Origin of the sequence: Micromonospora sp. CA-240977, assembly GCF_050942285.1 — a bacterium.
GTDB lineage: Bacteria > Actinomycetota > Actinomycetes > Mycobacteriales > Micromonosporaceae > Micromonospora.
Genome location: NZ_CP192055.1, coordinates 1,416,820 through 1,878,192, shown reverse-complemented (window position 1 = coordinate 1,878,192; position 461,373 = coordinate 1,416,820). Strand labels below are relative to the sequence as shown.

At 72.1% G+C, this 461,373-nt stretch carries 416 protein-coding genes, 5 tRNA genes, 3 pseudogenes and 2 riboswitches (2 of these 426 cut by a window edge); of the genes and pseudogenes, 158 read left to right on the top strand and 266 right to left on the bottom strand.

The features are described 5' to 3' along the window. Positions 1–65 carry the 3' end of a peptide-methionine (R)-S-oxide reductase MsrB gene (msrB, locus tag ACQPWW_RS08770; protein ID WP_357247712.1) on the top strand. The gene continues 340 nt to the left of window position 1, outside the view, so the window shows 65 of its 405 coding nt (coding positions 341–405); its start codon lies beyond the left edge, outside the window; the stop codon is at positions 63–65. A gap of 31 nt (positions 66–96) precedes the next feature. On the opposite strand, the gene ACQPWW_RS08765 is transcribed toward msrB, so the two are convergent. The 3 genes from ACQPWW_RS08765 to ACQPWW_RS08755 all read right to left on the bottom strand — a co-directional run bounded on the left by ACQPWW_RS08765 (position 97) and on the right by ACQPWW_RS08755 (position 1,900). Further along, entirely contained in the window at positions 97–702 is a 606-nt protein-coding gene (locus ACQPWW_RS08765; RefSeq protein ID WP_433130888.1) for a DUF305 domain-containing protein, read from the bottom strand. Between the two features lie 64 nt (positions 703–766). Further along, positions 767–1,516: a lytic polysaccharide monooxygenase gene (locus ACQPWW_RS08760; RefSeq protein ID WP_433130886.1), complete on the bottom strand. Its 750-nt coding sequence runs from the start codon at positions 1,514–1,516 to the stop codon at positions 767–769. A gap of 108 nt (positions 1,517–1,624) precedes the next feature. Then, on the bottom strand, positions 1,625–1,900 hold the full coding sequence (locus ACQPWW_RS08755; protein ID WP_433130884.1) for a glycoside hydrolase: 276 nt from the start codon (positions 1,898–1,900) through the stop codon (positions 1,625–1,627). 154 nt (positions 1,901–2,054) lie between these two features. Between ACQPWW_RS08755 and ACQPWW_RS08750 the strand changes: the two genes are divergently transcribed. The 5 genes from ACQPWW_RS08750 to ACQPWW_RS08730 all read left to right on the top strand — a co-directional run bounded on the left by ACQPWW_RS08750 (position 2,055) and on the right by ACQPWW_RS08730 (position 5,803). After that, positions 2,055–2,315, top strand: a complete 261-nt coding sequence (locus tag ACQPWW_RS08750) for a Prokaryotic metallothionein (RefSeq protein ID WP_433130882.1) — start codon at positions 2,055–2,057, stop codon at positions 2,313–2,315. Between the two features lie 233 nt (positions 2,316–2,548). Beyond that, positions 2,549–3,490: a DMT family transporter gene (locus ACQPWW_RS08745; RefSeq protein WP_433130880.1), complete on the top strand. Its 942-nt coding sequence runs from the start codon at positions 2,549–2,551 to the stop codon at positions 3,488–3,490. Positions 3,491–3,509: 19 nt separating this feature from the next. Next, on the top strand, positions 3,510–3,965 hold the full coding sequence (locus ACQPWW_RS08740) for a GNAT family N-acetyltransferase (RefSeq protein ID WP_433130878.1): 456 nt from the start codon (positions 3,510–3,512) through the stop codon (positions 3,963–3,965). Positions 3,966–4,083: 118 nt separating this feature from the next. Beyond that, a complete protein-coding gene (locus tag ACQPWW_RS08735) occupies positions 4,084–5,223 on the top strand; it encodes a lytic polysaccharide monooxygenase (RefSeq protein ID WP_433130876.1) in 1,140 nt (379 codons plus the stop codon). A gap of 91 nt (positions 5,224–5,314) precedes the next feature. Continuing rightward, positions 5,315–5,803 carry an N-acetyltransferase family protein gene (locus ACQPWW_RS08730; protein ID WP_433130874.1) on the top strand — a complete coding sequence of 163 codons (489 nt, stop codon included), beginning with the start codon at positions 5,315–5,317 and terminating at the stop codon, positions 5,801–5,803. Between the two features lie 14 nt (positions 5,804–5,817). Here the strand turns inward: ACQPWW_RS08730 and hemQ are convergent, their stop codons facing one another. The 3 genes from hemQ to hemE are packed head-to-tail and all read right to left on the bottom strand — an operon-like array spanning position 5,818 to position 9,030. Further along, positions 5,818–6,519, bottom strand: a complete 702-nt coding sequence (hemQ, locus tag ACQPWW_RS08725; RefSeq protein ID WP_433130872.1) for a hydrogen peroxide-dependent heme synthase — start codon at positions 6,517–6,519, stop codon at positions 5,818–5,820. Further along, complete coding sequence (hemG, locus tag ACQPWW_RS08720; RefSeq protein WP_433130870.1) at positions 6,516–7,925, bottom strand: protoporphyrinogen oxidase; 1,410 nt, start codon at positions 7,923–7,925, stop codon at positions 6,516–6,518. Before hemG ends, hemQ begins: the two co-directional genes overlap by 4 nt. A 7-nt stretch (positions 7,926–7,932) precedes the next feature. Then, the gene (gene hemE, locus ACQPWW_RS08715; RefSeq protein WP_433130868.1) at positions 7,933–9,030 is read right to left on the bottom strand and encodes a uroporphyrinogen decarboxylase; all 1,098 of its coding nucleotides are present in this window, start codon (positions 9,028–9,030) and stop codon (positions 7,933–7,935) included. Between the two features lie 136 nt (positions 9,031–9,166). Between hemE and ACQPWW_RS08710 the strand changes: the two genes are divergently transcribed. From ACQPWW_RS08710 to ACQPWW_RS08690, 5 genes are all read left to right on the top strand, one after another. Continuing rightward, the gene (locus tag ACQPWW_RS08710) at positions 9,167–9,739 is read left to right on the top strand and encodes a DUF3000 domain-containing protein (protein ID WP_357801950.1); all 573 of its coding nucleotides are present in this window, start codon (positions 9,167–9,169) and stop codon (positions 9,737–9,739) included. 177 nt (positions 9,740–9,916) lie between these two features. Beyond that, complete coding sequence (locus ACQPWW_RS08705; RefSeq protein WP_433130866.1) at positions 9,917–11,236, top strand: ribonuclease D; 1,320 nt, start codon at positions 9,917–9,919, stop codon at positions 11,234–11,236. Positions 11,237–11,394: 158 nt separating this feature from the next. Further along, a complete protein-coding gene (locus ACQPWW_RS08700; protein WP_433130864.1) occupies positions 11,395–12,591 on the top strand; it encodes a thiolase family protein in 1,197 nt (398 codons plus the stop codon). Beyond that, positions 12,588–14,648, top strand: a complete 2,061-nt coding sequence (locus tag ACQPWW_RS08695; RefSeq protein ID WP_433130862.1) for a 3-hydroxyacyl-CoA dehydrogenase NAD-binding domain-containing protein — start codon at positions 12,588–12,590, stop codon at positions 14,646–14,648. Before ACQPWW_RS08700 ends, ACQPWW_RS08695 begins: the two co-directional genes overlap by 4 nt. Before the next feature lie 171 nt (positions 14,649–14,819). After that, complete coding sequence (locus tag ACQPWW_RS08690; RefSeq protein WP_433130860.1) at positions 14,820–15,623, top strand: hypothetical protein; 804 nt, start codon at positions 14,820–14,822, stop codon at positions 15,621–15,623. Between the two features lie 65 nt (positions 15,624–15,688). Here the strand turns inward: ACQPWW_RS08690 and ACQPWW_RS08685 are convergent, their stop codons facing one another. The 8 genes from ACQPWW_RS08685 to ACQPWW_RS08650 form a co-directional block, all read right to left on the bottom strand. Then, a complete protein-coding gene (locus ACQPWW_RS08685; protein ID WP_433130858.1) occupies positions 15,689–16,192 on the bottom strand; it encodes a levansucrase in 504 nt (167 codons plus the stop codon). A gap of 119 nt (positions 16,193–16,311) precedes the next feature. Further along, positions 16,312–16,722 (bottom strand): VOC family protein, encoded by a 411-nt coding sequence (locus tag ACQPWW_RS08680; protein WP_433130856.1) that lies wholly within the window; start codon positions 16,720–16,722, stop codon positions 16,312–16,314. Continuing rightward, on the bottom strand, positions 16,719–17,126 hold the full coding sequence (locus ACQPWW_RS08675) for a VOC family protein (RefSeq protein WP_433130854.1): 408 nt from the start codon (positions 17,124–17,126) through the stop codon (positions 16,719–16,721). The genes ACQPWW_RS08680 and ACQPWW_RS08675 overlap by 4 nt, the downstream gene beginning before the upstream one ends. Before the next feature lie 158 nt (positions 17,127–17,284). Then, positions 17,285–18,460 carry a sensor histidine kinase gene (locus ACQPWW_RS08670; RefSeq protein ID WP_433130852.1) on the bottom strand — a complete coding sequence of 392 codons (1,176 nt, stop codon included), beginning with the start codon at positions 18,458–18,460 and terminating at the stop codon, positions 17,285–17,287. Continuing rightward, positions 18,457–19,125 (bottom strand): response regulator transcription factor, encoded by a 669-nt coding sequence (locus ACQPWW_RS08665; RefSeq protein WP_357247659.1) that lies wholly within the window; start codon positions 19,123–19,125, stop codon positions 18,457–18,459. Before ACQPWW_RS08665 ends, ACQPWW_RS08670 begins: the two co-directional genes overlap by 4 nt. 69 nt (positions 19,126–19,194) lie before the next feature. Continuing rightward, entirely contained in the window at positions 19,195–20,484 is a 1,290-nt protein-coding gene (locus ACQPWW_RS08660) for a PQQ-binding-like beta-propeller repeat protein (RefSeq protein ID WP_433130850.1), read from the bottom strand. Then, entirely contained in the window at positions 20,481–21,761 is a 1,281-nt protein-coding gene (locus tag ACQPWW_RS08655) for a PQQ-binding-like beta-propeller repeat protein (RefSeq protein ID WP_433130848.1), read from the bottom strand. Before ACQPWW_RS08655 ends, ACQPWW_RS08660 begins: the two co-directional genes overlap by 4 nt. An 8-nt stretch (positions 21,762–21,769) precedes the next feature. Continuing rightward, complete coding sequence (locus ACQPWW_RS08650; protein WP_433130845.1) at positions 21,770–23,053, bottom strand: PQQ-binding-like beta-propeller repeat protein; 1,284 nt, start codon at positions 23,051–23,053, stop codon at positions 21,770–21,772. Positions 23,054–23,180: 127 nt separating this feature from the next. On the opposite strand from ACQPWW_RS08650, the gene ACQPWW_RS08645 reads away from it, so the two are divergent. Further along, positions 23,181–25,070, top strand: coding sequence for a hypothetical protein (locus ACQPWW_RS08645; protein ID WP_433134223.1), 1,890 nt, complete (start codon positions 23,181–23,183; stop codon positions 25,068–25,070). Here ACQPWW_RS08645 and ACQPWW_RS08640 read toward each other — a convergent pair whose 3' ends face one another. Together ACQPWW_RS08640 and ACQPWW_RS08635 are read right to left on the bottom strand one after the other, a co-directional pair. Next, a complete protein-coding gene (locus tag ACQPWW_RS08640) occupies positions 25,071–26,870 on the bottom strand; it encodes a hypothetical protein (RefSeq protein ID WP_433130843.1) in 1,800 nt (599 codons plus the stop codon). Next, positions 26,870–28,957: a hypothetical protein gene (locus ACQPWW_RS08635; protein ID WP_433130840.1), complete on the bottom strand. Its 2,088-nt coding sequence runs from the start codon at positions 28,955–28,957 to the stop codon at positions 26,870–26,872. The genes ACQPWW_RS08640 and ACQPWW_RS08635 overlap by 1 nt, the downstream gene beginning before the upstream one ends. Before the next feature lie 155 nt (positions 28,958–29,112). On the opposite strand from ACQPWW_RS08635, the gene ACQPWW_RS08630 reads away from it, so the two are divergent. The 3 genes from ACQPWW_RS08630 (at position 29,113) to ACQPWW_RS08620 (ending at position 33,494) form a co-directional block, all read left to right on the top strand. Further along, the gene (locus ACQPWW_RS08630) at positions 29,113–30,306 is read left to right on the top strand and encodes a hypothetical protein (RefSeq protein WP_433130838.1); all 1,194 of its coding nucleotides are present in this window, start codon (positions 29,113–29,115) and stop codon (positions 30,304–30,306) included. Positions 30,307–30,803: 497 nt separating this feature from the next. After that, positions 30,804–31,004, top strand: a complete 201-nt coding sequence (locus ACQPWW_RS08625) for a hypothetical protein (RefSeq protein ID WP_433130836.1) — start codon at positions 30,804–30,806, stop codon at positions 31,002–31,004. Between the two features lie 393 nt (positions 31,005–31,397). Then, complete coding sequence (locus tag ACQPWW_RS08620) at positions 31,398–33,494, top strand: hypothetical protein (protein WP_433130834.1); 2,097 nt, start codon at positions 31,398–31,400, stop codon at positions 33,492–33,494. Between the two features lie 178 nt (positions 33,495–33,672). Here ACQPWW_RS08620 and dxs read toward each other — a convergent pair whose 3' ends face one another. The 3 genes from dxs to ACQPWW_RS08605 all read right to left on the bottom strand — a co-directional run bounded on the left by dxs (position 33,673) and on the right by ACQPWW_RS08605 (position 39,117). After that, entirely contained in the window at positions 33,673–35,619 is a 1,947-nt protein-coding gene (gene dxs, locus ACQPWW_RS08615) for a 1-deoxy-D-xylulose-5-phosphate synthase (RefSeq protein WP_433130832.1), read from the bottom strand. Positions 35,620–35,753: 134 nt separating this feature from the next. Then, positions 35,754–36,977 (bottom strand): class I SAM-dependent RNA methyltransferase, encoded by a 1,224-nt coding sequence (locus tag ACQPWW_RS08610; RefSeq protein WP_433134221.1) that lies wholly within the window; start codon positions 36,975–36,977, stop codon positions 35,754–35,756. Between the two features lie 58 nt (positions 36,978–37,035). Then, the gene (locus ACQPWW_RS08605; RefSeq protein ID WP_433130830.1) at positions 37,036–39,117 is read right to left on the bottom strand and encodes an APC family permease; all 2,082 of its coding nucleotides are present in this window, start codon (positions 39,115–39,117) and stop codon (positions 37,036–37,038) included. A 163-nt stretch (positions 39,118–39,280) separates the two neighbouring features. On the opposite strand from ACQPWW_RS08605, the gene ACQPWW_RS08600 reads away from it, so the two are divergent. Together ACQPWW_RS08600 and ACQPWW_RS08595 are read left to right on the top strand one after the other, a co-directional pair. After that, positions 39,281–39,946 carry a potassium channel family protein gene (locus ACQPWW_RS08600; RefSeq protein WP_357801913.1) on the top strand — a complete coding sequence of 222 codons (666 nt, stop codon included), beginning with the start codon at positions 39,281–39,283 and terminating at the stop codon, positions 39,944–39,946. A 3-nt stretch (positions 39,947–39,949) separates the two neighbouring features. Continuing rightward, the gene (locus ACQPWW_RS08595; RefSeq protein WP_433130828.1) at positions 39,950–40,639 is read left to right on the top strand and encodes a potassium channel family protein; all 690 of its coding nucleotides are present in this window, start codon (positions 39,950–39,952) and stop codon (positions 40,637–40,639) included. Positions 40,640–40,673: 34 nt separating this feature from the next. Here the strand turns inward: ACQPWW_RS08595 and ACQPWW_RS08590 are convergent, their stop codons facing one another. The 4 genes from ACQPWW_RS08590 to dut all read right to left on the bottom strand — a co-directional run bounded on the left by ACQPWW_RS08590 (position 40,674) and on the right by dut (position 43,102). Further along, positions 40,674–41,357 (bottom strand): DUF3159 domain-containing protein, encoded by a 684-nt coding sequence (locus tag ACQPWW_RS08590; protein ID WP_433130826.1) that lies wholly within the window; start codon positions 41,355–41,357, stop codon positions 40,674–40,676. A 25-nt stretch (positions 41,358–41,382) separates the two neighbouring features. Continuing rightward, positions 41,383–41,763 carry an OB-fold nucleic acid binding domain-containing protein gene (locus tag ACQPWW_RS08585; protein WP_433130824.1) on the bottom strand — a complete coding sequence of 127 codons (381 nt, stop codon included), beginning with the start codon at positions 41,761–41,763 and terminating at the stop codon, positions 41,383–41,385. Positions 41,764–41,877: 114 nt separating this feature from the next. Further along, a complete protein-coding gene (locus ACQPWW_RS08580; RefSeq protein ID WP_433130822.1) occupies positions 41,878–42,540 on the bottom strand; it encodes a DUF3710 domain-containing protein in 663 nt (220 codons plus the stop codon). Between the two features lie 25 nt (positions 42,541–42,565). Next, complete coding sequence (dut, locus tag ACQPWW_RS08575) at positions 42,566–43,102, bottom strand: dUTP diphosphatase (RefSeq protein WP_433130820.1); 537 nt, start codon at positions 43,100–43,102, stop codon at positions 42,566–42,568. Between the two features lie 84 nt (positions 43,103–43,186). On the opposite strand from dut, the gene ACQPWW_RS08570 reads away from it, so the two are divergent. Further along, a complete protein-coding gene (locus ACQPWW_RS08570; protein ID WP_433130817.1) occupies positions 43,187–43,720 on the top strand; it encodes a DUF3093 domain-containing protein in 534 nt (177 codons plus the stop codon). Between the two features lie 19 nt (positions 43,721–43,739). Here ACQPWW_RS08570 and ACQPWW_RS08565 read toward each other — a convergent pair whose 3' ends face one another. Both ACQPWW_RS08565 and ACQPWW_RS08560 read right to left on the bottom strand, forming a co-directional pair. Further along, complete coding sequence (locus ACQPWW_RS08565; protein ID WP_433130815.1) at positions 43,740–44,594, bottom strand: hypothetical protein; 855 nt, start codon at positions 44,592–44,594, stop codon at positions 43,740–43,742. A gap of 116 nt (positions 44,595–44,710) precedes the next feature. Further along, entirely contained in the window at positions 44,711–45,007 is a 297-nt protein-coding gene (locus ACQPWW_RS08560) for a DUF4193 domain-containing protein (RefSeq protein ID WP_007075406.1), read from the bottom strand. 433 nt (positions 45,008–45,440) lie between these two features. Between ACQPWW_RS08560 and ACQPWW_RS08555 the strand changes: the two genes are divergently transcribed. Then, positions 45,441–45,956 carry a LytR C-terminal domain-containing protein gene (locus ACQPWW_RS08555; protein WP_433134219.1) on the top strand — a complete coding sequence of 172 codons (516 nt, stop codon included), beginning with the start codon at positions 45,441–45,443 and terminating at the stop codon, positions 45,954–45,956. A gap of 35 nt (positions 45,957–45,991) precedes the next feature. Here ACQPWW_RS08555 and ACQPWW_RS08550 read toward each other — a convergent pair whose 3' ends face one another. Next, a complete protein-coding gene (locus ACQPWW_RS08550) occupies positions 45,992–46,813 on the bottom strand; it encodes an inositol monophosphatase family protein (RefSeq protein ID WP_433130814.1) in 822 nt (273 codons plus the stop codon). A 289-nt stretch (positions 46,814–47,102) separates the two neighbouring features. On the opposite strand from ACQPWW_RS08550, the gene ACQPWW_RS08545 reads away from it, so the two are divergent. From ACQPWW_RS08545 to ACQPWW_RS08535, 3 genes are all read left to right on the top strand, one after another. Then, positions 47,103–48,710 carry an RNA polymerase sigma factor gene (locus ACQPWW_RS08545; protein ID WP_433130812.1) on the top strand — a complete coding sequence of 536 codons (1,608 nt, stop codon included), beginning with the start codon at positions 47,103–47,105 and terminating at the stop codon, positions 48,708–48,710. A gap of 245 nt (positions 48,711–48,955) precedes the next feature. Then, positions 48,956–49,189: a DUF7455 domain-containing protein gene (locus ACQPWW_RS08540; protein ID WP_007456919.1), complete on the top strand. Its 234-nt coding sequence runs from the start codon at positions 48,956–48,958 to the stop codon at positions 49,187–49,189. Between the two features lie 370 nt (positions 49,190–49,559). Continuing rightward, positions 49,560–50,336, top strand: a complete 777-nt coding sequence (locus tag ACQPWW_RS08535; RefSeq protein ID WP_433130808.1) for an alpha/beta hydrolase — start codon at positions 49,560–49,562, stop codon at positions 50,334–50,336. A gap of 99 nt (positions 50,337–50,435) precedes the next feature. On the opposite strand, the gene ACQPWW_RS08530 is transcribed toward ACQPWW_RS08535, so the two are convergent. The 3 genes from ACQPWW_RS08530 to ACQPWW_RS08520 all read right to left on the bottom strand — a co-directional run bounded on the left by ACQPWW_RS08530 (position 50,436) and on the right by ACQPWW_RS08520 (position 53,258). Then, positions 50,436–52,169 (bottom strand): DEAD/DEAH box helicase, encoded by a 1,734-nt coding sequence (locus ACQPWW_RS08530; RefSeq protein ID WP_433130806.1) that lies wholly within the window; start codon positions 52,167–52,169, stop codon positions 50,436–50,438. Between the two features lie 167 nt (positions 52,170–52,336). Then, positions 52,337–52,999 (bottom strand): trimeric intracellular cation channel family protein, encoded by a 663-nt coding sequence (locus ACQPWW_RS08525; RefSeq protein WP_433130804.1) that lies wholly within the window; start codon positions 52,997–52,999, stop codon positions 52,337–52,339. 40 nt (positions 53,000–53,039) lie between these two features. Further along, complete coding sequence (locus tag ACQPWW_RS08520) at positions 53,040–53,258, bottom strand: DUF3039 domain-containing protein (RefSeq protein ID WP_007456912.1); 219 nt, start codon at positions 53,256–53,258, stop codon at positions 53,040–53,042. Between the two features lie 88 nt (positions 53,259–53,346). On the opposite strand from ACQPWW_RS08520, the gene ACQPWW_RS08515 reads away from it, so the two are divergent. Further along, on the top strand, positions 53,347–54,282 hold the full coding sequence (locus tag ACQPWW_RS08515) for a pseudouridine-5'-phosphate glycosidase (protein ID WP_433130802.1): 936 nt from the start codon (positions 53,347–53,349) through the stop codon (positions 54,280–54,282). Continuing rightward, positions 54,279–55,178 (top strand): carbohydrate kinase family protein, encoded by a 900-nt coding sequence (locus tag ACQPWW_RS08510; RefSeq protein ID WP_433130801.1) that lies wholly within the window; start codon positions 54,279–54,281, stop codon positions 55,176–55,178. The genes ACQPWW_RS08515 and ACQPWW_RS08510 overlap by 4 nt, the downstream gene beginning before the upstream one ends. A gap of 27 nt (positions 55,179–55,205) precedes the next feature. Here ACQPWW_RS08510 and ACQPWW_RS08505 read toward each other — a convergent pair whose 3' ends face one another. After that, positions 55,206–55,565, bottom strand: coding sequence for a DUF3099 domain-containing protein (locus ACQPWW_RS08505; protein ID WP_433130799.1), 360 nt, complete (start codon positions 55,563–55,565; stop codon positions 55,206–55,208). A gap of 104 nt (positions 55,566–55,669) precedes the next feature. Here ACQPWW_RS08505 and ACQPWW_RS08500 point away from each other — a divergent pair, with 104 nt between their 5' ends. Together ACQPWW_RS08500 and ACQPWW_RS08495 are read left to right on the top strand one after the other, a co-directional pair. Next, complete coding sequence (locus ACQPWW_RS08500) at positions 55,670–55,969, top strand: hypothetical protein (RefSeq protein WP_433130797.1); 300 nt, start codon at positions 55,670–55,672, stop codon at positions 55,967–55,969. A gap of 2 nt (positions 55,970–55,971) precedes the next feature. Then, positions 55,972–56,283, top strand: coding sequence for a BrnA antitoxin family protein (locus ACQPWW_RS08495; RefSeq protein ID WP_238659356.1), 312 nt, complete (start codon positions 55,972–55,974; stop codon positions 56,281–56,283). A 9-nt stretch (positions 56,284–56,292) separates the two neighbouring features. Here the strand turns inward: ACQPWW_RS08495 and ACQPWW_RS08490 are convergent, their stop codons facing one another. Continuing rightward, entirely contained in the window at positions 56,293–56,883 is a 591-nt protein-coding gene (locus ACQPWW_RS08490) for an HhH-GPD-type base excision DNA repair protein (RefSeq protein WP_433130795.1), read from the bottom strand. Positions 56,884–56,978: 95 nt separating this feature from the next. Between ACQPWW_RS08490 and ACQPWW_RS08485 the strand changes: the two genes are divergently transcribed. Together ACQPWW_RS08485 and dtd are read left to right on the top strand one after the other, a co-directional pair. Beyond that, entirely contained in the window at positions 56,979–58,463 is a 1,485-nt protein-coding gene (locus tag ACQPWW_RS08485; protein WP_433130792.1) for a DUF7059 domain-containing protein, read from the top strand. Then, positions 58,463–58,885 carry a D-aminoacyl-tRNA deacylase gene (dtd, locus tag ACQPWW_RS08480; protein ID WP_433130789.1) on the top strand — a complete coding sequence of 141 codons (423 nt, stop codon included), beginning with the start codon at positions 58,463–58,465 and terminating at the stop codon, positions 58,883–58,885. Before ACQPWW_RS08485 ends, dtd begins: the two co-directional genes overlap by 1 nt. Before the next feature lie 13 nt (positions 58,886–58,898). Here the strand turns inward: dtd and ACQPWW_RS08475 are convergent, their stop codons facing one another. Next, positions 58,899–59,687 (bottom strand): sporulation protein, encoded by a 789-nt coding sequence (locus ACQPWW_RS08475; RefSeq protein ID WP_433130787.1) that lies wholly within the window; start codon positions 59,685–59,687, stop codon positions 58,899–58,901. 230 nt (positions 59,688–59,917) lie between these two features. Between ACQPWW_RS08475 and sigB the strand changes: the two genes are divergently transcribed. Beyond that, positions 59,918–60,934, top strand: a complete 1,017-nt coding sequence (sigB, locus tag ACQPWW_RS08470; RefSeq protein WP_433130785.1) for an RNA polymerase sigma factor SigB — start codon at positions 59,918–59,920, stop codon at positions 60,932–60,934. A 112-nt stretch (positions 60,935–61,046) separates the two neighbouring features. After that, entirely contained in the window at positions 61,047–61,454 is a 408-nt protein-coding gene (locus ACQPWW_RS08465; RefSeq protein WP_433130783.1) for a VOC family protein, read from the top strand. A gap of 10 nt (positions 61,455–61,464) precedes the next feature. On the opposite strand, the gene ACQPWW_RS08460 is transcribed toward ACQPWW_RS08465, so the two are convergent. The 3 genes from ACQPWW_RS08460 to ACQPWW_RS08450 are packed head-to-tail and all read right to left on the bottom strand — an operon-like array spanning position 61,465 to position 66,135. Further along, on the bottom strand, positions 61,465–64,020 hold the full coding sequence (locus ACQPWW_RS08460) for a GNAT family N-acetyltransferase (RefSeq protein ID WP_433130781.1): 2,556 nt from the start codon (positions 64,018–64,020) through the stop codon (positions 61,465–61,467). 24 nt (positions 64,021–64,044) lie between these two features. Then, on the bottom strand, positions 64,045–65,226 hold the full coding sequence (locus ACQPWW_RS08455; RefSeq protein ID WP_433130779.1) for an acetoin utilization protein AcuC: 1,182 nt from the start codon (positions 65,224–65,226) through the stop codon (positions 64,045–64,047). A gap of 48 nt (positions 65,227–65,274) precedes the next feature. Further along, complete coding sequence (locus ACQPWW_RS08450) at positions 65,275–66,135, bottom strand: sulfurtransferase (protein ID WP_433130777.1); 861 nt, start codon at positions 66,133–66,135, stop codon at positions 65,275–65,277. 101 nt (positions 66,136–66,236) lie between these two features. On the opposite strand from ACQPWW_RS08450, the gene ACQPWW_RS08445 reads away from it, so the two are divergent. Further along, on the top strand, positions 66,237–66,926 hold the full coding sequence (locus ACQPWW_RS08445; protein ID WP_433130776.1) for a metal-dependent transcriptional regulator: 690 nt from the start codon (positions 66,237–66,239) through the stop codon (positions 66,924–66,926). 19 nt (positions 66,927–66,945) lie between these two features. Here ACQPWW_RS08445 and ACQPWW_RS08440 read toward each other — a convergent pair whose 3' ends face one another. Both ACQPWW_RS08440 and ACQPWW_RS08435 read right to left on the bottom strand, forming a co-directional pair. After that, positions 66,946–67,494 carry a hypothetical protein gene (locus tag ACQPWW_RS08440; RefSeq protein WP_433130774.1) on the bottom strand — a complete coding sequence of 183 codons (549 nt, stop codon included), beginning with the start codon at positions 67,492–67,494 and terminating at the stop codon, positions 66,946–66,948. 98 nt (positions 67,495–67,592) lie between these two features. Continuing rightward, complete coding sequence (locus ACQPWW_RS08435) at positions 67,593–67,847, bottom strand: DUF5522 domain-containing protein (protein WP_433130772.1); 255 nt, start codon at positions 67,845–67,847, stop codon at positions 67,593–67,595. 153 nt (positions 67,848–68,000) lie between these two features. On the opposite strand from ACQPWW_RS08435, the gene ACQPWW_RS08430 reads away from it, so the two are divergent. From ACQPWW_RS08430 to ACQPWW_RS08420, 3 genes are read left to right on the top strand one after another with little or no spacing between them, the layout of a single operon-like run. After that, the gene (locus tag ACQPWW_RS08430; RefSeq protein ID WP_433130770.1) at positions 68,001–69,275 is read left to right on the top strand and encodes an MFS transporter; all 1,275 of its coding nucleotides are present in this window, start codon (positions 68,001–68,003) and stop codon (positions 69,273–69,275) included. Between the two features lie 51 nt (positions 69,276–69,326). Beyond that, a complete protein-coding gene (locus ACQPWW_RS08425) occupies positions 69,327–69,890 on the top strand; it encodes a dihydrofolate reductase family protein (RefSeq protein ID WP_433130768.1) in 564 nt (187 codons plus the stop codon). Positions 69,891–69,937: 47 nt separating this feature from the next. Continuing rightward, entirely contained in the window at positions 69,938–70,879 is a 942-nt protein-coding gene (locus tag ACQPWW_RS08420; RefSeq protein WP_433130765.1) for a MerR family transcriptional regulator, read from the top strand. 34 nt (positions 70,880–70,913) lie between these two features. On the opposite strand, the gene ACQPWW_RS08415 is transcribed toward ACQPWW_RS08420, so the two are convergent. Then, positions 70,914–71,849, bottom strand: a complete 936-nt coding sequence (locus ACQPWW_RS08415) for a DUF2332 domain-containing protein (RefSeq protein ID WP_433130763.1) — start codon at positions 71,847–71,849, stop codon at positions 70,914–70,916. 138 nt (positions 71,850–71,987) lie between these two features. Between ACQPWW_RS08415 and ACQPWW_RS08410 the strand changes: the two genes are divergently transcribed. Beyond that, positions 71,988–73,100 (top strand): FAD-dependent monooxygenase, encoded by a 1,113-nt coding sequence (locus ACQPWW_RS08410; protein ID WP_433130761.1) that lies wholly within the window; start codon positions 71,988–71,990, stop codon positions 73,098–73,100. Between the two features lie 34 nt (positions 73,101–73,134). Here the strand turns inward: ACQPWW_RS08410 and ACQPWW_RS08405 are convergent, their stop codons facing one another. Together ACQPWW_RS08405 and ACQPWW_RS08400 are read right to left on the bottom strand one after the other, a co-directional pair. Next, the gene (locus ACQPWW_RS08405; protein ID WP_433130759.1) at positions 73,135–74,103 is read right to left on the bottom strand and encodes a CU044_5270 family protein; all 969 of its coding nucleotides are present in this window, start codon (positions 74,101–74,103) and stop codon (positions 73,135–73,137) included. A gap of 13 nt (positions 74,104–74,116) precedes the next feature. Then, complete coding sequence (locus ACQPWW_RS08400; RefSeq protein WP_433130757.1) at positions 74,117–74,686, bottom strand: RNA polymerase sigma factor; 570 nt, start codon at positions 74,684–74,686, stop codon at positions 74,117–74,119. Positions 74,687–74,784: 98 nt separating this feature from the next. On the opposite strand from ACQPWW_RS08400, the gene ACQPWW_RS08395 reads away from it, so the two are divergent. Further along, entirely contained in the window at positions 74,785–75,096 is a 312-nt protein-coding gene (locus ACQPWW_RS08395; protein ID WP_433130756.1) for an NIPSNAP family protein, read from the top strand. A 125-nt stretch (positions 75,097–75,221) separates the two neighbouring features. Next, a riboswitch (ZMP/ZTP riboswitch) is annotated at positions 75,222–75,303 on the top strand. A gap of 13 nt (positions 75,304–75,316) precedes the next feature. After that, positions 75,317–76,216, top strand: a complete 900-nt coding sequence (locus ACQPWW_RS08390; protein ID WP_433130755.1) for a bifunctional 5,10-methylenetetrahydrofolate dehydrogenase/5,10-methenyltetrahydrofolate cyclohydrolase — start codon at positions 75,317–75,319, stop codon at positions 76,214–76,216. A 243-nt stretch (positions 76,217–76,459) separates the two neighbouring features. On the opposite strand, the gene ACQPWW_RS08385 is transcribed toward ACQPWW_RS08390, so the two are convergent. Both ACQPWW_RS08385 and nrdR read right to left on the bottom strand, forming a co-directional pair. Next, positions 76,460–79,357: a vitamin B12-dependent ribonucleotide reductase gene (locus tag ACQPWW_RS08385; RefSeq protein ID WP_433130753.1), complete on the bottom strand. Its 2,898-nt coding sequence runs from the start codon at positions 79,355–79,357 to the stop codon at positions 76,460–76,462. 34 nt (positions 79,358–79,391) lie between these two features. Continuing rightward, positions 79,392–79,892 (bottom strand): transcriptional regulator NrdR, encoded by a 501-nt coding sequence (nrdR, locus tag ACQPWW_RS08380; protein ID WP_091400542.1) that lies wholly within the window; start codon positions 79,890–79,892, stop codon positions 79,392–79,394. Positions 79,893–80,424: 532 nt separating this feature from the next. Between nrdR and lexA the strand changes: the two genes are divergently transcribed. After that, positions 80,425–81,210, top strand: a complete 786-nt coding sequence (gene lexA / locus ACQPWW_RS08375; RefSeq protein WP_030489395.1) for a transcriptional repressor LexA — start codon at positions 80,425–80,427, stop codon at positions 81,208–81,210. Positions 81,211–81,276: 66 nt separating this feature from the next. Here lexA and ACQPWW_RS08370 read toward each other — a convergent pair whose 3' ends face one another. Together ACQPWW_RS08370 and hflX are read right to left on the bottom strand one after the other, a co-directional pair. Then, complete coding sequence (locus ACQPWW_RS08370; protein WP_433130750.1) at positions 81,277–83,046, bottom strand: hypothetical protein; 1,770 nt, start codon at positions 83,044–83,046, stop codon at positions 81,277–81,279. A 50-nt stretch (positions 83,047–83,096) separates the two neighbouring features. After that, a complete protein-coding gene (gene hflX / locus ACQPWW_RS08365; protein ID WP_433130748.1) occupies positions 83,097–84,551 on the bottom strand; it encodes a GTPase HflX in 1,455 nt (484 codons plus the stop codon). 183 nt (positions 84,552–84,734) lie between these two features. Between hflX and ACQPWW_RS08360 the strand changes: the two genes are divergently transcribed. Next, complete coding sequence (locus ACQPWW_RS08360) at positions 84,735–86,201, top strand: NAD-dependent malic enzyme (protein WP_433130746.1); 1,467 nt, start codon at positions 84,735–84,737, stop codon at positions 86,199–86,201. An 83-nt stretch (positions 86,202–86,284) separates the two neighbouring features. On the opposite strand, the gene dapF is transcribed toward ACQPWW_RS08360, so the two are convergent. From dapF to ACQPWW_RS08345, 3 genes are read right to left on the bottom strand one after another with little or no spacing between them, the layout of a single operon-like run. Further along, positions 86,285–87,130 (bottom strand): diaminopimelate epimerase, encoded by an 846-nt coding sequence (gene dapF, locus ACQPWW_RS08355; protein WP_433130744.1) that lies wholly within the window; start codon positions 87,128–87,130, stop codon positions 86,285–86,287. A 7-nt stretch (positions 87,131–87,137) separates the two neighbouring features. Next, positions 87,138–88,073 carry a tRNA (adenosine(37)-N6)-dimethylallyltransferase MiaA gene (miaA, locus tag ACQPWW_RS08350; RefSeq protein WP_433134216.1) on the bottom strand — a complete coding sequence of 312 codons (936 nt, stop codon included), beginning with the start codon at positions 88,071–88,073 and terminating at the stop codon, positions 87,138–87,140. Beyond that, complete coding sequence (locus tag ACQPWW_RS08345) at positions 88,058–88,825, bottom strand: class III extradiol dioxygenase subunit B-like domain-containing protein (protein ID WP_433130741.1); 768 nt, start codon at positions 88,823–88,825, stop codon at positions 88,058–88,060. Before ACQPWW_RS08345 ends, miaA begins: the two co-directional genes overlap by 16 nt. Positions 88,826–88,975: 150 nt before the next feature. Between ACQPWW_RS08345 and ACQPWW_RS08340 the strand changes: the two genes are divergently transcribed. The 4 genes and pseudogenes from ACQPWW_RS08340 (at position 88,976) to ACQPWW_RS08325 (ending at position 94,234) form a co-directional block, all read left to right on the top strand. Then, positions 88,976–90,184, top strand: coding sequence for a DUF349 domain-containing protein (locus ACQPWW_RS08340; RefSeq protein WP_357413005.1), 1,209 nt, complete (start codon positions 88,976–88,978; stop codon positions 90,182–90,184). Between the two features lie 836 nt (positions 90,185–91,020). Beyond that, positions 91,021–92,628 carry a cellulase family glycosylhydrolase gene (locus ACQPWW_RS08335; protein ID WP_433130739.1) on the top strand — a complete coding sequence of 536 codons (1,608 nt, stop codon included), beginning with the start codon at positions 91,021–91,023 and terminating at the stop codon, positions 92,626–92,628. Positions 92,629–92,683: 55 nt separating this feature from the next. Further along, positions 92,684–93,217 (top strand): annotated as a pseudogene (locus ACQPWW_RS08330) (cellulose binding domain-containing protein); the annotation flags it as partial. 126 nt (positions 93,218–93,343) lie between these two features. Then, positions 93,344–94,234, top strand: a complete 891-nt coding sequence (locus ACQPWW_RS08325) for a pectate lyase family protein (RefSeq protein ID WP_433134214.1) — start codon at positions 93,344–93,346, stop codon at positions 94,232–94,234. A gap of 49 nt (positions 94,235–94,283) precedes the next feature. Here ACQPWW_RS08325 and miaB read toward each other — a convergent pair whose 3' ends face one another. Beyond that, on the bottom strand, positions 94,284–95,738 hold the full coding sequence (gene miaB, locus ACQPWW_RS08320; protein ID WP_433134212.1) for a tRNA (N6-isopentenyl adenosine(37)-C2)-methylthiotransferase MiaB: 1,455 nt from the start codon (positions 95,736–95,738) through the stop codon (positions 94,284–94,286). A gap of 259 nt (positions 95,739–95,997) precedes the next feature. Between miaB and ACQPWW_RS08315 the strand changes: the two genes are divergently transcribed. Further along, entirely contained in the window at positions 95,998–96,906 is a 909-nt protein-coding gene (locus ACQPWW_RS08315; protein ID WP_433130737.1) for an alpha/beta fold hydrolase, read from the top strand. A 67-nt stretch (positions 96,907–96,973) separates the two neighbouring features. Here the strand turns inward: ACQPWW_RS08315 and fxsT are convergent, their stop codons facing one another. The 6 genes from fxsT to fxsA all read right to left on the bottom strand — a co-directional run bounded on the left by fxsT (position 96,974) and on the right by fxsA (position 106,141). Beyond that, positions 96,974–100,843, bottom strand: coding sequence for an FxSxx-COOH system tetratricopeptide repeat protein (gene fxsT / locus ACQPWW_RS08310; protein WP_433130735.1), 3,870 nt, complete (start codon positions 100,841–100,843; stop codon positions 96,974–96,976). Continuing rightward, positions 100,840–102,111, bottom strand: coding sequence for a TIR-like protein FxsC (locus ACQPWW_RS08305; RefSeq protein WP_433130733.1), 1,272 nt, complete (start codon positions 102,109–102,111; stop codon positions 100,840–100,842). Before ACQPWW_RS08305 ends, fxsT begins: the two co-directional genes overlap by 4 nt. Continuing rightward, entirely contained in the window at positions 102,108–102,767 is a 660-nt protein-coding gene (locus tag ACQPWW_RS08300) for a TIR-like protein FxsC (protein WP_355031630.1), read from the bottom strand. The genes ACQPWW_RS08305 and ACQPWW_RS08300 overlap by 4 nt, the downstream gene beginning before the upstream one ends. A 52-nt stretch (positions 102,768–102,819) precedes the next feature. Continuing rightward, positions 102,820–103,644: an aminoglycoside N(3)-acetyltransferase gene (locus ACQPWW_RS08295; protein WP_433130731.1), complete on the bottom strand. Its 825-nt coding sequence runs from the start codon at positions 103,642–103,644 to the stop codon at positions 102,820–102,822. Then, positions 103,628–105,889 carry an FxsB family cyclophane-forming radical SAM/SPASM peptide maturase gene (locus tag ACQPWW_RS08290; RefSeq protein WP_433130729.1) on the bottom strand — a complete coding sequence of 754 codons (2,262 nt, stop codon included), beginning with the start codon at positions 105,887–105,889 and terminating at the stop codon, positions 103,628–103,630. The genes ACQPWW_RS08295 and ACQPWW_RS08290 overlap by 17 nt, the downstream gene beginning before the upstream one ends. A 63-nt stretch (positions 105,890–105,952) precedes the next feature. Beyond that, a complete protein-coding gene (fxsA, locus tag ACQPWW_RS08285) occupies positions 105,953–106,141 on the bottom strand; it encodes an FxSxx-COOH cyclophane-containing RiPP peptide (RefSeq protein WP_433130727.1) in 189 nt (62 codons plus the stop codon). 163 nt (positions 106,142–106,304) lie between these two features. On the opposite strand from fxsA, the gene ACQPWW_RS08280 reads away from it, so the two are divergent. Continuing rightward, a complete protein-coding gene (locus ACQPWW_RS08280; RefSeq protein ID WP_433130725.1) occupies positions 106,305–106,553 on the top strand; it encodes a DUF2277 family protein in 249 nt (82 codons plus the stop codon). Positions 106,554–106,644: 91 nt separating this feature from the next. On the opposite strand, the gene ACQPWW_RS08275 is transcribed toward ACQPWW_RS08280, so the two are convergent. Further along, positions 106,645–107,124, bottom strand: a complete 480-nt coding sequence (locus ACQPWW_RS08275) for a hypothetical protein (RefSeq protein WP_355031635.1) — start codon at positions 107,122–107,124, stop codon at positions 106,645–106,647. Between the two features lie 249 nt (positions 107,125–107,373). Then, positions 107,374–108,363, bottom strand: a complete 990-nt coding sequence (selD, locus tag ACQPWW_RS08270; protein WP_433130722.1) for a selenide, water dikinase SelD — start codon at positions 108,361–108,363, stop codon at positions 107,374–107,376. Positions 108,364–108,558: 195 nt separating this feature from the next. Between selD and ACQPWW_RS08265 the strand changes: the two genes are divergently transcribed. The 4 genes from ACQPWW_RS08265 to ACQPWW_RS08250 all read left to right on the top strand — a co-directional run bounded on the left by ACQPWW_RS08265 (position 108,559) and on the right by ACQPWW_RS08250 (position 111,959). Continuing rightward, a complete protein-coding gene (locus ACQPWW_RS08265) occupies positions 108,559–109,314 on the top strand; it encodes an amino acid ABC transporter ATP-binding protein (protein WP_433130720.1) in 756 nt (251 codons plus the stop codon). Between the two features lie 57 nt (positions 109,315–109,371). Then, positions 109,372–110,307, top strand: a complete 936-nt coding sequence (locus ACQPWW_RS08260) for a glutamate ABC transporter substrate-binding protein (protein WP_433130718.1) — start codon at positions 109,372–109,374, stop codon at positions 110,305–110,307. 79 nt (positions 110,308–110,386) lie between these two features. After that, positions 110,387–111,043 (top strand): amino acid ABC transporter permease, encoded by a 657-nt coding sequence (locus tag ACQPWW_RS08255; protein ID WP_433130716.1) that lies wholly within the window; start codon positions 110,387–110,389, stop codon positions 111,041–111,043. Between the two features lie 43 nt (positions 111,044–111,086). Further along, complete coding sequence (locus ACQPWW_RS08250) at positions 111,087–111,959, top strand: amino acid ABC transporter permease (protein ID WP_433130714.1); 873 nt, start codon at positions 111,087–111,089, stop codon at positions 111,957–111,959. 62 nt (positions 111,960–112,021) lie between these two features. Here the strand turns inward: ACQPWW_RS08250 and rny are convergent, their stop codons facing one another. From rny to ACQPWW_RS08210, 8 genes are all read right to left on the bottom strand, one after another. After that, complete coding sequence (gene rny, locus ACQPWW_RS08245) at positions 112,022–113,788, bottom strand: ribonuclease Y (RefSeq protein WP_433130711.1); 1,767 nt, start codon at positions 113,786–113,788, stop codon at positions 112,022–112,024. 611 nt (positions 113,789–114,399) lie between these two features. Next, positions 114,400–115,098, bottom strand: a complete 699-nt coding sequence (locus tag ACQPWW_RS08240) for a regulatory protein RecX (RefSeq protein WP_433130709.1) — start codon at positions 115,096–115,098, stop codon at positions 114,400–114,402. Between the two features lie 14 nt (positions 115,099–115,112). Continuing rightward, a complete protein-coding gene (gene recA, locus ACQPWW_RS08235; RefSeq protein ID WP_124778261.1) occupies positions 115,113–116,159 on the bottom strand; it encodes a recombinase RecA in 1,047 nt (348 codons plus the stop codon). Between the two features lie 184 nt (positions 116,160–116,343). After that, positions 116,344–116,544, bottom strand: a complete 201-nt coding sequence (locus ACQPWW_RS08230) for a DUF3046 domain-containing protein (RefSeq protein ID WP_030489422.1) — start codon at positions 116,542–116,544, stop codon at positions 116,344–116,346. 5 nt (positions 116,545–116,549) lie between these two features. Further along, on the bottom strand, positions 116,550–117,878 hold the full coding sequence (locus tag ACQPWW_RS08225) for an MFS transporter (RefSeq protein WP_433130707.1): 1,329 nt from the start codon (positions 117,876–117,878) through the stop codon (positions 116,550–116,552). Between the two features lie 83 nt (positions 117,879–117,961). Next, positions 117,962–119,566, bottom strand: a complete 1,605-nt coding sequence (locus ACQPWW_RS08220; protein WP_433130705.1) for a flavin monoamine oxidase family protein — start codon at positions 119,564–119,566, stop codon at positions 117,962–117,964. A gap of 128 nt (positions 119,567–119,694) precedes the next feature. Continuing rightward, positions 119,695–120,399 (bottom strand): UdgX family uracil-DNA binding protein, encoded by a 705-nt coding sequence (locus ACQPWW_RS08215; protein WP_433130703.1) that lies wholly within the window; start codon positions 120,397–120,399, stop codon positions 119,695–119,697. A 326-nt stretch (positions 120,400–120,725) separates the two neighbouring features. Next, complete coding sequence (locus tag ACQPWW_RS08210; RefSeq protein WP_433130701.1) at positions 120,726–122,066, bottom strand: aminotransferase class I/II-fold pyridoxal phosphate-dependent enzyme; 1,341 nt, start codon at positions 122,064–122,066, stop codon at positions 120,726–120,728. Between the two features lie 36 nt (positions 122,067–122,102). Between ACQPWW_RS08210 and ACQPWW_RS08205 the strand changes: the two genes are divergently transcribed. Then, complete coding sequence (locus ACQPWW_RS08205) at positions 122,103–123,344, top strand: bifunctional pyridoxamine 5'-phosphate oxidase family protein/GNAT family N-acetyltransferase (RefSeq protein ID WP_433130699.1); 1,242 nt, start codon at positions 122,103–122,105, stop codon at positions 123,342–123,344. Continuing rightward, complete coding sequence (gene leuE, locus ACQPWW_RS08200) at positions 123,344–124,015, top strand: leucine efflux protein LeuE (RefSeq protein ID WP_433130698.1); 672 nt, start codon at positions 123,344–123,346, stop codon at positions 124,013–124,015. Before ACQPWW_RS08205 ends, leuE begins: the two co-directional genes overlap by 1 nt. A gap of 31 nt (positions 124,016–124,046) precedes the next feature. Here the strand turns inward: leuE and ACQPWW_RS08195 are convergent, their stop codons facing one another. The 10 genes from ACQPWW_RS08195 to ACQPWW_RS08150 all read right to left on the bottom strand — a co-directional run bounded on the left by ACQPWW_RS08195 (position 124,047) and on the right by ACQPWW_RS08150 (position 134,242). Further along, entirely contained in the window at positions 124,047–124,961 is a 915-nt protein-coding gene (locus tag ACQPWW_RS08195) for a sporulation protein (protein WP_433130696.1), read from the bottom strand. 124 nt (positions 124,962–125,085) lie between these two features. After that, complete coding sequence (locus ACQPWW_RS08190; RefSeq protein ID WP_433130694.1) at positions 125,086–126,150, bottom strand: hemolysin family protein; 1,065 nt, start codon at positions 126,148–126,150, stop codon at positions 125,086–125,088. Continuing rightward, positions 126,147–127,502, bottom strand: coding sequence for a hemolysin family protein (locus tag ACQPWW_RS08185; protein WP_433130692.1), 1,356 nt, complete (start codon positions 127,500–127,502; stop codon positions 126,147–126,149). Before ACQPWW_RS08185 ends, ACQPWW_RS08190 begins: the two co-directional genes overlap by 4 nt. Before the next feature lie 171 nt (positions 127,503–127,673). After that, positions 127,674–128,033 (bottom strand): monovalent cation/H(+) antiporter subunit G, encoded by a 360-nt coding sequence (gene mnhG / locus ACQPWW_RS08180; protein WP_433134210.1) that lies wholly within the window; start codon positions 128,031–128,033, stop codon positions 127,674–127,676. Continuing rightward, positions 128,033–128,296, bottom strand: coding sequence for a monovalent cation/H+ antiporter complex subunit F (locus tag ACQPWW_RS08175; protein ID WP_433130690.1), 264 nt, complete (start codon positions 128,294–128,296; stop codon positions 128,033–128,035). The genes mnhG and ACQPWW_RS08175 overlap by 1 nt, the downstream gene beginning before the upstream one ends. After that, positions 128,293–128,904 (bottom strand): Na+/H+ antiporter subunit E, encoded by a 612-nt coding sequence (locus ACQPWW_RS08170; RefSeq protein ID WP_433130688.1) that lies wholly within the window; start codon positions 128,902–128,904, stop codon positions 128,293–128,295. Before ACQPWW_RS08170 ends, ACQPWW_RS08175 begins: the two co-directional genes overlap by 4 nt. Beyond that, complete coding sequence (locus ACQPWW_RS08165; RefSeq protein ID WP_433130686.1) at positions 128,901–130,406, bottom strand: Na+/H+ antiporter subunit D; 1,506 nt, start codon at positions 130,404–130,406, stop codon at positions 128,901–128,903. Before ACQPWW_RS08165 ends, ACQPWW_RS08170 begins: the two co-directional genes overlap by 4 nt. Next, positions 130,406–130,885 carry a Na(+)/H(+) antiporter subunit C gene (locus ACQPWW_RS08160; protein WP_433130684.1) on the bottom strand — a complete coding sequence of 160 codons (480 nt, stop codon included), beginning with the start codon at positions 130,883–130,885 and terminating at the stop codon, positions 130,406–130,408. The genes ACQPWW_RS08165 and ACQPWW_RS08160 overlap by 1 nt, the downstream gene beginning before the upstream one ends. A gap of 58 nt (positions 130,886–130,943) precedes the next feature. Beyond that, complete coding sequence (locus ACQPWW_RS08155; protein ID WP_433130682.1) at positions 130,944–133,775, bottom strand: Na+/H+ antiporter subunit A; 2,832 nt, start codon at positions 133,773–133,775, stop codon at positions 130,944–130,946. A gap of 104 nt (positions 133,776–133,879) precedes the next feature. Continuing rightward, positions 133,880–134,242 carry a hypothetical protein gene (locus ACQPWW_RS08150; RefSeq protein WP_433130680.1) on the bottom strand — a complete coding sequence of 121 codons (363 nt, stop codon included), beginning with the start codon at positions 134,240–134,242 and terminating at the stop codon, positions 133,880–133,882. A 177-nt stretch (positions 134,243–134,419) separates the two neighbouring features. Between ACQPWW_RS08150 and ACQPWW_RS08145 the strand changes: the two genes are divergently transcribed. Further along, positions 134,420–139,072 carry an ATP-dependent helicase gene (locus ACQPWW_RS08145; RefSeq protein WP_433130678.1) on the top strand — a complete coding sequence of 1,551 codons (4,653 nt, stop codon included), beginning with the start codon at positions 134,420–134,422 and terminating at the stop codon, positions 139,070–139,072. Positions 139,073–139,112: 40 nt separating this feature from the next. Here ACQPWW_RS08145 and ACQPWW_RS08140 read toward each other — a convergent pair whose 3' ends face one another. Next, a complete protein-coding gene (locus ACQPWW_RS08140) occupies positions 139,113–139,709 on the bottom strand; it encodes a hypothetical protein (protein WP_433130676.1) in 597 nt (198 codons plus the stop codon). Between the two features lie 146 nt (positions 139,710–139,855). On the opposite strand from ACQPWW_RS08140, the gene ACQPWW_RS08135 reads away from it, so the two are divergent. The 3 genes from ACQPWW_RS08135 to ACQPWW_RS08125 are packed head-to-tail and all read left to right on the top strand — an operon-like array spanning position 139,856 to position 141,431. After that, a complete protein-coding gene (locus ACQPWW_RS08135; protein ID WP_433130674.1) occupies positions 139,856–140,353 on the top strand; it encodes a GNAT family N-acetyltransferase in 498 nt (165 codons plus the stop codon). Positions 140,354–140,362: 9 nt separating this feature from the next. Then, positions 140,363–141,196, top strand: coding sequence for an SAM hydrolase/SAM-dependent halogenase family protein (locus tag ACQPWW_RS08130; protein ID WP_433130672.1), 834 nt, complete (start codon positions 140,363–140,365; stop codon positions 141,194–141,196). Beyond that, positions 141,189–141,431 carry a CPCC family cysteine-rich protein gene (locus tag ACQPWW_RS08125; RefSeq protein WP_110566168.1) on the top strand — a complete coding sequence of 81 codons (243 nt, stop codon included), beginning with the start codon at positions 141,189–141,191 and terminating at the stop codon, positions 141,429–141,431. The genes ACQPWW_RS08130 and ACQPWW_RS08125 overlap by 8 nt, the downstream gene beginning before the upstream one ends. A gap of 25 nt (positions 141,432–141,456) precedes the next feature. On the opposite strand, the gene ACQPWW_RS08120 is transcribed toward ACQPWW_RS08125, so the two are convergent. Continuing rightward, positions 141,457–142,719: a hypothetical protein gene (locus ACQPWW_RS08120; RefSeq protein ID WP_433130670.1), complete on the bottom strand. Its 1,263-nt coding sequence runs from the start codon at positions 142,717–142,719 to the stop codon at positions 141,457–141,459. 109 nt (positions 142,720–142,828) lie between these two features. On the opposite strand from ACQPWW_RS08120, the gene ACQPWW_RS08115 reads away from it, so the two are divergent. Both ACQPWW_RS08115 and ACQPWW_RS08110 read left to right on the top strand, forming a co-directional pair. Then, the gene (locus ACQPWW_RS08115; RefSeq protein ID WP_433130668.1) at positions 142,829–143,638 is read left to right on the top strand and encodes a DNA-formamidopyrimidine glycosylase family protein; all 810 of its coding nucleotides are present in this window, start codon (positions 142,829–142,831) and stop codon (positions 143,636–143,638) included. 164 nt (positions 143,639–143,802) lie between these two features. Beyond that, positions 143,803–147,420 carry a hypothetical protein gene (locus tag ACQPWW_RS08110; protein WP_433130666.1) on the top strand — a complete coding sequence of 1,206 codons (3,618 nt, stop codon included), beginning with the start codon at positions 143,803–143,805 and terminating at the stop codon, positions 147,418–147,420. A gap of 34 nt (positions 147,421–147,454) precedes the next feature. Here the strand turns inward: ACQPWW_RS08110 and pspM are convergent, their stop codons facing one another. The 7 genes from pspM to ACQPWW_RS08075 all read right to left on the bottom strand — a co-directional run bounded on the left by pspM (position 147,455) and on the right by ACQPWW_RS08075 (position 153,948). After that, positions 147,455–148,240, bottom strand: coding sequence for a phage shock envelope stress response protein PspM (gene pspM, locus ACQPWW_RS08105; RefSeq protein ID WP_433130664.1), 786 nt, complete (start codon positions 148,238–148,240; stop codon positions 147,455–147,457). Positions 148,241–148,263: 23 nt separating this feature from the next. Next, positions 148,264–149,136, bottom strand: a complete 873-nt coding sequence (locus ACQPWW_RS08100; RefSeq protein WP_433130662.1) for a PspA/IM30 family protein — start codon at positions 149,134–149,136, stop codon at positions 148,264–148,266. Between the two features lie 203 nt (positions 149,137–149,339). Beyond that, on the bottom strand, positions 149,340–149,780 hold the full coding sequence (locus tag ACQPWW_RS08095; protein WP_433130660.1) for a helix-turn-helix domain-containing protein: 441 nt from the start codon (positions 149,778–149,780) through the stop codon (positions 149,340–149,342). A gap of 153 nt (positions 149,781–149,933) precedes the next feature. After that, positions 149,934–150,560 carry a CinA family protein gene (locus ACQPWW_RS08090; RefSeq protein ID WP_433134208.1) on the bottom strand — a complete coding sequence of 209 codons (627 nt, stop codon included), beginning with the start codon at positions 150,558–150,560 and terminating at the stop codon, positions 149,934–149,936. A gap of 183 nt (positions 150,561–150,743) precedes the next feature. Continuing rightward, positions 150,744–151,334, bottom strand: a complete 591-nt coding sequence (pgsA, locus tag ACQPWW_RS08085) for a CDP-diacylglycerol--glycerol-3-phosphate 3-phosphatidyltransferase (protein WP_433130658.1) — start codon at positions 151,332–151,334, stop codon at positions 150,744–150,746. Between the two features lie 77 nt (positions 151,335–151,411). After that, positions 151,412–152,920: a 30S ribosomal protein S12 methylthiotransferase RimO gene (gene rimO / locus ACQPWW_RS08080; protein WP_433130656.1), complete on the bottom strand. Its 1,509-nt coding sequence runs from the start codon at positions 152,918–152,920 to the stop codon at positions 151,412–151,414. A 104-nt stretch (positions 152,921–153,024) separates the two neighbouring features. Further along, complete coding sequence (locus ACQPWW_RS08075; protein WP_433130654.1) at positions 153,025–153,948, bottom strand: ornithine cyclodeaminase family protein; 924 nt, start codon at positions 153,946–153,948, stop codon at positions 153,025–153,027. Between the two features lie 120 nt (positions 153,949–154,068). Then, a riboswitch (guanidine-III (ykkC-III) riboswitch) is annotated at positions 154,069–154,135 on the top strand. A gap of 60 nt (positions 154,136–154,195) precedes the next feature. On the opposite strand from ACQPWW_RS08075, the gene ACQPWW_RS08070 reads away from it, so the two are divergent. Then, positions 154,196–154,510: a DMT family transporter gene (locus tag ACQPWW_RS08070; protein ID WP_433130652.1), complete on the top strand. Its 315-nt coding sequence runs from the start codon at positions 154,196–154,198 to the stop codon at positions 154,508–154,510. An 82-nt stretch (positions 154,511–154,592) separates the two neighbouring features. Continuing rightward, positions 154,593–154,835, top strand: coding sequence for a hypothetical protein (locus ACQPWW_RS08065; RefSeq protein ID WP_433130650.1), 243 nt, complete (start codon positions 154,593–154,595; stop codon positions 154,833–154,835). Between the two features lie 93 nt (positions 154,836–154,928). On the opposite strand, the gene ACQPWW_RS08060 is transcribed toward ACQPWW_RS08065, so the two are convergent. Beyond that, a complete protein-coding gene (locus ACQPWW_RS08060) occupies positions 154,929–157,385 on the bottom strand; it encodes a DNA translocase FtsK (RefSeq protein ID WP_433130648.1) in 2,457 nt (818 codons plus the stop codon). A gap of 113 nt (positions 157,386–157,498) precedes the next feature. Here ACQPWW_RS08060 and ACQPWW_RS08055 point away from each other — a divergent pair, with 113 nt between their 5' ends. Further along, positions 157,499–157,978, top strand: a complete 480-nt coding sequence (locus tag ACQPWW_RS08055) for a YbjN domain-containing protein (RefSeq protein WP_433130646.1) — start codon at positions 157,499–157,501, stop codon at positions 157,976–157,978. Next, a complete protein-coding gene (locus tag ACQPWW_RS08050) occupies positions 157,975–159,642 on the top strand; it encodes a YbjN domain-containing protein (protein ID WP_433130644.1) in 1,668 nt (555 codons plus the stop codon). The genes ACQPWW_RS08055 and ACQPWW_RS08050 overlap by 4 nt, the downstream gene beginning before the upstream one ends. An 85-nt stretch (positions 159,643–159,727) precedes the next feature. Here ACQPWW_RS08050 and ACQPWW_RS08045 read toward each other — a convergent pair whose 3' ends face one another. The 5 genes from ACQPWW_RS08045 to ACQPWW_RS08025 form a co-directional block, all read right to left on the bottom strand. Continuing rightward, positions 159,728–161,416: a ribonuclease J gene (locus ACQPWW_RS08045; RefSeq protein WP_433130642.1), complete on the bottom strand. Its 1,689-nt coding sequence runs from the start codon at positions 161,414–161,416 to the stop codon at positions 159,728–159,730. 52 nt (positions 161,417–161,468) lie between these two features. Beyond that, positions 161,469–162,395 (bottom strand): 4-hydroxy-tetrahydrodipicolinate synthase, encoded by a 927-nt coding sequence (gene dapA / locus ACQPWW_RS08040; RefSeq protein WP_433130640.1) that lies wholly within the window; start codon positions 162,393–162,395, stop codon positions 161,469–161,471. A gap of 47 nt (positions 162,396–162,442) precedes the next feature. Next, positions 162,443–163,183 carry an FAD-dependent thymidylate synthase gene (gene thyX, locus ACQPWW_RS08035; protein WP_433134206.1) on the bottom strand — a complete coding sequence of 247 codons (741 nt, stop codon included), beginning with the start codon at positions 163,181–163,183 and terminating at the stop codon, positions 162,443–162,445. 517 nt (positions 163,184–163,700) lie between these two features. Beyond that, positions 163,701–164,231: a DUF2752 domain-containing protein gene (locus ACQPWW_RS08030; protein WP_433134204.1), complete on the bottom strand. Its 531-nt coding sequence runs from the start codon at positions 164,229–164,231 to the stop codon at positions 163,701–163,703. A gap of 115 nt (positions 164,232–164,346) precedes the next feature. Then, on the bottom strand, positions 164,347–165,576 hold the full coding sequence (locus ACQPWW_RS08025) for a winged helix-turn-helix domain-containing protein (protein WP_433130638.1): 1,230 nt from the start codon (positions 165,574–165,576) through the stop codon (positions 164,347–164,349). A gap of 79 nt (positions 165,577–165,655) precedes the next feature. Here ACQPWW_RS08025 and ACQPWW_RS08020 point away from each other — a divergent pair, with 79 nt between their 5' ends. Beyond that, the gene (locus ACQPWW_RS08020) at positions 165,656–166,207 is read left to right on the top strand and encodes an N-acetyltransferase family protein (protein ID WP_433130636.1); all 552 of its coding nucleotides are present in this window, start codon (positions 165,656–165,658) and stop codon (positions 166,205–166,207) included. Here ACQPWW_RS08020 and ACQPWW_RS08015 read toward each other — a convergent pair. After that, a complete protein-coding gene (locus ACQPWW_RS08015) occupies positions 166,106–167,380 on the bottom strand; it encodes a glycosyltransferase family 87 protein (RefSeq protein WP_433130634.1) in 1,275 nt (424 codons plus the stop codon). The two genes, ACQPWW_RS08020 and ACQPWW_RS08015, sit on opposite strands and share 102 nt — an antisense overlap. A 35-nt stretch (positions 167,381–167,415) precedes the next feature. Here ACQPWW_RS08015 and ACQPWW_RS08010 point away from each other — a divergent pair, with 35 nt between their 5' ends. The 3 genes from ACQPWW_RS08010 (at position 167,416) to ACQPWW_RS08000 (ending at position 170,727) form a co-directional block, all read left to right on the top strand. Beyond that, complete coding sequence (locus ACQPWW_RS08010) at positions 167,416–168,012, top strand: N-acetyltransferase family protein (protein ID WP_433130632.1); 597 nt, start codon at positions 167,416–167,418, stop codon at positions 168,010–168,012. 94 nt (positions 168,013–168,106) lie between these two features. Next, the gene (locus tag ACQPWW_RS08005) at positions 168,107–169,078 is read left to right on the top strand and encodes a sigma-70 family RNA polymerase sigma factor (RefSeq protein ID WP_433130630.1); all 972 of its coding nucleotides are present in this window, start codon (positions 168,107–168,109) and stop codon (positions 169,076–169,078) included. 74 nt (positions 169,079–169,152) lie between these two features. Then, the gene (locus ACQPWW_RS08000; RefSeq protein WP_433130628.1) at positions 169,153–170,727 is read left to right on the top strand and encodes an MFS transporter; all 1,575 of its coding nucleotides are present in this window, start codon (positions 169,153–169,155) and stop codon (positions 170,725–170,727) included. 55 nt (positions 170,728–170,782) lie between these two features. Here ACQPWW_RS08000 and dapB read toward each other — a convergent pair whose 3' ends face one another. The 16 genes from dapB to rimP all read right to left on the bottom strand — a co-directional run bounded on the left by dapB (position 170,783) and on the right by rimP (position 187,951). After that, a complete protein-coding gene (dapB, locus tag ACQPWW_RS07995) occupies positions 170,783–171,550 on the bottom strand; it encodes a 4-hydroxy-tetrahydrodipicolinate reductase (RefSeq protein WP_433130626.1) in 768 nt (255 codons plus the stop codon). A 107-nt stretch (positions 171,551–171,657) separates the two neighbouring features. Beyond that, on the bottom strand, positions 171,658–173,085 hold the full coding sequence (locus tag ACQPWW_RS07990) for a M16 family metallopeptidase (RefSeq protein WP_433130624.1): 1,428 nt from the start codon (positions 173,083–173,085) through the stop codon (positions 171,658–171,660). Between the two features lie 47 nt (positions 173,086–173,132). Then, positions 173,133–175,535 (bottom strand): polyribonucleotide nucleotidyltransferase, encoded by a 2,403-nt coding sequence (locus ACQPWW_RS07985; protein WP_433130622.1) that lies wholly within the window; start codon positions 175,533–175,535, stop codon positions 173,133–173,135. 227 nt (positions 175,536–175,762) lie between these two features. Beyond that, the gene (gene rpsO, locus ACQPWW_RS07980) at positions 175,763–176,032 is read right to left on the bottom strand and encodes a 30S ribosomal protein S15 (RefSeq protein ID WP_030337594.1); all 270 of its coding nucleotides are present in this window, start codon (positions 176,030–176,032) and stop codon (positions 175,763–175,765) included. 192 nt (positions 176,033–176,224) lie between these two features. Continuing rightward, complete coding sequence (locus ACQPWW_RS07975; protein WP_433130620.1) at positions 176,225–177,154, bottom strand: bifunctional riboflavin kinase/FAD synthetase; 930 nt, start codon at positions 177,152–177,154, stop codon at positions 176,225–176,227. A 76-nt stretch (positions 177,155–177,230) separates the two neighbouring features. Then, positions 177,231–178,115, bottom strand: a complete 885-nt coding sequence (truB, locus tag ACQPWW_RS07970) for a tRNA pseudouridine(55) synthase TruB (RefSeq protein ID WP_433130618.1) — start codon at positions 178,113–178,115, stop codon at positions 177,231–177,233. A gap of 31 nt (positions 178,116–178,146) precedes the next feature. Beyond that, positions 178,147–179,472 carry an MATE family efflux transporter gene (locus ACQPWW_RS07965; protein ID WP_433130616.1) on the bottom strand — a complete coding sequence of 442 codons (1,326 nt, stop codon included), beginning with the start codon at positions 179,470–179,472 and terminating at the stop codon, positions 178,147–178,149. A 496-nt stretch (positions 179,473–179,968) separates the two neighbouring features. Continuing rightward, entirely contained in the window at positions 179,969–180,178 is a 210-nt protein-coding gene (locus tag ACQPWW_RS07960; protein ID WP_357284532.1) for a DUF6186 family protein, read from the bottom strand. Continuing rightward, positions 180,178–180,585, bottom strand: coding sequence for a hypothetical protein (locus ACQPWW_RS07955; protein WP_433130614.1), 408 nt, complete (start codon positions 180,583–180,585; stop codon positions 180,178–180,180). Before ACQPWW_RS07955 ends, ACQPWW_RS07960 begins: the two co-directional genes overlap by 1 nt. A gap of 101 nt (positions 180,586–180,686) precedes the next feature. Further along, positions 180,687–181,688, bottom strand: a complete 1,002-nt coding sequence (locus tag ACQPWW_RS07950) for a DHH family phosphoesterase (protein WP_433134201.1) — start codon at positions 181,686–181,688, stop codon at positions 180,687–180,689. Positions 181,689–181,741: 53 nt separating this feature from the next. Then, positions 181,742–182,242, bottom strand: a complete 501-nt coding sequence (gene rbfA / locus ACQPWW_RS07945) for a 30S ribosome-binding factor RbfA (RefSeq protein WP_433130612.1) — start codon at positions 182,240–182,242, stop codon at positions 181,742–181,744. 126 nt (positions 182,243–182,368) lie between these two features. After that, complete coding sequence (locus ACQPWW_RS07940; protein ID WP_030489481.1) at positions 182,369–182,665, bottom strand: DUF503 domain-containing protein; 297 nt, start codon at positions 182,663–182,665, stop codon at positions 182,369–182,371. 90 nt (positions 182,666–182,755) lie between these two features. Beyond that, positions 182,756–185,779, bottom strand: a complete 3,024-nt coding sequence (gene infB, locus ACQPWW_RS07935) for a translation initiation factor IF-2 (protein WP_433130610.1) — start codon at positions 185,777–185,779, stop codon at positions 182,756–182,758. A 93-nt stretch (positions 185,780–185,872) separates the two neighbouring features. Continuing rightward, positions 185,873–186,205: a YlxR family protein gene (locus tag ACQPWW_RS07930; protein ID WP_433130608.1), complete on the bottom strand. Its 333-nt coding sequence runs from the start codon at positions 186,203–186,205 to the stop codon at positions 185,873–185,875. A gap of 16 nt (positions 186,206–186,221) precedes the next feature. After that, complete coding sequence (gene nusA / locus ACQPWW_RS07925) at positions 186,222–187,265, bottom strand: transcription termination factor NusA (RefSeq protein ID WP_357247291.1); 1,044 nt, start codon at positions 187,263–187,265, stop codon at positions 186,222–186,224. Next, positions 187,262–187,951, bottom strand: coding sequence for a ribosome maturation factor RimP (gene rimP, locus ACQPWW_RS07920; protein WP_433134199.1), 690 nt, complete (start codon positions 187,949–187,951; stop codon positions 187,262–187,264). Before rimP ends, nusA begins: the two co-directional genes overlap by 4 nt. Before the next feature lie 155 nt (positions 187,952–188,106). Between rimP and ACQPWW_RS07915 the strand changes: the two genes are divergently transcribed. The 7 genes from ACQPWW_RS07915 to ACQPWW_RS07885 all read left to right on the top strand — a co-directional run bounded on the left by ACQPWW_RS07915 (position 188,107) and on the right by ACQPWW_RS07885 (position 194,658). Then, complete coding sequence (locus ACQPWW_RS07915; protein ID WP_433130606.1) at positions 188,107–188,619, top strand: hypothetical protein; 513 nt, start codon at positions 188,107–188,109, stop codon at positions 188,617–188,619. Next, a complete protein-coding gene (locus tag ACQPWW_RS07910; RefSeq protein ID WP_355031869.1) occupies positions 188,616–189,053 on the top strand; it encodes a ferritin-like domain-containing protein in 438 nt (145 codons plus the stop codon). Before ACQPWW_RS07915 ends, ACQPWW_RS07910 begins: the two co-directional genes overlap by 4 nt. 52 nt (positions 189,054–189,105) lie before the next feature. Further along, complete coding sequence (locus ACQPWW_RS07905; protein ID WP_433130604.1) at positions 189,106–189,708, top strand: PadR family transcriptional regulator; 603 nt, start codon at positions 189,106–189,108, stop codon at positions 189,706–189,708. After that, positions 189,705–190,439: an ABC transporter ATP-binding protein gene (locus ACQPWW_RS07900; RefSeq protein ID WP_433130602.1), complete on the top strand. Its 735-nt coding sequence runs from the start codon at positions 189,705–189,707 to the stop codon at positions 190,437–190,439. The genes ACQPWW_RS07905 and ACQPWW_RS07900 overlap by 4 nt, the downstream gene beginning before the upstream one ends. Next, positions 190,436–193,216 carry an FtsX-like permease family protein gene (locus tag ACQPWW_RS07895; protein WP_433130600.1) on the top strand — a complete coding sequence of 927 codons (2,781 nt, stop codon included), beginning with the start codon at positions 190,436–190,438 and terminating at the stop codon, positions 193,214–193,216. Before ACQPWW_RS07900 ends, ACQPWW_RS07895 begins: the two co-directional genes overlap by 4 nt. An 84-nt stretch (positions 193,217–193,300) precedes the next feature. Continuing rightward, the gene (locus tag ACQPWW_RS07890) at positions 193,301–193,801 is read left to right on the top strand and encodes a nitroreductase/quinone reductase family protein (RefSeq protein WP_433130598.1); all 501 of its coding nucleotides are present in this window, start codon (positions 193,301–193,303) and stop codon (positions 193,799–193,801) included. 119 nt (positions 193,802–193,920) lie between these two features. Then, positions 193,921–194,658, top strand: a complete 738-nt coding sequence (locus ACQPWW_RS07885; RefSeq protein ID WP_433130596.1) for a nucleotidyltransferase domain-containing protein — start codon at positions 193,921–193,923, stop codon at positions 194,656–194,658. 6 nt (positions 194,659–194,664) lie between these two features. On the opposite strand, the gene ACQPWW_RS07880 is transcribed toward ACQPWW_RS07885, so the two are convergent. Continuing rightward, a complete protein-coding gene (locus ACQPWW_RS07880; protein ID WP_433130594.1) occupies positions 194,665–195,378 on the bottom strand; it encodes a VIT1/CCC1 transporter family protein in 714 nt (237 codons plus the stop codon). Continuing rightward, positions 195,375–196,232, bottom strand: coding sequence for a type I methionyl aminopeptidase (gene map / locus ACQPWW_RS07875; protein ID WP_433130592.1), 858 nt, complete (start codon positions 196,230–196,232; stop codon positions 195,375–195,377). Before map ends, ACQPWW_RS07880 begins: the two co-directional genes overlap by 4 nt. A gap of 95 nt (positions 196,233–196,327) precedes the next feature. Between map and ACQPWW_RS07870 the strand changes: the two genes are divergently transcribed. Then, a complete protein-coding gene (locus ACQPWW_RS07870) occupies positions 196,328–196,642 on the top strand; it encodes an STAS domain-containing protein (RefSeq protein WP_433130590.1) in 315 nt (104 codons plus the stop codon). Between the two features lie 28 nt (positions 196,643–196,670). On the opposite strand, the gene ACQPWW_RS07865 is transcribed toward ACQPWW_RS07870, so the two are convergent. From ACQPWW_RS07865 to pcaF, 11 genes are all read right to left on the bottom strand, one after another. Then, positions 196,671–200,330, bottom strand: coding sequence for a SpoIIE family protein phosphatase (locus ACQPWW_RS07865; RefSeq protein ID WP_433130587.1), 3,660 nt, complete (start codon positions 200,328–200,330; stop codon positions 196,671–196,673). 194 nt (positions 200,331–200,524) lie between these two features. Next, positions 200,525–201,076, bottom strand: coding sequence for a pyridoxamine 5'-phosphate oxidase family protein (locus tag ACQPWW_RS07860; RefSeq protein ID WP_433130585.1), 552 nt, complete (start codon positions 201,074–201,076; stop codon positions 200,525–200,527). A 42-nt stretch (positions 201,077–201,118) separates the two neighbouring features. Continuing rightward, positions 201,119–201,871 (bottom strand): gamma-glutamyl-gamma-aminobutyrate hydrolase family protein, encoded by a 753-nt coding sequence (locus ACQPWW_RS07855; RefSeq protein ID WP_433134197.1) that lies wholly within the window; start codon positions 201,869–201,871, stop codon positions 201,119–201,121. Between the two features lie 11 nt (positions 201,872–201,882). Next, entirely contained in the window at positions 201,883–202,650 is a 768-nt protein-coding gene (locus ACQPWW_RS07850; protein ID WP_210784710.1) for a 3-oxoacyl-ACP reductase, read from the bottom strand. Positions 202,651–202,655: 5 nt separating this feature from the next. Next, positions 202,656–204,011, bottom strand: a complete 1,356-nt coding sequence (locus ACQPWW_RS07845; protein ID WP_433130582.1) for an aldehyde dehydrogenase family protein — start codon at positions 204,009–204,011, stop codon at positions 202,656–202,658. A gap of 39 nt (positions 204,012–204,050) precedes the next feature. After that, positions 204,051–205,415 carry a glutamine synthetase family protein gene (locus ACQPWW_RS07840; protein WP_433130580.1) on the bottom strand — a complete coding sequence of 455 codons (1,365 nt, stop codon included), beginning with the start codon at positions 205,413–205,415 and terminating at the stop codon, positions 204,051–204,053. A gap of 128 nt (positions 205,416–205,543) precedes the next feature. Further along, positions 205,544–207,130, bottom strand: a complete 1,587-nt coding sequence (locus tag ACQPWW_RS07835) for an amino acid permease (protein WP_433130578.1) — start codon at positions 207,128–207,130, stop codon at positions 205,544–205,546. Positions 207,131–207,436: 306 nt separating this feature from the next. Next, entirely contained in the window at positions 207,437–207,937 is a 501-nt protein-coding gene (locus ACQPWW_RS07830; RefSeq protein ID WP_433130576.1) for a DUF456 domain-containing protein, read from the bottom strand. After that, positions 207,934–210,087, bottom strand: coding sequence for a putative bifunctional diguanylate cyclase/phosphodiesterase (locus ACQPWW_RS07825; RefSeq protein ID WP_433130574.1), 2,154 nt, complete (start codon positions 210,085–210,087; stop codon positions 207,934–207,936). The genes ACQPWW_RS07830 and ACQPWW_RS07825 overlap by 4 nt, the downstream gene beginning before the upstream one ends. 5 nt (positions 210,088–210,092) lie before the next feature. Beyond that, on the bottom strand, positions 210,093–210,905 hold the full coding sequence (locus ACQPWW_RS07820; RefSeq protein ID WP_433130572.1) for an SAM-dependent methyltransferase: 813 nt from the start codon (positions 210,903–210,905) through the stop codon (positions 210,093–210,095). A 98-nt stretch (positions 210,906–211,003) separates the two neighbouring features. Next, positions 211,004–212,209, bottom strand: coding sequence for a 3-oxoadipyl-CoA thiolase (gene pcaF, locus ACQPWW_RS07815; protein ID WP_433130570.1), 1,206 nt, complete (start codon positions 212,207–212,209; stop codon positions 211,004–211,006). A gap of 105 nt (positions 212,210–212,314) precedes the next feature. Between pcaF and ACQPWW_RS07810 the strand changes: the two genes are divergently transcribed. The 4 genes from ACQPWW_RS07810 (at position 212,315) to ACQPWW_RS07795 (ending at position 216,578) form a co-directional block, all read left to right on the top strand. Then, positions 212,315–213,280 carry a glutathione S-transferase family protein gene (locus tag ACQPWW_RS07810; protein ID WP_433130568.1) on the top strand — a complete coding sequence of 322 codons (966 nt, stop codon included), beginning with the start codon at positions 212,315–212,317 and terminating at the stop codon, positions 213,278–213,280. Next, the gene (locus ACQPWW_RS07805) at positions 213,273–213,947 is read left to right on the top strand and encodes a DUF998 domain-containing protein (protein WP_433130566.1); all 675 of its coding nucleotides are present in this window, start codon (positions 213,273–213,275) and stop codon (positions 213,945–213,947) included. Before ACQPWW_RS07810 ends, ACQPWW_RS07805 begins: the two co-directional genes overlap by 8 nt. A 200-nt stretch (positions 213,948–214,147) precedes the next feature. Beyond that, positions 214,148–215,440 carry a dicarboxylate/amino acid:cation symporter gene (locus tag ACQPWW_RS07800; RefSeq protein WP_433134195.1) on the top strand — a complete coding sequence of 431 codons (1,293 nt, stop codon included), beginning with the start codon at positions 214,148–214,150 and terminating at the stop codon, positions 215,438–215,440. Positions 215,441–215,510: 70 nt separating this feature from the next. Further along, complete coding sequence (locus ACQPWW_RS07795) at positions 215,511–216,578, top strand: NADH:flavin oxidoreductase/NADH oxidase (protein WP_433130564.1); 1,068 nt, start codon at positions 215,511–215,513, stop codon at positions 216,576–216,578. 44 nt (positions 216,579–216,622) lie between these two features. Here ACQPWW_RS07795 and ACQPWW_RS07790 read toward each other — a convergent pair whose 3' ends face one another. Then, on the bottom strand, positions 216,623–220,129 hold the full coding sequence (locus ACQPWW_RS07790; protein ID WP_433130562.1) for an ATP-binding cassette domain-containing protein: 3,507 nt from the start codon (positions 220,127–220,129) through the stop codon (positions 216,623–216,625). Between the two features lie 761 nt (positions 220,130–220,890). Between ACQPWW_RS07790 and ACQPWW_RS07785 the strand changes: the two genes are divergently transcribed. After that, positions 220,891–221,451, top strand: a complete 561-nt coding sequence (locus tag ACQPWW_RS07785) for a hypothetical protein (RefSeq protein ID WP_433130560.1) — start codon at positions 220,891–220,893, stop codon at positions 221,449–221,451. 285 nt (positions 221,452–221,736) lie between these two features. Here ACQPWW_RS07785 and ACQPWW_RS07780 read toward each other — a convergent pair whose 3' ends face one another. Then, positions 221,737–222,576, bottom strand: coding sequence for a GNAT family N-acetyltransferase (locus ACQPWW_RS07780; RefSeq protein WP_433130558.1), 840 nt, complete (start codon positions 222,574–222,576; stop codon positions 221,737–221,739). Then, positions 222,506–223,846, bottom strand: coding sequence for an MFS transporter (locus ACQPWW_RS07775; RefSeq protein WP_433130556.1), 1,341 nt, complete (start codon positions 223,844–223,846; stop codon positions 222,506–222,508). The genes ACQPWW_RS07780 and ACQPWW_RS07775 overlap by 71 nt, the downstream gene beginning before the upstream one ends. A 112-nt stretch (positions 223,847–223,958) precedes the next feature. On the opposite strand from ACQPWW_RS07775, the gene ACQPWW_RS07770 reads away from it, so the two are divergent. Next, a complete protein-coding gene (locus ACQPWW_RS07770) occupies positions 223,959–224,540 on the top strand; it encodes a PadR family transcriptional regulator (RefSeq protein WP_433130554.1) in 582 nt (193 codons plus the stop codon). 130 nt (positions 224,541–224,670) lie between these two features. On the opposite strand, the gene ispG is transcribed toward ACQPWW_RS07770, so the two are convergent. The 10 genes from ispG to ACQPWW_RS07720 form a co-directional block, all read right to left on the bottom strand. Continuing rightward, entirely contained in the window at positions 224,671–225,843 is a 1,173-nt protein-coding gene (ispG, locus tag ACQPWW_RS07765; protein WP_433048905.1) for a flavodoxin-dependent (E)-4-hydroxy-3-methylbut-2-enyl-diphosphate synthase, read from the bottom strand. Between the two features lie 9 nt (positions 225,844–225,852). Then, positions 225,853–227,103 carry a M50 family metallopeptidase gene (locus ACQPWW_RS07760; RefSeq protein WP_433130552.1) on the bottom strand — a complete coding sequence of 417 codons (1,251 nt, stop codon included), beginning with the start codon at positions 227,101–227,103 and terminating at the stop codon, positions 225,853–225,855. After that, entirely contained in the window at positions 227,103–228,314 is a 1,212-nt protein-coding gene (gene dxr / locus ACQPWW_RS07755; RefSeq protein WP_433130549.1) for a 1-deoxy-D-xylulose-5-phosphate reductoisomerase, read from the bottom strand. The genes ACQPWW_RS07760 and dxr overlap by 1 nt, the downstream gene beginning before the upstream one ends. A 43-nt stretch (positions 228,315–228,357) precedes the next feature. After that, positions 228,358–229,002, bottom strand: coding sequence for a Uma2 family endonuclease (locus ACQPWW_RS07750; RefSeq protein ID WP_433130547.1), 645 nt, complete (start codon positions 229,000–229,002; stop codon positions 228,358–228,360). Positions 229,003–229,180: 178 nt separating this feature from the next. Further along, complete coding sequence (locus ACQPWW_RS07745; protein WP_433130545.1) at positions 229,181–229,477, bottom strand: Imm32 family immunity protein; 297 nt, start codon at positions 229,475–229,477, stop codon at positions 229,181–229,183. 200 nt (positions 229,478–229,677) lie between these two features. Then, positions 229,678–230,124, bottom strand: a complete 447-nt coding sequence (locus ACQPWW_RS07740) for an SMI1/KNR4 family protein (RefSeq protein WP_433130543.1) — start codon at positions 230,122–230,124, stop codon at positions 229,678–229,680. Positions 230,125–230,127: 3 nt separating this feature from the next. After that, on the bottom strand, positions 230,128–230,349 hold the full coding sequence (locus tag ACQPWW_RS07735) for a deaminase domain-containing protein (protein ID WP_433134193.1): 222 nt from the start codon (positions 230,347–230,349) through the stop codon (positions 230,128–230,130). 176 nt (positions 230,350–230,525) lie between these two features. Continuing rightward, positions 230,526–230,942, bottom strand: a complete 417-nt coding sequence (locus ACQPWW_RS07730) for a hypothetical protein (RefSeq protein ID WP_433130541.1) — start codon at positions 230,940–230,942, stop codon at positions 230,526–230,528. Between the two features lie 80 nt (positions 230,943–231,022). Beyond that, complete coding sequence (locus ACQPWW_RS07725) at positions 231,023–231,214, bottom strand: DUF397 domain-containing protein (protein ID WP_433130539.1); 192 nt, start codon at positions 231,212–231,214, stop codon at positions 231,023–231,025. Beyond that, entirely contained in the window at positions 231,204–232,085 is an 882-nt protein-coding gene (locus tag ACQPWW_RS07720; RefSeq protein ID WP_433130537.1) for a helix-turn-helix domain-containing protein, read from the bottom strand. The genes ACQPWW_RS07725 and ACQPWW_RS07720 overlap by 11 nt, the downstream gene beginning before the upstream one ends. 136 nt (positions 232,086–232,221) lie before the next feature. On the opposite strand from ACQPWW_RS07720, the gene ACQPWW_RS07715 reads away from it, so the two are divergent. From ACQPWW_RS07715 to ACQPWW_RS07705, 3 genes are all read left to right on the top strand, one after another. Then, on the top strand, positions 232,222–232,464 hold the full coding sequence (locus ACQPWW_RS07715) for a hypothetical protein (protein ID WP_433130535.1): 243 nt from the start codon (positions 232,222–232,224) through the stop codon (positions 232,462–232,464). A gap of 137 nt (positions 232,465–232,601) precedes the next feature. Beyond that, positions 232,602–232,787 carry a hypothetical protein gene (locus ACQPWW_RS07710; RefSeq protein WP_433130532.1) on the top strand — a complete coding sequence of 62 codons (186 nt, stop codon included), beginning with the start codon at positions 232,602–232,604 and terminating at the stop codon, positions 232,785–232,787. Positions 232,788–232,901: 114 nt separating this feature from the next. Continuing rightward, the gene (locus tag ACQPWW_RS07705; RefSeq protein ID WP_433130531.1) at positions 232,902–233,345 is read left to right on the top strand and encodes a hypothetical protein; all 444 of its coding nucleotides are present in this window, start codon (positions 232,902–232,904) and stop codon (positions 233,343–233,345) included. A 295-nt stretch (positions 233,346–233,640) separates the two neighbouring features. On the opposite strand, the gene ACQPWW_RS07700 is transcribed toward ACQPWW_RS07705, so the two are convergent. Next, positions 233,641–237,609, bottom strand: coding sequence for a CARDB domain-containing protein (locus ACQPWW_RS07700; protein WP_433130529.1), 3,969 nt, complete (start codon positions 237,607–237,609; stop codon positions 233,641–233,643). 487 nt (positions 237,610–238,096) lie between these two features. Then, positions 238,097–238,648 carry a GNAT family N-acetyltransferase gene (locus tag ACQPWW_RS07695; protein WP_433130527.1) on the bottom strand — a complete coding sequence of 184 codons (552 nt, stop codon included), beginning with the start codon at positions 238,646–238,648 and terminating at the stop codon, positions 238,097–238,099. A 51-nt stretch (positions 238,649–238,699) separates the two neighbouring features. Between ACQPWW_RS07695 and ACQPWW_RS07690 the strand changes: the two genes are divergently transcribed. Continuing rightward, positions 238,700–239,545, top strand: a complete 846-nt coding sequence (locus tag ACQPWW_RS07690; RefSeq protein WP_433130525.1) for a YhjD/YihY/BrkB family envelope integrity protein — start codon at positions 238,700–238,702, stop codon at positions 239,543–239,545. A 16-nt stretch (positions 239,546–239,561) separates the two neighbouring features. Here the strand turns inward: ACQPWW_RS07690 and ACQPWW_RS07685 are convergent, their stop codons facing one another. Genes ACQPWW_RS07685 through ACQPWW_RS07670 form a run of 4 tightly spaced genes read right to left on the bottom strand, consistent with a single transcriptional unit; the run spans position 239,562 to position 243,184 of the window. Then, positions 239,562–240,773, bottom strand: a complete 1,212-nt coding sequence (locus ACQPWW_RS07685; protein WP_433130523.1) for an ABC transporter permease — start codon at positions 240,771–240,773, stop codon at positions 239,562–239,564. Continuing rightward, complete coding sequence (locus tag ACQPWW_RS07680; RefSeq protein ID WP_433130521.1) at positions 240,770–241,429, bottom strand: ABC transporter ATP-binding protein; 660 nt, start codon at positions 241,427–241,429, stop codon at positions 240,770–240,772. The genes ACQPWW_RS07685 and ACQPWW_RS07680 overlap by 4 nt, the downstream gene beginning before the upstream one ends. A gap of 29 nt (positions 241,430–241,458) precedes the next feature. Then, positions 241,459–242,586, bottom strand: a complete 1,128-nt coding sequence (locus ACQPWW_RS07675; protein WP_433130519.1) for a peptidoglycan-binding protein — start codon at positions 242,584–242,586, stop codon at positions 241,459–241,461. Continuing rightward, positions 242,573–243,184 carry a hypothetical protein gene (locus ACQPWW_RS07670; RefSeq protein WP_433130517.1) on the bottom strand — a complete coding sequence of 204 codons (612 nt, stop codon included), beginning with the start codon at positions 243,182–243,184 and terminating at the stop codon, positions 242,573–242,575. Before ACQPWW_RS07670 ends, ACQPWW_RS07675 begins: the two co-directional genes overlap by 14 nt. A 113-nt stretch (positions 243,185–243,297) precedes the next feature. Here ACQPWW_RS07670 and ACQPWW_RS07665 point away from each other — a divergent pair, with 113 nt between their 5' ends. The 3 genes from ACQPWW_RS07665 to ACQPWW_RS07655 are packed head-to-tail and all read left to right on the top strand — an operon-like array spanning position 243,298 to position 247,518. Then, positions 243,298–243,999, top strand: coding sequence for a response regulator transcription factor (locus ACQPWW_RS07665; RefSeq protein ID WP_433130515.1), 702 nt, complete (start codon positions 243,298–243,300; stop codon positions 243,997–243,999). Next, complete coding sequence (locus ACQPWW_RS07660; RefSeq protein ID WP_433130513.1) at positions 243,989–245,911, top strand: HAMP domain-containing sensor histidine kinase; 1,923 nt, start codon at positions 243,989–243,991, stop codon at positions 245,909–245,911. The genes ACQPWW_RS07665 and ACQPWW_RS07660 overlap by 11 nt, the downstream gene beginning before the upstream one ends. Positions 245,912–245,922: 11 nt before the next feature. Beyond that, positions 245,923–247,518 carry a phytoene desaturase family protein gene (locus ACQPWW_RS07655; protein ID WP_433130511.1) on the top strand — a complete coding sequence of 532 codons (1,596 nt, stop codon included), beginning with the start codon at positions 245,923–245,925 and terminating at the stop codon, positions 247,516–247,518. Here the strand turns inward: ACQPWW_RS07655 and ACQPWW_RS07650 are convergent. From ACQPWW_RS07650 to ACQPWW_RS07640, 3 genes are all read right to left on the bottom strand, one after another. After that, positions 247,507–248,196, bottom strand: coding sequence for a TMEM175 family protein (locus tag ACQPWW_RS07650; protein WP_433130509.1), 690 nt, complete (start codon positions 248,194–248,196; stop codon positions 247,507–247,509). The genes ACQPWW_RS07655 and ACQPWW_RS07650 overlap by 12 nt on opposite strands. 135 nt (positions 248,197–248,331) lie before the next feature. Beyond that, positions 248,332–249,912 (bottom strand): Rieske 2Fe-2S domain-containing protein, encoded by a 1,581-nt coding sequence (locus ACQPWW_RS07645; protein ID WP_433130507.1) that lies wholly within the window; start codon positions 249,910–249,912, stop codon positions 248,332–248,334. Positions 249,913–250,045: 133 nt separating this feature from the next. Next, positions 250,046–250,912 carry a tetratricopeptide repeat protein gene (locus ACQPWW_RS07640; protein WP_433130504.1) on the bottom strand — a complete coding sequence of 289 codons (867 nt, stop codon included), beginning with the start codon at positions 250,910–250,912 and terminating at the stop codon, positions 250,046–250,048. Between the two features lie 91 nt (positions 250,913–251,003). Here ACQPWW_RS07640 and ACQPWW_RS07635 point away from each other — a divergent pair, with 91 nt between their 5' ends. Then, on the top strand, positions 251,004–251,225 hold the full coding sequence (locus ACQPWW_RS07635; RefSeq protein WP_433130502.1) for a DUF2631 domain-containing protein: 222 nt from the start codon (positions 251,004–251,006) through the stop codon (positions 251,223–251,225). A 76-nt stretch (positions 251,226–251,301) separates the two neighbouring features. Here the strand turns inward: ACQPWW_RS07635 and ACQPWW_RS07630 are convergent, their stop codons facing one another. The 3 genes from ACQPWW_RS07630 to ACQPWW_RS07620 form a co-directional block, all read right to left on the bottom strand. Then, positions 251,302–252,504, bottom strand: a complete 1,203-nt coding sequence (locus ACQPWW_RS07630) for a DivIVA domain-containing protein (protein ID WP_433130500.1) — start codon at positions 252,502–252,504, stop codon at positions 251,302–251,304. Between the two features lie 31 nt (positions 252,505–252,535). After that, positions 252,536–253,693 carry a 23S rRNA (adenine(2503)-C(2))-methyltransferase RlmN gene (gene rlmN / locus ACQPWW_RS07625; RefSeq protein WP_433130498.1) on the bottom strand — a complete coding sequence of 386 codons (1,158 nt, stop codon included), beginning with the start codon at positions 253,691–253,693 and terminating at the stop codon, positions 252,536–252,538. A gap of 104 nt (positions 253,694–253,797) precedes the next feature. After that, on the bottom strand, positions 253,798–255,222 hold the full coding sequence (locus tag ACQPWW_RS07620) for a phosphatidate cytidylyltransferase (RefSeq protein ID WP_433130496.1): 1,425 nt from the start codon (positions 255,220–255,222) through the stop codon (positions 253,798–253,800). 370 nt (positions 255,223–255,592) lie between these two features. On the opposite strand from ACQPWW_RS07620, the gene ACQPWW_RS07615 reads away from it, so the two are divergent. Beyond that, complete coding sequence (locus tag ACQPWW_RS07615) at positions 255,593–256,036, top strand: hypothetical protein (protein ID WP_433130494.1); 444 nt, start codon at positions 255,593–255,595, stop codon at positions 256,034–256,036. Positions 256,037–256,108: 72 nt separating this feature from the next. Here the strand turns inward: ACQPWW_RS07615 and frr are convergent, their stop codons facing one another. From frr to ACQPWW_RS07590, 5 genes are all read right to left on the bottom strand, one after another. After that, positions 256,109–256,666: a ribosome recycling factor gene (gene frr / locus ACQPWW_RS07610; protein WP_204943784.1), complete on the bottom strand. Its 558-nt coding sequence runs from the start codon at positions 256,664–256,666 to the stop codon at positions 256,109–256,111. A gap of 82 nt (positions 256,667–256,748) precedes the next feature. After that, positions 256,749–257,516, bottom strand: coding sequence for a UMP kinase (gene pyrH / locus ACQPWW_RS07605; RefSeq protein WP_238433181.1), 768 nt, complete (start codon positions 257,514–257,516; stop codon positions 256,749–256,751). 161 nt (positions 257,517–257,677) lie between these two features. Next, positions 257,678–258,505, bottom strand: a complete 828-nt coding sequence (gene tsf / locus ACQPWW_RS07600) for a translation elongation factor Ts (protein WP_433130491.1) — start codon at positions 258,503–258,505, stop codon at positions 257,678–257,680. Positions 258,506–258,639: 134 nt separating this feature from the next. Further along, positions 258,640–259,566 (bottom strand): 30S ribosomal protein S2, encoded by a 927-nt coding sequence (gene rpsB, locus ACQPWW_RS07595; RefSeq protein ID WP_433130489.1) that lies wholly within the window; start codon positions 259,564–259,566, stop codon positions 258,640–258,642. Positions 259,567–259,949: 383 nt separating this feature from the next. After that, a complete protein-coding gene (locus tag ACQPWW_RS07590) occupies positions 259,950–261,107 on the bottom strand; it encodes a hypothetical protein (RefSeq protein WP_433130487.1) in 1,158 nt (385 codons plus the stop codon). A 330-nt stretch (positions 261,108–261,437) separates the two neighbouring features. On the opposite strand from ACQPWW_RS07590, the gene ACQPWW_RS07585 reads away from it, so the two are divergent. The 5 genes from ACQPWW_RS07585 to ACQPWW_RS07565 all read left to right on the top strand — a co-directional run bounded on the left by ACQPWW_RS07585 (position 261,438) and on the right by ACQPWW_RS07565 (position 267,093). Beyond that, the gene (locus ACQPWW_RS07585) at positions 261,438–261,797 is read left to right on the top strand and encodes a YraN family protein (RefSeq protein WP_433130485.1); all 360 of its coding nucleotides are present in this window, start codon (positions 261,438–261,440) and stop codon (positions 261,795–261,797) included. Between the two features lie 33 nt (positions 261,798–261,830). Then, a complete protein-coding gene (locus ACQPWW_RS07580; RefSeq protein WP_433130482.1) occupies positions 261,831–263,351 on the top strand; it encodes a YifB family Mg chelatase-like AAA ATPase in 1,521 nt (506 codons plus the stop codon). After that, positions 263,348–264,544, top strand: a complete 1,197-nt coding sequence (locus ACQPWW_RS07575) for a DNA-processing protein DprA (RefSeq protein WP_433130480.1) — start codon at positions 263,348–263,350, stop codon at positions 264,542–264,544. The genes ACQPWW_RS07580 and ACQPWW_RS07575 overlap by 4 nt, the downstream gene beginning before the upstream one ends. A gap of 237 nt (positions 264,545–264,781) precedes the next feature. Next, entirely contained in the window at positions 264,782–265,867 is a 1,086-nt protein-coding gene (locus ACQPWW_RS07570) for a tyrosine-type recombinase/integrase (RefSeq protein WP_433130478.1), read from the top strand. A 44-nt stretch (positions 265,868–265,911) separates the two neighbouring features. After that, on the top strand, positions 265,912–267,093 hold the full coding sequence (locus tag ACQPWW_RS07565) for an aminotransferase class V-fold PLP-dependent enzyme (RefSeq protein WP_433130476.1): 1,182 nt from the start codon (positions 265,912–265,914) through the stop codon (positions 267,091–267,093). Here the strand turns inward: ACQPWW_RS07565 and ACQPWW_RS07560 are convergent. The 3 genes and pseudogenes from ACQPWW_RS07560 to ACQPWW_RS07550 form a co-directional block, all read right to left on the bottom strand. Next, positions 267,014–267,702, bottom strand: a pseudogene (locus tag ACQPWW_RS07560) (murein hydrolase activator EnvC family protein). The gene ACQPWW_RS07565 and the pseudogene ACQPWW_RS07560 overlap by 80 nt on opposite strands. Before the next feature lie 228 nt (positions 267,703–267,930). After that, the gene (locus ACQPWW_RS07555) at positions 267,931–268,377 is read right to left on the bottom strand and encodes a DUF4240 domain-containing protein (RefSeq protein WP_433130474.1); all 447 of its coding nucleotides are present in this window, start codon (positions 268,375–268,377) and stop codon (positions 267,931–267,933) included. A gap of 32 nt (positions 268,378–268,409) precedes the next feature. After that, positions 268,410–276,458, bottom strand: a complete 8,049-nt coding sequence (locus tag ACQPWW_RS07550; RefSeq protein WP_433130472.1) for a LamG-like jellyroll fold domain-containing protein — start codon at positions 276,456–276,458, stop codon at positions 268,410–268,412. A gap of 472 nt (positions 276,459–276,930) precedes the next feature. Here ACQPWW_RS07550 and ACQPWW_RS07545 point away from each other — a divergent pair, with 472 nt between their 5' ends. Then, complete coding sequence (locus tag ACQPWW_RS07545) at positions 276,931–278,058, top strand: sulfite oxidase (RefSeq protein ID WP_433130470.1); 1,128 nt, start codon at positions 276,931–276,933, stop codon at positions 278,056–278,058. Between the two features lie 60 nt (positions 278,059–278,118). On the opposite strand, the gene ACQPWW_RS07540 is transcribed toward ACQPWW_RS07545, so the two are convergent. From ACQPWW_RS07540 to proS, 12 genes are all read right to left on the bottom strand, one after another. Continuing rightward, a complete protein-coding gene (locus ACQPWW_RS07540) occupies positions 278,119–278,442 on the bottom strand; it encodes a DUF2469 domain-containing protein (protein ID WP_007075222.1) in 324 nt (107 codons plus the stop codon). Then, positions 278,439–279,251 (bottom strand): ribonuclease HII, encoded by an 813-nt coding sequence (locus ACQPWW_RS07535; RefSeq protein WP_433130468.1) that lies wholly within the window; start codon positions 279,249–279,251, stop codon positions 278,439–278,441. The genes ACQPWW_RS07540 and ACQPWW_RS07535 overlap by 4 nt, the downstream gene beginning before the upstream one ends. Further along, positions 279,245–279,697 carry an NUDIX hydrolase gene (locus ACQPWW_RS07530; protein WP_433134191.1) on the bottom strand — a complete coding sequence of 151 codons (453 nt, stop codon included), beginning with the start codon at positions 279,695–279,697 and terminating at the stop codon, positions 279,245–279,247. Before ACQPWW_RS07530 ends, ACQPWW_RS07535 begins: the two co-directional genes overlap by 7 nt. Before the next feature lie 134 nt (positions 279,698–279,831). After that, positions 279,832–280,467, bottom strand: a complete 636-nt coding sequence (gene lepB, locus ACQPWW_RS07525; protein WP_433130465.1) for a signal peptidase I — start codon at positions 280,465–280,467, stop codon at positions 279,832–279,834. Positions 280,468–280,477: 10 nt separating this feature from the next. Beyond that, positions 280,478–281,347: a signal peptidase I gene (gene lepB / locus ACQPWW_RS07520; RefSeq protein ID WP_433130463.1), complete on the bottom strand. Its 870-nt coding sequence runs from the start codon at positions 281,345–281,347 to the stop codon at positions 280,478–280,480. A gap of 183 nt (positions 281,348–281,530) precedes the next feature. Next, positions 281,531–281,887, bottom strand: a complete 357-nt coding sequence (gene rplS / locus ACQPWW_RS07515; protein ID WP_030487486.1) for a 50S ribosomal protein L19 — start codon at positions 281,885–281,887, stop codon at positions 281,531–281,533. Positions 281,888–282,030: 143 nt separating this feature from the next. Further along, complete coding sequence (gene trmD / locus ACQPWW_RS07510) at positions 282,031–282,804, bottom strand: tRNA (guanosine(37)-N1)-methyltransferase TrmD (RefSeq protein WP_433130461.1); 774 nt, start codon at positions 282,802–282,804, stop codon at positions 282,031–282,033. Between the two features lie 10 nt (positions 282,805–282,814). After that, the gene (gene rimM, locus ACQPWW_RS07505; protein ID WP_433130459.1) at positions 282,815–283,369 is read right to left on the bottom strand and encodes a ribosome maturation factor RimM; all 555 of its coding nucleotides are present in this window, start codon (positions 283,367–283,369) and stop codon (positions 282,815–282,817) included. After that, positions 283,369–283,629, bottom strand: coding sequence for an RNA-binding protein (locus tag ACQPWW_RS07500; RefSeq protein WP_172862164.1), 261 nt, complete (start codon positions 283,627–283,629; stop codon positions 283,369–283,371). Before ACQPWW_RS07500 ends, rimM begins: the two co-directional genes overlap by 1 nt. Continuing rightward, on the bottom strand, positions 283,604–284,089 hold the full coding sequence (rpsP, locus tag ACQPWW_RS07495; RefSeq protein ID WP_433130457.1) for a 30S ribosomal protein S16: 486 nt from the start codon (positions 284,087–284,089) through the stop codon (positions 283,604–283,606). The genes ACQPWW_RS07500 and rpsP overlap by 26 nt, the downstream gene beginning before the upstream one ends. A 229-nt stretch (positions 284,090–284,318) precedes the next feature. Next, complete coding sequence (locus ACQPWW_RS07490) at positions 284,319–284,966, bottom strand: DUF402 domain-containing protein (RefSeq protein WP_433130455.1); 648 nt, start codon at positions 284,964–284,966, stop codon at positions 284,319–284,321. Between the two features lie 14 nt (positions 284,967–284,980). Then, on the bottom strand, positions 284,981–286,387 hold the full coding sequence (gene proS, locus ACQPWW_RS07485) for a proline--tRNA ligase (RefSeq protein ID WP_433130453.1): 1,407 nt from the start codon (positions 286,385–286,387) through the stop codon (positions 284,981–284,983). Positions 286,388–286,617: 230 nt separating this feature from the next. Between proS and ACQPWW_RS07480 the strand changes: the two genes are divergently transcribed. After that, positions 286,618–287,220, top strand: a complete 603-nt coding sequence (locus ACQPWW_RS07480; protein ID WP_433130450.1) for a TetR family transcriptional regulator — start codon at positions 286,618–286,620, stop codon at positions 287,218–287,220. Between the two features lie 463 nt (positions 287,221–287,683). Here ACQPWW_RS07480 and ACQPWW_RS07475 read toward each other — a convergent pair whose 3' ends face one another. From ACQPWW_RS07475 to ftsY, 9 genes are all read right to left on the bottom strand, one after another. Further along, complete coding sequence (locus tag ACQPWW_RS07475; RefSeq protein WP_433130448.1) at positions 287,684–288,763, bottom strand: amidohydrolase family protein; 1,080 nt, start codon at positions 288,761–288,763, stop codon at positions 287,684–287,686. A 65-nt stretch (positions 288,764–288,828) separates the two neighbouring features. Beyond that, entirely contained in the window at positions 288,829–290,388 is a 1,560-nt protein-coding gene (gene ffh, locus ACQPWW_RS07470) for a signal recognition particle protein (RefSeq protein WP_328650570.1), read from the bottom strand. Between the two features lie 114 nt (positions 290,389–290,502). Further along, entirely contained in the window at positions 290,503–291,159 is a 657-nt protein-coding gene (locus tag ACQPWW_RS07465) for a response regulator transcription factor (RefSeq protein ID WP_433130446.1), read from the bottom strand. After that, positions 291,156–292,319, bottom strand: coding sequence for a sensor histidine kinase (locus ACQPWW_RS07460; protein ID WP_433130444.1), 1,164 nt, complete (start codon positions 292,317–292,319; stop codon positions 291,156–291,158). The genes ACQPWW_RS07465 and ACQPWW_RS07460 overlap by 4 nt, the downstream gene beginning before the upstream one ends. Positions 292,320–292,477: 158 nt before the next feature. Then, entirely contained in the window at positions 292,478–294,754 is a 2,277-nt protein-coding gene (locus tag ACQPWW_RS07455; protein WP_433130442.1) for a [protein-PII] uridylyltransferase, read from the bottom strand. A 15-nt stretch (positions 294,755–294,769) separates the two neighbouring features. After that, positions 294,770–295,108 carry a P-II family nitrogen regulator gene (locus ACQPWW_RS07450; protein WP_172862163.1) on the bottom strand — a complete coding sequence of 113 codons (339 nt, stop codon included), beginning with the start codon at positions 295,106–295,108 and terminating at the stop codon, positions 294,770–294,772. A gap of 25 nt (positions 295,109–295,133) precedes the next feature. Continuing rightward, a complete protein-coding gene (locus ACQPWW_RS07445; protein ID WP_433130440.1) occupies positions 295,134–296,546 on the bottom strand; it encodes an ammonium transporter in 1,413 nt (470 codons plus the stop codon). 275 nt (positions 296,547–296,821) lie between these two features. Next, the gene (locus ACQPWW_RS07440) at positions 296,822–297,685 is read right to left on the bottom strand and encodes an aminoglycoside phosphotransferase family protein (RefSeq protein WP_355032146.1); all 864 of its coding nucleotides are present in this window, start codon (positions 297,683–297,685) and stop codon (positions 296,822–296,824) included. A gap of 6 nt (positions 297,686–297,691) precedes the next feature. Beyond that, positions 297,692–298,879 (bottom strand): signal recognition particle-docking protein FtsY, encoded by a 1,188-nt coding sequence (gene ftsY, locus ACQPWW_RS07435; protein ID WP_433130438.1) that lies wholly within the window; start codon positions 298,877–298,879, stop codon positions 297,692–297,694. A gap of 116 nt (positions 298,880–298,995) precedes the next feature. Between ftsY and ACQPWW_RS07430 the strand changes: the two genes are divergently transcribed. From ACQPWW_RS07430 to ACQPWW_RS07410, 5 genes are all read left to right on the top strand, one after another. Then, positions 298,996–300,723, top strand: a complete 1,728-nt coding sequence (locus ACQPWW_RS07430) for an alkaline phosphatase D family protein (protein WP_433130436.1) — start codon at positions 298,996–298,998, stop codon at positions 300,721–300,723. Between the two features lie 10 nt (positions 300,724–300,733). After that, positions 300,734–301,174 carry a MarR family winged helix-turn-helix transcriptional regulator gene (locus tag ACQPWW_RS07425; RefSeq protein WP_433130434.1) on the top strand — a complete coding sequence of 147 codons (441 nt, stop codon included), beginning with the start codon at positions 300,734–300,736 and terminating at the stop codon, positions 301,172–301,174. Positions 301,175–301,321: 147 nt separating this feature from the next. Continuing rightward, positions 301,322–302,941: an MDR family MFS transporter gene (locus tag ACQPWW_RS07420; RefSeq protein WP_433130432.1), complete on the top strand. Its 1,620-nt coding sequence runs from the start codon at positions 301,322–301,324 to the stop codon at positions 302,939–302,941. 9 nt (positions 302,942–302,950) lie between these two features. Next, on the top strand, positions 302,951–303,445 hold the full coding sequence (locus tag ACQPWW_RS07415) for a universal stress protein (protein WP_433130430.1): 495 nt from the start codon (positions 302,951–302,953) through the stop codon (positions 303,443–303,445). Between the two features lie 42 nt (positions 303,446–303,487). Further along, positions 303,488–304,015, top strand: coding sequence for a DinB family protein (locus tag ACQPWW_RS07410; RefSeq protein WP_433130428.1), 528 nt, complete (start codon positions 303,488–303,490; stop codon positions 304,013–304,015). Between the two features lie 7 nt (positions 304,016–304,022). Here the strand turns inward: ACQPWW_RS07410 and ACQPWW_RS07405 are convergent, their stop codons facing one another. The 3 genes from ACQPWW_RS07405 to ACQPWW_RS07395 all read right to left on the bottom strand — a co-directional run bounded on the left by ACQPWW_RS07405 (position 304,023) and on the right by ACQPWW_RS07395 (position 308,809). Next, positions 304,023–304,643, bottom strand: a complete 621-nt coding sequence (locus ACQPWW_RS07405) for an HAD family hydrolase (protein WP_433130426.1) — start codon at positions 304,641–304,643, stop codon at positions 304,023–304,025. Further along, the gene (smc, locus tag ACQPWW_RS07400) at positions 304,643–308,257 is read right to left on the bottom strand and encodes a chromosome segregation protein SMC (RefSeq protein ID WP_433130424.1); all 3,615 of its coding nucleotides are present in this window, start codon (positions 308,255–308,257) and stop codon (positions 304,643–304,645) included. The genes ACQPWW_RS07405 and smc overlap by 1 nt, the downstream gene beginning before the upstream one ends. A 357-nt stretch (positions 308,258–308,614) precedes the next feature. Next, positions 308,615–308,809, bottom strand: a complete 195-nt coding sequence (locus tag ACQPWW_RS07395; RefSeq protein ID WP_030487463.1) for a hypothetical protein — start codon at positions 308,807–308,809, stop codon at positions 308,615–308,617. A gap of 392 nt (positions 308,810–309,201) precedes the next feature. On the opposite strand from ACQPWW_RS07395, the gene ACQPWW_RS07390 reads away from it, so the two are divergent. Both ACQPWW_RS07390 and ACQPWW_RS07385 read left to right on the top strand, forming a co-directional pair. Beyond that, positions 309,202–310,470 carry a CAP domain-containing protein gene (locus tag ACQPWW_RS07390; RefSeq protein ID WP_433134188.1) on the top strand — a complete coding sequence of 423 codons (1,269 nt, stop codon included), beginning with the start codon at positions 309,202–309,204 and terminating at the stop codon, positions 310,468–310,470. A 117-nt stretch (positions 310,471–310,587) separates the two neighbouring features. Beyond that, complete coding sequence (locus tag ACQPWW_RS07385; protein WP_433130422.1) at positions 310,588–311,430, top strand: endo alpha-1,4 polygalactosaminidase; 843 nt, start codon at positions 310,588–310,590, stop codon at positions 311,428–311,430. A gap of 246 nt (positions 311,431–311,676) precedes the next feature. Here the strand turns inward: ACQPWW_RS07385 and ACQPWW_RS07380 are convergent, their stop codons facing one another. From ACQPWW_RS07380 to rsmD, 9 genes are all read right to left on the bottom strand, one after another. After that, positions 311,677–313,896: an MMPL family transporter gene (locus tag ACQPWW_RS07380; protein ID WP_433130420.1), complete on the bottom strand. Its 2,220-nt coding sequence runs from the start codon at positions 313,894–313,896 to the stop codon at positions 311,677–311,679. A 221-nt stretch (positions 313,897–314,117) separates the two neighbouring features. Next, positions 314,118–314,975: a bifunctional DNA-formamidopyrimidine glycosylase/DNA-(apurinic or apyrimidinic site) lyase gene (gene mutM / locus ACQPWW_RS07375; RefSeq protein WP_433130417.1), complete on the bottom strand. Its 858-nt coding sequence runs from the start codon at positions 314,973–314,975 to the stop codon at positions 314,118–314,120. Beyond that, positions 314,968–315,909 carry a ribonuclease III gene (gene rnc / locus ACQPWW_RS07370; protein WP_433130416.1) on the bottom strand — a complete coding sequence of 314 codons (942 nt, stop codon included), beginning with the start codon at positions 315,907–315,909 and terminating at the stop codon, positions 314,968–314,970. The genes mutM and rnc overlap by 8 nt, the downstream gene beginning before the upstream one ends. Then, positions 315,906–316,892 (bottom strand): phosphate acyltransferase, encoded by a 987-nt coding sequence (locus ACQPWW_RS07365; protein WP_433130414.1) that lies wholly within the window; start codon positions 316,890–316,892, stop codon positions 315,906–315,908. The genes rnc and ACQPWW_RS07365 overlap by 4 nt, the downstream gene beginning before the upstream one ends. A 114-nt stretch (positions 316,893–317,006) precedes the next feature. Then, positions 317,007–317,180: a 50S ribosomal protein L32 gene (gene rpmF / locus ACQPWW_RS07360; RefSeq protein ID WP_030335284.1), complete on the bottom strand. Its 174-nt coding sequence runs from the start codon at positions 317,178–317,180 to the stop codon at positions 317,007–317,009. Positions 317,181–317,185: 5 nt separating this feature from the next. Next, a complete protein-coding gene (locus ACQPWW_RS07355) occupies positions 317,186–317,749 on the bottom strand; it encodes a YceD family protein (RefSeq protein ID WP_357411722.1) in 564 nt (187 codons plus the stop codon). Between the two features lie 110 nt (positions 317,750–317,859). Next, positions 317,860–318,357 carry a hypothetical protein gene (locus tag ACQPWW_RS07350; RefSeq protein ID WP_281899866.1) on the bottom strand — a complete coding sequence of 166 codons (498 nt, stop codon included), beginning with the start codon at positions 318,355–318,357 and terminating at the stop codon, positions 317,860–317,862. Between the two features lie 225 nt (positions 318,358–318,582). Further along, positions 318,583–319,065 carry a pantetheine-phosphate adenylyltransferase gene (gene coaD / locus ACQPWW_RS07345; protein WP_357411721.1) on the bottom strand — a complete coding sequence of 161 codons (483 nt, stop codon included), beginning with the start codon at positions 319,063–319,065 and terminating at the stop codon, positions 318,583–318,585. After that, positions 319,062–319,625, bottom strand: a complete 564-nt coding sequence (rsmD, locus tag ACQPWW_RS07340; RefSeq protein WP_433130411.1) for a 16S rRNA (guanine(966)-N(2))-methyltransferase RsmD — start codon at positions 319,623–319,625, stop codon at positions 319,062–319,064. The genes coaD and rsmD overlap by 4 nt, the downstream gene beginning before the upstream one ends. Before the next feature lie 429 nt (positions 319,626–320,054). Between rsmD and ACQPWW_RS07335 the strand changes: the two genes are divergently transcribed. Then, entirely contained in the window at positions 320,055–321,071 is a 1,017-nt protein-coding gene (locus ACQPWW_RS07335) for a cell wall anchor protein (RefSeq protein WP_433130409.1), read from the top strand. A 233-nt stretch (positions 321,072–321,304) separates the two neighbouring features. Here the strand turns inward: ACQPWW_RS07335 and recG are convergent, their stop codons facing one another. Further along, on the bottom strand, positions 321,305–323,503 hold the full coding sequence (gene recG, locus ACQPWW_RS07330) for an ATP-dependent DNA helicase RecG (RefSeq protein ID WP_433130407.1): 2,199 nt from the start codon (positions 323,501–323,503) through the stop codon (positions 321,305–321,307). Next, on the bottom strand, positions 323,500–325,113 hold the full coding sequence (locus tag ACQPWW_RS07325; RefSeq protein ID WP_433130405.1) for a DAK2 domain-containing protein: 1,614 nt from the start codon (positions 325,111–325,113) through the stop codon (positions 323,500–323,502). Before ACQPWW_RS07325 ends, recG begins: the two co-directional genes overlap by 4 nt. A gap of 301 nt (positions 325,114–325,414) precedes the next feature. On the opposite strand from ACQPWW_RS07325, the gene rpmB reads away from it, so the two are divergent. After that, entirely contained in the window at positions 325,415–325,606 is a 192-nt protein-coding gene (rpmB, locus tag ACQPWW_RS07320) for a 50S ribosomal protein L28 (RefSeq protein ID WP_091671657.1), read from the top strand. Positions 325,607–325,703: 97 nt separating this feature from the next. On the opposite strand, the gene ACQPWW_RS07315 is transcribed toward rpmB, so the two are convergent. After that, complete coding sequence (locus ACQPWW_RS07315) at positions 325,704–326,165, bottom strand: GNAT family N-acetyltransferase (RefSeq protein WP_433130403.1); 462 nt, start codon at positions 326,163–326,165, stop codon at positions 325,704–325,706. 29 nt (positions 326,166–326,194) lie between these two features. Continuing rightward, positions 326,195–327,127, bottom strand: a complete 933-nt coding sequence (locus ACQPWW_RS07310) for a thiamine-phosphate kinase (RefSeq protein WP_433134186.1) — start codon at positions 327,125–327,127, stop codon at positions 326,195–326,197. Between the two features lie 153 nt (positions 327,128–327,280). Between ACQPWW_RS07310 and ACQPWW_RS07305 the strand changes: the two genes are divergently transcribed. Both ACQPWW_RS07305 and ACQPWW_RS07300 read left to right on the top strand, forming a co-directional pair. Next, positions 327,281–327,514 (top strand): Lrp/AsnC ligand binding domain-containing protein, encoded by a 234-nt coding sequence (locus tag ACQPWW_RS07305; RefSeq protein WP_013284547.1) that lies wholly within the window; start codon positions 327,281–327,283, stop codon positions 327,512–327,514. Next, positions 327,515–328,207 (top strand): DUF3515 family protein, encoded by a 693-nt coding sequence (locus ACQPWW_RS07300; RefSeq protein WP_433130400.1) that lies wholly within the window; start codon positions 327,515–327,517, stop codon positions 328,205–328,207. A gap of 45 nt (positions 328,208–328,252) precedes the next feature. Here the strand turns inward: ACQPWW_RS07300 and ACQPWW_RS07295 are convergent, their stop codons facing one another. Both ACQPWW_RS07295 and ACQPWW_RS07290 read right to left on the bottom strand, forming a co-directional pair. After that, a complete protein-coding gene (locus ACQPWW_RS07295) occupies positions 328,253–329,353 on the bottom strand; it encodes a D-alanine--D-alanine ligase family protein (protein WP_433130398.1) in 1,101 nt (366 codons plus the stop codon). 195 nt (positions 329,354–329,548) lie between these two features. Continuing rightward, a complete protein-coding gene (locus tag ACQPWW_RS07290; protein WP_433130395.1) occupies positions 329,549–329,767 on the bottom strand; it encodes a hypothetical protein in 219 nt (72 codons plus the stop codon). 278 nt (positions 329,768–330,045) lie between these two features. Between ACQPWW_RS07290 and ACQPWW_RS07285 the strand changes: the two genes are divergently transcribed. Beyond that, positions 330,046–330,891 (top strand): helix-turn-helix domain-containing protein, encoded by an 846-nt coding sequence (locus ACQPWW_RS07285; RefSeq protein WP_433130393.1) that lies wholly within the window; start codon positions 330,046–330,048, stop codon positions 330,889–330,891. A gap of 5 nt (positions 330,892–330,896) precedes the next feature. After that, a complete protein-coding gene (locus ACQPWW_RS07280) occupies positions 330,897–331,097 on the top strand; it encodes a DUF397 domain-containing protein (protein WP_433130391.1) in 201 nt (66 codons plus the stop codon). A 48-nt stretch (positions 331,098–331,145) separates the two neighbouring features. Here ACQPWW_RS07280 and ACQPWW_RS07275 read toward each other — a convergent pair whose 3' ends face one another. From ACQPWW_RS07275 to ACQPWW_RS07255, 5 genes are all read right to left on the bottom strand, one after another. After that, positions 331,146–332,195 carry an ROK family protein gene (locus ACQPWW_RS07275; protein ID WP_433130389.1) on the bottom strand — a complete coding sequence of 350 codons (1,050 nt, stop codon included), beginning with the start codon at positions 332,193–332,195 and terminating at the stop codon, positions 331,146–331,148. A gap of 149 nt (positions 332,196–332,344) precedes the next feature. Continuing rightward, entirely contained in the window at positions 332,345–333,145 is an 801-nt protein-coding gene (locus ACQPWW_RS07270) for a putative protein N(5)-glutamine methyltransferase (protein ID WP_433130387.1), read from the bottom strand. Positions 333,146–333,153: 8 nt separating this feature from the next. Then, positions 333,154–334,272, bottom strand: a complete 1,119-nt coding sequence (locus ACQPWW_RS07265; RefSeq protein ID WP_433130385.1) for a cystathionine gamma-lyase — start codon at positions 334,270–334,272, stop codon at positions 333,154–333,156. 7 nt (positions 334,273–334,279) lie between these two features. Continuing rightward, positions 334,280–335,287, bottom strand: coding sequence for an NAD(P)H-dependent glycerol-3-phosphate dehydrogenase (locus ACQPWW_RS07260; protein WP_357250529.1), 1,008 nt, complete (start codon positions 335,285–335,287; stop codon positions 334,280–334,282). A gap of 55 nt (positions 335,288–335,342) precedes the next feature. Further along, entirely contained in the window at positions 335,343–336,080 is a 738-nt protein-coding gene (locus ACQPWW_RS07255; protein ID WP_433130382.1) for a lysophospholipid acyltransferase family protein, read from the bottom strand. A 128-nt stretch (positions 336,081–336,208) separates the two neighbouring features. Between ACQPWW_RS07255 and cofC the strand changes: the two genes are divergently transcribed. From cofC to ACQPWW_RS07230, 5 genes are read left to right on the top strand one after another with little or no spacing between them, the layout of a single operon-like run. After that, positions 336,209–336,856, top strand: a complete 648-nt coding sequence (gene cofC, locus ACQPWW_RS07250; RefSeq protein ID WP_433130380.1) for a 2-phospho-L-lactate guanylyltransferase — start codon at positions 336,209–336,211, stop codon at positions 336,854–336,856. A gap of 48 nt (positions 336,857–336,904) precedes the next feature. Continuing rightward, positions 336,905–337,102 (top strand): cold-shock protein, encoded by a 198-nt coding sequence (locus tag ACQPWW_RS07245; RefSeq protein WP_030335323.1) that lies wholly within the window; start codon positions 336,905–336,907, stop codon positions 337,100–337,102. Between the two features lie 54 nt (positions 337,103–337,156). Next, entirely contained in the window at positions 337,157–339,514 is a 2,358-nt protein-coding gene (locus ACQPWW_RS07240) for an RNA degradosome polyphosphate kinase (protein WP_433130378.1), read from the top strand. A 24-nt stretch (positions 339,515–339,538) separates the two neighbouring features. Beyond that, positions 339,539–341,059, top strand: coding sequence for a CHAD domain-containing protein (locus ACQPWW_RS07235; protein WP_433130376.1), 1,521 nt, complete (start codon positions 339,539–339,541; stop codon positions 341,057–341,059). Next, the gene (locus ACQPWW_RS07230; protein WP_433130374.1) at positions 341,047–341,925 is read left to right on the top strand and encodes an NUDIX hydrolase; all 879 of its coding nucleotides are present in this window, start codon (positions 341,047–341,049) and stop codon (positions 341,923–341,925) included. Before ACQPWW_RS07235 ends, ACQPWW_RS07230 begins: the two co-directional genes overlap by 13 nt. 19 nt (positions 341,926–341,944) lie before the next feature. On the opposite strand, the gene ACQPWW_RS07225 is transcribed toward ACQPWW_RS07230, so the two are convergent. From ACQPWW_RS07225 to leuC, 4 genes are all read right to left on the bottom strand, one after another. Next, positions 341,945–343,888 carry an endonuclease/exonuclease/phosphatase family protein gene (locus tag ACQPWW_RS07225; RefSeq protein ID WP_433130372.1) on the bottom strand — a complete coding sequence of 648 codons (1,944 nt, stop codon included), beginning with the start codon at positions 343,886–343,888 and terminating at the stop codon, positions 341,945–341,947. Between the two features lie 141 nt (positions 343,889–344,029). Beyond that, the gene (locus ACQPWW_RS07220; protein ID WP_433130370.1) at positions 344,030–344,713 is read right to left on the bottom strand and encodes an HU family DNA-binding protein; all 684 of its coding nucleotides are present in this window, start codon (positions 344,711–344,713) and stop codon (positions 344,030–344,032) included. A gap of 172 nt (positions 344,714–344,885) precedes the next feature. Continuing rightward, complete coding sequence (leuD, locus tag ACQPWW_RS07215) at positions 344,886–345,473, bottom strand: 3-isopropylmalate dehydratase small subunit (RefSeq protein WP_433130368.1); 588 nt, start codon at positions 345,471–345,473, stop codon at positions 344,886–344,888. A 14-nt stretch (positions 345,474–345,487) separates the two neighbouring features. After that, on the bottom strand, positions 345,488–346,933 hold the full coding sequence (gene leuC / locus ACQPWW_RS07210; protein ID WP_433130366.1) for a 3-isopropylmalate dehydratase large subunit: 1,446 nt from the start codon (positions 346,931–346,933) through the stop codon (positions 345,488–345,490). 49 nt (positions 346,934–346,982) lie between these two features. Between leuC and ACQPWW_RS07205 the strand changes: the two genes are divergently transcribed. After that, complete coding sequence (locus ACQPWW_RS07205) at positions 346,983–347,669, top strand: IclR family transcriptional regulator (RefSeq protein ID WP_110562481.1); 687 nt, start codon at positions 346,983–346,985, stop codon at positions 347,667–347,669. Positions 347,670–347,921: 252 nt separating this feature from the next. Here ACQPWW_RS07205 and ACQPWW_RS07200 read toward each other — a convergent pair. From ACQPWW_RS07200 to ACQPWW_RS07185, 4 genes are all read right to left on the bottom strand, one after another. Beyond that, positions 347,922–347,994: transfer RNA gene (locus ACQPWW_RS07200), tRNA-Glu, on the bottom strand. 151 nt (positions 347,995–348,145) lie between these two features. Then, a tRNA-Glu gene (locus tag ACQPWW_RS07195) sits at positions 348,146–348,218 on the bottom strand. A 135-nt stretch (positions 348,219–348,353) separates the two neighbouring features. Continuing rightward, positions 348,354–348,425 (bottom strand) — tRNA-Gln (locus ACQPWW_RS07190). A 108-nt stretch (positions 348,426–348,533) separates the two neighbouring features. Continuing rightward, complete coding sequence (locus tag ACQPWW_RS07185) at positions 348,534–349,337, bottom strand: fumarylacetoacetate hydrolase family protein (RefSeq protein WP_110562480.1); 804 nt, start codon at positions 349,335–349,337, stop codon at positions 348,534–348,536. 174 nt (positions 349,338–349,511) lie between these two features. Here ACQPWW_RS07185 and ACQPWW_RS07180 point away from each other — a divergent pair, with 174 nt between their 5' ends. Then, positions 349,512–350,954, top strand: a complete 1,443-nt coding sequence (locus tag ACQPWW_RS07180; RefSeq protein ID WP_433130363.1) for a hypothetical protein — start codon at positions 349,512–349,514, stop codon at positions 350,952–350,954. Positions 350,955–350,989: 35 nt separating this feature from the next. Further along, entirely contained in the window at positions 350,990–351,856 is an 867-nt protein-coding gene (locus tag ACQPWW_RS07175; RefSeq protein WP_433130361.1) for a 3-methyladenine DNA glycosylase, read from the top strand. A 37-nt stretch (positions 351,857–351,893) separates the two neighbouring features. On the opposite strand, the gene ACQPWW_RS07170 is transcribed toward ACQPWW_RS07175, so the two are convergent. From ACQPWW_RS07170 to ACQPWW_RS07130, 9 genes are all read right to left on the bottom strand, one after another. Then, on the bottom strand, positions 351,894–352,553 hold the full coding sequence (locus ACQPWW_RS07170) for a dihydrofolate reductase family protein (protein ID WP_433130359.1): 660 nt from the start codon (positions 352,551–352,553) through the stop codon (positions 351,894–351,896). 55 nt (positions 352,554–352,608) lie between these two features. After that, a complete protein-coding gene (locus ACQPWW_RS07165) occupies positions 352,609–353,337 on the bottom strand; it encodes an AraC family transcriptional regulator (RefSeq protein WP_433134184.1) in 729 nt (242 codons plus the stop codon). Positions 353,338–353,382: 45 nt separating this feature from the next. Continuing rightward, positions 353,383–353,808, bottom strand: a complete 426-nt coding sequence (gene arfB, locus ACQPWW_RS07160; protein ID WP_433130357.1) for an alternative ribosome rescue aminoacyl-tRNA hydrolase ArfB — start codon at positions 353,806–353,808, stop codon at positions 353,383–353,385. Between the two features lie 34 nt (positions 353,809–353,842). Beyond that, positions 353,843–354,139, bottom strand: coding sequence for a hypothetical protein (locus ACQPWW_RS07155; RefSeq protein ID WP_433130355.1), 297 nt, complete (start codon positions 354,137–354,139; stop codon positions 353,843–353,845). Between the two features lie 96 nt (positions 354,140–354,235). After that, positions 354,236–355,090, bottom strand: coding sequence for a S1C family serine protease (locus tag ACQPWW_RS07150; protein WP_433130353.1), 855 nt, complete (start codon positions 355,088–355,090; stop codon positions 354,236–354,238). 38 nt (positions 355,091–355,128) lie between these two features. Further along, a complete protein-coding gene (locus tag ACQPWW_RS07145; RefSeq protein WP_433130351.1) occupies positions 355,129–356,088 on the bottom strand; it encodes a VWA domain-containing protein in 960 nt (319 codons plus the stop codon). Continuing rightward, positions 356,085–357,086 carry a DUF58 domain-containing protein gene (locus ACQPWW_RS07140; protein WP_433130349.1) on the bottom strand — a complete coding sequence of 334 codons (1,002 nt, stop codon included), beginning with the start codon at positions 357,084–357,086 and terminating at the stop codon, positions 356,085–356,087. Before ACQPWW_RS07140 ends, ACQPWW_RS07145 begins: the two co-directional genes overlap by 4 nt. Next, positions 357,083–358,132, bottom strand: coding sequence for an AAA family ATPase (locus ACQPWW_RS07135; protein ID WP_433130347.1), 1,050 nt, complete (start codon positions 358,130–358,132; stop codon positions 357,083–357,085). Before ACQPWW_RS07135 ends, ACQPWW_RS07140 begins: the two co-directional genes overlap by 4 nt. Before the next feature lie 243 nt (positions 358,133–358,375). Continuing rightward, the gene (locus ACQPWW_RS07130; protein ID WP_433130345.1) at positions 358,376–358,885 is read right to left on the bottom strand and encodes a hypothetical protein; all 510 of its coding nucleotides are present in this window, start codon (positions 358,883–358,885) and stop codon (positions 358,376–358,378) included. A gap of 406 nt (positions 358,886–359,291) precedes the next feature. On the opposite strand from ACQPWW_RS07130, the gene ACQPWW_RS07125 reads away from it, so the two are divergent. Further along, entirely contained in the window at positions 359,292–360,230 is a 939-nt protein-coding gene (locus ACQPWW_RS07125) for an endonuclease/exonuclease/phosphatase family protein (RefSeq protein ID WP_433134182.1), read from the top strand. Between the two features lie 78 nt (positions 360,231–360,308). Here ACQPWW_RS07125 and cimA read toward each other — a convergent pair whose 3' ends face one another. Next, the gene (gene cimA, locus ACQPWW_RS07120; RefSeq protein ID WP_433130343.1) at positions 360,309–361,892 is read right to left on the bottom strand and encodes a citramalate synthase; all 1,584 of its coding nucleotides are present in this window, start codon (positions 361,890–361,892) and stop codon (positions 360,309–360,311) included. A 337-nt stretch (positions 361,893–362,229) separates the two neighbouring features. Here cimA and ACQPWW_RS07115 point away from each other — a divergent pair, with 337 nt between their 5' ends. The 4 genes from ACQPWW_RS07115 (at position 362,230) to ACQPWW_RS07100 (ending at position 364,737) form a co-directional block, all read left to right on the top strand. Then, a complete protein-coding gene (locus ACQPWW_RS07115) occupies positions 362,230–362,790 on the top strand; it encodes a peroxiredoxin (protein WP_433130341.1) in 561 nt (186 codons plus the stop codon). Between the two features lie 2 nt (positions 362,791–362,792). Continuing rightward, a complete protein-coding gene (locus ACQPWW_RS07110) occupies positions 362,793–363,323 on the top strand; it encodes a carboxymuconolactone decarboxylase family protein (RefSeq protein ID WP_433130339.1) in 531 nt (176 codons plus the stop codon). 144 nt (positions 363,324–363,467) lie between these two features. After that, entirely contained in the window at positions 363,468–363,926 is a 459-nt protein-coding gene (locus tag ACQPWW_RS07105; protein ID WP_433130337.1) for a PRC-barrel domain containing protein, read from the top strand. A gap of 49 nt (positions 363,927–363,975) precedes the next feature. After that, positions 363,976–364,737, top strand: coding sequence for a tyrosine-protein phosphatase (locus tag ACQPWW_RS07100; protein WP_433130335.1), 762 nt, complete (start codon positions 363,976–363,978; stop codon positions 364,735–364,737). A 67-nt stretch (positions 364,738–364,804) separates the two neighbouring features. Here ACQPWW_RS07100 and ACQPWW_RS07095 read toward each other — a convergent pair whose 3' ends face one another. Both ACQPWW_RS07095 and ACQPWW_RS07090 read right to left on the bottom strand, forming a co-directional pair. Then, positions 364,805–365,902 (bottom strand): branched-chain amino acid aminotransferase, encoded by a 1,098-nt coding sequence (locus ACQPWW_RS07095; protein WP_433130333.1) that lies wholly within the window; start codon positions 365,900–365,902, stop codon positions 364,805–364,807. A 162-nt stretch (positions 365,903–366,064) separates the two neighbouring features. Next, positions 366,065–367,096: a 3-isopropylmalate dehydrogenase gene (locus ACQPWW_RS07090; RefSeq protein WP_433130331.1), complete on the bottom strand. Its 1,032-nt coding sequence runs from the start codon at positions 367,094–367,096 to the stop codon at positions 366,065–366,067. Between the two features lie 226 nt (positions 367,097–367,322). On the opposite strand from ACQPWW_RS07090, the gene ACQPWW_RS07085 reads away from it, so the two are divergent. Both ACQPWW_RS07085 and ACQPWW_RS07080 read left to right on the top strand, forming a co-directional pair. Continuing rightward, positions 367,323–368,165, top strand: coding sequence for an FAD:protein FMN transferase (locus tag ACQPWW_RS07085; protein WP_433130329.1), 843 nt, complete (start codon positions 367,323–367,325; stop codon positions 368,163–368,165). A gap of 300 nt (positions 368,166–368,465) precedes the next feature. Then, the gene (locus ACQPWW_RS07080) at positions 368,466–368,822 is read left to right on the top strand and encodes a hypothetical protein (RefSeq protein ID WP_433130327.1); all 357 of its coding nucleotides are present in this window, start codon (positions 368,466–368,468) and stop codon (positions 368,820–368,822) included. A 75-nt stretch (positions 368,823–368,897) separates the two neighbouring features. Here ACQPWW_RS07080 and serA read toward each other — a convergent pair whose 3' ends face one another. From serA to ACQPWW_RS07055, 5 genes are all read right to left on the bottom strand, one after another. Next, on the bottom strand, positions 368,898–370,496 hold the full coding sequence (gene serA, locus ACQPWW_RS07075; RefSeq protein WP_433130325.1) for a phosphoglycerate dehydrogenase: 1,599 nt from the start codon (positions 370,494–370,496) through the stop codon (positions 368,898–368,900). A 557-nt stretch (positions 370,497–371,053) separates the two neighbouring features. Then, entirely contained in the window at positions 371,054–372,067 is a 1,014-nt protein-coding gene (gene ilvC, locus ACQPWW_RS07070; RefSeq protein ID WP_357804626.1) for a ketol-acid reductoisomerase, read from the bottom strand. Positions 372,068–372,158: 91 nt separating this feature from the next. Continuing rightward, positions 372,159–372,674: an acetolactate synthase small subunit gene (gene ilvN, locus ACQPWW_RS07065; protein ID WP_124815780.1), complete on the bottom strand. Its 516-nt coding sequence runs from the start codon at positions 372,672–372,674 to the stop codon at positions 372,159–372,161. A 1-nt stretch (position 372,675) separates the two neighbouring features. Beyond that, on the bottom strand, positions 372,676–374,559 hold the full coding sequence (locus ACQPWW_RS07060) for an acetolactate synthase large subunit (RefSeq protein WP_433130322.1): 1,884 nt from the start codon (positions 374,557–374,559) through the stop codon (positions 372,676–372,678). A gap of 188 nt (positions 374,560–374,747) precedes the next feature. Continuing rightward, positions 374,748–377,120, bottom strand: a complete 2,373-nt coding sequence (locus ACQPWW_RS07055; protein ID WP_433130320.1) for a putative bifunctional diguanylate cyclase/phosphodiesterase — start codon at positions 377,118–377,120, stop codon at positions 374,748–374,750. A 111-nt stretch (positions 377,121–377,231) separates the two neighbouring features. Here ACQPWW_RS07055 and ilvD point away from each other — a divergent pair, with 111 nt between their 5' ends. Continuing rightward, entirely contained in the window at positions 377,232–379,079 is a 1,848-nt protein-coding gene (gene ilvD, locus ACQPWW_RS07050) for a dihydroxy-acid dehydratase (RefSeq protein ID WP_433130318.1), read from the top strand. A 179-nt stretch (positions 379,080–379,258) separates the two neighbouring features. Further along, on the top strand, positions 379,259–380,101 hold the full coding sequence (locus tag ACQPWW_RS07045; RefSeq protein WP_433130316.1) for a hypothetical protein: 843 nt from the start codon (positions 379,259–379,261) through the stop codon (positions 380,099–380,101). A gap of 126 nt (positions 380,102–380,227) precedes the next feature. Here the strand turns inward: ACQPWW_RS07045 and ACQPWW_RS07040 are convergent, their stop codons facing one another. From ACQPWW_RS07040 to ACQPWW_RS07020, 5 genes are all read right to left on the bottom strand, one after another. Continuing rightward, positions 380,228–381,913, bottom strand: a complete 1,686-nt coding sequence (locus ACQPWW_RS07040) for a SulP family inorganic anion transporter (RefSeq protein WP_433130314.1) — start codon at positions 381,911–381,913, stop codon at positions 380,228–380,230. Beyond that, complete coding sequence (locus ACQPWW_RS07035; RefSeq protein ID WP_112604395.1) at positions 381,910–382,248, bottom strand: ArsR/SmtB family transcription factor; 339 nt, start codon at positions 382,246–382,248, stop codon at positions 381,910–381,912. The genes ACQPWW_RS07040 and ACQPWW_RS07035 overlap by 4 nt, the downstream gene beginning before the upstream one ends. 84 nt (positions 382,249–382,332) lie before the next feature. Beyond that, entirely contained in the window at positions 382,333–383,169 is an 837-nt protein-coding gene (locus ACQPWW_RS07030; RefSeq protein WP_433130312.1) for a DUF3152 domain-containing protein, read from the bottom strand. Between the two features lie 199 nt (positions 383,170–383,368). After that, the gene (locus tag ACQPWW_RS07025) at positions 383,369–385,348 is read right to left on the bottom strand and encodes a hypothetical protein (RefSeq protein ID WP_433130310.1); all 1,980 of its coding nucleotides are present in this window, start codon (positions 385,346–385,348) and stop codon (positions 383,369–383,371) included. Positions 385,349–385,386: 38 nt separating this feature from the next. Continuing rightward, positions 385,387–385,638 (bottom strand): hypothetical protein, encoded by a 252-nt coding sequence (locus tag ACQPWW_RS07020; RefSeq protein WP_433130308.1) that lies wholly within the window; start codon positions 385,636–385,638, stop codon positions 385,387–385,389. A gap of 243 nt (positions 385,639–385,881) precedes the next feature. Between ACQPWW_RS07020 and ACQPWW_RS07015 the strand changes: the two are divergent. The 7 genes and pseudogenes from ACQPWW_RS07015 (at position 385,882) to ACQPWW_RS06985 (ending at position 390,324) form a co-directional block, all read left to right on the top strand. After that, positions 385,882–386,762 (top strand): annotated as a pseudogene (locus ACQPWW_RS07015) (helix-turn-helix domain-containing protein). Further along, positions 386,755–386,949 carry a DUF397 domain-containing protein gene (locus ACQPWW_RS07010; RefSeq protein ID WP_433130306.1) on the top strand — a complete coding sequence of 65 codons (195 nt, stop codon included), beginning with the start codon at positions 386,755–386,757 and terminating at the stop codon, positions 386,947–386,949. Before ACQPWW_RS07015 ends, ACQPWW_RS07010 begins: the two are co-directional and overlap by 8 nt. 134 nt (positions 386,950–387,083) lie before the next feature. Beyond that, positions 387,084–387,347 carry a hypothetical protein gene (locus ACQPWW_RS07005; RefSeq protein ID WP_433130304.1) on the top strand — a complete coding sequence of 88 codons (264 nt, stop codon included), beginning with the start codon at positions 387,084–387,086 and terminating at the stop codon, positions 387,345–387,347. 15 nt (positions 387,348–387,362) lie between these two features. Further along, positions 387,363–387,623 (top strand): hypothetical protein, encoded by a 261-nt coding sequence (locus tag ACQPWW_RS07000; protein WP_433130302.1) that lies wholly within the window; start codon positions 387,363–387,365, stop codon positions 387,621–387,623. Further along, on the top strand, positions 387,620–388,273 hold the full coding sequence (locus ACQPWW_RS06995; protein WP_433130300.1) for a hypothetical protein: 654 nt from the start codon (positions 387,620–387,622) through the stop codon (positions 388,271–388,273). Before ACQPWW_RS07000 ends, ACQPWW_RS06995 begins: the two co-directional genes overlap by 4 nt. Before the next feature lies 1 nt (position 388,274). Continuing rightward, a complete protein-coding gene (locus ACQPWW_RS06990) occupies positions 388,275–388,685 on the top strand; it encodes a hypothetical protein (protein WP_433130298.1) in 411 nt (136 codons plus the stop codon). Between the two features lie 241 nt (positions 388,686–388,926). Further along, on the top strand, positions 388,927–390,324 hold the full coding sequence (locus ACQPWW_RS06985; protein WP_433130296.1) for a stress response protein: 1,398 nt from the start codon (positions 388,927–388,929) through the stop codon (positions 390,322–390,324). 126 nt (positions 390,325–390,450) lie between these two features. Here the strand turns inward: ACQPWW_RS06985 and ACQPWW_RS06980 are convergent, their stop codons facing one another. Continuing rightward, positions 390,451–392,901, bottom strand: a complete 2,451-nt coding sequence (locus tag ACQPWW_RS06980; protein WP_433130294.1) for a glycoside hydrolase family 2 protein — start codon at positions 392,899–392,901, stop codon at positions 390,451–390,453. 111 nt (positions 392,902–393,012) lie between these two features. On the opposite strand from ACQPWW_RS06980, the gene ACQPWW_RS06975 reads away from it, so the two are divergent. Then, positions 393,013–394,032: a LacI family DNA-binding transcriptional regulator gene (locus ACQPWW_RS06975; protein WP_433130292.1), complete on the top strand. Its 1,020-nt coding sequence runs from the start codon at positions 393,013–393,015 to the stop codon at positions 394,030–394,032. Positions 394,033–394,038: 6 nt separating this feature from the next. On the opposite strand, the gene ACQPWW_RS06970 is transcribed toward ACQPWW_RS06975, so the two are convergent. Next, a complete protein-coding gene (locus ACQPWW_RS06970) occupies positions 394,039–396,432 on the bottom strand; it encodes a putative bifunctional diguanylate cyclase/phosphodiesterase (RefSeq protein WP_433130290.1) in 2,394 nt (797 codons plus the stop codon). A gap of 215 nt (positions 396,433–396,647) precedes the next feature. Between ACQPWW_RS06970 and ACQPWW_RS06965 the strand changes: the two genes are divergently transcribed. Continuing rightward, positions 396,648–397,022: a PH domain-containing protein gene (locus tag ACQPWW_RS06965; protein WP_433130288.1), complete on the top strand. Its 375-nt coding sequence runs from the start codon at positions 396,648–396,650 to the stop codon at positions 397,020–397,022. A 9-nt stretch (positions 397,023–397,031) separates the two neighbouring features. Here the strand turns inward: ACQPWW_RS06965 and ACQPWW_RS06960 are convergent, their stop codons facing one another. Continuing rightward, positions 397,032–397,958 (bottom strand): 2-hydroxyacid dehydrogenase, encoded by a 927-nt coding sequence (locus ACQPWW_RS06960; RefSeq protein WP_433130285.1) that lies wholly within the window; start codon positions 397,956–397,958, stop codon positions 397,032–397,034. Between the two features lie 180 nt (positions 397,959–398,138). Between ACQPWW_RS06960 and ACQPWW_RS06955 the strand changes: the two genes are divergently transcribed. The 3 genes from ACQPWW_RS06955 (at position 398,139) to ACQPWW_RS06945 (ending at position 402,884) form a co-directional block, all read left to right on the top strand. Beyond that, positions 398,139–399,956: a SpoIIE family protein phosphatase gene (locus ACQPWW_RS06955; RefSeq protein ID WP_433130283.1), complete on the top strand. Its 1,818-nt coding sequence runs from the start codon at positions 398,139–398,141 to the stop codon at positions 399,954–399,956. 72 nt (positions 399,957–400,028) lie between these two features. Continuing rightward, positions 400,029–401,201, top strand: a complete 1,173-nt coding sequence (locus tag ACQPWW_RS06950) for a PQQ-dependent sugar dehydrogenase (RefSeq protein ID WP_433130281.1) — start codon at positions 400,029–400,031, stop codon at positions 401,199–401,201. A gap of 60 nt (positions 401,202–401,261) precedes the next feature. Continuing rightward, positions 401,262–402,884 carry a metallophosphoesterase gene (locus tag ACQPWW_RS06945; protein WP_433130279.1) on the top strand — a complete coding sequence of 541 codons (1,623 nt, stop codon included), beginning with the start codon at positions 401,262–401,264 and terminating at the stop codon, positions 402,882–402,884. Between the two features lie 49 nt (positions 402,885–402,933). Here the strand turns inward: ACQPWW_RS06945 and ACQPWW_RS06940 are convergent, their stop codons facing one another. The 6 genes from ACQPWW_RS06940 to ligA form a co-directional block, all read right to left on the bottom strand. Beyond that, complete coding sequence (locus ACQPWW_RS06940; protein WP_433130277.1) at positions 402,934–405,291, bottom strand: transketolase-like TK C-terminal-containing protein; 2,358 nt, start codon at positions 405,289–405,291, stop codon at positions 402,934–402,936. 118 nt (positions 405,292–405,409) lie between these two features. After that, positions 405,410–406,909 (bottom strand): Asp-tRNA(Asn)/Glu-tRNA(Gln) amidotransferase subunit GatB, encoded by a 1,500-nt coding sequence (gene gatB, locus ACQPWW_RS06935; RefSeq protein ID WP_433130275.1) that lies wholly within the window; start codon positions 406,907–406,909, stop codon positions 405,410–405,412. A 212-nt stretch (positions 406,910–407,121) separates the two neighbouring features. Beyond that, positions 407,122–408,597, bottom strand: a complete 1,476-nt coding sequence (gene gatA, locus ACQPWW_RS06930) for an Asp-tRNA(Asn)/Glu-tRNA(Gln) amidotransferase subunit GatA (protein WP_433130273.1) — start codon at positions 408,595–408,597, stop codon at positions 407,122–407,124. Continuing rightward, a complete protein-coding gene (gene gatC, locus ACQPWW_RS06925) occupies positions 408,594–408,899 on the bottom strand; it encodes an Asp-tRNA(Asn)/Glu-tRNA(Gln) amidotransferase subunit GatC (protein WP_433130271.1) in 306 nt (101 codons plus the stop codon). Before gatC ends, gatA begins: the two co-directional genes overlap by 4 nt. Before the next feature lie 146 nt (positions 408,900–409,045). Continuing rightward, positions 409,046–411,688 (bottom strand): putative bifunctional diguanylate cyclase/phosphodiesterase, encoded by a 2,643-nt coding sequence (locus ACQPWW_RS06920; protein WP_433134180.1) that lies wholly within the window; start codon positions 411,686–411,688, stop codon positions 409,046–409,048. A gap of 158 nt (positions 411,689–411,846) precedes the next feature. Continuing rightward, positions 411,847–413,982 carry an NAD-dependent DNA ligase LigA gene (gene ligA, locus ACQPWW_RS06915; RefSeq protein WP_433130269.1) on the bottom strand — a complete coding sequence of 712 codons (2,136 nt, stop codon included), beginning with the start codon at positions 413,980–413,982 and terminating at the stop codon, positions 411,847–411,849. Positions 413,983–414,368: 386 nt separating this feature from the next. Here ligA and ACQPWW_RS06910 point away from each other — a divergent pair, with 386 nt between their 5' ends. After that, positions 414,369–414,911 (top strand): type II toxin-antitoxin system PemK/MazF family toxin, encoded by a 543-nt coding sequence (locus tag ACQPWW_RS06910; protein ID WP_433130267.1) that lies wholly within the window; start codon positions 414,369–414,371, stop codon positions 414,909–414,911. A 140-nt stretch (positions 414,912–415,051) separates the two neighbouring features. On the opposite strand, the gene ACQPWW_RS06905 is transcribed toward ACQPWW_RS06910, so the two are convergent. The 6 genes from ACQPWW_RS06905 to ACQPWW_RS06880 all read right to left on the bottom strand — a co-directional run bounded on the left by ACQPWW_RS06905 (position 415,052) and on the right by ACQPWW_RS06880 (position 420,477). Further along, complete coding sequence (locus ACQPWW_RS06905; protein ID WP_433130265.1) at positions 415,052–415,417, bottom strand: VOC family protein; 366 nt, start codon at positions 415,415–415,417, stop codon at positions 415,052–415,054. Positions 415,418–415,453: 36 nt separating this feature from the next. Beyond that, a complete protein-coding gene (locus tag ACQPWW_RS06900; protein ID WP_433130263.1) occupies positions 415,454–416,458 on the bottom strand; it encodes a methionine synthase in 1,005 nt (334 codons plus the stop codon). A gap of 37 nt (positions 416,459–416,495) precedes the next feature. Further along, complete coding sequence (gene mnmA, locus ACQPWW_RS06895; protein WP_433130261.1) at positions 416,496–417,569, bottom strand: tRNA 2-thiouridine(34) synthase MnmA; 1,074 nt, start codon at positions 417,567–417,569, stop codon at positions 416,496–416,498. Positions 417,570–417,717: 148 nt separating this feature from the next. After that, entirely contained in the window at positions 417,718–418,893 is a 1,176-nt protein-coding gene (locus tag ACQPWW_RS06890) for a cysteine desulfurase family protein (protein WP_433130259.1), read from the bottom strand. A gap of 103 nt (positions 418,894–418,996) precedes the next feature. Continuing rightward, the gene (locus tag ACQPWW_RS06885) at positions 418,997–419,650 is read right to left on the bottom strand and encodes a class F sortase (protein WP_433130257.1); all 654 of its coding nucleotides are present in this window, start codon (positions 419,648–419,650) and stop codon (positions 418,997–418,999) included. Then, positions 419,647–420,477, bottom strand: coding sequence for a DUF4397 domain-containing protein (locus ACQPWW_RS06880; protein ID WP_433130255.1), 831 nt, complete (start codon positions 420,475–420,477; stop codon positions 419,647–419,649). The genes ACQPWW_RS06885 and ACQPWW_RS06880 overlap by 4 nt, the downstream gene beginning before the upstream one ends. 230 nt (positions 420,478–420,707) lie before the next feature. Between ACQPWW_RS06880 and ACQPWW_RS06875 the strand changes: the two genes are divergently transcribed. Continuing rightward, complete coding sequence (locus ACQPWW_RS06875; RefSeq protein WP_433130253.1) at positions 420,708–421,310, top strand: RNA polymerase sigma factor; 603 nt, start codon at positions 420,708–420,710, stop codon at positions 421,308–421,310. After that, entirely contained in the window at positions 421,264–422,094 is an 831-nt protein-coding gene (locus ACQPWW_RS06870) for an anti-sigma factor (RefSeq protein WP_433130251.1), read from the top strand. The genes ACQPWW_RS06875 and ACQPWW_RS06870 overlap by 47 nt, the downstream gene beginning before the upstream one ends. Positions 422,095–422,189: 95 nt before the next feature. Here the strand turns inward: ACQPWW_RS06870 and ACQPWW_RS06865 are convergent, their stop codons facing one another. The 4 genes from ACQPWW_RS06865 to ACQPWW_RS06850 all read right to left on the bottom strand — a co-directional run bounded on the left by ACQPWW_RS06865 (position 422,190) and on the right by ACQPWW_RS06850 (position 425,339). Continuing rightward, positions 422,190–423,149 (bottom strand): electron transfer flavoprotein subunit alpha/FixB family protein, encoded by a 960-nt coding sequence (locus ACQPWW_RS06865; RefSeq protein WP_184182135.1) that lies wholly within the window; start codon positions 423,147–423,149, stop codon positions 422,190–422,192. A 14-nt stretch (positions 423,150–423,163) separates the two neighbouring features. Continuing rightward, positions 423,164–423,943, bottom strand: coding sequence for an electron transfer flavoprotein subunit beta/FixA family protein (locus ACQPWW_RS06860; RefSeq protein ID WP_433130249.1), 780 nt, complete (start codon positions 423,941–423,943; stop codon positions 423,164–423,166). A 188-nt stretch (positions 423,944–424,131) separates the two neighbouring features. After that, positions 424,132–424,539: a hypothetical protein gene (locus ACQPWW_RS06855; RefSeq protein WP_433130247.1), complete on the bottom strand. Its 408-nt coding sequence runs from the start codon at positions 424,537–424,539 to the stop codon at positions 424,132–424,134. 2 nt (positions 424,540–424,541) lie between these two features. After that, positions 424,542–425,339 carry a GNAT family N-acetyltransferase gene (locus ACQPWW_RS06850; RefSeq protein ID WP_433130245.1) on the bottom strand — a complete coding sequence of 266 codons (798 nt, stop codon included), beginning with the start codon at positions 425,337–425,339 and terminating at the stop codon, positions 424,542–424,544. A 42-nt stretch (positions 425,340–425,381) separates the two neighbouring features. On the opposite strand from ACQPWW_RS06850, the gene ACQPWW_RS06845 reads away from it, so the two are divergent. Genes ACQPWW_RS06845 through ACQPWW_RS06835 form a run of 3 tightly spaced genes read left to right on the top strand, consistent with a single transcriptional unit; the run spans position 425,382 to position 426,520 of the window. Continuing rightward, a complete protein-coding gene (locus tag ACQPWW_RS06845) occupies positions 425,382–425,774 on the top strand; it encodes a YidH family protein (RefSeq protein ID WP_433130243.1) in 393 nt (130 codons plus the stop codon). After that, positions 425,771–426,076: a DUF202 domain-containing protein gene (locus tag ACQPWW_RS06840; protein ID WP_433130241.1), complete on the top strand. Its 306-nt coding sequence runs from the start codon at positions 425,771–425,773 to the stop codon at positions 426,074–426,076. Before ACQPWW_RS06845 ends, ACQPWW_RS06840 begins: the two co-directional genes overlap by 4 nt. A 27-nt stretch (positions 426,077–426,103) precedes the next feature. Then, positions 426,104–426,520, top strand: coding sequence for a PLD nuclease N-terminal domain-containing protein (locus ACQPWW_RS06835; RefSeq protein ID WP_433130239.1), 417 nt, complete (start codon positions 426,104–426,106; stop codon positions 426,518–426,520). Between the two features lie 30 nt (positions 426,521–426,550). Here the strand turns inward: ACQPWW_RS06835 and ACQPWW_RS06830 are convergent, their stop codons facing one another. The 4 genes from ACQPWW_RS06830 to ACQPWW_RS06815 all read right to left on the bottom strand — a co-directional run bounded on the left by ACQPWW_RS06830 (position 426,551) and on the right by ACQPWW_RS06815 (position 431,004). Next, positions 426,551–427,360, bottom strand: coding sequence for an ABC transporter permease (locus tag ACQPWW_RS06830; protein WP_433130236.1), 810 nt, complete (start codon positions 427,358–427,360; stop codon positions 426,551–426,553). Beyond that, on the bottom strand, positions 427,357–428,328 hold the full coding sequence (locus ACQPWW_RS06825; protein ID WP_433130234.1) for an ATP-binding cassette domain-containing protein: 972 nt from the start codon (positions 428,326–428,328) through the stop codon (positions 427,357–427,359). Before ACQPWW_RS06825 ends, ACQPWW_RS06830 begins: the two co-directional genes overlap by 4 nt. 168 nt (positions 428,329–428,496) lie before the next feature. Next, positions 428,497–430,119, bottom strand: coding sequence for an acetolactate synthase (locus ACQPWW_RS06820; protein WP_433130232.1), 1,623 nt, complete (start codon positions 430,117–430,119; stop codon positions 428,497–428,499). 111 nt (positions 430,120–430,230) lie between these two features. Next, positions 430,231–431,004, bottom strand: coding sequence for an enoyl-CoA hydratase/isomerase family protein (locus tag ACQPWW_RS06815; RefSeq protein ID WP_433130230.1), 774 nt, complete (start codon positions 431,002–431,004; stop codon positions 430,231–430,233). 98 nt (positions 431,005–431,102) lie between these two features. Between ACQPWW_RS06815 and ACQPWW_RS06810 the strand changes: the two genes are divergently transcribed. The 4 genes from ACQPWW_RS06810 to ACQPWW_RS06795 all read left to right on the top strand — a co-directional run bounded on the left by ACQPWW_RS06810 (position 431,103) and on the right by ACQPWW_RS06795 (position 433,370). Then, positions 431,103–431,582 carry a DUF6232 family protein gene (locus ACQPWW_RS06810; RefSeq protein ID WP_433130228.1) on the top strand — a complete coding sequence of 160 codons (480 nt, stop codon included), beginning with the start codon at positions 431,103–431,105 and terminating at the stop codon, positions 431,580–431,582. A gap of 142 nt (positions 431,583–431,724) precedes the next feature. Further along, positions 431,725–432,204: a DUF6232 family protein gene (locus ACQPWW_RS06805; RefSeq protein ID WP_433130226.1), complete on the top strand. Its 480-nt coding sequence runs from the start codon at positions 431,725–431,727 to the stop codon at positions 432,202–432,204. Next, complete coding sequence (locus ACQPWW_RS06800; protein ID WP_433130224.1) at positions 432,204–432,593, top strand: DoxX family protein; 390 nt, start codon at positions 432,204–432,206, stop codon at positions 432,591–432,593. The genes ACQPWW_RS06805 and ACQPWW_RS06800 overlap by 1 nt, the downstream gene beginning before the upstream one ends. 48 nt (positions 432,594–432,641) lie before the next feature. Further along, positions 432,642–433,370: a hypothetical protein gene (locus tag ACQPWW_RS06795; protein WP_433130222.1), complete on the top strand. Its 729-nt coding sequence runs from the start codon at positions 432,642–432,644 to the stop codon at positions 433,368–433,370. A 24-nt stretch (positions 433,371–433,394) separates the two neighbouring features. On the opposite strand, the gene ACQPWW_RS06790 is transcribed toward ACQPWW_RS06795, so the two are convergent. Beyond that, entirely contained in the window at positions 433,395–433,853 is a 459-nt protein-coding gene (locus tag ACQPWW_RS06790) for a rhodanese-like domain-containing protein (protein WP_433130220.1), read from the bottom strand. Between the two features lie 167 nt (positions 433,854–434,020). Here ACQPWW_RS06790 and ACQPWW_RS06785 point away from each other — a divergent pair, with 167 nt between their 5' ends. Next, positions 434,021–434,953: a helix-turn-helix domain-containing protein gene (locus tag ACQPWW_RS06785; protein ID WP_433134178.1), complete on the top strand. Its 933-nt coding sequence runs from the start codon at positions 434,021–434,023 to the stop codon at positions 434,951–434,953. Positions 434,954–434,964: 11 nt separating this feature from the next. On the opposite strand, the gene ACQPWW_RS06780 is transcribed toward ACQPWW_RS06785, so the two are convergent. Together ACQPWW_RS06780 and ACQPWW_RS06775 are read right to left on the bottom strand one after the other, a co-directional pair. Beyond that, positions 434,965–435,861: a ribokinase gene (locus ACQPWW_RS06780; RefSeq protein ID WP_433130218.1), complete on the bottom strand. Its 897-nt coding sequence runs from the start codon at positions 435,859–435,861 to the stop codon at positions 434,965–434,967. A gap of 25 nt (positions 435,862–435,886) precedes the next feature. Next, a complete protein-coding gene (locus ACQPWW_RS06775; RefSeq protein ID WP_433130216.1) occupies positions 435,887–436,717 on the bottom strand; it encodes an ABC transporter ATP-binding protein in 831 nt (276 codons plus the stop codon). A gap of 131 nt (positions 436,718–436,848) precedes the next feature. Between ACQPWW_RS06775 and ACQPWW_RS06770 the strand changes: the two genes are divergently transcribed. Both ACQPWW_RS06770 and ACQPWW_RS06765 read left to right on the top strand, forming a co-directional pair. Beyond that, positions 436,849–437,859, top strand: a complete 1,011-nt coding sequence (locus tag ACQPWW_RS06770) for an ABC transporter ATP-binding protein (protein ID WP_433130214.1) — start codon at positions 436,849–436,851, stop codon at positions 437,857–437,859. Beyond that, on the top strand, positions 437,856–438,863 hold the full coding sequence (locus ACQPWW_RS06765) for an ABC transporter permease subunit (protein WP_433130212.1): 1,008 nt from the start codon (positions 437,856–437,858) through the stop codon (positions 438,861–438,863). Before ACQPWW_RS06770 ends, ACQPWW_RS06765 begins: the two co-directional genes overlap by 4 nt. A gap of 176 nt (positions 438,864–439,039) precedes the next feature. Here the strand turns inward: ACQPWW_RS06765 and ACQPWW_RS06760 are convergent, their stop codons facing one another. Continuing rightward, positions 439,040–440,215, bottom strand: coding sequence for an ROK family transcriptional regulator (locus ACQPWW_RS06760; protein WP_433130210.1), 1,176 nt, complete (start codon positions 440,213–440,215; stop codon positions 439,040–439,042). A 169-nt stretch (positions 440,216–440,384) separates the two neighbouring features. Here ACQPWW_RS06760 and ACQPWW_RS06755 point away from each other — a divergent pair, with 169 nt between their 5' ends. Then, positions 440,385–441,839 (top strand): glycoside hydrolase family 3 protein, encoded by a 1,455-nt coding sequence (locus tag ACQPWW_RS06755; protein ID WP_433130208.1) that lies wholly within the window; start codon positions 440,385–440,387, stop codon positions 441,837–441,839. Positions 441,840–442,108: 269 nt separating this feature from the next. Here ACQPWW_RS06755 and ACQPWW_RS06750 read toward each other — a convergent pair whose 3' ends face one another. Further along, positions 442,109–442,771, bottom strand: a complete 663-nt coding sequence (locus tag ACQPWW_RS06750; RefSeq protein ID WP_433130206.1) for a GNAT family N-acetyltransferase — start codon at positions 442,769–442,771, stop codon at positions 442,109–442,111. Between the two features lie 165 nt (positions 442,772–442,936). Between ACQPWW_RS06750 and ACQPWW_RS06745 the strand changes: the two genes are divergently transcribed. Beyond that, entirely contained in the window at positions 442,937–443,131 is a 195-nt protein-coding gene (locus ACQPWW_RS06745; RefSeq protein WP_433130204.1) for a DNA repair protein, read from the top strand. Between the two features lie 112 nt (positions 443,132–443,243). After that, positions 443,244–443,762 (top strand): hypothetical protein, encoded by a 519-nt coding sequence (locus ACQPWW_RS06740; protein WP_433130202.1) that lies wholly within the window; start codon positions 443,244–443,246, stop codon positions 443,760–443,762. A 10-nt stretch (positions 443,763–443,772) separates the two neighbouring features. Here ACQPWW_RS06740 and ACQPWW_RS06735 read toward each other — a convergent pair whose 3' ends face one another. Further along, a complete protein-coding gene (locus tag ACQPWW_RS06735) occupies positions 443,773–444,501 on the bottom strand; it encodes a Clp protease N-terminal domain-containing protein (RefSeq protein ID WP_433130200.1) in 729 nt (242 codons plus the stop codon). Between the two features lie 151 nt (positions 444,502–444,652). Between ACQPWW_RS06735 and ACQPWW_RS06730 the strand changes: the two genes are divergently transcribed. Next, the gene (locus ACQPWW_RS06730) at positions 444,653–445,468 is read left to right on the top strand and encodes a DUF72 domain-containing protein (protein WP_433134176.1); all 816 of its coding nucleotides are present in this window, start codon (positions 444,653–444,655) and stop codon (positions 445,466–445,468) included. Between the two features lie 9 nt (positions 445,469–445,477). On the opposite strand, the gene ACQPWW_RS06725 is transcribed toward ACQPWW_RS06730, so the two are convergent. Beyond that, positions 445,478–447,313, bottom strand: coding sequence for a glycoside hydrolase family 15 protein (locus ACQPWW_RS06725; protein ID WP_433130198.1), 1,836 nt, complete (start codon positions 447,311–447,313; stop codon positions 445,478–445,480). A gap of 154 nt (positions 447,314–447,467) precedes the next feature. On the opposite strand from ACQPWW_RS06725, the gene ACQPWW_RS06720 reads away from it, so the two are divergent. Next, positions 447,468–447,893: a VOC family protein gene (locus ACQPWW_RS06720; protein ID WP_433130196.1), complete on the top strand. Its 426-nt coding sequence runs from the start codon at positions 447,468–447,470 to the stop codon at positions 447,891–447,893. Positions 447,894–447,896: 3 nt separating this feature from the next. Here ACQPWW_RS06720 and ACQPWW_RS06715 read toward each other — a convergent pair whose 3' ends face one another. The 4 genes from ACQPWW_RS06715 to ACQPWW_RS06700 all read right to left on the bottom strand — a co-directional run bounded on the left by ACQPWW_RS06715 (position 447,897) and on the right by ACQPWW_RS06700 (position 454,846). Continuing rightward, positions 447,897–449,102 carry an FUSC family protein gene (locus tag ACQPWW_RS06715; RefSeq protein ID WP_433130194.1) on the bottom strand — a complete coding sequence of 402 codons (1,206 nt, stop codon included), beginning with the start codon at positions 449,100–449,102 and terminating at the stop codon, positions 447,897–447,899. Between the two features lie 57 nt (positions 449,103–449,159). After that, positions 449,160–449,456 (bottom strand): DUF6582 domain-containing protein, encoded by a 297-nt coding sequence (locus ACQPWW_RS06710; protein ID WP_433130192.1) that lies wholly within the window; start codon positions 449,454–449,456, stop codon positions 449,160–449,162. Positions 449,457–449,588: 132 nt separating this feature from the next. Beyond that, on the bottom strand, positions 449,589–451,808 hold the full coding sequence (locus tag ACQPWW_RS06705) for a choice-of-anchor J domain-containing protein (RefSeq protein ID WP_433130190.1): 2,220 nt from the start codon (positions 451,806–451,808) through the stop codon (positions 449,589–449,591). 335 nt (positions 451,809–452,143) lie between these two features. Beyond that, positions 452,144–454,846, bottom strand: a complete 2,703-nt coding sequence (locus tag ACQPWW_RS06700; RefSeq protein ID WP_433130188.1) for an RICIN domain-containing protein — start codon at positions 454,844–454,846, stop codon at positions 452,144–452,146. Between the two features lie 496 nt (positions 454,847–455,342). On the opposite strand from ACQPWW_RS06700, the gene ACQPWW_RS06695 reads away from it, so the two are divergent. Further along, positions 455,343–456,068 carry a hypothetical protein gene (locus ACQPWW_RS06695; protein WP_433130186.1) on the top strand — a complete coding sequence of 242 codons (726 nt, stop codon included), beginning with the start codon at positions 455,343–455,345 and terminating at the stop codon, positions 456,066–456,068. A gap of 20 nt (positions 456,069–456,088) precedes the next feature. Here ACQPWW_RS06695 and ACQPWW_RS06690 read toward each other — a convergent pair whose 3' ends face one another. The 4 genes from ACQPWW_RS06690 to ACQPWW_RS06675 form a co-directional block, all read right to left on the bottom strand. Then, on the bottom strand, positions 456,089–456,652 hold the full coding sequence (locus tag ACQPWW_RS06690) for a kinase (RefSeq protein WP_433130183.1): 564 nt from the start codon (positions 456,650–456,652) through the stop codon (positions 456,089–456,091). Positions 456,653–456,666: 14 nt separating this feature from the next. Then, positions 456,667–457,329: a pentapeptide repeat-containing protein gene (locus ACQPWW_RS06685; protein ID WP_433130181.1), complete on the bottom strand. Its 663-nt coding sequence runs from the start codon at positions 457,327–457,329 to the stop codon at positions 456,667–456,669. 157 nt (positions 457,330–457,486) lie between these two features. Continuing rightward, positions 457,487–457,559, bottom strand: a tRNA-Lys gene (locus ACQPWW_RS06680). Positions 457,560–457,686: 127 nt separating this feature from the next. Continuing rightward, a complete protein-coding gene (locus tag ACQPWW_RS06675) occupies positions 457,687–458,418 on the bottom strand; it encodes an SDR family oxidoreductase (protein WP_433130179.1) in 732 nt (243 codons plus the stop codon). A 104-nt stretch (positions 458,419–458,522) separates the two neighbouring features. Between ACQPWW_RS06675 and ACQPWW_RS06670 the strand changes: the two genes are divergently transcribed. Beyond that, positions 458,523–459,371, top strand: coding sequence for a LysR family transcriptional regulator (locus tag ACQPWW_RS06670; protein ID WP_433130177.1), 849 nt, complete (start codon positions 458,523–458,525; stop codon positions 459,369–459,371). An 84-nt stretch (positions 459,372–459,455) separates the two neighbouring features. Here the strand turns inward: ACQPWW_RS06670 and ACQPWW_RS06665 are convergent. Next, positions 459,456–459,537 (bottom strand) — tRNA-Lys (locus ACQPWW_RS06665). Between the two features lie 457 nt (positions 459,538–459,994). Here ACQPWW_RS06665 and ACQPWW_RS06660 point away from each other — a divergent pair. Further along, positions 459,995–460,891: a hypothetical protein gene (locus tag ACQPWW_RS06660; protein ID WP_433130175.1), complete on the top strand. Its 897-nt coding sequence runs from the start codon at positions 459,995–459,997 to the stop codon at positions 460,889–460,891. 199 nt (positions 460,892–461,090) lie between these two features. Here the strand turns inward: ACQPWW_RS06660 and ACQPWW_RS06655 are convergent, their stop codons facing one another. Further along, positions 461,091–461,373, bottom strand: the end of a protein-coding gene (locus tag ACQPWW_RS06655; protein WP_433130173.1) for a DUF6884 domain-containing protein. Its footprint extends 1,001 nt past the window's final position; the window shows 283 of its 1,284 coding nt (coding positions 1,002–1,284); its start codon lies beyond the right edge, outside the window; the stop codon is at positions 461,091–461,093.

Sequence of the window (461,373 nt, the reverse complement as noted above, 5' to 3'; positions counted from 1 at the left end):
GCTTCACCCCGAAGGACACCCGGCACTGCGTCAACTCGATCTCGGTCCGGTTGGAACCCCGCTGACCTGAGCTGTCCGGACGCGGCCGACGCGCGCTCAGGGCGTACCCCTGAGCAGCTCGACCTCGGCGGTCCGGGACTGTTCGATCCGCCGGGCCAGGTCGCGGACCTGCTCGTTGCGACCGACGCCGACCTGGGCTCGGGCCAGGTCGGCCGCCGCGCGCTGGTGGTCGGCGAGCACCTCGCGCAGTGTTCGGTCCACGTCCGCGTCGGGCGCGGTCCGCAGTCGGTCGAGGGCGGCGGCGTCGCCGTGCCCTTCGTGCTGGTGTGCGCCAGCGCTGGCACCCGGCCCGGCCGTGGGCAACCAGCCGCGCATCGCGGACAGCTCGTCGGCCTCGGTCGCCTCGATGGCGGCGGCCAGCGTCCGCAGCGCGTCGTCGCGCACCCGGTCCCGGGCCAGCGCGACGATCTGCAGGGTGCGTTCGCTGTGCCCGACCATCGTGGTCAGGAAGACCACGTCGATCCCGCTCATCGCGTCCCCGGCGATCGCGGCCGCCGCGCCCCCGGACCCGGCGCCCGTCCCGACCGGGGACGCGGGGGCCGGTTGCGGCACTACCGACGGGCTCGACGTGGGCGACCCGCCGCAGGCGCCGGTGAGCAGCAGCGCCGCGACGAGGGACACCAGACGGGTACGACGGGGCATGCCCTGTGCTCCGTTCACGCGGGGGACGGCGACACGGGTGCGGCCGGTGGCCGCACCCGCGCGGTCAGACCTGAAGCCAGAGCGCCGGTACGTTCGGCGGCTCCCAGCCGGGGATCGCCGTGTGCGCCTGCCGGCAGCGGTACGTCAGTCCGCCGTAGGTGACCTGGTCACCGACCTGGTACGCCCGGCCGCTCGTCCAGGTGCCGCCCGGGGCGGGCGTCGTGGTCGGCGTGGCGGTCGGGGTGGGTCGTGGGGTGGGTGAGGCGCTGGGCGTGGGAGTGGGAGTGGGGGCCGGCCCGCCACCGCCGCCGATCTGCACGTCGATGCAGGAGTAGAAGGCGTTCGCGGTGTCGGAGATGTTCCACACCGCGAGGATCTTCTGCCGTCCGGAGAAGCCGCCCAGGTTGACGGTGTGCGAGACCGTGGCGCCCGGCTGCTGACCGTTGCCGTTGACGACGCCGACCCGGGTGTTGCCGATCCAGTATTCCCAGTTGCTTGTGGCGTGGCGGGCGGTGTTCACCCAGGTGAAGGTCAGCGAGCTGCCGACCGAGGTGGCCGGCCAGCCCCGGCTGTCGTCGTTGAGGACGGCGAACTGGGCGATGCCGGCGTTGCAGCTGCGCAGGCCCTTGGGCCCCTCGACGCTCTGCGGCTCGTACTTGATCTGCCCGCAGTCGGGCACCCGGCCCTGCGCGCAGAGCGCCTGCCGGCTGGGTGGGGCGGAGACGTAACCGTGCGCCTGCGCCGGTGCGGCGACGGTGAGGGTGGCGGCGACGGCACCGGCCGCCACCAGCGGGATGGTGATTCTTCGACGCATCGGGGCGGCTCCTTCTCCGGGGTCCGGTGGTGCCCCTCAACATAATTTAAACATTGTTAACAGTAAAGACTCCCATCAATAAATCAATCGATGGTGACGAGTTTTCTGTCAGAGGCGGAGCAGGCTGCCCCGGTCGTCGACCCGGTCGGCCGACTCGTCGTCCAACCAGACGCCGCCGGCGGCGAGATACCGGAACACGTACTCCCCCGGCGGAAGCTTCACGGTGACCGTCCGCATGCCGTCGCGGCGGATCACCAACTCGTGTCGACCCGGCTCCCAGTCGTTGAAGGAGCCGACGACGCTCACCGGGCCGGGCGGGGAGTCCCGGGGCAGGCAGAAGGTCACCCGGGTCTGGTTGCCGAAGAGCTTGTTGCGCTTGATCACTGTGACCCTCCGGGGGTTGCGGCGGTTCACCTGGCACAACTGACAACACGCCAGAGCCGACACGCCGCCCAGACCCCTGGAGAGCGTCATTTCCGTCCGCGCGCGTCCGAACCTGCGGCATTCTGGGCGAAATGTCGTAATGAGGGGGTTGGTCATGGCCACGTGCGAGGTCTGCGGCAACGACTACTGGATGGCGTTCGAGGTGCGCACCGTCAGCGGTGACGTGCACACCTTCGACTCGTTCGAGTGCGCGATCCACCGGATGGCGCCCATCTGCGAGCACTGCGAAGTCAAGATCGTCGGGCACGGCGTCGAGGTCAACGGCCGCTTCTTCTGCTGCGGACACTGCGCCCGCGCCGTCGAGGGCGCCGAGGGCGCCGAGATTCGCGACGCCGTCGGCGCCCGCCCGGCCTGACCGCCCGCCCGGCCGCCCGACCGTCGCGCCAGCGGACCGAAAGACCGCGCCCGGTCCCACGATCCTGCGGTACGGTCGTCGCCATGCGGCCACCGCTGGGCGTTCTCCCCCCGCCGCGCTCCTGACGGAGCGCCGCGCCCTCGCCGACCGGGACACCGACCCGGCTCGGCCCCCTGCCGTACGCGCTCCGTCGACGTCGTCCCCGTCAACGGCTCACCCTTCGGAGCGCCTCCGTGTCCCTCACCCGTACCGTGCCGTCGGCCGCCCCGGCCACGGCCACCAGTTCGGCCCGCACCGGCCTGATCCAGATCACCGTCACCGGCGTCCTGTGGGGCACCACCGGCGTGGCGGTGCAACTCCTGCGCGACAGCACCGGTCTCAGCCCGGTGAGCATCGGTTTCCATCGCCTCGCGATCGCCGCGCTCGTGCTGCTGGCGTGCACCGCCGGCCGGCTCGGCACGCTCGTGTCCGCCCTGCGCGCGGCACCCGTACCACTGCTGCTCACCGGCGTCGGCCTCGGCCTCTACCAGGCGCTCTACTTCGCCGCGGTGGCGTGGGCCGGCGTCAGCGTCGCCACCGTTGTCAGCCTGGGTCTGGCCCCGGTGCTCGCCGCGACCTGGGAGTCCGTGCGCGCCCGACGACTCCCCGGCCCGCTGCGACTGGGCACGCTGGTCGCGGCCGTGGCAGGTCTGGTCCTGATCACCGGGGCCACCGCCGACCCGACAGTGGCGGCGCCCGCGCCGCTGCTCGGCCTGCTCGCGGCGGCCGGCTCCGGACTGGGGTACGCGGTGACCACCCTGATCAGCCGCAACGTCTCGCAGCACACCGCGCCGATGACGCTGACCACCATCTCCACTGTGGTTGGCGCGCTGACCCTCGCGCCGTTCGCAGTGGTCGCCGGGGTCGCCGTGCCGGTACGCCTGGACACCGTGACACTGCTGCTGCACCTCGGCGTGGTCACCACCGCGCTGGCGTACGCGTTGTTCTACGCCGGGCTGCGCACCACCCCGGGCAGTGTCGCCGCCGTGCTGACCCTGCTGGAACCGCTCACCGCCGCGGCGCTGGCGGTGGCGCTGCTGCACGAGCCGCTCCCCCTGCCGGTCATCGTCGGCGGGGTGCTGCTGCTCACCGCCGTGGCCGCCACCTACCTGGCGCCGCGATCGGGCACCACCTGAGGCGGCCTACCATCGGTGGGTGCCTCAGCAGACCACCGAAATCCGGACGGCGTCCTTCGCCGACCTGAACGCCCGCACCTTCCACGACCTGCTCAAGCTGCGCATCGACGTGTTCGTCGTGGAGCAGCACTGCCCCTACCCGGAACTCGACGGGCGCGACGTGGAGCCGGGCACCCGGCACCTCTGGCTGACCGACGGCGGCGCGCCGCTGGCGTACCTGCGGATCCTGGCCGACCCGGACGGCACCGCCCGGATCGGTCGGGTGGTGGTGGCGCCGGCGGCGCGCGGCGGCGGGCACGCCGGCCGGCTGATGAGCGCGGCGCTGGAGGTGGTGGGCAACCGGCAATGCGTGCTGGATGCCCAGTCGCACCTTGTGGCGTTCTACACCCGGCACGGCTTCGCGGTCAGCGGCCCGGAGTACGTGGAGGACGGCATCCCACACACCCCGATGCGGCGCGATGTCATTGACGGGTGACGATCTAACTGGCATGGTTTCGGGTAGAGCCGTCGCGGGAGCCAGCGAATAGGCGCGGGAGTGGGCAACTCCCGTAGATCCGGGTGTCGTCGTCCGACCTCATAGCCCCGGGGGCTCCATGTCCACTTCCACCCGATCACGACGCGTGCTCTGGTTGTTCGCCATCGCGGCGACCAGCACGCTCCTGTTGACGACCGCACTGAACACCATGCAGGCCCAGCCCGCTTCCGCGCACGGGTCCGTCGTCGACCCGCCCTCGCGCAACTACAGCTGTTGGCAACGTTGGGGTGGCGACTTCCAGAACCCTCGGATGGCAACGGAAGACCCGATGTGCTGGCAGGCCTGGCAGGCCGACCCGGCCGCGATGTGGAACTGGAACGGCCTGTTCCGCGAGGGTGTGGGCGGTAATCACCAGGCCGCCGTCCCCAACGGCCAACTGTGCAGCGGCGGGCGCACCCAGAGCCCGCGCTACAACTCGTTGGACACCATCGGCGCGTGGAAGACCACCTCGGTGTCGAACAACTTCCGGCTGCGCTTCTTCGACCAGGCCAGTCACGGCGCCGACTACATCAGGGTGTACGTGACCAAGCAGGGCTTCGACGCGCTCACCGAGCCGCTCGGCTGGGACGACCTGGAGTTGGCCGGTCAGATCGGTAACACTCCGGCCTCCCAGTGGAACCCGGACACCGGTGGCGTCTCCATCCAGATCCCGGTCAACGCCTCCGGGCGCACCGGACGGCACATCGTCTACACCGTCTGGCAGGCCAGCCACCTGGACCAGTCGTACTACCTGTGCAGCGACGTCACCTTCGGGGGCACGACCCCGCCGCCGACCACCCCGCCGCCGACCACGCCGCCGCCGACGACCCCGCCGCCCACCACGCCCCCGCCGACCACTCCTCCGCCCACCACCCCGCCGCCCACCACCCCGCCGCCGAGCACCCCGCCGCCGGCTGGGGCCTGCACGGCGACGTACCAGGTCACCGGCCAGTGGTCCGGCGGCTTCCAGGCCGACGTGAAGGTGACAGCGGGCGGTTCGCCCACCCGAGGCTGGTCGGTGAGCTGGAACTACAACAACGGCCAGCAGGTCACGTCGTCGTGGAACGCGACGGTCAGCACCAACGGCTCGCTGGTCACCGCACGCAACGTCGGCCACAACGGCACTCTTGCCGCCGGCGCGAGCACCACGTTCGGTTTCCTCGGCTCGTGGAACGGCAGCAACCCGGTTCCGCTGGTCTCCTGCACGACGACCAGTTGACCTCCGTCCGGTGCCGCACCCGGGCGGGGGTGCGGCACCGGCCGGCGGTTCTCGATGGCGCCCGCACACCGCCGCCGGGCATCATTCCCACATGATCGAGATGCGGGTGCTCACCCCCGACGACTGGCCGACCTGGCGCGACCTGCGGCTGGCCGCCCTCACCGAGGCGCCGGGCGCGTTCGGATCCCGGCTCGCCGACTGGCAGGGCGAGGGCGACCGCGAGCAACGCTGGCGCGACCGGCTGAGCATCCCCGGCTCACACAACCTGGTGGCCGTCCTGGACCGACGTCCGGTCGGGATGGCCAGCGGCGTACCGACGGCGGACCCACTGGTGCGGGAGCTGATCTCGATGTGGGTGCACCCCGATGCCCGTGGCAAGGGCGTCGCGGACCGTCTGGTGGACGAGGTGGCGCGCTGGGCCCGCGAGAGCGGCGCCGACCGGATCCGCCTCAGCGTCATGCCGGACAACGCACGGGCGAAGGCCCTCTACCGCCGCATCGGCTTCCGGATGACCGACGAGACGGGCGATCTCCTCCCCGACGGCGTCCGCCACGAACAGGTCATGCTCCGACCGTTCTGACCGAGCTACGCCCGTCAGACCAGGCAGTTGACGATTTCGGCTACTGAGCGGCGGCGGCCCGTGTAGAAGGGAACCTCCTCGCGGACGTGCCGACGGGCGCCGGAGGCGCGCAGGTCCCGCATCAGGTCGACGATCCGGTGCAGCTCGTCCGCCTCGAAGGCGAGCATCCACTCGTAGTCACCGAGCGCGAACGAGGCCACCGTGTTGGCGCGTACGTCCGGGTAGCCGCGGGCCATCTTGCCGTGCTCGGCAAGCATCTCGCGCCGCTCGGCGTCGGGCAGCAGGTACCACTCGTAGGAGCGGATGAACGGGTACACGCAGATGTAGGGGCGGGCCTCCTCGCCGGCCAGGAACGCCGGGATGTGGCTCTTGTTGAACTCCGCCGGCCGGTGCAGCGCCATCTGCGACCAGACCGGGGTCAGCGACCGCCCGAGCGTGGTGCGGCGGAATCGCAGATACGCGTCCTGGAGCGCGTCACTGGACGCGGAGTGCCACCAGATCATCACGTCGGCGTCGGCGCGCAGACCGGCGACGTCGTACACGCCGCGGATCACCACGTCCTTGCCGGCCAGCTCGTCGAAGAGGGCCACGACCTCGCCTGTGACGTTGTCCCGCAGCGACGGCAGCGGGGCGCTGGCCCGGAACACCGACCACATGGTGTAGCGGATGCTGTCGTTCAGCTCCCGCAACCGGGCCGCGTTGGTCTGCTCGGTCATCTCGCCGATCCTCCCAGTGCTGTGATGATCTCGTCGGCCGCCGTCTCGCCGGAGCGGACGCAGATCGGGATGCCGACGCCGTCGTAACCGGCGCCGGCGAGGACCACTGTGGGGTGCGCGGCCCGCAACGCCGCCCGCGCGGCGGCGACCCGGTCGGCGTGCCCCGGGGCGTACTGCGGCAGCGCGCCGCCCCACCGCTGCACGTGCCCGTCGACCGGGGCGGGCAACGGGGTGCCGAGCACCGCCGAGAGCTCCCGGTGCACGGTGGTCGCCAGGTCCGCGTCGGGGCGCTGGAGGTGCGCCTCCTCGCCGTACCGGCCCACCGACGCGCGCACCAACGCCAGGCCGTCCGGCCGGCGCAGGTGCCCCCACTTGGTGGTGAAGAAGGTCGCGGCCTTGATCAGGAGGCCCTCGGTGCTGGGCACCAGGAAACCGGACAGCTCGGGCAGGTGCGGTTGCGGCATCGCCAGGGTGACCAACGCGACGCTCGCGTAGTCCAGCTCGCCGACACCCGCCGCGACCCCCGGGGCGGGACCCGTGAGCAGCCGGGCCGCCGGTCGCGCCGGCACCGCCAGCACCACGGCGTCCACGTCGACAAGCGCCGCGTCGCGGGTCGGGCCGACGGTGAGCCGCCAACCCGTGCCGGTCGGGGTCAGCTCACGGACGGCGGCGTCCCGCCGTACCGTCGCGCCGCTGGCCGTCACGGCGGCCTCCACCAGGGTGCCCAGCCCACCGACAAGGGTGCCGAAGACCGGGGCGCCGGGCGCGCGCGGCGCGGCGGCCTGCGCGGCCCGGACCGCGCCGACCAGGGTGTGCTCCACCCGGGCCGTGCGGGCCAGCGCCGGCATCGTCGTGACCAGGGAGAGATCGTCGGCGCGGCCCGCGTACACGCCGCCCAGCATCGGGTCGACCAGCCGCTCCACCACCTCGTCACCGAAGCGGGACCGGACCAGCGCGCCCACCGAGACGTCCGCGTCCGGCCCGACCAGCGGCCGCCCGTCGTCGAGGTCGGCGTCCGCGGCCGGGCGGGCGACCGAGGTCACCCGGTCCAGATCCCCCGGTACGCCCACCAGGGTGCCGCCCGGGATGGGGCGCAGCCCACCGTCGACGACGAGCGCGGCCTGCCCCACCGTCGGGTGCACGATCCGATCGGCCAACCCGAGCCGCCGGATCAGGGCCACCGCGGCGGACTCCGCCCCGGTGGGGTCACGCATCAGGAACGACTCGGCCCCGAACTCCACCGGCTGGCCGGCCAACTCGCCGGTACGCAGCTTGCCGCCCAGCGCGCCGGACTGCTCGTACACAGTGATCTCGGTGCCCGCCGGGGCGTGGTCGCGCAGGCGGACCGCGGCGGCCAGCCCGGCGATCCCGCCGCCGACCACCGCCACCCGCCAGGGCTGCCGCATCGCCTTCTCAGCCCTGGTCGGCCCGGCGACTGGAAAGCTCGTGCACCAGCGCGACCACCCGGGTCAACACCTCCGGGTCGGTCTCCGGCGGTACGCCGTGGCCGAGGTTGAACACGTGCCCGGGGGCCGCCCTGCCCTGCTCCAGGATGCGGCGCACCTCGGCCTCCACCACCGGCCACGGTGCGAACAGCACGGCCGGGTCCAGGTTGCCCTGCACCGCCTTGTCCGGACCGATCCGGTGGGTGGCCACGTCCAGCGGGGTACGCCAGTCGACGCCGACCACGTCCGCGCCGGCCTCGCCCATCGCGCCGAGCAGCTCGGAGGTGCCCACCCCGAAGTGGATCCGCGGCACCCCGGCGTCCGCCAGCCCGCTCAGCACGGCGGCGGAGTGCGGCAGCACGTAGCTGCGGTAGTCGGCCTCGGACAGCGCGCCCGCCCACGAGTCGAACAGCTGCACGGCGGACACGCCGGCCTCGATCTGCACCCGCAGGAAGGCCAGCGTCACCTCGGCCAGCCGGCCACAGAGCGCGTGCCACAGCTCCGGGTTGCCGTACATCAGGGACTTGGTCTTGACGTGGGTCCGCGACGGCCCACCCTCGACCAGGTAGCTGGCCAGGGTGAACGGCGCGCCGGCGAAGCCGATGAGCGGGGTGTCGCCCAGCTCGACCACCAGCTGCCGGACCGCCTCGTCCACGTACGGGACGTCGTCGCGGGTGATCGGGCGGATCCGTTCGACGTCGGCGAGGGTGCGGATCGGCTCGGCGACCACCGGGCCGGTGCCCGGCACGATGTCCAGGTCGATGCCGGCCGCCGCGACCGGCACCACGATGTCGCTGAACAGGATCGCCGCGTCCACTCCGTGCCGGCGCACCGGCTGGAGCGTGATCTCGGTGACCAGATCCGGGCGACGGCAGGACTCCAGCATCGGCACGCCGGCCCGGATCTCGCGGTATTCCGGCAGCGAGCGGCCGGCCTGGCGCATGAACCAGACCGGGGTGTGCGGGCCGGACCGTCGCCAGCAGGCCCTGACGAAGGGCGAGTCGGCCGGTCCGCCGGGGCGGGGTGCTCCGTCTCGGGCGACAGTGCCCGTGGTGTCCGTGGTCATCGCCGCAATCGTGCCACGCCCACCACCCCCACCCCACCTGGGGTGAAAGGAAGAGCACCTTCGGAAGGCCCCCGGCGGCGCACGGGTGTCGGCGCGCCGTCGAAGCCGGGGGCCGACGGCGGCATAGGCTGCCGACATGGCCCCCCCGATCGCGCTCCCGGAGACGTTCGCCCGCGCGGTCGCCGGGCTGCGATCGGCGACCCCCCGCCCGGAGATCACGCTGGAGGAGGTCGGCGCCCCCCAGCGGTTGGCCCCGTACGCGTTCGCGCTCTCCGCGACAGTGCTGCGCGACGGCGACGAGGTGGCGACCGGCCGATTGATCCTGCTGCACGACCCGGTCGGCCACGAGGCGTGGCAGGGCACCCTGCGGTTGGTCACCTACGTGACCGCCGAGTTGGAGGTCGACCTGGCCGCCGACCCGCTGCTGCCCGGGGTCGGCTGGACGTGGCTGACCGACGCGTTGGACGCCCAGGACGCCGGCCACCGGGCGATCGGCGGCACGGTGACGCAGACCATGTCGACCCGGTTCGGCGACCTCGCCGGCCCGCCGACCGTCGGCGACATCGAGATCCGCGCCTCCTGGACGCCGGTCGACGACGAGTTGACCCCGCACCTGCTCGGCTGGTGTGCGCTGCTCGCCTCCACGGCCGGCCTGCCGCCACCGGGGGTCACCGCCCTGTCCGACCGCCGGGCGGCCGGCGCGGCCTGACCTCACCGGTCCGGGGGCGGCGGCTGCGGGAGGGTGCGGTTCGATGGCACGTACCAGCACGAACGGCCGTTGTCCGCCGCAACGTCTGGTCTCCGCGAGGACACCGTGCGGACACCTGACCGACACACGCCGGACCGGCTGCACCCGCCGGTTCCCCGCGCGCACTAGGGTTGGCAGGTGACCGACGAACCACCCCTGCGCCGTCGGCCCACCGAAGAACTTCCGGGAAACGCACCCCTGCACCCGCCGTCGGCCCAGCCGCAGCCGGCGGGCGACGGGGTGGACCCGATCGACGGTGGGCCCGTTCCGCTGATCGCCCCGCGTGACGGCACCCCCGATCCGGTGGCCGCGCCGGCGGAGCTCGCCGAGGTCGTGGCCCGCTTCGCGGCGGGCAGCGGCCCCGTCGCGCTGGACGCCGAACGTGCCTCCGGCTACCGCTACAGCCAGCGCGCATACCTCGTGCAACTGCGCCGGGCCGGTGCGGGCACGGCGCTGATCGACCCGCTGCCCCTGCCGGACCTCAGCGCGCTGGACGCGGCGATCGGGGATGCCGAGTGGGTGCTCCACGCGGCCAGCCAGGATCTGCCCTGCCTGGCCGAGGTGGGGTTGCGCCCGCGCCGGTTGTTCGACACGGAGCTGGCTGCCCGGCTGGCGGGGTTCGAGCGGGTCGGGTTGGCCGCGCTGACCGAGCAGTTGCTCGGGTTCACCCTGGAGAAGCACCATTCGGCAGCCGACTGGTCGAGTCGACCGCTGCCCGAGTCGTGGCTGACGTACGCCGCCCTCGACGTGGAGCTGCTGACCGACCTGCGCGACGCGCTCGACGCCGAGCTGACCCGACAGGGCAAGTCGGCCTGGGCCGCCGAGGAGTTCGCCGCGCTGGTGCGCACCGGGGCGCGCCCGCCGCGGGTCCGGGCGGAGCCCTGGCGGCGCACCTCCGGCATCCACCGGCTGCGCGGGGCGCGGGCGCAGGCTCGCGTGCGCTCGATGTGGTACGCCCGGGACCAGATCGCCTCCCGGCGGGACGCCGCGCCCGGCCGGGTGCTGCCCGACTCGGCGATCATCGCCGCCGCCGAGCTGGACCCGAAGGACGAGAAGACCCTGCTGACCCTGCCCGGGTTCGGCGGTCGGTCGGTTCGTCGGTTGGCCCGCACCTGGCTCGCCGCGCTCGACGACGCCCGGCAACTGCCGGACGACTCGCTGCCGGTCTCCCCGACGGTGGAGGGCCCGCCCCCGCCGCACCGGTGGGCCGAACGCGACCCGGTGGCGGCCGGTCGGTTGGCCCGTTGCCGGGAGGTGGTGATCCGCATCGCCGGTGAGCACAACCTGCCGCCGGAGAACCTGATCACGCCGGATTCGGTACGCCGGCTGGCCTGGACCCCGCCGGAGGAGCTCACCGAGGCGACGGTCGCGGAGACCCTGCGGGGCCTCAACGCCCGCGAGTGGCAGATCGGGCTCCTCGCCACCGACCTGACCGAGGCCCTGGACCCCACCCCCTGACCGTGGGGCGGGGTGTGGGGTGGGCCACAGGTGGGGGTGCGGACGGGGTTGGTTACTGGCGAGTAGCATTCGGGGGAACGTGCCCGTGTCGGCGAGCCCTGTCCGGTCCGGAGTGCCGCTCCGCACGACGGCCGAATCATGGTCAATAGGAGGCTCAAGTGCCCCGTGAAGTTCGGGATGTCGTCTTTGTCGACGGTGTCCGTACCCCGTTCGGCAAGGCGGGTGGCATGTACGCCAACACCCGCGCCGACGACCTGGTGATCCGCTGCATCCGTGAACTGCTGCGCCGCAACCCGCAGCTGCCCCCGGAGCGGGTCGAGGAGGTCGCCATCGCGGCCACCACCCAGATCGGCGACCAGGGCCTCACCATCGGCCGTACCGCCGCCCTGCTGGCCGGTCTGCCCAAGACCGTTCCCGGCTTCGCCATCGACCGGATGTGCGCCGGCGCCATGACCGCGGTGACCACCGTGGCCAGCGGCATCGCCATGGGCGCGTACGACGTCGCCATCGCCGGCGGCGTCGAGCACATGGGCCACCACCCGATGGGCGAGGGCGTCGACCCCAACCCGCGCATCATCGCGGAGAAGCTTGTCGACCCGTCCGCGCTGGTCATGGGCGCCACCGCGGAGAACCTGCACGACCTGGTCCCGCACATCACCAAGGCGCGCACCGACGCGTTCGCGCTCGCCTCGCAGCAGAAGACCGCGAAGGCGTACGCCAACGGCAAGCTCCAGGACGACCTGGTGCCGATGTCCATCCGCGAAGCGGAGGGCGGCTGGGGCCTGGCCACTGTGGACGAGGCCCCGCGGGACACCTCGCTGGAGAAGCTCGCCACCCTGAAGACCCCGTTCCGCCCGCACGGCAAGGTCACCGCGGGCAACGCGGCCGGCCTCAACGACGGCGCCACCGCGAGCCTGCTCGCCGACGAGGCGACAGCCCGTGAGCTGGGCCTGCCGATCGCCATGCGGCTGGTGTCGTTCGGGTTCGTCGGCGTGGAGCCGGAGGTGATGGGCATCGGCCCGATCCCGTCGACGGAGAAGGCGCTGCGCCTCGCCGGGCTCAGCATCGACGACATCGGCCTGTTCGAGCTGAACGAGGCGTTCGCCGTGCAGGTGCTCGCCTTCCTCGACCACTTCGGCATCGCCGACGACGACGCGCGGGTCAACCCGTGGGGCGGCGCGATCGCCATCGGCCACCCCCTCGCCTCGTCGGGCATCCGGCTGATGACGCAGCTGGCCCGTCAGTTCGCCGAGCACCCCGAGGTCCGCTACGGCCTCACCGCCATGTGCATCGGCATCGGCATGGGCGGCACTGTCATCTGGGAGAACCCGCACTGGACGGAGGGCGACAAGTGAAGGCGCCGAACGAGGTCGTCACCCGGGCGCTGCTGCGGCAGGTGAACGTACCGGGGCTGGACCGACCCGCCGCCCTGATCACGCTGGACAACGGGCTCGACCACACCAAGCCGAACACCTTCGGTCCGGGCGGGCTGGCCAGCCTGGACGAGGCGATCACCGCCGCGCTCGCCGCCGACCCGGCGTTCATCGCGGTCACCGGCAAGCCGTACATCTTCTGCGTCGGCGCGGACATCCTCGGGCTGCCGCAGCTCGCCGACCGCGCGCAGGCGCTGGAGATCGGCCGGCTCGGTCACCGGGTCTTCGCCCGGCTCCGGGACAGCGCCGTCCCCACCTTCGCGTTCGTCAACGGGGCGGCCATGGGCGGCGGCCTGGAGCTGGCGCTGCACTGCCACTACCGGACGCTCTCCGGCGGCGCGGCGGCCCTCGCGCTGCCCGAGGTCTCCCTCGGTCTGGTGCCCGGCTGGGGCGGCACCCAACTGCTGCCGAACCTGATCGGCATCCCCGCCGCGACCCAGGTGATCATCCAGAACCCGCTGATGCAGAACAAGATGCTCAAGCCGAAGCAGGCCGCCGAGCTGGGCATCGCGGACGTGCTGCTGGAGCCGGCCGACTTCCTGGAGCGTTCCCTGGAGTGGGCCGCCGGCGTGGTGCGCGGTCAGGTGACAGTCACCCGACCCGCTGTCGACAAGGACATGTGGGCGGGCGTGCTCTACTTCGCCCGGGAGACGCTGAACCAGCGGCTGCACGGCGCGGTCCCGGCCGCGTACAAGGCCCTCGACCTGCTGGAGACGGCGAAGGACGGCGACTTCGCCGCCGGCACCGCCGCCGAGGACGAGGCCCTCGCGGACCTGATCTTCTCCGAGGAGCTGCGCAGCGGCCTGTACGCGTTCGACCTGGTGCAGCGGCGGGCCAAGCGACCGGCCGGCGCACCGGACAAGGGTCTGGCCCGCACGATCACCAAGGTCGGCATCGTCGGCGCCGGCCTGATGGCCAGCCAGCTGGCGCTGCTCTTCGCCCGCCGCCTCCAGGTGCCTGTCGTCATGAGCGACCTGGACCAGTCGCGGGTGGACAAGGGCGTCGGCTACGTGCACACCCAGATCGAGAAGGCCGTCCTCAAGGGCCGGATGGACAAGGGCACCGCCGCCAAGCTGTACGGCCTGGTCAGCGGCACTGTCGACAAGAACGCCTTCGCGGACGCCGACTTCGTCATCGAGGCGGTCTTCGAGGACCTGGGCGTCAAGAAGCAGGTCTGGGCCGAGCTGGAAAAGATCGTCTCCCCGGAGGCGGTGCTCGCCACCAACACCAGCTCGCTGTCGATCACCGAGATGGCCGCGGAGTTGGAGCACCCGGAGCGGGTGGTCGGCTTCCACTTCTTCAACCCGGTGGCCGTGCTGCCGCTGCTGGAGATCGTCCGGGGCGAGCGCACCGACGACGCCACCCTGGCCACCGCGTTCGCGGTCGGCAAGCAGCTCAAGAAGTCGAGTGTGCTGGTCAAGGACGCTCCGGCGTTCGTGGTGAACCGGCTGCTCACCCGCTTCCTGGGCACCGTCTTCGCCGCCGTCGACGCCGGCACCCCGCTGGACGTGGCGAACAGCGCACTGGACCCGCTGGGCCTGCCGATGCGCCCGCTCGCCCTGCTCCAGCTCGTCGGGCCGGCCGTCGCGTACCACGTGGGCGGCACCCTGCACGCGGCGTACCCGGACCGGTTCGGCGTCAGCGACAACCTCAAGCGCATCGCCGACTCCGGTCAGCCGATCGTTGTCGACGACCAGGTAAACGACGAGGTGGCCAAGCTGCTCGTCGTCGGTGACCAGCCGCTGACCGCCGAGCAGGTCCGGCAGAACGCGCTCGACGCGCTCGCGCAGGAGATCCGGCTGATGCTGGACGAGGGCGTGGTCGCCGAGGCGCAGGACATCGACCTGTGCATGATCCTGGGCGCCGGATGGCCGTTCCACCTGGGTGGCGTGACGCCCTACCTGGACCGGACCGGCACCTCCGAGCGGGTCACCGGTCAGCGGTTCCTGCCACCCGGGGCGGCGAGCCTGCCCGCCTGAGGAGATCGCCGCACCACCGTCGCGGTGGTCGGGACGTCCGTGGTGGACGACCCGGCCACCGCGACCGTTTGTGATCAGGTGGCGGCCGGCCGGGGGTCTGTGCAGGGACAACGCCGGAATCCTCAGCGGGTTAAGATCACGCGCTTTGCACCCCTGACTTGGAGCTAACTGATGTCTCAGCCGCCGGCCACCCCGTACGGCCCGCCGCACGATTCCCCCAACCCGCCGCAGCAGCCGGGCCAGCCGCAGTACCCGGGCCAGCCGCAGCAGCCGGACCAGCCGCAGCAGCCCGGTGGGTGGCCGCCGCCGCAGCAGCAGCAGGGGTTCCCGCCCGCGCAGCCGGGTCAGCCGTACGGCGAGCCGTACCTGCCCGCCGGCCCGCCCCCGGCGAAGAAGTCGAACGTCGGCAAGATCGTGCTGATCGTGCTGGCGGTGGTGCTGGTCCTCTGCCTCGGCGGAGCGGCGATCACCTGGTTCGCTGTCAAGGACGACGTGGGCGACGTCGTCGACGCCACCAAGACCCGGGTGGTCGCGCCGGCGACCCTCGCCGGTCGGCCGAAGGTCACCGACCCGCAACTGCAAACGGCCGCCGATGATCTGGTCAGCCAGATGAAGGCGGAGGTGCAGAACGAGACGAGCGCGGTCGGCGCCTTCTACGGCGACCCGACCAAGCAGGATCTCATCATGATCGCCGCCGCGTCGGGTCTGATGACGGACCCGAAGAAGGAGCTGGACGACGCCGTCAACGGGCTCTCCACCGAGCTGACCGTGACCAACGTGGCGACGGTCGGGGCCGGCCCGCTCGGCGGCGACGCGAAGTGCGGCGACGGCAAGGCCGCCGGAAACATCCCGTTGGGCATCTGCGTCTGGGCCGACCGCGGCAGCCTGGGCATGGTGGTGATCTACTTCAAGACCGCCAAGCAGGTGGAGGCCGAGTTCGTCACCATCCGGGGCCAGGTCGAGCAGCGCTCCTGAGCCGTACGACGACCGGGGCCCCGGCACCCTGAGGGTGACCGGGGCCCCGTTGCGTACCGGACCGCTCAGGCCACCGGGAAGTAGGCGTTCAGCTTGCTCCGCAGGTGGGCCGCGTAGATGAAGCCGAGCACCGGGTTGCCGCGGTACGCGCTGGCCGTGCCGCTGCCGGCCTCCACCGCCACCGGTCGGGCCACCGCTGCGAACTTCACCTGCTGGCCCCCCTGCGCCCACGCCGAGGCCGCCGGCTCGACCTGGGTGCCGACCAGGGCGGGGAACACCGCCACGCCGTTCTGAAAGCCCCGCAGCTGCCCCTTGCGGGCCACCACGTAGTCCAGCGCCGTGGCGGTGAACCTCTGCAGGGCGTCCGCCGTGACCAGCGTCGCCGGTGCGGCGACAGTGAACAGGTGCAGCTTTGTCGCCATCCACCGCATCCGGAAATCACCCCGGTGGCCGATCAGCACCGGTACGCCGCCCCAGTCCTCGGTCCGCACCTCGCAGCCGTCGGCCCGAAGCCGCTCGCCGGTCGCGGTGAGGTACGCCCGCACCGGCTCGGTCACCGTCGTGTCCATCTGCCCACATCCTTCATCTGGCTGCCGTGGCCGCTCATCCAACACCACGGCGACCCGTTGCGCCGCCCCTGTCGATCATGACGCCGCGACCGGATCCGAAGCGGCAGTGCGGTCAGCGCCTAGACCGGCTCGGACGCACCCGTCACCGCGTCGCCCGCGGCCCGCTCGGCAGCGCTGCGCAGCACGCAGAACTCGTTGCCCTCCGGGTCGGCCAGCACCGCCCAGCCGGAGCCGTCCGGCCGCGTCTGGTCGGCCACGAGCACCGCGCCGATGCCGAGCAGCCGCTCGACCTCCTCGGCCCGGGACCGGTCGGCCGGTTGCAGGTCCAGGTGCAGCCGGTTCTTCACCGTCTTGCCCTCGGGCACGGCGAGGAACAGCACCTCCGGGCCGCCCGGGGGCAGCAGCATCGCCTCCGGGTCGCCGGGGAAGTCGTCCGGCTGCCGGGGGCAGTCGAACACCTGCGACCAGAAGCCGGCCAGTGCGTACGTGTCGTGACAGTCGAAGCTGATGTTGTGGATCGTCGAACTCACAGTTGGTCCTCCACAGTGGTGGTGACGACACGTTCCCCGGCGCTGCGTACGACGCAGAACTCGTTGCCCTCCGGGTCGGCGAGCACCGCCCAACCTGTGCCGTCGTCGCGGCGTCGGTCGGCGACCATGGTGGCACCGAGGCCGAGCACCCGCTCGATCTCCTCGTCCCGGGTCCGGTCGACGGGTTCCAGGCAGATGTGCACCCGGTTCTTTGTCACCTTGTCCTCCGGCACCGCCTGGAAGAACAGGTTGGGCGTGGCCTCGTCCGGCGGCAGCAGGGCCGCCTCCGGATCACCGGGGGCATCCTCGCCGTGCCGGGCGTACCCGAGCACCGTCGACCAGAAGCCGGCCAGGGCGTACGTGTCGTGACAGTCGAAGCTGATGTTGCGGATCCGTGGATACACGGGTGTTCCCCTCCGAATGGGATGGGACGCCCCGCCTCGGGAGTCAGCCGGCGCAGACCCGGGGCGCGGAGTCATTGTTTGTGGACATCGACGCACCCCCTCTCGCTCTCGAGCTGACGCAGCGATCTTGCCATCGGCCGGGTGCCGCCCGCAACCCTTCAGCCGGCGGTGGGCGCGGGACTGGTCACCGCCGGAGCGTCCGCCGTCGGCAGGGTGACGGTCACCTCCAGGCCGCCGCCGGGCTGGGCGACCACCCGTACCGTGCCGCCGTGCGCCGTGCAGACCGCGCGGACGATGGACAGGCCGAGGCCGGATCCCCGGGCCCCGGTGCGTTCCCGGCCACCGCGCCGGAACGGCTCGAACAGCCCCGGCACGTCGGCCTGGTCCACCTCGAACCCCGTGTTGCCCACGACCAGCCAGGACCGCTCCCCGTCGGTGCCGGTACGCACCCAGAGCCGCCCGTGCAGGTGGTTGTAGCGAACCGCGTTCTCGATCAGGTTGCCGGCCAGCCGGTCCAGCAGCCCCGGGTCACCGACGACCGGCGCGGACTCCAACGACGTCTGCACCCGCAGGCCGATCCGCTCCACCTCGCGGCGCATCGCCGACAACGCGTTCGCGGTGCCCGCCGAGAGGTCACACTCGGTGCGCCGGCCCAACTGCCGGCCGGCCTGCGCCTCGCTGCGAGCCAACACCAGCAGCGCGTCCACCAGGCCGTTGGCCCGCTCGGACGCGTCCCGGACCACTGTCGCCATCCGGCGGTACTCGGCGGCATCCGCGTCGTCGTCGCTGAGCGTCACGTCGATCTCGGTCCGCATCACGGCCAACGGGGTACGCAGCTCGTGCGAGGCGTTCGCCACGAAGCGTTTCTGCGCCTCGAACGCGGACGCGATCCGGTCCAGCATGGCGTCGAACGTCTTGGCCAGCTCGGCCACCTCGTCGTCGGCGCCCGAGTAGCCGATCCGCTGGTCCAGGGTGGCCTCGCCGAGGCGCTGCGCGGTAGCGGTGACCTGGTGCAGTGGGCGCAGCGCCCGACCCGCCACCGCGTACGCCCCGGCCACCCCGACCACGCTGATCGCCAACAGCGCGACCAGGCCCTTGGCCAGCAGCTCCCCGGACGCGGAGTCGACAAGGCGCCGCTGCCACTCGGCGGCGTCCATCCGTCCGCCGTCGGAGAGCAGCACCGTCGTGCCGGGCAGCAGCTCGTCGGTGGGGCGCAGCGCGTCCCGGACCAGCAGCCAGGCCAGCAGCACCAGGATCGCCCCCGCGCCGACAAGCAGCACCCCGTTGAGCAGTGTCAGCCGCAACCGCAGGGTGGGCCGCACCCGGCGGCTCATGCCCCCACCTCGGCCGTGCGGTAGCCCGCGCCCACCACTGTCTCGATCAGCGGCGGGTCACCGAGCTTCTTCCGCAGTGTCATCACCGTGACGCGGACGATCGTGGTGAACGGGTCGGTGTTCGCGTCCCAGACGCGTTCCAGCAGCTCCTCGCTGGAGACCACCGCGCCGCGGGCCTTGAGCAGCTCGCTGAGCACCCCGAACTCCTTGTTCGTCAGGTCGACAGGCACCCCGGCGCGGGTGGCCACCCGGCGGGCCGGGTCGAGCACCAGGTCGGCCAGTTCGAGCACCGGCGGCGCGGCCGGGGTGGCCCGCCGGCCCAGCGCCTGCACCCGGGCGACCAACTCGTCGAAGGCGAACGGTTTGGACAGGTAGTCGTCCGCGCCGAGCTGCAACCCCTCCACCCGGTCGGCCACCGTGCCGCTCGCGGTGAGCATCAGCACCCGGGTCAGCGCGCCGGAGGCGGCCAGGTCCGCGCAGATCTGGTCACCGTGCACGCCGGGCAGGTCGCGGTCCAGCACCACCACGTCGTACCGGGTGACGAACGCCGCCTCGTGGCCGGCGTCGCCGTCGTACGCCACGTCGACCGCCATCCCCCGCTTGCGCAACCCGCGCGCGATCGCGTCCGCGAGGTTGCGCTCGTCCTCCACCACAAGTACCCGCATCCCGGCCTCCTCGCTGCTGACCACCGACAACCTAGTGCCAGCCGGCAACCATCGTCCCTCGCCTGGTGATCAGTCGCGCAACTGCCAGCTCCGGTACGTGCCACTCATGTCAGCGCAGACCAGGTGGCCGGAGATCGCCTGGCAGTGGCCGGTGGCCTGGGGCAGCAGGTCGACGATGCGGGTCTTCCCGGCGCGGACGTCCAACTCCCCGACGAGCATCCCGCCGCCCGGATGGGGGCGCACGCCGAGCAGCCGGTGGTGGGTGTCGATCTGGAACACCTCCCAGCGGCCGAGGTCGACAAGTTCCCGGCCGGTCCGCGCATCGACGACGAAGTACCTTCCCAGCGGTTCGTTGCTGATCGGAACGGCCATCAGCCGCCCGTCGTACGGCCAGGCCCACCCCCACCGGTCGCTGCGCCAGCGCACCTCGCCGGTCGCGGTGTCGACCGCCCACAGCCCGGCGGAGCGGGTCCGGATGCACACGACGGGGCCGCAGTCCTGCGCGAGTTCGATCTCGTCGACCGGTGTGCTCCAGCGCCGGTCCAGCCGGTCCAGCCCGTAGGCGGTGACCGCGTTCGGTTGTCCACCGATGGTCAGCAGCAGGTCACCCGCCACCTGCACGGACCCGAGAGGTTCACCGTCGGGTGGGCGCAGGTCGGCGCGGACCAGCACCGCGCCGGTGAGCACGTCGCGTACCTCGACCGGCCCGCGCATGTCGCTGAGCACCACCCGGTCCGCCCTCTCGGCGACGGGCTGCGCCTCGACGCCGGCAGTGGGGGTGGCGAGCTGCCACCGCACGGTGCCGCAGCAGGGGTCGACAGCACGCAGGCTGAGCGGCTGGTCCCCGCCGCCGGACTGCAGCAGCAGGTTGCCGTCGGCCGGTTCGACGGAGCTGCCCGGCTGCTGCCAGCGGTACGCCCCGGTCTTGCGGTCCAGCGCCACGGTGAGGCTGTCCCGCCCGTCCGCGCCGATCTCATAACCGGTGGCCAGCAGCATCCCGTCCTGTGGCCGGAGTCCCCAGAAGCGGGCCTGCCCGGGCAGCGGCGTGTCCCAGAGCGGCTCGTTGTCGGCCAACCGGAAGGCGGCAAGCCGCCACTGTGGCGCCTGGACGGTGACCGGGTTGATCACCAGGACCAGGTCGCCGTCGACAAGCACGTCGGCGCCCGCCTGGGCGGGCAGCGTCACCACGGTCCGGCCGGCCGGCGGTGGCGCGGCGGAGACGAGGGTGACCAGCACGAGCAGCAGGACCAGGGCGCAGCGCAGCGGCCGACCGTTGGCACGGGGTGGGCGGGGCGACCGCTCGGGTTCCCGCTCCGGGCCGTGCCGCAGCTCGCCGAGGTCGATCACCGAGCCGGTCACCGGGGCATCCGGGACAGCCGGTAGGAGCCGTCCGTACGCTGGCAGAGCAGCAGGCCGACGCTCGCCTGGCAGTCGCCGGCGACGTCCGGAAGCACGTCCAGCACGCGCGCCCTCCCGGCGCGGACGTCCAACTCCGCGACCACCATCCCGCCGTCCGGGTGTGGACGCACGCCGATCAGCGGGTCGTCGGGGCCGACCTGGGCCAGTTCCCACCGGCCCAGGTCGGCCAGTTCCCGCCCGGTCATCGGATCGACGACGAAGAGCCGCTGCGGAGGTATGCCCACGGCGCCCGCCGCGGTGGCCACCACCCGTCCGTCGTACGCGAAGAGCCCCGCCCAGCGGTCGCTACGCCACAGCACCTGGCCGGCCGCGGGGTCGACCCCCCACAGCGCGGCGCCATGTCGCTGTGGACACAGGACGGGACCGCAGTCGTTGATGAAGTCGATCCGATCGGTGGTGGTGATGCTCCAGCGCCGGTCCAGCCGGTCCAGCCCGTAGGCGGTGATCGTGGCCGGTGCCCCGCGGCTGGTCAGCAGGAGGTCGTTCACCACCTGTACGGACAGGAACGACCCGCCCTCGGGTGGGCGCAGGTCGGCGTGGGCCAACTCTGTGCCGGTGATCGCATCATGCACCTCGGTGAACCCGCTCCTCCGGTGCAGCACCACCCGGTCCACGCCGCGGGCGCGGAACCGGAGGCTGACGTAGTCGGCGGCCTTTGTCAGCTGCCAGCGCACCGTGCCGCAGCACGGATCGACAGCGCGCAGGCTGACCGGCTCGTCGTCGGCACCGGACTGTAGCAACACGTTGCCGTCGGCCAGCGTGTCGGGACGGCCCGGCTGCTGCCAGCGGTACGCCCCGGTTTCCCTGTCGAACGCCATGGACAGGACGCTCTGCTCGGGCGGCAGCACCTCGTAGACCGTGACCAGCAGGGTGTCGCCGGCCAACATGATCCCCCAGCTCCGGCCCTGCACCGGCACCGCGGTCTGCCAGAGCAGCAGGCCGTCGGGCAGCCGGAAGGCGCTCATCCGCCGCCGCGTCGGCTGCTCCGGGTCCGGGTCGAGGACCACGAACAGGTCGGCGGTGAGCAGCGTCTCGGCGGCGAGCTGCGCCGGCAGCGTCACCGCAGCCGGCCGGGGCGGCGGTACGGCGGCGGAGCCGAGGGTGGCCAGCACGAGCAACAGCACAAGCGCGCCGCGCACCGGCCGGCCGTTCGCGCGGGGTGGACGGGGCGGTGGCTCCGGATCCGGGCCGTGCCGCAGCTCGCCAAGGTCGATCATCGGGCCGGTCACTGGCGCAACCGCCACAGCGCGGTCGAGCCGTCGAGACGCTGGCAGAGCAGGACCGGTAGGGACGCCTGGCAACCGCCTGTGATGTCCGGCAGCACGTCGCGGATCCGGGCCTCGCCGGCCGCCAGGTCCAGTTCGGCGACGACCAGCCGGCCGTCGTCCCCGTGCCGCATCCCGACCAGCGGATCGTCCGGCCGCAGCGTCGGTGCCAGGTCCCACACGCCCAGCTCGGTCCGCATCCGCCCGGTCACCGCGTCGCGCACCGCGAACTGACCGCTGGGGCCGGACATCAGCAGCCGGTCGCCGCGAACGTCGGCAAGCAACTCCCGGCCCGGGGGGTCCGACCAGCGCACCACGCCGGTGGCCGGATCGAGGACCTGGAGGCTGCCGTCCTGCCCCGCCACGCAGAGCAGGTCGGCACAACCCACCGCGAAGGAGACCGGGGACACCTGGGCCGTCCACAGTTGCTCCAGCCCGGCCAGCCCGTAGGCCATCATCATCGGGACGTCCCCGGGGGTGAGCAGCAGTAGGAGATCATCGACGATCTGGACCCGCTGGAACACCGACGCGTCGCCGGGCAGTGTGTCCACGCTGCGCAGCAGGCGACCGGTGTCGGCGTCGTGCACCTGCACCTCGCCGGTCGGCTGCACCAGCGCGAACCTGTCGATCCGGCCGTCGGTCAGGTGGAAGCCGGGGCCGCTCGGCGACAGCAGGGGCACCGACCAGAGCACCCGGCCGGTGTCGGGCTCGATCCGGCTCATCCCGTCCGTTTCGTCCTGGTGGATGTCCGCCAGCAGCAATCCGCCGTCGGTGACCGGCACGGGTACGCCCGGGTGCCGCCACCGCTGCTGACCCGTCTCGGCGTCGAAGGCGGTGGTCGCGAACACCCCGGCACCGTCATCAGCCCCCGTGGCCAGCACCAGCCCTCGCTCGACCCGGACGCGGACGTAGGCGTCACCGCTGGGCACCGACGCCTGCCACCGCCGCCGCGCAGCGGCCCCGTGTGGTTCCGGCCACGCATACGCGGTCAGGTACCGGTCCTGGTCGGGTAGCGGCGGGTCGATGACGAAGACGCCGTCCGCGGTGAGGTATGTGTTGGCGGCCGGCGACGCCGGCACCACGCTCACCATGCGCTGCGGTGGCGGTGTCGCGCCGGCCAGCAGCACCAGGGCGAGCAGCAGCACGGCGGCGGTGCGCATCGGGCGACCAACGGCCCGGGGGGTCCGGACCGGAGGCACCGCCACCGGCTCGTCGCGGATCTCACCCAGCTCGATGATCGACAACGACCGTCCTTCCGTGAGCGCGTCCTGCTGGCCGGCGAGGTGATGTCCGGCAAACCGACCGTGGGCGCACCGGCCCGGCAAAAGCGACGGACCCGCGCCTGTACGATGGCGCGTCGTGGCTGTGCCGGTGGTAGACCCTTCGCTGAATCCCGTTACCGATGCCGACCCGGCCGAGGTCGAGTCGACACGGCGGCCCCGACGCCGCCCGGCCCGAGCCGACCTGTTGGCCATCGGAGCCTATGTGCTGCTCGGCGTCTTCGTCTGCCTCAACTACTGGGGTGACGTAACCGGCCGGGTCTCCTCGCACCTGCCCACCGACCACAGCTGGTTCGAGTGGTTGTTCGCGCACGGCGCGTACTCGGTGCGGCACCTGGAGAACCCGCTCTTCACGGCCCGGCAGAACGCCCCGGACGGGGTGAACATGATCGCCAACACCTCGCTGCTCGGGGTGACCCTGCCGCTGGCCCCGCTGACCATGTTGCTCGGCCCCCAGGTGATGTACGCGCTCTACCTGGGCGGGGCGCTGGCGGCCACCGCCGGCACCGGGTACTGGATGCTCTCCCGCCACCTGGTGCGCTCCCGCGCGGCGGCCTTCGTCGGCGGCGCGTTCCTCGGCTTCGCGCCGGGGATCATCCACCACGCCAACGGTCAGCCCAACTTCGTGTCGAACTTCCTGTTGCCGCTGATCGTGGTGCGGGTGCTGCGCCTCGGTGAGCCGGGCCGGTGGCGGCGCAACGGCTTGGTGCTCGGCGCGCTGGTGACGTACCAGATCTTCATCAACGAGGAGATGCTGCTGCTCACGGCGCTGGCCTGCCTGGTCGTCGTGCTGGCGTACGCCGTGCAGCGACCGCGGGCCGCCTGGGCCGCCGCCGGCACGTTCGTGGCCGGGCTGGGTGTCGCCGGTGGGCTGACCCTGGTGCTCGCGGCGTACCCGATCTGGTTCCAGTTCAACGGCCCGCAGTCGTACCGGGGCCTGCAGGGCGGCGTCTTCCACAACTGGGGCGAGGACCTGATGGCCTTCGTCACCTTCGCCCGGGACACCTGGGCCGGTGACCCGGCGGTGGAGCAGACCATCGGGCTGACCGAGCAGAACACCTGGTTCGGCTGGCCGTTGGTGCTGCTCTCGCTGGTGTCTCTGGTGCTGCTCGTGCGCCGGTCGCTGGCCACGCGGATCGTCGCGGTGCTGATCGTGGTGTTCACCGTGGCCGCGATCGGGCCGATGGTGCGCTTCGACGGTGTCGAGACCGCGGTGCGCGGCCCGTGGTCGTACGTGCCGGACGATCTGCCGCTTGTCGAGATGATGATGCCGACCCGGCTGACGCTGGTGGTCGCCGCGGCGGTGGGCGTACTGCTCGCGTTGACCTGGGACGCCGCGCACCGCCAGGGACGCGCGGTGGCCGACCGGCCGCGGGTGCCGGCCCAGCGCGTCGACGAGCCGAACCTGGCGACGTCCGACGACGCGGGCGCACCCGCGCCGGTCGCGGCGCGCCGTCGGTGGCTGCGCCCGGTGGGGTACGCGGCGGTCACCCTTGCCGTGCTGCCGCTGCTGCCCCGGCCGCTGCCCGCCCAGCAGATCGACCCGCCGCCGCACTTCATCACGGCGGGCGGCTGGCGACCGTACGTGCCGGCGGGCCGGACCCTGGTGCCGGTGCCGATCCCGAGCAACGTGCACGGCCTGCCGACACTGCGCTGGAGCGCGCTGACCGGGCAGGAGTTCCCCGTCCCCGGCGGTTACTTCATCGGCCCGAACGAGCTGGGCGAGGGGGTCTTCGGCGCGCCGAACCGACCCACCAGCAGCCTCATCTACTCCACTATGGACAAGGACGCGGTCCCGGCGCTCACCGAGGAGAACCGCCGCCAGGCCGTCGAGGACCTGCGGTTCTGGCGGGCGTCGGTGGTGGTGCTCGGGGCGCACCCGCGCGAGGCGGTGCTGCGCGAGCTGGTCACCGGTCTGATCGGGCCACCGCAGCGGGTCGACGACGTGTGGGTCTGGGACGTCCGCGCCCTGGTGGGTTGATCAGTCGACCTGGTTCCGGACGTCCCACAGCCACCCGCCGTCGACTGCTCGGCCCGGCCCGAGCAGGTCGTCGACGGTCCGGCGGACCGGGTCACCGTGCTCCAGCGGGCCCAGGACGACCACCGCGGCACGCCAGTGCCGCAGGTCGTCGACGGCCCGCCGGCGGTCGTCGTCGGTAAGCACCGGCACCACGCCGGTCTCGGCCACCCGGCGTAACAGCACCGACGTGGGCCGGTCCGGCGCGCCCCAGCGGGCCGCCGGGTCGTCCGGGCCGCTGGGCCCGATGAAGTACCCGCCCGGCGCGGGGAACGCCAGACCGGTACGGGCCGACCAGAGCATCGCCGCGCTGCGTCCGGCCCCGGTGACCGGAGGCACCGCGACCACACTGCGACCGGGCGGCACCAGCGCACGCCAGCCGCCGTCGGCGACGAACGCCGGCACCGGCGCGACCGGCACCACCCGGATCGGCGTCGGGACCAGGGGCAGCAACGCGGCGGCGACCGCGCCGGCCCACAGCAACCGCACCGGCAGGCCCGGGGCGGCGATCGGCCCGCGCGCGGTGCGGACCCGGTCCAGGGAGAGCGCCACCAGCACACCCAGCACCGGTACGCAGATCAGCGCGAACCGGGCCGGCACGGCGAGGTCGAGCAGCGGCAGCCCGGCGACCAGCCGGTACGGCCCCGGGATGCCGGTGGCGGTGCCGTCCACCCGCAGCTCGGTGCCGAGCGAGAGCAGGGCGAAGACCACCCCACAACCGCCGAGCGCCCGGACGAGTGGTCGTCGCCACTGCCAGATCACGATCACCACGGCGAGCACCAGCAGTCCCGGGCCGAAGAACGAGTTCTCCTCGGTCGGGTTCGGTGACAGCAACCCCGGCAACCAGTCGTCTCCGAGGACGGTCTGCCGGGCCGACGCGGTGAACGACGCGGCGTCCAACTGGAAGCCGTGCGTGTCGAACGCCATTCCGGAGTAGTGCTGCGGGCCGTGGAACTGAAACCACAGCGGATACGCCAGCAGCACCGCCGCCACAGCGACCGCCACCGCGAGCCGGCCGAAGAGGGCCGGTGCGAGCCGTCGGGCGGCCTCGGAGTCGGCGAGCGCGTAGCCCACCGCGAACACCCCGGCCGCGAGCGCGAGGAAGACCAGCACCTCCTCACCGATGAAGACCTGCCAGACGAGGAGCAGGCCGAGCCCGAGGCCGGTCCGCCAGGCGTCGCCGGTCCGGTGCTGCGCCGAGGCGGGCCGGAACACCAGGGCGAGGATCACGGGCACCAGGAACTGCGCGGCGATGTGCAGGTGGGCGCTCGCCTGGGCGATCATGCCCGGGGCGAAGCCGCAGACCAGCCCGCCGACCGCGGCCGCGGACCGGCTGGTGACCAGCCGGCGGCGCAGCAGCGCGTACCAGGCGACGGCCGTGCCGGCCAGGCAGCAGACGACCGCCACGCAGAACGCCACCTGCGACCCGAGGAGCACTGTGACCGGGGTCAGCGGGACGCCCAGGCCGAGCACCGACGTGTTCGCCATCAGGTTGACCCCGTCGGGCGCGTTCAACGCGGCGCTGTGGAGCGGGTTCTCCCCCGCGACCACGGCGTGCGCCGCGTGGGCCAGCATCCACTCGAAGAGGATCTGGTCACCCGCCTGGTGGAACAGCAACCCCGGGTGCCCCCACTGCCCGCTTGTCAGCAGCACGGCCAGGCCCAGATAACCGCCCACCACCAGCAGGTCCCGGAGCCGGGCCGGCCGGGACGTGCTGGCCGCCGCCGGGGCCGACGTGGTCTCCGACGTCGTCCCGGTGGTCATCAGACCGAACGGTCGGTGAGCGCCCGGACGTCCCAGACCCAGACGTCCAGCTCCTGGCGGCCCGGACCGACCAACTCCTCGACCGTCCGCCGCAGCGGCTCGGCGTTCTGCTGCCGCAACGGCAGCACCAGGATCGCCGCCCGCCAGTGCCGCAGCTCGTCGGCGAACCGACGGCGCTGCCGGTCGTCGAGCTTCGGCGTACGGCCGGTGGTCGCCACCTCCTCCAGCATCTGGCCCACCCCGCTGGGTCGGCCGCCGAACCGGCCGGCGTCACCGGTATTGCCGTTGCGGGGGGCGAGGAAGTAACCGCCGGGGATCTTGAAGTCGAGGTTGGTGGCCGCCGCCCAGCGCATGCCGTGCGTGTTGCCCATGCTGGGCACCGGGATCGGCACCAGCGTCTGGTCGGGCCCGACGTACGCCCGCCACCGGTCGGCGGTGATGAAGTCCGGCACCGGCGGCCGCGAGACCATCCGCAGCGGCATCGGGGCGATCGGCAGCAGGGCGAACGCCAGGCCCGCCGCGGTGAGCGTCCGCACGGTACGCCGCTCGGCGGGGCGCAACGCCCAGGCCCGTTCGACGGCGAGCGCGAGCAGCAGACCGACCACCACGCTGGTGATCAGACCGAACCGGGTCGGCACCACCGCGTCCAGCAGCGGCAGGCGGACCAGCACCTGCCACGGCCCGCTGACCAGCTCCCGATCCCACCAGGAGACCCGCTCGCCGAGCGAGAGCACGGCGAAGAGCAGGCCCGTCGCCGCGAGCGCCCGGACGATCAGCTCCCGGCGCAGCCAGACCACGATACCGATGGCGATCAGCGACAGGCTCCAGCCGAAGAAGGCGTTCTCCTCGGAGTAGTTCGGCGCGAGATTGATGTTGGCTCGCTGGTTGCCGCCGAGGGTGGGCGAGCCCGGGGCGAAGAAGGCGGCGATGTCGTTGCCGTAGTCCTTCACCGCGTCGCTGAGCCCGTGATACGCCATTGGCCCGGCGAACTGCACGTACAGGGGGTACGCCAGCAGCGCCCCGGCCAGCACCGCGCAGGTCGCCACACCGGCGCCCAGGGGCCGCCACGCGGCCCGCCAGCGGGCCGGCTCCTGCACGAGCACCGCCAGCAGGAAGACGCCGCAGGCCAGCGCCGTGAAGAGCAGGATCTCCTCGTTGATGAACGCCTGCACGGCGACCAGCAGGGCGAGCAGCGCGCCGTCCCGGACCGGCCGGGTCGACCGGGTGAGCACCAGCACCCGCCAGACGATGAACGGCAGCAGGAACTGGCTGATGATGTTCGGGTGCCAACTGGCGTGCGAGAGCATCGCCGGCGAGAAGCCACAGAACCAACCGCCCGCCGCCGCCGCGAGCGGGGTGCGCACCAGGTGGCGGGAGAGCATGAGGTACCAGGCCATGGCGGTGCCGGCGAGGCCGAGCGTCACAAGCACCACGAAGGAGACCGCCGGCCCGAACAGCAGCGTCACCGGGACCATCGGGATGCCCAGCGCCAGCACCGCCGTGTTGGCCATCAGGTTGACGCCGTCGGGGTAGTTGAACTGCTCGGTGTAGAACGGGTACTCGCCGTGCAGCACCACGCGTACCGAGTGGGCGAGGAAGAACTGCACCTGGGCCGGGTCACCGGTGTAGAGGGAGGCCACCCGGCCGGACGGGTCGAGCCAGATCCGGCTGGTCACCCAGAGCGCGGCGAGCAGGAACAGCCCGCCCACCGCAAGGTGCTGCCGCCGCCGCGTCCACCGACGCCACCAGACCTGCGACGGTACGGCCGCCACGCTCTCCGCGGTCTCGGCCGGCGCGGCCGTCTCAGTCCGCGCGACTGTCTCGGTCGGCGCGGCTGTCTCGGTCGGAGCCGGCGCGGCCGTCTCCGCCGGTGCCGTGTCCGCCGGTGCCGGCGCAGCTGTCTCGGCGGGGGCGGTGACGGTGGGACCGGTCGCGCGCGGGGCCTCGGTCGGCGTGGTGGAGGTGCTGGTCAGCGCGGCGGGGCCGACGAAAAGACCGGCTGGAGTGCGATAGCTCACCATCTCGTCGGAGCCGACTGCCGACTCCGGGTGCGGCGCGGGCAGGGCGCGGGACTCGGCAGGCGTCACAGTCGGCGGAGTCTACCGGAGCAACGAAAACGCACTAAAGCCCCGGTGACGTCCACTGTGGTTGGTCGGACGACGACCACCTGAGGTCCGGCGTCGGACATCTCGTACTATGGCGCTTTCCGACAGCGACGGCGAGGCGATCGGGGGCGGGCCAGGTGACTCCAGGCCGTCGGTACGGCAGGACGCTCACCGTCCTGCTGGGTGCGCTGCTTGTCACCACGGCATGCGGTCCGGTCGCCGATCGGCAGCCGCGGGACCTGCGGGTGGGGTACGACAGCCTGGACGGCACGCTGGCAGTGTGGCCACCGCGCGGCGATCTCTCGGGGGACGCCACGGCGACGGCAGCGGTCACCGACGCGGTTCGTGACTGGCGGTCGCCGGCCGATGACCGGGCGCACCTACCCACCTCCGGCATCCTCTTCTCCGGTCGGGTCGACGGCGCCCCGACGGCGGTAGTGGCCGCCGACGTGCCCGGCGAGAGCGCCTCCTGGCTGCTGCAACTCACCCGCGACGGCGATCGGTACGCGGTGACCCGCGCCACCGAATACACCGACCCGGGTTATCTCGTCTACTCCGACGTGCTGCCGGTGCAGACCGCCGGCGGCCGGCGCTACCTCGTCTCCGCCCGGGTGCAGACCCTGGTCGGGCCGCAGGATCGGACGTTGACCGTCGCGGACGGCCTCAGCGCGCCGGTCGACGTGCCGGCCTGCACGGCTGTCGCCGTGACCGCGACCCTCCGAACCACTGAGTCGTTGCCCCGCGGGCGGGCCGCCGACCGGCTGCTCGACCTCGGCACCGGCACCGTCGACCCGCGCTATCCCCTGGTCCGGGACGAGTCCGGCACGGGGCGCCGGGCGCTGGCCGGCCTGGACACCTGTGTGCTGGCCGGCGACCGGGGTCCGTTCGGCAGCATCCCGCGCCGGATCGGCGACCGGGACGCGCCGCGCTCGGTGCCGACGTCCTGGCCGATGGCGAAACTCACGGTCCGCTCGCTCGGTGAGGTCGCCCTCGGCGGTGGCGCGCCGGCCGAGTTGCAGCAGCTCAGCTGGGACACCGACGCCGGCGCGATGACGGCGGTGGTCTACCGGCCGGCCGACGGCGGCGCGCCCGTCGTCTCACCCGCGGACCGGGCCACCCCGTTGCAGGCGTACCAACTGCCAGTGCCCGGTCAGCCGCTGGTGGTGCTCAGCTGGCGGGCCACCCGGGACAGCTCCCTGTCCGTCCCACCGGGCACTCCGCTGCTGGTCGAGCGCCCCGGGCTGGCGGTCGTCCCCAGCCCGTCCCGCTCCCAGACCTACAGCCTCGCCAACTCCGACAAGACCCACTACCGCTCGGTGAAGCCGCGCTAAGGCACTCACATCGACAGATGCGCGCGTCGGCTCATCCACCGCCGTCGCCATCGGGGTCTACGGAGGTTGCCTGAGCGACCATGCGCTGATCGCGCCATCAGCAGTGAGCAGCCAGCAAAACCGTGGGGCCGGCCAAGCGGAGAAGGAGGCCGGTCGGCTTCGGTCAGTGTCGTGGCCGAAGCAGGCGGGTGACGTTGCGGGCGTGTTCGAGCTTCGCACAGCTGGTGGACATCGAGGGTGAGTTGCTGGATGTTCGAGATCGCCACTTCCAGGTTCGCCGCGACGTTGTGGTTATCGCGGCATAGCCGGGCGTTGTCGTGGCGCAGGTTCGTGACGGTGGCGACGTCGATCTCGGGTGATACTGCCGGCGTGGTATGGCCGGGTGTGAGCTACACCGGCCGCACCCACCCGCTGACCGACGTTCAGCAGGAGCATCTCGGCCGGACGCTGTCTCCGCTGAACCCTCTGCAGCACCGCAGCGCCGCCATGGCGCACCGGTGGCCGGAGCCGCTGTCGGCATCCTGGTCGGGGAGTTGGAGCGGCCAGAGCCAGCGCGGTACATGCAGGTGGCACCGACGGTTGTCGCGGAGATCGACGCCGATGTCGCGTTCGAGCATGGGCGGTGGCGGCATCGGTTGCGGTACGCGCGGGTCCGCCCGGACGTCTCGGTGTACGACGTGCCGCTGCTGCTCGGCTAGGAGGGGAGCTACTTCGGGGAGCCGTAGGGCTCAGCCGACGAACGGCGCGCGGGCGGGACCCAGCGTCGGGCAGCCGGTCGAGCAGCATGGTGTGCGCCACGCGGGTGTCCGCCAGGACGGCCGGGTCGAGCATCGCCACCAGCACGTCCTCGCCGGTGTCGGCACCCCGGGCCAGCGGCCGACCCTCCGGGTCGTAAACAGCCGCGCCGCCGTTGAACCGCGGGCTGAACGCGCACTTCACCCCGGAGACGCTCGGCGCCGCCTTCGGCGAGCTGCGCGCCGCCGTCACCGGCGGGTAGCGCTTTCCGGCCCGCCTGCGGGCACGGCAGCGGCGATGACGTACCGCATCGGTGGGACCGCGTACTGTAGATGCTTCCTGCCATAATCGCAGCCATGCATGCGTTGGCTGCGTCCGGGGCCTGGGATGCGATCGAGCGGAGCATCGCCAGCGGTGTCGCGCCCTTCGTGGTGACCGTCGTCGCGGCGCTCATCGGGCTGACCTCGCTGGTATCCACGCGGTTCCCGCGAAAGTCGGCCCGGTCGCTCGACGAACTCGCCGACGACCTGGCCGGAGCAATGCGGGAGCGGGCTGGCCAGGAGGTCATCGAGCGGGACCTGACCGCGCCCATGCCGATCACCTGGCACCGCGCCTCGGCACCCATCGGCACCCCGGCGCGGAACTCCCTGACCGGTCCGTTCGAACCGCTTCCCGGGGCGGAGCGCGTCGCCGAGCACGACCTGGCCGAGGGCACGCAGAAGGACCTCTACGCGCTCTACGCCGGTCTGCCCTCCGGCCGGCTGATCATCGCCGGCCCGCCCGGCGCTGGCAAGAGCACCGCGGCCGTCCTCCTGTTCCGGGACGCGCTGGCGGCGCGCGAGCAGGCCGGCCCGGAGCAGCGGTCACGCATGCCGGTGCCGATCATGGTCAGCCTGCGCGGCTGGGATGCGGCCACCACGCCGCTCTCGACCTGGCTCACCGACCAGGTCGCCGAGATTCCCGGCTTCACCGCCAGGGACGCGGCGCGGCTCGTCGCCGGCCACAAGGTCGCCGTGCTGCTCGACGGCCTGGACGAGATCGGCGAGGGCCTGCGCCCCGTCGTCCTCCGGGAGCTGAGCCGGCAGGCCGACCTCCGGCTGGTGCTGCTCAGCCGGATCGACGAGCTGACCAGCGCCGTCCGGCGGCATCCACTGGTCGGCGCGTCGGGCATCGAGCTCCGGCCCGTCGACGAGGGCGTCGCGGTCGACTACCTCCTGAGCCGGCTCTCCTCACCGCCGCCACCCGCCTGGCAGAAGGTCGCCGACCGGCTCCGGCGCGGGCCGGCCGGCCCGCTCACCGGCCCGCTCAAGAACCCGTTCCTGCTCACCCTGCTGCGGGACGCGTACGACCCGCTCGATCCGGTGGACGAACTCCTGGACCGTCGACGGTTCCGCAAGGCTCGGCAGGTCGAGCGTCATCTGCTCGACCGCGCGCTGGCCACGGCGTACGCCGCCGGCCCGCAGCGGCCACCGCCGCGTTACTCGCTCCGCACCGCCCACCGGACGCTCGGCTTCCTCGCCCATCACCTCGGCCGCACCGGGGCCGACGGCTTGAAGTGGTGGAACATGCCGCCGACGGGTCCGCCGCCTCCCCTCCCGGCGCTGCTGTACGCCTTGGCGGTCTGGTACACGACCACGATCCCGATCAGCCTGCTGCTCGGCCTGTCGTACCGGCTCGCCGAAGGACGGGAGATCACCAGCGGGTTGCCGGTGGGTCTGCTCATGGCTTCCCTGTCCGCGTTCGTCGTGATCCGGGGACGGGAACCGATGCCCAGACGGGTGCCCCGGCGCTGGTGGCGAACGATGTTCGTACCGCGCCGGATGCTGGTCACCCTTCCCCTCGGGTTCGGGTTGATCCTGCTGCTGACCCTGCTCGGCTCCGCCCTCCCCGGCGTCGGCGGGTGGCTGCTCACCGGGCTGACGGCCTGGCTCACGATCGAGCTCGGCGGGACGCTGTTCGCCGCCGCGCAGCCCGACGACTACGCGCTCGATCCCCGCCGGTCGTGGCGGGACGACGCGGCGGCGAGCGCGATGCTGGCGGCCACCGCGGCGACGGCGGCATTCGTGGGCGGCACCGGCTTCGGCATGCATGTCGCCGTGAGCCTGCCCCGGGTCCTGGCGATCGGTGTGCTGGGGGCGCTCGCCAGCGCCGTCTGGCTCTGGTCGGTCTCCACCACCTGGCGCACGTGCTGCCGGCAGGTGGAGATGGCCGTACGCTTCCGGACCCCGCTGCGGTTGCGGCGGTTCCTCGAGGACGCGCGGGAACGACAGATCCTGCGCACCTCGGGGCCGGTCTACCAGTTCCGGCACGACCTGCTCCAGCAACACCTGGCCGACACGTGGGGCGGGGCCCCGCGGTCGGTGCCGCGGCAGCAGACCCTGTCACCCGGGCGAGGGGCGGCCGGGCGGGTCCCTGGCGCCCGGGGGCGGACCGCCTCGGGCCGGTCCCTGTGAGACAGGCCCTAGGCCACAGCGCGCCAGCCCGCGTGACCGCGCGCCCTCCGCGCCGACGGATCGGTGCCACGGTGCAGCACGCCGCCCGGAAGCCCAAGATCGGTGGGCGGGGCGACGGAGTTGGGATGGATGCACGACGGCGGGTGTCCCTCAGGACACCCGCCGTCGTTTCTTCTCGTCAGTTCTGCGCAGCCGCGTCGCTGGGGGTCAGGCGGTCCGGGGTGGCATCCAGGCCGGAGATCCAGCCGGTGACGTTGCGGGCCACGTCCTGGGCGGTCAGGCCCAGGTCGGCGAGGATCTGCGCGCGGGTGCCGTGCGGGTGCCAGTCGGCCGGTACGCCCAGGTCCTTGAGCGGCACCCGGACGTCGGCGTCCCGCATCGCCTGGCCGAGCGCGTCGCCCACCCCCCCGACCCGGACGCCGTCCTCGACACTGACCACGAGGCGGTGGCGGGCGGCCAGGTCGACAAGCTCCGACGGAACCGGGCGCACCCAGCGGGGGTCGACGACGGTGACCCCGTAGCCCTGCTCGGCGACCCGGGCGGCGACCTCCATGCCCAGCTGACCGAAGGAGCCGACGGCAACCAGCAGGACGTCGGTACGCGCCGACTCGGCCAGCACGTCGACAGTGCCGACCCGGCGCAGCGCCGGCAGGTCCGCGGCGACCGCGCCCGTCGGGAAGCGCACGACGGTCGGACCGTCGTCGACGGCCACCGCCTCGCGCAACTCCTCGCGCAGCGTGGCGGCGTCGCGGGGAGCGGCGATCCGCAGGCCGGGAACCACCCCGAAGACGGACATGTCCCAGATGCCGTAGTGGCTGGGGCCGTCCGGGCCGGTGATGCCCGCCCGGTCCAGCACGAAGGTCACCGGCAGCTTGTGCATCGCCACGTCCAGCAAAACCTGGTCGAAGGCGCGGTTGAGGAAGGTGGCGTAGACCGCGACCACCGGGTGCAGACCGCCGAGCGCCAACCCGGCCGCCGAGGTGGCGGCGTGCTGCTCGGCGATGCCCACGTCGTACACCCGCTCGGGGTACTTGCGGGCCAGCTTGGCGATGCCGGTCGGCTCGGCCATCGCGGCGGTGATGCCCACCACGTCCGGGCGCTCGTCGGCGACGGCCAGCAGCTCGTCGGCGAAGACGTGGGTCCACTTCACCGCCGGGGCGGCCAGCAGCGCGCCGGTCTCCACGTCGAAGGCGCCGCCGGGGCCGTGCAGGCAGTCCGCCTCGTCCTCCTCGGCCGGGCGGTAGCCGTACCCCTTGCGGGTGACGGCGTGCACGATCACCGGACCGCCGAAGTTCTTCGCCGCGCGCAGCGCCGACTCGACGGCCGCCACGTCGTGCCCGTCCACCGGGCCGACGTACTTGATGCCGAGGTCCTCGAACATGGCCTGCGGGGCGACCGCGTCCTTGATGCCCTTCTTGACCGCGTGCAGCACCTCGTACATCGGTCGGCCGACCAGCGGCGTGGAGCCCAGGGCGTCCTTGACCGTGTCGAGGACCTTCTCGTAGCCGGGGTTGAGCCGCAGCGACGAGAGGTGGTCGGCGAGGCCGCCGATGGTCGGCGAGTAGGACCGCCCGTTGTCGTTGACCACGATGACGAGGGAGTTGCCGGCGGTGGCGATGTTGTTCAGCGCCTCCCAGCACATGCCGCCGGTCAGCGCGCCGTCGCCGACCACTGCCACGACGCTGCGGGCCTCACCCCGCAGCGCGTACGCCTTGGCCAGGCCGTCGGCGTAGGAGAGTGCGGTCGAGGCGTGCGAGTTCTCGATGAGGTCGTGCTCGCTCTCCGCCTGGCTGGGGTAGCCGGAGAGGCCGCCGCGCTGGCGGAGCTTGTCGAAGCCGGCCTGCCGCCCGGTGAGGATCTTGTGCACGTACGACTGGTGACCGGTGTCGAACAGGAGCCGGTCGCGGGGCGAGTCGAAGACGCGATGCATGGCCAGCGTCAGCTCGACCACACCGAGGTTGGGCCCGACATGCCCGCCGGTGCGGGAGACCTTGGTGATCAGGAAGTCCCGGATCTCGGCGGCGAGGACGTCCAGTTCCTCACCGGACATCCGCTTGACGTCCTGCGGACCGCGGACCGTCCCCAGCAACCGGCCGTGGTTGGCCGTGTCCTCTTCAACACTCATGAACGGAGAGTCTATCGGCCGCCCGGCACTCCGCAGCCCGGGCCGCGCGGCCCGAGCCGCGCGGCCCGGCTGAGCGCCTGGTCAGAGCCGGATCGGCAGCCGCCGCCGAGGTGCCGGAGCAGGAGGATCTCCGGTCAACGCCCGGCCGGGGGCAGCAGCAGCCCGACCTGCTCGACGTGCTGTGTCATCGGGAACAGGTCGAAGCCCCGCAGCGCCGCCAGCCGCCAACCCAGCTCGGTGAAGGTGCGGACGTCCCGGGCGAAGGCCGCCGGGTCGCAGGCCACGTACGCGACCGCCCGTGGGCCGGCGGCGACGATGTCCCGCACCACCTGGGCGCCCGCGCCGGAGCGTGGCGGGTCGAGCACCACCACGTCGACCGGGCCGGTGATCCGTCGGCGGGTCAGCGCGGTCTCCACCCGGGCCGCGACCACCTCGATCCGGGGCCTGTCGACAAGGTTGGCGCGGGCCGCGTCCACCCCGTCCCGGCTCGATTCGACAAGGGTGATCCGGGCGTCGCCGACCCGGCCGGCGAGGGCCGCCGCGAACAGCCCGGCGCCGCCGTAGAGGTCCCACGCGGTCTCGCCCGGCTGGGGGTCCAGCAGCTCCAGCACCGCCGCGCAGAGGGTGTCCGCCGCGGCCGGGTGCACCTGCCAGAACCCGGAGGCGGGCAGCGTCCAGTCCCGTCCGGCGGCCACCTCGCGGACCTCGGTCGGCCCGCTCACCGGGGTGGGTTCCCCGTCGCGGATCTCCCTGACTGTCACGTCCCCGCCGGTGCTGGCGACGGTCTCCACCGCCTCGGCGGCCGGCCAGCTCTCGGTCAGCACCGGCAGCTGTTGGATGGCCGGGTGGGCGATCCGGCACCTGTCGATCGGCACCACCTCGTGCGAACGGTGTTTGAGCAGGCCGGCCCGGTTCGCGGCGTCCACCGCGTAGCGGACCCGGGACCGCCAGCCGAGCGGCCCGCCGGGCAGCGCCTCGACCCGGACGCCGAGCCGGTCCAGCTCGACGTCGGTCAGCCCGCCCAGGCGGACGAGCTGCTCGCGCACCACTGCGGTCTTCCAGGCCAGTTGCGCCTCCGGGGCGACGTGCTGCAGGTCGCAGCCACCGCAGGCACCCGGCTTCGCGTACGGGCAGGGCGGCTCGACCCGGTCCGGTGAGGCTTCCAGCACTGTCACCGCGTCGGCCCGGACGAACCCCCGGTGCACCTCGGTGACCTCGGCGATGACCCGTTCGCCGGGCAGCGCGTGTCGGACGAAGACGACCTGCCCGTCCACCCGTGCCACGCAGTGCCCGCCGGGGGCGACCGCGTCGACGGTCAGCTCGACCCGTTCCGCCTCGGCCAGACCACGCTCGGGCACCGACGGCACCGACGGCACGGATGGCGGTGTGGAGGTCGCGGCCCGGCCCGCGCCGCGCTCAGTCACTGCCGTTCCCGACCGGGCCGCCGCCGTCGATCGGGCGACTCTCGGGTGCCGGGGCGGAGGCGACCGGCAGGTCGTCCGGCGGCAAGGTGCCCCGCGGCCCCCGCGCCGGGGTCCGGGACAGCGTCGCGTCCAGCCGGTCCAGGTTCTTGCTCGCCGTCGACGCGAGCTGCCACGGCACGCTGACCACCATCACCCCCGGTTCGAAGAGCAGCCGGCCCTTGAGGCGCAGGGCGCTCTGGTTGTGCAGCAGGTTCTCCCACCAGCGGCCCACCACGTACTCCGGGATGAAGACGGTGACCACGTCCCGGGGTGACGTGCGGCGGGTGGAGGCGACGAAGTCCAGGATCGGCCGGGTGATCTCCCGGTACGGCGAGTCGATCACCGTGAGCGGAATGGCCATCTCCCGCCGCTCCCAGTCGGCCTGCAGGTCCCGGGTGTCCTGGTCGTCCACGTTGACGGTCACCGCGGTCAGCGTGTCCGGTCGGGTGGCCCGGGCGTAGGCGATGGCCCGCAGCGTCGGCTGGTGCAGTTTGCTGACCAGCACGATCGCGTGGTTGCGGGCGGGCAGCACGGCCCGGCCCTCGTCCGGCGGGGTCAGCTCGGCCGCCACCCGGTCGTAGTGTCGGCGGATGGCCAGCATCAGCAGGTAGATCACCGCCATGGCGGCGATCGCGATCCAGGCGCCGAGCAGGAACTTGGTGATCAGCACGATCACCAGCACCGTGCCGGTCAGGCCCATGCCGAACGTGTTGATGGCCCGGGACCGGTGCATCCGGCGCCGCGCCTCCGGGTCCCGCTCGGTCCGCAGCCGCCGGTTCCAGTGTCGGATCATGCCGGCCTGGGAGACCGTGAACGAGACGAACACCCCGACGATGTAGAGCTGGATGAGCCGGGTCACCTCGGCCTGGAAGCCGACGATCAGCACGATCGCGAACAGGGCCAGGAAGGTGATGCCGTTGGAGAAGGCCAGCCGGTCGCCCCGGGTGTGGAACTGCCGGGGCAGGTAGCGGTCCTGGGCGAGGATCGAGCCGAGCACCGGGAAGCCGTTGAACGCGGTGTTCGCGGCCAGGAAGAGGATGAGCGCGGTCATCCCGGCCACCACGTAGAGCAGGATCGACCCGGAGCCGAAGACCGTCTCGCCGAGTTGGGTGGTGACCGTCTTCTGCACGTAGCCGTCCGGCCCGGCGACGATCTGGAGGGCCGGATCCTCGACGAACTGCAGGTGGGTCAGCCGGGCCAGCCAGATGATCCCGACCAGCAGGCTCACCGCGATCGCGCCGAGCAGCAGCAGCGTGGTGGCGGCGTTGCGGCTCTTCGGGGCCTTGAACGCCGGCACGCCGTTGGAGATCGCCTCGACGCCGGTGAGCGCGGCGGCGCCCGAGCTGAACGTCCGCAGCAGCAGGAAGACCAGCGCGAAGCCGGTCACACTGTGCTCGGCCTGGATGACCAGGTCGGCGCTCGGCGCGCGCAGGTCGTCGCCCAGCACGAAGACCCGGAACAGCCCGGTGAGCAGCATCCCGACCATCACGATGACGAACCCGTAGGTGGGGATGGCGAACGCGGTGCCGGACTCCCGCAGGCCGCGCAGGTTGACAGCGGTCAGCAGGACCACCGCGATCACCGCGATCAGGACCTTGTGGGTGGCCACGAACGGCACCACCGAGCCGAGGTTGGCCACCCCGGACGAGACCGACACCGCCACCGTGAGCACGTAGTCGACGAGCAGCGCGCTGGCCACCCCGACCCCGAACTTCGGACCCAGGTTGACGGTGGCCACCTCGTAGTCGCCGCCACCGGAGGGGTACGCGTACACGTTCTGCCGGTAGCTCGCCACCACGGTGAGCATCACCACGACCACGGCCAGCGCGATCCACGGGGAGAAGAAGTACGCCGAGGTGCCGGCGATGGAGAGGGTCAGCAGGATCTCGTCAGGCGCGTACGCGACGCTGGACAGGGCGTCGGAGGCGAACACGGGCAGCGCGATGCGCTTCGGCAGGAGGGTGTGCTGCAGGCGGTCGGACCGGAACGGTCGACCGAGGAGAAGCCGCTTCAGCAGCGAGGTGGGACTGGCCACGAACGCCAAGAGTACGACCACCACCGTGGGAGCACGGGGGTGGGCGAACGCGGCTGCCCGGCACGACGGGGTACGGTCGGTCCCCGCTTCGCACCGGGACGTGGCAGGCTCGCACTCGTCAGGCCACCGGCAGCCGCAGTGGTAGCACCTTGGGAGGGACAGCGTGCACGTCGTGATCATGGGTTGTGGCCGGGTCGGGTCGACCCTCGCCCACAGCCTGGAATCCCGGGGGCACTCGGTGGCGGTGATCGACCAGGACGCCGACGCCTTCCGCCGACTCGGCCCCGACTTCGCCGGAATCACCGTGACCGGGGCGGGCTTCGACGGTGAGGTGCTGCGCCAGGCCGGCATCGAGCGCGCGGACGCCTTCGCTGCGGTCTCGAGCGGCGACAACTCCAACATCATCTCGGCCCGGCTGGCCCGGGAGACGTTCGGCGTGTCCCGGGTCGCCGCCCGCATCTACGACCAGCGCCGGGCACAGGTCTACGAGCGGCTGGGCATCCCCACCGTGGCGACCGTGCGCTGGACGGCCGACCGGATGCTGCGGCATCTGGTGCCGGAGGGCAACGTGGAGATCTTCCGCGACCCCACGAGCACCGTGTCGATCGTCGAGGTGCCGGTGCACAAGGACTGGATCGGTCGGCCGGTACGCGCGCTGGAGGACGCGGCCGGTGCGCGGGTGGCCTATCTGATCCGCTTCGGCATCGGCACGCTGGCCACCGGCTCTACCGTCGTACAGGAGGGTGACCAGGTGTTCATGCTGGTCAGCGATGACATCGTGGCGACGGTCACGTCGGTGGCGGCCACGCCGCCGGAAGGGGGGCACTGAGCCATGCGGGTCGCCATCGCGGGCGCGGGCAACGTGGGCCGTTCGATCGCCCAGGAGTTGATCGACAACGGCCACCAGGTGATGCTGATCGAGCGTCAACCCAAGATGCTGCGCCCGGACCGGGTGCCGGCCGCCGAGTGGGTGCTTGCCGACGCGTGCGAGCTGACCAGCCTGGAGGAGGCCAACGTCGCCGGGTGCGACGTGGTGGTCGCGGCCACCGGCGACGACAAGACCAACCTGGTGCTGTCACTGCTGGCCAAGACCGAGTTCGCGGTGCCTCGCGTGGTCGCCCGCGTCAACCGGGCCGAGAACGAGTGGCTGTTCACCGAGCAGTGGGGCGTGGACGTCGCGGTGAGCAAGCCGCGGGTGATGGCCGCACTGGTCGAGGAGGCGGTCACCGTCGGCGACCTGGTCCGGCTGATGACCTTCCGGCAGGGCGAGGCGAACCTGGTCGAGATCACCCTGCCGCCGACCGCTCCCTACGTCGGTCAGCCGATCCACGCCGTGCCGCTGCCCCGCGACTCCGCGCTGGTGGCGATCCTGCGCGGCAAGCGGGTCCTGGTGCCCAGCCCGGACGACCCGATCGAGGTCGGCGACGAGCTGGTCTTCGTCTGCACCGCCGAGGTGGAGGACCAGGTCCGCGCGGTGATCCTCGGGCCGGACAGCGTCGAGCGGACCCGCGGCTCACGCTGAGCGGGCGGGACGGCCCGGGTTGCCGGGCCCCCGCTCAGGCGCCGGGCAGCGGGGACGGCTGCGGCTCCCGGGTGACCCGGCGCACCGTCCAGACCGTGATCAGCAGCAGCAGCGCGTACGGCGGGTAGCCCAGCGCCAGCCGGGCCACGCCCAGTGCGGTGTCCTGGTGGGCCAGGTAGAGCCCGGCCTGCACGCCGACCTTGGCCAACCACACCACGCCCCAGAGCACGGTCAGCTGGGTGAAGGTCCGCACCAGCTTCGGGTCGTCCCGCCATTCCGAGCGGCCCTTGGCGACCAGCACCGACCAGATCCAGCCCACCAGCGGCTGCCGGACGGCCGCCGAGATCAACAGGGCGATGCCGTACCCGATGCCGTAGAGGATGCCGGGGAGGTAGAAGTCGCGCTCGTCGCCGGTGCGCCAGGCGATGGCGGCGCCGACACCGACGCCGAACAGGCCGTTGACGGCGTGCCGGATCGGCCGGCGCTGGACCAGCCGCAACCCGGCGATCACCAGCGCGACAGCGACCGAGGCGATCACCGCCGGTCGCAGCTCGCCGATGATGTTGGCGAAGACGAAGACGACGACCGGGATGCTGGACTCGACCAACCCGCGCCAGCCGCCGAGCTGGTCGGCCATCTGCTCGGCGACCGTCGGCAGCGGCTCCTCGTCCGGAGGGTCGGTCTCCGGCTGCGCCGCCCGGTGCTGTCCCGTCGTCATCGCCGGCCTTCCGTCCGCAGCGCCGTCACTTCGGCGAATCCAGCTCGTAATAGGGGTTGTAGATGACCTTGCGGTCGTCACGCACCGCCACCCGGCCCCGGGCCGTCAGGTGCCGGCCCGGCTCGATCCCGGCGATGTGACGTCGCCCCAACCAGACAAGGGTGACCACGTCGGTGCCGTCATACAGGTCGGCCTCCAGGGTGGGCAGGTTGGTGCGCGGTGTGTAGACCACAGTGCGCAGCCGACCAGCGACCGAGACCAGCTGACCCCGCGAGCACAGCTGGGCGGGGATCCCGCCGCACTGGGCGCTCTCCCGACGCAGCTCCTGCGCGTCGATCTCGGCCTCGCTGGCGGTGAACCGTTGCAGGATGCGCCGCAGCGACACCCGGCCCTCGTCGGTCGTCATGACCTCCGCGTCACCCTCTCCACGCTCGCCGTCCCCGGCCGGCCCCGGCGGCGCCGGAACCGTGCCGCCAGCGTACGCCGACGGGGCTGGTTCCGGCGGGCCGGTGCGGGCGGGTCAGACCTGGCGCGGCTCGGCGGCGGCGTCGCCCGCCTCGGCGTCGGTCTGGTCGGAGACCTCCCGGGGCAGCCGCAGCGGCAGCGGCTCGCGGACCGGCTTCGCCTCCTGGCCACGGTCGACCACCAGGCCGTCCAGGCACTCGACGAGCGGCCCGGCCGCGGCCGGGTCGGTGGCCACCGGTCCCTGGAAGACGCCGCGGACCATCCAGCGCGGCCCGTCGACGCCGACGAACCGCAGATTCGTCGGGCCGTCCGGGGTGGGCACCTGGGCGTGCAGCTCCGGGCCGTACTCGCCGTCGACCTCCTGCGCGCTCGCACCGTCGCGGAGCAGCGACTGGTGGATCTCCTCGCGCACCTCGTCCCAGATCCCCTCAGACCGGGGGGCGGCGAAGACGCCCAGCTGGAGCGCGTTGTCGCCATACACCAGCACGACCTGCTGGATCACGCCCTGCGGGTCGGCCTGCACCCGCACCTCGACGTCGTCGACCGCCGGGATGTGCAGGCTGCCCAGATCGAGTCGCGGCACGTCGGCGTAGCTCTCGGCGATGTCGTACGGGCCACGCACCAGCGTCGGCGCCGCGTCACCCTGGTCCGGAACCTCGACGGCCCGCTCGTCACGGGTGTGCCGTTCGGCATCGGCCCGCTTTCGGGAGAAGATCACTGCGCCCGCCCTCCGCTGTTCACACTCACCCTGCCACCTCTTCCGTCTGCCCGCGGCCCGGCTCGTCTGGCCGCCGCTCGACCCGGTCCTGGCCCGCCGGAGACGGCACCAGCCCGGCGTGACCACCGGTGGACCCGTGTCCACCGGTCCCGCGCCGGGACGCGGACAGCTCGACCACCGGCTCGAACCGCGCCCGCGCGACCTGTTGGACCACGAGCTGCGCGATCCGGTCGCCGCGGGAGATCTTCGCCGGCACATCCCGATCATGGTTGATCAGGTTGACCAGGATCTCACCCCGGTAGCCGGCGTCGACCGTACCGGGCGCGTTGAGCACCGTCACGCCGAGCCTGGCCGCCAAACCCGACCGGGGGTGGACCAGGCCCACGTACCCCTCCGGCAGGGCGATGGCCACGCCGGTGGGCACCAGGGCACGGCCGCCGGGCGGCAGCTCCACATCCGCGGCCGCCACCAGGTCGGCCCCGGCGTCGCCGGGATGGGCGTACGTGGGCAACGGCAGCTCGGAGTCGAGCAGCTGCACGGGCACGGGTACGACGTCGGTCACGGGTCCCCTCTTCCGTCCGGTTCGCGGGGTGACCCTGCCATCCTGCCGGTTCGCCGAGCCGCCGTGCGCCGTACCCTCGCAGGAGTGAGCATGTCGCCCTCTCCGTCCGCCGATCAGCCGCCGGTCGACGCCCGCACGGCGTACGCCGAACGGCTGGATCTGCCCTGGTGGCTGTGGCTGGCCGGGTTGGTGGCCGCCGCGCTGCTGGCCGTCGAGATCTGGATGGGCGCCGCCGGCCTCCGCGCCTGGCTGCCGTTCGCGGTGCTGCTGCCGCTCACCGCCGCCGGGTTGTGGTGGCTGGGCCGGATCCGGGTCGGGGTCGCCGACTCCGAGCTGCGGGTGGACGACGCCCGCCTGCCCGTGCGTTTCGTGGCCGACGTGGTCCCGCTGGACGCGGCCGGCCGCCGTGAGGTGCTGGGCGTCGGCGCGGACCCGCTCGCCTTCGTCGTGCAGCGACCGTGGATCGGCGGGGCCGTGCAGGTGGTGCTCGACGACCCGGCCGATCCGACCCCGTTCTGGGTGGTGAGCACGCGGCACCCGGTCGAGCTGGCCGAGGCGGTGCTGGCCGCACGGGACGCGCTGGCGGTTTCCGGGCCGACGGCGGACCAGCCGGGCTGACCCGACGCCACGGCACCGCTCAGGTGCCGGTCGGAGGACCGGGCAGGGCCTGCGGTGGGGCGGGCCGGGCGATGCCCCGCCGGCGCAGATCCACCTGGAGCTGATCGGCCATCTGCTGGGTGGCCCGCCGGTTGAGGAAGCTGGCCACCGCCGCGCCGGTCAGGAGCGGCCCGAGCGTGGTGAGGTTGCGGCCGAAGCGCCGCAGCAGCATGTCCCGCAGCTCCTTGCGGGCGGCGGTGCCGAGCACCGCGCCCACTCCCACGCCGGGCACCATCGGGTTGACCCCGCGCTGGGTGGCCCAGGAGTGCACCAGGGCGACGGCCCGTTGGCTGCCACCGTCCGGTAGCGCGACCCCGTGGACCTGGTGCAGCTCACCGACCAGCTTCAGCTCCACCGCCACCACGGCGACGGTCTCGGCGGCGAGCAGCACCGGCGCGGAGAGCAGGGTCGGAGCGACCGCCCACTCGACGGCGGCCACTCCCCCACCGGCCGCGCCGATCGCGGCGGTGGTCCGCGACGCGTTGCGGATGAGCCGGTCGGCCAGGGCGGCGTCGTCCAGGCCGGGGAAGTGCTGGCGCAGGGTGTCCAGGTTTCGCACCGGTATGTGCGGGGCGATGTCCGCGACCGCGTCGACCATCCACCGCACCGCCGCACGGGGCTTGAACAGGTCGGAGACGCCCCGGGCACGGGCCTGCCCGACCATCCGGGTCAGCAGTTGACGGCGTCGGGCCGGCTCGATGTCGTCAGCGGTCAACGCCGCGACGGTGGCGCCGAGGTCGTCCGCGCCGCCGGTGCCGCCGAGGTCGCCGGTGCCGCCGTCGGTGGCGCCGGAGTTGTCAGTGCCGCCGTCGGTGGTGCCGCCTCGATCGCTCATCGGACCTCCCGGTGCTGTGGCTACCCGCTACGAGTCAAGCAGGTACCCACCACGGCCGCATGGCTACACCGGCAGCGGCGGCCCCGTTCAGGAGGCCGCCGCTGGTGTCGTGGTTGTCAGACGCACTCGCGGCAGATCAGCTCGCCGTTACGCTCGACCGCCAGCTGGCTACGGTGGTGGACCAGGAAGCAGCGGGCGCACCGGAACTCGTCCTGCTGCATCGGAAGCACCTTGACCGTGAGCTCCTCGTCGGCCAGATCGGCACCGGGCAGCTCGAAGCTCTCGGCCACCTCGGCCTCGTCGACGTCCACCGCGCCCGACTGTGAGTCGACGCGCCGTGCTTTGAGCTCTTCCAGGCTGTCCTCGCCGAGGTCGACCTCGTCGCGACGCGGGGCGTCGTAGTCGGTGGCCATCGGTTTCACTCTCCCATATCGATGTTGTCGCTTCCGGTTGTAACGCCGGACGACGCTGTTTCGGTTCCGCTGGCCGGCCACCACTTGTGTCGGGCACCCGACCCGAGGACCGAACGGGTCGAGCTCGCTGGGGCGACTCCCCTGCGAGCGCGGAACCTTACCCCCCCTTGGGCGAGGCATGTATACCGCCCTTGCGGCTGAGATGTACGCCCCTGCACGCGAAGTTGTTCCCAATGTGATTCAGGCGACACGAAGATAGGGGTATTAGTACCCGGTCCGCGGTCGGCGCGCCGGCATGTCGGGCTGTTTCCACGCGACGGCCGGACAACCGTTAACCTCAGCGGCGTATTCGACGGCCGGCGGCGTGAGCGATCGCTCATGGCCGTCACCACCCACCTGACGTCCGGGGAGTTCCCTGATGAGTTTTGCGCGCGTGCGAGCACTCGTCGTCGTCGGCCTGCTGGCGGTCATCGCCCTGGTCTTCGTCGTGGTGGCCGTGGTCCGCGACAGCCAGGGCAACGCCGGCACCGCGGCCGGTTGCCCGGAGGGCTGGCCGCTGGCGGATCTGACCCTGCGCGAGCGCAAAGACGTCAAGATCAACGTGTTCAACGCCACGGACCGGCCCGGTCTGGCCCACACCGTCAGCGACGAGTTCCGCAACCGCCAGTTCCAGGTCACCAAGACCGGGGACGAGAAGAAGCAGATCGCCAACGTCGCGGCGTTGCGGTACGGCCCGAAGGGCGTCGGTTCCGCGCACCTGCTCGAGGCGTACTTCCTCAACGAGGCCGTGCGGGACTACGACGAGAAGCGCACCGACGACACCGTGGACGTGGTGCTCGGTAACAACTTCCAGCAGCTCGCCACCACGACCGAGGTCAACCAGTCCCTCGGCGACTCGGGGCCACCGAAGGCGCCCGCGGGCTCCTGCCCCTCCCCGGCCGCCAAGTGACGGTCTAACCGCGCCACGCGCCGCCGGTCGGCCGATCAGGGCCCGCCGGCGGCGTCCAGCTCGGCGAGCCGGTCGTGCAGCGGCGGGAAGAGCGCGGGCGGGGCGGCGACCACCAGGTCCGGCCCCGGCGCTCGACCGGCCAGGCCGGCGACCCGCACCCCCGCCTCGGCGGCCACCAGCCCACCCGCCGCCAGGTCCCAGGCCGCGAGGCCCTTCTCGAAGTACGCGTCGAGCCGGCCCTCCGCGACCAGGCAGAGATCCAGCGCGGCGGCGCCCAGCCGGCGGATGTCCCGGACGTGTGCGATCAGCCCGGCCACCACCTGGGCCTGGTGCGCGCGACGACGGGCGTCGTAGCCGAAGCCGGTGCCGACCAGCGCCTGCCCCAGGTCCACCTCCGCGGAGCAGCGCAGCCGGACGCCGTCGCGCCAGGCGCCACCCCCGGCCGTCGCCGTCCACTCCTCGCCGGTGCTCACGTTGCGCACCACGCCGGCGACCACCACCCCGTCCACCTCGGCGGCCAGCGACACCGCGCTGTACGGCAGCCCGTAGAGGTAGTTGACGGTGCCGTCGATCGGGTCGACGATCCACCGCACCCCGCCCGGCGCGACCGGTCCGGTGTCCCCGGTGCCGTATTCCTCGCCGAGCACCGCGTCGTCCGGTCGCGCCCGCTTCAGCGCGTCGAGCACCTGCCGCTCGACCGCCCGGTCGGCCGCGGTGACCACGTCGGTGACGGTGCTCTTGGTCGCGGCCACGGAAACCCCCTCGACGCGCATCCGGTGCGCGGTGGCCGCCGCGTCCCGCGCCACGTCGAGCGCGATCGCCAGAAGATCCCGAGGTGACGGTGCCGAAACGTGCATCCCAACGTCCCCTTCCCGCACGACCGGGGTGTTCCGGGCCACGCGCGGGTATCATCCTTACAAAGTCCAGATCAGCGCCGAATCAGCGGTCCCACCGTCGTTACGCAGTGCGGCGCAGGATGATCGCCGCAGACGGCGTTACAATTCACCCCTGCCCACGTGCCACGGACCGCCGACCACCGGCCGGCCCGGGACGCGAGGGTCCCTCAACCACATCGCCCGGCCCGGTTGCCCCACGCTGTGCCGGACGACCCGGCCGTGCCCGCTCTTCGCCTCCGGAAGGTCATTCGTGACAGAACCCCGCCAGACCGGCGCCGACGTTCGCTCGCTCACCGACACCCTGATCGCCCACGCGCAGAGCGCCGGTGGTCAGCTGACGTCGGCCCAGCTCGCGCGCACCGTCGAGTCCGCCGAGGTGACTCCGGCCCAGGCCAAGAAGATCCTGCGGGCGCTCTCCGAGGCGGGAGTGACCGTAGTGGTGGACGGCTCGGCGAGCACCCGCCGCCGGGTCGCCGCGGCCCGGTCGACAACGCCGGCGTCCCGGGCCACCACCGCCAAGACCACCAAGAAGGCCGCCGCGCCGGCCCCGAAGCAGGCGCCCGCCGCCGACGACGCGCCGTCGACGCCGGCCCCGCGCAAGGTGGCCGCCCGCAAGGCCACCGGCACCTCCGCCGAGGCCGCGGCGGCTCCGGCGAAGGCGACCAAGTCGACCCGAGCCACCAAGGCGACGGTGGCCGCTGCCGCCGGCGCCAAGCCGACGAAGGCCGCCGGCAAGGCCAAGGGCGAGGGCGCCGACGGCGAGATCGACCCGGAGGAACTGGCCGCCGCGATCGAGGACGTGGTGGTCGAGGAGCCGGCCGAGCTGGCCCAGGCCGCCGAGACCGACGCCGCCGCCTCGGCGACCGACAACGACTTCGAGTGGGACGACGAGGAGTCCGAGGCGCTCAAGCAGGCCCGGCGGGATGCCGAGCTGACCGCCTCGGCCGACTCGGTCCGCGCGTACCTGAAGCAGATCGGCAAGGTTCCGCTGCTCAACGCCGAGCAGGAGGTGGAGCTGGCCAAGCGGATCGAGGCCGGGCTCTACGCCGCCGAGCGGCTGCGTGCCGCTGACGAGGGCGAGGAGAAGCTCGTCCGGGACATGGTCCGGGACCTGGGCTGGATCTCCCGGGACGGCGAGCGCGCCAAGAACCACCTCCTGGAGGCGAACCTCCGACTGGTGGTGTCGCTGGCCAAGAGGTACACGGGGCGCGGCATGGCCTTCCTCGACCTGATCCAGGAGGGCAACCTCGGCCTGATCCGCGCGGTGGAGAAGTTCGACTACACCAAGGGCTACAAGTTCTCCACGTACGCCACCTGGTGGATCCGGCAGGCGATCACCCGCGCCATGGCCGACCAGGCCCGCACCATCCGCATCCCGGTGCACATGGTCGAGGTCATCAACAAGCTCGGCCGCATACAGCGCGAGCTGCTCCAGGATCTGGGTCGCGAGCCCACTCCGGAGGAGCTGGCCAAGGAGATGGACATCACACCCGAGAAGGTGCTGGAGATCCAGCAGTACGCTCGGGAGCCCATCTCTCTGGACCAGACCATCGGTGACGAGGGCGACAGCCAGCTCGGTGACTTCATCGAGGATTCCGAGGCTGTTGTCGCTGTCGACGCGGTCTCGTTCTCGCTCCTGCAGGACCAGCTCCAGCAGGTGTTGCAGACGCTCTCCGAGCGTGAGGCGGGTGTGGTACGCCTGCGTTTCGGCCTGACCGACGGCCAACCACGGACGCTGGACGAGATCGGCCAGGTCTACGGGGTGACCCGGGAGCGGATCCGGCAGATCGAGTCCAAGACGATGTCCAAGCTGCGTCACCCGTCCCGGTCGCAGGTCCTCCGGGATTACCTGGACTGAGCGGGTTTCGTCAACCGAACGTGTCGTTTTGATCACCTGATGTGCAACACCAGATGGTGATCGTCTGGATGCACGAATGTGATCGTTGACGTGGCACCCTGGGTGCACGGCACACTGTCCCTGCCAGGTGTGACCTCGGTCCCCCGCGGGCACACAGGGAAGGCACTGCCTAGTAAGGGTGTTGCACGATAGGTGAGCAACGACCGAAGAGATTGTTCATCGGTGACGACCAGAGGAGGAAGGCGATGAACTCGACCCTCACGCCGCCGCCCGAGACGGTGGCGCCCCCAGCCGCCGATGAACGGTGCGACCGCTGCAATGCTGCCGGCAAGCTCCGGATCACCCTGGTGGGTGGGAGCGAGCTGGTGTTCTGCGGGCACCACGCGAACAAGTACGCGGAGGATCTCGTGAAGATCACCGAGCGGTTCGCAACGGAGCCCGATTTCAGCTGGCGTGGCGCCGATCTGATGGCGAACTAGATCCGCTAACCGACATAGCCGACCGGAGGTCCCCCGAGGGGACCTCCGGTCGGCTTTTCTGTCTGAACGTCCCACGCCGAACGCCGCAGGCTCCGTACCCCGTGCTGCCGAGTTGGTGACAGGCGTCGCGCCGGGCGTGTGACGGGTAGGCCGAGCCCTTGTCGCTCCGGACACGTTCGGTGGTGACGCCGCGGTCGGCGACCGTCGCCCCGTGGGGTCGGCGGCCGACCAGGCGTCCCGCACCCACATTTGATGATCCACTCAATTCTTCGATCTGGCTGACGGTGGTCTCGTCCGTGCTGGATTCTGGGTGCTGCGAAGTTCTCCACCCTCAGGCAGTGGGCGGTGAGGCATCTCGAAGGGACTCCAGATGAGCACTACTGACAAGTCCGCCCAGGAGACAGGGATGCCGACAGTTGTGCTGGTCCACGGGGCATTCGCCGGCTCGTCGAGCTGGAACGGGGTGATCGCCGATCTCAAACGTCGGGGTTATCCGGTCATCGCCGTCGCCAACCCGCTGCGTGGTTTGCAGAAGGACGCCGCTTATGTCCGGGCGCTTCTGGACAGTTTGCCCGGACCGGTCGTGATGGCCGCCCATTCCTACGGCGGGCTGGTCATGACCGAGGCCGCGGCTGGCGCCTCCAACGTCAAGGCCCTGGTGTACGTCGCCAGCGTGAGCCCGGACGTGGGCGAGAGTGTGATCGGTCTGCTCGGCAAGTACCCCGGAAGTCAGCTCGCCACAAGCATCACCATGGTGCCGGTCCCCTCCGAGGACGGCGGCATGACAATGGATCAGTACATCGTGCAGGACAAGTTCCCCGAGGTGTTCGCCGCCGACGTCGACCCCGACACCGCCGCGATCATGGCGGCAACGCAGCGGCCCTCCTCGGCGAGCGCCCAGGAGGAGGGCGTGACCAAGGCCGCCTGGAAGACGATCCCCTCCTGGACGCTGATCACCACCCAGGACCGGGGCATTCCGGCAGAACTGCAGCGCTTCCTGGCGGACAGGGCGGGGTCCACGACGGTGGAGATCGCCGCGTCCCACGCGGTGGCGGTCTCGCAACCCGGCCCGGTCGCGGAGCTCATCGACACCGCCGCCCGCGCCACCACACGTTCGATGCAGATGTCCAGGAGTCGTCAGGGTTAGCGAGGGCCTGCGACGTCGCCACGGCCGGTGCGCCGGGGTGAATCGGGCGTCCCCGAACGCGCCTCTGGTAATCGTGGCGGGCCCGTGTGGTTCGCGGGCTCAGAGGGTCTGGACGGTGGCGATCCGTTCCTCCAGCTGCTCGATGGTGGCCTGGGCACTCGGCGGGCCACCGCAGAGTCGGCGCAGCTCGGCATGGATCTTGCCGTGCGGCTGGCCGGTGCGGTGGTGCCGGGCGGCCACCAGAGCGTTCAGTTGGCGCCTGAGCGCCACGCGACGCTGGGCGGCGCTCATGGGTGCCGGTGGCGCCGCGGTGGGCGCAGCGGCCGGCTGAGCGGCCGCGTCGGCGGTACGGCGGCGTTGGGCGGCGAGTTGGGCGGCCTGCCGCTTGGTCAGCAGCAACGAGACCTGGTCGGCGGTGAGGAGGCCGGGCAGGCCGAGGTATTCCTCTTCCTCCGGGGTGCCGGCCTGGGCCGCGGTGCCGAACGACGCGCCGTCGAAGATCACCTGGTCCAGCTCGGCGGTGGCCGAGAGCGCCGCGAACCGCTTCTCCAGCTCGCCGCTGGCCTGGTCGTCGCGCTGCGCCCGTTCCAGCAGGTCGTCGTCGAAGCCGTCGGCCTCCTTGGGTTTGCCGAGCACGTGGTCCCGCTCGGTCTCCATCTCGCTGGCCAGGCCGAGCAGATGCGGCACGCTGGGCAGGAACACCGACGCGGTCTCCCCGGGCCGGCGGGCCCGGACGAACCGGCCGATCGCCTGGGCGAAGTAGAGCGGCGTGCTGGCGCTGGTGGCGTAGACCCCGACCGCGAGCCGGGGGATGTCCACCCCCTCGGACACCATCCGCACCGCGACCAGCCAGCGCTGGTCGGACGCCGCGAACGTCGCGATCCGGGCCGACGCGCCCTGGTCGTCGGAGAGCACCACGGCGGCCTTCTCGCCGGTCACCTGCTCGATCAACTTGGCGTACGAGCGGGCGGTCTGCTGGTCGGTGGCGATGATCAGACCACCGGCGTCGGCCATCCCCGCGTTGCGGAGCACCGTGAGTCGGGCGTCGGCGGCCCGCAGCACCTGCGGCATCCAGTCCCCGGCCGGATCCAGGGCGGTCCGCCAGGCCTGCGCCACCAGATCCTGCGTCATGGGCTCGCCGAGGCGGGCGGCCAACTCCTCCCCCGCGTTTGTCCGCCACCGGGTCTCCCCCGAGTACGCCAGGAAGAGCACCGGCCGGACCACGCCGTCGCGCAGCGCGTCGGAGTAGCCGTACACGGAGTCGGCGCGGGAGCGCAGCAGCCCGTCTCCGCCCCGCTCGTAACTGACGAAGGGGATCGGGTTGTCGTCGGAGCGGAACGGTGTCCCGGTGAGCATCAACCGGCGTACGGCGGGCTCGAAGGCGTTCTTCACGCCGTCGCCCCAGGACCGGGAGTCGCCCGCGTGGTGGATCTCGTCGAGGATGACCAGGGTGCGCCGGGTCATGGTGCGCCGGCGGTGCACCTGCGGGGCCATGCCCACCTGGGCGTAGGTGACCACCGCGCCGTGGAAGTCGGCAGCGGAGTGCAGGTCGGCGTTGCGGAAGGCGGCGTCGAGTTGGATGCCCACCCGGGCCGCGGCGTCGGACCACTGGTTCTTCAGGTGCTCGGTCGGGGCGACCACGGTGACCGCCTCGATGGTGCCGTCGGCGAGCAGTTCGGCAGCGATCCGCAGGGCGAAGGTGGTCTTGCCGGCACCCGGGGTGGCGACCGCTGTGAAGTCGTCGGTACGCCGACGCAGGTATTCCACAAGGGCCTTACGCTGCCAGGAGCGTAGTGCTGGGAACGTCTCGAGCACCGGCGTCCGGGCTGCCACGCGAAGCTCCTCTCCGACCGCACGACGGCGGACCCCGGGCGAGGGCCACGAGTCCCGCCGCCCATGAAAACGCCTCCGCGCAGTAGCTGCCGCGAAGGCCGACTCAGCATAACCAGCGCGGGCCCCACGGCCCAGGCGACGCCACGCCTGTCACATCCGCCGACCGTTCACCACTCCCGGTCGGTACGCGGATCCGCCCCGCCGGTGCGCGGCGGGCGCAGCGTCGCCACCGGGGCGGACCAGCGTCGACGCAGGGCGATCAGGCGCAGCCCGAAGACCAGGACGGCGGCGGCGGTGAGCGACGTGGGCCCGGTCTGCCCGGTGACGTACAGCAGCGCCACGGTGACCGAGCCGGCCAGCGCGGCCAGCGCGTAGATCTCCCGGCGCAGGACGACGGGAATCTCGGCGGTGAGCAGGTCACGGGCGAGCCCGCCGCCGATAGCGGTGAGCATGCCGATGAGACAGGCGCCGACGGCCGGCACCCGGGCGTCGAGCGCCTTGAGCGTGCCGGTGACGGTGAACAGCGCGAGGCCCGCCGCGTCCAGCACGAGCACTGTGGTCCGCAGTCGGGCCAGTTGTGGGTGCAGCCAGAAGACGGCGAGCGCGGTGATCGCGGCGGTGGCCACGTACCGCCAGTCGGCGAAGGCGAGCGGCGGCACCTCGTCGATGACCAGGTCCCGGAAGATCCCACCGCCGAGGGCGGCCACGAACCCGACGAACGCGACGCCGAACAGGTCCAGGCGTTTGGCCACCGCCGCCGAAGCCCCGGAGGCGGCGAACACCGCGACGCCGGTCAGGTCGGCGAGGAGCAGGGCGGTGGAGGTGGTCACCGCCGCAGGCTACGTCGCCGGCCGGGACGCCGGCCGAGGTTCACTCGCGGTACGAGTCGTAGATCTCCTTGCACTTGGGGCAGACCGGCGAACCCGGCTTGGCAGCCTTGGTGACCGGGAACGTCTCGCCACAGAGCGCGACGACGAAGGTACCCATGACGGCACTCTCGGCAATCTTCTCCTTGCGGACGTAGTGGAACATCTCGGGACCGGTGTCGGCGTCCTTCAGTTCTGGACGCTCGAGAACCTCTGTGCTCACGTCTGCACCTCCAACCGTCAAGTTTGGCAGGTCATCACGGCCGGGTCCACCTGAGGCCGACCGGAGCCCGACCCCGTACGGTGCCCGTGTGACTGACTTTCACCTCAGCTACGGCACCGAGGTCGCCGAAGCCCTGCGCGACGGCCGGCCCGTCGTCGCACTGGAGAGCACCATCGTCTCGCACGGGCTCCCCCGGCCGGAGAACCTGCGGGTGGCCAGGGAAATCGAGCGGGCGGTCCGGGACGCCGGGGCCGTTCCCGCGACGATCGGCATGATCGGCGGCAAGCTGGTGGTCGGCCTGGACGACGCGCAGCTGACCCGGCTGGCGACGGTCGACGGAGTGACGAAACTCTCCGTCCGCGACCTCGCGGTGGCGGCGGCGACCGGCGTCGACGGCGCCACCACGGTCGCCGCGACCAGCGCCGTGGCCGCCGCGGCCGGGATCGGGGTGTTCGCCACCGGCGGGTTGGGCGGGGTGCACCGGGAGGCCGCGCACACCTTCGACGAGTCGGCCGATCTGGTCACCCTGGCCCAGACCCCGATCGTGGTGGTCTGCGCCGGCGTCAAGTCGATCCTCGACGTGGGCGCGACGTTGGAGCGCCTGGAGACCCTCGGGGTCGCCGTGCTCGGTTACCGCACCCGCCGGTTCCCCGGCTTCTACCGCACCGACGCCGGCTTCGACCTGGACTGGTCGGTGGACTCGCCGGAGCAGATCGCCGACGTGCTCGCCGCCCGGGACGCGCACGCGCTGCACACCGGCGGCCTGCTCGTCGCCAACCCGCTGCCGGTCGACGAGCAGCTCGACCCGGAGCTGCACGACCGGACGCTCGCCGACGGTCTGGCCCTGCTGGAGCGGGACGGGATCACCGGGAAGGCCGTCACTCCGTACCTGCTGGCGCACTTCCACTCGGCCACCGAGGGCGCGAGCCTCACCGTCAACGTCCGGATCATCCTGCGCAACGCGGACCTGGCCGCGCGGATCGCGGTGGCCGTGGCGGCCCGCGACACCGCCGCCGCGGTATGACCCGACCGGCCCGGGTGGTCGTCGTCGGCGACGTGATCACCGATGTGGTCGCCGTGCTGTCCGGGCCGCTCGCGGCCGGCTCGGACACCGGAGCCGTGATCAGCATCGGCGGCGGCGGTCAGGCGGCCAACACCGCCGCCTGGGTCGCCGCGCAGCGGGTCGACGTCACGCTCGTCTGTGCCGTCGGTGACGACGACGCCGGGCGGGACCGGGTGGCCGAGCTGGAGCGGGCGGGTGTCGACTGCGCGATCGAGCGGGTCGAGGACGTGCCGACCGGCACCGTTGTCGTGTTGGCCACCGACGACGAGCGCACCATGGTCAGCCAGCGGGGCGCGAACGTGCGGCTGAGCGTGGCGCACGTCGAGCGGGCCCTCGCGGCGGTGCCCGACGCCGGGCATCTGCACCTGTCCGCGTACACCCTCCTGGACGCCGGATCGCGCGACGCCGGGCTGCGGGCGTTGGCCGCCGCCCGCGAGCGCGGGCTCACCACAAGCGTCGACGCGGCCTCCGCGGCGCCGCTGCGGCGGGTGGGCGCTGCGGCGTTCCTGAGTTGGGTACGCGATGTCGACCTGCTGCTCGTCAACGCGGACGAGGCCACGGTGCTGGCCGGCGGGCTGGACCCGGCGGCGCAGGGGCGGGCGCTGTCGGCGACGGCCTGGCGGGTGGTGGTGAAGCGCGGCGCTGCCGGCGCGGTCTGGGTCGACCGCGGCGCGGCGGTCTGGGTGGCTCCGGCCCGGCGGGTGGCGGTGCGGGACGTCACGGGGGCGGGCGACGCCTTCGCGGCCGGCCTGCTCACCGCGTGGCTCGCCGGCGCCGCCCCGACCGTGGCGCTGAACCGCGCCACCGACCTGGGGGCGCTGGCCGTCTCCACCATCGGCGCACGGCCACAGCCGTGACCGGTCGGACCCTGGCCTGCTCGCGGGTCAGGGTTCGACGTCGATGACCTTGTGCGTGCGTTCCTCGGCGGTGAGGCTCATCGGCGGGGTGTCGTCCTGGTGCCGTGGGTGGAACCGGTTGGCCAGCCGGTGCTCCTCCTTGGGTGGCCGGTCGTTGGCCAGCAGCACGGCCAGCCAGGGGATGAGCACCATGCCGAGGCCGCACAGCGGCAGCCACAGCCAGAGCAGTGGGGCGTTCGCACCGACCAGGATCGCGCCGACGACGATGCACAGCACCCGGATGCCCATCATCAGGACGTAACGGCGCTGGCGACTGGTGAGCTGATCGTCCTGGCTGCGCGAGGCGTCGGTGATCAGTATCGGCTGGTAGGCCTGACGCTTCACCATGAACCTCCTCGAGGGGATTACGCCTCATCCTGTCACCGCAGGGCCGTGATCAGCGAAATTCGACTCATCCCAGTACGTGTTACGCCCGTGGTACGCTCCGCGACGTGGGCAGCAGGTTCAGCTTCACCGACGAGGCGTTGGCCAACCTGAGGGTCTACGACGTCACGCCCGGGGAAGTCTGGGAGGCGCTGCACAGCGCCCGACGGGTCATCCGCCACCTGGGCGACGACGTCATGGTGGTCTATGCCGCCGCCCGTCGGGGCCGCCGGCTGGCGGTGCTGCTCGCCGAGGCCGATGGCGCCGACAACGACTGGGACATCCTCTCCGCGCGCGAGTTGAGCGACGTCGAGTCCAAGCGCTACGACGAGGCCGTGCGGAGATCTCGGGAGATGAGGAGGCCGTGACGATGCACCGTAACGACGCGACCAAGCAGTTCCACGGCGGCGGCGACCGGATCGCCGAGCTGATCGACGAGAGCCCGGCGGCGGAGCTGCCCACCCCCGACACCGACGTGCCGATGGTGAGCCGCTCGGTCCGGCTGCCGTTGGACACCTACGAGCGGGTACGGGCCGCCGCCGACGCCCGGGGCATCGGGGTCACCACGCTGATGCGCCAGTGGATCGAGGCCGGCCTGGCCGACCTGGACGACTCGGCGACCGTCTCGCTGGCCGACGTCCGGCGCGCGCTGGCCTCGCTGGCGCATCCCACCGCCGCCTGACCGCACGGCTCAGCCGCCGGTGGCCTTCGCCTTGGCGGCCGCCTTCGCCTGCTGCTTGAACTCCCGCACCCGACGCAGTGAGTCGGCGTCGGTGACGTCGGCCACCGACCGGTACGCGCCCGGGTCGCCGTAGTCTCCGGCCGCCTTCCGCCAGTCCTGCGGGGTGACCCCGAAGCGCTTGCCGAGCAGGGCCACGAAGATCTGCGCCTTCTGCCTGCCGAAGCCGGGCAGCGCGGAGACCCGGCGCAGCAGCTCCGGCCCGTCGGCGACCTCGGCCCAGAGCAGCGCCGCGTCACCGTCGTAGCGCTCCACGAGCACCTGGCAGACCTCCTGCACCCGGGCCGCCATCGCCTTCGGGAACCGGTGCAGCGCGGGCGGCTGGGCGAAGAGCGCGACAAGGGCCTCCGGGTCGTACCCGGCCAGCTCGGCGGCGTCCAGCTCGTGGCCGAGCCGCTGCGCCAGCACGTACGGCGAGGAGAACGCCTTCTCCATCGGAATTTGTTGATCAAGAACCATGCCGAGGAGCAGCGCCAGAGGGCTGCGCTCCAACAGTCGGTTGGCCTCCGGGTCGATGGGCAGCACGAGCGTCATGCGGACCATCCTGCCTGGCCCGCCGAGCCGGGCGGACACCGACGCTCCGACACCAACCGGCGGGTGACGCAGACCCGGGACGCGACGGGGGGCAGGATGTCGGGGTGGACGAACACGACATGCTGCTCTCCCCCGCCGGCGTCGACGCGCTGCGCGCCGCGCTGACCCGGACCGGTTTCACCAGCCAGGGCGTCGCCGAGCGGCTGGGCGCCCAGGCGACCGCCGCGGTCGCCCGCAACGACTACCGGGCCGCGCTGCGCGCCACCGAGGACGGCGACCCGCTGGGCACCCTGATCCGGGTGTTCATCTGCGACCAGACCGAGCCGGAGGCCGCGGTGGCCGCCGCGCTGACGCCGCTGAGCCTGGCGGAAGCGCTGGCCGGCGGGCTGGTCGAGCGGTACGGCGACGGCCTGCGTGCCGGCGTCGACCTGGAGCCGTACGGCGAGGACTGGTGGGTGCTCGCCGACGTGTCGGCGAGTGCCCGCCCGGGTCGCCCGCTGCACGCCGAGCACGTCCTCGGCATCGGCGGGGCCACCCAGACCCTGATCGGCGCGACAGTGCGCCGGCCGGTCGACACCGCACTGGACCTGGGCACCGGCTCCGGCGTCCAGGCCCTGCACCTGGCCACCCACGCCAGGTCGGTGACCGCCACCGACCTCTCCGAGCGGGCGCTGCGCTTCGCCGCGACCACCGCCGCCCTCAACGGTCAGGACTGGGAGCTGCTCCGCGGCGACCTGGTCGCCCCCGTGGCCGGTCGACGGTTCGACCTGGTGGTGAGCAACCCGCCGTTCGTGGTCGGCCCGGGCACCACCACGCACGTCTACCGCGACTCCGGTCGGGTCGGTGACGCGATCGGCGCCGAGCTGGCCGCCGCCGCCCCGGGCCTGCTCACCGAGGGCGGCACCATGCAGTACCTGGCGAACTGGGTGCACGTCGCCGGCGAGGAGTGGGACGAGCGGGTGGCCGGCTGGTTCGCCGGGACCGGCCTGGACGCCTGGGTGATCCAGCGCGAGGTGGCCGACCCGATGGCGTACGTCGACCTGTGGCTCACCGACGTCGGCGAGACCGCCGACCCGCAGCGGATGGCCGCCTGGCTGGACTGGTTCGACGCGCACAAGGTGGAGGGGATCGGCTTCGGCATCGTGTCCCTGCGCCGGGGCGGGCACGCCGACCCGGTGGTCCGGGTGGAGGACCTGCGCCAGCGGGTGCAGCCACCGCTGGGCGACCACATCGCCGCCTGGTTCGACCGCCAGGACTTTCTCCGGGTACGCGACACCGAGGCGTTGCTCGCCGAGCGCTACCGGGCCGCCGAGGGCCTCCAGCTGCGGCAGGAGGCCACAATGGGTGACGAGGGCTGGGCGGTGGACCGGCAGGTCCTGGCGATGCCGCACGGCCTGCGCTGGACCGAGGAGATCGACCCGCTGGTGCTGGCGCTGGTCGGTGGCGCCGACGGCCGGCTGCCGCTGCGTGACCAGCTCGCCCTGCTCGCCGCAGCGCACGACGTCGAGCCCGACGAGATGGCCGAGGCCGCCGGCCCGATCGTGGCGCACCTGGTGGAGCGCGGTTTCATCGAGGCGGTGACCGCCTGATGCGGGCGGTGGTGCAGACCGTCGGGCGGGCCAGCGTGACAGTGGACGGCGAGGTGGTCGGCGCGATCGAGAACGGCCTGCTGGTGCTGCTCGGAGTGACCCACACCGACACCGTGGAGACCGCCCAGACGATGGCCCGCAAGGTGCATGAGCTGCGCATCCTGGACGACGAGAGGTCGGCCGCCGACACCGGCGCGCCGATCCTGGTGGTCAGCCAGTTCACCCTCTACGGCGACACCCGCAAGGGCCGCCGGCCGAGCTGGCTCGCCGCCGCCCCCGCCGAGGTGGCCGAGCCCCTGGTGACAGTGGTGGTGGAGGCGCTGCGCGACCGCGGCGCGAAGGTCGAGACGGGCCGCTTCCGCACCCACATGCTCGTCGAGAGCGTCAACGTAGGCCCCCAAACCCTCCTCCTGGACCTGTAGCCCTCCCTCGGGGTCAGGAGAAGAGGCCTCGGCGGGACAGGGACTGGCGGAGCCAGTTGTCGAGTTCGGCGGTCCAGTCGGTGCGGCTGGCGGTGGCGTGGTCGACGGTGAACCGGCCGAAGGCGTCCCGCCCCTCGGTGAAGACACCGCCGCGCTTGTCGACCTCCAGCACCACCTGCATCTGCTGCGCGTCGGCGACGAAGGTCACCTCCAACTGGTTGATCGAGCGGGCGTACTGCGGCGCGGGGCTGAACTCGATCTCCTGGTAGAACGGCAACGTCTGTCGTACGCCGTAGATGTGCCCACGCTCCACGTCGGCGCGGGCGAACCGGAAACCCAGTCGCAGCAACGCGTCAAGCAGTCGTTCCTGGGCGGGCAGCGGGTGCACCGACACCGCGTCCAGGTCGCCCTTGTCCATCGCGCGGGCAACCTCCAACTCGGTACGCAGCCCCATCGTCATGCCGTGCAGGTGCTGCCCGTACAGCTCGGTGACAGGTGTCTCCCACGGCACGTCGAAGCGGAACGGGATGTCGTGGCGCTGCCCCGCCTCCAACCGGAACCCGCCGGTGACCTGCTGGCGGTGGAACTCCTGGGTGGTGTCGTAGTCGTTGTCGCCGGTCTCGACCTCGACCCGGGTGACCAGGCCGAGGGCGACGTGGTCGATGTCGACCTGGTGGTCACCGCCGACCACCTGGATGCGGCCCTCCAACTGCCCGCCCGGGCGGCAGTTCGGGTTGGCCAGCACCGTCTCCACCGACGGGCCACCGACCCCCATCGCCTTCATGAGCCGCTTGAAGACCACGCCGTCCTCCACCTGTGTCCGGGCCGACCGAGGTGGCCGACCGTCCGCAACGTAGCTGTGGCGGGCAAGCACAGACCGGGACGACACTCCGCGCCACCGATCCGACCGAATTCCTGTCGGGTGCCCGATCGCCTCACTCCCGTTTTACGCCCTGCCCGCCAAGCTGTGTCTCACACCGGCACCACTGGGCCGGAGACACGGCACAGACGTGGAAACGGGGAGAGACAGAGATGGTCCTGCAGATGACGGAACACCGGATGCGCCCGGCCACCACGACCGACACCGACGGGACCTCCGAGGTCCTCGCCGACCTGGACGCCACCGACGAGCGTGGCATCTCCACCGACCTGGTCCGGGCGTATCTCAACGGGATCGGCCGGACGAAGCTGCTGACCGCCGCGCAGGAGGTCGATCTGGCCCGGCGGATCGAGGCCGGCCTGTTCGCCGACGAGAAGCTGGCCACCTGCACCCCGGTTTCCGAGGAGTTGCGGGCCGACCTGGAAGTCGTCGTCGCGGAGGGCCGGGCGGCCAAGGACCATCTGTTGGAGGCGAACCTGCGGCTGGTGGTCAGCATCGCCAAGCGCTACACCGGACGCGGCATGGCGTTTCTCGACCTGATCCAGGAGGGCAACCTCGGCCTGATCCGGGCGGTGGAGAAGTTCGACTACGCCAAGGGCTACAAGTTCTCCACGTACGCCACCTGGTGGATCCGGCAGGCGATCACCCGGGCGATGGCCGACCAGGCCCGCACCATCCGCATCCCGGTGCACATGGTCGAGCAGGTCAACCGGATGGTCCGGGCCCGCCGCGAGCTGTCGGTGACGCTGGGCCGCGAACCGACAGTCGCCGAGGTCGCCCGCGCCCTGGAGGTTCCCGAGGTCCAGGTCATCGAGCTGATCTCCTACGACCGGGAGCCGGTCAGCCTGGACCAGGCCGTCGGCGACGACGGGGAGAGCGCGCTCGGCGACTTCGTGGCCTCGGTGGATCCGCGCACCGAGCCGGGCGACACCGCCGCCCAGGGCGAGCTGCGCAACGAGGTCAGCATCGTGCTGGCCACCCTGTCCCAGCGGGAGCAGGCGGTCATCCGGTTGCGGTTCGGTCTGGACGATGGCCGGCAGCGCACGCTCGACGAGGTCGGCCGGGAGTTCGGCCTGTCCCGGGAGCGGATCCGGCAGATCGAGAAGGTGACGCTGTTGAAGTTGCGCGCCCCGGAGCGGGCGCAGCGCCTGGAGGCGTACGCCTGCTGACGCACCCGGTTCCCACGGAAGGCCCTGGCGGTTCGCCGGGGCCTTCCGTGCTGTAGTGGTGCGGCGACTCGCCCCACCGCGGTGATCGGTGACGACAACGAGGAGAACGACAGTGAACTGGACGTTGGAAGTGGTGATCGTGCCGGTCTCCGACCTGGACCGGGCGAAGGCGTTCTACGCCGACCAGCTCGGCTTCACCGTCGATCACGACACTGTGATCAACGACGAGGCGCGGATCATCCAGCTGACCCCGCCCGGCTCCGGCTGTTCGATAGTGATCGGCAGGGGCGTGGTCCCGGACATGCCACCGGGCTCACTCAGGGGCCTGCAACTGGTGGTGCCCGACCTGAAGCGGGCTCGCGAGGAGCTGATCGAGCGGGGTGTGGAGGTCAGCGAGATCCAGGTGGTGGGTCAGAACCCCCGGTCGGTGCCGGACCCGCTGGACAACGTCGGTTTCGTCTTCTTCACCGACCCGGACGGCAACTCGTGGGGCGTCCAACAGATCTCCAGCCGGCCCTGACCGGGCGCCCTCAGAGGCGACGGGGGCCGGTGTCCGGGCGGGCGGCCACGCCGCCCACCTGGACCTGGGCGTGCAGGACCGCGATGCCGTCCGGACGGGCGAGCACCGGGTTGAGGGTCAGCGACCGTACGCGGGGCTGGTCGTCGGCGAGCTGACCCACCCGCAGCAACAGGTCGGCCAGGGCCGTCCGGTCGACCGGGGCAGCACCCCGGTGCCCGCGCAGCAGCGGCGCCGCCCGGGGCTCGTCGACCAGCTCGGCCGCGTCGGTGTCGGTCAGCGGGACCGCCCGCCAGGCCCGGTCGCCCAGCAGCTCGGTGGCGACCCCACCGAGACCGAAGCCGACCACCGGCCCGAACGCCGGATCTTCCACCAGCTCCACCACGCAGGCCACCCCGGGCGGGACCATCGGCTGGATCAGCGCGTCCGCGCCGAAGGCAGTGGCCAGCTCGGCGTACGCCCGGCGCAGCGCCGACTCGTCCGGCACGGCGAGCCGGACCGCGCCGAGGTCGAGCCGATGCCGCAGCCCGGGGGCGGCCGCCTTCAGCGCCACCGGGTAGCCCAGCAGAGCCGCCGCGTCGACCGCCGCGTCGACCGAGTCGACGGACACCGACGCCACCACGTCGATCCCGTACGCGGCAAGCAGCGCACCGGGGTCGGTGGCGTCGGCACGGAACGCGGCCTGGGCGGCGACCCGATCGATGCCGGGCACCTCGGGCACCACCCCGGGCGGGCGGCGAAGCCACTCGGCGTACCGGTGCACCCGGGCGAGAGCCCGCACCGCCTCCTCCACTCCCCCGTACGCCGGCACCCCCGACGGCAACCGGCCGACCAGGAACGTCGCCACCGTCGGCTTGCCCAGCGCGAGGGCCGCCGGCAGGGCGGCGGTCACGTCGACGTCCACATCGGTCCGCTGGCCGGGCAGCGGCGGGGCGAAGACCACCACCAGGGCGTCCACCCGGTCGTCGCCGGCCGTCTCGGCGAGAGCGGCGGCGAACTCGGCGGCACCGGCGCTCGGCCCGACGTCGCGGGGGTACCCGTCGGCCACCGTGAGGCCCTGCCCGACGCACGCGGTGGCGGCCAGGCCGGTCAGGGCCGAGGAGTTGCCCACCACACCGACCCGGCCGCCGGCCGGCAACGGCTGGTTGGCCAGCAGCACACCCACGTCGAGCAGCTCCGGCACGGTGTCCACCCGGATCACCCCGGACTGGGCGAAGAGCGCGGCCACCGCCACCTCGTCCGGCCCGGCGGTGTCACCGACGCCGACCGGGCGGGCCGGCGAGGCGAGCGCGACCACCGGTTTGGTCCGGCCGATCCGCCGGGCCAGCCGGGCGAACTTGCGCGGGTTCCCGAAGGTCTCCAGGTACAACATGATCACGTCGGTGCCGGGATCGTCCTGCCAGTACTGCAGGAGGTCGTTGCCGGAGACGTCGGCCCGGTTGCCGGCCGAGACGAAGCTGGACAGCCCGAGGCCACGCCGGTCCGCCTCGGCGAGCAACGCCACCCCGAACGCGCCGGACTGGCTGAAGATGCCCACCCGGCCCGCCGGCGGCAGGGCCGGGGCGAGCGTGGCGTTGAGGCGTACCGCCGGGTCGGTGTTGGCCACGCCGAGACAGTTCGGGCCGACCACCCGCATGCCGGCGGCGTGCGCCGCGCGGACCAGCGCCCGCTGCGTGGCCGCGCCCTCGGCCCCGGCCTCGGCGAAGCCCGCCGAGATGACCACCAGACCGTGCACCCCCGCGGCGGCGGCGTCGGCGACCACAGCTGTCGCCGCCTCCGGCGGGACCGCCACCACCGCCAGGTCCACCGGCGTGCCGGCGTCGACCGCCGACGGGTACGCGGGCAGGCCCGCCACTGTCGACGCGCTCGGGTGCACCGGCACCACCGCGCCGGTGAAACCCCCGTCCCGCAGGTGCCCGAGCACCGCCGCGCCGACGCCCTGGCCGGTGGCGCTGGCACCGTAGACGACGATGCCGCGTGGGGCGAGCAGCCGGGCGATCGAGCGGGCCTCGGTGCGGTGCTCCCGGCCCCGCTGCACCTCCAGCGTGGCCTCGGTGGGCGCGATCGGGAAGCTCAGGTGCACCACGCCGTCGGCGTACTCGCGCTGGACCTGGTAACCGAAGTCGGCGAACACCCGCAACATCGTCCCGTTTGTCGGCAGCACCTCGGCGACGAAGCTCATGATGTCGTTGCGGCGGGCGGTGTCGGCCAGGTGCTCCATCAGCACCGAACCGATGCCCCGGCCCTGGTAGGCGTCCTCCACCACGAAGGCCACCTCCGCATCCGGCGCCTGCGGGCCGAGCCGCTCGTACCGGCCGACCGCGACGATCCGGTCGGCGGCCAGCACCACGAACGCCTCCCGGTCGTGGTGGTCGACGGTGACGAACCGGATGAGGTCCCGTTCCGGGATGCGCGGGTACGGCGAGAAGTACCGGAGGTAACGGGTGCGCTCGGAGAACCGGCTGTGCATCGCCACGATGCCCGGCGCGTCAGCCGGCTCGATCGGCCGCAACTGGACGGTGCTGCCGTCGCTGAGCAGCACGTCCACCGGCTGGTCCACTGTCGTCACCGGCGCAGCCCTCCCCCGCCCGGCTCAGTCCCGCGGGTCGTGCGGGTCGAGCCCGAGCAGCGGGAAGACCGCCTTGCGGGTGGTCGCGATCGCCCGGTCCACCGCGTTCGGCTCGCCGGTCGGCTGCCACGGCTCGTACGACGGGTCGGCGTCGTCGGTCATCCGCAGCGGCACCTCCCGCCCCAGACGACGGGAGGCGACCAGCTCCCGCCAGGCCGGCGGGGTGAGCGTGGCCGGGTCGACGGGGTCACCGGTGGCCACGGCCAGCAGGTGACTCCAGGCCCGGGGCACCACCTCGACCAGCGCGTACCCGCCACCGCCGGTGGCCACCCACCGGCCGTCGCACAGCTCGTCGGCGAGTGCCCGCATCGCCAGGTAGGTGGCCCGCTGGCCGTCCACAGTGAGGTTGAGGTCGGCGAGCGGATCCAGTCGGTGCCCGTCGGCGCCGCACTGGGTGACGAGCACCTGCGGTCGGAACGCGCGCAGCACCGACGGCACTATCGCGTGGAACGCCCGCTGCCAGCCGGTGTCGTCGATGCCCGGCGGCAACGGCATGTTGACGGCGGTGCCCTGCGCGCCCGGCCCACCCGTCTCGTCCGGGAAACCCGTGCCCGGGAAGAGCGCCAGCGGGGTCTCGTGCACGCTGACCGTGAGGACCCGGGGGTCATTCCAGAAGATCTGCTGCACACCGTCGCCGTGGTGCACGTCGACGTCCACGTACGCGATCCGCTCCGCGCCCAGGTCGAGCAGGCGGGCGATGGCCACCGCGGGGTCGTTGTAGACACAGAAGCCGGACGCGCGGGCGGGCATCGCGTGGTGCAGGCCGCCGGCCACGTTCACCGCGCGCCGGGCGTCGCCGCGCCAGACCGCCTCGGCGGCGGCCACCGTCGCGCCGGCGATCAACGCGCTGGACTCGTGCATCCCCTCGAAGATCGGGTTGTCGGACGTGCCCAGCCCGTACCCGGCGAAGAGCGGATCGCGGGGCGCGGCCCGCACCGCGGCCAGGTAGGCCGGGTCGTGCACCCGGGTGAGCAGGGCGTCGGTGGCGGGCTCCGGTTTGACCACGCGCACCCCGGGCCGATCCAGGATGCCCAGCTCGCGAGCCAGCGCGACGGTCAGCTCCACCCGGACCGGGTCGAGCGGATGATCACCCATGTCGTAGGCGAGCAGCGACTCGTCCCACACCACCACCGTGTCGTCGGACATGAGCCCATCGTCGCACGAGGACCGTCGCCGACCCACCGCACGCGCTGGTCAGCGCCCAGATGTCGGCCCGGAGGCGATCGGGCGCGTCGGGTCGGCCACCCAGTTGCTCCACGATCCAACGTAGAGTGCCGCGTCCGTGCGACCGGCCAGGTGCAGCGCGAGCACCGCCTGCGCGGCGGTCACCCCGGAGCCGCAGTACGCCCCGACGGCCCGCGCGCCGGTCACCCCGGCGGCGGCGAACCGTGCGCTCAGCGCGTCGGCGGCCAGGAAGCGCCCGTCCGGGCCGACGTACTCCCCGGCGGGCAGGTTCGCCGCTCCCGGCACGTGCCCGGCGACCGGGTCGATCGGCTCGACCTCACCCCGGTAGCGGGGCGCCGCCCGCACGTCGAGCAGCACCCCGTCGTCCGCGGCGGCCAGCTCGGCGGCCTGTCCCGCGTCGAGCACCGGGAGATCGCCGGGGCGTACCACGACATCGCCGGGGGTCGGTGCGGGCGCGTCGGTGGAGACGGGCCGACCGGTGGCGGCCCAGGCCGGGTAGCCACCGTGCAGCAGTCGCACCGGTCGGTGCCCCGCCCAGCGCAGCGTCCACCAGGCCCGCGCGGCGGCCATGCCGTCGCCGCCGTCGTACACCACCACGGGGTGACCGGCGCGGACCCCGGCGGCCCGCAGCGCGGCCTGCAACGCGGCCGGGTCGGGCAGCGGGTGCCGGCCGCCGGCGCCGGGCGGCCCGCAGAGCGCGGTGTCCAGGTCGACGAAGACCGCCCCGGGCAGGTGGCCGGCGCGGTAGTCGTCGCGGCCCGGTGGGCCGACGAGCCGCCAGCGAACGTCGAGCAGGGTGGGCGGATCGGCCTGGTCAAGCTCGGCGGCCAGCCGATCGGCCTCGACCAGCGGCTCCTGGGTACCGGACATGGCGACCATCCAACACCATTCGCCTCGACGGCACGCGGTTCGGCGTGGGCCGCCGGCCCACCACCCGAGGTACCATCGTGCACCGGAGGGCCGCTGACGTTATGAAGTCTCACGACCTGGTCGACACGACCGAAATGTACCTGCGCACCATCCTCGAACTGGAAGAGGAGGGTGTGCCACCGCTGCGTGCCCGGATCGCCGAACGGCTGCAGCAGAGCGGCCCCACCGTGAGCCAGACCGTCGCCCGGATGGAGCGCGACGGGCTCCTCACCGTCGAGGGCGACCGGCACCTGACACTCACCGTGCAGGGCCGAGGCAGTGCCGTGTCGGTGATGCGCAAGCACCGCCTCGCCGAGCTGCTGCTCGTCAACGTCATCGGGATGCCCTACGAGGAGGCCCACGAGGAGGCCTGCCGCTGGGAGCACGTGATGAGCGACGCGGTGGAGAAGCGGGTGTACGACCTGCTCAACCGGCCGACCCGCTCCCCGTACGGCAACCCGATCCCCGGGCTACAGGAGCTGGGCTCGCCGGCGGCGGAGGCCACCGAGGCCGCCGAGGGCGAGCGCAACCTGGCCTTCCCCGGCCTCTCCGGGCCGGTCGTGGTGCGCCGGATCTGCGAGAGCGTGCAGAAGGACGCCGACGTGCTGCGTCAACTGCACGCCGCCGGTGTCGACCCGGGCGCCACTGTGACAGTGGCGCAGGAGCGCGACGGGGTGTCGATCGACCGGTCGGGCGACCGGGTGCGACTGCCCCGCGAGGTCGCCTCCCGGGTCTTCGTCGCCGCCAACTGACAAACCGGCCACCCGGGCGTCACAGCGCCCGGGTGTCCACCTTCTTGGCCAGCGCGGCCAGGTCACCGGTCACCTTCTCGGCCGCCGCGCGTTCGCCGCCGCGCGCACCGGTCCAGCTCAACGTGGCCAGCCGCCCGTCGGTGGCCAGCCAGCCCACCTCGGCGACCGGCCCGTGCCCGCTCGCCGCGGCGGTGGTCCGCCGGTACGCCTGCTGGCCCACCCCGGTGATCTTCGCCGCCTTGTCCGGCACCACGTCCGCGCCGAAGGTGGTCTTGTCGATCGTGGTCTCGGACACACTCAGCGTCAGCTCCGGCAGCGCCGCGCCTTCGGCGCGCACCACACAGGTGTGCGTGTCGCCCTGCTCGCTGGCCGCCGCCACGTCGAAGCGCACCTTCAGCAACTCTTCGATCACCGTGAAGTCCAGCAGCCGGCAGGCCCCGCCCGAGGAGGCCGCCGCCACGTCCACCGCGATCGGCGCCGGCGGCGGCACCGCCACCGGCTCGGCCTCGGCGGCGCAGCCGCTCACCAGCAGCCCCACCAGCCCTCCGACCACGATCCGCCCGCGCACGATCCACCCTCTCGCCGACCGACGGCGGAAGGCGCCCGCCGGATGTCCGTCGGACACCGTACGGGGTGTCGGTGTCGGGCGAAAGCCCCCGCCGAGGCCTATCCGGACGGTGGATCGTCCACGTACGGGCAGTGTCGGCAACCGCGCCCGCAGCAGGTGCCGCGCCGGGCCAGAAAGCCGGCGCTGAGCACGAACAACCCGCTCGCCGGGTCGAGGTAGCCGGCCTCGTCGGCGGCCAGCGCGGCGGCGTGCCTGGCGAGGATCCGAGCCCGGTCGGGGTGCGCGGGCGACAGCCGGGACGGGTGCGGCTCGGTGAGCGGCCGATCGGCCAGGGGTCGTCGCTCTCCGGTCACCCGCAGCAGTCTAGGGACGACCTGCGGCCGCGGCTCAACCATGCCGGACCAACGCGGCGGTCGGCGGAAATGGCGCGCCGGGCAGGCCCGGGCGCCAGTAGAGTCCGCGAGCCGCCGGCCGGCGGCGCAGACCCGCGCAGACAGGCAGCGACAGTGAGTCAACAGGTGCGGCAGCTCCCGGCTGTGGAGGCGACGACGACCCCGTCGCTGTGGCGCAGCCGCAACTTCCTCCTGCTGTGGGGCGGCCAGACGGTCAGCGAGCTGGGCACCCGGATCACCGGTGTGGCGGTGCCGCTGCTGGCCGCCGACACCCTGCACGCCAGTGTCTTCCAGATCTCCCTGTTGACCGTCCTGGCCTGGCTGCCGTACCTGCTGTTCTCGCTGCCGGCGGGCATCGCCGCCGACCGGCTCGACCCGCGGCGGCTGATGATCGCGTGCGACCTGGGCCGGACCGCGCTCCTGCTGTCCCTGCCGGTGGTCGCCCTGGTCGGCCACCTCACCCTGCCCTTCCTGTACGTGGTGGTCGGGCTCGGTGGCGTGCTCACCGTGCTGTTCACCGTGGCGTACAAGACCCTGCTGCCCCGGCTGGTGCCGGCGGACCTGCTTGTGGACGGCAACGCCAAGCTCACCATCAGCCAGGACGCCGCCGAACTGGTCGGACCGACGATCAGCGGCGCGCTCATCGGGCTTGTCGGCGCCGCCCGCACGTTCCTGGCCAACGGGTTCGCCTTCCTGGTCAGCGCGCTGACGCTGATCCTGATCCGACAGCCACCGGTACGCCGCGAGCCGGCTCCCCGCGTGCCGCTGCGGGTGGAGCTGACCGACGGGCTCGGCTTCATCCGGCGGCAGCCGATCCTGGTCAGCATCCTGGCCTGCACGACCTGGTCGAACTTCTGGGTGATGGCGTCCTCCTCGATCGAGGTGACCTTCCTGGTGCGTGAGCTGCACGCCTCGCCGGTGCGGGTGGGGTTGGTCTTCTCGGTCAGCGCCGTCGGCGGGCTGGTGGTGGGGGTGCTGGCCGCCCGGCTGTCGGCCTGGCTGGGTTCGGCCCGGGTGATCTGGGTGGCGATGACCGCTCCGGGCCCGTTCTACCTGCTGATGCCGCTGGCGCAGCCCGGTTGGGGCGTGCTGCTCTACGGGGTCGGGCTGGCCGCGTTCTCGGCGAACGCGGTGCTGTTCAACGTGGCCGCGATGTCGTACCGACAGCGCATCACCCCGCCGGGGATCCTCGGCCGGGTCAACGCCGCGTTCCTGTGGATCTGCTTCGGCGTCATCCCGCTCGGCGCGCTGACCGGCGGCGCGCTCGGCACCGCGCTGGGGCTGCGCGGCGCGCTCTGGGTGTGCGTGCTGGGCACCTGGGCGGCCTGCCTGTTCGTGGTCTGCTCCCCGCTGCGACGAATGCGGGACACGCCGCCGGTTTCGTCGTAGGGTCCGACGATGCTCGGGATCGATCGCTGTGACGAGCACTGAGGAGACGTGATGCGGAAGATCGTTGTGCAGATGAGTGTGTCGCTTGACGGGTTCTTCGAGGGCCCGGGTGGCGACATCGGCTGGCACCAGGTCGACGAGGAGCTGCACAGGCACTTCAACGACGTGATCGCCCCGATGGGCGGGTTCCTCAGCGGCCGGGTCAGCCACGAGCTGATGGCCGCGTACTGGCCGACCGCCGACCAGGACCCGACCGCCAGCGACCCCGAGCGCGAGTTCGCCCGCATCTGGCGGGACATGCCGAAGATCGTCTACTCCCGCACCCTCGACCACGCCGACTGGAACGCCACAGTGGTCCGCGAGGTGGACCCGGAGGAGGTACGGCGGCTCAAGGCCGAGCCCGGCGGTGACCTGGCGCTCGGCGGGGCCGACCTGGCCGCCACCTTCGCCCGGCACGACCTCGTCGACGAGTACCGGATCTACGTCAACCCGGTGCTGCTCGGTCGGGGCCGCCGCCTCTTCCCCGACAGCGACGTCCCGACCGGCCTGCGGCTGGTGGAGAGCCGCGTCTTCGGCAACGGCGTGGTCCTGCTCCGCCACGAACGGGCTCGCTGACGTCTGTCGCTTGAGTCTCCACCGGGGGGAGACAGCAGGGTGGGGGCATGAGCGGTGAAGCGCAGTACACGATCGGCGACCTGGCCCGCCGCACCGGCCTGAGCGTCAAGACCATCAGGTATTACGCCGACACCGGCATCGTGCCGCCGGCCGACCGGAGCCCGGCCGGCTACCGCCTCTTCGACGCCGAGGCGGTGGCCCGGCTCGACCTGGTCCGGACGCTGCGCGACCTGGGTGTCGACCTGGCCACCATCCGTCGGGTGGTGGACCGCGAGGTGCCCCTGCCCGAGGTGGCCGCGGCGCACGCCGAGGCGCTGGCGGTGCAGATCCGCGTGCTGCGGCTGCGTCAGGCGGTGCTCACCGTGGCGGCGCGGCGCGGATCGGGCCCGGCCGAGGTGGACGACCTGCACCGGCTGGCCCAGCTCAGCGCACGTGAGCGGGGGCACCTGGTCGGCGACTTCCTGGCGACTGTCTTCGAGAGCCCGGACGACAAGCACCCGTACCGGGGCGTCCTCGTCTCGATGACCCCGGAGCTGCCCGACGACCCGAGCACCGAGCAGGTGCAGGCGTGGCTGGAGCTGGCCGGGTTGTGCCGGGAGCCCACCTTCCGGGCGTCCATGCGGCGGATGGTCCGACAGCACGCCGCCGATCACGAGGTGCCCGGGTTGCCCCGCCCGGACGCCGCCGCGGTGGTCCGGGACGGGGTGGCGGCCGCCCTGGCCGCCGGTCTCGATCCGACCGGCCCCGAGGCCGAGCCGGTGGTCACGGCGGTCACCGGCCGGTACGCGCGCCTGCACGACCTCCCCGACGACGCCGACCTGCGCCGTCGCCTCCTGGACCGGCTGACAGTGGCGAACGATCCCCGCCGGGACCGCTACCTCGACCTGCTGTCGGTGATCAACGGTTGGTCGGGCGGCGGCGCGGTCGCGCCGGCGGCGGACTGGTTCAGCCGAGCGCTGAGAGCCCGGATGCCGGAGCCGGCTCGCTGAGCTGTCGGTGCTGGCCGCCGGGGTCGCGCGGCGGTCAGGCGAACCAGCTCATCGCCTGACCGTGCCCCCGGGTCCAGGCCAGCGGCGCACCGTCCAGCGCGAGGACGTTGTGCAGCGCCTCACTCGGCGGGTCGGGCAACCCGTCGTACGGCAGCACCTCCGGTGCCTCGTTCGCGATCCAGTGCCCCGGCAGCTCACGGACCAGCCGGACGAACGCCTCCCGGCGCGGCGGCGGCACCTGGTAGAGCACTGACGTGTGGAAGACCACAAGCGTCGCGCCGGCCGGCGCGCGGGCGGCAAGCGCCGGCAGGTCGTCCACCAGATCACCGCGGACCAGCAGCGGAGGGTCGGCGGCGGCGACCCCCGCCGCGGCCCGCAGGCGGGCCCGCCGGTGCGCGTGCTCCGGCCAGATCAGGGCGTCCAACCAGGACACGTCGCCGGGGTCGGTCACGTCGAGCGGGTTGAGGTCCAGGCCGGCCCGCCACACCACCCGGGGTACGCGGGCCGGCGGCACCAACCCGTCGGCCGCGCACTCCAGGACCGGCTCGCCGGAGCCGACCTCGTGCTCGCCGTAGCGGTACGCGTACCGGTCGGGGTAGAGGCAGAGCCCGGCCGACGCGCCGACCTCCAGCAGGGCGAGGGGCTGCGGCAACGCGGCGAGCACCGGCAGCAGGACCGCGCACCGGCCGCTCTCGTTGGTCTGGGTGGCCCGGGTGCGCACCTCCGCCTCGATGGCCGGCCAGTGCGTCACAGTGAAATCGTGGAACGCGACCGGGTCGTCGACCGGGCCGCCGAGCCAGCGCACGACACCGAACAGCAGATTCGGCTGTCGTTTGCCGGGCGGGAGCGCGTCGAGCAGGGCGAGCAGGGCGTCGTCCCGGGCGACGGCCGCCGACAGACGCTCGTAGGTGGGCGACACCCCACGCGCCTCGCGGCTGCCGAACTCGGCGTACGCCTCAGCGGTCGTCATGCCCTCATCGTCGCAGCCCATTCCTCGATAATTCAGCCCCCGTACCCGTGTGCCGACTCACCCGCCTTCTAGAGTGCTGCGGCGGCCGAACCGTTGAGCAGCAGCTCAACCGGCCTGGGCGACGGGGAGGAACGTGTCGTGCGGGGTAACGATGTCCGGGTACTGATCGTCGGCGGCGGTGTCGCCGGGTTGGCGACGGTGGCCGCCCTGCGCGACTGGGGCGCGACTGTCGACGTGGTCGAGCGGGCCGCCGGGCCGACCGACTCCGGCACCGGCATCTACCTCACCGGCAACGCGACGCGCATGCTCGACGTCCTCGGGCTGCGGGAGCCGGTCGCGGACGTCGCCGTGGAGATCACCCGGCAGCGCAGCGCCAACCAGCGCGGACGCCGCCTCTTCGACATCGACGTGGCGGCGCTGTGGCAGGGGGTCGGGCCGTGCGTGTCGCTGCCCCGGGCACAACTGCACCGGGCGCTGCTCGCCGGTGTCGGAGACACCCCGATCCGCTGGGGCCGCCAGCCGGTCGCGTTGGCCCACGAGGGCGACCTGGTCGCCGTCGAGTTCGACGACGACAGCACCGAGCGGTACGACCTGGTGATCGGCGCGGACGGCGTCAACTCGACGGTCCGGCGGCTCGCCTTCGACGGGCGGGCGGCCCGCAACCTCGGCCAGTACGCGTACCGCTGGGTGGCTCCCCGCATCGACGACGAGCCGGTCTGGTCGGTGCAGTTGGGGCGCGGGAGGCAGTTCCTGACGATCCCGATCAGCGCCGAGCAGACGTACTGCTACTACAACGACGGCCCGGTGGCCGACCGGCCCGGCTGGCGCGACGAGGTGGCCGCGACGTTCCCCGAGCCGGCCGCCACCATGCTCAAGGCCCTCGACCACGACGACAGCACCCTGCACGCCGGGCCGAACCAGGAGGTCGTGCTCGACTCCTGGTCCCGCGGGCCGGTGCTGCTGATCGGCGACGCCGCCCACGCCACCTCGCCGAACATGGCCCAGGGCGCGGCGATGGCCCTGGAGGACGCGTCAGTGCTCGCGTCGTCGTTGGCCACCGCCGACTCCGTCGCTGACGCGTTACGCGGGTACGAGGCGCGGCGACGCCCGCGTACCGACTGGGTGCTCAGCCAGACCCACCGCCGCGACACTGCCACCGGGCTTCCGCCCGCGCTCCGCGACCTGGTGATGCGCCGCCTGGGCGAGCAGATGTTCCGCTCGAACTACGGGCCCCTGTTCGTCCAGCCCTGAACCCGCTCGACGACCGGCGCCGGGCCATCACCGCTCAGGGCAGCTGGCCCGGCCGGTCGACGATGGCGATGCGCAGGAGCGCGACCGCCGCGAACAGGGACTCTTTGCCGTTTCGCACCACCGAACTCCTGGTGCCGAGGAATACGTGGGTGTCTCGGTCGAAGAGAAGGTCTTCGTTACCACCGATCACGCCGGGCATCCGGATCGCCACCCCGTGTCGACCGGCCGCGTCCACCACATCACCCGATATGACTACCGCTCCGGGTTCCCGCGCCAGCACTTCGAACAACGCCGCGAGCGCGCGGGGCGGCACGTAGTCGCCACGGACCATCGACCGCGCCGTGGTGTACGCCATACTTTCGTCCCCGTAGACGGCCTCCTCGTCGGCCCCTTCGGGGAGATGCAGGTCGACCGGGTGTTCGCGCAGGTAGCGAAGCAGCGTGTCCGGATCGGAGGGCAGGTCGCCGTGGTACGCCGGCGGCGGGAACGCGTCGAGATCCTTCTCGGGATCGGCGGCATCACTCATCCGCAGCACCGTCAGCTCGCTCCACCCGTTCGGATCGGCCTCCGGCCGGTAGCGTCTCTGCGTGTGCGCGACTCCGCCGGCCGACTGCCACAGTTGGTTCCGGATGGTCTGGTACGGGCCGCTGTCCGGCAGGTCCCGGATCGTCGCCAGGGATTCGGTGAAGACGTACTGGTCGGGCCGGGCGGTGAGCTCAGGCTGTTGCCGGGCCGCGTCGGCCGCCAGGTGGAAGATCTCCGACGCGCTGGCCGAGGGCGGCGGGTGGTCGCCCACCCCCATCGTCTGGGCCGCAAGCGCACCTGCGGTCACCGTCACGGCCAGCCCGAATGCTCCCGCGAGGCGCCAACCGCGCGGGAACAGGCTCCGGCGTCTGGCGGGACGGGCCACGGACACCACCTCGGCCCGTTGGGCCACGTGTGCGCTCAGATCCCGGAGGAGCTGCTCCTCGAAACCCTGCGGCGATCGTTCGGTCTCGTTCATCGTCATCTCCGTTTCAGGCGAGGGTGGTGACCGGGCGGGCGAGCACGGCGCGGACGACGCGGCGGGCACGATGCAGGCGGACCCGGGCGGCGACCGGCGACATCCCGAGCACTGTCGCCGCGTCCGCGACGGTGAGGCCGTCCACGGCGACGAGTTCGACGAGCGTTCGGGTGCCCTCGGGTAGCTCGCTCAGCGCCCGACAGGTGCGGCGGGCCGCCGACTCGGCGTCGATCCGCTCCTCGATGCGGGTGATGTCGTCGGGGCCGAGGTCCCGTCGTCCGGCCAGTCGGCCGGTCACCCGCAGTCGTTGGGCCGCCCGACGCCGCTCGTCGCCGATGACGTTGCGGGCCACCCCGTACAGCCAGCCGACCTGGCTACCCCGCTCCGGCCGGTAGCTGGCCGCCGACTCGATCACCGCCAGGAACACGTCGGCGGTCAGGTCGGCCGCGAGGTGGGGATCGTCGACCCGCCGCGCCACGAACCGGCCCACCGCCTCCACGTGCCGCCGGTAGAAGACCTCGAAGGCCACCGGATCGGCCCCGATCCCGGAAATGTCATCATCGGCTCCGCTGGGCTCACTCACGGGCCGTCCTCTCGTAGCCTGCACACTCCTTCTTCGTCAGTCGGAGCACGGGTGTTACCGAGCCATCCGACATGACCGCCGGCCCGTATGGTGAGGCCGTGATCACCTGCGTCGTGCACTACACCATCGACCCCACTCAGATCGATGTGTTCGAAGACTTCGCTCGAACCTGGATGCGGCTGGTTGCCAAGCACGGTGGCGTGCACCACGGCTACTTCCTGCCCGCCGAGGGCGCCAGCGACAAGGCCGAGGCGCTGTTCAGCTTCGAGAGCCTGGCGGCTTACGAGCGGTACCGCGCACTGTTCGGCAACGACCCGGAGTTCGTCGAGGCTGATCGCATCCGCGAAACCTCGGGCTGCGTCGTACGGTACGAGCGGACGTTCATGCGCCCACTCCTGCCGACTGATTGACCCCCCGCGCCTGCCCGCCCGGCGCGGTCGGCGGGCACCAGTCCGGACGAACGGCAGCACGCCCCCGACGCGGAGGGCGGCGCTGCTGGTCCGGTTGGGCAGTTGGCCTGGTGATGCGGCATCATCGAAGCACCGGCGACTGGCGGCACGGGGATGGTGGAACCATCGGGGAGCCTCTCGCGGGCGTCGACCGCCTGGGCGCCTGCGTCGAGGGACCATCATGACCACGACCAGCGAATCCGCCGAGCACCCCACCCCGTCGAGCGCTGCCCGCCTCCTGCCGGGCGCACCCGTCGCCGAAGCCGTCCTGGCCGAGACCGCCGCCGCTGCCGCCCGCCTGCGCGACCGCGGGATCACCCCGAGCCTCGCCACCATCCTCGTCGGCGACGACGACGCCAGCGCCGGTTACATCGCTATCAAGCAGCGGCAGGCGGCCGAACTCGGGTTCGCCTCCCCGCACGTGCACCTGCCCGCCACCGTCGCCCAGGCGGATCTGCACCGGGCCATCGCCCGCTTCAACACCGATCCGGCCGTGCACGGCATCCTCGTGCAGTACCCCGTTCCGGGGCATCTGGACTACGACGCCGCGCTGCTGACCATCGACCCGGACAAGGACGTCGACGGCATGCACCCGCTGAACATGGGGCGTCTCGCCGTCGGTCTGCCCGGCCCGCTGCCGTGCACCCCCGCCGGCATCGAAGCTCTCCTGGCGTACCACCAGATCCCCGTCGCCGGCCGGGAGGTCGTCATCCTCGGCCGGGGCGCCACCCTGGGCCGCCCCCTGGCGATGCTGCTCGCCCAGAAGCGTCCGACCGCCAACGCCGCCGTCACCGTCGTCCACACCGGCGTGCCCGACTGGCCCCGCTACACCCGGCGTGCCGACATTCTGGTCGCCGCCGCCGGCGTACCCGGGATCGTGCGGCCTGAGCACGTCAAGCCCGGCGCCGTCGTCATCGGCGCCGGCGTCCGCTACGAAGGCCGGCGCCTCCTGCCGGACGTGGACGAAGCGTGCGCCGAGGTCGCCGGCGCCATCACGCCCCGGGTCGGCGGGGTCGGTCCGACCACCGTCGCGATGCTGTTCCGCAACGCCGTCCGCGCCGCCGAACGCGCGAACCAGTAGCCCGGTCGCCGAGACTCACCGCACCCAGCCCAGGAACCGCCGGTGCAGCAGCCCGGCGGGCACCCAGGTCAGGTCCTCGGCCGCCCAGACCGTCGCACTTCCCATGATCAAGTGATGAAAAGTAGGCCCCAGGGCCATCCTTTACCTACTTCTCATCACTTGATCATGAGGGACGAGATCCGGAAACGGCGCTGCCCCGACCTCCCGCGAGGGAGACCGGGGCAGCGCCGCGTTAGACGTACGTCAGCTGCAGCCGCTGGTGGAGCCGCAGCCCTCGCAGACGTAGCAGCTGCCCGCGGGGCGCATCTTCGTACCGCAGGTGAAGCAGAGCGGCGCGTCGGCGGCCTTGCCGATGACGGCCTCCAGCAGTTCGGTGCTGGAGCCCACGCTCGGCGCCGGCTTGGCGGCGGCCACGTCGGCCATCTCCTGGGCCGGCTGGGCGACGGCCTCCGACTTGGCCGGGGCCTCCACCGGTGCCGAGGACGCCATCGCGGTGAGCTCGACGCCGGTGACGGCGGCGGCCTCCGCGTCGGCCTCGGCCCGCAACTGGGCGGCCCGCTCCGAGGCGGTGAAGATGCCCAGCTCGGCGCGGCGCTCGTAGGGCAGGAAGTCCAGCGCCAGGCGACGGAAGATGTAGTCCATCACCGAGGCCGCCATCCGCACGTCCGGGTCGTCGGTCATGCCGGCCGGCTCGAAGCGCATGTTGGTGAACTTGCTGACGAACGTCTCCAGCGGCACGCCGTACTGGAGGCCGATGCTGATGGCCACCGAGAAGGCGTCCATCACGCCGGCCAGGGTCGAGCCCTGCTTGGACATCTTCAGGAAGACCTCGCCGAGGCCGTCGTCCGGGTAGGACGACGCGGTGAGGTAGCCCTCGGCGCCACCGACGGAGAAGCTGACCGTCTCGGACGGGCGCTTCTTCGGCAGGCGCTTACGCACCGGCCGGTACTCGATGACCTTCTCCACGGCGACCGGCGCGGCCTCGACGGCGGCCGGCTCGGTGGCCTTGTTGGACTTGGCCACCGAGAGCGGCTGACCGACCTTGCAGTTGTCCCGGTAGATCGCCAGCGCCTTGAGGCCGAGCTTCCAGCCCTCGAAGTAGATCTTCTCGACGTCCTCGACGGTGGCCGCCTCCGGCATGTTGACCGTCTTGGAGATGGCCCCGGAGACGAACGGCTGGATGGCCGCCATCATCCGCACGTGACCCATCGGGGCGATCGTCCGCTCGCCCATGGCGCAGTCAAAGACCGGGTAGTGCTCCGGCTTGAGGCCCGGGGCGTCCACGACGTGACCGTGGTCGGCGATGTGCTCGACGATCGCCTCGACCTGCTCCTCGGGGTAGCCGAGGCTGCGCAGGGCGCGCGGCACCGTCTGGTTGACGATCTGCATCGAGCCGCCGCCGACCAGCTTCTTGAACTTGACCAGCGCCAGGTCCGGCTCCACACCGGTCGTGTCGCAGTCCATCATGAAGCCGATGGTGCCGGTCGGGGCGAGGACGCTGGCCTGGGCGTTGCGCCAGCCGAACTTGTCGCCGATCTTGTTGCCCTGGGTCCACTGCTTGGTCGCCTCGCGGACGATCGCGGTGGCCACCGGGCTGGTCGGCTTGATCTCGTCGTTGGCGGCGGCGTGCTTGCGCATGACCCGCTTGTGCGGCTCGGCGTTGCGGGCGTAACCGTCGTACGGGCCGACCACGCCGGCCAGCTCGGCCGAGCGGCGGTACGCGGTGCCGGTCATCAGCGACGTGATCGACGCGGCGACCGAGCGGCCCTGCTCCGAGTCGTACGGCAGGCCGGTGGCCATCAGCAGGGCGCCCAGGTTGGCGTAGCCGATACCGAGCTGCCGGTAGGCGCGGGAGGTCTCACCGATCTTCTCGGTCGGGAAGTCCGCGAAGCAGATCGAGATGTCCATCGCGGTGATGACGAACTCGACGGACTTGACGAACTTCTCCACCTCGAAGCCGCCGTCGGCGCGGAGGAACTTCATCAGGTTGAGCGAGGCCAGGTTGCACGAGGAGTTGTCCAGGTGCAGGTACTCCGAGCACGGGTTCGATGCGGTGATCCGGCCGGTCTCCGGGCAGGTGTGCCAGTCGTTGATCGTGTCGTCGTACTGCAGGCCCGGGTCGGCGCACTCCCAGGCGGCCTGCGAGATGGTGCGGAACAGCTTCTTGGCGTCGACGGTGTCGATCACCGAGCCGTCCAGCCGGCCCCGCAGGTCGAAGCCGCCGCCGTTCTCCACGGCCGCCATGAACTCGTCGGAGACCCGGACCGAGTTGTTGGCGTTCTGGTACTGCACGCTGACGATGTCGGAGCCGCCGAGGTCCATGTCGAACCCGGCGTCACGCAGCGCGCGGATCTTGTGCTCCTCGCGCGCCTTCGTGACCACGAACTCCTCGATGTCGGGGTGGTCGACGTCGAGGATGACCATCTTGGCCGCGCGGCGGGTCGCGCCGCCGGACTTGATGGTGCCGGCCGAGGCGTCCGCGCCGCGCATGAAGCTGACCGGGCCGGAGGCGGTGCCGCCGGAGGAGAGCAGCTCACGGGACGAGCGGATCCGCGACAGGTTGACCCCGGAGCCGGAGCCGCCCTTGAAGATCAGCCCCTCCTCCTTGTACCAGTCGAGGATCGAGTCCATCGAGTCGTCGACGGCCAGGATGAAGCAGGCGCTTACCTGCTGCGGCGACGGCGTGCCGACGTTGAACCAGACCGGCGAGTTGAAGCTGAACACCTGGTGCAGCAGCATCCAGGTCAGCTCGTGGGCGAAGATCTCGGCGTCCGCCGGGCTGGCGAAGTAGCCGTACTCCTCGCCCGCGGTGCGGTAGGTGGTGACCACCCGGTCGATCAGCTGCTTGAGCGACCACTCCCGCTCCGGGGTCCCCACCGCGCCCCGGAAGTACTTGGTGGTGACGATGTTGGCCGCGTTGACGCTCCACGACTGCGGGAACTCGACCCCCCGCTGCTCGAAGTTGATCGAGCCGTCCCGCCAGTTCGTCATCACGACGTCGCGGCGCTCCCACGCGACGTCGTCGTACGGGTGGACCCCCTCGGTCGTCCACACCCGCTCGATCTTCAGCCCCGCGCCTGCCTTGTTCCGTGAACGGCTAGTTGTCACGCCGTCGCCCCCCTCGTCTGCGCGGTCACCCACCGCGCGTCCCAATCTCTCGAAAAACTGTGCAGATTCAGCTGGTACGGCCGGCGGCCTCGACCGCGTCGGCCCGGCCCTGCTCCCGGGCGCGCGCAGCGGCCCGCAACGTCTCGATCTCGCGCTCGAAGTCGGCGAGCGAGTCGAAGGAGCGGTAGACGCTGGCGAACCGCAGGTAGGCGATCTCGTCCAGGTCGCGCAGCGGGCCCAGGATCGCCAGGCCCACGTCGTGACTGGGGATCTCGGCGGCCCCCTTGGCCCGGACGGTCTCCTCCACCCGCTGCGCGAGCAGCGCGAGGGAGTCGTCGTCCACCGGCCGACCCTGGCACGCCTTGCGCACCCCGCCGATGATCTTCGTCCGGCTGAACGGCTCGGTCACCCCGCTGCGCTTGACGACCGCGAGGACCGCCTCCTCGACGGTGGTGAAGCGCTTGCCGCACTCCGGGCAGGACCGCCGCCGCCGAATGAGCTGGCCGTCGTCGGCCTCCCGCGAGTCGACCACCCGGGAGTCAGCGTGTCGGCAGTACGGACACCGCATCGCCCACCTCCTTGAAAATGATCGACTGCGCCGCGCCCCGGGCACGACCCACCGCGACGGTGCCATCCTCGGATGACGCCCGCCGTGATCGACGTTACGGGAGTGCGGTCGGTAGTCGGACCCAACCTGTGGGCAACTTACGCCCGTGTCACTACTACATCTAGGGGTCGACCGTATGTCGCCGGGGAAGCCGGGTCAAGTTGGCCGGCGTGTCCGGCGCGTCACGGACCATCCGGTCATCGACGCCCACCAGCAGGTCCGAAAACCCCAACGTCGAGACCTCGCCCGGGTTACCGACCGGCCGGCCGGAGTAGCCCGGAAAACGGTCGAGGATCGAACACCAGTGCTACCCGACGTACCATTTATCAGAACATCCGTACGACGGGAGCGGTTTTTCACCCCGACACGCCGGTGAGAGGTCGTACAGATGTTTGAAAATGACCGATCTCACCTATACGGTCATGAACAACGTGGCACCACCGCACGCACCACGAGCCGACGAGGCACCCAGCGCCGACCAGGGAGGACGGACGTGACCGAGGACCGGGCCAGCCGGCCGAAGAGCCCGCAGCAGATCACCGAGGCGGGCCCCCCGGCCACCCGACGCCGCAGCGCCGCGCGCAGCCGGACGGGTCAGCCCGCTGTACGCCCGGTCACCCCGGTCGTCAGCGCCTTCCCCGACCCGGCGACTGTCGACCTGACCGCCCGTCAGCGTCGCATCCTGGAGTTCATCCGCAACTGGGTGGAGCGACACGGCTACCCGCCCAGCGTCCGGGAGATCGGCGAGGCGGTCGGCCTGGTGTCGCCGTCCAGCGTCGCCTACCAGCTCAAGGAGCTGGAAAAGAAGGGTTTCCTGCGCCGCGACCCCAACCGGCCGCGCGCGGTGGACGTCCGCGCCCCCAGCGAGGCCATCGACGACGAGCTGTCCCGGGCACAACGACCGACCCCGGCGTACGTGCCGATGCTCGGTCGGATCGCCGCCGGTGGGCCGATCCTCGCCGAGCAGGCAGTGGAGGACATCTTCCCGCTCCCCCGCGAGTTGGTGGGCGAGGGCGAGGTCTTCATGCTCCAGGTCAAGGGCGACTCGATGCTCGACGCGGCGATCTGCGACGGCGACTGGGTGGTCGTCCGGCAGCAGCCGACCGCCGACTCGGGCGAGATCGTGGCCGCCATGCTCGACGGCGAGGCGACGGTCAAGACCTACCGGCGGCGCGACGGGCACGTCTGGCTGATGCCACAGAACCCGGCCTTCGACCCGATCCCCGGTGACGACGCCACCATCATGGGCCGGGTCGTGGCGGTGTTGCGCCGCATCTGACCGATCGGCGGGTGAGTGCCCACTGGCGCTCACCCGCGTCGGTTGTCAGCGGCGGATGAACCCCCGTCAGTAACGGTCGCCCCGGTGGCCGCGACCCCCGGGATACTGCCCATACGGGTCGACGGGCGCGTCGTCGTCACGGCGACGGCCGGGTCGTTGGCCCCGCGGGTCCGGCTCCGGCTCGCCGCGTCGCGGCGGTTCCGCACGACCGGCGCCGGGTTGGCCGCCGTCACCGCCGTACACGCCACTGCCCGGACGACCGCCCCCGCCCGGCGGAACACCACCGGCGCCCTGCGGGCGTCCACCGCCTCCGCCGGCTGGGGGACGTCCGCCACCGCCCACCGGAGGGCGACCGCCACCGTGGGGGCGTCCACCACCGGCCGGGGGACGAGGGCCGCCGCCCGCCGGAGGACGAGGACCGCCGCCCGCTGGGGGACGACCGCCGCCGTACACACCGGCAGCGCCGCCGTCCGGTCGTGCCGCTCCGTAGCCACCGTCGGCCGCGGCGGGTCGGCCACCGCCGTACACGGCACCACCCGCCGGAGTCGGGCCACCGCGACCCGCGCCACCGCCGTAGGTGCCCGCCGCCGGCGCGCCGCCACCGTAGACACCGCCCTTACGGTCACCCACCGCCGGGGAACCGTCGACGGCACGGCCGGTGCGCGGGTTGAACGACTCGCCGTCCCGGTCCGACGTCTCCGACGCGTCGGTGGCCGGCAACCGCCGGCGGGCCCGGATGATGCCGACGATGCCGGCACCGACAAGCAGGAGGCCGATCAACCCGACCGCGCCGACCAGATAGGTGATGTCGTCGAAGTCGAGCCCGGCCGTCCAGGATTTCGAGGCCCCCGGCTTGGCGCCCCCCGCCCCCGCCGCGAGTGGCACCGCGGTCGAGGTGGACGGCGTGTAGCTGAGGATGTCCAGGGACTCGTCCTCGGCGAACCGGAACGCGTCGGAGACGGTCAGGAACGACTTGCCGTCCGTGGTGTAGCTGATGGCCTCGCCGAACGGGTCCGCCAGCGCCGTCACCCGGGGCTTGCCGGTGGTGAGCGCGCCGACGATGTTACCGCCGCTCACGTCGTACTCGAAGGCGTCCGCATAGGTGCGCAGGACCACCCGGGAGCCGTCCGGCGACCGGGCCGCGCCGGTGATGGCGATCCGGCCGAACGTGTTGAGCGGGTTCTCCGTCTGCGTCTTCGGCAGCGCGATCTCGCCGACCTTGCGCATCGGCACCGCCTCGGCGTCGCCGTTGCGCAGCGCCGCCGTCGGCGCGTAGATCTCGGCCTTGCCGCTTGTGACCTTCGTGATGATCAGCGGTTTGCCGTCGTCGTCGATGAGCAATGCCTCGGCGTCGTGCGGCTTGCCCTCCGGGTAGGAGATCCGGTGCTGCGTCGGCTGCTTCGCACCGGTGACCGGCATCGACCAGAGCGCGACGCGCGTGCGGCGCTCCTTCGAGTCGGTGTTGTCACCGGTGTCGGCGATCCACAGGGTTTCGCCGTCCTTGGAGAGGGCAAGATCCTCGGTGTCGACCGGCCCCTGGCCCGCGTACCGGACCGGCTCCTTCGAGACCTTGCACTTGGTGTCGAGGAAGAAGATCCGCTCGCGTGCCGTGAGGTCGGTGCTGTCGTTGATGACGATGTAGCCACTTTTTGTCGCGACCAGACCGGACAGCTCGCGCAGCCGCTCGTCGGTGATCGTGCACCGCTTCTGGCCGGCGGTGGCGGCGGGCGGCTCGGACGACCCGGGGGCGGGAGCCGCCGCGGCGACTCCGGCGAGCGCCACGGTTGCCCCGAGCAGGCCGAGGGCAACCGTGACCGAGGAAACAACGCGGCGCATTCGGCCAGTGTCGCATGCCACGCGTTTCCGGCGGATAACACCGTGGTCGCTCAGGATCGGCTGACGGCCGCCTGACCCTCCCGCTCGACGTCGAACGGCGCCAGCTCCGCGGCGAGGTCCGCAGCGACGCGGACGTGCAGCAGGGTGCCCTCCGGCAGGTGCGCCGTGCTGAGCACCTCGCCAGTGCGGTGCACCCGGGCAACCAGGTCACCGCGGTCGTACGGCAGCACCGCCCGGACCTCCACGGCCGGTCGCGGCAGCCGCTCCTCGATCGCCGCGCGCAGCCCGTCGATGCCCCGCCCGGAGTGCGCGGAGACGAAGATCGCGTCCGGCCAGAGCCGCTTGAGCCGCAGCAGAGTGTCCTCATCGGCCGCGTCGGTCTTGTTGACCACCAGCAACTCGGGAAGCCGCTCCGCGCTCACCTCGGCGAGCACCGCGTGGACCGCCCGGACCTGCTCCTCCGGATCCGGGTGGGTGCCGTCCACGACGTGCACCACCAGATCCGCCTCGGCGACCTCCTCCAGCGTCGAACGGAACGCCTCGACGATCTGGTGCGGCAGGTGCCTGACGAAACCGACGGTGTCGGAGAGCGTGTAGAGCCGGCCGTCCGAGGCGGTCGCCTTACGGGTGGTCGGGTCCAGTGTCGCGAACAGCGCGTTCTCCACCAGCACGCCCGCGCCGGTCAACCGGTTGAGCAGGCTGGACTTGCCGGCGTTGGTGTAGCCGGCGATGGCCACTGCGGGAACGGAGTTACGGCTGCGGCGGGCGCGCTTCGTGACGCGTACCGTGCGCATGCTCTTGATCTCACGGCGCAGCCGGGAGATGCGGTGACGAATCCGCCGCCGGTCGGTCTCCAGCTTTGTCTCACCGGGACCACGCACACCCACGCCGCCGCCGGCGCCGCCGCCACGGCCGGAACCACCGGTCTGCCGGGAGAGCGTCTCACCCCAACCGCGCAGGCGGGGCAGCAGGTATTCGAGCTGGGCCAGCTCGACCTGAGCCTTACCTTCCTTGCTCTTGGCGTGCTGGGCGAAGATGTCGAGGATCAGCGCGGTCCGGTCGACGACCTTGACCTTGGTGCGCTGCTCCAGGTTACGCAGCTGCGACGGGGACAGCTCACCGTCACAGATGACAGTGTCGGCGCCGCTGGACAGGACCACCGCGCCGAGGTCGTCGACCTTGCCGCGGCCGATGTACGTGGCCGGGTCGGGTCGGCTGCGGCGCTGGATCAGCCCTTCGAGCACCTGCGAACCGGCGGTCTCGGCCAGCGCGGCGAGCTCGGCCAGCGAGTTTTCCGCGTCGGCCGCCGTGCCCTCGGTCCAGACGCCCACCAGGACGACCCGCTCCAGCCGCAGCTGGCGGTATTCCACCTCGGTGACGTCGGTGAGCTCGGTTGACAGGCCCGGGACGCGTCGGAGGGACTGTCGCTCCGACAGATCCATCTCGCCGGTGGTGACGTCGTCGAGCTCGTCCTCGACGGGGACAAAGCTCTCCTGGTCTCGCAAGCGGTTCTCCTGTCCGTTTTGATAAGTGGAACGTAATCCTGACATGACACAACGCCGAACGCACCCGCTATATGCCCATGGTCAGGGTCGCCAAAAGTGGGGGCGAATGCTGGTCGGCTGCGACAACCCGGTAGAAATGCGGGCGGCGGCCGATTGGCCGCACAGCCGTGACGGAGGGATCCCGTGGCCATCACCCGACTGCCGAGCGCCGGATTTTCGATCACCATCCGGATCGCCGTGACCGCGGACGCGTCCTCGATCGGCCGGCTCACCACCTCCGTCGGCGAGGCCGGCGCGATCGTCACGGCGCTGGACGTGGTGGACTCCGACCCGACAAACGTGATCGTCGACCTGACCTGCGACACCGCCGACGCCGGCCACGCCGACCAGGTGGTCGACGCGCTGACCGCGCTGGACGGCGTGGACGTGCGCAAGGTGTCGGACCGGACGTTCCTCCTGCACCTGGGCGGCAAGATCGAGGTGACGTCGAAGGTCGCGCTGCGCAACCGCGACGAGCTGTCCCGGGCGTACACCCCGGGGGTGGCCCGGGTCTGCATGGCGATCGCCGAGAACCCGGCGGACGCCCGGCGACTGACCATCAAGCGCAACACCGTCGCGGTGGTCAGCGACGGCTCCGCGGTGCTCGGCCTGGGCAACCTGGGTCCGGCCGCCTCGCTGCCGGTGATGGAGGGCAAGGCCGCGCTGTTCAAGCGCTTCGGCGGCGTGGACGCCTGGCCGGTGGTGCTGGACACCCAGGACACCGACGAGATCGTGCAGATCGTGAAGGCGATCGCGCCGGCGTACGGCGGGATCAACCTGGAGGACATCGCCGCGCCGCGCTGCTTCGAGATCGAGGCCCGGCTGCGCGAGGCGCTGGACATCCCGGTGTTCCACGACGACCAGCACGGCACCGCGATCTGCGTGCTGGCCGCGCTGACCAACGCGCTGCGGGTGGTCGGCAAGCAGCTGGAGGACGTCCGGGTGGTCGTCTCCGGCGCCGGCGCGGCCGGTACCGCGATCATGAAGCTGCTGCTGCGTCAGGGCGTCGGCGACATCATCGCGTACGACCGGCAGGGCGCCCTGCACCGTGGGCTGACCGGGCTCAACTCGGCGTGGCAGTGGCTGGCGGACAACACCAACAAGGAGAACTACTCGGGCGACCTGCCGGGTGCGATCCGGGGCGCCGACGTGTTCATCGGGGTGAGCGCGCCGAACCTGCTCACCGGCGACGACATCGCCCAGATGGCCAAGGACTCGATCGTCTTCGCGCTCGCCAACCCGGACCCGGAGGTCGACCCGCGGGAGGCGCGTAAGCACGCCGCGGTGGTCGCCACCGGCCGCTCGGACCAGCCGAACCAGATCAACAACGTGCTCGCCTTCCCCGGAGTGTTCCGCGGGATGCTCGACGCGCACGCCGAGGAGTTCACCGAGGAGATGGCCATCGCGGCCGCCCGGGCCATCGCCGACGTGGTCGGCGAGGAAAAGATCAACCCGACGGTGATCGTGCCGAGCGTCTTCGACTCCCGGGTCGCCCCGGCGGTCGCCGCCGCCGTCCGCGCCGCCGCGCACAACCCCAGCCCGCTGCCGGCGGCCGACCCCGGCCCCACCGACCTTCCCGAGATCGCGGCGAACGCCAGCGCCACCCCGTAACACCCAACCCCGTTGATCAAGGGGTCCGCGTCGGTGGAAGCACGAACTCCGACGCGGATCTCTTGCTCAACGGGTCGGCGGCGTCAGGGGCGGAGCGCTGTCGGGTTCAGCTCGCCGGTCGCCACCAGGACGGCGGGGCCGGACAGCCAGCAGGAGTTTTCGGTGACGGTGACAGTGACACGGCCGCCGGGGACGTCCACGGCGACCACGCCGGTGTCCCGACCGGCGTCGCGCAGGGCCACCGCGCCCACCGCGCAGGCGCCCGTGCCGCAGGACAGGGTCTCGGCGCTGCCACGCTCGTACACCCGCATCACTGAGTGCTCGTCGGTGCCGTCGACCGGATCGCCCGCCACGATGAACTCCACGTTCACCCCGCTCGGGAAGACCGTCGGGTCGAACCCGGGCGCGACGGTCAGGTCCAGCGCGGACAGCTCCACGCCGGCCGGCAGGACACAGACCAGGTGCGGATTGCCGAGATCCACAGCGGTGCCCGGCAGGGTCAGCCCACCCAGGGTGGCGGTCGACGTGTCGTACACCCGGGGTCGGCGCATCTCGACGGACACGGCGTCGCCCTCGACCAGCGCACGCACCACGCCGGCCCGGGTGGCCACCGGCAGCGCCGCGCCGGCCGGCGTCGCCAACCCGGTGTCGAGCAGGTAGCGCACGAAGACCCGGGCGCCATTGCCGCACATCTCGGCGAACGAGCCGTCGGCGTTCCAGTAGTCCATGAACCACTCGGCCTCGCCGGCCAGCCCGGCCCCGTCCGGATACTTGGCCGCCCGGACCACCCGCAGCACGCCGTCCGCGCCGATGCCCCGCCGCCGGTCGCAGAGCGCCGCGACAAGCTCCGGGGTCAGGTCGAGCTGACCGTCCGGGTCGGGAAGGAGGACGAAGTCGTTGCCGGTGCCGTGGCCCTTTGTGAACTCCACGCCCCCATCATCGCGCAGCGGCCGGCACCAGACGCAGCGCGGCCCCGATCAGGTCCGGCGCTGCCGAGTCCAGCCAGTGGATCCGCGGATCCCGCCGGAACCAGGACCGCTGCCGGCGGACGAAGCGCCGGGTGGCCCGGACCGTCTCGTCGTGCGCCTGCGGCTCGGTCAGCTCACCGGCGAGCAGACGCAGCACCTGCTGGTAGCCCAGCGCCCGACTGGCCGTCCGCCCCTCGGGCAGCCCCCGCCCGACCAGCTCCCGGGTCTCCGGCACCAGACCGTCAGCCCACATCCGGTCGACCCGCAGCGCGATCCGCTCGTCCAGCAGCGCGGTGTCCAGGTCGACCCCGAGCTGCACGGACGGGTAGTACGGCGTGGGCTGCGGCAGCGACGCGGCGAACGGCGCGCCGGTGAGCTCGATCACCTCCAGCGCCCGGACGATCCGCCGACCGTTGCCGGGCAGGATGCCCTCCGCGGCCACCGGGTCGGCGGCGCGCAGCCGCGCGTACAGCGGGGCCGGACCGACCTCGGCCAACTCCCGCTCCAGCCGCTCGCGCAGCGCCGCGTCGGTGCCGGGAAACTCGAAACGCTCCAGCACCGCCCGCACGTACAGGCCGGACCCGCCGACCAACAACGGCACCCGCCCCCGGGACAGGATGTCGTCCACCGCCGCACGGGCCAGCCGCTGGTACTCCGCGACGCTCGCCGGCTCGGTGACCTCCCAGATGTCCAACAGGTGGTGCGGCACCCCGTCCCGCTCGGCGGGGGTCAACTTGGCGGTGCCGATGTCCATGCCCCGATAGAGCTGCATCGAGTCGGCGTTGACCACCTCACCGTCCAGCGCGTGCGCCAACGCGATGCTCAGCGCCGACTTGCCCGCCGCGGTCGGGCCGACCACGGCGACGACGGTGCCCCCCGCGCCGCCCGTCACACCCGCTCCCAGGACGCCACGAAGTAGGCGACACCGTAGGGGGCCGCGTCGTGCAGCAGCTCGCCGCGCCAGCCGCCGCCGGCCGCGCCGGCCGCCCTGGCGAGCACCTGCCAGGGCGCGCGGCCGGCGGCCTTCAGCTCCGCCGACAACACCGGGTCGAGGTCGAGCAGAACGTCCAGGTCCGCCTCGGCCAGCGCCGTGGCGACCCGCTTGTCGTACGGGTGGGCGCGCGCGTCGTCGTACCCGGGGGCCTTCTCGCCCCGGCAGGCCGACCCGTCCCCGAGCACCAGCAACGCCACCCGGTCGCCCGCGGCGCCCACCTCGTCCGCGAGCACGGCCAGCTCGGCCGGGCCGGCGTCGGCGGCCACCTGGACGGCGGTCACCGACTCTCGCGCCCCGTGCCGGGCCAGCAGCCAGGCGCCGATGGTCAGACTCAACGGCAGGACCGCACCCCGGTCGGGCTGGCCGGGGACCAGCGGCACGTCCAGGTCGACACCCCACGGCTGGAGGGAACCGGTGGCCGGGGGGTGGACCAGGCCGGTCACCGGGCCGGTGCCGAGCAGCACCACGGTGTCCGGGTCGACGGCCAGCAACCGGCGTACGGCCGTGTCGCAGGCCGCCCGCAGGTCGTCCAGCTCCGGGGCCGCGGAGCCGGCCACCTCGGGCACGAGCAGGGGCGGATGTGGGCAGACGGCAGCGGCGACCAGTGGCACCCATTTACCGTAGCGGGAATCGTCGGTGCGTCTCCGCGCCGATCCGGTCATTCGGCCCCTAGGACACCGTATGGTCACGGTCGGCGATAGGCGCTCGACGCGGACCGGGTCGGACCTGTGACAATGCCGGAAGTAACTTGGCTGCGCCGTGGCGGCGACGGGGGATCGATCCCTCGACGCCGGGAGATCGAGGATGGGCACATGAGCGACTGGACTGCCTTCGGACGGGTGGATGCGGACGGCACCGTGTACGTCAAGACCACCGAGGGCGAGCGGGTTGTCGGATCCTGGCAGGCGGGAGCACCGGAGGAGGGCCTGGCACACTTCGCGCGCCGCTTCGCCGATCTGGTGACCGAGGTGGACCTGACCGAAGCGCGTCTCAAGTCGGGTGCGGCCGACGCCGGGCACTCGCTGAGCACGATCCGGCGGATCCGTGCCACGCTGCCCGAAGCCAACGTGGTTGGCGACATCGACGCACTGGCCGCTCGCCTGGACAAGCTGGCCACCCTCGCCGAGGAGAAGGCCGGCGAAGCGCGCGCTGCCCGGGACGCCGCTCGCGGCGAAGCCCTGGCCCGCAAGACCGCGCTTGTCGAGGAGGCCGAGAAGCTCGCCGCCGAGTCCACCGGTTGGAAGACCGCCGGCGACCGGCTCAAGGAGATCCTCGACGAGTGGAAGACCATCCGTGGGGTCGACAAGAAGGCCGACGGAGAGCTGTGGAAGCGCTTCGCCGCCGCCCGGGACGGCTTCACCCGACGCCGGGGCGCCCACTTCGCCTCCCTGGACTCCCAGCGCAAGCAGGCGCAGACGGTCAAGGAGGAGCTGGTCGCCGAGGCGGAGAAGCTCCAGGAATCCACCGACTGGGCAGCGACCGCCAACCAGCTCAAGGATCTGATGACCCAGTGGAAGGCCGCGCCGCGCGCTTCCAAGGAGGCCGAGCAGAAGCTCTGGGAACGGTTCCGGGGCGCGCAGGACGCCTTCTTCAGCCGGCGCAGTGAGGTCTTCTCCGCACGGGACAACGAGCAGCGCGGCAACCTGGAACGCAAGCAGGCCCTGCTCGCCGAGGCCGAGGCGTTGGACATCGACGCCGACCCGAAGGGCGCCCAGGCCAAGCTGCGGGAGATCCAGGCACAGTGGCACGAGGCCGGCCGGGTGCCCCGCGAGGCAGCCGCCGGGCTGGAGCGCCGGCTGCGCGTCATCGACGACAAGGTCCGCGACGTGATGGACTCGGCGTGGCGCCGGACCACCAAGGAGGACAACCCGCTGCTCGCCCAGATGCGGGCGCAGGTGGCGGAGGCCGAGGAACGGCTGGCCCGGGCGCAGAGCGCCGGGGACGCACGCCGGATCAAGGACGCCGAGCAGGCGCTCGCCGCCAAGCGGCAGTTCCTCCAGCTCGCCGAGCAGGCCGGCTGAGCTGACGTCTTCCGGGAGCCCCCGGTCCCTCGACGGGACCGGGGGCTCTCGCGCGTCCGGCGCTCACATCGGCGCCCCGCGCCCAGTGCCCCGCGTCCCCACGTGCACCCCGCGCCCCCGCGCGCACCCCGCGCCCCCGCGCCCCGCGTGGAGATCCACGCAACTTCCCGGATGTTGCTGCCTCCGACGCGCGGGAGACAGCAACATCCCTGATATTGCGCGGATCTTGACGGGGAGCGCTTGCTCCGTGGCGGGAGCGGGGTCGGGGGCGCCCGCAGGCGTCAAGGTCATGCTCGATCCAGGATGTAGTGGTCACCGAACGCCGGGATGTCACTACATCCATGTTCGAGCGTGATCATGAGGTGGAGGCCCGGCACCCGGGGACGAGGCGTGCCCGCGTGGGGGCGGGGCGTGCGCGCGTGAGGGCGAGGCGCGCGTGAGGGCGAGGCGCGCGCGTGAGGGCGAGGCGCGCGCGTGAGGGCGAGGCGCGCGCGTGAGGGCGAGGCGCGCGCGTGAGGGCGAGGCGCGCGCGTGAGGGTGGCGCGCTCGGGCGAGCGGGCGGCGCGTGCTCGCGGGCGAGCGGTGTGCCGTGCAGTTGACGCATTGAGGCGGGCTGATGAGAATGGGCGACGGAGCCAGGTAGGGCCACCGGGACGAGGGCGACGACGGCGGGGCTCCGCTGTCGAGGATCGACCGGTGAGCGTTCGCGAGTGTCCCCGTCCGCGTGACATGGACCGTCGCGCACTGTCCGCGTACCCCAAAGGGGCCGTGACGTGCCGACGGCAGCTCGCCCGCGCGGCCCATGGCCGACGCCGGGCCTTTGAAGTGGAGCACGAATGTTCCGTCCCAAAGCTCTCGGCGGTGCGCTGACCGCGCTCGCCACCGTCGCGGCCGGCGTGTTCATCGCCGCCGCCGTCAGCACCACCCCGGCCTCCGCCGCGGGCACCGGCACCGGCTATCTGCACACGAACGGCAGTCAGATCGTGGACAGCACCGGTGCCACGGTCCGGTTGACCGGCATCAACTGGTTCGGCATGGAGACCGACAACAAGACCTTCCACGGGTTGTGGTCGAGCAACCCGTGGCGGGGGCAGCTCGACACGATGGCCCGGCTGGGTTACAACACGTTGCGGGTGCCGTACTCGAACGACGCCCTGAAGGCGGGCGCGACCGCCACCGGGATCAACGACTTCGTCAACCCGGACCTGATCGGGCTGTCGCCGTTGCAGATCCTGGACAAGGTGATCGACTACGCCGGCAGCAAGGGGATGCGGATCATCCTGGACCGGCACCGGCCGACGTCGGCCGGGCAGTCGCCGCTGTGGTACACGTCGACGGTCTCCGAGGCGACCTGGATCAACGACTGGAAGATGCTCGCCCAGCGGTACGCGGGCAATCCCACGGTGATCGGCGCGGACCTGCACAACGAGCCGCACGCCGAGGGCACCAACCCGGCGGCCACCGGCGCGTGCTGGGGCTGCGGCGACACCACCCGGGACTGGCGGCTCGCCGCCGAGCGGGCGGGGAACGCCATCCTCGGCGTCCAGCCCAACTGGTTGATCTTCGTGGAGGGGGTGAGCTGCCCGAGTGGTGGCCTCTCCAACGTCTGGGACAACGACCCGAGCAACGACGAGGACTGCGGTTGGTGGGGCGGCAACCTGTCGAAGGCCGGCCAGTTCCCGGTACGCCTGAACGTGGCCAACCGGCTGGTCTACTCGCCGCACGAGTACGCGACGTCGGTGTACCGGCAGACCTGGTTCGACGCCCCGGACTACCCGGCGAACATGCCGGCCATCTGGGACAAGTACTTCGGTTACCTCTACAAGCAGAACATCGCCCCGATCATGATGGGCGAGTTCGGCAGCACCCTGGCCGACCCGAAGGACAAGGTGTGGCTGGAGAAGTTGATGGCGTACACCGGCACCGGGGTGACCGGGATGTCCTTCACCTACTGGTCGTGGAACCCCAACTCGGGTGACACCGGCGGCATCGCGCTCGACGACTGGACGAACGTCAACACCACCAAGCAGGCGATCCTCCAGCCGTACCTGATCGCACCGTCGGGTGGCGGGCCCACCGGCGGACCGACCGGCGGACCGACCGGGGGACCGACCGGGGGGCCGACGACCCCGCCGCCGGGCGCCTGCACGGCCACCTATCGGCAGGTAAACGCCTGGCAGGGCGGCTTCCAGGGTGAGTTGACGGTGAAGAACACCGGTTCCGCAGCGGTGAACCCGTGGTCGGTCACCTGGACCTGGCCGTCCGGGGTGACGTTGGGCAGTGGCTGGAACGCCACCGTCTCGCAGTCCGGCACGACGGTGACCGCCGCCGCGCCGGGGCACGCCCCCTCCCTGACGGCGGGCGGGTCGGTCACCGTGGGCTTCACCGCCAACGGCACCGCCAGCGCGCCGGGTGCGGTAAAGCTCAACGGCGCCAACTGCTGAACCACTGGGACGGCCGGTGCGCACCGCATCGGCCGTCCCAGCCATTTACATCCAGATGCTTCTATGCTTTCATCGGGAAAGCGCTTGCCTCCCCCCGGCGGGCGCGAGCGCGGGAGCCGCTTTCCTTCACGTCATCGCACTGGCGGGCCCGAGGACCACTGGTCCCGGCCACGATTTCGCCGCCCACGGGCATGGGCGTCGCGACGGTCCGTCCGCCTCATCGAAAGGAAGCAGCATGCGCACAGGACGGCGTCGAATGACGCTGCTCGCCACCACCGCCGCCGCCACCGCCAGCCTCGTCACCGCTGGGCTGCTGACCTCCGTGTCCGCGCAGGCGGCCGCCGGCTGCCAGGTCGCCTACACGGTCGCCAGCCAGTGGCCGGGCGGGTTCACCGGCAACGTCGCTGTCACCAACCTCGGCGACCCGGTCTCCGGATGGACGCTGCGCTGGTCGTACGGGGCCGGCCAGCAGGTCAGCCAGGCGTGGGGCGCCACCCTCTCGCAGAGCGGGGCGCAGGTCTCCGCCGCCAACGTCGACTACAACGGCAACCTGGCGACAAACGGCAGCACCTCGTTCGGCTTCAACGCGAGCTGGAACAACTCCAGCAACCCCGACCCGACCAGCTTCACCCTGAACAACGTCGCCTGCACCGGCAGCACCACGCCGACCACGCCCGCCAGCCCGACGAACCCGGGCACCCCGACCACCCCGCCGATCCCCAGCGATCCGCCACCAAGCGTCCCGCCACCTACCGGTCTCGTCGGCTGGGCCACCCAGAACGGCGGCACCACCGGCGGCGGCGGCGCACCGACCACCACCGTCACCAACGCCTCGGCGCTGACCAGCGCGTTGAACGCGACGGGCGCGGCGGTGATCCGGGTGTCCGGCACGATCTCCTGCTCGGGCATGCTGCGGGTCCGGTCCAACAAGACAATCCTCGGCAACTCCGGCGCCACCATCGCCGGCTGCGGGCTCAACGTCAGCGGTGACCGCAACGTCATCATCCGGAACCTGACCTTCCGGGACTGGAACGACGACGCGATCAACGTGCAGGAGTCGGCCACCAACATCTGGATCGACCACAACACCTTCAGCAACGGGTACGACGGCGCTGTCGACATCAAGCGCGGATCGGACTTCGTCACAGTGTCGTGGAACCGGGTCTTCAACCACGACAAGACGATGCTGCTCGGCCACAGCGACGACAACGGCGCGCAGGACACCGGCCACCTGCGGGTGAGCTACCACCACAACTGGTTCGACGGGAGCAGGCAGCGCAACCCCCGGGTGCGCTTCGGTAACCCGGTGCACGTGTTCAACAATTACTACCGGGCCAACGGCGGCTACGGCGTGGCCTCCACCGAGAACGCCGGCGTGCTCGTCGAGGGCAACTACTTCGAGAACGTCAACGACACGTACCACCTGGGCGAGGCAGACTCCGGGCCGGGCCGGCTGGTCGCCCGCAACAACCACTTCGTCAACTCGCCGGCCGGGCAGACCGGCGGCAGCGTGGCCAGCATCCCGTACTCGTACCAGCTGGACACCGCGAGCAACGTCAAGTCCATCGTGACGGCGGGCGCCGGCGCCGGCCGGATCACCGTCTGAGCGCGGCGGCCCCTTGTCGTCGCCCGACGACAAGGGGCCGTCCCGCGGCTCAGTGGGTGGCGCAGCCCGCGGTGGGCGCGGGCGCGACCGGCGGCGCGCCGATCGTCGGCAGACCGAGCAACACCCCGGGGGTACGCGGGGAACGGCCCGCCTCGGCCGCGTCGCCGGCCCGGGTCCGCCGGTGCGACACCGGCGCCCCGTCGGCGTTGAGGTGGTGCGGAGCGGCGTACGTGATAGTGGTGTGCACGATGTCGCCCGGCCGGATCTGGTCGGCCATCGACTCCCCACCCGGCGCCTGGGTCGCGAAGTGCACGAGCCGGCCGTCGCGGGCCCGACCGGACATCCGTCCGGTCCGCTCGTCCTTGCGGCCCTCGCCGACTGCGACCAGCACCTCGACGGTCTCGCCGACAAGTCGCTTGTTCTCCGCCCAGGTGATCTCCTCGACGCAGGCGACAAGCCGCTCGTAGCGCTCCTGCACGACCTGCTTGGGGAGCTGGTCGTCCATCGTCGCGGCGGGGGTGCCGGGCCGCTTCGAGTACTGGAAGGTGAAGGCCGAGGAGAACCGGGCCTCGCGGACCACGTCCAGGGTGCGCTGGAAGTCGGCCTCGGTCTCGCCGGGGAAGCCGACGATGATGTCGGTGGTGATCGCCGCGTCCGGCATCGCCGCCCGGACCTTCTCGATGATCCCCAGGTAGCGATCGGAGCGGTAGGACCGGCGCATCGCCCGGAGCACGTTGTCGGAGCCGGACTGCAACGGCATGTGCAGCGAGTGGCAGACGTTCGGCGTCTCGGCCATCGCGGCGATCACGTCGTCGGTGAAGTCCTTCGGGTGCGGGCTGGTGAACCGGACCCGCTCCAGCCCGTCGATGTCGCCGCAGGCCCGCAACAGCTTGCCGAAGGCGTACCGGTCGCCGAACTCCACACCGTAGGAGTTGACGTTCTGCCCGAGCAGGGTCACCTCCAGCACGCCCTCGTCGACAAGGGCGCGCACCTCGGAGAGGATGTCGCCGGGACGGCGGTCCTTCTCCTTGCCGCGCAGGGCGGGCACGATGCAGAACGTGCAGGTGTTGTTGCAGCCCACCGAGATCGACACCCAACCGGCGTAGGTGGACTCACGGCGGGTGGGCAGCGTGGAGGGGAAGACGTCGAGCGACTCCAGGATCTCCACCTCGGCGGCGGCGTTGTGCCGGGCCCGCTCCAGCAGCACCGGCAGCGCGCCGATGTTGTGGGTGCCGAAGACCACGTCCACCCAGGGCGCCTTGCGGACGATCTCACCCCGGTCCTTCTGGGCCAGGCAGCCACCGACCGCGATCTGCATCCCGGGGTGCTTGTCCTTCACCGGGCGCAGGCGACCCAGGTTGCCGTAGAGCCGGTTGTCCGCGTTCTCCCGGACGGCGCAGGTGTTGAAGACGACGATGTCCGGGGTGTCGTCGGCGGGCACCGCGCGTACGTAGCCGGCCTGTTCGAGCAGGCCGGAGATGCGCTCGGAGTCGTGGACGTTCATCTGGCAGCCGTACGTCACGACGTTGTAGGTCCTAGCCACCCTCTTGGTGCCCCTTCCCCTCGGGCTACCAGGGTAGCGGCCCGTTTGACGCCCCCGACCCACCGGCATTGACCCGGCGGCCCATGGCGGGCATCCACGACGGGCAGTACGCTGCTCAACAAGAATGTGTTCTGGGCGATTTCGGGGGCTTTGCACTCGGCGCCGACGATGCGCGGCTCCGTTCACGGGGGAGCACATGACGACCCGCGGGAGGCCAACCGTGACGCGACAAGATGCGACACAGCGCACCGTCACGACTCCGGACGGGCGACGCCTCGCGGTGGAGACCTCCGGTGCGCCCGACGGGCCCGCCGTCTTCCTGCTGCACGGCACCCCGGGCAGCCGCAGCGGCCCCCGGCCCCGCGGCATCGTCGTCTACCGCCTCGGCGTGCACCTCGTCTGCTACGACCGGCCCGGTTACGGCGACTCCGACCGGGACGAGGGTCGGCGGGTGGCCGACGCCGCCGCCGACGTGGCGGCCATCGCCGACGACCTCGGCATCGAACGGTTCGCGGTGGTCGGCAGGTCCGGCGGTGGGCCGCACGCCCTGGCCTGCGCGGCACTGCTGCCGGACCGGGTCACCCGGGCCGCCGTGCTGGTGGGGCTCGCCCCGGCCGGCGCGCCCGACCTGGACTGGTACGCCGGCATGGCCGCGACGAACGTGACGGACTACGGGCAGGCCGACGAGGACCTGACCGAGCTGACCCTCAACCTGAAGATCCGCGCCGAGGAGGCGCGACGGGACCCGATGACCCTGCTGGACTTCCTCCGCCCTCAACTGCCCGACGAGGACATCCGGGTCGTCGACGACGTGGCGATCCGCCGACTCCTCACCGACATGTACGCCGAGGCGCTGCGGCACGGCCCCGAGGGCTGGATCGACGACGTGTTGGCGATCCGACGGGGCTGGGGGTTCGACCTCGGCGCCATCCGCGCGGAGGTCCGGCTCTGGCACGGTGAGCAGGACCGCTTCTCGCCGGTGGAGCACTCCCACTGGCTCGCCTCGCGGATCTCGCGCGCCCAGGTGCAGGTGCAGCCCGGCGCCGCGCACTTCGGGGCGGTGGAGATCCTGCCGCAGACCCTGACCTGGCTGGCCACCCCGGACCTGGCGACCAGCCCGCAGCTCTGAGCGATCGGATCGGCGCGGCCGGGGTGGGCCGGGGCGGACGCCCGACCCACCCGCCACGCCGATCCGGTCAGATCGTGTGCGGGTCGATGACCCGGACGATGAACCGCCGTTCCCGCAGCGTCTGGACGGTCGGGTGCTCCGGGCCGATCACCTCGGCCAACCGGTCCGCCACCGCGCCGACGTCCTCTGCGGAGGCGCCGTCGCCGGCCCGCCTCGACACCAGGGCGAGGTCACCGAGGCAGCGCAGCGTGTCCGGGTGGTCCGCTCCGATCACCGTGGCCAACCGGTCGGCGGTCTCCCGCAGCCGGTCCCGTGCCGACTCCCAGTCGTCGTTCTCGGCGAGGCACACCGCCTGGTTGACCTCCGCGGCAAGGGTGTGCGGGTGGTCGGGGCCGAGGACCTTGCGCAACTCACCGGCCGCCCGGGACGCCGACGCGAGCGCCTCCGACCGGCGTCCGAGCGCACGCTCGGCGGCGGAGAGGTTGCTCAGCGTCGCCAGGGTGTGCGGGTGCTCCGGGCCGAGCCGGAGTTGCTCCTGGTACGCCTGACTCACCGCGGTCATCTCGGTCAGCGCCCGGGCCGCGTCGCCGACGGCCAACAGGTTCGCCGCACGGCTGGACCGACACGCCACCGTGTCCGGATTGTCCGCCCCGAAGCGTTCGTCGAGCTCGCGGTAGGCCGTCTCGAACATCGGCGCGGCCTCGGTCCCCCGACCGGCGCTGCGCAGCGACACCGCCAGGTTGACCTGGGCGGCGAGACTCTGGCCGTCGTCCGGCCCGAGCACCTCGCAGTAGGTGTCGTAGACAGTGCGCAGCAGGGTGGCCGACCTCTCGTACTCACCGGCCTCCCGCAGGTCGCTGCCCAGCCGCACCGCGGAGACGAGCGTGTAGGGATGGGTGGGGCCGAGCACCAGCCGCCGCCGCTGGTGCACCTCGTCGTCCCACCGGCGGGCCGACCGGTAGTCGCCGACCAGCCGGTACGAGACGGCCAGGTTGTTCGCGGCGCTCAACGTCCGGGGGTGGTCCTCGCCGAACACCTGGAGCCAGGAGGCGTAGGTGGACCGGTCCCGTTCCAGCGCCTCGGCGTAGCGGCCGAGCGCCCGCAGGTCACCGCCGAGGCTGCCGGCGGTCATCAGACTGTGCGGGTGCAGCGGGCCCAGCAACCGGCGTTGCTCGGCGAGCACCGCCTCGTCCAGGTCCCGGGCCTCGTCGAAGCGGCCCAGGCTGCGCAGGATGTTCGCCCGGTTGAAGCGCAGGTGCAGCAACTGCCGGCCCAGCGCCGACGCCTCGACCTCGTCGTGCGTGTCACCGAGCCGGGCGCTCCAGGTGTCGTCCACCTCCTGGCTGAACGAGTCGGCCTGGTCCAGGCCGCCGCGCTGCCACAGGTAACGGACCCGGTCGATCAGCAGCTGACACACCGACTCGTCCGGGCAGGTCAGCGCCTCGGAGACCTCCAGGTGCGGCCAGAGCATCCGCAGCCTCGCCCAGGTGGTCGGGTCGTCCACGTCGCCGCGCGGTCGGGACGCCGCCAGCACCAGGTGCACCTGGTGTCGGGCGGCGACGATCTCGTCCTCGGTCATCCGGTCACGGACCACCGCCTGCAACAGCCGGTGCACCTGGACCCGGCCGCCCTGCACGTCGAGCTTGAGCAACGCCAGACGGTTGATCTGCTGGACCAGCGCGCCGCGCACGAGCCGCTCCGACACCGACGGGTCGAACGGCACGAGCGCCGCCGCCATCTCGTCGCTGTAGATGAGTTCGAGGGCGATCTCCGGGGCCAGCACCGAACAGAGCTGCAACAGCCGGTACGCGGCGGGCGCCTGCTCGAGCAGCCGGTTCAGCGACAGGTCCCAGGTGGCTTCCACGGACAGCGCGCTGGGGCCGTGCCGCTCGATCTGCCGCAGGTAGTCGGCGACCGACGTGCCGGTGTCGGCGAGCCAGGCACCCGCCGCGGCCACCGCGATCGGCAGGTCGCCGAGCGCCTCGGCCACCCGGTCGGCCTCCTCGGCGCTGATCGTGGGCACCCGCTGGGCGAGGTGCGCCACGCTCTCGGTGCGGTCGAAGACGTCCACCTGGATCGGGTTCGCCCGGTCACCCCAGGCCCGGTTGCGGGAGGTCAGCAGCACGTGGCCGGGGCCCTGCGGCAGGAAGGGCTCGATCTGGTCGAGTTCCTCGGCGTTGTCGAGCACGACGAGCCACCGCTCGTACGGCTCGCCACGGCCCAGCACCTGCAACACCGAGCGGACCGTGTCGGGCAGGGTGGGCCCGACGAGGATGCCGAGCCGGCCGGCGAGGTCGGCGAGGGCGGTGTCGACGAACTGCGGCGGGTCGGCAACGATCCACCAGACCACGTCGTACGCGGCCCGGAACCGGTGCACGTACTCCAGGGCCACCTGCGTCTTACCGACGCCGCCCATGCCCTGCAGCGCGACCGGCAGCACCACCGCGCTGCCGCCGCTCTGCAACTGCGCGCGCAGCCGCGCCAGGTCGTCCTCCCGGCCGGTGAACCGGGCGTTCCGGTTGGGAGCGTTGAAGATCAGCGGCTCGGTGCCGGGATAGCGGGTGGCCCCGGCGGCCGGACCGTCCGCCGACGACGGCACCGGACGGCCGACCAGCCGCAACACCCGCTCCACGGCGGTCGCGGCGCTCACGTTCACCAGGTTGGTGGAGCTCTGGGCGGGGAACTCGGCGAGCGGGCGCAGGTCGGCGACGTACACGGCGAGGGCCGTGGAGCCGGTGCTCGTGTCCCGGTCGGGCAGACCGCCCGACGGCGTCGCCACGTAGGCCGGCGAGACCACTGTCAACGTGCGCGGCGCGGGCGTACCGGCGGACCCGATGGCGGTCGCCGGATCCACCACCCGCAGCCCTGCCGAACTGAGCACCCGCTCCAGCCACTCGGCCCAGATGGCATCCTCCGGCGCGCAACGGAGCACGATCTGGTCGTCGATCGCCTCGGTACGCCGACGGAAGCGGGCCTTGCCCCGTTCCCGCACCGACTCGTCCATCACCGGCAGCGCTGTCACCGCGCCGTCGGTGAGGATCCCGGTCAGGGTCTCGAACGCGGCAAGCAGCGACGTCGGCGAGCCGGGCGGGTCGCCGAAGGTCGCCAGGGTCTCCTCGTACGCGTAGAACGGCCGGTACGGAACCTCGACCGCTGCCCAGTAGCGCCGCCGTTCCGCCTCGGTCATGCCCGCCGGCAACCCGGCGAACCGGCGCATGGCCAGCAGGCGACCCGCCTCGGCCCGCTCCTTCTCAGCCTGGTCGACCCGCATCGGCACCGGCAGGACCCGGATGTCACGCCGCCGGTAGCGGTCCCGCACCGAGTGCGCCACCCGGGCCGCCCCGTCGATGCCCTGGTCGCTGAGGGTGAAGCAGTCGACAAGCGTGTCCGGGAGGTGCAGGGTGCAGATGTCGGCGACGTCGCTCAACCCCGTCCGGCTGTCGATCAGGGTGAAGTCGTACTGGCGCTTCATGTCCGCCCGCAGCGCCTCGAAGAACTGCGCCCCGCCCAGCCGGTTGTAGAAGTTGTCCCAGTCCAGCCCGCTCACCGAGACGGCGTAGTCGCTGTTCTGCCGGCCGGCGGAGAGGAAGTCGAGGCCGCCGCCGTCCGGGAAGTTCCAGCGCAACGAGAACGCGTGCCGGCCGACCCGGGCGTACTGCTCCATCCAGCGATCCGGCCGGTCGTCGACCCGGGTGGTCTCCCACTCGTAGTCGCGGATCATGTCGATCACGCCGCTGGTGCCCTGGATCGCCTCGGCGTCCAGGAACGGATGGAAGAAGCGGTGCAGGCCGGGGGACTCGAGATCCCAGTCGGCGACAAGCACCCGGCGGCCGCTGGCCGCGAGGATCCAGGCGACGTTGGCCAGCGCCATCGTCCGGCCCGTCCCACCCTTGAACGAGTAGAAGGTGACGACCTGGCCTTCGCGATCGTTGTTCATCGGTTTTCTCCGTGGGGACGCAATGGGGCCGGATCATCAGGCGTGGACGCGGGGTCGGTGGTGGCGGTGGAGCCGGCGGGCGGCAGGCCGTCGCGCAGGCTCGGCACCGGCTCCGGCGGTGGTTCGAAGGGGACCACCGGGCCGTACTTGAGGAACTGGCGGCGGGCCTCGGTGACCAGCGCCGGCATCAGGTCGACGAACTCCGGCATGCTGCACGCCCGCTTCACCTGGGGCAGACCGGCGTCGTGCAGCAGTTGCGTCACCTCGGTCGCCCACCGGGTCGCGTCCTGGCTGTCGTCGTCGTCGGTGACCACCAGTGGAACGACCCACTCCCGCAGGCCGTGCAGCATGCGGCCGAGCAGGGCGGACGCGTCGGGCGCCGCCGCGATCCACGGGTCCACGAGCAGCACCGCCGGCCGGCGCTCGAGCAGACCGGCGGCCTGCGCGAAGTCCTCAGTGCGGGCGGACAGCCCGAGGCGCTCGGCGGTGCTCACCGCGTACTCGGCGGCGGGCAGCTCCTGGCGACGCCCGTACGGCCGCCAGAGCTGGCCGCTGGCCGCGTAGCCGGCCGGGTCCCGGTCGGTCGGAAGGCGGTCCCGGGTCGGGGCCAGGACGGCGACGACGAAGTCCGGGTCGGCCGGTCCCGGGCGGGTGACCTCGTCGAGGCCGGGAGCCCGGGACGGACCCAACGGTCGCCGCTCCGCGGCGTGCACGATCCGACTGGCCAGGCGGCTCAGCAGCAGCTCGTACTGCGTTCGGTAGGAGGCCAGCATGCAGAGGGCGCGCAGGCCGTCCTCGGCGTACTCCGGGATGTCCCGACCCAGGTCCAGTGCGCCGTCCAGCTCCGGATGGGCCTCCCACGGGGGGAACGGGATCCACAGCACCGGGCTGAGGTGGCCGGCGGTGCGCCGGGCCGGCCCGGCGGCGGCCAGCCGGGCCCGGAAGGACTCCTGCTCCCCCAACGCCCACGGGCGGCTGAAGTAGCCAGGCGAGTAGAGCGGGACGAAGACCTCGGCGTCACCGAGCGCCTCGGCGAGAGCCGCCTTCCAGTCGGCGCCCAACGGGATGTGCTGGTCGAAGAAGCCGATCCGCATCCCGGCCACCGGTCGCGCCTGACGGCGCACCTCGTCGGTGAGGTCGGTGAAGAACTGGCCGACCCAGACGTCGGCGTCGGCCCGCGCGCCCGGGGCCGGCGCCGAGTGGGCGTAACTGAGGAAGAAGTACGTCCCTCGTGCCGCCGGTCGGCGGCGGTCCGTCGGCCGGCTCATCCCGGCTCCTCGGCGAACCTGTTGCACAGCTCGTCCACACTCGCCGGCACCCAGGGCTCCACCAGGTACGAACGGTGGATCGCCACGATCCGTTGCGCGAGCCGCCAGACCACCGCGCGGTACGCGTTCTCCCACTGCATGGTCAGCAAGCCATAGACCCCATCCCGCTGGTAGTGCACCGCGATGTCGGGATCCGGCATGGCGGTCGGGGAGAACCGTTGGATGTCGCGGAGCACCCGGGGCAGCGCGGCGCCGTTCGTCGGCGACCAGGTGACCGGCACGATCGCCGTCTCGTGGGCCGAGGCGGAGCTGTGCCGGGGGACGATCCGTCGGCGGGAGAACGCGTCCCACTCACGGCCACACCACTCGCTGCCGAGCAGCGCGCTGGACACCAGTGGCACGAAGACCTGGCAGGTGCCGGCGGCCTCGAGAAGCTCCGGGCTCCAGCGTTCGCCGCCCGCGATGGAGCTGTCCAGGAAGCCGGCGTCCACTCCGGTCACCGGGCCGACCAGCTCGCTGACGTGGACCGAGAGGTCCTCGAAGAACCGGGAGACGTACTCGGCGGGCTTGCCGGTGGCCCGGCCGACCGGCGCCCGGGAATAGCTGAGGAAGAAGAGCGGGGCGCGCGTTCGGGAGGGTGCGTCCGCTGTGCTCACCGCTGCCCCTCCGCCCTCCCCACGCGGCCGGACCATCAGCGTAGACCCCGCGTCAACGTCGCGCCGCCAGCCGGTTTGCCGCGAACCAGTCGACGGCGAAGTCCACTGTGGCACGCGCCGGCAGCAGCCGGGCGTTGGCCAGACCGACCCGGCCGTGCCGCACGAACGGAGCCTCGTCGAGCGCGGCGCCCACCGTGGGGAAGTCGCGGTCGTCCAGGTCCAGGGCACGGAAGTCGAGGCGGACCCGGCGCCCGTCGACAAGCCGGAAGCAGCGGTAGTCGCGCTCGGGCGGCGGCACCGGCAGCCGGTACTCGGCCAGATGCAGGGCGCTGCACGCCTCGTACCCGAGGCCGAGCAGCAGGACCTGCCCGTCGGCCGCGTACAGGCCACCGACCGGTGAGCGTTCGCCCAGGTGACAGGTGAGATCGTGGTCGGCGGTGAGCTGCCGGGCCCGAGGGCCGAGCGCGGCGAACGACGTCTGGGGGTGGTCACTGCGCACGGCCCCGGGAGCACATCGGACGTACTCGGCGAGCGCGCCCATCCGCTGCGAGGGCGTGCTGCGGCGGTCCCAGCCCGGCAGCGCCGCCTCGTACCTGTCGCGCTGCGCCCGGTCCATGCCGGCGACGGCCGCCAGGTGGGCCCGGGAGGTGGTCGAGTTGCCGTCGGTGTGCGTGGGCACCAGCAGCGTGCCGGCGGGGCCGAGGACGTCGCGCAGCGCGCCGGCGAGCGTCGCCGGCCCGGCCTCCAGCCGGCCCACCCGACGCAGGCCGCAGTGCACCACGAGGCACGCCCCCGGACGGACGCCCAACGCTCGCAGGTCGTCGGCGAGTCGAGGACGGCCCAGTGTGGGCAGATGCCGCTCATCGGGACCCGACACGGGTCTCCCCCAGGGCGTGCCGCAGCTGGCCGACGAACCGCTCGCCCGCCGCGGTGAGCGACCGGCTGGCCAGCAGCGCGTCGACGCCATCCCGGGTCCAGGTCAGGTAACGGTCGGCGTGCGCCGACGCCGCGCCCCCGTCGCGGGCCGCCCGGGACTGCCACACCTGGGTGACCGCCAGGTGGGCGTACACCCCCTGGAGGACGCCCTCGGGCGGTCGCGGGTCGGGGCGCCAGGGCACCCTGATCCGGGTGCCCCGGCCGGGTTCGACGAGGTCGCACAGGTCCAGCGCGGCGCCGAGCTTCGCGTGCTGCCACTCGTGCACGAGCAGCACCGCCATCGTCTCCGGGTCCGCATCGGGGGTGACCGCTACCGCGCCGAACGCGTGCCGCGCGGTCGCGCTGCGCAGTGGTCTCGCCGGGTCGGGTGTCAGCGGCACGACGACGCGCAGGCCGCCGTCGAGCGCCGCCGCGTGCGCCGGCACGTCCCGGTGCACGACCCGCCAGGCCTCGGCCACGGTACGCCCCAACGCCCGCGCGGCCGGGTCGGCCAGGCGCGACGCCACCGACTGGCCGTAGCAGTCCCGGTACGGGTCGCCGTCCTCGATCAGCAACCAGCCACCGGGCACCGCCACCGCACGCGCCGGCCGCCAGTCGGCAGACAGCTCGACCGGATCGAGGAGCACCGTGCGCTCGGTGCTCCCGCCCCGGACCCGGAATCCACCCGGCCGGACGGTCACCTCGGCGCTCTCCCCCAGGCCGGGCAGCACCAGGCTGCCGAGCGTGGGCAACGTGATCGTGTCGACCCGGACCGGAACGTGCGTCGTGGCGGGGACGCCCGCCCGGAGAGCCGCCGCGACGGCGAGCGACGGCAGCGGATCGACAGCGGGGCGGACGCCCGACCGGGCCGACGGGTCGAGGCGATGCACCAGCCAGGGCCGGACGAAGGGGTGCTCCAGGACCGCCCGGACCGCCTCCGGCGCCGCCTTGTCGAGCTCGACGAGCAGCTCCCAGGCGGCGGTGGAACCGGCCCGGTCCCGGCAGGCCACCAGCAACGCCCGGGTGATGGAGAGCTGGGTGGCGGCGAGCAGCGCCAGCGTCGGCGTCGACCCGTGGCCGGTCGCCAGGTCGTCAAGCAGCTCCTCGACCGGCGCGGCGGCCGGCGGTCGGCTCGCCGGACGCGGGTACGCGTCGACGCTGTCGATGAGGCGGAGCAGGTCGGCGCAGTACACCGACGGGTTGTCGAAGCCGGAGCCGGTGCGCCAGCGGTGGGCGTACAGGCCGCCGCCGCACCGGTCGACCACCCGACAGGCGCGGCAGGTCGCGCAGAGCCCCTCCACACCCTCCTGCCGGACGGCGACCCCGGGGTGCCCGGCCGCCTCGTGCACCGAGTGGCCGAACACGTCGAACCCGGTGCCCGCCGCGCCGTGATAGGCGGTCTTCAGCGAGTCGACCTGCTCCCAGCTGCCGTCCGTCTCGATCACCAGGACGTCGGCCGGCGCGAGGCCGAACGCCTCGGTGCCCCCGCCACCGGGCCGCAACGCCTCGAACAGCCGGATCGACACCGGCCTTCCCTCGTCGACCCACCGCCGGTGCAGCCGCCCCAGCCAGTCCGCGTACGGGGTGGGCCCGGGGCCGGGGCGCTCCGGCGGATGGTCCCAGGTGGCGTGCGGCAGCAGCAGGTCCACCCGGGGCGGGCTTTCGGCGAGCAGTGCCTCGTACACCCGGTCGGGGTCGTTGCGGACGTCGACGGTGCAGAGGATGCCGGCGTAGCTGGTCTGGTGCTCCGGGCGCCGGAGCAGGGCCAGGGCCCGCCGGACGTGGTCGTGGCTGCTGCCGCCGTGGGCGAAGACCCGGTGCCGGTCGTTGGCGGCGCGGTCGCCGTCGAACGACACACCGACCTGCACGTCGTAGTCGACAAGGAGGCGGCACAGCTCGTCGTCGAGCAGCACCGCGTTCGTCTGCATCCGCAGGTCGAGCCGGGTCCACGGCGTGATCGCCGCCCGCAGCTCGGCCAGCACCTCGCGCAGCCCGGCGGCACCCAGCAGCAGGGGCTCGCCCCCGTGCAGCACCACGTGCACGACCGGCAGCTCGTGCTCGCGGGCGTGCTCGGCGATGCGTCGCGCGGCGGCCCGGACCGTGGCCGCCGCCATCCGCACCGGCCGGCCCCGCCAGGTCTGGTCGGCGTGCTGGTAGACGTAGCAGTGGTCGCAACTGAGGTCGCACCGGCTGTGCACCTTCAGCACGAACTGGCTGATCGGCCGGCGGGACCCGCCCGCTCCGGGTGGACCGCACCGGCCGGCCATCAGTCAGATGGACGAGTTGAAGGCGGCGACGGGCACGCTGCCGGACGGCACGGATTCGTCCACGACGACGCGTCGGCGGACCGCCTCGACCAGATCGGCGTGCTCGGCGGCGATCCGCTCCAGCGGAATGTGCAGGCTGCGGGTGAGGTTGTCGAGGTCGGGACGGGTCGAGCGGGTGGGGGCATGGTCCACAATGAGTCTCCGAGGGCCCGGGCGCTGAGAGCGCGAGCGGCGATAATTGCGCGAAAGGCTCTGGTCCGTGACCAGGATAGACAAATATCGACCCAGTGTCACCGTCGGTACAACCGTCAGCACCGCGGGTGGTGATCCGCGTGCCGGCAGAGGAGGAACCCACATGTGCCGGAGCATCAAGACGCTGCGTGAGCCGTTCACCCCGCAGGTGACCGACGCGGACGTCGAGGCGGCGGCGTTGCAGTACGTCCGGAAGATCTCTGGCTTCCGGGCGCCCGCCGCCCACAACGCCGCGGCGTTCGACGCCGCGGTGGCCGCCGTGACCGCGGCGACACGCGACCTGCTCGACCACCTGGTGGTGCGGGGCGCCGGCTCGGGCGCCACGGACCGGCAGGCCGCCACCACCAACTGATCGCGGGCGCGGACCGACTCGCCGGCGCGGCGCCCGGCCCACCCCCGGCGGGTCAGGCCGCGGCGAGTCGGGCCCGCCCCTCGGCCACGGGTCAGGCCGCGGCGAGCGCCGGAACGATCGTGTCCGGCGCCCAGCGCGAACGGTGGCACTGCGACCAGCCCCGACAGCCGGGGTCGCCCGCCGTGCAGAGCCGGTGCCTGCTGAGCACCTCGCCGTCCTCGGTGTCCCGCACGTCGAAGTGCACCGGGCGGACCGTGCCGTCCGGGGCGACGAGCAGGTGCCGGCCCGCGTCGAGCGTGTCGTCGCGCAGCAGGCAGTTGCGGCCCAACAGTCGAGCGAGCGCGGCGATGCTGGCGTGCTCGGGGAGCCCCTCGGGCACCCCGTAGCAGTCCACTACCGTCGCGAACTCGCCCGGCGCCTCCCAGACGTCGCACACCACCGCGTACGCCGGCAGTCGGGCCGGGTCGGCCACCGCCAGCGGCATCACCACCCGACCGAGCGCCTCGGCCAGCGCCGGGTAGACCTCCACGGGTCGAGCCCCGTCGATTCTCCAGTTCCACAGCTCGGTCATTCCGCCTCCTCGCTGCGTTCGTCCCACCGGCCTCCGGATCGGGCCTTACTCACGATGGTGGGGGGCATTTGACCCCAGCCGGGGGCAAGTTACCGGTCTGTGACCATTCCGGGCAAAATTTCCCTGAGCCGCATTGCTCGGAGTAGCGGGAAGGTGACAGTTTATCGGCTATGGTGCGCCAACCGCACCACCGCCTCCGCGTGTCCGGCGAGCGGCCCTCGCGTGTCCGGCGTCGGCCCCTGGGCAGGGTCAGCGCAGGACGACGAGGTGCTCGCCGCGCGGCAGCAACTCACCCACCACGGGAGCGCCGGGGATCTCGCCGGCGACCAGCAGACCGCCGGAGGTCTGCGCGTCGGCAAGCAGCAACCGCTCCTCCTCGCCCACGGCGCCGAAATCCGTCCACGGCGTCACCCACTCCAGGTTGCGCCGGCTGCCGCCGCTGACGTACCCGTCGCGCAGCGCTTCCCGGGCGCCCGCCAGGTACGGCACGCGGGCCGCGTCGATGGCCACCGTGACCTGGCTGGCCCGGGCCAGCTTCGAGGCGTGCCCGAGCAGCCCGAACCCGGTCACGTCGGTGCCGCAGCGGATGCCGGCGGCGACCGCCGCGCGGGAGGCGTCGGAGTTGAGCGCGCTCATCGAGGCCACCGCCTCCGGAAAGCTCTCACCGGTGGCCTTGTGTCGGGTGTTGAGCACACCCACCCCGAGCGGCTTCGTCAGCGACAACGGCACCCCGACCCGCCCGGCGTCGAGAGTGATCAACTCTTCCGGGCGGACCGTGCCGGTGACAGCGAGGCCGTACTTCGGGCCGTCGTCGTCCACGCTGTGCCCGCCGGCCAGGTGACAGCCGGCCTCCCGGGCCACGTCCTGGCCGCCGCGCAGAACCTCGCCGGCCAACTCCATCGGCAGCACGTCGCGCGGCCAGCAGAGCAGGTTGAGCGCGACAAGCGGGGTGCCACCCATCGCGTACACGTCGGAGAGCGCGTTGGCCGCGGCGATCCGACCCCAGTCGTACGCGTCGTCGACCACCGGGGTGAAGAAGTCGGCGGTGCTGACCAGGCCGGTCCGCTCGTCCAGCCGCACCACCGCGGCGTCGTCACCGTGGTCCAACCCGACAAGCAGCTCCGCGGTGCCGGTGGCCGGGCCGAGACCGGACACCATGATCTCCAGCTCACCGGGCGGGATCTTGCAGGCGCAGCCGCCACCACGGGCGTAACGGGTCAGCCGTACCGGTTCGGTCATCCGTCCATGATCTCGACAACCTGCCACGATCGCCACCGTTGTGACCCGCACAGTGACCGGAATCGGACGCTCGTCGACGATCGTGACCGGTGTTACCGCTCCGTGACCCGCTGAGTTGCGTTCCGCCACATCAGGCCGCCTACAGTGGCCGCACCGGGGGTCAACCGACCCCGATCCGGGAGACGACAGGGGACGGTGGACGACGTGACGACGGGCGAACCGCTCATCGTGCTGGACGCGGTCAACAAGTGGTTCGGGCCGCTGCACGTGCTGGACGACGTCTCGCTGTCGGTGGGTCGGGGTGAGGTGGTCGTGGTGATCGGCCCGTCCGGCTCCGGCAAGTCGACGCTGTGTCGCGCCATCAACCGACTCGAGCCGATCAACTCCGGCACGATCACCTTCGACGGCCAGCCGCTGCCGGCCGAGGGCAGGCCCCTCGCGAAGCTGCGCAGCGAGGTGGGGATGGTCTTCCAGTCCTTCAACCTCTTCGCGCACAAGACCATCCTGGAGAACGTCACCCTCGGCCCGATCAAGGTCCGCAAGGAGAAGCCGGCCGCCGCCCGCGAGCGCGGCCTGGCCCTGCTCGACCGGGTCGGCATCGCCAACCAGGCGGACAAGTTCCCGGCCCAGCTCTCCGGCGGGCAGCAGCAGCGGGCGGCCATCGCCCGCGCCCTGGCCATGCAGCCCAAGGCGATGCTCTTCGACGAGCCCACCAGCGCGCTGGACCCGGAGATGGTCGGCGAGGTGCTGGACGTGATGACCTCGCTGGCCCGCGACGGCATGACGATGGTCGTGGTCACCCACGAGATGGGCTTCGCCCGGCACGCGGCCAACCGGGTCATCTTCATGGCCGACGGCAAGCTCGTCGAGGACGCCTCCCCGGCGGAGTTCTTCGAGAACCCGCGCAGCGACCGGGCGAAGGACTTCCTCTCCAAGATCCTCACGCACTAGGCGTCCGTAGTGGAGCGCGCCGACCACCGGTGGGCTCCGTGAAAGAAGGAGAAGAGTATGCGTATGAAGCGCGTGGCGGCGGTCGCCATGATGGCCTCCCTCGCCCTGTCGGCTGCGGCCTGCGGCAAGGAGGGTGAGCCGACCCCGAGCGCGGACGGCAGCGCCCCCGCTGGCGCCCAGTCCGACACCTGCAAGAGCTCCGGCGCGACCTTCACCCCCAAGACGGACGCGGCCATCCCCGGCAGCCCGACCTTCGAGAAGATCAAGACGGCCGGCAAGGTCTCCGTCGGGGTCAAGTTCGACCAGCCGAACCTCGGCTACAAGGACGCCCAGGGCAAGCGGTGCGGCTTCGACATCGAGATCGCCCAGTACGTGGCCAGCACGCTGGGCATCGACCCGGCGAAGATCGAGTACAAGGAGATCGCGTCGGCCAACCGGGAGACCGCGATCAAGGGTGGTGAGGTCGACTACTACGTCGGCACCTACTCGATCACCGACAAGCGCAAGAACGACATCTCCTTCGCCGGCCCGTACTTCGTCGCCGGCCAGGACCTGCTGGTCCGCAAGGACGAGACGTCGATCACCGGCAAGGACACCATCAAGGGCAAGAAGATCTGCTCGGCCACCGGCTCGACCCCGATCCAGAAGGTCCGCGACGAGGGTCTGACCGAGGCGAACAACATCGTCGAGTTCAAGACCTACTCGGAGTGCGTCTCGCAGCTGCTCGACAAGAAGGTCGACGCCGTCACCACCGACGACGCCATCCTGAAGGGCTTCGCGGCACAGAGCCCGACCGAGCTGAAGGTGGTTGGCAAGCCGTTCAGCACCGAGAAGTACGGCATCGGCCTGCCGAAGGACGACAAGGCGCTGCGCGACTACGTCAACAACCAGATCGAGGCCTCGTTCGGCAACGGCACCTGGCAGAAGATCTACGACGGCACGCTGGGCCTGTCCGGCTCGGCGGGCGCCCCGCCCACCCTTGAGCGGTACTGACCAACCGGCTCAACACGAGTTGTGGCGCCGGGCGGGGCTCGTCCCCGTCCGGCGTCCGTCCGAGGACTGAGAGCGAGGCATGGGCGAGTTCTTCCGCGTACTGACGGACAACGGGCAACTGTTCGTTGACGGGTTCACCAACACCGTCAAACTCTTCCTGATCGCCGCGGTCGGCTGCCTCGTCATCGGCACGCTGCTCGGCGCGATGCGGGTCTCCCCCGTGCCGGCGCTGCGCGCGTTCGGCGCCACGTACGTCAATCTGGTGCGCAACACCCCGCTGACGCTTGTCTTCGCGTTCCTCGTGTTCGCGGTGCCGAAGCTGGACGTCAACATCGACTACTTCGCCAGCGCCGCCATCGCGCTGACCGTCTACACCTCGGCGTTCGTCTGCGAGGTGATCCGCTCCGGCGTGAACACCGTCGCCGCCGGGCAGGCCGAGGCGGCCCGCGCGCTGGGCATGACCTTCGGTCAGGTGCTCACGCTCATCGTGCTGCCGCAGGCGTTGCGGGCGATGGTCCCGCCGATGATGAGCGTGTTCATCGCCATGCTGAAGAACACCACAATCGCCGCCGGTTTCTCGGTGCTGGAAGCCGGCGCGATCCCCTCGTACATGGCGGAGCGGGGCGAGCCGCAGTTCGCCGTCCTGCTCTGGATCACCATCGGCTTCCTGATCCTGATCCTGCCGCTGGTGGCGTTGCAGCGGTTCCTGGAGCGCAAGTGGAGGGTGGCCCGATGAGCGAGCTGGCGGGCCCGACGGCCGCGAACGGAAGGTGGTTGAGTTGAGCCAGGCGTCGATCCTCTACGACCTGCCCGGACCCCGCGCCAAGCGGCGCAACGCGATCCTGGGCGTCGTCTCCACCGCCGGCATCATCGCCCTGCTCGCCTACATCGGCTACAAGTTCGCCGACACCGGCCAGTTCGAGGCCCGCAAGTGGGAGCAGTTCCAGTACGCCTCGGTGCAGCGCGAGCTGCTCGGCGGCCTGTGGGCGACGCTGAAGGCCGCCGGCATCGCCGCGGTCCTGGCGTTGCTCTTCGGCGCGTTCTTCGCCAGCGCCCGGCTGAGCGACAAGTGGATCCTGCGCACCCCGGCCACCTTCGTGGTGGAGCTGTTCCGGGCGATCCCCCTGCTGATCCTGATCTTCTTCGGCTACTACGTGCCGTTGCAGTACGGCTGGTCGATCGACAAGCTCTGGGCGCTGGTCATCGGGCTGATGCTCTACAACGGCTCGGTGCTCGCGGAGATCTTCCGGGCCGGCATCAACGCGGTGCCGTACGGGCAGACCGAGGGCGCGTACGCGATCGGCCTGCGCAAGAACCAGGTGCTGCGGTTGATCCTGCTGCCGCAGGCGGTCCGGTCGATGCTGCCGGCGATCGTCAGCCAGCTCGTGGTGCTGCTCAAGGACACCGCGCTGGGCTTCATCATCACCTACCCCGAGCTGCTCTTCGTGGGTAAGCAGATCGGCGGCCGGTTGCCGTTCGGCCTGCCGTACGTGCCGACGTATCTCATCGTGGCCGCCATCTACATCACCATCTGCGGTGCGCTGTCGGTCCTGGCCTGGTGGTTGCAGAAGCGGATGGGTCGCACCCCGCGCAGCGCGGCGAAGGTGCTGCCCTCCCAGGACGTGGGCGACGCCGCCGGCCGGATGATCTGACCGGCAGCGGAACGAGCGACGGGCGGGTGGCCACGGCCACCCGCCCGTCGTCTGTTCGGCGATCAGCGGGCGATCTCGGTGACCCGGGACTCGCGGACCACTGTGACCCGGATCTGACCCGGGTAGGTCAGCTCCTCCTCGATCTGCTTGGCCACGTCGCGGGCCAGCACTGCCGCCCCGATGTCGTCCACGTCGTCCGGCTTGACCATCACCCGGATCTCCCGGCCGGCCTGCATGGCGAAGACCTTGTCCACGCCGAGCTTGCCGGCCGCGATCTCCTCGATCCGCTCCAGCCGCTTGACGTACGCCTCCAGGCTCTCCCGGCGCGCGCCCGGCCGACCGCCGGAGCAGGCGTCGGAGGCCTGGGTGAGCACTGCCTCGATGGTCTGCGGCGGCACCTCGTTGTGGTGCGCCTCGATGGCGTGCACCACGTCCTCGTGCTCGCCGTACTTGCGGGCCAGGTCCGCGCCGATGATGGCGTGGCTGCCCTCCACCTCGTGGGTGAGCGCCTTGCCGATGTCGTGCAGGAACGCCGACCGTTTGATGATGGGCACGTCCAACCGCAGCTCGGCGGCCATGATGCCGGCGATGTGCGCGGTCTCGACCAGGTGCTTGAGCACGTTCTGCCCGTACGAGGTGCGGTAGCGCAGCCGGCCGAGCAGCGCCACCAGCTCCGGGTGGATCTCGGTGATGCCGACCTCGACCAGGGCGTCCTCGGCGGCCCGGAGGCAGAGCTGCTCCACCTCCTGCCGGGCCAGGTCGTAGACCTCCTCGATCCGGTGCGGGTGGATCCGCCCGTCCAGGACCAGCTTCTCCAGGGTCAACCGACCCACCTCGCGGCGGACCGGGTCGAAGCAGGAGAGCAGCACCGCCTCGGGAGTGTCGTCGATGATCAGGTTGACGCCGGTCACCGACTCGAAGGCGCGGATGTTGCGCCCCTCCCGGCCGATGATCCGCCCCTTCATCTCGTCACCGGGCAGGTGCAGGACGCTGACCACGCTCTCCGCGGTCTGTTCGCTTGCCACCCGCTGGATCGCGTCCACCACGATGTGGCGGGCCCGCTGCTCGGCGGTGTTGCGCGCGTCGGACTCGATGTCGCGCACCAGCAGCGCCGCCTCCCGCTTGGCCTGGGTCTCGATCGCCTCGACCAACTCCAGCCTCGCCGCGTCGGCGCTGAGCCCGGCGATCCGCTCCAACTCCCGACGGCGCAGTTCCTCGGACTCGGCGAGCTCGGCCTCCCGGCGGGCCAGCGCGGACTCCCGGGTCGCGAGGGCGGCGCGCGCCTCGGTGAGCTGCCGCTCCCGCTCGGCGAACCGCTCCACCTCCTCGGTGTGCATCCGCTCCCGCTCGTCCATCCGGGCCGCCCGACGCTCCACCTCCGCGGCCTGCTCGCGGGTGGTGGCGGCGAGCACCGCGACCTCCCGCTCACCGCTGCGCCGGGCCGTCGTGCGCAACTGCTCGGCGTCCGACTCGGCCTGCTTGTGGGCGCGCTCCAGGACGGTGTCCGCCTCGGCGCGGGCGTCGTCGAGCACCCGGCGCGCCTCGGCGCGAGCGGCCTTCGCCTCGGCCTTCGCCGCCGCCGCCTCGGCACGGGCCGCCGCCGCCGCGGACTTCGCCACGTCGATCGTGCTGTTCGCCTCGTCGGCCGCGGTCCGCAGGGCGGCCAGCGACTGCTCCTGACGGTCCTTCTCGGCGATGAAGGCGGGATCCTCCGGAGCCGGCGCTCCGCCCACCCGCCGCAGCGTCCGGACGCCGACCAGCACGGCCCCGATCACCACCACGGCGAGGACGAGGACGGCCGCGAGGAGCACGACGTCGAACGCGTTCATGCCGGGACCCCGTCGGGTCTACCGATGAACCTGTGCCGCCGCCCCGCCATGGCCGCCTCCCCTAACGTCGAGACCGCAGCGACCGTGCCGGGGGCACACTCCTGCGGCTGTGGACGCCCGACCGGAGCGGCTGGCCGTGGGTAGCTCTCTCCGCCGGCGGTGCCCTCGGGCATCGTCGGCGACCGGGTGCAGTTGTCGCGAAGTTCCGGACCGGCCTGTCCAGATCTGCCGCCAAAGGCCGCGGAGTCGGCCAAAGTGATGCTGTCTTGTTACGCGATCTATGTTGTGCGCTTAGCCTGCGCTGGTCGGGCAATGTGAGCCTGTATGGCGAGGCTAGGTCGCCAGGGGTGCTCTGGTCAAGGAGTCATGATCAAACCCCCCGAACGGAGAGAAGTCACATCGTCACGCAAAGCTGATGCTGTTGCGGACACGCGGTGACAAACCTGGCGATCCGACGACACGGATCCGGATGTCGTACCTGTTCAGCGACGCCACAGCGCCCGCAGAGCCGTCTTTGTGACAACGATGACCCCCCGGCGCCCCGCCCGCCGGACCGCGTCCAGATCGCCCGGCATCCACGCCGACGTCGAACAGCGCGGCCCGGCGGTCGGTCAGTCGGACGGGCGGTTGTCGCGGTCCAATTCGCTCTCGGCGTCGGCGAGCGCGTCGGCGTCGATCTGCTCGGCGAACTCGGCCGCCTCGGCGCTCTGCGCGGCCAACGCGTCCTTCACCGCCCGGATCGCCACACCTGGCGGGTAGCCCTTGCGGGCCAGCATGCCCACCAGCCGGCGGAACACCGCGTCCGGCTCTCCCCGGGCGGTACGCAGCTTGCGCTCCACCAGGACACGGGCGGTGTCCGCCTCGGTCTCCTCGTCCAGCTCACCGAGCGCCTCGGTGGCCACCTCGCCGTCCACGCCCTTGCGGCGCAGCTCGTTGGCGAGCGCCCGGCGGGCCAGCCCCCGCCCCGAATGCCGGCTCGACACCCAGGCCCTGGCGAACGCGGCGTCGTCGATGATGCCGACCTCGTCGTACCGGTCGAGCACCTCGGCCGAGACCTGCTCGGAGATGCCCCGCTTGGCCAGCGCGCCGGCCAGCTCGGCCCGGGTGCGGGGCCGGACCGCGAGCTGCCGCAGGCAGATCTCGCGGGCCACCTCCGACTCGTCACGAGGAGGGCCGGGAGACTCGACCTGGTCGGTCTCGGCGGAGCGTCCACGGCGCCCCTGGCGGGGACGCGGTGGATCGGTGGCGTCGCCCGTACGGGGCGGGCTGGCATCCCAGCCCCGCCCCGTACGGGCGCGTCGTCCTGCCATGGGTCAGCGACCGGTCAGAAGTCGACAGGCGGCAGCTCGGGGCCACCGGCGGCGTCACCCGCGCCGACACCGACGCCGAGCTTCTCCAGGATCTTCTTCTCGATCTCGGCGGCCACGTCCGGGTTTTCCTTCAGGAACTCCCGGGCCTTCTCCTTGCCCTGACCGAGCTGGTCGCCGTCGTACGTGTACCACGCTCCGGACTTGCGGATGATCGCCTGCTCCACGCCGACGTCGATCAGCGAGCCCTCGCGCGAGATGCCCTTGCCGTACATGATGTCGAACTCGGCCTGCTTGAACGGCGCGGCGACCTTGTTCTTCACGACCTTGACCCGGGTGCGGTTACCGACCACGTCGGTGCCGTCCTTGAGGCTCTCGATGCGTCGCACGTCGAGCCGGACCGAGGCGTAGAACTTCAGCGCCCGACCACCGGTGGTGGTCTCCGGGCTGCCGAACATGACGCCGATCTTTTCCCGCAGCTGGTTGATGAAGATCGCCGTGGTGCCGGTGTTGCTGAGCACACCGGTGATCTTCCGGAGTGCCTGGCTCATCAGCCGGGCCTGGAGGCCCACGTGGCTGTCGCCCATCTCGCCCTCGATCTCGGCGCGCGGCACCAGGGCCGCCACCGAGTCGATCACGATGATGTCCAGGGCGCCGGAGCGGATCAGCATGTCCGCGATCTCCAACGCCTGCTCGCCGGTGTCCGGCTGCGAGACCAGCATCGCGTCGGTGTCGACGCCGAGGGCCTTGGCGTACTCCGGGTCGAGGGCGTGCTCGGCGTCGATGAAGGCGGCGATGCCACCGTTGCGCTGGGCGTTGGCCACCGCGTGCAGTGCCACGGTGGTCTTACCGCTGGACTCGGGACCGTAGATCTCGACCACCCGGCCACGCGGCAGACCGCCGATGCCCAGCGCCACGTCGAGCGCGATGGAGCCGGTCGGGATGATCGCGGTCTGGATGACCGGCCGGTCACCCAGGCGCATCACCGAGCCCTTGCCGAATTGCTTGTCAATCTGAGCGAGAGCAAGGTCGAGTGCCTTCTCCCGGTCAGGCCCTGCTGCCATGGTTGCCACCCCTGCCTTCGCCGGCGTCTTTGCTGAGCTTCGCGTCACGCGGACACGCTAGGCGCTGGGTCCGACAGAAAACCAGCCGACGGGCCGCGAGCTGTGGACGAGCACCCCGCTGTGGACAATAGCCGAACAGGTGTACGACTCGGCAAGCGACACGCGGAAGCGACGAAAAGGCTGCTCAGCGTAGTCGGGCGGGCACGCGGTCGGGGTAGGCGGCACACACCGCCCGCCACACCACGTGCGTCTGCTCCCCCGACGCGAGTGCCTGCTCGATGGTCCGTCCGCCGAGCTGCGACAGCACCTGATCGCGGGCGATGCTGGCCGCGTAGCCGGGCCCGAACGCCTCGTCAAGGCGCGTCCAGAAGTCGGTCAGCCGCACAGTGATCAGCCCTCCTTGTCCGGTGCCCTGGTCGGCACCGGCCGCAACGCTAGCGCCACCAGGGGCACCACCGCGACCGCCGCGAGCAGGGTGAGCACGGGATATCCGGCGGACTGCATGACAAACCCGCTGGCCACGGCGGCCCCGGCCCCGGCCAGACCCATGATCAGGTCGGACAGCCCCTGCACGCTCGGCCGCACCCAGGCCGGCACCGACTCGGACAGCAGCGTCGAGCCGGCCACCATCGTCCCCGACCAGCCCAACCCGAGCAGGACCAGACCCACCGACAGCCGGGGGGTGTGGTGCCCGGCGGTGCCGGCGACCGCGCAGGCGGCCAGCAACAACCCGACCCCACCGAGGATCACCGCCCGCCGGCCGAGCCGGTCGGTGAGCCAGCCGACCAGCGGAGACAACGCGTACATGCCGGCGATGTGCAGGCTCAACACGATGCCGACCAGCCGCAGCACGTCGGCGTCGGCGTGCGACTCGCCGAGCCGGACCGGCGTCATCGACATCACCGCCACCATCACCAGGTGACCGACCGCCACCGCGGCGATGCCGAGCCGGGCGGCCGGCCGACCGCGTACCACCGACCAGGCCGCCCACATCCCGGCGCCGCGCGGCGCGCGCGCCCCGACCGGCGCGGCGGCCGGGGTCCCCCCACCGGTCGCCGGCGCGACGGCCGCCGCGAGCCGCCGCGCGGTGAGCAGCGGGTCGGGCCGGAGCAGCCCGAGGAGGACGACCGCGGCCAGCACGAACGCGACCGAACTGAACGCGAACGGCCCCGCCAACGGGGGCAGCCCCCAGCCCGTGGTGACCCGGTCGGCCAGCGCGGCGAAGTTCGGCGCGGCCACCGCGCCGATGGTGGTGGCCCAGACGATCAGGGAGAGCTGCCGCCCTCGGCGGGCCGGCTCGGCGAGATCCACCGCCGTGTACCGGGCCTGGAGGTTCGCGGCGGTGCCACCACCGAAGAGCAGCATCCCGAGGAAGAGCAGCGGCACCCAGCGGGTGGCCGCGGCCAGCACCACGAGCACGCCGCCGACGGCGCCGACCGTGTACGCCACCACCAGGCCCGGTCGCCGCCCGTGCCGCGCCATGATCCGGGTGACCGGGACGGCGAGCAGCGCCGCGCCCACCACCGCGGCGCTCTGCGCCACACCGGCCATCGCGGTGCCGGCGATCCGCGCGGCGAGCAGCGCGCCCACGGCGATGCCGATGGTCACGCCGATGCCACCGATGATCTGGGTGGTGAAGAGCAAACGCAGGGTACGACGCTGGATCGGCGTGACGTCGGCGCGGCTGACGGTACGCGGCGCGGTCAGGTCGGTGGCCATCTGCGCTCCTCAGGTGGGGGTGACCCATCCTCGCGCACCCACCCCCCACCCGCCGCCAGCCCCCCGCGAGGGGCTCGGATCGGTCAGCCGGCCATCACCCGCTGGTGCAGCGCGGAGACCGCCGAACGGGCCGCCACGAACGCACCGTGCTGCCAGGCCACCTCGTGGCTCAGCCAGTCCCCGGCGAAGTAGACCCGCCCCGCCGGCTGGAGCAGCAGGTTGTATCCGGGTGTGCCGTACCGGGGCGAGGTCCAGGCGCCCTCGATGTAGCGGGTCCGGTCCCAGGCGTGCGAGTACGAGGAGACCAACTCGGTGCGGTACTTGTCACCGTGGATCTTCACACCCTGGCTGACGGCGCGCTCCCTGCGCTGCTCCGGCGCGAGCCCGCTGTACGCCCTGGCGTTCGCCCCGGTGTTGTAGTAGCCGACGACCAGGCCGCGCTTGCCGTGGAAGCCGTAGGACGGGTACCAGATGTGCGACAGGTCCAGGTCGGTCTCGGTGATGCCGCCGTAGATCCGCTGGTCGGTCTCCCACCAGCGGCTGCGGTACTCCAGGCCGATCTTGCCGGCGGCGGTGACCGGGAAGTCGGTCAGGGCGGCGGTCACCTCGGTGCCGAGATTGTGCGGTACCCGGGCCATCAGGTGCGGCGGCAGCGCCGCCACGCAGTAGTCGGCGGTGATCTGCGACTGCCGGCCGCCCTGCCGGTAGGTCACCTCGACCCGACTGCCCCGGTCGGTCACCCCGGTCACCTCGGCGTTGAGCCGGACCCGTTTCGCGCCGACGGCCCTGGCCAGGGCGCGCGGGATCTGGTCCATCCCGCCGACCGGCTGGAACATCAGCATGGCCTGGTCGTAGCCGAGCTCGAACGAGAAGTACCGGCCCACATTGCTGGCGAAGACGTCGGAGAGCGGCGGCGGCGTGCCGAGCAGGGTGCCCACGTCGTTGCCCGCGCCCGGATACCCGGAGAACCCGCGCCGGTTGGTCCCGGTGTAGGCCCAGTCGCTGGTCCGCCCGCCGATCGCGCCGAAGCTCTGCAGGAACGACAGCAGCCGGTCGCGGTCGTCGGTGGTGAGCCGGCCGTCCAGCGCACCCTGGTCGGTGGCCTTCGCGAGCAGTTCCGAGACGTAGCCGTACACGTCGGACTTGGCGGTGCGGTACCGGATCGGCTCGGTCATCCCGGCGGACTCGTTGTAGATCCAGGCGTCGGCGTTCTGGTTGGTGAAGACCTCGATGGGTACGCCGAGTTCCCGGCAGTAGTCCATGGTGACCATCCACTGCGCGATCCGACCCGGCCCGGCGTTGAAGTAGACCCCGTCGGAGAAGCCGGCCCGCTGGGTGCGTCCGTCGAGGTCGGTCTCGACGTCGCCACCCCGGATGGTCAGGTTCCGCCCACCGACGCGGTGTCGGGCCTCCAGGATCGTGCAGTCATAGCCCGCCTTGCCCAACTCGTACGCGGTGGTGAGCCCGGCGATGCCGCCGCCGAGAACGACCACGCTGGCGCCCGACCGCCCGGTCAGGGTGAAATCGGATCGCTCCGGCGCCCGGAATGCGGGGACCACGGATCCGGCCGCGCTGGGAGCGAGCCCCATGGCGCCCATCGTGGCGAGCATCGCGCCGGCACCGCCGCTGACTCCGACCGCACGCAGGAACCCACGCCGGCTGACCATCGACTGTGTCTGATCGCTCATAACGGCCTCCCCTACAAGATCGACTCGCATGAGTCTGCAGAGGGCCTGTTACGCCGATCGTGCATTGTCGTTTCTGGTGGGTATCGCCTCGGCACCCGGCCGCGGTGGCCATTTTCGCTGTCGGTCACCTACCCGACGAGGGCACGGTTGACCACGGCGAGGTCGGTGACCAGTCCTTCGTACGCCTTGTCCTGATCGTCGGCGCGCAGCACCGCGGACGGGTGGATGGTGGCCAGCAGCCGCGCCGTCGGCGCGTCGGCACGCTTTCCGGCGTTGTCCACCGGCACCCGCTGGAAGTCCTCCGGGTGCTGTGCCGACTCGGGCCAGGGCAGCAGCTCGCCCCGCTGCCTGGTGACCCGGAAGGATGGGCCGAGCAGCGCCTTGGCGGCGGTGGCCCCGAGCACCACCACGATCTCCGGACGCAGCCGGGCGAACTCGGCGACCAGCCACGGCCGGCAGGCGGTGATGTGCGCCTGGTCCGGTGTCTGGTGGATCCGCCGCTTGCCGCGCAACTCGAACCGGAAGTGCTTCACGGCATTCGTGAGGTAGAGCTGACCCGGCTCCAGCCCGGCGTCGTCGACGGCACGTCGCAGCAGCCGGCCGGCGGGGCCGACGAACGGCAGCCCCTTCTGGTCCTCCATGTCACCGGGTTGCTCACCGACCAGCACCACCCGGGCGCTCTCGTCGCCCCGGCCGAAGACCGTCTGCGAGGCGTCGCGGTACAGCTCGCAGCCCCGGCAGCCACCGGCCGCGGTGCGCAGGTCATCGATGGTGTCGGCGGCGGGCGGGATGAATCGCTGGGCGCCCGGAGCGCTCCCGGTCTGCTCGGCCATGCCGACTGTTATATACCCGTCCGGTGCCTGACGTCGGGTACGTCCGCGGCGCGGTGCCGCGACGCGAGGCGTTGCGACGCGGCACCGACCGACCCGCGTCAGTACCCGTTGCCGCCGCCGTCCCCGCCGGAAGCGATAGCGATCAGCACGATAATGATGATGATGATCGCCACTGCGACAGCGATCCAGACTCCCTTACGCGCCCCACCTGAAGCCATGATCTCCCACCTCCGGCGCCCCGCATACCCATCCGATCCGCCCCGAACCATCGCGATGTCGCACTTTCGGGGGAAAACGAACGTGCCCGACGGGGGTGGGCGGGTGGGTCAGGTCGGAAAGCCTCGGGGAGGGGCGGGATTCTGGGCGCGGGCCAGGGCGGCCGCCAGCGGGGCCAGTTCCTCGGTGGTCAGGGGGCTGACGCAGATGCGGACGGCGGGTGGCGCGGCGATCCGGTAGAGGGCGCCGGGAGCCACCGCCCAGCCGGCATCGCGCAGGGCGGTGACCACGCTGGTCTCGTCGGACACGGGCAGCCAGACGTTGATGCCGCTGCGACCGTGCGCGGTCAGGCCGTGCGCGGCCAGTGCGGCGAGCAGCCCTTCACGCCGCCGCTCGTAGCTCTCCGCCGCCCGTCGCACCTGCTCGGTGACCGCCGGGTCCTGCCAGAGGGCGAGGACCAGCCGCTGCAACACTGTGGAGACCCAGCCGGCGCCGACCCGGGTCCGGCCGGTCACCCGGGCCACCGTGGTCTCGTCGCCGACCAGCACCGCGAGCCGCAGGTCCGGGCCGAAGGGTTTGCTCACCGAACGGACGAAGGCCCAGCTCGGGGTGGCCCCGGCCAGCGGGTGCAGGGGCACCCGGGCCAGTTCGGCGGCGTGGTCGTCCTCGATCAACAGCAGGTCCCGCCGACCGGCGAGCAGCGCCCGGAGCGCTTCGGCGCGGGCGGCGGAGACGGCGGCGCCGGTCGGGTTCTGCGCCCGACTGGTGACCACCAGCGCCCGTGCTCCGGCGGCCAGCGCGGCGGCCACCCCGGCCACCAGCGGCCCCTCGTCGTCCAGCGGCACGCCGATCGGGCGCAGCCCCAGCGCGGCGACCAGGTCGAGCAGGTTGGCCCAGCCCGGGTCCTCCACCGCCACCGCGTCACCGGGGCGCAGGTGTGCGCCGAGCAGCCGTTCGATGCCGTCCAGCGCGCCGCCGGTGAGGGTGAGCTCCCCGGCCGGTACGCCGTCGGCGCTCAGCCGGGCGCGGGCCGCCTCGGCGAGCTCCGGCAGCACTCCGGCGTCGGAGTAGCCGACCGACGGGCCGTCGTCGGCGGCGAGGGCCGCCAGCTGCGGGCCGAGTGGCGGGAGCAGCCGGGGGTCGGGTTCGCCCCGGGACAGGTCCCGGGCGCCGGGCAACGGCGGGGGGCGCAGCGCGGAGCGGCGGGCGGCCACCGGCGGGCGCGGGCGCACGTGGGTGCCGTGCCGCCCGGCGGTGGCGAGCAGGCCGCGCTGGCGCAGGTCCTGGTAGGCGCGGGCGACCGTGGCGGGGCTGACCCCCAACTCGACGGCGAGCGCGCGCACTGGCGGCAGGGCGGCCCCCGGCGGCAGGCCGCCGGTACGGATGCCCGACTCGATGCTGGCCGAAATCTCGACGGCCGTCGTACCACTGAGCTGATAGCGTGCTGACACAAACAAGAGATTGTACTAGAACAAAGGGGCGACCGCATGTATCCACCCACCGCCCGGACCACACCCCACCGCTCGCGCGACAAGATGAGCTACGACCGGGCCGCCGCCCACGCGGTGCTCGACGAGGCGTACCACTGCGCGCTCGGCTTCACCGTCGACGGCCAGCCACGGGTGCTGCCCACCCTGCACGTCCGCATCGGCGACACGCTCTACCTGCACGGCTCCACCGGCAGCCGCCCGCTGCTCGCGGCCCGCGACGGCGGGCTGGAGGTCTGCGTCGCGGTGACAGTGCTGGACGGCCTGGTCTACGCCCGCTCCCAGTTCCACCACAGCGCCAACTACCGCTCGGTGGTCGCGCTCGGCACCGCCCGACTGGTCACCGACGAGCGGGAGAAGAGCGCGATGCTCACCGCGCTTGTCGAGAAGGTCGGCTCGGGGCGCAGCACTGACACCCGCCCACCCAGCCGGCGCGAGCTGGCCGAGACCGCCGTGCTGGCACTGCCACTGCACGAGGTGTCGGTCCGCAACCGCACCGGTGGGGTCCGCGAGGACGAGGCCGACCTGCACCTGCCGCACTGGGCCGGCGTGCTGCCGCTGCGGCTGACCGCCGGGCAACCCGAGCCGGACGCCGGGGTCACCGCGCCGCTGCCGGCGTTCCTGCGGACGGCCCGCACGCCCTGGCACGATCCGGTGTCGCTGCGCGGCGAGCACGTCCGGCTGGAGCCGTTGGAGCTGGCCCACGCCGACGAGTTGCACGCCGCCACGGCGGACGCGGAGGTCTGGCGACACCTCGGCGTCGCGCTGCCCAGCTCACCCGCCGCGACGGCCGAGGTGATCCGCACCGCCCTGACCGCCCAGCACGGTGGCGAGCGGGTGGCCTGGGTGCAGCGGTGCGCGGCGACCGGGGCGGTGGTCGGCAGCACCTCCTACTACGAGATCGACCCGCAGCGGCGATCGGTGGCGATCGGGCACACCTTCCTCGGGCGGCCCTGGTGGCGCACCGGGATCAACACCGAGGCCAAGTTGCTGCTGCTCAGCCGGGCCTTCGACGACCTGGGCGCGGTACGGGTGGCGTGGCACACCGACATCCGCAACCTGCGCTCCCAGGCGGGCATCGAACGGCTCGGCGCGACCCGGGAAGGCGTGCTCCGGATGCACCGGCAACGCCCGGACGGCTCCTGGCGGGACACCGTGCAGTACGCGATGACCGTCGACGAGTGGCCGAAGGCACAGGCCCGGCTGCGCGAAAGGCTTCTGCGGACGGCACCGGTGGCGTGATGATGGCGGGCGTGCTGGGGATCACCGACATCTGGACGTACGTGCTGGGCACCGTGGCCATCATCCTGCTGCCCGGGCCGAACTCGCTCTTCGTGCTCTCCACCGCGGCCAAGCGGGGCATCGCGGTGGGCTACCGGGCCGCCGGAGGCGTGTTCGTCGGCGACGGGGTGCTGATGTTCCTCTCCGCCGCCGGGGTGGCGTCGCTGCTCAAGGCGTACCCCCCGCTGTTCATGGTGATCAAGTACGTGGGCGCCGCGTACCTCGGTTATGTCGGGGTGACAATGCTGCTCGGCGCCGCGCGGCGCTGGCGCGACCGCAACGACCCGAGCACGCCGCGGCTCATCGACGCCGCGGAGCCGGCGGCGATGCGCAGCCCGTTCCGCAAGGCGCTGGTGATCAGCCTGCTGAACCCGAAGGCGATCCTGTTCTTCATCTCGTTCTTCATCCAGTTCGTCGACCCCGGCTACGCCTGGCCGGCGTTGTCGTTCCTGCTGCTCGGGCTGATCGCCCAGGTGACAAGCGCGCTCTACCTCACCGCGTTGATCTTCGCGGGCACCTTCCTGGCCGCCCAGTTCCGCCAACGCCGCCGGCTGGCCGTCGGGGGCACCACCGCCGTGGCCGCGCTCTTCCTGGCCTTCAGCCTCAAGCTGGCCACCGCCAGCGCCGGCTGACCCGACGCCGGCCGGCCCGCGGGCCGGCCGGTCAGGTGCCGTCGCCGCCGGAACCCGCGCCGCCGGCGGTGCCGCCGAGGCCGTAACCAGACCGGATCGGCTCGTCGGGGTGGCGGCTCACGTGCGCGGACCCCGTGATCTGCGCCGACCAGTCGGCGTTCGCGGCAGCGGCGGCGTGCCGGTTGATCGCCTGGCGGATCCAGCCGTCGACGGTGGCGACCCAGTCCCGCCGGTCGGTGTCCTCGTGCCAGATCCGGAACCGGCTGATGCTCTGGTGGGTGATCCCGGCCAACGCCAGCCGGCGATCCATCCAGAGGATCGCCTCCAGACCCGCCGAGTTGGTCACGAAGATCACCTCCAGCTCGGTGATCGGGCCGGCGTAGAGCGGCCCCACCCAGTAGCCCCAGCGCTGGTGCAGCGGCAGGGTGTGCTCCACCCCGGGCAGCCCGCCCTCCTGCAACCCGGACTGGCGGATCAGGAAACCCAACGTGTCAAGCGCCGCCAGCACGTGCTGCTGGGTGGGGATCGGGTGCACGAACACGGGCACCATGGCCCCCTGGTCAAGGTAGGGGTCGACGGACACCTCCGTCCGCAGGCCCATCCGCAGGCTCAGCAGCGGCACCCCGCCGAAAATGGTCACCGGGGTCTCCCACGGCAGCGGAAACGCGAAGTCGACAGCCCGCCGCCGACCGGCCGGTACGACGAACCGGCCGGCGATCGGCAGGTGGTGGAACTGCATGAGCCGCCGGGCGGCAGCCGGGTCGTCCGGCTCGACAGTGGTGACCAGGCCGAGCCGGATGTGTCGCACCAGCACGTCGTCCGGCCCCGCGGCGAGGGTCACCCGCCCCGGCAGGCGCAGGCCCGGCCGGGTGCTCGGGTTGGGGAGCGTGGTCTGCACGGAGAGCCCGGTCCGACCGGTCTCCCGGGACACCCCCGTCAGTCGCACCGCAGGCCCCCCTTCCGGACGAGGCCCCGCCGGCCCCGCTCGGGCAGCGCCTACCCCATCGGGGCGGCCTCAAGCCCGCCGCGCCGACCCGGCCGCACCTCGCTGGCACGGCCGGGTTGGCGGCTCAGCGCAACCGCCGCCCGCGCGGCACCATGTCGGTCTCGTCGTCGAACTCGCCGATGACCTCCTCCAGGAGGTCCTCCAGCGCCACGAAACCGATCGGCCGGGCCGGGCCACCGCCGTTGCGCACCAACGCGAGCTGCGACTGCCGGGCCCGCATCGCCGTCACCGCCTCGGTGACCGAGGACGTCGCGGGCAGGGTGAACGCGGGCGTCATCAGCGCCCCGGCGGTGGCGACCCGGCCGGCGGTGACCACCCGTACCGCCTCCCGGACGTGCACCAGGCCGCAGACGTCGCCCGCCTCGTCGAGCACCGCCAGTCGGGACCGGCCGCTGTCCCGGCTGACCTGCTCGATCCGTTCGGCCGGGTCGTCCCGAGAGACGGTGACCATGGTGGCGAACGGTTCCATCACCTGCGCCACGGACGTGCCCTGCAACTCCAGCATGCTGGTCAGCAGCTGGTGCTGCTCCGCGCCGAGCAGCCCGTGCTCACGGGACTGCTCCAGCAGGATCCGCAGCTCGTCCGGGCCGTGCACCTGGGCCAGCTGATCCTGCTGGTTCACCCCGACCAGCCGCAGGATCGCGTTGGCCAGGGCGTTGAGCGCGGAGAGCACCGGCCGGGACACCCTGGCGAAGGCCCGGAACGGCAGCGCGAGCAGCGTCGCCGAACGCTCCGCGTCGGTGATCGCCCACGACTTCGGCGCCATCTCCCCCACCACCAGGTGCAGGAAGGTGACCACCCCGAGGGCGAAGACCAGGGCGACGAGGTGGCTGGCCGCGTCCGGCAGGCCCACCGCGTGCAGCAGTGGGCTGAGCAGGTGCTCAATCGCCGGCTCGGCCAGCGCGCCGAGACCCAGGGTGCACAGCGTGATGCCGAGCTGCGCGCCGGCCAGCATCAGCGACAGCTCGCGGACGCCGTCCAGCGCGGCCCGTGCCGCCCGGCCGCCGTTCGCCGCCGCCTGCTCCAGGCGGTACCGCTTGCTGGCCACCAGGGCGAACTCGGCGGCCACGAAGAACCCGTTCAGCGCCAGCAGGATCACCGAGCTGAACAGCGCGATCCCCGGGCTCACGCGGCCACCCCCGGCTTGGTCAGCTGCAACCGCACCGAGTCGGCCACGTGCCGGTCCACGGCCAGCACCTCGACCAGCGCCCGGGGCTCGTCCTCGTTGTCCTCGCCGTCCGCGCCCTCGGGCAGCAGGCTGATCTCCAGGCGGTCACCGACCTCCGGCACCCGGCCCAGCTCCCGCATCACCAGTCCGGACAGGGTGTCGTACTCCGGGGCCTCCGGCAGGGCGATCCCGGTGCTGTCGGCGACCTCGTCGATCCGCCAGCGCGCCGGCACCACCCAGGACCCGTCGTCCTGCCGGGTCGGTGCCCGGTCGGGCGGGTCGTCCTCGTCCCGGATCGGGCCGACCAGTTCCTCGGCGATGTCCTCCAGCGTGATGACCCCGGCGAAGCCGCCGTACTCGTCGACCACGCAGGCCATCTGCCGATGCCCGGACCGCAGCCGGTCCAGCACCGTGGGCAGGGGCAACGTCTCCGGCACGAGCAACGGCGGCCCGGCCACCGCGCTCACCGGGGTGGTGGCCCGCTCCGCCGGGGGTACGCCGAGCACGTCGGCGATGCCGACGACACCGAGCAGGTCGTCGACGCCCTCCGCGCCGCGCACCGGGAAGCGGGAGTGGCCGGTGTCCAGCAGCTCGACCACCCGGCTGACCGGCTCGTGCGCGCGCACGGTGTGCACGTCGACCCGGGGCACCATGGCCTCCCCGGCGGTCAGCTCGCGGAAGTCCAGACCTCTGTCGAGCAGCGTGGACATCTCGGCGTCGAGGCTGCCCTCCTCGCGGGACTCGGCGATGATCTGTTCCAGGTCCGCCGGGGTGGCGCCGCTGGGCAGCTCCTCGATCGGCTCGATGCCGAACCGGCGCAGCAGGCGTACCGAGGCCCGGTCGAAGAGCCGGATCAGCGGCCCGGCGACGGCCAGGTAGATGAGAGTGGATCGGCTCAGCGCCCGGGCCAGTCGCTCGGCTCGGGCGATGGCCAGGTTCTTCGGGGCCAGCTCACCGAGGACCATCTGCACGATGGTGGCGATGACCAGGGCCAACGCCACCGACAGCGGCAGGCTTACCGCCTCGCTGACGCCGGCCACGCCGAGCAGGTCGGCGAGGCCCCCGCCCAGGTACGGCTGGGCGACGTAGCCGACCAGCAGGGCGGTGACGGTGATGCCGAGTTGGGCGCCGGAGAGCATGAAGGAGAGCCGGCTGGTGACGGTAAGCGCCCGGGCGGCGGCCTGGTCGCCGTCATCGGCGAGCTGGCGCAGCTTGCCCCGGTCCACGGCGACATAGCCGAACTCCTGCGCCACGAAGTAACCGGTGGCGGCGGTGAGCACGATGATCAGAAGAAGACCGACGACGATCAACACGGGTCGCTCAGGGCTCCCGGGGTCGTCGGTACGGGGATATGCCGGGCACGACCCGGCTGGCTACTGCTGCCCTCCTGGGCAGAAGAGTCGATCATGCCGCTATTTTATCGGCGCTGGCTGGGACTCCGCTGCGGGTGGGCCGAAGGAGCGGAACGTCCGGTTCGGCCGTCGTCACGCCGGTTCGGCCGACTCGCCACCCGGGCCACGGTCGGCCAACTCGTCGGCGTCGAGCAGACTCCGGTCCAGCCGTCCCGACCGGTACGCGGCCCGCCCGATCATCTGGGCCGCGACCGGCGCGGTCGCCAACTGGAAGACCGCCACCAGCAGGACCATGCCGAGGTCCGCCGGAGAGCGCAGCCGCAACGCGATGCCCAACAGCAACAGGAGCACCCCGAGCACCTGCGGCTTGGTGGCCGCGTGCATCCGGGACAGCGCGTCCGGGAAACGCAGCACGCCGACCCCGGCGGCCAGGGCGAGCAGCGCGCCGGCCACCAGGCAACCGGCGCCGAGCCAGTCCGCGATCGTCGCGATCACTGCTGCTCCCGGACGGCGAAACGGACAAGTGACACCGAGCCCACGAAGCCGAGCAGGGAGAGCACCACAAGCACGGGCAGCGTGGTGGCATGCCGGTTGACCGCCGCCTCGGCGCCCACCGCGCCGACCATGGTGGCGAGCAGCATGTCCGCGGCGATCACCCGGTCCACCAGCGACGGGCCCCGGTACAGGCGGGTCAGCGCGAGCAGCGCGGTCACCGACAGCAGGACGGTAAGGACGACGGCCAGGAACGTGGTCACAGGCTGGTTCCCCTCTCGGATCGGTCGGTCTCGACGCGGCGCAGTTCGGCGGCGGAGCCCACCGCGCGGATGATCCGCCGTTCGACGACCCGGGTGCGTTCGCGGGCCACGTCGAGGTCCGCCGCCCCGTGGGTGTCGAGCACGTGCAGGTAGAGCGTGCCGGTGTCCCGGTCCACCTCGAGGATCAGCGTGCCGGGCACCAACGAGACCGCCTCGGCGGTGAGCGCCAGATTCAGGTCGGTGGACACCCGCAGCCGGACCGCGATGATCGCCCCCCGCGGCCGGTAGCCGGGCTGCACGGCGATCCGGGCGACGTGCAGGCTCGCGCTGACCAGCTCGACGACGAACCGGCCGGCGAACACCAGCAGCGCCCCGGGCCGCAGCCGGCCGCCGAAGCTGACCGCCGGCAGTGGATAGAAGACAAGCACCGCGCCGCCCACCAGCAGGCCGCCGAGAACGTTCGCCCAGTTGATGTCACCCCAGAGCAGGTTCCAGACCACCACCAGCCACCCGAGCGCCAGCACCTGGTCGCGCCAACGGCCGAGCCGGCCGCGCCCCACCACTGTGGGCGCGGGGGCGTCGGGGGTCGGCTCAGGGGGGCCGGTCACGGCACGCTCCCCGGCAGCACGGCATGCACGTACGGGGTGCGCAGCCGCAGGTCGGCGGCGGCATCCGCGGTGACGTCGAGAAGCGGACCGGCCAGCACGGTCAGCGCCAGCCCGAGGACGACAAGGGCCACGGTGGCACCGACCATCAGCCTCGGCAGCCGGACGGCCGGCTCGCTGGTGGCCAGTCGGGGCGCCCGCCAGAAGGCGATGTTCCACACCCGGGACGCCACGTAGAGGGTGAGCAGGCTGGTCAGCGTGCCCGCCGCGACAAGCACCCAGGGCAGCGGACCGCCCGCCGCCACCCCGGCCTGGAGCAGGCCGAGCTTGCCGAGGAAACCGGAGAACGGCGGCACCCCGGCGAGGTTCATGGCCGGCACGAAGAACAGCACCCCGAGCAGCGGCGCCACCCGGGCCAACCCGCCGATGCGGCGCAGGTCGGTGCTGCCGGCGCGCTCCTCCACCAGCCCGGCCACGAGGAACAGGGTGGTCTGGATGGTGATGTGGTGCACCACGTAGAAGATCGCGCCGGAGAGCCCGGCGGCGGTGCTCAACGCCACTCCGAAGATCATGTAACCGATGTGGCTGACCAGGGTGAACGAGAAGAGCCGCTTCAGATCGGACTGGGCCACCGCGCCGAGGATGCCGATCACCATGGTCAGCCCGGCGACGACCATGAGCAGCACGCCGGCATGGCCACCGGGAAACAGCAACGTTTCGGTGCGGATGATCGCGTAGACGCCCACCTTGGTGAGCAGACCCGCGAAGACGGCGGTGACCGGTGCCGGTGCGGTCGGATAGCTGTCCGGCAGCCAGGCCGACAGCGGAAAGACCGCCGCCTTGATCGCGAACGCCAGGAGCAGCATCAGCTCCAGGGCCAGTCGGACGCCGTCGGGCAGGTCGTCGAGACGCTGCGCGAGTTGGGCCAGGTTGAGCGTGCCGGTGGCCGCGTACACCAGACCCACACCGGTCAGGAAGATCATCGAGGAGAGGATGCTGACCACCACGTACGTCGACCCGGTCCGGATCCGGGTCTCGGTGCCACCCAGGGTGATCAGCACGAAGCTCGCGGCCAGCAGGATCTCGAAGCCGACGAAGAGGTTGAACAGATCACCGGCCAGGAACGCGTTGGTGACGCCCGCGGTGAGCACCAGGTACGTCGGGTGGAAGATCTCCACCGGGCTGGACTCGCTCGTCTCGCTGCGACCCTGGCCGATCGAGTACAGCAGCACGCAGAGGGTCACCGCCGACGAGACCACCACCATCAGCGCGGCGAGTTGGTCGGCGACCAGCACGATGCCCACCGGCGCCGGCCACCCACCGACCGCCACCACCACCGGCCCGTGCCGGTACGCCTGCACGAGCAGCAGCAACGCCACGGTCAGCGTGCCGCCCAGGCAGGACACGCTGATCGAGCGCTGGAGTCGGGGCTTCCCGGCCAGCAGCAGCGTCAGTGCCGCACCGAGCAGCGGCACCACCACCGGCAGTGGCACCAGCGCGCTCATCACGCCTCCTCCCCGCGGCGGAGCCGGCGGCGGGCGGGCTCGGGATCGACCTGCTCCGGGTCGCCGTTCGGGCCCTCTCCGCCGTGGTCGACAGCGCCCGCCTCGTTCCGCACCGCCCGGCGGATGATCTGCCGGTCCTCCAGGTCGTCGGGCACCTCGTCGTCGCCGGTCAGATACCAACTGCGGTACGCCACCGCGAGCAGGAACGCGGTGAACCCGAAGGTGATCACGATGGCGGTCAACACCATCGCCTGCGGCAGCGGATCACTCATCCGCCGCACCGCACCGGTGCCGACGATCGGCGCCCCGCCCGACCGCCCGCCCAGCAGGATCAGCAGGTTCACCCCGTTGCCGAGCAGGATCACCCCGAGCAGGATCCGGGTCAGGCTGCGCTCCAACAGCAGGATCACCCCGCAACCGACGAGCACCGCGACAGCCAGCACCAGCACCAGCGTCGGTCCCGCGTCGCTCTCGGTCATGGCCGTGCCCCCCTTGTTCGCGACTGCGGGGCTCGCAGGACCGGCTCACTCCTCGCGCTCACCGGTCCCCCTTGTCGACGGCCAGGCCACCGGCGGCCGTCCCGGTGGCCTCGATGTGCCGGTCCACCTCGGCGCCGAGGCTGCGCAGGATGTCCAGCACCAGCCCGATCACGACCAGGTACACACCGATGTCGAAGAAGAGCGATGTGACCAGGTGGGCGTCACCGACCAACGGCAGCGACCGGTCGATCTTGGCGCTCTCCAGCACCGACCCGCCGGCCAGCAGCCCCACCACTCCGCTGCCCACCGCCAGGACCAGCCCGGCGCCGAGGATCGCGCCGGCGCCGATCGGGGCCGCCTCGGTCAGCTCGTACCGGCCGCCGGCCAGATAACGGACCACCAGGGCGAGACCCGCCACCAGACCACCGGCGAAACCGCCGCCCGGCGCGTTGTGCCCGGAGAAGAGCAGGAACAGGGAGAACAGCACCACCGTGTGGAAGATCAGCCGGGTGACCACCTCCAACACGATCGAGCGGCGCTCCTCGTGGAGAGTGGGGCCACCCCGCAGCCACACCGGCCGGCCGGGTTCGTCCACCCGCTGATCCGACTCCGGCCGGCGCGGTCGCGGCCCGGTCCGGGACCGCTCGAAGATCAGGCTGGCCACCCCGGTCGCGGCCACCACCAGCACCGCCAGCTCCCCCATGGTGTCCCAGGCCCGGATGTCGACAAGGGTCACGTTTACCACGTTGCGGCCGTACCCCTGGGCCACCGCCAGATCCGGGAAGGCGGCGGAGATGTCCGGCGCCCGGCGGGCCCCGGCGGCGGTGAGGGCCAACCCGGCGGCCACCACGCCCACCGCCACCCCGATCGCCCGGCGGGCCCAGCGGGTCCGCCGCAGCGGACGGGCCGAGAACCGCTCCGGCAGGCGACGCAGCACCAGCACGAAGACCGCGATCGTCGCGGTCTCTACCAGGAACTGGGTGAGCGCCAGGTCGGGCGCGCCGTGCAGGACGAAGAGCATCGCGGTGCCGTAGCCGGTCATCCCCACCAGCAACATCGCGGTCAGGCGACGACGGGCACCGACCGCCAGCACCGCGGCGACCGCGATCACCAGCACGACCACCGGTTGGAGCAGGTTGTCCCAGAGCGGGATCCGGGCCCGCCACGGGCCGGCGGAGAGCATCGCCGCACCGGGCACCAGCACCAGGGAGACCAAAATGATGCCCAGATACTGCGGCAGGGAGCCGCGCTGCGTCGCGCCGGTGACCTCGATGGCCAACCTGTCGAAACGGCCCACGATCCACTCGTACCCCTGGTTGCCGCCCACCGGCGCGCGGAGCCGGGCCAGCACCGGGGCGAGCGGCCCGCGCACGGCGAAGAGCAGGCCGCCGCCGGCGAGCGCCAGCACGGACAGTCCGAGCGCCGGGGTCGGCCCGGACCAGAGCGCCAGGTGCGCGTCGACCCCACCGAGCAGATCGGCGTACGGGCGCAGCAGGTCGTCCAGCACGCTCGCGGCCGGGCCGGCGAGCAGCCCGACCCCGGCGAGGACGGCGGGGGGCACCAGCAGTGACGCGGCGATCGGCCCCGGCGGGACCGGTTCCACACCCGGCCGGTCGGCGAACGCGCCCCAGAGGAAGCGGGCGCTGTACGCGACGGTGAGCACCGTGCCGGCGACCAGGCCGGTGAGGAGCAGCGGCTGGTCGGTGAACGCCCCGAACACCGCCTCCTTGGCGACGAAGCCGACAAGCGGCGGCACCCCGGCCATCGACGCCGCAGCCAGCACGGCGACCACGAACAGCGGCCGGGACCAGTGCCGCAGCCCGGTCAGCTCGCGCAGGTCACGGGTGCCGGCTTCGTGATCGATGATGCCGACGACAAGGAACAGCGCCGCCTTGAACAGGGCGTGTGCCACCAGCATCGCGGTGCCGGCCAGGGCGGCGTCCGGGGTACCCGAGCCGGTCACCGCGACCAGCAGCCCGAGTTGGCTGACCGTCCCGTACGCCAGCAGCAGCTTGAGGTCGGTCTGCCGCAGCGCGGCCCAACCGCCGAGCAGCATGGTCGCCACCCCGGCGACCTGCACCACCGGCCGCCACGGGCCGACCGTGGCGAGCACCGGCGCAAGCAGCCCGACCAGGTAGACACCGGCCTTGACCATGGCGGCGGCGTGCAGGTACGCGCTGACCGGCGTGGGCGCCGCCATCGCGACCGGCAGCCAGGAGCTGAACGGCAGCACCGCCGACTTGGACAGCGCGCCGGCCAGGATCAGCAGCACGGCGACCACCAGGTACCCGCCGCCGGGCGGTGGCTGGGCGGCGATCTCCGACCAGCGGTAGGTGCCGGCGTGCACGCCCAGCATGATGAACCCGAGCAGCATGGCGAGCCCGCCCAGCGTGGTGACGGTCAGCGCCTGCGCCGCCGCCCACCGGCTGGCCCGCCGCTCGGTGCTGTGCCCGATCAGCAGGTACGAGAAGATCGTGGTCAGTTCCCAGCCGACGTAGAGCAGCAGCAGGTCGTCGGCGAAGACCAGGACGAGCATCGCGCCGGCGAAGGCGACCAGGACCCCGACGTACTGTGCCAGCCCGTTCGACCCGGCGCCGAAGTAGCGGGCGCTGTAGACCAGCACCAGCGCGCCGACGCCCCCGATCAGCAGTGTCATCAGCCAGGAGAGCGTGGTGAGCCGAAACGCGATGTCGAGGCCCAACTGCCGGATCCACGGGTACGTCTCGACCACCGCCCCGCCGTCGCCGACGGCCGGGGTGCGGGCCAACGCCCAGCAGAAGGCGGCAGCCGGCGCCAGCGCCAGCGGGTAGCACGCACGGGGTCCCCACCACTTGACGAGCAGGGGTGCGACGAGGGCCGCCACGAGGTGGAGGACGAGCAGTACCAGCACCTGCGCTCCCGATCCAGGTGGCCGACGCCCGTGCAGCGGCGGCCCCTAGCAGCGATCAGACGCCAGTTCATCGCCCTTCGGGCGGTTTTGCCGGAATTCCCCCGCTACCCCAGCCGGCCTGGCATGGGTCGGTCCTCGCGCAGCTCGGCCAGCAGGTCGGCGCGGCCGAGTTGGCGTGCCACCCGGTCGACCACCCGTTCCGCGGCGGCCAGCGACCGCACCGAGAGCAACCGACCACGGCTCTCCCGGCGCAGCACGAAGTAGTGGACGGCGGCGCGGACCTGGCCGCGATCGGCGGCGCTGGCCTGGGCGGTGCACAGGACCAGCTCCCGCAGGCAGCGGGCGAGGCGCTCGGCGAGCTCGAACTCGGCGCCGTGCAAACCGCCGCGCAGCGCGGCGAGGTGGCTGTCGACCTTGCGAATCAGCACGTCGGTGCCAGGTTCGACGGTGTGCTGCTCGCCGGCCATCAAACCCCCTCACCCCGGTTCGCGTTGGCAGTGAAGTTACTTTATGTTGCTCCTTACAAGCAAGCAGTTAAGTGAGACTTAACGTATTAAGCGCACGTTCCATGCTTTTTGCTTTTGTCCGGCACATACCACCGTCGGTCGGTCGTCGTTGTCGTACCGGCGGGGCAGGATGGACCGGTGACCGGGGCAGACGCAGACGCCGGCGCGGTGCTCGCCGACTTCGGCCCGGCCACCCGCGCCTGGTTCGAGGCGGCCTTCGCCGCCCCCACCGCCGCGCAGACCGGAGCCTGGCGGTCGGTGGCCGCCGGCCGCAACGCCCTCGTTGTCGCACCCACCGGTTCCGGCAAGACGCTCGCGGCCTTCCTCTGGTCACTGGACCGGCTGGCCCGCGAGCCCGCACCGGCCGAGGCGCGGCAGCGCTGCCGGGTGCTCTACGTCAGCCCCCTCAAGGCCCTCGCCGTCGACGTGGAACGCAACCTGCGCGCCCCGCTGGCCGGCATCCGGCAGGCGGCCACCCGGCTGGGCGTGGCGCCGCCCGACATCACCGTCGGCATGCGCACCGGCGACACGCCCGCCGACGAGCGGCGAGCCTTCGCCCGCACCCCACCGGACATCCTCATCACCACGCCCGAGTCGCTGTTCCTGCTGCTCACGTCCGCCGCCCGCGATTCGCTGCGCGGCGTCCAGACGGTGATCGTCGACGAGGTGCACGCGGTGGCCGGCAGCAAACGCGGCGCCCACCTCGCCCTCTCCCTCGAACGCCTCGACGAGCTGCTGCCCGCTCCGGCGCAGCGCATCGGCCTCTCCGCCACCGTCCGGCCGATCGACGCCTGCGCGCAGTTCCTCGGCGGCGCCCGCCCGGTCGACGTCGTGCAGCCGGCCACGCCCAAGACCATCGAGGTCAGCGTGCAGGTCCCGGTGGAGGACATGACCCGCCTGGACGAGCAGGAGCAGCCACCGGAGGACGACCTGGGCGGCCCCGGGCCACGCCGCGCCTCGATCTGGCCGGCCGTCGAGGAGCGGGTCTTCACCCTCATCGGGCAGCACCGCTCGACAATCGTCTTCACCAACTCCCGCCGCAGCGCCGAGCGTCTCTGCGCCCGGCTCAACGAACTGGCCGCCGAAGCGGTGGCCGCCGCCTCGGGTGAGAGCGCGCTCGGCGTACCGGAGGGGTGGTCCTCGGGCGACGTCGACCCGGCCTCCGGCGCGCAGCGGTGGGGTGATCCCGCCGGTCCGGTGCGCAACCGGCCGCCGGCCGAGGTGATGGCCCAGTCCGGCGCGGCGGCCGGCGCGGCGCCGGTGATCGCCCGCGCCCACCACGGCAGCGTCTCCCGGGAGGAGCGCAAGCACATCGAGGAGGCGCTCAAGTCCGGTCAGCTCCCGGCGGTGGTGGCCACCTCCAGCCTGGAGCTGGGCATCGACATGGGCGCCGTCGACCTGGTGGTGCAGATCGAGGCCCCGCCGAGCGTGGCCGCCGGGCTGCAACGGGTCGGCCGGGCCGGGCACCAGGTGGGCGCGGTCTCCCGGGGCGTGGTCTTCCCCAAGCACCGCGGCGACCTGCTCTCCTGCGCGGTGGTCGCCGAACGGATGACCGACGGCGCGATCGAGGAGCTGCACTACCCGCGCAACCCCCTCGACGTGCTGGCCCAGCAGATCGTCGCGATGGTGGCACTGGAGCCGTGGCCGCTCGGCGACCTGGCGGTGCTGGTCCGCCGGGCCGCGCCCTTCGCCGAGCTGCCCGACTCCGCGCTGCACGCCGTGTTGGACATGCTCTCCGGCCGCTACCCGTCCACCGCGTTCGCCGAGCTACGCCCCCGACTGGTCTGGGACCGGGCCACCGACCTGCTCACCGGCCGTCCCGGCGCGCAGCGACTGGCGGTGACGAGCGGCGGCACCATCCCGGACCGAGGGCTGTTCGGTGTCTTCCTGGCCGGCGCCGAACGCGCTGCCCGGGTCGGCGAGCTGGACGAGGAGATGGTCTACGAGTCCCGGGTCGGCGACGTCTTCCTGCTCGGCTCCTCCTCCTGGCGCATCGAGGAGATCACCCCCGACCGGGTGCTGGTCTCGCCCGCCCCCGGCCAGGCCGCCCGGATGCCCTTCTGGAAGGGCGACCAGCTGGGCCGGCCGGTGGAGCTGGGCCGGGCCATCGGCGCCCGGGTGCGCACCCTGCTGCGACAGAGCGACGAGGCGGCGCTGGCCGCGCTGCGTGACGGCGGCCTGGACGACTGGGCCGCCGGCAACCTGATGGCCTACCTGCGCGAGCAGCGGGAGGCCACCCGCTCGCTGCCCGACGACCGCACCGTCGTGGTCGAGCGGTTCCGCGACGAGCTGGGCGACTGGCGGCTCGCCGTGCACAGCGTCCTCGGTGCCCGGGTCAACGGGCCGTGGGCCCTCGCGGTGGGCCGCCGGCTGGCCGAGCGGTACGGGGTGGACGCCCAGGTGATGCCCTCCGACGACGGCATCGTGGTGCGACTGCCGGACACGGCCGACGAGCCGCCCGGCGCCGACGTGGTGGTCTTCGAGCCCGACGAGATCACCCAACTGGTGGAGGAGTCGGTCGGCACCTCCGCGCTGTTCGCCGCGCGCTTCCGCGAGTGCGCCGCCCGGTCACTGCTGCTGCCCCGCCGCGACCCGCGCCGCCGCCAACCGCTGTGGCAGCAGCGGCAGCGCGCCGCGCAACTGCTCGACGTCGCCCGCGAGTACGCGGACTTCCCGGTCACCCTGGAGGCCGCCCGGGAGTGTCTCCAGGACGTCTTCGACCAGCCGGCGCTGGCCGGGCTGATGCGCGACCTGGCCAGCCGGAAGGTGCGGCTGGTCGAGGTCGAGACGAGCGCGCCGTCCCCGTTCGCCAGGTCGCTGCTCTTCGGCTACGTCGGCGCGTTCCTCTACGAGGGCGACGCCCCGTTGGCGGAGCGGCGTGCCGCCGCGCTCGCCCTGGACTCCACCCTGCTGGGTGAGCTGCTCGGCCGGGTCGACCTGCGCGAGTTGCTCGACCCCGCAGTGCTCGCCGAGACCGACCGGCAGCTGCGGTGGCTGACCGAGCAGCGCCGCCCCCGCGACGCGGAGGACGTGGTCGAGCTGCTGCGGGTGCTCGGTGACCTGAGCGACGCCGAGTTGACCGAGCGAGGTGTGCCGGAGACCTGGCTTACCGAGTTGGAAGCGGCCCGCCGGGTGCTGCGGGTCCGGATCGCCGGCGAGCAGCGCTGGGTGGGTGTCGAGGACGCCGCCCGGCTGCGCGACGCCCTCGGCGTGGCGCTGCCGGTCGGGGTGGCCGAGGCGTACCTCGCCCCGGTTGTCGACCCGCTCGGTGACCTGGTGGCCCGCTACGCCCGCACCCACGGGCCGTTCGCCGCGGCCAGCTGCGCGGCCCGCTTCGGGCTCGGCGTGTTCGTCGTCGAGCAGGCGTTGCGCCGGCTCGGCGCCACCGGGCGGGTGGTCTCCGGGGAGTTCACACCGGATTCGAGCGGCGCCCAGTGGTGCGACGCCGAGGTGCTGCGGATGCTGCGCCGCCGCTCGCTCGCGGCGCTGCGCCGGGAGATCGAGCCGGTGCCGCCCCGGGCGCTGGCCACGTTCCTGCCCCGCTGGCAGCAGGTGGGCTCGTCCGCCCGAGGGGTGGAGGCGCTGGCCGCGACGGTGGAGCAGTTGCAGGGCGCGGCGGTGCCGGCGTCCGCGCTGGAGCGGCTGGTGCTGCCCGGTCGGGTCGCCGACTACTCCCCCGCCCACCTCGACGAGCTGTGCGCCAGCGGGGAGGTGCTCTGGGCCGGGTCGGGGGCGATCTCCGGGGGCGACGGCTGGGTCACCCTGGCGTACGCGGACACCGCCCCGCTGCTGCTCCCGCCGCCGGACGAGGCGCTGACCCGCACCCCGTTGCACGACGCGGTGCTCGACGCGCTCGGCGACGGGCAGGCGCTGTTCTTCCGGCCGCTGGCCGACCGCGTCGGCGCGACCGACGACGCCGTCCTGACCGGGGTGATCTGGGACCTGGTCTGGGCCGGGCACCTCACCAACGACACCCTCGCCCCGCTGCGCGCGGTGCTCGGTGCGGGTGGCGCGCACCGTGCCCGGCCATCCGCGCCGCGCACCCGTTACCGGCGGCCCGGCCGGGCGGCGCTGCCCACCCGGGGTGGCCCGCCGACCGTCGCCGGCCGCTGGTCGCGCCTGCCGGAGCGCGACGTCGACCCGACCCGGCGCGCCGCCGCCCTCGCCGACGTGCTGCTGGAACGGCACGGGGTCGTCACCCGCGGCGCGGTGATGGCCGAGCAGGTGGTCGGTGGGTTCTCGGCGGTCTACCCGGTGTTGTCGGCGCTGGAGGAGCGCGGCGCGGCCCGCCGCGGTTACTTCGTCGAGGGGCTGGGCGCGGCGCAGTTCGCGGTGCCCGGCGCGGTGGACCGGCTGCGCGCACTGGCCGATCCGATGGACGGCACCCGAGGTCGGGGAGCACCGGCCACCGTCCTCGCCGCCACCGACCCGGCCAACCCGTACGGCGCGGCGCTGCCCTGGCCGGACCGGGTTGTCGACTCCGGCGACGGGGCCGCCCCGGCGACCGGGCACCGGGCCGGCCGCAAGGCTGGTGCGCTTGTGGTGCAGGTCGGCGGCGACCTGGTGCTGTACGTGGAACGCGGCGGCCGGACGCTGCTGTCCTTCAGCGACGACACCGACACGCTCGCGGTGGCCGGCAAGGCCCTCGCCGACGCCGTCCACTCCGGCGCGTTGGGCGCGTTGTCGGTGGAGCGGGCCGACGGCGAGGCGGTGCACTCCTCGCCGCTGCGCGACGCACTCACCGCCGCCGGCTTCCGGGCGACCCCCCGCGGCCTGCGCCTGCGCGGCTGATCCGTCCGCTCCACAGACCGGCATTCCCCCGGACCCGCGCTCAGCGAACGCCGTTGAGGACCTTCTCGTAGCGGGGGCGGTCGGCCGCCGGAGTCTTCGCCTCGAGGTAGTTGAGCACCACCGCGCCACGGCGGTACGACTGGCCACCCCAGGTCTCCGCGATGTCGCCGGCGCTTGTCTCGTCCGGGAAGACGTACACCGTCACGGCGTCGGTGGCGATCAGCTCGGAACAGCCCAGGCCGAGCCCGTCCGGTCCGCAGTCGACCGAGCGGTCCTTCGGGTTCGGCACCTTCAGGCCGGCGGCCTTGAACGCCTCGACGATCTGCTTCGCCCCGGGTGCCCCGACCGGGCGTTGGGGCAGCACCACCGGCGGTGGACTGGCCGGCCGGTGCTGCGTGGGCCCCTGCGGAGCGATGGAGGGCGGGGGTGGCGCATCGCCGGTGCGGGACGGGGCCACCGCGGGCGTCGGCGCGCTCGGCGCAACGGCGGCCGTCGGGGCCACCGCGGGCGACGCTGGCGAGTCGGACGAGGCGGTGGGAGCCGCGCTCGGCGGGTCGGCGTCGTCACCGCCGCAGCCGGCGGTGAGGGCGACGGCGACAAGCAGGACCGCGACGGCGGGCAGGCTCCGATGTGTCACAAGGGCAGTCTCCCTCGCTGCCACCCGGGCGCGGGAGTGGCCGGTCGGTCACCGCGCTGTCCCATATTCGCCACCCACGTCGGCCACCCGTCGGCCGGTACGCTCCGGGGCCGACGAGCAGACGCGACGAAGGGCGGAGGCGGAACATGGACGGGTTCGAGGTACGGGCGGCGGGACCTGCCGAGCGGGCCGCGATCGACGCGTTGCACGAGCGCGAGTGGGGTGGCCCGTACGTGGTGGCCCACGACACCCGGCACGACGTGCGTACCCTGCCGACGCTTGTGGCGGTCGACGACGCCGCGGAGGTGGTCGGCGCGCTGACCTACCGCGTCGACGAGGACGGCCTGGAGGTGGTCACCCTCGTCGCGGCCGTGCCCGGCGGGGGTGTCGGCACGGCCCTGCTGTCGGCGGCGACGTCGATCGCGGCCGAGACCGGGCTGGCCCGGGTGTGGCTGATCACCTCGAACGACAACCTGCGGGCGCTGCGGTTCTACCAGCGGCGCGGCCTGCGGCTGGTCCGCGTGGACCGGGGAGCCGTGGACCGCGCCCGCCAGCTCAAGCCGGAGATCCCGCTGGTCGGCGAGGACGGCATACCGCTGCACGACGAGTTGGTCCTGGAACGACGTACCGTCGCCGAGGGTTAGCCTGCGGGCATGTCCGCCACGCCCTGGATCTCACTGACCACCGACTACGGCCTCGCCGACGGCTTCGTGGCCGCCTGCCACGGGGTGATCGCCCGGCTCGCGCCGGCCGTACGGATCATCGACGTGACCCACCTGGTGCCACCGGCGGACGTGCGGCGGGGCGCCGCGGTGCTGGCGCAGACGGTGCCGCACCTGCCTGTGGGTGTACACGTGGCGGTGGTCGACCCGGGGGTGGGTACCGCCCGACGGGGCGTCGCGCTGGCCACCCCGGGTGGGCTGCTCGTCGGTCCGGACAACGGGCTGCTGCCGGACGCCGCCGCCGCTCTCGGCGGGGTGACCGCCGCGGTGCGGCTGTCCGAGCCGAGCTGGCTGGCCGATCGGGTGTCCGGCACGTTCCACGGGCGCGACGTCTTCGCGCCGGTGGCGGCCCGGCTGGCGCTCGGCGCGCCCCTGGCCGAGGCGGGGCCGGCTGTCGATCCGGCGAGCCTGGTCCGGCTGCCGACGCCGACGCTGACCATCGACGACGAGAGTTTCACCGCCGAGGTGTTGACAGTGGACCACTTCGGCAATGTCCAGTTGGCCGCGCCGGCGCACCTGCTCGGCCCGCTGCCGGCGGCACTGCGGGTCGGGTCGCCCGGTGCGCAGCCGGCCCGACCGGCCGTGCGGGGACGGACATTCGGCGACGCACCGGCGAATGCCCTGGTGGTGTACGTCGACTCGGCCGACCTGGTCGCGGTCGCGGTCAACGGCGGGCGGGCGGTGGACCTCCTCCGGGTGGCCCCGGGTGACGTCCTGCGGGTTTCCCGCGGATATTCGACTGTGGAATGCTGCCCCGGTGGGTGAACAAGTGGTTCCCGTGGGCTGTCCCTGCTGTGCGTCACGGACCGGTGGGGGGACCTGCCCGGTCTGTTTCTGGACGGACGACGGCCAGACCGACGCCGACGCCGACGCCGTCCGGGGTGGCCCCAACGGCGACCTGAGCCTCTCGCACGCTCGGCTCAACTACGCCGTCTACGGTGCCAGCCACCCGCGCTACCAGGACATGGTGCGCCCGGCCCGCCCCGACGAGCGCCCCTGATCGACGCCCGACGGGCGAGCGTGGCTCAGCAGACGGGCACGCTGCCGCCGTACACGCCGGAGATGTAGGCGTGGCTGACGTACTGCCCGGTGGCCAGGCGGTTCCAGCGGGTGGTGGTGCGGTAGGGGCCGGCGACCGACTGACCGGTCACGTAACACTGGATCGGCACGTGCGCCAACCGGGCGGCGAGGCCCCGAATCGCGTACGACGTGCTGGCCCCGGCGCGGATGTTCAGCGGCCCGTCGCCGACCACGCCGCGCGGCCCACCGCCGGTCCACAGGTACGCGACGTCCACCCACGCGTTGGTGGTCAACTGGAGGCCGTCCCAGAAGGTGCCGTCGGCCAGGTCGACGCCCGCCGGGTTGAGCACCGTCCGCCCGAACTGGTCCCGTCCGCCGTTGTAGCCGGACTGGTACGCGGCCTGCGCCTCGGGTCGGCCCTGCGGCAGGTTCTTCCAGTTCTCCCGGACCGACGAGGGGTTCCAGTAGTCGTCGCGGGTGTTCCACGGCCCGACGTCCCAGACCGGGGCGTATTCGCAGCGGGAGCCGCTCGTGGTGCAGACCCGCACGCTGTAGTCGCCGGTGTTGAGGGGGGAGAGGCCGCGCCGCGACGGTAGCGCCACGAAGTGGTCCCGGGGTTGGACGGTCCGGCCGTTGGCGGTCAGTTCGCCGACGAGTCCGATCCGGGTGGCGTACACCCGGTAGGTGAGGCCGGGCGTGGCGGCGGAGACGGCGGCGGCCGCGTCGGCGCTGAGCCGCACGCCGCGTACCGTCGCGGTGCCGCCGCCCGGCGGCGCGGTGAGCACCACCCGGGTCTGTACCCGGGTGACCGGCCGGTCGAAGATCGCACCGGCGGTGGCGGTCCGCCACTCCGTCCAGCCGACGGCCCGCCACCCACGGACCTGCGCCTCCACTGTGGCGCCGGCGGGGATCGAGGCGTTGATCTCGGCGCGGACGCGGGTGGCCGGCCGGGACAGGGTGCGGGGTGTGGTCAGGAGCATCCCCTCGGCGACCGCGCTGTGTGGGCTGCCCGCGCCACGCCCGGTGGGCCGAGCCGCGCCGAGTCGGAGGCCGGCCGCGGTGCGCCGGACGTTGACGTCGTCGCGGTCGATGACGGACAGGTCCGCGCCCCACTCCTCGGTGTGCGGGGCTGCGGCGATGAGGGTGATCGGGCCGGCGGCGGAGGCGGCCGGCACCGTGGTGGCGGTGGGCAGGAGCGCTGCGGTGAGCAGCAGGGTAAGAGTGCTGACGAGGGCGACGATGGGAGTACGACGACGAGGTCGCGTCATGGTTATTCTCCTCAGAACCCCCTGACCCTCGCATGTCAGGAGATCAGGAGGAACCTGTGTACAAATAGCGACACATGCGAATCCTGCTCAAATGAGAGAGGATGACAGGGTGCCCGAAGGTGACACCGTCTGGAACACCGCGCGTGTGCTGCACCGCGCCCTCGCCGGCGCGCGGATCACCGACAGCGACTTCCGGGTGCCGCAGCTGGCGACCACCGATCTCACCGGTTGGACCGTCCGCGAGTCGGCCAGCCGGGGCAAGCACCTGCTGCTGCGCCTCGGCGCCCCGGACCAGGCGCACTGGACCCTGCACTCGCACCTGCGGATGGACGGCGCCTGGCGGGCGTACGCCCCGGGGGAACGCTGGACCGGCCGACCCGCGCACCTGATCCGGGTGGTGCTACGCAGCCCCGGCGCTGTCGCGGTCGGCTACCACCTGCACGAGCTGACCCTCGTGCCGACCGCCGAGGAGGACCACCTGGTCGGCCACCTCGGCCCCGACCTGCTCGGCCCGGACTGGGATCCGGCCGAGGCGGTCCGCCGACTCGCCGACCACCCGGAACAGACAATCAGCGAGGCGCTGCTCGACCAGCGCAACCTGGCCGGGGTGGGCAACCTCTACAAGTGCGAGGTGCTGTTCCTGCGCGGTGTGTCGCCGTGGACGCCGGTCGGCGCGGTGCCCGACCTGCCCGGTCTGGTGGCCCTCGCGCAGCGGCTGCTCGCCGCCAACCGTGGTCGGTGGACGCAGAGCAGCACCGGCTCCCTGCACCGGGGCCAGACCAGCTACGTGTACGGTCGCCGCGCCCAGCCGTGCCGCCGCTGCGGCACCGCCATCCGCAAGGAGGAGCTGGGCGAGAGGGTCACCTACTGGTGCCCGGTCTGCCAGCCCGAACAGCCGGGCAGCCCAGAATCCGGCTGACCGGCGCACCCGTCGGCCACGGCCACCCCAGATACGGACGATTGGGTAATTCCTATCCGGCCGTCGGAGTCGCATGCTGCGGTTGAGTGCTCACCGATCGTCAGCAGAGCGCCGAGGCAGCCACGCCGGGGTGGCGACCCTCGCGCCCCGACCCGGGGAGAGTCATGGCGTTGTTCCGCAGACTCCGCTCCACCTTCTTCGAACGGGCCACCCGCGACACCGACGGCTCCGTCAACGGCCGAACGGTGTCCGTGCCGACCGCGCGTACCGCCGAGGAGACCACCCCGGCGGCGAGCCTGGACCCGGCCGTCGCTCCCCGCTACTTCGGCCCGGTGCCGAACTTCGCCCACAGCCCTCGGCCGGCGCGCGACACCGACGGGCGGGTCGTGCCCGGGACCGGGCTGCGCAAGTTCGTCGACCCGCTGCCCGTCCCGGGCCAGCGGGACGGCACCGACCTGGGCGGCCACCTGCCGGTGGCAACGCCGGACACGATCAGCTATCCGGGTTGCGACTACTACGAAATCGTCGTGCAGGAGTACGCGCAACGGCTGCACCGGGACCTGCCAGCCACCCGGCTGCGCGGCTACCGGCAGCTCAACCTGGGCACCGACCCGGCGGGCCACAACACGGTGGGGCCCCCGGATCGGCAGTGGCACCTCGGTCCGATGATCCTCGCCCGGCGGGGCCGACCGGTCCGGGTGAAGTTCATCAACCACCTCCCGACCGGCCGGGCCGGTGAGCTGTTCCTGCCTGTCGACGACAGCGTCGAGGGGGCCGGGATCGGCCCGCTCGACGGGCCGGCCCCGTTCCCGCAGAACCGCGCGGTGCTGCACCTGGCCGGGGCGCAGACCGGTTGGAACAGCGCCGGCAACCCGGGGCAGTGGATCACTCCGGCCGGGGAGATCACCCCGTACCCGAACGGGGTGGGCGTGACCCACGTGCCGGACATGCCGCCACCGGGCGCGGGGGCCACCACCCTGTACTACCCGAACGAGCAGAGCGGCCGGCTGCTGTGGTTCCACGACAACACCCTCGGCCTGGCCCGGCTCACCGTCTACGGCGGACAACTCGCGCTCTACCTGCTCACCGATCCGGCCGAGGAACAGCTCGTCGCCGACGCGGTGCTGCCAGCCGACCAACTGCCGCTGGTGATCGAGGACAAGACGTTCGTGCCGGACGACGCCCAACTGGCCGCCGAGGACCCCACCTGGGACCGGGAACGCTGGGGCGCCCGGGGCAGCCTCTGGCACCCGCACGTCTACCAGCCGCGGCAGAACCCGTACCGGTCCGGCGGACGCAACCCCACCGGCCGGTGGGACTACGGCCCCTGGTCGCGTGATCCCGCCCCGGACAGCACCCGCGCCGACGGCTGCGTCGCCAACCCGCACCACGACCCGGTCGACGCGCCGGACGAGCCCCCGCTGCGCCCCGGCGTGCCGCACCCGTCCGCGGTGCCCGAGGCGTACGGGGACACCCCGCTCGTCAACGGCGTCGCCTACCCGTACCTGGAGGTGCGGCCGCGCGCGTACCGGTTCCGGATCCTCAACGCCTGCCTGGACCGCAGTCTCAACCTCCAGCTCTACCGCGCCTGCTCCGACGCGCCGATGTGGACCGCCGACGGGGCGCTCGCCGACGCCGACGCCGGGGAGGTGCCGATGGTGCCGGCCGTGCGGGCGGCCGACCGGCCGCCGGGGTGGCCGACCGACGGACGCGACGGCGGTGTGCCGGATCCGCGCGCCGCCGGGCCGGAGTTCATCCAGATCGGCAACGAGGCCGGGTTGCTGCCCGCCCCGGTGGTGCTGCCGAACCGGCCGGTCGGCTACCGCTACGACCGGCTCGACCCGACAGTGCTGAACGTCGACGGGCACACCCTGCTGCTCGCCCCGGGTGAGCGGGCCGACGTGCTCGTCGACTTCTCCGCGGTGCCGCCGGGCAGCACGCTGATCCTGTACAACGACGCCCCGGCGCCGCTGCCCGGCTTCGACCCGCGCTACGACCAGCACACCGACGCACCGGACCGGACGGCCGAGGGCGGGCCGCCGGGCACCGAGCCGGGGTACGGCCCGAACACCCGCACCCTGCTCCAGTTCCGGGTCGCGGGCACCCCGGCGCCGCCGTACGACCTGGGCCGGCTGCGCGAACGGCTGCCCGTCGCGTACGCGGCGAGTCAACGCCCGCCGATCGTGCCGCAGCCGGCGTACGACCCGGCGTTCGGCACCAGCACCGCGTCGACGACGACGGTCCCGGTGCACGCCACCTCGGTGACGATCACACCGACGGCCGGCGCGGGGCCGGTGACGCTGCCGATCGCGGTCAAGGCCGTACAGCAGGTGTTCGAGCCCGACCACGGCCGGTTGGTCGGCCGGCTCGGCGTCGGGCACCCGCACGCCGGGCCGCTCAACCCGACGACCCTGCCCCTCGGCCCGACCGACCCGGTCACCGAGGTGCTCTTCGCCACCGACCCCGCCGTGCCGCTGGGCGCCGCTACCGACGGCACCCAGCTCTGGCGGATCAGCGGCAACGTCCGGCAGACCGAAGCGGTCCAGTTCGGCGGCTGCGACGTGCAGTTGGTGAACCGGGTCGGTTGGGACGGCACGCTGCGACTCCCGCACGGCACCGAGTTGGGCTGGAAGCAGATCGTCCGGGTCAACCCCCGGGAGGACGTGGTCGTGGCGCTGCGCCCGGTCGCCCCGGCGCTGCCGTTCAAGCTGGGCGACAGCGTCCGGCTGCTCGACCCGTGCCGCCCGGCCGGCGCCCGGACCGGGTCGACCCCGGTCAGCCCGGCGGACGGGCGACCCGCCACCGTGGTCAACCACCTGGTCAACCTCGGCTGGGAATACCGCTGGCACAGCCAACTCGCCGGCCACCGCGACGGCGGGATGACCCGGCCACTGGTGCTGCGGGTGACACCCAAGGCACCGACCGGGCTGACCGCCACGCCGGTGCCGGGCTCGGCCACCGCGCTACCCGCTATCGCGCTCGCCTGGACCAGCAACGGCGGCCGGCCACCCGCCACCAGTCACCTGCTGCACCGGGCCACCGACGCGACCTTCGACGGCGAGGTAACCACGATCACCGTCGCGGCGGCCGCCACCCGGTACACGGACGCGACAGTCACTCCCGGGGTGACCTACCACTACCGGATCCGGGCGGAGAACGCGGTCAGCTACTCGTCCTGGTCGAACGGGGTGCCCGCCTCGGTGCACCTGGCCGCGCCGAGCGGCCTGGTCGCCGCGCTGGCACCCGCCGCGCCCCTGCGGGTGGCCCTGCGCTGGACGAACCGCTCGTTCGCCACCGGCATCGACGTGCAGCGGGCCACCAACCCGACGTTCACCAGCGGACCGGGCACCACGGCGATCGGGGCCGGCGACAATCACCTGGACGTCACGATCGCAGCGGACACCACGTACTACTACCGGGTGCGGACCACCTATCTGGGCGCCGCCTCGGCCTGGTCGACGGTCGCCACGGTGACCTCCCCGCCCGCGCCGGGCACCCCGAACGGGGTGAGCGCCACGGCGAGCGCGCCGGGGCCGGACACCGCGACGGTGATCCTGGCCTGGGCGGCGAGCACCCCCGCCGGCCCGGGGTCCGGGTTCATCGTGCAGCGGGCGCTGGACCCGGCGTTCGACCGGGAGGTGGCCACCTTCACGGTGACCGGTCGCGGTTTCAGCAACACGGGACTGGCCCGGGACGTCACCTACCACTACCGGATCCGGTCGTTCAACGTCGTTGGCAGTTCGCCGTACACGGACCCGATCCGGGTCACGACGCCGCCGTGACCCGGGCCGGGTGGGGTGCGGCGGTGGGCGTCTCTCAGTGGGTTGGCGCGCGCAGCGGAGTGCCGGCGGAGCGCAGCTCGGCCAGTGCCCCGGCCACCCCGTGCAACAGGTCGGTCGCCTCGGTGAGCCGGGCGGCGGCCGGGTGGGCGGTCTCCGGTCGGGCGTCCTCGGCCAGGTAACCGGCGGCGGCCACCACAAGCCGTTCGTAGGCCGCGACCCCACCCTCCAGCTGGGCGCTCAGCGCGGCGTGCGCCTCGGCCAGCGGCGGGCGGGCGTCGGCCGGGGCCAGCCGCAGCGCACGTTCGACACTGGCCACCCGTGCGGCCAGGTCACGCAGCGAACGGTCGGCGGCGGCGGCCTCCAGCACCGCCGGCTCGGCCAGCCCGGTGAGACGGGGGGCCATGCCGGCCAGGGTGAGCGCCGCCCGGTCCAGTCGGGCCCACTGCTCGCCCGCGCTGGTGCCGCGCAGGGCGATCCGGGAGCGGAACCGGCGGACCTCGGCAAGCACCCCCGGGCCGACCGGCAGCCGCTCGACGGCGGCGATCAGCCGGGCCCGCGACCGGGCCGCGGCCTCCGCGGGGTCGAGGGCGGGCGGTGCCGGCTGGGCGGCGAGGGCACGCACGTCGATCCAGCGCCAGGCGGCGAGCGCCACCGCGCTGCCGGCGGCGCCGGCCCAGGCCGCGTCGGGCAGACCAAGGCCGGCGTACGGGGTCAGCACTGCGGCCGCGCCACCGAGCCCACCGGCGAGCACGCTCCACCGTCGGGCGGACCGGCGCAGCCGACCCAGTCTGCGGAAGTACCGGGTCCGCTCGTCTGCCACAGTGACCTCCTCGGTCCGGTCGTTCAGCCGGCGGCGGTCGGGTCGCCGGTGCCCCGCTCGCGGGCCATGCTGGCGCGCAGCTCGTCGAGCCGGGCCGCGGCCGTCGGGTCGGTGGCCGGGCTGGCCTTCTCGGCCTGCGGCACGGCCGGTCGTTGCGACGCCCCGCCGAGCTGCTCCCCTGCCATGCTGGACCGGATCTGCTCCAGCCGGGCCGACCCGGCTGAGTCGATCGTCGCCTTCTGGATCTCCAACATCCGGCCCTCGACGGAGTTGCCCGCCAGTTCGGCGCGACCCATCGCGTTCGCGTACCGCCGCTCGATGCGGTCGCGCACCTCGTCGAGTGACGGGGTGTTGGTGGGCGCGGTCAGCGACGACATCGACTCCAGCGAGCGGGCCACCGACTCCTGCATCTTGGCCTGCTCCAGTTGGCTGAGCAGCTTGGTGCGCTCGGCGAGCTTCTGCTGGAGGATCATCGAGTTGTTCTCGACCGCACGGCGGGCCTGGGCGGCGGCGCCCAACGCCTGGTCGTGCAGGGTCTTCAGGTCTTCGGTGGCCTGTTCGGCGGAGACCAGTTGGGTGGCCAGGGTCTGCGCCGACTGCTCGAACCGCGTCGCCTCGGCCTCGTCACCCTTGGCCCGGGCCTGGTCGGACAGCACCAGGGCCTGCCGGGCGTTGCCCTGCAACCGCTCGACCTCGGTCATCTGCCGGGACAGCTTCATCTCCAGCTGACGCTGGTTGCCGATCACCGCGGCAGCCTGCTGGACCAGCGCCTGGTGCTGCCGCTGGGCATCCTCGATGGCCTGCTGGATCTGCACCTTGGGATCGGCATGCTCATCGATCTTCGCACCGAAGAGCGCCATCAGGTAGTTCCAACCCTTGACGAACGGGTTCGCCATCTCCGCGGTATCCCCTCAGTAGCATCGCTCCACCACGGCCGGCCGGGCCGGACGGACCGACTGGCCACCACCGGCCGATCTCCATCGTCCCAGCCGAACGCCAGCGAGGCATCCGTACCGGTCGGTCGACCGCACCGACAGCTCCTGTGGGCCACCCTACGCGGCCGGAGCCAGCCCTCCCATTGTCAAACCGGGCGACGGGCTCAGGCGGCGCAGACCACGTCCCGGTCGCGCTCGGTCGGGCGGACGCGCGCGCTGCGCAGCGTGGCCTTGAGTGGCGAGTCCTGGCGGACCGAGACGGCGACCTTGCCATCGGAGGTGACCTGGCGGACGCCCCGGCTGGTGCTCTTCGACACAGCCCCGGCGTCGGCCGGCTCGTCCTGCATCGAGACGAGCACGTCGGGCATCTGCTCGGCGAGCGCCACGGTGTCGCTCACCTCACGGAGAAGCTCGGACAGACGGGCGCCGAGGGCGTCACAGATCGCGGCGAGCAGCTCGCTGGACGGCTCCTTGTGCCCCCGCTCGATCTCGGAGAGGTAGCCGAGGCTGACGTTGGCGGCGGTGGAGACCTCACGCAGCGTGCGCTGCTGCCCCTGCCGGCGCGCCCGCAGTGCGTCACCGATCACCCGGCGTAGCAGGATCATCGCACCTCCCCCTGAGGGATACCTCGCGCCCGGCGCTGGGCGGCCGGCCGCGGCGGACCGCGCCGACCCCGAAACGTCGGAGCCTTCCCGCAACCGTACCCGTTACGAGCCCAGCCGACATCCCGCCCCGCCCGTCGGTTCGCCGGCGCGGGCTCACCGGCGGGCGGCATCGGCCGTCCCCGCCCTGCCCCGGGCGCCCTCGGCGGTCCCGACGGGATCTTCCAAGCCGTCGAATTCCCGGGCCTCGGGATCGTCCGCTGCGGGGCCCTGGTGGGCGTCGGGGTCGAGGTCGGGGTCCTGGACGTCGGCGTCGTGGATCCGCTCGGCGAGCAGCCGCAGCGCCTCGACCACCGCCGCCGCGCGGACGTGGTCCCGCCCGCCGTCCAGGTCGAGTTGGCGGACCTTCCCGCCGTTCGGGCCGGCGACCGCGACGTAGACCAGGCCGACGGGCTTGCCGTCCTGCGGTTCGGGGCCGGCGACGCCGGTGGTGGCCACCCCCCAGTCCGCGCCGCAGCGCTGGCGACCGCCCTCGGCGAGGGCCGCCGCCACATCCGGGTCCACCGGTCCGCGCTCGGACAGCAGGTCGGCGGGCACGCCGGCCAGGATGCTCTTCAGCTCGGTGGCGTAGACCACGAGGCCGCCCCGGTAGATTCCGCTGACCCCGGCGATGTCGACGATCGACGAGGCAAGCGATCCGCCGGTGAGCGATTCGACGGTTGCCAGGGTCTCGTGCCGCTGCGCCAAGCGGTGCACCACGCCCGCCGCCGCGCTGCCCGCCATGGCATCGTCCGCCGCCGCGCCATCCGCCGGCCGCTCGACACCCGTGTCCCGCTGCATGAACCCGTCCTTCCCCACCCACCGGCCCTCAACCCTGCCGGGCCGGTCGCGTCGATCATGGAGTTAGCCTCGCGACACGCCGCCCCGGGCGCCGGACAACCTCATGATCAACGGCGGCGGGTGGTGTCAGCGGGGGCGGCGGAGGCGCAGAGCCTGGGCTATGTAGTCGAAGCCGGTGGCGACAGTGACCAGGACGGCGGCCCCCATGATCCACGGACCGACGGCGGCGAGGGCAGCGGGCATCGGCCAGAGATACCAGGCGATGGCGAGGATCTGGAGCGCGGTCTTGACCTTGCCGCCTCGGCTGGCCGCGATCACGCCGTGCCGGATCACCCAGAACCGCAGCCCGGTGATGCCCAGCTCACGGACGAGGATCAGTGCGGTCACCCACCAGGGCAACCTGTCGTACCAGGACAGCAACACCAGGGCGGCGCCGGTGAGCGCCTTGTCGGCGATCGGGTCGGCCACCTTGCCGACCGACGTGACAAGCCCGAACCGGCGGGCGATCCAGCCGTCCACCAGGTCGGTCGCCGACGCCACCGCGAAGATCAGGCACGCGGCCATCCGCCAGCCGGAGTGGGTCATCCCCGACATGATCACCGAGGCGGCGAAGACCGGCACCAGCGCGAGCCGCAGGGCGGTCAGCGCGTTGGCCGCGTTGACGACGGGCACCACGGCGACCACCCGGGTCGGCGTCGACTCCGCCGCCCCGGTCACCGCCGCACTCCGCTCGGCCCGCCGTGGCGTTCCCGGCACCGCACCACTGGGCTCCCCCGCTCCGCCTGGGCCCACCGTCACCGTGCCGCGCCGGGCGCCGCCGAGATCATCTCATCCGGCACCGCCAGCAGGTCCACCCCTTCGGTGCCGGTCACCGTCGCGCGCACCAGGTCACCCGGGCGCAGCGCGGCGAGGTCGACCCCACCGTCGGCCGGGGCGACCAGGGTGGTGGAACCGTCCACCTCCGGCGCCTGGTGGGCCGCCCGACCCTCCACCACGCCGTCCTCGATCGAGTCGACAAGCACCTCGACTGTCGAGCCGAGCCGGTCCTCGGCCCGCTGCGAGCACAGCTCGTCGGCGAGCGCGCTCAGCCGGTCGTAGCGCCGCTTGATCGTCGCGGCGGAGATCTTGCCGGGCAGGCCGGCGGCCTCGGTGCCGTCCTCGTCGCTGTAGTCGAACATCCCGATCGCGTCCAGCCGGGCCTCGGTCAGGAACCGGACCAGCTCGTCGACGTCGGCACGGGTCTCGCCCGGGAAACCGACGATGAAGTTGCTCCGGGCGCCCGCCTCCGGGGCCAACGCACGGGCGCCCGCGAGCAGCTCCAGGAAACGGTCGGTGGAGCCGAAACGCCGCATCCGCCGCAGCACCGGCTCGCTGGAGTGCTGGAACGACAGGTCGAAGTACGCGGCCACACCCGGGGTGTTGGCGATCGCCTCGACCAGCCCGGGTCGGGTCTCCGCCGGCTGGAGGTAGCTCGCCCGCACCCGGACGATGCCGGTCACCGCGGCGAGCTGCGGCAGCAGCTTCTCCAACGCGCGGGGATCGCCGAGATCCTTGCCGTACGAGGTGGAGTTCTCGCTGACCAGCACCAGCTCCCGTACGCCGGTCTTGGCCAGCCACTCCGCCTCGGCGAGCAACTCGTCCGGGGTACGCGAGACGAACGCCCCCCGGAAGGCGGGAATGGCACAGAACGCGCAACGCCGGTCACAGCCGCTGGCCAGCTTCAACGAGGCCACCGGGCCGGTGTCCAGTCGGCGGCGCAGCACCTGGCGCAGGTGCGCGGGGGTGTGCTCGTCGGTGTCGACGGCGGTGCGGCTCACGGTGCCGTGCCCGGGCAGCGACACGGCGTTGTCGCGCCGCTTCACCGGGGTCAGCGGCAGCAGCTCACGCCGGTCCCGGGGGGTGTGCGCGGTGATCTGCTCACCGGCGACGACCGCGTTCAGCCGGGCGGCGATGTCCGGGTAGTCGTCGAAGCTCAGCACCGCCTGCGCCTCGGGCAGGCTGTCGGCCAGCTCCCGGCCGTACCGCTCGGCCATGCAGCCCGCCGCGACCACCTTGGCGCCGGTGCCGGCCGCGGCGAGCAGGGTCTGGATGGAATCCTGCTTGGCCTTCTCCACGAAGCCGCAGGTGTTGACGACCACCACGTCGGCGCCCTCGCCGTCGGTGGTCACCTGCCAGCCGTCGGCGTGCAGCCGTGCGGCCAGCTCCTCCGAGTCGACCTCGTTGCGGGCACAGCCCAGGGTGAGCAGGGCGACGCGACGGCCCTCGGCGTTGTCAGAGGGAGAAGGAGAGGTGGCAGACACCATCCGAGGGTACCGGGCCGTCCGGGGAAGCCCACGCACGCGGGGCTGCGGTGACGGCCGGACGGGCGCCGCGACGCCGAATCGGCCACCCTGTCCCCCGCCGGCGCTCAGCGCGCCACGGCGCCCATGCGGGTCAACGCATCGAGCAGGAAGACCTCCGTGCCGGCCAGGCCGGTGGAGCAGAAGACCGAGATCTGGTCCGCGGCGGTCCGGCCGGGGACGGCGCCGGCCAGGATGGCGCCCAGGTTGCGCAACCGCCCGGCGTACGGGGGCGTGGCCGCGAGCATCGGCGGCTGGTAGTCCGCCGCCTGGGCCGGCGAGTCGGTGACCAGCAGGTCGGCGGTGTCCAGCAGGTCGGTGCCGAACTCGCTGCGGTCACGCTGCTTGAAGCCGACCGCGTTGAGGTGCGTGCCGGGGCTGAGGTCGGCGGCGCGGAGCACCGGGGTCGGGCTGGTTGTGGCGAGCACCACGATGTCCCGCCCGGCCACGGCCGAGCCCGGGTCGGCCACCGTTCGGGCGGGCACGCCCAGCTCGGCGCGGATCCGCGCGGCGAGGGCATCCCGGCGGGCGGCGGATCGGCTGTGCACCACCACCTCACGCAACGGGCGGACCGCGGCGGCGGCCCAGACCTGGGTCCAGGCCTGCCGGCCGGAGCCGATCACGCCGAGGGTGGCCGCGTCCGGACGGGCCAGACGGTCGACCGCCACGCCCCCCAACCCTCCGGTACGACGGGAGCCCAACTCCTCGCCCACCGCTACCGCCCGGATCGCCCCGGTGCCCGCGTCGTGCAGAACCACCACCTGCTCGCTCTGCGGGTGGCCGAAGGTGTCGTAGGAGCGGAAGCCGTACCAGTCGCCGACCAGGTGCCCGGCGGTGAGCACCAGCCGCCCGCCGCTGAGCGGTGCGGCGGCCCGGGGCGGGGCCACGAGGCGTCCCTCGTACGCGGCCAGAAGGGCGGCCCGCATGGCGTCGACGGTGGTGGCGGCGTCCAGCGCGGCGGCGACCTCGGGATCGGCATAGATCAGCGTCATGGTGGCCATCCTGCAAGTTAGAGTCAAGTGCAGGTCAATACGGGGTGGCGGGAGTCACTGGGCCGTCGGCGCCCGACCCGTCCGCCACGACGACCGGGCGGTGCTAGCGTCGGCGTCGGTGGCCCGGTCGCCCGTGGCCATCCCGGACGAGTGGTGGGCGTACCCGGTCAGGCCAAGACGCCCCGCGACGTGCAGACCCGACTCGTCCCGGCCCCGGCGGCCCGGGCACTCCCGCATGAGGTGAACGATGGCCTGGCTGGTGTTGGTGATCTCCGGACTGCTGGAGACGGCCTGGGCGGTGGCCCTGGACCGCAGCGCCGGCCTCAGCCGGCTGGTCCCGTCAGTCGTGTTCGCGGTGACGCTGGTCCTGAGCATGGCCGGGTTGGCGTACGCGCTGCGCGAGATCCCGGTCGGCACCGGTTACGCGGTCTGGGTCGGCATCGGGGCGGTCGGCACCGCGCTGATCGGGATGCTGGCGCTCGGTGAGTCGGCGAGCCTGCCCCGGATCCTGTGCCTGTTGCTTGTGGTCTCCGGCGTGATCGGCCTGAAAATCTTCCACTGAGAAGCCACCCCGGCAGGCGTGGCCACCGCCCACAGTGGGTAGTGATCAATTCGTCACGACAGGCTCTCACCCGGAGGAAGACATGGCCGACCTGCCCAGCAACGCACGCCCCCGCGCCAACGCTGCCCGGATCCTCACCATCGTCGGCTTCGTCTTCGCGGTCCTCGCCCTGCTGATCTCCCCGATCGTCTTCGGGGTGCTCGGCATCGTCGCGGGCATCGTCGGCGCGGTGCTTGGTGACAAGCCGCTCGGCTGGTACGCCGCGGCGGCCAGCGTCGTCGGCGCGATCCTCGGCACCGTCATCGCCGCCGCCCTGCTCAACTGAACGCTTTCCCAGTCACGGGCCCGCCGGCTGCCGGCGGGCCCGTCGCGTTTCCCGGGGCCCGTCGCGTTTCCCGGGGTCGGTCGTCCCCGCCGGTCAGTCCACGTCGCCGCGCAGGCCGACCAGGACCTCCTCCAGCTCGTCCGGCTTGACCAGCACGTCACGCGCCTTCGACCCCTCGGACGGCCCGACCACCCCACGGGTCTCCATGAGGTCCATGAGACGGCCCGCCTTCGCGAAGCCGACCCGCAGCTTGCGCTGGAGCATCGAGGTCGAGCCAAACTGCGAGGTCACCACCAACTCCACCGCCTGCACCAACAGGTCGAGATCGTCACCGATGTCCTCGTCGATCTTCTTCTTGTTCTCCTGCGCGGGGGCCAGCACGTCCTTGCGGAACTCCGGCTCGCGCTGGTCCTTGCAGAACTTCACGACGTCGGCGATCTCCCGCTCGGTGACCCAGGCGCCCTGGATGCGGACCGGCTTGGAGGCGCCCATCGGCAGGAAGAGCCCGTCACCGCGGCCGAGCAGCTTCTCCGCGCCCGGCTGGTCGAGGATGACCCGGGAGTCCGCGAGCGAGGAGGTGGCGAACGCCAGCCGGGACGGCACGTTCGCCTTGATCAGACCGGTCACCACGTCGACCGAGGGCCGCTGGGTGGCCAACACCAGGTGGATGCCGGCCGCGCGGGCCAGCTGGGTGATCCGGACGACCGAGTCCTCCACGTCGCGCGGCGCGACCATCATCAGGTCGGCCAACTCGTCCACGATCACCAACAGGTACGGGTACGGGCGCATCTCCCGTTCGCTGCCCGGCGGGGCCTTGATCTCGCCGTTGCGGACCTTGCGGTTGAAGTCGTCGATGTGCCGGACCCCGTTTGCGGCGAGGTCGTCGTAGCGCATGTCCATCTCGCGGACCACCCAGTCCAGCGAGTCGGCCGCCTTCTTGGCATTCGTCACGATCGGGGTGACCAGGTGCGGGATGCCCTCGTAGCCGGTCATCTCGACCCGCTTCGGGTCGATCAGCAGCAGCCGGACCTCGTCCGGGGTGGCCCGGGTGAGGATGGACACCAGCAGGGTGTTGAGGCAGCTGGACTTGCCCGCGCCGGTGGCCCCCGCGATGAGGATGTGCGGCATCTTCGCGAGATTGGCCACCACGTAGCCGCCCTCGATGTCCTTGCCGAGCGCCACCACCATCGGGTGGTGGTCGCTTGTCGCCGCACGGGAGCGCAGCACGTCGCCGAGGGCCACGTTCTCCGGATCGGTGTTCGGGATCTCCACGCCGACCGCGCTCTTGCCCGGGATCGGGCTGAGGATCCGCACGTCCGGCGACTTCACCGCGTACGCGATGTTGCGGGAGAGCTGGGTGATCCGCTCGACCTTGACGCCGTGGCCCAGCTCGACCTCGTACCGGGTGACCGTCGGGCCCCGCGTGAAACCGGTGACCGCGGCGTCCACGTCGAACTGGTCGAACACACCGGTCAGCGCGGCGATCACCTCGTCGTTGGCCTTGCTGCGCGTCTTCGCGGCTGCCCCGGCGCTGAGCATGTTGGCCGGCGGCAGGGTGTAGTCCCCGGCCAGTCCGGTCAACGCGAGCTGCTCGGCCCGCGTCGGCGCGGGCGAGTGCTCCGGCGGCTCGACCGGCGGCCGGCGGCTCGCCGGCACCTTCGCCGGGGACTTGCGCGGCAGCACCATGGTCTCCTGGAGGTCCGCACCGTCCAGGTCCTCGAAGTCGTCCGGGTCCACCGGTGGAGGCGTCCGCTTCGCCGGCCGCCTCCGCGTCCGCTGGGCGGCCGGCTCGTCGGCCTCCTCGGCCTCCTCCGGCGCGGCGACCAGCCCGCCGGCCAACAGGCCCAGCCGCTCCGGGATCTTGTTGATCGGTGTCGCCGTCACCACGAGCAGACCGAAGAGCAGCAGCAGGATCAGCAGCGGCACCGCCACCCAGGCGGTGACCGCGCGCTCCAGCAGCCCGCCGATGCCCGCGCCGACCAGCCCGCCCGCGAAGTCCCGTTGCAGCGGGTTGGCCGGGGCCTGACCGATGTGGAGCAGCGCCGCGGTCGAGACGAGCAGTGAGCTCCAGCCGATCAACCCGCGGCCCCGGTGCTCCGGATCGACCGGCTGACGCATCAACCGCCAGGCCCCGATCATCAACAGCACCGGTACGACCACCGAGATCGCGCCCAGGAACAGCCGGATCGAGTCGGCCAGTCGCGCGCCCACCGGACCCGCTCCGGAAAGCCAGAGCGCCACGGCGGTGAGCAGGGCGAACCCGAACATCAGCAGCCCGGCGCCGTCCCGGCGGTGCTCCGGGTCGAGGTCGCGGGCGGAGGCGGCCTGCCGACCGGCGGCCCGCACCGCCCAGCCCATGCCGTGTGCCACGCCCATCCACAGTGCGCCGACGGCACGGCCCACGTAGACAGCAGCGCCGGGCCGGGCCGGCACGGTACGACGCCGAACCGGCGCCCGGGTCTTCTTCGCCGGTTGACGGGCACGACTGTTGGTGCCACCGCGCGGCGACGCGCCGCGCCGCCGGCTCGCCTGAGAGGTACGGCCCGCCATAGAGTCACGGTAACGGTGGGGCCGGGCAGAACCCCGCTTTTCCGGGTCGTGTCCGCGCGTCGCAACACGGGCCCCGCCGCCAGTCGTGATATCCGCCTCAGAAGGGATGCCCCATGGCGTCGCCGGAAACCGAGGGCGATCCGGGCGATCCGCTGGCCGGGCACCCGGGCGCGCTTCGCCCGCTGAGCGGTGACCTCGTCGCCGCGGTGCTCGCCGCCCGTGGCCGGCCCGTCAGCGTGACCCTGGACGGCGAGTTGGTGGGTCGCTTCGACGACAACATGATCTGGTTCCTCCGCCTCGGTGGGGACGGCGAGTTGCTCCAGGTCCGCACGATGGTCACTCCCACCTTCGGCATCGAGCAGGTGCCCGCCCTGTACGCGTTCTGCAACTCGTGGAACCACGACCGGCTCTGGCCCAAGGCGTTCGTACACGTCGACGACGACGGTCGGGCCCGGGTGTACGGCGAGGTGGTCACCGACCTGGAACGCGGGGTGACGTCGCACCAGCTCGACAAACTGCTCGACTGTGGCATCTCCACCGGCTGCCAGCTCGCCGTGGCGGTCCGTCGCCTGCCCGGCGCGGTGTCGTCGTGACCGGCCGGGACGAGTTCACCGGCAGCCGCACCGACCGGGCAGGCCACCGCGACGCGCCACCCGCCGGTGCCGTCGACCGGTTCGGCGGGAGCGCCCTGCCGGCCCTGACGGCCGCGCTCTCCGACGCCCGGGACCTGCCCGACGGCCCGGCCCGCCAGGTGGCCCTGGAGCGGCTCGCCGAACGCGCCGACGCCACCGGGGACGTCCGGTCCGGGATGGACGCCCGGTTCGCGCTGATCGAGGCGTACCTGCTGCACGGGGAGCGGTGGCGTCTGGTCGAGCCGGTCCGGCGCTGCCGGGCCGCCGCCGACCACCGGCCCGAGCTGCTCACCGACGTCGAGTCCGGGCTGCTGCTGCGCTACCAGCGGTACGCGGTGGAGGCGCTGCTCGGCACCCCGCGGGTCGGGCTGGACCAGACCCGTTCCCTGCTGCACGACCTGGCCCACCGGGTCGGCGCGGATGGTCCGGACACGCCAACCGTCGCGGAGCTGCACTGCCGGGTCGCCGACCACCTGGGCGACGAGCCCACCGCCCGCCACTGGTACGAGCGGTGGTGCGGCCGCCCGCCCGGCCCGGCCGGCGGCTGCCCGGGTTGCGCCCCGGCCCGGCGCGCGGAGCTGCTGGCCGGCTGGGGCGAGTGGCGAGCCGCGCTCGACGAGCTGCCGGAGACCGACGGCGCCCCGGAGACCTGCACCGACCAGCCCGAACGGAACCTGGTCGCCGGTCTGCTGCCCGCTCTCCGGGTCGGCGAGGCACAGCGGGCCGCGGCGGCACACGTGCGGGCGTACCGCCGGCACCGGCACGAGCCCGCCGCGTTCCCGCACCTCGCCGCGCACCTGCGGTTCTGCGCCCTGGGCGGGCACCTGGAACGCGGGCTGACCATCCTGGCCGAGCAACTGCCCCGACTGGACCGGCCGACCGACGACCTCGCCGCCATGGAGTTCGCCGCGGCCGGGGCGCTGGTCTGTGGTCTGGCCGTGGCGGCCGGGCGGGGCGGGCGAACTGTGCCCCGCCCGGCGTACGGCGAGCGGCCCGCCACCGAACCGGACGTGGCCGCCCTCGGCGCGCTGCTGCTCGGCGTGGCCAACGACCTGGCCGGCAGCTTCGACGCCCGCAACGGCACCGGCCACCACTCCGGCCGGATGGCCGCCTGGCTCGCCGAGAGACCGCTCGCGGCGCCGGTCCCGCTACCCGCCGACGACGAGCCGGATGGGTACGTCGAGCCCGACGTCGACGGGTCCGACGAGGAGGGCGGGTCGGAGCTGATGGCGCTGACCCTCGACATGATCATCGGAGTGCTGGACCGGCGCGGCGACAGGTACCTGGTGGAGGAGGGCGACCGGGTCGTCGGCCGGTGGGATGGCGTGGTGATCCAGTTCCAGCGGGCCGGCGAACGCGGTGAGGTGCTGCACGCCCGGGCCATGGCCGCCCGCCGGCTGCCGGCGACCCGTCGCGCCGAGGCGTACGCCTTCTGCAACGCCTGGAACCATGACCGCCTGCTGCCCAAGGCGTACGTGCACGACATCGGCGGGGAGTTGGTGCTGGCCGGGGACGTGGCCACCGACCTGACCCACGGAGTGGCCCCGGCGCAGCTGACGGTGTTGGTGGACGCCGCCATCGCCACCGGCGTCGCCTACGCCGAGGCGGTCGCCGCGCTCCCCTGAGTCGCGAAGAGGGCGACCCGTCGCGACGGTTCGGGCCGGCCACCGACATCCACGGGGATGTCGGCGACCGGCCCGGTCACCCGTGTCAGACTTCGACGACGGTGGGCACGATCATCGGACGACGACGGTACTTGTCGTTGACCCACCGGCCCACGGTCCGGCGGACGATCTGCTGGAGCTGGTGCGGGTCGGTGACGCCGTCCGCCGCGGCCCGGTTGAGCGCCTCGGTGACAAGCGGGACCACCGGGTTGAACGCCTCCGGGTCCTCGGAGAAGCCCTTCGCGGAGAGCGTCGGGCCGGCGACCACCTTGCCGGTGACCGAGTCCACGACCACTGTGGTGGCGATGAAGCCACCGTCACCGAGGATCCGTCGCTCGGTGAGCAGCGACTCGCTGACGTCACCGACGGCGAGGCCGTCCACGTAGACGTACCGGCTCTTCACCCGCCCGACCAGGCTGGCGCGGCCCTCGACCAGGTCGACCACGTCGCCGTCCTCGCAGATCACCACCCGGTCGGCGGCGACGCCGGACTCGATGCCGAGCCGGGCGTGGGCGCGCAGGTGCCGCCACTCGCCGTGCACCGGCATCAGGTTGCTGGGCCGGACCACGTTGAGCAGGTAGAGCAGCTCCCCGGCGGGGGCGTGCCCGGAGACGTGCACCTTCGCGACGTCCTTGTGGACGACCACCGCGCCGGCGCGGGCGAGCCGGTTGATCACCCGGTAGACCGAGGTCTCGTTGCCGGGCACCAGCGAGGAGGCCAGCACGACGGTGTCGCCGGGCGCGATGGTGATGTGCCGGTGGTCGCCGCTGGCCATCCGACCCAGCGCGCTCATCGGCTCCCCCTGCGAGCCGGTGGACATCAGCACGATCTCGTTCGGCGGCAGCGTGGTCGCCTCGTCGATGCTGATGACCAGGCCGTTCGGGATGTTGAGCAGGCCGAGGTCCCGGGCGATGCCCATGTTGCGGACCATGGACCGACCGATCAACGCGACCTTGCGGCCGTGCTCACCCGCGGAGTCGAAGACCTGCTGCACGCGGTGCACGTGCGAGGCGAACGAGGCCACGATGATGCGGCCCTTGGCCTTCGCGAAGATCGAGTCGAGCACCGGCCCGATCTCCCGCTCCGGGGTGACGAAGCCGGGGATCTCCGCGTTAGTGGAGTCGGACAGCAGCAGGTCGACGCCCTCGGCGCCGAGCCGGGCGAAGCCGGCCAGGTCGGTGATCCGGCCGTCCAGCGGCAACTGGTCCATCTTGAAGTCGCCGGTGTGCAGCACCAGACCGGCGGGGGTGCGGATGGCCACCGCGAGGGCGTCCGGGATCGAGTGGTTGACCGCGAAGAACTCACACTCGAACGGGCCGAGCCGCTCCCGGCCGCCCTCGCGCACGGTCAGCGTGTACGGCTGGATCCGCCGCTCGGCCAACTTGGCCTCGACCAGCGCGAGGGTGAACTGTGAGCCGACCAGCGGGATGTCGGGTTTGTGGGCGAGCAGGTACGGCACCGCGCCGATGTGGTCCTCGTGGCCGTGGGTCAGCACGATCGCCTGGACGTCGGCGAGCCGGTCGAGGATCGGGCCGAAGTCGGGCAGGATCAGATCCACGCCCGGTTGCTCGACGTCGGGGAAGAGCACCCCGCAGTCGACGATCAGCAACTTGCCGTCGTACTCGAAGACGGTCATGTTCCGACCGATGGCGCCGAGCCCGCCGAGCGGGATGATCCGCAGGCCGCCTTCCGGCAGCGGCGGGGGTAGTTCCGCCTCGATGTGCGCCTCGGTCACGCGTCCACCTCATTCTGCGACGCCGTCACTCGGCGCCCATCGTGTCGTTCGTTCATTCGGGCAGCTCCAGGCCCGCTGCCGCGAAGTCCGCGCGCAGCTGGGCGATCTCGTCGGTGGTGGCGTCCACGAGCGGGGGGCGCACCGGGCCGGCCGGCAGGCCCAGCGATGCCAGGCCCGCCTTCACCAGGATGGTTCCCTGGGTGCGGAAGATGCCGGTGAACAGCGGCAGCAGCCGCCGGTGCAGGGCAAGCGCGGCCGGCATGTCCCCCGCGTCGTACGCCTCGATCATCTGTGCGGTCAGCGCCCCGGTGAAGTGCGTCGAGGTGCCGACCACGCCCGCGCTGCCAACGGCCAGCGCCGGCAGGGTGAGCGCGTCCTCGCCGCAGTAGAAGGCGAGGTCGGTCCGGCTGGTCACCCAGCTGGTGGCGGTCAGGTCGCTCTTGGCGTCCTTGACCGCGACGATCCGGCCGTGCTCGGCGAGCCGGACCAGCGTCTCGGTGTCGATCGGCACGCCGGAGCGGTGTGGGATGTCGTACAACATCACGGGGACGCCGGTGGCGTCGGCGACGGCGGTGAAGTGCCGCAGCAACCCGCTCTGCGGCGGCTTGTTGTAGTACGGGGTGACCACCAGCAGGCCGTGTGCACCCGCCTTCTCGGCGGCGGCGGCCAGCTCGATGGTGTGCCGGGTGTCGTTGGTGCCGACCCCGGCGACCACCTTGGCACGGTCACCGACGGCCTCCACCACGGCCCGGATCAGGTGTTCCTTCTCCGCGTCGGTGGTGGTCGGCGACTCGCCGGTGGTGCCGTTGACCACCAGCGCGTCGTTGCCCTGCTCGTCGACCAGGTGGCTCGCCAGCCGGGCGGCGCCGTCCAGGTCGAGCGAGCCGTCGGGGGTGAACGGGCTCACCATGGCGGTGAGCAGCCGGCCGAAGGGGCGGGACGCCGGTCGGGCGGCGGCGTCGAGGTGGTCGAGCGTCATACCCTCCAACCTAGCGGACGACCTGCCGGGGCCCGCCGGGGAAGGGCTCAGGACGCCTCGTGCGGGCTGGCCGCCACCTCGGTGCCGTCCGGCAGCGTGGAGATCACGAAGTCGGCGAACACGTTCGGGGCGACTCCCTGCAGCTGGCGCAGGCACTCCACGGCCAGCTCACGGATCTCCACGTCGGCGTGCTCGGTGGCGCGCATCGCGACGAAGTGCCGCCAGGCCCGGTAGTTGCCGCTGACCACGATCCGCGTCTCGGTGGCGTTGGGCAGCACCGCCCGGGCGGCCTGCCGGGCCTGCTTGCGGCGCAGCGTCGGGTTCGGCTCGTCGGAGAAGCGCTGCTCGAGGCCCTCCAGCAACTCGGTGTACGCCTGAACGCTCGCCTCGGCGACCGCCACGAACTTCTTGTGCAGCTCCGGGTCGTCGGCGATGACCGCCGGCTCGACCATTGCCGCGTCCCGCTCCGGGACGTAGCGCTGGGACAACTGGGAGTACGAGAAGTGCCGGTGCCGGATCAGCTCGTGGGTGAACGAGCGGGACACCCCGGTGAAGTAGAAGGTCACCGACCCGTGCTCCAGCACCGAGAGGTGCCCGACGTCGAGGATGTGCGCCAGATAGCCGGCGTTCGTGGCGGTCGCCGGATTCGGCTTCTTCCAGGACTGGTAACAGGCCCGGCCGGCGAATTCGGCGAGCGCCTGGCCACCCTCCGCATCGGTCGACCACGGCACGTCGTCCGGGGCCGCGAACTGGGTCCACGCGATCAACTTGACCTGGGGCTGCACCATCTCCGGCATTCCTGGGACTGTAGTGGCCGTCGGTCCCGAGCCCAACTCGGGCTCGCGGTGCAGAAACCGCCCAGCTACCACCAAATCAGCGACGCCTTCCCCACCAGCGGGCCATAGGTGTCCAAGATCTCGACGAGGCACCGCCGGCCCCCTAATGCCTCTCCGGTTGCCTGTAGAGCTGCCCCGAATCTGGGGCAGCTCTACAGGCGTCCCCCGGGGAGCAGGCGAGGCCGCGAAGGCCAGTCCGGGGCAGGCCTCACCCCGAAGGCCAGTCCGGGACAGGCCTCACCCGAAGGCCAGTCCTGGGCAGGCGACGCGCCGGATGCCGGTCCCTCAGCCAGGCGTCGCCCCAAGGCCAATCCGGGGCAGGCATCGCCGCGAAGGCCGGTCCGGAGCCCGTGCCCCACAACTGGGGCAGCTCTACAGGGAGACGGCGAGGTCATGCCCTGCCCACGGAGGAGTCGTGCGGCCCGCACGACGTCGGTTGACGCCCTCGGGAGCCCGGAGGGCGGACGGGTCAGACGTAGAGCGAGGTGAACGGCGCCCAGGGCAGATTGCGGAGCACCGAGAAGGCCAGCCACACGCCCAGGAACCCGACGATGACCTTCGAGCTGATCCGCAGCTCCGGCAGTCGCCAACCGAACGCCTGGTTGCCCGCCCAGGCCACGAAGAGGTACGCGAGGAACGGCAACGCGAAAACGAACAGGAAGTGGTGCCGGGCAGCTGCCGGCAGGTCGCCGTGCAGCACGTACCAGAGTGCGCGGGTGCCGCCGCAGCCTGGGCAGTCGAGCCCGGTGGTGAGCTTGAGCAGACAGGTGGGCGCGGCGTCCGGGGCGGCGTCGGCCGGGTCGCTGAGGAGCGCGTAACCCATGCCCGCGGCGACGCAGCCGACCGCGGCCAGCGGCACCGCCCAGCGCGGTGAACGCTCGTAGAGGCGCAGCACGAACCGGGTGAGCCGGTCCGGCTCGGGCGCCGGGTAGCCACCCGGCGGGGTCGTCGGCCAACCACCCGGACCAACGCCACCCGGACCAACGCCAGCCGGACCCATGCCATCCGGGCCAGCCCCAGCCGGACCAACGCCGGCCGGGTCAGCCGGCACGGTGTGCACCGCCCCGGGGGCGGGCTGCGGCTGGTCGACCGGACCGGGAACGCTCGTCACGCGCTCACGGTACACCGGACACGCCGGCCAACGCGGCGGTGAGCGGACCGGCCAGGTCGCCGGCCAGCGGCGGTGCCACCGCGTCCAGGCCGAGCCAGCCGGCCAGCCGGTACAGCTCGGCGGCGAGCGCCACGGCGGTCTCCTCCGGGTCGGCGCCGGGCTCGACCCAGGCGGCCGGCACGAGCAGCACACCGGCCTTGCGGTCGGCCTTCAGGTCGACCCGGGCGGTGAACCGGTCGCCCTGCAGGAAGGGAAGCACGTAGTAGCCGTAGACCCGCTGCGGCGCGGGGACGTAGATCTCGATCCGGTAGGTGAAGTCGAACAGCCGCTCGGTGCGGGCCCGTTCCCAGACCAGCGGGTCGAAGGGGCTGACAAGTGTGTTGCCGCGAATCCAACGGGGCAGCCGGGCGGACGCGTGCAGCCAGGCCGGCTGACGCCAACCCGCCACGGTGACCGGCACCAGCTCACCGGCCTCGGCCAGCTCGGCGACGGCCTGCCGGGCGCCGGCCAGCGGCAGCCGAAAATAGTCGCGCAACTCCGGCTCGGCGGCCACCCCGAGCGACCGCGCGGCACGGGCCACCAGCGTGCGGTACGCCTCGGCGTCGGTCGGGGTTGGCGCGGCCAGCACCGCCGCGGGCAGCACGCGCTCAGGCAGGTCGTAGCGGCGGGCGAAGGAGGTGCTGCGCTCCGCGGCGGCCACCTCACCAGCCCAGAAGAGGAACTCCAGGGCCCGCTTGACCGCCGACCAGTTCCACCCCCAGTTGCCGGTCTCCCGCGGTGCGTCGTGCTCGATCTCGGCAGCGGTCAGCGGGCCGCGGGCAGCCACCTCGTCGCGAACCCAGGCGACCAGCTCCGGCTGCTCCACCGCGATCCGCCGCATGCCGCCCCAGGACTCACTCCGCGCCCGGGCCATCCGCCAGCGCAGCATCGGGTGCAGCTCGACCGGGACCAACGACGCCTCGTGCCCCCAGTATTCGAACAGCTCCCGCGGGCGCCGGTAGGCAGCCTGGTCGAGCAGCGTGGTCGGGTAGGGGCCGAGCCGGCTGTAGAGCGGCAGGTAGTGCGCGCGTTGCAGCACGTTTACCGAGTCCATCTGGATCAGACCGACCCGGTCGAGCACCCGACGCAGGTGCCGGCGGGTGGGCACGCCGGCGGGCGCCGGGTCGGCGAAGCCCTGAGCGGCGAGCGCCACCCGACGAGCCTGGGCGAGGGAGAGTGATTCCGGTGCGGCCATCGTCGGCGACCTTAATTCATCGGTACGACGCCGGTGCGGGAAGCTGGACGCGACGACCAACGGGGCATAGAACGGTGCAATGCTGACCATCCGTCGGGAGGAGCCGGACGACGCCGAGGCGGTCGCCCGGGTGCACGTGCACGGCTGGCAGGCGGGCTACGCCGGCTTCATGCCAGACGAGGTGCTGGACCGGCTGAACGTGGCGGCCTGGGCGCAGCGCCGCCGCGACCTCGGCACCGCCGATCCGGAGCACCCGTTCACCACAGTGCTCGGCGAGGTGGACGGGCTGGTCGTCGGCTTCACCACCTTCGGGCCGTACCGCCGCAACCAGGACCGGGACGACCTGGACCCGACGGTCGGTGAGGTGGTGGCGCTGTACGTGGAGCCGGCGTACTGGGGGGACGGGACCGCCGCCGCGCTGCTGGCCGCCGCTCGGGTCGGGCTCGCCGAGCGGGGCTGGAGCGGGTACCGGGCGTGGGTTCTGGCGGACAACCGGCGGGCCCGCCGGTTCTGCGCGCGGGCCGGGCTGTCAACGGACGGTGAGCGGTCGACCTACCATGTGCCGCTCGCCGGTGGGCAGCCCCCGGTCAGTCTGGTCGAGCTGCGGTACGCCGGACTCCTCGACAACTGACCCGGGCGGGGTCAGCCAGCCGCGGATCGGCAGGAAGGCCAGCAGCGCGAGGCTGATCCACACGTAGGCGTTGCTGCCCAGGAAGCCGTCGAGGCCGGTGAAGTCCTTCTCCCAGAACCAGACGGTCCGGCTGATCAGCAGCGCGTACCCGATGGTCGCGGCGACAAGCAGGACCCGGCGACGGCGGCCGGCCGGCGCGGCCATCGCGTTGTCGACAAGTAGGATCAACGCGGGCAGCAGCCAGACCAGGTGGTGCACCCAGGTGACCGGGCTGACCAGGCACATCACCGCGCCGGTCAACGCCAGGCCGGTCGCCTCGTCACCGGCCCGGACGGCGGCCCGGGACCGCCAGGCCCAGAGCGCCAGGGTGCCGAGCACCAGCAGCAGCCACAGCAGGGTGCTCGGGTGCTCCGGGTCGAGTCGGGCGACCACGCCGCGCAGCGACTGGTTGGAGACGAAGGCCAACTCCCCCACCCGTCCGGTGTTCCACAGCGCCTCGGTCCAGAACTCCCGGGACGCGTCCGGGAAGAGCGCACCGGCCAGCAGCGACACCCCGGCGGCCGTCCCGCAGGCGGTGAGCGCCGCCCGCCATCGCCCCGTCACCAGCAGGTAGACGATGAAGACGCCCGGGGTCAGTTTGATCGCGGTGGCGAGCCCGATGCCCACCCCGGCCCACCGGTTGCCGGCCGGCAGCAGCCGCAGCAGATCCACCGCCACCAGGAAGAGCAGCAGCGTGTTGACCTGCCCGAAGTTGATCGTCTCCCGCATCGGCTCGAACGCGGCGGCCAGGCAGAGCGCCACCGCGAGGGCGAACCACCGGGTCCAGCCGGCGCGGCGGGCGATCGGGTCGACAAGCCACCAGATCAGCACCGTGGTGGTGGCCACGCTGGCGAGCACGCTCACCACGATCGCGGCCGACCACGGCAGGTACGCCATCGGCAGCATCACCAGGGCGGCGAACGGCGGATAGGTGAAGCCGTACTGGGTGCCCGGCTTGAGGTAGTCGTAGATCTCCCCGCCGTCGTGCACCCACCAGGTCAACGCGCCGTAGTAGACCTTCAGGTCGAAGAAACCGTGCCGCACGGCGGCGACGGCGAGGAACGCGGCGACCGCCGCGGCGAGCACCACAACCCCGACGACCTGCCCGGTCGTCCTCCTGGCACCCTGCGCCACCGTCGCCTCCCTCGCCCTGCGTAGGCTTCCGTCCCATGGCTCTCGGGTACGTCCGCCCGGCGCGTCCTGAGGACGCCGGCGAGATCGCACGCATCCAACTCGCGACCTGGCGGGTCGCGTACCGCCGGATCCTGCCTCGACACGTGCTCGACAACCTGGACGAGACGTTCCTCGCCCGGCGGTGGAACGCCGCGGTGCTGGAGCCGCCCTCGGGCGCGCACCGGGTGCTGGTCGCCGTCGAACAGGCCGAGCAATCGTATCTGGTGGGGTTCGCCGCCTCCGGGCCGGCCGACGCCGAGGCGCTGGCCCCGGGCGAGCCGGCCGACGCGCTCGGCCCGGACGTGGCCGCCGTGACCGATCTGCTTGTGGAGCCGCGGTGGGGCCGGCGGGGGCACGGCAGCCGGCTGCTCGCCGCGACCGTCGACCTGTGGCGGGAGGACGGCCTGAGCCGGGCGGTGGCCTGGGCGTTCGAGGGCGACGAGGCGACCCGGGCGTTTCTCACGAGCACCGGTTGGGAGCCCGACGGCGCGGCCCGGGCGCTGGACGTCGACGACATGCTCGTGCCCCAGGTGCGCCTGCACGTGGGCGTACCAGCCGAGAAGGTGGCGGCCGACGACGAGCCTGCCGGCTGACCAGCGCTGACGCCCGGACCCTGACGCCGACGGCCGGCGCGTCCGGCCAGAGGTGACCGGCCGATGTCGGACCGGTCGCCTACCGTCAGGCCCCATGAGCTCAGCCACCGCGCCGGTGTCGGCGCCGACCGCCGAGGGGCACCTGGAGGAGTTCCGGGTCGAGCTGACCGGTTACTGCTACCGCATGCTCGGCTCACTGTTCGACGCCGAGGACGCTGTGCAGGAGACACTGCTGCGGGCGTGGCGCGGGTGGGACGACTTCGACGGCCGGTCCAGCACGCGCACCTGGGTCTACCGGATCGCCACAAACGTCTGCCTGGATCTGCTGCGGGGTCGGCGACGACGGGCCATGCCGACGGACTTCGGGGATCCGTGGTCGCCACAGCCGGCGAGCCTCGGTGCCGCCGAGACGGGATGGTTGGGGCCGGCGGCGGATGCCGCGGTGCTACCCACTGCCGATCCGGCGGAGCTGGTGGTGCTGCGCGACTCGGTCCGGTTGGCGTTCGTCGCCGCACTACAGCACCTGCCCGCCCGGCAGCGCGTGGTGCTCATCCTGCGGGACGTGCTGCGCTGGCACGCCGACGAGGTCGCCGGGCTGCTCGACACCAGTGTGCCGGCCGTCAACAGTGCGCTGCGGCGCGCCCGAGCCACGCTCGCCGAGCGGGACGGCCTGACGACAGGTCGGGCGCTGGACGAGGAGCACCGCGACCTGTTGGACCGCTACGTGCGGGTCTTCGAACGCTACGACATCGACGCCCTCGTGGGTCTGCTGCGCGAGGACGCGGTGCACAGCATGCCTCCGTACCGGATGTGGTTGTCCGGGGCGGCCGACATCGGCCGGTGGATGGTCTCCTGGCCGGCGTCCGGCTGCCGGGGCTCCCGGCTCGTTCGCGTGTCGGCCAACGGCGGCCCGGCGCTGGCGCAGTACCGTCCCGACCCGGCCGGGGGTCACCGTGCCTTCTCCATCCAGCTCATCGACGTCGCCGACGGCCGGATCATCCGGCTCACCCACTTCCTGGAGCCGGCGCTCTTTGCCCGCTTCGGCCTGCCCGACAGAATCGCCTGACCGCGCACCGACGAGTTCGGGGGCGGCCCGTCGTCCACCCTCCGACACCAACCGTCACCAGGAGGGCGACAACCATGCGGACAACACACCTCTCAGCCGGGCGTCGGGAGTGGATCGGGCTCGCGGTGCTTGCCCTGCCCACCCTGCTGCTCGCCCTCGACCTGAGCGTGCTCTACCTGGCCCTGCCCAGCCTCAGCGCGGACCTCGGCGCCGACAGCACCCAGCAGTTGTGGATCACCGATGCCTACGGCTTCCTGGTGGCCGGTTTCCTGGTCACGATGGGCACCCTGGGCGACCGGGTGGGCCGTCGACGCCTGCTGCTGATCGGGGCCGCCGCGTTCGCCGTGGTCTCGGTGGTGGCGGCCTACGCGCCGAACCCGCCGCTGCTGATCGCCGCGCGGGCACTGCTCGGCGTCGCCGGGGCCACACTGATGCCCTCCACGCTGGCCCTGATCAGCAACATGTTCCAGGTCCCGGCCCAGCGCGCGGTAGCGGTCGGGGTCTGGATGAGCTGCTTCATGGGCGGGATGGCGGTCGGCCCGGTGATCGGCGGGGCGCTGCTGGAGAATTTCTGGTGGGGCTCGGCGTTCCTGCTGGGCGTGCCCGTGATGGCGGTGTTGCTGGTGGCCGCGCCGCTGCTGCTTCCGGAGTTCCGCGACCCGCGCCCCGGTCGACTGGACCTGGCCAGCGTCGCGTTGTCGCTCACCACCATCCTGCCGGTGGTCTACGGCCTCAAGGAGCTGGCCCGGCACGGTTGGCGTCCGCTGCCCGTGCTGGCGATCGTGACCGGCCTGCTGGTCGGGGTGGTCTTCGTCCGGCGGCAGCGCCGGCTGCCTCATCCGCTGCTGGACGTGAGTCTCTTCGGCAACCGCACGTTCACCGCCGCGCTGTTGGTGTTCCTGCTCAATGGTGTGTTGATGGGCGGCACCTTCCTGCTCGTCAGCCAATGGCTGCAACTTGTCGAGGGGCTCTCTCCGCTGCGCGCCGGGCTGCTGCTGGTGCCGCAGGCGGTGGCGATGATCGGTGCGACCACCCTGGCGCCGTTGCTGGCCCGCCGATTCCGCCCGGGGCACGTGATGGCCGTCGGGCAACTGGTCACGGCGGCGGGCTTCCTGCTCCTCACCGGTGTGGAAGGCGACCGCGCCCTCCTTGTCGTCCTTGTCGCCTTCGTCGTCGCCTCGGTCGGGATCGCGTTGCCGTCGGCGCTGGTCACCGACCTGATCGTGGGGTCGGCGCCGCCCGAGCGGGCCGGCTCGGCAGCGTCGATGTCCGAGACCAGCGGCGAGTTGGGCATCGCGCTGGGGGTGGCGGTCCTGGGCAGCGTGGGCGCCGCCGTCTACCGTGCCGAGCTGGGTCCGGCGCTGCCCGCGGGGCTGCCCGCCGAGGCGGCGGCCCGGGCCCGCGACGGGCTGGCCGGCGCGGTGACGGTGGCCGGTGAGCTACCGGGCGGGGTGGGCGCCCCGCTTGTCGACGCCGCCCGGGCGGCCTACACGAGCGGGCTTGTCGTGACGGCCACCGCCGGTGCCGTCCTGCTGCTCGGGCTCGCCGTGGTCGCCGCGTTGGCGTTCCGTTCGGTGCCGCCCTACGCGCCGGTCGGTGCCGAGCCGGTCCAACCCGAGGAGCCCGCACCGACCGCCACCCGACACTGACGGGCAGGGCCGACCGGTGTGGCGGTCCGAGATCCGGCACCGCCACAAGGGCCGGTCAGTCGAGGAGGGCGTCCAGGCCGACGGTGAGGCCGGGGCGGTTGCGCACCGCGCGGACGGCCAGCAGCACACCCGGCATGAACGACACCCGGTCGTACGAGTCGTGCCGGATGGTCAGCGTCTCGCCGGTGCCGCCGAACAGCACCTCCTGGTGGGCGACCAGGCCGGTGGCGCGCACCGCGTGGACGCGTACCCCGTCGATCTCGGCGCCGCGCGCACCCGGCACCTCGTCCTTTGTGGCGTCCGGGACCGGGCCGAGGCCGGCCTCGGCGCGGGCCTGAGCGATCTGCCGGGCGGTGTGGGTGGCGGTGCCGCTCGGGGCGTCCAGCTTGCGCGGGTGGTGCTGCTCGATGATCTCGACGGACTCGAAGTGTCGGGCGGCCCGCGCGGCGAACTGCATCATCAGCACCGCGCCGATGCCGAAGTTCGGGGCGATGACCACGCCCACCTCGGGCTTGTCGGCCAGCCAGCCGCGCACCTGCTCCAGCCGCCGCTCGGTGAAGCCGGTCGTGCCGACCACCGCGCTGATGCCCTGCTCGATGCACCACTGGAGGTTGTCCATGACGACGTCCGGCGTGGTGAAGTCGACGACCACCTCGGCGGTGGAGACGGAGGAGCGGCTGTCGCCCTGGTCGATCGCCGCGGTCAGGGCGAGATCGTCGGCGGCGTCGACCGCCTTGCAGACCTCGATGCCCATCCGGCCGCGCGCACCAAACACGCCGACCCGCAGCTGCTGGGCCGGGGTCTTTCCCTGCTCGTCACTCACGGGGCACAACCTATCCCAATCGGGACGGGCCCTTCCGGTCGGATCCGCTGTGCTCCACCGGCCGGGACGCCCGACCGGGGTGCCTCGACCGGGCCGGGCGGCAGAGTTCAGATCGCGAAGTCGCCGGTACCGAACGGGCCGACAACGGCCAGCGACATGGGCCGGCTGAGCAGCTCGGCGGCGAGGACGTTCACGTCCTGCACGGTGACCTCGTCGACCCGGCGGAGCAGCTCGTCGACAGGCATCAGGTCGCCGTAGAGCAGCTCGCCCTTGGCCAGTCGACTCATCCGGGAACCGGTGTCCTCCAGGCCGAGCACGAACGCGCCCTTGCTCATCCCCTTGCCCCGGGCCACCTCGGCCTCGGTCAACCCGTCGGCGGCCACCCGGGCCAGCTCGGCGCGGGTCAGGGCCAGCACCTCGTCCACCTTGCCCGGCGCGCAGCCGGCGTAGACGGCGAACAGGCCGGTGTCGGCGTACTGGCTGGCGTAGGAGTAGACCGAGTACGCAAGGCCGCGCTGTTCGCGGATCTCCTGGAACAGGCGGCTGGACATGCCACCGCCGAGCACGTTGTTGAGCACCCCGAGGGCGAAGCGCCGGTCGTCGAGGCGGTCGATGCCGGGGCAGCCGAGGATGACGTGCGCCTGTTCGGTCTCCTTCGGCTCCACCAGGGTGGTCGCCGGCTTGGTGCGTACCGCCGGGGTGGCCGCCCGGTGCGGTGCCGGCGTGGCCGGCTCGCTGTCCAGCGGGGTGCCCCGCACCGCCTGGCGGACCATCTTGACCACCGCGGCGTGGTCCAGGTTGCCGGCGGCGGCGATGACGATCTGCGGCGCGGTGTAGCGGCCCCGGTAGAAGCTCTGGATCTGCTTGCGGGTCATCGGCGTGACGGTCTCGGCGGTGCCGGAGATGAGCCGACCCAACGGGTGGTCGCCGTAGACGGCCTGGACGAAGAGGTCGTGCACCTCGTCACCGGGCTCGTCGTCGTGCATGGCGATCTCCTCCAGGATCACGCCACGCTCGGTTTCGACGTCGGCCGGCTCCAGCAGCGAGTCGGCGACCAGGTCGCACATCACGTCGATCGCCAGCGGCAGATCCTCGTCCAGCACCCGGGCGTAGTAGCAGGTGTATTCCTTCGTGGTGAACGCGTTCGTCTCACCACCCACCGCCTCGATCTGCGAGGAGATCTCCAGCGCGGTGCGCTTGTGGGTGCCCTTGAAGAGCAGGTGCTCGAGGAAGTGCGCGGCGCCGGCCTGCGGGCCGGTCTCGTCACGCGACCCGACCGCCACCCAGACGCCGAACGAGACACTGCGCATCGTCGGAATCGCCTCGGTGAGGACGCGCAGGCCGCTGGGCAGCACGGTACGTCGTACCGTGCCGCCCAGCGGGTCCTCGCTGAGTGTCCGGGTCACCGCGCGGGCGGTGCCGCCGGAGCGGCCCGCCCCGGTGTCCCGAGCTCGACTCGACTCACTGGCTTGCCAGCCAGTCGAGGCCACCCCCCGTCGATCCGGTGGAAACGGCGCACTGAAGGCCCGACTCACGTGTTGCTCCCGGTTCGACGAGGGGTGGGTGTTGCAGGTGCTGGTGGTCAGCTGTGCCGGGTCCGGCGGCGCGGACGCTCGCCGCCCTCGCCACCCTCGCCGCCGCCGCCGTTGCCGCCCTCGCCGCCACGCTCCGGGCCACGGCCACCTCGGTCGCCGCCCCGGTCGCCGCCACGCTCGCGGTCGCCGCGGTCACGCGGGCCTCGGTCGCCCCGGTCCCGACCGGCCGGCCGGTCGCCGCCGGCGGCCTCACCGGCGGCCGGCGCCTCGGCACCCTCCGGGCGGACCTTGTCGAGGTAGATCTTGCCGCGGGCGTCGATGTCCGCGATCTCGACCTCGACCCGGTCGCCGACGTTGAGGAAGTCCTCGACGCGCTCGACCCGCTTGCCGTCGCCCACCTTGGAGATGTGCAGCAGGCCGTCACGGCCCGGCAGCAGCGAGATGAACGCACCGAACGCGGCGGTCTTGACCACCGTGCCGAGGAACCGCTCGCCCTGCTTCGGCAGGGTCGGGTTGGCGATGCCGTTGATCCGGTCGACGGCCGCCTGGGCCGACGGGCCGTTGGTGGCGCCGACGTAGATCGTGCCGTCGTCCTCGATGGAGATCTCGGCGCCGGTCTCGTCCTGGATCGCGTTGATGGTCTGCCCCTTCGGGCCGATCACCATGCCGATCTTGTCCACCGGGATCTTGACCGTGGTGACCCGGGGCGCGTAGTCCGACATCTCGGCCGGAGCCTCGATCGCGGCCTTCATGACCCCGAGGATGACCTGCCGGGCCTCGTTCGCCTGCTGCAACGCGGCGGCCAGCACGTCCGACGGGATGCCGTTGAGCTTGGTGTCGAGCTGGAGCGCGGTGACGAACTCCGGCGTGCCGGCGACCTTGAAGTCCATGTCACCGAACGCGTCCTCGGCACCGAGGATGTCGGTCAGCGTCACGTACTGGGTCTTGCCGTCCACCTCGTCGGAGATGAGCCCCATCGCGATGCCGGCGACCGGCGCCTTCAGCGGGACACCCGCGGAGAGCAGGCCCAGCGTCGACGCGCAGACCGAACCCATCGAGGTGGAGCCGTTGGAGCCGAGCGCCTCCGACACCTGCCGGATGGCGTACGGGAACTCCTCGCGCGACGGCAGCACCGGGATCAGCGCACGCTCGGCGAGAGCGCCGTGGCCGATCTCGCGACGCTTCGGCGAGCCGACCCGGCCGGTCTCACCAGTCGAGTACGGCGGGAAGTTGTAGTTGTGCATGTAGCGCTTGCGGTTCTCGGGGGACAGCGTGTCCACCATCTGCTCCATCCGGAGCATGTTCAGCGTGGTGACGCCCAGGATCTGGGTCTCGCCCCGCTCGAACAGCGCCGAACCGTGCACCCGGGGCAGCACGCCGACCTCGGCGGTCAGCTCCCGGATGTCACGCGGGCCACGGCCGTCCATGCGGACCTGCTCGCGCAGCACGCGGTTGCGCACCTCGGACTTGGTAAGCGACCGGAAGGCAGCGCTGAGCTCCTTCTCCCGACCCTCGAACCGAGCGCCCAACTCCTCGGCGACGCGGGCCTTGACCCGGTCCAGGGCCTCCTCGCGGTCGGCCTTGCCGGCGATGGTGATCGCCTCGGCGACCTCGCCGCGGGCCAGGTCGGAGACGGCGTCGTACACGTCGTCCTGGTAGTCCAGGAAGACGGGGAACTCGGTGACCGGCTTGGCGGCGACCTCGGCCAGCTCGCTCTGCGCGCGGCACAGCTCGCGGATCGCCGGCTTGGCGGCCTCCAGGCCGCTGGCCACGACCTCCTCGGTCGGCGCGGTGGCGCCGGCCGAGATCAGGGCGACGGCGTTCGGGGTGGCCTCCGCCTCGACCATCATGATCGCGACGTCACCGTCCTCCAGGGTGCGGCCGGCCACGACCATGTCGAAGGTGGCCCGGGCCAGCTCCTCCAGGGTCGGGAAGGCGACCCACTGGCCGTCGATGTGGGCGACGCGGGTCGCCCCGATCGGGCCGGAGAACGGCAGGCCGGAGAGCTTGGTCGACATCGAGGCGGCGTTGATCGCCACGACGTCGTACGGGTGCTGCGGGTCGAGCGCGAGGATGGTCTCGACGACCTGGACCTCGTTGCGCAGGCCCTTGACGAAGGACGGGCGCAGCGGCCGGTCGATCAGCCGGCAGGTGAGGATCGCGTCCTCGCTGGGCCGACCCTCACGGCGGAAGAACGAGCCGGGAATGCGGCCCGCGGCGTACATCCGCTCCTCGACGTCGACGGTAAGCGGGAAGAAGTCGAACTGCTCCTTCGGGTGCTTACCGGCGGTGGTGGCGGAGAGAACTACCGTCTCGCCCAGCTGGGCGATGACGGAACCGGCGGCCTGGCGAGCCAGCCGGCCGGTGGAGAAGGTGATCTCGCGGGTGCCGAAGGACCCGTTGTCGATCACGGCGGTGCGGGATTCGGTGCCGAGTTTGGTCTCGGTCATGTGCTGTCGTGCTCCTTCGCGTCGTGGGCCCACGACATCGGGGAGCTGCTCAGCCGGCCGGTCTTCGATCGAAGCGCCCGGGTGGCCGGCATGATGCCGGAGTTCCCGGGGGCCACTACCGGAGACCGGTACGCTGACCGGCTCCCTCTCGGGTGGTCGCGCGGCCCGTGTTTCTTCAGGTGGGACGCGGTACGGGGGAGCGACCGGTCGGCCACTCCCCCGTCACGTCACCGGCGCAGGCCGAGCCGCTCGATGAGCGACCGGTAGCGGGCAATGTCCTTCTTCTGGACGTAGTTGAGCAGCCGACGGCGACGGCCGACCAGCAGCAGCAGCCCACGGCGGCTGTGGTGGTCGTGCTTGTGCACCTTCAGGTGCTCGGTCAGCTCGGCGATCCGCTTGGTGAGGACCGCGACCTGGACCTCCGGCGAACCGGTGTCGCCCTCGGCGGTCGCGTACTCCGCGCGGATGCTGGCCTTGGCTTCCTGGTCGAGCGCCATGTTCTCCCTGTTTCGATGGGTTGATCAAGTAGGTGTCCGTCGTCCCGATGGATCGGGAACGGACCGGTACCTCGCACCCGCGGCGTCGAGCAGGCACGCGAGGCCCCACGCCGGTCACCCGACGTCTCGGCAAGACTACCAGCACTCGCCGGTAACACCCGGCGAAGGGCCTGCGAGCGCAGCCCACGCCGCTCAGGCCAGCGCGCGCCGGGTGCGTTCGACGTCCTGGCTCATCTGGGCGATCAACGGTTCGATCGAGTCGTACCGGATCTGACCGCGCAGGTGCGCCACGAAGTCCAGGGCCAGCCGCTCGCCGTACAGGTCGCCGGTGAAGTCCAGCGCGTACGCCTCCACCCGCCGCTCCCGCCCGGAGAACGTCGGGTTGGTGCCCACCGACACCGCCGCCATCAGCGGCTCGTGCTGTCCGCGACGGATCAGCCGGGCCGCGTACACCCCGTCGGCCGGGACCGCCGCGTACCGGTGGCAGAGCAGGTTGGCGGTGGGGAAGCCCAGCTCCCGTCCCCGCTGGTCGCCGCGGACCACCACACCTTCCAACCGGTGCGGGCGGCCGAGCGCGGCGGCGGCCGCGCCGACGTCACCGGCGTCGACGCAGGAGCGGATGTACGTGGAGGAGAAGACGGTGCCGTCCTCGGCGACCAGCGGGCTGCCCTCCACCCCGAAGCCGAAGGTCTGGCCGAGCCGCTCCAACAGCGCCACGTCGCCGGCCGCCCGGTGCCCGAACCGGAAGTTGCCACCGACCACCACCAGGGCGCAGTGCAGGTGCTCGACCAGGACGTCGTGCACGAACTGCTCGGCCGGCAGCCGGGAGAACTCCGGTGTGAACGGCACCACGCAGAGCACGTCCACGCCGAGCGCCTCGATCAGTTCCGCCTTGCGTGCCGGCTCGGTGAGCACCGCCGGATGCGACCCGGGGCGGACCACCTCGGCCGGGTGCGGGTCGAAGGTGACCACCACCGACTGCACGCCCAACTCCCGGGCACGGGCCACTGTGTGCCCGATTGTCGCCTGGTGCCCCTTGTGCACGCCGTCGAAGACGCCGATGGTGACGACCGAGCGTCCCCACCCACCGGGCGCCGCGTCGTACCCCCGCCACCGCTGCATGCCGTTCCCTCCTGGTGTCCCGCCTGCCGGCGGGTCGACACCGCCGGCCCTGGGCCGGCGGACCTGCGCCCCGCCGTCAGGCCGGGGCGAGCACGATCTCCGCGCGGGCCCGCCCGTCCCGCTCGCTGACGATAGCGATCAGGCCGCCCGCGGGTCCGAACACGGCGTACGGCCCGGTGAGGCCGGCCGGGTCCAGCGGCCCACCGTGGGCCAGCACCCGGGCCTCGTCGGGCGTGGCCTCCCGGCGCGGAAAGAACCGGTCGGCGGCCGCGTCCAACGGCAGGTTCACCACATCCGGGGCGCGCTGCTCCAACTCGTCGAGGGTCGCGGCCTCGGCGAGGGTGAAGCCACCCACCGCGGTCCGCCGCAGGGCCGTCAGGTGGCCGCCGACGCCGAGCGCCAGGCCCGCGTCCCGGGCGATGGCCCGGATGTACGTGCCCGAGGAGCAGGTCACGTCGACGTCCACGTCGACCAGGTCCGGTTCGGTGCGGCGGATCGCCAGCACTTCCAACCGGGAGATGGTGACCCGCCGGGCGGGCAGTTCGACGCTCTCCCCGTCGCGGACCCGCTTGTACGCCCGCTGCCCGTCGATCTTGATGGCGCTGACGGCGCTCGGCACCTGGTCGACCTCGCCGCTCAACGCGGTGAACGCCGACCGGATCGCCTCGTCGGTCACCAGCCCGGCCGGGGTGGTGGCGAGCACGTCGCCCTCGGCGTCGTCGGTGACGGTGGTCTGACCGAGCCGAATGGTGCCTGTGTAACTCTTGCCCGCGCCGATCACGTAGGTCAGCAGCCGGGTGGCCCGGCCCACCCCGATCACCAGCACCCCGGTGGCCATCGGGTCGAGGGTGCCGCCGTGCCCGACCCGCCGGGTCCGGGCCAGCCGGCGGATCCGCGCCACCACGTCGTGCGACGTCATGCCGCCGGGCTTGTCGACAACGATCAGACCATCGGTGCTCACGACGCCCAAGCCTGCCAGACGGGCACGTCGGTCAGCGGACGGCCCCGGTCACGGCCCAGTTGTCGCTGCGCAGGCGCAGCAGTAGGGCGACCAGTCGGATCACCACGAACAGGGTGAGCCCGGCCCAGATGCCGCCCAGCCCGAGGTCGAGCGCGTACGCCAGCCAGATGGCCGGCAGGAAGCCGCCGAGCGCCGCCACGATCGTGAGGTTGCGCAGGTAACGCACGTCGCCCGCGCCGATCAGCACACCGTCGAGGGCGAACACGACCCCGGCCAGTGGCAGCATGGCGACGAACCACGGCCAGGCCACCATGGCCTGCCCGCGTACCCCCTCGTCGGAGCTGAACCAGGACGGCACCACGCCGGCGCCGGCGGCGACGAGCAGCGCGAAGCCGACGCCGCAGATGCCGCCGAGCAGCCCGATCCGACGGGCGAGCGCCCGGGCGCCCACGTCGTCGCCGGCGCCGAGCGCGGCGCCGACCAGGGACTGGGCGGCGATGGCCAGCGCGTCGAGCACCAACGCGGTGAAGAACCAGAGTTGCAGGGCGATCTGGTGGGCACCGACGGCGGCGGCGCCGAAGCGGGCGGCGACGGCGGTCGCGGAGAGGAAGCTGGCCTGGAACGCCAGCCCACGGATCAGCAGGTCCCGGCTGAGCACCAGCTGCTGGCGGATCACCCGGGGCCGGGGCCGCAGCGACACCCGCTCGGCGACCAGCGCCGCGGCGAAGAGCCCCCCGCAGAGCGTCTGCGCGACGGTGTTGGCCACCGCCGAGCCGATCAGCCCCAGGCCGGCCGGGTAGACAAGCAGCGGACAGAGCAGCGCGGAGAGCAGGTTGGGGCCGAGCACGAAGAGCAGTGGTCGGCGAGTGTCCTGCACACCGCGCAGCCAACCGTTGCCGGCGGCGGCGAGCAGCAGGCCGGGAGCGCCGAGGGCCGCGATCCGCAGCCAGTGCGCGGCGGCGTCGGCCACGTCGCCCGCACCGCCGGCGAGGGTACGCGCCAGCGCGCCACCGCCGAACTGCATGCCGACCGCGATCAGCAGTCCGACACCGAACGCCAGCCAGGACGACTGGACTCCCTCGGCTATCGCGGCTGCCCGGTCACCCGCGCCGAAGCGGCGGGCCGCCCGCCCGGTGGTGCCGTACGCGACAACGGTGCCGACCCACGCGGTGAGCGTCATCACCGTGCCGCCGACGGCGAGCGCGGCGAGCGGCACCCGGCCGAGGTGGCCGACCACTGCGGTGTCGACAAGCACGTAGAGCGGCTCGGCGGCGAGCACCACGAGGGCCGGCAGGGCGAGGCTGGCGATCCGCCGGGGCGAGGCGGAGCGGTGGGCGGCGGTGGCGGTCTGGCTCATCGCCGCCGATCCTGGCACGAGCGCGGTAAGGATCGCAAACCAACCCGGGGCTTACCGGCATCGGCGGGCCGCGCCGCCGGGCCGTCAGCAGCCGACCGCTCGGGCGCCCGGCGGCGTCACCGCCGGGCGGATCAGATCACTGACGGGTGTCCATCGACGTCTGCAGCGCGCGGCGGGCCTGCTCGCGGGCGTCGTCGGTGGTCTCGGGCTTGGGCTTGTTCGGCATGGTGGTGGTCCTTCCAGGGAGCGAGCCACCGGCGCGCGGCGGCCCTCGCGGGCGGTCGTGCTGCGCGCCCCACGACGGTCCGGGATCACCGGAGCAGCCGACTGGGCAGCGTGAGCCCGGGTCGATCCGACCCTGGAGGGAGGCAGCACGAGGTGTGGTGCCACCACCCATGACCTGCGCCGCTACGCGGCACCCGGCCTTCTCCCAAGTTATCGTTCAGGTCCACATGCTGCTCTCGCTTCCCGCCATTTGGACAGCCGGCGACCCGGCTCAGCGGGCCAGGAAGTGCCAGCCCAGCCACCACCAGAACCCGAACAGACCGATCCGGCCCACCGGCACCGGGCCGACCTCGTAGCGCATCACGTACGCGCAGACCTCGCCCAGGGTGGGGATCCGGGAACCCTCCCGCCGGGCCATCCACTCGACCACCCCGAAGAGGACCAACGCGGTGAGGAAACCGCCGATGGCGAGCGCCCGCATCATCGCCGCACCAGCCCCCAGAAGGCGGCCAGCCAGGCGAACCACGCCGCCGACCGAGTCAGATGATCCTCCAGGAGAGGATCGGCCAGCCGGGAGAAGGTGGGAAAGTCGTCACCGACGGCCAGCACGAACGTCACGCCCTCGAAGACCCCGAAGACCACCACCGGCACCGCCCACCAGACCGCCCCCGAGCGCAGCCGGCGCGGTGCCGGTCGGCGAGGCACCCGATTGCTCAGACCGAGCCAGATCAGCACCCCGCCGGTGCCGATGGTGAACAGATTCGCCTCGGTGGAGAACGACGCGAACCGACCTCCGACGAGCGACAGGCAGACGAGGACGGGAACGGAGACGGCGGGCCGGTCCCAGGCACGGGGGGCCTCCACGGTGAGGTCGTGCGGCTGCTCCATCCCGCAATTCTTCCCGCTCTCACCGAGCGCGGGAAGACCAACACTCCCCGGAGTTGACCCTGATCCTCAGACCGGACGATCGACGACGACGAACGTCACAGTCAGGCGCCGGGGCGAATCAACGCCCCGTCCAGTTGGCCGCGGATCGACTCGACGACCTGCTCGACAGTGCCCCGACCGGTGAACCCCGCCGCGAACCGGTGGCCACCACCGCCCAGCGTGACAGCGACCCGGCTGACGTCCACCGCGCCCTTGCTGCGCATCGACACCGCCCACTCGCCGGGCGTGGTCTGCTTGACCACACAGCTCACATCCGCCTCGGCGGTGCACCGCACCGAGTCGATCAGCGCCTCCAGCACGTACGGCCGCTGGTCGTGCCGGGCCAGATCCTCAAGCGTGGCGAAGGTCCAGACAAACCCTCGGCCGCCGGCGGCCGCCGGCTCCAGCCGTGCCCGGCCGAGCACCTCACCGAAGAGACGCACCGCCCCGAACGGCCGGGTGTCGAAGACCCGGCGGGAGATGTCCCCGGGCGAGATGCCGGTCGCCAGCAACCGGGCAGCCATCTCGTGCACCGCCGGGGTGGTCGCGGCGAACCGGAACGAGCCGGTATCCGTTGTCAGCGCCACGTAGAAGCACTCCGCGATGGCCGGATCCACAACGACCCCGAGCCGGGCCAGCAGCTGCTCCGCCACCACCGACGTGGCCGCGGCGCCCGGATCCACCAGGTTGACAGTGCCGAAGCCCTCGTTCGACGCGTGGTGATCGAGCACCAGCGCCGCCCCCGCCGACGACAGCCGCCCGGCCAGCTCACCGAGGCGCGACTCGCTCGCCGCGTCGAAGCAGATCACCAGGTCGGGCGCCGGGTCGGCGGCGTCCGCCGGGACCAGCAGGTCCAGCCCGGGCAGCCCCCGGAACGGCTCGGGCACCTCCGGCGGCCCGGGGAAGGTCGCCTGCACCTCGCGGACGCCGAACTGCCGCAGCCCCAGGCCGAAGCCGAGCATGCTGCCCAGGGCGTCACCGTCCGGGTTGATGTGGCAGATCAGCAGCACGCGGCCACCCGGCGGGACAGCCCGCACCAGCGCCTCGGCCGCGGCCCAGTCCATCTCGGCCGGGCCGACCCCGGCCGCCCCGGCGAGCGGGACGCTGGCGGTGCTGGTCACCGCGTTTCCCCACCCCGCGCCGCGTCCTTGGCGTCGGTGGCCGCATCGGCCTCGTCCGCCTCGTCGCCCTCATCCGTCTCGTCGTCAACCCGGTACGGCTGCGCCTCACCCGCGTACTCCGCCTGGGCGGCCAGCCGCTGCACCTCGGCGTCGGCGTTACGGGCGGCGGCGAGCAGGTCGTCGATGTGCTTGACCTGGTCCTGCACGTCGTCGAGGACGAACGTGAGAGTCGGCGAGTGCCGCAACCCGAGCGCCTTGCCGACAGTGCTGCGCAGCAGCCCCTTGGCGCTCTCCAGCGCCGCGGCGGTGTCCGCCTGGGCCACCGCGTCACCGAGCACCGTGTAGAAGACCGTCGCGTCGCGCAGGTCCGCGGTGATCCGGGCGTCGGTGATGGTGATCATCCCGAGCCGCGGGTCCTTGATCTGGCTCCGCACCACCGACGCGACCAGCTCACGCACCCGTTCCGCGTGCCGGCGTACCTTGGCCGGATCAGACATCTCGCCACCTCCACGGCGTCCTGCTCCCGGTCGACCCGGCGACCCGGAGGTCGCCGGTCGACCGGCCAACATCTCGAACACTACCTTCGGGGCCGCACCGGTCGCCCGGCACAGCCGGCTCCAGGGTCAGTCGTCGTCCACGCCGTACAACCGGCGTCGAACCGACAGCAACTCGACCTCGGGGCGACCGGCCACCAGGCGCTCACAGGAGTCGAGCACCTCGCGGACGTGCGCCGTCTCGGCGGCCACCACGGCCACCGCCAGCTGCGCTCGACCATGCAGGTCGAGCGCACCCACCTCGGCGGCCGACACCTCGAAGCGGCGCAACGCCGCCACGATCGGCCGTACATATGATCTCTTGGCTTTGAGCGACCGGGAGTCGCCCGGCAGCAGCAGGTCGAAGACCGCGGTTCCGGTGAACATCGCCCCGGACGATACCGCCAACCCGCCCCGCATGATCAAGGGGTTTACGCCGTTCGGCGTAAACCCCTTGATCAGCGTGTCACTGCCGGATCAGGCGCGAACCTTCTCCCGCATCTCGAAGGTCTCGATGACGTCGCCGACCTGGACGTTGTTGTAACCACCCAGGGTCAGACCACACTCGAAGCCCTCGCGGACCTCCGTGGCGTCGTCCTTGAACCGCTTGAGCGAGCTGATCGTGAGGTTGTCCGCCACGACTGCCCCGTCTCGCAGCAGGCGCGCCTTGGCGTTACGCCGAAGGACACCCGACCGGACGATGCAACCGGAGATGTTGCCGATCTTGGACGAGCGGAACACGTCGCGGATCTCCGCGGTGCCCAGCTCGGCCTCCTCGTACTCCGGCTTGAGCAGGCCCTTGAGCGCTGCCTCGATCTCCTCGATGGCCTGGTAGATGACGGTGTAATACCGGATCTCCACGCCCTCGCGGTCGGCCATCTCACGGACCTTGTTGGAGGCCCGCACGTTGAAGCCGATGATCGTGACCGGCTCGGACGAGGCACTCGCGAGCATGACGTTGCTCTCGGTGATCGCGCCCACGCCACGGTCGAGGACCTTGAGCTGGACCTCCTCGGGGATGTCCAGGTTGAACAGCGCGTCCTCGAGAGCCTCCACCGAACCGGAGACATCGCCCTTGAGGATGAGGTTGAGCGAGGTCTTCTCGCCCTCCTTGAGCTGCTCCATGAGCGTCTCGAGGGTGGCCCGACCACGGGAGTTGGCGAAGGACGCCGCCCGCCGCCGTGCCTGCCGCTGCTCGGCGATCTGCCGCACCGTGCGGTCGTCCGCCGCGGCGAGGAAGGTGTCGCCCGCGCCGGGAGGCGCGGTCAGACCCAGCACCATTACCGGACGCGCCGGCCCAGCCTCGGTGAGCTGGTTGCCGTTCTCGTCGAGCATGGCCCGGACCCGGCCGTGCGCCCCACCGGCGACGATCGAGTCGCCTGCCCGCAGGGTGCCCTTCTGCACCAGCACCGTCGCCACCGCACCGCGACCCTTGTCCAGGTGCGCCTCGATTGCCACACCCTGCGCCGGCCCGTCGATCGGAGCGGTCAGCTCCAGCGACGCGTCGGCGGTCAGCAGGACAGCCTCGAGCAGCTCCTCGATGCCGATGCCCGGCTTGGCCGCCACGTTGACGAACATGGTCTCGCCGCCGTACTCCTCGGCGACCAGGCCGTACTCGGTCAGCTGCTGGCGGACCTTGTCCGGGTTGGCGTCCGGCTTGTCGACCTTGTTGACCGCGACCACGATCGGCACGTCGGCCGCCTTGGCGTGGTTCAACGCCTCGATGGTCTGCGGCATCACACCGTCGTCGGCCGCCACCACCAGGATCACGATGTCCGTGACCTGGGCACCACGGGCACGCATGGCGGTGAACGCCTCGTGACCCGGGGTGTCGATGAAGGTGACCGCCCGGTCCTCGCCCTCGTGCGGAACGTGCACCTGGTACGCACCGATGTGCTGGGTGATGCCACCCGCCTCACCGGCCACGACGTTCGCCTTGCGGATCGCGTCGAGCAGCTTGGTCTTACCGTGGTCGACGTGACCCATGACGGTCACCACCGGCGCACGGCTGACCAGACGCTCCTCGGCCACCTCCGCGTCGAGGTCGATGTTGAACTGCGCGAGCAGCTCGCGGTCCTCGTCCTCCGGGCTGACGATCTGGATGTCGAAGCCCAGGTGCTCACCCAGCAGGTGCAGGGTGTCGTCAGAACAGGACTGGGTCGCGGTGACCATCTCGCCCAGGTTGAACATCTCCTGGACCAGCGAACCCGGGTTGGCGTTGATCTTGTCCGCGAAGTCGGACAACGAGGCGCCACGGGAGAGCCGGACGATCTGACCCTGACCCCGGGGAGCACCCGAGCTCATGGTCGGAGCCGACAGGTTGTCGAACTCCTGTCTGCGCTGCTTCTTGGACTTGCGACCGCGCGTCGGCCGGCCACCCGGACGCCCGAAGGCACCCGCGGCGCCGCCGCCACGGCCACGACCACCCGCACCCGGGCGACCGCCACCACCGGACGGAGCACCCGGACGGAAACCGCCACCGGGAGCACCGCCACCGCCGCCGGGACCGCCACGGTAGCCACCGCCACCGCCGGCACCCGCGCCGCCACCAGGGCCGCCGCGGTAACCGCCACCGCCACCGGCGCCACCGCCGGGACCGCCACGGAAACCACCGCCGCCGCCACCGGGACGACCGGCGCCACCGCCACCGGGGCGACCAGCGCCACCGGGACCGGGCCGACCGGCAGCCGGACGCTGGCTCGGCATGGACGCCGGGCTCGGCCGCGGCGGCATGGAGTTGGGGCTCGGCCGCGGCGGCATGCCCGCCGGGGTGTTGGGCCGGGGCCCACCCGCACCGGCCGCCGGGGGCCGCTGCTGCTGGCCACCCTGGATGCCGAACGGGTTGTTACCGGCGCCTCGCGCCGGCGGGCGACCACCGGGTCGGGCACCCGGACCCGGAGCCGGCGTGCTCGGACGAGCTGCCGGTGAACCGGGACGAGGGGGCATCGCGGCCGGACCCGGCCGAGGGCCGGGGCGGTTGCCGCCGTCGGCCGGGGGCTCCCGGCGTACGGGGTTGTCCCGCTGCTGCTGGCGGGCGGCCTGCGCGGCCTTGACCGCGGCCTCCTGCTCAGCCTTCAGCGCGGCGGCACGCGCCTCGGCGGCCGCCACCTCGATGTCGTGGGCACTCGCCGGCTTGGCGACCGGAGCCGCGGGCTGCGGTGCACCAGGCACCGGACCCTTCGGCTTCGGGCCGGGAGCCGGCGCGGTCGGCCGCCGGGGCGGCATCGGCTTGGCCGAGACCCGGGGCGCACCCGGGGTCGGGGCCGTCGTCGGGGTCGGGGTTGAAGCCGGCGTCGACGCGGGCGCCGACGGGGCGGCGGCCGGTGCCGGAGCACCGGCGGACGCGACGAATGCGTTCCGCAGTCGCCGGGCGACGGGCGCCTCGACGGTGCTCGACGCGGACTTCACGAACTCGCCCATTTCCTTCAGCTTGGCGAGAACGGTCTTACTCTCGACCCCGAGCTCTTTTGCAAGCTCGTGTACGCGGGCCTTGCCTGCCACTGCACTCCTCACTCCGAGGTCGTGCGGGCAGCACCCGCAGCGACCTCACTCGTGCACTTGAAGCCTGGTCATTTCAGGGACTTCATCGTGTGCTCATGTCGGTCGTCCTACCCTGCTAGCGACCCTCGCCCGGTCGGGCTGACCGGACGTAGTGGTTGGCGCATCGACGTGCTCCGCCAGCACACCGTGGTCAAGGACCTCGGTGATGCGCAGCGCACGCCCGAAGGCGCGGCGGCGCACCGCCAGCGCGAAGCAGGCCGGATCCGGGTGCAGGTTCGCTCCCCGACCCGGCAGCCTGCGGCGCGGATCAGGTCGGAGACTGAAACCAGCCTCGTCCCGGACCGCGACAATCCGCAGCAATTCGCTGGCCGGCGCACGTTGCCGGCAACCCACACAGGTGCGTTCCGGCGTTGCGCGTCGTACCACTGGAAGAAGTCTACCCCTAGCTGCCCGAGATCGCGCCGCCCGGCTCCCGCACGTGATCAGCTGCCGCACGCGCGGCCGGGGCCGTCTGCTCCGCATCGGACCGAATGTCGATCCGCCAACCGGTCAATCGGGCCGCGAGTCGGGCATTCTGCCCCTCCCGACCGATCGCGAGGGAGAGCTGGAAGTCGGGAACTGTCACCCGGGCGGCGCGACCGGCCAGGTCGACCACCTCGACCCGCAGCGCCTTGGCCGGCGACAGCGCGTTACCGACAAAGGTGGCCGGGTCGTCCGACCAGTCGATGATGTCGATCTTTTCGCCGTGCAGTTCGCTCATGACGGCCCGCACCCGCTGACCCATCGGGCCGATGCACGCGCCCTTGGCGTTCACCCCGGGGGTGGTGGAGCGTACGGCGATCTTCGTGCGGTGACCTGCCTCACGGGCGATCGCGCCGATCTCCACAGTGCCGTCGGCGATCTCCGGCACCTCCAGCGCGAACAGCTTCTTGACAAGCGCCGGGTGCGACCGGGACAGGGTGATCTGCGGCCCGCGCATGCCCTTGGCGACGTGCACGACGACGCAGCGGACCCGCTCGCCGTGCGCGTAGCGCTCGCCGGGCACCTGCTCGGACTGCGGCAGCACGCCCTCCAGCTTGCCGAGGTCGACGCTGACGATGCCCTTCTCGGTACGCGTCTCGTGCGCCTGCACCACGCCGGTGACCAGGTCACCCTCGCGGCCGACGTACTCACCGAAGTGCACCTCGTCGGTGGCCTCCCGCAGGCGCTGGAGGATCACCTGCTTGGCGGTCATGGCGGCGATCCGGCCGAAGTCGTGCGGGGTGTCGTCCCACTCCCGCACCAGGCTGCCGTCGGCGTCCATCTCCTGCGCGTACACCAGGGCGGCGCCCGACCTGCGGTCGATCTCCACCCGGGCGTGCGGCTCGGCGCCGTCGGTGTGCCGGTAGGCGGTCAGCAACGCGGTCTCGATCGCCGCGAGAATCGTGTCGAACGGGATCTCCCGCTCGCGCTCGAGTGCGCGCAGCGCCGCGAGGTCGATGTTCACCTCTCCTCGTCCTCCACATCATCTTCGTCGTCGATGTCGTCTGAATCGTCGATCTCGTCTGAGTCGTCCGCGTCGTCGAACTCCTCGTCCGGCTCGCCGAGTTCGGCGAGCCGGGTGAACTCGACCTGCACGCGACCGGGGCCGAGCTGGGCATACGCCCAGGTGGTACGGCCGTCCTCGGTCTCCAGGTGCACGCCCTCGTCGTCGGCCGCGATGACGCGGCCGGTCAGCTGGCGGTCACCGGCGGGCTGCTCGCCACGCTGGCCGGGCAACGCGGCAGCGCCCCGGGCGGTGACCTTGACCAGCCGGCCCACGTTGCGCCGCCAGTGGCGGGGCAGGGTGAGTGGCCGGTCGACGCCCGGCGAGCTGACCTCCAGCTGGTACTCCCCGGCGACGATGTCACCACCGGTCTCCTCGGCGGCGTCCAGGGCGGTCGAGACCGCGCGGGAGACGTCCGCGACGGCGTCCAGGTCGATCCCGCCGTCGGTGTCGACCATCACCCGCACCACGTGCCGGCGACCGGCCCGGGAGACCGACAGGTCCTCCAGGTCGTAGCCGGCGTCGTTGACCACTGGCTCGATCACAGCCCGCAACCGCGCCCGCCGCGCTGCGAGATCACCACCGCGGGGACCCGCGGCATCGCGGGGTCGCCCTGTCGACCTGGTGGCACGGCCACGCTGCGTCATCTCCGCACCCTCTCCCTGGTCGACGGTGATCGGTCGTCCCGACATGCCGGCGCACCACCGGAGCGGACGCGCCGGTGGCTGCGCAGAGCGTAACGCGCCTGCCCGTCGGTGGACCGGGCGGCGCACCGACGTCGGTGGCCCCCGGACCGACGGGGATGGTGTTGACTTGCCGGGTGGGGACCGGCAGAACGACACAGCGCGACCAGGCATCCGGACATTCGCGGCGAAAGCTCCTGCGGACCGGGGCGCTGCTGGCGCTCGGCGGTGCCGCGGTGCCGCTGACCGGCTGTGATCTTTTCGACCGTGACGATCAGCCAGCGCCACCACCGGACCCGCTGCGGCCGATGGTGGACGAGGCGCTCACGCTGGCCGCCACGTACCAGGCGCAGATGGCCGCGCATCCCGACCTGGCCGACCGGCTCGGCCCGATCGCCGAGGCGCACACCGCGCACGCCACCGAGCTGGCCCGGGTGATCGGCGTCGCCCTGCCGACCGCGCCCGCCGCTCCGACGACCGACCCGGGCGGCACCCTCACCACCCTGCGCGCCCTGGAGAAGACCGCCCAGCAGTCCGCCACCGCCGCCTGCGCCGCGGCGAGCGCGGAGCGGGCCGCGCTGCTCGGGTCGATCGCCGCCGCCCGAGCCACCCACCAGGAGGCACTGAAGTGAGGCAGCCGTCCGCCGGGGAGGCGCTCGCCGCCGCCCTGTCCGCCGAGTACGCGGCCATCTACGCCTACGGGCGGATCGGGGTCCGACTCACCGGGGCGGCGCGGGAGGCCGCACACCAGGCCGAAGCCGCGCATCGAAGCCGCCGCGACACGCTTGTGGTGCAACTGAGCGCGGCCGGTGGCGTCGTGCCGCCGGACCGCGCCGGCTACGCGCTGCCGTTCCCGGTCACCGACCGGGCCAGCGCGCTGCGGCTCGCCGCGGAGGTGGAGGAGCGCACTGCCGCGCACTGGCGGGCGGCTCTGGCGTCCACCACCGGGGCCGACCGGGACCAGGCGCTGGCCGCCCTTGTCGAGTACGCGGTGCGGGCCACCCGGTGGCGGAAGACGGCCGGGACGACCCCGCTGACCGTCCCGTTTCCCGGTCGGCCAACCTGAACCGTTCCGCTCCGGTTGCGGTACGCATACCAGGTATGCATACTCCGTTTCCATGTCCATCCGACACGGGTTGCTCGCCCTGCTCGAACGCGGCCAGATGTACGGCTACCAGCTGCGCGCCGCGTTCGAGGAGTCGACCGGCTCGACCTGGCCGCTGAACATCGGGCAGGTTTACACAACGCTGTCCCGGCTGGAACGCGACGGTCTGGTGCGCCCGCTGCCGGAGAGCGAGGCCGGGCAGCGCCCGTACGAGATCACCGACGCCGGCCGGGCGGATCTGGCGCTCTGGTTCGCCACCCCGGTCAGCCGCAACGACCGACCCCGCGACGAGTTGGCGATCAAGCTGGCGCTGGCGCTGACCACGCCCGGGGTGGACGTCCGCTCGGTGGTGCAGGCCCAGCGCAGCGCGACGATGCGGGCTCTGCAGGAGCTGACCCGGTTGAAGTACGGCAGCAACCGGCCGGAGGACCTCCCCTGGCGCCTCGTGCTGGACTCGATGGTGTTCCAGGCCGAGGCCGAGGTCCGCTGGCTGGACCACTGCGAGACCAGTCTGGTACGGCACCAACCCACCGGCCCGGCGCCTCCCCCGCCCCTGCCGGGTGACGCCGACGCGCGGGACGCGGCGCGCTGGGCCGGCGAGGAGGCGCGACGGTGAGCCGATCGGACGACGCGGTGCTGGAGCTCCGCGCCGTCCACCGCACCCACGGCGCCGGACCGGCGGCGGTGCACGCGTTGCGCGGGGTCAGCCTGGTCGTCCGGCCCGGCGAGCTGGTCGCCGTGATGGGTCCGTCCGGCTCCGGCAAGTCGACGTTGCTGGCCCTCGCCGGCGGGCTGGACGGCCCGACCGGCGGAGAGGTCCGGGTGGAGGGGCAGCCGCTGGGGGCGCTGGACCGTCGCGGGCTGGCCCAGCTGCGCCGCCGGCGGATCGGCTACATCTTCCAGCAACTCAACCTGCTGGGCAGCCTGAGCGCCCTGGAGAACGTGGCGCTGCCCCTGGAACTCGACGGCGTCAGCGGACGCCGGGCCCGGACGCTGGCCATGGCCGCGCTCACCGAGGTGGGTCTGCCCGCACTGGGTGACCGCTTCCCCGACCAGCTCTCCGGCGGGCAGCAGCAGCGGGTGGCCATCGCCCGCGCGTTGGTGGGCGATCGCCGGCTGGTGCTCGCCGACGAGCCCACCGGGGCCCTGGACTCGCAGACCGGCGAGGCGGTGCTGCACCTCCTGCGCCGCCGGATCGACGCGGGGGCCGCCGGAGTGCTCGTCACCCACGAGGCCCGACATGCCGGCTGGGCCGACCGGGTGGTGTTCCTGCGCGACGGCGTACTTGTCGACACGACGGCGCCGCTGGGCAGCGTCGAGCAGCTGCTGTCCGGCAGCGATCGGTGACCGTCCGCCGTACCCGGCCGGCGCCTGGCCGGTTCGACGCCGCCGCGGCGGCACCTGTCGCGCCGCCGGTGCGGGTCGGTCGGCGGCGGCTCGCCGAGCTGACCGGCTCCTGGCGGGCGGCGTTGCGGATCGCCCGGCGGGAGTCCCGCCGGGCCCGGCGGCGAACCGCCCTGGTGCTCGCGATGATCGCCCTGCCGGTGGCCGTGCTGGCCTTCCTGGCCGCCAGCTACGACATGGCCGAGCTGACTCCGCAGGAACGGGTGGCGCGCCAACTCGGCGTGGCCGACGCGGAGCTGCGCTGGATCTCCGACACCCCTGTGGAGCAGGACGAGTGGGGTGAGAGCTGGGCCACCCGGGACGGCGTGGAGTCACCCACCGCCCCGGCCACCTCCGCCCAGGTGAGTGCGCTGCTCGGACCGGGCAGTCGGGTCACCGAGGTGCGCGGCGGCATCCCGCTGACCCTGCGGGGCCCGCACCGTGACGAGGACGTGCAAGGGCGGGTACTGGACCTCGGCGACCCGTTGGCCCGCGGGCTGGTGCGGTTCCGGGCGGGCCGGGCGCCGGAGCAGCCCGGCGAGGTCGCGGTGAGCCCGGCCGCGCTCCGCCGCCTGGACCTGCGCCTTGGCCGCGCCGTGGCCCTCGCCGACGGGAGCAGGGCGTACACAGTGGTGGGGGTCGTCGAGTTCCCCGACGATCTCGGCCCGGTGGTGGCGCTGCATCCGGGTGCGGCGCCGCGCACCGGTCCCGAACCGGAGAGCAGCTGGCTGGTGGACGTGCCCGGCACCATCGATGCCGCACAGGTGTCCCGGCTCAATGACCGGGGTGTGCTGGTCGCCGCCCGTCCTCCGGCCGACTCGGCCGACGAACGGAAGCGGCTCTGGCTCGGCCCCATCGACCCGGCCCGGACCACCGACCTGGGCACCGGCGTGCTGATCGCCGGCCTCGGGCTGCTGGAGGTGGTGCTGCTGGTCGGGCCGGCCTTCGCGGTCGGCGTCCGTCGGCGACGGCGGGATCTGGCGCTCGTCGCGGTGGCCGGCGGGGACGCCGCCCAGCTTCGTCGGGTCGTGTTGGCCGACGGCGTGGTGCTTGGTGTGCTGGGCGCCGCCGCCGGCCTGCTGGTCGGCGTCGGCGCGGCGTTCGCCGGTCGTCCGCTGATGGAGCAGTACGTCTTCGACGCCCGCTTCGGTGGGTACCGGTGCTGGCCGATCGCGCTGGTGCTGCTCGGTGGGGTCGCGCTGCTGGCCGGGGTGCTCGCCGCGCTGGCACCGGCCTGGACCGCTGCGCGGCAGGACGTCAGCGCCGGCCTGGCCGGGCGACGCACTCCCCCGGTGTCCCGGACCCGGTGGTTGGCCATCGGGCTGTCGCTTGTGGTCGGCGGGGCGGGGTTGGCGGCGTTCGGGGCGGCCCGTGCCTCCGCGCCGGTGATCCTCACCGGTCTGATCCTCGGCGAGTTGGGCCTGGTGTGCTGCACCCCCACACTGATCGGCGCGCTCGCCCGGCTCGGCCGGGTGTTGCCGTTGGCGCCGCGGATCGCGTTGCGGGACGCCAGCCGCAACCGCGCGTCCGCCGCGCCCGCCATCTGCGCCGTGATGGCCGCGGTGGCCAGCAGTGTGGCGCTCGGCGGGTTCCTGGCCAGCAGCGACGCCCGTGACTCGCGTGCCTACCAGCCGATGCTGCCGACCGGCCACGTGCTTGTCTACGCGGGCGAGTCGGCTCGGCAACCCCCGCTGACCCAGCTCGCCGCCCTGGCCCGGGACCAGTTGGGCGCCGACACCGTCGCCCCGATCAACGCGCTGAGTTGCGCACCCGGGACGGGTTACTGCGACGTCATGCCGGAGCTGCCGCCCGCGCAGGTCTGCCCCTGGCAGCCCGGGGACAACCTCCCCGAGGCGCACCGTCGGCAGGCGCGGGCCGACCCTCGCTGTCGGATCGACCCGACGAACTACAACGGCGGCTACGTGCAGGCGGGGGTGGACGACGGGACCGCGCTGCCGCTGCTCACCGGTGCGGACCCGGCGACGACCGCCGCCGCCACCGCCGTGCTGCGCGCCGGCGGCGTGGTGGTGACCGACCCGCGCTACCTGCACGACGGCCTGGTGACCGTACGCGTGAACGAGGTGGATCCCGGGACGGACCGGCCGCGCGCCGTCGCCGACTTCCCCGGGTACGCCCTGAGCGGAGTGGTCAGCCAGTCCCAGCTGCTGCTCTCCGCGTCCGCGGCCCACCACCTCGGCCTGACCTGGTCGACGGCCGGTTGGGTGATCGGCGCTGCCACCCCGCCCGACCGGCATCAGCAGGAGCGGTTCGCCAGCGCCCTGCGCCCCTTCGGCGCGTTCTCGTTGGTGGTGGAGGACGGCGGTCGTCCGCGCGACATCTCACCGTTGCTGCTGCTGCTCGCGGCGGCCGCCGGGGTCATCACGATGGGTGCCGCGGGGATCGCCACCGCGCTCGCCGCCGCCGAGGGACGGGCCGAGCTGACCACCCTCGCAGCCGTCGGAGCGGCGCCGGCGCTGCGCCGGATGCTGGCGATCTGCCAGGCGGGGGTGATCGCCGGCCTGGGCTCGGTGCTCGGCATCGTGGCCGGGCTGGGCACCGCCGCGATCGTGCTGTTCTCGGTGAACAGGCAGTACGCCAACGACTGGCCGGTGCCCGACCGGTACCCGTACGTGGTGCCGTGGCCCGCGCTCGGGATCCTGGTGCTGGTGCCGATCGTGGCGATGCTCGGGGCGGGCCTGTTCACCCGCGCCCGGCTGCCGATCGAACGGCAGCTGGACTGAACCCGGTGGCGTGACCGCCCGGTTGGCGGGCCGGGCGCGTACGGGGGGTGCCGGCGGGGCCCGGCAGCCGGCACACTGATCGGCGTGTCAGTGCTCGGAACCCTCACCCGTCGAGTCGGTCATCATCGCTGGTTCGGCGCCGCCGCACGTCTGCTGGTCCCCGCCGACCGGGTGGTCGGTCGACTCACCCGGGGGCGGGTGGTCGCGCTCGGCCTGATCCCGTCCCTGGTGATCACGACGACCGGCCGCCGCTCGGGCAAGCCCCGCAGCAACCCGCTGCTCTATGTGCCCGACGGCGACGCCTACGTGGTGATCGGCTCCAACTGGGGCCAGACCCACCACCCCGGCTGGGCGATGAACCTGCTCGCCGATCCCGCCGCCGAGGTGCAGCTGAAGGGCCGGCGGGTGCCGGTGCGGGCCGAGCGGGCGTCCGGCGCCGAGCGGGACCGGCTGTGGCAGTTGTTGGTCACCGAGTGGCCCGCGTACCGCACGTACGTGCGGCGGGCCGGCGGCCGGGAGATCCACATCTTCCGGCTCACGCCGACCGGGCGCGGCGTGCCGCCCGGCCCCCCGTCGGCTGGCTAGGCTGACGCTCAGTCGCGAACAAAGGCGGGTCCCGTGAGCGCGAGCAGTGGGCCGGGGTGGCGAACCCCGCGACCGGCGGCGGCCCCGCGAGCCTCACGGCTGCGCACCCTGGCGGCCGGGTGAGCGCAGGAGACGAGCTGGGCGAGGTCGGCCGGGGCCTCGACGATCGACGGTGGGCGGTCGCGGAACGGGTCGCCGAGGCGGTCCGCCGGCGCTTTCCGGCCGACGTGCTCGCGGTGGCGGTGCACGGGCCGTTGGCGCACGGTGACGACGACGGCGGCGGGGACAACGAGGCGGGCATGCTGGTGGTCACCTACCGGCCCGGTGCCGGCCCGCGGCCGGCGACCCGGCGCGTGGACGGGGTGCTCGTCGACCTGACAGTGGCCGCCGCCGAGGACTACCTGGCGCAGGCTCGGGTGATCTCCGCGCTCTGGCCGCTGACCGCCGACCGGTACGTCACCACCCAGCCGTTGCACGACCCGACCGGCTGGTTGCGGACGCTGCGCGACGAGCATCTCGGCCGGCTGGCGCGGGCGCGCCCGGCGGAGTTCAGCGCCGCGGCGCGGCAGGCCTGGTACCGGGGCAGCGCGGCGCACGCGCGGGCCGCCCGGCTCGCCGAGTGGTACGAGACCGACCAGGCCCTGCTGATGCTCGGCGAGGCCCGGCTGGCGGCGGCCACGGTGACCGGCCTGCTGAGCCGCACCTACTACCGGGATCCCGGCGACGCGGTACGACGCACCGGGTTGGCCGGCGCGGATATGACCGAGGTGGGCGTGGTGCTCGGTCGACAGGCCGAGGAGCTGGCCGCCCGAGGTCGGGCGGTCGACGGCACTGTCGACGACCTGCTCAGCGGTTGACCGGGGTCACAGCCCGCCCGGCACCCCGATCAGCGTGCCGACCAGGTAGGTGGCGCCGGCGGCAGCGGCGCCCAGCAGCAGTTGCCGCAGCCCGCTGGTCCACCAGGGGCGTTGGGTGAAGCGGGCCACCACCGCTCCGGCGGCGAACAGCCCCAGCCCGCCGACGGCCAGCGCCAGCCATAGCTCGGTGGCGCCGAACAGGTAGCTCAGCAGCGGCACCAGCGCGCCCACCGAGAAGAACAGGAACGACGAGATCGCCGCGGCCCACGGGCTGGGCTGGTCGTCGGGGTCGACGCCCAGCTCCTCGCGGACGTGCACCCGCAGGGCCTCCTCCGGGTCGCGCCGCACCGCTTCGGCGACCTGGGTCGCCAGGTCCCGGGGAAGACCCCGGGCCACCCAGGCGTCGGCCAGCTCCCGGGCCTCCGCCTCGGGGTGCCGTTCCAGCTCGCGCCGCTCCTTTGCCACCTCGGCGGCGACCTGCTCGTTCGCGGAGCGGACGCTCGTGTATTCGCCGAGACCCATCGAGATCGCGCCGGCCACCAGGCCGGCGGAGCCGGTGAGCACGATGCTGCGGGGTGACACCCCGCCGCCGCCGACACCGGCGATCAGGGCGATGTTGGTGACCAGACCGTCCATCGCACCGAAGACGGCCGGGCGCAGCCACCCGCCGGAGACGTCCGCGTGGTGCGCCTCGCGCAGCGCCGCTGGGGTGTCGGTCACGGCAGGGTCAGGATCTCGTGGCCGTCGTCGGTCACCACGATGGTGTGCTCGAACTGGGCCGTCCACTTCCGGTCCTTGGTGACCACGGTCCACCCGTCGTCCCACATGTCGTACTGGTAGGTGCCCAGCGTGATCATCGGCTCGATGGTGAACGTCATGCCCGGCTCCATGATGTCGGTGGGCCGCGGGCTGTCGTAGTGCGGCACGTAGAGACCGCTGTGGAAGGCCTCGCCGATGCCGTGGCCGGTGAAGTCGCGGACCACGCCGTAGCCGAACCGCTTGGCGTACGACTCGATGACCCGGCCCACCACGTTGATCTGCCGGCCCGGGGCGACCGCGCGGATGCCCCGCATCATCGCCTCGTGGGTCCGCTCGACGAGCAGCCGGGCCTCCTCGCTGACCGCGCCGACGCAGAAGGTGGCGTCGGTGTCGCCGTGCACTCCACCGATGTACGCGGTGACGTCGACGTTGATGATGTCGCCGTCCTGCAACACCGTGGAGTCGGGGATGCCGTGGCAGATGACCTCGTTGAGGCTGGTGCAGCAGGACTTCGGGAAGCCCTTGTAGCCCAGCGTCGACGGGTACGCGCCGTGGTCGCAGAGGAACTCGTGCACCACCCGGTCGATCTCGTCGGTGGTCACGCCGGGCTTGCAGTGCTCGCCGGCCAACTGGGTCGCCTGGGCGGCGAGCCGGCTGGCGATCCGCATCTTCTCGATGGTCTCCGGCGTCTGCACGTGCGAGCCGCGCCACTGGGCGGGGCGCTCCTTGCCCACGTACTCCGGTCGGGCGATCTGGGACGGCACCGGACGCATCGGGGAGAGCGTGCCTGGTGTCAGCGGCGGACGGACGGTCATGACGCCAGCCTATCGCCGGGACCGCCGGTGATCCGCGCCACGGGCGCTCCGAGGGGGTTGTTGCCCCGCCAGGTCGGCTGTGCCATGGTGTCAGCGTGGATCAAGGGGGAGCACCACCCGTCTTCTCCGCCAGCGCGAAGATCGACGGTGACCACCTCCAGGTGGTGGTGGCCGGTGAGGTCGACATGGCCACCGCCGACACCATGCTCCAGACCGCGCTGCGCGAGCCCGCCGATCGGATCACCCTCGACCTGAGCCGCGTCACCTTCTTCGACTCGGCCGCCATCCACGCCCTGGTCCGGCTCGCCCAGCAGTTTCCGGGCGAGCTCACCGTCCTGCCGTCGCGGCAGGTCCGCCGGGTGCTGGAGATCTCCGGCCTGGGCGAGCAGAGCTGGCTCCGGCCCACCTGAGACGATCCGGCCGCCGCCGGGCGCGCGGTCAGCTCCGCAGGCTCCGGCGCAGCGTCACCTCGGTGCCCTCGTCGGTACGCCGCACCGACAGCTCGCCCAACGCCCTGATCAGCGCCAGGCCACGCCCCCGGAACCCGGACCCGGTCGACTCACGCCACTGCCCGCTGTCGCGCACGGTGGCCGACACCGTCCGATCCTCGATGGCCACCTCGACGCTGATCACGGCCTCGGCGGGGTGGACCGGATGCTCGATGGCGTTGGCCGCGGCCTCGGAGACCGCCACGGTCAGGTCGAACACGTCCGTCTCGTCGACAGCGTGCGCCACGAGGAAGGCCTCCAGGCGCTTGCGCAGCACGCTCAGCCGGGTCGGGTCCGCCGGCAGCCGCAACGCGAAACGGTTCAGCTCGGCCGCCTCGAGGGCGAGGACCGCCACGTCGTCGCCGCGCGGATGCCCGTCGACCCGCTCGACGACCGCGTCGATCAGGTCCGCCACGTGCTCACTGGGGGTCGCCGCGTCGACGCGCAGCTGGGCCAGCGCGGCATCGATGCCGAGCTGACGGTCCTCGATCAGACCGTCGGTGTAGAGCAACAGCCGGCTGCCGGCGGCCAACTCGCCCTCGACCGCCTCGTACGTCGCTCCGGGGATCGCGCCGACCGGCGGGCCGAGCGCACGATCGTGCAGGAACGACACGTCACCTCCTCTGATCAGCAGCGGGGACGGATGACCGGCGCTCGCGTACCGGAGCCGGCCGGTGCGTGGGTTGAACAGCAGACAGACCACCGTCGCGAAGGAGCGGCCCTCGGCGGAGCCGACCAACCGGTTGAGTCGGGTCAACGACTCGCCCGGGTCGTAGCCCTCCAGCAGGTACGCCCGCAGCGCGTTGCGCAGTTGTCCCATCGCCGCGGCGGCCTGGACGCCCTTGCCGACCACGTCCCCGATGATCAGCACCAGGTCGTCGTCCTCGACGATCATCGCGTCGTACCAGTCGCCACCGACCTCGACGTCGGCGCTGCCGGGCAGGTACCGGCTGGCCAGCACCGCTCCGGGCAGCTGCGGCAGGGACCGGGGCAGCAGGCTGTGTTGCAGGGTGGTCGCGATCCGGTGTTCGGCTTCGTAGAGCTGGGCGTTCTCCAGGCGCACCCCGACCAGCCGGGCCAGTTGGGTAAGCGCCGCCTCGTCGGCCTGCGCGCCGTCGCCGGCCGCACGCCAGACCCGCAGCTCGCCGAGCGGCTCGCCGGTGGTGCCGGTCAGCTCGGCCACGAAGGACGGCTCGGCGGCGGTGGCGCCGCCGGTGTCCGCCTCGGAGCGGGCCCCGGTGGCGGTGACGACCACCCGGGCGGCCTCGACGAGGCTCAGCGCGTGCCGGGCGGCGACCCGGAGCACGTCGGCGGTGGACCGGGCGGTGTTCACGGCCACCGCCGCGTCGGCCAGCGCCCGGAGCCGACGGATGATCTGGTCACGGAGTTGGCCCAGCTCGACGTTGGCCCGGACCCGGGCGACCAGCTCCTGGCTGGAGAACGGCTTGGTGAGGTAGTCGTCGGCACCGGCGGAGAGCCCGGCGACGGCCTCCGCGGAGCCGGCCCGGGCGGAGAGCAGCACGATCGGGACATGACGGGTACGCGGGTCCGCCCGCAGCGCGCTGACCAGCCCGAATCCGTCGAGTCGGGGCATCATCACGTCGCTGAGCACCAGGTCGAACCCGCCCTCGCGGGCCAGCGGCAGGGCGACCAGCCCATCGCTCGCGGTGACCACCTCCCAGGTCGGGGAGAGCAGTCGACTGACGTGCTCGCGCAGATCCACGTTGTCGTCGACGACCAGGATGCGGCCGGCCGGTGCGCCGTTCGTCGGCCGGCTGGCGAACTCGGGCGTCGGCTCGACGCCGGTCCACAGCGCGGTTTCCGCCACGTAGAGCCGGGCCTGCTCGGGCTCACCCGGAGGCAGCGGGTCGAAGGCCGCCACCCGGTCCGCGGGCAGGTGTGCCGATCCGAACGGGACGGTCACCGTGAAGGTGCTGCCCTCGTCGGCCCGGCTGGCCAGCCCGACCTCGCCGCCGTGCATCTCGACCAGTTCCCGGACCAGCGCCAGGCCGATCCCGGTGCCCTCGTGGGTGCGTGCGCGCGCCCCGGGCACCCGGTGGAACCGCTCGAAGACGTGCGGCACCTCGTCCGGCAGGATGCCGATGCCGGTGTCCGTCACCTCCAGGCGGGCCGCGCCGTCCGCGGCCCGGACCCGCACCCGGATCTCGCCGTCGAAGGTGAACTTGACAGCGTTCGACACCAGGTTGAGGACGATCTTCTCCCACATGTCCCGGTCGACGAAGACCGGCGCCGGCAACGGTTGACAATCCACCACCAGCCGTAACCCGGCCCGGTCGGTCGCCGAGCGGAAGGTGCTGGCCAGCCGGGCGGTGTAGCTGGCGAGGTCGGTGGGCTGGTAGCGGGCGGCGAGCCGACCGGACTCCAGTCGGGAGAAGTCCAGCACGGTGTTGACAAGTTTCAGCAGGCGCAGCGCGTTGCGGTGCATCGTGGTGAGTCGGTCGGTCTCGGCCGCGGGCAGTGTCGGGTCGGCCAGCATGTCCTCCAGCGGACCGAGCACCAGGGTCAGCGGGGTGCGGAACTCGTGGCTGACATTGGCGAAGAAGTTGGTCTTCGCCAGATCCAGCGCGGCCAGCTCGGCGGCGCGGGCCCGCTCCTGCTCGTAGGCCCGCTGCGTGCCGGCCGCACGGGAGATCTGGGCGGCCACCAGCTCCAGGAAGTTGCGGTAGTCGTCGCTGAGCGGGAGCTGGCGGGCCACGCCGACGACCAGCGCGCCGACCGTCTGGTTGCTCGCCGTGAGGGGCAGCACGAGGGCCTGGTCGGCGGCGTCGTCCGGCGGCGGGTCGAGCAGGTCGGCCACGTCGACTGTCGCGGGCGCGGTGTCGGCGCTGACCCGGGCCAGCAGCTCGGCGGTGTCGCCGACGGTGGCCGGGGCGGTGCCGGTGGACCCGGCCAGGGCGAGACGACCGGTCTCGTCGGCCAGGTAGATCAGGGCGAAGGGCACGTCCGCCCGGTGCCGGCCGAGCACCCCGACGGCGGTCCGACCGAGTTCGGCAGCACTGCCCGTGTCGGTCAACTCGGCGCCCAGTTCGGCAAGTGCCCGCAGCCGGCGTTCGCCGAGCACCCGGCCGGTCGTCTCGTTGACGATGCAGTAGACGCCACTGACCGAGCCGTCGTCACCCCGGATCGGGTCGTACGAGACGTTGAAGTAGGTCTGCTCGACGAAGCCGTGCCGGTCGAGCAGGAACGGGTGGTCGTCGCCCCGGTAGGAACGCCCGGTGCTCCGCACGCCGTCGAGCAGCGGGCCGAGCACCGCCCAGGTCTCCGCCCAGTGGTGCCGGGCCGGTTGGCAGAGCACGCCCGGATGTTTGCTGCCGATGGTCGGTCGGTAGGCGTCGTTGTAGAAGGCCAGCTGCTCGTCGCCCCAGAACATCACGATCTGCGCGCTGGAGGCGAGCATCATGCCGACCGCGTTGGAGAGCGCCAGCGGCCAGCGGCCGGGCTCGCCGAGCGGGCCGGTGGACCAGTCGAAGCGACCCAGCCGCTCACCCATCTCGCCACCGGCCGCGAACGCCGCCGCAAGCATCGGAGGAGCCTCCGGGCCGGGCGCGACGGACCGCCCGATGTCCGCACCCCCCTGGGCCGAGCTCATACAGCCTCCCCGCTCCGGCCGGCACCCCGCGACCGTTGATCTTCACCCGCCGTGCCTCGACTTGTACCCCAGCGGGCCAGCAACGTAACGCAATACGACGGTTGGGCGCTGTTCATGCCGCCCCGAGCCGTCGGGGACCGGACAGTACGGGTACGCACCGGCGTCGAACGGCGGTCGCCAGCACGCCCGACGAGTCAGAAGACTGGCAGCCCGTCGATGCTCGCCGCGTTCTTGGTGGCCCGGTAGACCGCCAGGTCGTCGGCGGTACGACGGGAGTGTGAGGTGAGTAACAGGTCGCGTTCGGCGCGGAAGTCCATCAACGGCACCGCGTAGCCGCAGGAGTCGCTGACCCGTTCCACCTCGACGGTGATCACGGCCCGGACGGCGTGCACGTCCGGCGGCGCGGGAAACTCGGCGAGCCGGTCGGCGAAGCCGTCGTCGGTCACCGCGACGCTGCGGCCCCGGCCCTGCAACCGGACGATCTTCGGCGGCCCGTCGAAGGCGCAGAACATCAGCGTGATCCTGCCGTTGTCCCGCAGGTGGGCGATGGTCTCCGCCCCGCTGCCGTGATAGTCGAGGTAGGCCACCCGGTGCGGGCCGAGGATCACGAACGTGCCCCGCATGCCCTTCGGGGAGACGTTGACATGCCCCTCGGCGCCGGACGCCGCGGTGGCCACGAAGAAGAGCGGCTGGTCCGCGATGAAGTTACGTAGTCGATCGTCGATCTCCGGATAGACCTTGCCCATGCGGCGATCCTCCCACCGACCCCACCACCCGTCGGGGGCGATCTAGCTCACAGCGCGGCCCAGCCGCTCGGCGGCGGCCCGGACCAGCGCCGTGATCGGCCGCGGCTCCTCCTCGATCTCCGGATGCCACTGCACGCCGAGCACGAACGGCAGCGCCGGGTCCTCGACGGCCTCGATCATGCCGTCCTCCGCCCAGCCGGTGACCGCGAGCCGACCGGGATCGGCGACCGCCTGGTGGTGGTACGAGTTGACCCGGTCCACTCCGGCCAGCACCGACGCGGCCAGGCTCCCCGCCGCGAACCGGGCCGGGTGGGCCCCGTAGACGCCGGGCGCCGGGCGGTGCCCCTCGTGACCGACCACGTCGGGCAGGTGCTGGTGCAGGGCGCCGCCGTAGGCGACGGCGAGCAACTGCATCCCCCGGCACACGCCCAGCACCGGCAGCCCGGCGGCGAGCGCGGCGGCCAACAGCACCAGCTCACCGGCATCGCGGTCCGGCCGATCCTCGGTCCGCGGGTCGGGCCGCTGGCCGTACCGCCCCGGACCCACGTCCGCGCCACCGGCCAGCAGCAGCCCGTCGAGGACGGCCACCACGTCCGCGTCCACGTCGTCCGGCGGCAGGACCACCGCGCGGCCACCCGCGGCGGCCACCGCCCGCGCGTACGCCTCCGGCACCAGCACGGCCCGTACGCCCCGCCAGACCGCCCAGTCGGCGGGCTCGACGTACGCGCTGATCCCGACAAGTGGCCTCCGGCGGGCCGGCGCGGTTCGCGACCGGGAGGCTCGCCGGACCGGCACGCTCCCCGCGCTCACAGCGGTGTGACGTACGCGCCCGTGATGCCGCCGTCGACAACGAACTGCGCGGCGGTCATGAACGAGGCGTCGTCGCTGGCCAGAAACGCCACCGCGGCGGCGATCTCCTCGGGTTGCCCGAAGCGTCCCATCGGCACGTGCACGAGCCGGCGGGCGGCCCGCTCCGGGTCGGCGGCGAACAGCTCCAGCAGCAGCGGGGTGGCCACCGGGCCGGGACAGAGCGCGTTGACCCGGATGCCCTCGCGGGCGAACTGCACGCCCAGCTCCCTGGTCATCGCCAGCACCCCGCCCTTGCTCGCGGTGTACGCGATCTGCGACGTCGCCGCGCCCATCAGCGCCACGAAGGACGCCGTGTTGATGATCGAGCCCTTGCCCTGGCGACGCATGTGCGGGATCGCGTACTTGCAGCAGAGGTAGACGCTCGTGGTGTTGACCCGGAGCACCCGCTCCCACGCGTCGAGGCCGGTGTCCAGGATGGAGTCGTCGTCCGGCGGGGAGATGCCGGCGTTGTTGAACGCGATGTCCACCCGGCCGTGCCGGTCGGCCACCCCGTCGAACAGGTCGCGTACCGCCGACTCGTCGGCCACGTCGGTGGCCACGAACTCGCCGCCGCACTCCTCGGCGGCTCTCGTGCCGGCCGCCGCGTCGATGTCCACGCAGACCACCCGGGCCCCCTCGGCGGCGAACCGCCGCACGGTGGCCAACCCGATGCCGCTGCCCGCTCCGGTGACCACTGCCACCCGGTCCTGCAACCGACCCTGCACAGGCGTCACTCCTCTGTCGCGATGAACACGTTCTTGACGTCGGTGAAGGAGTGCAGCGCGTCCGGGCCCAGCTCACGGCCGAGCCCGGAACGCTTCATCCCGCCGAACGGGGTCCAGTAGCGCACCGAGGAGTGCGAGTTGACGCTGAGGTTGCCCGAGTCGACGGCACGGGCCATCCGCAGCGCCCGACCCACGTCCCGGGTCCAGATCGAGCCGGAGAGCCCGTACTCGGTGTCGTTGGCGAGCCGGACCGCGTCGGCCTCGTCGTCGAACGGCAGCACCGACACCACCGGGCCGAAGATCTCCTCGCGCCAGTGCCGGTCGGCCGGCGAGTCGGCAAGCAGCACCGTGGGCGCGTGCCAGAAGCCGGGGCCGTCCGGGCAGGAGCCGGTGAAGGCGACCCGCGCGTCGGGCAGGTAGCTCGCGACCCGGTCCCGCTGGGCGGCGGAGATCAGCGGCCCCATCTCGGCGGTCTCCCGGGACGGGTCCTCCACCCGCACGGCGCGTACCGCTGGTTCGAGCAGGGCCAGGAAGCGGTCGTACACCGGGCGCTGGACCAGGATCCGCGACCGTGCGCAGCAGTCCTGGCCGGCGTTGTCGAAGACCGCGCCCGGAGCGGTCGCGGCGGCGCGTTCCAGGTCGGCGTCGGCGAACACGATGTTGGCGCTCTTGCCGCCCAGTTCCAGGGTGAGTCGCTTCACCTGGGCGGCGCAGCCGGCCATGATGCGCGTGCCGACCTCGGTGGAGCCGGTGAAGCAGATCTTGCGGACCGCCGGGTGGCTGACGAACCGCTCCCCCACCACCGCGCCCTGACCCGGTACGACGACGAACACGTCGTCGGGCAGGCCCGCCTCGCGGGCCAGCTCGGCCAGCCGCAGCGCGGTGAGCGGGGTCAACTCGGCGGGCTTGAGCACCACTGTGTTGCCGGCGGCGAGGGCCGGGACGAAGCCCCAGGCGGCGATCGGCATCGGGAAGTTCCACGGCACGATCACGCCGACGACGCCGAGCGGCTCGTGGAAGGTGACGTCCAACCCGCCGGGCACCGGGATCTGCCGCCCGGTCAGCCGCTCGGGGGCCCCGGCGTAGTAGTCCAGGACGTCGCGGACGTTGCCGGCCTCCCACCGGGCGTTGCCGATTGTGTGACCGGAGTTGCGCACCTCCAGCGCGGCCAGTTCCTCCACGTGCGCGTCGACGACGGCGGCGAACCGCCGCAGGAGCCGCGCCCGATCCCCCGGCGCCACGCGCCGCCAGGTCTCGAAGGCGCGGGCCGCCCGCGAGATGCCGGCGTCGACCTCGCCGATGGAGGCCCCCGGGACCTCCCGCACGGTTTCCCCGTTGGCCGGATCCAGCAGAACCGTCACGCCCCCGCCCACCCTTCCTCCGCGCGATTCCGGAGGGCTTCAGAGGCGTTCGAAACCACGGGTCAGCTCCCAGTCCGTCACGGCGGCGTCGAAGGCCGCCAGTTCCACTTTCGCCTGGTTGGCGTAGTGGGCCACCACCTCGGCGCCGAACGCGTCCCGGGCCACTGTGGACTCCTCCCAGAGGGTCAGGGCGTCGCGCAGGGTCCCCGGGACGCGCTCGGCCTCCGGGTCGTCGTACGCGTTACCGGTGCACTCCGCGCCCAGCTCCAGCTCACCGTCGAGGCCGTGCAGCGCGCCGGCGACCAGCCCGGCGATCGCCAGGTACGGGTTGACGTCGGCGCCGGGCACCCGGTTCTCCACCCGCATGCCCTGCCCGTGCCCGACGACCCGCAGCGCGCAGGTGCGGTTGTCCACGCCCCAGCGCAGCGCCGTCGGGGCGAACGAGCCGGGTTGGTAGCGCTTGTAAGAGTTGATGTTGGGGGCGAACAGCAGGCTGAACTCCCGCATGGTGGCGAGCAGCCCGGCGAGCACCCGCTGCCCGGTCTGCGACAGGTGCGCCGGCCCGTCGCCGAGCATCGCCGAGTCACCGTTGGTGTCGCGCAGCGAGAAGTGGATGTGGCAGGAGTTGCCTTCCCGCTCGTTCGGCTTGGCCATGAAGGTGATCGCCATCCCCTCCTGGGCGGCGATCTCCTTGGCCCCGTTCTTGTAGATGACGTGGTGGTCGGCGCAGGCGACCGCCTCGTCGTAGCGGAAGGCGATCTCGTGCTGGCCGAGGTTGCACTCACCCTTGGCGCTCTCCGGAGTGAGCCCGGCGCCGGCCATCTCGGTGCGGATCCGGCGCAACAGCGGCTCCACCCGGGCGGTGCCGAGCAGCGAGTAGTCCACGTTGTACTGGTTGGCCGGCGTGAGGTCGCGGTAGCCGCGCCGCCAGGCATCCTCGTACGAGTCGCGGAACAGCACGAACTCCAGCTCGGTGCCGGCGTACGCGGTCAGCCCGTGCCCGGCCAGCCGGTCCAGTTGCCGGCGCAGGATCTGTCGGGGCGACGCGACCACGTCGCCGGAGCCGTCGAGCCAGGTCAGGTCGGCAAGCAGCAACGCGGAGCCCGGTTGCCAGGGCATCCGGCGCAACGTGGCGAAGTCCGGCACCATCGCGAAGTCGCCGTAGCCGCGTTCCCAGCTCGACATCGCGTACCCGTCGACGGTGTTCATGTCGACGTCGACGGCGAGCAGGTAGTTGCAGCCCTCGCTGCCGTGCTCGACCACCTGGTCGAGGAAGAAGGGCGCGTGGAACCGCTTGCCCTGCAACCGACCCTGCATGTCGACAAGGGCCAGCACGACCGTGTCGATCTCACCGTCGGCGACGGCGACCCGCAACTGTTCCAGCGTGAACGGGGCTTTCGTCATTCGCGGGCCTCCATCACCAAGGTCTACTGGCAAACCGGATCACCGTCAATGCCCCCGGGGCCGAGGGCGGCAAACCCGGTGACCGCCCCGGCGGAACGGCCGCGGTGACCGTCCCGCCGGGGCGGGTGTCAGGCCGGGCCGTCGACCGGCGCCGGGTCGGCCGCCGGCGCGGGTTCATCGACGGTACGGACCGGGCCGGCGAACCACTTCCGGGCCGAGGCGTACCACCAGACGGCGACCACCAGCAGCACCCCGCCGACGGCGAGCGGCGCGTAGTTCACCGCCGACCAGGTGAAGCCGTCGTTGCCGGGCACCCCGGTCGGCACGATCGGCAGCACGAAGTACACGGCGATGACCGCGATCTCGACGACCGCGATCCAGCCGAGCAGCTTGTACTTGCGCCCCAGCGTCCACGGGCCGGGCACGAACCGGTCGCCGAGGCGCAGCCGCAGCGCGATCGGGATGAGGAAGGACAGGTACAGCCCGAGCACCGCGACGGAGACCACCGCGTAGAAGGCGATCGGGATGCCGGCCGAGCTTTCGTAGAGCGCCGGCAGGGTGAGCACCAGGCCGGCGATCGTGGCACCGATGATCGCGTTGACCGGGGTCCCGTTGCGGTCGACCTTGGACCAGAGCCGCCATCCCGGCACCGCCCGGTCGCGGCTGAACGCGTACGCCATGCGGCTCATCGACGTCACGCAGCTCATGCCGCAGAAGAACTGCCCGATGGTGGAGATGATGATGACGATCTTGAAGAAGACCGGGGTCAGCGCGGACTCGAAGATCGCGCCGGAGAACCCGCCCGCCGCGTTCACCGCCTCGACGTCGGTGGCGGCGAAGAGGAACGCCAGTAGCAGGATCCAGCCGCCGACCGCCGAATAGAAGATCGACTGCCAGAGCCCCCGCGCGGCGGCCTGCGACGCGCCCCGGGTCTCCTCGGAGACGTGCGCGCAGGCGTCGAAGCCGGTGATCGTGTACTGGGTCAGCAGGAAGCCCAGCGGCAGCACGTAGAACCAGAACGTGAGTCCGCCGATGTCCCCGTCACCGAAACCGGAGTTGTTGAACCGCTCGGTGAACACGAACTGGAAACTCTGGTGGTTGTCGGGCACGAACACGAGGATGGCCACCACGACGGCCGCGCCGGCCACGTGCCACCAGACCGAGACGTTCTGGAGTACGTCGATGATCCGGTGCCCGAAGATGTTGATCAGGCCGTGCAGGATCAGGATGATCACGAAGAGTACGAACGCCTGCCGCAGCGTCCCGGCCCAGCCGTCGAAGAGCGCCGACAGGGTGAGGTTGAGGAACGTCGCGCAGCCGTAGTCGACCGAGGCGGTGACCGCCACCAGGCCGATCAGGTTCAGCCAGCCGGTGAACCAGCCGTGCACCGGCCGGCCCATGGTGGCCGCCCACCAGTAGATCCCACCCGCGGTCGGGTACGCCGACACCAGCTCCGCCATGCAGAAGCCGATGATCAGGATGAACAGCGAGATCAGCGGCCAACCCCAGGAGATGGCGACCGGCCCGCCGTTGTTCCACGCCTGGCCGAAGGTGGTGAAGCAGCCGGCCAGGATCGAGATGATCGAGAACGAGATGGCGAAGTTGGAGAAGCCGCTCCACTTGCGGCGCAACTCCTGTTTGTAGCCGAGTTCGGCGAGCCGTCGGGCGTCGTCGTCAATCGGTTGCTCGGCGGTCGGCACGGGCGTCGTGGCCACTGCACACCTCCCTGAGGTGGTTCCGCGTGCGAGTGCGCAAAGTGTCGTCCCGGCTGATCAAGGCGGTCAATACGTCGTGGGTGGGAATCTCACCGCCGTGGGGCTAATTGCGTTGCCACCGGGACGCCCCGACCGTCATCCTTGAGCCCGTGACCAGGCCCGATCAACGGGCCACCCCCGGGCACTCGGACCGCCCGGACCGCGGCGCGGGGCACGCCTCTCTCTCACGTACGGCGCTCCGCCGTACCCGAAAAGTGCCCCGCGCCCCCACTCCCCACCCGAGGGGGCACCTGGCCCGGCACGCCGTCAGGTCAGCAGGAGACCTGTCACCCAGAGGGCTGCGACGGTCAGGCCGGCCAGGAACTCCACGAGCATCGACAGGCCGACCGCCTTGATGGCCTGCACCGTGGACGGCCAGGCGAGCCGGTTGCCGCCCAGCCGCAGCCGCTCCGCCGCCCACACCCCGGCGACGAAGCCGAGCACCAGCCCGACGACCGGCACCACGAAGAACCCGACGATGCCGAGCACCCCGCCGGCGAGCAGCGTGGACGTCGGCACGCCGGTGTTCCTCAGGTTCCGGCCCGGCCACGCGTACTTGATCACGATGCCGCCCGCCGCGACGACAGTGGCGGCGGCGAACACCGCCCAACCACCCGTCCCGGCACCGCCGAAGATCGCCCAGACCAGCACGCCACCCCAGCACAGCGGCAACGCCGGCAGACCGGGCACCACCACGCCGGCGAGTCCGGCCAGGATGGCCAGCCCGGCCACCACCGTCACCGCCGTCTGCGAATCCGTCACGCTCACGCGATCACCCCGCCACGCAGGCGCTGGGTGATCGCGTCGGCCGGGACCGGCGCGCCGAAGTACCGGCCCTGCCCGGTGTCGCACCGCAGCGCCCGCAGCCGTTCGGCCTGCACCCCGGTCTCGACCGCCTCGGCGGTGACCCACAGCTCCAGGGCGTGCGCCAGACGGACCAACGCGTCGACGATCCGTTCGTCGCGGTGGTCGGCCACCACGTCGGTCCCGTCGGCGCGGATCCCCTCGACGAACGGGCCGGCGAGCTTCAGCGAGTGGATCGGCAGCCGCCGCAGGTACGCGAGGTTGGAGTACCCGGTGCCGAAGTCGTCAACGGCCAGCCGGACGCCGAGCGCGGCGAGCCGGTGCAGGCTGCGCAGGGGCTCACCGGCGCTGCCCATCACGGCGCTCTCGGTCAGCTCCAACTGGAGCAGGTCGGCAGGCAGCCCGCTGGTGCGCAGCACGTCCGCCACCGTATCCACGATCGCCGGGTCGTCGGCCTGCCGCGCGGCCAGGTTGACGCTGACCACCAGCCGGGCGTCGGGGAACTCCCGATGCCACCGCTCGGCGTCGTGACAGGCCCGCCGCAGCACCCACTCGCCGAGCCGGACGATCAGGCCGGTCTCCTCGGCCAGGCCGATGAACCCGTCCGGCCCGAGCAGGCCCAACTCCGGGTGCTCCCACCGGACCAACGCCTCCACCGCGAGCATCGTGCCCTCCAGCAGCGACACGATCGGCTGGTAGTGCAGCACGAACTCGCCCCGGTCCAGCGCGGCCGGCAGCCCGGCGACCAGTGCCGACCGGGCGATGTCCCGGGCGCTGCGCTCCGGGTCGTAGACCGCCCAGCGGCCCCGGCCCGCCCCCTTCGCCCAGTAGAGCGTGGTGTCCGCCGCCTTCATCAGCTCGGACGGGGTGGTCTCCGCCGCCGGGCACTGGACGATGCCCACGCTCGCCGACACGGCCAACTGGTGGTCACCGACGTGCACCGGGGCCGCGACGGCGGCCAACGCGGACTCCGCGACGGCCACCGCGTCGTCGATGTCGTCGCCGCCGTCCACCAGGATCACGAACTCGTCGCCACCCATCCGGGCGACCAGGTGGCCGTGGTCGGCCACGCACGCGGCCAGCCTCCGGCCGATCATCACCAGCAACTGGTCGCCCAGGTCGTGACCGAGGCTGTCGTTTATCGCCTTGAAGCCGTCCAGGTCGAGGAAGCACACCCCGACCCGCTGCCCGGCGCCCGCGGCGTCGAGGACCCGACCCAGCGTCTCGAAGAACAACGTCCGGTTGGGCAGCCCGGTCAGCGGGTCGTGCAACGCCTGGAAGCGCAGCCGCTGCTGGAGCTCGTACCGCTCGGTGATGTCCTCGATCATCGCGACGGTGAACCGGGGTCGCCCGTCGCCGTGCCGGATCAGCGAGACGGCCAGGTCCGTCCAGACCACGCTGCCGTCCTTCCGGTGGTAGCGCTTCTCCACCCGGGCGGCGTCGTGCTTGCCGTCGATCAGCTCCTGGTACAGCTCCCACATCCCGGCGGCGTCGTCGGCGTGGAACAGCGCCGCCACGTCGCTGCCGCGCAACTCCTCGATCGAGTAGCCGAGCATGTCGGCGAACGCCTGGTTGACATCGATGATCCGGCCGTCCACGCCGGCGATGCCGATGCCGATCGCGGCGCCGCTGAAGACCGCCCGGAAGCGGGCCTCGCTGTCGCGCAGCGCCTGCTCGACCCGGTCACGTGCCTGCCACGCAGACCGGGCGATCTGCTCCTGCTGGCTGAAGGTGCGGTCGCGCAGCGCGCGGGCGAACCCGGCCGCCAGCCCGCCCTGCACCGCCGCGATCCGCTCGGGCAGGTCCGCCGGCCGGTCGACGGCGGACAGCACCCGGTCCGGGAAGTCCGTACCGAGGGCGCGCAGCGTCCAGTCCAGGGCCTGCGGCGCGGTGAGGTGCGCCTCGACCAGCGCCCGGCCGACCGCCTCGGCCGGGTCGGCACTGAACGGTTCCGCCCGCACCACCTGCGCCAGCCGGAGCGTGTACCCCAGCAGCAGCCGCTCGGTCTCGGCCACGCTGAGTGGCACGAAACCGAGGCGACGGATCGCGCGGGCCCAGTCGGCGGCGTACCCCTGGGCGTCGGCCCGGCGGACGGGGTCCGGGACGGCGGTCACGTCGATCAGCCGGCGGGCTGGTCGTACCGGGCGACGCCACCGAAGGCGCCGAACCGCTCCGGGTGTTCGTCCACGTCGGACGGCGAGTCGGGACGCCAGAGCGGCATGTGCACCACGCCCGGTTCGAGGACCGTCCAGTTGCCGAAGAAGCCGGTGACCTGCGCCCGGGAGCGCAGGGTGATCTCGGTGTCCGTGCGGGCGGAGAGCCGCTGGGCGTCCAGCATCTCCTGTGGCTGGTCCTCGAAGGTGGAGTGCGAGACGACCAGGAAGCTCCCCGGCGCGGCGGCGGCCCGCAGCGTGGACAGGATCTCCTCGGGCCGGTCGCGGTCCGGGATGAAGTGCACCACCCCGGCCAGCAGGATGCCCACCGGCCGGCTGAAGTCGATAAGCCCGAGCCGCCGGGTCTCGGCGAGGATCCGCTCCGGCTCGCGCAGGTCGGCGTGGATGACACCGGTCAGCTCGTTGCCGGCGAGCAACTCCCGGCTGTGCGCGACCGCCACCGGGTCGATGTCGACATACACCACCCGGGCCTTCGGGTTGACCGTCTGGGCCACCTCGTGCACGTTGCCCACCGTGGGAATTCCGGAGCCGATGTCCAGGAACTGGTCGATGCCGGCGTCGAGGAGCACCCGGACGGCCCGACGCAGGAACTCCCGGCCGGAACGCATGGTGGCGGCGAGATTCGGGGTCATGCTGGCGATCTGCTCGGCCAGCTGCCGATCGATCTCGAAGTTGTGCGCCCCGCCCAGGAAATAGTCGTACACCCGGGCCGCGCTCGGCCTGGTCAGATCGATCTCGGTCGGCAGTCCGTCCGGCATCAGCGTGCTCCCCAGTTCATCGCCGCGGCGCGGGACACCGGCGTCGACGGGCGTGCGCGAGCACCGGCCGACCCGCGGGTCGTGTGGTGTGGACCACTCTAGGCGGCGGACTCCAGCAACAGCGAGATGCCTTGACCGACGCCGATGCACATGGTGGCCAGCGCCCTGCGACCGCCGCGACGGCGCAGCTCCAGGGCGGCCGTCAGCGCCAGCCGCGCGCCACTGGCGCCGAGCGGGTGCCCCAACGCGATGGCCCCGCCGTTCGGGTTGACGTGGTCGGCGTCCACCGGCAGACCCAGCTCCCGCAACACCGCCACGGACTGCGCGGCGAACGCCTCGTTCAGCTCCACCACGTCCACCGCGCCCACCTCGACGCCCACCCGGTCGAGCAACTTGCGGGTGGCCGGCACCGGGCCGATCCCCATGATCCGGGGCGGCACGCCGGCCACCGCCGCACCGCCGATCCGGGCCAGCGGGGTGAGTCCGTAGCGGTGCACCGCCGCCTCGCTGGCCACCAGCAGCGCGACCGCGCCGTCGTTGACGCCCGAGGAGTTGCCCGCGGTGACAGTGCCGCCGTCGCGGAACGGGGTGGGCAGCGCTGCCAACTTCTCCAGCGTGGTCTCCCGGGGGTGCTCGTCGACCTCGACAAGCCGGGTCTCGCGCCGCCCGGCCGGCACCGACACCGCCACGATCTCCTCGGCGAACCTGCCGTCGGCCTGCGCCCTGGCCGCACGCTGCTGGGAGCGGTACGCGAAGGCGTCCTGCTCGGCCCGGCTGACGTTGTACTCGGCGGCCACGTTCTCCGCCGTCTCCGGCATCGAGTCGACGCCCCACCCGTCGCGCATCAACGGGTTGACCAGCCGCCAGCCCAGGGTGGTGTCGTACACCTCCGCGGAGCGGGAGTACGCCGACGTGGCCTTCGGCATCACGAACGGCGCCCGGCTCATGCTCTCCACCCCGCCGGCGACCATCAACTCCGCGTCCCCGGCCACGATGGCTCGGGCGGCGGTGGCCAGGGCGTCCAGGCCCGAGCCGCAGAGCCGGTTGACGGTGCTGCCCGGCACCTCCTCGGGCAGGCCGGCCAGCAGCGCCGCCATCCGGGCCACGTTGCGGTTGTCCTCGCCGGCCTGGTTGGCGCAGCCGAGCACGACGTCGTCCACCCGCGCCCAGTCCACCGACGGGTGGCGGGCGACCAGCTCACGGATCACGTGCGCGGCCAGGTCGTCGGGGCGGACGCCGGCCAGCGCGCCCGCGTACCGGCCGATCGGGGTGCGGACACCGGCCACCAGGTATGCCACGGTCATCGCGAGTCCTTCGGGGTGCAGACGGCGGGGGTGGGGCACGCCCACCGGGTCGCGGGGGCTGCCGGCCGCCAGGATATCCGCGCCGGCAACGGATAGGTTGACGGCATGGCTCGGGCCCAGTTCAGCGCAGAGACCAGTGGCGGCGGCGCGTTCGTCCGCCAGCCCAACCGGTTCACCGGTCGGGTCACCGCCGACTCGACCTCCCCGCCCGGCGGCGGCCCGGACGAGCAGGACCGCTGGCCCCTGGAGGCCGGCCGGTACCGGCTCATCTGGTGCCGGGCCTGCCCGTGGGCGCACCGGGCGAGGATCGTGCGCGGCCTGCTCGGGTTGGACGACGCGATCTCGCTGGGCACCGTCGACCCGATCCGGGACGAGCGGGGCTGGGCGTTCGCCCTCGACCCGGACGGCTTCGACCCGGTCCTCGGCGTGAGCTTCCTCTCCGAGGCGTACCTGGCCACCGACCCGGACTACACCGGCCGGGTGACAGTGCCGGCGCTTGTCGACACCCTGACCGGCCGGGTGGTCACCAACGACTACCCGCAGCTCACCCTCGACCTCACCACCGAGTGGCGGTCGCTGCACGCGCCCGACGCACCGGACCTGTACCCGGTCGCGCTGCGCCCCGAGATGGACGCGCTGATGGCCGAGATCCACGCGGACGTCAACAACGGCGTCTACCGGTGCGGGTTCGCCACCTCACAGGAGGCGTACGAGGAGGCGTTCCGGGCGCTCTTCGCCCGGCTGGACGTGCTCTCCGAGCGGCTGGCCGGGCAGCGTTACCTGATGGGTGACGCGATCACCGAGGCCGACGTGCGGCTGTTCACCACGCTGATCCGCTTCGACGCCGCCTACCACGGCCACTTCAAGTGCAACCGCGCCAAGCTCACCGAGATGCCGGTCCTGTGGGCGTACGCCCGGGACCTGTTCCAGACCCCGGGCTTCGGCGAGACTGTGGACTTCGACCACATCAAGCGGCACTACTACGGCACCCACCAGGAGATCAACCCCAGCGGCATCGTGCCACTCGGGCCGGACGAGTCGGGCTGGCTCACCCCGCACGGGCGTGGCTGAGCCCTGCCGCTCCGGCACCACGACCGCGCCGAGGGCCGGCGCGGACGTCGCCCGCCGGGCCGCCGGTTCCGCCGCGGCGGGTTGCGGGCTGGCCGGTGCGGTGGCGGTGACGGTCGCCGTGGTCGCCGGTCCCGGTCCCGGGCTCACCGGGTACGTCAGCGAGGCCGGCATCGCCGGCAGTGGACACGCCGCGACGTACCGGATCGGGATCCTCGCCCTGGCCGCCGCGTTGCTGCTGATCGGAGCCGCGCTGCCTCCCGGGGTGTGGGCGGCGGCGCCGGCGCTGCTCGCCACCGGCGCCGTGCTCTCGGCGGTGTCCGGGGCGGTGACCTGCTCCGCCGGTTGTCCGCTGCCGCCGTTCGAGCGGACCACGACCGCGGATCTGGTACACGGCGGCGCGAGCATCGCGGCCACCGCGTCGGTGGTCTTCGCCATGCTCACGCTCTCCGTGTCCGGGCCGGCCGGCCCGGCGGTGCGCCGGCTGGCCGCCGTGACCGCCGCGCTGGCCCTGCCGCTCTGCGCGACGGTCGGGCTGGCCATGCTCGTCGTCGGCCGGGGCGCGGTGGTCGGTGTGCTGGAGCGGCTGGTCCTCGCGCTGCTTGTCGCCTGGGGCGTCGCCACCAGCACCGCCCTGGCCCTGGACCGCCGGGAGGCACGCTCCTTGTAAGGATCCTCACGTCGACCGCTCCTTGCGATACGCCGCCATCGGCGTAATCTCGCCTAGCGATGACCAATGTCTGGGGCCTCACCGTCCGCCTGTATGTCGATCTCCGACTACAGGCCAGCGGCGTCTGTCCGGGCTAGCTGCGTTTCCACGCCTGCCCCGATCAGACCGGACAATTGGATAGATTCCTCATGCCCTTCAGCCTGCGCAAGATTCCCTTCTCCGTGCAGATCCTGCTCGGCCTCGTGCTCGGCGTCGCGCTCGGCTTCCTGGCCCGCGCCGACGACCTGAGCTGGCTGACCAGCACCCTGCACACCGTCGGTGGCCTCTTCGTCCAGCTCCTCAAGCTGGCCGTACCGCCGCTGGTCTTCACCGCCATCGTGGTCAGCGTGGTCAGCCTACGCGGCGTGGCCAACGCCGCCCGGCTCGCGCTCAAGACCCTGATGTGGTTCGGCATCACCGCGCTGATCGCGGTGAGCATCGGCATCGGCCTCGGTCTGCTCGTCAACCCGGGCAAGGGCGTGTCCCTCGACCTGGGCGGCGCCACACCGCCGAAGAACACCGGCTCGTGGACCGACTTCCTCACCGGCATCGTGCCCAAGAACCCCGTCGGCGCGTTCGTCGAGGGCAACGTCCTGCAGATCGTCTTCCTCGCCCTCGTCGTGGGTGCGGCGGCCCTGCTGGTCGGCGACGCCGCCGAACCGTTCGTCGCGCTGAACCGATCCCTGCTGGAGATCGTCCAGAAGGCGCTCTGGTGGGTCATCCGCCTCGCCCCGATCGGCACCCTCGGTCTGATCGGCAACGCCGTCGCCTCGTACGGCTGGGATCTGCTGGCCCCCCTCGCGAAGTTCACCACCGCCGTCTACGTCGGCTGCGCCATCGTGCTGTTCGTGGTCTACCCGCTGGTGCTGATCCTCGCCGGCCGCCTCAACCCGCTGCGCTTCTTCGCCGGCGCCTGGCCGGCGATCGAGCTGGCCTTCGTGTCCCGCTCCTCGGTCGGCACCATGCCGGTGACGCAGCGCTCCGTCGAGCGGCTCGGCGTTCCCCGCGAGTACGCCTCGTTCGCGGTGCCCTTCGGCGCCACCACGAAGATGGACGGTTGCGCCGCCATCTACCCGGCACTCGCCGCGATCTTCGTGGCCCAGGTCTTCGGCGTGCACCTCGGCGTCACCGACTACCTGCTCATCGCGTTCGTCTCGGTGGTGGGCTCGGCGGCCACCGCCGGCCTGACCGGCGCGATCGTGATGCTCACCCTGACCCTCAGCACGCTGGGCCTGCCGCTCGCGGGCGCCGGTCTGCTGCTGGCCATCGACCCGATCCTGGACATGATCCGCACCGCCACCAACGTGGCCGGGCAGGCCCTCGTACCGACAGTGGTCGCCGCCCGCGAGGGCACCCTCGACCGGGTCGCGTACGAGTCCGCCGGCCGGCGCGACCTGATCGAGCCGGAGCCGGTCGCCGAGACCCGACCCGAGCTGACTCCTGTTCCCGCCTGACCAGAGCACACCGACGACGACAGGCCCCTCCCCCAGGGGGCCTGTCGCCGTCTCCGAGAGGAAGACCCCCATGAGTTCCCTGTTCACCCCCCTGGCCCTGCGCGCCGTCACAGTGCCCAACCGGATCGCCATGGCGCCCATGTGTCAGTACTCCGCCGGCCCGGATGGTCTGCCCACCGACTGGCACCTGATCCACCTGGGCAGTCGCGCGGTCGGCGGCGCCGGTCTGGTGCTGACCGAGGCGACCGCCGTGCTCCCCGAGGGACGGATCAGCCCGCAGGACACCGGGCTGTGGTCCGGCGCGCACGTCGACGCGTGGCGACCGGTGACCGCGTTCGTCGCCGCCCACGGCGCGGTGCCGGCCGTGCAGCTCGCGCACGCCGGGTTCAAGGCCTCCACCTACCGGCCGTGGGCGCCGGGGCGCGGTGGCGTGCCGGACGCCGAGGGCGGCTGGACGCCCGTCGCGCCCGGTGCGGAGCCGTTCACCGCCGGCTACCGGACGCCGACCGCCCTCGACGAGGCCGGCATCCCCGGTGTGGTCGAGGCGTTCGCGGCCGGAGCCGAACGCGCGCTGGCCGCCGGCTTCGCCGCCGTGGAGATCCACGCCGCGCACGGTTACCTGCTCAGCGAGTTCCTCTCACCGCTGACCAACCACCGCACCGACGGCTACGGCGGCGACCGGACCGCCCGGATGCGACTCACCCTGGAGGTGGCTCGCGCGGTGCGCGCCGCGGTCGGCGAGAACGTGCCGGTGCTGACCCGGATCTCCGCCACCGACTGGGTCGAGGGCGGTTGGACGATCGAGGACAGCGTGGTGCTCGCCGGTGAGCTGGCCGGCGTCGGCGTCGACCTGGTCGACTGCTCCTCCGGAGGCGTCAGCACGCAGCAACGCATCCCGCTCGGCCCCGGCTACCAGGTGCCGCTTGCCGCCCAGATCCGCCGCGAGGCTGGCGTACCCACCGGCGCGGTGGGCCTGATCGTCGAGCCCGAGCACGCCGAGCAGATCATCGCGGGCGGCGAGGCCGACCTGGTACTGCTCGGCCGGGAGCTGCTGCGCGACCCGTACTGGCCGCGCCGGGCCGCCGCCAAGCTCGGCGTCGTCTACTCCGGGCCGGCGCAGTACGCCCGCGCGGCCTGACCCCACCGGAGGGGCGGCTGTCACGCCGGCAGCCGCCCCACCGTTCAGCCGGCCAGATGCGACCAGTCGCCCTCCAGGTCCTGCCAGCTGCCCTGGGCCGCCACCGTGCCACCGAGCAGCACCACCACGTGGTCGGCGCGGACCAGCGCGGCGCGCTTCGCGGTCGAGCCGACCACCGTCACCCCGTGTCCGCGCAACGCCTGCCACAACGCCAGCTCGGTGGTGACGTCCAGCGCCGAGGACACGTCGTCGGCGACCAACAGTTCGGTACGCGGTGCCAGCGCCCGAGCCAACGCCAACCGCTGCAACTGCCCGCCGGAGAGCCGGGTGCCCTTGTGCCCGATGAGCAGACCCAGCCCGCCGCCGGCGGCGGCGAGGTCGTGGTCGAGCTGGGCGGTGGTGACCGCGTCGGCCGCGTCCACCTGGTGCCCGAGCGCGATGTTGTCGGCGACAGTGCCGGACAGCACCCGGGGCAACTGGCCGACGTAGCCGACCTGGTTGGGGCGCAGGAACAGCTCCGGCTCGGTCACCGGGTCGCCGTTCCAGGCCAGCTCACCGGTGTGGTGCACGATCCCGGCCAGCGCCCGCAGCAGCGAGGACTTGCCGGACCCCACCGGCCCGACGACAAGCACCAACTGCCCCCGCTGCACTGTCAGATCCACGTTGCGGACGGCCACCGTGCCGTCGGAGTGCACCACCCCGAAACCGCGCAGCTCCAACCGTCGCAACGGATGCCGCGGCGCGGGCGTCGGCGCGGGCGCCGTCCCGGCGGCCAGGTCGACAGCGGAAACCCCCGCCGAGTACGTGCTCACTCCGGTCATCGCCACAGTGCGCCGCGTCCAGACCCGCGCCGACGGTAGCTGGGAGATCAACGAGGCGGTGGTCCAGGCGAACCAGCGCGCCGCGCCCAACGTGGAGACGGCCACCAGCACCGCCCCGGCGGAGAGCGAGCCGCTCAGGTAGAGCGCCCACGCGCCGATCGGCAACAGCCCGCTGGCCATCGACGGCGTGGAACGCGCCCACACCTGCACCGAGATCTCCCGCCGCTGCCGGTCGCTGCGCAGCACGTCCAGGCCCGCCAGGTGGCGCAGCACCGCCGTGGTCGCGCCGGCGAGCTTCACCGTCCGCGCCGCGGAGAGCGCGGAGACCAGCGCCGTGGCGAAGGCCGCCCGCGCCGCCACCGTCGCCCGGGCCGCTCTTTCGAGTCTCGGGCCGAACAGCGTCGCGGCCAGCCCGGAGACGACCATCGTGCCGAGGAAGAACAGCCCCGGTACGACGCTGCCGGTGACCGCCGTCATGGCGACCACCAGGACCAGCGCGACGGCCTGGTCCAGCACGTTGTCGGCGAGTTGGACCACCCGCTCGGTGTCGCCGCCCTGCGCCACGACCTCGGCCGGGGTGTGCGAGCTGACCCGGCGCGGCCCGGTCTGGCCGTGCACCAGGCGCAGGCCGATGCGCAGCATCTGCCGCACCCACCACTGCGGGAACCAGACGTGGGTGTAGTACGGCAGCGGCAGGGTGACAAGCAACCCGGCCACGATCCCGGCCGCCGGCAGGTACGGGTTGCCGGTCCCGTCGACCAGGTCGGCCCAGAGCCAGGGCAGCACCGGACCGTCCAGCCCCAGCAGGCTGAGCCCGAGGAACAATCCGATCGCGGCCATCCCGTACCGGGGATCGTTCAGGCACAGCCGGAAGATCTCCCGCAGCGTCCGGGCCGGCGGCACGGGCGGCAGCGGCGGTGGGTCGGCCCGCGCCGGCCCGACCTGCTCGACCGGCGCGGTGGTCGGCTCGCTCGGCCAGGCGTCCGACGGGTCGGGCCCGACCAGCAGGTCGGTGCCGGCGCCGGCCCGGCCGGCCGGTGCCACAGCGGCGTACGCGGCGGCGTGACTGGTCGCCAACAACTCGGCGAAACGCGTCGACGTCTCCAGTGGACCGGCCTCGACCACCGCGCCGTCGGCAAGCACCACCACCTCATCGCAGCGGCGCACCGAGGAGAGCCGGTGCGCGATGACGATGCCGATCCGGTCGCGCAACAGCCGTTCGGTGGCCCGCTGCACCCGCGCCTCGGTGACCGGATCGAGCCGCGCGGTGGCCTCGTCGAGGATCACCACGTGCGGGTCACGGACCAGGATCCGGGCGAACGCCACAAGCTGCTCCTGGCCGGCGGAGAGCACGTGCCCGCCCTCCCCCAGGCGGGTCGCCAACCCGTCCGGCAACTCGGCGATCCAGCCGGCCAGGCCCAACTCGTCAAGTGCCTTCGCGGCGGCGTCGAGCAGCTCCGGATCGTAGAGCGCGACGTTCTCGGCGAGAGTGCCGGCCAGGATCTCGGTGCGCTGCGGCACCAGCGCCACCCAGCGGCGCAACTGCTCGACGTCGAGGTCGCACAGGTCGGTGCCGCCGAGGAAGACAGTGCCCGACGGCACGTCGACCGCCCTGGTGAGCACCTTCGCCAACGTCGACTTGCCCGAACCGGTCCGCCCGATGAGCGCGTACGAGCGTCCGCGCGCGAAGGTGAGGCTGAGCCCGCGCAGCGCGGCCCCCCGGCCACCCTCGGGGCCGCTCACCTCGTACTCGAAGGTCAGGTCGCGGATGCGCAGGTCACCCTCGGTCGGGCTGGCGCCGCCGACGGGCTCCTGCCGAGCCCTGTGCAACAACTGCACCCGGGCCCACGCGCCGAGAGCCTCCTGGATCTCCGGCACCATCCGGCTGACGTGTTCGGCGGTGGCCCCGAAGGCCAGCGCGAGCAGCCAGATGGCGGTGAGTCGGGCGGCGTCGATCCGGTCGGTGGTCAACGCCCAGGCCCCGGCGAGCACCACCGCGCCGATGCCGGCCCGGATCGTCGCGGTGGCGGCCGCGGCCACCCGGGCGGACAACACCCAGACCAGGCCGCCCCGGGACAGCACGGCGGCGGCCCGCCGGGCGTAGAGCCGCAGCACGTACGGCCGGGCCAGGCTGGTGCGGACGTCGTCCTGGCCGTGCACCGCCTCCTCCATCACGGCCGCGAGGTCGGACCACGCCTCCTCCTCGCGCATCCGGGCCGGGGCGATCCGCGCTGTGGGCTTCCGCAGGCCGGCCGCAAGCAGCACAGTGAGCAGCAGCATCGCGACCCCGGCCGGCCACCACACGGCCAACGCCACGATCATCGACAACAGGCCGACGCAGAGGCCCTGGGCGAGCCGGATGCCCTGGTTCCGGATCGCCGACGCCACCTGGTAGACGTCCCCGTCGATCCGGTCGAGCAGCTCACCCACCGGGGTGGTCTCCAGGGTGGGCAGGTCCTGCCCGAGAGCGACCCGGCAGAGCCGGCGGCGCACGTCGGCGGACCAGTCGGCGGTCAGGCCGGCCATCAGCAGACTCACCGCGAGGTCGCTGAGCACCACCGCGACCAGCGCCGCGGCCAGCACGGCGAAGAAGCCGGCCGACCGGTGCACCAGCACCGCACCGGCCAGCGCCGAGGCGCCCGCCTGACCGGCGGCGCCGAGCACGACAAGGACGGCCACGATCGTCATCCGACGTGCCGAGGTGCCCCACAGATCACGGAGCAGGCGCATGGAAGTCCTCCGGGCGTGGGGGTGGCGGAGACTTCAGCCTGGCGGCGCCGACGCCCAGATTCAACCGAATTTCCGGCCCTGAGCAGGGCATCAGACCCCGCCGACCCCAATGATCGACTCAGCTTCCGCGAAGTCGCTGTGTCAACCCGTCCCGGATACCGCGATCTCCGCAAAGTCGAGTGGATCATGCCCAGTCTGGGCGGTCTGGGGCCGTTGTCAGGCGTTCCGGCGCGGGAGAGTCGGGCGTGTGCGCCGTTTGTCCGGTTTGGGGGATTCTGGCCTGTGGCCGGGTGCACCCGTGGGTCGGAATCATGGCCGGGCCGGGGTCGTTACATACCCTGACGATCGCAGCACCACCGGCTCGCCGCCCCGCCCGACGGGGTTGGAATGCGGGTCGCGGTCCGGTCGTTACAGTCCCCACGAACGACCACCCGGTCACCGCTTCCGCGAGGGTGCCGATGGATGGGCCGCCCCCGGAATGACCCCGGCCCGCCGGTCGTTACACCTGGACCCGGCACCACAGGCCCCCGCTCCACCGGCTCCGACCGTGGCACCGGAACCCGCCGCTCGCCGACCTTGGTGCGAGCCCCGGCTTGTGAGGTCGCCGCAATTTTGGGCGTCGTGAGCCTTTCGGTTTGCCGGTCGCCCACCCCTCCAGACTTTCCCCTGTTTTGTGCAGCGCCGGACGAGGTGCTCACACCCGTGCCGCCGACCCCCCGGTCAGTGGTTTGGGTGTTCCTACCCCCGAAGGAGCTACCCCCATGAACACGATCATGCGTAAGAGCGTCCTGTCCGTTGCGGGTCTCGCGTTCGCCGGTGGTGTGTTCGCCGGTCCGATCGCCGCCCACGCCAACCCGGTCGACACCAAGCCCGTCGCGGCCGCCGTGCAGAGCACCGCGCCGAAGCCGCAGGGCGACCAGTCCAAGATCACCCTGAACGATGAGCAGACCGCCAACGTGAAGGCGATCATCGCCGCGACGAAGAAGGCCGGCCTGCCCGAGCGGGCCGCGGTCATCTCGATCGCGACGAGCCTGCAGGAGTCGAAGCTGGAGAACCTGGGTCACCTGGGCGACAGCAACGACCACGACTCGCTGGGCCTGTTCCAACAGCGCCCGAGCTCGGGTTGGGGCACGCCGGAGCAGATCACCGACCCGGCCTACTCCACGACGGCGTTCCTCAAGGGCCTCAAGCAGGTCGACGGTTGGCAGGACATGCCGCTGACCGAGGCCGCGCAGACCGTGCAGGTGTCCGCCTACCCGGACGCGTACGCCCAGTGGGAGCAGCAGGCCACCGACCTCGTCGGCCAGCACTGGAACAGCTGACCCACCGCTGAACACCGACCGTTGGCCGGCACCCCACACCCCGGGGTGCCGGCCAGCGGCGTACCCGGCCAGGCCAGTGGGTTGCGGGGGACGCGACGCGTCGTCGGGCACCGGCACCCCGGCCTCCCACGGCGGTTCTTCGGAGATCTTGGACAGTTTCCGTCAGCGGCTAACGGAAACTGTCCAAGATCTGCCGGCGGAGTGGCGGGGCCACAGCGCGCGGCGCCGTCGCGGACGTCGCGTTCTTCGACACCGTCACCGCGGCCGTGCCCCACCAGCCAGCGGTCAGAAGAGAACGGTGGCGAGGGTGCCGATCGGCTGGAAGCCGCAGCGCTCGTAGACCCGGCGGGCCGGGAGGTTGAAGTCGTTGACGTACAGGCTGACAGTGGGGGCGACCCGCAGCAGCGCGTCGCGGACCACGGCCGCCATGGCGGCTGTCGCGATCCCCCGGCCCCGCCACTCCGGTGCCACCCAGACGCCCTGGACCTGCGCCGTCCGCTTGGTGACCACTGCCAGCTCGGCCTTGAATACGACCTTGCCGTCGACGAAGCGGGCGTACGCCCGACCGGAGCGGACCAGGTCGTTGACCCGTCGGCGGTAGCTGCGCCCGGCGTCCTCGGCCAGCGGGGAGACGCCGACCTCCTCGGTGTACATGGCCACCGCGGCCGGGAAGAGCCGATCGACCTCGCCGGAGCGGACCTGGCGTACCTCCGGGTCGGCCGGTACGGGTGGCAGGGCGTCGGTGGCCAGCAGTGGCTGGTTGGGGCGGACGTCTCGCGCTGGCCCCCAGGTGTCGGAGAGCCGGTCCCACAGCCCGAGCACGGCATCTGCTCGGCCGACGATGGAGGAGCAGAGCCGCTCCTCGCCGGCGAGCAGGTCGGCGAAGGCGGCCACCGCGGCGTCGGTCGCCAGCACTGGCGTGAGGTTGCCGCCGAGCCAGCACAGCGATTCCAGGTTGCGGCGCGCGCCGTACCCCAGGATTCTGCCCTCGGCCCGCCACCAGGAGAGCCCGCGCGCGGCGATCCGCTCGGCGACCTGCGCGCCCGCGAACGGGTCATGGTCGAGTAGACGCTCGACCGCGCGGCGCTCCGATTCCCCCAGTTGGCGTACCGGCACCGTCAGCACGACTACCAGCCTGCCAGATCGACCCCCCGCTCCGCCGGTCGAGTGGCAAGGCCGGCACCGGCTCGGCCGGTCCGCTGGTCGGCCGGGTCCGCCCGGCCCACCGAACGACCGGGGGCACCAGTCCCCCGAGCAGGAGAAACAGGGCACCGAGAACCAACCAGCCCGGTACGCCCCAGCCGAGGGCGAGGGTGGTCACCACCACCGGCGCGAGCATCTTGCCCAGTTCGTAGCCCATGCCGTACGTCCCCTGGTACTGCCCCTGGGCGTCCGCCGGCGCCAGCCCGAAGGAGATGCCCCAGCCGGCGGCGGAGTGCCACAGCTCCCCGGTCACGTGGGCGAGTGCCCCGACGCCGAGCAGGCCCACCGCGCCGGCGGTGGGCAGTGCGCCGCTGGCGGCGAAGAGGACGCAGGCCAGGGCGATGGCCACGCCCGCGCGACGGGCGGCGCGGGCGGCTCCGGGCAGGGTGGTGGCGTTCCGCGCGGCGCGGACCTGGAGGAGCACCACGAGCACGGTGTTGACAAGCGTCAACGCGGAGATCATCCAGATCGGCGCCCTGGTGTGCCCGGCGATCCACAGCGGCAGGGCGATGGTGAGCAGGCTGAAGTGCATGGACATCAGCCCGTCGACCAGGGTGAAGGCGAGGAACGGGCGGTCCCGCAGGGCGATCAGCCGAGGGCCGTGCGTCGGGGCGGCGACCGGGGCGACGCTGGGCAGGCCGAGGAAGATCGTCGCCGCGGCGAGGGATGCCCCCGCGGCGGTCAGGATCAGCGCGACGTAGCCGGTTCGGGTGTCGGCGGCGATGGCGAGGCCGCCGAGGACCGCGCCGACGGAGATCCCGACGTTGGTGGTGGCCCGCAGGTAGGCGCGTGTGCGTACCCGCTGGTCGGCGGGGATGGCTCCGGCGATCAGCGCGCCCCGGGCGCCGCGCTCGATCGCGTCGGCGAGCGCCGTGGCGGCGCCGACCAGCACGAAGGTGGGGAACGACCGCACGGCGATCAGACCGGTGGTCAGGGTGCCGGCGGCGAACAGCGCGCCGACCTGCACGCCACGTGGGCCGACGCGGTCGGCCAGGTAGCCGCTCGGGGTGCTGGCCAGGACGCCGACGAGCGCCGAGATGGTCAGGCCCACGCCCACCTGGGTGGGCGACAGGCCGACCGAGCGGGTGAGGAAGAGCGCGCTCGCGACGAGCCAGAGGCCCCGGCCGACGGTCTTGACCAGGGTGCCGATGGTGAGGACGCGGGCCGGGCCCGGCGGGGGAAGCACGCTCATGATCGAGACGGTAGCAAGACGTACGTACGGTTTGCAATCAGAGACTTGTCGGCGATGCATTGCCGATATATCGTTGATGCATCAGCGACAGTACGAGGAGAGGACGAACCCGATGCGGTTCCACCGACAGCACCACGCGATGCACGAGGCCCGGATGCGGGGATTCGGTTTTCCGCCGATCCCGCCCGGTCCGCACGAGCACGGACACGGCGGCCCCTGGGGCGGTCGAGGCCGTGGCCGAGGTCGGGGCCGACGCCCCAACGTCCGGGCGGCCGTGCTGGCTCTGCTCACCGAGCGGCCGATGCACGGCTACGAGATGATCCAGGAGATCGACTCCCGCACCGGCGGTGCGTGGCGGCCGAGTCCGGGCTCGATCTACCCCACCCTCCAGCTTCTGGAGGACGAGGGTGTGATCGTCGCCAGCACTGAGGAGTCCGGCGGCGGACGGAAGCGGTTCACCGTCACCGAGGCCGGCCAGGCCGAGGCCACCGAGGCCGCGCAGACCCCGGCGTGGGCGGACGTCGCCCAGGGCACCGTGAGCAGCTGGCACGACATCCGCGACTCCGGCGCGCAGGCGATGAACGCCCTGCGCCAGGTCATGATGAACGGCACCGACGACCAGCGTGAGCGGGCCGCCCAGGTGCTCGACGAGACCCGGCGCAAGCTGTACGCGATCCTCGCCGAATCCGAGTGACACGAGGCCGCACCCAGAAGGCGGCACCACAAACGCCCCGGCGAGACGGCACCGCAAACGCCCCGGCGCCGGCAGACACCACAAAAGCGGCCGTTCCCCGTGGGGAACGGCCGCTTTTACGAAGGGAAGATCAGTGCACGGTGACCGTCGGGCCGGTCACCAGCCCGCGCAGCTCCTCGGGAAGCTCGGCGCCCATCTCGTCGGCGATCCGCAGCGCCTCCTCGATCAGCGTCTCCACGATCTGCGCCTCGGGCACCGTCTTGACGACCTTGCCCTTGACGAAGATCTGGCCCTTGCCGTTGCCCGAGGCGACGCCGAGGTCGGCCTCGCGGGCCTCACCCGGACCGTTGACGACGCAGCCCATCACGGCGACCCGCAGCGGCACCGGCAGCCCTTCCAGGCCGGCGGTGACCTCCTCGGCGAGCTTGTAGACGTCCACCTGGGCCCGCCCGCAGGACGGGCAGGAGACGATCTCCAGGCCCCGCTCACGCAGGCCCAGCGACTCCAGGATCTGGTTGCCGACCTTGATCTCCTCGACCGGCGGGGCGGACAGCGACACCCGGATGGTGTCGCCGATCCCCTCGGCGAGCAGGGCGCCGAAGGCGACCGCCGATTTGATGGTGCCCTGGAAGGCCGGGCCGGCCTCGGTGACGCCCAGGTGCAGCGGGTAGTCGCACTGCTCGGCAAGCTGCCGGTACGCGCGGATCATCACGACCGGGTCGTTGTGCTTGACCGAGATCTTGATGTCGCGGAAGCCGTGCTCCTCGAACAGCGAGCACTCCCACAGCGCCGACTCGACGAGCGCCTCGGCGGTGGCCTTGCCGTACTTGGCCAGCAGCCGCTTGTCGAGGGAGCCCGCGTTGACGCCGATCCGGATCGGCGTACCGGCGGCGGAGGCCGCTGCCGCGATCTCCTTGACCTTGTCGTCGAACTGGCGGATGTTGCCCGGGTTGACCCGGACGGCCGCACAGCCGGCGTCGATCGCGGCGAAGACGTACTTGGGCTGGAAGTGGATGTCGGCGATCACCGGGATCTGCGACTTCTTGGCGATCGCGGGCAGCGCCTCGACGTCGTCCTGGGAGGGCACGGCCACCCGGACGATCTGGCAGCCGGACGCGGTCAGCTCGGCGATCTGCTGGAGCGTGGCGTTGACGTCGGAGGTGAGGGTCGTGGTCATCGACTGCACGGACACGGGTGCGCCGCCGCCGACCGGCACCGAACCGACCATGATCTGGCGGCTGGCCCGACGGGGGGCGAGCGGCGGGGGCGGCACGGCGGGCATACCGAGACTGATAGCGGTCACTTCAGGCACTCACCTTGAGAAGAGCGTGATGGGGTTGACCACGTCCGCGGCGATGGTCAGCAGCGTGAACGCGCCACCGATCAGGATCACCACGTACGTGAAGGGCATCAGTTTGAGGTAGTCCACCCGGCCGGGGTCGGCCCGACCGAACCGCGCGTAGACCCAGGAGCGGGCCCGTTCGAACCAGGCGATGGCGATGTGGCCGCCGTCCACCGGGAGCAGCGGCAGCAGGTTGAACACGCCGATGAAGAAGTTCAGCGACACGAAGAGCATGAAGAAGACCAGCCAGGCGTTGTTCTCCACCGCCTCGCCGCCGAGCCGGCTGGCGCCGACCACGCTGATCGGGGTGTCGACGTCCCGTTCGCCGCCGGTGAGGGCGGTCCAGAGGGCGGGGACCTTCTGCGGGAGGCGCTGCAGCGCCTGAGCGGTGCCGACGGCCAGGTCGCCGGTGAAGTCGGCGGTCGCGCCGAAGGCTCCGCCCGGGCCGTACGTCACCCGGGTGGGGGTGCTGGGGACGAGCCCGACGCCGAGCGCGGCCACCGGCGCGGCGGCGCCGGTCGGGTCGTCCAGCGGCGGACGCTGGGTCTGCGCGAGCACGGTGCTGGTGCTGCCCGGCTGCCCGTCACGGACGTACTGGATCTGCGCGGTCTCGCCCGGCTTGAGCGCGCGCAGGGTGGTGAGCAGGTCGCCGTAGTTGCCGATCGGGGTGCCGTTGATCGAGGTGATCCGGTCACCGTTGCGTAGCTGCGCCTGGGCCGCCGGGCTTGCCGCGTCGGTGGAGGTGCACGCCCGCACCGCGTTCTCCGGCACCACGCACTGGCTGAGCTGGATGACGGCAGGCTCCTTGCGGGCCTCCGTGTCGGTGGTGGGGAAGTCCGGGTTGGGCAGGCCGGCGGAGACGGCGAGGATCCAGATGGTGACCAGGGCGAGCGCGAAGTGGGTGATCGACCCGGCGGCCATCACGATCGTGCGCTTCCACACCGGGTAGCGCCACATCACCCGCGACTCGTCGCCCGGCTCGACGTCGTCGTCCTGCGGGGTCATGCCGACGATCTTGCAGAAGCCGCCGAGCGGGATGCCCTTGAGGCCGTACTCGGTCTCACCCCGCCGGAACGACCAGATGGTGGGGCCGAAACCGACGAAGAACTTGGTGACCTTCATCCCGAACGCCTTGGCGGTCACCATGTGACCCGCCTCGTGCAGGCTCACCGAGATGAGAATGGCCAGGGCGAAGAGGACCACCCCGAGCAGGTACGACATCAAGCTCCTTCCACCGAACCCGCGATGATCTCCTGCGCGTGCGCGCGTGCCCACGACTCGGCCGCGAGCACGTCCTCGACGGTACCTGGTTCGGCGAAGTCCGGAGCGTCCTCCAACACGCGTTCGAGGGTGTCGACGATCCCCAGGAACGGCAGCCGGCCGGCCACGAACGCCGCCACACACTCCTCGTTCGCCGCGTTGTAGATCGCCGGGCGGCTGCGCCCGGCCTCCCCGGCGGCCTTTGCCAGCGCGACGGCCGGGAACGCCACGTCGTCCAGCGGAGCGAACTCCCAGGTGTGCGCGGCCGTCCAGTCCACCGCCGTGGCCGCCTCCGGCACCCGGTCCGGCCAGCCGATGCCGAGCGCGATCGGCAGCCGCATGTCCGGTGGGCTGGCCTGGGCGATCGTCGACCCGTCGACGAACTCGACCATCGAGTGGATCACCGATTGCGGGTGCACCATCACTGTGATGTCGGCATACGGCACGTCGAACAGCTCGTGCGCCTCGATCACCTCCAGCGCCTTGTTGACCATGGTCGCCGAATTGATCGTGACGACCGGCCCCATGTTCCACGTCGGGTGCGCGAGGGCCTGCTCCGGTGTGACCTGCGTCAACTCGTCGCGGCGCCGGCCCCGGAACGGGCCCCCACTGGCCGTGACGATCAACCGCCGCACCTCGCCGCGCGCCCCGGACCGCAGGCACTGGGCCAGCGCCGAATGCTCCGAGTCGACCGGCACGATCTGCCCCGGCCGCGTCACCGCGGCCTTGACCAGCGGGCCGCCGGCCACCAGCGACTCCTTGTTGGCAAGCGCGAGGGTACGACCACCACGCAGCGCGGCCAGCGTAGGAGCGAGGCCCAGCGAGCCGACCACCCCGTTGAGCACGATGTCGCACGGCCACTGGGCCAGCTCGGTCATCGCGTCCGGCCCGGCCACGATCTTGGGAAGCTTGAAGTCGCCGGTGGCCCAGCCGCGCCGGCTCGCCTCGGCGTAGAACGCGAGTTGCAGGTCCTGCGCGGCGGACGCCTTGGCCACCCCGACCGCCTCGACGCCCAACTCCAGGGCCTGCGCGGCGAGCAGCTCGACGTTGCCGCCCCCGGCACCCACGGCGACCACCCGGAACCGGTCCGGGTTGCGCCGGACGATGTCGATGGCCTGCGTACCGATCGAACCGGTGGACCCGAGCAGGACGAGGTCGCGGGGGGAAGTCACGGGGCCATTCTCCCCCACCGTCACTGAACGCCCGCTGGGAGCCTCAGCCCTCGGCGTCGGGCTCCTCCGGCGGCGCTTCCTCGCCGAGCAGGTCGGCCGGATCGATGGAGAACTCGAACGGCTCCCGCATGACGAAGCGCGCCCCGGCCGCAGCGGCAGCCACCGGTCGGTACTCCCCCTCGGTCAGCTCGTACAGGGCGATCGTGGGGACCCGATTACGCAGGTCGACCCGGAGAAAAAAGGGGACGCCAGCGGCAGCGTACTCACGAGGGCGATCGATGATGTCCTTGCGCCGGTGCCGAGGAGAGACGATCTCCCCAAGGAGCACGGCGTGGCTGATGTCCATCGTCGTTCGACCGCCGCCCGGCGCATCGAGGATGACGATGTCCGGGATGAACAGGTCCTGGCCCGAGACGATGTTCGTCTCGAGGTAGAGCCACAGCTTGGCGTGGCGGGCTGCCTGCTTGAGGTGGAACGCGAGGTCCAGCTCCGCGTCCTGGTGGTCGTATCCGGCATGTGGTGTCACGATCACGCTTCCGCTCAGGACCTCAACCTTGGGGCCGTTGGTCTCCGGCAACAGGTCGAGGGCGAGCTGCGCGGTCCACGGCTCGTCATGCCACCGCAGCACGTCGAACGACGGCTCGGTGTGCTGCGGCGCCGGTTCGGGCGCGAACGCTGCCTGGGCCATCCGGTCTCACCCCCTCAGCGGACCATCCTGCTCAGGTCAGCCTAACCACCGCAGCCCCAGCTGCGCGTCATCGCACACCCGGTCCGACATGTCACCGTCCGCGAGGCGGCGAAAAGCCGGGAAGCGGCAGACCGAGTCGCACGGATCTGGATCGACGGCCAGACGTCGGAGGAAAACGCTACTCCAGTTCGATCCGGACCCCGAACGAACCTTCCTCGAACCAGCCGCAATAGTCGTCGAAGTCCAGGTGCGACCCGGCCGGCGCACTGGGCTGCGCGAGGGTGAGGAGGTGACGGGCGAGCGAGGTGAGCCCGGCCGCGTTGCCCGAGATGAGGATCGTCTTCGCCGTCGTCTCGAGCACCTCGATCCGCAGCACGGTGTCGTCATCCCAGTCGCTGATCAGGCCACGTCGGGCGTCGTACGGGATGACTCCGACGACGACGGGCTTCTTCGGCGGCTCGACGGGTTCGCTCACGGCTGGCATATCTGACACGGGTGCCACCCTTTCCCTCCGGTAGATAGACGTGATGGTTGCTCACGGGCCTACCACTGGGCACTCAAGGCCGATCGGGTTCCGATACATCTCTAAGTTGATGTGCGGGTTCTGAGTGGGTGCCGGGTGCCGGTCGGTCATGCGGACCTGGCGAAGGCCATCGGCGCTGAGGAAACCTGGTTCTATTTTACGCCGGGCTCGTCCGCGTAATGCGAGTTAAGAAACGCAGTGAAAGTCGGCCAGACGCGCAGTGGTGTCGAAACGGCTTCGGACCACAGAACAACTTCCGGATCAGCCGCCGAAATATCTGACATCCAATATGCAAGGTAGCCTTGATGCATCGCGAACACAATTTCTCCACCCCGTAGGGGAAGGAAGTCGGAGTTTTCATCAAAAAACTCGTCGGCCCATTCTCTCATCTGGAGCACGACTGGATAGAAAGCGTCCGTACCGCGGAGCAACCTACCCGCGCGCGCCCCCATGCGGGTGAGAAACTCTACGTATGCCGACGGAAGTCGAGGGACGCCCCAAGCGTCCTGGATCTCAGAAATCTGTTTTTCCGTAATACCGAGTACGTCGCCAGCCTTCTCCTGTCGAATTAACTCCGCCAATTCGGCAACCTTATACATGACTCAGTCCTCACCGGTTGCGACGTGCACCCTGATGCCCGGAAATTTTGCTTTGAACTGATCCATCACATCGCGGCAACTGGGACAAACGGTCCGCTCAGAATAGATATGTACGGTGCCGGTCGAGTTCGGGCTCAGACCTGCAGCAAGGTCTTCGAATAGAAAAACCTCAGAGTCGTACGCACGGGAGGGATTCGGCGGATCGAACTGTCTGGTAGCCGGCATGCCCACCTCTCCCGGGTTCACGTGTGCACCGCTCGTCGCAATACCGGTCGTCGGCGATTGCCCATCGATCGCTGAGGGATACCGATCAGAAGTCGCCATTGACGGCAACGATGACGGCAACGCCGCCGCACACCGACAGGCTTCGGCACACGAGGCGTCAAGCTGGTTACATTGCGTTACCCCTGGGTGGACTCGGAAAGCCCTGCGATCGCTCGCTTCCATTCGGACCGGTAGCGGTCCAGGGGGACGGCAAACCACCGCTCGTAAACGTCTTCCTCTCCATCCCCCTCGGCGATATACACGCGATCCTCAACCAGCCAGATAAGCAGACTCCAGCCTTGGTCTCGGTCCCAGAAGGGCTCCCGGAGCGAGCCACACGGGAAGTCGTCTGGACTCCACGAAATCATCTCATCGAGCCCATGGCTCCACCAAGGAAACGAGACAGAAATATCAATGGATGGAGCCCGGAAACGTAGACGCGTCTCAGAACCACTATAGGAAAGATCGACAGCAAAATCGCCGACCATTGGAAACTCCGCTAGGCTCAGCGCCTCAAGTCCCTCCATTTCGACACGTAACGGCGCCTGCTGCATCAGCGAATCTCCTAAGGTTGCGGCTCGGCATACGACATTCATCCTGATTCGTCAGCCTCCCGCCAGCGAGCCGACCTTGATCATTGCACGGGCTGGCTGACCACCGTGAACTCGACGAAGGCGGTCCAGGCCGACGGGGTGAAGGTCAACGCCGGCCCCTGCCGGTCCTTGCTGTCGCGTACGCCGATCGTCTCCGCGAACCCGGCCACCTCGACGCAGTTGCCTTCGCCGCCGGACCGGGTCGACGTGCGCCAGACTCCGTCACGCACCATTTGTCATCTCCTTCGCTATGGTCGCCATCAGCTCGCGGGACTCGTCGACGCCCAGCGCCCGCTCGCCGAGGGAGCGCCACGCGTCTTCGTAGATCTCGATCTCGTGGGTCTTGTCAAGGTAGACCGCGCCACACGGACCGTCCATGTAGATCGTCGTCGGCTCCGGCTCGCGCACCTCGGACGGGAAGTCGAGCATGGTGAAGGTGCCGGCCTGCGCCCAGCGCACCAGCCCCGCGTCGAGCGGCAACACCCGGATGCCGATGTTGTGCTGCCGCGACGACACCACGAGTGATTCCAGTTGCCGGGCCATCGCCGCACGGTCGCGCAGCGGGCGACGCAGCACCGTCTCGCTCAGGATGACGTCGAGACGCGGCGCGCGGGGCACCGCCCGAGCCAGCAGGCGTTGGCGGCGCAGCCGCACGTCGACCTTCGCCTGGCGTTGCTGGTCGCCCATCTGAGGGTGGTCGGTGCCGATCACCTCGGTCATGTACTCGACCGTCTGCAACAGCCCGGGGACGAGGTTCGCTTCGTAGTGGCGGATGCGCGTGGCGGCGGCTTCCAGGCCGACGTACAGCTTGAACCAGTCCTTGATCGCCTCGCCGTAGCTGTGCCACCAACCGTGCGCCTTGGTCTCGCGGGCCAGCGCCCGCATCGTCTCGATCGTCTCCGGGGACGCGCCGTAGACCCGGCACATGGCCGCCACGTCGTTCGGGTGCATGGGGACCTGGCCGGTCTCGTAACGCCAGATCCGGGGTGCCGACCATTCCAATTCCTTGGCCGCCGCGGTAACCGTCACATAGGCATTTTCGCGAAGCTCTCTCAGATATCTGCCGAGCTGCCTCCGTGGGACCGTGCTGCCAGAGTCGTCCACGTCATCTCCCTGGTTGTCGTCGCGTAAGACGCCTCGTCCCTTGGTCTGCATTCTGCCGCGAAAGATTGCGGTGGGCCAGCATCGGAATGACCCTCGTTGATGACCGGCGACCGCGAACGACAACCGAAGGACGGTCATGGAACCGACCGACGAACTGCCATTGCCGCCCTACGTGACCAAAGAGGACGTGGTGTTCGCGCTGCGGGCGGTCAGCGTGCACGCCGCCGTGCAGCGACCCGACGGCGAGCGCTGCCGCAAGGACGACGCTCGGCACCCGTGCCGGCTGCACCGCTGGGGCCGTCGCGTCCTCCACAGGCGCGGCCTGACCGACGGGCAGATCCAGACGTTGGTCGCTGGAGGAACGGTGATCCTGCCGTGAGCTTCGCGACCGGGGGCCACCCGTCACCACCACCGGTCCGAGCCACGAGCTTCAGCAACCGGTGGCCCCGATGACCGCGCCCCGCTGGATCATCCCCGACCACGCTGACCAGCCTCGACGAGGTCACCGCGCTGGCCGTGGCACTGCGCGACTCACTCGGTCACCTCGCCGTCGTCGACTTCGGCGAGACGACGCTCAGCGAGGAGGACGCGCAGTTCCTGCGTACCCGAGTGTTCTGTGACGCCCGGTTCGGCGGCGTCGGCCGGTGCCGGCGTCCCGACGCCCACGACGGCCCCTGCAGGCCGGCCCGCCACGGCGGGTGACCCGACGCCGACCATGACCGACCGGCATGATCATGCGGCTGATCGACCGATGGCCCGGAATGCCCTGCTCCGCGAGCATCGGCGGCGATCACGGTCAAACACGGAGGGGACCACATGAACCAGAAGCTTCAGGCGCGCGCGTTCGAGCGGGTGGCGTCGATCCTGCAACCCGGGGAGCAGCCGGTCACCGCGACCCGGGCGTTGGTCGGGAAGTTCTCGGCGGGTCGACTCGGGACGGTCGTCTCGCAAGGACTGATCACCGCCGGTGCCGGGGCGGTGGGCCACTCGCTGGCGCGGACCAAGAAGCAGTTCGTCGTCCTCACCGACCAGCGACTGATCTTCCTGCCGCAGACCTTCCTCGGCGGACCCGGCACCGGTGTACTCGGCGAGGTGCCCCGGGAACAGGTCGCGCTCGCCGAGGCGAAGATGGGCGTCGTGAGCCTGCTGCGCATCGCCTTCGGCGACGCGGGAGACGGTATCACCCTGACCTTCCCCCGGGTGGACAAGAAGAACGCCGAGGCCCTCGCGGCGGCCCTGGCGCCGGTGCCGACCGCCTGACCCGACCTGGACCCACGAGCAGCACGTGTAGATCTTGGACAGTTTCCGTTCCGACCGATCGGAAACTGTCCAAGATCTGCGGGACGGGCGACCGGCGGGTTTTTGCTCGGGTGAGCGGGCCACGGTAAGCGGGCCGAACGGCGGCCAGCGGGCCGCCGGTGTGGACGATGACCTGGTCAGCGGTGACCGAGAGGATCCGGCGGACCTGCCCGGCAACGCGACGAACCGGATGATGTGGCCACAGTCGGGGTGTCCGTGGCTTGCGGACACCCCGACTTCCTGGAAACCGTGTCGATCAGGGAGTGATGACGAACTGGGAGCCCGGCTGGATGACGATGTTGCCGTCGGCCGAGTTGGTGATCGTCACGTTTGTCAGGTTGGCGTTACCGCGCGCCCCGCCCATCGCGAGGATGCCGGCGCCGTTGTTGGATTTGTCGATCCGCACATTGGTGATGGCGACGTTCGGCATGTTGCCGCCGCCGTTCTTGAACTGGATGCCGTCGTACGTCGAATCGATGATGTCGGTGTCTCGGATGGTGACCCCGGTGATGTCCCGAGTGGCCGGGAAGAGGGTGATGGCACCGAACTCCTGGTCCTCGTTCCAGAACGCCCCGCCGGTCCGGTAGAGACCGTTGTTGGCGATCAACGTCGTGCCGGAGAACGGCAACGGGTCGTGGTCGGTCGCCAGCATGATGCCCGGGTAGTTCGCGGTGTCGTAGATCAGGTTGTTCTCGATCGAGTTGTCGTAGCCGCCGTAGATGGCGATGCCGTTCGCCCGCCACGGCAACTGGATGGTGTTGTTCACGAAGTGGTTGTCGTGGGCGATGTCGACGGTGCGGTCCTTCACGTACGGGTTGGCCCAGACGGCCAGGGCGTCGTCACCGGTGGTGCGGAAGGACGAGTTGAACACCCGTGAGTTACGGGTGCCGTTGCTGAAGTTGATGCCGTCGGCGTACGTGTCGCGGATGCGCATGCCGGTGAACTCCAGCCCGTCGGCCGGCCCCCACAGGTCGGGGATGTTGTCGTAGTCGCGACCCACCCAGACACCCACGTTGGCGTGCTCGATCCACACGTTGCTGATCTTCGTGCCGGTGCCGAAGCGACCGTTCAGACCGACGCCGCCCTCGGCGTTGCCGTCACCGCCGCGGATCCGGCCCGAGCCGAAGATGGCGATGTCGGAGATCTGGGTGTTCTTGTCGATGTCGAAGCCGAAGTTGCCCTCGTGCGGGTGGTTGATGCCGCCCACCACGTTCTGCGGCTCGGTGAGCGTGTAGAGCTGCGAGTGCCACATGCCGGCGCCCCGGATGGTGACGTTGCTGATGCCTACCTGGTTGTACATGCCCCGGTTCAGCGGGTCGTCGGTCAGGATCTTCTGCTCCTGCCGCCATTGCCCGGCGGGGATCCAGACGCAGCCGATGACACCGTTCTGGTCGTCGGTCACCGCCCGCTGGATGGCGGCGGTGTCGTCGAGCCCGTCGTTGGGGACCGCGCCGTACGCGGTGATCGAGGTGCAGCCGGCCGGCTGGCTCGCCGCCGGGGCCACCTGCTCCAGGTCGATCATGTCGATGACGTAGAACGAGGCGGAGTCACCCGAGTCGCGCTGCAACTTGAACCGGGTGCCGGCCGGGTACGACTGCGCCAGCAGCGCGTTCGACTCGTCGAAGAGCCGCCGGGCGTCGGCCTGCGGGGTGTTGGTCAGCGCCTCCGGCCCGTCGGTGTTGCCGTAGAGCCAGCTGTGCTTCGACGAAAGCGTCAACTTCCGGGAGAAGACGTCGTTGACGTAGAGGCTGATGGTCGCCTCGATGCCACCGCCACCCGGCGCGTCCGGGATGGAGTTGCGCACCACTATGGAGTTTGCCTGGTTGGCCGAGGTGAACTCGACGAACTGGCCGGTGCTGGTGAGCCGTACCGACTTGCGGCCCGAGGACTCGCTGGCGAAGTTGGTGTGGCCGAAGGTACGCAGCGGGTCGGCCTCCAGCAGCGTGCCCTGGTAACGGCCGGCCTCGGCCTCGTAGGAGACGTACGGGACGGCAGCGCCGCGCCCGACCACTATCGACTGGCTGAACGCGTTGTTTGTCTCGTTGGTCTCGGTGACCACGTTTGTGGCGTCGGCGGTGGCGGTGATGGTGGCGCCCCCGCTGGTGGCGGTCCAGCTGCCGGAGACGGCAACGGTGGCCGTCGCGCCAGCGGCGATCGAGGCGGTGTTGGTGTTGAGCGTGCTGCCGCCCACCACCAGACGGGTGACGGTGGTCGCGCCGGTCGCGGCGGTGCCCCGGTTGCGGACCGCCACGGTGAAGGTGACGGATGCCCCGACCGCCGGGTTCGGCGGGTTCGAGGCGATGCTGAGCACCTGGAGATCCGGCCCCGGGGCCTGCGCCACCACCAGCGGCGACGCCGCCGTGAAGCTGTTGTTGCCGTTGTTCTGCTCGACGATCGTGTTCGTCGGGTCCACCACCGCCGTGACGGCGTAACTGCCCATCGGGCGGGTGCCCGCGTTGACCGACACCGTGGTCGAGGCTCCGGCGGCGAGCGCGCCCACCGTGGCGCTGCCGACGACCGCGCCGGCCAGGCTGAGGTTGACAGTTGTCGCCCCGGCGGACGCCGAGCCGATGTTCTGCACCACGGCCGAGAGGGTGACGGCGCTGACCTCGCTGGGCGAGGCGGGCGACCAGGTCACCGAGTTGACCACCAGGTCCGGGTTGGGCGCGGGCGTGCCGCACACCTCGAGCTCGGCCACCTGTCCGGACGGGGCACCGGTGTTGCCGGTGAACCGCAACTGCACGTCCGCCGTGGTCGCGCTGACCGGGATGGTCACCACGTTGACGCCCTGGACGAACTGGTAACTCGCCGCCGACACCAGACTGGTGTACGAGGACGACGCCTGGTCGCGGCCGAGGACCTGGATGGTCTGGGTACGGGTGCCCCAGGCTGAATCCGGGTTGAGCTTCACTGTGACGCCGGAGATCGAGTGGTTCGCGCCGAGCGCCACTGTCAGGTTCTGCGGGTAGCTCGCCGCGCCCTCCCAGTAGGTGCCGAGCTGCCCGTCGTTCGCCTTGTCCGGGGTGAAGCTGAAGGTGGAGCCGCTCGCGGTCATGCTCTTGCCCTGCGCCACGTTGGTGCAGGCGGGCGGGTTGCTGCCGGTCCGGGTGACGGTGTTGCTGGTGCCGGACAGGTTGCCCGCGCCGTCGCGGGCGCGGACGTAGTACGACACGGTCGCCGTCGCCGGCTGGGTGTCCTGATAGGTCAGGACGGCGCCCAGCGTCGCGATCAGGTTGCCGCCGCGGTAGACGTTGTAGCCGGCCAGGCCGCTGCCACCGGAGTCGGTCGACGCGCCCCAGGTGAGCGTGATCGTGCTGCCCGACGTGCTCTGCGACAGCGTCCCCGGGGTGCTCGGCGCGGTGGTGTCACCGCTGCCGGTGCGGGTCACCGTGTTGCTGTTGCCGGAGAGGTTGCCGGCGGCGTCGCGGGCCCGGACGTAGTACGACACGGTCGCCGTGGCCGGCTGGGTGTCGTTGAAGGTGGTCACGTTGCCGACGGACTGGAGGAACGCGCCGTTGCGGTAGACGTCGTAACCGGCGATGCCGCTGCCGCCCGCGTTGTCGGTGGACGCGACCCAGTTGAGGCTGATGGTGGTGCCCGACTGGGTGTACGAGAGATTGCCCGGAACGCCCGGCGCGGTGGTGTCCGGGGTGGTGCCGCCGCTGCCGTACACCTCCAGCTCGGAGAGCTGGCCGGCCGGCCAGCCGCTGTTGGCGGTGATGGTGATCCGGACGTGGCGGGTGGCGGCGGAGCTGAAGTTGATCGTGACCGTGTTGCCGCTCGCCGGGTTGAACGTGTACGTCTGCGACCCGACCAGGTCGGTGAAGGACGAACCGTCGGCGCTGCCCCGCACGCTCAACGTCTGCGTCCGGGTCCCCCAACCGGAGGTCGGCAGCTTCAGTACGACCTGGTTGACGCTCTGCGACGAGCCGAGATCGACCTGCACCCACTGCGGGAAGGCGTTGTTGACGCTCTCCCAGTAGCTGCCCGCGTTGCCGTCGACGACCTTCGACGAGTCGTACACGTCGGCGTGGCCGCTCTCCTGGGTGGGGCGGCCCTGGGCGAGGTTGGTGGCCGCCGCGGCGAAGCCGCTGCCCGGTGCGGCTGCCGTCTCGACGGGGCGGGTGGCGCTGGCCGGGTTCGCCAGGGCCGTCGAGCCTGCCGTGGCGATCATGGCGGCCGCGGCTGTCGCCGCCACCATCCTGAACAGATTCGTTCGTCTCATCACTGTCCTGTCGTTGGGGGACGGCACCACAGGTGGCGTGACCACGCGGTGAGGGCGTGCGGGGGTGCGGAGGTGATGGATTCGGGGACGCCGGGTGCGGGGGCACCACGAGAGCAGCTAGCGGAGTTTTCCAAGCCCATGCAAGAAAAGCTGCACGTCTTTGTCCAAATCTTGCATCACTTTGGCCAAAGGTTACTGACGTGCTACGGGAGCGTCAACACTTCGACGACCGTGACTATTTACGACCTTGGTCGCGCGGCGACCGGTCGTTCCACGAGCCGGCGCGGCCAGCCGTCGTGGGGCGCGAGGGCCGAGACCAGGACGGACCAGGGCGAAGAAGGGCCAAGGCACCAGGAGCGAGCCGGGCCAGGGCACGAGGAGCAGGCCAGAGCGGGCCGATCCAGGGCACGAGGAGCCGGGGCAGGGCGCGACGGCCGGGCCCCGGCATCCCGTACGCGGATCCAGGTCATCCGCCTCCGGCGGGCGATCAGTCGTTCGGCGCGGTCAGGACGAACGTCTCCAACAACTCGCCGCCGTACCAGTCGGTGCGCTGACCCACATGGGTCATGCCCAGCCGCCGAGCGACGGCCATCGACGGCTCGTTGCCCGGCGACACGAGCGCGTAGATCTGCGGGGTGCCGGTGGTGAACTCCCGCGCCAGCAGCGCTCGGGCCGCCTCGGTGGCGTAGCCGTGACCCCACGAATCCGGGTGCAGGTGCCAGCCCGTCTCGATGTCCCCGGTGAGCTGCGTCTCCGGCGTTCCCGGCAGCGGCTTGAGCAACGCCGTGCCCGCCACCACGCCGGTCTCGCGTACCTCGATCGCCCAGGTGCCGTACCGGCCGCCGTCGTTGGCGTGCCGGTCCTGCCAGATCCGCAGCCGCTCGACGGCCTGGGCCGGGTCGGTCATCGGCAGGCCCGGCGACACCCCCAGCCAACGGGTGATCTCGGGACGGGAGTAGATGTCGTAGATCCGGGCCAGGTCGGCCGGATCGTCGGTCCAATCGCGCAGGATGAGACGTTCGGTGGTGAGAACAGTCATGACAGGCGATCTTAAGGAGTGGCGGACCCGAGGAGCGGGAAAGGGATCACGATGGGCAGCGGTTGGCAGCGGACGAAGCGGATCACCGGCGCCGCGTTCCGTCCGATGCGCGGACGGGACCTGTCGCTGCACGCCGCCGCGATCACCTTCTACGGCGCGATCGCGGTGGTGCCGGTCGCCCTGCTCGCGATCTGGCTCACCGCGCTGGTGGCCGGGGCCGACCGGGTGCGCCGGCTCACCTCGTACGCCGTGGACGCCCTGCCCACGGCGATCGGCGCGCCACGGGCGGTGGACGCGCTGGTCGGCGCCGGGGTGGAGTTGACCCCGCTGCTGGCACTGGCCTCGCTCCTGCCCGCGTCGCTGTACGGAGAGGGTCTGCGCCGGGCGTTCGTCTCGGTTGCCGCACCCCGCTCCGACGAGCACCTGATCGGCTGGCGGGGCCGGCTACTGCTGCTGCCCCTGCTCGCGCCGGCCCCCGCCCTGCTGCTGTCCATTCTGCTGGCGCTGCCGCTCACCACCCGTCTCGTCCGCCAGGGCGGTTGGTCCGGTGTGCTCGGCGTGGTGCTGTCGTTCCTCGCTGTCTGGTTGGTGCTCACGCCCGTCCTGGTGTGGGTGTTCCGGGTGGTCGGGCCGGCCTCACCGGACTGGCTCTCCACCCTCGCGATCGGGTCGTTCACCGCGGCGAACCTCTCCGGTTTCCTGCACGGTTTCGTGCTCTTCGCCTCGCTCCCGCTGGACCTGGGCGTGCCGTTCGGCGGCTTCGACGAAATCGGCGCCGGCGTGGCCGTGCTCCTCTGGCTCTACGTGTTCCACGTGCTCGTTTTGGCCGGCTACTCCGCCACCCTGGCCCTCTCCCGCTGGCGCACCTCCCGCATCCCCACCCCCGAGGCCGGGTGAGGGTGCGGGCTGGGGGTCAGGGGGTGGAGAGGGCTTCGGTGGGGGTCAGGCGGGCGGCTCGGATGGACGGGTAGACGCCGGCCACCACGCCCACGAGCAGCGCGCCGGCGACTCCGCCGAGCACCGCGGTCACCGGGATCGTCGGCGGCCAGCCCTGGTAGCTGGCGTAACCGATCGTCGCGAGCAGCCCGAGGGCCGCTCCGGCCGTGCCGCCCAGCGCGGAGAGCAGCACCGACTCGGTGAGGAACTGCACCCGGATCTGGCCACGGTTCGCGCCGAGCGCCCGCCGCAGGCCGATCTCCCGACGGCGCTCCAGCACCGAGATGACCATCGTGTTGGCCACCCCGATCCCACCGACCAGCAGGGCGACCGCCGCCAGCCCGAGGAACAGCGCGGAGAAGCTGCTCTCGGTGGCCCGCTTGGCGGCGAGCGCGTCGGAGGGGCGGCTGACCTGCACCAGCCCGGGAAGCTGCGGGTTGAGGGTGGCCGGCAGCACCGCCCGGACGTCCTCCAACGCGTCCTCCCTGGCCCGCAGGTAGACGACGGTGGGATGGCCGTCGAAGCCGAGCATGGCCGTGGCGGCCTCCCACCCGACGAGCACCGAACGGTCGAGATCCGGGGAGAGCGGCAACGGGTCCAGAATGCCGATCACGGTGAACCAACGAGCACCGATGAACACCTGGGGCGGCTGCCCCGGATCCACAGTGTCGAACCCGAGCCGGCTCGCCGCTACGTAACCGAGGACGGCGGTCGGAAGCCCCGCCGTGCCCGCGTCGAGGGGCCGGCCGCTGCGGACCCGGCCGTTTACCGTCTCCAACAGGCCGGGACGGGACGCGAGCACGCTGAGCCCGGCGGTGTCGTACCGGTCCACCAGGTCGTTGCGGCGTACCCCGGTGTGGGTGTTCGCGACAGCGCTCGCGGACAGGACCGGGCCGATCCGCTTCGCCATGGCGTCGGCGTCCCCGGGCAGCAGCACCTGTGGATTCTGGTCCGGTACCGGCTCGGCGCGCAGCAGGTTCGTGCCGAGGGCGGAGAGCTGGTTCATCAGGTCATGTTGGCTGGACGCCGGGATACCCACCACGACGACGAGCGTGGCGATGCCGATGGAGATGCCCAGGGCGGAGAGGACCGCCCGCATCCGGCGGGTGGTGATCCCGAGCAGACCGAGCCGGAGTACGTCGGCGGGGGCGAGCCGAGCCGGTCGGCCACCGCCCGGGGCGGCGTTCACTCCCGGCTCCCGACACCGGTGTCGGAGACGACCCGGCCGTCGCGGATCTCCAGCTGACGAGGGGTACGGGCGGCGAGATCACGATCGTGGGTGATCACGGCGATGGTGGTTCCTTCCGCGTTCAGATCCGTGAGCAGCGTCAGGACCGCCTCCCCGTTGACCGTGTCGAGGGCGCCGGTCGGCTCGTCGGCCAGCACCAGCGCCGGCTCGTTGACGAGCGCCCGCGCTATCGCCACCCGCTGCCGCTCCCCGCCGGAGAGCTGGTTCGGCAGGTGGCCGACCCGGTGCGCCAGGCCGACCCGGGCCAACGCCTCGACAGCGGTACGGCGGCGGCGACGGCGGGGCACCCCGGCGTAGAGCAGGCCGGTGGCGACGTTCTCGGCGGCGTCCAGCCCGTCGGTGAGGTGGAACTGCTGGAAGACGAAACCGAGCCACCGGCCCCGCAGCGCGGAGAGCCGACGGTCGGACAGCGCGGTGACCTCCTGCCCGGCGACGCGGACGCGACCGCTGGTCGGCAGGTCGAGGGTGCCCATGATGTTCAGCAGTGTGGACTTGCCGGACCCGGACGGCCCGACGATGGCGAGCAGTTCGCCGGCGCGGACGGTCAGGGAGACGTCGTCCAACGCGGTCACTCCGCCCGGGTACGTCCGACTCACCCGTTCGACGCTCAAGACCGGCTCCGCGATCACGACGCCGTTACCACGTCGAGGCCCTCGGTCACACCGGGGCCGGTGATCTCGACAAGACCCCTGGCGAACATCCCGGTCTCCACCCCCACCAGGCCGCCGTCGCGTAGTTGGAGCGCGTGCCCGCCCTCGCGGAGCGCCACCAGCGCGCCGACCGGCACGGTGAGCACGTCCCGGTGGACGGTGGTGGTGAACCGGACCTGGACCGCTGCCGCGTCCAGCTTGGCCACGTCCGCCGCCCGGACCGGCGCGACGAGGACGTCCACCGTCGGCGGACTGCCCTGACCCGTCCCACCGTCCGACCCGCCGCCCCGCACCGTGTGCGAGACCGAGGCGACCTTCGCCGGAATCTCGGAGCCGTCGGGCAGGGCGACGGCCACCGTCGCGCCCACCGGGATGGTGCCCACCTCGGTGGCCCCGACCGGCACGGTGACCAGCTTGACCTTCTCGGTGACCGACAGCAGCGCACCGGCGACCGGGTCACCGGGCAGCGCCTGCACCGCGCTGACCCGGACCGGCCCGATCAGCACGGCCACCTGCCCGACCCCGATGACGCCTGTCGGTTCCAGGCCGACGGACTGCTGCCACTTCCTGAGCGCGGCGACCAGGCTCTCCGTGAGCACGGCCTGACCCGCGCCGACCTTCCTGCCGTCCTTGCCCCGGGACGGCTGTGCGCCGGTGTGGAAACCCAGCGCCTTCAGGTTGTCCCAGACGATCCGTACGTCGCTGCCCACCAGACCGGGCTTGTCCAGCGTGCGGAAGAGCGGAGTTCCGCCGAACAGCACCGGCACCGGCCGGTCGTCGACCCAGTAGAGCGGCTTGCCCCGCGCCACCGTGTCGCCCACCTTCGGCAGCCGGGTGACGACGCCCTCCCCGGCCCCCTTCACCAGCCGCTCCGGGCCGAAGCCGAGCGCCCCGCCGAGCGAGCGGCTGTCCGACAGGTCGGCGCGGGTCACCTTCGTCGTGGTCAGCGGCGGTGGGGCGTTCGCGACGTCGTCCCGAGTTTCGTCGCGCAGGGCCAGCACCCCGACGCCGACGGCGACCACCACCGTCACCACCGCCACCACGAGCGCGGTACGCCGGGTCGTCCGCCGACCCCCGGCGTCGGTCGGGTCACCTGTGGGCACCGAAGATCTCCATCGTGCACTCCCGCTCGACCTTGGACAGCGCCGGACCCTCAAGGCCGTTGGCCGGGTTGGCGACCCCGTCGTCGTAGGTCCACCCCGAGCCGTCCGGCAGCGAGTGGATCTTCAAACCGCGTCCCCGCAGGCACTGCACGTAGTCGTTCCACTGGCTCACGTAGTTCGGGTTCCTGTCCCGGTCCAGCTCGGGCGGCTGGAGCGGCAGCTTGTCGGCGCACGCCACGTACGCCGCCTTCGGCTCCCCGCTCTGGTCCAGCGACAGCCCCGGACCGTCGCCCACCGCCCCGGCCGACCGCCCCTCGTTCTCCCGCACCCCGTTGTCCCGCAGACAGATGTGGTAGGTCATCCAGAACTGCTGCTCCTCCTCCTCGGTGCTGTCCAGGCGCAGCTGCGGGCGACCGTTGCCGACGCCGCCGGTGGGGGTTGCGCTCGCCGGGGCGGACGGGGTGGTGAGGGAGGCGACGTCTCCCGAACCACCTGTGGTGCCCCGGTCGGCGTCGGACGCCCCGCCGCAGCCGGTCAGGACGGCGAGCACTGTCACCGCGGCGAGCCCGGCCGCGACTCGATTTGTTGCCTTCGTCATGACACGCAGCCTCACGCGCACGTGTCAGAGACCTGTCAGGAACCTGTCGTCATCCGGTAGTCCCAGTTCAGCGGCACCGTGCAAGCAGATCCGGGCCCCGTACAGTCGCTGCCGTGTGCGCGTACGTGCTGGTAGCCGAGGACGACCAGAAGCAGGCGGAGCTGGCTCGCCGCTACCTGGAACGCGAGGGGCACGAGGTGCTCGTGGTGGGCGACGGGCGCGCCGCGCTGGAGCGGATCCGGCAACGACCGCCGGCACTGCTGATCCTCGACGTGATGATGCCGAAGGTCGACGGGCTGGACGTCTGCCGCATCCTGCGCCGGGAGTCCGACCTGCCGGTGCTCATGGTGACCGCCCGCTCGACGGAGGACGACCTGCTGCTCGGCCTCGACCTGGGCGCCGACGACTACCTGACAAAGCCGTACAGCCCGCGTGAGCTGGTCGCGCGCGCCCGCAGCCTGCTGCGCCGGAGCCAGCGGACGATGCGGCAGACCGACCCGGTGCTGCGGGTCGGCGCCCTGCACGTCGACCCGGTCCGCCACGAGGTACGCAGTGACGGGCACGTCGTCGACTGCACCCCCGGCGAGTTCCAACTGCTCCAGGCGATGGCCGCCCAGCCCGCTCGGGCGTTCACCCGGGACCAGCTGCTGAGCTACCTGCACGGGTTCGACAGGTACATCACCAGCCGGACCGTCGACATGCACGTGATGAACCTCCGCCGGAAGATCGAGCCCGATCCGCGCAAGCCGACCCGCCTGGTGACCGTGTACGGCGTCGGCTACAAGCTGGTCGAGGAGCCACACCGTGTCGAGTGAGGTTCCGTTACGCCGCAGCCTGCTGCTCCGGCTGCTGGCCCTGGCCGTCCTCATCGCCGTCGGCTCGATCGCGGCCACCGCCTGGCTGGCCGTCCGCACCACCACCGGGGCGATCCGCCAGGAGCAGGGGCAGGCGCTCGCCGACGACGCGCGGATCTACGACACGCTGCTCGCGTACGCGGCGACCCACCCCGGCTGGGACGGGGTCGAGGAGACCCTTCGACCGCTCGCGCAGTCCGTCGACCGACGGATCGCCCTGACCACCGACGCCGGCGTACCGATCGCCGACTCGGCGCCCGGCGCGGGTCCGCTCCCGACGACGTCCTCCGCGACCGTCGACGCGCTCGCCGTCGACAGCACCCTGAGGCCCGGCACCACCCCGGCGACCGGCGCTGACGGCGGCACCACAAGCCGAATCGACCCGCGTACCACCGGCCCGTACCTGCTCCCGGCCGAGGAGCGCACGGCGCTGCGGTCGCGGGCGGCCGAGGCGGTGCGGTGCCTGCGGGGCCGCGCGCAGATCGAGGCCGTCGTGGTGGACGGCCCCACCGGCCGACCACGGATCGAAACCCCCGGCACCGACCTCACCGACAGCGCCCTGTGCACCCAGCAGAGAGCGGACCTGGCGACTCGCACGGCCACCGAGGGCAAAGCGCTCGCCCAGCTCAACGCCCTGGTGAACACCTGCCTGGCCCGACGGCACCTGCCCGCCGTGCGGGTCGACCTGAACTGGACCTGGACGAGGCAGCCGGCCGCCAGCACGGCCGGTGACTCCCGGAGCGCGGCCGAGGTCGACCAGCAGCACAACCTGGCGGTCAGCGCCTGTGTCGGCACCAGTCGACGGGAGCAACTGCTCCCCTACGTGGCCCCGGCGGCGACCCTCTTCGTCAGCAATCCGGGCGGCAACCCGTCGACCACCTTCGACCTGTCCCGCGCCAACCAGGCCCGCATCGTCGCGGTCGCCGGTCTGGTCCTGCTGGTGGCGGTCGGCTGCACAGTCCTCGCCGGCATCGGGCTGACCCGGCCGCTGCACGCCCTGACCGGGGCGGCCCAGCGGATGCGCGACGGTGACGGTTCCGCCCGGGTCCGGGTCACCGGTCGCGACGAGATCGCCCGGCTGGCCGAGGCCTTCAACGACATGGCCGAACGACGCGAGCGGCTGGAGCAGCTGCGCCGGGCGATGGTCAGCGACATCGCCCACGAGATGCGTACCCCGGTGAGCAACATCCGCGGCTGGCTCGAAGCGGTCGAGGACGGCGTCGCAGCCCCCGACCGTCGGCTGATCTCCTCGCTCCTGGAGGAGGCCACACTGCTCCAACATGTGATCACCGATCTACAGGATCTGGCCCAGGCCGACGCCGGCGCGCTGCGGCTGCACCGCGAGCAGGTCTACCTCGCCGACCTGCTGGCCCAGGTGGCGGAGGCGTACCGGGTCCAGGCGGACCGGGCCGGCGTCGCCATCCTGCTGCACACCGAGGCCGACCCGCAGGTGGACGCCGACCCGGTGCGGCTGCGCCAGGCCGTCGGCAACCTGGTCGCCAACGGCGTGCGGCACACCCCGCCGGGCGGACGCGTGACGATCAGCGCCGACCAGGCGGACGCCGAGGTCGTCATCACCGTCACCGACACCGGCAGCGGAATCAGCGCCGACGACCTGCCCCGGGTGTTCGACCGCTTCTGGCGGGCCGAGAAGTCCCGGAGCCGGCAGACCGGCGGCAGCGGTCTGGGCCTCGCCATCGTGCGCAAACTCGCCGAGGCCCACCACGGCACGGTGAACGCCACGAGCACCCCGACCCGGGGTTCCACCTTCACCATCCGCCTACCCACCACCGAGGCCGGCGGCAGCACCGGAGCCGGCAGCAGCACCGGAGCCGGCGGCGAAAGGGGTGCCCTGGTCGACGGCGCGGACTAGGCTGCCGCGGCATGAGCAGTGAGAATCCGGGTCGCGCCGATGTGGTGATCGTCGGCGCCGGGCACAACGGTCTGGTCTCCGCCGTCCTGCTGGCCCGCGCCGGTCTGGACGTCCTGGTGCTGGAGGCCGCCGACGTGCTCGGCGGCGCGACCCGCACCGAGAACCCGTTCCCGAAGGTGCCCGCGCTACGGCACTCCACCGGCTCGTACCTGCTCGGGCTGATGCCCCCGGAGCTGCTCGCCACGCTCGACGTACGGATCCCGGTGCTGCGCCGCGACCCGCACTACTTCCTGCCCACCCCGGGCGGCCTCGGCTCGCCGTACCTGCTCTTCGGCAGTGACACCGCCGCCACCCGGGCGCAGCTCGCCGAGTTCTTCTCCCCCGCCGACGTGGCCGCCGACGACGCCATGCAGGCCGAGCTTGCCGCGCTGCGCGAGGACCTCGCCCCGGCCTGGCTGGCGGAGCCGCTCAGCGTGCGGGAGACCGCCGAGCGGCACGTCCGGCCGGCGCTGCGGCAGGTCTTCGTCGACCTCGTGCAGGGTTCGGTCGCCGACTACCTGGCCCGGTTCGAGTTCCGCTCGGAGCTGCTGGTCAGCATGTACGCGGTCACCGACGGCCTGTCCGGGCTCAACGCCGGCCCGGACGACCCCGGCACCGGCCACAACTTCCTGGTGCACAACATGTGCCGGCTGCCCGGCTCGGGCGGCACCTGGATGATCGCCGAGGGCGGGATGGGCACCGTCTCCCGCACGTTCGCCGACGCCGCCCGTGCCGCCGGGGCGACCATCCTGACCGGTACGCCGGTGAGCGCGGTGACGGTGGACGGTGGCGCGGCCAGCGGAGTGGTGCTGGCCGACGGTCGGCAGGTCGCCGCGCGGGTGGTGCTTGGCGCGTGTGACCCGTACCGGCTGATGGACCTGTTGCCCGACGGCGCGCTCCCGGCGCCGCTCGGCGAACGGATGGCGGCGGTCCGCCGGCCCGGCACCACCCTGAAACTCAACCTGGCGCTCACCGGGCTGCCGCGGTTCTCCTGCCTGCCGGCCGGCGCGCCGAGCCCGTTCGGCTCGACCATCCACCTGCTGCCCGGCTCGGCGTCGCTTGTCGGCGGGGACGGCACGTCGCCGATGACCGCGCTGCGCGACATGTGGGCGGACGTGGCGGCCGGGCGGCTGCCGGCGGAGCCGACAATCGAGTGGTACCTGCACACCACGGTCGACCCGTCGCTCTCCGACCCCGCCGGGCACCACTCGTCGGCGCTCTTCGTCCAGTCGGTCCCCTACGAGCTGGCCGGCACCACCTGGGACGCGGAGCTGCCCGGCTACGTCGACCGGCTCATCGAGATCGTCGAACGGTACGCCCCCGGCACCGGTGACCTGATCGCCGACGCGGTGCCGCTGCCCCCACCCGGCATCGAGGCGCACTTCGGCATCACCGGTGGGCACATCCACCACGTCGACAACACCGTCTCGTTCACCGACCGGATGCCCTACGCCACCGGCGTCGACGGCGTGTACGCCGGCAGCGCCGGCTGCCACCCGGCCGGCAGCGTGATCGGCGCGGCCGGCCACAACGCCGCCCAACGCATCCTCGCCGACCTAGGCCGCTGACCGGTTTCCGCTCGGGCCGGCGGACGGCCGCAGATCACCCGGGCCGCCGATCAGGTAGTAGCCGACAAGCAGGAGGTACGCGCAGAGGCTGAGGATGGGGTCGACGAAGACGACGGCGAAGGCGACGAGGTAGAGCAGGGGCTTGAGCAGCACCCGGCGTGCGATCGCCCGGGTCAGCCGGGGATCCAGGTCGGGATGCAGCAGCCCACGCCGGCGGGCCCACCACCAGCTCAGGTTGACGAAGATCGCCTCACCGAGCACGGTGCCGAGGTACAGGGCGGCGGTCAGTCGCTGCTCGGTCGCCCCACCGCGCAGGTTGTCCGACAGCAGGTCGGCGGTGAACGGGATGGTGGCGATGAAGAGCAGGACGCCGAGGTTGAAGACCAGCAGCATCTGATCGACCCGGACCACGTACCGCCACAGGTTGTGGTGGGCGAGCCAGACCTGCCCGGCGAGCGCGAAGGTGATCACATACGCCAGGTAGGACGGCCAGGCGTGGGCCAGGGCGTCCGGCAGCTCTCGCCCACTCTCCCTGGCGGGGCCGGTCTGGAGCAGCTCGACGGCCATCACCGTCAGCACGACAGCGAAGACGCCGTCGCTGAACGTCTCCACCCGGGCGGCGTCCCGGGCCTTCTCCCGGCCGGGTCCGTACCGGTACTCGTTCTCCCGCGCGTCCATCCCCGCCACGCCCGCCCCGCTCTCGGTGGTGCGTCGCTCGCGCTCCCCTCCCCGCGATCGTGCACTTTCGGCTGCCGTTCCGGGGCGATTGCCGAACTTTGCTCCCGCCGACAGTGCAGGATCGCGGGGCGGGGGTCAGCTCAGGGCTTCGCCCGCCGGGGCCGGCGTCTCCGCGTCGACGCGGTGGGCGCGGACCTTGTGGCCGACGCTGGTCAGGCACCGACCGGAGGGCAGGTCGAAGCGCCAGCCGTGCAACTGGCAGGTGAGCTGGTCACCCTCGACGATGCCGAAGCGGGTCAGGTCCGCCTTCAGGTGCGGGCAGCGCCGCTGCACCACCCAGTCGCCGAGCGTGATGTCCTCGGCGTCGGTGCTGCGCTCGTGCTCGTCGTACCAGCCCTCGGCGTACTGGAGTCGCTCCTCGGAGAGGCACTTGAAGAACGCGTAGACGAACTCGTTGTACTGGCCGATCCGGGCTGCCGAGAACCGGCAGGACAGGAAGAGCGAGTTGACCCAGTCCACCTCGTCGATGAAGAGCAGATGCTCGATCAGCGAGCGCTCGGTCCGGAACCGGTAGCGGACCTTCTCGTCGGCGTACGGCCGGACCTCCTTGCCCGGGAAGTCCACAACGATCGACTCGACGCTCTCGCCGTCGTAGCCGACCAGGTCGAAGCGGACCGGACCGCCCACGCCCTTGGCCAGGTAGATCGACTCGTCGAGCAGCGGCTCGATCCGACGCTTCATCTCGCCCAGCACGTCCACCTCGGGGTGCCGCCAGGACGCCTTCTCCGCCTCGATGATCGGGCGCTTGCGCTCCCGCATCTCCTCCAGGTGGGCGGCCTTGTTCGCGAAGAACTCCTCGACCGGCACCGGGTGGGTGGTGCTCGCGCCCTCGGTGGTGACCTCGGCGACGCTGCCCGGCAGCAGCACGATGCCGTTGGTGCCGCCGACCTTGGCGTACTCCGACAGGAAGACGGACTGGTCGGGGAAGATGTTGCCCTCGTCGCCGTGGATGTCGTTGAACTGCCACAGCTCGTCGTCGAGGAAGCACGGGGGGCCGGCGATCGGGAAGACGTGGTCGGCCTTCAGGTCGTCGATGTAGCGCCAGGTCCGGTCGAACTGCCTGTCGCGCTTCTGCTTGCCGAACGCGGTCTTCGCCGCCTGCGGCAACTCGTAGACCATCGGGTACCAGATCGCCCCGGAGAACTGGAGCAGGTGCGCGTGCACGTGCCCCAACTCGGCGAAGACGCTCAGGTCGGTGGGGCGGGCGTCGTTCTGGTTGAGCAGCCGCACCCCGTCGTACTCGACCCAGAGCGAGGAGTCGCCGATCGGCCCGTCGGTCGGGCTGGTCAACGCCTGAATCATGATCTTCAAACCGCCGGGCAGCTCCACCACCTGCTCGTTGGGGGTCTTCAGGAACTTCGTGAAGCCCAGCGCCCGGAACTCGTCCTCCATCTCCGAGGTGGGGAACTCGGGGAGCAGGACGGTGGCGTCCTTGGAGACGAAATCCCGCAGGTGCTTCGCGTCGAAGTGGTCCCGGTGCAGGTGGGAGACGTACAGATAGTCGACCTGGCCCAGAGTGTCCCAGTCGAGCAGAGAATTGTCCGGGAACGGGAACCACGAGGCGAAGTAGGCCGGATTGACCCACGGGTCGCACAGGATGCTGCCCGCGGCCGTGTCGATCCGCATGCTGGCGTGCCCGGTTCCGGTCACTCGCACCGCACAGTCCCCCTCAAACAGACAATCAGGTGTACGCCAAACGCTACCGGAGGCAGTCTGACCGCCACCCCGCGACGCCGGTAGTGCCGTTCGGCCCAGCCCAAAAGCGCTCAGCCGACCGGTCTACCGCAGGTCAGGGCGCGGTCGGCGGCGTCCAGCTCCGCCGTGCCGGCGCGGCCGCGCACCACGCGTCCATGAGCGGGGTGATCTCGTCGGCCGGCGCCGCCACGTTCACCTGCTGCCCGCCGGCGACCTGATGGTAGGTCTCCTGCGACACGGTGCCCTCGGAACAACAGGAGCAGAGGATCCGCGTGCCGCTGGCCGGCTCCGCCGCGTACCCGTGCTCGTCGAAGTGCGCCGACAGCGCGCGGACGTCCTCCGGCGTCTCGGCCCTGACGTGGACGGTGGTGGTTGGCAGCGCTGACGCCCGGAACAGCAGCAGCTCGTCGAAGACGGGGAAGGTCTGCCCATTCACCTCGCGCTCGCCGACCGGAGCGCCGTCGTGCACCACGACCTCACCGAACCGGCGGCCCGACTCCGGGGTCGGCACGTTCAGGACCCGGGCTCGGGTCGGGCAGAGCCGCCGCGCCCAGACCACCTCGCCGCCGCCGGCCGGGTCGAGGCGGATCGGGGCGACCCCGAAGTCAGCCACGATCTCGCCGTCGCCGTCCGGCACGGTCAGCCCGTAGCCGCGCCAGGCGTCCCGGGCGGTCGCCCAGTCCTCCATGATCGTCGCCGCGATGCCGAGGTTCCAGTACGCCGGATCCTGCGCGTCCCGGTCCGCGCGGGCCGCCGCCTCACGGCCCAGCTCGTACGCCTTCGCCCAGTTGCGCTGGAACTTGTACGCCAGCGCCGCGTCGTACCACCAGACCCCGGCCTTGGGGTGATCGGGGTGCCGCCGCACCAACCGCTCCAGCGGCTCGCTCGCCCGCGACCAGTCCTCCGACTCAAACGCCTCGTAGGCGGCCTTCAGCAGGGCCCGATCCTCCTCGCGGCTCATGCCGTCCCCTCTTCTGGTCGGACCCTGCGCCGGGGCCGGCACGAGGCGTGCCAGACTAACCAAAGATCCGATCGCGAGGGAAGGACCGACAGTGGCAGGAAGCGAGCCGGTAACGTCGCCAGACCAGCACAAGCCCGGGCACCGCAAGGCCGGGCAGATCGGCGCCGTGCTCTCCGCACTGGTGCTGCTGGCGATGATCTGCGGCAACCACGAGGGCAGTGTCGAGGACATCTGGCTGATCGGCCTGGCCGCGCTGCTGCTGATCATCGTGATCGGCGACGTCGTGCTGCGGCGCAACGGTCTGCGCTCCTGACCCGACCCGCACCGGACGACAACGCCGAGGGCCCGCCCCCACCCGGGGGACGGGCCCTCGTCCGTACGCGTCGGGGTCAGCGCCCGAAGAGGATGTCCTGCACGTCCTTGAGCGCGGCGTCGACCTCAGCCTCGAAGTAGCCGCCGGGCACCAGACCGAACCGGAGCGTGTCCAGGTCCTTCGGGTCGACCGGCATCGGGTTGCGGCGCTGCATGCCGCCGAGCAGGGTCTCGAAGAACCGGTCCACCTGGTCGGGGTCGTACCCGCTGCCGAAGCGTCGCACCTGGAAGCTCCGCCGGATCTGGTCGACCCGGTAGAGATCACTGCCGGGCGGGCCGGCCATCGGGGGGCCACCCATCGGCGGACCACCCATCGGCGGACCGGCGACGGCGGGCGGACCGGCCATCGGCGGCCCACCCATGCCCTGCTGCGGCAGCGGAGGCGGACCGGCAGGCCCCCGGCGCATGTCGCGCAGGTCCCGCTCCGGCATCCGGATCTCGGCGGTCATGTCGGTGCGGCCGTGCCGCCCGGCCTCGAAGCCGTCGAAGCGCGGCTCCTCCGGGGGGTAGCCGCCGGGCGCGCGCTGGTCGTCCGGACCGTACCCGCCGGGAGCGCGGTGATCGTCCGGGCCGTACCCGCCGGGAGAGCGCTGGTCGTCCGGACCGTACCCACCGGGCGCACGCTGGTCGTCGGGGCCGTAGCCGCTGGGGCCGGCGGGCAGGCCGCGCGGCGGAAGACCGTGGCCCGCCATCGGGCCGGGACCCATCGGGCCGCCGGGGCCCATCGGGCCGGGGCCGGCCGGGCCGCGCGGCGCGTCGTAGCCACCCCGGGGGGCGTCGTACCCACCGGTGAAGGCACCGGTCGGCTCGTCGTAGCGACCGTAGCGGTCGGCGGGCGGACCGGCCTGCGCGGGCATCGGCCGGGGCGGCATCGGCTGCGGCATCATGCCCCGGTCATCGCGCATCGGTGGCCCCATGCGATCCGGTGGGCCCATCCGGTCACCCATCCGGGGGTCGCCACCGCGACCGGCGCTGGTCCGCTCCTCGAGCTCGGCCAACTGCCGCTCGACCCGGTCCAGGTGCAGGTCGACCTGCCACTCGTCGTAGCCGTTGAAGCGGACCCGGAAGACGACGTCATGGACCTCCTGGGAGGCCACCGGCGCGCCGACCTGCCGGCCGTCGAGCGTCGCCTCGACCCGGTCGAGGAAGGCATCCACCTCGTCGACCTTGTATCCCCGGCGGAGTGCCTTGCGCCGGAAACGCTGACCCTGACTCGCCACTATGTCTCCTGGTCTCGTTCGCCACGCCCGGTCACGCCGGTGCCTCTCCGGCGCGGTCGGTGTTGGTGTCGTTGTCCTCGGCGGCGGCAAGCTGGCCACACGCGCCGTCGATCTCGCGACCTCGGGTGTCCCGTACGGTGGTGGACACCCCGGCGTCGCGCAACCGACGGACGAACTCCCGCTCAACCGGCTTCGGGCTCGCGTCCCAGCGGCTGCCCGGCGTCGGATTGAGTGGGATGAGATTCACGTGGGCCAATTTGCCGGCCAGCAGCCGCCCGAGCAGGTCGGCTCGCCACGGCTGGTCGTTCACGTCCTTGATCATCGCGTACTCGATCGACACGCGACGGCCCGTCCGGGCGGCGTAGTCCCACGCTGCGTCCAGCACCTCAGCTACCTTCCAGCGCTGGTTTACCGGCACGAGTTCGTCGCGCAGATCATCATCGGGGGCGTGCAACGACAGCGCAAGGGTCACTGAGAGGTCTTCGCTGGCCAGTCGGTGGATGGCCGGAACCAGGCCGACCGTGGAAACGGTGATGTGCCGCTGGGACAGGCCGAGCCCCTCCGGAGCGGGGCTGACCAGGCGGCGGATGGCCGCGACGACCCGGTTGTAGTTGGCCAGCGGCTCGCCCATGCCCATGAACACGACGTGTGACAGCCGCGGCGGGGAGCCGGCCACCGCGCCGGAGGCCGCCACGCCGGCCAGATACACCGCCTGGTCGACGATCTCGGCGGTGGACAGGTTGCGGGTCAGCCCGGCCTGGCCGGTAGCGCAGAACGGGCACGCCATCCCGCAGCCCGCCTGGCTGGAGATGCAGACCGTCACCCGGTCCGGGTAGCCCATCAGCACGCTCTCCACCAGCGCGCCGTCGTGCAGCTTCCAGAGCGCCTTGCGGGTCGCGCCGTCGTCGCAGGCCAGCTCACGCACCGGGTTGAGCAGCGTGGGCAGCAGCTGCTCGGACAGCCGTTGCCGGGTCGCCGCGGGCAGGTCGGTCATGGCCTGCGGGTCGCGGACCAGCCGCCCGAAGTAGTGGTTCGACACCTGCTTGGCGCGGAACGCCGGCTCACCCAGCTCGGTGACCAGCGCCTGGCGGCCGGCCAGGTCCAGATCGGCGAGGTGTCGTGGCGGCATGGAGGCCCGGCGCGCGGCGGGGGCGACCGAGAGGGCGGGGATCAACGGCAGGCTCGTCATGGCTGGTCCAGTGTGTCACGCCCTCGGCGGCAGCCGCCGGTCCGGAGGTGTCGAACGGACCGCGACCGCCGGAACCGATTGACCAGGACGCCGTGATTCATGCCTCAGTTCACCATCGGCACGAAGATCGCCAGCAGCAGGTAGGCGGTCGGCACCGCGAACAGGATCGAGTCCAGTCGGTCCATCAGGCCGCCGTGGCCGGGCAGCAGGTTGCTCATGTCCTTGACACCGAGATCCCGCTTGATCATCGACTCGGCCAGGTCGCCGAGGACCGCCGCGCCGGAGACGGCCACCCCGAACAGGGCACCCCACCAGGGCTCCAGCTCGAACATCAGCCACAGCAGCAACGCGCTGCCGAGGGCCGCGGCGGTCACCGAACCCGCGAAACCCTCCCAGGACTTCTTCGGGCTGATCGACGGCGCCATCGGATGACGACCGAACGAGACACCGGCCGCGTACCCGCCGGTGTCGGAGAGGACCACCGCGATCAGGGTGGCCAGGATCCGCATCCACCCGTCCTCGGGGGCCGCCGCGAGCAGCGCCGCGAAACCGGCGAGGAACGGCACGTAGACGGCGATCAGGGTGGACGCCGTGACATCCCGCTGGAAGCCGGCCGGACCGTCACCCAACCGCCAGATCATCGTGCCGAGGACGGTGACCAGCAGCCCCAGACTGAGCGCGTCCGGGCCGGCGTACCAGGCCAGACCCACTGTCAGCACACCACCGGCGATCAGGGGCACCAGCGGCGGGTGCGCGCCGCTGCGGCGGACCGCCCGCGCCATCTCCCAGCTGCCGACGGCGACGGCGGCGGCGATCACCGGCAGGAACGCCAACGGGTAGAAGATCAGCGGCACCACGATCAGCGCACCGAGGCCGAGCCCCACACCGATCGCCGCCGGCAGGTTGCGACCGGCCCGACCGGCGCCCACCTGCTGGGTGGCCGGTCGATCGACGCTGGCCCGGCGTCGGCCCTTCGTCCGCCGACCGGACGGCGGCTCCGGCTCGGTCGCCGGCTCCAGGTCCGGCGCCAGCTCGGCCCCGATGGGCGCGAGCTGCGCGGTCGGGTAGTCGGCGTCAGCGTGGTAGCGGACCGGCCCGTCGAACGGTTGCGGGCCGTCGTACCGGCCGGGCTCGTCGGGCCGCTCCGGGTCACCGTGGCGGGTCGGGGCGCCGTCCGGGCCGACTGGCGCACGATCGCCGTACCGGCCGGGGCGACCCCGGTCGTCGTACCGGTCGGGCTGGTTCCGGTCGTCCTCGTACCGGTCGCGGTCGTCGAAACGGTCGTGCCGGTCGCGGTCGTCGAAGCGGTCCTCCGGGCGGACCGCGCGGCCACGCTCGTCGTACGGGTCCGTCGGCTGCGGGTCGGCGTGCGGCCGGGTGCGCGGGTCGGCGTACAGCTCAGGGCCGGCGGTGGGACGGCGGCTCCACTGGCCGGCGTCCAGGTCCTGCTCGGGCCAGGGCAGGGCCACTGGACGCTCCGGGCGGTCCCAGCCGCGAGGCTCGCTGCCGTAGGGGTCGGGGTGGGACATCACGCACCGCGACGGGGCGCGAGAACCACCACATGACGCAAGACCACAAGCATCCCCTACACGCGCGATGTTCCTCCGATTGACCGCCCCGACGGTCGGTCGATCCCCGGTGTTCACCGCCCGGTGGCCGGGAATCCTGCCGAGCCTACTGCACCCGCCGGACCGGCACGGCGGACGAGGCACGGCGACGGGCGTCGCCCCTGGCCGCGGGCCGTCGCGGAGCCGGACAGACCCATCCGGTACGCGGATCTGCAGCCACCGATCCGACTCGTCTCCTGCCCGATCGGGTACACAACCGCGAACGCCGGACGTGGTCCGCTGGTGGCGCGTCGGCGCCGGTCGGCGTGTCCACGGGGGAAGGGCCACACACATGCACAAGATCGGTCTGGCGCTGCTGACGGTGGGCGCCATGGTCCTGGGAGTGGCGTCGCCAGCCGCCGCGACATCGGCACCGACCACGATCAGCATCGATCGCCATGCCAGCGAGCTGTTCCCGTTCGAGCCGCCCTACGGCGACCCGGGAGTGACGTACCCCGCGACCCGCGTCACCGCCACCGCCCGGCACTGCCCGGCCGGCATCGTCCTCATGTCCGCCTCGCTGGTGCAGGACGACCTGCCGACCCTCTGGGCCACCGCGGGACACGGCGCCGGCGAGATCGTCTGCGACGGGGGCACCGTCGAACTGACGATGGCCTTCGCCCGGATCAGCCCGGCGGTGCACCCGGGTCGGGCCACCGCCCGCTTCTCGCTACGTGACGCGAACACCGGCGAGGAGTTCGCCGCAGCCACCCGCACCGTGCGGATCCCCTGCTGACCTACGACACGAGGCCCGGCCCCCGGTGGGGGTCGGGCCTCGGCGCATCGCACCCGAGCGGCGGGCGGACCGTCACACCTCGAGCAGCTCGGTTTCCTTGTGCTTCACCAGGTCGTCGATGTTGGCGACGTAGCGCTGGGTCAGGTCGTCGAGTTCCTTCTCGGCGCGGCGACCGTCGTCCTCGCCGGCCTCACCGTCCTTGACGATCCGGTCCAGCTCCTCCTTGCCACGGCGGCGGACGTTGCGGATCGCCACCTTGGCCTCCTCGCCCTTGTGCCGGGCCACCTTGATCATGTCGCGGCGGCGCTCCTCGGTCATCTGCGGGAGCAGGATGCGCAGCTGGTTGCCCTCGTTGTTCGGGTTCACCCCGAGGTCCGAGTCGCGGATCGCCTTCTCCATCGCATTGATCTGCGAGTTGTCGTACGGCTTGATGATGGCCATCCGCGGCTCGGGAACCGCGATGGACGCCATCTGGGTCAGCGGCGTGGGCGTGCCGTAGTAGTCGATGATGACCTTGGAGAACATGGCGGCGTTGGCGCGACCGGTACGGATGGCGCCGAACTCCTCCTTGGCGTGCTCAACCGCACGCTCCATCTTTTCCTCGGCCTCGAGGAGGGTGTCGTCGATCACCGGTCTCCTCGCCTCCTTCTGTGCTCGTCGTGGGCTCTGCGGAAGTCGTCAGGGCCGCCGTTGCCGTCGCCGTCGGCGGGGCTCAGGCGGTGATCAGGGTGCCGATCTTGTCGCCACCCACCGCGCGGATGATGGTGTCGTCACCCTGCGCGCCGAAGACCAGCATCGGCAGGCCGTTCTCCATACAGAGGCTGAACGCCGCCGCGTCGGCCACCCGAAGGTTGCGGCGCAGCGCCTCGGAGAAGGTGATCGAGTCGAGCTTGCTGGCGGTGGGATCGATCCGCGGGTCGGCGGTGTAGACGCCGTCCACGCCGTTCTTGCTCATCAGCACCACGTCGGCCCGGATCTCCAACGCCCGCTGGGCGGCCACCGTGTCGGTGGAGAAATACGGCATCCCCGCGCCCGCGCCGAAGATGACCACACGGCCCTTCTCCAGGTGCCGGATCGCCCGCAGCGGGATGTACGGCTCCGCGACCTGGGCCATCGTGATGGCGCTCTGCACCCGGGTCTCGATGCCTTCCTTCTCCAGGAAGTCCTGCAACGCGAGGCAGTTCATCACGGTGCCGAGCATGCCCATGTAGTCGGCGCGGGCCCGGTCCATCCCGCGCTTCTGCAGCTCCGCGCCGCGGAAGAAGTTGCCGCCGCCGACCACCACGGAGACCTGCACGCCGCGACGGACCACTGTGGCGATCTGCCGGGCGATGGCCTGGACGACGTCCGGGTCGACGCCGATCGCGCCGCCACCGAACACCTCACCGGAGAGCTTCAGCACCACCCGGCGGGCGCGCCCCGGCGGCGGTGCCGTCGGATCGTCCATCGCCAGCGTCCGGTCACTCACAACCTGCGTCATCCGCCCCGCCCTTCCCCACGCGCACGCCCCGTGCGGCGCGTACCGCGAACCTGCCGCTGCCGACCCTATGTGACGAGGAGGCCGCGGTGCCTGTCACGTACACCGGCGGCCTCCTCGTTGACGTCTTCTGCCCACGGGCGCACGTGGCGCCCGGTGACGGCTCAGGCCTGGCCGACCTCGAACCGCACGAAGCGGGTGACCTCGATGCCGGCCTCGGCCAGCAGCTGCTTCACCGACTTCTTGTTGTCGGCGACGGACGCCTGCTCGATCAGGACGTAGTCCTTGAAGAAGGAGTTCACCCGACCCTCGATGATCTTCGGCAGGGCCGCCTCGGGCTTGTTCTCCTCGCGGGCGGTCTGCTCGGCGATGCGCCGCTCGGACTCGACGACCTCGGCCGGAACCTCGTCCCGGGTGAGGTACTTCGGCCGCATCGCGGCGATCTGCATGGCCACACCGCGGGCGTCGGCGTCGCCCGCCTCGTCGCTCTTGCCGGTGTACGACACCAGCACACCGACGGCCGGCGGCAGATCCTGGGCCTTGCGGTGCAGGTAGACGGCGGTGGTGCCCTCGACCCGGGCGAACCGGTTGAGCACCAGCTTCTCGCCGATCTTGGCGGACTGCTCCTGGATCAGGTCCGCGACGACCTTGCCGTCGAGCTCGGTGGCGAGCAGCTCCTCGGCGCTGTTCACGCCGGCGCGCTCGCCGTGCTCGACCAGCTGCTGGGCCAGCGCGATGAACGACTCGGTCTTGGCGACGAAGTCGGTCTCGCAGTTGAGCTCGAGCAGCGCCTTGCCGGAGTGGGCGACCAGGCCGTTGGCGGCCGTACGGCCGGCCCGCTTGCCGACGTCCTTGGCGCCCTTGACGCGCAGGATCTCGACGGCCTTGTCGAAGTCGCCCTCGGCCTCGGTCAGCGCCTTCTTGCTGTCCATCATGCCGGCGCCGGTGAGGTCGCGGAGCTTCTTGACGTCCGCGGCGGTGATTTGGGACATGGCTCTCTCTTCGGTGTTGAGACGGCGTGTGGATGGTCAGAGGTGCCGGTTACCCGGATCCGGGCGAATCGTGCCCGGACTACCGCCGCTGCCCGCCGTCCGCGAAAACGGACGGCGGGGCAGCGACGGTGCGATCACTCCGCGGTGGCGGCCGCCGGCTGCTCGGTGGCGGCCTGCGCCGGCTGCTCCGGGCTGGCGGGCTGCTCGGCGGCGGCAGCGGCGGGCTGCTCGGTCGCTGCGGCGGCGGGCTGCTCGGCCGGGGCGGCCGACTCGTCGGCCTTCTTCGGCTCCAGCAGCTCGCGCTCCCACTCGGTCAGCGGCTCGTCGCTCGCGACACCCTCGGGCTTCTCGTCGTTGCCCCGGCGACGGCCGGAACGCGCGATCAGACCATCCGCGACGGCGGCGGCCACGACCTTGGTCAGCAGCTCGGCCGAGCGGATCGCGTCGTCGTTGCCCGGGATCGGGAAGTCGACCTCGTCCGGGTCACAGTTGGTGTCCAGCACCGCGATCACCGGGATGCCCAGCTTGCGGGCCTCGTCGACGGCGATGTGCTCCTTCTTGGTGTCGACGATCCAGACCGCGGCGGGAAGCTTCTGCATGTCCCGCAGACCACCGAGGGTGCGGGTCAGCTTGATCTTCTCGCGGGAGAGCTGCAGGGTCTCCTTCTTGGTGTAACCGGCGGCGGTGCCGCTGAGGTCACCCAGGCCCTCCAGCTCCTTCATCCGCTGGAGCCGCTTGTACACCGTCTGGAAGTTGGTCAGCATGCCACCGAGCCAGCGGTGGTTGACGTACGGCTGGCCGACCCGGGTCGCCTGCTCGGCGATCGCTTCCTGGGCCTGCTTCTTGGTGCCGACGAACAGGATGCTGCCACCCTCGGCGACGGTCCCACGCACGAACTCGTACGCCTTCTCGATGTACTCGAGGGTCTGGCGCAGGTCGATGATGTAGATGCCGTTGCGCTCGGTCATGATGAAGCGCTTCATCTTCGGGTTCCAGCGCCGGGTCTGGTGCCCGAAGTGGACACCGCTCTCCAGCAGCTGGCGCATGGTCACGACGGCCATGGTTGGGGTACTCCTCAAGATCCCTGGTTGTCACGCCCGGCCGGTGGCCGGGCGTCCTGGCGCCTGGTCGCCGACCCATGGTGGACCCGACCAAGATCGGGACCAGGGAGGCCGTCGCTTCACGACGATTCGTGAAGAGGGCGCGCGAGGTCGACCGCACGAGGCGGTCGCCAGTTGGCCAGTGTACGCCCCCCACCAGTCCACCCGCCCCGGGGTGCGAAGTGCATGGGGACGCGCGGCGGCCGCGGCGGCGGCCCTGCGGTGATCGACTCGGTTTCCTGGAAACCGCTGCCTCCCACAGACCCGGACACCGCGACTTCGCGAAAACCGAGTCGATCAAGTTCGCGACCAGGAAGCCGGACCGCGGCCGCTCCGGCGACGGATCAGCTGGCCGCGAGCGCGGCGGCGAGGAAGAGCCCCAGTCCTACGGTCAGGTAGGCCGTGGGTGGGCGGAGCCACCCCCGACCACCGTCGGCGAGCGCCAGACCGCCGGTCCGGAGCCCGTAGAGCCCGGTCGCGAAGATCGGCAGCCCGGCGACCAGGGCGATACCCACCACCACGTTCCCGGCGTCCACCGGGTCGCCGGTCGCGCCCGCCAACAGCACCCGCAGCGCGGGAATTTCGAAGATCAACACCAGGAGAGCGAAGAGTACGGCCAGCACCGGCCGGCGGGTCCGGTAGACACCGTCAGCCACCGGGGGGTACGTCGACGGCTCCGCCACGGGCAGGTCCGGGCGGGGGCCGATCCCCGGCATCGGGCCGGTCGGCATCTCCAGCGGGTGCGGCGTGTCGCCGCCCCGACTCGGCTCGATGATCGGATACCCGCCGAACGCAACGGGACGGGCCTGGTCGGCGGGCACGCCGGTCGGCGTGTCACCTCCCGGTGTCGACGAGCGGCTGGCCTCCTCGCGGCCGAGGGTCAGTGGCGCATCCGTCCCGGTCGACGCTCGGGCGGCCCGACGACCGGGCAACTCCCCGGAGACCTCCGAAGGGTCCCGGACGGTGAGCGGTGTTCCTGCCCCGGCCGACTCCTGGGCCGCCCGACGACCGGGCAACTCCCCGGAGATCTCCGAGGGATCCCGGTCGGCCCGCCGAGACCGGGTGGCCCGGTAAGCGTCACTCTCCGGCCGAACGTCCCCCAACGGGTCGACCGCGCCGAACCGTCCCGAGTCGGCCTCGCTCGCGCCGAAGCGCCCGGACTGGGCGTCGACAGCCCCGGAGCGACCGGAGTTCGACTCCGGCGAACTGCCGAACCGACCGGTGTCCACCGCGCTCAGCCGACCCGGATCCGACTCGGCCGCGCCGCCGAAACGCCCCGCGTCCACCGCGCCGAACCGCCCGGAGTCCGGCTCTCGGCGGCGGCCGACGCCGGTGTCCTCGACGGAGCGGCTCTCGTTGGGGCCACGCTGCTCGGGGATCTCGCCGTCCCGGTACCGCGGTTCGCCCGCGCCGCGCCACTCCGACTCGCCGTAACCGGGACCCCGCTCATCGGGGTACCAGCGTGACTCCTGATCTTCCGGAAAGCTCCGTCGTCCGTCCACGTCAGGCACCGTATGCGACCGGCCACGCCCGCGCCATTTCGGCCCGACCCGCGCCGCCGACAGTGACGAAGCGCGCCCGAACCGCGCCGCCCGTCGACGCAAGCGTTGATCAGGTGACCCCTCGATGGTCGGCATGGCCTGCTGCCGGCCGGGGGCCGCGGTGTGCTGCGTCCGAGTGTGGGTGGGCGCGGGAGTCGCTGGCCGGTGTCGGGCGAGGCGCCCTAGCACGGCGCGGGCTTGATCATCTGGTTGTCCACAGGCCGCCGGTTATCCACAGGTGAGCCGTCGCGGGGTCGCGACACGCGCCCTCCGGCGGGCACCGTGCCGTCCATGACGAAGCGGAACCAGGCAGTCGGCGCGTACGGGGAGCGGTGCGCCGTCCGGCACCTGACCGAGGCAGGGCTGCGCCCGATCGCCCGAAACTGGCGCTGCCCGGCCGGGGAGATCGACATCATCGCCTGGGACGGGCCGGTGCTCGCCTTCTGCGAGGTGAAGACCCGCCGGGATGACCGCTTCGGCACCCCGGCCGAGGCGGTCGTGGCGGCCAAGGCCCGCCGGCTGCGAGGGCTCGCCGCGCGCTGGCTGACCGAGACCGGAACGACCGCCGAGGAGGTGCGTTTCGACGTGCTGTCGGTGCGGCTGCCCGAGGCCGGCCCGGCACAGGTCGACCACCTCAAGGGCGCGTTCTGAGATGCGTACTCCGAAGGACCCGGTGACGACGTCATGAGCTACGCGAAGGTGCTCTGTGTGGGTCTGGTCGGGGTGACCGGCCACCTGGTCGAGGTGGAGGCCGACCTGGCCGCCGGCCTGCCGGCAGTGGTGATCTCCGGCCTGCCGGACACCGCCCTGCACGAGGCCCGCGACCGCGTCCGCGCCGCCGTTGTCAACTCCGGCCAACGCTGGCCCAACCGGCGGATCACCCTCAACCTGTTGCCCGCCACGCTGCCGAAGTTCGGCTCGGCCTTCGACCTGGCCATCGCCGCGGCTCTGTTGGGCAGCTCGGGTGAGCTGCCGCTGCTTCCCCTGGAGGGTGTGGTGGTCCTCGGCGAGTTGGGGCTCGACGGCACTGTCCGGCCGGTGCGCGGCGTGCTCCCGATGGTCGCCGCCGCGGCCCAGGCCGGCGTCGAGCGGGTGATCGTCCCGGTCGGCAACGCCGCCGAGGCCGCGGTCATCCCGGGGGTACGGGTGCGAGCGGTGGACCACCTGCACCGGCTGGTCGCCTTCGTCCGCGACGGCACCCCGTTGATCGAGCCGCCGGCTGCCACACCGACACCGGTCGTCGGTGGGCCGGATCTCGCCGAGGTCGCCGGGCAGCAGGTGGGCCGGCGCGCGTTGGAGGTGGCCGCCGCCGGTGGGCACCACGTGGCACTGCTCGGCCCCCCGGGTGCCGGCAAGACGATGCTCGCCGAACGACTGCCGTCGATCCTGCCCGAGCTGGACGACGACGCGGCGCTGGAGGTGACCGCGCTGCACTCGGTCGCCGGGCTGCTGCCGCCGGGCGGCCGGCTGCTGCGACGCCCGCCGTTCCAGGCGCCGCACCACACCGCGACGGTGCCCTCGCTGGTCGGTGGTGGCTCGGGGCTGGCCCGACCCGGCGCGGTGTCGCTGGCCCACCGAGGCGTCTTGTTTCTGGACGAAGCTCCCGAGTTCAGCAAGGGCGCGTTGGAGGCGCTGCGCCAACCCCTGGAGCACGGTCGCATCCAGCTGAGCCGCAGCGGGGGCGGCACCGTGTACCCGGCCCGGACCCAGTTGGTTCTGGCGGCCAACCCCTGTCCCTGCGCGAAACCGGCCGGCGACTCCCAGTGCGAGTGCACCGCGTTGGTCCGTCGTCGCTACCTGGGCCGGCTCTCCGGGCCGCTGCTCGACCGGATCGACGTACAGGTGCGGCTGATGCCGGTGCGGGCTGCGGAGTTGATGGCACCCGACGGCAATGTCGAGGCGTCGTCGACGGTCGCCGCGCGGGTGGCGGCGGCCCGACAGGCGGCAGCGACCCGCTGGGCGGACCTCGGCCGACGGCTCAATGCGGAGGTGGACGGCTTCCACCTGCGTCGACCGCCGTGGCGGCTGCCCGCCCGGGTCACCGCCGAGCTGCGCGGCCGGCTCGACTCCGGCTCCCTGTCGGCACGCGGCTTCGATCGAGTGATCCGGATGGCCTGGACCATCACCGACCTGGACGGTCGGGACCGGCCAGACCGGGACGACGTGCGGGAAGCGATCCAACTCCGGACGGGAGAAGCGATGTGAGTGCCGACGAAGACCGCAGGTTGGCCCGGGTCGCGCTGACCTGGCTGGCCGAGCCGGGCACCCGCGCGGTCTACCACCTGGTCGAACGGCTCGGGCCGGTGGCGACCCTGGATCTGCTGCTCGACGGGGGCAGCCCGGACGGCTGGCTGCACAGCACGGTGGCCGCCCGGTTGGCGGGCGGCGACGCACGGGCGGTGGCCGCCGAGGCGCTGGAGCGCGCCGACCGGCTCGGCGCCCGACTTGTCACGCCGGACGACGAGGAGTGGCCGGCCCGGGTTGCCGGCCTGGCCACGCTGCGTCTGCCGGACGTCACCCGACGGGTGGACGGTGAGACCGCCCCACCGCTCTGCTTCTGGGTACGCGGTGGTTGGCCGCTCGGCGAGGCCCTGGATCGTTCGGTGGCCGTGGTCGGGGCGCGGGCGGCCACCGGTTACGGGCAGCACGTCGCGACCGAGCTGGGATATGGGCTGGCCGAGCGGGACTGGACGGTCGTGTCGGGTGGCGCGTTCGGCATCGACGCCGCCGCTCACCGGGGTGCCCTGAACGCGGGCGGCCTGACCGTCGCGGTGCTCGCCTGTGGACTGGACCGCCCGTACCCGATGGGAAACGCGGCGCTCTTCGACCGGATCGCCGACACCGGGCTGCTGGTCAGTGAGTGGCCGCCCGGCGCCGAGCCGCTGCGGCCCCGGTTCCTGATCCGCAACCGGGTGATCGCCGCGGGCACCCTGGGCACTGTCGTGGTGGAGGCGTCGGCGCGCAGTGGCGCGACGCAGACCGCGCGGCGAGCCTTCTACGCCAATCGGGTAGCCATGGTGGTGCCCGGGCCAGTGACCTCGGCGATGTCCGTCGGCGCCCACGAGTTCCTCCGCGACCACCCACGGGCCCGGTTGGTCACCGGCGTGGCACACGTGCTCGAGGAGGTGGGCCGGATCGGCGCGGACCTGGCCCCGCCGGCGCGGGGCCCGCAGCGGCCCGCCGACGCGCTCGACGACGACGCGCGCGCACTGCTGGAGGCGCTACCCCGCCGGGGAGCCCGAGGTGTGGACGCCCTCGCCACCCGGGCCGGCCTCGACGTGCGCACCACTATGCGCAAGCTGTCCCTGCTGGAGGAGTTGTCCATGGTGGTCCGCCGGGACGACGGCTACGCCCTTGCCTCCCCACCAGCGGTCAGGAAGAGGGAGGCCCCGATCTGAGATGGACGAGTACGTCGCACACTCCCACACCGCCAGTTCAGCCGCGAAGCCTCTGCTGCCGGGGTCGGATTCGTCGAGGTACGGCGTGAGAGCCGTCGGTCGACACCGCCCACTTGACCTGTCGCAAACCTCGCCGGCGGCGTCATCGTGACCGGTGCTGCGCACCCATCGGCCGTAGGCTGGCGGCGTGTCAGCTGCCAGTGCGGGTGCCGGGGCCGACGAACCGGCGCGTCCGCGATGAGCCGGCCCGACCGGAGCACCCGGGCCATGCACCAGGCACTACCGCCAGCGCTGCGGGACGCCGTCGACGACTTCGCCGAGCACCTGTCCCGGGTGCGGAACCGGTCGACGCACACCGTCCGCGCGTACGTCACCGATCTGGTCTCGCTGCTCGACCATGCCGTACGGATGGGCTGCGTCGACCTCGCCGAGCTGGACCTGTCGGTGCTGCGCAGCTGGCTGGCGCGGCAGCGCACCACGGGTGCGGCGCGTACCTCGTTGGCCCGGCGGGCCGCGTCGGCGCGGGCGTTCAGCGCCTGGGCGCACCGGGCCGGGATGCTCCCCGCCGACGTGGGAGCCGCGCTGGCCAGCCCGCGTGCGCACCGGGAGTTGCCCAGCGTCCTGCGCGCCGACCAGGCAGCCGCGCTGGTCGAGGCGCCGGCCCGGCGGGCCCCGCGCACGGCCGCACCACGATCGGGCGAGGCACCGACCCGGCAAGCCCCGCCCACGACCCCACCAGGATCGGACGACACACCGACCCGGCAAGCCCCGTTCGCGACCGCGCCACCAGCCGGTGCGGCGAAGGACGCCGCGACGGAGGCGGTGCCGCTGCGCGACCGGGTGCTCCTGGAGCTGCTCTACGCGACCGGGGTGCGGGTCAGCGAGGTCTGCGGGTTGGACGTCGGCGACGTCGACCACGCACGGCGGGTGATCCGGGTGTTCGGCAAGGGTGGGCGGGAGCGCTCGGTGCCGTACGGGGTGCCCGCCCAGCGGGCGCTGGACGACTGGCTGCGCCGGGGCCGCCCGGCGCTAATGAGCGGCCACTCCGGTGACGCGCTGCTGCTCGGCGCCCGGGGCGGGCGGCTCAACCCGACGACCGCCCGGCAGATCGTCGGCGGCTACGCCGAGACCGCCGGGCTGCCCCACATCAGCCCGCACGGTCTGCGCCACTCGGCGGCCACCCACCTGCTGGAGGGTGGCGCGGACCTGCGCGCCGTGCAGGAGTTGCTCGGCCACTCGTCGCTGGCCAGCACGCAGATCTACACGCACGTCTCGGTGGAGCGCCTGCGCGCGGCGTACCGCCAGGCCCACCCGCGCGCCTGATCAAGCGCCCGGAGGCGAACGACCCCGGCGGTTACGATCATCACGTGAGCGTCCCGCAGCCCCCCGAGCCGATTCCGGGCGCCCGCCTGCTCTTCTCGCTGGACCCGGCGGTCAGCCACCTCAACCACGGCTCGTTCGGCGCGGTCCCGATCGCCGTCCAGCGAGCCCAGCAGCGGTTGCGCGACGAGATGGAGGCCAACCCGCTGCGCTTCTTCACCCAGGGGCTGATCGACCGGATCGCGCACACCCGTCGGCACCTCGCCGGATTCCTGGGCGCCGACCCGGACGGCAGCGCCCTGGTCGGCAACACCACGACCGGCGTCGCCGTGGTGCTCCAGTCAATCGGCCTGCGACCCGGCGACGAGGTGCTCAGCACCGACCACGGGTACGGGGCGGTGAGCCTGGCGATCCAGCGCGAGTGCCGCCGCACCGGGGCGGTCAGCCGGGTCCTGCCGATTCCACTGGCCGCCACCGACGAGCAGGTCGTGCAGGTCGTTCGCGCCGGCCTGCGCCCCGGCCGGACCCGACTGCTCGTCGTCGACCAGCTCACCTCCGCCACGGCCAAGCTCTTCCCGACCGCCGCCATCGTCGGGGTGGCCCGCGAACACGGCATACCGGTCCTGGTCGACGCCGCACACGCCCCGGGAATGCTTGCCACGACGGTGGCCAGCATCGGCGCCGACTTCTGGGTGGGCAACCTGCACAAGTGGGCGTACGCCCCGCGCGGGACCGCCCTACTGGCGGTGGCACCGCAGTGGCGGGACAAGATCGAGCCGCTTGTGGTCTCCTGGGAGCAGGAGTCGGGCTTCCCGGCCCGGATCGAGTGGCAGGCGACTCTGGACTACACGTCCTGGCTGGCCGCCCCGGCGGGGCTGTTCACGTTGCGCAGTCTCGGCGTCGACCGGGTACGGGCGCACAACGCCGCGCTCGCCGCGTACGGCCAGCGGGTGGTGGGGGACGCGCTGGGGGTGCCGCCCGCCGACCTGCCCGACCCCGGCGGGCCGGGGGTGTCTCTGCGCCTCATCCCGTTGCCGGCCGGCACTGCCGCCACCATCGACGCGGCGCGGGCGTTGCAGACGCGGATCGGCGAGCGGCTCGCCGCCGAGGTGGCGGTGATGAGTTGGAACGGCCGGGGGTGGCTGCGGCTCACCGGTCAGGTCTACAACACCGCCGACGAGTACGAGCGGCTGGCCGGGCGGCTGCCGGCGCTGCTCGTCCAGCGCTGACCTCGCGGGGCCGGCCCCATCGACCGGCAGCAGTCGCACCGGGCCGAGGCCGAGCAGTGCCAGCGGGTCCAGGTATTCCGGGCCGCGGCGCAGGCCCCAGTGCAGGCAGGCTTCGGCCGGGCAACCCGGATGTCCGGGCAGCAGCTCACCCAGTGGCGTGCCGGCGGCGACCGGCTGACCGGGGCGGACCGCCGGTTGAACCGGCTCGTGGGTGGTCCGCAGCCCGTCGGCGTGCCCCACGGTGATCACCGGTCGGCCGGCCACCAGGCCGGCGAAGAGCACGGTGCCCGGACCGGCGCTGCGGACCACCGCTCCGGCCGGCGCGGCCAGGTCGACGCCCCGGTGACCGGGCAGCCACGGCCGGGGCGGCGGGTCGAACCGGCGTACCGGACGAGGTGGCCCGTCGACCGGCAAGCGGTACCGCTCGGCGGACGCTGGGGCGGACGCCAGCGCCGCGACCGGCACGGTCGGCGCCGGTGCCCGGCGGGGGCCCGCCGCGACCAGCACGACCAGCCCGTAGAGCTGGACGATCAGCGCGAAGGGAAGCGCGGCGCGGAGCAGCCCGGGATGGCGGACCGGGCCGATGCGCGGGGCGAATGGCTGTCGCATGACGGCAGCCTTCCGCCGAAGCCGGGCCGTCCGCCAGCCCGGAAGAGAGAGCTGTGGACAATGAACGGTCCTGTGGACGACGACCCGGAAGAGTCGATGATCTGCTATGCCACAGGCTGTGGAGACGCTGTCCGTGCTGGGCGTCGGCTCCCCAACTGAGCCAGCCGTCCGAGACGTCGGGTACGCCCTTCGGCGTACCCGACGTCTACCGGGCGAGTCTCGGTCGGGTCACCACCACTGTTCGTTGGAACCGGTCTCGTAGTCGTACTCCTCGACGTGATCCCACTCCGACCCGGTCAGTTTCTGGTAGGCGTTGGACGGGACATCGAGAATCGACTCCGCGTGCGCGGCCTCCTCGCTGGTGAAGCGCTGGAACGCCGCCGCGTCGACAAGCACGGCGTCGAACGCTGTCGGCCCCGCCACCACCACCGCGCAGCGCGCGTACAGGAAGTCGTCATCGGACAACTCGTCCGCGCCCGGCGCGATGGCCTGAGCGAGCACCCGGCGGTCCAACTGGTACAGCTTGAACGCGAGCGTCTCGGCGAAATCGATGATGCGCTCCACCGACCCTTCCGCCAATACGGAGGTCAACCGCTCGTACGGACGGTCGTCCTGGGCCTCCGGCTGACCGCCCAGCACCGCGACCAGCCGCCAGAATTCCTCATCTGCAAGCATGAAATCCTCAACCCATCATCGGTCAGGCCGAACTAGTGCCAGTTTTTGTTTCCGGAAGGGCGTGCTCCGAAGATCCTGAAGAACCCTCTGATCAATCGGGCTTCGATCGCCTTCGCTCGACGTTTACCCGGAATGCCACCCCGAAGGATCTTGGCGGTGTACGTGTCATTGGGATTCTTGCGCTTGAGCTTCCGGAGCTGCTTCGGGAGCCGGTCTCCCTTGCCTTCGCCGTACTTGTGCACCTTCCCGTTCTTGTCGATCCGGTAGACGTAGTGGGTGCAGGAACAGTCGAGTGAATTGCCGTGCTTGCCGCACGCGCTGACGTTGTGCGCCAACACGTCGACACCGTCGACCCGGACAGCGTACGTGTGCACATCCCCGACGTTGAGGTTGTACACGGTCTGCGCCGGGACCCAGCCGCGGTCCACAACGGAGGTCACCTGCACCGTCGTTCCGTCGGCCGCGCGGAGCCGATCGCCGGTCTGCACCTTCTCGGCGAATGTCCAGCCAGCGCCCTCCACCCACAGCGGGTGCTCAGCCGTAGCCTCCAGCACGCCGCCCTGACCCTCGTCGAGGTCGATGTCGATCAGGTGCTTCGCGCCGACACCGTTGATCACCGCGAGGACGGGCTTGGCCAGAGCCGTACCGCTTGCGCTGTCGACCGCCATCACCCAGTCGCCCACCTGAACGTCCGAGATGGGCAGCGATGACCCGTCCGCCATCAACACCTGGGTTTGCGGCGTGAAGGAGTTGCAGCGGCTTCGATGCCTGCCCTTGTACAACCGTCGCGCCCGGCTGGCCTTCCGGGCCTTCTGAGCGGCCCGCGCGGCGCCGACCGCGAAGCGGGCTCCACGGACCGCCGCGCCCGCTCCCACGGTCGCGGCCAGTGCGCCGCCGACGGCCCAGGCGGCCTCCCGCCAGTTACCGGTGGCGGCGTACGAGACCGCCGAGACCACCCCGGCGAGGGTGCCGACCGGCCCCGGGATCATCGACGCGTACGACGCGACCTTGGCGACCTTGGACAGGCCCTTCTTGATGCTGCCCCAGCCGAACTTGCCGTCCAGGTCGGTGCAGTTGACCGGGTCCCCGGCGCAGTAGTCGTAGGCCGTGGCGTTTCCGCCGTCGACCGGGTCGACCTGGAGGAAGCGCCCGATCCCTGGCGAGTAGAGGCGTACACCCATGAGGATGACGTCACCCATCGCGTCGCCGGAGCGTTGCTTGCCGCCGAGCCAGCCATACCGCTGGTCGGCCTGCCCCGCCACCGGCACACCGAACTCGTCGTAGTCAAGGAACTCAGGTTCCAGCAACGCCGTGTCGATCGTCGCGGCCACGTCGCCGTGCAGGTTCAACAACTGCAGTCGGACGTCTCCGGCGTCGGAGGTGGTGGCTGCCAGGTCACCGTCGGGGCCGGACACGTTGCGCGTGTAGCTGCCCAGCGTGGTGTCCTCGATGATCCAGCGGGGCTCGTCGGAGTCGTCGCCGTAGTGGTTGAGCTTGGAGGTGGCGTTGACCCAGTTGCCGTCGACAGTGGTCTCGGTGGTGAACGCCCGGAACCGGTGCGCGGGGTCCAGCGTCCAGGTCTGGCGGGAATCGCCGAGTTGCTGCCGTTGCACCAGATCGTTGGCGAAGTACGTGTTCGTCAGGCCATCCGGCATCGTGGTGGTCCGCCCGAAGGCGTCGTACACGTAGCCGGCGTCGGTGAGCCGGTCAGCGGTGTCGTAGCTGTGCGTGCCGGACACGGGGGCGCCGGTCTCGTCACACGTGCCGTCGGCTGCCGGCGCGTACCGCGAGTTCCCGGTCCGGTTGGTCCGGTCGTCGTAGGTGTAGGTGCGGGTGACGCAGCCGCCGGTGATGGCGCTGTCGTGCTGGGCACGCGTCAGTCGTCCCAGCCGGTCGTAGCGGTAGGCCTTGCTGCCGCCGGTGTAGGTGTGATTCACCCACTGACCGGCGGTGTTCTCCTGCACCGACTCGGAGTAGATGACCTCGTTGTCGGAGTCGCGGGTGTAGGTCCGTTCCACCGGCTGGAGGTTCGCGTCGAGCCGGTCGGTCCGGGTCAGCCCTCCCGGGTACTTCAGCTCGGTGAGTTGGCCGTCCGGGGAGTATTTCGCCGAGAACGTGCCGGCGACGCTGTCGGTGACGCTGGTCAGCAGTCCGCGGGGCTCGGCCGCGCGGTCGTAGGCGAAGGTCGAGTGCCCGGTGGGGTCGGAGACCTTTACCGACTTGCCGAACCGGTCGAACTCGTTGACCGTCGTGCCGCCGTCGGCGTCGGTGTAGGACGCCAGCCGGCCGAGCAGGTCGTACTCGCGGGTGATCGTCGAGGTGCCCATCGTGGTGACGGTGACGTCGCCGGACGTCGGGCTGTAGGCGGTGGTCACCGCCGGCACCGGTACGCCCTCGTCGGAGCTGACCTGTGTGCTGGTCACGCGCGTGGCCGCGTCGTACTGCGTGGTCGTCGTACGGGTCTTGCCAGCCGACGTCTCGGACACCACGGCCTCGTCGCCGTACCGGGTGTAGGAGTTGATCCGCCGAACCGGAAGGTTGGTGGTCATCCGGGCCGGGTCGTGCCCGGTGACCGCTCCGACCGCCCGGGTGACGCAGGGCTCGCCGGCCCACTCGGGCCGGTTGGCGCACGCGTCGTCCCGGGCGTTGGCCCCGGAGGAGTAGTAGATGACCTCGGTTGCCATCGCGTCCGAGCCGGTGGAGCCAATACCCCAGGACTTGAGCACCTGACCGCTGGCGTTGCGGACCACGTACCCGGTCAGGTTCTGACCGCCTGCTCCGGCGTCCGCGACCACCTTGTTCGGGGACTTCAACGTCCAGCCGGACACACCGCCGTACTCGGCGTCGTAAAAATTCTTCGACACCCGGACGTCGGCGTCCGGATAGCCGACGATCTGTGCGCCCTCGCTCTCCGTGGTCACCAGGTGGTAGGTGGCCCCGTCGGGCTTACCCTCGTCGTATTTGTTGACGGCGTGCGAACGGCCGATCACCGTCGCGCCGGCCGGGATCGCCTCCACCGGCCCGGTGCCGTCCGGATCGGCCACGGGGTTCTCCAGAACCAGTGTCGAGGTGGGCCCGACGGATTCGAGGAGATCGACACCGTCGCTGCTGTACGTGCTGATGGTGGAGAGCGCCAGCGCTCTACTGGCGGTGTCCGAGCCGGCCAGGCCCAATTCGTCGAGGTAGGCCGTGGCACCCTGGAACGTGCCGAGGGCCAGTTCCCGGTCGGTGGCCTCCAGGGTGCGGACCACGTTGCCGAACCTGTCGTACTCGGCGGTGTCGATGTGACCACCCGGGCTGGCCGTGTTGACCTCCTGGCCGCCGGCGTTGAGGTAGTGCACGGTGGCGTACGGGTAGCCGTTGCTTCCCGGGCTGGACGGGGTCGCGGCGTTGCGGCCGGGGTTGTCCTCGGGACCGAACACGGCGGTCGCGTCGGTGGGCAGGTCGACCTGACCCCAACTCGAGATGGCCGCCGAGTTCAGGTCGTACGGACCGCCGGCGGCCTTGGTCAACGGCACGTTGTAGACCACGTTCGTGGCGATCTCACCGTCGGTGGCGGTCTTTGAACCCTGCTGGAGCGCGGCCCGGCGGACCTTCAGCAACTGTCCGGCGTTCTCGTCTCCGGAGAGGCGGGTGACCTGCTGGTCGGTGAGCGCCTTTCCGTAGACGCGGACGTCGTCGATCTCGCCGTCCCAGTTGTTCGAGGCGGCGCCGGCCCACTTGGCCCGACCAATCACGTAGTTGCCGCTGGCGTTCCAGCCACCGGTGGCCGCGGTGGTGCTCTGCAGCACGCCGTTGACGTAGAGCTTCATCTTGGCACTGGCGGTGTCGTAGACGCCGGTCAGGTGGGTCCATTTGCCCGCCACGGCGGCGCTGTTGGCGATTGCCCGAACCGGGGTCGCGCTGTCGCTGTCCGAGGTCACCCGGGAGAACGCGAACCTGTCCTCGGCGGCGACGTAGTTCAGGAACAGGCCGCTGGTCCGGGAGCCGTCCTTGGACACCGCGGTGCGATTGACGGACTTGTCCTTGATCCGCACCCAGGCGGAGACGGTGTAGGAGGCGGTGTTGGACAGGGCGGTGCCGGCGACGCTGATCTGCTGGCCGGTGCCGCCGGTGAACACCGAGGCCCGGTCGGCCGGATTGTCCGGGTCATTGCCCTGACCCCAGGAGACGCCGCTGGCCATGGTGCCGTTGCGACCGTTGCCGGAGGAGTCGGCGACGGCGGTGCCGGAGCCGGCGTCGAGGTCCCAGCGCAGCGCGGCGGAGTCGACGTCCGGGTTGCCGTAGTCGAAGTTCCACGGCAGCTCGCCGGACGGGGTGACCTTTGTGACACGGCCGTCCCCGTACTCGTAGGTGGTCTTCAGTGCCGGGGTCACCCGGGGATCCCACACCTCACGGAGTTGGCCGAGGTTGTCGTACGCGTATCGGGTGACCTGGGTGGCGGTCGTCGCGGAGGTGTCCGGGTCCCAGGCCCAGAGCTTCACTCCGGAGACCCGGTCGGTGTAGTCACCGAACACCGTCTGGCTCAGCCCGGAGGTGGTGGTGGTGGCGTACTCGTACTCCAGGACCTCGCAGCCACGGGCGGGGACGGCGGTGGTGCAGTGGTTGGTGTCGTCCACGCCCGGCTCGGCTGGGTTGATCACCTTCTTGAGCAGCAGCCGGCTGTCGGTCGTGTCGTAGATGTACCGGGAGGTGGTGTCGGACTCCGGCGTCCACGACGACGTGGCCGCCCAGACCCCGCCCTGAGAGGTGAACTCGGTGACGGTGCCGTCCAGTTCCGACAGCCGGTAGGCGGTGGTGCCGACCTTGGTCAGCACCATCCCCTCCGCGCCCGGCTCCGGGGTGAAGCTCACGCCGTCGGTGTTCTTGGCGAAGGTGATCCAGCCGCCGCCGATGCCGTTCACCCTGGCCAACGACGGCTCGGGCAACGTCACGGTGCTGTACTCGATGTCCGCTGCGCCGCCGGTCGCGCCGCCGGTCCACGCCGGGCCGAACGGGGCGACGACCTCGGTGAACGACAGGTTGTCCCAGTAGACCTTCCGGCCGGATCCGCCCTGCATGCCGTTGTAGAGCCGGAAGAACGCTTCGGAGGCGCCGGCCGGGACGGTCATGTCGACCGACAGTTCCTGCCACCCGTCGGTGTAGGCGGCCATTGCCGAGGAGACCTCGGTGTAGGTGCTGCCGGTCTTGGTGAAGCCGACGATGCGCAGGCCACGCTGCGCGAACGCCGGCACCAGCCCGGTCGCGCCCGGCACGTGGATCCAGCCGGTCATCCGGTACGTCCTGCCGGCGGCCATGTTCAGCCGCATCGCCCCGCCGTCGCCGCCGACCGCCACGTAGGTGTCGTTGCTCGTGGTGGTGACCGGGGTGATCTCCAACGAGTCGGCCGGGCTGGTCTCGCCCTGGCCGCGTGCGGTGGAACGCGCCGCCGAGGAGGTGGACGGCACGGTGAACCCGGTCAGGTCGGTCGAGACCTGCTGCTGGTTGGCGGTCAACCGCTGCGCCATCGGCTGGTAGCCGGCGGCCCCGTCCCGCGACGACGTGGCCCGGGCGACCGAGAGGCCCAGTTCGTCAGCGTCCGTCGAGGAGATGGAGTAGTCACCGGTGAGGAGGTTTACCGAACCGGCGCCGATCTCGTCGCTGGCGGCGCCGTCACCACTCGAGTCGACGGAGACCCGCACCCAGGGGATGGTGTACGCCGGCGTCGTGCCGGTGGCGGTGTAGAGGTGGGCCCGCACCTCGACGACCCCGCCGGTCAGTCCGAGGGTGTCGGTGGCGTTCCAGACCGCGTACCCGCCGAGCACCGACAGGCCGACCGGGCTGGCGGAGGTGGCGGTGATCGGCGCACCGCTGGCGGAGGTCAGGTTCGCCGAGGGCACCGGCAGGATCGCACCGCCCGGACCGCGACGATATTCGAAGTACGCACGTGTGTAGCCGGAGACCGGAGTGGTGATCCTCAGTCTGGTCCGCTTGACGATCGTCGCGCCTGGCAGCGGTTCGGCAAGCGCCGCGTTACCCGCGTCGAAGACGTAGAGGTTGAGGTCGGAGAGGTTGCCGGCCGAGTCCTTGGCCTGCACGGTCAGGGTGCGGTGCCCGTCCCGAGGGCTGAGCGTGACCGACTTCGCCCCGGTGGCGGCCACCGTGGTCGCCGCCGTGTCGTAGTCGAACTTGTAGACGAAGGCCGCGAGGTCGGTGCTGCCCGACGCTGGGGTGAAGGTGAACGTGTCCGCCTGGCCCGCGCCGCCGTGCGGCTGGGCGTCGTTGAGGTAGATCGTCGCCGCCACGAAGGGAACGCCCGGCTTCGTGGTGTCCACGGTCAGCGGGGTCCACGCCGTCGAGGTGCCGTACGCGTACGGGTCCTTGGCCCGGACCTGCCACTCGTACTGGTCGCCGTTTACCAGGTCGACAGGCACCTGCCAGGAGGCGGTGGAGCCGTTGGTCCAGGCGGGACTGCCCGATCGCAGGCCGGACGAGGATACGACGGCCTGGGTGCTCTTGTTCCGCACCACGAACTCGGCCTGCAGGGTCTGCCCGGCGTTGGCGTCGGCCAGCTTCGCCGACAGGGTGGGCCGCAGCGAGGCCGTCCGGGCACCGGAACCGCAGGCGGTGTAGCAGGGCGCGGCAGCCAGTGCCGACGGCACCGACGGCGCGCTGTTGTAGGTGATGGAGACCAGCGGCGGATGGGTGCCCTCGGCCGAGTCGAAACGCTTCCAGCCGGAGGTGGACGTCTCGGACGTGGCCCGCAGCATCACACTCGCGCTGGACGCGCTGGTGTCTGCCGCGTACTGCAAGGCCCCGCCGACCTCGACGTAGACGTAGCCGGCGCCACAGGACGAGCTGTAACCCCGGGTCTCGGTGGAGGTGCCCACCTTCGCCCGTGCGGTCGGCTGGTTCGTCCACCGCACGGAGGAGTCGACATAGTCGGTCCGCCACGCCTCCCAGGACCCGGCCGTGCACGACCAGGAGTGGTAGTTCCACAGCCGCAGCTTTGCCGAGATCACCCGACTGCCGGCGAAGCCGCTGGTGTTGAACCGGAGGTAGGACCGGGCGGTGAACGAGCCACCGTCGTTCGAGTAACCCAGCTTCAGGTCCGCCGAGCCGGACTGGTCGCTGGAGTAGGTGTTCTGTACGAAGGCGTCGAACGACGGGGACAGCGAGGTCGGCGGGTCGATCGTCACCGGGAAGGTCAGGTCGGGCTGTGCCAGGAACGCCTTGTCCGGCGTCAACTCCATGACGGTACGACCCTTGCCGGCCGCGACGGCGCGCAACGCGACCGGGGCGTGGTTGAGGCGCTCGCCGGACTGCGGGGCCACCTCGGCGTCCCACATCAACGGCGTCTGGGCCCGGCCCACCTGCCGACCGCGGCGGTCCTTGAACAGCAGTCCACCCATGCCGTCGGTGGCGGCGGTGAGTTGACCGGTACGCAGCGGCAGCGACAGCTTCCGCACCTGCGTCAGCCCGGTCCGGTCCTTGACCACGAAGTGCTGCTCGTAGCCCGTGGCGTGCGCGTGGAACACCAGGTCGACACCCGGTCGTACGTCGGGGTAGGTGATCGTGCGGCCGTCGAGCACCGGCTCCGGCAGCACGCCGGTCCAGGCCAGCCCTGCCTGGTCTGCGCCCTCACCAACCTTCACCACCTCGTGTTCGCCAGCGCCCGAGGCCGCGCCGGCGAACGTCAGCGCGAGGGGGTGCGCGATCGGCGCCACCGAGCCGTCCGACCTGCGCTGCAGGGTGAGGTCGACCGGCACCCACTGGTCTCCCCGGCGCACCCGCACCGGGGCGAGTGCCTGCTCCTCCGTCAGGGTGCCGTCCGGGTTGGCGAAGACCTGCGTCGTCTCGGTCCGTCGGTTCGTCGCCTCGACCCGGGAATCGCAGAGCTTCGCGGCGATCGCCGCCGACACCTCGTCGGCGCGGTCGTCGGGACACTTCGGCTTCGGTGCCGGTTTCGGTGCCGACGCCGCAGCCGGCGGCACCGGCCGAGCGGGTACGTCCGACATCGTGGCCACCAGCACCAGGATCAGGAAGAGCGACAGGCGGCGTACCCACGCCGCACAGCCCTCCCCGGCCAAGGTGATGAACACGCGTGACTGCCGATGATGCGTCTGCACGACACCCTCCCCGTTTTCCGGCCCGCTGTGAGGCGAGCGGAAGCGTACGAAGACGGTTTACCGCTTTCAATCTCTTGACGTCCGATCGGATCATGGATATTCGGTCGCCGATACCGCTCCTAAACGGACCTTAAGCAGCAGTCTGGGAATGCCAGGCATGACGTGAGGCACGATGAATGTTGCCCAGGTTGACGGCGGCGTGACCTACCGAAACCGCCCCTCGACGTCAGCCCCTGCACAGCGGCCACCGCGCGACAAGGCCGTCCGCTCGTGATGTTTGTCACGGACTGGAACAGTCACCGTCCGCTCGGCCCGATCCGCCAACGGTCCCGTCGTTGCAGTGCCCCGCCCACCACCGCCACCGGACCGTTTTCCGGCACAGACGGAGGGCCTAGGCTGGGCCGCGTACGGCGGGTGCCGCCGTGTGGACCGGGGAGGCACAGGCATGACCACTGTCGATGACCGGACGCCGACGGTGGCCGACGTGAGCGGCCCGTCCCGGCTCGCGGGGCCGGACGAGGCGATCAGCGCCGAGGAGTTGCAGCTCGCCGCCCGCAACCACGGCATCCCGTTGGAGGCGCTGCGCTACGACGTCACCCCGGCCGGGCTGCACTACCTGCTCATCCACTACGACATTCCGGAGCTGGACCCGGCGACGCACACGCTGACCATCGGCGGCGCGGTGGACCGGCCGCTGACGGTCACGCTCGCCGAGCTGCGCGAGCGGCCGCGGGTCACCCACCGGGTCACGTTGGAGTGCGCCGGCAACGGCCGGGCCCTGCTGCATCCTCGGCCGGTCAGCCAGCCGTGGCTTGTCGAGGCGGTCGGCAACGCCGAGTGGACCGGCACCCCCCTGGCGCCGCTGCTGCGGGAGGCGGGCCTCGACCCGGACGCGGTGGACGTGGTCTTCACCGGCGCCGACCACGGCGTCGAGCGCGGGATCGAGCAGGACTACCAGCGGGCGCTGCCGGTCGCCGACGCGCTGCGCGAGGAGGTGCTGCTGGCGTACGAGATGAACGGCGCTCCCCTGCTGCCGCAGCACGGCGCGCCGCTGCGGCTGATCGTGCCGGGCTGGTACGGCATGGCGCACGTGAAGTGGGTCCACTCGATCGAGGTCCGGACCGAGCCGTTCGAGGGTTATCAGAACGCGGTCGCCTACCGGGTGCGCACCGACGCCGACGACCCGGGTGTCCCGGTGACCCGGATCGAGCCGCGTGCGCTGGTCCGACCGCCCGGCTTTCCCGACTTCATGTCCCGTCGCCGGGTCGTGCGGCCCGGCGGGTGCACGGTGGACGGTCGGGCTTGGTCGGGGCACGCGCCGGTGGTCGCCGTGGAGGTCACCACCGACGGTGGGCAGACCTGGTCGCCGGCCGACCTGGACCCGGCGGACGGCGGCGACTTCGCCTGGCGGCGCTGGCGGTACGAGTGGACCGCCACCCCGGGCCGGTACGTGCTCGGTGCGCGGGCGACCGACGCGTCCGGGCGGACCCAGCCGGTCGAGCAGCCGTGGAACCGTGGCGGCTTCGCCAACAACCTGGTGCAGCGGGTCGAGGTCGTGGTGCCGGCCGAGTGACCGGCAGGTGCGGCGCCACGGGTGGGGGGCCCGTGGCGCGGCCGAGCGGCGTGGCTGCGGTCAGCCGCCGAAGCCGGAGTCGGCGGGCAACGAGATGTCGGGCTTCTCCAACTCCTCGACGTTGACGTCCTTGAAGGTCATCACCCGGACGTTCTTGACGAAACGGGCAGGACGGTACATGTCCCACACCCAGGCGTCGTGCATCTCGACCTCGAAGTAGACCTCGCCGTCGGAGTTGCGCACGTGCAGGTCGACCTGGTTGGCCAGGTAGAACCGACGCTCCGTCTCCACCACGTACGAGAATTGGCGGACAATGTCGCGGTACTCCCGGTAGAGCTGCAGCTCCATCTCGGTCTCGTACTTCTCGAGATCTTCCGCGCTCATCGCACTCCGCCTTCCATGGCCACATCTTCCCCCACCGGCGTCGGAGGCCGAGGCTGCTCGCCCAACGCCACGCCGACGGTACCCCCTGACGCCCCGGAGCGCTCCATCGGCTCTTCCCGCCCGGGACCGCCGGGACGTCTGGCACGCGGTGGCCGTCCGTCACGGCCGGAGACCGCTGCGACATTGACGTACGAGAACCGGTGCTCCCGGCACGGCCCGTGCTCGCGCAGCGCCGCCGAGTGCTCCGGGGTGATGTAACCCTTGTGCTCGGCGAAGCCGTACGCCGGGAACACCTCGTCCAGCTCCACCATCATCCGGTCCCGGGTGACCTTGGCAAGGACGCTGGCCGCCGCGACGCACGCCGCCACCCGGTCCCCCTTCCACACCGCCAGCCCCGGCACGCCCAGGCCGTCCACGCCGAAGCCGTCGGTCAGCACGTACTCCGGCCGGGTGCTGAGCGAGGCGAGCGCCCGGCGCATCGCGGCCAGGTTGCACACGTGCAGCCCTCGGGCGTCGACCTCCTCGGCGGGGATGACCACCACGGCGTACGCGAGCGCGCGGTCCACCACCTCGGCGTACACCCGTTCCCGGCTGGCCGGGGTGAGCAGCTTCGAGTCGGCCAGCCCCTCGATCTCGCCGCGCCGGCCTTCGGGCAGGATGGCGGCGGCGGCGACCAGCGGGCCGGCACAGGCGCCCCGGCCCGCCTCGTCGGCACCGGCGACCTGTCGGAAGCCGCGCCGTTGCAGCGCCCGTTCCAGGGCGTACAGGCCGGCCTCGCGGCGCACGACGGTGCGCGGTGGGGTCAGCACGACGCCTCATCCGGGTCGATGGCGGTCGACTGCTCCAGCCGGGTCAGCAGGGCGGGCAGCTCGGCGGGGTAGAAGCGTTCGCCGCTGGCCGCCAGGTCGTCGGGAAGCCACCAGCGGTGGCCGGCGATGCTGCGCTGCTCGACGTCGTTGAAGCCAGCCGTGTCCACCTGCCAGGACGGCACCCGGAGGAGGAAGAAATCCTGCACCTGGCGATACCACGTGCCGTCGAACGAGAACTCGGTCGTGTCGGACCAGACCGGCTCGCCCAACTCGGCCGGGTCGAGCCGCAGCCCGGTCTCCTCGGCCAACTCCCGAGCCGCGCCCACCGCCGGGACCTCCCCCGGATCGAGCCCGCCGCCCGGCGTGAACCAGTAGCGGTGCCCTGGTCGAGCCGGGTCGAACCCCTCGAACAGCAGGACCTGGCCGGCCGCGTCGACGAGCAGCACGCGGGCCGCGCGTCGCGGGGTGTGGACCCGGTCGCCGCTGCTCGCGGCTGCGGGGCTCGCAAGCTCACTCCTCGCGCTCACGTTCACCGCCCCAGCCTGCCAGACCGACGGCGGATCGCCCACGCCCCACCGGGCTACGGCTTGGGAATGCCGTCGAACTGATCGGGCACCGTCAGCCAGGTGGCCCGGCTGACCGGCCAGAAGACGGTGAACGCCCGCCCGACCACGTCGTCCTCGGGGATGGTCGCCTCGGTGATGTTCTGCCCGGACTGCTGCCAGTGCTCCAGAGAGTCACCGGAAGCCGAGCGGTGGTCACCCATGACCCACAGCCGGCCCTTCGGCACGGTGATGTCGAACTCCTGGTCGGCCGGCTTGTCGCGGACGCCGTCCATGGAGAAGATGTACGGCTCGTCGAGCGACTTGCCGTTGATCATCAGCCGTTCCTGCGGGTCGCAGCAGACCACGTGGTCACCGGGGGTGCCGATCACCCGCTTGATGAAGTCCTCGCCGTCGGGGTTGCCGCTCCACTCGATCGGCGCCTTGAAAACGATCACCTCGCCGCGGTGCGGCGATCGGAAATCGTAGACCAGCTTGTTGACCAGCACCCGGTCATCGATCTTGAGGGTGTTTTCCATGGACGGGGAGGGGATGAAGAAGGTCTGCAGCACGAAGGCGCGGACCAGCACCGCGACCAGGATCGCCACACCCAGCAGGATCGGCAGCTCCTTCCAGAAGGAGCTGCGCGGCTTGTCGGTCTGCTCGTCAATCACGCCAAGGAGCCTACGTTGCCGAACTGGACGTCACCGACCGGAACGCGCGGGAAGCACGTAGCGCGGCCGCCAACGGGAGGATCAGCAGCACACCGCCCTGCGGGGTCGGTCGCACCGGGGGCGCGCCGGAGGACGCGGCGCCCGGATCGGGCACGTCGTCGAAGGTCGCCGGCACCGACAGCGGGTTCCACCGCGACGAGGGCCAGACCACCATGAAGGCCCGGCCGACCACGTTGTCGATCGGCACCGGGCCCTGGCAGCGCGCGTCCTGGGAGACCTCACGGTGGTCGCCCATCACGAAGATCTGACCCGGGGGTACGACGACCTCGTCGAAGCGCCGGGAGCGGCACTCCGACGGGTTGGGCGGCAGGTCCAGCGGGGAGTCCCGCAGGACGTACGGCTCGTCGAGCGGCGTGCCGTTGACTGTCACCCGCCCCTGGCTGTCGCAGCACTTGACCCGGTCGCCGGGTAGACCGATCACCCGCTTGATGAAGTCCTTCTCGCCGGGTCGGCTCACACCGACCAGGTCGCCGACGGTCCGGGTCAGCTTGCCGGCGAAGCCCGGCTCCGGCTGCTCGTCGACCTGCGGCGCCCAGCGGTCGGTGCCCCGGAAGACCACCACCTCGCCACGGACCGGGTCACGGACGTCGTAGACGACCTTGTTGACAAGCACCCGGTCGCCGATGAGGAGCGTGTCCTCCATCGAGCCGGACGGGATGAAGAACGCCTGGAGCAGGAAGGTGCGGATCAGCACCGCGAGGCAGAACGCCACCACCAGCAGCAGCGGAAGCTCCTGCCAGAGCGGCATCTGCCGGCGGCCACGGCGGGCGCGTCGGCGCCACGGATCGACGGTGCCGTCCTCGTCAAGCGTCTGCACCACGCCACTCCCCGGTCCGCAGAAACACCACCGCCCGGGAGCCTCGTCGAGGCTCCACGGGCGGCAGTGGACGGCTACCCGCCCACGTGGGCGGGCCCGCCGCCGTGCTGCGCCCGTGACGACCAGGGTAGTGCGATCTGGTCGTTACGGCATACGCGCAGCTCAGGCGGCGTGGCGAACGGGAAGTCAGCTGGGCTGCTTCTCCCGCTTCTCCTTGATCTTGGCCTTCTTGCCGCGCAGCTCGCGCAGGTAGTAGAGCTTGGCGCGACGCACGTCACCGCGGGTCACGACCTCGATCCGGTCGATGCCCGGGCCGTTGATCGGGTAGGTCCGCTCAACGCCGACGCCGAAGCTGACCTTGCGGACCGAGAAGGTCTCGCGCAGACCGTCACCCTGGCGGCGGATCACGACGCCCTGGAAGATCTGGACACGGGACCGGTTGCCCTCGACGACGCGGGCGTGCACCTTGACGGTGTCACCGGCCCGGAAGTCGGGAAGGTCGGTCCGCTTCGACTGGGCGTCAAGGGCGTCCAGGATGTTCATCGCTGCGTCCTCGTAAGGCTCACGGCGCACCGTCACTCGGTGCGCGGGTGGGTGATTCTGATCCCCGGGTGGTGGTCGGCGGGCCGACCCCGGTCGGTGATCCTCGCAGCCGTCCACGGGCGCGGACGGATGCGGCAACCCCCCTACTTTGCCACATCCCCCGGTGGCAGCTGAAATCCGGCCCGGTCCAGGGCCGCGATGTCCCGTTTGTCGAGCCGATCCGCCGGCAGCGCGTCGAGCAGATCCGGGCGACGGGCCGCGGTCCGCAGCAGACCCTCCTCGCGCCGCCAGCGAGCGATCTTGCCGTGGTCACCGGAGCGGAGCACCTCCGGCACGTCGTGCCCGCGCCAGCTCGGCGGCTTGGTGTAGATCGGCGCCTCCAGCAGCCCGTGCGCGTGCGACTCCTCGTCCAACGAGCCCGCGTTGCCCAGCACGCCCGGCAGCAGCCGGGTGACCGCCTCCAGCATCACCAGGACCGCGACCTCGCCGCCGAAGAGCACGTAGTCACCGAGCGAGACCTCGGTGACCGGCATCCGGGTGGCGGCGTGCGCCAACACCCGCTGGTCGATGCCCTCGTACCGGCCGCAGGCGAAGAGCAGGTGCGACTCGGCCGCCAACTCGTACGCCATGGCCTGCGTGAACGGGGCGCCGGCCGGCGACGGCACCAGCAGCCGGGGCGGCGGGGCCTCGGCCGGCGCGAGCGCGTCCAGCGCCTCACCCCACGGCTCCGGGCGCATCACCATCCCCGGCCCGCCACCGTAGGGGGTGTCGTCGACGGTGCGGTGCACGTCGTGGGTCCAGGTCCGCAGGTCGTGCACGGCAAGCTGGAGTACGCCGTTGGCCCGCGCCCGCCCGATCAGCGACAGGTCCAGCGGGGCGAAGTACTCCGGAAAGATCGACACGACGTCGACGCGCATGGGGGTGGTCCTAAAGATCGAGCAGTCCGGCCGGCGGGTCGACGATCACACGTCCACCGGCCAGGTCGACCTCCGGAACGATCGCCCGGACGAACGGGATCAACGCGGTACGCCCCTCGGGGCGTCGCAGCACCAGCAGGTCCGAGGAGGGCGCGTGGTCGATCCGGGCGACCTCGCCCAGCCGTTCGCCGGCCGGGGTCACCACTGCCAACCCGACCAACTGGTGGTCGTGGAACTCCTCCGGGTCGTCCGGCGGGGCCACGTCGGCGCTGTCCACCACGAGCAGTGTCCCGCGCAGTGCCTCGGCGGTGTTGCGGTCCGGAATGCCCTCGAACGCGACGAGCACCCGCCCCTGGTGGAAGCGGGCTTCCTCGATTGTCAGCTCGGCGGGAACCCGGAACGGCACCCCGGGCTCATCGGTGGTTGGCGGGGGTGTTGCCCCGGGTTCGGTGCGCAGCACCGAACCCGGGGCGAACCGTGCTTCAGGCTCGTCGGTCCGCACTTCCACGGTGACCTCACCGCGGACACCGTGCGGCTTGCCGATCCTTCCGATGACGAGCTGCATCAGTACGAGTCGACGATGTCGACGCGAACCCCGCGGCCGCCGATGGAGCCGATCACCTGGCGCAGCGCCTTGGCGGTCCGGCCGGACCGCCCGATCACAGTGCCGAGGTCCTCGGGGTGCACGCGGACTTCGAGCCGCTTGCCCCGACGGGAATCGACCATCCGCACCCGGACGTCATCCGGGTGGTCGACGATGCCCTTGACCAGGTGCTCCAACGCCGGACGCAGTGGCATGTCAGGCCTGCTCACCGGCGTCGGCAGCGGCCGGGGCCTCGGCCGGAGCCTCGGTCTTCGGCGCCTCGGCCGGAGCCTCAGCCTTCGGAGCCTCGGCAGCCTTGGCGGCCTTCTTGGCCGGCTTGGCCGGGGTCTCCGGGGCGAGCCCGGCGGCGGCCTTGGCCTCAGCCTCGTACGCCGCCTTGCGGTCGGCCCGCTCGGGGGCGACCAGGAGCGGCGGCGGGGCCGGCAGGCCCTTGTACTTCTGCCAGTCACCGGTCAGCTCCAGCAACCGCTGCACCGCCTCGCTCGGCTGAGCGCCGACGGACAGCCAGTACTGGACCCGCTCCGACTTGACCTCGATGATCGAGGGGTCTTCCTTGGGCTGGTAAACCCCGACGAACTCGATCGCCCGACCGTCACGCTTGGTGCGCGAGTCGGCGATGACGATGCGGTACTGCGGGTTGCGGATCTTGCCCATCCGCAGGAGCCGGATCTTTACGGCCACAGTTGTTTCGCTCCTGTTGCGATCTCACCGGCCCAGGCGGGCGGTGTGCATGGGTGAGCGCCGACCGGACCCGTGGGGTTGGGCCGGAGACTACTCGGTGGACTGGCGACGTGCCCGGGTTAGAGGGCGCCGGACGCGCGCCGGATACCAGCGACCCATTCTGCCAGATCCGCCGCCGATCTCGCGCATCGGACCCGGACACCGCGCCAGCGGTGACCGGGGACACCTCTCAGCGCACCGGCGGACGGTCCCACCCCGGCGGCAGTTTGTCCGGTACATCCCAATCCACGGGCGGGGTGAAGTCGCACCAGGTGCCGTCGAACGGGAACTCACCGGCCTCGGCGAGCGCGATCACCCGCTCCCCCTCCGCGCGGACCGCCTTCTCGTCGATCACCCAGTAGTCGGCGCCGAAGGCGAGCCGCTCGACGAACTCGTCCTCGTCCTTCCAGTCCCAACTGAGGTCCGGACGCACCACCACGTCGAGATCCTGGTCCACCACGTCGACACCGGCCACCGGGCCGTCGTCCCAGCGGACGCCGGGCTCCTCCAGGTTGACGTACCAGTGGGCGAACCGGCCCCGCGCGTCGCGGAACCACCAGACGGAGTGTGCCGCCCCGGTGGGCAGGAACTTCAGCAGCGGCGGGCCGGTCCAGCGGCCGTGCGCCAACCGGTACGACGACGAGATCCACTGGGCGAACGGCATCGCCCGCATCCCCAGCCCCGCCTCGGTCACCTCGTGGGCCACCGGCGAGTCCCGGGCGATCCACACCAGCAGGCCACGCTCGTCGTCGCTGACCACCCGGCCCGGTCGGACCCAGCCGAGCCGACCGTGCCGCACGTTGCGGTGCATGATCAGCCGACCCGGCGCGAAGCGCACTGCCGTCCTGAGCCTCAGTAGGCGCGGGCGAGGATGGCGACCAGGTCCGGCTCGTCCTCCGAGTCCGGCACCGAGCCGTCGGCGCGCAGCAGGCAGCGCACCGTGACGCCCTGCCCGTTCGCCTCGGCCTCGCCGGCCACACCGACCGCCGACCACGGCACCCGGGCCCAGCCGGTCGCGGCGGCCTCGATCGCCTCGGCCAGGGTGGCCACCTCCACAGTGCGCGACTCGCGGTTGGCCAACGCCTGGTCGTGCAGCACCTGCTGGTCGGTCTCCAGCGCGGCCAGCACCGCGGCGACCACGTCGGCCACCGGCGTCGGTGACTTCGACCCGTCGGTACGACGCACCACCACCGCGTTGCCGACGGCCAGATCACGGGGGCCGACCTCGACGCGTACCGGATAACCACGCAGCTCGGCGTCGACGGCCCGGCGGCCGAACGGGGTGTCGGTCCGGTCATCGAGCGCGACCCGGACACCGGCGTCGCGCAGGCCGTCGCGCAGCTTGGCCGCCGCCTCGCCCACGCCGTCGCCGTCCTTGACCACCATGACGTACGCCTGGATCGGGGCCAACCTCGGCGGCACGCGCAGACCGTTGTCGTCGCCGTGCGCCATGATCAGGCCGCCGAGCATCCGGGTCGACGTGCCCCACGAGGTGGTCCAGGCGTGCTCCCGGCCGCCCTCCTTCGAGGAGTAGCTGATGTCGAACGCCTTGGCGAAGTTCTGGCCCAACTCGTGGCTGGTGCCCAGCTGGAGCGCCTTGCCGTCGCCCATCATGCCTTCGCAGGTGTACGTGGCGGTGGCCCCGGCGAACCGCTCGCGCGCCGTCTTCAGGCCCACCACCACCGGAATGCCGATCACGTTGACCATCAGGTCCTCGTACGCCTCGTGCAGGATCCGCCGCGCGTACGCCCGGGCGTCCTCACGGGTGGCGTGGGCGGTGTGCCCCTCCTGCCAGAGGAACTCACTCGTCCGCAGGAAGATCCGCGGACGCAGCTCCCACCGGACCACGTTCGCCCACTGGTTGAGCAGCAGCGGCAGGTCCCGGTACGAGTCGATCCACTTGGCCATGAACTCGCCGATCACCGTCTCGCTGGTGGGACGTACCACCACCGGCTCGGCGAGCGGCTTGCCGCCACCGTGCGTGACGACCGCCAGCTCCGGCGAGAAACCCTCGACGTGCTGGGCCTCACGCTTGAGGTAGCTCTCCGGGATGAAGAGCGGGAAGTACGCGTTCTCCGCACCCGCCGCCTTGATCCGGGCGTCCATCTCGGCCTGCATCCGCTCCCAGATGGCGTAGCCGGCCGGGCGGATGACCATGGTGCCGCGGACCGGGCCGTTGTCGGCCAGCTTCGCCTTGGCGATCAGGTCCTGGTACCAGCGGGGGAAATCCTCCGCACGGGGAGTGAGCACGCGTGCCATGACCGCACATCCTATGCGCCATGCGGGAGGCCACCGCGCCCGGGAGGCGCCGCACCCCCAGCACGAGGGTCACGCCCACGCTGAGCGGGTCACCCTCGCCCGAACCCGCACCGCGCCGGACGGGTCCATGCGCCTGCGGGCCGGGCCACGCGCTGGGGCCACGCGCCAGGGCCCCGCGCAGGGGCCACGCGCTGGGCGGGCCTGCGTCGCGCCCGTAGAATTCGACCACCATGACTGCGACGACGGACTCACCACGCCAACGGCTGCGGGACACGATCGTGGACGCGGCGCGCGCGCGGACCATCGCCGCCGGCTGGGACGCGGTACGGATGGGCGGGGTGGCCACCGCGGCCGGGGTGAGCCGGCAGACCGTCTACAACGAGTTCGGCACCAAGGCCGGCCTGGCGGAGGCGCTCGCCCGGCGCGAGGTGGACCGCTTCGTCGGCAACGTCCGTGCCGCGCTCCTCGCCCACGGCTCCGACGTCCGGGCCGGCGCGTACGCCGCGATCGAACACACCCTCGCCACCGCGGCGGACAACCCACTGGTCAAGGCCATCCTGACCAGCGCCCGGGGTGGCTCGGACGAGCTACTTCCGTACCTCACCACCCGCGCCGAGGTGGTGCTGACCGAGGCGTCCGGAGCGCTGATCGAGTGGGCCGGCGACCACCTTCCCGGAGCGGACCAGGCCGCGTTGGCCTTCGCCGCCGACACGATCGTCCGGCTGGTGGTGAGCCACATCGTGCTCCCCCGCTCCCCGATCGACCACACCGCCGCGGCCCTCGCCGATTTGGCCGTACACCTCTTCAGCGCCGCCGCCCGCCCGGTGCCCTGACCCGCACCCGCACCCCGCCACACCCCTGGGCCGGGGCCACACCCCGCAACTTCCCGGATGTTGCTGTCTCCGGGCCACGGGAGGCAGCAACATCGTCGATGTTGCGCGGATCTTCCTCCCCAAGACGGACCCGATCCCGGCGCTCGCCGCCCGGGACTCGGGACTCGCCGCCCGGCACTCGCCGGTCCGCCGCCTGCCGCCCGGACTCGCCACCCGCCGCCGGAACCCGCCGCCCGCCGCCCGCCGCCCGCCGCCCGCCGCCCGCCGCAAGATCGTGCTCGATCCAGGATGCAGTGGCCTCGATGTTGCAGGAGCCCACTAAATCCAGGATCGAGCGCGATCTTGCGGGGCGACACCCGCCCCAAGCCCGACGCGCAAGCACGAAGACCTGAAGCACCCACCAGGACCTGGAGCGCCCAGGCGCGGGTCAGCGGAACCCCGGCGTCACTGTGGGAGCGCCGCGTCAGCGCAGTACTCGGCCGCGCAGGACCGTGCGGGACGGGGCGCGGACGACGCGCAGGTCGCGGCGGGGGTCTTCGGGGTAGACGGTCAGGTCGGCGAGGCCGCCCTCGACCAGGCCGGGGAAGCCGAGCCATTCCCGGGCGCCCCAGGACGCGGCGGCGAGCACGTCGGTCGGTGCCATGCCGGCCTGCTCGTGCAGCAGCAGCATCTCCTCGGCGGCGAGGCCGTGGTCGATGCCGCCGCCGGCGTCGGTGCCCACGTAGATCGGCACCCCCGCCTCGTGCGCGGCACGCACCACCTCGGGAAAGCCGTCGCGCAGCGCGAGCATGTGCTCCGCGTACCCGGGGAACTTGGCCCGCGCCTGCTCCGCGATCCCCCCGAAGGTGGCGATATTGATCATCGTGGGGATCAGCGCGGTGCCCTGGCGGGCCATCTCGTCGATCAGGTCGAGGCTCAGGCCGGTGCCGTGCTCCACCGAGTCCACCCCGGCCCGCACCATGATCTCGACCGCCGACTCGGAGAAGGTGTGGACGGCGGCGCGTACCCCGGCGTCGTGCGCGGCCCGCACGGCCGCGGTGAGGGTGTCCGCGTCCCAGGCCGGCGCGAGGTCGCCCACGCCCCGGTCGATCCAGTCGCCGACCAGCTTGATCCAGCCGTTGCCGGCCCGCGCCTGGGCGGCCACCGTCGCGGCCACCTCGGCCGCGTCGACCTCGACGCCGATGTCGCGCAGGTAGCGCTTCGGCGGGGCGACGTGCCGGCCGGCGCGGGCCAGTCGCGGCAGGTCCGGCTCGTCGTCCAGTTCGGGGTACGGGTACGGCGAGCCGGCGTCGCGGATCGCCAGCACCCCGGCGTCCCGGTCGACGTGGGCCAGTTCGCGGGCCTGGTCGAGTGAGGTGATCGGGGCGCCGCCGCGGGCGATGCCGATGTGGCAGTGCGCGTCGACAAGCCCCGGCAGGACGAAACCGCCGTCGACGACCGTCTGCGCGCCGGGCACCGGGGTGAAGGTCACCCGGTCGCCGACCAGCCAGAGATCCCGGGCCTCGTCATCGGGGAGCAGCACACCGCGCACGTGAAGAGCCATGCGCACAGTCCTACCCGATCACGCCCCGCCGGGGGCGAGCAGGTCGGCGTCGGCCGGCACGGAGGTCAGCGGGGACGGTTGTCGCCGCCCTTGCCGAGCTTGTTGAAGTCGATCTTCGGGAGCTTGAAGCCGGGCGGCAGGCCCTGGCCGCCCGCGAGGTCGTTCGGGTCCATTCCCGGCGGGAGCTGCGGCATGCCGCCCGGGAAGCCCGCGGGCATCCCGGCGCCGGCGCCCGTACGCGGACGACCGCCGCCCTTCGTGCCCTTGCGCTTGTTCTTCGGGCTCTTTGTCGCCTTGCGCCGGCCGCCGCCGGGCAGGCCCATCATGCCGCCCATCTGCTTCATCATCTTCTGCGCGTCGGCGAAGCGGTTGAGCAGCTGGTTGACGTCCATCACGGTGACCCCGGAGCCGTTGGCGATGCGCGCCCGGCGGGAACCGTTGATGATCTTCGGGTTGGTGCGCTCGCCCGGCGTCATCGACCGGATGATCGCGGTGACCCGGTCGAAGTGGCTGTCGTCCAGGTCGGCGAGCTGGTCCTTCATCTGCCCCATGCCCGGCATCATGGCCAGCACGTTGGCGATCGGGCCCATCCGCCGCACCGCGATGAGCTGGTCGAGGAAGTCATCCAGGGTGAACTGCTCGCCGCCCATCAGCTTGGCGGTCATCTTCTCCTTCTGATCGGAGTCGAAGGCCTGCTCGGCCTGCTCGATCAGAGTGAGGACGTCGCCCATGCCGAGGATCCGGCTGGCCATCCGGTCGGGGTGGAAGACGTCGAAGTCCTCCAGCTTCTCACCGGTGGACGCGAACAGGATCGGCTGCCCGGTCACCTCGCGCACCGACAGGGCGGCACCACCACGGGCGTCGCCGTCGAGCTTGGAGAGCACCACGCCGGTGATGCCGACGCCGTCGCGGAACGCCTCGGCGGTGCGGACGGCGTCCTGACCGACCATCGCGTCGATGACGAAGATGACCTCGTCCGGCGAGACGGCGTCGCGGATGTCGGCGGCCTGCTGCATCATCTCGGCGTCGATGCCGAGCCGGCCGGCGGTGTCGACGATGACGATGTCGCGGGCCGCCCGCTTCGCGTGCTCGATCGAGGCGCGGGCCACCTGCACCGGGTCACCGGTGCCGTTGCCGGGCTCCGGGGCGTACACCTCGACGCCGGCCCGGCCACCGAGCACCTGGAGCTGCCCGACGGCGTTGGGGCGCTGGAGGTCGGCGGCGACGAGCAGGGGCTGGTGCCCCTGGCCCTTGAGCCAGCGGGCCAGCTTGCCGGCCAGGGTGGTCTTACCGGAACCCTGGAGACCGGCCAGCATGATCACGGTCGGCGGCTGCTTGGCGAACTGGAGCCGCCGGCCCTCGCCGCCGAGCACGGTGATCAGCTCTTCGTTGACGATCTTGATGATCTGCTGGGCCGGGTTCAGCGCCTGGGAGACCTCGGAGCTGCGGGCCCGCTCCTTGACGGCCGCGATGAAGCCCTTGACCACCGGCAGCGCGACGTCCGCCTCCAGCAGCGCGAGGCGGATCTCGCGCGCGGTGGCGTCGATGTCGGCGTCGGTGAGCCGTCCCTTGCCGCGGAGCTTGGTGAAGATCCCGGACAGGCGGTCACTCAAGGTGTCAAACACACGAACATCCCGTTTGTCAGTGTTCCGGCGGGCACAACGCGGCCGGCACTGCGGAGTCCGGCCACCGCTAGGGTAGCCGCCCGGCCGCAAGGCCGCTGTCGCCCGGCCCGGGCCTCACCCCGCCACCAACCCCGACTGGTACGCGAACACGACGAGCTGGGCCCGGTCCCGGGCTCCCAGCTTGCCCATCGCCCGGCTGACGTGGGTGCGCGCGGTCGCCGGGCTGACCACCAGCCGGGCGGCGATCTCCTCGTTGTTCAGGCCCTCCCCGACCAGGCCGACCACCTGGCGCTCCCGGTCGGTGAGCGTGTCCAGCCGAGGGTGCGGGCGGGGCGCCCGGGACGGCCGGGTGGCGAACTCCCGCACCACCCGACGGGTCACCGACGGAGACAGCAGCGCCTCCCCCTCGGCGACCAACCGGATCGCGCGCAGCAGCTCGGTCGGGCGGGTGTCCTTGGTGAGGAACCCGCTCGCGCCGTGCCGCAGCGCGTCGAAGACGTACTCGTCCAGCTCGAAGGTCGTCAGCACCACCACCCGGGTGGCGGTCAGTTCGGGGTCCGCGACGATCCGCCGCGTCGCCTCGATGCCGTCGATGCCGGGCATCCGGATGTCCATCAGCACCACGTCCGGTCGCTCCCGACGCGCCAGCTCGACCGCCCGCAGCCCGTCGGCCGCCTCGCCGGCCAGTGCCAGGTCGTCCTCGCTCTCCACAAGCGCGCACAGACCGAGCCGGACCAGGTCCTGGTCGTCGGCGATCAGCACCCGGATCACGGGGCCGGCTCCGCGGGCAGCCGGGCGTACACCCGGAAACCGCCACCGGCGTGCGGCCCGGTGGTCAACCACCCGCCCAGCGCCGTGACCCGCTCCCGCATCCCGGCCAGACCGTGCCCGCTCTCGTCGTCGGCCAAGCCGGTCCCGGCGGCAGTGGCACCCGTACCCCGGTCGGTGACCTCGATCGTCACCTCGTCGGCGCGGTAGTCCACTGTCACCTGCGCGTTTGCCACCCCGGCGTGCCGCAGCACGTTGGTCAACGCCTCCTGCACCACCCGGTACGCGGCCAGGTCGAGCGCGGCCGGCAGGTCCCGGGGAGCGCCGACCACGCGCACCTCGACGGCGAGCCCGGCTCCGGCGAGCCGGTCGCGTAGTGCCGGCAGCCGGGCCAGGCCGGGTACCGGCTCGCGCTCCGCCCCCTGCCGCACCGCGCCCAGCGTGACCCGGAGTTCGTCGAGCGCCTCCCGGCTGGTCCGGCTGATCGCGGTCAGCGCGGTCTCCGCCTGCTCGGGTCGTTTCGGCAGCAGGTGCAGGGCGATCTCCGCCTGCATGCTGATCGCGGCCAGCCCGTGCCCCACCACGTCGTGCACCTCCTGCGCGATCCGCAACCGCTCCTCGTCGGCCCGCCGCCGGGCTTCCTCGGCGCGGCCGCGGGCCTCCTCGGCCCGGCTGCGCGCCGCCACCTCGCGGTTGACCCGCACCACGACCCCCACCGCGAACGGTACGGCCACCCAGGCCGACGCCGGCAGCACTTCGGCCCAGCCCGGGGCCGGGCCCCGCGACCAGAAGACGTGCGTCAGCAACACCACGAACGCGCCGCCGCAGGCGAGCGCCGCCGGACGCACCGGCAGCCGCACCGCCACCGTGTACACCGCGACGAGGAAGGTGAGCAGGATCGGCCCGTACGGATAGCCGAGCGCCAGGTACGCAGCGGTGGCCACGCCCACCAGGGCGAGGGTGGTGACCGGCACGCGCCGCCGGAACAGCAGTGCGAGCGCGGCCACCGCGATCAGCAGTCGAGTCACGGTGTCCACGGGTCTCGACCCGGGCTGGTTGTCACCGGCCAGACCGGTGGCGAGTTGCCCGAACCCGAGCAGCGCCAGGGCCAGCACGGCGTCCGCCGCCGCGGCCCGCCACCCACGCTGCCCGTCCCATCGCATGGCCGTCATTCTGCCCGCGCCGACGCCCTCCGACGTGCGTCCACGAGCGGCACCGCCGCTACGCCCCCGGACGTACCCGCCGTCGCAACCCGGCCAAGCCCACGCACGGCTCAGGGCAGCCGGGGCAGAGCCGCGCGGTCGCCGAGGGGAGCCGCGGGTCAGACGGCGGCCAGGACCGCTTCCTCCAGGCGCGCTCGGGCCTCGTCGTCCGGCCAACCGCCCACCAGGTAGAAGGCGTCCACCACGTCGGCGCCGAGGGTGGAGATGCGCGCCGCGCGGACCAGCGCGCCGGCCTCGTCGAGCGCGCAGGTGACCCGGTAGAGCAAGCCGGCCGCGTCAGCAGCGCGTAGCTCCAGCAGCACGGCGTCGGTGGCCGCCTCGCGGTGCCAGACGACCCGGGGAGCGGCACCGCCGCCCCGGGCGGCGAGCGCCCGGCCGCGCAGTCGCTGGGTGACCGACACGTCGCCGCCGACCGCCCGGCGCAGGTCGGCGCGGAGCGGCACCGGATCCGGCGGCAGGCCGTAGCGGGGTTGCACCCGGCACTCGACGAGGGCCCGGCCGTCGACGACCGACGCGTCCGCGGAGATCACTTCCAGCCGGTGCAGGGCCAGGCAGCCGGCGACAGTGGCGAGCAGGCCCCGCCGGTCGGCTGCGGCGACCGACACCCGGTCCCCGGTCAGGTGGACGACCGGCAGTGGCCCGGCCAGCAGTGCCGGGTCCGGCGCCGGCGGCTCGGGCAGCACACCGGTGTCGAGTGCGGTGCGGACCCGGCCGACCAGCTCGGCGACGAGCCGGCCCTTCCAGTCCGACCAGGCCGCCGGCCCGGTCGCCGCCGCGTCGGCCCGAACCAGCGCGTGCAGAAGGTCGAGGGTGCCGGTGTCACCGACCGCCTCGGCCACCGAGGCGATGGTGACCGGGTCGGCCAGGTCCCGGCGGGTGGCCACGTCGGGCAGCAGCAGGTGCAGACGGACCAGCGTGCCGATCAGCTCGACCTCGCTGGGGGGCAGACCGATCCGGGTCGCCGCCGCTTGGGCCACCGGCACCCCGACGGTGCTGTGGTCGCCGGTCAGGCCCTTGCCGATGTCGTGCAGGAGAGCACCGAGGAGCAGCAGGTCGGGGCGTTCCACCTCGCGGGCGTGCCGACTGGCCTCGTGCGCGGTCTGCACGAGGTGCCGGTCGAGGGTGTAGCGGTGCACCGGGTTGTGCTGGGGCAGGCTGCGTAGCCGGGTCCACTCGGGCAGCCAGCCGTCGACCAGGCCGTACCTGTCGCAGGTCTCCCAGGCGGGCACCAGGCCGGGACCGGCGCCGAGCAGGGTGGTCAGCGCGGCCCGGGCCTCCGCCGGCCAGGGCGCGGGCAGCGGCGGGCAGTAGGCCGCCAGCCACTCGCAGGTGGCCCGCGCGATCGGCAGGCGGGTCGTGGCGGCGGCGGCAGCCACCCGCAGCGAGAGGCTCGGGTCGGGGCGCGCCCCGATCGCCGTCCGGGCCAGCACCAACTCGCCGTCGTGCTCGACCACGTCGCGGGCCACCGGTCGGCGCGGCGAGCGGCCGTTGCCGCCTCGGGACCGGCCGGAGCGCAGCCGGTCGGCGGCGCGGAAGGCGTCATCCAGGGCATGGCTGACAGTGCGTGCGTCCCCGGCGACCCGGCGCAGGAGAGCGTCGCCGTCCTCCAGACCCAGCAGGGCGGCCACCCCGTCGCGTTCCTGGGCGACCAACCGGTCGACCCGGCGGCCGACCTGCTGGTGCAGGGCGTCCCGGGTGTCCAGCAGGCGAAGGTGGGCGGCGCGTACGGCGGGACGCAGCGCGTCGGTGATGCCGGCGGCGGAGATCGCCCGCAGCAGACCCACGTCGCGCAGGCCGCCGGCGGCCTCCTTGAGGTCGCCCTCCAGCAGGAACGCCAGCTCACCGTGGGCCTGCCAGCGCGCGGTGGTGACCTCCCGCAGGCCGGGCAGGTGTCGTACGGCGGTGCGCCGCCAGTGATCGGCGGCGGTCCGGCTCAGCGCGTCGGCAAGCGTCTGGTCGCCCACCACCAGCCGGGCGTCGAGCAGCCCGAGGGCGACCTTGACGTCGTCCTGGGCGACGGAGAGCGCCTCGGCGACGGTTCGCACCGAATGGTCGAGTCGCAGGCCCGCGTCCCAGATCGGATACCAGATCGAGGCGGCCAGCTCGTTCGTGCCGGGCACCCCGGCGTGCAGCAACACCAGGTCGAGGTCGCTGTACGGGGCACACTGGCGGCGGCCCAACCCCCCGACGGCGAGCAGTGCCACCCCGTCCTGTGCCGGCAGCAATCCGCGCAGAAACGTGTCGTACGCGGCGGCGCGGGCCAGCCGAGCGGCCTCCCCGATCCCCCCGGGAACGCCGACGACCTCGTTGATCAAGAGGTGCGCGTCACCGTCGACGGTGTTGCCTGACGCGTCCTTCTTGATCAACGAGGTCATGTCGTGTGGGCCAGGTCAGAGTGCGTCGAGGCCGCGTTCGCCGGTACGCACCCGGACGACCTCTTCGACACCGGTGACCCAGACCTTGCCGTCACCGATCTTGCCCGTGCGGGCCGCCCCGACGATGGCGTCCACCACCTTGTCCACGTCGATCTCGTCGGTGAGCACCTCTACCCGGATCTTGGGCAGGAACTCGACCGTGTACTCGGCACCCCGGTAGACCTCGGTGTGCCCCTTCTGCCGCCCGTACCCCTGAACCTCGCTGACGGTCAGCCCGGCCACCCCGAGGGCGTGCAGGGCCTCCTTCACCGCGTCCAGTTGGTACGGCTTGATGACCGCGGTCACCAGCTTCATGTCCAACCCCTCCATCCCAGGAACGTTAACCGGCGACCTTTTCGCTTACCGGCTCGGCGGACTCCGCCTCCGGCTTGACGCCACTCGTCGTGCCGCCACCGGGGGTGCCGATGCCTGCCATCGCGAACGCGCTGCCCGTGCCGCCACCGGCCGGGGACAGGTCGTAGCTGCTCTCGGCGTGCTCGGCGATGTCGATGCCCTCGACCTCCGCCTCACCCTTGACCCGGAAGCCGATTGTCTTCTCGATGACGAAGGCGAGCCCCCAGGCGACGCCGAACGACCAGGCGGTGACGATCAGGCCGGCGAGGGCCTGCCGCCCGAGCTGGGTCACGCCGCCGCCGTAGAAGAGCCCGTCGGAGGCGCCCACCACGTCGGTGATCGCGGCGTTCACCGAGTTGGTGGCGAAGAGGCCGAGCCAGAGCGAGCCGATCCAACCGCCGACGAAGTGCACGCCGACCACGTCGAGGGAGTCGTCGTAGCCGAGCTTGTACTTGAGGCTGACGGCGAGCGCGCACACGGCACCGGCGACGATGCCGAGCAGGACGGACGCCCACGGGGCGATGAAACCACAGGCCGGGGTGATGGCGACCAGACCGGCGACGGCGCCGGACGAGGCACCGACCATCGTCGGCTTGCGGGTCTTCACCCACTCGACAGCGATCCAGCCGAGCACCGCAGCCGCCGTGGCGAGCTGGGTGTTGATGAAGGCGAGGCCGGCGACCGAGTCGACAGTCAACTCCGAACCGGCGTTGAACCCGAACCAGCCGAACCACAGCAGACCCGCGCCGAGGGCGACAAGCGGGATGTTGTGCGGCTTCATGCCCTCCCGCGGCCAACCGAGCCGCTTACCGAGCACCAGCGCCACGGCGAGGGCCGCCGCACCGGCGTTGATGTGCACAGCGGTGCCACCGGCGAAGTCCAGCGCGTGGATGTCACCGCCGATGATGCCGCCGCCCCACACCCAGTGCGCGACCGGGAAGTAGACGAGCGTGGCCCAGCCGAAGGCGAACAGCAGCCAGCCGGCGAACTTGGCCCGGTCGGCGATGGCACCACTGATCAGCGCGACGGTGATCACCGCGAAGACCATCTGGAAGGCCATGAACACGTAGAGCGGAATCCCGATGCCGCTGGGGTTCTCCGCAGTGGCACCCCACAGGTCGGACTCGGCGAGGAAGGTCTTGGTGCCGAGGTACGCGCCCGGGTCACCCCAGAAGCCGTTCACGTCGGTCCCGAAGGCGACGCTGAAACCGTAGAACCACCACAGAATAGAGATGAGCCCGATAGCGGAGAAGCTCATCATCATCATGTTGAGTACGCCCTTGGCCCGGTTGAGGCCGCCGTAGAACAGCGCCAGTCCGGGGGTCATGAGCAGCACGAGCGCGGTCGAAACCAGCAGCCACGTGGTATTGGCGCCGTCGATCGTCGGTGCTTCAGGCACGCTGGCCTCCTAAAGGTGAAGTCCTCCTTCGCGGCTTTCCGGGGCAGCGTCGCCCGTAGGCCGGTTGCGCGGAAGCTTCGCGGCCGGCTGTTTCACCCACGGTCCCGTGCGGGTTTCCGGTTCGTGACGGGTTGTTTCGTACGTGTCACGAAGTCCGCACAGTCAGCGGCATGGACAATGGTGGATCGTTCGGACGGCGAACGTCGATGGCTGACCGGCCAGACCCATCGACCGGTCCGCGTGCCGGGACCGGCCGAGCATCGACAGTTCGGCGCTCAGCGGAGGGCGTTCTCCAGGGCGTGCCGCTCGTAGTCGAGCAGCCGCAGATCCCGCATCGGCCGGCGCAGGTGCCCCTTGTGCACGATCCGGACGAACGCCGGCTCCCCGGCGGCGGCCATCCGGCGGATCCCCTCGACGTGGTCCACGATCCGTTTGCGGATGGTCCGGATCAGCCGGTGCCGGTCGCGCGGAATCAACCCGTACGCGTCGGCGAAGAGCCGGAGCCGGCGCGGCCGGTCCGGGTGCTTCCAGCCCAGCGTGATCGAGTCCCGGTCCGCGAAGATCGGCACCCAGGTCCAGGCCGCGTACGCCACGTCGTAGATCCGCGCCCCGGGCGAGGCGAGGTCGAAGTCGATCAGCCCGAGGGTGCCGTCCGGCCGCCAGATCACGTTGTGCGGCGCGGCGTCGTGGTGGCAGATCACCTCGGTGTCCGGCGGCGGGGGCCCGAACGAGCGCCAGACCGCCCCCGGCGCGGGGGTGAACCCGTACTGCGCGTCGTGGAACATCCGCAGCATCGTGGCGACGGTGACCAGCGCCTCGTCGGTCACCCAGTGCGGGGCGAGCGGGTATTCGCCGCACTCCCCCTCCAGGTACGACAGCACCTCACGGTTGCGCTCGTCCATCCCGAGCGCCCGGGGCGCGCCGGTGAAGCCCACGTACTCCAGGTGCCGCAGCAGGGCGTGCACGGACGGCGTCCACGGCCCGGCGTTGCGGCGGACCGTGTCACCGACGCGGACGACGGTGCTGACGTTGCCGCCGTGCAGCGGGATCTCCTGCGAAGTCACGTACGGTCTCCCGAGGCGCTGCGAGGGGTGGCCGGGCTCGCGCCAGCCCGCGTACGCGCGATCGTCGGTGGTCACCCGAGACTACGCGTCCCGTCCGGTGGCCTCGGACCCCAGCAGCGCGTCCACGAACTGCGCCGGGTCGAACGGGGCCAGATCGTCCTTGCCTTCGCCGAGGCCGACCAGCTTCACGGGGATGCCGAGCTTGCGCTGCACGGCGATCACGATGCCACCCTTGGCGGTCCCGTCGAGCTTGGTCAACACGACACCTGTCACGTTGACCACCTCGGTGAAGACCCGGGCCTGTTCCAGGCCGTTCTGGCCGGTCGTGGCGTCCAGGATGAGCAGTGTCTCGTCGATCGGGCCCTGCTTCTCCACCACGCGCTTGACCTTGCCCAGCTCGTCCATCAGGCCGACCTTGTTCTGCAGGCGGCCGGCGGTGTCGATGAGTACGGTGTCCACGCCGGTGTCGATGCCGCGCTTGACCGCGTCGAAGGCGACGCTGGCCGGGTCGGCGGCCTCGGGCCCCCGGACGGTCTCCGCGCCGACGCGCGAGCCCCAGGTCTCCAGCTGGTCGGCGGCGGCGGCCCGGAAGGTGTCCGCGGCGCCGAGCAGCACGGTCCGGCCGTCGGCCACCAGCACCCGGGCGATCTTGCCGCAGGTGGTGGTCTTGCCGGCGCCGTTGACGCCGACGACCAGGACCACGGCCGGCACGCCGTCCTTCGGGGCGGTCCGCAGCGACCGGTCCAGGCTCGGGTCGAGCGCGTTCACCAGCTCGGCGGCGAGCAGCGCCCGCAGCTCGGAGGCGGAGCGGGTGCCGAGCACCCGGGTGCGCTCGCGGAGCCGGTCGACGATGTCGCGGGTGGCGTCGACGCCGACGTCGGCGGTGATCAGGCTGTCCTCGATCTCCTCCCAGACGTCCTCGTCGAGGTGGTCGCGGGCGAGCAGGCCGAGCAGGCCCTTGCCGAAGACGTTCTGCGAGCGGGACAGCCGCGAGCGGAGCCGGACCAGTCGCCCGGCGGTCGGCTCGGGCACCTCCACCGGTGCGGGCGCCTCGATGACCGGCGGTGGCTCGACCAGGACGCCGGTGGACAGATCGGACTCCGGTGCCTCCACCGGCGGGCCGGCGAGATCCTCCTCGGCTCTGGTGTCGACCTCGGTGCGGGGAAGCGGGGGCTCGGGCCGCCGCCGCAGTCGCGGCACGACAAGCCCGACTGTGCCGGCGATCAGCACACCGAGCAGGACCAGAGCGAGGACGAGATATTCGGCCATGCCGGAATCCTGTCAGATGGCGGCGACGGCGTCCCAGCCACCGCACCCCGGGCGGTGCCCGGAGTCTCCACCACCGCACCCCGCCGGTGCCCGAAACCGGCGGTAGGCTCGGCCGCATGCCCGCCGCACACCTCCTCATCGGCCCCCTCCTGCGGCGAGTCGTCGACACCCGGGCCACCATCTGGGTGGAGACGGCGGCGCCCGCCGTGGTCACCGTCCGCACCGCCAGCGGCGCCACCGGCACCGCGCCCACCTTCTCGGCGTACGAGCACCACTACGCGTTGGTGGTGGTGGAGGGGCTCACCCCGGACAGCGAGACCACCTACGAGGTGCTTGTCGACGACGAGGTGGTCTGGCCGGTGCCGAGCAACGGCTTCCCGCCGAGCGTGATCCGCACCCGGGCCGTCGACGACCGGGACCAGCCGGTCAACCTGATCTTCGGCTCGTGCCGGGAGACCACCCAGCACGCCACCACGCGGAAGCTGCCGCCGGACGCGCTGGACGCGTACGCCCGGCGGTTGATGGCCGACCCGGAGTCGAACCCGCTGCCCGACCTGCTGGTGCTGCTCGGCGACCAGGTCTACGCCGATGTCACCTCGCCCACGGTGCGCCGGCTGCTGCGCCGGCGGCGGCGGCGGCCGAAGGGCGCCCCGGCCGACCAGGTGGTGAGCTTCGACGAGTACACGAAGCTCTACCTGGAGTCCTGGCGCGATCCGGAGATCCGCTGGCTGCTCTCCACAGTGCCGAGCGTGATGATCTTCGACGATCACGAGATCATCGACGACTGGAACACCTCGGCGGCCTGGCGTGCGGAGGTGCGCGAGCAGCCGTGGTGGCAGGAGCGCATCGGCAGCGGGCTCGCCTCGTACTGGGTCTACCAGCACCTGGGCAACCTGGCCCCGGACGAGATCGCCGCCGACCCGGTCTTCGCCAAGGTCGCCGCCGCCGAGGACGCCACAGGTGTGTTGCGTGAGTTCGGGCACCGGGTCGACCAGGAGTCGGACCTGGCGCACGACACCGAACGCTGGCGCGCGGTGCAGTACCAGTGGAGTTACGCCCTGGATCTGGGCCGGACCCGGTTGGTCATGCTGGACAACCGGTGCAGCCGGGTGCTCGATCCGGGCAGCCGGGCCATGCTGCCACCGGGCGAATGGTCCTGGTTCCTCGACCAGGCGCACGGGATCTACGACCACCTGGTGGTCGGCGCGTCGCTGCCCTGGCTGCTCCCGCAGGGCATCCATCACATCGAGACGTGGAACGAGAAGCTTGCCGAATCGCGTCGACCCTGGGTGGCGCGCGGGGCGGAGAAGCTGCGCCGCGCGCTGGACCTGGAGCACTGGGCGGCGTTCCGGCGCTCGTTCGAGGCACTCGCGGAGACCTTCGCCCGGATCGGCACCGGCACCGCGAGGCAGTCCGGCGCGCGGGTCGGCGCAGGCCCGGCGTACGCACCGCCGGCGTCGATCAGCGTGCTCTCCGGGGATGTGCACCACTCGTACGTGGCGCGGGCCCGGTTCTTCGACCCGGCGGTGGTCACGCCCGTGCACCAGCTCACCTGCTCGCCGATCCACAACCAGGTGCCGGCCGGCATCCGTCCGCTGATGCGGTTGGGCTGGTCGTCGGGCCCGGCGGGGGCCACCCGGGCGTTGGCCCGTTCGGCGGGCGTACGCCGGCCGGGGGTGCGCTGGCGCAAGCTGGCCGGTCCCTACTTCGGCAACGCGGTCGCCACGCTGACCCACAAGGGGCGCGGGGCGGATGTCGTCATCGAGGGCACCACGAAGGACGGGCACCTACGCCCCGTGATGCGGCGTCGACTATCCGCCAGTGACGAGCCGACCGCGTCGTAGTCTCTACGCCGTGGATGAGCACCTGCCGGAGCCGATCCGGGCGGTCGAGCACGAGTTGACCGCTCTGCTGCGTCGTGGGCGGGCGGTTTCCTGGGAGATCGCCCGGGAGGTGCATCCGAATCTGGAGCCGAACACCTACGGGCTGCTGCTCTGGTTGCGGCGCAGTGGGTCGATCCGGTTGACCGAGTTGGCGGCGCTGCTGGGTGTGGGCAAGGGCACGCTGAGTCGACAGATCAACGCGCTGGAAGCTCTCGGGCTGGTCCACCGCGACCCCGATCCGAGCGACCGGCGGGCCGCGCAGATTTGCCTCACCGACGAGGGTCAGCGCCGGTTCGACGTCGCCCGCGCGGCCCGGTTGGGCGAGTTCCTACGCGCGCTTGACGGCTGGCCGAGCCGGGACGTCGAGGAGTTCGCCCGGCTGCTCGGCCGGTTCAACGACTCCTGGCAGTAGCGGCCCCTCGGCGGGGAATAGCTCGCCCGTTCGCCAAGTTGTTGCTTCAGGCAACCAAGGCATACGGTTGCTTCAGGCAACTCCCAGGCGGCCCGCGCGCGCCCCCCGCCGCCGCTCCACCTCGACTCCATTCGGAGGCAATACACGATGAGCCAGGCCACAGTCCCCACTCGGGCGGCCGCCGTCGACATGACCCACCGGCAGATCCTGGAAGCGCTCTCCGGCCTGCTGCTGGGCCTGTTCGTCGCGATCCTCTCCTCGACGGTCATCTCGAACGCGCTGCCGCGGATCATCACCGAACTGCACGGCGGCCAGTCCGCGTACACCTGGGTGGTCACCTCGGCCCTGCTCGCGACCACCGCCACCACCCCGATCTGGGGCAAGCTCGCCGACCTGACGAGCAAGAAGACCCTCGTGCAACTGGCCCTGGGCATCTACGTGCTGGGCTCGGTGCTGGCCGGCCTCGCGCAGGGCACCGGAGAGCTGATCGCCTGCCGGGTGCTCCAGGGCATCGGCGCCGGCGGCCTCACCGCGCTGGCCCAGGTGATCATGGCGACGATGATCGCGCCGCGTGAGCGGGGCCGCTACAGCGGCTACCTCGGCGCCGTGATGGCCGTCGGCACCATCGGTGGCCCCCTGATCGGCGGCGTGATCGTCGACACCTCCTGGCTCGGCTGGCGCTGGTGCTTCTACGTCGGCGTGCCGTTCGCCATCGTCGCCCTGATCGTGCTCCAGAAGACCCTGCACCTGCCGGTGATCAAGCGGAAGGCGCAGATCGACTGGTGGGGCGCCACCCTGATCACCGCTGCCGTCTCGGTCCTGCTGATCTGGGTCTCGCTCGCCGGCGACCAGTTCGCCTGGGCCTCCTGGCAGACCGCCGTCATGGTCGTCGGCGCGCTGCTCCTCGGCGCCCTCGCCATCCGGGTGGAGACCCGGGCCGCCGAGCCGATGATCCCGCCGCGGCTGTTCCGCAACCGCACCATCACCCTGGCCGTCGTGGCCAGCATCGCGGTCGGTGTCGGGATGTTCGGCGCGTCGATCTTCCTCGGCCAGTACTTCCAGATCAGCCGCGGGCAGAGCCCGACCATGTCCGGCCTGATGACCCTGCCGATGATCCTCGGCCTGCTTGTCGCCTCCACCGTCATCGGACGGGTCATCACCAAGACCGGCCGCTGGAAGCGGTACCTGGTGATCGGGTCGGCGCTGCTCACCATCGGCTTCGCGCTGATGGGCACGCTCCGCGCGGACACCAACTTCACACTGCTCAGCGTCTACATGCTGCTGATCGGTGTCGGCCTGGGCATGACCATGCAGAACCTGGTCCTCGCCGTGCAGAACACCGTCGGCCCGCACGAGCTCGGCGCGGCCAGCTCGGTGGTGGCGTTCTTCCGCAGCCTGGGCGGCGCGATCGGCGTCTCCGCCCTCGGCGCGGTGCTCGCCCACAAGGTCAAGGACTACACCGCCGACGGGCTGGCGCAGCTCGGCATCCCCGCGTCCAGCTCCGGTGGCGGTGGCACCCTGCCCGACGTGCACACCCTGCCCGGCCCGCTGCGGGCGGTGGTGGAGAGCGCGTACGGCCACGGTGCCGGTGACATCTTCCTGACCGCCGCCCCCTTCGCGCTTGTCGCGCTGATCGCGGTGGCCTTCATCAAGGAGGTGCCGCTGCGCCAGCACAACGGCAACCCGGTTTCCGACGAGGTCGAGCGGGAATCGACAGTCGCAGCCGGCGCGGGCGCGGCAGTGGTCCCCACCGGCGAGCAGAGGTGAGGTAGAGCGATGAGCGTGGGAGCACCGGACCGCGAGGAGTACGGCCCCCGAACCCGCCCGCTGCCCTTCGAGCGCGGCACCGACGGCCCGCGCGTGGTCATGGTGGGCGTGGACGGCACCCGTACCTCCGAGCGGGCCGGTGCCTACGCGGCCGGCCTGGCCCGCCGGCAGGGCGCCGCCCTGGTGGTGGTCTTCGTCAGCTCGGCCAGCGGGCTGACCGCGCTGGTGCCCGGCATGGACGCCGGCGCGGTCCAGCGCACCCACGACGAGGTGGCCGACGAGCTGCGCCGGGAGTGCCGGCGCGGGGCCGAGCAGTGGGGCATCCCGGTGACCTTCCTGTTCCGGCGCGGCGACGCGTACGGCGAGTTGTGCGCGGCGGCCGACGAGTTCCAGGCCGACATGGTGGTGGTGGGCACCTCCGAGCAGGCCGGTCACCGGTTGGTCGGCTCGGTCGCCACCCGCCTGGTCCGCACCGGCCGGTGGCCCGTCGTCGTGGTGCCCTGAAATCCGGTCGCGACTGTCGTACCCGAGCCGCAGGATGACCCGATGACTTGGAGAGCACCGGAGATCGACCGCAGTCACGAGCCCCTTGTCGCTGATGAGCGCGCCATGCTTGACGGCTGGCTCGATTACCACCGCGACACCCTGCTGCACAAGTGCGCCGGCCTGACCGCCGAGCAGTTGCGCACGGCAAGCGTCGAGCCGTCCGGCCTGAGCCTGCTCGGGCTGGTCCTGCACATGACCGACGTCGAGCGCTCCTGGTTCCGCCAGCGCTCCGCCGGCCAGGACCTGCCCGACCTCTTCGACTACGACACCGACAACGACGCCGACTTCCATGCCGCGTCCGGCGCCGACGCGGAGGGCGCCTTCGCCGCCTTCCGGGCCGAGGTCGACGCGGCACGGGCGGCGGTCGAGGGACGGTCCCTGGACGAGACGTTCGAGCTGACCCGCAGCGACGGGACCCGCACCTTCAGCCTGCGCTGGGTGTACGTCCACATGATCGAGGAGTACGCCCGGCACAACGGCCACGCCGACCTGATCCGGGAACGCATCGACGGCGTCACCGGCGACTGACCGACGTTCAGTAGTCCAGGGCCGCCCGCAGGTAGCGCAGGTCGGCGTGACCGCCCCAGCGGTGCGCCGACAGCCCGGCGGAGCGGGCGCCCCGCACTGCCCAGTCCTCGTCGTCGACGAAGAGGACCCGGGCCGGCGGGGTGGCCAGCGCCTGGCAGGCGGCCTGGAAGTACTCCGGGGCCGGCTTGTGCACGCCGATCGTGGAGGAGTTGACCACCACGTCCAGCTCGCCGACCAGGTCGAGGGCGGCCAGGTCGGCGTCGAGCAGGTCGGTGGCGTTGGTGGCCAGGCCGACAGTGATCCCGGCGGCGCGGACCTCCCGGACGAACGCCAGCACCTCCTGGTCGACCTCGCCCCGGTAGCGCTGCCACTGCTCGACGGCGGCGCGGCTGCGTTCCGGGCTGCCCACCGACTCGGTCAGGGCGTCCGCCACGCTGCTCATCCACTCGGCGTGGCTGACCTGACCGGTGAGCACCGGCTGGAGCCGTCCCCACTGCATGGCGATCTCGCCGAGCACGCCTTCGGAGAGGCCGTACTCCCGCTCGACAACGGCGGCCACCGCCGGATCCCACCGGCGCAGTACGCCGTCGAAGTCCAGCAGGAGCGCCGTCGCGCGTTCCCGAGCCACTACCCGTTCTCCTCGCCGCGGCCGTGCCGCTTGTCGTCCTCGTCGGCCCGGTTGAGCCGTTGGCTGATCACCTGGGTGACCCCGCTGCGCATTGTCACTCCGTAGAGCGCGTCGGCGATCTCCATCGTCCGCTTCTGGTGCGTGATGACGATCAGCTGACTCTTCTCCCGCAACTGTGCCAGCAACGTGATCAACCGGCCCAGGTTCACGTCGTCCAGGGCCGCCTCCACCTCGTCCATGATGTAGAACGGGCTGGGCCGGGCGCGGAAGATCGCCACCAGCATGGCCACCGCGGTCAGCGACCGCTCGCCACCGGAGAGCAGGGACAGCCGCTTGATCTTCTTGCCCGGCGGGCGGGCCTCCACCTCGACGCCGGTGGTGAGCAGGTCGTCGGGGTCGGTGAGGATCAGTCGGCCCTCGCCGCCGGGGAAGAGCACTGTGAACACCTGCTCGAACTCCCGGGCGGTGTCCTCGAAGGCGCTGGCGAACACCTCCAGGATCCGCTCGTCCACGTCCTTGACAACGGTGAGCAGGTCCCGACGGGTGGCCTTGAGGTCCTCCAGCTGCTCGGAGAGGAACTTGAAACGCTCCTCCAGCGCGGCGAACTCCTCAAGCGCGAGCGGGTTGACCTTGCCGAGCAGGGCCAGTTCGCGTTCCGCCTTGGCGGCCCGCTTCTCCTGCACCGGCCGCTCGTAGCGCACCGGCTCGGGCACCGGCAGGCCGTCGCGTTCGGCCGTCGCGACGTCGACCTGGGTCGGCGGGACGGGCTGCGCCGGGCCGTACTCGGCGACAAGCGTCTCCACGTCCAACCCGAAGTCCTCGGCGGCCTTCGCCTCCAACTGCTCGATGCGCAGCCGCTGCTCCGCGCGGGCCACCTCGTCGCGGTGCACCTGGCTGGTCAGCCGCTCCAGCTCCGCGCCGAGGCGCTTGGCCGCCCCGCGTACCTCCTGCAGCTCGGCCTCCCGGGCGGCGCGTTCCCGGGCGACAGCGTCGCGGTGCTCCTCGGCCGTCGCGATCGAGCTGGTCAGCCGGGTGAGCGCCTCCCGGGCGCCGCTGGCGACGGCGCGGGCGATGCTAGCGCCCCGGGTGCGCGCGGCTCGCCGGGCCGCGGCGCGTTCCCGCGCCGCCCGCTCCGCGGTGGCCTGCCGGGTCAGCGAGTCGGCCCGACCGGCGATCGAGGAGACCCGCTCCTCGGCGGTACGCACCGCGAGCCGGACCTCCATCTCGTTCTGCCGGGCCTGCGGCACCATGGCGGCGAGCTGGTCGCGTTCCTCGCTGGACGGCTCGGCGTCGACCGGGGTCTCCTCGGCCAGCCGCAGCCGCTCCTCCAGCTCGGCGAGCGCGGTGAGGTCCCGCTGCCGCGCCGCCTCGGCACGGGCTCGGGACTCGCCGAGGCGATCGGTCTCCGCCTTCGCGGAACGCGCCGCCGCGCCCAGCTCGGCCAACCGGCGGGCGGCGGCGTTGCGGTGGCTCTCCGCCTCGCGCTTCTCGGCGGCGGCGTGCTGCACTGCCTCCTTGGCGGCGGCCACCTCGGCACGCGCCTCGACGAGCTGGTCACGCAGCTCCGCGCCACCGCGCTCGGCGGTGAGCCGGTTGCTGCGGGCCTCCTCGACGGCCGCCTGCACCTCGATGTAGCTGGGGGCCTTGGCCGACCCACCGGCCGCCGCGTACGCCCCGACCACGTCGCCGTCCGGGGTGACCGCCCGCAGCTCGGGGTTGCCGGCGACCAGGTCGGCCGCGGCGGCGAGATCGTCGACGAGCGCCACGTCCCGCAGTGCCCGGTGTACCGCCGGGCGCAGCTCGTCGCCGCACTCCACCAGGTCGGGAGCCCATTTGGCGTCATCGGGCAGCTTCGGGCGCAGCGCGTCGGCGGAGCCGGTCATGCCGGGCCCCGCCGGGCTGCCGACGAGCAGACCGGCCCGGCCGGCGTCGGAGATCTTCAACAGCCGCATCGCCTCGACGGCCTCGTCCACCCCGCTGACGGCGACCGCGTCGGCGAGACCGCCGAGCGCGGCGGCCAGCGCGGCCTCGTGTCCGGGCGCGACGGTGAGCAGCCCGGCGAGGCTGCCGAGCAGGCCGGGTACGTCGTCGGCGCGGGCGAGCAGCGCCCCGGCGCCGTCCTTGCGCCGCAGACCCAGGGCGAGCGCCTCCTCCCGGGCCTTCCAGGTGGCGGCGTCCTTCTCCGCCGTCCGTTCGGCGTCGGCAAGCGATCGCACCGTGGCCTGCGCCCGCTCCTGCACGGCGACCGCTTCGGCGTGCCGGGCGTCCAGGTCCGCGTTGTCCCGGTCGGCCTCGGTGGACTGGGCGGCCACCGCGTCCAGGTCGGCCTGTGCCTGGTCGGCGCGGCCCAACGCGTCGGCGTGCGCGACGGCGAGCCGTTCGATCTCCTCACCGGCGCTGGTGGTCCGGGCCCGGGCCGAGTTGACCTGACCGGTGAGCCGGGCCATTCCCTCGCGCCGGTCGGCGATGGCCTTGGCCGCGGCGACCAGCTCCCGCTCGGCGGCGGCGAGCTGCCGTTCCAGCTCCTGGCGGTGCTCGACCGCCTCGGCCAGCCGGATCTGGTCGTCGGTGAGCGCCGCGCGCAGCTCCTCCTCCTGCTCGCGGACGCGTTCCGCCTCGGCTTCCAGCTGGTCCGGGTCGCGCCCGGGCCGTTCGTCGTCGCCGCTGGCGCTGAGGTGCCGCAGCCGCTCCCGGGCCAACTGCTCGATGGAGCGGAAGCGTTCCTGGAGGGCGGACAGCTTGTACCAGGTGTCCTGGGCGGCGGCGAGCAGCGGAGCGTCCTCCGCGAGAGCGGCCTCCAGCTCGCCGAGCCGGCCCTGCACCTCGGCGTGCTCGCCCTCGATCTGCTCACGCCGCTCCCGCAGCGCCGTCTCGTCGGCGATCTCCCGGTCCAGGGTGGTCCGCAGGGTGGCCAGGTCGTCGGCGAGCAGGCGCAACCGGGCGTCGCGCAGGTTGGCCTGGATGGCGGCCGCCCGGCGGGCCACCTCGGCCTGCCGGCCCAGCGGCTTGAGCTGACGGCGCAGCTCGGCCGTGAGGTCGGTCAAGCGATTGAGATTCACCTGCATCGCGTCGAGCTTGCGCAGCGCCTTTTCCTTGCGCTTGCGGTGCTTGAGGACGCCGGCCGCCTCCTCGATGAACGAGCGGCGGTCCTCCGGCTTGGCGTGCAGCATGCCGTCGAGACGGCCCTGCCCGACGATGATGTGCATCTCCCGGCCGATGCCGGAGTCGGACAGCAGCTCCTGGATGTCGAGCAGCCGGCAGGTGTTGCCGTTGATCTCGTACTCGCTCTCGCCGGAGCGGAACATCCGGCGGGTGATGGAGACCTCGGTGTACTCGATGGGCAGCGCGCCGTCGGTGTTGTCGATGGTGAGGGTGACCTCGGCACGGCCCAGCGGCGCGCGGCCGGCGGTGCCGGCGAAGATGACGTCCTCCATCTTGCCGCCGCGCAGCGCCTTGGCGCCCTGCTCGCCGAGCACCCAGGCGATGGCGTCGACGACGTTGGACTTGCCGGAGCCGTTCGGGCCCACCACGCAGGTGATCCCGGGCTCCAGCTTCAACGTCGTGGCGGAGGCGAAGGATTTGAAGCCCTTCACCGTCAGGCTCTTGAGATACACCTTCTCGATCCTCGTCCGGTGGCCGCCGTACCGTCGCCGGCTGTGGGGACCTGGGTGAACTCGCAGACTAACCCGGTGGTGGGAGCGGGCGGGCACGCGACCCGCCCCGGGCCGCGTGCGGCGCGGGCGCGGGACGCGAGCGCGCTGTTGTTCTGGCGGTCACGACAGGGACGAGGGCCGTTCATGATCGGCTTATCACTCGGAGCGCTATTCGGATACCGAGGGCGCGCCAAGGGCGGGACCGACCACAAGATCATAAATCGTCGGCGCCGAAAGGGGCCGGACAGTGTTGCGCGCCGGCACAGAGGTGTCGGCGCGCATTTTGCGAGAGTGCGATTCAGTTTTGCGACACGGAGATCAGGTCAGCGCCGGCTCGGCCAGACGGAGCAGATCATCTGCCTCCGCCGCAGCCGCCGCAAGCCGATCATTGTCGGCACGCAACCGTGTGATCTCGAACTCCAGTGCCTGAACCCTGGAACGCAGTCGGGTGACCTCGTCGAGCAGACGCCGGTCGGGCGCTGCACCTACGTGGCCGTAGAGGGCCTTCGCCATGCTGACTCCTTGATATGCGCTGCCGGAAAGGCCGGCCAACGCGCGCCCATTTGTACGCGGCTGTCATTCCAGCTGTATCTGGGCATGACCGGGCGCGACTGGCGACACCTATATATTGAGCCGCAAACCCCTCCTTCGTCAAGTTCTCGCAGGCCGTAGATCATCTCTACGTCGACCTGTCCACTTGTCGGGGGGCTGCCGCAATGGCACGGACACGCTCTGTCCGGACACCTTTACTGTACGCCCGGATCCGCGGAATTACGCACCCTGGCGTCCGAGTTCCCCTTAACTCTTCCTTAGCCACGTTGCCGCAGGTCGCAGGCGCGCCGTAGCGTCACCCCGGCCCGCAACCGACCCGTGGAGGCATAGGCGTGTACGGCTGGACCGACCCGATGGACCCGAACGGCGCCTCCCGGCGCGCCGAGCGGCCGACCGACGAGCCGACCTGGCTGCACGACCGTCCGGAGCCCCGCTCGACCTACCTGTTCGGTGACGAGCCGGACCGGCCCGGCGACGAGTGGCACCGGGAGCAGCCCCCGACCGGCTGGCAGTCGGCCCCGGAGACCCCCGGCCCACCGGCCGACGCCCACCCCGCCGCCTGGCGGGACCACCGCCCAGAGCACGAGCCGACCGAGCGCTGGCACGACGGCGCCCCCGCCGGCCCGACCACCGACGGCTGGCACGGCAGCGCCCCCGCCGGGCCGACCGGCGACGGCTGGCACGGCAGCGCCCCCGCCGGGCCGACCGGCGACGGCTGGCACGGCAGCGGCCCGGCCGGAGCGACCGTCGACGGCTGGCACGGCGACGCCGACCCGGAGACGACAGGTGGTTGGCGGCCCGACGCCGGCCCGGAGACGACAGGTGACTGGCCCGCCGACGCCAGCCGGACCGGCGAGGGGCGACACCGCTCCCCCCGCCGTTGGCGACGACCGCTGATGATCGGTGGCGCCGCCGCGGCGGCCACCCTCGTGGTGAGTCTCGGCATCGGCGCGCTCGGGCTGCCCGGCGGTGACGACGGGGCCAGCCAGCCGACGGCCGTCGACGACACCTTCGCCGCGTCGGAGGCGCCGACCGAGGAGCCGACGCTCGACACCCTCGCCGCGCCGTCCCCGACCAGCACGCCCAGCCCGACCCGGCCGAGCCCGACACCGAGCAGGACCGTCAAGCCCACCCCGGAGGCGTCGCGTACCACCGCCGCGTCACGGCGCGGCGCGTCACGCACCAGCGCGCCGAGCACGAGCAACGGCTCCACCGGTTCCGGTGGCTCCAGCGGCACTGTCAGCGCGCAGGCCCGTGAGGTGGTGGACCTGGTCAACGCCGAGCGGGCCAAGGCCGGCTGCGCGGCGCTGAGCATCGACGACAAGCTGATGACCGCCGCCCAGGCGCACAGCCAGGACCAGGCCGACCACAAGAACATGTCGCACACCGGCAGCGACGGCAGCAACGCCGGCGTGCGGCTGGACCGGGTCGGCTACGCCTGGCGCACGTATGGCGAGAACGTGGCCTGGAACCAGCAGACCCCGGCCGCGGTGATGGACGCCTGGATGAACAGCTCCGGTCACCGGGCCAACATCCTGAACTGCGCGTTCACCGAGATCGGCGTCGGGATCGCCAGCAGCAACGGGCCGTACTGGACCCAGGTCTTCGCGGCGCCGCGCTGACCGCGCGTCGTTCGCGCCCCCGCGCTCGTTTGACCCGGTGAGGTACGCCGGGCCGGAGCGTGGGGGCGGCGTACCGGTGAGGGCGGCGACGGGCCGTCCGGGACCCGGGAGCTGCCGATGCGGATCCGGCCGCGGCGACGCGTCGCCGTACGCCCACTGCGCCGCGTCCTGTCCGCCGGCGTCGCACTCGTCCTGGTGGTGCCGGCGTACGGATGTCGACCCGAGCTGACCCCGCCCGGCGCACCCACCCAGTGGCCGGCCGCGCAGGCCCGCCAGTGGCAGTGGCAGTGGCAGCTCAGTGGCCCGCTCGACCCGGCGGTGGAGGCGGACGTCTTCCTCCTCGATCCGGTGGACACCACCACCGCGCAGACCGCCGAGCTGCGGTCCCGGGACCGCCGGCTGATCTGCCAGGTGCACGTCGGCTCGGTCCACTCCGCCGACCCGGACGCCAGCCGCTTGCCGACCGTCGTGCAGGGCGCGGCCGCCCGTCGACCGGACAGCCGTTGGCTGGACGTCCGCAGCTGGGACGCGCTGGAGCCGGTGCTTGCCGACCGGTTCCGGTTGTGCCGGGGCAAGGGCTTCGGGGCGGTGGCGTTCGCCGACGCCGACGGGTACGCGTCCCGCACCGGCTTTCCCCTCGACTTCGACGACCAACTGCTGTTCAACCGCCGACTCGCCGAGCTGGCCCGCGCACTGAGCCTCTCCCCCGGGCTGGTCAACGACGTGCCGCAGCTCGCCGCGCTGGCCCCGGACTTCGACTTCGCGGTCAACGAGGAATGTGTCCGGCTGGGCCAGTGCGCCAAACTGTTGCCGTTCGTCGACGCGGGCAAGCCGGTCTTCCACGTGGAGTACGACACCTCGACCGACGACTTCTGCGTCACCACCGTCGGCTACGGCTTCGCCTCGATCCGGAAGGACCGCAACCTGGACGCGTGGCGGGAAGCCTGCCCACTGCCCTGAGACGGCGGTGGCCGGGCTGCCGTCGGGACCCGCCCACACCCCGCCTCGCCACAGCGCGCCCCCGCCGCTGCGCGCCCCCGCCGCTGCGCGCCCTCGCCGCTTGATCGACTCGACTTTCATGATGTCGCGGTATTGCGCGGCTAGGGATACCGCGACATCAATGAAACCGAGTTGATCAAGCGGCGCGGACCGGGTGGGGACGGCGGTGGCCGGGCTGCCGTCGCAGGCCGGCCACCGCGGCCTGGTTCAGGGCACCGGCACCAGCTCCGGGGTCGGGGCCGGCGGATCGGCCGGCGCGGGCGCGGGGCGCGGGCGCAGGAAGCGCGGTGCCCACCAGTTCGCATCGCCGAGCATCGTCATCAACGCTGGCAGCACCACTCCGCGGATGATCGTGGCGTCCAGCAGGATCGCCGCCGCCAGACCGATGCCGAGTTGCTTCATGTCGATGGTGCTCAACGTGGCGAAGATCGAGAACACGCCGACCATCACGATCGCCGCGCTTGTCACCACCCCGGCCGACGAGGTGATCCCGTACGACACGGCGTCGCGGTTGGGCATGCCGGCCCGGATCCCCTCGCGGATCCGACTGACCACGAAGACGTGGTAGTCCATCGAGAGGCCGAAGAGCACCACGAAGAGGAACAGCGGCAGCCAGGACACGATCGCGCCCATCGAGGTGAAGCCGAGCAGCCCCTCGGCCCACTGGCCCTGGAAGACAAGCACCAGCAGCCCGTACGCGGCACCGGCGGAGAGCAGGTTCAGCACGATCGAGCTGGCCGCGACCACCACCGACCGGAATGTGAACACCATGACCAGGAACGTCAGCACCAGCACGAAGCCCATCACCAGCGGCAACTTCTCCCGGACGTGAGCCGCGTAGTCCTCGCTGTCGGCAACGCTGCCGCCGACCGCGTACTCGATGCCGGGAATGCCCCGCAGCTCCGCCGGGACCAGGTCCGTGCGCAGCTTCTCCAGTGACTGCACCGACCGGTCGTCCCGACTGGCGTACGGGGTGGCGACGTCGAGGACCGACACCCGCCGGTCGGCCGACACCTCGATCTTCGGGCCGTCCGCCTCGGCCGGGGCGAACAGCGGATCGCCGGCGGCCCGGGTGGACAGCTCGGTGAGGGCGGCGCGAACCCGGTCGGCCTGCTCGGCCGGGGCCCGGACGGCCACCACGTGGTTGGTGCCGGTGCTCGGGAACGCGGCGGTGAGCCGGTCGTACGCCTGCATCGCCGGTGTGGTGCGCGGCAGGTCCTCCATGCCGGGGAACTTCAGCTTCATGCCGAGCGCCGGCGCGGCCAGCGCGAGCAGCAGGCCGACCGAGATGACAAGCGTCACCACCGGAGCGCGCAGCGCCGGCCGGAGCAGCGCCGGCCACAGCCGGGGCGTGCGGGGCTCGCCGTGCCGGCCGGTGCGCGGGGCGGTCAGCCGCCAGAGCAGCGGCACCCGGGGCCGGTCGACCCAGCGGCCGAGCCTGGCCAGCAGGGCGGGCAGCACGGTCAGTGAACCGGTCACGGCGACGGCGACCACCAGGATCGAGCCGACCGCCAGGGACGAGAAGACCACGTCACCGGCGAGCAGCAGCCCGGACATCGCGATGATCACGGCGAGACCGGAGACCACCACGGCGTGCCCGGAGGTCTCCGCGGCGATCTCCACCGCGTCCAGGCCGGAGCGGCCCTTGGCCCGCTCCTCCCGCTCCCGGCGGATGTAGAACAGCGAGTAGTCGACCCCCACCGCCATGCCGATCAGCAGGATCACCGGTGACGTGGTGTCGGTGGCCGGCACCAGGTGCGAGGCGAGTGTGGACAGGCCCATCGCGGCGGCGACCGAGGAGAGCGCCAACAGCACCGGGACGCTGGCCGCGATCAACGCGCCGAACGCGATGATCAGGATGGCCAGGGTGACGGGCAGGCTGAGCAGCTCGGCGCGCTCGAAGTCCTTGCCCAGGGTGTCGTCGAGCGCCTGGCCGATCGAGGGACCGCCGACCTGCTCGACCCGCAACTGCGGGTGTGCGCTCTGCACGGCGGCGGTGGCGTCGCGCAGCGGCTGCACCCGATCCGAGGCGGTCTCCGGGTCGCCGGACATGGTGATCGGCAGCAGCAGCGCCGAGCCGTCCCGGGCGGTGACCGGCTGACCAACCTCGGCGACCCCGGTGACCGTGCGCAGCCGGGCCGCCGCGTCGTCGGCCGCCGCCTTCGCCGCCGCCGGGTCCAGCGCACCGCCCCGTGAGGTGATGAGCACGTTGTCCACTGCCGGATCGTCGAAGTCACCGGCGTCCACGATCAGGCTGGCCCGCCCCGCCTCGCCGATCGCCTGGTCGGCGCTGGTGGCCTCGTTCAGGCCGGCGGCGTTGCCACCCACGAAGCACACCGCCACGAACACGACCCACATTGCGATCGCCCGCCACGGGTGCTCGGCGCTCCACCGCGCCAGCCGCACCGTCACCGGTCTTGTCCCCATCTCGGGTCCCCCTGTCACGTCAACCCCCTGTCAACGGTGCTGACGTTAGGTGCGTGGCGAGGTGGTCACATCGGGGAACGGCCCTGGCCCGCCCCGGAGCCGGTACACCGAGGACGGCGGGCCGCGTTAGGGGCATCAGCCCACGAATCGGATGTACGACGGGGTGCGGCCCGGAGCGTCCGGCCGCGACCCGCCGGTGCCGACCCGGAGCCGACTCCGGGTCATCCCCGGAGGGAACCCCGGGGCCGTGGCTGGCAGCGCGGGCAGCTGTACGAGGATCGGTTCATGAACGCCTCGCGGCGGATCGGCGCTCCGCACCGTCGGCACGGCTCGCCCTCGCGACCGTAGGCGTTCAGTGCCCGGTCGAAGTAGCCGCTCTCGCCGTTGACGTTGACGTAGAGGGCGTCGAAGCTGGTGCCGCCCACGCTGATGGCCTCGGCGAGCACGTCGCGAACGTGGCCGAGCAGGCGCTGCGCGGCCGGCCCGGTCAGCGCGTCGGTGGGGCGGGCGCCGTGCAGCTCGGCACGCCAGAGCGCCTCGTCGGCGTAGATGTTGCCCACCCCGGAGATCAGGGTCTGGTCGAGCAGGGCCCGCTTCACCTCGGTGTGCCGGCGGCGCAGCGCGGCGACGAACGCCGCGTCGGAGAACTCCGGGTCCATCGGGTCGCGGGCGATGTGCGCGATCTCGTCGGGCAGCTCGGCGCCGCCCTCGCTCACCGAGAGCCCGCCGAACGTGCGCTGGTCGACGAAGCGCAGCTCCGGCCCGTCGTCGGTGAACCGGAATCGGACCCGCAGGTGGGTCTCGTCGGTGGTGCCGGGTGGCTGGAGCAGCATCTGGCCGGACATACCGAGGTGCCCGATGATCGCGTCACCGCTGTCCAGTGGCAGCCACAGGTACTTGCCCCGCCGGCGGGCGTCCAGCACGGTCCGGCCGGCGAGCACGTCGGCGAAGTGCACGTCGCCCGGGATGTGCCGGCGCACCGCGCGCGGGTGACGGACCTCGACCGAGGCGATCCGGCGGCCGACCACCCACTGGGCCAGGCCCTGCCGGACGGTCTCCACCTCGGGTAGCTCAGGCACGCCGCAGGCCCGTCTCGTGGCCGTCGGCACCCCCGGCCGGCAGGGACTGCGCCAGGTGGTCGGCCTGCTCGGCCTGTGCCGCCCGCCCGGCGCGTTCCAGCGGCCCGAACGGCTCGTCCCGGTCGGCCGAGCCGTCCGGGTCGATCAGCTGGCCCCGCCCGTCGTCGCTGACCTTGCCGCCGTCGCCGGCCCGGCCGTCCTGACCGTCGTCGCCGGCCTGGCCGTTCTGCTCGGCGAGCGTGCGCCACGCGGCCTCGGCGGCCCGCTGCTCGGCTTCCTTCTTGCTGCGCCCCTCGGCGCCGCCGTACCGGTTGCCGGCCACCACCACCCAGGCAGTGAACGTCTTGAGGTGATCCGGGCCGGTGCCCTCGATCCGGTACTCCGGAACGCCGAGCCCGAGCGCCGCCGTCAGCTCCTGAAGGCTGGTCTTCCAGTCCAGCGCGGCGCCCCGACCGGCCGACTCGGCCATCAGCGGGTCGAAGAGCCGGTGGATGACGATCCCGGTGGTGTCCAACCCGTACTGGAGGTAGATCGCCCCGAGCAGCGCTTCGAGCGTGTCGGCGAGGATGCTCGCCTTGTCCCGGCCACCGGTGGTCTCCTCGCCCTTGCCGAGCAGCAGGTACGCGCCGAGGCCGTCCGGGCCCAGGCCACGGGCCACGTCGGCGAGCGCCCGCATGTTGACCACGCTGGCGCGCAGCTTGGCCAACTGCCCCTCGGGCAGGTCCGGGTGGTTGTGGAACAGCGCGGTGGTGATCACCACGCCGAGCACCGAGTCGCCGAGGAACTCCAGCCGCTCGTTGGTGGGCAGCCCGCCGTTCTCGTACGCGTACGAGCGGTGGGTCAGGGCGCGCTGTAGCAGCTCGGGTTCCAGGCTCACGCCGAACGCGGCTTCCAGGTGACCGACGGACGCCCGCCGCCGCTTGTCGTTGCTCATGATGTGCGTACCTCGGTGTCGGTGGAGCGATCGGTGCGGTCCATCGCGGCGTCGCCGTCGAGCAACGCCGAGACCAGATCGGTGGCGCGCCGCCGCCACAGGTGGGCGGCCAGGGCTATGCCCGAGGCGACGTCGTCGGCGCGAGCGGAACCGTGGCAGACGACCACCGTCCCCGCGACGCCCAGCAGGGCGGCCGCGCGGGGCGCGCCGCCCTCCGCGGGTGGGCCACCGGCCATCGCGTACGCGCCTTCGATGGCTTTGAGCAGCACGTTACCGGTGAAGCCGTCGGTGACGACCACATCGACGCGCGCGCCGAGGGTCACGTCGTACCCCTCGACCAGGCCGACGTAGCGCGCCCCACCGGGCAGCGACTCGACGGCGAGCAACGGGTCGGTGGCCCGACGGACCCGGTCGCCCTTGCCGGCCTCGGTGCCGACCGACAGCAGCCCGACCCGCGGCGCGGCGATCGAGTGCGCCACCGCGGCGTACGCGGCGCCGAGCACGGCGTGGCGGGCCAGGGTGGCCGGGCGGGGCTCCAGCGAGCCGCCGACGTCGAGGAGCACGACCGGCCCGGCCACTGTGGGCAGGGTGGCGGCAAGCGCGGGTTGGCGGATCTCCGGCCAGCGACCGAGGCCGAGCACGGCCGCGGTGACCGTGGCGCCGGTGGCGCCGGCGGAGACCAGGGCGTCGGCGGTCCCGTCGCGGACGGCGGTGACCGCGGCCCGGACCGTGCTCTCCGCGCGGGCGGCGCTGGGATGGTCGGCCATGCCGACGACATCACGGACGGGCCGCACCGTGATCCGCGCACGTTGCGGCGGATCGAGGGCAGCAATCAGCTCGTCGGCGACCTCGGCGGGGCCGACGAGAAGCAGATGCAGGTCAGGGTCAGCGCGCATGGCCCGCAGAGCGCCGTCAACCACGACGGCGGGAGCGTCGTCCCCGCCGAGGAGGTCAACGGCGATCCGCGCGGTGCCCGGCTCCATCGGAACGCCGGCCGGAGTGGGCCGGCCAGCGTCGGAGGAAGCCGGGGCACCGGGCGAATGCCAGGGTGCGCGCGCCGCCCGACCTGAGGTCGGGGGCGTCACTCGGCGTCCAGGTCAGACCTCGAGAACCTGGCGGCCGTTGTAGGTGCCGCAGACGGAGCAGGCGGCGTGCGGCAGCTTCGGGGACTTGCACTGCGGGCACGCGACGGTCGCGACCACTGTCGCCTTCCAGTTCGCCCGGCGGGACCGGGTGTTGCTGCGCGACATCTTGCGCTTCGGGACGGCCACGGTTCTTACTCCTCTGTAACGGTCAGTTGCGACAGGCCCGCCCAACGCGGGTCGATCTGCTGGTGACTGTGGTCGGCCGGCAGATCGTCCCAGTGTGTCCCGCATTCGGGGCACAACCCTGGGCAGTCCTCCCGGCAGAGCGGGTTGGTCGGCAGCGTGAGCACCAACGCGTCCCGCAGCGCCGGCTCCAGGTCGATCAGATCGCCCTGCATCCGGCCCACCTCGTCCTCGTCGGTCGTGGCGTCCGTGGTGCTGTCCTCGTACGCGTACAGCTCCTGGATCGTCACGCCCATCGAGTCGTTGATCTCGCGCAGGCAACGGCCGCACTCGCCCCGAACGGGACCGGTGATGGTCCCGGAGACGAGCACGCCCTCTGACACCGACTGCAACCTCAGATCGAGGTCGAGGTCCGCGCCCTCCGGCACGCCGATCAACTCCACACCGAGGTCTGCCGGTGCCGGCACGACCCGCTGGACCTCACGCAACGCGCCAGGGCGGCGCGGCAGGTCCCTCGTGTCGAGGACCAGCGGCGACCTGGGGTTGAGTGTCGATGGCGAGTGCTTGGGCATAGTCAGACTCCGGCCGGTGAGAGGCCGACAAAAAAGGTTACCTGGGTGACCACCGGACCGTCGAACCGGGGGCGACACCCGGGCGAGAATGTCGGCTGGTGAGGTGCCGCTCAGAAGGGTAGCGGGCGTTCGGCCTCATCCCCACCGAAGGTGCCGATCTCGCGTAGTGCGTGCATCTTGTCCCGGCCGCGCTCTATCGAGGCCAGCGCCCGGGTGAGGAACTGCTCGAAGTTGGCAAGCGCGGTGTCGACGTAGTCGTCGACCTCCTCCCGCAGGCGCTGCGCCTCGGCGCGGGCCTCGGCGATGATCCGGGCGCCCTCGTGCTCGGCCGACACGGTGATCTCGTTCACCGAGACCAGGCGGGCGTGTTCTGCCTCACCCTCGCTGATGATCCGGTCCGCCTCGCGCTTGCCGGCTTCCATGATCTTGTCGCGCTCTTCTAGCAGCGCGGCGGCGCGACGCAGGTCGGCGGGGAGATCGGCGCGCATCTCGTCGAGGGCAGCGATCATCTCACCCCGGTCGACCATGCAGTTGTTGCGCGACATCGGGACGGAGCGGGCCTGCTCCACCATGGCGATCAGTTCGTCGATGCGATCGAGCGGGTCCACCGGTACCTCACTCCTGTCGTTCCTCGGCCGACCTCCATGATGCGGGCTACGGCCGTTCCCCGCGTCACCAATCATGTCGTGCTCGCCGCACACGAGCCCCATCCGCCCCAATCCGGCGCGTCGCGACATCGTCACCCCGCGCCGAGCGCGGATCACCGCCCCGACAATCTGCCGCAAAAGGGGCGTCGGAGCAACCGGCGGCCCAGGAACGTCAGGGCCAGACGGTCAGGGGCGGGGGCGCAGGCGGGCCTGTAGAGCCTCGCGGACCGGGTCGGGCACGTGGGCGGAGATGTCGCCGCCCCACTTCGCCACGTCCTTCACCAGACTGGAGGAGAGGAACGAGTAGAGCGGATTGGTCGGCATGAAGAGCGTCTCGACGCCGGCCAGCCCGATGTTCATCTGGGCCATCTGCAACTCGTAGTCGAAGTCGCTGACCGCCCGCAGGCCCTTGATCAGCACACTCGCCTGCTGCGCCCGGCAGAAGTCCACAAGCAGGCCGCGGAACGACTCGACCCGCACGTTCCCGTACGACGAGGTCACCTCGCGGAGCATGTCGATCCGCTCCTCGACGGTGAACAGACCACTCTTCGACTGGTTCACCAGGACGCCAACCACCACCTCGTCGAAGAGCCGACTGGCCCGCCCGATGATGTCGAGGTGTCCGTTGGTGACCGGATCGAACGAACCGGGGCAGACCGCACGTCTCATGATCGGCGACCGTACCAAAGGGTGGTCTCGCCGTACCGGCGACTGCGGTCGGGGGTGATCCCCTCCACCCAGTCGAACTGCCTGGTGCGGCTGGACCGCTCCACCACCACGAGCGCGTCGGGCACCAGCCAGCCACCAGCGACAAGCGTCGACAGCAGCGAGGTGATCTCCTCGTCCGGCACCGCGTACGGCGGGTCGGCGAAGACCACGTCGTACGGCCCGCCGTCCGGACCGGCGGCCAGCACCGTCGCCACCTTCCCGGCGACCAGGCGGACGGCCGGGCCGACGCCCAGGGTCGCCACGTTCTCCCGGATCACCCGGGCCGCCCGGGGGTCGGACTCGACAAGCAGGACGTGCCGGGCACCCCGGGAGAGCGCCTCCAGCCCGACCGCGCCGGAGCCCGCGTACAGGTCGGCGAAGCGGGTGCCGTCGAGATCGACCTCGGCCTGGACGGCGCTGAACAGCGCCTCCCGGACCCGGTCGGACGTGGGTCGGGTGCCGGCGCCGGGAGGCGCGGCGATCCGCCGCCCGCCGAGCGTGCCGGCCACGATCCGGGTCACCGTCTCCTCCTGCTCATGCCCGCGACGCTACGCGAGTCGACGCCGACCACGACCGACACCGCCGGTATCGCCGGGCCGGGTGGCGTCCCGGTGGGGTCTTGACGTCGTCCGCCTCGCCTGAAACGCCCCTGACCTCCCTCGCCGCCGTTCGGTCCACTGCGGATCCGCCCACCGGTCATCGACACCACCTGTCCTCAGTGATCAGTCGAGCACGATCCGTTCATCAAAGATCACGAATCAACTACATTGCCCAATGGCAATGATGAGAACTCCCCTCATTCATGACTCGTCAGTACAGTCACCCTCTGTCCCCGCTTCGCGCGGGAACGCCCCCGCGTCGCGGACGTCCCGGTGAGCAGACGACCCAACCGGTCGCCCCGCCTCCCGACCTCCCGCCGCGATCCGTACCCCCCTCACCAGGAGCAGGCGTTGAACCTCCCCAAGTCTCCGATGCGGCGCGTCGCGGCCATCGCCGCAGGCGCGCTGATCGGCCTCACCGGCGCAGCGACGTTCGCCGGCCCGGCACTCGCGCACCACACGACCGTCACCGGCACCGCCTGCAAGACCACGAACGGCGTGCACCGCGTCGAGTGGAAGGTGGCCAACAGCGAGCGCGACCTCGAAGCCACCATCACCAAGGTGTGGACCCCGTCCGGCACCACCATCGACGGCATCGCCGCCGGCACCAAGATCCTGGCCAACAGCAACGTGACTGGCGTGCAGCTCACCACCAAGGGCTCCCCGCTCGAGCTGAAGGTCACCGCCGAGTGGATCCGCGACGGTAAGCGGATCACCAACACCGCCCCCGGCACCGCGGTGCTGAGCAAGAAGTGCGACACGCCGCCGGTCACGCCGTCGCCGACGCCGACGAAGCCGACGCCCACGCCGACCGTGACGCCGTCAGCGACGCCGAGCGCCACCCCGTCCGCGACGCCGAGCGCGACGCCGACGACCACGCCGACCACGCCGGTGCCGACCACGCCGGTGCCGACCACGCAGCCGAGCGAGCCGACCGGCCCGCTGGTGCCGGAGGAGCCCAACGCTCCGGTGTTCGAGATCGTCTTCGACTGTGACGCGCTGGTCATCACCGCCGACAACCCGGCCGACGGTGTCACCGAGACCGTCGTGCTGACCTCGGAGAAGAACGTCGTCAAGAAGCTCGAGCTCGTCCCGGGCAAGAAGACCGAGGTCTCCTTCGAGGCGTACGAGGGTCTGACCGTCACCCCGAGCGTCGAGGGTGAGCAGGCCGACGCGGCCGACGCCGTGAAGTGGGTCAAGCCGGCCAACTGCACCCCGGGCCAGGGTGGCGGCGACAACGACGGGCCGGCGCTGCCGCTGACCGGTGCCGCGACCGGCGGGATCATCGCCGGCGCCGTGGTGCTGCTCGCCGCTGGTGCTGCTCTGTTCGTGATGGCGCGTCGTCGTCGGGTGCGCTTCACCGCCTGAGACAACCCGCTCTAGCTAACAGCTGAGGGCGCGTCGACCATCTGGTCGACGCGCCCTCAGTCCATTGCGGGTGAGCACACGCCGGTCACCAGATCGACGCGGGCGTTCGCGGCGGGACGAGGCGCCGATCGGCGCTGCCTCGTTCCGGCCCGCCCCCTGCACAGCCCTCACGGGCCAGGGTCAGGCAGGGCGGAGGGTGGACACCGTTCCGCTGGTCGCGGGCGGGAGTCGCCTCAGCCCTTCTCCAGGTATTCGGCGCGTTCCTCGTCGACAAGCGCGGCGACCGAGGCGGCCAGCGCCGGGTTGCCGGTCAGGTCCGGGTCCTCCTCGATCAGGGTGATCGCCTCGGCGCGGGCGTCGCGGATCAGGTCCGCGTCGTGGCGCAGCGACAGCAGGCGCAGGTGTGAGCGGTGCCCGGACTGGGTGGCGCCCAGCACGTCGCCCTCGCGGCGCTGCTCCAGATCCAACTCGGCGAGTTTGAAACCGTCGCTCGTGGACGCCACCGCGTCGAGCCGTTCCCGTGCCGACGAGCCCTCGGCCGCCTCGCTGACCAGCAGGCAGAGCCCGGCGGCCGCGCCCCGGCCGACCCGGCCCCGCAACTGGTGCAGTTGGGAGACACCGAACCGGTCGGCGTCCAGCACGATCATCACTGTAGCGTTCGGCACGTCCACGCCGACCTCGATCACCGTTGTCGCCACGAGCACGTCCAGGTCACCGGCGGCGAAGGAGCGCATCACCGCGTCCTTCTCGTCGGCCGGCAGGCGACCGTGCAGCACCCCGATCCGCAGCCCGTGCAGCGGCCCCTCGGCCAGCAGCGGGGCCACCTCGGTCACCGCCAGCGGCGGCCGGCGGCCGTTGTCGTCCACCGGCGGCGGCTCCTCGTCGCTGACCGGCCCCTCACCGATTCGCGGGCACACCACGTACGCCTGGTGGCCGGCGGTGACCTCCTCCCGCAGCCGACGCCAGGCCCGGTCCAGGTAGGCCGGCTTCTCGGCGGCCGGCACCACGTGCGAGGCGATCGGTGACCGCCCCCGGGGCAGCTGGGAGAGGGTGGAGACCTCCAGGTCGCCGTAGACGGTCATTGCCACCGTGCGCGGGATGGGGGTGGCCGTCATCACCAGCACGTGCGGCGGCTGGTCGGCCTTGGCCCGCAGCGCGTCGCGTTGCTCCACGCCGAAACGGTGCTGCTCGTCGACGACGACAAGGCCGAGGTCGGCGAAGTCGACGCCCTCGTAGAGCAGGGCGTGGGTGCCAAGCACGATGCCGGCGGCGCCGCTGGCGACCTCGCCGAGCGCCCGCCGGCGGGCCGCCGCGCCCAGTGAGCCGGTGACCAGCTCGACCCGGGTGGCGTCCTCGGCGGAGCCCAGCTCGCCGGCCCGCCCGAGCGGCCCGAGCAGGTCGAGCATGCCGCGGTGGTGCTGGGCGGCCAGCACCTCGGTGGGTGCCAGCAGGGCGGCCTGCCCGCCCGCGTCGACGACCTGGAGCATCGCCCGCAACGCCACCACCGTCTTGCCGGAGCCCACCTCACCCTGCAACAACCTGTGCATCGGGTGCGGGGTGGCCAGGTCCGCGGCGATCTCCACGCCGACGTCGCGCTGACCGGCGGTCAGCTCGTACGGCAGTCGGGCGTCGAAGGCGTCAAGCAACCCGCCGGGTCGGGCGGGGCGGGGCCGGGCCGGCCAGTCGGCCGCCCGGTGCTTGCGCTGCACAAGCGTCACCTGGACGGCGAACGCCTCGTCCCACTTGAGCCGCCGCCGCGCCCGGTACAGCGCCTCCTTGCTGGACGGCCGGTGGATCTCGGTCAACGCGCTGCCCAGCCCGACAAGCTTGCGGCTGGCCCGGACGCCGCTCGGCAGCGGATCGTCCGGTGGGGTGAACGTGTCAAGCACGACCCGCACGCAGCGCGCGATCACCCAGGTCGGCACGGCCGCGGCGGCCGGGTAGACGGGGATCAGCGCGCCGGCGAACTCCTCGATCTCGTCCCCGACCGCCGCCTCGCCCTCACCACCCTCGCCGAGCAGGACGTACTCCGGGCCGTTGAGCTGCCGCTTGCCCCGGAACTCGGTGACCTTGCCGGCGAACAGCCCCCACCGGCCGGGGCGCAGCTCCCGCTCACGCCACGCCTGGTTGCCGAAGAAGGTGAGCGTCAGCAGCCCGCCGGAGCCGTCGCCGACTGTCACCTCCAGCAGGTTGCCGCGCCGCTGCCGCATCGGGCGCACGGCGGTGCGCTGCACCTGGGCCAGCACGGTGACCTGCTCGCCGACGTCAAGCGAGCGGATGTCGGTGTGCTCGCCCCGCTCGTCGTACCGACGGGGGAAGTGGTAGACCAGGTCACCCGCCGTGTGCAGGTCGAGGTGCGCGGCCAGCGCCTTGGCTGTCTTGTCCCCGACCAGCTTCTTCAGCGGAGTGTCGATGGTGGCTGGTTCGCTCATTCGATCCCTACCAGGAGCGGATAAAACGGTTGGCCTCCCGGGTACGCGTGCACCTCGACGAACGGCCACCGTCGCGCGACGTGCGCGCGGACGGCATCGGTGAGCCCGGCCGGGGCGTCCACCCCGGACAGCAGGGTGACCATCTCGCCACCGCCGCCCAGCATCCGGTCGACAACTGCGGCGCAGGTGTCGGTGAGGTCGGTGCCGATGAGGTGCACCTCCCCCTCGACAAGCGCCAGCACATCACCCGGACGACACGGGCCGGCCACTGTCAGCGCCTCGCGGCTGGCATGGCAGACCTCGGCGTAACGGCAGGCCCCGGCGGCTTCGGCCATCGCGATCACGTCGTCCTCGAAGCGGCGGTCGCCGTCGCGGACCGCGAGGGCGGCCAGCGCCTGCACCGGCGAGCGGGTCGGCACCACGCTCACCCTGATGCCGTGCCGACGGGCCTCCCGGGCGGCAGCGCTCGCCACCGCCTCCGTGTTGGGGTCGTTGGGCAGCACCACCACCCGGGCCGCGCCGGTGCCGAGGACCGCGTCCAGCAGCTCACTGGTGGACGGGTTGCCCGGCACCACTGTGGCGCCCTCCCCGGCGAACAACTCGGCGATGCCGCCGCCGGTGGCCACCACCACCGCGGCCCGACCGTCCGACACCGGGCCGCGGGGCGGCTCCGGTTGGTCGGCGAAGCGGGTCACCGAGATCCGGTACGGGCGGCCGGCCGCGACGCCCGCCTCGACCGCCGCGCCCACGTCGTTGACGTGCACATGGACGTTCCAGGTGCTCTCCGGCTGCCGCCCGTCCCCGACGACGACAAGGGAATCCCCCAGCGCGTCCAGCGCCCGTCGCATCCCGGCCACCGCCTCGGCCCCGGCGTCGAGCAGGAACTGCACCTCGTACGCGTACTCGTCGGAACCGGTCTCCCGGGCGACAGTGGCCGCCGGACGGGCGGAGCGCGGCGTCGGTGCGGGCCGGACGGCGCTCTCCCCGGTGAGCACCTCGACCAGGGCGTCGAGCAGCACGCAGAGCCCCCGCCCACCGGCGTCGACAACGCCCGCCCGGGCCAGCGCCGGCAGTTGCTCCGGGGTGCGGGCGAGCGCCTCGGCCGCAGCCCGCGCCGCGACCCGGGCCACCACCGCCAGGTCGTCGTTGTCCGCCCGGTCGGCCGCGGCGGCGGCCGCTGCGACCACGGTGAGCACTGTGCCCTCGACCGGTCGGGCAACCGCTGTGTACGCGGCGGCGGCGCCGGACCGCAGCGCGGCGGCCAACTCCCGGCCACGCACCGCCGGGGCCACGGCGGCCTCGTCGGCGAAACCCCGCAGGATCTGCGACAGGATCACCCCGGAGTTGCCCCGCGCGCCGAGCAACGCGCCCTGGGCCATCAGCCGCAGCGCGTGCCCGTGCGCCGTCGGGCCGCTGTCGGGGAGGGTGTCCAGATTCATCGCGAGGGCCTGCTGGGCGGAGGTGAGGGTGAGCACCAGGTTGGTGCCGGTGTCACCGTCGGGCACCGGGTAGACGTTGAGCCTGTCGATCTCGCCCTGGTGACGCTTCAGCGCCGCCAACCCACCCGCGCACCAACGGCGCACCGCGGCGGCGTCGAGGGTGTCCAGCACGGCCAGAAGCCTACTTGCGCGCACCGACACGCGCGGAGTCGTCCGGCGTGTCCGGTTGTCCGGCGCTCGGCAGGCCAGCCCTGCCGGCCCGCACGACCGGGATCCGCCCTCCGGGTACAGTTGCCGCCGGAACCACCCCCGTCACCCCGGCGGGCCGACCATCCTCCGCTGGCGGAGGGGCGGCTGGTCACCGGGCCAGGGCGGTTGGTCACCTCGGCGGGGCATCGGGTAGGCTGACGCGGTTGCCCGTGCAGCACCTCTGCCGGCAACCTCATGAACGTTTCAATCCCAGGAGTATCCCGTGGCTAGCGTGTGCGACGTCTGTGGCAAGGGGCCGGGCTTCGGCCACAACGTGCCCTGGTCCAAGAAGAAGACCAACCGCCGCTGGAACCCGAACATCCAGTCGGTGCGCACCCCGGCCGGTGGCGGCAACACCAAGAAGCTGCAGGTCTGCACCTCGTGCATCAAGGCCGGCAAGGTCACCCGCGCCTGACGCGGCGGCACCCACCTTCTCGTACGGCTCAGCCGGCGGACCCTGAGGTCCGCCGGCTCTGTCGTGCGTGCGCCGAACCGGCGCCGGGGACCGCCGGTCAGAGCGTGCGGCCGAAGGAGACGCAGCCCTCCGCGTCCTTGTAGAAGCCGAAGTTCGGGATCCGCTCGTAACCGGCGGAGCCGTACATGGCGATCGCCTCGGGCTGCCTGTCGCCGCACTCCAGGACCACCCGCTTGCGGCCCTGCTCGCGGGCGGAACGCTCGACCGCCGCCAGCACGGTGCGGGCCACGCCCCGCCCCCGCGCCGCCGGGGCCGTGTACATCCGCTTCAGCTCCGCGCAGTCCGTGCCGTGGCTCCGCCAGCCGCCGCAGCCGACCGGCTCGCCGGCCAGATAGGCGACGAGGAACGCGCCATCGGGCGGCTCGAACTCGGTAGCGTCGACAGGGGTGTCATCACCGGAGCCACCGTAGCGGGCGGCGAGGTCGGTCAGTGCGGCCTTGATCAACTGCTGCGCCACCGGTGCGTCGAACCGCACGGCCCGGATCTCAATCTCACTCACGGTATCCAGAATACGGTCGACGCCGGGCCTCACCGGAAGTGGTCCCAGCCGGCCGGGCCGTCGTGGGGCGCGCCGTCGACAGTCACCCCGACACCGTCCGTGACCACCCCGATCGGCCGCCAGTCCGGTGGCAACACCACCCCGGGCGGGAAGGTCGCGGCCAGCGCGTGGTCGTCGCCACCGGCGAGGATCCAGGTGTACGGGTCGACGCCGAGCGCCTGCGCCGCGTCGGCCATCTGTCGGGGCACCTCGAACGCGTCGCGGCGCACGTCGATCGCGACCCCGCTGGCCGCCGACACGTGGCCGAGGTCGGCGAGCAGCCCGTCCGACACGTCGATCATCGAGGTGGCGCCGAGCCGGGCGGCCTGCGGGCCGGCCGGGTAGGGCACCTGCGGCCGCCGGTACGCCTCGACAAGCAGCCGGGGAGTGCGGAAGCCCCGGGTGAGCACGGTCAGCCCGGCTGCCGCGTGTCCGGTGCGCCCGGCCAGGGCGAGCACGTCCCCGGGACGGGCGCCGGAGCGCAGCACGGGCGGGCGGCCTGCCAGGTCACCAAGCGCGGTGACCGCGACGGTGAGGGTGGGGCTGGCCGACATGTCGCCGCCGACGACGCTCGCGCCGACAGTGGCCGCCTCGGCGGAGAGCCCGTCGGCCAACTCCTCCGCCCAGCTGGTGTCCAGGTCCGCCGGCATGCAGAGGGCGACAAGCAGGGCGGTCGGGGTGGCCCCCATCGCCGCGATGTCGGCCAGGTTGGCCGCCGCCGCCCGGTGCCCGACGTCGCGGGCGGAGGACCAGTCCCGCCGGAAGTGCCGCCCGTCGACCAGAACGTCGGTGGAGGCGGCCACCCGTCCGTCCGGCGCGGCCACCACCGCCGCGTCGTCACCGGGGCCGAGCAGGGTCGTCGGTCCGTACGTCAGTCGGGCGGTGATCTTTCCGATCAGCCCGAACTCCCCGATCCCGGACACGCTGGCGCCGCCGCCGGTGTTCCGCCCGTGCCGCCCGGCTCCGCCGTGCTCGCTCACCGCTGCTCCTTGACCACCGATAGGGATCAGACCTGGTCCGTAAGGTAGTTTCACCCTTCGGGCCGCTCCCGGGCGGCGACGGACGGAGGTCTAGTCGTGGTACAGGCGTACATCCTCATCCAGACCGAGGTGGGCCGGGCACGTGACGTGGCGGGTCTCATCGCGGACCTCGCCGGCGTGGTGCGCGTCGACGCCGTCACCGGGCCGTACGACGTGGTCGTCCTCACCGAGGCGAACACCGTCGACGAACTCGGCAAACTCATTGTCAGCAAGGTGCAGATGGTGCCCGGCATCACCCGCACCCTCACGTGTTCGGTGGTACGGCTGTAGGTGGACGAGATGACGAACTCCTCCGCTGCGCTTGACGACGACGGGCCGCGCGACGCGTCCGACGGGACACCCGAGCCGGCTGACGGTATCGGTGCGTCGGCCGACCCGGCCGCCGCCGCGCCGGCCGGCCGGGACCGGACCATTCGTGGCGCCGCTCTGCTGGCCACGTTGATCGCGCTGCCGATCACGCTGCTGGTGGCCGTGTTGGCCTTCACCAAGCTCACCCCGGACGCGCCGGCCGCCGCGCCGTCGCCGTCCGCGACCACCGCCCGGGTGCAGTCCACCGCCCCGGTGGAGATGGCCGCCCCGGCGCTGGCCGCCCGCCCGGCCACGGTCTGCCGGGCCCTGCTCTCGCAGTTGCCGACGAGCATCCGCGACCTGGCCCAGCGGCCGGTGACCGCCGGCCCGGAGCAGAACGCGGCGTACGGCGATCCCGCGCTCACCGTGGCCTGCGGCGGCGCCGAGCCGACCTTCCCCGCCACCGACGAGGTCTGGACGGTCAACCGGGTCTGCTGGCACCTGGCCGAGCAGGGCGAGGAGACGGTGCTCACCACCGTCGACCGGGAGACGTCGATCGAGGTGCGGGTCCCGCGTGCGTACGCGCAGCCGTTGCAGTGGGTGCCGTCGATCTCCAGCACGATCGTGGCGAGCGTGCCCTCCGGCGGCGCCATCCCGTCCGGCTGCCAGCGCTGAGCCGGCCCCCCGCGCCGGCCGGGCCGCGCGGGGAGGCCGGATGGCTCAGTGCAGGCCCACGCCGCGCCGTTGGGCGGTACGGATCAGCCGGTTGACCAGCTTGGGGTACTCCAGGCCGGAGGCCGCCCACATCCGCGGGAACATCGACGTCGGGGTGAACCCGGGCATCGTGTTGAGTTCGTTGAGGTAGACGTCCAGCTCCGGGGTGACGAAGAAGTCGGCCCGGGCCAGGCCGGCGCAGTCCAACGCGGTGAACGCGCGAACCGCGTACTCCTGCACCTGGCGGGTCACCCGCTCCGGCAGGTTGGCCGGAATGTCGTACTCGCAGGAGTCGTCGAGGTACTTCGCCTCGAAGTCGTAGAAGTCGTGGTCCGCGACGACCCGCACCTCGGCCAGGACCGACGCCTCGGGCATGCCGCCGGCCTCGCCCTCCAGCACGCCGCACTCGATCTCGCGGCCGACGATCGCGGCCTCGATGATGACCTTCGGGTCGAACTGCCGGGCGGCGGCGACCGCGGCGTCCAGGTCCGCCCAGTCGGTGACCTTGCTGACCCCGAACGACGATCCGGCCCGGGACGGCTTGACGAAGACCGGCAGGCCGAGCCGCTCCTTGTCCTGCTCGCTGAGGGTCATCCCGTTGCGCAGCACGGCGTACGCGCCGATCGGGATGCCCTCGACGGCGCAGAGCTTCTTTGTGAACTCCTTGTCCATGGCGGCCGCGGAGGCGAAGACGTTCGCCCCGACGTAGGGGATGCCGGCCATCTCCAGCATTCCCTGGATGGTGCCGTCCTCGCCGTACGCGCCGTGCAGCACCGGGAAGACCACGTCGACGTCGGCCAGCACCCGGGGGCCCTCGGTCGGGTCGAGCACCATCAGGCCGTTGCCGGTCGGGTCGGCACGCAGCACGATGTCGTCGCCGGAATCGGCGGTGATCTCCGGCAGTTGACGGGCTTCGATCGCGAGCTGGGCGGGATCTCCGCTGGTCAGCACCCACTGGCCGGCTCGGGTGATGCCGACGGGCACCACCTCGAACTCGTCCGGGTCGAGCGCGCCGAACACGCTGCCGGCACTGACGCAGGAGATGCCGTGCTCCGGGCTGCGGCCGCCGAAGACGATCGCCACGCGGGTTTTGCCTGGGGTGGTCACTCCGGTCACCTCTTCGTACGCGACTGCGGCTGGTCGTGCTCGCCGGTGGCGCTCACCCGGTTGACCTTACTGTGCGTGGCGATAGGGCGAGGCGATACCCGGCGAGCCACGGCGCGACACGGCTATCGGTCATCAGAGGATATACGGTGCGTGATGGGACTATTGCCGTGCGATAACTGGGCAGCCCGAGCGCGCTCAGTCGCGGGCGTGCCGGCGGCCGACCGCGATGACCTTCACCCGCTGCCGACCGGCGCGCACCATGCCCAGCGCCATGAACGCTCCGGCGATCCGGTCGGCGGCCTCCCGACTGCTGGCGCCGACCACCTGCCGTCGCCGCTCCGGCGCGGTCCGCTCGTCGCGGTCGACACCCTCGGCCGGACGCACGTCGGTGAGCACCACCAGGAAGCGGGTCATCGGGGGCCGACCAGGTGCGGGGCGCAGAAATCCGGAACGGTACGCACGTCGTCGTCTCCTTCCGGCGGGCCGGGATGGCGCGGCACGCGACGATCGGGCACGGGGGAGAAACCCGATCGCCGCGCGCCCCATCCCCTCCGGTCGCTCACCACCACCGTCGCCACGACAACCGGCGGTGAGGACGCGCTAACAGATTGACACGTTTACCGCCGTGAATGCAACTCTCATCGACGTTCTCTCATGCAGACGTTCCCACAGATGTGTGCGACCATCGATGCATGGCCCCGAAGACAGCCCGTGCCCGCCGGCTCGGCATCGCCCTGCGCCACCACCGGGAAGCCGCCGGCCTGACGCTGGAAACCGCGGCGGATGAGATCAACAGCACCCGAAGCACCCTCTCCCGGTACGAGAACGCCCAGACCCTGATCACCCCGGCCACCGTGCGCGCGCTGCTCACGTCGTACGGGGTGGGCGCCGAGGAGGTGGCCGCGGCGGTGCAGCTCGCCAAGGACGCGCGCAAGCCAGGCTGGTGGGTCTCGTACTCCTACCTGCTGGATCCACGCACCATCGACTTCATCGCGCTGGAGGCCGAGGCGACCGCCATCGCCAACTTCGAGCCCTCGGTGGTGCCCGGTCTGCTCCAGACCGCTGACTACATCCGAGGCGTGATGCGCGGTGGCCCGCACACCCTGGGCGACGACCTGGTGGAGCAGCGGGTCAAGGTCCGACTCGATCGGCAACAGCGGCTCACCGGCGACAACCCGCCCATCCTCGACGCGATCATCGACGAGGGCGCACTGTTGCGCCCGGTCGGCGACCAGTCGGTGATGGACGGCCAACTGCGGCACCTGGTCAAGATGGCCGAGTTGCCGAACATCACCGTTCAGGTGATCCCGCTCTCCGCCGGCTACCACCGGGGCACCCGAGGCTCGCTGCACATCCTCGAGTTCGCCGATCCGGAGGATCCGATCATCGCCTCGGTGGAGACCGTCGCCGGTCAGATGATCCTCGACCGAGCCGGCGAGACGCGGACCTGCACCAAGATCATGGAGCATCTCCGAAGCGTGGCGCTCAGCCCGGCCGACAGCCGCGGAATGCTCCTGACAGCCCTGAAGGGACGGTAAGACCGATGACACCGACGATCACAGCGGCCATCGCCGCGGCGGCGTGGCGCAAGAGCAGCCGCAGCGGCGACGAGGGCGCCTGCGTGGAGGTGGCCGCGATCCCGCGGCTGGTGGCCGTCCGCGACTCCAAGGACCCGTCCGGCCCGGCACTGCTGTTCCCGCCGGCCGCCTGGGCCGCCTTCGCCCAGGCACCACCCCTGCGCTGACCGGGAGGCGCTGGTGGGAGGTGATCGGCGGTCACCTCCCACCGCCCCTCAGGCGACAAGCGGTCGGGGCTCCGGGACGGCACGCAGCGCCTCCAACGCGGCGATCGCCACGCCCCGGGCACCGGCCATGTCCCGCTCCGGCACCAGCGCGAAGGTGGCGACCGCCGCCTGCTCCTCGCGCAGCACGGTGTGCTCGCGGACCGTCGCCAGGAACCAGTCGCGGAACTCCGCCGCCGCCTCCACCACCCCACCACCGACGAAGTACGCGTGCGGATCGGTGAAGTTCGCCGCGATGGTGAACAGCCGGCCCAGCGCCATCGCCTGTTGGGTGAAGAGGTCCCGCGCGAGGGCGTCCCCGCGCTCCCCGTACCCCCGGACCGACTTCGCCGCCCGGGCCACCGGCTCGGCGGCGAGCGGGTGCTCGGGATAGCGGGTCAACCAGTACGGCAGCAGGTTGCGTTCGATGCCGGTTAGCGAGGCGATGCTCTCCACGTCCCCGGTGAAGCCGCAGGCGCAGGTGGGCTCCGACTGCCCCGGGCCGAGCAGCCCGCCCAGCGGAATGTGCACGTGACCGAGCTCCCCGGCCATCCCGGCGGCGCCGGCGACCACCCGGCCGCTCTCGACCACACCGCCGCCGAGGCCGGTGCCGACGATCGCGGAGACCGACGAGCGGTTCATCGCGTCGTCGCCGAAGTGCACGTGGTGGGCGTAGAGCGCGGCCGCGTTGCCGTCGTTGTGGTAGATCACCGGCAGGCCGAGCCGTCGCTCCAACGCGCCCCGCACGTCGAAGCCCCGCCAGGCCGGCTGGGAGAAGTTCGTGGAACCCCGCGACGAGATGACGCCGTCGGCGCTGGCCGGACCGGGAGTGTCCAGCCCCACCGCCCGGACCAGCTCACGCGGCACACCGGTCTGCGCCAGGGCGCCGTCCAGCGCCCGGGCCAGCGCCTCGATCGCCGCCTCCGGCCCGGACCGCACCTCGCTGGGGATCTCCAACAGGCCGTCCACCAGGAAGCGGCCGTCCACCGTCAGCACTGTGGCGTTGTTGCTGGTGCCGCCGTTGTCCAGCCCGACGACCACCGGCACCCCTGCGCTGCCCACCGAAACCGCCTCCCGCCCGTCATGAGTGTGAGCCGAGGCTAGTGCCAACCCCACTCCCCCGCCACGCCCGGTTGCCCCACCGGCTCAGGCCCTACCCTGCCCCGCTCCGCGGCCTCGTACCCACCGTGGTGACATAAGGGGCTTCTGGCTCATTTCGGGAGCGGAACGGCCCCTGTTGGGCGGCGGGCGGTCACCGCCGTGGCGTCCAGGTCCTCGTCGTGCCGCACGCCAGGCACCAGGCCGGCCGCCTCGAACGCCGCGCAGAGCGCGTCCACCTGCGTGACGCCGGCCTCGACGACCAGGTGCCCGCCGGGCGCCAACCAGGTGACCGCCTCGACACCCACCCGGCGCAGCACGGAGAGCCCGTCCGGGCCGCCGTCGAGCGCCACCGGAGCCTCGTGCAGCCGCGCCTCGGGCGGCATCAGCGCCACCGCGTCGGTCGGCACGTACGGGGCGTTGGCCACCACCAGGTCCAGCCGACCCCGCCAGCGCGCGGGCAGGGGTGCGAACAGGTCACCCTCGTACACCTCGGCGGCCAGGCCGGTGAGGTTGCGGCGCGCACACGCCACGGCGGCCGGGTCGATGTCGGCGGCGGCCAGCCAGCGCGGCGCGAGCCGGTGCGCCAACGCGACGGTGGTGGCCCCGGAGCCGCAGCACAGGTCGACCACCGCCGGGGCCGGGCCGGTCAGCCCGGCCGCCACCTCGACAAGCAGGGCCGTCCGGCCGCGGGGCACGAAGACGCCGGCGTCGACGGCGATCCGCAGACCGCAGAACTCCGCCCAGCCGAGCAGGTACTCCAACGGCTCGCCGGCCACCCGACGGTCGGTCAGGTCGGCAAGCGTCGCCGGGGAGTCGGCGGCGGCCAGCAGCAGATCCGCCTCGTCCTCGGCGTAGACGCAGCCGGCGGCACGCAGCCGACGGACCAGGGCGGGCCGGTCGGTGAACGTCACAGGATCGCTCAACGCGGCCCGGCGGCGTCCAGGGCGGCGGCGATGTCGGCCACCAGGTCGGGGGTGTCCTCCACGCCGCAGGACAGCCGGACGAAGCCGGGAGCGGTGTCGTCACCCCACTGCGCCCGCCGGTCCGCCGTGGTGTGCAGGCCACCGAACGAGGTCGCCGCCGCCACCAGCCGGGCGGCCTCGACGAATCGGCCCACCCGGTCGGCGGTGCCCAGGTCGAAGGAGAGCACCCCGGGCATCCGGCGCATCTGCGCCGAGGCCACCGGGTACGCCGGGTCGTCCGGCCGCCCCGGCCAGCGCAGGCCTGTCACGTCCGAACGGCCGGCGAGCAGGTCGGTGACGGCGGCGGCGTTCGCGCTCTGCCGGGCCAGACGCAGGTCGAGGGTGGCCAGCGACCGGTGTGCCAGCCACGCGTCGAACGCGCCGGGGACCGCCCCGGTGGTGGTACGCCAGGTCGTCACCGCCTCGATCAGCTCGGTGGACCGGCTGGCCAGGTAGCCCAGCAGCAGGTCGGAGTGACCCGTCAGCGCCTTGGTGCCGGAGGCGACCACCAGGTCGGCGCCGAGCTCCATTGGACGCTGACCGAGCGGGGTCGCCGTGGTGTTGTCCACCGCGAGCAGCGCGCCGGCGGCGTGTGCCCGCTCGGCCAGGGCCGCCACGTCGACCACGTCCAGCCCCGGATTGGCCGGCGTCTCCACAAGCACCAGTCGGACGCCCGCGAACGACGGGTACGGCCCGACGGTCGGCACGAACAGCACCCGGACGCCGAGCGACTCCAGCACGTCGGTGGCGAACGCCCGGACCGGGAAGTATCCGTCGGCGGGCAGCACCACGGTGTCCCCGGGGCGCAGCAGGGTGAGCAGGAGGCCGGTGATGGCCGCCTGGCCGGTGGCGAAGACCCGGCACTCACCGCCCTCCAACTCGCCAACGGCCGCCTCCAGCAACCGTCGGGTCGGGTTGTCCGGACGGCCGTAGCCGTTCGGCGACGTGCCCTGGCCCTGCCACGGGTCGAGGTGGTACGGCGCGGCGAAGACCGGCCCGGGCAGGAACGGGTCCCCCGGTGCCGGCTCGGGCAGGCCGGCGCGTACGCAGCGGGTGCCGTCACCCAGTTCGCTCATCGGTTCCTCACTCGTACGACTCGGGTTTGGCGGTCCGGCTCATCAGGGTGTCCACGGCGAGGCGCGGGTCCATCCCCTCGTGGCAGATCCGTTCGACGTGCTCGGTGATCGGCATCTCCACGCCGTGTGCGCGGGCCAGGTCCCGGATCGCCAGGCAGCTCTTCACACCCTCGGCGGTCTGCCGGGTGGCGGCCTGGGCCTGTTCCAGCGTCTCTCCGCGGCCCAGATGCTCGCCGAAGGTGCGGTTGCGGGCCAGCGGCGACGAGCAGGAGGCGACCAGGTCGCCCATGCCCGCGAGGCCGGCGAAGGTGATCGGGTCCGCGCCGAGCGCGACGCCCAGCCGGGCCGTCTCGGCCAGCCCACGGGTCATCAGCATGGCCCGGGTGTTGTCGCCGAACCCCATCGCGGTGGCGATGCCGTACGACAGGGCGATCACGTTCTTGACCGCCCCGCCCAGCTCACAGCCGATCACGTCGTCGTTCGTGTACGGGCGCAGGTAGGGCGTCCGGATCGACGACTGCACGAGCACGGTGCGGTGGCTGTTGGTCCCGGCGACCACTGTCGCGGCGGGCTGCTCGGCGGCGATCTCCGGAGCCAGGTTCGGACCGGAGACCACTACCACCCGGTCCGCGGCGACCCCGGCGGTCTCCACGATGACCTCGCTCATCCGTTTGGTGGTGCCGAGTTCGATGCCCTTCATCAGCGACACCAGTGTCGAGTCGGGGTGCAGGTGCCCGGCCCACTCGGCGAGGTTGCCGCGCAGGGTCTGCGACGGCACGGCCAGCACCACCACCTCGGCGCCGGTGATCGCCTCGGCCGCGTCGGCGGTGGCGGTCACCCGGGCCGGCAGCAGCACACCGGGCAGGTACTCCGGGTTGCGGCGTTCGGTCCGGATGCTCTCGGCGACCGGCGCCCGGCGGGCCCACACCGTCACGTCCCGCCCCGCGTCCGCGAGGATCTTGGCGAACGCGGTGCCCCAGGAACCGGCGCCGAGCACCGCGACGTGGCCGGTCACGCGACCGCTCCGGAGCGGGTCGGTGCCCCGGTACCGAACCCGACGCCTCGCCCGTTCACGCCGCCTCACCCTGCTGCTCGCGCCCGGCGGAGGACCGGGCCGGTCGCTCCCACAGCTGCGGCGGGGTGCCGCCGCGGATCTCGCCGAGCATGTCCCGCAGCCGCAACATGATGGTGTCCGTCATCTCCTCGAGGGTGACCCGGGTCGGCTGGGCATCCGCCCACCGGCTCAGGTCGATCGGTTCCCCGGCGACAACTGTCACCGGGATCCGGGGGCGCGGGTTGACGCGGCTGGTCCGGGGGTCGAAGAGCCGCTCCGGTCCCCACATCACCACCGGTACGACGGGAGCGCCGGTGGCCAGGGCCAGCCGGGCGGCACCGGTCTTGGCCTTCATCGGCCACAGCTCCGGCTGTCGGGTGGTGGTGCCCTCCGGGTAGATCACCACGGCGCCACCCTGGTCGAGCGCGGCGACCAGGGAGTCCAGTGAGCGGACCGCGTCGACGCTGCCCCGCTCGACCGGGATCTGCCGGCAGCGGTGCAGGATCCAGCCGACCACCGGCACCCGGAACACGCTGGCCTTGCCCAGGTACTGCGGCCAGCGCCCGGAATCGTAGATGAAGTGCGCGGAGACCAGCGGGTCGGCGTGCGAGATGTGGTTCGCCACGATGATCATGCCGCCGTCGCGTTGGAGGTGCTCCTGGCCACGCCAGGTCCGCCGGGTCCACACGGTCATCACCGGCTTCACCAGCCCCACGGCGAACCGTTGCCAGAACCCCAGCCTCCGCCGTGCCACTGTGCCTCCTCGTCGCGCCCCAACCCGGCCGCGAAACCCCGCCCGCGACACCCGCCGCGGAAATCATGCCTGCTCGCCCCCGGTACGGCCAGCGAGGGTCCCGGCGCGCGGCTGGCAGGATTGCGGGCGTGAGTCAGCCGAGGTGGGCCGTGGTGGTGCCGGTGAAGCAGCTGGCAGCGGCCAAGAGCCGGCTGCGGGGCGCGCTGCCGGGCGTACCGCACGAGGAGCTGGCGCTGGCCCTGGCGGCCGACACGCTCCGCGCGGTGCTGGCCTGCCCGGCGGTCGCCGAGGCCCTTGTGGTGACCGACGACGACCGGGTCGCGGAGGCGGCGCGGGCCGTCGGCGCGCGGGTGCTGCCCGACGAGCCGGCCGCCGGCCTGAACGCCGCGTTCCGGCACGGCGCGACCGGAACGACCGCCGGATGGGTGGCCGGGCTCACGGCGGACCTGCCGGCGCTGCGCCCCGCCGAGCTGGCCAGCGCACTGCTCGCGGCGCAGAACGGACGACCCGCGGTACGCCGTTTCGTGCCGGACGCGCCGGGCAGCGGCACCGTGCTGCTCACCGCGCCGCCCGGGGTGCCGCTGGACCCCCGCTTCGGGGTGGGCTCGGCGCGTGCGCACGCGGCGAGCGGCGCGCTGCCGCTCGGCGGCGACTGGCCCAGCCTGCGGCGGGACGTGGACACCGCAGCGGACCTGACCGCCGCCGCCCGGCTCGGGTTGGGGCCGCGCACCGCCGCACTTGTCACAGCCGCCCGCCCGGCCCACTCGGCGGGCTGACCCGCCCGGCCCGCCCGACGGGCCGACCGCCGGGTGTACGGTGCCAGCATGCAGGGCACGGTGGCCAGCTACGACGCGGCGACGCGCAGCGGTGTCCTGCTGCTCGACGACGGCACCGAGATGCGCTTTCCCGCCCGGGCCTTCGATGCCTCCGGGCTGCGGCTGCTCCGGCTCGGCCAGCGGGTTCGCATCGACACCGATCCCGACGGCGAGGTCGTCCGGGTGACATTGCCGACGATGATCTGAGCCGGCGAGCCCAAGTTCATTTTGCGTTTACCGGAATCGGGTGATTATGAGCGGGTGAGCACCCCTCGCGAGCACCCCGCCCGCCCGCCCGCCACCGACCTCCGAAACGGTTCCCGCGTACGCGGCACCGACGGCCGCTTCCGCCCGTCCCGTGCCGAACGGGCCGGCGCCGCCCGCGCCGACACCCTCGCCGACGATCCCGGCGGCGCCTCCTCCGGGCTGGACGAGGTCCTCGACCCCGCGGCGACCGTCGAGGCGGACGGCCCGGCCGCCGGTGCCGTCCAGCCGGTCCTGCCGGACGCCCTACCGACCGACGCCGACGAGGACGACGAACAGCCCGCGGCCCCGCCGCTGCCGGAGGACCGTTTCCTCAACCGGGAGCTGTCCTGGCTCGACTTCAACGCCCGAGTGCTCACCCTGGCCGAGGACCAGCGCACCCCGCTGCTGGAACGGGCCAAGTTCCTGGCCATCTTCGCCAGCAACCTGGACGAGTTCTACATGGTGCGGATCGCCGGGCTGAAGCGGCGCCTCTCCGCCGGCCTGCCGGTGCGCGGCGGGGACCGACTGCCCCTGCGTACCCAGTTGGAGATGATCGCCGAGCGCACCGCCGAGCTGGGCGCCCGGCACGCCGCCTGCTTCGTCGACGACGTCCTTCCCAAACTGGCCGACGAGGGCATCCGCATCCTGCGCTGGGGTGAGCTGGGCGACCCGGAGCGGGAGCGGCTGCGCACCTACTTCCGGGAACACATCTTCCCGGTGCTGACCCCGCTGGCGGTGGACCCGGCGCACCCGTTCCCGTACATCTCCGGGCGGTCGCTGAACCTGGCGGTGGCGGTACGCGACCCCGACGGCGGTTCGGAGCTGTTCGCCCGGGTGAAGGTGCCCAACAACGTGCCCCGTTTCGTCCGGGTGGACCGGGACCAGCCGGGCGTGCGGATGCTGCCGGTGGAGGACCTGATCTCGGTGCACCTGGGCCAGCTGTTCAGCGGCATGCAGGTGGTCGAGTGCCACCTGTTCCGGGTCACCCGCAACGCCGAGGTGGAGGTCGACGAGGACCGCGACGAGGATCTGCTCCAGGCCCTGGAACGGGAGCTGGCCCGACGCCGGTTCGGCCCGCCGGTCCGACTGGAGGCCGCCGCGTCCATCTCCGACCACATGTTGGAGCTGCTCGTCCGCGAGCTGGACATGAACGAGCAGGACGTGCTGCGGGTGCCCGGGCTGCTGGACCTGTCCGCGTTGTGGCAGGTCTACGGCGAGGCCGACCGGCCGGACCTCAAGGACCCGCCGTTCGTGCCGGCCACCCACCCCCGGCTCGCCGAGGGCGAGGTGCCGCGCAGCGTCTTCTCCACCCTGCGCGACGGCGACATCCTGGTGCACCACCCGTACCACTCGTTCGCCACGAGCGTGCAGCGCTTCATCGAGCAGGCCGCCGCCGACCCGAACGTGCTGGCCATCAAGCAGACCCTCTACCGCACCAGCGGCGACTCCCCGATCGTGGACGCGCTTGTCGACGCGGCCGCCGCCGGCAAGCAGGTGGTGGTGCTGGTGGAGGTGAAGGCCCGGTTCGACGAGGTGGCGAACATCGGCTGGGCCCGCACGCTGGAACGGGCCGGCTGCCACGTGGTGTACGGCCTGGTCGGCCTGAAGACGCACTGCAAGACCGCGCTGGTGGTCCGTCAGGAGGGCAACCAGATCCGCCGCTACTGCCACATCGGCACCGGCAACTACCACCCGAAGACCGCCCGGATGTACGAGGACTTCGGCATGCTGACCGCCGACCCGGAGATCGGCGCGGACCTGACCGACCTGTTCAACGTGCTCACCGGGTACAGCCGGCAGACCGCGTTCCGGCGGTTGCTGGTCGCCCCGCAGGGTATTCGCAGCGGGCTCATCGAGCGGATCGAGCGGGAGATCTCCCACGTCCGACTGGGCATGCCCGGCCTGGTCCAGTTCAAGGTCAACTCGTTGGTGGACGAGGGGGTGACCGACGCGCTGTACCGGGCCTCCCAGGCCGGTGTGCACGTCGACCTGCTCATCCGGGGCATGTGCACACTGCGACCGGGGGTGCCGGGGTTGTCGGAGAACATCCGCGTCCGCTCGATCCTCGGTCGGTTCCTGGAGCACTCCCGGGTGTTCCGGTTCGGCAACAACGGCGAGGCCGAGTTCTGGATGGGCTCCGCCGACCTGATGCACCGCAACCTCGATCGTCGGGTGGAGGCGCTGGTGCAGGTCAGCGACCCGATCGCCCGCGCCGAGCTGGACCAGGTGCTGACCGCCGCGATGAGCCCCGACGTGGACGCGTTCGAACTGGCTGGCGACGGCACCTGGACCCGGCGTACCGGCGAAGACACGAAAGCACGTGCTCACCTGCAGCAACTGCTGCTGCGCCGGGTCGGTGGCACGGCCAGTTGACCGATCAGCGCCTAGGCTGAACTGATGGTCGAGGAGGAGCAGAAGTACGAGGTGGACGATGCCTACGTGCTACCGGACCTGGCCGCCACGGCCCCGGCCGGGGGTCGGGTCCGGGTGCTGCCACCGGTGACGCTCGTCGCCCGCTACTTCGACACCGTCGACGTGCGGCTGGCCCGTGCCGGCGCCTCGCTACGCCACCGTCGGGGCGACGAGCTGCCCTGGACGGTGAAGCTGCCGACCGGGACGCCGGGCGTCCGACACGAGATCTCCCGCCCTGGGCCGAAGGGCCAACCACCGCCGGAACTCGTGGAGTTGGTCACCGTCCTGCACCGGGGGGCTCCGCTGGCCCCGGTGACGGTGGTGCGGACGGTCCGGCACGCGTACGAGGTGTGCGACAGGGGCGGCGCGGTGCTCGCCGAGGTGGTGGACGACCGGGTGACAGTGCTCGACGACGCCGGGGCCACCACCGGCACGTTCCGCGAGCTGGAGGTGGAGCGCAAGGCCGGCGACCGGGCGTTGCTCGACCGGGTGGGGGCGGTGCTGCGCGAGGCGGGCGCCCGGGGTGGCACGTTCACCCCGAAGCACGTACGGGCGCTGGGCGCGACGGCGCAGGCCGACCCGGACCTGGTCGCGCCGGCCGGGCTGACCGGGGAGCCGAGCGCCGGCGACGTGGTGACCGAGGCGATCCGCAAGGAGATCCGCCGGCTGTTGGCGCACGACCCGCTGGTCCGGCTGCGCGCCCCGGCGGGCGGTGGCGACACCGCCGTGCACCAGATGCGGGTGGCCTGTCGACGCCTGCGCAGTGATCTGCGGACCTTCACACCGCTGATCCGCAAGACCTGGTCCCGACCACTGCGCGACGAGTTGCGCTGGCTGGCCGGTGTCCTCGGCGCGGCCCGGGACGCCGAGGTGCTGCGCAAGCGGTTGCGCGACACCGCGAGCGCCGATCCGCTCAGCCCTCTGGACCAGGGTGCGGTGGACCGGCTGGACGAGGTGCTCGCCCAACGGCAGCGGCAGGCGCTCGCCGCCATCGACGAGGCGTTGCGCACTCCGCGCTACCTGGCCCTGGTGGACACTCTGGTGCTGGCCGCCCGCGCGCCCCGGCTCACCCGCGCGGCGGCGGCCCCGGCGGCGGAGGCGTTGCCCGCGCTGGTGGCCCGGCCCTGGCAGCGGCTGACCGGGCCGGACGGCGTCGACGGGCTCGCCGCCCAGTCGCCGGACGACCGCTGGCACGCCGTTCGCAAGGAGGGCAAACAGACCCGGTACGCGGTGAACGCCGTGGCGTCGACCGTCGGCAAGGGCGCGCGCCGGCTGTCCCGTGCCCTCGCCGGGGTGCAGGACGTGCTCGGCGAGCACCAGGATGCGGCGGTGGCGGCGGACACCTGGCTGGAGATCGCCGCCGAGCGGCCGGACGACCACGAGCTGGCGGTCACCGCCGGGCGGCTGGCCGAGCGCGAACGCGAGTCGGTACGCCGGATGCGGGCGCTCTTCCCGGCCGCCTGGCACCGGGCCACCCGGCGGCGGCGAACCAGTTGGCTGCCGTGACCGGCATCCGGGCGGCGGGCGGGGTGGCCTGGCGGCCGACCGCCGACGGCGTCCGCGTCTGCGTGGTGCACCGCCCCCGCTACGGCGACTGGACGCTGCCGAAGGGCAAGTTGGAGCCGGGTGAGCACGCGCTCGCCGCCGCGGTGCGTGAGGTCGCCGAGGAGGCCGACGTCCGGGGCGTACCGCAGGTCCGGCTGCCGTCGGTGCGGTACCGCAGCGAGGGGCAGGCGAAGCTTGTCGACTACTGGTCGATGCTCGCGGTGGCAAGTGGGGGTTTCCAACCGGGCACCGAGGTGGACGACATCCGCTGGCTCGCGGTGGACGACGCGATCCAGTTGGTCAGCTACCCGCACGACGCGGAGGTGCTGGCGGCGTTCGCCGCGCTGCCGTCGGTGACCGCGACGGTCGCGCTGGTCCGGCACGCGCACGCCGGTAAGCGGGCCACCTGGTCCGGCCCGGATGTCGGCCGGCCCCTGGACGCCGAGGGATGGGCCCAGGCGGCCACGCTGGCCGACCTGGTCGCCCTGATCCGACCGGCCCGGCTGCTGTCGGCGTCACCGCGACGCTGCGTGCAGACCCTGGACCCGGCCGCCGCGCTGCTCGACCTGCCGATCGAGATCTGCGGCGACCTGGACGAGCCACAGCCCGGCCAGCAGGCCGACGAGCAGATCCTCGCCACCGCCGCCACGCTGCTGGAGTTGGCCGGCGCGGGTGGGCAGGTGGCGGTGTGCAGCCAGGGCAAGGTGCTGCCGGGTGCCCTGGAACGGTTGACCGGCCGCACCGACGAGGACTTCACCACCCCCAAGGGCGGCGGTTGGCTGCTCGCCTTCACTGGCGACCGCCTGCTCGCCACCGACCGCCTGTAGCGCCCCGTAGGGCCGGACGTCAGCGGGGTGGCAGGGTCAGGGTCACCGCCACCGGCAGGTGGTCGCTGGCCGTGCCGCGCGGCGCGACCGGGTTGGTAGCGGTGAGGCCGGGTGAGACGAAGACGTGGTCGATCTGCTCGCGCGGGTCGTCGGCGGGGCTCGTCGCCAGCGGTCGGGCGGTTGCCAACGCGTCGACCAGACCGGCCGCCGTGAACTGTCCGAACGCCTCATCGCCCGGCTGCGTGTTCAGGTCACCCGCCACCACCAGCGGCCGGCCGGCCGCGTACGCGGTGGCGAAGTCGGCGACCGCGCGGGCCTGGACCACCGGGCCCCGCCCGGGTGGAGGTTGAAGGTGGGTGCTGACCACCGCGGTACGGACGCCGGCACCGAGGTCCAGCGTGACGGCGAGTGCCTGCGCGCCGGTGGGCGCCCCGACGGCCGGCAGGGCAACGGTCCGCGGATCGGTGACCGGCCAACGGCTGAGCACCGCGTCGCCCCACACCGGGTCCGCGGCCGGCCCGAACACGTACGGCATGCCGAGCCGGTCGGCAAGCAGGTCCAGGGTGTCGTGGCCACCGTTGAGCAGCCAGGCCCGGTCCACCTCGCTGAGCAACACCACGTCGGGTCGTTGCCGCTCGACGGCCTCGGTGAGCCCGGTCAGGTCGAACCGACCGTCCAGCCCGAACCCCATCCGGATGTTGTACGCCACCACGGTCAGCCGCTCCGGTGGGCCGTCCCGGTTGCTGGCCACCGGCACCTCGTCGGCGAGCACCGGGGCCAGCAGGGCCAGCGCGGTGACCGCCCCCGCGGCCCGCAGCGGCGCGAACGGCCCGGGGAGGCGGTGGACGACGGGACCGGCGGCGAACGCCACAACGGCGACCAGCAGGGCCACCAACACGGGTACCGCTGCGTTGGGGTAGCCGAGGTCGTAGGCGGAGTAGTAGCCGACGGCGCCCAGCGCGAAGACGAGCATGCCGGCGGCGACCGCGTACCCCCGGCGGGCCGCCCACCGCCCGTCATCGCCCTCGTCGCCGACCGTCTCAGCGGGACCGGCAGCAGCGGTGTCGCTCTCCGGCTCGCTGCCGTCGTCGGTGCGGGCCAGGCAGGCGCCGAGACCGACGGCGGCGAGCAGGACGGCCGGGAGGAGCAGGTCACCCCGGTCGACGGCGAACAGCACGGCGCCGGCCACCACCGCCACCGGCCCGTACGCTCGGCCCCACCGCTCGGGCGGCCGGGTCAACGCGGTGCACAGGAACGCCGCGACCGCCACCGGCACCGGGGCCATGCCCAGCAGCGGTGAGCGCGCCACACCGCCGTCGGCGAGCAGGTACGACATCCCGGTCTGGGCCAGCGCCGGGGAGAGCGCCACCATTCCGGCAAGCAGCAGCGCCGGCCCGGCCAGCAGCCAGGCCCGGACGCCACCGACGCCCGCCCGGCCGCCGGGCCCGCCCGCGCTGCCGGAGCGCGCCGTACCGAGCAGGAACAGCGCCACCGCGACGGAGCTGAGCAGCCAGGCCACCCAGTCGCCCCGCCAGACCAGGTCGACGGTGTCCAGCGCCGCGTGCACTGCCGCGTTGACCGCGAACCCCAACGCCAGCCCCGGGACCGGTCGGTCGGTGTCGGCGGCGACGCCGACCAGCCAGACGAGCCCGGCGAGCAGCCCGGCGGTGGCCAGCCAGAGCTGGGGACGCCCGCCGGGTGTCGCGGTGAGCGCGAGCCGGGCGACGGCGAGCAGAACGGCGGCGACGACGGTGACCGGACGGGCGCCGACCCGGCGAACCACCCCGGGCGCTCCCATCGCGAGCACGAACCAGCCGAGGGCGAACGCGCCCATCAGCTCCGCCGGGGTGGACGCCGCCTGACCGAAGGTGGTGATGATGCCGGGCAGCCAGACGCGCAGCACGTCGATGAGGAGGATGACGCCCAGCGCGAGCGTCCCGGTGGTGACCTGGCGGTAGCGCACCGGCGCCCCATTTCCCGTCGGCGGGCCGGCGGAGGGGTGGCCGGCACGGCGATTCTGCGCGAGCGCGCCGACCGGGTCAACGGCCTCCGTACGCCGAAAGGGCGCCCACCCGTGGGTGGACGCCCTTTCGGAGCCGGTCGGTCAGCGCTTGCTGGCCGCCTTCTTGGCCGGAGCCTTCTTCGCCGGCGCCTTCTTGGCCGCCGTGCTCTTGCTCGCCGCCGCGGTGGTCTTCTTCGCCGCAGTCGACTTGGTCGCCGCGGTGGTCTTCTTCGCCGCGGTGGTCTTCTTGCTGGCGGCCGTCTTGGTCGCCGTGGTGGTCTTGCTCGCCTTGGCCGGGGCGGTCTTCTTGCTGGCGGCCGTCTTGGTCGCCGTCGTGGTCTTGCTCGCCTTGGCCGGGGCGGTCTTCTTACTTGCCGCCTTGGCCGCGGTTGCCTTGGCGCCCGCGGCCTTGGCGCCGGTCGTCTTCGTGCCCGCCGCCTTGGTGCCGGCCGTCTTGGCCGTGGCGGTGGTGGTGGCGGCCTTCTTCGTCGCCACCGTGGCCTTCGGCACCTTGCCGCTGGCCACCATCTCCTTGAACCCGGCGCCGGGGCGGAAGGTCGGGACGGATGTCTTCTTGACCTTCACCGCCTCGCCGGTACGCGGGTTGCGCGCTGTTCGCGCACCACGCACACGCTTTTCGAACGCTCCGAATCCGGTGATCGCCACCTTCTCGCCCTTGGTGACCGCCGCCTGGACCTCGGTGAGGACCGCCTCGAGGGCGTTCGTCGCCGTCTTCCGGTCCCCCAGGCGAACGGCGAGCGCCTCGATGAGCTCGGCCTTGTTCACGACTTCCTCCCGATTGTGCAACTGACTCGTCGCGAGCCATTCTGCGCGCACGTTATGCCCTGTGCTGCCGGGACACAAACATTCGGTAGAAAAAAGCCCTTGTGTCGCAACGGATTCACCCCCACCGGTCGGACCGATGGGGGTGAAATCCGCTGTGCGGCCGGGCGTACGGCTATGCCACGGAGGGCAGGAACGGCAGTCGCCGGGCCTCGTAGGAGTCGATGTCGGCGACGTTGCGGAGGGTGAGTCCAATGTCGTCGAGGCCCTCCAGCAGCCGCCAGCGGCTGAAGTCGTCAAGCGGGAACGACCAGGTGGCGTCCCCGGCCCGGAGCTGCCGGGCGGTCAGGTCGACGGTCACCGGGGTGGTCGGATCCGCCTCGACCAGGTCCCACAGCTCTTCGACGGCTTTCAATTCCAACTCGACAGGCAACAGACCTTCCTTGAGGGCGTTGCCACGGAAGATGTCACCGAAGCGAGGCGCCACCACCGCGCGGAAGCCCCAGTCCCGCAGGGCCCAGACGGCGTGCTCCCGGGAGGACCCGGTGCCGAACTCCGGGCCGGCGATCAGGATCGACGCCCCGGAATAGCGTTCATCGTTGAGAACAAATGTCGGATCTTCCCGCCACGCGCTGAACAACCCGTCGGCGAAGCCCGTCCGGGTCACCCGCTTGAGGTACACGGCGGGGATGATCTGGTCGGTGTCCACGTTGGACCGCCGCAGCGGCACGGCAGTGCCGGTGTGGGTGGTGAACTTGTCCATCTCCTCGGTCCCTTCTACAGGTCGGCGGGGGCGGCCAGCCGGCCGACCACGGCGGTGGCGGCGGCGACCGGCGGGGAGACCAGGTGGGTACGCCCACCCCGGCCCTGACGGCCCTCGAAGTTGCGGTTCGAGGTGGAGGCCGAGCGCTGGCCCGGCTTGAGCGTGTCGGGGTTCATCCCGAGGCACATGGAGCAGCCGGCGAACCGCCACTCGGCACCGGCGTCCGCGAAGACCTTGTCCAACCCCTCGGCCTCGGCGGCCTCCCGGACGGCGGCGGAACCGGGCACCACGAGCATCCGGACCCCGTCGGCGACCTGGTGGCCCCGCAGCACGTCGGCGGCGGCCCGCAGGTCCTCCAGGCGGCCGTTGGTGCAGGACCCCACGAAGACCACGTCGATCGGCAGCTCCCGCAGCGGGGTGCCGGGGCGCAGGTCCATGTATTCCAGGGCGCGGCGGGCCGCGGTGCGCTCCGAGTCCGTGACGAAGTCCTCCGGGTCCGGCACCAGCGCGCTCAGCGGCGCCCCCTGCCCCGGGTTGGTACCCCAGGTGACGAACGGGGTGATCCGGCTGGCGTCCAGGGTCACCTCGGCGTCGAACTGGGCGCCCTCGTCGGTGGGCAGCGTCCGCCACCATGCCAGCGCCGCGTCCCAGTCCGCGCCCTGCGGCGCGTTCGGCCGACCCTTGAGGTACGCGAAGGTGGTCTCGTCCGGCGCGATCATGCCGGCCTTGGCGCCCCACTCGATGGACATGTTGGCGATGGTCATCCGCCCCTCCATGGAGAGGGCCTCGATCGCCTCGCCGCGGTACTCGACGATGTGCCCGCGCCCCCCGCCGGTGCCGACCTGGGTGATCAGCGCGAGCACCAGGTCCTTGGCGGTGACGCCCGGGGCCAGCCGCCCGGTGACGTTCACGGCCATGGTCTTCGGCCGGCTCTGCGGCAGCGTCTGGGTGGCCAGCACGTGCTCCACCTCGCTGGTGCCGATGCCGAAGGCGAGCGCGCCGAACGCGCCGTGGGTGGCGGTGTGCGAGTCGCCGCAGACGATCGTCATGCCCGGCTGGGTGACCCCGAGCTGCGGGCCGATCACGTGCACGATGCCCTGGTTGTCGTCGCCGAGCGGGTGCAGCCGCACCCCGAACTCGGCGCAGTTGCGCCGCAGCGTCTCGATCTGCGTACGCGAGGTGGGGTCCTCGATGGTGAGCAGGTCACCACGGCGCAGGCGGAACGCCGGGTCGGCGTACCCGGTTGGGGTGTTGTGGTCCTCGGTCGCGAGGGTCAGGTCGGTACGGCGCACCCGGCGGCCGGCGAGCCGCAGCCCGTCGAACGCCTGCGGGCTGGTCACCTCGTGCAGCAGGTGCAGGTCGATGAAGAGCAGATCCGGCTCACCAGCGGCGGACCGTACGACGTGCGCGTCCCAGACCTTCTCGGCCAGGGTCCTCGGCTCAGGAGTGACTCCCACCATCTGGACATCCTAAATTCTGGGAGGTAAGTTTCGGCTTGTGGGACACAGTATGAGCGGTGTCGGCGTTCTCGACAAGGCGGTGGTCATCCTGGCCGCCTGCGTCGACGGCGCCAGCCTGGCCGAACTCGTTGATCGCACCAAGCTGCCCCGGGCCACCGCGCATCGGCTGGCCCAGGCCCTGGAGATACACCGCATGCTGGTGCGGGACACCCAGGGCAGATGGCGCCCCGGACCCCGCCTCGGCGAGCTGGCAAATGCCGCGCCGGACGTGCTGCTGACCGCCGCCGAGCCGTTGCTGGCCGCGCTGCGCGACGCCACCGGCGAGAGCGCACAGCTCTACCTGCGCCGCGCCGACGAGCGGATCTGCGTGGCCGCGGCGGAACGCGCCAGCGGCCTGCGGGACACCGTACCGGTCGGCTCGGTGCTGCCGATGACCGCTGGCTCCGCGGCGCAGATCCTGCTCGCCTGGGAGCCGCCGGAGGCGGTGATGCCGCTGCTGCCGCGCAGCAAGTTCACCGGCCGCACCCTGGCCGAGGTACGCCGCCGGGGCTGGGCGCAGAGCGTCGCCGAGCGGGAGGCCGGTGTGGCGAGCGTCTCGGCCCCGATCCGTGACCGCACGGGCCGTGTGATCGCCTCGGTCAGCATCTCCGGCCCGATCGAGCGCCTGGGCCGCCGCCCCGGTGAACGGCACGCCATGGCCGTGGTGCGAGCCGGCCAACGCCTCTCCGGCCTCTGACCCCACCCACCCACCCACCCGGGCACGCCCGCCCGGGGCACGCCCACCCCCGCCCGGCACCCCCACCCGCGCCGAATGCTCGTCGCCAAGATCCGCGCAACATCAGGGATGTTGCTGCTTCCCGCGTCTCGGAGGCAGCAACATCCGAGAAGTTGCGCGGATCTTGGCGCGAGGGCGCGGGGCGCGAGGGCGCGGCGGGCGCGGGGCGCACGGGAAAGGCTCGCCCCGCGAAGCGGGACGAGCCTTTGGTTGTAGCCCCGACCGGATTCGAACCGGCGCTACCGCCTTGAGAGGGCGGCGTCCTGGGCCACTAGACGACGGGGCCAGAACTTCCTGTTCACCGCCCTCGCGGGCGGTGCGGCTGTAGTCTAGCGGCACCGTACCCGGGCGCGAGCACGGGGTGCGGGGTCGCGCGTGGGCCTGGCGGCGGACACAAAACAGCCCGCCTCACCTGGTGAGACGGGCTGTACACGATGTAGCCCCGACCGGATTCGAACCGGCGCTACCGCCTTGAGAGGGCGGCGTCCTGGGCCACTAGACGACGGGGCCAGAACAACTTGTTGCTCCCCCACCCTTACGGTCGGAGGAGCTGCACTCTACCGAAGACCACGCTCCGCCCCCGGAGGGGCGGAGTCGAACTCCGTCAGAATCCAGCGTCTGGAACTCTCGCGAGCTCCAGCAGCGCTGGGGTACCAGGACTCGAACCTAGACTAACTGAACCAGAATCAGTCGGGCTGCCAATTACCCCATACCCCATTGGCCCCTTGCGGCGCCGGGAGTGAACTTTACCCTCCCGGTGCCGGCAGGCCAAATCGGATCCCCCCGAAACGCCTGTGAGCTGCGGAAACAGGGGCATCCGACGGATCAGGCGACGGGCACCACCGGGTTGGTGAGCTCGCCGATGCCCTCGATCCGCACGGTGACCGTATCCCCCTCGACGAGGGGGCTAACCCCGGCCGGAGTGCCGGTGAGAACGACGTCGCCGGGCAGCAGGGTCATCACGTGCGAGATGTACGACACCAGGCCGGCCACGTCGAAGACCATGTCCTTCGTGCGGCCGAGCTGGCGTACCTCCATCTCCTCCGGATTGCGACCGACCTCACACCGGATCTCCAGGTCCGAGACGTCCAGACCGGTGGTGATCCACGGGCCGATCGGGCAGAAGGAGTCGAAACCCTTGGCCCGGGTCCACTGCCCGTCGGACCGCTGGAGGTCCCGGGCGGTGACGTCGTTGGCGCAGGTGTAGCCGAAGATGGCGCGTTCGGCGGCGGCCCGGTCGGCGCGGCGCGCGCCCGGCGCCCCGATCACGACCGCCAGCTCCGCCTCGTGCTCGACCTGCTTCGAGAAGATCGGCAGTCGGATGGCGTCCCGGGGGCCGATCACCGAGGTGGACGGCTTGAGGAAGAGCAGCGGCTCCTTGGGCACGTCGTTGCCGAGTTCGGCGGCGTGGTCTGCGTAGTTGCGACCGACGCAGACGACCTTGCTGGGCAGGATCGGCGAGAGCAGTCGGACGTCGGAGAGGGCCCAGCGGGCCCCACTGAAGGAGAGTTTGCCGAACGGGTGGCCCTCGATCTCGGCGATGGTCAGGCCCTGCGGCCCGGCCTCCGGTTCGCCTTCGACGGCTCCGAACGACATTCCCTTGGCATGGGCGAAACGAGCGATACGCACCCCGCCAATCTAGCCCCGCCGACCCCACCACCGGCCAGGACCGGCCGTCGGGTGTGCGCAACCCGTCAGCGCGCGGCACCCTACCGGAGCGGGAGGTGACCGGGGTGGGGTTCCCGACTTCGTACCCGCACGGAGGCGGCCCGCCCCTAGCGTCGGCTCCGGAGGTTCGTTCGTATGCCTGCATCGACACGACACCACAGAGCCCTCGCAGTGTTCGTCCACTGCCTCGGCATCCTCGCCGCCGTGCCGGCCCTGCCGGCGACGGCTCCGGAGGCGTCGGCCGCGCCGAGACCACCGGCCGAGACAGCCAGACCGCCGGATGCCACACCACGGCCACCGGGCGGCGCGACTCGACCGAGCGCCACGCCGACCGGGGTGGCGACGGCCACGCCGGCGGAGACCACGCACCCGCCGGTCGCGATGGCCGCGCGGATGTCCGCCGAGCCCACCCCGCCGTCCGCGCCACCGGCGGTGGCGCCGCCGTCCCGGGCACCGGCGTCGGCGCCCCCGCAGCAGGTCACGGTGGCGGTCGCGCCGGAGAGCAGCCCCGCGCCGAGGTACCGGATCCAGGTGCGCAACGTGGGCAACGCCCCGGTGGACACCACGGTGCGGCAGGAGCTGCCGCCCGGGTCGTCGCCGACCGCGATCAGCGCCGGCGGCCGGTCCGCCCGGGCCGGCGGGTCCACCACCGAGGTGACCTGGCGGTTGCGACTGCCGGCGCACAGCAGCACCACGCTGGGCACCGCGCTCGCCGCGACCGCGCCGGGCCAGCCGCTGACCGCGCCGGCCTGCGCGTTCACCAGTGACGGAACCCGGCCGTACGACTGCGCCACGGCCACCTGGAAGGCGGCCGTGGCGGCACCGGCGGCCGAGGTCACCGAAGCGCCGCCCTGGCGCCGATACCCGGTGCTGCTCGCCGGACTGGCGGTCCTGCTGCTGATCAGCGCCGCCCTGGTGTGGGTGTGGCGACGCCGGCGCGCGGGCCGGGTCACCGCTTCCGCGTTGGCCAGCAGGAGCGGACCCGACGGTGGTCGCGGGACGATCTATCCGCGCCCGGCCGCCCCGAGTGCGACGCGGCGGCGGCGTACGCCGCCGGTCTGGTTGCTTGTGGGCGCGGCCGTGGCGGTGCTCGCCGGCGTCGTCGGCACGGCGGGCTGGACGGCGACTCGGCAGGTCTCGGCGATCGACACGCAGAAGCAGCCCACCAGCGGCGCGTGGATGGGCACCGGGGTCACCGGACCGGTGGGGGTGCCACTGCGCGAGTCGGCGTTCGAGTTCACCGTCTATCGGATGTCCTGCGGCGCGCTCGGCACCGCCGGAAAGGCCGACGGCCGAAGCTGCCAGGCCACAGTGGGTGTGCGCAACCTCACCGGCGACCACCAGCCCTGGCACGGTCAACTCCAGCGGGCGTACCTGCCCGGCGGACGCTGGGTGAGCACCGACGAGCCGGCCACCCGGGCGGCCAACCTGGGTCGGGACGTCTTCGCCGACCCGATGGCCGCGGGCAGTCGGATGGTGCTGCCGCTGGTCTTCAGCGTCGACGGGCGGGACCCGCCGCAGCAGCTGGAGCTGCGCAGCGGGGTGTTCTCCGCCGGCGTGCGGGTGCACATGCCCTGACCGGGTGCGCGGGCGGCGGTCGTACCCTGGGGTGCGTGACCGCCGCCCTCGCCCCCGCCGTGCTCGACGTGGCGCAGTGGCAGGCCCGCCGGCGCGCCCACGAGGAGCGGGTGGACGTCTGGCTGACCCCGCACCTGGCCCGCCGGCGGCGCGGTGAGCGGCACCCGGTGGCCGACTTCCTGTTCACCTACTACTCGCACCGCCCGGCCCAACTCCGCCGCTGGCACCCGGGCGCCGGGGTCGAGCTGCGCGGCGCCGATCCGGGCGAGTTCGGCCGGGACTACCGCGCCACCACCGCCGGGGTCACCCTCGACACCGATGCGGTACGCGAGCGGCGCGGCGAGTCGATCGCCTGGATCCGCTCCCTGCTGGCCGCCACCGCCGGGCGGGCGCCGCACTTCGGCTGCTTCGGGATGCACGAGTGGGCGATGGTCTACCGGCAGACCCGGGAGGAGCTGCGGCACAACGCCTGGCCGCTGCGGCTGAGCCCGGAGCGGACCGCCGCCGTCGTCGAGGAGCGGGGCGTGCGATGCAGCCACTTCGACGCGTTCCGGTTCTTCACGGCGCCGGCCCGGCCATTGAACCTGCTCACCCCGACCCGGGAGTCGCAGCACGCGCACGAGCAGCCGGGCTGCCTGCACGCCAACATGGATCTGTACAAGTGGGCGTACAAACTGTCCCCGCTGATCGGGTCGGAGCTGGTGGCCGACACGTTCGAGCTGGCCCGGGAGATCCGCACGCTGGACATGCGGGCCAGCCCGTACGACCTGGCCGCGTTGGGCTACCCGCCGGTACGGGTGGAGACCCCGGACGGCCGGGCGGAGTACGCGATGGCGCAGCGCGGGTTCGCCGACCGGGCCGCTGTGCTGCGCGATCGGCTGCTCGCCGCCGTCCCGGCCTGAGTCGGTCCCGCCGTCCGCCGGGCCGGGTGCACCGGTGTCAGCCGGGGACCGCGGTCGAACGCCCCCTCTGCACGGTGTACGCGCCCGCGGAGATCTCGCCGAGGGTCGTTGGGGTGAGGGTCAGCGACATCACGCCGCCGGGCAGCACGCGCGCTCTCCCCTCGGGGCTTGCGAATGTCGCGGGCAGTGATCCGTCCGGGAACAGGCGTTTGCCGGTTCCGACGACGACCGGGTACTGGAGCAGCCGGTAGAGGTCGACGAGTCCGGCCTGGTGCAACGTCTGCACGAGCTTCCAGCTGCCGTGCACCTGGAGTTCGCTGCCGGGGAGCCCTTTGAGCCGGCGCACGTTCTCGACGATGCCGGAGCGGAGGACCGTCGTCGGGCTCCAGTCGGCCTCGTTGTCCGTCAGCGTCTCGCTGACGACATACTTCGGCAGCGTGTTCAGTTTGGTGGCGATCAGGTCGTCGGCAGCGGTGACCTTTGGCCAGTACCCGCCGAGCAGGCCGTAGCTCGTGCGGCCGAAGAGGAACGCGTCCGCCGCACGGAACCAGCCCTCGACGACCGCGCTGGTGGACGGGGATGCGTGTGGGACGAGCCACCCGCCGCGGTCGAAGCCGCCCGAGCGGTCCTCGTCGGGGGCTCCCGGTCCTTGCATCACGCCGTCGAGGCTGACGAACACGTTGACGCTGAGCAGCACGGTTCTCCTCCGAATTCCGGATCAGGGACAGCCGCTGGGGAGCGGCGTGCGGAGGTTAGCTGCCTGGCCGCGGGCAGATCTTGTACAAGAACGACATGGCCGCGTCGTCGCGCCCCTGAAGCCCGCGCGCGGTGCGCCCGACATAGCGCCGCAGCGCGTGTGCCAGGTGAGCCTGGTCGAAGTACCCCAGCGCCTCGACGACCGTGGGCCACCCGCGCCCCTCGCGCAGCATCGTGGCCGCGGTGTTCACGCGGTCGATCTGGGTCACTGCGGTTTGCGAGAGACCGGTGATCGTGCGGTACTGCCGCTGAAGGGTTCGTTTGGACGGGTAGCCCTGGAGCTGCCCAGCGGCCTGCTCCTCGACCCGCAGAGGTGATCGCACCAGCAGATTCGCGCCGCGCAGGCACCGGACGAACTGCTCGACGTTCTCGTATGTCGGCGCTTCCCAGTCCTCGCCGCCGATGACGACCCGGCCCGAGTCCGTCACGGGGAGGGGCACGTATCCGTCGACGATCGAGGCCGCGGAATACGGCCGAAGGACGGTGCCGAGGGTGAGCCGGATCCCGAGGAACTCGGCGTTCGGCGGGACCGCCGCAGTGGTGGCCCTGGTCTCCGGGCCGCGCAGGCTGACGAGTAGACGCCCCTGCGTCCGCGTGACTATCAGTTGGCAGCACGTGCGCGCCGCGGATGTCATCGTGTCCTCGGCGTCGCTGGAGGTGCGCCACACACGGTCGACGACGCTCGCGTCTGTCTCGGTGTCGCGATGCTCGAATCGCAAGCGCACGGCCTCCTTCACTCCACCGCGGTCTGTGGCCCGTCTCGGCCTTACCTACTCGCCGTCGGCGCGGCGGTCCCGTTTGCGCTGGGACTGGCGCTTCTTCTCGGCCAGCCTGCGCTCCTTGGCCCCACGCGACGGGCGGGTCGCCCGGCGGGGCGGCGGTGGGGGTGCGGCGGCCTCCCGCAGCAGCGCGGTCATGCGTTCCCGCGCCGCCTCCCGATTGGCCAGCTGGGCCCGGTGCTCGCTGGCGGCGATCGTCAGCACCCCGTCGACCAGGCGGTTGGCCAGCCGGGCCAGGGCCCGCGACCGCAGCCACTCGGGCACGGCCGGGGAGTTGGCCACGTCGTAGCTCAGCTCGACCCGGGAGTCCGCGGTGTTCACACCCTGCCCACCCGGCCCCGACGAGCGGGAGAAGCGCTCCCGAAGCTCCCCGGCGGGCACGATCCACCGATCGGTCACCCGCAGTCCGTCGTCCACACCCCGAGGCTAACCCGCGACGACCCCCCGGAGGTCATCGGTGCGGGGTCCTGCTCTGCGTCGGGGACTGGCTGGGCGCCGGCCCAGCGGTTTCCTCGTCGGAGCCGACCGCCGCGTACGCCACCGCGCCGAAGAGCAGCAGCGCGATCACCCCGGCCTTCACGGCGACCCCACGGATCAGCGACCAGGCGCCCCGACGGGCGCCCGGCACCGACTTCCGAACCGTCTGGTAGTCGTTCCACCCGCGTCGTGCCCGGGCGTACGCCGACCCCACTGCACATCCGATGACCAGGCCCACCAGCAGGAGGACCGCGAGAAGAGGACGCTCCACCTCCGCCAGTATCCATACCGACAGTCGTATTTCCATGGTCCGATGCCGTCCGGCCGGATATCTGACACTGGCCGCGCCCTCGGCTGTCCGCGCAGGTCAGCCACCCTTGCCGATGATCGTGTCGGCGGTCTGCTGCACCTGGTCGATCGGGATGGCGAACCCGATGCCGATCGAACCGTTCCCGTCGATGGTGGCGATGGCGGTGTTCACGCCGACCACCTCCCCACGGGCGTTGACAAGCGGTCCACCGGAGTTGCCGGGGTTGATGGACGCGTCGGTCTGCACCGCGCGGTGCCGGTTGTTGCCCAGCCGCACCTCGCGGTCCAACGCGCTGACGATGCCCGCGGTGACAGTTCCGGCCAACCCGAGTGGCGAGCCCACCGCGAGCACCGGCTCACCGACCCGGGTCGCGCCCGGCTTGGCCATCGGCAACGGGGTGAGCCCGGCCGCCGCCGGCACCTTCAGCACCGCCAGGTCGCTGCGGGGCTCCCGGCCCACCACGTCGGCGGCGAACCGTCGGCCGTCGGGCAGCTCGACGGTCACCGGCCCGCCACCACCCTTGGCCAGGATGTGATCGTTGGTGATGAGGTGCTGCTGGTCGTCCACGGCGAAGCCCGAGCCGGTCGCGGACCCGGCCGACGTGCCGCCGGCCAGCACCGACACCACCCCCGGTACGGTCCGCTCGGCAGCGGTGACCAGTTCGGCGGGCACCGGGGCGGCGGACGCCGCAGCCGGGCCGGGAGTTCCGTCCCGGGCGGCCACCACGCCACCGGCGACGGCGCCCGAGACGGTGGAGAGCGCCACCACGGCCAGTGCGGCGAGCAGCCGTCGAGGCCGCCGCCCGCCCGGGTCGCGCTCGGGCGTGTCCCACCACCCGCGCCCGTCCGGGTCGAGGTTCGGTGAGATGAACCAGGGACCACGCGGTTCGCCCAGTCCGGTCTGTACTGCCATGCGTACTCCTCACGGTCGACGGCGGTGGTGCACGGCGGTCAGGGCAGGCGGGAGAACCAACGCATCGAGCCGGCGGCGGCGCCCATCGCGAACACCAGTCCGAGGCCGATGAACCGGGCCGAGACGTCCTGCCGCTCGGTGCGGTAACCGACCGAGCTGCCGATGTCGTCGTAGACGGCGCGCAGCTCGTCGGTGGTGCTGGCCTCGTGGAACATCCCGCCGGTCTCCTCGGCGACTGCCTTGAGGGTCTGCCCGTCGACAGGCACCTGGATGGGCCGTCCACCCCGGTCGACGAACCCGGACGGTGTCCCGAAGGAGATGGCGTGCACCGGCACCTCCGCCGTCACCGCCTCCGCCGCGGCTTCCATCGGGTCCATTCCGGAGGTGTTGGCGCCGTCGGAGAGCAGGATGATCCGGGCCGGTGGTGTCTCCTTCGCGGCCGCGCTGTCCAGGCTCTTGACCGCGCCGAGGGACGTGTTGATGGCCTCGCCGATCGCGGTGCCCTGTACGCCGGTGATCCCCTCGGCGAGCCGGTCGATCCCCTCGTCGAGGGCGTCCCGGTCGGTGCCCGGCGGCACCAGCACGGCCGCGCTGCCGGCGAACGCCACGAGACCCACGTTGAACTCGTCGGGCAGACCCTCCACGAACCGCCGGGCCGCCTGCTTCGCCGCGGCCAACCGGTCCGGTTCCACGTCGGTGGCGAGCATCGACGTGGACACGTCCACCGCCACCATCACCGTGGCCCGCTCCCGGGGCACCCGGACCTCGGCGCTGGGGCGGGCGAACCCGACGACGAGCAGGGCCAGCATGGCCAGGAAGAGCCCGGCCGGTACGTGCCGACGCCAGGCGGGCCGCTCCGGCGCCACCCGGTCCAGCAGCCGCAGGTTGGTGAAGCGGACCGCGTACCGGCTGCGCCCGCGCTGCATCAGCAGGTACGCGCCGACGAGGGCGAGTACGCCGAGCAGCAGCCAGAGTCGCAGCGGCGACTGCCAGGTCACGCGACACCTCCCCGTGCCGGGGCGACCGGCGCGGCGGCCAGTCGACGTTGGGCGTGCACGTGCCGGACGATGTCCGCGCTCCAGTCCCGGTCGGTGCGCAGGGGCAGGTGGGTGGCTCCGCTGCGGCGCAACGCCTGGTGGATCTGGTCGCGCTGGGCGGCGGCGGCCTCGGCGTAGCGTTCGCGCAGCCGGCGGTCCGATGTGCACACCTCGCGGCGGCGGCCGGTCTCCGGGTCGACGAGCGTGATCAGCCCGACGTCCGGTAGCTCCAGCTCACGCGGGTCGGTGACCTCGATCGCCAGCACCTGGTGCCGGGCGGCCAGCCGACGCACCGTGCGTTCCCAGGGCGCCGGCTGGGCCGGGTCGTCGGGCAGTCCGTCGAGGAAGTCGGAGACCACCACGACCAGACCACGTCGGTTGGCGATCCGGTGCAGCGCGTCGAGCCCGTCGGCCAGGTCCGGCGGCCCCACCGGCCCCCACCCCGGTCGGTCGCCGGGCGCTGTGGGACGCGGGGCGGCGAGCAGCGTGCGGAGCAGGGCGAGCAGATGGGTACGTCCGGTGCGGGCCGGGAAGCGGCGTACCCCGTCGGCACGCAGCACCTGGGCACCGAGGCGGTTGCCGACGCCCGCGGTCAGGAAGCCGACCGCCGCGACAGCGGCCACCGCCAGCTCCCGCTTGTCCAGCTCGGCGGTGCCGAACTCCATGCTGGCACTGCCGTCGACGAGCAGCCAGGTGGTCAGTTCCCGGTCGGCGTCGACCTGGCGGACGTGCGGCACCGCGGTGCGGGCCGTCACCGCCCAGTCCATCCGCCGGACCTCGTCCTCTCCCGGCCGGTACTCGCGGCTGCCGGCGGGCTCACTGCCGGGTCCGGGCAGCAGGCCGCGGTACTGGCCGTGCAGCAGTCCGTTGAGCCGGCGCGTGACGGTCAGCTCCAGGCGACGCACCCGCTGGTCCGGGGCCAACTCGGCGAGGCCCGGTGCGACGTTCGCTCGTCTCATGCCGCCGCCAGGTCCGGCGTCTGCTGTGGGTGACCGGTGGCCAGCCGGGGCGGTGGCACCGCCTCGACCAGCCGCCGCACCAGGCTCTCGGCCGACACCCCGTCGGCCACCGCGTCGAAGGAGAGCACCAGCCGGTGGGCGAGGACGTCGACGGCCAGCTCACGGACGTCCTCGGGGAGCACGTACTCCCGCCCGCGCAGCAGGGCCTGGGCCCGAGCGGCGGCGACCAGGCCCAGGGTGGCGCGCGGGCTGGCCCCGTACGCCAACAGCGGGGCGATCTCCGGCAGCCCGAAGCGGCCCGGGTCACGGGTGGCGAGGATCAGCCGCACCACGTACTCGGCCAGCGCGTGGTGGACGAAGACCTTCTCGGCATGGGCCTGGAGGTCCCGCAGTCGCTGCGCGTCGAGCACCGGACGTGGGCTCGGCCGGTCGGTGCTCATCCGGTAGAGGATGGCCAGTTCGTCGGCGTCGCTGGGGTAGTCGACCACCACCTTCATCAGGAACCGGTCGCGCTGCGCCTCCGGGAGCTGGTAGACCCCCTCGGACTCGATCGGGTTCTGGGTGGCCAGCACCAGGAACGGCGCCGGGACCGGCCAGCTGCGCCCGCCGATCGAGACCTGCCGCTCGGCCATCGCCTCCAGCAGCGCCGACTGCACCTTGGCCGGGGCTCGGTTGATCTCGTCGGCCAGCACCAGGTTGGCCATGATCGGGCCCAGTTCGATGTCGAAGGTCTCCTTGGAGGCCCGGTAGATCCGGGTGCCGACGATGTCGGAGGGGACCAGGTCCGGTGTGAACTGGATCCGGGAGAAGGTGCCGCCGACGACTGTCGCGAGGGTCTGCGCGGCCAGGGTCTTGGCCACCCCGGGTACGCCTTCCAGGAGGCAGTGCCCGTTGGCGATCAGTGCGGTGAGCAGGCGTTGGACGAGCCGATCCTGCCCGACGATCACGCGTTTGACCTCGAAGAGGGTCTGTTCCAGCTCGACGCCGGTCGGCTCGGGATCGACCGAGGTGGGCATGCTGGCCAGGGTGTCCGAGATGTCCGTCACGGTGCTTGCTTCCCGGGGCGGGGGCTCGGCAAACGTCGGATTGTGCGGCCCGGACCGGCCCGGAGTGGCCCGAACGGGGATGAGTCGCACGCAAGCGTGACGATCGGCGCGGTCTCGCCGAGGAGCCCCAATCGTCCGGCCGGCGGGACCAGCACCGGCATGACGCGGTGGCCCTCGAACGACGGCCGGCGGGCAGGGTGCGGCCCCCGCGCACGAGGCGCGGGGGCCGGGGTGTCGATTCGGTCAGGGTGTGTGGGTGAGCAGCGTGAAGCCCCGGTCGGCCAGCGCTCCCGCCGAGTTGCGGGTCTGGATGAAGACCCCGTTGGGCGTGCCGAGCCGCGCCGAGACCGAGACCTCACCACCGGGCGGGATGCAGCAGGAGTCGGCTCGGGAGATGGTGGCCAGGAAGGCACCGGCCGAGACGGTGTAGCCGAACTGCACCTCGTACTCGCCGGTGCCGTACTTGAGCACGGTGCCGGTGCCGCGCGCCTTTGTGCCGTTGGCGTTGACGACGGTGAACCAGGTGGCGGCCGCCATCGTGGTGACGCCGCCCGCCTTCAGCGCGGCCTTGGCCGAGCGTGCGGACTCGGCGGTGACCGGCGGCTGACTGTTCGTGCCACGGTCCGTCGGCTTGACGGCCGCCTGCGGCGCCTTCGCCGACGGCTGGGCGACGGCGATCCCCCCGCCAGCGAGAGTGAGCGCCAGGACAGCGAACGTGACCGCTGCCGCCTTGCGTCGGAGAGATGTTTCCATGACAGGTCCCCCTTGTGTGACCGTGCGAATTCGGCCGACCCGCGGGGCGGGACGGATGACTGCCCATAAATAGGCGGACGACGACACCGGGGTGCGGGAAACCTCGCCCACTGGTAACCGGTGAGGTCGATTTCTGAAGGATCTACATCCCCTCTGAGCTGCGGTTACTACTCAGAGTTGCGTCGTTTGAGCCAGATGGAACGTAGCACCGAAAAAAGGTGGACGTCAATAGTTGATCTCGCTTTATCGAGTTGTCAATCAGCCGTCAGATAATTGTGAAAGGTGAACGCATCACCATTCACGAAACAGTTTCGGCGTACCCGCTAGGATCACCGTCATGATCGTCGACGGGCCGCCCACGCCCGCGCCCCCGGCGCGGTGGTACCGCGGCGCCCGGCTCGGCACGCTGCTCTGCTGGCTGACTGTCGCACCGACCGCCCTCTGGGCCGCCGTCCGGCTGCTCGGCCTGGACCGGGGTCCGCTGGTGCAGGCGCTCGCCTTCACGCCGTACGTCGCGGGCCTCAGCCTGCTGCCAGTGGTCCTCGCACTCGCCCTGCGGCGCTGGTGGCCGGCGGCGGTCGCGGCGGTGACCGCTGTGGCGTTGCTCGGCGTCGTCGCGCCTCGGGCGCTGGCCGCCCCGCAGCCCGCGGCGGCCGGGCCGACCGTGCGGCTGCTCACCGCCAACCTGCTCGCCGGCTCCGGGGACGCGCGGACGCTTGTCGAGCTGGTCCGGCGGCACGAGGTGGACGTGCTCACCGTGCAGGAGTTCACACCGGAGGCGCAGGCCGCCCTGGACCGGGCCGGCCTCGACCGGCTGCTGCCGCACCGGCAGCTCAACCCGCAGATCGGCACTCCCGGCTCCGGGCTCTACTCGCGGTGGCCGCTCACCGACGTCGGCCTCCGGCACAACCTCGACGGCTGGGGCTTCACCCAGGCGTACGCGACGGTGGCCATCCCCGGCGCACCCCCGGTACGGGTCGAGTCGGCCCACCCCTCGGCCCCGTACGCGGTGGACCAGGTCGGCTTCTGGCGTGCCGACCTGACCGCCCAACCGCCGGCCACCCCGGACGGTGGCCTACAGATCCTGGCCGGGGACTTCAACGCCACTCTCGACCACAGCCCGCTGCGCGCCCTGCTGCGCACCGGTTACGTCGACGCCGCCGACGCCGCCGGCGAGGGCCTGACCGGCACCTGGGGCCCGTACGACGGTGACCTCATCCCGCCGGTCACCATCGACCACGTGCTTGTCGACCGGCGCGTCGCGGTCCGGTCGGTGCGGGTGCTCGCCCTGCCCGGCAGCGACCACCGCCCGGTCCTGGCGACGCTGACCCTGCCCACCCCCTGACGATCCCGCGCCCGCCGACCGGATCCCGCGCCGCGCACCGGCGGCCCGCAGCGCCGGATCGTCAGGGCCGGGGAAGGGTCAGACCGAGGCGGGGGCCAGACCGTAGGTGAGGGCGTCGATCAGCGCGTGCCAACTGGCCTCGACCACGTTGGGGTGGACGCCGACAGTCGTCCAGTCGCGGCCGGTGCCGTCGGCGGTCTCCAGCAGCACCCGGGTCACCGCGCCGGTGCCGTGGCTGCCCTCCAGGATGCGCACCTTGTAGTCGGCCAACTCGAAGCCGCGCAGCTGCGGGTAGTGCCGGGCCAGCCCCACCCGCAGCGCCTCGTCGAGCGCGTTTACCGGGCCGTTGCCCTCGGCGGTGGCGATCACCCGCTCCCCGCGTACCCGGATCTTGACGGTCGCCTCGGAGACCACCGAACCGTCCTCGCGGTGTTCGACAAGCACCCGGTACGACTCCAACGTGAACGGTCGAGCCGGGCCGCCCTCCGGCAACTCGGAGCGGACCAGCAGCTCGAAGGAGGCGTCCGCGGCCTCGAAGGACCAGCCGCCGGCCTCCAACTCCTTGACCCGCTTGGTGACCCGGGTCAGCGCCTCCGGACTGCCGGCCAGGTCCAGACCGAGCTCACGACTCTTCAGCTCGACACTGGCCCGGCCGGCCATCTCGGTCACCAGGATCCGCATGTCGTTGCCCACCACCGACGGGTCCACGTGGTTGTAGAGCAACGGGTCGACCTTGATCGCGCTCGCGTGCAGCCCCGCCTTGTGGGCGAAGGCGGCGGCCCCGGCGTACGCCTGGTGGGTGTCGGGGGCGATGTTGGCGATCTCGGCGATGGCGTGCGAGACCCGCACCATCTGCGCCAGGCAGCCCTCCGGTAGGACCGGCATGCCCAACTTGAGTTGAAGGTTGGCGACGACCGCGAAGATGTCGGCGTTGCCGGGGCGTTCGCCGTACCCGTTGGCGGTGCCCTGGACGTGACGGACGCCCGCCTCCACGGCGGCGATGGTGTTCGCCACGGCGCAGGAGGTGTCGTTCTGGGCGTGCATGCCGAGCAGACCGGCGTCGATCCCCAGCTTGTCGGTCAGATCAGCGATCACGGCGGTCACCTGGGACGGCAGCATGCCGCCGTTGGTGTCGCAGAGCACCATCCGCTCGGCGCCGGCGGCCAACGCGGTCTGCACCACTGCCGCGCCGTACGCGGGGTCGTGCCGGTAGCCGTCGAAGAAGTGTTCGCCGTCGACGAAGACCCGGCGACCCTCCCGGACGAGATGGCTGACGGTGTCGTGGATCATCGCCAGGTTCTCCGCGCCGGTGGTCCGCAGCGCCCGCTCGACGTGCCGGGTGTCGGCCTTGGCGACAAGCGCCACCGCCGGGGTCTGCGCGTCCAGCAGGGCGCGCACCTGGGGGTCGTCGGCGACCGCGACACCGGCCTTGCGGGTGGAGCCGAACGCGACGAGCACGGCGTGCCGCAGGTCCAACTCGGTACGCGCTCGGCGGAAGAACTCGGTGTCCTTGGGCACCGCGCCCGGCCAGCCGCCCTCGATGAAGCCGACGCCGAACTCGTCGAGCAGCCGGGCCACCGCCAGCTTGTCGATCACCGAGTAGGTGAGCCCCTCGCGCTGGGCGCCGTCGCGCAAGGTCGTGTCGTAGACCTGGAACGTCATCAGGATCCTTTCTCGGAGCAACAAAAAGACCTCCCGCGGGTGCGGGAGGTCTGCGCGCTCGGCGGAGGGGAGAGCCGGCGCGCTAGGTCGCAATAATCAGGACGGTGCTGGTCACGATCGCCACTCTGCCACCCCCTCCCGAATGTGGGAAGCACAATCCACATGTCGGGACCACTACGGAGGGTGTTCCGAGCCGGGTCGCCGTGCGTTCCGGCCCGGACCGGCCGCCGGTGATCGGCTTCACACGCTTCCAGGCCGCCCACCGGCCACAACAGCGATGCGGAAGTATCTGGAACGGATCCAGTTACGGCCACCGTGCCGCCCAAAAGGAGGACCTGTGCTCACTGTCGGTGACCGCTTCCCTGAGTACGAACTCACCGCCTGCGTGTCTCTGGACGCCAACAAGGCGTTCGAGACGATCAACCACAAGTCCCACGAGGGCAAGTGGCGGGTGGTCTTCTTCTGGCCGAAGGACTTCACCTTCATCTGCCCGACGGAGATCGCGGAGTTCGGTCGACTCAACGGCGAGTTCGCCGACCGGGACGCACAGGTCCTCGGGGCGTCAGTGGACAACGAGTTCGTCCACTACGCGTGGCGCAAGGACCACCCGGACCTTCGGGAGCTGCCGTTCCCGATGCTCAGCGACATCAAGCGCGAGCTGTCCGCCGCCTGCGGCGTGCTCGGCGAGGACGGCGTGGCCCAGCGGGCGACCTTCATCGTCGACCCGAACAACGAGATCCAGTTCGCCATGGTCACCGCCGGCTCGGTCGGCCGCAACGTCTCCGAGGTGCTGCGGGTGCTCGACGCGCTGCAGACCGACGAGCTGTGCCCGTGCAACTGGAACAAGGGCGGCGACACCCTCGACGCCAACGCCCTCCTCGCCGACGCCGGGGTCTGAGCATGGGTCTGGACGCGGTCAAGGCGGCTCTGCCCGAGTACGCCAAGGACATCAGGCTCAATCTGGGCTCCACGGTCGGCGCCTCGACGCTGACGCCGGTGCAGACCTGGGGCACCGCGCTGGCCTGCGCGGTCGCCGCCCGCAACCCGACGGTGCTGCGGGAGATCGCGGCCGAGGCCCTCGGGCACCTCGGTGCGGAGGGTGTCGAGGCGGCCAAGGGCGCCGCCGCGATCATGGCGATGAACAACATCTACTACCGGGCCAAGCACCTCATCGGCGACGAGCAGTACGCCTCGATGCCGGCCCGCCTGCGGATGCAGATCATCGCGCGCCCCGGTGTGGACAAGGGTGACTTCGAGCTCTGGTGCCTCGCCGTGTCGGCCGTCACCGGCTGCGGTGTCTGCCTGGAGTCGCACGAGAAGACGCTGCGGGCCAGCGGCTTCACCCGTGAGCAGGTGCACGAGGCACTGCGGATCTCCGCCGTGGTGCACGCCGCGGCGGTCACCCTGGACGCCGAGGCCGCCCTGGCCTGAGCAGGTATACGCCCCGACGGGCCGACGCCGCACCTCGCGGCGTCGGCCGCTCGTCGTTTCCGGCCCCTGCCGGCCGGGTAGCTCCTGCGGGGACGACGAACCCGCCTACGCCGAGACGATCGGCGACAGTCAGGAGTGAACGGCATGGACAGGATCGATCCGCACGCCACGCACGCCGGGCCGGACCCACTGCGCGGCGGTGACCAGGGCGTCGTGCCCGGGGGCGCGCCAGCCGGCACGTTCGACCCCTGGCGCTACCGGGACCAGGCCGGGGTGGCCGACGCCGACCTGGTCGGCTACAAGGTCGAGGCCAGCGACGGTGGAATCGGCAAGATCGACAGTGCCAGCCACGAGGTGGACGGCAGCTACCTGGTGGTCGACACGGGCCCCTGGGTTTTCGGCAAGAAGGTGATGCTGCCGGCCGGCACCGTCAACCAGGTCGACCACGACCAGCGCACCGTCTCCGTCGACCGCACGCGGGACCAGATCAAGGCCGCCCCGGAGTACGACGAGAGCAGCCACAGCGACCCGAGCTACCGGGATCAGCTGGGCGGCTACTACGACGAGACGTACGGCGCCCTCCCGCCGGGCACGGCTCGGTGACTGTTCGACCCGACGGCCGGTGGGGTGTGGCCCCACCGGCCGTTACCGTATGAGCGTGGACGCCATCGACGACAATCTCCAGACCTCGCTGCCCGCCACCTTCAACTTCCGCGACGTCGGTGGCTGCCTCGGCCACGGCGACCGGCCCGTACGCCGGGGCCGGCTCTTCCGTTCCGACTCGCTGCACCGCCTCACCGAGCAGGACCACGACGCGTTCGCCGCGATCGGGATCCGCACCGTCATCGACCTGCGCCGCCCGAGCGAGGTGCAGCGGGACGGCCGGGTGCCGGCATACCAGGGGCTGACCTACCGCAACATCCACCCGGAGCACGACGACTGGTCGGGCGTGCCGCACGAGGAGGGCGCCAGCCTGGCCCGTTACCTCGCGGACCGGTACGCCGACCTGGCCCAGACCGGCACCGCCGGGCTGGCCGAGGCGGTCGGGCTGATCGCCGACTCCGCCAACGCCCCGGTGGTGGTGCACTGCGTCGCCGGCAAGGACCGCACCGGCATCGTCTGTGCGCTGACCCTCGCCGTGCTCGGCGTCGACGACGCGGACATCACGGCGGACTACGCGCTCAGCACCGAGGCGTCGGCTCGGTACAGCGCCTGGCTGGCCGCCATCAACCCGGAGGGCGTGGACGTGCCGGCGCCGTTCCTGGCCTCGCCCGCCGAGGCGATGCAACTCTTCCTCGACGAGCTGCGCGAGGGGCACGGCTCGATCGAGGCGTACCTGCGGCAGGCCGGGGTGACCGACGAACAGCTCGCCGCCCTCCGCGACCACCTGCTCGACGAGCCCACCGAGGCGTAGCCCGCCGAACCGCAGCCGACGACCGCGCCGGCCCGTCCGGGTGGACGGGCCGGCGCGGCGACGGAGGTCAGAAGACCCGCTGCACCCAGCCGTGCGGATCGGCCGCCTTGCCCCGCTGGATGTCGACCAACTGCTCACGCAGAGCCATGGTGACCCGGCCGGGCTCGCCGCCACCGATCAGGAACTCGCCGTCCGGGAAGCGGACCCCGCCGATCGGGGTGACCACCGCGGCGGTGCCACAGGCGAACACCTCCCGGAGTCGACCGCTTGCCGCGTCGGCCTGCCAGTCGGCGAAGCTGACCGGCCGCTCCTCGACCCGGTGGCCGGCGGCACCGGCCAGCGTGAGAACGGCGTCGCGGGTGATGCCCGCCAGGATCGTCCCGGTCAACGGTGGGGTGACCACAGTGTCGTCGTCGTAGACGAAGAAGACGTTCATGCCGCCCAACTCGTCGACGAACCGGCGCTCCACCGCGTCCAGGAAGACGACCTGGTCGCAGCCGGCCTCGATGGCCTCCGCCTGGGCCGCCAGCGAGGTCGCGTAGTTACCGCCGCACTTGGCCGCGCCGGTGCCGCCGGGAGCCGCCCGGGTGTAGTCCGGCGAGACCCAGACGGTGACCGGCTTGACCCCACCGGTGAAGTACGCGCCGACCGGTGAGGCGATCACCATGTAGAGGTACTCGTTGGCCGGGCGGACGCCGAGGAAGACCTCGCTGGCGAACATGAACGGTCGCAGGTAGAGGCTGCCGTGCTCGTCGGTGGGGATCCAATCCCGGTCGATCTCGATGAGCTTGTGCAACGAGTCGACGAACACCTCGGGCGGCAGCACCGGCATCGCCATCCGCTGCGCCGACGTGACGAAGCGGGCGGCGTTGGCGTCCGGCCGGAACATCGTCACGCCACCGTCGGCCGTCCGGTACGCCTTGAGCCCCTCGAAGATCTCCTGCGCGTAGTGCAGCACCGCGCTGGCCGGGTCCATCGGGATCGGGGCGCGCGCCTCGACCCGGGCGTCGTACCAGCCCTTGCCGTCGGCGTAACGGACCGTGACCATGTGGTCGGTGAAGACGCGGCCGAACCCCGGGTTGGCCAGCAGAGCGGCCCGGTCGGCGGCGGATACCGGTGCGGGATTCGGACGGATCTCGAAGTCGAGCTTGTCACCACCGCTCATCGCGCTGACCTCCCTGCGGGACAACGGCATGCGGAATCGCACACCGACTTGGCTGTGCCAGAAACTTACCCCGAACGGTCGTTCAGCGGGTAGCGCCGCTCGGGCGAAACGGTCCGCCGGGCCGAGCCGAGGCTGGGCCGGTCGCTGGTGGGGCCGGGGTGGTCAGGCTACGGCGTGGGCGGCGAGCCGGTCGCCGACCTCTTCGGTACGCAGCGTCACTCCCGGAGTACGACTGGCCAGCTCGGCGGCGACTGCCGCGTTGACCCGGGCCGCGGACTCGCTGTGGCCGAGCTGCTCCAGCAGCAGCGCAGCGGAGAGAACGGCGGCGACCGGGTCGGCGATGCCCCGCCCGGCGATGTCCGGCGCCGAGCCGTGTACCGGCTCGAACATCGAGGGGTACGCCCCCTCGGGGTTGATGCAGCCGCTGGCGGCCAGGCCGATCCCACCGGTGACGGCGGCGGCGATGTCGGTGAGGATGTCGCCGAAGAGGTTGTCGGTGACCACCACGTCGTAGCGCTGCGGCTGGGTGACCAGGAACATCGCGGCGGCGTCGACGTGCTGGTACTCGGTGGCGATGTCCGGGTGCTCGGCGGCGACCGCGTCGAAGGTGCGCGACCACAGCGACCCGGCGTGGGTGAGCACGTTGGTCTTGTGCACCAGGGTGACCTTGCGCCGTTCCCGGCGGGCGGCGCGCGCGAACGCGTCCCGGATCACCCGCTCCACACCGTGCCGGGTGTTCAGGCTCTCCTCCGTGGCGACCTCGGCGGGGGTGTCCCGGTGCAGCGAACCACCGGCCCCGGCGTAGAGGCCCTCGGTGCCCTCGCGGACCACCACGAGGTCGACCTCGCCCGGCTTCACACTGCCCAGCGGGCCGGCGACCCCGGGCCAGAGCCGGGACGGGCGCAGGTTGACGTACTGGTCGAACGCGAACCGCAGCTTGAGCAGCAGCCCTCGCTCCAGCACACCCGGCGGAACCGTCGGGTCGCCGACCGCGCCGAGCAGGATCGCGTCGTGTCCGGCCAACTCGGTGAGCACCGAGTCGGGGAGCACCTCTCCGGTACGGTGCCAGCGGGCCGCGCCGAGGTCGTACTCGGTGGCCTGCACGCCGGGCAGCACCGCGTCGAGGACCTTGCGGGCCTGCGCGACCACCTCGGGCCCGATGCCGTCTCCGGCCACCACCGCGATCCGCGCCACGACCGCACTCCTCTGCTCAACGGTTCCGTCCGGGCAACGGTACGTCGCCGTCCCGCCTCCCGGTACGCGCGTCCAGCATTTGGGATAACCCAATGCACAGCAGCCTCTCAGCTGGAACTCATGAGGCGGTCATCTCCGCTGCCTACGGTGGGGGTCAGCGGGCCGCGGCGGCCTGCTGACCACTGGGTCGCGACGACGCGGCACGGAGCGCGAGGGGGCAGATGCGATGCGCATCGACGAGCAGCCGCGGACCCGCTGGCCGGACCCGTCGGCGTTCCGCAACCGTCGGCCGGACCTTCGACTCGGCAGCCGCCGGCACCGGATCGACCGAAGCGGCGCCACCGAGGGCCGCATCTCGGTGCAGCACACCGTACGCACCGCGACCGCCGAGTACACCCTTCTCCTCAACGCCCCCGAGTGGCTCGGCCGCCGAGGCGTGGGCGAGGCGTTGCGGGACAGCGTCGCGGAACTGCGCGCCATCGACCTCACCTACGGCCCCAACCAGCCCGGGAGCCTGGTCTCCCGGCTGCGTCGCGGTGAGATCAGCCCCGACTCGTACGCCCCGCTGGCCGACCTGGTGGACCGCTGCGCTGCCATGCGCGCGGCCACCGACGGGTGGTTCGACGCCTGGGCGGTGCCCGGCGGTTTCGACCCGGGCGGCCTGCTCGGTGGCTGGGCTGTGGAACGGGCCGCCGAGCGGCTCCGGGCCGCCGGCATCCACGACTACGCCGTACTCGCAGGAGCCGACCTCGTCGTCCGCGGCCACGCGCCGCACGGCGGGCCCTGGCGGGTCGCGGTGCACCACCCCACCGCACCCGAGCGCGCACCACTGGTGCTGGAGATGACCGCCGGCGCGGTCGGCACCTCCGGGGTGACCGGGCGGCGGGGGCACGTGGTGGACCCGCACACCGGCGAACCGGCCGACCAACTCGTCGCCGCCACCGTCGTGGGCCCCGATCTCGCGATCGCCGACGCCTACGCCACAGCGCTCTACGCCGCCGGCCCGACCGGCCTGGCGTGGTTCCGGGGCAACTCCCACTATCGGGCGCTCTTCGCTCATCGACGGTGAGCTTTGCGATCGGCCCCCACGCTCTCGGCAACGACCGTGGGGGCCGATCAGCGACGAGTGCGCGTGGCTCGCACAATCGAGGGGTGCGGACCGGTCGCGCCGGATGCCGACCGCGCCACCCGAAGACGGGCCGGCGCCTCGAACTCGGCCAGTGACCGCAGTACGTACGCTAGCGAATCGACGCAACTCGACGCAAGAGTCTCTACACCGGACCGTCCTGACGGGGGTCGCCATGCCCAATGGTTGACCGTTGGCGAGGCAGTTTCGACATGGTGAACGGCGGATGGCACGCTATCCGCCGTGAGTTTCGATCTGAGCGTGTGGGCCCTGGAGGACGGGGCGACGCCCGAGGACGTGCGGACAGCGGTCGACGGTTGCCGGCAGGGGCGACACGTGGACCGTTACCCGGACCCGCGGGTGGTCGGCTTCTACCGGGCGATCACCGCCTCCTATCCGGACCGTCACCCCGGCGCGAACAGCCCGTGGGCGGTGGCACCACTGCACGCCGCCCACGACCATGTCGAGCTGAACCTGCATCCGACCTGCGCGGACCAGGTGCTGCTGGACATCGAGCGGCTGGCCGGCGAGCACGGGCTGATGCTCTTCGACCCGCAGGACGGCTCGGTCTACCCGCCCCCGGCGCGACTGCACGGCTGACCCGACCGGCGGCACGGACGGGAAATGACGAGGGGCCCGGCGCATCGCCAGGCCCCCCACGGTGTTTGTCGGCTGCTACTCGTCGCGCAGGTCGGCGGCGCTGGCCGCGGTGGCGCCGATCGACTCGGCGGCCGAGGTGAGCAGGTCGGCGCCGAGCGCCTGGTCGACGGTGAGCGTCATCAGCGTCTCGCCGCCCGCCTCCCGCCGAGCCACCTGCATGGCGGCGATGTTGATGCCCGACTCGCCGAGCAGGGTGCCGACAGTGCCGACGACACCGGGACGGTCGGCGTAGCGCAGGAAGAGCAGGATGCCCTCCGCGCCGATCTCCACGTCGAAGCCGTCCACCTCGGTCAGCTTGAGCACGTCGCGGGCGCCCGAGTGGGTGACAGTGCCGGAGACACTTACCGTCCGGCCGTCCGGCAGCGCGCCACGTACGGTGACCAGGGTGGGCTGCTCGGCCGTCTCGGCCAGGGTCGCCAGGTTGACCTCGACGCCCCGCTCCGCGGCCAGGTGCGGCGCGTTGACGTAGGTGACCTGCTCCTCGACGACCGAGCTGAAGAGGCCCTTCGTCGCGGCGAGCTTGAGCACCGACACGTCGTGCGCGACGATCTCGCCGCGAACCTCGACGGTGACGCTCGCGGCGACGCCGCCGGCGACCGCGGTGAACGCCCGACCGAGCTTCTCGGCCAGCGGCAGCAGCGGCCGCACGTCCTCGGCGACCACGCCGCCGGCCTGCACGTTGACCGCGTCCGGCACGAACTCGCCCTGCAACGCGAGCTTGACGCTCTTCGCCACGGCGAGACCGGCCTTGTCCTGCGCCTCGTTGGTGGAGGCGCCCAGGTGCGGGGTGGCCACCACGTTGTCGAAGGCGAACAGCGGCGAGGAGGTGCACGGCTCCTTGCTGTACACGTCGACACCGGCACCGGCGACCCGGCCCTCGGCGATGGCGTTCGCGAGCGCCTGCTCGTCGACGAGGCCACCACGGGCGGCGTTGACGATGCGAACGCCGGGCTTGACGATCGCCAGCTCCTTCTCCCCGATCAGGCCCACCGTCTCCGGCGTCTTCGGCAGGTGGATGGAGATGAAGTCGCTCTCCCGCAGCAGCTCCTCCAGCCCGACCAGGCGGACGCCGAGCTGCGCCGCACGGGCCGGCTGGATGTACGGGTCGTACGCGATCAGCCGGGTGCCGAACGCGGCGATGCGCTGCGCGAAGAGCACCCCGATGCGACCGAGCCCGACCACGCCGACGGTCTTGCCCTGCACCTCGACGCCCGTGTACTTCGACCGCTTCCACTCCCCCGCCTTGAGCGCGGCACTGGCGCTGGCGGTGTTGCGCGCGACGGCGAGCAACAGCGCGACGGCCTGCTCGGCGGCGGAGACGATGTTGGAGGTGGGCGCGTTCACGACCATCACGCCCCGCGCGGTGGCGGCCGCCACCTCGACGTTGTCCAGCCCGACGCCCGCCCGGGCAACCACCTTGAGTCGCGGCGCGGCGGCGACCGCCTCCGCGTCGATCTGGGTCGCGCTGCGCACGATGACGGCGTCGGCCTCGGAGAGCGCCGAGAGCAGGGCCGGACGGTCGGTGCCGTCGACGTGCCGGACGTCGAAGTCGTGGGCGAGCACCTCGATGGCGGCGGGGGCGAGTTCTTCGGCGATCAGTACGACAGGATTCATCGGTCCTCGTAGAGGTCGTGTTTACGATCGGCGCGGGCGGCCGGGCGCCGCACTGCGCCCTGCGCTGATCCGTGCCGTGGCCGTCAGGTGCCGGCTGCTGCACCTACCCGCGATCGTAGGGGCCTGGCTGGGCGGCGTGTTCCGGTCTGCGGGGTGAGGGCCCTCACACGCCCGGTCGAACGACGGACATCGGCCGTTCACCGCACCGACACGGTTGCTCCCGTCCACCACCACCGGAGGCACAGCCCTCCGGAAGGAACCGCCCTTGTTGCTCGCCGTGCGCATCACGCTGCTGCGACAGCTGACCCGCATCGATCTCGCGCGGTCGGTCCGACGCTGGCCGAGGCGTTTGTCACCCGGTCCCAACAGGTGAAAATCCGGCGCAGCTTCCTGCGCCGACGCACCACCGCCGCGAACGAGGCGGTAGTGCCCTACCGGCGGCTCGTCCGCGACCAGCGGAGCACTGCGGCCGACGGCCGGTGACCCGCGCCGGGGAGAGCGCTGGGTCACCGGCCGTCGGTGGACCGTCCGCCGTTCGGGACGGCGGGCAGGATGCGTCAGGCGGTCTCGGTGATCGGGCGGTCCACCCAGCTCATCATGCCGCGCAGCTTCTTGCCGGTCTCCTCGATCGGGTGCGCCGCGCCCTCGGCCTGCCACTTGGTGAAGTTGGGCCGACCGGCCTCGTCCTCGGCGACCCACTCGCGGGCGAACTCGCCGGACTGGATCTCGCCCAGGATCTTGCGCATCTCGTCCTTGACCCGGGAGTCGATGATGCGCGAGCCACGGGAGAGGTCGCCGTACTCGGCGGTGTCGGAGATGCTGTAGCGCATCTTCGCGATGCCGCCCTCGTACATGAGGTCGACGATCAGCTTCAGCTCGTGCAGGCACTCGAAGTAGGCGACCTCCGGGGCGTAGCCCGCCTCGGTGAGCACCTCGAAACCGGTCTGCACAAGCGCCGAGGCGCCGCCGCAGAGCACCGCCTGCTCGCCGAAGAGGTCGGTCTCGGTCTCCTCGGTGAAGGTGGTCTTGATCGCGCCGGCGCGGGTGCCGCCGATCCCCTTGGCGTACGCGAGGGCGAGGGCGAAGGCCGTGCCGCTGGCGTCCTGCTCGACGGCGACGAGACAGGGCACGCCCTTGCCGTCGGCGTACTGGCGGCGGACCAGGTGGCCCGGGCCCTTCGGCGCGACCATCGCCACGTCCACCTCGGCCGGCGGCTTGATCAGGCCGTACCGGATGTTGAAGCCGTGGCCGAAGAAGATGGCCTTGCCCGGGGTCAGGTGCGGGGCGATCGACTCGGTGTAGATGGAGCGCTGGGCGGTGTCCGGCGCGAGCACCATGATCACGTCGGCCTCGGCGGCGGCCTGCGCCGGCGTGACCACCCGAAGGCCCTGATCCTCGGCCTTGGGGCGGCTCTTCGAGCCCTCCGGCAGACCGATCACCACGTCGACGCCGGAGTCACGCAGCGACAGCGCGTGGGCGTGGCCCTGGCTGCCGTAGCCGATGACCGCGACCTTCTTCGCCTGGATCAGGCCGAGGTCGGCATCGTCGTCGTAGTACACCTCAACGCTCATGAGAACTTCCCTTTCGTACGACGGCCGGGGCGGCCCGTCGTGGTCTGTGCGGATGGGTTCGGGACGGCCCGGCCGGGCCGACCGGTGGCGGTCAGGCGGCCCGCAGCGCTGGCCCGGCGGTGATCGAACGCGATCCGCGCCCGATCGCCACCAGCCCGGACTGGACCATTTCCTTGATGCCGAAGGATTCAAGATCACGGAGCAGGGCGTCGAGCTTGTCCGGGGTGCCGGTGGCCTCGATGGTCAGCGTGTCCGGTGCGACGTCGACCACCCGGGCGCGGAACAGGTTGACGGTCTCCAGCACCTGGGACCGGGCGGACCGGTCGGCGCGGACCTTCACCAGCAGCAACTCCCGGGCGACCGAGACCTGCGGGTCCAGCTCAACGATCTTGAGCACGTTGACCAGCTTGTTGAGCTGCTTGGTGACCTGCTCCAACGGAGACGACTCGGCGTTGACCACGATGGTGATCCGGGAGACGTCCGGGTTCTCGGTCTCACCCACGGCGAGACTGTCGATGTTGAACCCGCGCCGCGAGAACAGGCCGGAGACCCGGGCCAGCACGCCGGGCTTGTTCTCCACGAGCACCGAAAGCGTGTGCATAGTCATGTCAGATGTCATCCTCGTCGAAGACCGGGCGGACGCCGCGGGCGAACATGATCTCGTCGTTGCTGGTGCCGGCGGCGACCATCGGCCAGACCATCGCGTCCTTGCCGACCACGAAGTCGATCACGACCGGAGCATCGTTGATCTCCATGGCGGCGGCGATGGTCTTGTCCACGTCGTCGGCGTTCTCGCAGCGCAACCCGATACAGCCCAGCGCCTCGGCGAGCTTGACGAAATCCGGGATGCGGTGCTTGTGGGTGCCGAGGTCGGTGTTGGAGTACCGCTCGTTGTAGAACAGTGTCTGCCACTGCCGGACCATGCCCAGATTGCCGTTGTTGATCACGGCGATCTTGACCGGGATGCCCTCCAACGCGCAGGTGGCCAACTCCTGGTTGGTCATCTGGAAGCAGCCGTCACCGTCCACCGCCCAGACCACGGTGTCCGGCTTGCCGACCTTGGCGCCCATCGCCGCCGGCACCGCGTAACCCATCGTGCCGAGACCGCCGGAATTCAACCAGGTGTACGGCTTCTCGTAGGAGATGAACTGGGACGCCCACATCTGGTGCTGCCCCACCCCCGCCACGAAGATCGCGTCCGGACCGACGATCTCGCCCAGTCGCTTGATCACGTACTGCGGGGAGAGCGTGCCGTCCGCCGGCTCGTCGTAGCCCAGCGGGTAGCGGTTGCGCAGGTCGTCCAGCTGGGTCCACCAGTCGCCCAGATCGGTGCCGCGCCCCGCTGACCGTTCGACGGTCACCGCGGCGATCAGCTCGTCGATGACGTGCTTGGCGTCCCCGACGATCGGCACGTCCACGTGCCGGTTCTTGCCGATCTCCGCGGGGTCGATGTCCGCGTGCACCACCGTCGCGTCCGGGGCGAACGAGTCCAGCTTGCCGGTGACCCGGTCGTCGAACCGCGCGCCGAGCGCGATGATCAGATCCGCCTTCTGCAGGCCGTAGACCGCGGCGACAGTGCCGTGCATGCCGGGCATGCCCAGGTGCTGCTGGTGCGAGTCGGGGAACGCGCCGAGCGCCATCAGCGTGGTGACGACCGGGATGCCGGTCAGCTCGGCCAGCCGGCGCAGCCCGTCCGTGGCGCCGGCCTTGAGGACACCGCCGCCGACGTAGAGCACCGGCCGGCGGGCGGCGGCCATCAGCCGCGCCGCCTCCCGGATCTGCTTGCCGTGCGGGTGCAGGGTCGGCCGGTAGCCGGGCAGGTCCAGGGTGGGCGGCCAGACGAAGGTGGTCTGCGCCTGGAGCACGTCCTTGGGGATGTCGACGAGCACCGGGCCGGGCCGACCGCTGCTGGCCAGGTGGAACGCCTCGGCAAGCACCTGCGGGATCTCCTCGGCGTTCTGCACGAGGAAGTTGTGCTTGGTGATCGGCAGGGTGATGCCCTGGATGTCCGCCTCCTGGAAGGCGTCGGTGCCGATCGACGGGCGGGCCACCTGCCCGGTGATCGCGACCATCGCCACCGAATCCATGTACGCGTCCGCGATCGGGGTGACCAGGTTCGTCGCACCCGGGCCGGAGGTGGCCATGCACACGCCGACCTTGCCGGTGGCCTGCGCGTACCCGGTCGCCGCGTGCCCCGCGCCCTGCTCGTGCCGCACCAGGATGTGCCGGACGGACGAGTCGTAGAGCGGGTCGTACGCCGGCAGGATCGCGCCGCCCGGGATGCCGAAGACGACGTCGACGTCGAGCGCCTCAAGGGACCGCACGAGCGAACCGGCACCGGTGACCTGGGCCGGGGCGGAGGACCGTACCGCCGGAACGGCCGGGGTGGCCGCGGGACGTGCGACGGCCGGGTCGGCGTCGACGGTCGGGTCGACTGCCGCACGGGCCCGGCGGGCGGAGTGGGCGAGGGTCTCGGGCGTGGGTCTCGTCATGACGGTTCTGGCCTTCGGCTGGAGTGGCTGGTGGCTAGTCAAGCGATGCGACGCGGGCGGGGCCCGCCTCGCCAGGTTCCGATGGCAATAAAAACGGCCCTCGTGCAGATGCACGGGGCCAGCGCACTCTCGACGGGGGAGAGTGCGCTCAGGTAAGTACTCGCAGCGACCGGTACGACGACATGCGGCTAAGCCTGACGCATCTCACGCGATGAGTCAACTGCTCCCACATGTTGGTCAACGGACGTCGGCGCGTCGCCCTGCGACTCGCCACCGGCAGGCGGGGTGGCCTGCGCGTACCCGCTCGGAACACGGCGTGGCGCGGGCAGCGGCGCGGACCGCGCACCCGGTGAGGTGGCCGCCTCCAGCATCGCCTCCAGGTGCTCGGCCGGCACCCCCCAGCCGAAGAGCGCGCCCTGGCCGAAACGGCAGCCGGCGGCCACCACCGCGGCCAACTCAGTCGGCGTGGTCACCCCCTCGGCGATCACCTCCAGCCCCAGTTGGTGACCCAGTCGCATGACGATGTCGACCATCGGGGCGAACGCCGGACCGTCCTGGCCGACCGGCCGGACCGGCTCGTGCTCGGCCACCAGACTGTGGTCGATCTTCAGGATGTCGATCGGCAGCCGGCGCAACTGCCCCAGCGACGAGTAGCCGGCCCCGAAGTCGTCGAGCGCGATCCGGACACCTGTCAACCGCAGCGCGGTCAGCCGCCGGACCAGCTCGTCCAGGTCGGTGGCGACCGCGTGCTCGGTGACCTCCAGCACCAGCCGCTGCGGCGGCACGTGGTGGGCGCGCAGCGCCTCGGCGACCTGGACCACGTACTCCGGGGCGTGCAGCTCGCGCGGGGAGACGTTCACCGACACCCAGACGTCGTGGCCGTCCGCAAGCCAACGGGAGAGCTGGTAGCAGGCCTGGTGCAGCACCCACGCCCCCAGCGGGGCGATCATGCCGCACTCCTCGGCGAGCGGGATGAACTCGTCCGGACCGACGTTGCCCAGCTCGGGGTGGTGCCAGCGCAGCAGCGCCTCGGCCCCGACCGGCCGCACCGACGGCAGCGACGCCACCGGCTGGAAAGCCAACCGCAGCTCGTCGCGCTCGATGGCGCCGCGCAGCTCGTGCTCCACCGTCGTACGCCGGCGCAGCAGCTGGTCGTACTCGGCGTCGTAGCGTTCGATCCGGTTCTTGCCGCGCTGCTTGGCGTAGCGCAGCGCCAGGTCGGCGTGGCGCAACAGCAGCTCCACGTCCGGCTCGCCGGCCCACCCGGCCACCCCGATGCTCACCGAGAGGAAGACCGGGCCCTCCGGCTCGTCGTACGGCCGGTTGAGCACCCCGAGCAACCGCTCGGCGACGCGGTCCGCCTCGGCCGGGCGGCCCTGCATGAGGACGGCGAACTCGTCGCCGCCCAGCCGGGCGGCCACGTCGCCGGGGCGCAGGTTGCCCCGCAGCCGCCGGCCCACCTCGGCCAGCACGGCGTCACCCACGTCGTGGCCGCGCATGTCGTTGACGTTCTTGAAGCCGTCCAGGTCGAGACCGAGCAGCACGCACGGAGTGCCCGCCGCGGCGCTGTCGTGCAGTGCGCGCAGCAACCCGCGCCGGTTGGCCAACGACGTCAGCGGGTCGGTGTGCGCCAGCTCGCGGAAGTGCGCCTCCCGCTCGACCAGGCGGCCCGCGTACCCCCGGACGTCGCGCAGGGTGAGGTACTGACGTGCCACCAGGGCGAAGCCCTCCACGCTGCCGGCCACGATGCCCGCCGCGGTGAAGCGGCCGTCCTGGGCGAGGTGGTACATCGCCGAGGCGGCCATCGCGACCATCGGGGCGATCGCGTACTCGCCGTCGCGACCGATCAGATCCACCTCGACCTGCCCCGGCCGGTCGGCCCGGTGCACGGCGAGCGCCGCGGTCAGCAGACCGGCGGCGAGCACCGCCGCACCGGTCAACGCCATTGTCGGCCCGGTCTGGCAGAGCCCGGCGCTGAGGCCCATCCCGCCGCAGGTGACCGCGCTGATGCCGACGCCCAGCGTGGCGAGCCGTCGACGGGGGGCGGCGGCCCGGAAGATGACGATCACGACGAGCCCGGCGCCGAGCGCGGCACTGATCGTGACCACCAGGATCGCCGGGCAGGCCGTCGGGGTCGCGGCGCCGAGCAGTCGGGTGGGCTCGGAGAAGAGCACCCAGCCGACGAACCACAGCGCCGCCGCCATGACCAGCCCGTCCAGGGCGAGCCGGGCCGTGCCCGACGCGGCGGCGGCCACCCCCGGCAGCCGGAGGAGACCGGCGGCGAAGGCCAGCCCACTCAGCGCCGTGCCGATCGCCACCGCAGTCGCCCAGCCCGTGCGCTGCCCCTGCTCGTGGGCCCAGTGGTGGTTCGCGTTGAGCGCGGCGACCACCCCGGCCAGCAGGCTGAGCAGGGCGACCCCGGCCGCCGCCGCGAGCAGCACGTGGGCCGGTCGACGTGGCCCGGTGCGACGCCAGGCGACCATGGTCAACAGCGCGGCGGCCACAGCGGCGACGAGCCCGCTGAGCCCCGCGACAGCGACCATGCCCGGGGGGAGTTGCACGCCCTCAAGAGTGCCGGATCGGCGCACGCCGTGGGGGGCTGGGTGTGCAACTGTTGGGACACGGCGCATTCGCGGGAGGGTTGGCGCGGCGACGGTGTCATGCTGGTACGTATGCCTGAGCTGCGGTCGAGGACCTCCACACACGGTCGGACGATGGCCGGCGCCCGGGCCCTCTGGCGGGCCACCGGGATGACCGACGACGATTTCGGTAAGCCGATCGTCGCCATCGCCAACAGTTTCACCCAGTTCGTGCCTGGTCACGTACACCTCAAGGACATGGGTGGCCTGGTCGCCGACGCGGTCGCCGAGGCCGGTGGGGTGGGCCGGGAGTTCAACACCATCGCCGTCGACGACGGCATCGCGATGGGCCACGGCGGCATGCTCTACTCGCTGCCCAGCCGGGAGCTGATCGCCGACGCGGTGGAGTACATGGTCAACGCGCACTGCGCCGACGCCCTGGTCTGCATCTCCAACTGCGACAAGATCACCCCCGGGATGCTGCTGGCCGCGCTGCGGCTCAACATCCCGACCGTCTTCGTCTCCGGCGGCCCGATGGAGGCCGGCAAGACGATGGCGATCGAGGGCGTCGTGCACAGCAAGATCGACCTGATCGACGCGATGATCGCCTCCTCGAACGAGTCGGTCACCGACGAGCAGCTCGGCGAGATCGAACGCTCCGCCTGCCCGACCTGCGGCTCGTGCTCCGGCATGTTCACCGCCAACTCGATGAACTGCCTCACCGAGGCCATCGGGCTGGCGCTGCCCGGCAACGGCTCGACGCTGGCCACCCACGCCGCACGCCGGTCCCTCTTCGTCGAGGCCGGCCGCACCGTCGTGGAGATCTCCAAGCGGTGGTACGACGGCGACGACGACTCGGTGCTGCCCCGCACTGTCGCCTCCAAGGCCGCCTTCGAGAACGCTGTCGCCCTGGACGTGGCGATGGGCGGCTCCACGAACACGGTGCTGCACCTGCTCGCCGCGGCCCGCGAGGCCGAGCTGGACTTCGGCGTCACCGACATCGACGCCATCTCCCGGCGGGTGCCCTGCCTGGCGAAGGTCGCGCCGAACTCGCCGAACTACCACATGGAAGACGTGCACCGGGCCGGCGGCATCCCCGCGATCCTCGGCGAACTGGACCGGGCCGGGCAGCTCAACCGGGACGTGCACGCTGTGCACTCCCCCTCGTTGGCCCAGTGGCTGACCGACTGGGACGTGCGCGGCGGCTCCCCGACCCCGACGGCGGTCGAGCTGTTCCACGCGGCGCCCGGCGGCGTGCGTACCGTCGAGCCGTTCTCCACCACCAACCGGTGGTCGTCGCTGGACACCGACGCGGCCGGCGGCTGCATCCGGGACCGCGAGCACGCCTACTCCGCCGACGGCGGCCTGGCCATCCTGCACGGCAACCTGGCTCCGGACGGCTGCGTGGTGAAGACCGCCGGGGTGCCGGACGACTGCCTGACCTTCCGTGGCCCGGCAAAGGTCTACGAGTCGCAGGACGACGCGGTGACCGCGATCCTCGCCAAGGAGATCGTCGCGGGCGACGTCGTGGTGATCCGGTACGAGGGCCCCCGGGGCGGGCCGGGCATGCAGGAGATGCTCTACCCCACCTCGTTCCTGAAGGGTCGCGGGCTGGGCCGGTCCTGCGCGCTGCTCACCGACGGCCGCTTCTCCGGCGGCACCTCCGGGCTCTCCATCGGCCACGCCTCCCCCGAGGCGGCCTCCGGCGGGCTGATCGCCCTGGTCCGTGAGGGCGACGAGATCGTCATCGACATCCCGGGCCGGTCCATCGAGCTGAACGTGCCGGCCGACGAGTTGGAGGCGCGCCGGGTGGCCGAGGAGAAGCGCGACAAGCCGTACACCCCGGCCAACCGGCAGCGACCGGTGTCGGCGGCGCTGCGCGCGTACGCCTCGATGGCCACCTCGGCCAGCGACGGCGCCTACCGCCGCGTCCCGGAGTAACGCGACACCCGTCGGCGCACAGTCACCACAGGACCGCTGATATCGGGGTATCTCACTGGCGTGGATACCCCGATATCGGCGGTGTCCGCTGCGAAACGCGGTCCCCGAATGTCGGTCGGGTGGGCTAGCGTGTCGTCGGTCAATTCGGGGAAGGCCCCGGATTCCTGCGGGGAAGAGGCGTGTACGTGGCATTTGGCAAGAAGTCCGTGGCGGTGGCGGTCTCGGCGCTCACCGCGCTCGCTGTCTCCGCGTGCGGCACGACGTCCGGCGGATCCGAGTCGCCGAAGCAGCCCAACGTCCTGGAGCTGCTGGCCAGTGACCTGAAGGGGTCGCTGCAGAAGACCGCCGAGGCCACCGACAAGAGTGACTCGGTGACCGTGACGATGACGGGCACGGCGGGCGGCGAGAAGGTCTCGATGAAGGGCGTCCTGGACCTCGGCGACCCGGTCAAGGCCGATATGACGACGACTGACGAGCAGGGCGCCTCGACGATCGTCCGGATGATCGGCGCGGTCATCTACGTCGAGATTCCGGCGGAGGACCGCGCGGAGATGAACGGCAAGCGCTGGATGAAGATGGACCTGAGCGCCGCCGGCAAGCAGGCCGGGATGAACTTCGGCAAGCAGTTCGAGGACATCGACCCGACCAAGCAGGTCAAGACGCTGCTCGCCACCGAGGGCACGAAGGTGGTCGGGCAGGAGACGGTGAACGGGGCGGCCACCGTCCACTACACCGTCACCACGCCGTTGACGACCTACCTCGCGCAGGTCGACGCCAAGCTGCGGGCGGGCGTCGAGGAGCAGATGACCAAGATGGGCGTCAAGGAGATCACCACCGACCTGTGGGTCGACGAGCAGTACCGGCCTCGCCGGGCGGCGCTGAAGATGGGCCCGCTTGGCGACCTGGTGATGGACTACACCGACTACGGCAAGGCGGTGACCATCGAGGCGCCGCCGACGGCGGAGACCCTCGACTTCGCCGAGATGCTCAAGGGTCTGCAGGGCCTGACCGGCAGCAACTGATCAGGACCGGAATGCTGCCCGGCCGGCGCGGAGACGCGCCCGGCCGGGCAGCGCCGTTTCCGCCACCTGCCCGTCGACCAGTGGCGGGTCGCCTCGCAGGTGCGCCGGGTCGGCCTTTCTCCGCCGTCACAACCGGCCAGTCGAGTCGGCCACCGCAGCGAGCGCGGCCCCCCGGGCGTGGCGGATCGCGGCCGGGGTGTCGGGGAAGACCAACCCCTCGCGGCGTAGGTCGTCAGCCACTCCGAGGATGGCGAGGACCTGGCCGTGGGCTGGGGTGATGCCGGAGAGCAGGACGGTGATCCCGCGTCCGCGTAGCCGCCGGATCGCATCGCCGAGGACATGCGCGCCGGTGGCGTCCATGGTGGTCACCCGGGACATCCGCAGGATGACGACACGGACGTCGGTGACCTCGGAGAGTTCGAGGAGGAAGGTGTGGGCCGCGGCGAAGAAGAGCGGCCCGTCCAGCCGGTAGGCGACGATGTGTTCGGTGAGCAGCGCGTACTCCTCGGCGCTGTGTTCACCGGGGTCGAGGGGCACCTGCTCCAGGCGGGCGCTGCGGGCCACCGCACGCAGGGCGAGCACCACGGCGACGCCGACGCCGACCGCGACGGCGGTGACGAGGTCCCAGATCACGGTGACGGCGAAGGTGAGTACCAGCACGACCGCATCACCCCGGGTGGCCCGGGCCAGCGCCCACAGCGAGCCGGCCTCCACCATCCGGACGGTGGTGGCCAGCAGCACCCCGGCCAGGGCGGCGAGCGGGATCCGGCCGACCAACGGCGCGGCGGCCAACACGATCGCCGCGAGGGCGACGGCGTGGGTGAGGGCCGCCAACTTCGAGGCCGCCCCGGCCCGGACGTTCACCGCTGTCCGGGCGATGGCGGCGGTCGCCGGGATGCCACCGAAGAGGGGGGCGGCGAGGTTGGCCAGCCCCTGACCGAACAATTCCCGGTCCGGGTCATGCCGCTCACCGACGGTCATGCCGTCGGCGACGGTGGCGGAGAGCAGGCTCTCCAGGGCGGCGAGCGCGGCGACGGCGAGAGCGCTGGGCAGCAGCACGCCCAACGCGTCGAGGTCGAGGAAGTCGAGCGAGGGCGCGGGCAGGCCCTGCGGCAGCACGCCGATCCGGGCCAGATCGACCGGGATGACCTCGGCGAGGACGGTGGCAGCCCCCACGCCGAGCAGGGAGAATGGCAGGCCGGGTCGCCACCGGGCACCCAGCAGCATCAGCGCCGCGACGGCGAGGGCCACCGCGAGCGCGGCCGGTCGCGGGTGTACGACGAAACGGGCGACCGCGTCGAAGGCGACGGCCCAGACCTTCTCCCCGTGCGCGTCGCCGACGCCGAGTGCGGCGGGCACCTGTTGCAGCGCGATCACCACGGCGATGCCGGCGGTGAAACCCTCAAGCACCGGGGTGGGTAGGTAGCGGACGTACCGGCCCAGGCGGGCCACGGCGAGCGCGATCAACAGCAGGCCGGCCATCGCCCCGACCATGAGCACGCCGGTGGCTCCGAACTGGTGCACCACCGGCACCAGCACCACTGTCATCGCCCCGGTCGGCCCGGAGACCTGGAGGTTGGAGCCGCCGAAGACGGCAGCCACCGCACCGGCGATCACGGCGGTGATCAGCCCGGCCTGGGCGCCCAGTCCCGAGGTGACGCCGAACGCCAGTGCCAGCGGCAGCGCCACCACCGCCACGGTGAGCCCGGCCAGCAGGTCCCGGCGCGGTGAACGGTGGACCGCCGCCCAGTCGGCCCGGCCGGGCAGCAGCCCGAGGAGCCGCTCTCGGGCTAGCGGGAGGGCGCCGCTCACCTGTCCGCGCCGGTGGCGCGCAGTTCCCCGAGGAGGCCGTCCCGGTCGGTGAGGACCGCGCCGAGGATCCGCCGCCCGGCGGCGAGCAGGTCGGCCACGTCCGGGGTGCTGAGCGCATACATGACGAGGGGACCGTCGCGGTGCGAGGTGACCATCCCGGCGCGGCGCAGCACGGCGAGTTGCTGGGAGAGGTTGGAGGCCTCGACCTCGATCACGGCCAGCAGGTCGCGGACCGGCTTCGGGCCGTCCTGGAGCAGTTCGAGGACCCGGATGCGCACCGGGTGCCCGAGGGTGCGGAAGAGTTCCGCCTTCGCCTGGTACAGCGGGACCGACATGAGCACCTCTCCCGATCGATGCGAAGACTTTAGCACTTGAAGAAGTCTTCAATCGCCGAGGGCGAGGATGCGGGGGACCCTCGGTCAGGACGGCGCCCACGGTCCGCTGACGAACTGCCCGTTTCCGGCGAACGGGCTGACGTTGGGCAGGCACCCGCCCAGGTCGATCGTCTGCGTCATCATGACCGGCCCCGGCTTGCCGGGGTCGCCGCACTTCATGTGCGCGAAGCCGAGGAAGTGGCCGAACTCGTGGTTGATGACGCCAGCGTGGTACTCCTCGATGCTGACCGGGTATCCCGGCGAGCCCTGGAGCCAACGCCGCAGATTGATCATGATGGTCTTGCCGTACTTGCAGGAGTAGACCCCCTCGGTGTCGACGCCGCTCGCACCGCACAGCCGGTCCACCGTCCTCGGCGTCGCGAGCCGGACGTCGACGTCGATGCGTCCGGTGCTGACCCGCTGGAAGGACCACGACGCCCGGGTCAGGTTCACCGCGTCATTGGTGACCGGGTGCTGCGCCGAATCAGCCCACCCGTTCGGCGCGGCCAACACCTGCTCGATGCTCTCGGCGAACCGGTCCGGCTTCCAGGCGGGGATGTCACCCCAGGCGATCCCCTTCTCCACCGAGACGCTGTAGCGCACCCGCTTCTTGCCCTTGCCGATCACCCGATCGCTGCCGGTGGCGGTGGCGGTGGTGAAGGTGCCGGCGGCCCGGGTGGGAATCTCCGCGTCGGTCGGGATCTCCGGACTCGGGCTGACGGTCGGCATATCGCTGGGGCTCGCACCCCCACGCGGGTCGCTCGCACCTGAGCGCGGGACCTCGGCCCGCCCCAAGGCCGGCGCCGACGCCGTGCCACACGCGGCGGCCGCCAACACCAGCGCCAACGAGATCGGCACGAGCAGCCGTCCGTTGATCCGCACCTTACAACCTCCACGATCGATCACGGCCAGGAACACCGGAAGGTTATGTGACTGCAGGTAAGGAAAACGTCAGGGTGATCAGCATCGATAACGTGCCAGAGCTTGGCAAAGCGAACATGCCACCTCACGGTCCGTGGTGCGGCGAGCCCGCTATCCGGTGACGAGGTTGATGGCGGCGCCAATGAGGATGGGCTGGGTCCTACCGCAGGCTGCCCAGGTCGCGGGCTCGGGCGAGGAGGCGTACCCCGTCGTCGTCGTGCAGGTGCACGGCACAGCCGTCACGGGTGAAGCGCACGGTGAGCGCCTGCCCGGCATGCCGGGCGGCGAGCCGCAGCAGATCCGGCTCGGGGTCGGCGACGATGCCGCGTGGCCCCGAACCGGGCACCGAAATGGGAGTCGCCAGGTCGGTCGGGGCGGCCCCGGCGACGGCGTCGGTCAGACATTCCCGGCACCAGGCGAGGGCGGCGGCCAGGCTCGGCCGGTAGGGCAGGTGGTCGGGGCTCACCGACGCGTCACGCGGCTGCACCTCGACCGACCAGCGCAGACCCTCGGCCAGCAAGGGGTCACCGGCGTGGTGCCGCCAGTCGCGTACGCCCACCACGAGGGCCAGGTCGAGCCCGAGGGCGAGCCGCAGCAACTCGGCCAGCGGTGGCGCATCCGGAGGTGCCGCCACCACGATCAGTCGGCCCGCTGCGGTGCCCCGCCCGGCGGTGCGGATCTGCTCGGCCACCGGGTCGACGTCGGCCCGGGGCAGGGTGACGTACCCGTCGCGCAGATCCTTGCCGATCTCGAACCCGCCGTCGACGTCGGCAAGGTCCTCGGGTCGCGCGCCAAGGGTGGCAGCGCAGGCGCCGAGCCGGTAGCGGTTGGGAAGTTGCACCACGGGCCGACCGTTGGGCTGGGTGGCGACCAGTGGGGCGACCTCGGGCGTGCCGGCCTGCCAGGTCAGGTGCATCACCCGGTGCCGCAGGTCGGTGAGGGTGACCAGCGCGGCCTGGTGTAGCCGGTGGGTGTCGCCGCAGGTGAAGCAGTGCAGCGCCGACGGACGCAGGCCGGCACCGGAACAGTGAGGACAGTCGGAGTCGGCGGGACGCCCGCCGAGCCGGCAGTCGCAGGCACGCAGCCGGCTTCCGGGCCGGCAGTCCGGGCAAGGTCGCCAGTCGACGGGTTCACCCAGCCAGGGCGGGTCGGGTGGTTCGTAGCCGCGGGTCACCGGCACGTGCACGCGGCGGACCACCTGACCGGTGGGCTGCTCCGCGAGGATCTCCACCGGCTCGCCGGGGCGCAGGGTGGTGTGCCACCAGCGACCGGCCCGCCAGACTGCCTGCGCACCGGGCAGGTCGTCGCCGCCGGCCGGGTCGACACAGTCGGCGAGGACGCGCCGTTCGAGCCGATCGACGTCCACGGGTGAGGCAGCAGGCGGGCGCGGCGAGTCGGGGCGCAGCAGCCGGGCGGGGGCGGTCCGACCGCGCTCGGCGAGCCCGGTGAGCGCATCGGCCACATCGGTGTCGATCAGCGTCTCCGGCAGGCCCCGGCACCAGCCGGGCGACCCAGGCGGCGCCGGTGATCCGGGCACCTCGTACCGGACAGCCCAACCGAACCCCCCACCCTGCCGACGGGCCTCGACGACCAGGTCGAGCAGCAGCAGGTCGGCCAGCGCGCAGAGCCGGGCCAGCCGGGTGGCCGGGTCGACCGCAGGCGTGGCGGTGGACCGGCCCAGCACCAGCCGCCACGGTGCGTGATCGGCCCGCAGAATGGCGTGGGCCTCCAACTCGTACCGCTGCGCCGCAGGCAGGTCGGGTCGCCACTGCTGGGACAGCCACAGCGACGGCGTGTCGGTGTCGGTCACGACCGCGCCGACGCTGGCGGCGAGTTCGCGTACCCGAAAAGCAAGATCGACCACCCAGTGGCCCGCCGGGTCGCGGTGGGGGTCGAGGCCGCCGGGCACGACCTGGTGGGACGCGACCGCGCCGGTGTCCAGGTTGGCGACGGTGACCACGAACTGCGCCCGCCGCCGGCCGCGCCGGTCGCAGCGATGACAGGGGTACGCGACGCGGCCCGCGCCCCGGCACTGCTCACAGCTCCGGTACGCCTCCCGAGGCGATCCGGGGATGTCGGCGTCGACGAGGAACCGGTCGCCGTAGGTGGTGCACCGACACGGGTCCAGCGTGAAGGTCATCCCGTCACAGTCGGGGCAGGTGACGACGGGCACGCCGGTCACCGGCACCGCCGGGCAGCGCAGTCACCGTCGTGCTCGACGCGGCGCACGCACCGCCGGCCGCCGTCGAGCGGCAGGTCGCAGAAGACCCGATGGTGTACGCCCTGCGCGTCCTCTGCCGACACGGTCGTCTCCCCCGCGTCCACCTCGGACAGAAAGCTCAGGGAACGGGCCAGGGTGCCCGCGAAGTGCTGGGCGGCCGGCAGGTCGGCGGCGGTGAACGGCAGGTGCGCCACCCAGCGGGGGCTCACCGACGGGCCGCCGGCTCGGCTCGAAGAAACGCGCGCACGCCTTCTCCTCACTGACCGATTACTTGGACAATTGACGGACGACGGAAATTGTGCGGCCGTCGCCTTTGTCGGACCCATCTTGTAAGGTCAGAGGCGCTATCGCAATGAATGTCGACTCACACTGTTCCGTTAATTGTGGGCAACATTCCCCTGTTGCAGAACGACCGTCGGGATGTTGCAGAATTCAACAGAGAGGAGAGCCGCGTGGCCGACGACATGGGCTCGACGGTGCCCCGACGACAGCTCGGCCGGGCACTGCGTGACCTGCGCACCGAGGCGGGGATAACGCTCGACGCCGCCGCCGAGACGCTGGAGTGCAGCCGGCAGAAGGTGTGGCGGATCGAGAGCGGGCTCGGCTCGGTGCGCGGCGTCGACGTGCGGGCCATGTGCGAGCTGTACGGAGCGACGGGCGAGCTGACCCGGGCACTGACCTCCCTGGCCGGCGAGACCAGGGCAAGGGGCTGGTGGCACGCGTACGGCGATGCCGTCCCCGAGTGGTTCGAGCTGTACGTGGGGCTGGAACCGCCGCGTCGAGACTCCGGTTCTTCAACGAAGCAATGGTGCCGGGCCTGCTACAGCACCAGGGCTACGCACTCGGGGTCTATCAGCACCGCACGGAGGTGAGTGACGAAGAGCGGGAGCGCTTGGTCCAGGTCAGGCTGCAACGCCAGGCTCTACTGAGACGTCGCCTGCCGCCGCCTCCGAAGCTGGAGGTGATCCTTTCCGAGGCCGCCTTGTTGCGCACGGTGGGCAGCTCCGAGACGATGGCGCAGCAGCTCCACCACCTGCTGGAGCTGGGCAATACGACGACCAACACGATCCGAATCCTGCCCCTCACCGCAGGCCTGCACCGTGGTGTCGAGGCGGGTTCCTTCGTGATGCTCAACTTCCCGCTAGGAAACCGCGCGACTCCCGAGCCGCCGGCGGTCTACAGCGAGTTGTGGACGGGTGCGCTGTATCTCGACCGACCCGAGGAGTTCGCTGCCTACGAGAATGTGTGGGCAAGCCTGGATCAGCTCGCTCTCGATGAAGGACAATCAAGGCACTTGATCAATAAGATCATCGGGGAGGTCCATCATGGTTGATTTGCGCGGTGCCCGCTGGCGCAAGAGCACCCGGAGCGGCAGCAACGGCGGCGAGTGTGTCGAGGTCGCCGACAATCTGCCTGGCATCGTGGCCGTCCGCGACAGCAAAGACCCGCACGGCCCGGCACTCACCTTCACCCCCACCGCCTGGGCGGCTTTCCTGGGCACCACCCGTCCTACCCATTGACGGCTTGATGGGCGTCTCGGGGTCGTTTGAGACGCCCACCCTTCACGGGACTGCGTGCCGCCTTCATCTCCGATAGTGTCCGTCCGACCACGCAAACGTGAACTCGTTGGCGCGATCGTCAGACGGAGGACGGCATGGCCAGCATCGAGGAAGTCAAGGCCGCGCTGATGCAGGCCGCCGAGCAGGGCAACGCCACGATCAGTCAGATCCGGGCCGCCGCCGACAACACCGAACAGATGCTGACCCGACTACGCGCCATCTCCGTCGGCACCGGGCATCCGACCATCGCCGAGGCCATCGCCCGAGGCGAGCAGAGCAAGCAGCGCCTGGCCGAAGCCATGGCTCTCGTGCAGGGCAGCTCGGAGGCGGCGCGCCGCTACATCAGCGTCCTCGGCTGAGCACCGATTGCCACGATGAGCGTTGGTGAGGTCAAGGCGTCCCTTCGCGCCGCGATCGAAGCGGCCCGTCAGGGACGGCGGGTGTTCGACCAGGCTGCCTCTGAGGCGGAGGCATCGACCCGCACGGCGGTCGCCATATTGCAGGGCAGCCAGAACGAGGACGTGACGGCGGTCCACGAGGCGCTCAATGCTGCCGCTGCGGAGGTCGAACCCACCCGCCGCCGCTTCGACAACGCCGCCAATCACGCATCCGCCTACCTCACCCGGCTCGGATGACTGGCAGCATCGCCGAGCTGATCGCGCAGCTCCTCGCCGTACGCGGAAAGCTCGACGCCGCCGCCGTCACGGCGCTGCGCGCCCGGACCGACGCGGAGCAGGCCCTGACACACCTGGCCGAAGTGCAACGGGGTAGCAGTGACCAGCGGTTACGCGCCGCCATCACGGACGCCGAGGTGGCCCGCGACAAAGCCGGCCGCTACGCCCGCCTCCTGGCCGACGCTGCCCGGCACATCAGCGGGTACGTCAACACCATCGCCCCCGGTGCCGCGACCTCCGGACCGGAAGATGCTGCATCGCCGTCCGGCGAGCGCCTGGTGGAGGAAGCGGAAGGCCGCAGTCGAAAAGCCGAGGCGTTCCTCCGCCGGCACGTCAAGAAGGCGGACGATTCCGAGGACACTCTCAAGCGGACCGAACAGTCGATCACCACTGGCCTTCGCGAGTTACAGAAGAGCATCAAGGGCTCGGGGTCGAGTGGAAGCACGACATCCACCTCCGCCAACCCTGGCCCGCCGGTCGACCGCCCCCAGTTGGAACACCCCGTCACATCAGTCATCATGGCTGCTGGCGCAGTCGTCGTGGGCCTTCGAGGTGTCTGGAACATGGCAAAAAAGCGCAGCGAAAGGAAGCGATTTGATGAGCAGCCCTGAAATGGTCGACTACATCCGGACGATGGTCAGAGGCGACCACGATGCCAACGACCGGGTTGAGGCTCGGCTCGACCAGCTTGGCTGGGACGGCTTCCCGACCCTCCTGGGGGCGGTCTTCTACTTCGCGGTCAACCGACGCTTCGATGAACGGACGTCGCCCGGTGAGATCATGCGGTTCGTGGCCGAGATGCGAGCAGCGGCTCCGACCGGTGCGCCAGAAATCGACGCCAACGCTGCCGAGACACTGATCCGGGCGGCCCTGGATCCCGATGTCGAGACGGCCATCGATCCGCAGATGGCCGGCCGAGTCCAGGGGCTGGCAATCCTAGCCATCCTGGGTGGTGACGCGGTTGCCGACGACGACCTAGACGCACTTCTCGCCGAGGCAGTAGCGCTGGCCAACCGAGTGTGAGCCGTCAGCGATCAGCTGATCGCCGCCAGCCCTACCCGCAGTCAGCTACCGGACAGATTGGCCGACAGAGACCAAAGCGCTGACGTCGACGTCTCCGACTGGCAAGCGGGGTCGACCGGGCGGTCCGCCCGGAATCCGTTTGGACAACTCTTTCCGTTCGTACGTGCCCACGATCACACCGCTTTCCACCTCGGCTCGCGAGTAACTTCTCGTACCACCGCCTTTACGAGGAGTCACTTTTATGTCCGAGGAAACCTGGCTCGCTGCCCGCCTGATCCCCACATCCGGCATCAACGGAGCGGAGGAACAAGAACGCCGGGCGACCTCCGCCCTGCTGGCGGTGATGAGTGCGGTGCGAGAGTTCGGACGGGCCCTAACCCAATCCCTCGGCGCACCGGCCGGAACGGTGCAGACCTTCATCGAGGTCCCATTCAAACTCGGAAACCAGCAGTTCTTCCCGGATGGCCTCATCCGCGTCACGCGAGGGCAGCGGCAGTGGACCGCGCTGGTCGAGGTGAAGACCGGCAGCAACGCGTTGAGGACCGAGCAGTTGGAGGCGTACCTGGACATCGCCCGGGAGCAGGGCTTCGATGCCCTCATCACAATCTCTAACGAAATCGCCCCTGTCCCGGGTCAGCATCCGACCGCGATCGATCGCCGAAAGCTGCGCAAGGTCGCCCTGTACCACCTGCCCTGGACGGAGATCCTGACCCAGGCGGTGATTCAGAAGGAATACCGCGGCGTCGCTGACCCGGACCAGGCGTGGATCCTGGGCGAACTGATCAGGTACCTAGAGCACCCCCGATCAGGCGCACTGGAGTTCAGCGACATGGGGCCAGCCTGGGTGCAGGTACGCGATGGAGTTTCAGCCGGGACGCTGCGGGCCGGGGACAGCGGCGCGGCGGACGTGGCCAGCCGGTTCGATGCCCTGATCCGCTACGCCTGTCTGCGTCTCGGCAGGCAGTTGGGTACTGATGTCACCCCCGCGCTGAGCCGCCGCGATCTCACCGATCCGACCGCACGCACCCAAACGCTGGTCAGTCAGCTCGTCACGACCGGAACCCTGACCGGCAGCATCAGGATCCCTGGCGCGGTCGGCCACCTTCAGGTCACGGCCGATCTGCGGGCCGGCCAGATCGCCTGCCATATCGACGTGGATGCCCCTCGTACCGGCCGACCGACCACGAGAGTGAACTGGCTCATCCGCCAGCTGAAAGATGCGCCGGAGACTGTCCGGATCGAAGCGTTCGCCATGCACGCCCGGGGAGGTGGCGCGACCGATCTGCTGCGCCAGGTCCGTGCCGAGCCCACGACGCTTATCGCCGACCCCGCCCGCGAGCTACGGGCCTTCCGAGTCGCCCAGAGCACGACAGCCGGAACCAAACGGGGCAGCGGACGCGGTGCTTTCATCGACTCCGTCCTCCACGCGATCGACGACTTCTACGAGCAGATCATCCAGAACCTGAAGCCGTGGATGCCCGCGCCGCCACGCCTGCGCACGCCGGAAGACGTCACGCCCGTGCAGCCGGTCGCCGCTAGTCTCGTCTCCACCGCCATTTCCTCTCAGGACAGCCCGGAGTTCGACACCTCGCCGACAAGTGGCACCAACGCCGTGATTGGCTCGCCGTCGGAGGAGTGACCACCGTCTGGCTGGACGTCGCCTCATCGAATGGCTAAAAGCGGTATGCCCCAGAGCTATCAATATGGCTTTGAGGTATACCGCTCGCTACAGCGCCTTCCCTCGGATGCGGCCGACCGGCAGCAACTAAACCCGCTGGATGTCGTTGACGCAGCGCAGCACTGGCCGGGCGGTCAGCGCCGCCGCGTCCAACACGACCCCGGTCCGTACGGCGAAGGTGACCGACTCGCCGGGCAGCAGCGTGACCAGCGCGGTGTCCACTGTGGCGGAAGGATCAAGCCGGTCCGGGTAGAGCGTCAGGTCTCGCAGCACCGTGCGGGCCGTGACCCGGACCCGCTGCCCGCCGTCGAACGGCTCGACAGTCGCGTCCCAGGCGGCCGCCGGCCAGTCCACCTCCCGATCCTCGGCGAAGAACCACAGCGCCCGCTCGGCGGTGTCGCCGGCCTCCGCGACCAGCAACTCGCGCCGGGCATCCTCGGGCCGCGCCAGGTCCGCCGGCAGCGCCAGCACCACCGAGGAGTACGCCGGGACGTCGAGGTCGACCGAGGTCTTCGCCCTCGGCTCCCCGGTGAGCGTGAACCGGGTGACCGCGGCAGGTGCCGTCCACGCGTCGGCGCTCTCGTTGACCGCGACGAGGGCCAGCCCACCGTCGCGGGGCTGCACTGTCAACAGCCGGTCGGCGTACGCGTGGCGCAGCGCGTACCACAGGGGTTTGCGACGGCCGTCGCCGTCGACTGCCGACCAGGAGGTGACCGGCCAGCAGTCGTTGAGTTGCCACACGATGGTGCCGGCGCAGATGCCCCGGTGGGACCGGAAGTGTTCCACCCCGAGCTGGATGGCGCGGGCCTGGTTGAGCTGGGTCAGGTAGTGCCAGTCGTCGAAGTCCGCCGGTGCGGGCAGGTGGGCGTCCAGACCCCGCTGGAGCTTGGCGTCGCCGTTTGCCGCCTTCTGGTGGTGTGCCATGCCCGGTGAGTCGTGCGCCAGGGGTTCGTCGCTCAGTGCCCGGCGCAGTGTCGCGTACGCCGGTGGGGCCTGGTAGCCGAACTCGGCGACGAAGCGGGGCACGTACTCCCGGTATTTGGTGTAGTCGTCGGTGTTCCACACGTCCCAGATGTGGGTGGTGCCGTGCGCCGGGTCGTTGGGGTGGATCGCCTCGGTGCCCGACCAGGGGCTGCCCGGCCAGTACGGGCGGGTGGGGTCCAGCTCGCCGACGATCCGGGGCAGCACGTCGAGGTAGTAGCCGCGTCCCCAGGTGCGCCCGGCGAGGGCCGGCTGCCAGTCCCAGTCGTGCCAGCCCCAGATGTTCTCGTTGTTGCCGGTCCACAGCACCAGCGACGGGTGGGGCGTCAGCCGGGTGACCTGCTCGGCGGCCTCGGCGGCGACCTCGCTGGCGAAGGGCTCCTCCTCCGGGTACGCGGCGCAGGCGAAGAGGAAGTCCTGTTGGACGAGGAGCCCGCGCTCGTCGGCGAGGTCGTAGAAGTCCGCCGACTCGTACCGGCCGCCGCCCCAGACGCGCAGCAGGTTGACGTTGGCCTCGGCGGCCTGGTCGAACCGCTCGGCGAGCCGGTCCCGGGTGATCCGGGTGGGGAACACGTCGTCGGGGATCCAGTTGACCCCGCGGACGAAGACCGGGACGTCGTTTACCGACAGCGTGAACGGGGTGCCGTGTTCGTCGGGCGTGGTGTCGAGTCGCACCGAGCGGAAGCCGATCCGGTGCGACCAGGTGTCCAGGGTCTCGCCGTGCGGCGCGTACAGGGTCACCTCGATCGGGTGGCGCACCTGTTCGCCGTACCCTCGAGGCCACCAGAGTGCGGGCTCGCGGACGGTGACGGTCAGCACGGCCGTGCGCTGCCCGGCCGGGACGACCGCCTCGGCGTGCGCGCCGGCGACGACGGCCCGGACGGTCAGTGGAACGTCCGCGACCCGCTCGATGTCGATGTGCAGCTCGACCCGGCCGTCGCGGCCGTCCATCGTGACAAGTGGACGGACGGTGTCCAGCCGGGCGGTGGACCAGGCGTGCAGGCTGATCTCCTGCCAGATGCCGGCGGTGACCAGTGTCGGCCCCCAGTCCCAGCCAAAGTTGCAGGCCATCTTGCGGATGAAGTGGAACGGCTCCGGGTAGGCGTTGGGCCGGTCGCCGAGCCGCTCCCGCTGCGCCTCGGCATAGCGGTACGCGGAGTCGAACGCCACCGTCAGGTCGTTGTCGCCGTCGCGCAGCAACGCGCCGACGTCGAACCGGTAGCCACGGTGCATGTTCGCGGTGCGGCCGACCTCGACGCCGTTGACGGTGAGCGTGGCGACGGTGTCCAGGCCGGCGCAGACCAGGTCCACCCGGTCGTGGTCGCCGACGGGACGCCGGAAGCTCGTCCGGTAGTGCCAGTCGGTGCGCCCGATCCAGGCCAGGGCCAGCTCGTTGTCGTCGAGGTAGGGATCGGGGATCAGCCCGGCGTCGAGCAGGTCGGTGTGCACGCAACCGGGCACTGTCGCCGGCACGGCCCGCCCGGCGATGTCGGCGGGCACCTGCGCTCCGGATGCCGCCCGCAGGGTCCAACCGTCGTAGAGTGCCTGTCGGCTCAACTCCGCACCGCACCTTCTGCATCGAAGAACGCCCACTGAACCGGATAAGCTGAGCCACCGTACGGTTCGGAGTTCGGACTGTCAACGGTCAGAGAGCGAAGGAGCACGCCGGTGAAGCGGCCGACCATCGCCGACGTCGCCCGGCACGCCGGGGTGTCCAAGGGCGCCGTGTCGTACGCGTTGAACGGGCAGCCCGGGGTCTCCGAGGCCACCCGGCAGCGCATCCTGGCCATCGCCACGGAGATCGGGTTCAGCCCGAGCAGCGCCGCCCGCGCCCTCTCCGCCGCCACCGCCGGGGCGGTCGGCCTGGCCCTGTGCCGACCGGCCCGGATCCTCGGCGTCGAGCCGTTCTTCATGGCCCTGATCAGTGGCGTCGAGGCCGAGCTGTCCGCCCGCTCGTACGCGCTGACCCTCCAGGTGGTGACCGATCCGGACGCCGAGATCGCGGTCTACCGGCGCTGGTGGGGCGAGCGGCGGGTGGACGGGGTGCTCGTCTGCGACCTACGCACCGACGACCGGCGCATCCCCGCCCTGGAGCGGCTGCAACTGCCCGCCGTGGTGATCGGCGGACCCGGTGGCACCGGCGCGCTGGCCAGCCTCTGGTCCGACGACGCGGCGGCGTTGACCGAGACTGTGGAATACCTTGTCGCGCTCGGGCACCGGCGGATCGCCCGGGTCGCCGGCCTGCCCGACCTGCGGCACACCGAGATCCGCACCGACGCGTTCGCGGCGGTGTGTCACCGACTCGACCTGGTCGACGCGGTCACCGTCTGGTCCGACTACACCGGCGAGGAGGGCGGTCGGGCCACCCGCCGGCTGCTCAGCTCCGCCCAGCGGCCCACCGCCGTCATCTACGACAACGACGTGATGGCCATCGCCGGGCTCTCCGTCGCCCAGGAGATGGGGCTCACCGTCCCCGGTGATCTGTCCATCGTGGCCTGGGACGACTCGCCGCTGTGCCGGCTGGTGCACCCGCCGCTGACCGCGCTGGGCCGGGACATCCCGGCGTACGGCGCGCACGCCGCCCGGCAACTGCTCGCCGTGATCGGCGGGGAACCGGTGGGCCGGATGCAGGACGAGACGCCGCAGCTGACCCCGCGGGGCAGCACCGCACCGCCCCGAGAGAGATGAACCGGTTCAGCGGGACGCTGAGGGAAACTCCTCGAAGTACGCCTCGACCCGTTCGGCCGTCGCCGGGCGCGCCAACGCGAACCCCTGCCCGTACCGGCAGCCGCCCCGGCGGGCCACCTCGACCTGCGTCGACGACTCCAACTCCTCGGCGACGATCTCGACGCCCAGCCGCTCACCGACGTTGACCACCACGTCGATCAGCGGCGGCTGCCCGTCCGGCCGGGCGCCCACCAACTCCGGGCCCACCTTGAGCAGGTCGATCGGCAGCCGGCGGAGCTGGGCCAGCGAGGCGTGCTCGGCCCGGAAGTCGTCAAGCGCGGTGCGGACGCCAAGCGACCGCAGCCCGGCCAACCGGGCCACCACGGTCGGCAGGTCACCCGCCACCCTCGGCTCGCTCACCTCCACCACCAGCCGCTCCGGTGGCACCCCGTACGCGGCAAGCACTGCCGCCGCCCGCTGCACGAAGTCGGGCGTCGTCAGCTCCCGGGTCGTGACGTTGACCGCCATCCACAACTCCCGGACGCCCACCGACCAGTCGGACAACTGCCGGCAGGCCCGGTCCAGCACCCACCACTCCAACTCGCCGACCAGGTCCAGATCCTCGGCCACCGGCAGCAGCTCGGCCGGAAGCACAGTGCCGAGCACCGGGCTCCGCCAGCGCAGCAACGCCTCCGCGCCCACCGGTTGCCCGTCGGTCAGGTCGACCACCGGCTGGTAGACGAGATCCAACTCGCCACGGGCCACCGCGCCGGGCAGTTCGCGTTCCAGGTCGAGCCGGCGGACCAGCTGTTCCTCCAGGAACGCGTCGTACCACTCGACCCGGTCCCGGCCCAGTTGCACGGCCCGCCGCCGGGCCAGCTCGGCCTGACGGAGCACGTCCGCGGGCCGGTCACCGCTCACCTCGGCCAACCCGATGCTGGTCTGCGCGCGCACCATTGATCCGGCGAACCGGTAGGGCGGGGCGAGCGCGGCCAGCAGCCGGGTGCCCAGCGCGTACGCCAGCACCGGGCCGGCCGCGGTGACCACGGCGAAGCCGGCACCCGTGCAGCCGGTGACCAGGTCGTCGGCGGCGATGACGGCGCGGACCCGGTGCACCGCCTCGGCCAGCACGTCCTCCCGGGCGGTCGGGCCGATCCCGTCGGTGACGTGCAGGTCCACAAGCAGCAGCGCGCCGGACGGCGCCGGTACGTCGCCGATCGCGGCGAGGGCGTCCAACAGCGCGGCCCGGTCACCGGGCGGACCACCTCCGGCCGGAACGGGCCGCCGGCTCAGCGCCGACCAGCCGGCGCCGTCCTCCGGTGGCCAGGTCGAGCCGGCAACGTTCGCGGTGACCGGTCCGGCCGGGTCACCGGCACTGTCGCGCCTGTCGTGCGGAGGCTCCGCGGGCGGAAGGCCACCCAGCCACCCTGGCGGGGCCGTGTGGCGGTGCCGCACCGGGCCGCCGGCGAGCCGGCGATGTGCGGCGGGTCGCGCCGAGGCGGGCGCGTCCCCCGCGCGCAGCAGCTCGCGCAGCACCAGGGGCGGCACCGCCGCCAGGGCCAGCAACACGCTCGTCCGATCCGGCGTGTGGCCGGAGCCCAGGTGCGGACCCGCCGCCAGCAGGAGCACCGCGGCGGGGAGCACCGACCGGGGCCAGGCCGACGCGACCGGCTCCGCCGGCTCGGTGCCGCCCGCGTCGGCCGCGTCGACAGCACCGACCGCGACCAGCAGCATTCCGAACACCAGCGGGGGTACGGACAGCAGGGTCACCCGCCCGGCCGGCGCGGACGGCAGCGTGGCCAGCAGCACCAGCCCGCCCAGGGTGAGCAGGACGCCGCCCCGGCAGACCGCCGTCACCGAACGTCGCCGCGGCCCGGCGAACGCGGTGAGCGCGGCCATCCCCAGCCCGCCGAGCGCCAAGGCGGCAAGCAGCCGGACCGGAACCGGCAGGCCGGCACGGGGCAGCAGCAGCCAGCCGGCAAGGGCCAACCCGACGGCCGGACCGGCCGACTCGACCAGCCAGCGCAACCGGACCCCGACGGCCGGCCGCGCCCGGCCGGGAAGCTGGAGCAGCCCGGCCCCGGCGAGGAGGGCCACGACCAGTGACCCGACCAGCCCGGCGACGGTGTGCCCGCCACCGGCCAACGGCAGTACGGCAGCGGTCAGACCGGCCGTCACCACCGCCGAGTCGAGCAGCACGCCTGCCAAGCGCGGCGACGGGTCGGCACGGCGGGACATGGCCAGCCGGGAGAGCCGTACCCCGGCGAGCGTGGCGCCGGCGCCGGCCGCCAGCGCGATCACCACCGGAGGCGACACCAGGTCGAGGGCACCGGCGAAGAGGAGGAGCGCCACCGCCGTGGACGTGGCGGTCTCCAGTGCCCGACGGGGGACGAGGATGCGGAACGGGTACGCGAGGAGCACGGCGGTCGCCTTCGTGAGGGGGCACGGGGCGGTACGACGGTGCGGGACACCGGACACATCTGGTCCGCTGTCCAACAATTGTGAACGATCGGCGGCCGAATTGGTTACGTGTCGGTCACCCAGGGGAGACAACGACCGGTGTCACTGTACGACGTACCACCCCCTCGGCACCGCCCGCCGCGAGCCGGACCGGTCGGGAGTGGGATCATCGGAGGGTGAGTAAGCCCGACACGGTCCGCTTCCGGTACAACCAAGCCATCCTGGTCGCCTCGGTCATCGCCTTCGTCGGTGCCCTGCCACTGGCCAACGCCCGGCTCTACCTGCTACCGGTGCTGCTCGTTCCGCTCGCCGTCGCGGTGTGGGTCTGGCGGGCCGGCACCGACGCCGACGCGCGGGAACTGCGCCTACGGGCGCTGGTCGGGCAACGCCGCCTCACCTGGGACCGGGTCGTCGAGCTGACCACCGACCAGCGCGGGCGAGCGGTCGCCCGGCTCGACGACGGCCAGCAGGTCGCCCTGCCGGCCGTCCGTGGCGTGGACCTGCCCCGGCTGATCTCGGCCACCGGTCAGACCCTGCCCCACGCCGGCTGAGGTGTCGGGTCAGTAGCCGTCGACGACCGCGTTGATCAGCGGCTGCCCGGCGGCGAACCGGCGAACCTGGTCGCCGACCAGTCGGTAGGCCCGCGGCAGCAGGCCGCGCACCGACCCGGCCACGTGCGGGGTGAGCAGCACGTTCGGCATCGCCCAGAGCGGAGAGTCGGCGGGCAGCGGCTCCGGGTCGGTGACGTCCAGCGCGGCCGAGATCCGGCCGGTGCCCAACTCGGCGACAAGCGCCTCGGTGTGTGCCACCGGCCCCCGGGCGGCGTTGACAAGCAGCGCCCCGTCCGGCATCGCGGCCAGGAAGTCCTTGTCGATCAGGCCGCGCGTCTGGTCGGTGAGCGGTACCAGCACCACCACCACGTCCGCCTCGGGCAGCAGCCGGGGCAACTCCTCGACGGCGTGCACCCCCTGCTCCGGGCGGGCCGTCCTGGCGACCAGGGTGAAGCTCACCTCGAAGGGGGCGAGCCGGTCGCGCACCGCGGTGCCGATCGAACCGGCCCCGATGATGAGCACCCGCTTGCCGGTCAGCTCGTCGGTCGGGGCGTTTCCCTGGTACGCCCAGCGCCGTTCGGCCTGGGCACGGACGAACGCCGGGAAGGCCCGCAGCTGGGCGAGGATCGCGGTGACGACCCACTCGGCGGTGGACGGGTCGTGCACGCCCCGGGCGTCGCAGAGGGTGACGCCCGGCGGTGTCCGGCCGGCCCAGGCGTCCGCCCCGGCGGAGAGCAGCTGCACCACCTCCAGGTCGGGCAGCTCACGCAGCAGCGCCGTCGCGTCGGTGCCGGTCAGGAACGGTGGCACCCAGACGCGGACGTCGGCGACCTCCGAGGGCAGTCGGTCGGCGTGCTCCAGGACCTCCACCGTCACGTCCGGGGGCAGCTCGCCCATCAGGGTCAGGCCGGCCTGGTTCGGGATCCATACCTTCACGTCAGCCGACGATAGTCCCCGCCGGCGCGGCCGGGGCGGGCGCGAACCGGCGTCCCGGGGGATGGCGCGCGGAGCCGGGGCGGGCGAGACTCAGCACACCGATGTTCGACCCGGGCCTGGACGAGGTATAACGAAGGGTCGGAGGGCCGGTCGGCCTCCGCCCCGGCAGACAGGTGCTCGATGACCGACGGCTCCCCCGACACCGCCCGGCGTCTGATCGCCGCACCTGCGGCGCTCGGCGACCCGGAGCGGCTGCGCGCGCTCGCCGACACCGGGCTCGACGCCGCCCCGGACGAGGCGTTCGACAGGTTCGCCCGGCTGGTCAGCGACCTGCTGGACGTGCCTGTCGCGTTGGTCTCCCTGGTCTCCGCCGACCGGCAGTTCTTCCCGGGCGCGTTCGGGTTGCCGCAGCCCTGGTCGGAGCGCCGGCAGACCCCGTTGAGCCACTCGTTCTGCCAGCACGTGGTGGACATCGAGGTGCCGATGGTGTTGCCGGACGCCCGGCTCTACCCCCGCGTCCGGGACAATCTGGCAATCGACGACCTCGGCGTTGTCGCGTACGCCGGGATGCCGCTGACCGACCTCTCCGGCCGGGTGCTCGGTTCGCTGTGCGCCATCGACAGCAAGCCCCGCGCGTGGACCGCCGCGCAGCTGCGGACCCTGGCCGACCTGGCCGCCGCCTGCTCGTCGGAGCTGCGACTGCGCATCGCGTTGGACGGCGCGCAGGAGGCCCGGCGGCGGGTCGTGCAGGCACACGAGCGGCTGGAGCTGCTGGCCGGGGTGAGCGAGACGCTGGCCGGCACGCTGGACGTGGGCACCGCGCTGCGCCGGCTCGCGGGCGCCATGGTGCCGCTGCTCGCCGACTGGTGCCTGCTCACCCTGATCGACCCGACCGGCCTGCCCCGCGAGGTGGTCTCGGTGCACCGCGATCCGGCCCGGGCCGCGGACATCGACCGCTTCGGTGAGTTGCTGCGCACCGGGCTGAGCCCGGACTCGTCCATCCGGGCGGTGCTCCGGACCGGCCAGCCCCGGCTGGGCAGCATCGCGTCGCTGGCCGACGTGACGAGGGGCACCACCGACCCGGAGATGGCGCCGATCGCCGCCCGCCTGGGCATCGCGTCCTACCTGAGCGTGCCCGTGCGGGGCGTCGGCGGCACCGTGCTGGGCGCGATCACTCTTGTCAACGGCGCCGAGCGGCAGCAGTTCGACGACCGCGACCTGCTCACCGCTGTCGAGATCGGCCGCAGAGCCGGCCAGGCCGTCGGCAACAGCTCGATGTACGGCGAGCAGCGACACGTCGCCGAGGTCCTGCAACACAGCATGCTGCCGCGGCTGCCGGTCGTGGCGGGGCTGGAGTTGGCGGCCCGCTACCAGCCGGCGGCCGACCGGGTGGAGGTGGGCGGTGACTGGTACGACGCGTTCCTCCAGCCCGACGGCGACCTGATCGCGGCGATCGGGGACGTGGCCGGGCACGACATCGAAGCGGCGGCGACAATGGGTCAGCTGCGCAACCTGGTGCGGGGCAACGCCTTCGGCCGGCCGGACACGGTCGGGGCGCTGCTGAGCAACCTGGACGGCGCGATCCGTGGCCTGAAGCTGCCGATCGCCGCCACCGCGACGCTGGTCCGGATCTGTCCACCGGACGCCGGCGTCCACGAGGTGACCTGGTCCAACGCCGGGCACCCACCGGCCCTGGTGGTCCGCGTCGGCGGGGCGGTCGAGATGCTCGAGGCGACACCGGAGCCGCTGCTCGGCCTGGCCCGGCCGTCGCCGCGGACCAGCCAGTCGACGAGCCTGGCCACCGGCGACACGCTGCTGCTCTACACCGACGGGCTGATCGAACGGCGGGACCGATCCATCGACGAGGGGTTGACCGAGCTGGTGGTCCGGCTGACCGGCACCGACACGCTGCCCCTCGACAAGCTGTGCGACCTGCTGCTCGCGTCGATCCGCCACCGTGAGGACGACACCGCGCTGCTTGCCGTACGGGCCCGGTGAACGGTGCGCCGGCCGGGGTCGCCGGCACCCATCGGACTCGACCGGGCCGTCCGGCGGGCTACCCTGGGCCGGGTGAGAGCCCGTCCCCCGTACCCTCGCGTCCGTAGCCTCCGGGTGGCCCTCGCGGCGTCCTGCGCCGCACTGCTGCTCACCGCGGGTTGCAGCTTCGGCGAACCGGAGCCCGACCCGGCCGGCGAGCCGCCCAACCTGCCGACCCCGTCCGCGTCGGCGAGCCCCGGCGGCGCCGGCCAGCAGGCGGTGGCGACGGTCCTCGCGAAGGGTCTGCGGGTGCCGTGGGCCATCGCCTTCCTGCCGGACGGGGCCGCGCTTGTCACCGAACGGGACAGTGGTCGGATCGTGCAGGTCGGCCCCGAGTCCGGGCCGGACGGGCTGCGGATCCGCCCGGTGCAGACGATCGCCGACGTGGCCGCGGCCGGCGAGGGCGGCCTGCTCGGCATCGCCGTCTCCCCCGACTACGCCAAAGACCGCACGCTCTTCGTCTACTACACCGCCGAGCGGGACAACCGGGTCGCCCGGCTGCAACTCGGTGGGCAGCCCACCCCGATCCTCACCGGCATCCCCAAGGCCAACGTGCACAACGGCGGCGGGTTGGGTTTCGGCCCGGACGGGCAGCTCTACGTCAGCACCGGTGACGCGGGTCAGCGTCCCCTCTCCCAGGACGTGAAGAGCCTCGGCGGCAAGATCCTCCGGATCACCCGGGACGGCAAGCCCGCCGCTGGCAACCCGTACCCCGGTTCCCCGGTCTGGTCCCAGGGGCACCGCAACGTCCAGGGCTTCGCCTGGGACGCCGCCAAGCGGATGTACGCCGTCGAGTTCGGCCAGAACACCTGGGACGAGATCAACCAGATCACCAAGGGCGACAACTACGGCTGGCCGGAGGTCGAGGGGCGGGCCGGCGACCGACGGTTCACCGACCCGATCACGCAGTGGGCGACCGAGGACGCGTCCTGCTCGGGTCTGGCCGCCACGGACCGGCTGCTTGTCACCGGCTGCCTACGCGGCAAACGCCTCTGGGTGATGGAGCTGACCGACACCGGCACGCTGCTCGGTCAGCCCAGTGAGCTGCTCACCAACCGGTACGGCCGACTGCGCGCGGTCGCCGCCGCACCGGACGGTTCGCTCTGGGTGAGCACCTCCAACCACGACGGGCGAGGCAGCCCCGCCGGCGACGACGACCGGCTCCTGCGGGTGGTCTTCGCGGGCGGCGACGGCGGCCGCAGCTGACTTCGTCACCATCCGTTCAGGTTTACCAAGATCCTCCGATGGGCAGGTCAGAATCTCAGCATGGACGGGCAGCGCGACGAGCAGCACGACGACGCCGGTGACCGGGACGTCCCGGTGACCGACGGCGATTCGCCACGCCCGAGGCGCTCACTGGTCGCCCCCGGCGGCCCGCTGCGCCGCATCGGGCTGATCGTCGCCGTCCTCGCCGTCGCCCTGGCCGGCGCGGTGCTCGGGGTGCTGGCCGGCGGTCGGGTGGACACCGACATCGGGCCGTTCCGGGCCAACCTCAGCATCTCCCCCGCCCGCGACGGCGGCACCACCGTCGACATACCGCCGCTCGGCGCGCTGCTGCTCGACAGCCACGACGGGCCGACCCACCTCACCGTGCGGCTGGGCGCGCTCGACCAGGGACGCACCGAGGCGCTGATCGACGACCCGGCAAGCATCAGCCGGGCCAGCCAGAGCGCCGTGGAGGACGTCCGCTCCGGTGTGATGCGGCTCGGCCTGCGGGCCCTCGGCGCGTCGGTGCTCGTCACCCTCATCCTGGCCGGGCTGATCTTCCGCAACGTCCGACGGACCGCCTGGGCGGGTGGGCTCGCGCTGCTTGTCACCGCCGGGAGCCTCGGCACGGCGGCGGCCACCATCCGTCCCCAGGCGATCGAGGAGCCCCGCTACGAGGGGTTGCTCGTCAACGCGCCCGCCATCGTCGGCGACGCGCGCCGGATCGCCAACGACTACACGAAGTACGCGGAGCAGTTGCAACGCCTCGTCGGCAACGTCAGCCAGCTCTACACCACCGTCTCGGCGCTCCCGCTGTTGGAGCCGACCCCGGGCACCACGCGGGTGCTGCACGTCTCCGACATGCACCTCAACCCGACCGGCTGGCAGCTGATCCGGACGGTGGTGGAGCAGTTCGGCATCGACGTGGTGATCGACACCGGCGACATCACCGACTGGGGCAGCGAGCCGGAGGCGTCCTTCGTCGGCTCGATCAGCCTGCTCAAGAAGCCGTACGTCTTCATCCGGGGCAACCACGACTCCGGCAAGACCGCCGCCGCCGTCGCCCGCCAGCCGAACGCGATAGTGCTGAACAACTCGACGACGACAGTCGCCGGGCTGACCATCGCCGGCATCGGCGACCCCCGCTTCACCCCGGACAAGAACACCTCCCCCGCCGGCAGCGGCCTCACCCAGCAGGTTGCCGACCAGGTGATCGGCGCGGGCGAGCAGCTCGCGACAACTGTGCGCCGCGCACCCCAGCCGGTGAACATCGCGCTTGTGCACGACCCGGCGTCGGCCGGGCCGCTCTCCGGCACCTGCCCGCTGGTGCTGGCCGGGCACACCCACGCGCGGCAGGTGTCCCGGTTGCCCCAGGTGCCCGGCCAGCAGCCCACCGCACTGATGGTCGAGGGTTCCACCGGCGGCGCCGGCCTGCGCGGCCTGGAGGGCGAGAAACCCACGCCGCTGACGATGACGGTTCTCTACTTCGACCAGCAGAAGATGCTCCAGGCGTACGACGACATCACAGTGGGCGGCACCGGCCAGTCCCAGGTGAACCTGGAGCGGCACGTGGTGGCCGATCCGGCGCAGGGCGCGCCGGCGTCGGTCACCCCGACGCCGAGCGGGGGCGCGCCGGGGTCACCCGACCCCCTGCAGAGCCCGACCCCATCCCCGACCAGCTGATCCCGGCCCCCCGCGGCCGGCTCCGTGCGCTGACCCAGTCGCGGCCGGGTCAGCGCAGGGCGATGGCGGCCAGGGCGGCGTTGACGATGCTGCCGGGCAGCAGGTCGTGCAGGTCGTACAGCTCGGCGACGCTGCCGGACTGGCCGAACTCGTCCACGCCGAGCGGCACCGCCGGCGCGCCGACCGCCGAACCGAGCCAGGCCATCGCGTGCGACGCGGCGTCGTGCACTGTCACCACCGGCACTCGGTCGGCGAACGCGGACCGCAGCGCGCCCGGCACGCTGGGCACCGTGGCCGTCCGTACGCCCTGGCGCAGGGTGCGCTGCCAGGCCCGGTAGAGCCGGTCGAGGCTCGTCACGTCCACCACGTGCGCGGCGATGCCCTCGTCGGCCAGCTCCGCCGCGGCGGCCAGCACCTCGGGCAGCACCGCGCCGGAGGCGGCCAGTTGCACCACCGGGGCGTCGACCAGGTGCGGGTACGCCTGGTGCGCGTCGACCAGCCGGTACGCCCCGGCGACCACCTGCCGGCGCAGCACCGCGTCACCGAGCCGGGTCCGGGCCGCCTCGAACGGCGCCTGGTCCAGCGGGCGGGTGCTCAGCCGGAAGTAGTACGCGCCGTCCTCGGCGGGCGCGGCGGTCGCCGCCGGGGTCGACCCGCCGGCGATCTGCCCCAGCGCGTCGCAGAGCAGCCAGTCCAGGCTGGCCGCGTACGCCGGTTCGACGAAGGTCACCCCGGGCAGTTCCAGGCCCACCGACGCGGTGATCGTGGACTGGTGGGCGCCACCCTCCGGAGCGAGGGTGATGCCGGACGGGGTGCCGGCCACCACGAACCGGGAGCCCGAGTAGGTGCCGTACAGGAACGCGTCGAGGCCGCGCAGCACGAACGGGTCGTAGACAGTGCCCACCGGCAGCAGCGGCTGCCCGGACAGGTCCCAGGACAGGCCGAGCTGACCGAGCAGCAGGAACAGGTTCATCTCCGAGATGCCCAGCTCGATGTGCTGCCCGGCGGGGCTCTCCGTCCAGCGCAGCATCCGGTCCTCGGTCCAGGAACGCTGCTCGGTGGGGGCGAACACCCCGGTCTTGTTGATGAACCCGGCCAGGTTGGTGGAGGTGGCCACGTCCGGGGCGGTGGTCACCAGGTAGCGGCCCACCTCCCGGTTGCGCGCCAGGTCCACAAGCACCCGCCCGAAGACCTCCTGCGTGGAGATCGGCTTGGTCGCGCGTACTCCAGTGCTCTCCGGGACGGTGACCCCCAGCGCGCGCTCGCGGGGCGCGCGGGACAGCGCCTCCCGGCGGGCGCCGGCCCGGATGCCGGCCGGTGACGCCGGGTCCAGGCGGTCCCACTCGGTCTCGGCGGTCAACCCCTGCGCGGCCCGCAGTGTGTCGACCTGCTCGGAGCTGAGCAGCGCGGAGTGGTTGCGCGGGTTGCCGGCGATGGGCAGACCCCAACCCTTCACCGTGTACGCGAAGACGACGCTGGGCCGGTCGGTGACCGCGTCGCACTGGGCGTACGCGTCGAGCATCGCGGACAGGTCGTGCCCGCCCAGGTCGGTGACGAGCGGGCTCAGCTCCTCGTCGCTGACGTGCGCGATCAGCTCGTCGATGCCCGCCGGCGCGCCGTCCAGGAACTGCTTGCGCAGCACCGGGCCGGTCAACCCGAACAGTGACTGGTACTGCTCGTTGGGCATCGCGTCGATCCAGTCGCGCAGCGCCTCGCCACCCGGCCGGGCGTACGCCTCGGCGAGCCGCCGACCGTACTTGACCTCCACGACGTGCCAGCCGGCCGCCTCGAACTGGCCGCGCCACTGGTTGATCCGGATGCCCGGCACCACCCGGTCCAGCGACTGCCTGTTGAAGTCGACAAGCCACATGACGTTGCCCAGCCCGGTGGTGGCGGGGTCGGCGACCGCCTCCCAGATGTTGCCCTCGTCCAGCTCGGCGTCACCGATCAGCGCCACGAACCGGGAGTGCGGTCGGGCCCCGAAGTGCGCGTCGACGTACCGCCGGGTGGCGGCGGCGAAGAGCGGCGCCGCCGCGCCCAGCCCCACCGACCCGGTGGAGAAGTCCACCTCGTCGGGGTCCTTGGTCCGCGACGGGTACGACTGGAGGCCGCCGCGGGCCCGCAGCCGGGGCAGGTAGGAGCGGTCCAGGTTGCCGAGCAGGTACTGGATGGCGTGGAACACCGGGGACGCGTGCGGCTTCACGGCGACCCGGTCCTCGGCGTCCAGGTGCGCGAACCACAGCGCGGTCATCGCCGTGACGAGGGAGGCGCTGGACGCCTGGTGGCCGCCGACCTTCACCCCGTCACCGGTGGCCCGGTCGTGGTTGGCGGCGTCCACGATCCGGGTGGCGAGCCAGAGCACCCGCCGCTGGATCTCGTCGAGGACATCGAGGTCGTGCTGGGTCACGGTGGCTCCATTCGGGCGTCGCCGTTGACGCCCTCGCGAGGGGTGCGGGGTGGCCGCGTGGTCGACAGGTTGACGGAAGGCCGCCACCGGGTCGCGGCGGCGGCCTTCCGGGTGGGTCTCAGCCCTGGACGCCGAGGCGCTCCAGGATCAGCTCACGCAGGGTCTTCGCGTCGGCCTGGCCCCGGGTGGTCTTCATGACCGCGCCGACCAGCGCGCCGACCGCGGCGACCTTGCCGCTGCGGATCTTGTCGGCGATGGCGGGGTTCGCGGCGATCGCCTCGTCCACGGCGGCGGTGAGCGCGCCGGTGTCCGACACGACCTCCAGGCCCCGGTTGGTCATGATCTCGGTAGGCGAACCCTCACCGTCGACCACGCCCTCCAGCACCGTCCGGGCCATCTTGTCGTTGAGCTTGCCGGCGTCGACAAGCCCCTGCAACTCGGCGACCTGGGCCGGGGTGGCGCCGATCTCGGCCAGCTCCACGCCGCTCTCGTTGGCCCGGCGGGACAGCTCACCCAGCCACCACTTGCGGGCCGCCGCCGGGGTGGTGCCCGCCGCCACGGTGGCCTCGATCAGCTCGACCGCGCCGGCGTTCAGCACCGACTGCATGTCCAGGTCCGACAGGCCCCACTGCTCCTGGAGCCGACGCCGGTGCACCCGGGGCAGCTCCGGCAGCGCCGCCTTCAACTCGGCGACCCAGGCCGGATCCGGGGCGACCGGCACCAGGTCCGGCTCCGGGAAGTACCGGTAGTCGGTGGCCGTCTCCTTCGAGCGGCCCGGGGTGGTGTCGCCGGTGTCCTCGTGGAAGTGCCGGGTCTCCTGGGTGATCCGGCCGCCCGCGTCGAGCACCGACGCCTGCCGCAGCATCTCCGAACGGACCGCGCGCTCCACCGACCGCAGCGAGTTGACGTTCTTCGTCTCGGTACGGGTGCCCCACTCCTGGCCCGGCAGATTGAGCGAGGTGTTCACGTCGCAGCGCAGCGAACCCTCCTCCATCCGCACGTCCGAGACGCCGAGGGTGCGGATCACGTCGCGCAGCTCCGTGACGTACGCCTTGGCCACCTCGGGGGCGAGCGCTCCGGTGCCCGTGATCGGCTTGGTGACGATCTCGACGAGCGGGATGCCGGCCCGGTTGTAGTCGACGAGCGACTCGGTCGCGCCGTGGATGCGGCCGGTGGCGCCACCGACGTGCAGCGTCTTGCCGGTGTCCTCCTCCAGGTGCACCCGCTCGATCTCGATCCGCACCGTCTCGCCGCCCACCTCGACGTCCAGGTAACCGTCGATGCAGATCGGCTCGTCGTACTGGCTGATCTGGAAGTTCTTCGGCATGTCCGGGTAGAAGTAGTTCTTCCGGGCGAACCGGCACCACTCGGCGATCGAACAGTTCAACGCGAGGCCGATCCGGATGATCGCCTCGATCGCCGCCTTGTTGGCCACCGGCAGCGACCCGGGCAGGCCCAGGCAGACCGGGCAGACCCGGGTGTTCGGCGCGCCACCGAAGTCGGTCGGGCAGCCGCACCACATCTTGGTGTTCGTGCCCAGCTCGACGTGGGTCTCCAGGCCGATCACCGGTTCGAAGCGCGCAACGACCTCGTCGTACGCGGGCAGTGTCGTGGTCATGAGACGCTCCAGGCGCGATCCGGACAGAACCTGTCCAGCCTAATGGGGTTGCCGGGTAGGGCGTCGCCCGGGTTTCCCGACCCCCGGCGAGCAACGCTACCGATGTGTCCGCGGCGGCACCGGGGCACTTGTCGCGTCGGCGCGACCGGGCGGGGATGTGACACCGGCGCCGGCCCCGACGGACGGATCCGTCGGGGCCGGTGGCGGCGGCGTTACAGCGTCGGCGGAGTGAACGTGCCGATGGCGGACTCCAACGCGGCGGCGACCCGGTACATCCGGTCGTCCGCCATCGTCGGGGCCATCACCTGCAAACCGACAGGCAACCCCTCGGAGAGCCCACAGGGCACCGAGATGCCCGGCCCGCCGTACAGGTTCGTCGGGATCGTGTACAGGTCGGCCAGGTACATCTGGTACGGGTCGGCGGTACGCGTGCCGATCGGGAACGCCACCGACGGCGTGGTCGGCGAGATCAACGCGTCGACCTGCTCGAACGCCGTGTTGAAGTCCCGGGTGATCAGCGTCCGGACCTTCTGCGCCTGCCCGTAGTACGCGTCGTAGTAACCCGACGACAGCGCGTACGTGCCGACCATGATGCGGCGCTTGACCTCCGGGCCGAAGCCGGCCTCCCGGGTCAGCGACATGACCTCCTCCAGCGACCGGTTGCCGTCGTCGCCGACCCGCAGGCCGAACCGGACGCCGTCGAACCGGGCCAGGTTGGAGGAGCACTCGCTCGGGGCGATCAGGTAATACGCCGGCAGCGCGTACGAGAACGTCGGGCAGGAGATCTCCACGACCTCGGCGCCCATCTTGGTCAGGGCGTCCACCGACTCGCGGAACGCCGCCATCACGCCCGGCTCGGCGCCCTCGCCGACGAACTCGCTCACGATGCCGAGCCGCATGCCGGTCAGGTCACCTGTCGCGCCGCGCTTCGCCGCCGCCACCACGTCCGGCACCGGCTGCGGGATCGAGGTGGAGTCCCGCGGGTCGTGCCCGCCGATCACCTGGTGCAGCAGTGCCGCGTCGAGCACGTTCCGGGCGCACGGGCCGGGAGTGTCCAGCGACGAGGAGAAGGCGACAAGCCCGTAGCGGGAGGTGCCGCCGTAGGTGGGCTTCGCGCCCACGGTGCCGGTGACCGCTCCGGGCTGGCGGATCGAGCCGCCGGTGTCCGAGCCGATCGCCAGCGGCGCCTCGTACGCGGCCAGCGCGGCGGCGCTGCCACCACCCGAGCCGCCCGGGATCCGGCTCAGGTCCCACGGGTTGTGCGTCGGCCCGTACGCCGAGTATTCGGTGGAGGAGCCCATCGCGAACTCGTCCATGTTGGTCTTGCCGAGCATCACCGTGCCGGCGTCACGCAGCCGCTGCACGATCGTCGCGTCGTACGGCGGACGCCAGCCCTCAAGGATCTTGGAGCCCACGGTGGTCGGGACGCCCCGGGTGGCGAGCACGTCCTTGACCGCGACCGGCACACCCGCGAGGGGGCCCAGCTCCTCGCCGGCGGCGCGGCGCTCGTCGACCGCGCGGGCCGCGGCGAGCGCGCCGTCGGTGTCGACGTGCAGGAAGGCGTGCACCCGGTCGTCGACAGCGGCGATCCGGTCCAGGTGCGCCTGGGTCACCTCGACGGCGGAGGTCTCGCCCCCGGCGACCAGGGCCGCGATCTCCGTCGCGGTCATTCTGGTCAGATCGCTCATGAGGCCACATCCTCGGTCAGGATCCGCGGTACGCGGAACCGCTGGTCCTCGGCGTCGGGCGCGCCCGACAGCGCCTCCTCCGGGGTCAGGCACGGCGTCACCACGTCCTCGCGGAAGACGTTTGTCAACGGCACCGAGTGCGAGGTCGGCGGAATGTCCGCGGCGGCGACCTCGCCGACCTGGGCGACCGCCTGGAGGATCTCGTCGAGCTGACCGGCGAACGTGTCCAGCTCCTCCTCGGTGACGGCGAGCCGCGACAGGCGCGCCAGGTGCGCGACCTCCTCGCGGGAGATGGCGGCCATCCGTGCCCCCTTCTGATGTCCTGCTGGTCGGGCGGTGTGCCGGCCGCGCGACGACTGGAGCGTGACGCGCGGTGACCGGAGCGAGTCTATTGTTCCGCTCCGGCGCCGCGTCCCCGGACTCCCCCTCCGGCGGCCCTCGTGCCGGGTCAGCGGGTGGGGCGGCGCGCGATGTCCGCCTGCGGGTGCCCGCCGGTGGGGCGCACCGGCCGGTACCGGGCCAGCCAGGTGACAAGCTCCGCGGCGGGCATGGGTCGGGCGTAGAACCAGCCCTGCGCCGCGTCGCAGCCAGCGGCGTGCAGCATCCGCCAGGTCCGTTCGTCCTCGACGCCCTCGGCCACCACCCGCAATCCCAGCGCCCCGGCCAACTCGATCATCGACCGGACGATCGCCGCGTCGTCGGCGTCGTCGGCCATGCCGAGGACGAACGACCGGTCCACCTTCACCTCGGACAGCGGCAACCTGCGGAGGTGTTGCAGCGAGGAGTAGCCGGTGCCGAAGTCGTCAAGCGCGATGCCCACCCCGATCCGGTGCAGCTGGGAGATGGTCGCCAGCACCCGGCGCGGGTCGGCCATCAACGCACCCTCGGTGATCTCCACCTGTAGCCGCTCGGCCGGCACCCCGTAGCGGGCCAGCCGGTCGGCGATCTGGTCGGCGATCTCGCCGGTGTGCAGGTCGCGCACGCTCACGTTCAGCGCCGCGCGCAGACCGATGCCGGCCGCCGACCACTTGGCGAGCTGCTCCACCACGTCGTCGACCACCCGCCGGGTGAGCAGCCGCATCACCGCGCTCTGCTCGGCGACCCGGATGAGCTCCTCCGGGTCGACCATGCCCCGTCGCGGGTGTCGCCACCGCAGCAGGGCCTCGACACCGACCACCTCGCCGGTAGCGATGGCGATCTGCGGCTGGTAGTACATGGTGATTTCCCCGGCGTCGTCGGGCGGCCCGCCGTCGGCGTGCGCCCACCCCGTCGGTTCGAGCGGTCGCCCGGGTGAGTCCGGTCCGATGTCCCGCGCCGGCCCGAGGCCGCCGTTGCCCAGCGCGGCGACCGCGCTGGCGTTCGGGGACCGCCGGCCGTTGCCGAGCCCGGCGCGTCGCTCCCGAGCCCGACCCGACCGGTTGCCGGTGACCGCGGCACGGGTGTTGCGGCCCCGGATCGGGTCGGCGCCGGTGGCGATCTGGTTGATCAGCTCGTCGGCGTGCGGCAGTTCGGCGTCGTCGCGCCGACGGCGTCCCCACCAGCGGCCACCCGACGACGGCGCCGTCGCGACCGCCGGCGCCGGGTCCGTGTGCGGGGCGGCCTCGGCCGGCGTCCCGGTGGGCAGCGCCGCCCCGTCGCCGCCGCGCACCTCGGCCGTCGCATTCAGGGGTACGCCGACCACCTCACTTGGCCCGCCGTCCCGGCCGTGCCCGTCACCCCGTTCGGGCGCGCCCTCACGGTGGCGGTGAGCGGCCGGCTCGGCGTCGAACGGCCCGTCGACCGGTGGGCCGGACTCGAGCACCCGGCGCAGGTCGGCGAGGAGACCGAGACGCTCGGCGGAGTTGTGGTCGGACTCGGGGGCGTAGACGGCCACCGTGTCGTTGCGGTGCTTGGCGTCGTACATCGCCACGTCGGCGTGGCGCATCAGGGTGGCGAAGTCCTCACCGTGTTCGGGAAAGAGGGCAATCCCGATCGACCCGCCCACGTCCAACGGAAGCCCGTCGAGCGGCACCGGCTCGGCCAGCGCCTCGACCACCTGGTCGGCCAACTCCCGCGCCTGACCGACGTCGGTCAGCCCGGTCATCACGATGGCGAACTCGTCGCCGCCGAGCCGGGCGATCATCTGCGGTCGGGGCCGCACGTCGGTGAGCCGCGCACTCACCTCGACCAGCAGCCGGTCGCCCACGGCGTGCCCGAGGGCGTCGTTCACGTTCTTGAAGCGGTCCAGGTCGATCAAGAGCAGCGCCAACTGGCCGTCGGGTTCGCCACGGGCCGTCCGCTCGGCGTGCACGTGCACCTGCTCGGCCACCTCGGCCAACAGGGCCTTGCGGTTGGGCAGACCGGTCAGCGGGTCGGCGGCGGCGAGGTGCTGCTGTTCGACGGTCAGCCGCGCCATCCGGTAGACGGCGAACAGCGGCACCAGCACCAGCGGGATCAGCGCCGCGCTGACCCGCGCCGCGGCGACCAGCACCGGGGCGAGCAGCAGCAGTGAGCCGGTGGACAGCAACTCGAAGCCGAGGCCCTGCCGCAGGGTGGGCCACCACCGGCCCCCGAAGCGCAGCCGCACCGCCCAGCTGACCAACCCGTAGTTGACGACGAACCAGGCAAGCGTCGCGCCGCCGACGGCAGCCACGTCGGTCCAGTGCAACCGCCCGCCGGAGAAGATGGTGCCGGGCCCGAGCAGGAGCACGCCGTACCCGGCGGCGAGGGCACACGCGTACTGCCCGACGTTGAACGCCGTCCGCCACGCCGCGTGCCGCATCCGCCAGCCCGAGACGACCACCCCCACCGCCTGCACCAGCACCGCCGGGCCGAGGCCCCAGCCGAGCAGGATCGCGAAGGTGAAGCAGGTCGAGGGGAACACCGCCGAGGTCTGCCGACGCCCTGGCGGGACGAACGGGCGGGCATCGCAGACCACGGCGAGCGCGGCCATCGTCCAGAACGCCACAGGCAGCCCGGACACCTCGTCGGGAAGCGTCGCGAGTGGAACGGCGGCGGTTGCCGTGGCCACCACCAGGATGCCGACGACGAAGGCAGTGAACGGTGCCACCCGTCCCGGGGGCAGTGAGTTGCGTGGGTCGGCGACCTCCACGACACCCTCCCGACCGACCGTCGGCGTGCCGGTGCGCACGCCGTGACCCAATGAAACGCCCTCGGGCCCTGGTTTCCCCGTATGACAGTCACGAATCGGTCGTAGTCGTAATTAAGTTGGTATACGCGACCAGTCGCCACCCGACGCCGGGCGCGCGGTCAGCCGCCCGGTTGGGCGACCTCCCGTGCGGCGTCCGGGCCCGCGTCCAGCAGGAGCTGGAACCCGGCCTCGTCGAGCACCGGCACCTTGAGGCTGGCCGCCTTGTCGGCCTTGGACCCCGGGTTGTCCCCCACCACCACGAAGCTCGTCTTCTTGGAGACCGACCCGCTGACCTTGCCGCCCCGGCTCTGGACGGCCTCGGCGGCCTGGTCCCGGGAGAAACCGGCGAGCGTGCCGGTCACCACCACCGTCAACCCCTCCAGCGGGCGCGGCCCCTCGTCGCCCGCCTCCTCCGCCATCCGTACGCCGGCCTCGGCCCACTTGCGGACGACCTCGCGGTGCCAGTCGACAGCGAACCACTCGCGGAGGCTCGCCGCGATGGTCGGCCCGACCCCGTCGACCGAGGACAGCTCCTCCTCGCTGGCCGCGTCGATGGCGTCCATCGAGCGGAAGTGCCGGGCGAGCGCCTGGGCCGCGGTGGGGCCGACGTGCCGGATGGAGAGCGCCACAAGCACCCGCCACAGGTCCCGTTCCCGGGCGACCGCCAGATTGTCCAGCAACTTGCTGGCGTTGCTGCCCAGGCTGCCGTCCTTGTTGACGAAGAACGGGGACCGGGCCAACTGCTCGGCGTCGAGCTGGAACAGATCGCCCTCGTCCGCGATGACCTCCGCGTCCAGCAGGGCCGCCGCGCCCTTGTAGCCGAGCGCCTCGATGTCGAAGGCGCCTCGACCGGCAAGGTGGAACACCCGCTCGCGCAGCTGGGCCGGGCAGCTGCGGGTGTTGGGGCAACGGATGTCGACGTCGCCCTCCTTCGACGGCGCGAGCGGAGTGCCGCAGGCCGGGCAGGTCGTCGGCATGACGAACGGCCGGGCGTCGGCGGGACGCAGGTCGACCACCGGGCCCAGGACCTCGGGAATCACGTCGCCGGCCTTGCGCAGCACCACCGTGTCACCGATCAGCACGCCCTTGCGCTCGACCTCGCGGGCGTTGTGCAGGGTCGCGAGCGCGACTGTGGAGCCGGCCACCCGCACCGGCTCCAGCACGGCGAACGGGGTGACCCGCCCGGTGCGCCCCACGTTGACGTCGATGTCGAGCAGCTTGGTGGTGACCTCCTCCGGCGGGTACTTGAAGGCGATCGCCCACCGGGGCGCGCGGCTGGTCGAGCCCAGCCGGCCCTGGATGGAGACCGGGTCGACCTTGACCACCACGCCGTCGATCTCGTGCTCGACGTCGTGCCGGTGCTCGGCGTAGTAGCCGATGTATTCCGCGACGCCGGCCAGGTCGGGAACGACCCGCCAACGGTCGCTGGTCGGCAACCCCCAGGACCTGAGCGCCGCGTACGACTCGGACTGCGCGCTGGGCTGGAACCCCCGGCGGGCGCCGATGCCGTGCACCACCAGCCGCAGCGGCCGGGAGGCGGTGACCCGTGGGTCCTTCTGCCGCAGGCTGCCCGCCGCGGCGTTGCGCGGGTTGGCGAAGGGCGCGCGGCCCTGCTCCACCAGGCCGGCGTTGAGATCGGCGAACGCGGCGACCGGGAAGTAGATCTCGCCCCGCACCTCCACCAGCTCGGGAACGTCCGGGAATTCGGCGGACGGCGTGAGCTGGCTGGGGACGTCCCGGATGCTGCGCACGTTGGCGGTGACGTCCTCACCGGTGCGGCCGTCACCCCGGGTGGCGGCCCGGACCAGCCTGCCCTTCTCATAGGTCAGGTTGATGGCCAGCCCGTCGACCTTCAGCTCGCACAGGTAGGGCACCGGGCCACCAGCGTCCCGTTCGACCCGCTCGGCCCAGGCGGCCAACTCCTCGTCGGCGAAGGCGTTGTCGAGGGAGAGCATCCGTTCGGCGTGGGTGACCGGGGTGAAGTCGGTGGAGAACGTGCCGCCCACGCGCTGGGTCGGCGAGTCGGGTGTCCGCAGCGCCGGGAACTCCGCCTCCAGCGCCTCCAGCTCGCGCAACTGCCTGTCGAAGTCGGCGTCGGGAATGGTCGGCGTGTCAAGCACGTAGTAGCGGTACTGATGCTCGGTCAGCTCCTGGCTGAGCGTGGCATGCCGCTCCCGGGCCTGCGGCGTCGGCTCAGCCCCGGCCGCCGCCTCCTGCGCCGGGCTGACCTGCTGACCGATCTGCTCCTCGGACACACCGCCACCTTCGGACACGCCTGCGACCTCCCTGATCACGCTACTCCGGCACGGTATCGGGCCGGTGGGACAATCCGTCGCCCGCCCGTGCCCGCAGCGACGTCGCCCTCAGCTCGAGGGCCGTTTCCACCTGGTGCTCGGTGGCCGTCGCCGGGCCGATTCAGCCAGTCGACATCACGTGATCAAGGGTGGAGCGCCTCGGGTGGCGGGGCGGCCGCGGAGTGGTTGGCGGGCGGCCCGGGCGGCGGCGTGCGAGGATCGCCGGACGGAGCGGGCGTGCCCCTCTATCTGCGGACCGGTGAGCGGCCGGGGGCCGCCGGAGGCGCAGGTGCGCCCGCCGAGAGGCGGAGGCGGAAGGTAGTTCCGCCGGGAGGCAGGAGGTGGCGATGCCCGAGGCGTTGCTCTGGGCGGCGGCGATCCTGTTGGCCGTTGCCGCGGGTTGGGCATGGAACAGCTGGCGGCACCGGGTCTCCACCCGACCCTCGGGCACCCGACCGGGTCGCGGCGGCACGGCCCGCACCGGTGGTCGTCGTTCCGCCCCGCCCCGACCGCGCGGCGCCGACCGACCGGCCGCCACGTCCCGCTCACGCGACACCGGCCGGCCGGATGCCCCGGCGCCCGGCGAGATCTGGTGGGCCGACGTGCCGTACGCCGACGGCAGCGGGTCGAAGGTGCGGCCCTGTCTGGTGCTGCGCGCGGACGCCCGGGGCGCCGACGTCCTGAAGATCACCAGCCAGGACAAGAGCGACCGGGACGACCACGTGCGCATCCCCACCCGGGAGTGGGACCCCGGCGCGGAGCACGACAGCTACCTCAGCCTGACCGAGCCGATCCGGCTCGACCCCGCCGCCTTCGCCGACCACGCCGGCCGCTGCGACGCCGACCTGTGGCGCACGGTACGCAGCCTGCGCCACCTGCCCACCGCCTGACCACCCCGGTCGCCGGCACGGCGCGGCGGCGGGCATGACCGACTCGGTCTCCTGAAAACCGGGGCATCAGCGGCCCCGCGACACCCCGACTTCCACGAACCCGAGTCGATCACCACCAGCCGCCGCAACCCACGCGGGAGTCAGTCCCAGCAGAGGCAGAACGGGTGGCCGGCCGGGTCGGCGTAGACCCGGAAACCCTCGCCCTCGCCCGGCAGCCGCCGGGCACCGAGCGCGAGCGCCGCCTTCTCCGCGCTCTCGATGTCGTCCACCGTCACGTCCAGGTGGAACTGCTGGGGGCGCTCCGGATCCGGCCAGGCCGGTGGCCGCAGGTTGAGCGCCTGCTGGAAGGCGAGACGCGGCTGGTGACCGGGCGGACCGCCGAGCACCACCCAGTCGCTCTCCGTCTCGCTCTCGGCGAGGGGCACGCCGAGCAGCTCGGCGTAGAACATCGCCAGCGCCCGCGGATCCGGGCAGTCGATCACCACTGAACGCAGCTGTCCAATCATGACCGTCATCCTGCCCACCGGGTACGACAGGAAACCTCACACCTCGGCGAGCCGCCGGCCGGCGTCCCGGCACGCCGCGAGCACCGCCCGCGCGTACTCCGGGGTGGCACCGGCGAGACCGCAGGCCGGGGTGACCACCACCTGTTCGGCGAGCTGCCGACGGGGAAAGCCGAGGCGGTCCCAGACCTGGCGTACCCGGTCGGCGATCTGCGCGGAGGTCGGCGCGCCACCGGCCGACGGCGGTCGGGTCGACGCGGCCCCGGCCAGCAGTCCGAGGCCGGCGTCGAGCGCCTCGCCGAGCGGGTCCAGCTTGGTGACCAGATCGAGGTCGAGGGCGACCGCGACGGCGCCGGTGGAGCGGATCAGCTCCAGCGGCACGTCCGGGGCGCAGCAGTGCACAAGCGTCGGTACGCCGACCGCGTCGACGACAGAGCGCAGCAGCGCGGCCGCGTCCACCGGGTCGACCGCCCGGTACGCGCCCAGCCCGCTCTCGGTCGGCACCCGCCCGGCCAGCACTGTCGGCAGGGACGGCTCGTCCAGTTGGAGCAGCACTGACGCCCGGGGCAGCCGCCGGGTCACCGCCGCGACGTGCGCGCGCAGCCCTTCGGCGAGGGAGCCGGTCAGATCACGCACCGCGCCAGGGTCACGCAACAGGCGACCACCGATCGGCAGCTCCAGGGACGCGGCAAGCGTCAGTGGACCGGCGGCCTGCAGCTTGATCGGCCCGGCGTACTCCTCGGCCTGCTCGGCGAGCTGGTCCAGGTCGCGTTCCATCAGGTCAGCGGCCCGGCGCAGGTCGCGACCCGGGCGTGGGGCGACCCGCCAGCGTCCGGCGTACACCTCGACGGGAAGCTCGACAAGCAGCCCGGCGGACCGGCCGATCATGTCCGCGCCGGGACCACGGGCCGGCAACTCCGGCAGGTGGGGCAGGTCGGGAAGCTCACCGAGGACCACCCGCTGGGCCTCGCCGATGTCGGTGCCGGGCAGCGAACCAATTCCGGTTGCCGCGCCGGCCGGCCAGGGCCACGCCTGATCTGTCACGGCCGAAGGCTATCCCGGGAACACCCGGGCCGTGCGGTCAGCCGGTGATGGTCGCGGAGCCGAGGACCACGTCACCGGCCGGGTCCGCCCGGTACGCGACGACGGCCTGCCCGGCGGCGACGCCGCGTACCGGCCGGCGCAGCTCGGCGTGCAGCCGGTCGCCGTCGAGGGCGACGGTCGCCGGCACCACGTCGCCGTGCGCGCGCAACTGCACCTCGCACTCGACGGGCGCGTCCGGACGTGCGCCGCCGGTCCAGACCGGCCGGACGGCACGGACCTCGGACACCTCCAGCGCCTCGGCGGGGCCGACGGTCACCGTGTTGGTCTTCGGCGTGATGGAGAGCACGTAACGCGGCCGGCCGTCCGGGGCCGGCCGGTCCAGGTGCAGCCCACGCCGCTGCCCCACCGTGTACGCGTACGCGCCGCTGTGGCTGCCGACGACCGCGCCGGTGGTGGCGTCCACCACGTCGCCGGGCGCCTCGCCGAGCCGCCCGGCCAGGAAGCCGCGGGTGTCACCGTCGGCGATGAAGCAGATGTCGTGCGAGTCCGGCTTGTCGGCCACCGCCAGGCCACGCTCGGCGGCCTCCGCGCGGACCTGCGCCTTCGTCGAGTCGCCAAGTGGGAAGATCGACCGGTCCAGCTGCTCGCGGGTGAGCACTGCCAGCACGTACGACTGGTCCTTGGCGAGGTCGACACTGCGTCGCAGCAGCCCGTCCGGGCCGAGCCGGGCGTGGTGCCCGGTGACCACCGCGTCGAAGCCCAGGGCCACCGCCCGGTCCAGCACCGCCGCGAACTTGATCTTCTCGTTGCAGCGCAGGCAGGGGTTCGGTGTGCGTCCGGCGGCGTACTCGGCGACGAAGTCGTCCACCACGTCCTCGTGGAAGCGGTCGGCCATGTCCCACACGTAGAACGGGATGCCGATGACGTCGGCGGCCCGCCGTGCGTCCCGGGAGTCTTCCAGCGTGCAGCAGCCGCGCGCCCCGGTGCGGTAGGTCTGCGGGTTGCGGGCCAGCGCCAGGTGCACCCCTGTCACGTCGTGCCCGGCCGCCACGGCCCGTGCCGCCGCCACGGCCGAGTCAACCCCGCCCGACATCGCCGCCAGAACCTTCACCAGCACATTCCCTTCCCACCGCGCTTCTTCCGACCCCACCCAACCCTATCCACCCAGCCCAGCGCAGCCCAGCGGCCGCCGACCCGACCCGGCCCGCCGATCCTGGCGTCGGGGCGCCCCGTCCGCTGACCACTGGGCGCGGGGAGCGCTAGCGGGGGGTACGGAGGGCTGCGGCTCTGCGGGCGCGGTCCACCGCCGCGGGCAGAGCCGCGATGAGGGCGTCCACGTCGGCCTGGGTGCTCGTGTGGCCGAGGGAGAAGCGCAGCGAGGAACGGGCGCGGTCGTCGTCGGCGCCCATCGCCAGCAGCACGTGTGAGGGTTGCGCCACCCCCGCGGAGCAGGCCGACCCCGTCGAGCAGGCGATGCCCTGGGCATCGAGCAACAGCAGCAGGGCGTCGCCCTCACAGCCCGGGAAGGAGAAGTGCGCGTTGCCGGGGAGTCGGTCGCTCGGGTCACCGTTGTAGATCACCTCGGGCACCGCCCGACGCACCCGCTCGATCAGGTCGTCGCGGAGCGCGGCCACCCGGGCCGCGTACTCCTGCTGGCCCTTCACCGCCGTCTCGACGGCGACCGCGAAGGCGACGATGCCGGCCGTGTCCAGGGTGCCGGATCGGATGTCACGTTCCTGACCACCGCCGTGCAGCAGTGGGGTGGCCGCCACGTCCCGGGCGAGCAGCAACGCGCCCACCCCGGTCGGGCCGCCCAACTTGTGCCCGGTGACGGTCAGCGCGGCGACGCCGCTGGCGCCGAAGTCGACGGGCACCTGACCGATCGCCTGGATGGCGTCGGTGTGGAACGGCACGCCGTGCTCGGCCGCGACGGCGGCCAGCTCGGCGATCGGCTGGATGGTGCCCACCTCGTTGTTGGCCCACATCGCGGTGACCACTGCCACCCGGTCGGTGTGCCTGGCCAGCTCGGCGCGCAGGTCCTCCGGGTCGAGCCGACCGGCGGCGTCCACCGGCAGCCAACCGACCTCGGCGCCCTCGTGCTCGACGAGCCAGTCGACAGCGTCCAGCACCGCGTGGTGCTCGACGGCGCTGGAGACCACCCGACGGCGGTCCGGGGCGACCCCCCGGCGGGCCCAGAAGATGCCCTTGACCGCGAGGTTGTCGCTCTCCGTGCCACCACCTGTGAAAATCACCTCGGAGGGCCGGGCGCCCAGCACCGCTGCCACCTTCTCGCGGGACTCTTCGACCCGGCGGCGGGCGCGACGACCCGCCGCGTGCAGGGAGGACGCGTTGCCGACCTCGCGGGCGGTGGCGACGTACGCCTCCAGTGCCTCGTCGAGCATCGGAGTCGTCGCCGCGTGATCCAGGTAAGCCATCGCCGTTCAGCCTACGGCCGACACCGCGACGCCCGGATGCCGGAGGGGACCGGGGCGACGGCCGGGGTGGAATATCCCACCCCGGCCCTGGCGGCGGCCCCGGTCAGGCGGGCACCGCGGTGACGACGATGTTGTCGCGGTACTTGCGCGCCCTGGCGTCGAACGGCCCGCCACAGGTGATCAGGGTCAGCCGGGGCTTGCCGTCCCTGGCGAAGTACCGGTCCAACGGAATTTTCGTCTTCGCGTACTCCTCCCGGGCGACGACCCGGTACCGCCGGGCCGTGCCGTCGCTGCCGGTCGCGGTCAGGGTGTCGCCCCTGTCGAGTTCACGGAGCCGGAAGAACGCCCCCCTGCCCTGCGTGGCGCTGTCCACGTGACCGGCGATGACCACCGAGCCGGCGGCCGCCTCCAGACCGGGTCCGTAGCGGTACCAGCCGATCTGGTCGACGCTCGGCGGCACCTCGAACTCGTTGGTCCGCTCGTTGATGCCGACCGCGTTGACGGTGGCGGTGACGTCGATCCCCGGGATGACAAGCCGTACCGGCGGGACGACCGCCGCGTCGGCCGGAAGCGCGCCGTCGGTGACCGGAACCGATGGGGCGTCGGCGGCCGGCGGCGGGGTGCTGGCCAGCGTGCTCGCCTCCTCGGCGCCCACGGTCCCCGCCGGCTGGGAGCCGCACGCCACAGCGGCGGCGACGGTGAGCGCGGCAACGCTGGCGGCCAGAGCCGCCAGCGCGCCGCGGTTGCGCACCGTCACGTGCGACCGGTCCGCGCGGTCGCCATCCGCACACCGCCGACCAGCAGCAGGAGTACGCCGGCACCGGTGAGCACGTACCACCAGGTGTCCACGCCCGTGCCGGCCTGACCGCCGTCACCGCTCGGCACGCCGCCCGGGGCGGAGTGCAGGCCGGTGATGGTCTGCGCCACCACACCGAGGGTCTTGCCCTCGGCGGAGCCGATCGCGTAGACGATCGTCGCGGTGCCCTCCTTGAGGTTGAGGTCCGCCGGGCCGATGGCCACGGTGTCGGTGTCGGCCAGCACCACGTCCGCCTGCACGCTGCCCGCGTCGACGTCGCCCTTGGCCTCCTTCGGGTTGGTGAGCCCCTTGAAGACCGGGGTGCCGCCGGCGCGTACGTCCACCGCCGGGGCGGCGGCGGTGTGCCGGACGATCAGCCGGGCCTTGCCGGCGTCGACCTTCGAGACGTCGTTCACGAACGGGGTGATCTTCGGCTGGCCGGCGGCGTCGAGGTGGGCCGCGATGCTGATGTTCCCGCCGCCCGGCACTGCCGCGTTGTCGACACTGAGGATCGCGCTGCCGATCGGCTCGCCCGGCTTGGTGAGCGCGATGTCGTAGTCGCCCTGCTCCAGGCTCAGCGGGCCGGCCACGGCACCGGGCTTGAAGTTCTCCAGCGTCTTCTTGCCGTTGACGTAGACGTCGACAGGGGTGTCCGGGATGCCGTGTACGACGGAGACCTTCGACGTGGCGGCGTACGCGGGGGTGGCGGTGAACGCGCCGACCCCGGCGAAGGCCAGCGCGGCGACCGCGCCGCCCGCCGCGACCCGACGCAGGGATGAGAGCTGCATGTCTGCCTCCTGATGATTGGTGCTGATTCGTCAGGCCTGGCTTGCAGAACGGGTTACGCCGTCGCCCGGACGGGTGGATGCGGGCCGGAGGCACTTTTCTTTTTCGGGCCCGCCCGCATCCGAATCGGGGTCGCGGGACGAAGAGCTGCTGAGATGACATCGACCGGGAGAGTGGGGCGGGGGCTGTGGCAGCTACAGTCGGGCATGCCCCATCGAAGGCGAGCCGCCCGATGACGGCCCCGCACGAGGAACCGGACCCCTCGGTGGACGACCTCGACCTCCGCTTCCGCGCGGGCGACGACGTGGCGCTGCGCGAGGCGTACGACCGGTACGGTCGGGCCGTGTTCCACCTGGCGACCTCGATGCTGGCCAACCGCGCCGACGCCGAGGACGTCACCCAGGCGACGTTCGTCGCCGCCTGGCTGGGTCGGGACACCTTCGACCCGGCCAAGGGATCGCTGATCGGCTGGCTGCTCGGCATCGGCCGGCGCAAGGTGATCGACCGGATGCGCGCCTCGGCCCGGGAGACCCGGGTGGTGGAGACGGTCCGGCAGCTGCCGGAGCCGGCGCACGCCGACCCGGACCCGGACCGCGTGGTGGACCGGTTGGTGATCGCCGACGAGCTGGCTCGTCTCCCGGACGACCAGCGACGGATGCTGGAGTTGGCCTTCTACGACGACCTGACACACCAGCAGATAGCCACGGTGACCGGAGTGCCGTTGGGCACCGTGAAGAGCCACATCCGGCGCGGCATGGCGAGCTTGAAACGCAGATGGGAGGTGGACGGTGCAGCACCTGGAGCACGAGCGGCTGGTCTTTCTGGCGCTCGGTGAGAGCGAGGCGGACGACGGGGAGAGCACCCACCTCGGCACCTGCGCGCACTGCCGGGCGGAGGTGGCGACCCTCCAGCGGGTGGCTGGCCTCGGCACCGAGACGCAGGGCCTGGCCGACCTGCCCGACCCGCCGCAGCACGTCTGGCAGGGCATCGCCGCCCAGGTCAGGGCGGCGGAGGCCACCGACATGACGGCCACCCGTTCCACCGGCGCGACGGGCGGACAGGCCGCCGCCACGGGCGAACAGACCACCGCCGTCACGGCCGAACAGGCCACCGGCACGACGGCCGGGCCGACGGTGACCCGGCTGGACTCGGCGCGACGAGCCCGCCGGGGCGCTCGCTGGTCGCGCTGGGCGGCCACCGCGGTGACCGCGGCAGCCGCCGCGGCGGTCGGCGTGGTGGGCACGGTCTCCGTGCTGCGACCGGACGACCCGGCCCCCACTCCGACGCAGGTGGTGGTGGCGAGCGCGCCGCTGGCGGCGTACGGGTCGACGCCCCCGGCGGCCAAGGGCGACGCCCGGGTTCTGCGGGACGGCCAACTACATCTGCATGTGGCGAATCTCCCGCGCGTCCCGGGGTACTACGAGGTTTGGCTCATCAACCCGACGACGATGGAGATGTTCTCGGTGGGCACCCTGGGCGGCGGTTCGGACGCGCTGCTGCCCCTGCCCCCGAACGTCGACCTCACCAGCTATTCGGTGGTCGACGTCTCCGCCGAGCGGTACGACAACAACACCCGCCACTCCGGCGACAGTCTGCTGAGGGGCACCCTGACGGGCTGATCGGCGGGCCGGTTCAGCTCCCCGGCCCGTCGATCAGCTCCCAACGAGGAGCAGTGGCCGCCCCGCGGAAGGGCGGCCACTGTCCTGTCGCGGTGTCACTTGCGCTTGCGGATCTCCTCGGCGGCCTGCGGGACGATCTTGAACAGGTCACCCACCACGCCGAAGTCGGCAAGCTCGAAGATCGGCGCCTCGCCGTCCTTGTTGACCGCGACGATGGTCTTCGAGGTCTGCATGCCGGCCCGGTGCTGGATGGCGCCGGAAATACCGAGCGCGACGTAGAGCTGCGGGGAGACCGTCTTGCCGGTCTGGCCCACCTGGAACTGGTGCGGGTAGAAGCCGGAGTCGACGGCCGCGCGGGACGCGCCGACGGCGCCGCCGAGCAGGTCGGCCAGCTCTTCGACCAGCTTGAAGTTGTCGGCGTTGCCGACGCCGCGACCGCCGGAGACCACCACACCGGCCTCGGTCAGCTCGGGGCGGGAGCCCTTCTGCTCGGCGACCCGCTCGACGACCTTCGCCAGCTTGTCGGTGTCGGTGACCGACACGGTGAGCTGCTCGATCGTCGGGGTGGCCGCCGCCGGGGCGGGGGTGACGGAGTTGGGCCGGACGGTGACAAGCGGCAGGCCCTTGGTGACCTTGGACTTGACGATGGTGGAGCCCGCGAAGGCGATCTGAGTGGCGGTGCCGTCGGCGTCCAGGCCGACCACGTCGGTCAGGATGCCGTTGTCCAGCTTGACGGCGAGCCGGGCGGCGATCTCCTTGCCCTCCTGGGCCGAGGCCAGCAGCACGGCGGCCGGCTGCACCCGCTTGACCAGCTCGGCCAGCACGGTGGCCTTGGGGGCCACCAGGTAGCCGTCGATCTCGTCACCCTCGGCGGCGTAGATCTTCTCCGCGCCGTACTCGCCCAGCTTGCCGCTCAGCGCCTCGGCGGCGCCGGCGCCGCCGAGCACCACCGCGCTCGGGGTGCCCAGCTCACGCGCGAGGGTGAGCATTTCCAACGTGACCTTCTTGACGCCGAATTCCTTGGTGGCTTCGACGACGACGAGAACCTCGGACATGTCAGACCCCCCTCTCACACGAACTTCTCGGTGGCGAGGAACTCGACAAGCTTGACGCCGCCCTCGCCCTCATCAGTGATCTTGGCGCCGCCGGAGCGCGGGGGGCGCTTGGTGTGCTCGACGACGGCGCTGGTGGCGCCGTCGAAGCCCACCTCGCTGGGCGCGACGCCCAGGTCGGCCAGGGAGAGCGTCTGCACCGGCTTCTTCTTGGCGGCCATGATGCCCTTGAAGGAGGGGTAGCGCGGCTCGTTGATGGTGTCCCAGACGGAGACCACGGCCGGGGTGGCGGCGGTGACCACCTCGTAGCCCTCCTCGGTCTGCCGCTCGACGGTCAGCGTGCTGCCGTCGACGGTGAGCTTGCGGGCGCCGGTGAGCGCCGCGACGCCCAGCCGCTCGGCGATCATGTGCGGCATGACCTGGACCCGGCCGTCGGTGGACTCGGCACCGCAGATGACCAGGTCAGCGCCCAGTTGACCGAGAGCGGCGGCGAGCACCTTCGAGGTGGCGACGGCGCAGGAACCGTGCAGGGCGTCGTCCAGCACGTGCACGGCCTTGTCCGGGCCCATGGAGAGCGCCTTGCGGATCGACTCGGTCGCCCGGTCCGGACCCATGGTCAGGATGGTGACCTCACCGCCGTGCGCCTCCTTGATCTTCAGCGCCTCCTCGATGGCGTACTCGTCCATCTCGTTGATCACGTTGTTCGCCGAACCGCGGTCGACGGTGTTGTCGTCATTGCGCAGGTTGCGGTCCGCGCCCGAATCAGGCACCTGCTTGACGAGTACGACGATATTCATCGCGCTTCGACGACCCTCCTGTGTGGTGATGCGATTCGCTCGCCCGGTCTGGGGCGCAGCGTCGCGCGTCGGTCGACGCCAGGTCAACCGCGGGCTGCTGTGCAGTTGCCCACCAGGCAATGTTACCTGCCAGTAGGTTGCGCTCCCCGGCGCACTCAGAGTGACACAGCTCACCGGCAGGCAGCCGGTCAGGCCGGCTCGGCCAACGCGCTCCGAACCTGGTCGATGGCCGCCGCCTCGGTGGACGTCACCCCGCCGTGCGCCCGGGCCACCCGGTCCGCCGCATCCAGCACCACCGCGCGGTACGCGTCCACGTCCTGCGGTGACTTGTCGCGCAGGATCAGCACCGCCTGACGCAGCGCCGGCAGCACCACCGACTCGATCTCCAACTGCGAGTCCCGGGGAAGCAGCGGCAACGGGCCGGTCGTCAGCGCCTCCTTGATCGCCCCGCTGGCGTCGGCGAGCGCGCCGGACGCGGCGATGCTCTCCCGGATCACCGCCAGCACTCCCGGATCGGCGTTGGAGACCAGGAACACGGCACCGAAGGCACCGGTCTTGAGCGTCATCCGGTCCGCGTCCGTCAACCGCTGCTCCATGATCACGGAGTGTAGACGTACGGGGTGGTGGTGGTGACCGCCACGAGGCCGAGCCGCTGGAGGATCGGCCGGCTGTCCTCGGAACAGTCGACCTGCATGAGCGTCCGACCTCGCTGCTCGGCCAGCCGCGCCCGGTAGTTGACGAGCGCCCGGTAGATGCCCCTCTGTCGCCACTGCGGCAGGGTCGAGCCGCCCCACAGGGTGGCGAAGCCGGTGTTCGCCGGGAACCGCACCCAGCCGGCGCTCACCACCGTCTCGCCCGCCTCGGCCACCACGACGGTGATCGAGTTCGGGTCGGCGTCGATCTCCTTGGCCAGACCCGTGACGAGATGCGAGCGGTCCTCCTGCCAGACCTCCTCCTCCATGGCGGCGATCCGCTCCAGGTCGGCGCGAGAGGTCACCTCACGCAGGCGTACCCCCTCGGGGGTGACCGGCAGCGCGGCGGCCAGCGGGGCGACCGGCCCGACCACGACGGTCTCCCGGTCCTCCGGCACGAAGCCGGCGGCGCGCAGCCGGTCCGCCAGGTCCGCCGGTTCGTCGTGCTCGTTGAGCTTCCACTCGACCGACAGGCCACGCTCGCGGAACAGCCGAACCTGCCGGGCGATCAACTCGTCAAGCGCCTCCCCGGTGAGTCCGCCCAGGTCGCGGTAGGTGAGGAAGCCGCCGGCGTCGAGCCCGACGATGCGGACCAGCGGCCCGTCCCGCTCCACCGTCACCCCGGCCGGGATCGGGTCGGGGATCTCCGGGCGGAGTTGGTTGTCGTAGGCGGCACGCAAAGTCATCACGTCGAGATCGGTCACCGAGTCAGGCTAAGCGGGATGGGAAGCGGATATTCTCCCAGCGTGTGGGCGGCGATCAGGCGATGGTTCGACCCGGCGGAGCTGGGGTCGGTCGGTGAAGCGCCGGACTACCGCTTCTCGCTGGCCAACGAACGGACGTTCCTCGCCTGGCTACGCACGGGGTTGGCGCTGGTCGGCGGCGGGTTGGCCGCCGCGCAGTTCCTGCCGCCCCTGCCGATGAGCCACCTGCGGGAGGTGATCGCGGTGGCGCTGCTGCTGCTCGGTGGGGCGGTCGCGATCCGCGCCGTGGACCACTGGGCGCGTACCGAGCGGGCCATCCGGCTCGGTCAGGAGCTGCCCGCGTCCCGGTTTCCCGCCATCCTGGCTTTGGCCGTGGGCGCCGGCGCGGTGCTGCTCGTCATCGCCGTCCTGCTCCGGGCGATCGGCGGGCGGTGAGCACCGGGCGCGACGCCGGGCTGCAACCCGAGCGCACCCGGCTGGCCTGGCGACGCACCCTGCTCACGGTGACGGTGGTGACCGCGCTCACCGTCCGGTTGGCGTCGGCGGGCGGCCCGGCCGGGGCGCTGATCGCCGGCGTCGCCGTGCTGGTCTGGGGCGCCCTGCTGGCGCTCTGCTGGCCCCGCGGCACCGGCACCGGCCCGGCCCGCACCGGTGGTCGGACACTGCCGCTGGTCGCGGTGGGCACCGTGGGGCTCGCGCTACTGGGAGTGCTGCTGGTGCTTCGCGGACTGTGGTGACGAGACCCGGTACGCCATGATGGGTGGATGGCCCGGCTGTACGTTCTCCTCTTCCTGGCGCAGATTGTCCTCGCCGTCTGCGCGCTGATCAGTTGCCTCTCCGCCGAGGAGGGCCAGATCCGCGCCCTGCCCCGGATCGCCTGGGTGCTGATCATTCTGTTCTTCCCGCTGGTCGGCTCGATCGCCTGGTTCGTCGCCGGCCGGGAGCCCAGCTCCGCCGCCCGTAAGGGCTGGCCCGGCGGCGCGGGTTCGCCCGAGCGGCAGCGCCCCCGGCCGGTCGCCCCCGACGACGACCCGGAGTTCCTCCGCTCGGTGCAGGACCGCGCCAAGCAGCAGGACCAGGAACTCTTCCGCCGCTGGGAGGAGGACCTGCGCCGGCGCGAGGACGATCTGCGCCGACGCGACGGTGAGACGCCCCGCGAGGGTGACCGGCCGGAGGTGTGAGACCGGATCAGGTCGCGGCGTCGCTGCGGCTCACACTCGACGCCTGAGCGCGCGCACCGCCAGCGGCGCGAAGATCACCGCGATGCCGGAGCCCCAGAGCAGCGTCTGGAGCACCGGACTCGCCACCGGGCCACTGACCAGGAGCCCGCGCAGCGCGTCGGCCACCACGGTCACCGGGTTGACCTCCACCCAGCTCTGCAACCAGCCCGGCATCCGGTCGGTCGGTACGAAGATGTTGCTGGTGAACGTCAGCGGAAAGATCACCGTGAAGCCGAAGATCTGCACCTTGTCCGGTTCGCTGACCAGCACGCCGACCAACACCGAGATCCACGACGCGGCAAGCGTGAAGGCCAGCAGCAGCGCGAACGCCCCGACCACCCCGAGCAGCCCGTTGCCGACCCGGAAGCCCAGGATCGACCCGACACCCAGCAGCAGCGCGATCGACCAGGCCTGCTTGACGGTGTCGGCGAGGATCCGGCCGGCCAACGGCGCCCACCGGGCGATGGGCAGCGCCCGGAGCCGGTCGAAGACTCCCTTGGTGAGGTCGTTGTTCAACCCGAACCCGGTCGTCATCGTCGCGAACAGCGCGTTCTGCACCATGATGCCGGGCAGCATGAAGGTGAGGTACTCACTTGACGATCCGGCGATGGCGGTGCCGAACACATAGGTGAACAGCAGCACGAACATGACCGGCTGGATGCTCAGGTCGAGCAGTTCCATCGGGTTGTGCTTGATCTGCACCAGGCTGCGCCAGGCCAGCGTGACGGTGTGCCGGAGCCCCGCGGCCGGGCTGACCCGGCGGGTCGGCGCCAGCGGGGCGGGGACGGTGACGGCGGTCATGCCGGGGTCCTTTCGAGATCGGTGTCGGCCGGCGAGTCCTCGGCCCGGTGGCCGGTGAGGGAGAGGAAGACCTCGTCCAGGCTGGCGCCGCGCAACGCCAGTTCGGCGACCGCGATCTCGGCGGCGTCGAGGCGCCGCACCACCGCGGGCAGCACGCCCGGATCGTTCACGGCGACGGTGACGGCGCTCTGGGCCACCTCGGGGACCGCGCCGGACACCTCGCCGACGATGGCGGTCACGATGCCCAGGTCGCTGCCGTCGGCCGGCCGCACGGTGAGGGTCTGACCACCGGTCTTGGACTTCAGCTCCTCCGGCGTGCCCTGGGCGATCACCCGGCCGTGGTCGACGACGGCGATCTCACCGGCGAGCTGATCGGCCTCCTCCAGGTACTGGGTGGTGAGCAGCACCGTCACGCCGTCGGAGACCAGGGTGCGGACGATGTCCCACAGGTCGTTGCGACTGCGCGGGTCCAGGCCGGTGGTCGGCTCGTCCAGGAAGAGCACCTGCGGCCGGCCGACAAGGCTGGCGGCGAGGTCCAGCCGGCGACGCATGCCACCGGAGAAGGTCTTCGCGGCCCGGTCGGCGGCGTCGCTCAGGTCGAAGTCGGCGAGGAGTTGGCGGGCACGCTGCCGGGCGTCGGCCCTGCTCAGCCCGAGCAGCCGACCGATCAGCAGCAGGTTCTCCGCGCCGGTCAGGGTCTCGTCGACCGAGGCGTACTGGCCGGTCAGGCCGATCAGCTGGCGCACCTGGTGCGCGTCGCGCACCACGTCGAAGCCGCCCACCGTGGCGTGCCCCTCGTCGGCCCGCAGCAGCGTGGCGAGCACCCGCACCGCTGTGGTCTTGCCGGCGCCGTTGGGCCCGAGCAGACCGAAGACGGTCCCGGTCGGAACCTCCAGATCAACTCCGGCGAGGGCGGTGGTGGCGCCGAAACGCCGCACCAGGCCCTCGGCGCGGATCGCGTGGTCCATCGCAACTCCTGTCGTCGTCAGTGGTGGCACCACTGTGGGCGACAGGGCTGACATCCCGCCGTTCCCGCGCTGACGTTACGACGACCGGAGCTGACTTTCCGCTGATTTAGCTGCGGAAGGACGCCGCGCCGCCGCCCGCGGACGGGCGACGGCGGCGGCGGCTGCGACTCAGGCCAGGTTCGACGACCGGGGGTACGCGTCGGTCGGGTCGGTGAGCACGTTGACCAGGTACGGCACTCCGGCGTCGAACGCCCGTTGCAGTGCCGGACCCAGGTCGGCCGCCTTGGCGACCGTCTCCCCCGCCCCGCCGAGCGCGCTGACCACCGTGTCGTAGCGCAGCTCCGGTTGGAGGTCGGCGGCCACGTCGTAGCCGTACATGGCCCGCATCGGGTGCTTCTCCAGCCCCCAGATGCCGTTGTTGCCGACGACGATCACCACCGGCAACTTCTGCCGGACCAGCGACTCGACGTCCATCAGCGAGAAGCCGGCGGCACCGTCACCCATCAGCACGCAGATCTGCCGGTCCGGGTGACTGACCCGGGCGCCCATCGCGTAGCCCATGCCGGTGCCCAGGCAGCCGTACGGGCCCGGGTCCAGCCAGGTGCCGGGCTGCGCCGGCTCCAGGTAGCGCCCGGCGTACGACACGAAGTCGCCGCCGTCGCCGATGGTGATCGCGTCCGGGGCCAGCACCCGGCGCAGCTCGCCGTAGATCCGGGCGGGACGGATCGGGTCGGTCTCGGCGGCCATCTCGGCGGCGTCCCGGGCCTTCGCCGCGTCCTCGGCCATGCGCAGGTCGGCGATCCAGTCGGTGTGGTCGGCCCGGTCACCGGAGTGGTCGGCCAGCGCCGAGAGGATCAGGCGCAGGTCACCGGCGGGGGCGACGGCCGGCTGCACGTGCGTCGCCCGCTGGCTGGGCGCGTCGACGATGTGCACCACCTTGGCGTCGCCGAAGTCACCGAAGCTGAGCCGGAAGTCCAGTGGGGTGCCGACCACCACGACCACGTCGGCGCCGGAGAGCGCGGCCCGACGGGCCTTGGCGAACGCGAGCGGGTGCGTCGGCGGGAGTGAGCCACGGCCCATGCCGTTTGTGAAGACCGGCACCTGCAACGCCTCGGCCGCCTCGCGCAGCGCGGCCACCGCGTCGCCCGCGTACACGTCGGAACCGGCGATGATGACCGGTCGCTGCGCCCCGGCGATGAGCAGCGCGGCGCGGCCGACCTCCTCCGGGTCCGGCACGACCGGGTCGACGCCCGCCACGGCGGGCAGGTCGACCTCGGCGACCGAGAAGACCGTCTCCAGCGGGAAGTCGAGGAAGGCCGGACCACGGTGCGGGGTGAGCGCGGCGGTGAGCGCGGCGCCCACCGCGCGCGGAATGTCGTCGGTGCCGAACACCGTCTCGGCGTGCTTGGTGACCGGAGCGACAAGCGGCAGGTGGTCCATCTCCTGGAGACTGCCGGAGCCCCAGCGGAACGCGGGCGCGCGCCCGCCGAGCACCAGCACCGGGGAGGCGTTGAAGAAGGCGCTGGTCATGCCGGAGATGCCGTTCGTGACACCGGGCCCGGCGGTGAGCACGGCGAGGCCGGGGCGGCGCTGCAGCTTGGCCACCGCCTCCGCGGCGAAGACGGCGGACTGTTCGTGCCGGACGTCGTAGATCGGGAAGTCGGTCTTGTACGCGGCATCGTAGAGCGGAAAGACGTGCCCGCCGGAGAGTGTGAACATCTCCCTTACGCCGTGCGCGCGTAGGGCCGCGAGCGCCAACTCGCCGCCGTGACCCTCGATCCGCTCCGTCATGTCGCTCCCATCGTCCGTGGCCGGGATCACAGGTTACCGGCCAGTCACTTGGCCGTCCGACAGTGGTCCCGGCCGGTGCGCGCTACCGAGGTCAGGGGGCAGATCGAGGGGTCAGCGGCCGGTGAAGTCCGGCTTGCGCTTCTCGACGAAGGCCGTCATCCCGGCACGCCGGTCGTCGGTGGCGAACAGCGCCGCGAAGAGCTGGGTCTCCCAGGCCAGGCCCGAGTTCAGGTCCATGTCCAGGCCGCCGTCGACCGCCAGCTTCGCCGCGCGAAGCGCCTGCGCGGGCCCGGTCAGGTACGGAGTGATCAGCTCCACGGCCGTGTCGTACACCTCGGCGGCCGGGGCGACCCGGTCGGCCAGGCCGATCCGCAGCGCCTCCTGCGCGTCCACCATCCGCCCCGACATGATCAGGTCCTTGGCTCGGGCCGGGCCGATCAGGCGGGCCAGCCGCTGGGTGCCGCCCGCGCCGGGGATGATGCCCAACCTGATCTCCGGCTGGCCGAGCTTGGCGTCCTCGGCGACGACCCGCCAGTCGCAGGCCAACGCCAGCTCGCAGCCGCCACCGAGGGCGTACCCGGTGATCGCGGCGACCACCGGCTTGGGGATCCGGGCGATCGCGCCGAGCGCGCTGGACAGGTTCGGGGCCCGGTCGACCATGTCCACGTAGGACATCTCGGCCATCTGCTTGATGTCCGCACCGGCGGCGAAGACCTTCTCCCCGCCGTACAGGATGACGGCGCGGACCTCGGGGTCGGCGGTGGCCGCCGCCGCGGCGGCGCGCAACTCCTCCTGCACCTGCGTGTTGAGCGCGTTCATCGGCGGCCGCTCCAGCCGGATCGTGCCGATGCCGCCGTTGATCTCCAGCCGAACGAACTCGCCCACGCTGCCTCACTTCCTCGTCGAAGTCGCGTGCCAACCTTACGACCCTGCTCGTTTGGGTAAGTAGTGTGGTGTCAGCCCCCCCCGGCGGGAGTTCAGCCATGATCACTTATTACGACGACAGGTCGGTGCAGGTCACCTCCACCACCTTCCGAGCCGACGGCCGCAGCTACGCGCTCACCGACATCACCATGATCTGGCACCGCCGCGGCAGCCGTTCCTGGCGCGTCCTGGTGGGGCGCGGCGCGATCGGCGCGGCCCTCGCCGGTCCGCTCGTCGCGGCGGTGCTCGGCATCGGCGTGGCTGTGTGGCTGCACCGCTCGTTCACCGTGACGATCGCGATCGTCGGCGCGTCGGTGCTGGTCGGGCTGGCCGTCGGGCCGGTCGCCGACTTCCTCTTCGAGCACCTCGACCGCTCGTACGCCCGGGGCAGCCGTCAACTGGAGATCTGGGCCCGCTGGCGGGGCCAGCCGGTGCGGTTGCTGCGCACCGGCGACGCGTTGCGCTTCGGCCAGATCTACCGGGCGGTGCAGCGCGCGGTCGAGCACAGCCAACCGGCCCGCCCCGGCACCCGCCGCTGACCGCGCGGGGCACAGATCTTGGACAGGTACCGTCCACCGCTGACGGAACCTGTCCAAGATCGCCTGGGGGAGGTGCGCTCTCCGGTCCGATGTCGGCGGCGCAGGGCCGGGCGGGGTTGCCCGCCGGTGGTTAGCCTTAGTGATGGCCCTCTATTACCGGGACGACGCGGTGCAGGTGACCTCCGAGTCGATCCGGGCCGGTGGTCACGTGATCGCGCTGTCCGATGTGACGTTCGTCTGGCACGCGCGAGGGCAGAAAACCCTCGCCGTACGCGGCCGGGTGCTGGGCCGCGGTGTGCTGGTCCTGCTGCTGTCGCTGCCGCCGCTTGTCGCGGTGGTCTGCGTGCTGTCCCTGGCCTGGTCGGCGCAGGACCGGGGCAACTGGAAGTTGGCACTGATCATCCTCGCCGCCTGCGGGGTCGGGGCGCTGGTGTCGCTGCCGTTCCTGGAGATCCCGCTCAGCTGGCTGGACCGCTCCTACGAGCGCGGCAGCCATGTGCACGAGTTGTGGGTGCAGCACCACGGCCGGGAGGATCTGCTGGTGCGCACCCCGGACGCGCTGCGGTTCGGGCAGATCTACCGGGCCGTGCAGCGAGCCGTCGAACAGCAGGGGGACCACTGATGAGCAACCGCCGTGGTGAGGCCGTCGCGTTGGCCGGGCTGCTCGCCGTGGCCGGCGTCACCCACCTGCTGCGACCCGGCGTCTACGACCCGATCGTGCCGCGCGCGCTGCCCGGTCCGCCGCGATTCTGGACGTACGCCAGCGGGGTGGCCGAGCTGGCGGTGGCGGCGACTGTCGCGAATCCGGCCACCCGGCGGGCCGGCGGTCGGGCAGCCGCCGCGCTCCTCGTCGCCGTCCTGCCGGCGAACGTGAAGATGGCAGTGGACTGGCGGCGGCGCCGCCCGACGAAGCGGGCCATCGCGTACGGCCGGGTGCCGTTGCAGGTGCCGCTGATCTGGTGGGCGCTGCGGGTCGCCCGCGCCAACACCTCTGGTCCACGGTCCCGCTGACCGGCTCCCGCCGAGCGGCTGTGGCGCGGCCGACGCACACTTGACCCCATGGCGATCCCCCTTCCCACACCGACCGCCGTGGTCGGTCTGACCCGCTCCGCCCTCGACCAGGCGCTCGGCTCGGCCGCCTCGTTCGCCGCCGTCCCCGCGCGCGCGTTCGCGGTGCTGGACGGGGTGGAGGCGCTGCTGGCCCGGATCAACGGCGTGGTGGACCGGATCGAGACGACTCTGGACCGGACCGATCAGGTGCTCACCGACGCCGAGGCGGCGGTCCGTGAGGTGGCCGTCATCAGCGCCGCCGCGACCACCGCCATCGACACCGCCACCGAGGTGGCCGCCGCCGCTGCCGCAGTGGTCACCGAGGCCGACAAGGTGTCCCGGTCGGCCGCCTCGCTGGTCGTCGAGGCCGACAAGGTGGCCGGCCGGGCCGCCGCCACAGTGGGCACCGCGACGGAGGCCGCGGCCACGGCCGCCGAGCTGCTGGCGGCGTACGAGCCGGCGTTGCGCCGGGCCGCGCCGATGGCGGGGAAGTTCGTCGAGGAGCTGAGCCACGAAGAGATCACTGCCGCGATCCACCTGATCGACGAGTTGCCCAAGCTCCGGGAGCACCTGACGGCCGACATCCTGCCCATCCTGGCCACCCTGGACCGGGTCGGGCCCGATCTGCACGACCTGCTCGACGTGACCCGCGACCTCAAGCTCGCCGTAGCCGGCATTCCCGGCCTGGGCATGCTGCGGCGGCGCGGCGAGAAGCTCGCCGACGAGCCGGCCGGCTGAGCCCCCGCCCGCCCGCGCGTCGGGTCAGCAGTCGCAGGTGATCGTGGTGGACGGCGCGGTCAGGTCGTCGACCGGACGTCGGACCAGCCCGGTTTCCGTCACCACCGGCAGCCCTTCCCGCACCCAGTACTCGAACCCGCCGAGCATCTCCTTGACCGGGTAGCCGAGCCGGGCGATCTCCAGCGCCGCGCGGGTCGCGCCGTTGCAGCCCGGTCCCCAGCAGTAGGTGACCACCGCCGAGCCGGCGGGGATCAGCCCCGCCGCGCGGGTTGCGATCTCCGCGGTGGGCAGGTGCACCGCGCCCGGAAGATGTCCCTGTGCCCAGGCGGCCGCGCCCCGGGAGTCGACAACCACGAGATTCGGGGTACGCGCCGACAGATCGGCGTGTACGTCGCTGACGTCGGTCTCGACGCTGAGTCGGGTGCGGAAGTGGGCGACGGCGGTGGCCGGATCGGCTGCCGGGACGGCGAAGGTGAAGCTCATGCGCCGATTGTTCGCCGGGTCGCCGGACCGGGGCGAGTGGCGGAGACGACGTCCTGCGCTAACATCCCGCCATGCCGATCCGGGCCACCACCACCGGCTCGCGCCTGCTGCCGGCACCCCGACGGCCGGCGGCCCCCCACCGCGTCGCCGTGCTCGCGTACCCGGGGATGTCGATGTTCGAGACCGGCATCGTCACCGAGGTGTTCGGGCTTCCCCGGCCCGAATTTCCGGTGGACTGGTACGACCTGGTGGTCTGCGCCGAGCGGCCGGGGCCGGTGCCGGTGGTGGGCGGGGCCAGCCTGGACACTCCGCACGGTCTGGCGGAGCTGGCGGACGCGCGGACGGTGATCGTCCCCGGAGTGCCGGACGTGACCGGCGACCCGTCACCCGAGCTGGTGACCGCGCTACGCCTGGCGCACCGGGGCGGCGCCCGGATCATGTCGATCTGCTCGGGCGCGTTCGCGTTGGCCGGCGCCGGGCTACTGGACGGCCGGCGGGCCGCCACCCACTGGCGGTACGCGGAGCTGCTGGCGCGGCGCTACCCGCGGGTCGAGGTGGACCCGGACGTGCTCTATCTCGACGACGACGACCTGCTCACCAGTGCCGGCAGCGCCGCTGGCCTGGACCTCTGCGTACACGTGATCCGGCGCGACCACGGCGCGGCGATCGCCAACGCGGTCGCCCGGCGGCTGGTGATCCCGCCGCACCGCGACGGCGGGCAGGCCCAGTTCGTCGAGGCGCCGGTGCCCGCAAGCCCGGACGACGACCGGATCGCGGGCAGCATCGACTGGGCGCTCGCGCATCTCGCCGAGCCGCTGAGCGTGGCCCAGCTCGCAGGCCGGGCGCACATGTCGCCGCGCACCTACCTGCGGCACTTCGCCCGCGCCACCGGGACGAGCCCGATCCGCTGGCTGATCGACAGGCGGATCCGCGCCAGCCTGGCCCTGCTGGAGGAGACGGACGCCCCGGTCGAGCAGATCTCCCGCAGCGTGGGCTTCGACACGCCGGTCACCTACCGCCACCATTTCGGCCGGGTCATGCTGACCTCGCCGTCGGCGTACCGCCGGGCCTTCCGGACCACCGCCGGCCGACCGGCGTAGCGCGGACGCGCTCAGGCCGGCGCGTACAGCTCGTCGATCTCGGCGCGTCGCGGTAGCGCCACCGAGGCGCCGAGCTTGCGTACGCAGGCCGCGCCGGCTGCCGACGCCCAGCGCACCGCGTCGACCAGGTCGCGCCCCTCACCCCAGCCGACGGCCAGCGCGGCGGTGAACGCGTCGCCCGCGGCGGTGGAGTCGACAACGTCGACCCGTACCGCCGGCACGTGCACGTCGGTGCCGTCGCGGTCGACGTACCGGGCGCCCTCGCCGCCGAGAGTGAGCACGGCCCGGGGGGCCAGGTCGAGCAGCGCCCGGGGGTCCTCCCGGCCGCGGCCGGCGAGCGTCTGCGCCTCGCCCTCGTTGACGACCAGGACGTCCACGGCGGCGAGCAGCTCGGGAGGGAGGTCCCGGGCCGGTGCGGCGTTGAGGATGACCCGCGTGCCGGCGGCGCGGGCGGCCACCGCGGCGGCCGTCACGGTCTGCACGGGGATCTCCAGTTGGGCGACCAGGACGTCCGCCGCGCGTACCGTGGCCAGCTCCTCCTCGGTGAGGCCGACCAGCGCGTCGTTGGCGCCGGGAGTGACCATGATGGCGTTCTCACCCTGGGCGTTGACCATGACCAGCGCGACCCCGGAGGTGCCGTAGACCACGCGCAGTTGGCTGGTGTCCACCCCGGCCGCGGTGATGCGGGCCTTCAGGGTGACACCGAAGGCGTCCGAGCCGATCGCGCCGAGGAAGGCGCAGGAGGCGCCGGCCCGGACGGCGGCGATGGCCTGGTTGGCGCCCTTACCGCCGGGCACCATCACGAAGTCGGTGCCGAGCGTGGTCTCGCCCACCCGTGGCAGCGCGGGCGCCATCGCGACCAGGTCCATGTTGGCGCTGCCCACCACGGCGACCCGGGTCTGCGGCACTGTCGTCTCCGCCCTGTCCTGGCGCTCAGGCGGCCCGTGCGGTGTAACGGTCGCCGGACCGCTCGACCACCAGCGGCAGGCCGAACGTCTTGGAGAGGTTGTCGCCGGTCAACGTCTCGGCGAGCAGACCCTGGGCGACCACCCCGCCCTCGCGCAGCAGCAGCGCGTGGGTGAACCCCGGGGGGATCTCCTCCACGTGGTGGGTGACAAGCACCATGGCCGGGGCATCCGGGTCGTACGCCAGCTCGGCCAGTCGGGCGACAAGGTCTTCCCGACCGCCCAGGTCGAGCCCGGCGGCGGGCTCGTCGAGCAGTAACAACTCCGGGTCGGTCATCAGGGCACGGGCGATCTGCACCCGCTTGCGCTCCCCCTCGGAGAGGGTGCCGTAGCGGCGCTCGGCGAGGCCACCGACGCCGAGTTGGCTCAGCAGTGCCCGCGCCCGCGCCTCGTCGCCACGGTCGTAGTTCTCCCGCCAGCGGCCGACCACCGACCAGGCGGCGGTCACCACCACGTCGCTGACCCGCTCGTCGGCGGGCAGCCGCTCGGCGAGCGCGGCGGTGGTGAGCCCGATCCGGGTACGCAGCTCGTTGACGTCGGTGCGGCCGATCCGCTCGCCGAGCACGTGCGCGACACCGGTGGTGGGGTGCAGCCGGCCCGCGGCGAGGTTGAGCAGGGTGGTCTTGCCGGCGCCGTTGGAGCCGAGCACCACCCAACGCTCGTCCAACTCGACGCGCCAGGTCAGGTCCTGCAGGAGGGCGGTGCCGGACCGGCGTACCCCGACGCCGTCCAGGCTGACCACCAGATCCGGGTCCACAGGCGCGGCGCCGGCAGCGCCATGGATCAGGTCACCAGTCACCGCACCATCCAACCACGCAGCGCCGCGGCGCCCCCCACGGGCGGCGCCTCGGCCATAGGGTGAGGCGCCGTGTCGTTGATCACCACACCCGGAGGACAGCTGATGTTCCGCCAGGATACGGAGCCGCGCGGATGAGCGCGGTCATCGAGATCGAGGGTCTGCGCAAGACCTTCCACAGCCTGCGCAATGGCCGGCGGGTGGCAGTGGACGGGTTCGACCTGCTGGTCGAGGCCGGCCAGGTCCATGGGTTCCTCGGACCCAACGGCTCCGGCAAGACCACCACCCTGCGGGCCCTGCTCGGGCTGGTACGCGCCGACGGTGGACGGATGACGGTGCTCGGCGAACCGTCGCCGGAGCTGCTGCCCCGGGTGGCGGGGCAGGTCGGCGCCATCGTCGAGAGCCCGCAGTTCTTCGGCAACTTCACCGGGTACCGGACGCTGCGCCTGTTGGCTCGGGCCGGCGGGGTGCCGGTCTCGCGGGTGGACGAGGCACTGGATCTGGTGGGTCTGCGCGACCGGGGCGACGAGCGGGTGAAGGGCTACTCGCTGGGCATGAAGCAGCGCCTCGCGGTGGCGTCCGCGCTGTTGAAGGATCCGCGGTTGCTGATCCTGGACGAGCCGGCGAACGGGCTGGACCCGGCGGGCATCCGGGAGATGCGGGACCTGATGCGGTCCCTGGCGGCCAACGGGGTGACAGTGCTGGTGTCCAGTCACATCCTGGGTGAGATCCAGTTGATCTGCGACCACGTCACGATCATTTCGCGGGGACGCCGGGTGGCGTCCGGTCGGGTGGACGAGGTGCTGGCGGGCCATGACCGACACGAGTTCCTGGTGCGGGTGGCCGAGCCGGAGCGCGCTGTCGAGCTGCTGCACGCGGCCGAGCTGGCGGCGGTCGTCGACGGCGAGGCGCTTGTGGTGAGTGGAGTCAGTGACCCGACGGTGGTCAGCCGGGTGCTCGGTGAACAGGGGCTGTGGGTGGGCGAGCTGACGCCGCTGCGGCCGGATCTGGAGAGCGTCTTCCTGGAGCTGACGGGCGCCAACGCGCATCCGTCGGTGCCCCGGCAGGTCGACGGCTCGGCGCTGCCGGACGGCGAGCAGCAGGGCGCAGCTGTGATTGATCTCGATCGGGGAGTGGACGCGTGAACCTGGTTCGTGCCGAGTTGGAGCGGCTGTCGAGTCGTCGCTTCGTGCAGCTCATGGTCGTCCTGCTGGCGTTGGCGTTCGCCGTGACGGCGGCGACCACCCTGGCCGGTTCCCACAAGCCGAGCGCGAGCGAGCTGAACGCGGCGCGGCAGCAGGCCGTCGAGCAGCGGCAGGGCATGGAGGCCGCCTACCAGGAGTGCCTGGCCCGGCAGAGCGGCTCGTTCCCGGGTGAGAACAACGGACGGTACCTCCCCGCCGACTGCTCCGAGATCGACCCGGTCCGGCAGGAGCGGCTGCCGATCGCCGCCGACTTCCTGCCGGGGGTGTTCACCTTCGCCCAGCAGGCGCGGCCACTGCTCTTCTTCCTCATCGCGTTCCTGGTGCTGTTCGGTTTCCTGGTCGGGGCCTCCTACATCGGCGCTGACCTGAACTCCGGCGGCGTGGTGAACCTGCTGCTCTGGCGGCCACGCCGGTTGACGGTGCTCGGGGCCAAGTTGGGCACCCTGCTCGGGACGGTGCTGGTCCTGGCTCTGCTGGCGTCGGTGGCCTACCTCGCCACGTTCTGGGTGATCGGGCAGACCGCCGGGTTGCCCGGCCGGTTGGACGGGGACTTCTGGCGTTCGCTGGGCGCGGTGCACGGCCGTGGCCTGGTGCTGGTGTTGCTGGCCGCCGCGCTGGGCTTCTCGATCGCCACGCTGGGTCGGCACACCTCGGCGGCGCTGGGGGCGGCGGCCGCGTACGCGGTGGTGTGGGAGTTGGGGGCCCGGCTGGTCCTGGAGATCGTCGACGCCCGTCGGCCGGACCAGTTGATGCTCTCCAGCCACATCGGGGCGTGGCTCACCGGCGAGGCGAACTTCTGGGACCCGCAGGAGTGTTCCGGCACCGCCTACTGCGATGGCTCCTACACCCTGACCTGGGGTCCGGCCCTGCTGGTGCTGCTCGGGCTGACCGGCGGGCTGACCGCTGCGGCGTTCGCCGTGTTCCGTCGCCGCGACCTGCTCTGAGTAGCGGGTCACCGGGCCGCCCGCCCAGCCGCGGGCGACCCGGCGACCCGACCGCACCCGGCGGCGGTCGCGAGACGGCGGCCGGCCGCGAGACGCCGGCCGGCCGCGAGACGGCAAGAGCTTGCACCTTGCCGAGCTGCGGTGAAATATTCCTTCACATGACCGGCGCAGCGGGCTCAGCCGACGGTGGAGCCGAAGACCTCGTCGCGCACGGCGTCCAGGGCGGTCCGCAGCGCGCCGTGCAGGATCGGCTCCTCGGTCAGCCCGGTCGGCACCACCCGCGGCCGGACCAGGGTGATCGCCGCGACCTCGTGCTGCACCCGCTCGGCGAGCGCGACGCCGCCGGCCTGGCCCACCTCGCCGGCGAGCACGACCAACGGCGGGTCGAGCACCACGCAGGTGCTGGCCACGCCGAGCGCGAGCCTGCGGGCCAGCTCGTCGAGCATCGGGCCACCGTCGGGGCCGGCCGCGACGGCCGCGCGCACCGCCTCGGCGGCGTCGCTGTCCGGGTAGCCGTGCTCGCGGGCCACCGCGCGGACCGAATCCGCACCGACCAACTGCTGGAAGGCGGGCTTGGCACGACGGGAGACGTCGCGTGGGATGGGCGCGCCGGGCACCGGCAGGTAGCCGATCTCACCGGCCGCGCCACTGCTGCCGTGGTGCAACCGCCCACCCAACATGATCGCCAGGCCCACGCCGGCGCCCACCCAGACCAGCACGAAGTCCGCCAGCCCCTGCGCGGCGCCGGACTGCGCCTCGGCCACCGCGGCCAGGTTGACGTCGTTCTCGAAGACCACCGGGGTGTGCAGGTCGTCCCGCAGGGCGGCGAGCAGACCGCTGTGCCAGCGCGGCAGGTTGAAGGCGAACGTGATGTCGCCGGTGCCGGGGTCGACCAGGCCCGGGGTGCCGAGCACGATCCGTCGTACGCTGCTGAGCTGCGCCTGGGCGCTGCTCGCTGCCTGCACCACGGCGTTGTGCACGACGCCCACCGGGTCGTCGGTGTCCCGGGTCGACTGCTCCACCCGGCCGATGACCGCACCGGTGATGTCGGCACAGGCGGCCACCACCCGGTCCGGCCCGACGTCCACGCCGACCACGTGCGCGCTGCCGGGGCTGACCGCGTAGAGCTGGGCGTTCGGCCCGCGCCCGCCGGCCTGTTCGCCGACCCGCGTGACGAGGCCGCGCTCCTCCAACCGCTCGACCAGCTGGGAGGCGGTGACCTTCGACAGCCCGGTCAGCTCGCCGAGCCGGGCCCGGGTCAGCGGGCCGCGTTCGAGGAGCAGCTCCAGTGCCGCACGGTCGTTGAGCGCCCGCAACAGGCGGGGGGTGCCGGGCAGCCGGGTCGCACTCATGACACGTCCTCTAGTTTTAGTAAACTTTGCTAACTGTAAACCGACCTGCGAACGGGTAGCCGTAGCGTATCGGCCACCCGGAGGTGGGGCGCTCCGCCGATTCGGCAGGGCGGACACCACCACCGGTACGACGTTTCGTACCCGCTGGGGCACCGAAGGGGGAGATCACGTGGGGCTGGATCCAGGACTGCGCCGGCTGGCGCTGGGCACGTTGCTCGCCGCGTACCCGGGACCGGTCCCGCCGGACTGGGCGGTCGACCTGCTGGCCGACGGGCTCGCCGGGCACACCCTGTTCGGCACCAACGTGCACGACCCCGCCCAGGTGGCGGCGAGCACCGCCGCGCTGCGCGCCGGTCGGCCCGACGCGCTCATCGCCATCGACGAGGAGGGCGGCGACGTGACCCGGCTGGCGCACGCCACCGGCAGTCCGTACCCCGGAAACGCCGCCCTCGGCGCGATCGGCGACGTGGCGCTCACCCGCAGGGTCTACCAGGCGATCGGCGCCGAACTGGCGACGCTCGGCATCACCGTCAACCTCGCCCCCACTGTCGATGTCAACACCGCCGACGAGAACCCGGTGATCGGCACCCGGTCCTTCGGCGCGGACCCGGTGCGGGTGGCCGCCCACTCGGCCGCCGCCGTGACCGGCTTGCAGGCCGCCGGCGTGGCCGCCTGCGCCAAGCACTTCCCCGGGCACGGCGCCACCGTCGCCGACTCCCACCACGAACTGCCCACGGTGGACGCTCCGCTGAGCCTGCTCCGCCACCGGGACCTGCCGCCGTTCGGTGCGGTCATCGCCGCGGGGGCACGCGCCGTGATGACCGCGCACATCCGGGTGCCGTCGTTGACCGGCGCCGATCCGGCCACCTTCAGCCGGGCCGTCCTGGTCGACCTGCTCCGTACCGACCTCGGCTTCACCGGCGCCGTCATCACCGACGCGCTGGAGATGAAGGGCGCCGCGGTGGCTGCCGGCGGAGTCGGGCCGGCCGCGGTCCGTGCCCTGGCGGCCGGCGCCGACCTGCTCTGCATCGGCGCGCGGGTCGACGCCGAACTGGTCGAGCGGGTGGCCGCCGAGATCGTCGACGCCCTCACCGACGGCCGGCTGGCGACCACGCGGGTCGAGCAGGCCGCCGGCCGCGCCGCCGAACTCGCCGCCTGGACCCGGGCCGCCGTCGGATCCCCGGCGACCGGGGACACCGAGCTGGGGTACGCGGCAGCGCGTCGCGCCCTCCGGGTGGACGGGGTGCTCGCCGGCCTGGACCGAGCACTTGTCGTGCAGTTGCACACCGAGTCGACGATCGCCGAGGGTCGGGTGCCGTGGGGTCTCGGCCCGCACCTCGACGGGGTCGCGGAGATCCGCGTGATCGCCACCGAGACCGACCCGGCGACGCTGCGGGGGTTGGCCGGTGACCGCCCCATCGTGCTGGTGGGGCGGCACCTGCACCGGCTGCCCGGCGGCCCGGAGCTGGTCGCCGGGCTGGCCGCCCAACATCCGGTGACAGTGGTGGAGATGGGGTGGCCGGCACAGTGGCGCCCGGTGGGCGTACGCGCCTTCGTCACCACGTACGGCGCGAGTCACGCCAACGGTCGCGCGGCGGCCGAGGCTCTCGGTCTGGCCCGCTGAGCTTTCCAGGGCGGGCGACCCTCCACAGGTCACGATGCTGCACGCTACGTCACCAAGCCGGCCGACACCCTCGACCAGCTCAGCCGCAGGTCAAGTCCAGTTTTAGACACTCCGAACCGACAGCTCGCACCTTGCCCCACGCCTGTTCGATACGTAGCGTGATCGACACGTGCCGGCCCTGGGTCGGCCCGTCCGGAACCGGGGCCTGGGGGGAGGTTGCGGACCGTGGATCCGGCCCGGGATCCACGGTCCGCGCGCGCCCGGCGCACTCAGCGCGGATAGACCCCGTACGCCCGCCAGCCGCGATCCGGGAAACCGGCCGCGTCGGCGACCCGGGCCGAGGCGAGATTGTCGCGCTCGTGCAGGTAGGTCGGCACCGCCCCCTCGTCGAGGACCCGCCGCGCCGCCTGCGCCACGAGCCGACGGGCGAGGCCGTGACCCCGGGCGGCCGGCGCGGTGCCGATGGCCAACTCATGCCCGTACGCGTCGTGCCGTTTGATCCCGGCACCGGCCAGGTAGGCGCCGTCCGGGTCGCGGACCACAAGCACCGGCCGGTCGAAGAGCCGCAGCCAGGGCGGCAGCCCGGGAGCCGTCGGCGAGGTCCACTCCCCCACGTCGGGAAGCGGCGCGGGAGACACGCTCCACCGGAAGAGACCGTCGTGCACGCACCAGTCGGGCAGCCCCACGGCCTGCGGCAGCGCGGCGAGCAACCGGTCCGGGGTACGCCGGACCAGTGAGCGGATCGCCGCCACCCGGTCCGGTGCCACCGAGAGCACGCCACTGTGCCCGGTGTCCACGGCGAGCGCGGGGCGCAGCCTGCCGTCCCAGGCCGGTGCGGCCCGTCGGTGCGAGGCGACCACGTGCAGCCCCGCCCCGGCCGGCCACTGGCCGAGCCAGGTGGCCAGGTGCAGTTGGACCCGCCGGTCGAGCATGTCCACCTCCCCCGTCGGTCCACCCGTCGTGGATCACCGTACGCCGGGCCGGCCCGGACGGGCGGCCGATCCCTCAGGGCCGGGCGGAGCACGGTGACCGGACACACCGATCGACCGTCATATCTATTTCCTTACCTGGACACCTTTGTTTGGAACGGTAGGGCCATGCCGAATGAGCCGTACCCCCGTTATCAGCAGGACCCCGAGCGACTCTGGCGCGCGGCGGATTCCGCCGACGGCATCCCGCCGCAGCCGCGCTACCGGAATCCCCGGATGGTCGGCGAGGGCGTCCTGTCGTGGGCGGGGCTGAACAAGCTGCCCGTCGGCAGTTCCAGTCGGCACCGCCTGAACACGCACTGACCTCCTGGCCGGGCGGCGACACACCGGGGAGGTCCAGCGCGGGCTTTCGCACACCTGTCGGGTAATTTCTTGTGGTCCGGCATCCCGGCCTACGACAGGAGAAGCTCCGCGCATGGGCAAGAAGACGATCCACGTCTCCGACTTCACCGGCACGGTTCTGCAGCAGGACGACGAGGTGGTCCGCGTCGTCGTGCTGGAGCACCCGGACCTGGTCGCCGGGCCCGTGCAGTTGGACGCCACCCCGGGCGAGGTGGAGAACATCGACGACGCCGCCCTGGACGTGGCGGTGGTGGAGATCCACGACCGGCACGGCGGCGGCGAGCCGCGCCGGGTGGTGTTGACGGCAAGCGAGTTCGACGCGATGGCCACCGACGTGCCGATGGCGCAGCTGTTGCGGACGGCCGAGCGGGTCCGCCCACCGAAGGCCCGCAAGAGCGTCGAGAAGATCGACTACGGCACGCTGGAGCACGCCGGCAAGCCGCACCGGGGTCGGGTCACCGAGGAGGAGGCCCGACTGGTGCGCGAGCAGCTCGACGAGGTCAACAAGCGCCTCGCCGACGCGGGCGTGCGCCAGATCGACCCGGCCGATCCGGAGCACGCCCTGCGCTACGGCTTCCCCGAGGCGCCCTGACCCGGGGTGCTCACTTCGGCGCGGTGAGGGCGGCGAGCGCGGCGGCCAGGTCGGCCTCGACAGTCGCCTTGTCCAGGCCGAGACCGGTGAGCACGCCGGTGCCGTCCTCCTGCTCCAACAGGGCGAGCAGGATGTGTTCGGTGCCGATGTAGTTGTGCCCGAGGCGCAGCGCCTCCCGGAAGGTCAGCTCCAACGCCTTCTTGCCGCGCGCGTCGTAGGGGACGAGGTCCGGGACCTGCTCGGCCGGCGGCGGGAGGACGGCGGCGACCGCCTCCCGCACCACCTCGGACGTGGCGCCCCGGCCGGCCATCACCTTGGCGGCCAGCCCTTCCGGCTCGGCCAGCAGGCCCAGCACCAGGTGCTCGGGGCGGATCTCGGCGCTTCCGCTGGCGCGGGCCTCCTCCTGGGAGGAGATCACCACGTTGCGGGCCCGGGGCGTGAACCGGCCGAAGGATTCGTTCGGGTCGAGGGACGCGCCGTCGGTCGCCTTCGGCACGAAGCGCTTCTGGGCGGCCTGCTTCGTGACCCCCATGCTGCGGCCGATGTCGGTCCAGGAGGCGCCCGAGCGGCGGGCCTGGTCGACGAAGTGCCCGATCAGGTGGTCGGCGACCTCGCCGAGGTGATCGGCGGCGATGACCGCGTCGGTGAGCTGGTCGAGCGCGTCGGTGTGCGCCCTCTTGATGGCCTGGATGAGGTCGTCGAGCTTGACGCTGTTGCTCATCTGGAGAGGATCTGTCATGCGTCAACCATAAGTTGACGCTCTAGTTGCGTCAACCCCGAGTTGACGATGTCCGCCGGCTGGTGGGCCGTCGGCCCCGCTACGGTGGCTCCGGTCGAGCACGGGTCACCGGCGGAGAGGGCGGAGCATGCGGCTGCACGTGGGATGCGCGATGTGGAGCCACCGGTCGTGGCCGGGGCACCCGCTGCCACCGACGGAACGGCTGCGGCACTACGCCAGCTGGTGCGACGCCGTGGAGGGCAACACCACGTTCTACGCGACCCCGGCCCGGGACACCGTGTCGTCCTGGGCCGCGCAGACGGACCCCGACTTCCGGTTCGTCCTCAAGCTTCCGAAGGTCATCACCCACGAACGCCGGCTCACCGCCGTCGGCGAACCGCTGCACGCCTTCCTGGACGCGATCGAACCGCTCGGCCCACGCGTACACGCCCTCTGGATCCAACTGCCCGGCTCGTTCGCCCCCGCCGACGTCCCGACCCTGCGCCGCTTCCTCGGTCAACTCCCGCCGTCGCACCGGTACGCGGTGGAGGTCCGCCATCCCGCGTTCTTCACCGACGCCGACGCGACCCGGCTGCTGGAGGCGACCCTCGCCGTCGCGTCCGCCGAGTGGATCCCGTTCGACACGACCGCCTTCTTCGCGAGCCCACCCCGCAGCGACGCCGAGCGCGACGCCTGGACCAAGAAACCACGCGTGCCGCTGCGGTCGCTCGCGCTGACCGACCGGCCGATCGTCCGCTACCTGGGCCGGGACGACCCGACCCGCACTGTCGAGGGGTGGCAGCGCTGGGTCGACGTCACGGTGGCCTGGCTACGGGAGGGGCGCTCGCCGACGATGTTCCTCCACACCCCGGACAACGCCGACGCGCCGGTGCTCGCCCGCCGGTTCCACGACGAGGTACGGGCACGCGTACCCGAACTGGACGCGCTGCCCGAGCCGATCCCGGTCGAGCCGCTGACGCTGTTCTGACCGAGCGGGTCAGCACTGCTCCTTGTCGAGCAGGTCGTCGAGGTGGCCAGCCGTGCTGATCAGCGAGAGGTGGCTGAACGCCTGCGGGAAGTTGCCGATCTGCTCACCGGTCGGGGCGATCTCCTCCGAGTAGAGGCCGAGCGGGCTGGCGTAGGTGAGCATCTTCTCGAAGGTCAACCGGGCGTCGTCGACCCGACCAGCAAGCGCCAGCGCCTGCACGTACCAGAAGGTGCACATGTTGAAGGTGCCCTCGGTGCCGGCCAGGCCGTCCGGCGAGGCCTTCGGGTCGTAGCGGTAGACCAGGCTGTCGGAGACCAGGCTGTCGTCCATTGCCCGCAGCGTCGACTCCCACATCGGGTCGGTCGGCGAGATGAAGTTCAGGCCGGACATCGCCAGGAGCGAGGCGTCCAGGATGTCGGAACCGTAGTGCTGCACGAACGCGCGGCATGTCGGGTCGAACCCACGGCTCATGACCTGCTCGTAGATGGTGTCCCGTTCGATGGCCCACCGGCTGGTGTCGCCGGGGCGCCCTCGACGGTGCGCGATGCGGATGACACGGTCGAGCGCGACCCAGGACAGCACCCGCCCGTAGGTGAAGTCCTGCCGGCCGGACCGGGTCTCCCAGATGCCGTCCTCGGGTTGGTCCCAGTGCTCGCAGAGCCAGTCCATCATCCCGGCCGTCTTCCGCCACCCGTCGTACGGCGCGATCAGGCCGTTGCGGTCCGCGAGATCCAACGCGATGAGCGCCTCGCCGTAGATGTCGAGCTGTAGTTGGCCGGCCGCGCCGTTCCCGATCCGCACCGGCGCCGAGCCCCGGTATCCCTCCAGGTGATCCAACACCTCCTCGGAGAGGTCCGGTGATCCGTCGATCCGGTACATGATCTGTAGGGGCACGTTGCCGTCCCGGGACTCGCGGATGCGCTCGTTGAGCCAGAACAGATACCGCTGGGCCTCGTCGGTGAAGCCCAGGCGCAGCAACGCGTGCACGGAGAAGGACGCGTCCCGGATCCAGGTGTAGCGGTAGTCCCAGTTCCGTGGCCCGCCGATCTGCTCGGGCAGCCCGGCGGTGGGTGCGGCGACCAGGGCGCCGGTCGGCGCGTACGTCATCAGCTTGAGCGTCAACGCCGACCGCTCGACCACCTCCCGCCAGCGGCCCGTGTAGCGGGAGCCGCCCACCCACCGCCGCCAGTAGTCGCGGGTCTGGGCGAGCAGATCGCACGCCTTCTCGGTGCTCATTGCGCGGGGCGCGTGCGGGCTGGCCGTCTCCAGAGTGACCCCGCCGATGTCACCGGAGTGCAGGGTGAACGAGGCGGACACGCCCTGCGCGCCGCGCCGGATCCCCTGGGCGTCGAACTTCCGTTCCGAGCCCTTGAAGGGGGCGAGGCTGAGGGTCAGGGTCTCGCTCCGGAAGATGTCACCCTCCGGGTGCACCTCAAGCTCGTACGGGTCGCGCCCGTAGTTGAACCGCGGACGGCAGTCGAAGCGGAACCGCATGCTCCCCCGGACCATCCGCACCAGCCGGATCAACAGGTGTCGGTCGGTGGCGCGTTCGCCGGTGACGGGCATGAAGTCCAACAGCTCCCCCACGCCGTCGGCGCTGTGGAAGCGGGTGATCAGGATCGCCGTACCGGGCAGGTAGAGCTGCTTGCTCGTGTAGTCGATGCCGTCGGGGGTGAGCCGGAAGTGGCCGCCCCTGTCGTTGTCGAGCAGCGCACCGAAGACGCTCGGTGAGTCGAAACGGGGCGCGCAGAACCAGTCGACAGCGCCGTCCGCGCTGATCAGCGCCGCGGTCTGCAGGTCACCGATCAGACCGTGCGCCTCGATCGCCGGATACGTCGCGTGCACGCTGTCCCCCGCCGTTCGTGATGGCAACGGCGGCGACTACCCGGAAAGCGGCTGGCTATCCGCGAATCCTCCGAACCCGCTGGCCATTGCGGAAGCAAACCTTCCGCAATCGCCGATAGCGTTCCTGTCGACGACATCGACGGAGGGACACCTGATGAGCCTGCGAGGATTTGCCACCCTCAACATCTGGGCGGACGACGTGGAGGCGGCGACCGCCTGGTACGCGGACCTTCTCGGCGTCGAGGCGTACTTCATGCGCCCGGGGCCCGACGGACGCCCGGCCTACACCGAGTTCCGGATCGGCGACTACCAGGCCGAGCTGGGCATCATCGACCGTCGGTTCGCACCGTCCGGCGCGTCGACGACGCCCGGCGGCGTGATCATGCACTGGTACGTCGACGACCTCGACGCCACCGTCGGGCGACTGCTGGCAATGGGCGCCACGGAGTACCAGCCGATCACCCCGCACGGCGACGAGGGGTTCGTCACCGCGTCGGTCGTCGACCCGTTCGGCAACGTGCTCGGCGTCATGAAGAACCCACACTACGAAGAGGTCCTGGCCTCGCTGAAGGGGAGTTGACGCTCAGACCCACTCCTCCCGGTCCACCGTCCGCCGCACCAACACCGCGGCCTCGTCGATGTCCAGCCCGCTGGCAATGAGCAGGTCATCTGCGGTCATCCGGAACTCTCCCGCGGCGATCAGACCCGAGTAGCCCATCCGGTGGGTGTGCGGGCGGGTGAGATCAGGCACGACCTCCCCCTGCGCCCTCCCGACCAGGTCCACGGCCGCGAGGATCTGCTGGCGCGCCTCGCGCGGCTCGTCCCGCGACCGGATGGCGCATCGCAGGCTCTGCACGCTCGCGGCCAACAGGTCGATGGCCGCCGGAAACTCCTCTGGTATCGGCTCGTCGTCCCGGAGGGCCTTCGTGAGCCGCCGCGCGATGGACCGGCAGCCGTGCAGACTGCGCTCCAGATTCCGGACGGCCCGGGTGTAGTAGGCAAGCGAGGTCCGGTCGCGCCAGCGTAGTGGCGCCAGTCGCACCACCTCCTGCGCGGCGTTCAGCCCGTCGTCGAGCGCGGTCAGCCGGGGGCTGAGTTCCCGCAGTGTGTCCAGGGACCGCTGGGCCTCGCCAAGATTCCGCACGCGCAGCGCCGTGGCCAGGGCGTGCATGGCGGCGACGGCCGGATCGAGAACGGGTTCGGCCAGCCGACGGATTGTCCGCTGTGGATGGATCGGCACCACCACCAGTCCGACCACCAGCCCGGCCAACCCCCCGACGGCGGCGTCGACGAAGCGGGGGACGGACAGCTCCCGCACTGGCGGCTCCAGGGTGGCGATGAGCACCGCCGTGCCACCGGCCTGGGTGAGTAGGGATCCACCGCCCTTGAGCAGCACTGCCACGATGATCGCCAGCACCACGACCACACCGGTCTGCCAGGCGCCGATGCCGAACAGCGGCATCAGCGAGTCACCGACGGCGAGGCCCAGGACCACACCGACAAGCAGCTCGACGGTGCGCCGCAGACGCGACCCCATCGAGGCGGCCACGATGCCGACCGCCGTGGTGGGCGCGAGGACCGGGGCCGGATTGTCCAGGAACTGGTACCCCACGAACCAGGCGAGCGCCGCCGCGATGCCGGCCTGCACGGCGAGTAGCCCGAAGAGACGCAACCGCCACACGCGGGTGCGTACCGCGTGCCGTGCCCGCTCGCGCAGGCCGGACACCCCTCGGGATGCCCCACTCGGTTCCGGGCCGGAGTGGGCCGCCGGCTCCTGCTTCGCGGACATCAGCGCCGCTTACCCGCCGAAGGCAAACCTATCCGGCGAACCGTGGGGCTGACCCGGTCAGTGGGCGGGATTCGGTGTGTGCGGGAGTTTGCCGAGCTGCCGCCAGTTGGTCTCGGCGACCTCGACGCCGTAGTGCCGGGCGGCGGCGAGGATGTTCTGGAAGGCCAGGTCCCGGTCCTCGTCGGTGACGCCCTGCACCTGATCGAACCGGGCGATGGCGTTGCGGACGTGACCCGCGTCCGTCATCGGTTCCTTGCGCTCCCGGGGGAACGCGAAGACGGTCTCCGGCAACTCGCGCTTGTCCTTGCTCGACAGCCCACCGTGCTTCTCGTGGGGCTTCCAGGTCGACTTCATCACCCAGCATTACCCGCACGCCGAGCGCCAGCACCTCTCCGGCCGACAATTTCCAGCCCCGCCGACTCGGCACAGCGTGCGGGGCGCCCACCGTCGAACCCGACGGCGGGCGCCCCGCGACCTGGGCGGGGATCAGCTCAGCGAGCTGCTGCCCCCGGGCTGCACCACACCGTTCACGGTGAGCTGGTACGGCGCGTACTGCCGCACCTGCTCGGTCGGCTCGTCGTACGCCACCACGGCGACGACCTTCGGGAAGGCGTCCAGCACGGCCAGCTCAAGCTTGCCGATCGTGACCTCGGATCGGCCGTTGGACTCGAACTGCCAGGCGATCGAGTGCTTCTCGTCGATGCCGACGAGCCGCAGGTTCCAGTTGCTGATCTGGGTCGGCCGGATCTCCGTCGGCGAGTCGAACGGGGCCAGGCTGGCGCCGTCGCTGAGCAGCTTCCCGCCGACGGTGATGTCGTCGAGCAGCAGGCCGCCCTCGTTGGTACCGCCATCGCTGACGTACTGGAAGCCGAGCAGCACGGTCTTCCCGGCGTACGCCGACAGGTCGTACGAGTGCGCCTCGAAGCCGCTCGTCGTGCCGTTGAGCGCCGGACCGCGCGGCCCGTCGACGGTCTTGTCACCGGGGATCGCGGTGTACGTGGCGCCGCCGTCCGTCGACACTGTGACGTAGCCGTAGTCGTAGCCGAACTCCGCGCCGTACTTGGCCTGGAACCGCAGCGTCGGGTCGGCGGTCGGCACGGCGACGGAGGTGACCGCCGTCGAGTCGAGGCTGTTGGCGTTGCCGGAGAAGAGCACCGCGTTGCCCGGCCGGTCCGGGTCCTGGGTGGTGGTCGTCCACGACAGCGGGAGCGCGGGCAGGGTCTTCGCGCCCTGGAACTTCACCGACCGCAGGTCGCGACCGCTGAGCACCTTGCCCTTGGCCGCGCCCAGCTGCACGTAGTCGGCCCCGTTCGGGGCGGCCCCGGGCGTGCCGTTGGCCGCCGTGCTGGCCAGGTTGACGGTGGAGCGCAGGCTCGGCGTGGTGACCCGGCTCTTGGCGACGCCGAGGGTGACGCCGTACTTCGACTCGCCGACGAGCTTGTCGAGCAGCGTCATCGACTGGAAGTCGTGGATGACCTGGTACACGTCGTGGACCCCGACCGTCTCCAGCTCGGCGTCCAGGCTCGCGAGGCCCTGCCGGGCACCGTCGCGGTGCAGCCGGGACATGAAGGCGGCACCGTAGCGGTCGTACAGGAACAGCATCAGGGAGTACGCGCTGCCGTAGTCGGCGAGGACCGCGTTCGGGTTGGGGCTCTCGTCCCACAGGGTGAGGGAGTTCTCCGGTCCGCCGCAGTCACGCGGGTTGGTGTTGTACGGCGTCTGGACCGAGCCGAACCCCTGGAAGCAGTAGAGGTGACTGTCGGCGCCCCGGTCGAAGACGGTGGCCTTCGAGTCGCTGTACCCGGTCAGCGACATGGCGAAGTCGGAGAGACCCTCGTTGATCCAGTTACCCTCGAACGGGTCCGCGTAGTAGTGCGCGAGGTGCTGCCACTCGTGCGCGAACGTGCCCTCGTAGCTGTTCGGTCGGGCGCCCCGGCTGGTGCACAGGTCGTTCGTCGGCTCGTCCGGCGGGTTCGCCGTCATCCGGTGCAGCCAGTCGAACGCGTCGACGGTCATCACGTTGCGGTCGAGCAGCTCGTTGAACTGTGCGGAGAAGAACCCGGCGATGTACGTCGGGGCGGCCGGGAACGTGTAGTAGTTGTCGTCCCGAACGTTGTCCACGAGCGTGACGGTCTTGTTGCCGGCGCCGGTGTAGACCCCGCCATTGCCGTTGGCGTCCGGCCCGATCTGGGCGTTGGTGCCGTCCCGGTCGGGCGGGGTGCTGAAGGCGGCGGTCTCCTTCGGGTACATGTTCGTGTCGAACTCGTCGACCAGGTGCTCCACCTGCGCGTCGGTGATCTGCGTCGAGGACGGCACCTGCGCCCGGCAGTCACCGGCCGGGAACGCCAGGTCGTTGGCGACCCAGACCTCGATGTGCTCACCGACCGCCCGCAGGGTGTAGTCCTTGCGGTAGACCGAGCCCTGGACGTCGTCGAGACCGAGCCACTGACGGACCGTGCCGACCGCCGGCGTCTCGACCGACTGCGCCTGCCGCCGCGCGCCCGTGCGCGGCTGGTACCGCGAGGGCGTCTCGATCGGCCGACCGTCCAGCGTGAAGTCCTTCCGGGTCAGCTCACGCATGTCACTGGGCGGCGCGACCTTCGGCGCGACGGCTTCCGCCGACGCCGGTGACGTCGCGGCCACGACGGTGAGAGCCGGTAGGACGAGGACAGCGGCGAGCGCCCCAACCATGCGGGTGCGTGCCATGGAACCTCCTTCGGGTGGTTACCCGGTTCTCGCGGTTCGGCCGGGATGCCGGCCGCCCACGATGATCTTCAAACCGAGGTCACGCTAGTCCCGCGGGCCCGCCGCCTGCGATGGGACGTCAGCGCGATAGATATCACCTGAGAAGAACGACAATCCGTAACATTCGGGTGCTCCAAGTCCGCGGCCAGGAGTGACACACCGACCTGTGTGGACACCAGCACCGCGCACTTTGGGCGCAAGAGCGCCCCGTCGAGGCACGGGGTCGCGTTCGGCAGACCGGGACCACACGCAGCCGGGGCCAGGCCCGTGTCGGCCTGGCCCCGGGGACTGGGTGGTCAGCTACGCAGCGTCCACTGCTGGTTCGGGCCACCGTTGCAGGACCAAAGGATGATCTTGGTCCCGTTGGCGGTGGCGGCGCCGTTGGCGTCGAGGCAGAGCCCGGACTGGGCGTTCGTGATTGTGCCGTTGGAGTTGACGTTCCACTGCTGGTTCGTGCCGCCGTGGCAGTCCCAGATGATGACCGCGGTGCCGTTGGCGGTGCCGTTCCCGGACGCGTCCAGGCACTTGTTGCCGTACACGGTCAACTGCTTGCTGGAGGTCTGGGTCCACCGCTGGTTGGTGCCGCTGGAGCAGTCCCAGAGTTGCGCCTGGGTGCCGTTGGTGGTCGAGGAGTTGGGCACCTCGACACAGCGGCCGGACTGGCCACCCACGAGCTGACCGCTGCCCGTGCCGCTGCCACCACCCTGCTGCTGCCGGACGATCGAGGTCGACTCCGCCGAGCGGTTGCCCTGGGCGTCGACGACGTAGAGCCGGTACTCGCCCTGGGTCGTCGGCACGGCGATGGACGTGGCGTTGCCGGCCGCCCTGGTCATCGTCGCCCCGGCGGTGAAGGTGGTCGTCCCGTACGGAGCCAGCCAGACCGACTTGGTGGCGTCGCCGATGCTCCGGATCGGGATCGACGCCGTGGCGCTGGCGACGAATGTGCTGGCCGGCAGCACATAGTTCGGCGCGGAGAAGTTGCTCGCCGGAATGATGTCCCGGTACGCGTCCTCAAGGCCGGAGTTCGCCGCGATGCCGTACGCCGCCGCCGGCCAGACATAGTCGGAGGAGACGAGGATGTCGGCGACCGTACTGTTCGGCAGGTTCTTGTTCGAGACCTTGTTGATCGGGCCGTAGATCTGCGTGATGCTCAGATCGTGCTTCCGCCCGAAGTCGTCGGAGTTAATCATCCAGGTGACGTTCTTGTCGATGCTCAGAACGTTGTCCCGGAAGGTGATGAACGCCGATCCCTCATCCGGGTGCAGTCCGTACTTGTGACCCGAGGGCACACCCTGGAGATAATTGTTCGTGATCGTCGTCCCCGGCTGACTGCCCAGCGTGTAGATGGGGGCCGTGTCACTGAGGCGCTGCACCGTGTCGATTATGTGGTTGTAGCTGATGGTGTTGTTCCGGGCCGTCGTGGTGGGCCGGTTGGGCACGATCGAGCCCGATGACCCGTCGAAGTTCCACCAGCCCCAGCCGAGGGTGACGCCGGACCACGGGGCCTTCTCGATCCGGTTGCGCTGGATAGTGAGGGTGTCGACGAAGTACGCCGAGATGGGGCTGTGCCCGTTGAACAGGACGGCACTGTCGTAGAGGTAGTTGTTCTTGATGTCGATGTTCTTCGGCAGCCCCTCGACCTGCGCGGAGTACTTCTCCCGGTTGGTCGACGTGCCGTCTCCGATGTAGACGTGCTGGGGATGGCCGACGTTGATGGCCGACCCGGCGATGTCGTTCGTGTGGTTGCCGATCAACTGTGAACCCTGCACGTCGTTGACCATGCTGATCCCGTCAGCACCGGTGTGTTGGAACCGGTTGCGCTGAAGAAGGATCCCGTCGGCGTTCTGCACCTGGACCATGCCGGGCGTCACATCGACGTTGCGGTAGTAGTAGACGTGGAAGTTGCCCTTCGCGTACACCTGGGCGCCGAGGTTGCCCTGCTGCGCCTGCTTGAAGGACGAGCCGGCGACGTTGAACAGGTTCCAGTCGGAGTGCTGCACCGTCAGGCCGGAGAACGTGATGTTGCGCGCGTGGCTGCTCGTCGAGGCGCCCGCGACCCGCAGCACTGTGGTGACGTTGTTCGGCGCGTAGACCGCCGCTGTCGACATGTTCTCGGCGCTGGCCTTGTAGTAGTAGACCGTCTTGGTGCCCTTGTCGAAGTAGAACTCCCCGGGAGCGTCCAGGAACTCGTAGGCGTTCATCAGCTTGTGGGTGCCGCCGACCTGGGCGTTGCCGTTGAACGCGCCCTGGGCGATCGCCGCACCCGGCTGCTGGAACAGGGCGACCCGGCTCGCGCCGTCGGAACTCGTTGTCACCTGGCGGACCCCCACGATGGCCGTGGTCCAGGTCGTCCCCGTCTCGATCTCGATGTCGTCCTGGTTGCGGGGAACGGCCGGGAAGTCATTCAGGCTGTATTTGGCGCCATCGCACTGCGACCCCGACTCCCAGGCCCACGCGGCCTGGTTGGCCGTGATGTTGTACGTCCCGTAACAGCCCCCGGAGCCGATCGTCTTCGTCGCCATGACGGCCCGCTTGTCATTGACGTACAGCGCCCGCAGTTTGTTTGCGCGGTCCAGCGGCGCCTTCCAGATGTTGCCGCTGTGCTGGGTCCACCCGGTCACCTGGACACCACCGTCGAGGACGGGCTTCTCACCGGGGTAGGCGCCGTAGCTGATCCGGAATCCGTTGGTGCCCGAGTCACTCGCGCCGAATTCGACGGTGCTGGTGATGGGATAACTCCCACCACGCAACAGCACGTTGATGTCGCCGGTCATATTCGTATTCACCGTACGAACGACGTCCCGGGCGCGTTGCAGAGTCTTGAATGGGGATTCGACAGTCCCCGCGTTGGTGTCGTCGCCATTCGGGGCGACATAGTAGGTCGCCTGGACCGCGGCCGAGGCCGGCAGCTGATTCGTCAGCACGGCCGGCACTGCGGCGGAGACGAGGACCGCGAGCGCCAACAATGACGTTCGAGCGGTGGATATGGCTGATTTCACGTACTGTTCCTTTCACTTGCCGTCGACGGGATGCCGAATGTGGGTATCGAGCGACGAGCACGGAACAGCGACGCCACTAAGGACTGGCGGAGGGCTGCTGTCGCCCGGCCGCACTCTTTTTCCAATCGCTACGAAGCTCTCCCCCCGGACTGTATGTCGAACGTGTGACGAATGCAACAGCCAATTAAGAGTGGTCAATGCGCAAAGGTGATCGAAGCGGGCAGATCACCCGACCCCCACCCCACGCCCTACCGGCATCGTCCGATGAATCCGCGCCGAGGCCGGGCCGCCCGCCCGGGGGGATGAGTACGAGCACTCATCACCGCCGCTACCGTCGGCCGGCATGCTCGACGTCATGGCTGATCCCCACCGGATGACGGACCACGTCGATCGAGGGTCCGGGGCTTCCCCGCAGCGGTCGGGCGGGTGGCCGCGATCGGCGCGTCCGCGGCCTGCCGGCACCCGTCGTCACTCCCGCTCCACGGCGCTGGCCTGTGTGGTGCTGGCGCTCTGCCTGCTGTCGGCCGGGTGCGCGGAGTACCAGGACGGCGACGCGATGGCACGGGATCAGGCCGCGACCGAGGCGAAGCGCCTCACCGAGAAGCTCGGTGCTCGGGATCGGGTGCGGGACGCCGAGTACATCGCCGCGACCGAGATCCTCGAACCGACCACCGTCGGCACGTCGAGCGGCCGACGTGAGCCGCTGGCCTGGTCAGGCCGCATCTTCGCCGACGAGCAGGCCACCATCGACGTCCGGTTCACAGTGGCGGTGGCGGAGAAGTACGGGAACTACGGCAACCCTGGCAACTCCGCCGGCCAGGCCACCCGGTGCTATCGCTACCGGCTTCAGCTCTACCGCCCCACCTCATCCGAGGAGATCGACTGCCCGTCCGTGGCGACCCCTCCGGTGCCCACGGCCAAGCCGTACCCGGCAATGCCCGACGACGCCATTGACCGGCTCACCAAGGCACTGCGCACCGCCACGCCCGACACCCTCGCGGCCACGGTGCGGGCCGCCTTCCCCGAGAAGCACGTCACAGTCGACACGACCACCCACCAGAACGCCCTCGTCGCGGTCCTGGCCGTGCCCGCCGAGCGGCAGTGCCTCCTGCTGGTCCGCACCCCCGACGGAGCCATCACACAACCGGGGTACGACAGGGAATGGCTGGAGCCGGGCGAAACGGGATGCAACACCGGGCTGTACGTCTCACCACCGCGCTAGCCGAGGACCCGTTGCACGGCCTACGGAACGATCGGGAACACGTCGTCGTGACGTTCGGTCTGCGGTAGTCCCGCGGCTGCGGCGATAGCCTCCACGGCCTCCTCCAGCCCGGTGGTCTCCGAGAGAACCAGTTCGTCGGGCCAGCCGAGGACGTCGTGCGCCGCGTACCACCCACTCATCTGCTCGGCGCTGAACTCGCTGACCTGCGGGCGCGTGAGGTGCCGCCGCAGCGTCTCGGGCAGGGAGACGTCGAGGTAGCAGAACAGCGATCGCCCCCGATGACCGTCCCGCAGACCCGTCAACATGCTCCGGTACCGGTCGGCGTGCATGATCCCCTCCAGGACCACGTGGTATCCGTGGTCGAGCGCGAACCGGACGGTCTGCCCGATCAACGCCGGTGCCGCACCGCCGGGTCTGTCCCGCTCACGTAGCACGATGCGACGCAGGTAGTCCTGCTCGACCAGCGCACAGCCCCGGCCGTGCCGGCGTCGTAGCTCGCGGGCAATGCTGCTCTTGCCCGAGCCGGAGTTACCCCGGACGCAGACGAGGATCGTGTCCGGGCTGCCAGTGGGCTCAGCGAGCACGATGCCTCCTCGTTTCAGTTGTTGCGGACGGTGAGGTCGAGGGCGACGACGGCCAGCTGGGTGAGGTCAGGAAGTTGGTCCTCGCCGAGGGTGACGCCGCGCAGGTTGTTCAGCACCGTCTTGAGGCCGTGGAGGCGGCTGCCCCGCAGGTCCGCGCCGTCGAGGTGGCAGGAGTCCAATTCCAGGCCGGCAAGGTCACACGACCGCAGTGCGATGCGCGGTAGTCGGCAGGAGGACCACGCGCCGTTGGTGAAAGTGCAGTCGGTGAACGCGACAGAGCCGGCGGCGGTGACGCGATCAAAGGTGGCGTAGTCGAAGCGGCAGCTGTCGAAGAGGACGTCCTTCAGGCGTACGTCGGTGAGTCTGGTGCCGGTGAACCGGGAGCCGGTGATGGCGCAGCGTTCGATGGTGATGCCGGTCAGGGTTGCGCCGGAGAAGTCGGTGCGGGTGATCTCGCAGCCGTAGAGGCTGCCGGCTTCCCAGGTGCTCTCGCTCAGGTCCACGCCGGTGATCAGGCTGCTGCGGATGCGGGCGCCCTCAAGGTGCGAGCCGTGCCACGCGGTGCCCTCGACGTGTGCCTCGGTGAGGCCGCCGTCCAGGTCCGTCGTGGTGTCGAGGTCGTCCGGTTGGAGGTCCGGCAGCAGGACCTTCACGTCGCCGATCGCGGTGGTACGCATGTGTCCTCAACCTCAGGGGGCGCGGAGCGGGCACGCCATCAGGCGCGTCGGCCCACAGTCTTCCTCCCGCTCGGCAAACGGGGCGATCACCCACCGCCCACGCACACGAAAGGCCCTGACCGGCAGAGATCTGCCAGGTCGGGGCCTTGATCGTTGCTGCGCCGCCAGGGACTCGAACCCCGAACCCGCGGAATAAGAGTCCGCTGCTCTCCCAGTTGAGCTAGCGGCGCTCGCTGGCCACGGGACGAGGCGGTAGCACGCCCCACACGAGCCTTAGCGCAGCGGCAGTGTCCACTCAGGCCGCCCGGCGCTCCGGTCACTTCACCGAATGAGGAACATCGACTTGGCGGCGAGCCGTCACCAGGGCACCACCCCGGCGTCCTCGAAGAATCCGCCGGTGGGCCCGCCGTCGGGCAGGGTGGCCAGGCGGATGGCGGTCGCTGCGCCCTGCTGGGGAGTACGCACGCCGCGGAAGCCGTTGAGGTCGGTCGCGACGAAGCCCGGGCAGGCGCAGTTGATGAGGATGTTCGTGTCTGCCAGTTCCCGGGCGTACTGCAAGGTCACCGCGTTCAGGAACGACTTGGAGGGCGCGTAGGCCACCGCGACCGGGCCGGTGGTGGTCTCACCACCGGGGCCGGACTGTCGGGCCAGAGAACCGACGCTGCTGGACATGTTCACGATGCGCGGCGAGGCCGACCGCTTGAGCAACGGCAGCATGGCGTTCGTCACCTGGATGACGCCGATGACGTTGGTCTCCACCACCGTGCGGATGACGGCCGGATCGACGTTGCTCGGCTGCTGCGGCCGTCCGCCGGTGATTCCGGCGTTGTTGACCAGGGCATCGAGGCGTCCGGCACGTTCGGCGATCAGATCGGCGGCGGCGGCGACACTGCGGTCGTCGGTGACATCCAACGGGACCCCGAAGGCGTCGACGCCCGATTCGCGCAGCCGTGCCACCGCCGCGTCCCGCCGGGTCTGCTCGCGCGCCCCGACACCCACACTCCAGCCCAGCGCACCCAGGCCTGCCGCAATCTCGTACCCAATGCCCTTGTTGGCCCCGGTGACCAGGGCGATCTTCGTTCCACTCATGTCTTCGACTCTGCGTCACGGCCCGCAAGCCGTCCAAGACCACCTGGGTCAGGGACGATACCCTGAAGGTATCGCCGCACCTCCTTCCCGGCTAGGCTTTATCTGTGGAGACACGGGAGCTGCGGTACTTCGTCGCCGTGGCCGAGGAGCTGCACTTCGGCCGAGCGGCGCAACGCCTGGGCATAGCCCAGCCGCCATTGTCGCGGGCGATCAGTCAGCTCGAACGCCGCCTGGGTGCCGCCCTGCTGAAGCGTGACAGCCGCGCGGTGACCCTGACCGAAGCCGGTGCGGTCCTGCTGCACGAGGGACGAGCAGCGCTGGACGCGGTGGAAGCTGCCGAGCAGCGCACCCGCCGCGCAGCTCTCGCCGTCACTGGTCACGCCAGCGTCGTCCTGGCGACCAAAGCTGGAGCGTCAAGCGAGTTGCTCGCGAAGCTGCTGCACGCCTACGCCGCCGAACCTGGATCGGTCGACGTCGACGTGGTGCTGTGCGGCCCCGGCGAACAAGAACAACTGTTGCGGACCGGTCGTGCCGATGTCGCAATCCTGCACCACCCGTTCGACGACCTGACCGGTTTCGACACCGAGGAACTGCTCACCGAGGGTCAGATCGCCGTCCTCCCGGCCGGCCATCCCCTCACCACTCGCACGAGTTTGCAGCTGAGTGAGGTGACCGAACTGCCCGACCTGCCGCTGCCGCGCTGGCCCGGGGTTGACGGCAGCTATCCCGACGGCCCGGGCCCGGAGGCACAGAGCCACTCACAACTCTTCCAGCTGGCCGCCCTTGGCCGGACCTTGCTGGTGGTGCCCGACTCGGCCCGCTCCCAGCTGAACGAGGATCTCGTCGCCGTGCCGATCGTGGACGCGCCAGACGTCACCACTGTCATCGCCTGGCCCCCGCACAGCCGTTCCCGAGCCGTCGCTGATCTTGTACGGGTCGCACTCCGGCGCTAGCCGCCGGCATCGCACCTCGCCGCGCCCGCGTACGCGAAAAAGGTCCTGACCGGCAGAGATCTGCCAGGTCAGGACCTTCATCGTTGGTGCGCCGCCAGGGACTCGAACCCCGAACCCGCGGATTAAGAGTCCCGCCGATGGCGTACTCATCGCTCCTGTACGGCGCTGGCAGTCCAAGATTTCCCTGGCAGTCCGCAGCTGAAGGGCCGCACGTGCCACCGGATGCCCGTCTATCCACGGCGTGCGAGCGCCCGGCGAGCACCCAAATCTCATGTCGTGAACGATCGAACACCGGTAGAGCACGACTACTCCTCGGCCGGCCGGGCTAGTCAAAGCGGTCGGCGAAGAGGTGCTTGTGCCTTGTTCGCGTCCGTCGTACGGTGCAGGAGTCGGGACGTCGGTCCGTCCGTCTCCCCTTGCTGCCGCTTCCTCTCGCGGAGCCCACATTGCGGCGTAAACGCCTAGGGCTGAAGACCCCGCCTGCGGCACTACCCATCTGATTGCTGAAGTCGTTTTGTCTAACTGGCGGACCCCTCTTGTCTCGCGCGTTCCCAAGTCTGCCGGGCCCAACGCTGCCGCACCCGAGGTCGGCGTCGCGCCCCCACCGCGAGAGGAGTACCACCATGAACGCCGGATCCCATGGCGCACCGCCAGACCCCGTCGGAGCGTGGCTGACCAAGGCATTCCCACACCAGCATGTCCTGCGCGCCGAAATTGCGGCGGATCTTCGCTGCGGTCCATTCCTGCTGATTGACCCGCCGAACAAGTCATTCTTCGGCCACGTCGTGGAACTTGCCATCGGCCTGACCTTGTGTGATCAGAGCCCGTATCTTGGCCTTCTCCATTGCCTCGACCACGACACCGCGACCCGGCTGCTCAGCATGGCGGGCTACCGGCCCACGACTGACGCCGCCACGGCCTACGACGCCTGGCTCCGTACCGACTCAGCGCTGCACCCTGCGCACATTTTCACCGCCGCCAGCCGGCTGGCCCACGTCCATAGCCTGCTCAACGACCTCGACGCTCGCCGTTCCGAGGCCGGGGATCTCGCCGGTCGTCTCCTACGGCGATACCCAAACCTCCTCAACAGCCGTCCAGACGAGACGTACCACACAAGGCGGGCGTTCCGTACCGTCTGGTCCAGCTACTCCAGTGGCTTCCATAGCGCTCTCCGGGCTTACGGGCCTGCGACCGCACAGCTGTCCCTGCTCGATGGACACCGTCACGCCGACTTCCTTCTCGGTACCACCGTGCTAGAAGTGAAAAGCGGTCGACTCGACGAAGATCGATACCTTGACGACCTGATCCGTCAGATCACGACGTACGCGCTGCTCGCCCATCACGACGGCCACTACGTCACCCATATCGCCGTCTACGCCGCCCGATACCAGCGGCTGTTGCGATACCGCATTGATGAGCTGGCCAACCAGCTCGCTGGGACACCCGTCGACCTCACCGCAACCGGGGCCCACCTGGCCACCCTCATAAGGGACCGGCCACACCGACGGCCGGCCGCCTGACCGCGAGAAGTTATCTAGGTGAGCCGCGTCTTCCAGACGTCAAGCTGATCATCGATCCGGAATTCGGATTAATCCTTGGTGGGGCGCTCGTCGAGGAAGCCGCCGGAGCGCACGCTGCGATGACCTCATCGCTGATCCAACCGGCTGAGCAACGTCAGCCCGACACTTCGCCGTGCCGCGAGGCTGTGAAGACGGCGGTTTAGGCGAACCTGCGCCGGAGTTCCGTGATGCGAGCCCGAATAGCCGTCCGAGCCATGCCCTTGAGGTTGAGGGGTGGGTCCATTTCTCCCAGCACGGCTTCCTCGAGTCTCCCGAGGGTGTCTGCATCGTCGCAGGGCACGGTGACGACTCTCAGGTGGCCGTACATCCAGGTGGTGAGGTGGTTTTCGTCGATGCGGTCGAAGCCTGCGGCGTTCGCCAGAATTGAGCCGAGCGTGCGGCGGAAGGTGGAGAACCCGTGGTTTCCGCCGAGGTGCATCCCA

Coding starts and splice junctions, on each gene's coding strand:
- trmD (WP_433130461.1), bottom strand. CDS start 282,804: ATGCGCGTCGACGTCGTGTCGATCTTTCCGGAGTACTTCGCCCCGCTG.
- ilvD (WP_433130318.1), top strand. CDS start 377,232: ATGCCTGAGCTGCGGTCGAGGACCTCCACACACGGTCGGACGATGGCC.
- ACQPWW_RS07130 (WP_433130345.1), bottom strand. CDS start 358,885: ATGGAAACATCTCTCCGACGCAAGGCGGCAGCGGTCACGTTCGCTGTC.
- ACQPWW_RS08160 (WP_433130684.1), bottom strand. CDS start 130,885: ATGACCGAGAGCGACGCGGGACCGACGCTGGTGCTGGTGCTGGCTGTC.
- ACQPWW_RS08095 (WP_433130660.1), bottom strand. CDS start 149,780: ATGATCCTGCTACGCCGGGTGATCGGTGACGCACTGCGGGCGCGCCGG.
- ACQPWW_RS08005 (WP_433130630.1), top strand. CDS start 168,107: ATGAGCTCAGCCACCGCGCCGGTGTCGGCGCCGACCGCCGAGGGGCAC.
- rimO (WP_433130656.1), bottom strand. CDS start 152,920: ATGGTGTCTGCCACCTCTCCTTCTCCCTCTGACAACGCCGAGGGCCGT.
- ACQPWW_RS07670 (WP_433130517.1), bottom strand. CDS start 243,184: ATGACGAAGGCAACAAATCGAGTCGCGGCCGGGCTCGCCGCGGTGACA.
- ACQPWW_RS06860 (WP_433130249.1), bottom strand. CDS start 423,943: ATGAATATCGTCGTACTCGTCAAGCAGGTGCCTGATTCGGGCGCGGAC.
- ACQPWW_RS06705 (WP_433130190.1), bottom strand. CDS start 451,808: ATGGCACGCACCCGCATGGTTGGGGCGCTCGCCGCTGTCCTCGTCCTA.
- ACQPWW_RS07285 (WP_433130393.1), top strand. CDS start 330,046: ATGGCCCCGAAGACAGCCCGTGCCCGCCGGCTCGGCATCGCCCTGCGC.
- ACQPWW_RS08305 (WP_433130733.1), bottom strand. CDS start 102,111: ATGAGCCGGCCGACGGACCGCCGCCGACCGGCGGCACGAGGGACGTAC.
- ACQPWW_RS08415 (WP_433130763.1), bottom strand. CDS start 71,849: ATGACGACCGCTGAGGCGTACGCCGAGTTCGGCAGCCGCGAGGCGCGT.
- ACQPWW_RS07760 (WP_433130552.1), bottom strand. CDS start 227,103: ATGTCGTACCTGCTCGGGGTGGTCCTCTTCGCCCTGGCCATTCTCATC.
- ACQPWW_RS07985 (WP_433130622.1), bottom strand. CDS start 175,535: ATGACCGAGACCAAACTCGGCACCGAATCCCGCACCGCCGTGATCGAC.
- ACQPWW_RS07940 (WP_030489481.1), bottom strand. CDS start 182,665: ATGTTCACCGGAACCGCGGTCTTCGACCTGCTGCTGCCGGGCGACTCC.
- ACQPWW_RS07795 (WP_433130564.1), top strand. CDS start 215,511: ATGAGTTCCCTGTTCACCCCCCTGGCCCTGCGCGCCGTCACAGTGCCC.
- ilvC (WP_357804626.1), bottom strand. CDS start 372,067: ATGAGCGTTGAGGTGTACTACGACGACGATGCCGACCTCGGCCTGATC.
- ACQPWW_RS08075 (WP_433130654.1), bottom strand. CDS start 153,948: ATGACGCTGATCTATGCCGATCCCGAGGTCGCCGCCGCGCTGGACGCC.
- ACQPWW_RS07620 (WP_433130496.1), bottom strand. CDS start 255,222: ATGTCCCACCCCGACCCCTACGGCAGCGAGCCTCGCGGCTGGGACCGC.
- ACQPWW_RS08345 (WP_433130741.1), bottom strand. CDS start 88,825: ATGACCGGATCGGCGCGGAGACGCACCGACGATTCCCGCTACGGTAAA.
- ACQPWW_RS08130 (WP_433130672.1), top strand. CDS start 140,363: ATGTCCGCCACGCCCTGGATCTCACTGACCACCGACTACGGCCTCGCC.
- ACQPWW_RS08165 (WP_433130686.1), bottom strand. CDS start 130,406: ATGAGCGCGCTGGTGCCACTGCCGGTGGTGGTGCCGCTGCTCGGTGCG.
- coaD (WP_357411721.1), bottom strand. CDS start 319,065: ATGAGACGTGCGGTCTGCCCCGGTTCGTTCGATCCGGTCACCAACGGA.
- ACQPWW_RS07655 (WP_433130511.1), top strand. CDS start 245,923: ATGAGCAGTGAGAATCCGGGTCGCGCCGATGTGGTGATCGTCGGCGCC.
- ACQPWW_RS08750 (WP_433130882.1), top strand. CDS start 2,055: ATGGCCACGTGCGAGGTCTGCGGCAACGACTACTGGATGGCGTTCGAG.
- ACQPWW_RS07585 (WP_433130485.1), top strand. CDS start 261,438: ATGACGAAGCGGAACCAGGCAGTCGGCGCGTACGGGGAGCGGTGCGCC.
- ACQPWW_RS07695 (WP_433130527.1), bottom strand. CDS start 238,648: ATGACTGTTCTCACCACCGAACGTCTCATCCTGCGCGATTGGACCGAC.
- ftsY (WP_433130438.1), bottom strand. CDS start 298,879: ATGGCCGAATATCTCGTCCTCGCTCTGGTCCTGCTCGGTGTGCTGATC.
- ACQPWW_RS07840 (WP_433130580.1), bottom strand. CDS start 205,415: ATGACGAAAGCCCCGTTCACGCTGGAACAGTTGCGGGTCGCCGTCGCC.
- ACQPWW_RS07365 (WP_433130414.1), bottom strand. CDS start 316,892: ATGGAGCCGGGCACCGCGCGGATCGCCGTTGACCTCCTCGGCGGGGAC.
- ACQPWW_RS06720 (WP_433130196.1), top strand. CDS start 447,468: ATGAGCCTGCGAGGATTTGCCACCCTCAACATCTGGGCGGACGACGTG.
- ACQPWW_RS08735 (WP_433130876.1), top strand. CDS start 4,084: ATGTCCACTTCCACCCGATCACGACGCGTGCTCTGGTTGTTCGCCATC.
- ACQPWW_RS06790 (WP_433130220.1), bottom strand. CDS start 433,853: ATGAGCTTCACCTTCGCCGTCCCGGCAGCCGATCCGGCCACCGCCGTC.
- ACQPWW_RS07265 (WP_433130385.1), bottom strand. CDS start 334,272: ATGAGCGAACTGGGTGACGGCACCCGCTGCGTACGCGCCGGCCTGCCC.
- ACQPWW_RS07715 (WP_433130535.1), top strand. CDS start 232,222: ATGGAACCGACCGACGAACTGCCATTGCCGCCCTACGTGACCAAAGAG.
- ACQPWW_RS08710 (WP_357801950.1), top strand. CDS start 9,167: ATGGCCCCCCCGATCGCGCTCCCGGAGACGTTCGCCCGCGCGGTCGCC.
- ACQPWW_RS06810 (WP_433130228.1), top strand. CDS start 431,103: ATGATCACTTATTACGACGACAGGTCGGTGCAGGTCACCTCCACCACC.
- ACQPWW_RS07730 (WP_433130541.1), bottom strand. CDS start 230,942: ATGCAGCAGGCGCCGTTACGTGTCGAAATGGAGGGACTTGAGGCGCTG.
- ACQPWW_RS08455 (WP_433130779.1), bottom strand. CDS start 65,226: ATGTCCGACGACACGGTGGTGGTGTGGGACGAGTCGCTGCTCGCCTAC.
- ACQPWW_RS08420 (WP_433130765.1), top strand. CDS start 69,938: ATGAGCGGTGAAGCGCAGTACACGATCGGCGACCTGGCCCGCCGCACC.
- ACQPWW_RS07035 (WP_112604395.1), bottom strand. CDS start 382,248: ATGTCGGTCCCGCTGTACCAGGCGAAGGCGGAACTCTTCCGCACCCTC.
- ACQPWW_RS06825 (WP_433130234.1), bottom strand. CDS start 428,328: ATGGACCACGCGATCCGCGCCGAGGGCCTGGTGCGGCGTTTCGGCGCC.
- ACQPWW_RS07740 (WP_433130543.1), bottom strand. CDS start 230,124: ATGTATAAGGTTGCCGAATTGGCGGAGTTAATTCGACAGGAGAAGGCT.
- ACQPWW_RS08000 (WP_433130628.1), top strand. CDS start 169,153: ATGCGGACAACACACCTCTCAGCCGGGCGTCGGGAGTGGATCGGGCTC.
- ACQPWW_RS07865 (WP_433130587.1), bottom strand. CDS start 200,330: ATGAGCTCGGCCCAGGGGGGTGCGGACATCGGGCGGTCCGTCGCGCCC.
- cimA (WP_433130343.1), bottom strand. CDS start 361,892: ATGACGTTCCAGGTCTACGACACGACCTTGCGCGACGGCGCCCAGCGC.
- ACQPWW_RS06865 (WP_184182135.1), bottom strand. CDS start 423,149: ATGTCCGAGGTTCTCGTCGTCGTCGAAGCCACCAAGGAATTCGGCGTC.
- ACQPWW_RS07380 (WP_433130420.1), bottom strand. CDS start 313,896: ATGGGGACAAGACCGGTGACGGTGCGGCTGGCGCGGTGGAGCGCCGAG.
- ACQPWW_RS06990 (WP_433130298.1), top strand. CDS start 388,275: ATGGTCGACTACATCCGGACGATGGTCAGAGGCGACCACGATGCCAAC.
- ACQPWW_RS07725 (WP_433130539.1), bottom strand. CDS start 231,214: ATGGTGCGTGACGGAGTCTGGCGCACGTCGACCCGGTCCGGCGGCGAA.
- ACQPWW_RS06875 (WP_433130253.1), top strand. CDS start 420,708: ATGACGGCCCCGCACGAGGAACCGGACCCCTCGGTGGACGACCTCGAC.
- ACQPWW_RS06675 (WP_433130179.1), bottom strand. CDS start 458,418: ATGAGTGGAACGAAGATCGCCCTGGTCACCGGGGCCAACAAGGGCATT.
- ACQPWW_RS07790 (WP_433130562.1), bottom strand. CDS start 220,129: ATGCGCCTGCTCCGTGATCTGTGGGGCACCTCGGCACGTCGGATGACG.
- ACQPWW_RS07460 (WP_433130444.1), bottom strand. CDS start 292,319: ATGCGATGGGACGGGCAGCGTGGGTGGCGGGCCGCGGCGGCGGACGCC.
- recG (WP_433130407.1), bottom strand. CDS start 323,503: ATGAGCGAACCAGCCACCATCGACACTCCGCTGAAGAAGCTGGTCGGG.
- ACQPWW_RS07540 (WP_007075222.1), bottom strand. CDS start 278,442: ATGAGCGCGGAAGATCTCGAGAAGTACGAGACCGAGATGGAGCTGCAG.
- ACQPWW_RS07475 (WP_433130448.1), bottom strand. CDS start 288,763: ATGGCTCTTCACGTGCGCGGTGTGCTGCTCCCCGATGACGAGGCCCGG.
- ACQPWW_RS08670 (WP_433130852.1), bottom strand. CDS start 18,460: ATGAGCCGCCGGGTGCGGCCCACCCTGCGGTTGCGGCTGACACTGCTC.
- ACQPWW_RS07430 (WP_433130436.1), top strand. CDS start 298,996: ATGCCCGCCGCACACCTCCTCATCGGCCCCCTCCTGCGGCGAGTCGTC.
- ACQPWW_RS07205 (WP_110562481.1), top strand. CDS start 346,983: ATGAGCGGTGTCGGCGTTCTCGACAAGGCGGTGGTCATCCTGGCCGCC.
- ACQPWW_RS08280 (WP_433130725.1), top strand. CDS start 106,305: ATGTGCCGGAGCATCAAGACGCTGCGTGAGCCGTTCACCCCGCAGGTG.
- ACQPWW_RS08010 (WP_433130632.1), top strand. CDS start 167,416: ATGGCTCTCGGGTACGTCCGCCCGGCGCGTCCTGAGGACGCCGGCGAG.
- ACQPWW_RS07735 (WP_433134193.1), bottom strand. CDS start 230,349: ATGCCGGCTACCAGACAGTTCGATCCGCCGAATCCCTCCCGTGCGTAC.
- ACQPWW_RS07960 (WP_357284532.1), bottom strand. CDS start 180,178: ATGCGGGCGCTCGCCATCGGCGGTTTCCTCACCGCGTTGGTCCTCTTC.
- ACQPWW_RS08425 (WP_433130768.1), top strand. CDS start 69,327: ATGCGGAAGATCGTTGTGCAGATGAGTGTGTCGCTTGACGGGTTCTTC.
- ACQPWW_RS06715 (WP_433130194.1), bottom strand. CDS start 449,102: ATGTCCGCGAAGCAGGAGCCGGCGGCCCACTCCGGCCCGGAACCGAGT.
- dapA (WP_433130640.1), bottom strand. CDS start 162,395: ATGACGCTCGACCACCTCGACGCCGCCGCCCGACCGGCGTCCCGCCCC.
- serA (WP_433130325.1), bottom strand. CDS start 370,496: ATGAATCCTGTCGTACTGATCGCCGAAGAACTCGCCCCCGCCGCCATC.
- ACQPWW_RS07770 (WP_433130554.1), top strand. CDS start 223,959: ATGCGGTTCCACCGACAGCACCACGCGATGCACGAGGCCCGGATGCGG.
- ACQPWW_RS08060 (WP_433130648.1), bottom strand. CDS start 157,385: ATGGCGGGCCGTACCTCTCAGGCGAGCCGGCGGCGCGGCGCGTCGCCG.
- ACQPWW_RS07150 (WP_433130353.1), bottom strand. CDS start 355,090: ATGGCAGTACAGACCGGACTGGGCGAACCGCGTGGTCCCTGGTTCATC.
- ACQPWW_RS07950 (WP_433134201.1), bottom strand. CDS start 181,688: ATGGACTGGGCCGCGGCCGAGGCGCTGGTGCGGGCTGTCCCGCCGGGT.
- ACQPWW_RS08120 (WP_433130670.1), bottom strand. CDS start 142,719: ATGACGCGACCTCGTCGTCGTACTCCCATCGTCGCCCTCGTCAGCACT.
- ACQPWW_RS07690 (WP_433130525.1), top strand. CDS start 238,700: ATGGGCAGCGGTTGGCAGCGGACGAAGCGGATCACCGGCGCCGCGTTC.
- rpsB (WP_433130489.1), bottom strand. CDS start 259,566: ATGGCCGTCGTGACCATGCGCCAGCTGCTGGAGAGCGGTGTCCACTTC.
- ACQPWW_RS06660 (WP_433130175.1), top strand. CDS start 459,995: ATGAACGCCGGATCCCATGGCGCACCGCCAGACCCCGTCGGAGCGTGG.
- ACQPWW_RS08540 (WP_007456919.1), top strand. CDS start 48,956: ATGAACTCGACCCTCACGCCGCCGCCCGAGACGGTGGCGCCCCCAGCC.
- ACQPWW_RS07750 (WP_433130547.1), bottom strand. CDS start 229,002: ATGGCCCAGGCAGCGTTCGCGCCCGAACCGGCGCCGCAGCACACCGAG.
- rlmN (WP_433130498.1), bottom strand. CDS start 253,693: ATGACGAGCCTGCCGTTGATCCCCGCCCTCTCGGTCGCCCCCGCCGCG.
- ACQPWW_RS07700 (WP_433130529.1), bottom strand. CDS start 237,609: ATGAGACGAACGAATCTGTTCAGGATGGTGGCGGCGACAGCCGCGGCC.
- ACQPWW_RS06730 (WP_433134176.1), top strand. CDS start 444,653: ATGTGGAGCCACCGGTCGTGGCCGGGGCACCCGCTGCCACCGACGGAA.
- ACQPWW_RS07105 (WP_433130337.1), top strand. CDS start 363,468: ATGGACAGGATCGATCCGCACGCCACGCACGCCGGGCCGGACCCACTG.
- ACQPWW_RS08560 (WP_007075406.1), bottom strand. CDS start 45,007: ATGGCCACCGACTACGACGCCCCGCGTCGCGACGAGGTCGACCTCGGC.
- ACQPWW_RS07775 (WP_433130556.1), bottom strand. CDS start 223,846: ATGAGCGTGCTTCCCCCGCCGGGCCCGGCCCGCGTCCTCACCATCGGC.
- ACQPWW_RS07060 (WP_433130322.1), bottom strand. CDS start 374,559: ATGACGAGACCCACGCCCGAGACCCTCGCCCACTCCGCCCGCCGGGCC.
- ACQPWW_RS07455 (WP_433130442.1), bottom strand. CDS start 294,754: ATGACCTCGTTGATCAAGAAGGACGCGTCAGGCAACACCGTCGACGGT.
- ACQPWW_RS06770 (WP_433130214.1), top strand. CDS start 436,849: ATGAGCGCGGTCATCGAGATCGAGGGTCTGCGCAAGACCTTCCACAGC.
- ACQPWW_RS07905 (WP_433130604.1), top strand. CDS start 189,106: ATGTCCATCCGACACGGGTTGCTCGCCCTGCTCGAACGCGGCCAGATG.
- leuC (WP_433130366.1), bottom strand. CDS start 346,933: ATGGTGGGAGTCACTCCTGAGCCGAGGACCCTGGCCGAGAAGGTCTGG.
- ACQPWW_RS08065 (WP_433130650.1), top strand. CDS start 154,593: ATGGCCGACCTGCCCAGCAACGCACGCCCCCGCGCCAACGCTGCCCGG.
- ACQPWW_RS07180 (WP_433130363.1), top strand. CDS start 349,512: ATGCCTGCATCGACACGACACCACAGAGCCCTCGCAGTGTTCGTCCAC.
- ACQPWW_RS08490 (WP_433130795.1), bottom strand. CDS start 56,883: ATGGTCCGCATGACGCTCGTGCTGCCCATCGACCCGGAGGCCAACCGA.
- ACQPWW_RS08495 (WP_238659356.1), top strand. CDS start 55,972: ATGCACCGTAACGACGCGACCAAGCAGTTCCACGGCGGCGGCGACCGG.
- ACQPWW_RS08510 (WP_433130801.1), top strand. CDS start 54,279: ATGACCCGACCGGCCCGGGTGGTCGTCGTCGGCGACGTGATCACCGAT.
- ACQPWW_RS06985 (WP_433130296.1), top strand. CDS start 388,927: ATGTCCGAGGAAACCTGGCTCGCTGCCCGCCTGATCCCCACATCCGGC.
- nrdR (WP_091400542.1), bottom strand. CDS start 79,892: ATGCGGTGTCCGTACTGCCGACACGCTGACTCCCGGGTGGTCGACTCG.
- ACQPWW_RS07650 (WP_433130509.1), bottom strand. CDS start 248,196: ATGGACGCGCGGGAGAACGAGTACCGGTACGGACCCGGCCGGGAGAAG.
- ACQPWW_RS07415 (WP_433130430.1), top strand. CDS start 302,951: ATGAGCGTGGGAGCACCGGACCGCGAGGAGTACGGCCCCCGAACCCGC.
- ACQPWW_RS07280 (WP_433130391.1), top strand. CDS start 330,897: ATGACACCGACGATCACAGCGGCCATCGCCGCGGCGGCGTGGCGCAAG.
- proS (WP_433130453.1), bottom strand. CDS start 286,387: ATGGCACGCGTGCTCACTCCCCGTGCGGAGGATTTCCCCCGCTGGTAC.
- rpsO (WP_030337594.1), bottom strand. CDS start 176,032: ATGGCGCTCGACCAGGAAGCCAAGGCCAGCATCCGCGCGGAGTACGCG.
- ACQPWW_RS07355 (WP_357411722.1), bottom strand. CDS start 317,749: ATGCCCAAGCACTCGCCATCGACACTCAACCCCAGGTCGCCGCTGGTC.
- ACQPWW_RS08550 (WP_433130814.1), bottom strand. CDS start 46,813: ATGCACGTTTCGGCACCGTCACCTCGGGATCTTCTGGCGATCGCGCTC.
- ACQPWW_RS07100 (WP_433130335.1), top strand. CDS start 363,976: ATGAGCGTGGACGCCATCGACGACAATCTCCAGACCTCGCTGCCCGCC.
- rplS (WP_030487486.1), bottom strand. CDS start 281,887: ATGAACATCCTGGACGCCCTTGACGCCCAGTCGAAGCGGACCGACCTT.
- recA (WP_124778261.1), bottom strand. CDS start 116,159: ATGGCAGCAGGGCCTGACCGGGAGAAGGCACTCGACCTTGCTCTCGCT.
- fxsT (WP_433130735.1), bottom strand. CDS start 100,843: ATGAACAACGATCGCGAAGGCCAGGTCGTCACCTTCTACTCGTTCAAG.
- ACQPWW_RS07915 (WP_433130606.1), top strand. CDS start 188,107: ATGGTGTTGACTTGCCGGGTGGGGACCGGCAGAACGACACAGCGCGAC.
- ACQPWW_RS07975 (WP_433130620.1), bottom strand. CDS start 177,154: ATGCAGCGGTGGCGGGGGTACGACGCGGCGCCCGGTGGGTGGGGACGC.
- ACQPWW_RS08220 (WP_433130705.1), bottom strand. CDS start 119,566: ATGAGCGATCAGACACAGTCGATGGTCAGCCGGCGTGGGTTCCTGCGT.
- ACQPWW_RS06910 (WP_433130267.1), top strand. CDS start 414,369: ATGCCCGAGGCGTTGCTCTGGGCGGCGGCGATCCTGTTGGCCGTTGCC.
- ACQPWW_RS07420 (WP_433130432.1), top strand. CDS start 301,322: ATGAGCCAGGCCACAGTCCCCACTCGGGCGGCCGCCGTCGACATGACC.
- ACQPWW_RS06750 (WP_433130206.1), bottom strand. CDS start 442,771: ATGCTCGACCGGCGGGTCCAACTGCACCTGGCCACCTGGCTCGGCCAG.
- rimM (WP_433130459.1), bottom strand. CDS start 283,369: ATGCAGCTCGTCATCGGAAGGATCGGCAAGCCGCACGGTGTCCGCGGT.
- ACQPWW_RS08255 (WP_433130716.1), top strand. CDS start 110,387: ATGGGCGAGTTCTTCCGCGTACTGACGGACAACGGGCAACTGTTCGTT.
- ACQPWW_RS08765 (WP_433130888.1), bottom strand. CDS start 702: ATGCCCCGTCGTACCCGTCTGGTGTCCCTCGTCGCGGCGCTGCTGCTC.
- ACQPWW_RS07025 (WP_433130310.1), bottom strand. CDS start 385,348: ATGACCTTCACGCTGGACCCGTGTCGGTGCACCACCTACGGCGACCGG.
- ACQPWW_RS07245 (WP_030335323.1), top strand. CDS start 336,905: ATGCAGGGCACGGTGGCCAGCTACGACGCGGCGACGCGCAGCGGTGTC.
- ACQPWW_RS07410 (WP_433130428.1), top strand. CDS start 303,488: ATGACTTGGAGAGCACCGGAGATCGACCGCAGTCACGAGCCCCTTGTC.
- ACQPWW_RS07555 (WP_433130474.1), bottom strand. CDS start 268,377: ATGCTTGCAGATGAGGAATTCTGGCGGCTGGTCGCGGTGCTGGGCGGT.
- ACQPWW_RS07235 (WP_433130376.1), top strand. CDS start 339,539: ATGGTCGAGGAGGAGCAGAAGTACGAGGTGGACGATGCCTACGTGCTA.
- ACQPWW_RS08335 (WP_433130739.1), top strand. CDS start 91,021: ATGTTCCGTCCCAAAGCTCTCGGCGGTGCGCTGACCGCGCTCGCCACC.
- leuE (WP_433130698.1), top strand. CDS start 123,344: ATGATGGCGGGCGTGCTGGGGATCACCGACATCTGGACGTACGTGCTG.
- ACQPWW_RS06785 (WP_433134178.1), top strand. CDS start 434,021: ATGTCGATGTTCGAGACCGGCATCGTCACCGAGGTGTTCGGGCTTCCC.
- ACQPWW_RS07095 (WP_433130333.1), bottom strand. CDS start 365,902: ATGAGCGGTGGTGACAAGCTCGACTTCGAGATCCGTCCGAATCCCGCA.
- ACQPWW_RS07110 (WP_433130339.1), top strand. CDS start 362,793: ATGGGTCTGGACGCGGTCAAGGCGGCTCTGCCCGAGTACGCCAAGGAC.
- ACQPWW_RS08260 (WP_433130718.1), top strand. CDS start 109,372: ATGCGTATGAAGCGCGTGGCGGCGGTCGCCATGATGGCCTCCCTCGCC.
- ACQPWW_RS08275 (WP_355031635.1), bottom strand. CDS start 107,124: ATGACCGAGCTGTGGAACTGGAGAATCGACGGGGCTCGACCCGTGGAG.
- ACQPWW_RS08215 (WP_433130703.1), bottom strand. CDS start 120,399: ATGGCCGAGCAGACCGGGAGCGCTCCGGGCGCCCAGCGATTCATCCCG.
- ACQPWW_RS07000 (WP_433130302.1), top strand. CDS start 387,363: ATGAGCGTTGGTGAGGTCAAGGCGTCCCTTCGCGCCGCGATCGAAGCG.
- rny (WP_433130711.1), bottom strand. CDS start 113,788: ATGAACGCGTTCGACGTCGTGCTCCTCGCGGCCGTCCTCGTCCTCGCC.
- ACQPWW_RS08445 (WP_433130776.1), top strand. CDS start 66,237: ATGAAGTCTCACGACCTGGTCGACACGACCGAAATGTACCTGCGCACC.
- ACQPWW_RS08135 (WP_433130674.1), top strand. CDS start 139,856: ATGGACGGGTTCGAGGTACGGGCGGCGGGACCTGCCGAGCGGGCCGCG.
- ACQPWW_RS08450 (WP_433130777.1), bottom strand. CDS start 66,135: ATGTCCGGTACCCAGGAGCCGCTGGTCGAGGCCGATCGGCTGGCCGCC.
- hemE (WP_433130868.1), bottom strand. CDS start 9,030: ATGACCACGGACACCACGGGCACTGTCGCCCGAGACGGAGCACCCCGC.
- leuD (WP_433130368.1), bottom strand. CDS start 345,473: ATGGACAAGTTCACCACCCACACCGGCACTGCCGTGCCGCTGCGGCGG.
- ACQPWW_RS06880 (WP_433130255.1), bottom strand. CDS start 420,477: ATGCAGCTCTCATCCCTGCGTCGGGTCGCGGCGGGCGGCGCGGTCGCC.
- ACQPWW_RS08730 (WP_433130874.1), top strand. CDS start 5,315: ATGATCGAGATGCGGGTGCTCACCCCCGACGACTGGCCGACCTGGCGC.
- ACQPWW_RS08150 (WP_433130680.1), bottom strand. CDS start 134,242: ATGGCCGGCGAGCAGCACACCGTCGAACCTGGCACCGACGTGCTGATT.
- ACQPWW_RS07450 (WP_172862163.1), bottom strand. CDS start 295,108: ATGAAGCTGGTGACCGCGGTCATCAAGCCGTACCAACTGGACGCGGTG.
- rimP (WP_433134199.1), bottom strand. CDS start 187,951: ATGACGCAGCGTGGCCGTGCCACCAGGTCGACAGGGCGACCCCGCGAT.
- ACQPWW_RS08665 (WP_357247659.1), bottom strand. CDS start 19,125: ATGCGGGTACTTGTGGTGGAGGACGAGCGCAACCTCGCGGACGCGATC.
- ACQPWW_RS08595 (WP_433130828.1), top strand. CDS start 39,950: ATGCGGGTCGCCATCGCGGGCGCGGGCAACGTGGGCCGTTCGATCGCC.
- ACQPWW_RS08690 (WP_433130860.1), top strand. CDS start 14,820: ATGTCTCAGCCGCCGGCCACCCCGTACGGCCCGCCGCACGATTCCCCC.
- ACQPWW_RS07785 (WP_433130560.1), top strand. CDS start 220,891: ATGAACACGATCATGCGTAAGAGCGTCCTGTCCGTTGCGGGTCTCGCG.
- ACQPWW_RS08590 (WP_433130826.1), bottom strand. CDS start 41,357: ATGACGACGGGACAGCACCGGGCGGCGCAGCCGGAGACCGACCCTCCG.
- ACQPWW_RS08205 (WP_433130699.1), top strand. CDS start 122,103: ATGTATCCACCCACCGCCCGGACCACACCCCACCGCTCGCGCGACAAG.
- ACQPWW_RS07860 (WP_433130585.1), bottom strand. CDS start 201,076: ATGGGCAAGGTCTATCCGGAGATCGACGATCGACTACGTAACTTCATC.
- ACQPWW_RS08025 (WP_433130638.1), bottom strand. CDS start 165,576: ATGGCCGCACCGGAATCACTCTCCCTCGCCCAGGCTCGTCGGGTGGCG.
- ACQPWW_RS08405 (WP_433130759.1), bottom strand. CDS start 74,103: ATGAACGAGACCGAACGATCGCCGCAGGGTTTCGAGGAGCAGCTCCTC.
- ACQPWW_RS08640 (WP_433130843.1), bottom strand. CDS start 26,870: ATGACCACCGGGACGACGTCGGAGACCACGTCGGCCCCGGCGGCGGCC.
- ACQPWW_RS06995 (WP_433130300.1), top strand. CDS start 387,620: ATGACTGGCAGCATCGCCGAGCTGATCGCGCAGCTCCTCGCCGTACGC.
- ACQPWW_RS08090 (WP_433134208.1), bottom strand. CDS start 150,560: ATGGCGGGCAGCGCGGCGGCGGGCGTGGTGCACCGCTTGGCGCAGCGG.
- miaB (WP_433134212.1), bottom strand. CDS start 95,738: ATGAACGTCCACGACTCCGAGCGCATCTCCGGCCTGCTCGAACAGGCC.
- ACQPWW_RS07570 (WP_433130478.1), top strand. CDS start 264,782: ATGAGCCGGCCCGACCGGAGCACCCGGGCCATGCACCAGGCACTACCG.
- selD (WP_433130722.1), bottom strand. CDS start 108,363: ATGACCGAACCGGTACGGCTGACCCGTTACGCCCGTGGTGGCGGCTGC.
- rbfA (WP_433130612.1), bottom strand. CDS start 182,242: ATGTCTGATCCGGCCAAGGTACGCCGGCACGCGGAACGGGTGCGTGAG.
- ACQPWW_RS06805 (WP_433130226.1), top strand. CDS start 431,725: ATGGCCCTCTATTACCGGGACGACGCGGTGCAGGTGACCTCCGAGTCG.
- ACQPWW_RS06890 (WP_433130259.1), bottom strand. CDS start 418,893: ATGGCTTACCTGGATCACGCGGCGACGACTCCGATGCTCGACGAGGCA.
- ACQPWW_RS08030 (WP_433134204.1), bottom strand. CDS start 164,231: ATGGGTCCGGCTGGCGTTGGTCCGGGTGGCGTTGGTCCGGGTGGTTGG.
- ACQPWW_RS06945 (WP_433130279.1), top strand. CDS start 401,262: ATGGACGGGCAGCGCGACGAGCAGCACGACGACGCCGGTGACCGGGAC.
- ACQPWW_RS08340 (WP_357413005.1), top strand. CDS start 88,976: ATGAGCGACTGGACTGCCTTCGGACGGGTGGATGCGGACGGCACCGTG.
- ACQPWW_RS08070 (WP_433130652.1), top strand. CDS start 154,196: ATGGCCTGGCTGGTGTTGGTGATCTCCGGACTGCTGGAGACGGCCTGG.
- ACQPWW_RS06685 (WP_433130181.1), bottom strand. CDS start 457,329: ATGCGTACCACCGCGATCGGCGACGTGAAGGTCCTGCTGCCGGACCTC.
- rnc (WP_433130416.1), bottom strand. CDS start 315,909: ATGAGCAACGACAAGCGGCGGCGGGCGTCCGTCGGTCACCTGGAAGCC.
- ACQPWW_RS07140 (WP_433130349.1), bottom strand. CDS start 357,086: ATGAGACGAGCGAACGTCGCACCGGGCCTCGCCGAGTTGGCCCCGGAC.
- hemQ (WP_433130872.1), bottom strand. CDS start 6,519: ATGACCGAGCAGACCAACGCGGCCCGGTTGCGGGAGCTGAACGACAGC.
- ACQPWW_RS08685 (WP_433130858.1), bottom strand. CDS start 16,192: ATGGACACGACGGTGACCGAGCCGGTGCGGGCGTACCTCACCGCGACC.
- ACQPWW_RS07290 (WP_433130395.1), bottom strand. CDS start 329,767: ATGACCCGCTTCCTGGTGGTGCTCACCGACGTGCGTCCGGCCGAGGGT.
- gatA (WP_433130273.1), bottom strand. CDS start 408,597: ATGAGCGATCTGACCAGAATGACCGCGACGGAGATCGCGGCCCTGGTC.
- ACQPWW_RS07580 (WP_433130482.1), top strand. CDS start 261,831: ATGAGCTACGCGAAGGTGCTCTGTGTGGGTCTGGTCGGGGTGACCGGC.
- ACQPWW_RS07640 (WP_433130504.1), bottom strand. CDS start 250,912: ATGAGCCGCGAGGAGGATCGGGCCCTGCTGAAGGCCGCCTACGAGGCG.
- dxs (WP_433130832.1), bottom strand. CDS start 35,619: ATGAGTGTTGAAGAGGACACGGCCAACCACGGCCGGTTGCTGGGGACG.
- ACQPWW_RS06855 (WP_433130247.1), bottom strand. CDS start 424,539: ATGGAGCAGCGGTTGACGGACGCGGACCGGATGACGCTCAAGACCGGT.
- ACQPWW_RS07955 (WP_433130614.1), bottom strand. CDS start 180,585: ATGGAGCAGCCGCACGACCTCACCGTGGAGGCCCCCCGTGCCTGGGAC.
- ACQPWW_RS08505 (WP_433130799.1), bottom strand. CDS start 55,565: ATGGTGAAGCGTCAGGCCTACCAGCCGATACTGATCACCGACGCCTCG.
- ACQPWW_RS07480 (WP_433130450.1), top strand. CDS start 286,618: ATGACTGCGACGACGGACTCACCACGCCAACGGCTGCGGGACACGATC.
- ACQPWW_RS06745 (WP_433130204.1), top strand. CDS start 442,937: ATGCCGAATGAGCCGTACCCCCGTTATCAGCAGGACCCCGAGCGACTC.
- ACQPWW_RS08055 (WP_433130646.1), top strand. CDS start 157,499: ATGGCGTCGCCGGAAACCGAGGGCGATCCGGGCGATCCGCTGGCCGGG.
- ACQPWW_RS08620 (WP_433130834.1), top strand. CDS start 31,398: ATGCATGCGTTGGCTGCGTCCGGGGCCTGGGATGCGATCGAGCGGAGC.
- ACQPWW_RS06740 (WP_433130202.1), top strand. CDS start 443,244: ATGGGCAAGAAGACGATCCACGTCTCCGACTTCACCGGCACGGTTCTG.
- ACQPWW_RS06820 (WP_433130232.1), bottom strand. CDS start 430,119: ATGACGGAGCGGATCGAGGGTCACGGCGGCGAGTTGGCGCTCGCGGCC.
- ACQPWW_RS07005 (WP_433130304.1), top strand. CDS start 387,084: ATGGCCAGCATCGAGGAAGTCAAGGCCGCGCTGATGCAGGCCGCCGAG.
- ACQPWW_RS08655 (WP_433130848.1), bottom strand. CDS start 21,761: ATGATCGACCTTGGCGAGCTGCGGCACGGCCCGGATCCGGAGCCACCG.
- hemG (WP_433130870.1), bottom strand. CDS start 7,925: ATGCGGCAGCCCTGGCGGGTGGCGGTGGTCGGCGGCGGGATCGCCGGG.
- ACQPWW_RS08225 (WP_433130707.1), bottom strand. CDS start 117,878: ATGGCCACCGACCTGACCGCGCCGCGTACCGTCAGCCGCGCCGACGTC.
- ilvN (WP_124815780.1), bottom strand. CDS start 372,674: ATGACTATGCACACGCTTTCGGTGCTCGTGGAGAACAAGCCCGGCGTG.
- sigB (WP_433130785.1), top strand. CDS start 59,918: ATGGTCCTGCAGATGACGGAACACCGGATGCGCCCGGCCACCACGACC.
- dtd (WP_433130789.1), top strand. CDS start 58,463: ATGCGGGCGGTGGTGCAGACCGTCGGGCGGGCCAGCGTGACAGTGGAC.
- ACQPWW_RS06905 (WP_433130265.1), bottom strand. CDS start 415,417: ATGATTGGACAGCTGCGTTCAGTGGTGATCGACTGCCCGGATCCGCGG.
- gatB (WP_433130275.1), bottom strand. CDS start 406,909: ATGACCACGACACTGCCCGCGTACGACGAGGTCGTTGCGCGCTTCGAA.
- ACQPWW_RS06795 (WP_433130222.1), top strand. CDS start 432,642: ATGGCGATCCCCCTTCCCACACCGACCGCCGTGGTCGGTCTGACCCGC.
- ACQPWW_RS07965 (WP_433130616.1), bottom strand. CDS start 179,472: ATGAGCCAGACCGCCACCGCCGCCCACCGCTCCGCCTCGCCCCGGCGG.
- ACQPWW_RS06710 (WP_433130192.1), bottom strand. CDS start 449,456: ATGAAGTCGACCTGGAAGCCCCACGAGAAGCACGGTGGGCTGTCGAGC.
- pcaF (WP_433130570.1), bottom strand. CDS start 212,209: ATGACCGTGGCATACCTGGTGGCCGGTGTCCGCACCCCGATCGGCCGG.
- ACQPWW_RS08585 (WP_433130824.1), bottom strand. CDS start 41,763: ATGACGACCGACGAGGGCCGGGTGTCGCTGCGGCGCATCCTGCAACGG.
- map (WP_433130592.1), bottom strand. CDS start 196,232: ATGACCGTCCGTCCGCCGCTGACACCAGGCACGCTCTCCCCGATGCGT.
- ACQPWW_RS08100 (WP_433130662.1), bottom strand. CDS start 149,136: ATGGCGAACCCGTTCGTCAAGGGTTGGAACTACCTGATGGCGCTCTTC.
- ACQPWW_RS07810 (WP_433130568.1), top strand. CDS start 212,315: ATGGCTCGGGCCCAGTTCAGCGCAGAGACCAGTGGCGGCGGCGCGTTC.
- ACQPWW_RS08110 (WP_433130666.1), top strand. CDS start 143,803: ATGGCGTTGTTCCGCAGACTCCGCTCCACCTTCTTCGAACGGGCCACC.
- ACQPWW_RS06955 (WP_433130283.1), top strand. CDS start 398,139: ATGACCGACGGCTCCCCCGACACCGCCCGGCGTCTGATCGCCGCACCT.
- thyX (WP_433134206.1), bottom strand. CDS start 163,183: ATGGTGCAGCCCCAGGTCAAGTTGATCGCGTGGACCCAGTTCGCGGCC.
- ACQPWW_RS08535 (WP_433130808.1), top strand. CDS start 49,560: ATGAGCACTACTGACAAGTCCGCCCAGGAGACAGGGATGCCGACAGTT.
- ACQPWW_RS07010 (WP_433130306.1), top strand. CDS start 386,755: ATGGTTGATTTGCGCGGTGCCCGCTGGCGCAAGAGCACCCGGAGCGGC.
- ACQPWW_RS08370 (WP_433130750.1), bottom strand. CDS start 83,046: ATGCGCCGCGTTGTTTCCTCGGTCACGGTTGCCCTCGGCCTGCTCGGG.
- gatC (WP_433130271.1), bottom strand. CDS start 408,899: ATGGCCGCCATCTCCCGCGAGGAGGTCGCGCACCTGGCGCGCCTGTCG.
- ACQPWW_RS07395 (WP_030487463.1), bottom strand. CDS start 308,809: ATGGCGAAGGCCCTCTACGGCCACGTAGGTGCAGCGCCCGACCGGCGT.
- pyrH (WP_238433181.1), bottom strand. CDS start 257,516: ATGACGCAGGTTGTGAGTGACCGGACGCTGGCGATGGACGATCCGACG.
- ACQPWW_RS07385 (WP_433130422.1), top strand. CDS start 310,588: ATGCGGATCCGGCCGCGGCGACGCGTCGCCGTACGCCCACTGCGCCGC.
- ACQPWW_RS06735 (WP_433130200.1), bottom strand. CDS start 444,501: ATGACAGATCCTCTCCAGATGAGCAACAGCGTCAAGCTCGACGACCTC.
- ACQPWW_RS07545 (WP_433130470.1), top strand. CDS start 276,931: ATGACCACTGTCGATGACCGGACGCCGACGGTGGCCGACGTGAGCGGC.
- ACQPWW_RS08390 (WP_433130755.1), top strand. CDS start 75,317: ATGACCACGACCAGCGAATCCGCCGAGCACCCCACCCCGTCGAGCGCT.
- ACQPWW_RS06835 (WP_433130239.1), top strand. CDS start 426,104: ATGGCCCGGCTGTACGTTCTCCTCTTCCTGGCGCAGATTGTCCTCGCC.
- ACQPWW_RS08020 (WP_433130636.1), top strand. CDS start 165,656: ATGCTGACCATCCGTCGGGAGGAGCCGGACGACGCCGAGGCGGTCGCC.
- ACQPWW_RS07705 (WP_433130531.1), top strand. CDS start 232,902: ATGAACCAGAAGCTTCAGGCGCGCGCGTTCGAGCGGGTGGCGTCGATC.
- ACQPWW_RS08760 (WP_433130886.1), bottom strand. CDS start 1,516: ATGCGTCGAAGAATCACCATCCCGCTGGTGGCGGCCGGTGCCGTCGCC.
- ACQPWW_RS08565 (WP_433130815.1), bottom strand. CDS start 44,594: ATGAGCGATCGAGGCGGCACCACCGACGGCGGCACTGACAACTCCGGC.
- ACQPWW_RS08240 (WP_433130709.1), bottom strand. CDS start 115,098: ATGGCAGGACGACGCGCCCGTACGGGGCGGGGCTGGGATGCCAGCCCG.
- ACQPWW_RS06760 (WP_433130210.1), bottom strand. CDS start 440,215: ATGAGTGCGACCCGGCTGCCCGGCACCCCCCGCCTGTTGCGGGCGCTC.
- ACQPWW_RS07820 (WP_433130572.1), bottom strand. CDS start 210,905: ATGCCGGACGGACTGCCGACCGAGATCGATCTGACCAGGCCGAGCGCG.
- tsf (WP_433130491.1), bottom strand. CDS start 258,505: ATGTCCCAAATCACCGCCGCGGACGTCAAGAAGCTCCGCGACCTCACC.
- ACQPWW_RS07390 (WP_433134188.1), top strand. CDS start 309,202: ATGGACCCGAACGGCGCCTCCCGGCGCGCCGAGCGGCCGACCGACGAG.
- ACQPWW_RS07615 (WP_433130494.1), top strand. CDS start 255,593: ATGCACAAGATCGGTCTGGCGCTGCTGACGGTGGGCGCCATGGTCCTG.
- ACQPWW_RS06830 (WP_433130236.1), bottom strand. CDS start 427,360: ATGACCGCCGTCACCGTCCCCGCCCCGCTGGCGCCGACCCGCCGGGTC.
- ACQPWW_RS07085 (WP_433130329.1), top strand. CDS start 367,323: ATGCGCATCGACGAGCAGCCGCGGACCCGCTGGCCGGACCCGTCGGCG.
- ACQPWW_RS06800 (WP_433130224.1), top strand. CDS start 432,204: ATGAGCAACCGCCGTGGTGAGGCCGTCGCGTTGGCCGGGCTGCTCGCC.